Origin of the sequence: Bradyrhizobium oligotrophicum S58, assembly GCF_000344805.1 — a bacterium.
Lineage (GTDB): Bacteria > Pseudomonadota > Alphaproteobacteria > Rhizobiales > Xanthobacteraceae > Bradyrhizobium > Bradyrhizobium oligotrophicum.
Map to the genome: position 1 here is coordinate 114,035 of NC_020453.1, position 452,332 is coordinate 566,366.

The 452,332-nt window shown below is 65.9% G+C and carries 409 protein-coding genes, 6 tRNA genes, 1 pseudogene and 1 riboswitch (2 of these 417 cut by a window edge); of the genes and pseudogenes, 209 read left to right on the forward strand and 207 right to left on the reverse strand.

Annotation, left to right across the window (positions count from 1 at the left end):
* The 4 genes from sppA to aroA all read right to left on the reverse strand — a co-directional run.
* A protein-coding gene (gene sppA, locus S58_RS00515; RefSeq protein ID WP_015663265.1) for a signal peptide peptidase SppA crosses the window boundary here: on the reverse strand, window positions 1-595 show its 5' portion. It extends 386 nt beyond the left edge of the window; 595 of the gene's 981 nt are visible here — the first part of the coding sequence; it begins with the start codon at window positions 593-595; the stop codon falls past the left edge of the window.
* 694 nt (window positions 596-1,289) lie between these two features.
* A complete protein-coding gene (rpsA, locus tag S58_RS00520; protein WP_015663266.1) occupies window positions 1,290-2,999 on the reverse strand; it encodes a 30S ribosomal protein S1 in 1,710 nt (569 codons plus the stop codon).
* A gap of 249 nt (window positions 3,000-3,248) precedes the next feature.
* Window positions 3,249-3,887 (reverse strand): (d)CMP kinase, encoded by a 639-nt coding sequence (gene cmk, locus S58_RS00525; protein WP_015663267.1) that lies wholly within the window; start codon window positions 3,885-3,887, stop codon window positions 3,249-3,251.
* Window positions 3,884-5,218: a 3-phosphoshikimate 1-carboxyvinyltransferase gene (gene aroA, locus S58_RS00530; protein WP_015663268.1), complete on the reverse strand. Its 1,335-nt coding sequence runs from the start codon at window positions 5,216-5,218 to the stop codon at window positions 3,884-3,886. The genes cmk and aroA overlap by 4 nt, the downstream gene beginning before the upstream one ends.
* A gap of 151 nt (window positions 5,219-5,369) precedes the next feature.
* On the opposite strand from aroA, the gene S58_RS00535 reads away from it, so the two are divergent.
* The 3 genes from S58_RS00535 to S58_RS00545 all read left to right on the forward strand — a co-directional run bounded on the left by S58_RS00535 (window position 5,370) and on the right by S58_RS00545 (window position 6,620).
* Window positions 5,370-5,774, forward strand: coding sequence for a TIGR02300 family protein (locus S58_RS00535; protein ID WP_015663269.1), 405 nt, complete (start codon window positions 5,370-5,372; stop codon window positions 5,772-5,774).
* Window positions 5,775-5,855: 81 nt separating this feature from the next.
* Window positions 5,856-5,931, forward strand: a tRNA-Ala gene (locus S58_RS00540).
* A gap of 437 nt (window positions 5,932-6,368) precedes the next feature.
* Window positions 6,369-6,620, forward strand: coding sequence for a GIY-YIG nuclease family protein (locus S58_RS00545; RefSeq protein ID WP_015663270.1), 252 nt, complete (start codon window positions 6,369-6,371; stop codon window positions 6,618-6,620).
* A 10-nt stretch (window positions 6,621-6,630) separates the two neighbouring features.
* Here S58_RS00545 and S58_RS00550 read toward each other — a convergent pair whose 3' ends face one another.
* A complete protein-coding gene (locus tag S58_RS00550) occupies window positions 6,631-7,092 on the reverse strand; it encodes a MarR family winged helix-turn-helix transcriptional regulator (protein WP_015663271.1) in 462 nt (153 codons plus the stop codon).
* A 174-nt stretch (window positions 7,093-7,266) separates the two neighbouring features.
* Here S58_RS00550 and S58_RS00555 point away from each other — a divergent pair, with 174 nt between their 5' ends.
* From S58_RS00555 to S58_RS00595, 9 genes are all read left to right on the forward strand, one after another.
* On the forward strand, window positions 7,267-7,692 hold the full coding sequence (locus S58_RS00555; RefSeq protein ID WP_015663272.1) for an organic hydroperoxide resistance protein: 426 nt from the start codon (window positions 7,267-7,269) through the stop codon (window positions 7,690-7,692).
* 152 nt (window positions 7,693-7,844) lie between these two features.
* Window positions 7,845-9,047: a CaiB/BaiF CoA transferase family protein gene (locus tag S58_RS00560; RefSeq protein WP_015663273.1), complete on the forward strand. Its 1,203-nt coding sequence runs from the start codon at window positions 7,845-7,847 to the stop codon at window positions 9,045-9,047.
* A gap of 193 nt (window positions 9,048-9,240) precedes the next feature.
* Entirely contained in the window at window positions 9,241-10,557 is a 1,317-nt protein-coding gene (ugpB, locus tag S58_RS00565) for a sn-glycerol-3-phosphate ABC transporter substrate-binding protein UgpB (RefSeq protein WP_042338477.1), read from the forward strand.
* Window positions 10,558-10,629: 72 nt separating this feature from the next.
* On the forward strand, window positions 10,630-11,511 hold the full coding sequence (gene ugpA, locus S58_RS00570; RefSeq protein ID WP_015663275.1) for a sn-glycerol-3-phosphate ABC transporter permease UgpA: 882 nt from the start codon (window positions 10,630-10,632) through the stop codon (window positions 11,509-11,511).
* Window positions 11,511-12,359 carry a sn-glycerol-3-phosphate ABC transporter permease UgpE gene (gene ugpE, locus S58_RS00575; protein ID WP_015663276.1) on the forward strand — a complete coding sequence of 283 codons (849 nt, stop codon included), beginning with the start codon at window positions 11,511-11,513 and terminating at the stop codon, window positions 12,357-12,359. The genes ugpA and ugpE overlap by 1 nt, the downstream gene beginning before the upstream one ends.
* 107 nt (window positions 12,360-12,466) lie before the next feature.
* Window positions 12,467-13,546, forward strand: a complete 1,080-nt coding sequence (locus tag S58_RS00580; RefSeq protein ID WP_015663277.1) for a sn-glycerol-3-phosphate import ATP-binding protein UgpC — start codon at window positions 12,467-12,469, stop codon at window positions 13,544-13,546.
* A gap of 135 nt (window positions 13,547-13,681) precedes the next feature.
* Window positions 13,682-14,107, forward strand: coding sequence for an Hsp20 family protein (locus S58_RS00585; protein WP_015663278.1), 426 nt, complete (start codon window positions 13,682-13,684; stop codon window positions 14,105-14,107).
* 57 nt (window positions 14,108-14,164) lie between these two features.
* The gene (locus S58_RS00590) at window positions 14,165-14,428 is read left to right on the forward strand and encodes a BQ00720 family protein (RefSeq protein WP_015663279.1); all 264 of its coding nucleotides are present in this window, start codon (window positions 14,165-14,167) and stop codon (window positions 14,426-14,428) included.
* A gap of 173 nt (window positions 14,429-14,601) precedes the next feature.
* The gene (locus S58_RS00595; protein ID WP_015663280.1) at window positions 14,602-15,111 is read left to right on the forward strand and encodes a GNAT family N-acetyltransferase; all 510 of its coding nucleotides are present in this window, start codon (window positions 14,602-14,604) and stop codon (window positions 15,109-15,111) included.
* Between the two features lie 15 nt (window positions 15,112-15,126).
* Here the strand turns inward: S58_RS00595 and ptsN are convergent, their stop codons facing one another.
* The 15 genes from ptsN to ccoN all read right to left on the reverse strand — a co-directional run bounded on the left by ptsN (window position 15,127) and on the right by ccoN (window position 26,799).
* Window positions 15,127-15,588 carry a PTS IIA-like nitrogen regulatory protein PtsN gene (gene ptsN, locus S58_RS00600; protein ID WP_015663281.1) on the reverse strand — a complete coding sequence of 154 codons (462 nt, stop codon included), beginning with the start codon at window positions 15,586-15,588 and terminating at the stop codon, window positions 15,127-15,129.
* Between the two features lie 328 nt (window positions 15,589-15,916).
* Window positions 15,917-16,519 (reverse strand): ribosome hibernation-promoting factor, HPF/YfiA family, encoded by a 603-nt coding sequence (gene hpf, locus S58_RS00605; protein ID WP_015663283.1) that lies wholly within the window; start codon window positions 16,517-16,519, stop codon window positions 15,917-15,919.
* 72 nt (window positions 16,520-16,591) lie between these two features.
* On the reverse strand, window positions 16,592-18,232 hold the full coding sequence (rpoN, locus tag S58_RS00610; RefSeq protein WP_015663284.1) for an RNA polymerase factor sigma-54: 1,641 nt from the start codon (window positions 18,230-18,232) through the stop codon (window positions 16,592-16,594).
* A gap of 211 nt (window positions 18,233-18,443) precedes the next feature.
* Window positions 18,444-19,454 (reverse strand): LPS export ABC transporter ATP-binding protein, encoded by a 1,011-nt coding sequence (gene lptB, locus S58_RS00615; protein WP_015663285.1) that lies wholly within the window; start codon window positions 19,452-19,454, stop codon window positions 18,444-18,446.
* Between the two features lie 363 nt (window positions 19,455-19,817).
* Window positions 19,818-20,522, reverse strand: coding sequence for an LptA/OstA family protein (locus S58_RS00620; RefSeq protein ID WP_015663286.1), 705 nt, complete (start codon window positions 20,520-20,522; stop codon window positions 19,818-19,820).
* 4 nt (window positions 20,523-20,526) lie between these two features.
* Entirely contained in the window at window positions 20,527-21,222 is a 696-nt protein-coding gene (gene lptC / locus S58_RS00625; protein WP_015663287.1) for an LPS export ABC transporter periplasmic protein LptC, read from the reverse strand.
* 158 nt (window positions 21,223-21,380) lie between these two features.
* Window positions 21,381-21,995, reverse strand: coding sequence for a ribonuclease D (locus tag S58_RS00630; RefSeq protein ID WP_015663288.1), 615 nt, complete (start codon window positions 21,993-21,995; stop codon window positions 21,381-21,383).
* A gap of 38 nt (window positions 21,996-22,033) precedes the next feature.
* Window positions 22,034-22,267 (reverse strand): hypothetical protein, encoded by a 234-nt coding sequence (locus S58_RS39410; protein WP_322788253.1) that lies wholly within the window; start codon window positions 22,265-22,267, stop codon window positions 22,034-22,036.
* Entirely contained in the window at window positions 22,167-22,397 is a 231-nt protein-coding gene (ccoS, locus tag S58_RS00635) for a cbb3-type cytochrome oxidase assembly protein CcoS (RefSeq protein WP_322788236.1), read from the reverse strand. The genes S58_RS39410 and ccoS overlap by 101 nt, the downstream gene beginning before the upstream one ends.
* Window positions 22,355-23,152, reverse strand: a complete 798-nt coding sequence (locus tag S58_RS00640) for a DUF2189 domain-containing protein (RefSeq protein ID WP_015663289.1) — start codon at window positions 23,150-23,152, stop codon at window positions 22,355-22,357. Before S58_RS00640 ends, ccoS begins: the two co-directional genes overlap by 43 nt.
* Window positions 23,149-23,361, reverse strand: coding sequence for a hypothetical protein (locus S58_RS00645; protein ID WP_015663290.1), 213 nt, complete (start codon window positions 23,359-23,361; stop codon window positions 23,149-23,151). The genes S58_RS00640 and S58_RS00645 overlap by 4 nt, the downstream gene beginning before the upstream one ends.
* Window positions 23,358-24,242 (reverse strand): cytochrome-c oxidase, cbb3-type subunit III, encoded by an 885-nt coding sequence (ccoP, locus tag S58_RS00650; RefSeq protein WP_015663291.1) that lies wholly within the window; start codon window positions 24,240-24,242, stop codon window positions 23,358-23,360. The genes S58_RS00645 and ccoP overlap by 4 nt, the downstream gene beginning before the upstream one ends.
* Window positions 24,233-24,403 carry a cbb3-type cytochrome c oxidase subunit 3 gene (locus tag S58_RS00655; RefSeq protein ID WP_015663292.1) on the reverse strand — a complete coding sequence of 57 codons (171 nt, stop codon included), beginning with the start codon at window positions 24,401-24,403 and terminating at the stop codon, window positions 24,233-24,235. The genes ccoP and S58_RS00655 overlap by 10 nt, the downstream gene beginning before the upstream one ends.
* Window positions 24,400-25,143 carry a cytochrome-c oxidase, cbb3-type subunit II gene (ccoO, locus tag S58_RS00660; protein WP_015663293.1) on the reverse strand — a complete coding sequence of 248 codons (744 nt, stop codon included), beginning with the start codon at window positions 25,141-25,143 and terminating at the stop codon, window positions 24,400-24,402. The genes S58_RS00655 and ccoO overlap by 4 nt, the downstream gene beginning before the upstream one ends.
* Window positions 25,144-25,146: 3 nt before the next feature.
* Complete coding sequence (gene ccoN / locus S58_RS00665) at window positions 25,147-26,799, reverse strand: cytochrome-c oxidase, cbb3-type subunit I (protein WP_015663294.1); 1,653 nt, start codon at window positions 26,797-26,799, stop codon at window positions 25,147-25,149.
* Between ccoN and S58_RS00670 the strand changes: the two genes are divergently transcribed.
* The 4 genes from S58_RS00670 to S58_RS00685 all read left to right on the forward strand — a co-directional run bounded on the left by S58_RS00670 (window position 26,798) and on the right by S58_RS00685 (window position 30,290).
* Window positions 26,798-26,998, forward strand: a complete 201-nt coding sequence (locus S58_RS00670; RefSeq protein ID WP_015663295.1) for a hypothetical protein — start codon at window positions 26,798-26,800, stop codon at window positions 26,996-26,998. The two genes, ccoN and S58_RS00670, sit on opposite strands and share 2 nt — an antisense overlap.
* A gap of 411 nt (window positions 26,999-27,409) precedes the next feature.
* A complete protein-coding gene (locus S58_RS00675; RefSeq protein WP_015663296.1) occupies window positions 27,410-28,381 on the forward strand; it encodes a TRAP transporter substrate-binding protein in 972 nt (323 codons plus the stop codon).
* Window positions 28,382-28,461: 80 nt separating this feature from the next.
* Window positions 28,462-29,007, forward strand: a complete 546-nt coding sequence (locus S58_RS00680) for a TRAP transporter small permease (RefSeq protein WP_015663297.1) — start codon at window positions 28,462-28,464, stop codon at window positions 29,005-29,007.
* On the forward strand, window positions 28,998-30,290 hold the full coding sequence (locus S58_RS00685) for a TRAP transporter large permease (protein ID WP_015663298.1): 1,293 nt from the start codon (window positions 28,998-29,000) through the stop codon (window positions 30,288-30,290). The genes S58_RS00680 and S58_RS00685 overlap by 10 nt, the downstream gene beginning before the upstream one ends.
* Before the next feature lie 358 nt (window positions 30,291-30,648).
* Here the strand turns inward: S58_RS00685 and S58_RS00690 are convergent, their stop codons facing one another.
* From S58_RS00690 to S58_RS00700, 3 genes are all read right to left on the reverse strand, one after another.
* Window positions 30,649-31,413 (reverse strand): substrate-binding periplasmic protein, encoded by a 765-nt coding sequence (locus tag S58_RS00690; RefSeq protein ID WP_015663299.1) that lies wholly within the window; start codon window positions 31,411-31,413, stop codon window positions 30,649-30,651.
* A gap of 81 nt (window positions 31,414-31,494) precedes the next feature.
* Window positions 31,495-31,908 (reverse strand): c-type cytochrome, encoded by a 414-nt coding sequence (locus S58_RS00695; RefSeq protein WP_244440843.1) that lies wholly within the window; start codon window positions 31,906-31,908, stop codon window positions 31,495-31,497.
* Between the two features lie 132 nt (window positions 31,909-32,040).
* A complete protein-coding gene (locus S58_RS00700; RefSeq protein ID WP_015663301.1) occupies window positions 32,041-33,762 on the reverse strand; it encodes a pyrroloquinoline quinone-dependent dehydrogenase in 1,722 nt (573 codons plus the stop codon).
* An 819-nt stretch (window positions 33,763-34,581) separates the two neighbouring features.
* Between S58_RS00700 and S58_RS00710 the strand changes: the two genes are divergently transcribed.
* Window positions 34,582-35,544 (forward strand): NAD(P)-dependent oxidoreductase, encoded by a 963-nt coding sequence (locus S58_RS00710; RefSeq protein ID WP_277996617.1) that lies wholly within the window; start codon window positions 34,582-34,584, stop codon window positions 35,542-35,544.
* Window positions 35,545-36,720: 1,176 nt separating this feature from the next.
* On the opposite strand, the gene S58_RS00720 is transcribed toward S58_RS00710, so the two are convergent.
* Window positions 36,721-36,807 (reverse strand) — tRNA-Leu (locus tag S58_RS00720).
* A 222-nt stretch (window positions 36,808-37,029) separates the two neighbouring features.
* On the opposite strand from S58_RS00720, the gene S58_RS00725 reads away from it, so the two are divergent.
* Window positions 37,030-38,010 (forward strand): complex I NDUFA9 subunit family protein, encoded by a 981-nt coding sequence (locus tag S58_RS00725; RefSeq protein WP_015663304.1) that lies wholly within the window; start codon window positions 37,030-37,032, stop codon window positions 38,008-38,010.
* A gap of 125 nt (window positions 38,011-38,135) precedes the next feature.
* Here S58_RS00725 and S58_RS00730 read toward each other — a convergent pair whose 3' ends face one another.
* Window positions 38,136-38,942, reverse strand: a complete 807-nt coding sequence (locus S58_RS00730; protein WP_015663305.1) for an undecaprenyl-diphosphate phosphatase — start codon at window positions 38,940-38,942, stop codon at window positions 38,136-38,138.
* A 358-nt stretch (window positions 38,943-39,300) separates the two neighbouring features.
* On the opposite strand from S58_RS00730, the gene S58_RS00735 reads away from it, so the two are divergent.
* A complete protein-coding gene (locus S58_RS00735; protein ID WP_015663307.1) occupies window positions 39,301-39,993 on the forward strand; it encodes a glutathione S-transferase family protein in 693 nt (230 codons plus the stop codon).
* Window positions 39,942-41,126, forward strand: a complete 1,185-nt coding sequence (gene queG, locus S58_RS00740) for a tRNA epoxyqueuosine(34) reductase QueG (RefSeq protein WP_083938776.1) — start codon at window positions 39,942-39,944, stop codon at window positions 41,124-41,126. The genes S58_RS00735 and queG overlap by 52 nt, the downstream gene beginning before the upstream one ends.
* 11 nt (window positions 41,127-41,137) lie before the next feature.
* Here queG and S58_RS00745 read toward each other — a convergent pair whose 3' ends face one another.
* Complete coding sequence (locus tag S58_RS00745; RefSeq protein ID WP_015663309.1) at window positions 41,138-41,923, reverse strand: alpha/beta hydrolase; 786 nt, start codon at window positions 41,921-41,923, stop codon at window positions 41,138-41,140.
* A 333-nt stretch (window positions 41,924-42,256) separates the two neighbouring features.
* Here S58_RS00745 and infC point away from each other — a divergent pair, with 333 nt between their 5' ends.
* Window positions 42,257-42,796: a translation initiation factor IF-3 gene (infC, locus tag S58_RS00750; RefSeq protein WP_144058462.1), complete on the forward strand. Its 540-nt coding sequence runs from the start codon at window positions 42,257-42,259 to the stop codon at window positions 42,794-42,796.
* A 101-nt stretch (window positions 42,797-42,897) separates the two neighbouring features.
* Here the strand turns inward: infC and S58_RS00755 are convergent, their stop codons facing one another.
* Entirely contained in the window at window positions 42,898-43,278 is a 381-nt protein-coding gene (locus S58_RS00755) for a hypothetical protein (RefSeq protein WP_015663311.1), read from the reverse strand.
* A gap of 260 nt (window positions 43,279-43,538) precedes the next feature.
* Here S58_RS00755 and rpmI point away from each other — a divergent pair, with 260 nt between their 5' ends.
* From rpmI to S58_RS00790, 7 genes are all read left to right on the forward strand, one after another.
* Window positions 43,539-43,739, forward strand: coding sequence for a 50S ribosomal protein L35 (gene rpmI / locus S58_RS00760; RefSeq protein WP_008539890.1), 201 nt, complete (start codon window positions 43,539-43,541; stop codon window positions 43,737-43,739).
* A 76-nt stretch (window positions 43,740-43,815) separates the two neighbouring features.
* Entirely contained in the window at window positions 43,816-44,175 is a 360-nt protein-coding gene (gene rplT, locus S58_RS00765; protein WP_012040570.1) for a 50S ribosomal protein L20, read from the forward strand.
* 156 nt (window positions 44,176-44,331) lie between these two features.
* The gene (pheS, locus tag S58_RS00770; RefSeq protein WP_015663312.1) at window positions 44,332-45,414 is read left to right on the forward strand and encodes a phenylalanine--tRNA ligase subunit alpha; all 1,083 of its coding nucleotides are present in this window, start codon (window positions 44,332-44,334) and stop codon (window positions 45,412-45,414) included.
* A gap of 98 nt (window positions 45,415-45,512) precedes the next feature.
* Window positions 45,513-45,953 carry an endonuclease domain-containing protein gene (locus S58_RS35950; protein ID WP_042340471.1) on the forward strand — a complete coding sequence of 147 codons (441 nt, stop codon included), beginning with the start codon at window positions 45,513-45,515 and terminating at the stop codon, window positions 45,951-45,953.
* Window positions 45,950-48,358 carry a phenylalanine--tRNA ligase subunit beta gene (pheT, locus tag S58_RS00780; RefSeq protein WP_015663314.1) on the forward strand — a complete coding sequence of 803 codons (2,409 nt, stop codon included), beginning with the start codon at window positions 45,950-45,952 and terminating at the stop codon, window positions 48,356-48,358. The genes S58_RS35950 and pheT overlap by 4 nt, the downstream gene beginning before the upstream one ends.
* Window positions 48,355-49,131, forward strand: a complete 777-nt coding sequence (locus tag S58_RS00785) for a sulfite exporter TauE/SafE family protein (RefSeq protein ID WP_015663315.1) — start codon at window positions 48,355-48,357, stop codon at window positions 49,129-49,131. The genes pheT and S58_RS00785 overlap by 4 nt, the downstream gene beginning before the upstream one ends.
* Window positions 49,132-49,165: 34 nt before the next feature.
* The gene (locus tag S58_RS00790; protein ID WP_015663316.1) at window positions 49,166-50,110 is read left to right on the forward strand and encodes an MBL fold metallo-hydrolase; all 945 of its coding nucleotides are present in this window, start codon (window positions 49,166-49,168) and stop codon (window positions 50,108-50,110) included.
* 164 nt (window positions 50,111-50,274) lie between these two features.
* Here S58_RS00790 and S58_RS00795 read toward each other — a convergent pair whose 3' ends face one another.
* Window positions 50,275-51,684 (reverse strand): flavin monoamine oxidase family protein, encoded by a 1,410-nt coding sequence (locus tag S58_RS00795; RefSeq protein WP_015663317.1) that lies wholly within the window; start codon window positions 51,682-51,684, stop codon window positions 50,275-50,277.
* 190 nt (window positions 51,685-51,874) lie between these two features.
* On the opposite strand from S58_RS00795, the gene S58_RS00800 reads away from it, so the two are divergent.
* Window positions 51,875-52,852, forward strand: a complete 978-nt coding sequence (locus tag S58_RS00800) for a YiiX/YebB-like N1pC/P60 family cysteine hydrolase (protein WP_015663318.1) — start codon at window positions 51,875-51,877, stop codon at window positions 52,850-52,852.
* Window positions 52,853-52,868: 16 nt separating this feature from the next.
* Here the strand turns inward: S58_RS00800 and S58_RS00805 are convergent, their stop codons facing one another.
* Window positions 52,869-53,144 (reverse strand): metal-sensitive transcriptional regulator, encoded by a 276-nt coding sequence (locus S58_RS00805; RefSeq protein WP_015663319.1) that lies wholly within the window; start codon window positions 53,142-53,144, stop codon window positions 52,869-52,871.
* A 50-nt stretch (window positions 53,145-53,194) separates the two neighbouring features.
* Here S58_RS00805 and S58_RS00810 point away from each other — a divergent pair, with 50 nt between their 5' ends.
* Complete coding sequence (locus tag S58_RS00810; protein ID WP_042338496.1) at window positions 53,195-55,678, forward strand: heavy metal translocating P-type ATPase; 2,484 nt, start codon at window positions 53,195-53,197, stop codon at window positions 55,676-55,678.
* 204 nt (window positions 55,679-55,882) lie between these two features.
* A complete protein-coding gene (locus S58_RS00815; protein WP_015663321.1) occupies window positions 55,883-56,635 on the forward strand; it encodes a sulfate transporter family protein in 753 nt (250 codons plus the stop codon).
* On the opposite strand, the gene S58_RS00820 is transcribed toward S58_RS00815, so the two are convergent.
* The 4 genes from S58_RS00820 to nth form a co-directional block, all read right to left on the reverse strand.
* Entirely contained in the window at window positions 56,573-58,195 is a 1,623-nt protein-coding gene (locus S58_RS00820; RefSeq protein ID WP_042338498.1) for a DHA2 family efflux MFS transporter permease subunit, read from the reverse strand. The two genes, S58_RS00815 and S58_RS00820, sit on opposite strands and share 63 nt — an antisense overlap.
* A complete protein-coding gene (locus tag S58_RS00825; protein WP_015663323.1) occupies window positions 58,192-58,698 on the reverse strand; it encodes an isoprenylcysteine carboxyl methyltransferase family protein in 507 nt (168 codons plus the stop codon). The genes S58_RS00820 and S58_RS00825 overlap by 4 nt, the downstream gene beginning before the upstream one ends.
* The gene (locus S58_RS00830) at window positions 58,695-59,747 is read right to left on the reverse strand and encodes a type III polyketide synthase (protein WP_015663324.1); all 1,053 of its coding nucleotides are present in this window, start codon (window positions 59,745-59,747) and stop codon (window positions 58,695-58,697) included. The genes S58_RS00825 and S58_RS00830 overlap by 4 nt, the downstream gene beginning before the upstream one ends.
* A gap of 210 nt (window positions 59,748-59,957) precedes the next feature.
* Window positions 59,958-60,806 (reverse strand): endonuclease III, encoded by an 849-nt coding sequence (gene nth, locus S58_RS00835; RefSeq protein WP_042338499.1) that lies wholly within the window; start codon window positions 60,804-60,806, stop codon window positions 59,958-59,960.
* A 22-nt stretch (window positions 60,807-60,828) separates the two neighbouring features.
* Between nth and S58_RS00840 the strand changes: the two genes are divergently transcribed.
* Window positions 60,829-61,362, forward strand: a complete 534-nt coding sequence (locus S58_RS00840; protein ID WP_015663326.1) for a DUF2244 domain-containing protein — start codon at window positions 60,829-60,831, stop codon at window positions 61,360-61,362.
* Between the two features lie 307 nt (window positions 61,363-61,669).
* On the forward strand, window positions 61,670-62,569 hold the full coding sequence (locus S58_RS00845; protein WP_042338502.1) for a methylated-DNA--[protein]-cysteine S-methyltransferase: 900 nt from the start codon (window positions 61,670-61,672) through the stop codon (window positions 62,567-62,569).
* 351 nt (window positions 62,570-62,920) lie between these two features.
* Here the strand turns inward: S58_RS00845 and S58_RS00850 are convergent, their stop codons facing one another.
* Together S58_RS00850 and S58_RS00855 are read right to left on the reverse strand one after the other, a co-directional pair.
* Window positions 62,921-65,242, reverse strand: a complete 2,322-nt coding sequence (locus S58_RS00850; RefSeq protein WP_015663328.1) for a S8 family peptidase — start codon at window positions 65,240-65,242, stop codon at window positions 62,921-62,923.
* Between the two features lie 29 nt (window positions 65,243-65,271).
* On the reverse strand, window positions 65,272-66,084 hold the full coding sequence (locus tag S58_RS00855) for an AAA family ATPase (protein WP_160167577.1): 813 nt from the start codon (window positions 66,082-66,084) through the stop codon (window positions 65,272-65,274).
* 455 nt (window positions 66,085-66,539) lie between these two features.
* Between S58_RS00855 and S58_RS38080 the strand changes: the two genes are divergently transcribed.
* Window positions 66,540-66,770, forward strand: coding sequence for a hypothetical protein (locus S58_RS38080; RefSeq protein WP_160167578.1), 231 nt, complete (start codon window positions 66,540-66,542; stop codon window positions 66,768-66,770).
* 530 nt (window positions 66,771-67,300) lie between these two features.
* Here the strand turns inward: S58_RS38080 and S58_RS00860 are convergent.
* The 8 genes from S58_RS00860 to dnaK all read right to left on the reverse strand — a co-directional run bounded on the left by S58_RS00860 (window position 67,301) and on the right by dnaK (window position 74,568).
* Window positions 67,301-67,924, reverse strand: coding sequence for a 2,3-bisphosphoglycerate-dependent phosphoglycerate mutase (locus S58_RS00860; protein WP_015663331.1), 624 nt, complete (start codon window positions 67,922-67,924; stop codon window positions 67,301-67,303).
* Window positions 67,925-67,948: 24 nt separating this feature from the next.
* Window positions 67,949-68,767 carry a 4-hydroxy-tetrahydrodipicolinate reductase gene (gene dapB, locus S58_RS00865; protein WP_015663332.1) on the reverse strand — a complete coding sequence of 273 codons (819 nt, stop codon included), beginning with the start codon at window positions 68,765-68,767 and terminating at the stop codon, window positions 67,949-67,951.
* Window positions 68,768-68,845: 78 nt separating this feature from the next.
* The gene (locus tag S58_RS00870; RefSeq protein WP_015663333.1) at window positions 68,846-69,148 is read right to left on the reverse strand and encodes a DUF1330 domain-containing protein; all 303 of its coding nucleotides are present in this window, start codon (window positions 69,146-69,148) and stop codon (window positions 68,846-68,848) included.
* A 48-nt stretch (window positions 69,149-69,196) separates the two neighbouring features.
* Window positions 69,197-69,928: an orotidine-5'-phosphate decarboxylase gene (gene pyrF / locus S58_RS00875; protein ID WP_015663334.1), complete on the reverse strand. Its 732-nt coding sequence runs from the start codon at window positions 69,926-69,928 to the stop codon at window positions 69,197-69,199.
* 6 nt (window positions 69,929-69,934) lie between these two features.
* Entirely contained in the window at window positions 69,935-70,513 is a 579-nt protein-coding gene (locus tag S58_RS00880; protein ID WP_042340473.1) for an NADPH-dependent FMN reductase, read from the reverse strand.
* 45 nt (window positions 70,514-70,558) lie between these two features.
* Window positions 70,559-71,161: a class I SAM-dependent methyltransferase gene (locus S58_RS00885; protein WP_042338505.1), complete on the reverse strand. Its 603-nt coding sequence runs from the start codon at window positions 71,159-71,161 to the stop codon at window positions 70,559-70,561.
* A 234-nt stretch (window positions 71,162-71,395) separates the two neighbouring features.
* On the reverse strand, window positions 71,396-72,526 hold the full coding sequence (gene dnaJ, locus S58_RS00890) for a molecular chaperone DnaJ (RefSeq protein ID WP_015663337.1): 1,131 nt from the start codon (window positions 72,524-72,526) through the stop codon (window positions 71,396-71,398).
* A gap of 146 nt (window positions 72,527-72,672) precedes the next feature.
* On the reverse strand, window positions 72,673-74,568 hold the full coding sequence (gene dnaK, locus S58_RS00895; RefSeq protein ID WP_015663338.1) for a molecular chaperone DnaK: 1,896 nt from the start codon (window positions 74,566-74,568) through the stop codon (window positions 72,673-72,675).
* A 377-nt stretch (window positions 74,569-74,945) separates the two neighbouring features.
* On the opposite strand from dnaK, the gene S58_RS00900 reads away from it, so the two are divergent.
* Together S58_RS00900 and S58_RS00905 are read left to right on the forward strand one after the other, a co-directional pair.
* Window positions 74,946-76,451 carry a hypothetical protein gene (locus S58_RS00900; protein WP_015663339.1) on the forward strand — a complete coding sequence of 502 codons (1,506 nt, stop codon included), beginning with the start codon at window positions 74,946-74,948 and terminating at the stop codon, window positions 76,449-76,451.
* A gap of 211 nt (window positions 76,452-76,662) precedes the next feature.
* On the forward strand, window positions 76,663-77,598 hold the full coding sequence (locus tag S58_RS00905) for a hypothetical protein (protein ID WP_015663340.1): 936 nt from the start codon (window positions 76,663-76,665) through the stop codon (window positions 77,596-77,598).
* Window positions 77,599-77,610: 12 nt separating this feature from the next.
* Here S58_RS00905 and S58_RS00910 read toward each other — a convergent pair whose 3' ends face one another.
* Window positions 77,611-79,140, reverse strand: coding sequence for a hypothetical protein (locus S58_RS00910; RefSeq protein ID WP_015663341.1), 1,530 nt, complete (start codon window positions 79,138-79,140; stop codon window positions 77,611-77,613).
* Window positions 79,141-79,318: 178 nt separating this feature from the next.
* Here S58_RS00910 and pncA point away from each other — a divergent pair, with 178 nt between their 5' ends.
* Complete coding sequence (gene pncA, locus S58_RS00915; RefSeq protein ID WP_042340474.1) at window positions 79,319-80,041, forward strand: bifunctional nicotinamidase/pyrazinamidase; 723 nt, start codon at window positions 79,319-79,321, stop codon at window positions 80,039-80,041.
* Window positions 80,042-80,127: 86 nt separating this feature from the next.
* Here the strand turns inward: pncA and grpE are convergent, their stop codons facing one another.
* Together grpE and hrcA are read right to left on the reverse strand one after the other, a co-directional pair.
* Complete coding sequence (gene grpE / locus S58_RS00920) at window positions 80,128-80,742, reverse strand: nucleotide exchange factor GrpE (protein WP_015663343.1); 615 nt, start codon at window positions 80,740-80,742, stop codon at window positions 80,128-80,130.
* A gap of 135 nt (window positions 80,743-80,877) precedes the next feature.
* Window positions 80,878-81,966, reverse strand: a complete 1,089-nt coding sequence (hrcA, locus tag S58_RS00925) for a heat-inducible transcriptional repressor HrcA (protein WP_015663344.1) — start codon at window positions 81,964-81,966, stop codon at window positions 80,878-80,880.
* 179 nt (window positions 81,967-82,145) lie between these two features.
* On the opposite strand from hrcA, the gene rph reads away from it, so the two are divergent.
* The 3 genes from rph to hemW are packed head-to-tail and all read left to right on the forward strand — an operon-like array spanning window position 82,146 to window position 84,644.
* The gene (gene rph, locus S58_RS00930) at window positions 82,146-82,859 is read left to right on the forward strand and encodes a ribonuclease PH (protein ID WP_015663345.1); all 714 of its coding nucleotides are present in this window, start codon (window positions 82,146-82,148) and stop codon (window positions 82,857-82,859) included.
* Window positions 82,856-83,500 (forward strand): RdgB/HAM1 family non-canonical purine NTP pyrophosphatase, encoded by a 645-nt coding sequence (gene rdgB, locus S58_RS00935; RefSeq protein WP_015663346.1) that lies wholly within the window; start codon window positions 82,856-82,858, stop codon window positions 83,498-83,500. The genes rph and rdgB overlap by 4 nt, the downstream gene beginning before the upstream one ends.
* Complete coding sequence (gene hemW, locus S58_RS00940) at window positions 83,487-84,644, forward strand: radical SAM family heme chaperone HemW (RefSeq protein ID WP_015663347.1); 1,158 nt, start codon at window positions 83,487-83,489, stop codon at window positions 84,642-84,644. The genes rdgB and hemW overlap by 14 nt, the downstream gene beginning before the upstream one ends.
* A gap of 15 nt (window positions 84,645-84,659) precedes the next feature.
* Here hemW and S58_RS00945 read toward each other — a convergent pair whose 3' ends face one another.
* Window positions 84,660-85,859, reverse strand: a complete 1,200-nt coding sequence (locus S58_RS00945) for a penicillin-binding protein activator (RefSeq protein ID WP_042338512.1) — start codon at window positions 85,857-85,859, stop codon at window positions 84,660-84,662.
* Window positions 85,860-86,161: 302 nt separating this feature from the next.
* On the opposite strand from S58_RS00945, the gene rsmI reads away from it, so the two are divergent.
* The 4 genes from rsmI (at window position 86,162) to S58_RS00965 (ending at window position 89,451) form a co-directional block, all read left to right on the forward strand.
* Window positions 86,162-87,121 (forward strand): 16S rRNA (cytidine(1402)-2'-O)-methyltransferase, encoded by a 960-nt coding sequence (gene rsmI, locus S58_RS00950; protein ID WP_015663349.1) that lies wholly within the window; start codon window positions 86,162-86,164, stop codon window positions 87,119-87,121.
* Window positions 87,108-87,518, forward strand: coding sequence for a YraN family protein (locus S58_RS00955; protein ID WP_015663350.1), 411 nt, complete (start codon window positions 87,108-87,110; stop codon window positions 87,516-87,518). The genes rsmI and S58_RS00955 overlap by 14 nt, the downstream gene beginning before the upstream one ends.
* Window positions 87,519-87,551: 33 nt before the next feature.
* On the forward strand, window positions 87,552-88,493 hold the full coding sequence (gshB, locus tag S58_RS00960; protein ID WP_015663351.1) for a glutathione synthase: 942 nt from the start codon (window positions 87,552-87,554) through the stop codon (window positions 88,491-88,493).
* Window positions 88,494-88,635: 142 nt separating this feature from the next.
* Entirely contained in the window at window positions 88,636-89,451 is an 816-nt protein-coding gene (locus S58_RS00965; protein ID WP_015663352.1) for an exodeoxyribonuclease III, read from the forward strand.
* A gap of 139 nt (window positions 89,452-89,590) precedes the next feature.
* Here S58_RS00965 and S58_RS00970 read toward each other — a convergent pair whose 3' ends face one another.
* Together S58_RS00970 and S58_RS00975 are read right to left on the reverse strand one after the other, a co-directional pair.
* Window positions 89,591-90,034, reverse strand: a complete 444-nt coding sequence (locus S58_RS00970) for a cyclic nucleotide-binding domain-containing protein (protein ID WP_015663353.1) — start codon at window positions 90,032-90,034, stop codon at window positions 89,591-89,593.
* Window positions 90,035-90,099: 65 nt separating this feature from the next.
* Window positions 90,100-90,786 (reverse strand): response regulator transcription factor, encoded by a 687-nt coding sequence (locus S58_RS00975; RefSeq protein WP_006612692.1) that lies wholly within the window; start codon window positions 90,784-90,786, stop codon window positions 90,100-90,102.
* Between the two features lie 274 nt (window positions 90,787-91,060).
* Between S58_RS00975 and S58_RS00980 the strand changes: the two genes are divergently transcribed.
* Both S58_RS00980 and S58_RS00985 read left to right on the forward strand, forming a co-directional pair.
* Window positions 91,061-91,582, forward strand: a complete 522-nt coding sequence (locus S58_RS00980) for a L,D-transpeptidase family protein (RefSeq protein ID WP_015663354.1) — start codon at window positions 91,061-91,063, stop codon at window positions 91,580-91,582.
* 23 nt (window positions 91,583-91,605) lie between these two features.
* Entirely contained in the window at window positions 91,606-92,391 is a 786-nt protein-coding gene (locus tag S58_RS00985; protein ID WP_042340475.1) for a 2-keto-4-pentenoate hydratase, read from the forward strand.
* Between the two features lie 49 nt (window positions 92,392-92,440).
* Here S58_RS00985 and S58_RS00990 read toward each other — a convergent pair whose 3' ends face one another.
* Window positions 92,441-93,124, reverse strand: coding sequence for a YggS family pyridoxal phosphate-dependent enzyme (locus S58_RS00990; RefSeq protein WP_015663356.1), 684 nt, complete (start codon window positions 93,122-93,124; stop codon window positions 92,441-92,443).
* Between the two features lie 111 nt (window positions 93,125-93,235).
* Here S58_RS00990 and S58_RS00995 point away from each other — a divergent pair, with 111 nt between their 5' ends.
* Complete coding sequence (locus S58_RS00995) at window positions 93,236-94,942, forward strand: sensor domain-containing diguanylate cyclase (protein ID WP_015663357.1); 1,707 nt, start codon at window positions 93,236-93,238, stop codon at window positions 94,940-94,942.
* 25 nt (window positions 94,943-94,967) lie between these two features.
* Here S58_RS00995 and S58_RS01000 read toward each other — a convergent pair whose 3' ends face one another.
* Complete coding sequence (locus tag S58_RS01000; protein ID WP_015663358.1) at window positions 94,968-95,954, reverse strand: GGDEF domain-containing protein; 987 nt, start codon at window positions 95,952-95,954, stop codon at window positions 94,968-94,970.
* Between the two features lie 325 nt (window positions 95,955-96,279).
* On the opposite strand from S58_RS01000, the gene leuS reads away from it, so the two are divergent.
* From leuS to holA, 3 genes are read left to right on the forward strand one after another with little or no spacing between them, the layout of a single operon-like run.
* The gene (gene leuS, locus S58_RS01005; protein ID WP_015663359.1) at window positions 96,280-98,898 is read left to right on the forward strand and encodes a leucine--tRNA ligase; all 2,619 of its coding nucleotides are present in this window, start codon (window positions 96,280-96,282) and stop codon (window positions 98,896-98,898) included.
* Window positions 98,885-99,436, forward strand: coding sequence for an LPS assembly lipoprotein LptE (gene lptE / locus S58_RS01010; RefSeq protein ID WP_015663360.1), 552 nt, complete (start codon window positions 98,885-98,887; stop codon window positions 99,434-99,436). Before leuS ends, lptE begins: the two co-directional genes overlap by 14 nt.
* A gap of 18 nt (window positions 99,437-99,454) precedes the next feature.
* On the forward strand, window positions 99,455-100,483 hold the full coding sequence (gene holA, locus S58_RS01015) for a DNA polymerase III subunit delta (protein WP_015663361.1): 1,029 nt from the start codon (window positions 99,455-99,457) through the stop codon (window positions 100,481-100,483).
* Window positions 100,484-100,907: 424 nt separating this feature from the next.
* On the opposite strand, the gene S58_RS01020 is transcribed toward holA, so the two are convergent.
* From S58_RS01020 to hemJ, 7 genes are all read right to left on the reverse strand, one after another.
* Entirely contained in the window at window positions 100,908-101,801 is an 894-nt protein-coding gene (locus S58_RS01020; protein ID WP_015663362.1) for a ParB/RepB/Spo0J family partition protein, read from the reverse strand.
* Window positions 101,802-101,981: 180 nt separating this feature from the next.
* The gene (locus tag S58_RS01025) at window positions 101,982-102,833 is read right to left on the reverse strand and encodes a ParA family protein (protein WP_015663363.1); all 852 of its coding nucleotides are present in this window, start codon (window positions 102,831-102,833) and stop codon (window positions 101,982-101,984) included.
* Between the two features lie 37 nt (window positions 102,834-102,870).
* Window positions 102,871-103,503 carry a 16S rRNA (guanine(527)-N(7))-methyltransferase RsmG gene (gene rsmG, locus S58_RS01030; RefSeq protein ID WP_144058463.1) on the reverse strand — a complete coding sequence of 211 codons (633 nt, stop codon included), beginning with the start codon at window positions 103,501-103,503 and terminating at the stop codon, window positions 102,871-102,873.
* A gap of 47 nt (window positions 103,504-103,550) precedes the next feature.
* Window positions 103,551-105,428, reverse strand: a complete 1,878-nt coding sequence (gene mnmG / locus S58_RS01035; RefSeq protein ID WP_015663365.1) for a tRNA uridine-5-carboxymethylaminomethyl(34) synthesis enzyme MnmG — start codon at window positions 105,426-105,428, stop codon at window positions 103,551-103,553.
* 229 nt (window positions 105,429-105,657) lie between these two features.
* Window positions 105,658-106,995: a tRNA uridine-5-carboxymethylaminomethyl(34) synthesis GTPase MnmE gene (gene mnmE, locus S58_RS01040; protein ID WP_015663366.1), complete on the reverse strand. Its 1,338-nt coding sequence runs from the start codon at window positions 106,993-106,995 to the stop codon at window positions 105,658-105,660.
* Between the two features lie 172 nt (window positions 106,996-107,167).
* Entirely contained in the window at window positions 107,168-108,433 is a 1,266-nt protein-coding gene (gene rho / locus S58_RS01045) for a transcription termination factor Rho (RefSeq protein WP_015663367.1), read from the reverse strand.
* 240 nt (window positions 108,434-108,673) lie between these two features.
* Entirely contained in the window at window positions 108,674-109,096 is a 423-nt protein-coding gene (gene hemJ, locus S58_RS01050) for a protoporphyrinogen oxidase HemJ (protein WP_015663368.1), read from the reverse strand.
* Window positions 109,097-109,513: 417 nt separating this feature from the next.
* Between hemJ and S58_RS01060 the strand changes: the two genes are divergently transcribed.
* From S58_RS01060 to dnaQ, 4 genes are read left to right on the forward strand one after another with little or no spacing between them, the layout of a single operon-like run.
* A complete protein-coding gene (locus S58_RS01060) occupies window positions 109,514-110,353 on the forward strand; it encodes a pyruvate, water dikinase regulatory protein (protein ID WP_015663369.1) in 840 nt (279 codons plus the stop codon).
* 10 nt (window positions 110,354-110,363) lie between these two features.
* Window positions 110,364-110,972 (forward strand): Maf family protein, encoded by a 609-nt coding sequence (locus tag S58_RS01065; protein WP_015663370.1) that lies wholly within the window; start codon window positions 110,364-110,366, stop codon window positions 110,970-110,972.
* A 35-nt stretch (window positions 110,973-111,007) separates the two neighbouring features.
* Window positions 111,008-111,607, forward strand: a complete 600-nt coding sequence (coaE, locus tag S58_RS01070) for a dephospho-CoA kinase (RefSeq protein ID WP_015663371.1) — start codon at window positions 111,008-111,010, stop codon at window positions 111,605-111,607.
* A 34-nt stretch (window positions 111,608-111,641) separates the two neighbouring features.
* Window positions 111,642-112,340, forward strand: a complete 699-nt coding sequence (gene dnaQ / locus S58_RS01075) for a DNA polymerase III subunit epsilon (RefSeq protein ID WP_015663372.1) — start codon at window positions 111,642-111,644, stop codon at window positions 112,338-112,340.
* 62 nt (window positions 112,341-112,402) lie between these two features.
* Here the strand turns inward: dnaQ and secB are convergent, their stop codons facing one another.
* A complete protein-coding gene (gene secB, locus S58_RS01080; protein WP_015663373.1) occupies window positions 112,403-112,891 on the reverse strand; it encodes a protein-export chaperone SecB in 489 nt (162 codons plus the stop codon).
* 395 nt (window positions 112,892-113,286) lie between these two features.
* Between secB and S58_RS01085 the strand changes: the two genes are divergently transcribed.
* The 3 genes from S58_RS01085 to S58_RS01095 all read left to right on the forward strand — a co-directional run bounded on the left by S58_RS01085 (window position 113,287) and on the right by S58_RS01095 (window position 116,380).
* On the forward strand, window positions 113,287-113,988 hold the full coding sequence (locus tag S58_RS01085; RefSeq protein WP_042338526.1) for a Tim44/TimA family putative adaptor protein: 702 nt from the start codon (window positions 113,287-113,289) through the stop codon (window positions 113,986-113,988).
* A 169-nt stretch (window positions 113,989-114,157) separates the two neighbouring features.
* A complete protein-coding gene (gene mltA / locus S58_RS01090) occupies window positions 114,158-115,792 on the forward strand; it encodes a murein transglycosylase A (protein WP_015663375.1) in 1,635 nt (544 codons plus the stop codon).
* A gap of 12 nt (window positions 115,793-115,804) precedes the next feature.
* A complete protein-coding gene (locus tag S58_RS01095; RefSeq protein WP_015663376.1) occupies window positions 115,805-116,380 on the forward strand; it encodes a Smr/MutS family protein in 576 nt (191 codons plus the stop codon).
* Window positions 116,381-116,383: 3 nt separating this feature from the next.
* Here the strand turns inward: S58_RS01095 and S58_RS01100 are convergent, their stop codons facing one another.
* The 4 genes from S58_RS01100 to hslV form a co-directional block, all read right to left on the reverse strand.
* Window positions 116,384-117,472, reverse strand: coding sequence for a hypothetical protein (locus S58_RS01100; protein ID WP_015663377.1), 1,089 nt, complete (start codon window positions 117,470-117,472; stop codon window positions 116,384-116,386).
* Window positions 117,473-117,768: 296 nt separating this feature from the next.
* Window positions 117,769-119,073 (reverse strand): ATP-dependent protease ATPase subunit HslU, encoded by a 1,305-nt coding sequence (hslU, locus tag S58_RS01105; RefSeq protein WP_015663378.1) that lies wholly within the window; start codon window positions 119,071-119,073, stop codon window positions 117,769-117,771.
* Window positions 119,074-119,124: 51 nt separating this feature from the next.
* Window positions 119,125-119,724, reverse strand: a complete 600-nt coding sequence (locus tag S58_RS01110; RefSeq protein WP_015663379.1) for a DUF2585 domain-containing protein — start codon at window positions 119,722-119,724, stop codon at window positions 119,125-119,127.
* A gap of 3 nt (window positions 119,725-119,727) precedes the next feature.
* A complete protein-coding gene (gene hslV, locus S58_RS01115) occupies window positions 119,728-120,288 on the reverse strand; it encodes an ATP-dependent protease subunit HslV (RefSeq protein WP_015663380.1) in 561 nt (186 codons plus the stop codon).
* A 195-nt stretch (window positions 120,289-120,483) separates the two neighbouring features.
* Here hslV and hisB point away from each other — a divergent pair, with 195 nt between their 5' ends.
* The 7 genes from hisB to coaA all read left to right on the forward strand — a co-directional run bounded on the left by hisB (window position 120,484) and on the right by coaA (window position 125,248).
* Window positions 120,484-121,077, forward strand: coding sequence for an imidazoleglycerol-phosphate dehydratase HisB (hisB, locus tag S58_RS01120; protein ID WP_015663381.1), 594 nt, complete (start codon window positions 120,484-120,486; stop codon window positions 121,075-121,077).
* A 27-nt stretch (window positions 121,078-121,104) separates the two neighbouring features.
* Entirely contained in the window at window positions 121,105-121,629 is a 525-nt protein-coding gene (locus S58_RS01125; RefSeq protein WP_015663382.1) for a DUF2628 domain-containing protein, read from the forward strand.
* Entirely contained in the window at window positions 121,626-122,276 is a 651-nt protein-coding gene (gene hisH / locus S58_RS01130) for an imidazole glycerol phosphate synthase subunit HisH (protein WP_015663383.1), read from the forward strand. Before S58_RS01125 ends, hisH begins: the two co-directional genes overlap by 4 nt.
* Before the next feature lie 57 nt (window positions 122,277-122,333).
* The gene (hisA, locus tag S58_RS01135; RefSeq protein ID WP_015663384.1) at window positions 122,334-123,068 is read left to right on the forward strand and encodes a 1-(5-phosphoribosyl)-5-[(5-phosphoribosylamino)methylideneamino]imidazole-4-carboxamide isomerase; all 735 of its coding nucleotides are present in this window, start codon (window positions 122,334-122,336) and stop codon (window positions 123,066-123,068) included.
* Window positions 123,069-123,079: 11 nt separating this feature from the next.
* Window positions 123,080-123,856: an imidazole glycerol phosphate synthase subunit HisF gene (hisF, locus tag S58_RS01140; protein WP_015663385.1), complete on the forward strand. Its 777-nt coding sequence runs from the start codon at window positions 123,080-123,082 to the stop codon at window positions 123,854-123,856.
* Window positions 123,857-123,935: 79 nt separating this feature from the next.
* Complete coding sequence (locus tag S58_RS01145; RefSeq protein ID WP_042340476.1) at window positions 123,936-124,259, forward strand: phosphoribosyl-ATP diphosphatase; 324 nt, start codon at window positions 123,936-123,938, stop codon at window positions 124,257-124,259.
* 32 nt (window positions 124,260-124,291) lie between these two features.
* Window positions 124,292-125,248, forward strand: a complete 957-nt coding sequence (gene coaA / locus S58_RS01150; protein ID WP_015663387.1) for a type I pantothenate kinase — start codon at window positions 124,292-124,294, stop codon at window positions 125,246-125,248.
* Between the two features lie 278 nt (window positions 125,249-125,526).
* Here coaA and S58_RS01155 read toward each other — a convergent pair whose 3' ends face one another.
* The 3 genes from S58_RS01155 to S58_RS01165 all read right to left on the reverse strand — a co-directional run bounded on the left by S58_RS01155 (window position 125,527) and on the right by S58_RS01165 (window position 129,995).
* Complete coding sequence (locus S58_RS01155) at window positions 125,527-127,767, reverse strand: ATP-binding protein (RefSeq protein WP_042340477.1); 2,241 nt, start codon at window positions 127,765-127,767, stop codon at window positions 125,527-125,529.
* 135 nt (window positions 127,768-127,902) lie between these two features.
* The gene (locus S58_RS01160; RefSeq protein WP_015663389.1) at window positions 127,903-128,352 is read right to left on the reverse strand and encodes a hypothetical protein; all 450 of its coding nucleotides are present in this window, start codon (window positions 128,350-128,352) and stop codon (window positions 127,903-127,905) included.
* Between the two features lie 104 nt (window positions 128,353-128,456).
* Window positions 128,457-129,995, reverse strand: coding sequence for a YifB family Mg chelatase-like AAA ATPase (locus S58_RS01165; protein WP_015663390.1), 1,539 nt, complete (start codon window positions 129,993-129,995; stop codon window positions 128,457-128,459).
* A gap of 231 nt (window positions 129,996-130,226) precedes the next feature.
* Here S58_RS01165 and S58_RS01170 point away from each other — a divergent pair, with 231 nt between their 5' ends.
* A complete protein-coding gene (locus S58_RS01170; RefSeq protein WP_015663391.1) occupies window positions 130,227-131,297 on the forward strand; it encodes a DUF2336 domain-containing protein in 1,071 nt (356 codons plus the stop codon).
* 15 nt (window positions 131,298-131,312) lie between these two features.
* Here the strand turns inward: S58_RS01170 and S58_RS01175 are convergent, their stop codons facing one another.
* From S58_RS01175 to S58_RS01185, 3 genes are all read right to left on the reverse strand, one after another.
* A complete protein-coding gene (locus S58_RS01175; RefSeq protein ID WP_173424412.1) occupies window positions 131,313-132,092 on the reverse strand; it encodes an outer membrane lipoprotein carrier protein LolA in 780 nt (259 codons plus the stop codon).
* 169 nt (window positions 132,093-132,261) lie between these two features.
* Window positions 132,262-134,736 carry a DNA translocase FtsK gene (locus S58_RS01180; protein ID WP_015663394.1) on the reverse strand — a complete coding sequence of 825 codons (2,475 nt, stop codon included), beginning with the start codon at window positions 134,734-134,736 and terminating at the stop codon, window positions 132,262-132,264.
* Window positions 134,737-134,747: 11 nt separating this feature from the next.
* Window positions 134,748-135,962 (reverse strand): aminotransferase class I/II-fold pyridoxal phosphate-dependent enzyme, encoded by a 1,215-nt coding sequence (locus tag S58_RS01185; RefSeq protein ID WP_042338531.1) that lies wholly within the window; start codon window positions 135,960-135,962, stop codon window positions 134,748-134,750.
* A 965-nt stretch (window positions 135,963-136,927) separates the two neighbouring features.
* Between S58_RS01185 and bamA the strand changes: the two genes are divergently transcribed.
* Both bamA and S58_RS01195 read left to right on the forward strand, forming a co-directional pair.
* Window positions 136,928-139,432, forward strand: a complete 2,505-nt coding sequence (gene bamA, locus S58_RS01190; protein ID WP_042338533.1) for an outer membrane protein assembly factor BamA — start codon at window positions 136,928-136,930, stop codon at window positions 139,430-139,432.
* 221 nt (window positions 139,433-139,653) lie between these two features.
* On the forward strand, window positions 139,654-140,427 hold the full coding sequence (locus S58_RS01195) for a DUF4349 domain-containing protein (RefSeq protein WP_144058219.1): 774 nt from the start codon (window positions 139,654-139,656) through the stop codon (window positions 140,425-140,427).
* Window positions 140,428-141,230: 803 nt separating this feature from the next.
* Here the strand turns inward: S58_RS01195 and S58_RS01205 are convergent.
* A complete protein-coding gene (locus tag S58_RS01205) occupies window positions 141,231-141,989 on the reverse strand; it encodes an SDR family oxidoreductase (protein ID WP_015663399.1) in 759 nt (252 codons plus the stop codon).
* A 180-nt stretch (window positions 141,990-142,169) separates the two neighbouring features.
* Between S58_RS01205 and S58_RS01210 the strand changes: the two genes are divergently transcribed.
* A complete protein-coding gene (locus S58_RS01210) occupies window positions 142,170-143,696 on the forward strand; it encodes a malonate--CoA ligase (protein ID WP_015663400.1) in 1,527 nt (508 codons plus the stop codon).
* Window positions 143,697-143,703: 7 nt separating this feature from the next.
* Here S58_RS01210 and S58_RS01215 read toward each other — a convergent pair whose 3' ends face one another.
* On the reverse strand, window positions 143,704-143,961 hold the full coding sequence (locus tag S58_RS01215; RefSeq protein WP_015663401.1) for a hypothetical protein: 258 nt from the start codon (window positions 143,959-143,961) through the stop codon (window positions 143,704-143,706).
* Window positions 143,962-144,530: 569 nt separating this feature from the next.
* Between S58_RS01215 and sdhC the strand changes: the two genes are divergently transcribed.
* The 10 genes from sdhC to S58_RS36060 all read left to right on the forward strand — a co-directional run bounded on the left by sdhC (window position 144,531) and on the right by S58_RS36060 (window position 156,372).
* On the forward strand, window positions 144,531-144,929 hold the full coding sequence (gene sdhC / locus S58_RS01220) for a succinate dehydrogenase, cytochrome b556 subunit (protein ID WP_015663402.1): 399 nt from the start codon (window positions 144,531-144,533) through the stop codon (window positions 144,927-144,929).
* A gap of 20 nt (window positions 144,930-144,949) precedes the next feature.
* A complete protein-coding gene (gene sdhD / locus S58_RS01225; RefSeq protein WP_042340479.1) occupies window positions 144,950-145,324 on the forward strand; it encodes a succinate dehydrogenase, hydrophobic membrane anchor protein in 375 nt (124 codons plus the stop codon).
* 3 nt (window positions 145,325-145,327) lie between these two features.
* Window positions 145,328-147,166: a succinate dehydrogenase flavoprotein subunit gene (sdhA, locus tag S58_RS01230; protein WP_015663404.1), complete on the forward strand. Its 1,839-nt coding sequence runs from the start codon at window positions 145,328-145,330 to the stop codon at window positions 147,164-147,166.
* 48 nt (window positions 147,167-147,214) lie between these two features.
* On the forward strand, window positions 147,215-147,997 hold the full coding sequence (locus S58_RS01235; RefSeq protein WP_015663405.1) for a succinate dehydrogenase iron-sulfur subunit: 783 nt from the start codon (window positions 147,215-147,217) through the stop codon (window positions 147,995-147,997).
* A gap of 129 nt (window positions 147,998-148,126) precedes the next feature.
* Window positions 148,127-150,277, forward strand: coding sequence for a hybrid sensor histidine kinase/response regulator (locus S58_RS01240; RefSeq protein ID WP_015663406.1), 2,151 nt, complete (start codon window positions 148,127-148,129; stop codon window positions 150,275-150,277).
* Window positions 150,278-150,340: 63 nt separating this feature from the next.
* Window positions 150,341-152,296 carry an ABC transporter ATP-binding protein/permease gene (locus S58_RS01245; RefSeq protein WP_015663407.1) on the forward strand — a complete coding sequence of 652 codons (1,956 nt, stop codon included), beginning with the start codon at window positions 150,341-150,343 and terminating at the stop codon, window positions 152,294-152,296.
* Between the two features lie 126 nt (window positions 152,297-152,422).
* Window positions 152,423-153,250, forward strand: coding sequence for an FkbM family methyltransferase (locus S58_RS01250; protein ID WP_015663408.1), 828 nt, complete (start codon window positions 152,423-152,425; stop codon window positions 153,248-153,250).
* Between the two features lie 88 nt (window positions 153,251-153,338).
* Window positions 153,339-153,824, forward strand: a complete 486-nt coding sequence (locus tag S58_RS01255) for a pyridoxamine 5'-phosphate oxidase family protein (RefSeq protein ID WP_015663409.1) — start codon at window positions 153,339-153,341, stop codon at window positions 153,822-153,824.
* A complete protein-coding gene (locus S58_RS38860; protein WP_083938455.1) occupies window positions 153,824-154,042 on the forward strand; it encodes a hypothetical protein in 219 nt (72 codons plus the stop codon). Before S58_RS01255 ends, S58_RS38860 begins: the two co-directional genes overlap by 1 nt.
* A gap of 245 nt (window positions 154,043-154,287) precedes the next feature.
* Window positions 154,288-156,372, forward strand: coding sequence for an OmpA family protein (locus tag S58_RS36060; RefSeq protein ID WP_083938456.1), 2,085 nt, complete (start codon window positions 154,288-154,290; stop codon window positions 156,370-156,372).
* A 266-nt stretch (window positions 156,373-156,638) separates the two neighbouring features.
* Here the strand turns inward: S58_RS36060 and argG are convergent, their stop codons facing one another.
* The 5 genes from argG to S58_RS01295 form a co-directional block, all read right to left on the reverse strand.
* Window positions 156,639-157,976, reverse strand: coding sequence for an argininosuccinate synthase (gene argG / locus S58_RS01275; RefSeq protein ID WP_015663412.1), 1,338 nt, complete (start codon window positions 157,974-157,976; stop codon window positions 156,639-156,641).
* Between the two features lie 104 nt (window positions 157,977-158,080).
* The gene (locus S58_RS01280; protein WP_015663413.1) at window positions 158,081-158,860 is read right to left on the reverse strand and encodes a phosphatase PAP2 family protein; all 780 of its coding nucleotides are present in this window, start codon (window positions 158,858-158,860) and stop codon (window positions 158,081-158,083) included.
* Window positions 158,861-158,906: 46 nt separating this feature from the next.
* A complete protein-coding gene (locus S58_RS01285; RefSeq protein WP_015663414.1) occupies window positions 158,907-159,392 on the reverse strand; it encodes a hypothetical protein in 486 nt (161 codons plus the stop codon).
* A gap of 122 nt (window positions 159,393-159,514) precedes the next feature.
* Window positions 159,515-160,726 carry a 23S rRNA (adenine(2503)-C(2))-methyltransferase RlmN gene (gene rlmN, locus S58_RS01290; protein WP_015663415.1) on the reverse strand — a complete coding sequence of 404 codons (1,212 nt, stop codon included), beginning with the start codon at window positions 160,724-160,726 and terminating at the stop codon, window positions 159,515-159,517.
* 117 nt (window positions 160,727-160,843) lie between these two features.
* Window positions 160,844-161,470, reverse strand: coding sequence for an invasion associated locus B family protein (locus tag S58_RS01295; RefSeq protein WP_015663416.1), 627 nt, complete (start codon window positions 161,468-161,470; stop codon window positions 160,844-160,846).
* 358 nt (window positions 161,471-161,828) lie between these two features.
* Here S58_RS01295 and S58_RS01300 point away from each other — a divergent pair, with 358 nt between their 5' ends.
* The 3 genes from S58_RS01300 (at window position 161,829) to S58_RS01310 (ending at window position 165,602) form a co-directional block, all read left to right on the forward strand.
* Complete coding sequence (locus S58_RS01300; protein WP_015663417.1) at window positions 161,829-162,803, forward strand: NADPH:quinone oxidoreductase family protein; 975 nt, start codon at window positions 161,829-161,831, stop codon at window positions 162,801-162,803.
* A 482-nt stretch (window positions 162,804-163,285) separates the two neighbouring features.
* Window positions 163,286-164,281 (forward strand): hypothetical protein, encoded by a 996-nt coding sequence (locus tag S58_RS01305; protein WP_042338536.1) that lies wholly within the window; start codon window positions 163,286-163,288, stop codon window positions 164,279-164,281.
* Between the two features lie 145 nt (window positions 164,282-164,426).
* Window positions 164,427-165,602: a TAXI family TRAP transporter solute-binding subunit gene (locus S58_RS01310; protein WP_042338539.1), complete on the forward strand. Its 1,176-nt coding sequence runs from the start codon at window positions 164,427-164,429 to the stop codon at window positions 165,600-165,602.
* Window positions 165,603-165,715: 113 nt separating this feature from the next.
* Here S58_RS01310 and S58_RS01315 read toward each other — a convergent pair whose 3' ends face one another.
* Together S58_RS01315 and S58_RS01320 are read right to left on the reverse strand one after the other, a co-directional pair.
* Window positions 165,716-166,129 (reverse strand): YkvA family protein, encoded by a 414-nt coding sequence (locus S58_RS01315; protein WP_015663420.1) that lies wholly within the window; start codon window positions 166,127-166,129, stop codon window positions 165,716-165,718.
* Window positions 166,130-166,230: 101 nt separating this feature from the next.
* Complete coding sequence (locus tag S58_RS01320) at window positions 166,231-166,581, reverse strand: 4a-hydroxytetrahydrobiopterin dehydratase (RefSeq protein WP_277996603.1); 351 nt, start codon at window positions 166,579-166,581, stop codon at window positions 166,231-166,233.
* A gap of 328 nt (window positions 166,582-166,909) precedes the next feature.
* Here S58_RS01320 and S58_RS01325 point away from each other — a divergent pair, with 328 nt between their 5' ends.
* Together S58_RS01325 and S58_RS01330 are read left to right on the forward strand one after the other, a co-directional pair.
* Window positions 166,910-168,256: a TAXI family TRAP transporter solute-binding subunit gene (locus S58_RS01325; protein ID WP_042340482.1), complete on the forward strand. Its 1,347-nt coding sequence runs from the start codon at window positions 166,910-166,912 to the stop codon at window positions 168,254-168,256.
* 138 nt (window positions 168,257-168,394) lie between these two features.
* Window positions 168,395-169,969 carry an alkaline phosphatase D family protein gene (locus tag S58_RS01330; RefSeq protein WP_015663423.1) on the forward strand — a complete coding sequence of 525 codons (1,575 nt, stop codon included), beginning with the start codon at window positions 168,395-168,397 and terminating at the stop codon, window positions 169,967-169,969.
* A gap of 19 nt (window positions 169,970-169,988) precedes the next feature.
* Here S58_RS01330 and S58_RS01335 read toward each other — a convergent pair whose 3' ends face one another.
* The gene (locus S58_RS01335; protein ID WP_015663424.1) at window positions 169,989-170,387 is read right to left on the reverse strand and encodes a response regulator; all 399 of its coding nucleotides are present in this window, start codon (window positions 170,385-170,387) and stop codon (window positions 169,989-169,991) included.
* Window positions 170,388-170,554: 167 nt separating this feature from the next.
* Between S58_RS01335 and S58_RS01340 the strand changes: the two genes are divergently transcribed.
* From S58_RS01340 to S58_RS01365, 6 genes are all read left to right on the forward strand, one after another.
* Window positions 170,555-171,316, forward strand: a complete 762-nt coding sequence (locus S58_RS01340) for a Crp/Fnr family transcriptional regulator (protein WP_015663425.1) — start codon at window positions 170,555-170,557, stop codon at window positions 171,314-171,316.
* A gap of 71 nt (window positions 171,317-171,387) precedes the next feature.
* On the forward strand, window positions 171,388-172,107 hold the full coding sequence (locus S58_RS01345; RefSeq protein ID WP_015663426.1) for a prolipoprotein diacylglyceryl transferase: 720 nt from the start codon (window positions 171,388-171,390) through the stop codon (window positions 172,105-172,107).
* Entirely contained in the window at window positions 172,088-173,500 is a 1,413-nt protein-coding gene (locus S58_RS01350; protein WP_015663427.1) for a radical SAM protein, read from the forward strand. The genes S58_RS01345 and S58_RS01350 overlap by 20 nt, the downstream gene beginning before the upstream one ends.
* Window positions 173,501-173,546: 46 nt before the next feature.
* Window positions 173,547-173,795, forward strand: a complete 249-nt coding sequence (locus tag S58_RS01355; protein WP_015663428.1) for a hypothetical protein — start codon at window positions 173,547-173,549, stop codon at window positions 173,793-173,795.
* Between the two features lie 388 nt (window positions 173,796-174,183).
* Entirely contained in the window at window positions 174,184-176,010 is a 1,827-nt protein-coding gene (typA, locus tag S58_RS01360; RefSeq protein WP_015663429.1) for a translational GTPase TypA, read from the forward strand.
* Between the two features lie 208 nt (window positions 176,011-176,218).
* Entirely contained in the window at window positions 176,219-177,466 is a 1,248-nt protein-coding gene (locus S58_RS01365) for a flavin monoamine oxidase family protein (protein WP_015663430.1), read from the forward strand.
* Window positions 177,467-177,507: 41 nt separating this feature from the next.
* Here the strand turns inward: S58_RS01365 and S58_RS01370 are convergent, their stop codons facing one another.
* The 6 genes from S58_RS01370 to S58_RS01395 all read right to left on the reverse strand — a co-directional run bounded on the left by S58_RS01370 (window position 177,508) and on the right by S58_RS01395 (window position 182,738).
* Window positions 177,508-178,398: a LysR family transcriptional regulator gene (locus tag S58_RS01370; protein ID WP_015663431.1), complete on the reverse strand. Its 891-nt coding sequence runs from the start codon at window positions 178,396-178,398 to the stop codon at window positions 177,508-177,510.
* Window positions 178,399-178,405: 7 nt separating this feature from the next.
* Window positions 178,406-179,380 (reverse strand): YeiH family protein, encoded by a 975-nt coding sequence (locus S58_RS01375; protein WP_322788252.1) that lies wholly within the window; start codon window positions 179,378-179,380, stop codon window positions 178,406-178,408.
* A 229-nt stretch (window positions 179,381-179,609) separates the two neighbouring features.
* On the reverse strand, window positions 179,610-180,017 hold the full coding sequence (locus S58_RS01380) for a thiol-disulfide oxidoreductase DCC family protein (RefSeq protein ID WP_015663433.1): 408 nt from the start codon (window positions 180,015-180,017) through the stop codon (window positions 179,610-179,612).
* A complete protein-coding gene (locus S58_RS01385; RefSeq protein WP_015663434.1) occupies window positions 180,017-181,345 on the reverse strand; it encodes an SDR family oxidoreductase in 1,329 nt (442 codons plus the stop codon). Before S58_RS01385 ends, S58_RS01380 begins: the two co-directional genes overlap by 1 nt.
* A gap of 10 nt (window positions 181,346-181,355) precedes the next feature.
* On the reverse strand, window positions 181,356-181,823 hold the full coding sequence (locus tag S58_RS01390; protein ID WP_015663435.1) for a DUF2269 family protein: 468 nt from the start codon (window positions 181,821-181,823) through the stop codon (window positions 181,356-181,358).
* Between the two features lie 9 nt (window positions 181,824-181,832).
* Window positions 181,833-182,738: an alpha/beta hydrolase family protein gene (locus tag S58_RS01395; protein WP_015663436.1), complete on the reverse strand. Its 906-nt coding sequence runs from the start codon at window positions 182,736-182,738 to the stop codon at window positions 181,833-181,835.
* Between the two features lie 240 nt (window positions 182,739-182,978).
* Here S58_RS01395 and S58_RS01400 point away from each other — a divergent pair, with 240 nt between their 5' ends.
* Both S58_RS01400 and ppa read left to right on the forward strand, forming a co-directional pair.
* Window positions 182,979-183,488 carry a GNAT family N-acetyltransferase gene (locus tag S58_RS01400; protein WP_006611902.1) on the forward strand — a complete coding sequence of 170 codons (510 nt, stop codon included), beginning with the start codon at window positions 182,979-182,981 and terminating at the stop codon, window positions 183,486-183,488.
* A 173-nt stretch (window positions 183,489-183,661) separates the two neighbouring features.
* A complete protein-coding gene (ppa, locus tag S58_RS01405) occupies window positions 183,662-184,198 on the forward strand; it encodes an inorganic diphosphatase (protein ID WP_015663437.1) in 537 nt (178 codons plus the stop codon).
* 75 nt (window positions 184,199-184,273) lie between these two features.
* Here ppa and folD read toward each other — a convergent pair whose 3' ends face one another.
* The 3 genes from folD to S58_RS01420 all read right to left on the reverse strand — a co-directional run bounded on the left by folD (window position 184,274) and on the right by S58_RS01420 (window position 186,060).
* Window positions 184,274-185,158 carry a bifunctional methylenetetrahydrofolate dehydrogenase/methenyltetrahydrofolate cyclohydrolase FolD gene (folD, locus tag S58_RS01410; protein ID WP_015663438.1) on the reverse strand — a complete coding sequence of 295 codons (885 nt, stop codon included), beginning with the start codon at window positions 185,156-185,158 and terminating at the stop codon, window positions 184,274-184,276.
* A 267-nt stretch (window positions 185,159-185,425) separates the two neighbouring features.
* Window positions 185,426-185,755, reverse strand: a complete 330-nt coding sequence (locus S58_RS01415; RefSeq protein ID WP_015663439.1) for a DUF167 domain-containing protein — start codon at window positions 185,753-185,755, stop codon at window positions 185,426-185,428.
* A 14-nt stretch (window positions 185,756-185,769) separates the two neighbouring features.
* On the reverse strand, window positions 185,770-186,060 hold the full coding sequence (locus tag S58_RS01420; protein ID WP_015663440.1) for a YggT family protein: 291 nt from the start codon (window positions 186,058-186,060) through the stop codon (window positions 185,770-185,772).
* Window positions 186,061-186,271: 211 nt separating this feature from the next.
* Here S58_RS01420 and S58_RS01425 point away from each other — a divergent pair.
* Window positions 186,272-186,347, forward strand: a tRNA-Ala gene (locus S58_RS01425).
* Window positions 186,348-186,493: 146 nt separating this feature from the next.
* On the opposite strand, the gene S58_RS01430 is transcribed toward S58_RS01425, so the two are convergent.
* The 6 genes from S58_RS01430 to S58_RS01455 form a co-directional block, all read right to left on the reverse strand.
* Window positions 186,494-187,303 (reverse strand): glutamine amidotransferase, encoded by an 810-nt coding sequence (locus S58_RS01430; RefSeq protein ID WP_015663441.1) that lies wholly within the window; start codon window positions 187,301-187,303, stop codon window positions 186,494-186,496.
* 80 nt (window positions 187,304-187,383) lie between these two features.
* Window positions 187,384-188,163 (reverse strand): SDR family NAD(P)-dependent oxidoreductase, encoded by a 780-nt coding sequence (locus S58_RS01435; RefSeq protein WP_015663442.1) that lies wholly within the window; start codon window positions 188,161-188,163, stop codon window positions 187,384-187,386.
* A gap of 202 nt (window positions 188,164-188,365) precedes the next feature.
* Window positions 188,366-188,833, reverse strand: a complete 468-nt coding sequence (locus S58_RS01440) for a tellurite resistance TerB family protein (RefSeq protein WP_042340484.1) — start codon at window positions 188,831-188,833, stop codon at window positions 188,366-188,368.
* A gap of 128 nt (window positions 188,834-188,961) precedes the next feature.
* The gene (locus tag S58_RS01445; RefSeq protein WP_015663444.1) at window positions 188,962-190,371 is read right to left on the reverse strand and encodes an adenylate/guanylate cyclase domain-containing protein; all 1,410 of its coding nucleotides are present in this window, start codon (window positions 190,369-190,371) and stop codon (window positions 188,962-188,964) included.
* A gap of 51 nt (window positions 190,372-190,422) precedes the next feature.
* Window positions 190,423-191,805 carry a cytochrome P450 gene (locus S58_RS01450; RefSeq protein ID WP_015663445.1) on the reverse strand — a complete coding sequence of 461 codons (1,383 nt, stop codon included), beginning with the start codon at window positions 191,803-191,805 and terminating at the stop codon, window positions 190,423-190,425.
* Between the two features lie 162 nt (window positions 191,806-191,967).
* Window positions 191,968-193,335: a hypothetical protein gene (locus S58_RS01455; RefSeq protein WP_015663446.1), complete on the reverse strand. Its 1,368-nt coding sequence runs from the start codon at window positions 193,333-193,335 to the stop codon at window positions 191,968-191,970.
* Between the two features lie 191 nt (window positions 193,336-193,526).
* Here S58_RS01455 and S58_RS01460 point away from each other — a divergent pair, with 191 nt between their 5' ends.
* Window positions 193,527-195,209 carry an MFS transporter gene (locus S58_RS01460; protein ID WP_015663447.1) on the forward strand — a complete coding sequence of 561 codons (1,683 nt, stop codon included), beginning with the start codon at window positions 193,527-193,529 and terminating at the stop codon, window positions 195,207-195,209.
* Between the two features lie 76 nt (window positions 195,210-195,285).
* On the opposite strand, the gene S58_RS01465 is transcribed toward S58_RS01460, so the two are convergent.
* A complete protein-coding gene (locus tag S58_RS01465; RefSeq protein WP_015663448.1) occupies window positions 195,286-196,287 on the reverse strand; it encodes an NADP-dependent oxidoreductase in 1,002 nt (333 codons plus the stop codon).
* A 146-nt stretch (window positions 196,288-196,433) separates the two neighbouring features.
* A complete protein-coding gene (locus S58_RS01470) occupies window positions 196,434-197,021 on the reverse strand; it encodes a TetR/AcrR family transcriptional regulator (protein ID WP_015663449.1) in 588 nt (195 codons plus the stop codon).
* 110 nt (window positions 197,022-197,131) lie between these two features.
* Here S58_RS01470 and S58_RS01475 point away from each other — a divergent pair, with 110 nt between their 5' ends.
* Window positions 197,132-197,938: an oxidoreductase gene (locus tag S58_RS01475; RefSeq protein ID WP_015663450.1), complete on the forward strand. Its 807-nt coding sequence runs from the start codon at window positions 197,132-197,134 to the stop codon at window positions 197,936-197,938.
* A 75-nt stretch (window positions 197,939-198,013) separates the two neighbouring features.
* On the opposite strand, the gene S58_RS01480 is transcribed toward S58_RS01475, so the two are convergent.
* Both S58_RS01480 and S58_RS01485 read right to left on the reverse strand, forming a co-directional pair.
* The gene (locus S58_RS01480) at window positions 198,014-198,229 is read right to left on the reverse strand and encodes a hypothetical protein (protein ID WP_015663451.1); all 216 of its coding nucleotides are present in this window, start codon (window positions 198,227-198,229) and stop codon (window positions 198,014-198,016) included.
* A gap of 115 nt (window positions 198,230-198,344) precedes the next feature.
* On the reverse strand, window positions 198,345-198,632 hold the full coding sequence (locus S58_RS01485) for a hypothetical protein (protein WP_042338548.1): 288 nt from the start codon (window positions 198,630-198,632) through the stop codon (window positions 198,345-198,347).
* 327 nt (window positions 198,633-198,959) lie between these two features.
* On the opposite strand from S58_RS01485, the gene S58_RS01490 reads away from it, so the two are divergent.
* Entirely contained in the window at window positions 198,960-200,006 is a 1,047-nt protein-coding gene (locus S58_RS01490) for a polysaccharide deacetylase family protein (protein WP_015663453.1), read from the forward strand.
* Between the two features lie 77 nt (window positions 200,007-200,083).
* Here the strand turns inward: S58_RS01490 and S58_RS01495 are convergent, their stop codons facing one another.
* The gene (locus tag S58_RS01495; protein WP_015663454.1) at window positions 200,084-200,509 is read right to left on the reverse strand and encodes a hypothetical protein; all 426 of its coding nucleotides are present in this window, start codon (window positions 200,507-200,509) and stop codon (window positions 200,084-200,086) included.
* Between the two features lie 429 nt (window positions 200,510-200,938).
* Between S58_RS01495 and S58_RS01500 the strand changes: the two genes are divergently transcribed.
* Complete coding sequence (locus tag S58_RS01500) at window positions 200,939-201,517, forward strand: hypothetical protein (RefSeq protein WP_015663455.1); 579 nt, start codon at window positions 200,939-200,941, stop codon at window positions 201,515-201,517.
* A 37-nt stretch (window positions 201,518-201,554) separates the two neighbouring features.
* Here the strand turns inward: S58_RS01500 and S58_RS01505 are convergent, their stop codons facing one another.
* The 5 genes from S58_RS01505 to S58_RS01525 all read right to left on the reverse strand — a co-directional run bounded on the left by S58_RS01505 (window position 201,555) and on the right by S58_RS01525 (window position 207,546).
* Window positions 201,555-202,958 (reverse strand): GSCFA domain-containing protein, encoded by a 1,404-nt coding sequence (locus S58_RS01505; protein WP_015663456.1) that lies wholly within the window; start codon window positions 202,956-202,958, stop codon window positions 201,555-201,557.
* A gap of 334 nt (window positions 202,959-203,292) precedes the next feature.
* Window positions 203,293-203,368, reverse strand: a tRNA-Thr gene (locus S58_RS01510).
* A gap of 167 nt (window positions 203,369-203,535) precedes the next feature.
* A complete protein-coding gene (locus S58_RS01515; protein ID WP_015663457.1) occupies window positions 203,536-205,479 on the reverse strand; it encodes a heme biosynthesis protein HemY in 1,944 nt (647 codons plus the stop codon).
* Window positions 205,480-205,486: 7 nt separating this feature from the next.
* Window positions 205,487-206,758 carry a COG4223 family protein gene (locus tag S58_RS01520; RefSeq protein ID WP_015663458.1) on the reverse strand — a complete coding sequence of 424 codons (1,272 nt, stop codon included), beginning with the start codon at window positions 206,756-206,758 and terminating at the stop codon, window positions 205,487-205,489.
* Window positions 206,759-206,808: 50 nt separating this feature from the next.
* Window positions 206,809-207,546 (reverse strand): uroporphyrinogen-III synthase, encoded by a 738-nt coding sequence (locus S58_RS01525; RefSeq protein WP_015663459.1) that lies wholly within the window; start codon window positions 207,544-207,546, stop codon window positions 206,809-206,811.
* A gap of 140 nt (window positions 207,547-207,686) precedes the next feature.
* On the opposite strand from S58_RS01525, the gene tsaD reads away from it, so the two are divergent.
* The 5 genes from tsaD (at window position 207,687) to S58_RS01550 (ending at window position 212,246) form a co-directional block, all read left to right on the forward strand.
* A complete protein-coding gene (tsaD, locus tag S58_RS01530; protein WP_144058464.1) occupies window positions 207,687-208,754 on the forward strand; it encodes a tRNA (adenosine(37)-N6)-threonylcarbamoyltransferase complex transferase subunit TsaD in 1,068 nt (355 codons plus the stop codon).
* A 215-nt stretch (window positions 208,755-208,969) separates the two neighbouring features.
* Window positions 208,970-209,950: an NAD(P)H-dependent glycerol-3-phosphate dehydrogenase gene (locus S58_RS01535; protein WP_015663461.1), complete on the forward strand. Its 981-nt coding sequence runs from the start codon at window positions 208,970-208,972 to the stop codon at window positions 209,948-209,950.
* A 91-nt stretch (window positions 209,951-210,041) separates the two neighbouring features.
* On the forward strand, window positions 210,042-211,148 hold the full coding sequence (locus S58_RS01540; protein ID WP_015663462.1) for an alpha/beta hydrolase: 1,107 nt from the start codon (window positions 210,042-210,044) through the stop codon (window positions 211,146-211,148).
* 130 nt (window positions 211,149-211,278) lie between these two features.
* On the forward strand, window positions 211,279-211,692 hold the full coding sequence (locus tag S58_RS01545) for an EVE domain-containing protein (RefSeq protein WP_015663463.1): 414 nt from the start codon (window positions 211,279-211,281) through the stop codon (window positions 211,690-211,692).
* A 338-nt stretch (window positions 211,693-212,030) separates the two neighbouring features.
* Window positions 212,031-212,246, forward strand: a complete 216-nt coding sequence (locus S58_RS01550; RefSeq protein WP_042340486.1) for a dodecin family protein — start codon at window positions 212,031-212,033, stop codon at window positions 212,244-212,246.
* Window positions 212,247-212,454: 208 nt separating this feature from the next.
* On the opposite strand, the gene S58_RS01555 is transcribed toward S58_RS01550, so the two are convergent.
* From S58_RS01555 to S58_RS01575, 5 genes are all read right to left on the reverse strand, one after another.
* The gene (locus tag S58_RS01555) at window positions 212,455-212,958 is read right to left on the reverse strand and encodes a DUF2059 domain-containing protein (protein WP_015663465.1); all 504 of its coding nucleotides are present in this window, start codon (window positions 212,956-212,958) and stop codon (window positions 212,455-212,457) included.
* A gap of 1,028 nt (window positions 212,959-213,986) precedes the next feature.
* The gene (locus S58_RS01560) at window positions 213,987-215,489 is read right to left on the reverse strand and encodes an ammonium transporter (protein ID WP_015663466.1); all 1,503 of its coding nucleotides are present in this window, start codon (window positions 215,487-215,489) and stop codon (window positions 213,987-213,989) included.
* A 39-nt stretch (window positions 215,490-215,528) separates the two neighbouring features.
* Window positions 215,529-215,867 carry a P-II family nitrogen regulator gene (locus S58_RS01565; protein ID WP_006611147.1) on the reverse strand — a complete coding sequence of 113 codons (339 nt, stop codon included), beginning with the start codon at window positions 215,865-215,867 and terminating at the stop codon, window positions 215,529-215,531.
* A 331-nt stretch (window positions 215,868-216,198) separates the two neighbouring features.
* Window positions 216,199-217,509 carry an ammonium transporter gene (locus S58_RS01570; RefSeq protein ID WP_015663468.1) on the reverse strand — a complete coding sequence of 437 codons (1,311 nt, stop codon included), beginning with the start codon at window positions 217,507-217,509 and terminating at the stop codon, window positions 216,199-216,201.
* A 93-nt stretch (window positions 217,510-217,602) separates the two neighbouring features.
* Window positions 217,603-217,941 (reverse strand): P-II family nitrogen regulator, encoded by a 339-nt coding sequence (locus S58_RS01575; RefSeq protein ID WP_015663469.1) that lies wholly within the window; start codon window positions 217,939-217,941, stop codon window positions 217,603-217,605.
* A gap of 208 nt (window positions 217,942-218,149) precedes the next feature.
* Between S58_RS01575 and S58_RS01580 the strand changes: the two genes are divergently transcribed.
* Window positions 218,150-219,022 (forward strand): DUF4339 domain-containing protein, encoded by an 873-nt coding sequence (locus S58_RS01580; RefSeq protein WP_015663470.1) that lies wholly within the window; start codon window positions 218,150-218,152, stop codon window positions 219,020-219,022.
* 5 nt (window positions 219,023-219,027) lie between these two features.
* Here S58_RS01580 and tesB read toward each other — a convergent pair whose 3' ends face one another.
* The gene (gene tesB, locus S58_RS01585; protein ID WP_015663471.1) at window positions 219,028-219,903 is read right to left on the reverse strand and encodes an acyl-CoA thioesterase II; all 876 of its coding nucleotides are present in this window, start codon (window positions 219,901-219,903) and stop codon (window positions 219,028-219,030) included.
* A gap of 148 nt (window positions 219,904-220,051) precedes the next feature.
* On the opposite strand from tesB, the pseudogene S58_RS01590 reads away from it, so the two are divergent.
* Window positions 220,052-221,275, forward strand: a pseudogene (locus S58_RS01590) (ubiquinone biosynthesis hydroxylase); the annotation flags it as partial.
* 58 nt (window positions 221,276-221,333) lie between these two features.
* Here the strand turns inward: S58_RS01590 and S58_RS01595 are convergent.
* Genes S58_RS01595 through S58_RS01605 form a run of 3 tightly spaced genes read right to left on the reverse strand, consistent with a single transcriptional unit; the run spans window position 221,334 to window position 223,062 of the window.
* Window positions 221,334-222,263 carry an alpha/beta hydrolase gene (locus S58_RS01595; protein ID WP_015663473.1) on the reverse strand — a complete coding sequence of 310 codons (930 nt, stop codon included), beginning with the start codon at window positions 222,261-222,263 and terminating at the stop codon, window positions 221,334-221,336.
* Between the two features lie 3 nt (window positions 222,264-222,266).
* Window positions 222,267-222,464, reverse strand: a complete 198-nt coding sequence (locus S58_RS01600) for a Trm112 family protein (protein ID WP_015663474.1) — start codon at window positions 222,462-222,464, stop codon at window positions 222,267-222,269.
* A 55-nt stretch (window positions 222,465-222,519) separates the two neighbouring features.
* Entirely contained in the window at window positions 222,520-223,062 is a 543-nt protein-coding gene (locus S58_RS01605) for a TetR/AcrR family transcriptional regulator (protein ID WP_015663475.1), read from the reverse strand.
* An 89-nt stretch (window positions 223,063-223,151) separates the two neighbouring features.
* Between S58_RS01605 and S58_RS01610 the strand changes: the two genes are divergently transcribed.
* The 3 genes from S58_RS01610 (at window position 223,152) to S58_RS01620 (ending at window position 225,092) form a co-directional block, all read left to right on the forward strand.
* A complete protein-coding gene (locus S58_RS01610) occupies window positions 223,152-223,502 on the forward strand; it encodes a hypothetical protein (RefSeq protein WP_015663476.1) in 351 nt (116 codons plus the stop codon).
* 415 nt (window positions 223,503-223,917) lie between these two features.
* Window positions 223,918-224,250, forward strand: a complete 333-nt coding sequence (locus tag S58_RS01615) for a cupredoxin domain-containing protein (protein ID WP_244440688.1) — start codon at window positions 223,918-223,920, stop codon at window positions 224,248-224,250.
* 11 nt (window positions 224,251-224,261) lie between these two features.
* A complete protein-coding gene (locus S58_RS01620) occupies window positions 224,262-225,092 on the forward strand; it encodes an FTR1 family iron permease (RefSeq protein ID WP_015663479.1) in 831 nt (276 codons plus the stop codon).
* Here S58_RS01620 and S58_RS01625 read toward each other — a convergent pair whose 3' ends face one another.
* Window positions 225,093-225,767: an LON peptidase substrate-binding domain-containing protein gene (locus S58_RS01625; protein WP_015663480.1), complete on the reverse strand. Its 675-nt coding sequence runs from the start codon at window positions 225,765-225,767 to the stop codon at window positions 225,093-225,095.
* 62 nt (window positions 225,768-225,829) lie between these two features.
* Window positions 225,830-226,750, reverse strand: a complete 921-nt coding sequence (gene trxA / locus S58_RS01630) for a thioredoxin (RefSeq protein WP_015663481.1) — start codon at window positions 226,748-226,750, stop codon at window positions 225,830-225,832.
* 204 nt (window positions 226,751-226,954) lie between these two features.
* Here trxA and S58_RS01635 point away from each other — a divergent pair, with 204 nt between their 5' ends.
* Complete coding sequence (locus S58_RS01635) at window positions 226,955-227,422, forward strand: SRPBCC family protein (RefSeq protein ID WP_015663482.1); 468 nt, start codon at window positions 226,955-226,957, stop codon at window positions 227,420-227,422.
* A gap of 213 nt (window positions 227,423-227,635) precedes the next feature.
* Window positions 227,636-227,710, forward strand: a tRNA-Gly gene (locus S58_RS01640).
* A 21-nt stretch (window positions 227,711-227,731) separates the two neighbouring features.
* On the opposite strand, the gene S58_RS01645 is transcribed toward S58_RS01640, so the two are convergent.
* The 3 genes from S58_RS01645 to S58_RS01655 form a co-directional block, all read right to left on the reverse strand.
* On the reverse strand, window positions 227,732-229,192 hold the full coding sequence (locus S58_RS01645) for a caspase family protein (protein WP_015663483.1): 1,461 nt from the start codon (window positions 229,190-229,192) through the stop codon (window positions 227,732-227,734).
* Window positions 229,193-229,303: 111 nt separating this feature from the next.
* Window positions 229,304-230,608: a nicotinate phosphoribosyltransferase gene (gene pncB / locus S58_RS01650; protein ID WP_015663484.1), complete on the reverse strand. Its 1,305-nt coding sequence runs from the start codon at window positions 230,606-230,608 to the stop codon at window positions 229,304-229,306.
* A gap of 108 nt (window positions 230,609-230,716) precedes the next feature.
* Complete coding sequence (locus S58_RS01655; protein ID WP_015663485.1) at window positions 230,717-232,063, reverse strand: amidase; 1,347 nt, start codon at window positions 232,061-232,063, stop codon at window positions 230,717-230,719.
* 385 nt (window positions 232,064-232,448) lie between these two features.
* Between S58_RS01655 and S58_RS01660 the strand changes: the two genes are divergently transcribed.
* Together S58_RS01660 and S58_RS01665 are read left to right on the forward strand one after the other, a co-directional pair.
* Complete coding sequence (locus S58_RS01660) at window positions 232,449-233,726, forward strand: PQQ-dependent sugar dehydrogenase (protein ID WP_015663486.1); 1,278 nt, start codon at window positions 232,449-232,451, stop codon at window positions 233,724-233,726.
* A 131-nt stretch (window positions 233,727-233,857) separates the two neighbouring features.
* Window positions 233,858-234,439 carry a c-type cytochrome gene (locus S58_RS01665; RefSeq protein WP_015663487.1) on the forward strand — a complete coding sequence of 194 codons (582 nt, stop codon included), beginning with the start codon at window positions 233,858-233,860 and terminating at the stop codon, window positions 234,437-234,439.
* A gap of 279 nt (window positions 234,440-234,718) precedes the next feature.
* On the opposite strand, the gene panE is transcribed toward S58_RS01665, so the two are convergent.
* From panE to S58_RS01690, 5 genes are all read right to left on the reverse strand, one after another.
* Window positions 234,719-235,642 (reverse strand): 2-dehydropantoate 2-reductase, encoded by a 924-nt coding sequence (panE, locus tag S58_RS01670; RefSeq protein ID WP_015663488.1) that lies wholly within the window; start codon window positions 235,640-235,642, stop codon window positions 234,719-234,721.
* A gap of 107 nt (window positions 235,643-235,749) precedes the next feature.
* Window positions 235,750-236,487 (reverse strand): SDR family oxidoreductase, encoded by a 738-nt coding sequence (locus S58_RS01675; RefSeq protein ID WP_015663489.1) that lies wholly within the window; start codon window positions 236,485-236,487, stop codon window positions 235,750-235,752.
* A gap of 55 nt (window positions 236,488-236,542) precedes the next feature.
* Entirely contained in the window at window positions 236,543-237,151 is a 609-nt protein-coding gene (locus S58_RS01680; RefSeq protein ID WP_015663490.1) for a 2-hydroxychromene-2-carboxylate isomerase, read from the reverse strand.
* Window positions 237,152-237,251: 100 nt separating this feature from the next.
* Entirely contained in the window at window positions 237,252-238,604 is a 1,353-nt protein-coding gene (locus S58_RS01685; protein ID WP_015663491.1) for an MATE family efflux transporter, read from the reverse strand.
* Window positions 238,605-238,709: 105 nt separating this feature from the next.
* Entirely contained in the window at window positions 238,710-239,282 is a 573-nt protein-coding gene (locus S58_RS01690) for a DUF2239 family protein (protein WP_144058221.1), read from the reverse strand.
* A gap of 240 nt (window positions 239,283-239,522) precedes the next feature.
* Here S58_RS01690 and S58_RS01695 point away from each other — a divergent pair, with 240 nt between their 5' ends.
* Entirely contained in the window at window positions 239,523-240,188 is a 666-nt protein-coding gene (locus tag S58_RS01695) for a glutathione S-transferase family protein (RefSeq protein WP_015663493.1), read from the forward strand.
* 3 nt (window positions 240,189-240,191) lie between these two features.
* Here the strand turns inward: S58_RS01695 and S58_RS01700 are convergent, their stop codons facing one another.
* Window positions 240,192-241,598 carry a serine hydrolase domain-containing protein gene (locus S58_RS01700; RefSeq protein WP_015663494.1) on the reverse strand — a complete coding sequence of 469 codons (1,407 nt, stop codon included), beginning with the start codon at window positions 241,596-241,598 and terminating at the stop codon, window positions 240,192-240,194.
* Window positions 241,599-241,765: 167 nt separating this feature from the next.
* The gene (gene ggt, locus S58_RS01705; RefSeq protein ID WP_042340489.1) at window positions 241,766-243,469 is read right to left on the reverse strand and encodes a gamma-glutamyltransferase; all 1,704 of its coding nucleotides are present in this window, start codon (window positions 243,467-243,469) and stop codon (window positions 241,766-241,768) included.
* A gap of 164 nt (window positions 243,470-243,633) precedes the next feature.
* Between ggt and S58_RS01710 the strand changes: the two genes are divergently transcribed.
* The 3 genes from S58_RS01710 (at window position 243,634) to S58_RS01720 (ending at window position 249,055) form a co-directional block, all read left to right on the forward strand.
* Window positions 243,634-245,025: an MFS transporter gene (locus S58_RS01710; RefSeq protein ID WP_015663496.1), complete on the forward strand. Its 1,392-nt coding sequence runs from the start codon at window positions 243,634-243,636 to the stop codon at window positions 245,023-245,025.
* 336 nt (window positions 245,026-245,361) lie between these two features.
* The gene (locus tag S58_RS35720; protein WP_083938458.1) at window positions 245,362-248,094 is read left to right on the forward strand and encodes a bifunctional diguanylate cyclase/phosphodiesterase; all 2,733 of its coding nucleotides are present in this window, start codon (window positions 245,362-245,364) and stop codon (window positions 248,092-248,094) included.
* Window positions 248,095-248,128: 34 nt separating this feature from the next.
* Window positions 248,129-249,055 carry an amino acid ABC transporter substrate-binding protein gene (locus tag S58_RS01720; protein ID WP_015663498.1) on the forward strand — a complete coding sequence of 309 codons (927 nt, stop codon included), beginning with the start codon at window positions 248,129-248,131 and terminating at the stop codon, window positions 249,053-249,055.
* Between the two features lie 70 nt (window positions 249,056-249,125).
* Here the strand turns inward: S58_RS01720 and purH are convergent, their stop codons facing one another.
* From purH to S58_RS01735, 3 genes are all read right to left on the reverse strand, one after another.
* A complete protein-coding gene (purH, locus tag S58_RS01725; protein ID WP_015663499.1) occupies window positions 249,126-250,718 on the reverse strand; it encodes a bifunctional phosphoribosylaminoimidazolecarboxamide formyltransferase/IMP cyclohydrolase in 1,593 nt (530 codons plus the stop codon).
* A 26-nt stretch (window positions 250,719-250,744) separates the two neighbouring features.
* Window positions 250,745-250,825, reverse strand: a riboswitch (ZMP/ZTP riboswitch).
* 341 nt (window positions 250,826-251,166) lie between these two features.
* Window positions 251,167-252,882, reverse strand: a complete 1,716-nt coding sequence (locus tag S58_RS01730) for a heparinase II/III family protein (protein ID WP_015663500.1) — start codon at window positions 252,880-252,882, stop codon at window positions 251,167-251,169.
* Window positions 252,883-253,127: 245 nt separating this feature from the next.
* Complete coding sequence (locus tag S58_RS01735) at window positions 253,128-254,480, reverse strand: RsmB/NOP family class I SAM-dependent RNA methyltransferase (protein WP_015663501.1); 1,353 nt, start codon at window positions 254,478-254,480, stop codon at window positions 253,128-253,130.
* 193 nt (window positions 254,481-254,673) lie between these two features.
* Here S58_RS01735 and S58_RS01740 point away from each other — a divergent pair, with 193 nt between their 5' ends.
* Window positions 254,674-254,907 (forward strand): DUF1674 domain-containing protein, encoded by a 234-nt coding sequence (locus S58_RS01740; protein ID WP_015663502.1) that lies wholly within the window; start codon window positions 254,674-254,676, stop codon window positions 254,905-254,907.
* 29 nt (window positions 254,908-254,936) lie between these two features.
* On the opposite strand, the gene cysC is transcribed toward S58_RS01740, so the two are convergent.
* From cysC to acs, 6 genes are all read right to left on the reverse strand, one after another.
* On the reverse strand, window positions 254,937-256,832 hold the full coding sequence (gene cysC / locus S58_RS01745) for an adenylyl-sulfate kinase (RefSeq protein WP_015663503.1): 1,896 nt from the start codon (window positions 256,830-256,832) through the stop codon (window positions 254,937-254,939).
* Window positions 256,832-257,803: a sulfate adenylyltransferase subunit CysD gene (cysD, locus tag S58_RS01750; protein WP_015663504.1), complete on the reverse strand. Its 972-nt coding sequence runs from the start codon at window positions 257,801-257,803 to the stop codon at window positions 256,832-256,834. Before cysD ends, cysC begins: the two co-directional genes overlap by 1 nt.
* Window positions 257,800-258,819, reverse strand: a complete 1,020-nt coding sequence (locus S58_RS01755; protein WP_015663505.1) for a sulfotransferase family protein — start codon at window positions 258,817-258,819, stop codon at window positions 257,800-257,802. Before S58_RS01755 ends, cysD begins: the two co-directional genes overlap by 4 nt.
* A 119-nt stretch (window positions 258,820-258,938) precedes the next feature.
* Entirely contained in the window at window positions 258,939-260,969 is a 2,031-nt protein-coding gene (locus S58_RS01760; RefSeq protein WP_015663506.1) for a methyl-accepting chemotaxis protein, read from the reverse strand.
* A gap of 158 nt (window positions 260,970-261,127) precedes the next feature.
* On the reverse strand, window positions 261,128-261,661 hold the full coding sequence (locus S58_RS01765; protein ID WP_042340491.1) for a L,D-transpeptidase: 534 nt from the start codon (window positions 261,659-261,661) through the stop codon (window positions 261,128-261,130).
* A 184-nt stretch (window positions 261,662-261,845) separates the two neighbouring features.
* Window positions 261,846-263,792 carry an acetate--CoA ligase gene (gene acs, locus S58_RS01770; RefSeq protein ID WP_015663508.1) on the reverse strand — a complete coding sequence of 649 codons (1,947 nt, stop codon included), beginning with the start codon at window positions 263,790-263,792 and terminating at the stop codon, window positions 261,846-261,848.
* Window positions 263,793-264,173: 381 nt separating this feature from the next.
* On the opposite strand from acs, the gene S58_RS01775 reads away from it, so the two are divergent.
* Window positions 264,174-265,361, forward strand: coding sequence for a DNA topoisomerase IB (locus tag S58_RS01775; protein ID WP_015663509.1), 1,188 nt, complete (start codon window positions 264,174-264,176; stop codon window positions 265,359-265,361).
* Between the two features lie 25 nt (window positions 265,362-265,386).
* Here the strand turns inward: S58_RS01775 and S58_RS01780 are convergent, their stop codons facing one another.
* Entirely contained in the window at window positions 265,387-265,755 is a 369-nt protein-coding gene (locus S58_RS01780; RefSeq protein ID WP_244440689.1) for a hypothetical protein, read from the reverse strand.
* A gap of 479 nt (window positions 265,756-266,234) precedes the next feature.
* On the opposite strand from S58_RS01780, the gene S58_RS01785 reads away from it, so the two are divergent.
* From S58_RS01785 to S58_RS01795, 3 genes are all read left to right on the forward strand, one after another.
* Entirely contained in the window at window positions 266,235-266,789 is a 555-nt protein-coding gene (locus S58_RS01785; RefSeq protein WP_015663511.1) for a fasciclin domain-containing protein, read from the forward strand.
* A 204-nt stretch (window positions 266,790-266,993) separates the two neighbouring features.
* On the forward strand, window positions 266,994-267,623 hold the full coding sequence (locus tag S58_RS01790; RefSeq protein ID WP_015663512.1) for a cytochrome b/b6 domain-containing protein: 630 nt from the start codon (window positions 266,994-266,996) through the stop codon (window positions 267,621-267,623).
* Window positions 267,624-267,637: 14 nt separating this feature from the next.
* Window positions 267,638-268,420: a molybdopterin-binding protein gene (locus S58_RS01795; protein ID WP_015663513.1), complete on the forward strand. Its 783-nt coding sequence runs from the start codon at window positions 267,638-267,640 to the stop codon at window positions 268,418-268,420.
* A gap of 165 nt (window positions 268,421-268,585) precedes the next feature.
* Here S58_RS01795 and S58_RS01800 read toward each other — a convergent pair whose 3' ends face one another.
* Window positions 268,586-269,818, reverse strand: a complete 1,233-nt coding sequence (locus S58_RS01800; RefSeq protein WP_015663514.1) for a YbfB/YjiJ family MFS transporter — start codon at window positions 269,816-269,818, stop codon at window positions 268,586-268,588.
* Window positions 269,819-270,034: 216 nt separating this feature from the next.
* Between S58_RS01800 and leuB the strand changes: the two genes are divergently transcribed.
* From leuB to S58_RS01820, 4 genes are all read left to right on the forward strand, one after another.
* Entirely contained in the window at window positions 270,035-271,147 is a 1,113-nt protein-coding gene (gene leuB / locus S58_RS01805) for a 3-isopropylmalate dehydrogenase (protein ID WP_015663515.1), read from the forward strand.
* A 640-nt stretch (window positions 271,148-271,787) separates the two neighbouring features.
* Window positions 271,788-273,308, forward strand: coding sequence for a sugar ABC transporter ATP-binding protein (locus S58_RS01810; protein WP_015663516.1), 1,521 nt, complete (start codon window positions 271,788-271,790; stop codon window positions 273,306-273,308).
* The gene (locus S58_RS01815; RefSeq protein ID WP_015663517.1) at window positions 273,305-274,345 is read left to right on the forward strand and encodes an ABC transporter permease; all 1,041 of its coding nucleotides are present in this window, start codon (window positions 273,305-273,307) and stop codon (window positions 274,343-274,345) included. The genes S58_RS01810 and S58_RS01815 overlap by 4 nt, the downstream gene beginning before the upstream one ends.
* A 118-nt stretch (window positions 274,346-274,463) precedes the next feature.
* Window positions 274,464-275,405, forward strand: coding sequence for an ABC transporter substrate-binding protein (locus S58_RS01820; protein ID WP_015663518.1), 942 nt, complete (start codon window positions 274,464-274,466; stop codon window positions 275,403-275,405).
* A gap of 1,359 nt (window positions 275,406-276,764) precedes the next feature.
* On the opposite strand, the gene S58_RS01825 is transcribed toward S58_RS01820, so the two are convergent.
* Window positions 276,765-277,145, reverse strand: coding sequence for a hypothetical protein (locus tag S58_RS01825; RefSeq protein ID WP_015663519.1), 381 nt, complete (start codon window positions 277,143-277,145; stop codon window positions 276,765-276,767).
* A gap of 240 nt (window positions 277,146-277,385) precedes the next feature.
* Window positions 277,386-278,189, reverse strand: coding sequence for a hypothetical protein (locus S58_RS01830; protein ID WP_015663520.1), 804 nt, complete (start codon window positions 278,187-278,189; stop codon window positions 277,386-277,388).
* A gap of 114 nt (window positions 278,190-278,303) precedes the next feature.
* Here S58_RS01830 and S58_RS01835 point away from each other — a divergent pair, with 114 nt between their 5' ends.
* Window positions 278,304-279,338 (forward strand): aspartate-semialdehyde dehydrogenase, encoded by a 1,035-nt coding sequence (locus S58_RS01835; protein WP_042338558.1) that lies wholly within the window; start codon window positions 278,304-278,306, stop codon window positions 279,336-279,338.
* A gap of 51 nt (window positions 279,339-279,389) precedes the next feature.
* On the opposite strand, the gene S58_RS01840 is transcribed toward S58_RS01835, so the two are convergent.
* Window positions 279,390-280,034, reverse strand: coding sequence for a carbonic anhydrase (locus S58_RS01840; protein WP_015663522.1), 645 nt, complete (start codon window positions 280,032-280,034; stop codon window positions 279,390-279,392).
* 101 nt (window positions 280,035-280,135) lie between these two features.
* Here S58_RS01840 and S58_RS01845 point away from each other — a divergent pair, with 101 nt between their 5' ends.
* A complete protein-coding gene (locus S58_RS01845; protein WP_015663523.1) occupies window positions 280,136-281,014 on the forward strand; it encodes an HpcH/HpaI aldolase/citrate lyase family protein in 879 nt (292 codons plus the stop codon).
* Window positions 281,015-281,031: 17 nt separating this feature from the next.
* Here the strand turns inward: S58_RS01845 and S58_RS01850 are convergent, their stop codons facing one another.
* From S58_RS01850 to S58_RS01870, 5 genes are all read right to left on the reverse strand, one after another.
* The gene (locus S58_RS01850) at window positions 281,032-281,403 is read right to left on the reverse strand and encodes a c-type cytochrome (RefSeq protein ID WP_015663524.1); all 372 of its coding nucleotides are present in this window, start codon (window positions 281,401-281,403) and stop codon (window positions 281,032-281,034) included.
* Window positions 281,404-281,439: 36 nt separating this feature from the next.
* Window positions 281,440-281,856 (reverse strand): hypothetical protein, encoded by a 417-nt coding sequence (locus S58_RS01855; RefSeq protein ID WP_015663525.1) that lies wholly within the window; start codon window positions 281,854-281,856, stop codon window positions 281,440-281,442.
* A 98-nt stretch (window positions 281,857-281,954) separates the two neighbouring features.
* The gene (locus tag S58_RS01860) at window positions 281,955-282,752 is read right to left on the reverse strand and encodes a glycosyltransferase family 32 protein (RefSeq protein WP_015663526.1); all 798 of its coding nucleotides are present in this window, start codon (window positions 282,750-282,752) and stop codon (window positions 281,955-281,957) included.
* Window positions 282,753-282,833: 81 nt separating this feature from the next.
* On the reverse strand, window positions 282,834-283,436 hold the full coding sequence (leuD, locus tag S58_RS01865) for a 3-isopropylmalate dehydratase small subunit (protein ID WP_015663527.1): 603 nt from the start codon (window positions 283,434-283,436) through the stop codon (window positions 282,834-282,836).
* Window positions 283,437-283,527: 91 nt separating this feature from the next.
* Window positions 283,528-283,926: a metallopeptidase family protein gene (locus tag S58_RS01870; protein ID WP_015663528.1), complete on the reverse strand. Its 399-nt coding sequence runs from the start codon at window positions 283,924-283,926 to the stop codon at window positions 283,528-283,530.
* Window positions 283,927-284,069: 143 nt separating this feature from the next.
* On the opposite strand from S58_RS01870, the gene S58_RS01875 reads away from it, so the two are divergent.
* The 4 genes from S58_RS01875 to S58_RS38770 all read left to right on the forward strand — a co-directional run bounded on the left by S58_RS01875 (window position 284,070) and on the right by S58_RS38770 (window position 286,418).
* Window positions 284,070-284,381, forward strand: a complete 312-nt coding sequence (locus S58_RS01875; protein WP_052351240.1) for a hypothetical protein — start codon at window positions 284,070-284,072, stop codon at window positions 284,379-284,381.
* Between the two features lie 281 nt (window positions 284,382-284,662).
* A complete protein-coding gene (locus S58_RS01880; protein ID WP_015663530.1) occupies window positions 284,663-284,932 on the forward strand; it encodes a hypothetical protein in 270 nt (89 codons plus the stop codon).
* A 105-nt stretch (window positions 284,933-285,037) separates the two neighbouring features.
* A complete protein-coding gene (locus S58_RS01885; protein ID WP_244440690.1) occupies window positions 285,038-285,346 on the forward strand; it encodes a hypothetical protein in 309 nt (102 codons plus the stop codon).
* Window positions 285,347-285,695: 349 nt separating this feature from the next.
* The gene (locus tag S58_RS38770; RefSeq protein WP_193788558.1) at window positions 285,696-286,418 is read left to right on the forward strand and encodes a hypothetical protein; all 723 of its coding nucleotides are present in this window, start codon (window positions 285,696-285,698) and stop codon (window positions 286,416-286,418) included.
* Between the two features lie 85 nt (window positions 286,419-286,503).
* On the opposite strand, the gene S58_RS01895 is transcribed toward S58_RS38770, so the two are convergent.
* From S58_RS01895 to ffh, 8 genes are all read right to left on the reverse strand, one after another.
* Window positions 286,504-286,719, reverse strand: coding sequence for a hypothetical protein (locus S58_RS01895; RefSeq protein ID WP_015663534.1), 216 nt, complete (start codon window positions 286,717-286,719; stop codon window positions 286,504-286,506).
* 198 nt (window positions 286,720-286,917) lie between these two features.
* Window positions 286,918-288,324, reverse strand: coding sequence for a 3-isopropylmalate dehydratase large subunit (leuC, locus tag S58_RS01900; RefSeq protein WP_015663535.1), 1,407 nt, complete (start codon window positions 288,322-288,324; stop codon window positions 286,918-286,920).
* Between the two features lie 344 nt (window positions 288,325-288,668).
* Window positions 288,669-289,052, reverse strand: coding sequence for a 50S ribosomal protein L19 (gene rplS, locus S58_RS01905; protein WP_015663536.1), 384 nt, complete (start codon window positions 289,050-289,052; stop codon window positions 288,669-288,671).
* 109 nt (window positions 289,053-289,161) lie between these two features.
* On the reverse strand, window positions 289,162-289,929 hold the full coding sequence (gene trmD, locus S58_RS01910) for a tRNA (guanosine(37)-N1)-methyltransferase TrmD (RefSeq protein WP_015663537.1): 768 nt from the start codon (window positions 289,927-289,929) through the stop codon (window positions 289,162-289,164).
* Between the two features lie 9 nt (window positions 289,930-289,938).
* Window positions 289,939-291,021 (reverse strand): quinone oxidoreductase family protein, encoded by a 1,083-nt coding sequence (locus S58_RS01915; RefSeq protein WP_015663538.1) that lies wholly within the window; start codon window positions 291,019-291,021, stop codon window positions 289,939-289,941.
* A gap of 163 nt (window positions 291,022-291,184) precedes the next feature.
* A complete protein-coding gene (gene rimM / locus S58_RS01920) occupies window positions 291,185-291,766 on the reverse strand; it encodes a ribosome maturation factor RimM (protein ID WP_015663539.1) in 582 nt (193 codons plus the stop codon).
* A 127-nt stretch (window positions 291,767-291,893) separates the two neighbouring features.
* A complete protein-coding gene (gene rpsP, locus S58_RS01925; RefSeq protein WP_015663540.1) occupies window positions 291,894-292,226 on the reverse strand; it encodes a 30S ribosomal protein S16 in 333 nt (110 codons plus the stop codon).
* Window positions 292,227-292,366: 140 nt separating this feature from the next.
* The gene (gene ffh, locus S58_RS01930; protein ID WP_015663541.1) at window positions 292,367-293,914 is read right to left on the reverse strand and encodes a signal recognition particle protein; all 1,548 of its coding nucleotides are present in this window, start codon (window positions 293,912-293,914) and stop codon (window positions 292,367-292,369) included.
* A gap of 337 nt (window positions 293,915-294,251) precedes the next feature.
* Between ffh and S58_RS01935 the strand changes: the two genes are divergently transcribed.
* A complete protein-coding gene (locus tag S58_RS01935) occupies window positions 294,252-295,244 on the forward strand; it encodes an MBL fold metallo-hydrolase (protein ID WP_015663542.1) in 993 nt (330 codons plus the stop codon).
* Between the two features lie 214 nt (window positions 295,245-295,458).
* Here S58_RS01935 and S58_RS01940 read toward each other — a convergent pair whose 3' ends face one another.
* Complete coding sequence (locus S58_RS01940; RefSeq protein WP_015663543.1) at window positions 295,459-296,166, reverse strand: SIMPL domain-containing protein; 708 nt, start codon at window positions 296,164-296,166, stop codon at window positions 295,459-295,461.
* A 5-nt stretch (window positions 296,167-296,171) separates the two neighbouring features.
* The gene (locus S58_RS01945) at window positions 296,172-296,933 is read right to left on the reverse strand and encodes a GyrI-like domain-containing protein (protein ID WP_015663544.1); all 762 of its coding nucleotides are present in this window, start codon (window positions 296,931-296,933) and stop codon (window positions 296,172-296,174) included.
* Window positions 296,934-297,100: 167 nt separating this feature from the next.
* Between S58_RS01945 and dapF the strand changes: the two genes are divergently transcribed.
* Window positions 297,101-297,967, forward strand: a complete 867-nt coding sequence (gene dapF, locus S58_RS01950; RefSeq protein WP_015663545.1) for a diaminopimelate epimerase — start codon at window positions 297,101-297,103, stop codon at window positions 297,965-297,967.
* Window positions 297,964-299,298: a tRNA (N(6)-L-threonylcarbamoyladenosine(37)-C(2))-methylthiotransferase MtaB gene (mtaB, locus tag S58_RS01955; protein WP_015663546.1), complete on the forward strand. Its 1,335-nt coding sequence runs from the start codon at window positions 297,964-297,966 to the stop codon at window positions 299,296-299,298. Before dapF ends, mtaB begins: the two co-directional genes overlap by 4 nt.
* Window positions 299,299-299,393: 95 nt before the next feature.
* Here the strand turns inward: mtaB and S58_RS01960 are convergent, their stop codons facing one another.
* Entirely contained in the window at window positions 299,394-300,314 is a 921-nt protein-coding gene (locus S58_RS01960) for an RluA family pseudouridine synthase (RefSeq protein ID WP_015663547.1), read from the reverse strand.
* A 59-nt stretch (window positions 300,315-300,373) separates the two neighbouring features.
* On the opposite strand from S58_RS01960, the gene ftsY reads away from it, so the two are divergent.
* Together ftsY and S58_RS01970 are read left to right on the forward strand one after the other, a co-directional pair.
* A complete protein-coding gene (ftsY, locus tag S58_RS01965; protein WP_015663548.1) occupies window positions 300,374-301,321 on the forward strand; it encodes a signal recognition particle-docking protein FtsY in 948 nt (315 codons plus the stop codon).
* 91 nt (window positions 301,322-301,412) lie between these two features.
* A complete protein-coding gene (locus S58_RS01970; protein ID WP_015663549.1) occupies window positions 301,413-302,015 on the forward strand; it encodes a septation protein A in 603 nt (200 codons plus the stop codon).
* Between the two features lie 103 nt (window positions 302,016-302,118).
* Here the strand turns inward: S58_RS01970 and S58_RS01975 are convergent, their stop codons facing one another.
* The 5 genes from S58_RS01975 to ccmA all read right to left on the reverse strand — a co-directional run bounded on the left by S58_RS01975 (window position 302,119) and on the right by ccmA (window position 305,383).
* Window positions 302,119-302,715 carry a DsbE family thiol:disulfide interchange protein gene (locus S58_RS01975; RefSeq protein ID WP_015663550.1) on the reverse strand — a complete coding sequence of 199 codons (597 nt, stop codon included), beginning with the start codon at window positions 302,713-302,715 and terminating at the stop codon, window positions 302,119-302,121.
* Window positions 302,712-302,891 (reverse strand): heme exporter protein CcmD, encoded by a 180-nt coding sequence (gene ccmD / locus S58_RS01980; RefSeq protein ID WP_015663551.1) that lies wholly within the window; start codon window positions 302,889-302,891, stop codon window positions 302,712-302,714. Before ccmD ends, S58_RS01975 begins: the two co-directional genes overlap by 4 nt.
* 1 nt (window position 302,892) lies before the next feature.
* Window positions 302,893-303,669 carry a heme ABC transporter permease gene (locus tag S58_RS01985; protein ID WP_015663552.1) on the reverse strand — a complete coding sequence of 259 codons (777 nt, stop codon included), beginning with the start codon at window positions 303,667-303,669 and terminating at the stop codon, window positions 302,893-302,895.
* A 92-nt stretch (window positions 303,670-303,761) separates the two neighbouring features.
* Window positions 303,762-304,430 carry a heme exporter protein CcmB gene (gene ccmB / locus S58_RS01990; RefSeq protein WP_015663553.1) on the reverse strand — a complete coding sequence of 223 codons (669 nt, stop codon included), beginning with the start codon at window positions 304,428-304,430 and terminating at the stop codon, window positions 303,762-303,764.
* A gap of 326 nt (window positions 304,431-304,756) precedes the next feature.
* Complete coding sequence (ccmA, locus tag S58_RS01995) at window positions 304,757-305,383, reverse strand: heme ABC exporter ATP-binding protein CcmA (RefSeq protein WP_015663554.1); 627 nt, start codon at window positions 305,381-305,383, stop codon at window positions 304,757-304,759.
* A 223-nt stretch (window positions 305,384-305,606) separates the two neighbouring features.
* Between ccmA and acnA the strand changes: the two genes are divergently transcribed.
* From acnA to S58_RS02010, 3 genes are all read left to right on the forward strand, one after another.
* Window positions 305,607-308,327 (forward strand): aconitate hydratase AcnA, encoded by a 2,721-nt coding sequence (gene acnA, locus S58_RS02000; protein ID WP_015663555.1) that lies wholly within the window; start codon window positions 305,607-305,609, stop codon window positions 308,325-308,327.
* A 188-nt stretch (window positions 308,328-308,515) separates the two neighbouring features.
* Entirely contained in the window at window positions 308,516-309,298 is a 783-nt protein-coding gene (locus S58_RS02005) for a DUF1223 domain-containing protein (RefSeq protein ID WP_042338569.1), read from the forward strand.
* 419 nt (window positions 309,299-309,717) lie between these two features.
* The gene (locus S58_RS02010) at window positions 309,718-310,083 is read left to right on the forward strand and encodes a DUF2794 domain-containing protein (protein ID WP_015663557.1); all 366 of its coding nucleotides are present in this window, start codon (window positions 309,718-309,720) and stop codon (window positions 310,081-310,083) included.
* Window positions 310,084-310,158: 75 nt separating this feature from the next.
* Here S58_RS02010 and S58_RS02015 read toward each other — a convergent pair whose 3' ends face one another.
* The 4 genes from S58_RS02015 to S58_RS02030 all read right to left on the reverse strand — a co-directional run bounded on the left by S58_RS02015 (window position 310,159) and on the right by S58_RS02030 (window position 315,231).
* Window positions 310,159-310,686, reverse strand: a complete 528-nt coding sequence (locus S58_RS02015; RefSeq protein WP_015663558.1) for a GNAT family N-acetyltransferase — start codon at window positions 310,684-310,686, stop codon at window positions 310,159-310,161.
* Window positions 310,687-310,841: 155 nt separating this feature from the next.
* Complete coding sequence (locus S58_RS02020) at window positions 310,842-311,633, reverse strand: Bax inhibitor-1/YccA family protein (protein ID WP_015663559.1); 792 nt, start codon at window positions 311,631-311,633, stop codon at window positions 310,842-310,844.
* Between the two features lie 293 nt (window positions 311,634-311,926).
* Window positions 311,927-314,497, reverse strand: a complete 2,571-nt coding sequence (locus S58_RS02025; RefSeq protein WP_015663560.1) for an ABC transporter permease — start codon at window positions 314,495-314,497, stop codon at window positions 311,927-311,929.
* On the reverse strand, window positions 314,494-315,231 hold the full coding sequence (locus S58_RS02030; RefSeq protein ID WP_015663561.1) for an ABC transporter ATP-binding protein: 738 nt from the start codon (window positions 315,229-315,231) through the stop codon (window positions 314,494-314,496). Before S58_RS02030 ends, S58_RS02025 begins: the two co-directional genes overlap by 4 nt.
* Window positions 315,232-315,286: 55 nt before the next feature.
* Between S58_RS02030 and S58_RS02035 the strand changes: the two genes are divergently transcribed.
* The 11 genes from S58_RS02035 to S58_RS02085 all read left to right on the forward strand — a co-directional run bounded on the left by S58_RS02035 (window position 315,287) and on the right by S58_RS02085 (window position 328,869).
* Window positions 315,287-315,919: an arylesterase gene (locus S58_RS02035; RefSeq protein WP_042340492.1), complete on the forward strand. Its 633-nt coding sequence runs from the start codon at window positions 315,287-315,289 to the stop codon at window positions 315,917-315,919.
* Between the two features lie 205 nt (window positions 315,920-316,124).
* The gene (gene thpR, locus S58_RS02040; protein WP_015663563.1) at window positions 316,125-316,664 is read left to right on the forward strand and encodes an RNA 2',3'-cyclic phosphodiesterase; all 540 of its coding nucleotides are present in this window, start codon (window positions 316,125-316,127) and stop codon (window positions 316,662-316,664) included.
* Between the two features lie 167 nt (window positions 316,665-316,831).
* Window positions 316,832-318,013: a cell division protein ZapE gene (zapE, locus tag S58_RS02045; RefSeq protein ID WP_015663564.1), complete on the forward strand. Its 1,182-nt coding sequence runs from the start codon at window positions 316,832-316,834 to the stop codon at window positions 318,011-318,013.
* Window positions 318,014-318,239: 226 nt separating this feature from the next.
* Window positions 318,240-319,208 carry a malate dehydrogenase gene (gene mdh, locus S58_RS02050; protein WP_015663565.1) on the forward strand — a complete coding sequence of 323 codons (969 nt, stop codon included), beginning with the start codon at window positions 318,240-318,242 and terminating at the stop codon, window positions 319,206-319,208.
* Between the two features lie 123 nt (window positions 319,209-319,331).
* Window positions 319,332-320,528 (forward strand): ADP-forming succinate--CoA ligase subunit beta, encoded by a 1,197-nt coding sequence (gene sucC, locus S58_RS02055; protein ID WP_015663566.1) that lies wholly within the window; start codon window positions 319,332-319,334, stop codon window positions 320,526-320,528.
* A gap of 55 nt (window positions 320,529-320,583) precedes the next feature.
* Window positions 320,584-321,468, forward strand: a complete 885-nt coding sequence (gene sucD / locus S58_RS02060) for a succinate--CoA ligase subunit alpha (RefSeq protein WP_015663567.1) — start codon at window positions 320,584-320,586, stop codon at window positions 321,466-321,468.
* 140 nt (window positions 321,469-321,608) lie between these two features.
* A complete protein-coding gene (locus S58_RS02065; RefSeq protein ID WP_015663568.1) occupies window positions 321,609-324,566 on the forward strand; it encodes a 2-oxoglutarate dehydrogenase E1 component in 2,958 nt (985 codons plus the stop codon).
* A 136-nt stretch (window positions 324,567-324,702) separates the two neighbouring features.
* Window positions 324,703-325,935 carry a 2-oxoglutarate dehydrogenase complex dihydrolipoyllysine-residue succinyltransferase gene (odhB, locus tag S58_RS02070; RefSeq protein ID WP_015663569.1) on the forward strand — a complete coding sequence of 411 codons (1,233 nt, stop codon included), beginning with the start codon at window positions 324,703-324,705 and terminating at the stop codon, window positions 325,933-325,935.
* Between the two features lie 66 nt (window positions 325,936-326,001).
* On the forward strand, window positions 326,002-326,748 hold the full coding sequence (locus S58_RS02075) for an SDR family oxidoreductase (RefSeq protein WP_015663570.1): 747 nt from the start codon (window positions 326,002-326,004) through the stop codon (window positions 326,746-326,748).
* Window positions 326,749-326,793: 45 nt separating this feature from the next.
* The gene (gene lpdA, locus S58_RS02080) at window positions 326,794-328,197 is read left to right on the forward strand and encodes a dihydrolipoyl dehydrogenase (protein ID WP_015663571.1); all 1,404 of its coding nucleotides are present in this window, start codon (window positions 326,794-326,796) and stop codon (window positions 328,195-328,197) included.
* 129 nt (window positions 328,198-328,326) lie between these two features.
* Window positions 328,327-328,869 carry a hypothetical protein gene (locus S58_RS02085; RefSeq protein ID WP_015663572.1) on the forward strand — a complete coding sequence of 181 codons (543 nt, stop codon included), beginning with the start codon at window positions 328,327-328,329 and terminating at the stop codon, window positions 328,867-328,869.
* Window positions 328,870-329,055: 186 nt separating this feature from the next.
* On the opposite strand, the gene S58_RS02090 is transcribed toward S58_RS02085, so the two are convergent.
* Together S58_RS02090 and S58_RS02095 are read right to left on the reverse strand one after the other, a co-directional pair.
* Window positions 329,056-329,646 (reverse strand): DUF4337 domain-containing protein, encoded by a 591-nt coding sequence (locus S58_RS02090; protein ID WP_015663573.1) that lies wholly within the window; start codon window positions 329,644-329,646, stop codon window positions 329,056-329,058.
* 82 nt (window positions 329,647-329,728) lie between these two features.
* Window positions 329,729-330,724: a tyrosine recombinase XerC gene (locus tag S58_RS02095; RefSeq protein WP_015663574.1), complete on the reverse strand. Its 996-nt coding sequence runs from the start codon at window positions 330,722-330,724 to the stop codon at window positions 329,729-329,731.
* Window positions 330,725-331,063: 339 nt separating this feature from the next.
* Between S58_RS02095 and S58_RS02100 the strand changes: the two genes are divergently transcribed.
* Window positions 331,064-333,274, forward strand: a complete 2,211-nt coding sequence (locus S58_RS02100) for a primosomal protein N' (protein ID WP_042340493.1) — start codon at window positions 331,064-331,066, stop codon at window positions 333,272-333,274.
* 121 nt (window positions 333,275-333,395) lie between these two features.
* Here S58_RS02100 and S58_RS02105 read toward each other — a convergent pair whose 3' ends face one another.
* Entirely contained in the window at window positions 333,396-333,944 is a 549-nt protein-coding gene (locus S58_RS02105; protein ID WP_015663576.1) for a septal ring lytic transglycosylase RlpA family protein, read from the reverse strand.
* Window positions 333,945-334,595: 651 nt separating this feature from the next.
* On the opposite strand from S58_RS02105, the gene S58_RS02110 reads away from it, so the two are divergent.
* From S58_RS02110 to S58_RS02135, 6 genes are all read left to right on the forward strand, one after another.
* Window positions 334,596-335,156 (forward strand): F0F1 ATP synthase subunit delta, encoded by a 561-nt coding sequence (locus S58_RS02110; protein ID WP_015663577.1) that lies wholly within the window; start codon window positions 334,596-334,598, stop codon window positions 335,154-335,156.
* Complete coding sequence (atpA, locus tag S58_RS02115) at window positions 335,156-336,688, forward strand: F0F1 ATP synthase subunit alpha (RefSeq protein WP_015663578.1); 1,533 nt, start codon at window positions 335,156-335,158, stop codon at window positions 336,686-336,688. Before S58_RS02110 ends, atpA begins: the two co-directional genes overlap by 1 nt.
* A gap of 159 nt (window positions 336,689-336,847) precedes the next feature.
* Window positions 336,848-337,726, forward strand: a complete 879-nt coding sequence (locus S58_RS02120; RefSeq protein ID WP_015663579.1) for a F0F1 ATP synthase subunit gamma — start codon at window positions 336,848-336,850, stop codon at window positions 337,724-337,726.
* 95 nt (window positions 337,727-337,821) lie between these two features.
* Window positions 337,822-339,264, forward strand: a complete 1,443-nt coding sequence (gene atpD / locus S58_RS02125) for a F0F1 ATP synthase subunit beta (RefSeq protein WP_015663580.1) — start codon at window positions 337,822-337,824, stop codon at window positions 339,262-339,264.
* A gap of 98 nt (window positions 339,265-339,362) precedes the next feature.
* Window positions 339,363-339,770 (forward strand): F0F1 ATP synthase subunit epsilon, encoded by a 408-nt coding sequence (locus S58_RS02130; RefSeq protein WP_015663581.1) that lies wholly within the window; start codon window positions 339,363-339,365, stop codon window positions 339,768-339,770.
* A 167-nt stretch (window positions 339,771-339,937) separates the two neighbouring features.
* Window positions 339,938-341,614 carry an adenylate/guanylate cyclase domain-containing protein gene (locus S58_RS02135; protein WP_015663582.1) on the forward strand — a complete coding sequence of 559 codons (1,677 nt, stop codon included), beginning with the start codon at window positions 339,938-339,940 and terminating at the stop codon, window positions 341,612-341,614.
* A 272-nt stretch (window positions 341,615-341,886) separates the two neighbouring features.
* Here S58_RS02135 and S58_RS02140 read toward each other — a convergent pair whose 3' ends face one another.
* From S58_RS02140 to obgE, 11 genes are all read right to left on the reverse strand, one after another.
* Window positions 341,887-342,384, reverse strand: coding sequence for an RNA pyrophosphohydrolase (locus tag S58_RS02140; protein WP_015663583.1), 498 nt, complete (start codon window positions 342,382-342,384; stop codon window positions 341,887-341,889).
* A 137-nt stretch (window positions 342,385-342,521) separates the two neighbouring features.
* A complete protein-coding gene (locus tag S58_RS02145) occupies window positions 342,522-343,028 on the reverse strand; it encodes an RNA pyrophosphohydrolase (protein ID WP_015663584.1) in 507 nt (168 codons plus the stop codon).
* Window positions 343,029-343,115: 87 nt separating this feature from the next.
* The gene (locus tag S58_RS02150) at window positions 343,116-344,327 is read right to left on the reverse strand and encodes a divergent polysaccharide deacetylase family protein (RefSeq protein ID WP_015663585.1); all 1,212 of its coding nucleotides are present in this window, start codon (window positions 344,325-344,327) and stop codon (window positions 343,116-343,118) included.
* A 203-nt stretch (window positions 344,328-344,530) separates the two neighbouring features.
* A complete protein-coding gene (locus S58_RS02155; protein WP_015663586.1) occupies window positions 344,531-345,886 on the reverse strand; it encodes a S41 family peptidase in 1,356 nt (451 codons plus the stop codon).
* Entirely contained in the window at window positions 345,883-347,253 is a 1,371-nt protein-coding gene (locus S58_RS02160) for a murein hydrolase activator EnvC family protein (RefSeq protein WP_015663587.1), read from the reverse strand. Before S58_RS02160 ends, S58_RS02155 begins: the two co-directional genes overlap by 4 nt.
* A gap of 33 nt (window positions 347,254-347,286) precedes the next feature.
* Window positions 347,287-347,769, reverse strand: coding sequence for a 23S rRNA (pseudouridine(1915)-N(3))-methyltransferase RlmH (rlmH, locus tag S58_RS02165; RefSeq protein WP_015663588.1), 483 nt, complete (start codon window positions 347,767-347,769; stop codon window positions 347,287-347,289).
* Between the two features lie 47 nt (window positions 347,770-347,816).
* Window positions 347,817-348,173: a ribosome silencing factor gene (gene rsfS, locus S58_RS02170; protein WP_015663589.1), complete on the reverse strand. Its 357-nt coding sequence runs from the start codon at window positions 348,171-348,173 to the stop codon at window positions 347,817-347,819.
* Window positions 348,174-348,501: 328 nt separating this feature from the next.
* A complete protein-coding gene (locus S58_RS02175) occupies window positions 348,502-349,113 on the reverse strand; it encodes a nicotinate-nucleotide adenylyltransferase (protein WP_277996618.1) in 612 nt (203 codons plus the stop codon).
* 78 nt (window positions 349,114-349,191) lie between these two features.
* Window positions 349,192-350,481, reverse strand: coding sequence for a glutamate-5-semialdehyde dehydrogenase (locus S58_RS02180; RefSeq protein WP_015663591.1), 1,290 nt, complete (start codon window positions 350,479-350,481; stop codon window positions 349,192-349,194).
* A gap of 74 nt (window positions 350,482-350,555) precedes the next feature.
* Complete coding sequence (gene proB / locus S58_RS02185; protein WP_015663592.1) at window positions 350,556-351,695, reverse strand: glutamate 5-kinase; 1,140 nt, start codon at window positions 351,693-351,695, stop codon at window positions 350,556-350,558.
* Window positions 351,696-351,838: 143 nt separating this feature from the next.
* Window positions 351,839-352,909, reverse strand: a complete 1,071-nt coding sequence (gene obgE, locus S58_RS02190) for a GTPase ObgE (RefSeq protein ID WP_015663593.1) — start codon at window positions 352,907-352,909, stop codon at window positions 351,839-351,841.
* A 201-nt stretch (window positions 352,910-353,110) separates the two neighbouring features.
* Here obgE and S58_RS02195 point away from each other — a divergent pair, with 201 nt between their 5' ends.
* The gene (locus S58_RS02195) at window positions 353,111-354,028 is read left to right on the forward strand and encodes a DMT family transporter (RefSeq protein WP_015663594.1); all 918 of its coding nucleotides are present in this window, start codon (window positions 353,111-353,113) and stop codon (window positions 354,026-354,028) included.
* A 161-nt stretch (window positions 354,029-354,189) separates the two neighbouring features.
* Here S58_RS02195 and S58_RS02200 read toward each other — a convergent pair whose 3' ends face one another.
* The 3 genes from S58_RS02200 to rplU form a co-directional block, all read right to left on the reverse strand.
* Window positions 354,190-354,777 carry a GNAT family N-acetyltransferase gene (locus S58_RS02200; protein ID WP_015663595.1) on the reverse strand — a complete coding sequence of 196 codons (588 nt, stop codon included), beginning with the start codon at window positions 354,775-354,777 and terminating at the stop codon, window positions 354,190-354,192.
* Between the two features lie 139 nt (window positions 354,778-354,916).
* On the reverse strand, window positions 354,917-355,186 hold the full coding sequence (gene rpmA / locus S58_RS02205; RefSeq protein WP_015663596.1) for a 50S ribosomal protein L27: 270 nt from the start codon (window positions 355,184-355,186) through the stop codon (window positions 354,917-354,919).
* A gap of 131 nt (window positions 355,187-355,317) precedes the next feature.
* Window positions 355,318-355,701, reverse strand: a complete 384-nt coding sequence (gene rplU / locus S58_RS02210; RefSeq protein WP_015663597.1) for a 50S ribosomal protein L21 — start codon at window positions 355,699-355,701, stop codon at window positions 355,318-355,320.
* Between the two features lie 365 nt (window positions 355,702-356,066).
* On the opposite strand from rplU, the gene S58_RS02215 reads away from it, so the two are divergent.
* The 4 genes from S58_RS02215 to S58_RS02230 all read left to right on the forward strand — a co-directional run bounded on the left by S58_RS02215 (window position 356,067) and on the right by S58_RS02230 (window position 359,513).
* Window positions 356,067-357,209, forward strand: a complete 1,143-nt coding sequence (locus S58_RS02215; protein WP_015663598.1) for an ROK family protein — start codon at window positions 356,067-356,069, stop codon at window positions 357,207-357,209.
* A gap of 550 nt (window positions 357,210-357,759) precedes the next feature.
* Window positions 357,760-358,383, forward strand: coding sequence for an outer membrane protein (locus S58_RS02220; RefSeq protein ID WP_015663599.1), 624 nt, complete (start codon window positions 357,760-357,762; stop codon window positions 358,381-358,383).
* 233 nt (window positions 358,384-358,616) lie between these two features.
* Window positions 358,617-358,706, forward strand: a tRNA-Ser gene (locus tag S58_RS02225).
* Between the two features lie 48 nt (window positions 358,707-358,754).
* Window positions 358,755-359,513, forward strand: a complete 759-nt coding sequence (locus S58_RS02230) for a DUF7168 domain-containing protein (RefSeq protein ID WP_015663600.1) — start codon at window positions 358,755-358,757, stop codon at window positions 359,511-359,513.
* A gap of 63 nt (window positions 359,514-359,576) precedes the next feature.
* On the opposite strand, the gene S58_RS02235 is transcribed toward S58_RS02230, so the two are convergent.
* Window positions 359,577-360,185, reverse strand: coding sequence for a hypothetical protein (locus tag S58_RS02235; protein WP_015663601.1), 609 nt, complete (start codon window positions 360,183-360,185; stop codon window positions 359,577-359,579).
* Window positions 360,186-360,369: 184 nt separating this feature from the next.
* Here S58_RS02235 and S58_RS02240 point away from each other — a divergent pair, with 184 nt between their 5' ends.
* On the forward strand, window positions 360,370-360,702 hold the full coding sequence (locus S58_RS02240; protein WP_015663602.1) for an MmcQ/YjbR family DNA-binding protein: 333 nt from the start codon (window positions 360,370-360,372) through the stop codon (window positions 360,700-360,702).
* A gap of 52 nt (window positions 360,703-360,754) precedes the next feature.
* On the opposite strand, the gene S58_RS02245 is transcribed toward S58_RS02240, so the two are convergent.
* Entirely contained in the window at window positions 360,755-361,768 is a 1,014-nt protein-coding gene (locus tag S58_RS02245; RefSeq protein ID WP_015663603.1) for a hypothetical protein, read from the reverse strand.
* 858 nt (window positions 361,769-362,626) lie between these two features.
* Here S58_RS02245 and S58_RS02250 point away from each other — a divergent pair.
* From S58_RS02250 to S58_RS02260, 3 genes are all read left to right on the forward strand, one after another.
* Window positions 362,627-363,124, forward strand: a complete 498-nt coding sequence (locus S58_RS02250; protein WP_042338576.1) for a YchJ family protein — start codon at window positions 362,627-362,629, stop codon at window positions 363,122-363,124.
* A gap of 600 nt (window positions 363,125-363,724) precedes the next feature.
* Window positions 363,725-365,233, forward strand: coding sequence for a bifunctional class I SAM-dependent methyltransferase/glycosyltransferase family 2 protein (locus tag S58_RS02255; RefSeq protein ID WP_015663605.1), 1,509 nt, complete (start codon window positions 363,725-363,727; stop codon window positions 365,231-365,233).
* A gap of 2 nt (window positions 365,234-365,235) precedes the next feature.
* Complete coding sequence (locus S58_RS02260; RefSeq protein WP_015663606.1) at window positions 365,236-366,873, forward strand: hypothetical protein; 1,638 nt, start codon at window positions 365,236-365,238, stop codon at window positions 366,871-366,873.
* A gap of 19 nt (window positions 366,874-366,892) precedes the next feature.
* Here the strand turns inward: S58_RS02260 and S58_RS02265 are convergent, their stop codons facing one another.
* Complete coding sequence (locus S58_RS02265) at window positions 366,893-367,633, reverse strand: GntR family transcriptional regulator (RefSeq protein WP_015663607.1); 741 nt, start codon at window positions 367,631-367,633, stop codon at window positions 366,893-366,895.
* A gap of 199 nt (window positions 367,634-367,832) precedes the next feature.
* Between S58_RS02265 and S58_RS02270 the strand changes: the two genes are divergently transcribed.
* Genes S58_RS02270 through S58_RS02290 form a run of 5 tightly spaced genes read left to right on the forward strand, consistent with a single transcriptional unit; the run spans window position 367,833 to window position 372,510 of the window.
* Window positions 367,833-368,867, forward strand: coding sequence for an extracellular solute-binding protein (locus S58_RS02270; RefSeq protein WP_015663608.1), 1,035 nt, complete (start codon window positions 367,833-367,835; stop codon window positions 368,865-368,867).
* Window positions 368,864-369,940 (forward strand): ABC transporter ATP-binding protein, encoded by a 1,077-nt coding sequence (locus S58_RS02275; protein WP_015663609.1) that lies wholly within the window; start codon window positions 368,864-368,866, stop codon window positions 369,938-369,940. The genes S58_RS02270 and S58_RS02275 overlap by 4 nt, the downstream gene beginning before the upstream one ends.
* Complete coding sequence (locus tag S58_RS02280; protein ID WP_015663610.1) at window positions 369,937-370,803, forward strand: ABC transporter permease; 867 nt, start codon at window positions 369,937-369,939, stop codon at window positions 370,801-370,803. Before S58_RS02275 ends, S58_RS02280 begins: the two co-directional genes overlap by 4 nt.
* Window positions 370,800-371,600 (forward strand): ABC transporter permease, encoded by an 801-nt coding sequence (locus S58_RS02285; protein WP_015663611.1) that lies wholly within the window; start codon window positions 370,800-370,802, stop codon window positions 371,598-371,600. Before S58_RS02280 ends, S58_RS02285 begins: the two co-directional genes overlap by 4 nt.
* A 4-nt stretch (window positions 371,601-371,604) precedes the next feature.
* Window positions 371,605-372,510, forward strand: a complete 906-nt coding sequence (locus tag S58_RS02290; protein ID WP_015663612.1) for an allantoinase PuuE — start codon at window positions 371,605-371,607, stop codon at window positions 372,508-372,510.
* A 4-nt stretch (window positions 372,511-372,514) separates the two neighbouring features.
* Here S58_RS02290 and S58_RS38340 read toward each other — a convergent pair whose 3' ends face one another.
* Window positions 372,515-372,670, reverse strand: coding sequence for a hypothetical protein (locus tag S58_RS38340; RefSeq protein WP_015663613.1), 156 nt, complete (start codon window positions 372,668-372,670; stop codon window positions 372,515-372,517).
* 45 nt (window positions 372,671-372,715) lie between these two features.
* Between S58_RS38340 and S58_RS02295 the strand changes: the two genes are divergently transcribed.
* Window positions 372,716-373,594: an NAD-dependent protein deacetylase gene (locus S58_RS02295; RefSeq protein ID WP_015663614.1), complete on the forward strand. Its 879-nt coding sequence runs from the start codon at window positions 372,716-372,718 to the stop codon at window positions 373,592-373,594.
* Window positions 373,595-373,876: 282 nt separating this feature from the next.
* Here the strand turns inward: S58_RS02295 and S58_RS38345 are convergent, their stop codons facing one another.
* Both S58_RS38345 and S58_RS02300 read right to left on the reverse strand, forming a co-directional pair.
* Entirely contained in the window at window positions 373,877-374,050 is a 174-nt protein-coding gene (locus tag S58_RS38345) for a hypothetical protein (RefSeq protein WP_015663615.1), read from the reverse strand.
* Between the two features lie 80 nt (window positions 374,051-374,130).
* On the reverse strand, window positions 374,131-375,435 hold the full coding sequence (locus tag S58_RS02300) for a PQQ-dependent sugar dehydrogenase (RefSeq protein WP_015663616.1): 1,305 nt from the start codon (window positions 375,433-375,435) through the stop codon (window positions 374,131-374,133).
* A gap of 1,232 nt (window positions 375,436-376,667) precedes the next feature.
* Here S58_RS02300 and S58_RS02305 point away from each other — a divergent pair.
* The 9 genes from S58_RS02305 (at window position 376,668) to S58_RS02345 (ending at window position 388,784) form a co-directional block, all read left to right on the forward strand.
* A complete protein-coding gene (locus S58_RS02305; protein ID WP_015663618.1) occupies window positions 376,668-377,993 on the forward strand; it encodes a DUF3422 domain-containing protein in 1,326 nt (441 codons plus the stop codon).
* 70 nt (window positions 377,994-378,063) lie between these two features.
* On the forward strand, window positions 378,064-378,756 hold the full coding sequence (locus tag S58_RS02310; RefSeq protein WP_015663619.1) for a DUF2848 domain-containing protein: 693 nt from the start codon (window positions 378,064-378,066) through the stop codon (window positions 378,754-378,756).
* A 332-nt stretch (window positions 378,757-379,088) separates the two neighbouring features.
* Window positions 379,089-380,243, forward strand: coding sequence for a glycosyltransferase (locus tag S58_RS02315; protein WP_042338579.1), 1,155 nt, complete (start codon window positions 379,089-379,091; stop codon window positions 380,241-380,243).
* A 27-nt stretch (window positions 380,244-380,270) separates the two neighbouring features.
* Entirely contained in the window at window positions 380,271-382,547 is a 2,277-nt protein-coding gene (locus S58_RS02320) for a GumC family protein (RefSeq protein WP_042340498.1), read from the forward strand.
* Entirely contained in the window at window positions 382,544-383,701 is a 1,158-nt protein-coding gene (locus S58_RS02325) for a glycosyltransferase family 4 protein (protein WP_015663622.1), read from the forward strand. The genes S58_RS02320 and S58_RS02325 overlap by 4 nt, the downstream gene beginning before the upstream one ends.
* Window positions 383,698-385,077, forward strand: a complete 1,380-nt coding sequence (locus S58_RS02330; RefSeq protein WP_015663623.1) for an O-antigen ligase family protein — start codon at window positions 383,698-383,700, stop codon at window positions 385,075-385,077. Before S58_RS02325 ends, S58_RS02330 begins: the two co-directional genes overlap by 4 nt.
* Window positions 385,074-386,594, forward strand: coding sequence for a lipid II flippase MurJ (locus tag S58_RS02335; RefSeq protein ID WP_015663624.1), 1,521 nt, complete (start codon window positions 385,074-385,076; stop codon window positions 386,592-386,594). Before S58_RS02330 ends, S58_RS02335 begins: the two co-directional genes overlap by 4 nt.
* Window positions 386,591-387,613, forward strand: a complete 1,023-nt coding sequence (locus tag S58_RS02340) for a polysaccharide deacetylase family protein (RefSeq protein ID WP_015663625.1) — start codon at window positions 386,591-386,593, stop codon at window positions 387,611-387,613. Before S58_RS02335 ends, S58_RS02340 begins: the two co-directional genes overlap by 4 nt.
* Entirely contained in the window at window positions 387,606-388,784 is a 1,179-nt protein-coding gene (locus tag S58_RS02345) for a glycosyltransferase (RefSeq protein ID WP_015663626.1), read from the forward strand. The genes S58_RS02340 and S58_RS02345 overlap by 8 nt, the downstream gene beginning before the upstream one ends.
* On the opposite strand, the gene S58_RS02350 is transcribed toward S58_RS02345, so the two are convergent.
* A complete protein-coding gene (locus S58_RS02350; protein WP_015663627.1) occupies window positions 388,781-389,965 on the reverse strand; it encodes a glycosyltransferase family 4 protein in 1,185 nt (394 codons plus the stop codon). The genes S58_RS02345 and S58_RS02350 overlap by 4 nt on opposite strands.
* 138 nt (window positions 389,966-390,103) lie before the next feature.
* Between S58_RS02350 and S58_RS02355 the strand changes: the two genes are divergently transcribed.
* Window positions 390,104-391,324, forward strand: coding sequence for a hypothetical protein (locus S58_RS02355; RefSeq protein WP_015663628.1), 1,221 nt, complete (start codon window positions 390,104-390,106; stop codon window positions 391,322-391,324).
* A gap of 144 nt (window positions 391,325-391,468) precedes the next feature.
* On the forward strand, window positions 391,469-392,380 hold the full coding sequence (locus S58_RS02360) for a hypothetical protein (RefSeq protein WP_015663629.1): 912 nt from the start codon (window positions 391,469-391,471) through the stop codon (window positions 392,378-392,380).
* Between the two features lie 39 nt (window positions 392,381-392,419).
* On the opposite strand, the gene gmd is transcribed toward S58_RS02360, so the two are convergent.
* Window positions 392,420-393,511: a GDP-mannose 4,6-dehydratase gene (gene gmd / locus S58_RS02365; protein ID WP_015663630.1), complete on the reverse strand. Its 1,092-nt coding sequence runs from the start codon at window positions 393,509-393,511 to the stop codon at window positions 392,420-392,422.
* Between the two features lie 353 nt (window positions 393,512-393,864).
* On the opposite strand from gmd, the gene S58_RS02370 reads away from it, so the two are divergent.
* Both S58_RS02370 and ipdC read left to right on the forward strand, forming a co-directional pair.
* Window positions 393,865-394,065, forward strand: coding sequence for a hypothetical protein (locus S58_RS02370; protein ID WP_015663631.1), 201 nt, complete (start codon window positions 393,865-393,867; stop codon window positions 394,063-394,065).
* A gap of 131 nt (window positions 394,066-394,196) precedes the next feature.
* Window positions 394,197-395,834, forward strand: coding sequence for an indolepyruvate/phenylpyruvate decarboxylase (gene ipdC, locus S58_RS02375; protein ID WP_015663632.1), 1,638 nt, complete (start codon window positions 394,197-394,199; stop codon window positions 395,832-395,834).
* Window positions 395,835-395,938: 104 nt separating this feature from the next.
* Here ipdC and S58_RS02380 read toward each other — a convergent pair whose 3' ends face one another.
* The gene (locus S58_RS02380) at window positions 395,939-396,319 is read right to left on the reverse strand and encodes a hypothetical protein (RefSeq protein WP_144058468.1); all 381 of its coding nucleotides are present in this window, start codon (window positions 396,317-396,319) and stop codon (window positions 395,939-395,941) included.
* A gap of 311 nt (window positions 396,320-396,630) precedes the next feature.
* Entirely contained in the window at window positions 396,631-397,779 is a 1,149-nt protein-coding gene (locus S58_RS02385) for a hypothetical protein (protein ID WP_015663634.1), read from the reverse strand.
* Window positions 397,780-398,084: 305 nt separating this feature from the next.
* On the opposite strand from S58_RS02385, the gene S58_RS02390 reads away from it, so the two are divergent.
* Window positions 398,085-398,675 (forward strand): helix-turn-helix domain-containing protein, encoded by a 591-nt coding sequence (locus S58_RS02390; protein WP_015663635.1) that lies wholly within the window; start codon window positions 398,085-398,087, stop codon window positions 398,673-398,675.
* A gap of 126 nt (window positions 398,676-398,801) precedes the next feature.
* On the opposite strand, the gene S58_RS02395 is transcribed toward S58_RS02390, so the two are convergent.
* From S58_RS02395 to S58_RS02415, 5 genes are all read right to left on the reverse strand, one after another.
* A complete protein-coding gene (locus tag S58_RS02395) occupies window positions 398,802-399,047 on the reverse strand; it encodes a hypothetical protein (protein WP_015663636.1) in 246 nt (81 codons plus the stop codon).
* Between the two features lie 289 nt (window positions 399,048-399,336).
* Complete coding sequence (locus S58_RS02400; RefSeq protein WP_015663637.1) at window positions 399,337-401,889, reverse strand: hybrid sensor histidine kinase/response regulator; 2,553 nt, start codon at window positions 401,887-401,889, stop codon at window positions 399,337-399,339.
* Between the two features lie 6 nt (window positions 401,890-401,895).
* Complete coding sequence (locus tag S58_RS02405; RefSeq protein WP_015663638.1) at window positions 401,896-402,309, reverse strand: response regulator; 414 nt, start codon at window positions 402,307-402,309, stop codon at window positions 401,896-401,898.
* A 221-nt stretch (window positions 402,310-402,530) separates the two neighbouring features.
* Window positions 402,531-402,920 (reverse strand): response regulator, encoded by a 390-nt coding sequence (locus S58_RS02410; RefSeq protein WP_008968243.1) that lies wholly within the window; start codon window positions 402,918-402,920, stop codon window positions 402,531-402,533.
* 252 nt (window positions 402,921-403,172) lie between these two features.
* On the reverse strand, window positions 403,173-403,895 hold the full coding sequence (locus S58_RS02415) for a Crp/Fnr family transcriptional regulator (RefSeq protein WP_015663639.1): 723 nt from the start codon (window positions 403,893-403,895) through the stop codon (window positions 403,173-403,175).
* A gap of 263 nt (window positions 403,896-404,158) precedes the next feature.
* Here S58_RS02415 and S58_RS02420 point away from each other — a divergent pair, with 263 nt between their 5' ends.
* From S58_RS02420 to S58_RS02470, 11 genes are all read left to right on the forward strand, one after another.
* A complete protein-coding gene (locus tag S58_RS02420; protein ID WP_144058226.1) occupies window positions 404,159-404,422 on the forward strand; it encodes a hypothetical protein in 264 nt (87 codons plus the stop codon).
* Window positions 404,423-404,563: 141 nt separating this feature from the next.
* Window positions 404,564-405,304, forward strand: coding sequence for a histidine kinase dimerization/phospho-acceptor domain-containing protein (locus S58_RS02425; protein WP_015663641.1), 741 nt, complete (start codon window positions 404,564-404,566; stop codon window positions 405,302-405,304).
* A 308-nt stretch (window positions 405,305-405,612) separates the two neighbouring features.
* Complete coding sequence (locus S58_RS02430; RefSeq protein WP_015663642.1) at window positions 405,613-407,160, forward strand: flagellin N-terminal helical domain-containing protein; 1,548 nt, start codon at window positions 405,613-405,615, stop codon at window positions 407,158-407,160.
* Between the two features lie 217 nt (window positions 407,161-407,377).
* A complete protein-coding gene (gene flbT / locus S58_RS02435) occupies window positions 407,378-407,773 on the forward strand; it encodes a flagellar biosynthesis repressor FlbT (RefSeq protein WP_015663643.1) in 396 nt (131 codons plus the stop codon).
* Between the two features lie 260 nt (window positions 407,774-408,033).
* Window positions 408,034-410,829 (forward strand): hybrid sensor histidine kinase/response regulator, encoded by a 2,796-nt coding sequence (locus tag S58_RS02440; RefSeq protein ID WP_015663644.1) that lies wholly within the window; start codon window positions 408,034-408,036, stop codon window positions 410,827-410,829.
* Between the two features lie 25 nt (window positions 410,830-410,854).
* Window positions 410,855-411,328, forward strand: a complete 474-nt coding sequence (locus S58_RS02445) for a chemotaxis protein CheW (protein ID WP_015663645.1) — start codon at window positions 410,855-410,857, stop codon at window positions 411,326-411,328.
* Window positions 411,329-411,358: 30 nt separating this feature from the next.
* The gene (locus S58_RS02450) at window positions 411,359-411,748 is read left to right on the forward strand and encodes a response regulator (RefSeq protein ID WP_015663646.1); all 390 of its coding nucleotides are present in this window, start codon (window positions 411,359-411,361) and stop codon (window positions 411,746-411,748) included.
* Window positions 411,749-411,777: 29 nt separating this feature from the next.
* On the forward strand, window positions 411,778-412,665 hold the full coding sequence (locus S58_RS02455) for a CheR family methyltransferase (RefSeq protein ID WP_015663647.1): 888 nt from the start codon (window positions 411,778-411,780) through the stop codon (window positions 412,663-412,665).
* Window positions 412,666-412,679: 14 nt separating this feature from the next.
* Window positions 412,680-412,997 (forward strand): hypothetical protein, encoded by a 318-nt coding sequence (locus tag S58_RS02460; protein ID WP_015663648.1) that lies wholly within the window; start codon window positions 412,680-412,682, stop codon window positions 412,995-412,997.
* 191 nt (window positions 412,998-413,188) lie between these two features.
* The gene (locus S58_RS02465; protein ID WP_015663649.1) at window positions 413,189-413,698 is read left to right on the forward strand and encodes a response regulator; all 510 of its coding nucleotides are present in this window, start codon (window positions 413,189-413,191) and stop codon (window positions 413,696-413,698) included.
* A 471-nt stretch (window positions 413,699-414,169) separates the two neighbouring features.
* The gene (locus S58_RS02470) at window positions 414,170-414,805 is read left to right on the forward strand and encodes a response regulator transcription factor (RefSeq protein WP_042338590.1); all 636 of its coding nucleotides are present in this window, start codon (window positions 414,170-414,172) and stop codon (window positions 414,803-414,805) included.
* 54 nt (window positions 414,806-414,859) lie between these two features.
* On the opposite strand, the gene S58_RS02475 is transcribed toward S58_RS02470, so the two are convergent.
* Window positions 414,860-418,471 carry a PAS domain S-box protein gene (locus S58_RS02475; RefSeq protein ID WP_042338591.1) on the reverse strand — a complete coding sequence of 1,204 codons (3,612 nt, stop codon included), beginning with the start codon at window positions 418,469-418,471 and terminating at the stop codon, window positions 414,860-414,862.
* Window positions 418,452-418,886: a response regulator gene (locus tag S58_RS02480; protein WP_015663652.1), complete on the reverse strand. Its 435-nt coding sequence runs from the start codon at window positions 418,884-418,886 to the stop codon at window positions 418,452-418,454. Before S58_RS02480 ends, S58_RS02475 begins: the two co-directional genes overlap by 20 nt.
* Before the next feature lie 540 nt (window positions 418,887-419,426).
* On the opposite strand from S58_RS02480, the gene S58_RS02485 reads away from it, so the two are divergent.
* Window positions 419,427-421,562: a methyl-accepting chemotaxis protein gene (locus tag S58_RS02485; protein WP_015663653.1), complete on the forward strand. Its 2,136-nt coding sequence runs from the start codon at window positions 419,427-419,429 to the stop codon at window positions 421,560-421,562.
* A gap of 32 nt (window positions 421,563-421,594) precedes the next feature.
* Here the strand turns inward: S58_RS02485 and S58_RS02490 are convergent, their stop codons facing one another.
* Window positions 421,595-422,308, reverse strand: coding sequence for a GntR family transcriptional regulator (locus tag S58_RS02490; RefSeq protein ID WP_015663654.1), 714 nt, complete (start codon window positions 422,306-422,308; stop codon window positions 421,595-421,597).
* 126 nt (window positions 422,309-422,434) lie between these two features.
* Between S58_RS02490 and S58_RS02495 the strand changes: the two genes are divergently transcribed.
* The 5 genes from S58_RS02495 to S58_RS02515 all read left to right on the forward strand — a co-directional run bounded on the left by S58_RS02495 (window position 422,435) and on the right by S58_RS02515 (window position 427,732).
* Entirely contained in the window at window positions 422,435-423,463 is a 1,029-nt protein-coding gene (locus S58_RS02495; protein WP_015663655.1) for an ABC transporter substrate-binding protein, read from the forward strand.
* Window positions 423,463-424,227 (forward strand): ABC transporter ATP-binding protein, encoded by a 765-nt coding sequence (locus S58_RS02500; RefSeq protein WP_015663656.1) that lies wholly within the window; start codon window positions 423,463-423,465, stop codon window positions 424,225-424,227. The genes S58_RS02495 and S58_RS02500 overlap by 1 nt, the downstream gene beginning before the upstream one ends.
* An 11-nt stretch (window positions 424,228-424,238) precedes the next feature.
* Window positions 424,239-425,099, forward strand: coding sequence for an ABC transporter permease (locus tag S58_RS02505; RefSeq protein WP_015663657.1), 861 nt, complete (start codon window positions 424,239-424,241; stop codon window positions 425,097-425,099).
* Window positions 425,096-426,850, forward strand: coding sequence for an L-arabinonate dehydratase (gene araD / locus S58_RS02510; RefSeq protein WP_015663658.1), 1,755 nt, complete (start codon window positions 425,096-425,098; stop codon window positions 426,848-426,850). Before S58_RS02505 ends, araD begins: the two co-directional genes overlap by 4 nt.
* A 162-nt stretch (window positions 426,851-427,012) precedes the next feature.
* Complete coding sequence (locus S58_RS02515; protein ID WP_042338597.1) at window positions 427,013-427,732, forward strand: ribonuclease activity regulator RraA; 720 nt, start codon at window positions 427,013-427,015, stop codon at window positions 427,730-427,732.
* 298 nt (window positions 427,733-428,030) lie between these two features.
* Here the strand turns inward: S58_RS02515 and S58_RS02520 are convergent, their stop codons facing one another.
* The 4 genes from S58_RS02520 to S58_RS02535 all read right to left on the reverse strand — a co-directional run bounded on the left by S58_RS02520 (window position 428,031) and on the right by S58_RS02535 (window position 434,153).
* A complete protein-coding gene (locus tag S58_RS02520; RefSeq protein WP_015663660.1) occupies window positions 428,031-430,130 on the reverse strand; it encodes a S9 family peptidase in 2,100 nt (699 codons plus the stop codon).
* 8 nt (window positions 430,131-430,138) lie between these two features.
* A complete protein-coding gene (locus tag S58_RS02525; RefSeq protein WP_015663661.1) occupies window positions 430,139-431,326 on the reverse strand; it encodes a pyridoxal-phosphate-dependent aminotransferase family protein in 1,188 nt (395 codons plus the stop codon).
* A gap of 161 nt (window positions 431,327-431,487) precedes the next feature.
* On the reverse strand, window positions 431,488-432,213 hold the full coding sequence (locus tag S58_RS02530; RefSeq protein WP_042338599.1) for a thermonuclease family protein: 726 nt from the start codon (window positions 432,211-432,213) through the stop codon (window positions 431,488-431,490).
* Window positions 432,214-432,428: 215 nt separating this feature from the next.
* On the reverse strand, window positions 432,429-434,153 hold the full coding sequence (locus S58_RS02535) for a hypothetical protein (RefSeq protein WP_015663663.1): 1,725 nt from the start codon (window positions 434,151-434,153) through the stop codon (window positions 432,429-432,431).
* A gap of 429 nt (window positions 434,154-434,582) precedes the next feature.
* Between S58_RS02535 and S58_RS02540 the strand changes: the two genes are divergently transcribed.
* Window positions 434,583-435,440 (forward strand): caspase family protein, encoded by an 858-nt coding sequence (locus tag S58_RS02540; protein WP_015663664.1) that lies wholly within the window; start codon window positions 434,583-434,585, stop codon window positions 435,438-435,440.
* A 238-nt stretch (window positions 435,441-435,678) separates the two neighbouring features.
* Here S58_RS02540 and S58_RS02545 read toward each other — a convergent pair whose 3' ends face one another.
* The gene (locus S58_RS02545; RefSeq protein WP_377813373.1) at window positions 435,679-436,554 is read right to left on the reverse strand and encodes an efflux RND transporter periplasmic adaptor subunit; all 876 of its coding nucleotides are present in this window, start codon (window positions 436,552-436,554) and stop codon (window positions 435,679-435,681) included.
* A gap of 216 nt (window positions 436,555-436,770) precedes the next feature.
* Between S58_RS02545 and S58_RS02550 the strand changes: the two genes are divergently transcribed.
* Complete coding sequence (locus tag S58_RS02550; RefSeq protein ID WP_015663666.1) at window positions 436,771-437,748, forward strand: L,D-transpeptidase; 978 nt, start codon at window positions 436,771-436,773, stop codon at window positions 437,746-437,748.
* Between the two features lie 1,252 nt (window positions 437,749-439,000).
* Here the strand turns inward: S58_RS02550 and S58_RS02555 are convergent.
* Window positions 439,001-439,807, reverse strand: coding sequence for an N-acyl homoserine lactonase family protein (locus S58_RS02555; protein WP_015663667.1), 807 nt, complete (start codon window positions 439,805-439,807; stop codon window positions 439,001-439,003).
* Window positions 439,808-440,140: 333 nt separating this feature from the next.
* On the opposite strand from S58_RS02555, the gene S58_RS02560 reads away from it, so the two are divergent.
* From S58_RS02560 to S58_RS02575, 4 genes are all read left to right on the forward strand, one after another.
* The gene (locus S58_RS02560; protein ID WP_042338603.1) at window positions 440,141-441,643 is read left to right on the forward strand and encodes a caspase family protein; all 1,503 of its coding nucleotides are present in this window, start codon (window positions 440,141-440,143) and stop codon (window positions 441,641-441,643) included.
* Window positions 441,644-441,777: 134 nt separating this feature from the next.
* Entirely contained in the window at window positions 441,778-442,449 is a 672-nt protein-coding gene (locus tag S58_RS02565; RefSeq protein ID WP_015663669.1) for an OmpA family protein, read from the forward strand.
* Between the two features lie 173 nt (window positions 442,450-442,622).
* Window positions 442,623-443,549 (forward strand): efflux RND transporter periplasmic adaptor subunit, encoded by a 927-nt coding sequence (locus S58_RS02570; protein ID WP_015663670.1) that lies wholly within the window; start codon window positions 442,623-442,625, stop codon window positions 443,547-443,549.
* Entirely contained in the window at window positions 443,549-446,701 is a 3,153-nt protein-coding gene (locus S58_RS02575) for an efflux RND transporter permease subunit (protein ID WP_015663671.1), read from the forward strand. The genes S58_RS02570 and S58_RS02575 overlap by 1 nt, the downstream gene beginning before the upstream one ends.
* A gap of 25 nt (window positions 446,702-446,726) precedes the next feature.
* Here S58_RS02575 and S58_RS02580 read toward each other — a convergent pair whose 3' ends face one another.
* Window positions 446,727-448,361, reverse strand: coding sequence for a glycosyltransferase family 39 protein (locus S58_RS02580; RefSeq protein ID WP_015663672.1), 1,635 nt, complete (start codon window positions 448,359-448,361; stop codon window positions 446,727-446,729).
* 252 nt (window positions 448,362-448,613) lie between these two features.
* Window positions 448,614-449,288: a Crp/Fnr family transcriptional regulator gene (locus tag S58_RS02585; protein ID WP_015663673.1), complete on the reverse strand. Its 675-nt coding sequence runs from the start codon at window positions 449,286-449,288 to the stop codon at window positions 448,614-448,616.
* A gap of 209 nt (window positions 449,289-449,497) precedes the next feature.
* Here S58_RS02585 and S58_RS02590 point away from each other — a divergent pair, with 209 nt between their 5' ends.
* Together S58_RS02590 and S58_RS02595 are read left to right on the forward strand one after the other, a co-directional pair.
* Window positions 449,498-451,618, forward strand: coding sequence for an AsmA family protein (locus S58_RS02590; RefSeq protein ID WP_042340500.1), 2,121 nt, complete (start codon window positions 449,498-449,500; stop codon window positions 451,616-451,618).
* 268 nt (window positions 451,619-451,886) lie between these two features.
* On the forward strand, window positions 451,887-452,332 hold the beginning of the coding sequence (locus S58_RS02595) for an adenylate/guanylate cyclase domain-containing protein (RefSeq protein ID WP_015663675.1). Its footprint extends 2,014 nt past the window's final position; 446 of the gene's 2,460 nt are visible here — the first part of the coding sequence; it begins with the start codon at window positions 451,887-451,889; the stop codon falls past the right edge of the window.

The window sequence follows — 452,332 nt, forward strand, 5'->3', positions numbered from 1 at the left end:
CCTTTACCAGGGCATCGAGCGCCGCGCGCGCTTCCGGACTGGTCGGTTCGTAGCCGTTCGGCGCGGCCTTGAGCGGCGAGGATTTGACCTCCTCGATCTTGACGCCAACCGTCTTCAACAGCTCGCTGACATTGGGATACTGGAACAGCACGCCGATCGAGCCGACCAGCGAGCTCTGCTGCGCGACGATGTGGTCGGCTGCGATCGCGCCGATATAGCCGCCGGAGGCGGCGAGGCCTTCCACCACCACGACCAGCGGCTTCTTCGCCTTCAGTCGCACCAGCGAATCGTAGAGCTGCTCGGAGCCGGCGGTGGTGCCCCCCGGCGAATTGATGTGAACGATGACAGCCTCGGCCGATGAATTCTCCAGCCGCTCCAGCGCCTCGACGCGCTCGTGATCGCTGCGGATCAGGCCCTCGATGTTGACGCGGGCGATCGACCCGGAGGTCGAGAGCGCGGTGCGCCCCTGCGGCGACATCGCCAGACCAACGGCGGAAAGCGCCGCGATCGCGATCAGCACCGCCACCACCCGCCAGAATGTCAGCTTGCGGCGCATCCTGCGGCGATCGACGATCACATCCGAATCAAGCGACATGGGAAGCTCCTGGAAACCTCGGCGCGTTTTGCATCCGCAGCCTGAATATCTCGTTATCCGATGACATCAATCACGACGCAATATGAAGAAAGCAAGGCTCGCCACGAAGCCGCCAAGGGTGAATGGACCCGAAGCAGGTCGCGGCGCCGGCGCATTTAGCGACCGTCATCTTAGTCTCGTCTCTCTCCACATCGTCATGGCCGTAACGGGTCGGAGTAACCGGAGTGAGATGCGTCGTCGAAACGCAAGACGTTCTCACTGGCGATGAGACGAGGTTCGGCGCCGAAAGCTTGGTCTCACCCTCCCCTGGAGGGGCAGGGCAATCGCATGTGGAAATTTTCGATTCTTTTCGTGCTTCCAAAGAGCAGTTTGGATTCGAAAATTTCCTCCCCGCGGCCTTCGCGATTCCGATATTGCGTTTTGGTCGCGTTGGAGAGCCACATGCGATTGCCCTGCCTGGAGGGGGAGGGTCGATCGCGCGCGAAGCGGGCGAGCGGGGTGGGGTGACCTCTCGGCGGACGCCGGTGCGAGTGGAGAGATCACCCCACCCCGGCTCACACGCGCTTCGCGCCTATGAGCCGACCCTCCCCCTCCAGGGGCGGGTGACAGCGGGGCGGGTCGAAATAGCGGCCTCGCCGCATAAAAAAGCCCCGGCCGGAGCCGGGGCTTTGATCTGTTCACACGAACCGAAGGCTTACTTCGAGTCGCGGTTCTTGAGCGCGGTGCCCAGGATGTCGCCCAGCGTCGCGCCCGAATCGGACGAGCCGTACTGGGCGATCGCTTCCTTCTCTTCCGCGACTTCCAGGGCCTTGATCGACACCTGGACCTTGCGGGCCTTCTTGTCGAACTGGATCACACGGGCATCGACCTTCTCGCCAACGGCGAACCGCTCGGTGCGCTGGTCGTTGCGATCACGCGCCAGCTCGGAGCGCTTGATGAAGGTCGAGAAGTCGGTGCCGACGATCTTGACGTCGATGCCGCCATCCTTGACGTCGAGCACTTCGCAAGTGACGACCGCGCCCTTCTTGACATCGCCCGGCTCGGCGAAGGGATCGCCTTCGAGCTGCTTGATGCCGAGCGAGATGCGCTCCTTCTCCACGTCGACGTCGAGCACCACGGCCTTGACCATGTCGCCCTTCTTGTAGTTGTCGATGACCTGCTCGCCGGGCTGCTTCCAGTCGAGATCCGACAGGTGGACCATGCCGTCGACGTCGCCTTCGAGACCCAGGAACAGACCGAACTCGGTCTTGTTCTTGACCTCGCCCTCGACGGTCGAACCCGTCGGATGCTTCTCGACGAAGACCTCCCACGGATTGCGCATGGTCTGCTTGAGACCGAGCGAGATGCGGCGCTTGACGCTGTCGACTTCCAGCACCTGCACTTCGACTTCCTGCGAAGTCGAAACGATCTTGCCGGGGTGCATGTTCTTCTTGGTCCACGACATCTCGGAGACGTGGATCAGGCCTTCGATGCCCGGCTCGAGCTCAACGAACGCACCGTAGTCGGTGATGTTGGTGACGCGGCCATGGAAGCGAGCCTGCAGCGGGTACTTCGCCTCGATGCCCTGCCACGGATCGTCGAGCAGCTGCTTCATGCCCAGCGAGATGCGGTGCGTCTCGTGGTTGATCTTGATGATCTTGACCTTGACCGTCTGACCGATGCTGAGCACCTCGGTCGGATGGTTGACACGGCGCCAGGCAATGTCGGTGACGTGCAGCAGGCCGTCGATGCCGCCGAGGTCGACGAACGCACCGTAGTCGGTGATGTTCTTGACGACGCCGTCGATGACCTGACCCTCTTCGAGGTTCTGCACCAGCTCCTGGCGCTGCTCGGCCCGGGTCTCTTCCAGCACGGTGCGGCGCGACACGACGATGTTGCCGCGGCGACGGTCCATCTTGAGGATCTGGAACGGCTGCGAGTTGTTCATCAGCGGCGCGACGTCGCGGATCGGACGGATGTCGACCTGCGAGCGCGGCAGGAAGGCCACGGCACCATCCAGGTCGACGGTGAAGCCGCCCTTGACCTGGTTGAAGATGACGCCGTTGACCTTTTCGTTGTTCTGGAACGCCTTCTCGAGCTTGCCCCAGCTCTCTTCGCGGCGCGCCTTGTCGCGCGACAGCACGGCTTCGCCGAGCGCGTTCTCGATCCGGTCGAGGAACACCTCGACCTCGTCCCCGACCTTCAATTCACTGTCACGGCCCGGGCCGGCGAATTCACGCAGCGCCACGCGGCCTTCGGTCTTCAGGCCGACGTCGATGACGGCCATGTCCTTCTCGATCGCGACGACCTTGCCCTTGACGACAGAGCTTTCCTGCAGGTTGCCCTTCGTGAAGGAGTCGTCCAGCATCGCGGCGAAATCATCGCGGCTGGGATTGTAGGAGTTAGCAGAGATACTCGAAGCCATTGGTTCTCCAGATGCGGACAGTCATGCCGGCGTTCGGTTGATCGGCGCATCGGATGTGCATTGCCTGGAGGTCCACAAATCCCCAGACGTCCGCGCGATGCGCCAAAGCGCAAACGACGCGGGCCGGCAGTGCCTGCACATGCGATACGTAGGAAGTGCGTCCGGATGATCGGACCCGATTGGACTGCAATCGAGCTATCGACGGTCAAGGGCGGGAGCGGGCATTTCCTCCAATGACGCCGGCGGAAATCAAACCCGCTGGCGGCCCGCTCGGACGGCCTCGACGATATCGATGGCGGCCCGGACGCCGCTCTCTATATCCAAATGGGAGTTGTCAAGCAAGATAGCATCCGGCGCTTGTTTCAAAGGGGCGATGGGCCGGTTCTGGTCGCGCTCGTCGCGCGCCAGGATGTCGGCCAGGACGGCCGCCTCGTCGGCCGGTTCCCCGCGCGAAAGCGCCTCCAGGGTACGCCGCTGCGCCCGGATGCGGGGGTCGGCGACGACGTAGATCTTCACGGCCGCATCGGGGCAGATCACGGTTCCGATGTCGCGGCCGTCGAGCACGGCACCCGGCGGCTGGCTGGCGAACTGGCGCTGGAAGGCCACCAGCGCCTCGCGGACTTTCGGCAGCGCCGACACGACGGAGGCGGCTGAACCGACGGTCTGCGACTTCAGCGCCGGGTTGTCGAAGGTGGCGGAATCGAGCGTCAGCGCCACCTGCGCTGCCCGTGCCTCGTCCTTCAGGTCGACGCCCGTGGTCAGCAGCGCATGAGCGACCGCCCGGTAGATCACGCCTGTATCCAGGTGCCTGAAGCCGTAATGCGCCGCAAGGCGCTTGGCGAGCGTGCCCTTTCCCGAGGCGGCCGGACCGTCGATGGCGATGATCATGCGAAATCCGCGCCCGCTTGGCGCATCAGCGGGATGAAGTCGGGGAAACTGGTGGCGATGAAGGCGGTGTCGTCGACGGTGACCGGCTTGTCGGAGGCGAGGCCCATCACCAAAGCGGACATCGCGATGCGGTGATCCATGTGGGTCGCGACGATGCCGCCGCCCGGGACGTGGCCGCGGCCCTCGACGATCAGGTCGTCGCCCGAAATCTCGACCTTGACGCCGTTGACGCGCAGCATCGCCGCGGTGGCTTCCAGGCGGTCGGATTCCTTGACGCGCAGCTCATGCAGGCCGCGCATCACCGTGGTGCCCTCGGCATAGGCCGCGGCGACGGCGAGGACGAGGTATTCGTCGATCATCGACGGCGCCCGCTCCGGTGGCACCACGACGCCGCGCAGCTTCGAGGCACGCACGCGCAACCGGGCCATCGGTTCACCGGCATCGCCGCGGGCATCCGTTTCCTCGATCGAGCCGCCCATCTCGCGCAAGGTCGTGAACAGGCCAGTGCGCAGCGGATTGGTCATGACGTCGGACAGCACGAGGTCCGAGCCGTCGACGATCAGGGCGGCAACCAGCGGGAACGCGGCCGAGGACGGATCGGCGGGCACGATCACCGGCGCGCCGCGCAGTTCGGGCTGCCCCGTCAGCGCGATGCGGCGGCCATGGCTGCCCTCCGGCGTGGTGACGATGTCGGCGCCAAAATGCTTGAGCATCAGCTCGGTATGGTCGCGGCTTGCCTCCTGCTCGATCACCGTGGTGATCCCGGGCGCGGCGAGGCCGGCCAGCAGCACCGCCGACTTGATCTGGGCGGAAGCCACCGGCGTGCGGTATTCGATCGGAACCGGGTTGCTGGCGCCCTGCAGGGTCAGCGGCAGCTTGCCGTCGACGCTGCCGACCACCTTGGCGCCCATCAGCGCCAGCGGATCGAGAATGCGGCGCATCGGCCGGCTGCGCAGCGAGGCATCGCCGTCGAACACGGCCGTGATCGGGCAGCCTGCGACCGCGCCCATCACCAGCCGGCAGCCGGTGCCGGAGTTGCCGAAATCCAGCGTGGCCGCCGGCTGGGCAAAACCGCCGACACCGACGCCGTGCACGGTCCAGGCGAATTCGCCTGACCGGTCGACCTTGGCGCCGAGCGTTCGCATCGATTTCGCGGTGTTGAGGACGTCCTCGCCCTCGAGCAGGCCGAAAATCCGGGTTTCGCCGACTGAGAGCGCGCCGAGGATCAGGGCCCGGTGGGAGATCGACTTGTCGCCGGGGACGCGAATCGTGCCCGACAAGGGGCCGCTGGCGCGGGATTCGAGCGGAGTCGGGGCGGCTGACGTGCTCACGGCATGGTCCTCATGGTTCGGAGCCGGCAGGTATCACAGCCCCTGCCCGCCGTCACGAGCGGTGATTTTCCCGGTGAAAGCGCTATTGACAGCGGCGCGGCAACTAGCCAAGTGAGACACCGCTTTTCAGACATTGCCAGGACGCCTCCACGTGGCCAAATCCGAGCTCGGAACCAAACGTATTTGCCCGACCACGGGCAAAAAGTTCTATGACCTCAACAAGAACCCGGTGATTTCGCCCTACACCGGCGAGGTGGTGCCGATTGCGCCCATCGCGCCGACCCGGGCGATGCGCGGCGAGGCGGCGCGTGCCGCAGCAACCGCCGATGTCGCGCAGGAGCCGGCCGAGGTCGAGGAGGTGTCGCTCGAGGAGGCCGATGCCGAGGAGAACAGCGGCAAGGTCAAGGCCGTCGTTCCTGAGTCGGAGGACGACATCGAGATCGACGAGACGCTCGACGACGACGAGGATGACGACTCGACCTTCATCGCCGACGAGGAAGAAGGCGACGAGGACGTCACCGACATCATCGGCGACGTCGGCGGCGACGAAGAATAATCTTCGAAGAGACTTGAGATCAGCCGCGAACTGTGGTTCACGGTGCTCCCCGGCGGTCGCCCAGACCGCCGGTTCGGTTCAGGGGCCATAGCTCAGCTGGGAGAGCGCTTGCATGGCATGCAAGAGGTCGGCGGTTCGATCCCGCCTGGCTCCACCACGCTTCGCCCTTCGGGCTACGCGTGGCGCAGCCACGACGGAGCCCGAAGGGCGAAGCGTGGTGCCCGGCGTAGCCCCTTGGCGAAGCCGGGCTGACAAACCCCCAGTCTGACTGCACAGCAAGTATCGCGCGGGGTTCTTTCCGACGAGCCCTATTGCTTCGGGCTACGCGTGGCACAGCCACGACGGAGCCCGACGGGCGAAGCGTGGTGCCCGGCGAAGCCTTTGGCGAAGCCGGGCTGACAAACCCCCAGTCTGACTGTACAGCAAGTATCGCGCGGGGTTCTTTCCGACGAGCCCCATTGCTTTGGGCTACGCGTGGCGCGGCCACGACGGAGCCCGAAGGGCGAAGCGTGGTGCCTGGCGCAGCCGGGCTGACAAATCCCCGTGCCGATTGCAGAATGCGCGCCCGCGATTCTTCGCGGCGAGCACCGTCGCATGTGGTACGTCTACATCATCCGTAGCGTCGCTTTTCCCGACCAGGAATATGTCGGCGCGACCGCAGATATCGGACAGCGCCTCAAAGATCACAACGCTGGCCGCTCAGCCCACACGTCCAAATTCATGCCGTGGACACTGGTCTGGTATTGCGCCTTCCCGGACAAGCTTCGCGCACTGGCCTTCGAAGCCTATCTGAAATCGCATTCCGGGCGGGCATTCTCGAAGAAGCGCCTGCTTGGCCCTGCGTGACGAGCCCCCCTCACTCACCCGCCGCCGCATCCAGCTGCTCGCGCAGCCGGACCAGCCTGCCATGCAGATCCGCCAGCTCCGCGAGCGAGCAGCCCGTCGCATCGAGGATCGCCGGGGGAACGATCGCCTTCGCTTTCTCGCGCAGCCCGGCGCCCTGCGCGGTCAGCGCGACCAGCACCTGCCGCTCGTCGTCAGCGGAGCGGGTGCGCTTGACCAGATGGGCCGCTTCCATCCGCTTCAGCAACGGCGTCAGCGTGCCCGAATCCAGAAATAGGCGCGCACCGATCTCCTTCACCGACAACCCATCCCGCTCCCACAGCACCAGCATGACCAGATATTGCGGATAGGTCAGGCCGAGGCGGTCCAGCAGCGGCTTGTAGACGCGGTTGAAGGCGTGCGCGGTCGAATAGACTGCGAAGCAGAGCTGATTGCCGAGTTGGAGCGGCGCATCGGCCGCAATCTTCTTTCGCATTGAGGTCACCACCGAAACGATCCGATCGGCATCTTGAGCCTGCGCTTCCCCGGTCCACAATGCGTGGGGCGTACCGATCACGAATTTTCTACCGAACAATTATATTGTGCACAATCTAATTTTGTGCAACATGGCCTCGCTGAATTCGTCCACCAACCCCAGGAGACACCCCAGATGTCCGTAAACGTGCTCTACAAGACCAGCGCCAAGGCCACCGGAGGCCGCGACGGCGAGGCCGCGACCCTCGACGGGTCGCTCAGCGTCAAGCTCTCCACCCCGAAGGAGCTCGGCGGCGGCGGCGGCCCCGGCAACAATCCCGAGCAGCTGTTCGCTGCCGGCTATGCCGCCTGCTTCATCGGCGCGATGAAGTTCGTCGGCTCGCAGGGTGGACCGAAGGTCCCGGCCGATACGTCGGTGACCTCGACCGTCGGCATCGGGCCGCGCTCTGAAGGCGGCTTCGGCATCACCGTCGAACTCGCCGTGTCGCTCCCCGGCCTCGCCAAGGCCGACGCCGAGGCGCTGGTCGCCAAGGCTCATGAAGTGTGCCCCTATTCCAACGCCACGCGCGGCAATGTCGACGTCAAGCTGACCGTCGTCTGAGGCTGAATTCCGCCATGCGGCAGGGGCGCTGTTCGCGCCTGCCGCATGGCAGCTCTCGTCCGGCCGCAAGGACTTCTTTTGCCGCGTGACCTTTGCGCCGGCGCCTGTGCAATGCTTAATGACCGCGAGTTCAACCAACCTCGCGACATCCGATGACACCTCCATTTGCTCCCGGCGCCATGACCGGACTGCGCGTGATCGACCTGACGCGCGTGCTCGGCGGCCCCTATTGCACGCAGATCCTGGCCGATCACGGCGCCGACGTGATCAAGGTCGAGCCGCCCGCCGGGGACGAGGTCCGCGACTGGGGTCCTCCGTTCCACGATGAGGACGCCGCCTATTTCGTCGGGATCAACCGCAACAAGCGCTCGATCGGCCTCGACCTCGCCTCGGAAGGCGGCCGCGTGGTGCTGTTGAAGATGCTCGAGACCGCCGACGTGCTGATCGAGAACTTCAAGCCCGGCACCCTGGAGAAATGGGGCATCGGCAGCGATGTTCTTCGCGAGAAATACCCGCAGCTCGTGCACTGCCGGATCTGCGGCTTCGGCGCCGATGGGCCGCGCGGCGGCAATCCCGGCTATGACGCGATCATCCAGGCGATGACCGGCATGATCGCCGCAACCGGCTCGCCCGAAAGCGGCCCGATGCGGATCGGCGTTCCCCTGGTCGACATCACCACCGGACTCTATGCCGCGATCGGCATCCTGATGGCGCTGTCGGAGCGTCAGCGTTCGGGGATCGGCCAGTTCCTCGAAGTCACCTTGTACGAAACCGGCCTTGCGATCATGCATCCGCACACCGCGAACTACTTCATGCATGGCAAGCCGCCGTCGCTGACCGGCAACGAGCATCCAAACCTCGTGCCTTACGCGATCTTCCCGACCAGGACCGACGACATCTTCATCGGCGTCGGCAATGACGGCACGTTCCGCAAGCTCGCCAAGGAAATCGGCCGCCCGGAGCTCGGGACCGATCCGCGCTTCGCCCGCAACCGGGACCGCATCGCCAACCGCGAAGCGCTGCGCGCGGAACTCGCAGCCGTGTTCAGTCAGTTCGAAGCCGAGCCCTTGTGCAATCGCCTGCTCGCCGCCGGCCTGCCCGCCGGACCGGTGCAGAAGATCGATCAGGCGCTGACCAATCCGCACACGATCCACCGCGGCGATGTCATAGAGAAGGACTGGTACAAGGGCGTGGCGTCGCCGATCCGGCTCGAACGCACCAAGCCGACCCTGCGCGCGACGCCGCCGAAGTTCAGCCAGCACGCCCGCGACGTTCTCGGCGAGTTCGGCTACTCGGAGAGCGAGATCGACGACTTGTTTGCCCAGGGGACCGTTTGCGCCGAACGCAAGCGCTGATCATCCCGCAAGCCGCTCTGTCGCCGCGCCGCACCTTCGCAGCGCAGCGACGGAGCGCTTGATTTACCGCAGTTCTCCGCCCCACCCATCACGGCTTTCCCATGCGGGATCAGCCGTCTATACATTCACATAACTGTCATCTGGCGCTGTTAACGGCCGCAACGACGATGACGTTCCTGGGAGGATCTTTTTGATGTCAGTTCGACAATTTGCTGCTGCCGCCGCGCTTGCAGCTACTTTTGGTTTTGCCGTTTCGCCCGCACACGCTGTGACTGAAATTCAGTGGTGGCACGCCATGACCGGCGGCAACAACGACATCGTCAACAAGCTCGCGGAGGACTTCAACGCCTCGCAGAGCGACTACAAAGTGGTGGCGACGTTCAAGGGATCCTATCCCGACACGATGAATGCCGGTATTGCGGCGTTCCGGGCCGGCACTTCGCCGCACATCCTGCAGGTGTTCGAGGTCGGCACCGCGACCATGATGAGCGCCAAGGGCGCCATCAAGCCGGTCTATCAACTGATGAAGGACGCCGGCGAGCCGTTCGACCCGAAGGCCTATCTGCCGGCGATCACCGGCTACTACTCGACGTCGAAGGGCGACATGCTGTCGTTCCCCTTCAACTCGTCGTCGATGGTGATGTGGATCAACAAGGACGAACTGAAGAAGGCCGGAATCGCCGAGATTCCGAAGACCTGGCCCGAGGTATTCGACGCTGCCAAGAAGCTGAAGGCGGCCGGTCACGAGACCTGCGGCTTCTCCAACGCCTGGGCGACCTGGGCGCATATCGAGCAGTTCTCGGCCTGGCACAACGTGCCGATCGGAACCAAGGCCAACGGCCTCGACGGCTTCGACACGGTGCTGGAGTTCAACACGCCGCTCGCCGTCAAGCACCTGCAGAACCTGATCGACCTGCAGAAGGACAAGACCTACGACTATTCCGGCCGCGGCAATCAGAGCGAAAGCCGGTTCGGCACCGGCGAGTGCGCGATCTTCCTGACGTCGTCAGGTTACTACGCGAGCGCCAAGAGCACGGCCAAGTTCGACTTCACCTCGGCGCCGATGCCGTATTACCCCGACGTGCAGGGCGCGCCGCAGAACTCGATCATCGGCGGTGCGTCGCTGTGGGTGATGGGCGGCAAGACGGCCGACGAATACAAGGGCGTCGCCAAGTTCTTCACCTTCCTGTCCGACACCAACCGCCAGGCCAAGCTGCATCAGGAATCCGGCTATCTGCCGATCACCAAGGCGGCCTATGAGAAGACCAAGGCCGACGGCTTCTACGAGAAGAATCCGACCTTGCAGACGCCGCTGAAGGAACTCACCAACAAGGAGCCGACCGAGAATTCGCGCGGCCTGCGCTTCGGCAACATGGTGCAGATGCGCGACGTCTGGGCCGAGGAGATCGAGGCGGCGCTCGCCGGCAAGAAGTCTGCCAAGGAGGCGCTCGACGCCGCGGTGGCCCGCGGCAACGCCATGTTGCGCACCTTCGAGAAAACGGCCAAGTAAGACCTCACGGACGAAGCTCCCCCTCCCGCCGGAGGGGGAGTTTTGTCATCCGTCCCTCCCGCGGCATCCTCGATGGAAAAATCAGTCGTCTTCAACGGCAAGCTGCTGCCCTATCTGCTGCTGGCGCCGCAGCTCGCGATCACGCTGATCTTCTTCTACTGGCCGGCCAGCCAGGCAATCCGGCAATCGTTCCTGCAGGAGGACGCGTTCGGCCTCAATTCCGAATTCGTCGGCCTCGAAAACTACCAGGCGCTGTTCGCGCAGCCGGAATATTACACCGCGATCGGCACCACGGTGGTGTTCTCGTCGCTCGTCACGGTGCTCTCGCTCGGCGTCGCACTGCTGTTCGCGACCCAGGCGGACAAGAACCTCAAGGGCGGCTCGATCTACAAGACGCTGATGGTGTGGCCCTATGCGGTGGCGCCCGCCGTTGCCGGCGTGCTGTGGTTCTTCATCTTCCATCCGACGCTGGGGACGCTCGCACGGCCGCTGCGCCTGATGGGCTTCGACTGGAATCCGATGCTGAACGGCACCCACGCGATGATCCTCGTGGTGATGGCCGCGGTGTGGAAGCAGGTCGCCTATAATTTCCTGTTCTTCCTCGCCGGCCTGCAGGCGATCCCGAGAAGCGTGATCGAGGCCGGCGCGATCGACGGCGCCGGGCCGCTGCGGCGGTTCTGGACCATCATCTTCCCGCTGCTGTCGCCGACCACGTTCTTCCTTCTGGTGGTCAACATCGTCTACGTGTTCTTCGAGACGTTCGGCATCATCGACGCCGTCACCTCGGGCGGCCCCGCCGGCTCGACCACGACGATGGTCTACAAGGTGTTCGCCGATGGCCGGCTCGGCGGTGATCTCGGCGGCTCGGCGGCGCAATCCGTCGTCCTGATGGTGATCGTGATCGCACTGACGGCGATCCAGTTCCGCTATGTCGAACGCAAGGTGCAGTACTGATGGTCGAGCACCGCCCGCTGCGCGACTTCATCGCCTATGCCGTGCTCTCGTTCGGCATCGTCATCTTCGCCTTCCCGGTCTATGTCGCGTTCATCGCCTCGACCTACGACGCGGCGACCGTCGTCAGCGGCAACCTTCCCCTGACGCCGGGCCGTAACCTGCTCGAGAACTATTATCGCGCCGTGTTCGTCGGCGGCTCGCGCTTCATGAATCAGCCGGTCGGGGTGCTTCTCCTCAACTCCTTCATCTCCGCGATCGGCATCGCCGTCGGCAAGATCTTCATCTCGATCCTGTCGGCGTTCGCGATCGTCTATTTCCGCTTTCCGTTCCGCAAGACCGCATTCTGGATCATCTTCGTCACCCTGATGCTGCCGGTCGAGGTCCGCATCTATCCGACCTACAAGATCGTCGCCGACCTGCACATGCTGGACACCTATGCCGGGCTGATCCTGCCGCTGATCGCCTCGGCCACCGGCACGCTGCTGTTCCGCCAGTTCTTCATGACCGTCCCCGACGAGTTGCTGGAAGCGTCGCGCATCGACGGCGCGGGTCCGCTGCGCTTCTTCTGGGACACGCTGCTGCCGCTGTCGATGACGACCGTGGCGGCGCTGTTCGTCATCCAGTTCATCTACGGCTGGAATCAGTATCTCTGGCCGCTGCTGATCACCACCAAGGATTCGATGCAGACGATCGTGATCGGCATCAAGAAGATGCTGAGCACGACCGACGAGCTCGCGGAATGGCAGCTGGCGATGGCGACCGCCGTGCTGGCGATGCTGCCGCCGGTCGCCGTCGTCGTCTTCATGCAGCGTCTGTTCGTGAAAGGTCTCGTGGAGACCGAAAAGTGAGGTGGGCGAATGGCGAGTAGCGAATAGGAGGAGCCGAGCATGAGGCCCCATTCGCCCTTCCCTATTCGCCACTCCCTATTCGCTACTCCCCATTCGCTAGGTAACCCATGGCCAACGTCACCCTCCGCAACGTCCGCAAGATCTATCCCGGCGGCTTCGAGGCCATCAAAGGCATCGACATCGAGGTCGGCGACGGCCAGTTCTGCGTGCTCGTCGGCCCCTCGGGCTGCGGCAAATCAACGCTGCTGCGGATGGTCGCCGGGCTGGAGACGATCTCGTCGGGCGAGATCGATATCGGCGGCCGCATCGTCAATGCGATCGAGCCGGCCGAGCGCGACATCGCGATGGTGTTCCAGAACTACGCGCTCTACCCGCATATGAGCGTGTACAACAACATGGCCTACGGCCTGCGCAATCGCCGCGTGCCGGAGAGCGAGATCAAGACGCGCGTCGAGGACGCCGCACGCATCCTCGAGCTCGGCACCATGCTGCAGCGGAAGCCGCGCCAGCTCTCCGGCGGCCAGCGCCAGCGCGTGGCAATGGGCCGCGCCATCGTGCGCCAGCCGAAAGTGTTCCTGTTCGACGAGCCGCTGTCCAACCTCGACGCCAAGCTGCGCATCGCGATGCGGGTCGAGATCCGCAAGCTGCAGCGGCGTCTCGCCACCACGGCGATCTACGTGACCCACGACCAGCTCGAGGCGATGACGCTCGCCGACATTCTCGTCGTGATGAACGGCGGCAAGGTCGAGCAGATCGGCAATCCGCTCGAGATCTACCAGAGGCCGGCGACGACCTTCGTCGCGTCGTTCATCGGCGCGCCGCCGATGAACCTGATGCCGATCGATGCCGTTCGCGCCCAGCTTCTCGGCGCCGACGCGGTCCCGGCCGACGCCGGCCAGCTCGGGATTCGTCCCGAGGATTTCGAGCTCGGCGACACCGTGCCGCCGGGCGGGGTCGGCCTCGACCTCAGGGTCGACGCCATCGAGCATGTCGGGGCCGAGACCTATGTCTACGGCGCGCGCCAGGACGCCGGCAACAATGACAGCCTCGCCGCGACCTCCAACGACGTCATCGTCAGGTTGCCGGGGACCGCGGCTCCGGCGATCGGAACCCGAATTCGCGCCGTGGCGCCGCGGACCAAGCTGCATCTGTTCTCGGCCGATGGCCGGCAACGGCTTTCGGTTTAAGCCGTTCCACAGGCAGGGCAGTTCCGCGGGGGCTTGGGTGCTTGAACCCACCCCGCGGCGTGACCATATTGCTGCTCAAGGGGTGCCGACAGGGCCCTGATACATCAAAGTCGCTTCGAGAGGACTTTGTAAACCATGTCTCGTGTTCCTTCGCTCTCCAGTCCGTTCCTTTTGGGCTTCGACGAGATCGAGCGTGTGCTCGACCGCGTCGTCAAAGGTGCCGACGGTTATCCGCCCTACAATATCGAGCGGTTCGAACGCACCAATGGCCAGCCCGAGCGTCTCAGGATCACGCTGGCGGTAGCGGGTTTCACCCGCGACCAACTCGATGTCACCATTGAGGAAAACCAGCTCGTCATCCGCGGACGCCAGCAGGACGACAAGACCAGGCAATACATTCATCGCGGCATTGCCGCGCGCCACTTCCAGCGCACCTTCGTGCTGGCGGAGGGAATGCACGTGCTCGGTGCGGATCTGAGGAACGGGTTGTTGTCGGTCGATCTGGCCAGGCCCGAGCCTGAGCGGATCGTTAAGACAATAGCGATCAATGAACACGAATAATGGTTGATGGAACGAGTAGCGGACTCGACCGCTTGAGTCTCAGAAGGAGTCGAGACCATGACTGAAGTTAACGTTGCGTCTGATTCTCGCGTCTCTCCGGAGGCGCTGGCCACCCTCGGTGAAGGTCACATCGCGTATGTGAAGCAGATCCGTTCCGAGGACGTGCCGGACCTGTTTCCGCAGGCGCCGCGCATCGCGCCGGGATTGAAGCTGTTCGCGCTGCACGCCGCCGACGGCACGCCGATCATGCTCACCGACAGCCGCGAGGCCGCGATTGCGAACGCGTGGAGCCATGAGCTCCAGGCCGTGAGCGTGCACTGACGCGAAGATTGCGAATCTTGGCCGAGCTCAGGTCCCGACCATGAGGGCTCGGCCAACAGGCTCGTAGCGACAGCCTCCCGTGAGATCATGCGGTTCGTGCCGTCTTCTGACGAGGGCAGTCTCCTGAAAAGGGGACGGCCCTTTTTCTTGAGTGTGGCCGAGAGCGTCAGCACATGCCCCCGGTGACGATCACGCCCGTCACGTCCGCTGATCTGCGCGCCGAGCCGGAGCGCGCGGCGGCACTGCTGGCGCTCAACAATGCGCATGCGTCCGAGTTGTCCTGGCTCACGCCCGACGCGTTCGCGCATCTGCTCGATCAGGCGTGGCGCGCGTGGCAGATCGGCGCCGCCGATGCACTGATGATCGCGCTGGATCATGAGGCCGCCTACGACAATCCCAATCATCGCTGGTTTCTTGGCCGCTACGATCGCTTCGTCTATGTCGACCGCATCGTGGTGGCGCCAGCCGCGCGGGGCCTGGGCCTGGCGCGCCGGCTGTATGAGCAGCTGATTCGAGCAGCAGCTGCGGCGGGACACGCGCGCCTCGTGTGCGAAGTCAATCTGGACCCGCCCAATCCGCAGTCCGATGCGTTCCACGCGGCGCTCGGCTTCGAGGCGGTGGCGACCGCCAGCATTCATGGCGGCGCCAAGACCGTGCGCTACCTCGTGAGATCTTTGCGATAGAGCAAGAGCGACGGTTCAGGCCGCGGAGGCCGGCGGCAGCGCCAGCACGGAATAGATCGCCTGGGCGTCACGGGAGGCCCGGAGCTTCTTGGCGACGTCCTGGTCGCGCAGCAGCCGGGCGATGCGCGCCAGCGCCTTCAGATGGTCCGCACCGGCGCCTTCCGGCGCCAGCAGCAGGAACACCAGATCGACCGGCTGGCCATCCATGGCCTCGAAATCGATCGGCCGTTCCAGCCGGGCGAACAGGCCGAACAGCTTCTCCAGCTTCGGCAGCTTGCCATGCGGGATCGCCACGCCGTAACCGACAGCCGTGGTTCCGAGCTTCTCACGCTGCAGCAGGACCTCGAAGATCGTGCGCTCGTTCTGGCCGGTCAGGCCGGCAGCCCGGGCCGCCAACTCCTGAAGCGCCTGCTTCTTACTGATGACTTTCAAAGCCGGCAGGATCGCCTCGGGTGCGACCAGATCGGTAATCGGCATAGGGCGTTCCGAGGTGATTGAACCGTCAGGGTGCGAAATAGGTCGGGACAGACCGGCGTCAAGAAGCTGAGGCGGCAGGCGGGCTTAACCCGTGTCCGATGCGAGGGGCTTCTACCCCAACGCAACGGCCGTGCCAACTCCCGCAAGCATGTTCCCGCTGCCTATCCTTAAGATCGCCGCAGCATGGCAGCCTGAAGGCGCCAACGCCCCGGCCGGCTTATCGCACCTCTTCAATGCCGTGGCGTGACGCCGCAACTGCCCTGCCAAGCAACTGATCGGGAACCGGTTTTCTGAACGCTCCGCGAGCGGCCGAAGAGCTTCCGTGGGACTACGGCTTCACCGCGGGGGGATCGACCCAGCCGATGTTGCCGTCGGCACGGCGGTAGATGATGTTCACTCTCCCGCTGGAGCCATGCTGAAATACCATGCAGGGTGCTCCGGAAAGGTCGAGCTCCAGCACCGCTTCGGACACAGACAGCCGCTTCAGCGCAGTGGTGTTCTCGGCGATGATCACGGGGCTGTATCCGGTGATCTCCTCGTCGCCTTCGGCCGGCGCCTCGATCACATAGCTCGGCGCATCCAGCACCGCCCCGTCCAGGCCGGCAAGCGCGGCATTGGCCGCATGGGATTTGCGCCCGGAGCGGTCCTTGAGCCGGCTCTTGTAGCGGCGCAGCCGCTTTTCGATCATCAGCAGCGCCTGGTCGGCGCTGGCATAGGCGTCCTGCGCGTTCGATTCGGCCTCGAGCGTGATGCCCGAATCAAGGTGCAGTGCGCAATCGGTCTTGAACCCGAAACCATCCTTGGAAAGCGTGACGTGGCCGGAATAGTTGCCGTCGAAGTACTTTCGCAAGACTTCGTCGGTGCGCTCGCTGACGCGCCCGCGCAGCGCCTCGCTGACGCTGATGCTTTTTCCGGAAATCCGCAGGGTCATGTGCCGCCTCGATTCATGTGAACCGATGATGACACTAAGCCTATTTGGTTAAGGCGCAATCGCGGGGCATGGTCAAACTGACGCGGTATCGCGGGTGCGGTCGACGCCGGCGGGCGCCGACAGGGCATGCGCCAGCATGCTCTGCTTGTCCCGGCGGCGCTGCACCGAGGACGGGATCCGCATCGCCTCCCGGTATTTCGCGACCGTGCGGCGGGCGATGTCGATGCCGGCGGCGCGCAGCTTCTCCACGATGGTGTCGTCGGAGAGAATTGCGGAGGGTTCTTCCGCATCGATCAGCTGCTTGATGTGATGACGCACGGCTTCCGCCGAATGCGCCTCGCCGCCATCGGCCGACGCGATCGAGGCCGTGAAGAAATATTTCAGCTCGAAAGTTCCGCGATTGGTCGCCATGTATTTGTTGGCGGTGACGCGCGACACCGTCGATTCGTGCATCTGGATCGCATCCGCAACGGCCTTCAAATTCAGCGGCCGCAGATGCGCGACACCGTGCGTGAAGAAGCCATCCTGCTGGCGCACGATCTCGGTCGCCACTTTCAGGATCGTACGCGCGCGCTGATCGAGCGCGCGCACCAGCCACGTCGCATTCTGCAGGCAGTCGGTGAAGTAGGATTTGTCGCCGTCCTTGCGGATCGTCTTCGACAGTTCGGAGTAATAGACCTGGTTCACCAGGACGCGCGGCAGCGTGTCGCTGTTGAGCTCGACCAGCCAGCCGCCATCGGGACCGGGACGCACATAGACGTCGGGCACCATGGTCTGCGTGCGCGTGGTACCGAACTTGAGGCCGGGCTTCGGATCGAGCCTTCGGATCTCGCCGATCATGTCGACCAGATCCTCGTCGTCGACGCCGCACAGCTTGCGCAAGTTCACGAAGTCGCGCTTGGCGAGGAGATCGAGATGCTCGACCAGCGCCTGCATTGCCGGATCGTAGCGGTCGAGCTCGCGCAGCTGGATCGCGAGGCATTCGCTCAGATTGCGCGCGCAGATGCCGGGCGGATCGAACGTCTGCAGCACGCCGAGCACCGCGTCGACATCGGCCTGCTCGGCGCCGAGCCGGTCGGCGGCCTGGCCGAGATCGGCCGGCAGATAGCCGGCCTCGTCGACGAGATCGATCAGGTACTGGCCGATCATGCGGTCGGCCGGCGCGATGAAGGCCACCGCCGCCTGCTCGGCGAGATGATCCGACAGCGTGGTCTCGGCCGCGACGAAGGCTTCGAGATTGTAGTCCTCGTCACCCGAGGCGCCGCCGCCCCATTCGGTGTAGGTGGTGGGCGCGGCGTCCTGCGCAGTGCGTGCCGCCGCTTCCGCAGGCTCCTCGGAGAACACGTTTTCGAGCCCGGAATCGAGCGTCTGTTCGATCTCCGTACGGGTGCCGAGGTCGCGGCTCATCCAGTCGTCCTGGGCGCCCTCGAAGCTCTCGCCGCCGCTGCTGCCGCCGCCCTCGCCGAAATCTTCGCCGCCGCTCTCGCTACCTTCCGAGAATTCGGCGCGCTCGGACATCTGCTGCTCGCCGGCCACCGGCGTTTCCGGGCCATCGGCCGCGCGCTCCAGCAGCGGATTGCGCTCCAGCTCTTCTTCGACGAACGTGGAGAGGTCGAGGTTGGACAGCTGCAGCAGCTTGATCGCCTGCATCAGCTGCGGCGTCATCACCAGCGACTGCGACTGGCGGAATTCTAATCTCTGCGTCAACGCCATGGGAGCAAGAACATTCCCTTACTGGTCCAATTCTTGCTTATCCTAATCTGCGCGCGATGTACACGGCTTGACGAATAAGAAAAACGGAGTATGGCGCGGCGGAAGACGAGGTTACCGCTGCTGACAAGCCTGCTGGAAACAGCGGTATTTGCAGCGTTTCCGTGACCTGTCCCGCTTCCGACGAAAGCCGACAAAGACCGCGTCGGCAATCCTACAGCCGGAATTCCTCGCCGAGATAGAGCCGGCGCACGTCGGGATCGGCGACGATCTCCTCGGGGCTGCCTTCGGTGAGAATCTGTCCGGCATAGACGATGTAGGCGCGGTCGGTGAGCCCCAGCGTTTCGCGGACGTTATGGTCGGTGATCAGCACGCCGATGCCGCGATTGGTGAGATGGCGCACCAGTTGCTGAATGTCGCCGACCGCGATCGGATCGATGCCGGCGAACGGCTCGTCGAGCAGCATGTAGTTCGGGCGCGTGGCGAGCGCGCGCGCGATCTCGACGCGGCGGCGCTCGCCGCCGGACAGCGCGATCGACGGCGACTTGCGCAGCCGCGTGATGGTGAATTCCTCCAGCAGCGCATCGAGCTCGCGCTCGCGCTTCTTGCGCGAGGGCTCGACGACTTCGAGCACGGCGCGGATGTTCTGCTCGACGGTGAGGCCGCGGAAGATCGAGGCTTCCTGCGGCAGATAGCCGATGCCGAGCCGCGCGCGCTGATACATCGGCAGCCGCGTGACGTCGTGGCCGTCGAGCTCGATGGCGCCGCGATCGGCCTTGATCAGCCCGGTGATCATGTAGAACACGGTGGTCTTGCCGGCGCCGTTCGGCCCGAGCAGGCCGACCGCCTCGCCACGGCGAACGTAGATGCTCACCCCGCGCACGACCTGGCGGCTGCCAAAGCTCTTCTCGATCGAATGCACGGCGAGGAAGCCCGGCCGGCGCAGCAGCTGCGGAGCGCCGCTGCCATTGTTGCGCGGCTTGGCCGGTGTCGGCTGCGATGCCGGCCGCTTGCGCTGGATCTGCTCGGTGTTCTGCGGCGAGCGCGGATTGATCCGCGTGGTCGGCTGCTCGCGCACGGAATCGGCAAGCGCGGCGAGCGGATCATCATTGTAGGAATCGCCGAAGGGGTCGTTGATGGCTGTGATGTCGTCGCGCCGGCGCGCCGAGCCACGCTGGCCGCGCTTGGCGGGACGCCCACGAAACATGCCGAGTAGATCCACCATCCCCGCTTCGCTTACGCCCTTCGAGGCTGCCCGTCACCGACCGCAGCGCTGGCTCGCCCGCTCACCGCGAGCGAACGCATCTCACCTGCCTCGCGAATCCCCGGGGGAGCGCGAGGGCGGCCAAAGCGCGGGAGAGGCCCGCGCTCCGGAGTTGTCGTCTGACGGCGAGGTCGCGGCCGCATCCGAGAGATGCGATCGATCGAAAAAATCGCAATCGGGGTCCGGGATCACCCGTCCGCAAGCACGACGGGCGCGGCGGCCCGGCGGCGACGGTCCGGCAACGAGACCAGCCCGCTTCGCTAGATAGAGGCAGGTGCGGCGCGGTTCAACTGGAGCCGCCGGCCTTTTGCTAAAGAATTGAAGTCACTTCGATTTGTTTGCGCCCAGCGACAGCGGCGGGCTGATCCCCGGCGTCGAGCCGGGCGCCGCGGCGGCCGACGACCCGCAGCCGCCCGTCCCCGATCCCGACCCGGCCTGCGGCAGCAGCACCTGCACCCCACGACCGCCGTCGGATTCGACCCGCGACACGCCGGTGGTCATGTCGACCACCAAGCGGTCGCCGCGCATCACGTTCTTGCATTGGGTCATCACGACGCCGCCCTGCATCGTGATCAAGTTGGTCTTGGTGTCGTAGACGGCGGTCTCACCGGTGACGACCTGATCCTTCTGGGTCACCACGACATTGCCGCGCGCCTCCATCCGCCGGATCGCCGAGCTGCCTTCCGGCCCCGGCGTCGCCGCCGGTGCAGCCTTGGCCGGCTTTGCCCCGCCTGGGGAGCCGGCGCCGCCGTCATAGAACACGACCAGCGATTTCGAGGTCATGGTGGTATCGCCCTGCACGACCTTCACGTTGCCGGAGAAGGTCGCCTCCTTCTTCTTGTCGTGCATCTCGAGCGCAGCCGCCTCGATCTGGATCGGCTGGTCGCGATTCTGCGAGAAGCCCTGCATCGCGTTCTGCCCGCCGGTGATTGTGGACTGGGCCTGCAGCGGGGCGGACAGCAGCATCGTGGTCAGCGCGACGACGCCGGCGCCACGAATAGTTGCTGGGATGAAACGTAACGTCGTCATGAGGTCACTTCGGGTTGCGGGCCGGCCGGCCCGGATCGGCGCTCGCCGTCGTGGTCGGCGCCGTATTCATGTTGTCGAGGTTCATCACGACATTGCCCTCGAAGCGGATGACCTCGCCATTGTCGGTGATGCGCAGGCGATCCGCCGACAGCGTGCCGTTGGTGAGCTTGACGTCGACGCGCTCGTCCGAGCTCACGGTGCCCTTGGCCATGTCCACCGAGGCGCGGCTCAGGCGCGCCTGGTAACCGGTCGAGGTCGTCAGCAGGATGTCCTTCTTGAGCTCGAGCTGCTGCTGCTTGGTGTCGAATACGCCGGTCTTCGCATTCAAGGTCACCGTCGACTGATCCTCCATCAGCACCTTGGCGCGGAGGATGTTGAGCTCGACATGATCGGGATCGGTGAGGTCCTGCACGGCGGTGTTGGCGACCAGATCATACGGCCGCTGGTCCGGCGTGAAGCCGGTCAGATGCGGTGTCTCCATCGTGATCTTGCGGCCGGAGATGACGAGGTTGCCGGTGACATTGCCGGTGTCGACCGCAACGCGGATCTCGAAGGAGATGTAGAGAAGGGCGGCCATCGCCACCCCGACCGCTGCGGGCACCGCGATCCGCAACGTGCGCACGATGCGGCTGTGGCGCGCCGCGACTGCAAAGCGCGCCTGAAGGCTGGGATCGTAAACGGGGTTGTGGACCGAGTTCACCAGGGCTCCGAGACGCGAGACAGCTCGCCAACGACTCCCACCCTACCATGGGCGCGCCGGCCATTGCAGCCTGGAACTGGCGCGAAATCGCGACCCAGAACGCCCGCAGATCATTAAGAGACATTAATGATCGTGAACAGACGCGCGATTCGTCCGGCTCATGAATGCGCGAAAATGTCCTCGGCCTCGAATCCGCCCAGATCGAGCGTCGCGCGGTGCGGCAGGAACGCGAAACAGGCCTGGGCCAGCGCCAGCCGCCCTTCCCGCGCCAGCATCACGTCGAGCTTTTCGCGCAGCGCATGCAGATGCAGCACATCGGAGGCGGCGTAGGCGAGCTGCGGCTCGCTCAGGGCATCCGCGCCCCAATCGCTCGACTGCTGCTGCTTGGAGAGATCGACGTTGAGCAGCTCGCGCACGAGGTCCTTCAGGCCGTGGCGATCGGTATAGGTACGCGCCAGCCGCGAGGCGATCTTAGTGCAGTAGACCGGCTGCGGCATGACGCCGAATGCGTGATACAGCATCGCGACGTCGAAGCGCGCGAAATGGAAGATCTTGGTGATGGCGGGATTGCCGAGCAGCGCCTTCAGGTTCGGCGCATCGGTGTGCCCCTTGGGGATCTGCACCACATCGGCCGAACCGTCGCCGGGCGACAGCTGCACCACGCACAGCCGGTCGCGGTGCGGATTGAGGCCCATGGTTTCGGTGTCGATCGCGACGGAGGTCGTGTAGCGGGAAAGATCAGGCAGGTCGCCGCGGTGCAGGCGTACAGTCATGGGCTTGAAACCTTGGTCAGAATCGAGGCGGCGCGACCCTAGCGCCCAATGCGGCCCGAGGCGAGCGGGAAGGACAAGGAGACGACGAGCTTGGTATTCAAGTCGCAAATTGCGGGTTTGCACCGGCCGGCCAGCGACGCGACCGCTCGCCGCGCGAGCGGTGAACCGTGATCACGGGGGTGATCGACGCCGCGCAGGGTCGCCGTCATCCCGAATCGGGCCGTCGCCGTGTTGGAACAGGATCCGCTGCGCAGCGCCTTCGAGGTCATCATATTGTTCGCTTCGCAACGTCCACAGGAATGCGGCGAGCGCGACGAGGCCCATGGCCACCGCAAGGGGCACCAGGAACAAGAAATTGATCATGACGCCGGCCCTGGTTGCACGGCCCGATAGGCGTGCCATGTGGCGTGGCCGAGCAAGGGATAGATGACCACGAGCCCGAGCATCCCGGTCACGAGGCTTGCAAGGAAGAGCACCAGCACGATGGCGGCCCAGACCAACAGCACCCGCAGATTGGTCCAGACCAGCGCCATGCTCGAGCCCATCGCAGTCAGCGCGTCCGTGTCCTGATCAAGCAGCATGGGGATCGAAAACGCGCTGATGGCAAACGAGAACGCTGCGAACAAGCCGCCGACGGCGGTGCCGACCAGCAGCATCGCCCAACCGACCGCCGTGGTGAACAGCATCGGCGCGATGTGGTCGAGCCCAGGGAAAGGCAGCAGCCCGAAGAACAGCGCATAGATCAGGACGGCTGCGCGCATCCACAGCATCATCAGCAGGCACAGCAGCACGCCGGTGAAGAGGAGCTGGCCGCCGGACCGCGCGCGGACCATGACGATGCTGGACCAGTTGAGCGGCGATCCGTGCTCGAGCCGGCGGCTCTTTTCATAGAGGCCGATCGCCAGGATCGGGCCGACCACCATGAACCCGGCAAAGGCGGGAAACAGGATGTAGTCGCGTCCGGTCGCCACGAGGCCGCCGACCATTGCGACCGAGAGCACGAAGATCACGAGGCCATACGCGATGCTGATCGCGGGGGCGGTGACCAGGTCCTTGTAGCCCTGTGCGAGCCAGCCGAATGGATCGGACGACGTCAGCGGGCGCACCCAGCGATTTCCGACCGGGATCGGAGATGAGACCGGCGGGATCGTGGTCATTGCGGCGCTCCAATGTCGACCGGCGAGCAGGAGGACTGCGCGGCGCTGAAGGCCCCCGACGCCCCCGCGCCGGCGCCGAGACGCGTATGTGCGACACAGGCCGGCTGCGAGCTGATCGCCACGTAGAGCAGATGCACATTCGCGGCCGCCACCAGGGCGACAGCGAGCGCAACCAGGAGCCACAGCTTCCGCGAAGCCCGCAAACTCATCGCGCGCTCCTCTTGTCGGTCAAGTAGAGCGTCAGGATCTTGCGGTCGAGTTCGGAGAGGCGGCTTTCCCAGGCCGGCATGTGGCCCTGACGTCCGCCCCAGATCGTCGTCTCGATGGTCGCGAGATCGCCGCCATAGATCCAGGACCGGTCGGTGAGGTTCGGCGCGCCGAGCGAGGGATTGCCCTTGGCATCATCGCCATGACAGGCCACGCAATTGGCGGCGAAGATCGCCTTGCCTTCGTCGACCCGCTTCGGGTCGACAGCCCCGGATGCGGGATGCGAGAGCGAAAAGACGTAGCTTGCCACCTTGAACACGTCTCCGCGCGGCAACATCTGGTCGCGACCGAACGCCGGCATCTGCGAGACGCGGGTCTCCTGGTGCGCCGAATTGATGCCGGCACGAATCGTGGTGAAGACATCGTCCGGCTCGCTGCCCCAGAGCAATGACGAGGCCGTCAGATCGGGAAAGCCGGGTCCGCCCTTGGCGTCGACGCCGTGGCAGGGCGCGCAATTGTTGCCGAACAACGCAGGCCCGGTTTCGCGCACGACCTTCATCAGCGACGGATCCGCAGCGACGACGGCGTAATTGCCGCCAACGATCTTCTCGCTCCAGGCCCTGCGGTCGAGCGCGGCGTCCTTCAGCGAGGCGGCAACGAGATTGCGCTGGTCGAGACCGAGCAGCCCCTTGGTGTAGACCGCGCCCAGCGGCCAGGCCGGCATCAGCACCCAGTAGCCGAGCGAGAACAGGAAGGCCAAGGCGAGCAACGCATACACGGCGCGCGGCACCGGCGTGTTCAACTCGGTGATGCCGTTCCACTCGTGGCCGGTGGTGAGATAGCCGGTCAGGCCGTCGCGCGCGGGCTCGTGCTCTAGCGCCATGGCTTGTCCTCGTCACGCAGGATCGATTGTGCCGCGTGGTCGAAACGCGGCTTGTTGCTCGGCCAGAGCGTGTAGGCCACCACGCCGATGGACAGCGCGATCAGGTAGAACAGTCCGAACGATTTGGAGATGCCGACCACGACATCGTGCGCGACGCTCATCGGCGGCCTCCCAGATCGGCCAGCGGCTTCTGGGCGGCCATGGTCAGGCGCCCGAGCACCTGCAGATAGGCGACCAGGGCATCCATCTCGGTGAGCACCGTGGGACGTCCGTCGAAGGCGCGCAACGTGGTCTCCTTGCCGTAGCGTCTGCTGACGCTCTCGGCCTGCGGCGAATCCGGATTGGCTTGTCCGTAGGCGTCGCGCGCGGCGTTCTCGATCATGTCGTCGGTATAGGGGACGCCGACGGTGCGTTGCGCACGCAAGTGCAGCGAAAGGTCGTCGGTGCGCAGCTCAGTCTTGAGCAGCCAGCCATAGGCGGGCATGATCGAGACCGGCACGACGTCGCGCGGATTGTTCAGGTGCTTCACGTGCCATTCGTCCGAGTATTTCTCGCCGATGCGAGCGAGATCCGGGCCGGTGCGCTTCGAGCCCCACAGCATCGGGTGGTCGTATTTGGATTCGACGGCGAGCGAATAGGGTCCGTAGCGATCGACCTCGTCGCGCAGCGTGCGGATCATCTGCGAATGGCAGGCGTAGCAGCCCTCGCGAATGTAGATGTTGCGGCCGGCAAGCTCGAGCGGCGTGTACAGCCGCATGTCCGGCGCATCCTCCACGGTCTGGTGGATGGTGAACAGCGGCGCGATCTCGACGAGCCCGCCGATGCTCGCGACCGCGATGATGGCGAGGACAAAGCCGATCGCCCTGCGCTCGAGACGGTAGTGCAGCCCGAACAACGACATCGCTCACTCCGCCGGTTGGGCGGCCAACCCGCCGGTCCGCGGCGCCGGCGCGTCGCCCGCGACCGCAACAGCGGGCTTGCCGACCGCGATGGTCTTCCAGAGATTGTAGGCTCCGATGCAGCCGCCAATCAGGAACAACAGCCCGCCGGCGGCGCGGGCGATGTAGTACGGCCGCATCGCGATCAGCGAGTCGAGGAACGAATAAGCGAGCGTGCCGCTTTCATTGTAGGTCCGCCACATCAGCCCTTGGATGATGCCGGAATTCCACATCGCAAAGACATAGACGACCGTGCCCGCCAGCGCGAACCAGAAGTGGGCCTCGACGAGCCGCGCCGAATACATGCCGTCGCGCTTCCACAGCCAGGGCACCAGCGAATAGATCGAGCCGAACGTGATCATGGCCACCCAGCCCAGCGCGCCGGCATGGACGTGACCGATGGTCCAGTCGGTATAATGCGAGAGCGAGTTCACCGAACGGATCGCCATGAACGATCCCTCGAACGTCGTCAGGCCGTAGAACACGGCCGCCACCATCATGAAGCGCAAGGTCGCGTCATCACGCACCTTGTGCCAGGCGCCGTTCAGCGTCATCAGCGCGTTGCCGGCCGATGCCCAGGAGGGGATCAGCAGCATCAGCGAGAAGGTCATTCCGAGCGTCTGCACCCATTGCGGCAGCGCCGTGTAGTGCAGGTGATGAGAGCCCGCCCACATGTAGAAGAACGTGATGCCCCAGAACGAAATGATCGACATGCGGTAGGAAAAGATCGGCCGCCCGGCGCGCATCGGCAGGAAGTAGTACATCATGCCGAGGAAGCCGGCGGTCAGCAGAAAGGCCACCGCGTTGTGCCCGTACCACCACTCGGTCATCGCATCCTGGACGCCGGAAAACAGCGAATAGCTCTTGGCGCTGCCGAACGAGATCGGGACGGCCAGGTTGTTGACGATATGGAGCATCGCCACGACCAGGATGAAGGCCATGTAGTACCAGTTGGCGACGTAGATGTGCGGCTCCTTGCGCCGCGCCAGCGTGCGCAGATAGATCAGGAAGTACACGACCCAGACCACCACGAGCCAGAGATCGACATACCATTCCGGCTCGGCATATTCCTTGGACTGGGTGATGCCCATCATGTAGCCGGTGACGGCGAGCACGCAGAACAGGTTGTAGCCGAGGAGCACGAACCAGGGGCTGAGCTGGTCCGGCAGGCGCGCCCGCGAGGTGCGCTGCAGGACGTAGAACGAGGTCGCAATCAGGCCGTTGCCGCCGAAGCCGAAGATCACCGCGGTGGTGTGGACCGGCCTGATCCGGCCGAAGCTGGACCAGCCTTCGCCGAAGGTCAGATCAGGATAGACCAGTTGCCATGCGGCCCAGTCGCCGACGGCGAAACCGACGACGGCCCAGATCATCGCCAGCACGACGCCCGCCCTGGTCGGGTCGTCATAGTAGTGAGCCAGCCGGTCATCCGACGGTTCCGGCGCGTGATAGTCGTGACCGATCCGAAACACCAAGGCGACGGCGCAGATGAAAACAAGCGCGCCATGAATACCGAGCGGGTCATTGCGCCCGAGCAGGCCGAGTGTCAGCCCGAACAGTGCAACCAGGATGCTGATCAGGATCGCGCCTTGGCGCTCGCTCCGCGTCAGATGGGCAATCATGGCAATCCTGCAAACAAACCAGGGTTTTGGCGATCCGAAAGAGGCCGTCGACCTGCAGCGTCCGCAGGCGGTCGCTAAGGTCGGCGACAAGTCGAAGCAGCAGCCGGATCCATTGTCGGCTGACACGCGCACTGCCCCCGCATTCGGGGTGGCCGGCTGCGCGTGTCCTCGTTGTTGGATCTCTGAAATCGTGGATTGACGGCATCCGGGCCGCTGTCGTTTCGCAAGCGTATCGTGTTCTCGGCTGGACGCAAAGCCTGGACCTGCAAAGACCGCCGGGAATGCCCACGACTGTTGCCGGCATTCCCTGACTCGTCGCCGTCGCGGCGTCCAACAGGCCGCTCGCCTCAGGGAGGAGTTCGATCCGGTTGGCCGCCTGCAGGTCCGCCACGGTCGGGCGGTGAGGGCTCGCCGCACCGCTTGCTTGCGTCGCGGCGAAGGCCATCCATTGATCGATGCAACTCCTGCATTGATCGATGCCGCATTTGGCTTGGACAGAAAATGCCGCCGGCCCTAGGCACGACATTGGCGCTTGACTTCGGAACCGAAGTGGAGCGACCCAAGGCGGCTCTGCCCAACAACGACACAATCAACAAAGGAGGAAGCTTAGATGAAGGCACTGACAGGGATCATTGCGGCCGCTGTGCTGGCGGTCTCGTCGCCCTTGGCGATTGCGCGCGATTTCCGCTCCGCCGACGTGCACCCCGCCGATTATCCGACCGTCGAAGCCGTCAAGTTCATGGGCAAGGAGCTCGCAGCGGCGAGCGGCGGCAAGCTCGGCGTCAAGGTGTTTCCGAACGGCGCCCTCGGCTCCGAGAAGGACACCATCGAGCAGCTCAAGATCGGCGCGCTCGACATGATGCGGATCAACTCCTCGCCGCTCAACAATTTCGTCCCCGAAACCGTCGCGCTGTGCCTGCCCTTCGTCTTCCGCGACACGCAGCATATGCGCACCGTCCTGGACGGGCCGATCGGCGACGAGATCCTGGCCGCCATGGAGCCCGCGGGCCTGGTCGGCCTCGCTTATTATGACAGCGGCGCACGCTCGATCTACACCGTCAAGGCGCCGGTCAAGTCGCTCGCCGACCTCAAGGGCCTGAAGATCCGCGTGCAGCAGTCCGACCTCTGGGTCGGCATGATCCAGAGCCTCGGCGCCAACCCGACCCCGATGCCCTATGGCGAGGTCTACACCGCGCTGAAGACCGGCCTCGTCGACGCGGCCGAGAACAACTGGCCGTCCTACGAGTCCTCGCGCCATTTCGAGGCCGCCAAGTTCTACAACGTCACCGAGCACTCGCTGGCGCCTGAGGTCCTCGTGATGTCCAAGAAGGTCTGGGACAATTTGAGCAAAGAGGACCAGGCCTTGGTCCGCAAGGCGGCCAAGGACTCCGTACCGGTGATGCGCAAGCTCTGGGACGAGCGTGAGCAGGTCTCCCGCAAGGCCGTCGAGGCCGCCGGCGTCCAGGTCGTGACGATCGCCAACAAGCAGGAATTCGTCGACGCGATGAAGCCGGTCTACCAGAAGTTCGCCGGCGACGAGAAGCTCCAGAGCCTCGTCAAGCGCATCCAGGACACCAAGTAAGAACCAGGCAAGGCAAAAGGGGCCGGGTCCGGTGTCGCCACGCGGCGACGCCGGACATCGGCACAAGGGGAGGGGCAGGAATGACAGACCCACATGTCGCGAGCCACGAGGTGGAGGACGGACCCCCGTCGACCGGCCTGCTATCGCGGATCAACGCCGTCGTCGCGCGCCTGGGCATGTATCTGTCCGTCGCCGGCCTGCTCGTCATCGTCACCATCGTGTTCTATCAGGTGTTCGGGCGCTACGTACTGAACTCCAGCCCGACCTGGACCGAGAACCTGGCGCTGGTCCTGATCCTCTATGTCACCCTGATCGGCGCCGCCGTCGGCGTTCGCGACGCCGGCCATATCGGCATGGACAGCCTGCTGGTGATGCTGCCGGATCGCGTGCGAGAGAAGATCGAGCTCGTGATCCACGTGCTGGTCGCCCTGTTCGGCCTTGCGATGGCCTATAATGGCTGGATTCTCGGCGCCTCCGTCGGCACCGTGAAGATCCCCAATCTCGGCCTGCCCGAAGTCGTCCGCTACGTGCCGCTGGTCGCTTCCGGGGTCCTGATCGTCTCCTTTTCAATCGAGCACATCATTGCGCTGCTGCGCGGCGAAGAGGTCGTCCCCTCATGGAACTGATCATTCTCGGCGCCACCTTCTTCGGCTTCCTGATCCTCGGCGTCCCCGTCGCGTTTGCGATCGGCCTGTCGGCGTTCTGCACCATTCTCTATGAGGGCCTGCCGGTCGCCGTCATCTTCCAGCAGATGATGTCGGGGATGAACATCTTCTCGTTCCTCGCCATCCCGTTCTTCGTCTTCAGCGGCGAGCTGATGCTGCATGGCGGCGTCGCCGACAAGATCGTGCAGCTCGCCAAGAACCTCGTCGGCCACATCCGCGGCGGGCTCGGCATGTCCAATGTCGTCGCCTGCACCCTGTTCGGCGGCGTCTCCGGCTCTCCGGTCGCCGACGTCTCGGCGATGGGCGCGGTGATGATCCCGATGATGAAGAAGGAAGGCTTCGACACCGACTACGCCGTCAACGTCACCACCCACGCCTCGCTGGTCGGAGCCTTGATGCCGACCAGTCACAACATGATCATCTATGCGCTCGCCGCCGGCGGCAAGGTGTCGATCGGCGCGCTGATCGCCGCCGGCCTGCTGCCGGCGCTGGTGCTGATGATCTGCATGCTGGTGGCCGCCTACGCGGTCGCCGTCAAGCGCGGCTATCCCGCCGGAAAGTTTCCAGGCTGGGCCGAGGTGGTCCGCTCGTTCGCGGCGGCGCTGCCCGGCCTGCTGATCGTCGGCATCATCCTGGCGGGCATCCTGTCCGGCGTCTTCACCGCCACCGAGTCGGCAGCCGTCGCGGTCACCTACACGATCGTTCTGACGTTCTTCATCTACCGCACGATGACCTTGGCCAACTTCCTGCGCGCCGCCGCCAAGGCGGTCAAGACCACCGGCGTGGTGCTGCTGCTGATCGGCGTCTCCACCATGTTCCAGTACCTGATGGGACTCTACGAGGTGGCCGACTTCGCCGGCGACCTGATGAACAAGGTCTCCTCGCAGCCCTGGATGATCTTCCTGCTGATCAACGTCATCCTGTTCCTGCTCGGCACGTTCATGGACATGGCGGCCACCATCCTGATCTGCACCCCCATCTTCCTGCCGATCGCGATGAAGGCCGGGATGGATCCGGTGCAGTTCGGCATGCTGATGCTGATCAACTGCGCGCTCGGCCTCAACACCCCGCCGGTCGGCACCACGCAGTTCGTCGGCTGCGCCATCGGCGGCATCTCGGTCGGCGCCGTCATGCGCACCATCCTGCCGTTCTACGCCGCGCTGATCGCAGCCCTGATGTTCGTGACCTACGTCCCCGCCTTCTCGCTGTGGCTGCCGCGCCTGCTGATGGGCTACAAGGGATAGCTGAAGCGCGTTCGCCGACCTTGTTGATGGCCAGCTCTGGCCGGCGAACTGCCCCTGAGATGGTCCGCCTGACAGCCACATCCTCCGCTGTCGTCCCGGACAAGCCCGCCGACGCAACGCGTCGGCGAGCGCAGATCCGGGACCCATAGCCACCGGCTGTCATGAGGCGCGCGGTACGCGCCGCCTGCCCGTTCCAGACATCACGCGGTATGGGTCCTCGCGTTCCGCGAGGACGACAGCTGTGGTTGGCGTGTTCAGCGTTGCCTCTGAGAAAAGTTCAAAGCGTGCGATGTCGTTCTCGCCGTCATTTCGGCGACGGTGCATGCATGCGTCGTCGCGGCTCCTTGGGCCACGCCGACTATTTCGGCTCCTGCAGCGTTACACCATAGCGGCTGTAGATGCGCGTGACGGTGCCGTCGGCACGCAAACGCGCCAGCGCCGCCTCGATCGCCTCGCGCAGGGCGTCGTCCGGGCGGACCATGCCGATCGCCACGTTCCAGTTGAGGCTCGCCTCGCTGTCGTCCAGCGCAATGATGCGGACCGTCTTGTCCGGATGGGTCTGGTTGTAATAGGCGGCGTTGGCCGGCGTCACCGCCGCGGCATCGATTTCGTGATTGGCCAGGGCGTCCAGGCTGTCGATCTCGAAGCCGAAGGTCGATGTCGGCACGTGACGCTGGCTGATCAGCATCGCCGCGACCGAGCCCACCTGCACGCCGACCTTTGTCGTCGGGTCGAGGCCCGCGGCGGAGGTGAGCTTGCTCGCCTGGGGCAACGCCAGCGCCACGCCCGTGCGATAATAGGGTTTGGTCGTCTTCAGCCTCGTTTCCTCGAGCGCCTCCCGATCTGCAATGACGTCCATGACGATGTCGCAGCCGGCGGCGCGGAGCTGGAACATGGTGATGATCCAGTCCAGCCGCAGCGAGACGCCGAGTTCGCGCGCCAGCGCCTGGCCCATCTCGACCTGGAAGCCCGGCGGGTCGCCGGCCTTGCTGGCGAAGGGCAGCGAATTCGGATGGGCGCAGAGCCCGATCTGGCCGAGCGAGCGGATGGCGTCGAGCGAGCGCGCCTCCGCCGGACCGATCAGCCCGACCAGGATGGCGAGCAGCGCGAGCGATCGTGTCATGTCGTGGTTCCCAACAGGATGACTCTCATTCCGGCGTGCACCTCGGATCGCGGGCAACGAACGACGACCTCTCACCGTCCGCTAATCCGGCTTCAACGCTCTGATATAGGCGATGATCGCGTCGATCTGCGCGTCCGTGAAGGCCTCGCCGAACGCCGGCATCGCGCCGGGCTTGCCGACCTTGATCCGGTTGCGCAGGAACTCGTCGCTGCGTTGCGTATCCATCAGCTGCGGCCCCTTGCCGGCAACTCGGCCGGCATCCGAATGGCACCAGCCGCAGGTCGACGCGAACAATTGCTGCACGTCGAACGGCTCGGCCTGCTGTGCGGGCGCGGCGGACTGCGCGAACGCCGGTACGGCGCAGGCCAGCATAGCGGACATGATCCCTGGCCGCACGGCGCGGGCGGTCGCACCGCGCAGCACCGCTCCGATCGTCGCCCACACCGGTTTCGCGGGACTGGGCGTCGCCCGGAACAGCTTCGTCCAAGCCAGCATCGTCAAGATAAGTCTGGTCCACTCGGGCATCATCGAGTCGAGGATCATTAAGCAAGTCCGTTGTCGTGACGTCTCGTCATGCCTGCGAAAGCCACGGGGACCGGCGTGGCCGGCCCCCGCGATCTGCACCGCCTATTTCAGGCTGTAGACAATGAGCGCGCCGTCATCCCTGGGCATGCTCTTGTAGACGCCGCCGAAGGTCGGCGCGTAGTCGTCGGCTGCCATGCCGCCGAAGCCGGCGGTGATGGCGATGTATTGCTTGCCGTTGACCGCGTAGCTGATGATGCCGCCCTGGTGGCCGGTGCCGTCTGAGTGGTTCCACAGCTCGGTGCCGTTCTCGGCGTCATAGGCATGAACGGTGCCGCGCGAATCCGGCACGAACACGAGATTGCCTCCGGTCGAGAGCACGCTGGCGAGCGGCGGCTCGGGGAAGCGGACCTCCCATTTCTTGGCGCCGGTGACGGGGTCGCGGGCGTCGAGATGGCCGTAGATCTCGCCGCTCGGCGGCTTCGCGATCGTGAAGTTGGCGCCGATGTTGAGCTGCGCCTGCGGTGCCACCACCGGCGTGGTCTTGACGATGTCGAGCGTCATGCACCATTCCTGGCCGAGCTTGTAGTAGAGGCCCGTCTTCGGATTGTAGGCGCCGGCGTTCCAGCTGACGCCGCCGGAGATGTGCGGGCAGAGCGGCTCGCTGACCTTTCCGGCCGTGAAGTCGCGACGTCCGATCAGCTCGCCGGTCTTGGGATCGATATTCTTGACGAAGTTGCTGTTCTCGGTGATGCGCCAGACGTTCTGCACCTTGGCTTCGCGGTCATAGACGAAGATGTAGCCGCTCTTGTTGGGGTGCACCGTCAGCTTCTTGCCGTCGCGATCGAGCATCAGGAATTCGCCGACCGCGCTGTCGAAATCCCAGGCGTCGTGCGGCAGCTCCTGATGATAGAATTTCAGTTTGCCGCTGTCGACGTCGAGGCCGATCACCGACGACGTATAGAGATTGTCGCCGGGGCGGGCGCCTTGCGTCTTCCAGTCGCCGCCCGACCAGTCGTAGAGCGGCGCCGGGTTGGCGGTGCCCCACCAGATCGTCGAGGTCTCGCTGTCATAGGTGCCGGGCATCCAGCCGCCGCCACCGCCGGTGCGCCAGGAATCGTTGCCCCATGTCTTCTGCGCCTCCTCGGTGCCCGCCACCGTCAGGAACTCCCATTTCTTCGCGCCTGACGCGGCGTTGACGCCGAAGATCGGCCCGCGGCCGGGCCATTCGCCGCCCTGCGCGCCGATCACGACGTTGCCGTTGGCGTAGAGCGGCGCGCCGGTGAAGCCGACCGTCAGCTTCTGCGAGTCGAGCAGCTTGGTTTCCCAGGCCAGCTTGCCGGTCTTCATGTCGAGCGCGATCAGCCGCCCGTCCATCGTGCCGACGAACACCTTGCCCTCGCCGATCGCAACGCCGCGATTGTAGGGCGAGTGGGTCTGGCGCGCGACCAGCGCTTCGTCCAGCTCCGGGAAGTACGACCAGATCACCTCGCCGGTGGCGCCGTTCAGCGCAAACACGCGGCTGTAGGAACCGGTGTAATAGAGCACGCCGTCGGCGGCCAGCGGCATCGACTGCAGGCCGCGGGTGGAGCGTCCGGGAATGTGGATCCAGGCGACGCCGAGATTGCCGACATTGCTGGCGTTGATCTGGGCCAGCGGGCTGTAGTGATAGGACTTGTAGGAGCCGTGGTAGGTCAGCCAGTCGTTCTGGCCGCCGGCTTCGATGCGCGCGGTATCCACCGCTTGCGCCGAGGCCGCAGACGCCGCAAGCGTCGTGGTGATGGCGAGTGCGATCGGGCCAGCCAAACGTTTCCGTTGCTTCATCATGGCACTTCCTCCGCTACATTCTTGATGTGTGGCCGCCGCGTTGTCGCAAGCCGCCTTCGCCAGATCGTCTGCCGCTACGCCGAGCTCGTGTGATGCGCCGTGTGTCGACGGGACGAGGGACGCGCTCAACCTAACGTCGAATTGTACCGCTGTGAATGCAGGGCAAGGGAAGTCCTCCCGGCCACGACGGGCATGCGTCCCGCAACATATCGGCAATGCAGCAAGCCGGATTGCGCCAGCAAAGGCCACCGAGCGCCATGCTGCTAGGCGGGATGATGATGAGAGCGATGCGATTGCGGACGTTTGCACGGCTTGTCTGCGGCTTTGAAGCGACATTGGACACGCCACAGCGATCCGTCAGTCATGCTGCCCGATCGCACGTGCGAAAAACAAAATGAGACTAAGCGTCAAGGCGGCGTGGGCGATGACGATCAACAGGGGGGACGAGGCGAACGACTCTCCCCGTCGTCTCCGCTGCTTCCGGGACAAGCGCGCCGACGCAACGCGGCGGCGGCGAGCGCAGATCGGAACCCATAGCCACCGGCTGTCCCGAGGCGCGCGCAACGTGCCGCCTGCCCACTTCAGACATCCCGCGGTATGGGTCTCCGCGTTCGCGGGGACGACAGGAGAGAGTGGGACGAACAGCCTCGCTCCGAACTCACATTCCGTTCGTTCCGGCCGATGAAAGCTGGTAGTCGCAGTCTTCGTGCGGCTACTCGTCACGATGCTCGCCAACGTCATTGCGAGGAGTGAAGCGACGAAGCAATCCAGGGCGCCAACGGGGACCCCGGATTGCTTCCACCCATCGCCTGTCGGGCCATGGCGGGCGTGCCGCGCCGGTGCGCCCGCGGGCGTCCATTCTTGGACGTCCATTCTTGGAATGAAGAGGAACTCGCAATGGTGACGATCGGATTCATCGGTTTGGGTGTCATGGGCGAGCCGATGTGCCGCAATCTGGCGCGGAAGTCCGGCGCCAGGGTGCTCGGCTTCGATCTTGCGGACGCGCCGCTGCAGCGGCTTGCCCAGGTCGGCGTCAGGCGTGCCGCGTCGCTCGCAGAGCTGGCACGCGAGGCTGACGTGATCTTCATGGCGTTGCCGAGCGGCAAGCATGTCCAGGCCGTGTGCGACGGCGATGACGGCCTGCTCCGCCACGTCGAGGCGCGTCACACCATCGTGGACCTCGGCACCTCGCCGGTGCAGGCCAGCCGGGAGTTGGCCTCGCGTTTCGCGGCCAAGGGCGCCGCGTTCGCCGATGCGCCGATCGCCCGCACCCGGCAGGCGGCCGAAGACGGCACGCTGAGCGTGATGGTCGGGGCCGACGCGGCGACGTTCGAGAGGCTGCGGCCGCTGATCGCAATGTTTGCGACCGACATCACTCATTGCGGCGGCGTGGGCGCCGGCCAGGTCGTGAAGATCCTCAACAACATGGTACTGATGCAGACCGTGGTCGCGCTCGGCGAGGCACTGGAGACCGCCAAGCGCGCGGGCCTCGATCCCAAGCTGCTGTTCGAGACGCTCGCCAAGGGCTCGGCCGACAGCTTCGCGCTGCGCAACCACGGCATGAAGGCGATGCTGCCTGACACATTTCCCGAGCGCGCGTTCTCGACCGAATATGCGCGCAAGGACATCAGCTACACCCTCGATCTCGCCAGGTCCGTGCAGATCGATCTGCCGGGCGCCGAACTCGCCGACAGGCGGCTTGGAGAGGCCATCCAGGCGGGGTATGGCGATCTGTATTGGCCGGTGCTGGCCCGCGTGATCGCGGCGTCACGCAAGGCGTGACCTGCGCATCGGACTCTCCTGACTGCCTTGGATTGGCGAACTACGCCTGTGATGGTAGCGCGTAGCGGCATCCTTTGTCATCGATGAGCCGCTCGCGCACTCAGCGCAAAAGGTGACAGCCCGCATTGATGCTTGCCACAGTCATTGCGAGGAGCGAAGCGACGAAGCGATCCAGGGCGACACCCGCAGCCCTGGATTGCTTCGCTGCGCTCGCAATGACGGCGGAGCTATCAGCATGCCTCTCATGCATCGTCTGCCCGTCGTGCCAGTCTGTCGCACCATCGGGCCTTGCGCCGTCGGGCAAATCAGCTGCACATTTCCGCGCGTCCCTGCTGCCGCATGAGGGGCGTTTCGCGACCGTCACGGATCGTTGGCAGTGGGATGCGATGGGCGTGTGTCGACGCAGCGTGAGCTAATCGCGCGGACGAACGGCGATGCACGCACGGTCAAGTCGCGCGGTCCTGATATCCCGATGCTGATATCAACTCATGGCGGAGCTTTCGCTTTGCGTGGGGATGGTGGCCAGCAAGCCGGCGCACCAGGGAGAACGCGAAGCAGCCGTTAAAACCACTCGCGCAGGGAAGGCCGGATGCTCCGGCGCGTACCTGTGGTTCCTGCCGCCAGCATTTCTTCCGCTGGCGGGCCATGGGTGCGGTCGGCACCCGGCCTTCCCTGCGCCCTCATGATGTCGAGGGCGGGACGAGAAGCACAACTCGGGCGCGGGACGCGCCGCGAGGATGAGGATGCTCGCCCGCAAGCCGCGAATGATCAGGACGCTGGAAATGTCGACAAGCTGTGACGCACGCTCGGTCCACCCTTCCCTGGAGGGGGAGGGTCGCCTCACGGAGAGCGAAGCGAAACGTGAGGCGGGGTGGGGTGATCTCTCCACGAGCACCGATTTGCCCGGAGAGATCACCCCACCCCGCTCGACCGTTTCGCGTGCGATCGCCCCTCCCCTCCAGGAGAAGGTGGGAGCGCGCGGCTCGCTACACGCGCCATAACAACTATCGGGAGCGGGATGATCAGAACGGCTTCGGAAAGACCGGCGAGCGGGCGTGGGGCACCCCTGCGCGCACATCAGCCGATGCCATCAGCTGCGGCGTCAATCCGCCGCCGAGGCGCGTCAGCGCGCTCGTCTGTCGGACATCTGTTGTGCGGGGGAGGTCACCACAAAAATGGTGCCCAGGAAAGGACTCGAACCTTCACGGCCGTTAAGCCACTGGCACCTGAAGCCAGCGCGTCTACCAATTCCGCCACCTGGGCATGGAGGCGGTGTGTACGGAGCGAACGGCCGCTTGTCAAACCGCTGAAAGCCCAAGATGACAATTTTTCTTAGCCCCCGCGCAAAAACACGGCTCTCTTTTCCGCGGTGCGGACGATGGGCTATACAGCGGCGCAGGATGGCGGGCCGCGGGGTTGCGAATCGCCGCTGAAAGCCCTCTCGTCCGGGCGGACCGACCGCCCGGCAATCCCAGGAATGATCCCATGGCAGCAAATCCGGCATCGAATCTGGACACCCTCGTCACCGTATTCGGCGGCTCCGGCTTCGTCGGACGCAACGTGGTCCGGGCGCTGGCCAAGCGCGACTACCGCATCCGCGTCGCCGTGCGCCGGCCGGAGCTCGCCGGCCATTTGCAGCCGCTCGGCCGGGTCGGCCAGATCCACACCGTGCAGGCCAATCTGCGCTATCCCGACTCGGTCGCATCGGCGCTGCGCGACAGCCATGTCGCGATCAACCTGGTGGGCATCCTGACCGAAGGCGGCGCTCAGACCTTCAATGCCGTGCAGGCCGAGGGCGCTGCGACCGTGGCCAAGGCTGCAGCGGCGGCCGATGCCCGCCTGGTGCACGTCTCGGCGATCGGCGCCGATGCCGAATCGGCCTCGAGCTACGCCCGCGCCAAAGCGGCCGGCGAGGCCGCCGTGCTGGCAGCGGTGCCGGAGGCCGTGATCATGCGCCCCTCGGTCGTGTTCGGCCCCGAAGACCAGTTCACCAACCGCTTTGCGGGGCTGGCGCGGATGTCGCCGTTCCTGCCGCTGATCGGAGGCGGTGAGACGAAGATGCAGCCGGTTTATGTCGGCGACGTCGCGTCAGCGGTGGCCGATGCGGTCGACGGCAAGGCGCAGGCCGGCGCGACCTATGAGCTCGGCGGACCGGAGGTGCTGAGCTTCCGCGAGATCCTCAAGATCATCCTGGATATCACCGACCGCGACCGCGCGCTGCTGCCGCTGCCGTTCGGGCTTGCCAAGCTGCAGGCCGCGGTGCTGCAGTTCGCGCCGGGCCCGCTGAAGCTGACGCCGGACCAGGTCGAGCTGCTGCGTCATGACAACGTAGTGTCGGAGGCCGCCAAGGCAGCCGGGCTGACCCTGCAGGGCCTCGGCATCACGCCGGATTCGCTCGAGGCGGTCGCCCCGCAATATCTCTGGCGCTTCCGGCCCTCCGGGCAGTTCCAGCGCAAGAACGCGTGAGGGGCGCACTGTCCTCGCCGCGTCATTGCGAGGAGCGAAGCGACGAAGCAATCCAGAGTCCCGCACACCACACTGGATTGCTTCGCTTACGCTCGCAAAGACGGTGGATAGAGCCGGGGCTCAACTCACTTCCCCAGCGCCAGCGCGATCAGGCCGAGGGTGCCGACGATGACGCGCCACCAGGCGAACAGCACGAAGCCGTGGCGGGTGACGTAGCCGAGGAAGGCCTTCACCACGATCATCGCGGTGATGAAGGAGACGACGAAGCCGATCGCGATCAGGCCGAGATGGTCGGACGTCATCTCGGCGCGGCTCTTGTAGAAGTCGTAGACGAAGGCACCGACCATGGTCGGGATCGCCAGGAAGAAGGAGAACTCCGCGGCCGAACGCTTGTCGCCGCCGAGCAGCATCGCCGCCACGATGGTCGAGCCGGAGCGCGACACGCCGGGAATCATCGCCAGGCACTGCGCGACGCCGATCCACAGATACATCATCAGCGGATAGCGCGTGGCGTCGTGCTCCCGCGGCTTGAGGTCGATCTGGTCGACCCACAGCAGGATGGCGCCGCCGACGATCAGCGAGAAGCACACGATCCAGGGATCGAACAGCAGCGCCTTGATGTATTTGCCGGCGATGAGCCCGATGACGACGGCCGGCAGGAAGGCGATCAGCACGCCGATGATGAAGCGGCGGTCATCGGGGTTGGTGAGCGCGCCGATGGCGACGCGATACAGCTTGAAGAAGTACAGCGCGACGATGGCGAGGATGGCGCCGAGCTGGATCAGGATCGCAAAACTCTTCCAGAAGCCGTCCTCGCCGAGCCCGAAGAAGCGCTCCGCCAGCAGCAGATGGCCGGTCGAGGATACCGGGAGAAACTCGGTGACGCCCTCGACGATGCCGAGAAGCACCGCCCGCAGCGTATCTGACATCATTGATCTGATCCGTGATTGCCGGCAAAACGCCGCCCTTCTCGCCTATTCGGCTCCCTCCCGCAATTGCAAAAAGCGAAAGCGCCGCCACATCGGACGAATGAACCGAAACGCGACCGGCCATACGAATCAGCACGACACGACGTTGGACAACGCCACCGGCGCGTTGATTCGCGGTCCCGGGAACGCGGTTTCCCGCATGCCGCCCCGTCGCCCTACTGCTTACACTTTCCCCGACCATGCGCTAATGGTCCGATTCGCAACGGCAACGCTGCGCCGGTATCGGGACGATGCAGCGGCGCGAACCGATGGTTGATCGTTCGTTAAGCGCAAAGCGGCCGCACGATAGTCGAAAGGCTCCATGTACACGCTCTACCACCATCCCTTCTGCCCGCATTCGCGCTTCGTCCGGCTGGTGCTCGGCGAATACGGGCTCGATCTGCGCCTGGTGGAGGAACGCGCCTGGGAGCGCCGCGAGGCGTTCCTCGTGCTCAATCCTGCGGGAACGACGCCGGTGCTGTCGGTCGAGGGCGTGCCGGCCGTGCCCGGTGTCGGCGTCATCGCCGAATATCTCGACGAGGTCTGCGGCATCGAGATGGGCGACCGCCGGCTGATGCCATCATCGCCGGCCGAGCGCATCGAGGTGCGCCGGCTGATGGCGTGGTTCAACGACAAGTTCTTCGAGGAGGCCTCGAATCTCCTGGTCACCGAGCGCATCTACAAGCGCTTCATGAACGAGGAGGACGGCGGCGGGCCGCCCTCGACCGACGTGATTCGCGCCGCCAAGACCAATGTGCGCTATCATCTGGCCTATATCGGCTGGCTGGCGCAGCGGCGCAATTTCCTGGCTGGCGACCGCCTGACCTATGCTGATCTGGCCGCCGCCGCGCATCTGTCGGCGATCGACTATCTGGGCGACGTGCCATGGATCGAGGACGACGCAGCAAAGGCCTGGTACGCGCGGGTGAAGTCGCGGCCGTCGTTCCGGCCGCTGCTGAGCGACTGGCTGGCGGGCGTGCCGGCGTCGCGGACCTATGTGGATCTCGACTTCTGAGCCGCGACGCCCCCGCGCCGGACGACCTGAAGACGGCACTGGCCGCCGAGGCGCTGCGGCTCGGCTTCGATACGATCGGCGTCACCGCGCCGGTCGTGAGCGCAGAGCGCGCCGCCGCGTTCGAACGCTTCCTCGCCGAGGGCCATCACGGCGACATGGACTGGCTGGCGCGTGAGCCGTCCCGCCGCACCGACCCAGCGACGCTGTGGAGCGACGTCCGCAGCGTGATCATGCTCGGCGTCAATTACGGCCCCGACGAGGATCCCCGCGCGGTTCTCGCCGCACGCAGCCGCGGCGCGATCTCGGTCTATGCCCGCGGCGGCGACTATCACGACATCATCAAGAAGAACCTCAAGGCGCTGGCGCGCTGGCTGGTCGCAACAGCCGGCTGCGACGTGAAGGTGTTCGTCGACACCGCGGCCGTCATGGAGAAGCCGCTGGCGGAAGCGGCCGGATTGGGATGGCAGGGCAAGCACACCAACCTGGTGTCGCGAGGCTTCGGCTCATGGCTGTTCCTCGGCGCCATCTACACGACGCTCGATCTGCCGGCGGATACGTCCGAGCAGGATCATTGCGGCTCGTGCCGGGCCTGTCTCGACAGCTGCCCGACAGCGGCGTTCCCGGCCCCGTACCAGCTCGATGCGCGGCGCTGCATCTCGTATCTCACGATCGAGACCAAGGGGCCGATCCCGCGCGAATTCCGCAAAGCCATCGGCAACCGCATCTATGGCTGCGATGACTGCCTGGCCGCCTGCCCCTGGAACAAGTTCGCGCAAGCCGGGCGAGAGGCAAAGCTGGCGGCGCGCGAGGCATTGCGCGCGCCTTCGCTCGCTGAACTTGCGGCGCTCGACGACGCAGGCTTTCGCGCGCTGTTCACGAAGTCGCCGGTCAAGCGTGTCGGCCGCGACCGCTTCCTGCGCAACGTGCTGATCGCGATCGGCAACTCCGGCGACGCGACGCTCGTCGGAGCCGCCGAGCGGCTGACATCCGATCCGAATCCGCTGGTGCGGGGCGCGGCCGCCTGGGCGCTGGCGCAGCTGCTCGATGCCGAGGGTTTCGCACGGCGGGCACACGCCGCGCTGGGATTCGAGGCCGACGACAGCGTCCGCGCGGAATGGCAGGCGCCGCGCTGAGCGCGGACGGCTCAGCCCATCTCGCTGACGGCGGCCAGCATTCGAGCGATGTCCTGCGGCCGCGACAGCCGGTGGTCGCCGTCCTGGATCATGGTCAGCACCACGTCGTCGGCCGGCAGGCGGTGAGTCAGTGCGAACGCATGCTGCCATGGCACGTCGGGGTCCTGCGCCCCCTGCAGGATACGCACGGGACAGCCGACATTGATGGCGCCGCCGAGCAGCAGGTGGTTGCGGCCATCCTCGATCAGCGCCCTGGTGATCGGATAGGGCTCGCCATACTCGGAAGGGCGCATCCAGACGCCCTTGGTCTCGATCTCGGTCCGGATGTCGGGCGAAAAGCCCTTCCACATCAGCTCCTCGGTGAAGTCGGGCGCCGGGGCGATCAGGACCAGGCCGGCCAGCGCCGCCTCGGCCGGCTGCCGCAGCAGCTCGCGCGCGAGCAGCAGCGCCATCCAGCCGCCCATCGAGGAGCCGATCACGACCTGCGGCCCACGGCAGAACTGCCGGAACACGGCGACGCTCTCCTCGAGCCAGCGCCCGATGGTGCCGTCGACGAAGCGGCCGCCCGATTCGCCGTGCCCGGAATAATCGAAGCGGACGCAGGCGCGGCCACGCTCAGTCGCCCAGGCCTCGAGCGCCAGCGCCTTGGTGCCCTTCATGTCGGAATTGAAGCCCCCCAGCCAGAACAGGCCGGGCGAGCTGCCCTCACGGGCCCGCACCGCGATCCGGCGCGACGAATGGCCCGCACCGACCTCGATGAAGGCGGGCAGATCGGCAGTTTCGAGAGCTTGGTTCATGGATCGTTACTCGATGTCGAAAGTTGTCTGGGCGGACCGACCCGGGGCGTCAATCGGGTCGAACCGATGCTTCCGCTTGCGAAACGGCCCGGCGCACTCTATGTGGCACGCGGAACATGATGGCCAGGCTTTGCGGATTTGATCGCAGTTTTCGGCCAAATGGACCTTCTGGGACGTGCATGAGCTGACCGTCGCACCGAAATGCCTGCGCGTGCGACGCAAGAGCCGCGACGGCCGGGCGGAAATTCGACGCACCGGACGCGCGCGATCTTGCCCGCGAGGGCATCTTCCTTCAAAATAGCCGCCTTCTTCCACAACCTTGGAGAACTACCCATTCGCCGCCCCAATAGAGCCCCGCCCGCTGCCGTCAAAGACGGGCCGCGCACCAATGACGAGATTCGCAATGCGCAGATCCAGCTGATCGATTCAGAAGGGACCAACCGCGGCACCGTCGAGACCGTGGTCGCGATCAAGATGGCCATCGAAGCAGGCATGGATCTGGTCGAGATTTCGCCGAACAATACGCCTCCCGTCTGTAAGATCATGGACTACGGGAAGTACAAATATTCGGCGCAGAAGAAGGCCGCCGAGGCCCGCAAGAAGCAGAAGGTCGTCGAGATCAAGGAGATCAAGCTCCGCCCGATGATCGATGACCACGACTACGACGTGAAGATGCGGGCGATGCAGCGCTTCTTCGAAGAGGGCGACAAGGTCAAGATCACGCTGCGCTATCGCGGCCGCGAAATGGCGCACCAGGAGATCGGCACCAAGCTGCTCGACAAGGTGAAGTCCGACGTGGCGGCGTTCGCCAAGGTCGAGCAGGACGCCAGGTTCGAGGGCCGTCAGGTCGTCATGGTGCTGGCCCCGCGCTAGGCCGGCACCTCCGAGACCTGCAACCGGGCCCGCCACGCGTTTGGCGGGCTTTTCTCTTGTGGGCGCCTGCGCCTGTCAGGACCGCTCTTTGCGGGCCTCGATCAAGAGCGCGTCGCCTGCCACCGCCCGCTGCAGCTGCCGGACGAGCCCTTGCCGCTCCAGCGGCCGAAGCCCGAACTGGCACCGAGCCGGCCGGTGCCACTGGCCGAGGCGCCACCCTGGGATACCCGCACCGTGACGGCGCCGCCGCGGCCGACAGCGCCGGTGATGTTGGCGGTGCTGCTGGATGTCACCCGGCCGCCGCTGATCTGGATCGGGAAGCTGTAGCCCTGGTCGCAACTGCCGGCCTCGGTGATGATCAGGACGGTCCACGGGCCGTCGAAACCGGCGGCGCGGGCAGGGCCAGCCGTCCAGACGGCGAGGCCGCCCATCAGCGTGATCGCAAGGGCGGCAGAGGTGGTCGAGCGGGCGAGGTGGGTCATGGTCGATCCTGCGCTGGTGTGTCGGCTGATCATGGGTCGGAATAGCCGATTCGGCGGTTCGACGTTGCCAAGGGCCGTCGTCTCTGGCATAAGCGCGGCCTTCGTCGCCCGGCTGATCAAGGGCTGCCGTGGCGATGACCCTGTGCGGGTGGGTCCGGGTTCGGACAGAAAACCTGAGCACAACCAACGCTCTAACGAGCATTTTCGCCGGATGGCGCCGCTTTTGCGGGCGGCTTGCCGTTGGCATGAAGGAGAGCCAAATGCCCAAGCTGAAGACCAAATCCGGCGCCAAAAAGCGCTTCAAGGTGACTGCCACCGGCAAAGTGATGCACGCCCAGCGCGGCAAGCGTCACGGCATGATCAAGCGGACGAAGAAGCAGATCCGGCAGCTGCGCGGCACCCGCGTGCTGTTCAAGACCGACGGCGACAACGTCAAGAAGTACTTCTTGCCGAACGCCTGACCGGCTCCCGCTTCCGAAACCCTGGCCGCCTCAAAGCCGCGGCTGATCGTCATCTCTGAATCCAAGGATTTCCGTCATGTCTCGCGTCAAACGCGGTGTGACCGCTCACGCCAAGCACAAGAAAGTCTTCAAGGCCGCCAAGGGCTATTACGGCCGCCGCAAGAACACGATCCGCACCGCCAAGCAGGCCGTCGAAAAGGCCGGCCAGTATGCGTTCCGCGATCGCAAGCGCAAGAAGCGCACCTTCCGCGCGCTCTGGATCCAGCGCCTGAACGCCGCCGTGCGTCCGTTCGAGCTCACCTACAGCCGATTTATCGACGGCCTGTCCAAGTCCGGCATCACCGTCGACCGCAAGGTGCTGTCGGATCTCGCGATCAACGAGCCCGCCGCGTTCCAGGCGATCGTTGAGAAGGCCAAGGCGGCGCTCGCCGCCTGATCGCCCTGCGCATCGTGAGGATTTCAAAAGCGGCCGATGCTCTCGGCCGCTTTTTGCTATCCGGCGACATGCCGGTTTGCTTGCCTGCTTTCGCTTGACCGCTGTCGCCCGCGCGGCGACAACCCAGCCGCCTTTTGTCCCGCGGAGAATTTGCCCGTGTCCGACCTCGCCTCGCTCGAAACCTCGATCCTCGACCAGATCGCCGCCGCCGGCGACGAAGCCGCGCTGGAGGCGGTGCGCGTCGCAGCGCTCGGCAAGAAGGGCTCGATCTCGGCGCTGCTGGCGACGCTCGGCAAGATGTCGCCCGACGAGCGCAAGACGCAAGGCGCTGCGATCAATCTCGCCAAGGACAAGGTCACGCAGGCGCTGACCGCGCGCCGCGACGTGCTCAAGGCTGCCGCGCTCGATGCCCGCCTCGCCGCCGAGACCATCGACGTCACCCTGCCCTTGCAGGATTCGCCGGCCGAGACCGGCCGCATCCATCCGCTCAGCCAGGTGATGGACGAGCTGACCACGATCTTCGCCGACATGGGCTTCTCGATCGCCGAGGGTCCCGACGTCGAGACCGACGACTACAACTTCACCAAGCTGAACTTCCCGGAAGGCCATCCGGCGCGGGAGATGCACGACACGTTCTTCTTCAATCCGAAGCCGGACGGCTCGCGCATGCTGCTGCGGACCCACACCTCGCCCGTGCAGGTGCGGACCATGCTGAGCCAGAAGCCGCCGATCCGCGTCATCTGCCCGGGTCGCACCTATCGGATCGATTCGGACGCGACCCACACGCCGCAATTTCACCAGGTCGAGGGCCTCGTCATCGACAAGGGCTCGCATCTCGGCCACCTCAAATGGATCCTGCACGAGTTCTGCAAGGCGTTCTTCGAGGTCGACAACATCAACATGAAGTTCCGGCCGTCGTTCTTCCCGTTCACCGAGCCGTCGCTCGAGGTCGACATCCAGTGCCGCCGCGACAAGGGCGAGATCCGCTTCGGCGAGGGCGAAGACTGGCTGGAGATTCTCGGCTGCGGCATGGTGCATCCGAACGTGCTGCGCGCCTGCGGCATCGATCCCGACGAGTACCAGGGCTTTGCCTGGGGCATGGGCATCGACCGCATCGCGATGCTGAAATACGGAATGAGCGATTTGCGCCAGCTGTTCGAAGGCGATGTCCGCTGGCTGTCCCACTACGGCTTCAAGCCGCTCGAGGTGCCGACCTTGGCGGGAGGATTGAGCGCGTGAGCGTTGCCAGCCTCGCTGTCTCCGCTCGGGCGGTCGGACTCCCTCTCCCGCGTGCGGGGGAGGGCTGGGGTGGGGGTCTCTCCGCACGGGAGGTGTCGATGGACGACGACAAGCCGACCTGGAAAGTTTCTCAGAAACTTCGATCGAACGCTCGAGCACTCCGCCAGAACTCGACCGATGCCGAACAGATCTTATGGTCGGAACTGCGCGGCCATCGCCTGCTCGGCGCAGGCTTTCGTCGTCAAGCCCCGATCGACCGCTACATCGCCGACTTCGTCTGCCACGCCGCACGTCTCGTGATCGAGCTCGATGGCGGACAGCATTTCTCGACGGAAGGCGAGCAGCGCGACGCTGCACGCTCAGCTGTAATAGAAGCCAAGGGATTTCACATCCTGCGCTTTGCCAACAACGACGTGCTGGCCAATCGCGCTGGCGTTCTTGAAACCATTGCCGCTGCCGTTGCGGCGAGAGCCCCCACCCTGACCCTCCCCGCAAGCGGGGGAGGGAACAGGACTGACTTCGCAGGAACACCGCCATGAAATTCACGCTGTCCTGGCTGAAGGACCATCTCGACACCGACGAGTCCGTCGAGAAGCTCGCCGAGAAGCTCACGATGATCGGGCTCGAGGTCGAGCATCTCGAGGACAAGGCGAAGCTGCTCGCGCCGTACAAGATTGCGCGCGTCGTCTCCGCGGAGCAGCATCCGAATGCGGATCGGCTGCGCGTCTGCATGGTCGACACCGGTGACGGTGGCGCGCCGGTGCAGGTGGTGTGCGGTGCGCCGAATGCGCGCGCGGGGCTGGTGTCGGTGTTCTCGCCGCCCGGCACCTACATTCCTGGCAAGAACATCACGCTGTCGGTCGGCACGATCAGAGGCGTCGAGAGCCGGGGCATGCTGTGCTCCGAGGCCGAGCTCGAACTGTCGGAGAACCACGACGGCATCATGGAGCTGCCGGCGGATGCGCCGATCGGCAAGCCCTACGCCGAATGGGCCGGACTTGGCGATCCCCTGTTCGAGATCAACCTGACGCCGAACCGCCAGGACTGCACCGGCGTGCACGGCATCGCGCGCGACCTCGCCGCCGCCGACATGGGCAAGCTGAAAGACCCCGGCATCAAGCCGATCAAGGGCGAATTCCCCTGCCCGGTGAAGGTTGCGGTCGAGGACGAGAAGCTGTGCCCGGGCTTCGCGCTGCGGCTGGTGCGCGGCGTCAAGAACGGCCCGTCGCCGAAATGGCTGCAGCAACGCCTGACCTCGATCGGCCTGCGCCCGATCAATGCGCTGGTCGACATCACCAACTACATGACGTTCGACCGCGCCCGACCGCTGCACGTGTTCGACGCCAAGAAGGTCAAGGGCAACCTCGTCGTCCGCCGCGCCCGCGACGGCGAGACCCTGCTCGCGCTCGACGGCCGCACCTACACGCTCGACCCGACGATGTGCGTCATATCGGACGATGCCGGTGTTGAATCGCTCGCCGGCATCATGGGCGGCGAGGCCTCGGGCTGCGACGCTGATACCACCGACGTGCTGATCGAATCTGCGCTGTGGAACGAGATCAACATCGCCCAGACCGGCCGCAAGCTCGGCATCAATTCGGACGCGCGCTATCGCTTCGAGCGCGGCGTCGATCCGGCCTTCATGGTGCCGGGCCTGGAGATGGCCACCAAGCTCGTGCTCGACCTGTGCGGCGGCACGCCGTCGGAGAATGTCGTCGTCGGCAATCCGTTCGGCGATGACCGCATCATCGATTTCCCGCTGACCGAAGTGAAGCGGCTGGCGGGCATCGAGGTGCCGCTGGCGGAGATGCGGCGCATCCTGACCCATCTCGGCTTCGTGGTCGCCGGCAGCGGCCCGGTCGTGAAGGTCGCGGTGCCCTCGTGGCGCAGCGACATCCATGGCAAGGCCGATATCGTCGAGGAGATCGTGCGGATCGTCGGCGTCGACAAGGTGCCGATGACGCCGTTCGAGCGCGGCGACGCTCCGCGCAAGCCGGTGCTGACGCCGATCCAGCTGCGCACGCGGCGCGCCAAGCGCGCGCTGGCGGCGCGCGGCCTGGTCGAAGCCGTGACCTGGTCGTTCATCTCCAAGCCGGCCGCCGAATTGTTCGGCGGCGGCAAGGCCGACCTCGCGCTTGCCAATCCGATCGCCGCTGACCTGTCCGACATGCGCCCAAGCCTGCTGCCAGGCCTGGTCGCGACCGTTCAGGCCAACGCCGATCGCGGCTTCGGTGATGTCGCGATCTTCGAGGTCGGGCAGATCTTCAAGGGCGATGGTCCTTCGGATCAGTTCGTGGCCGCGAGCGGCATTCGCCGCGGCCTAGCGTCGTCGAAGGGTCTCGGCCGGCATTGGACCGGATCGCAGGTGGCGAACGCGTATGACGCCAAGGCCGATGCGTTCGCCGTGCTCGCCGCGGCCGGCGCGCCGATGGCGTCGCTGCAGATCGTCGCCGGGGGACCAGCCTGGATGCATCCGGGACGCTCGGGCACGATCCAGATGGGACCGCAGAACGTGCTCGGCCATTTCGGCGAGCTGCATCCGCGCACACTGGAGGCGCTGAAGGCCGACGGGCCCCTCGTCGCCTTCGAGGTCATTCTTGATCGCATTCCGGCGGCCAAGGCGAAGCCGACTCGCGCCAAGCCGGTGCTGGAGCTCTCGGCATTCCAGCCGGTGTCACGCGACTTCGCCTTCATCGTCGATCGCAATGTCAAGGCCGGCGATATCGTGCGCGCCGCGCAGGGCGTCGACAAGAAGTTGATCACCGACGTCACCGTGTTCGACGTCTACGAGGGCAAGGGCATCGACGACGGCAAAAAGTCGGTCGCCATCGCGGTGACCCTGCAGCCGCGCGACAAGACCATGACCGACGAGGAGATCGACGCGGTCGCGGCCAGGATCACGGCTGACGTCGCCAAGAAGACGGGCGGCACGTTGCGCGGATGAGCCTGTCCGGGCTCATCCCTGCCGATCTCAGCCTGTTCGCGACAACAGCGCTGGCGATCGTCGCTTTCATCGCCGCAACCGCGCGCGGCTTCTCCGGCTTCGGCGCGGCGCTGATCTTCATGCCGCTCGCGAGCAGCTTTGCGACGCCCCGTCTCGTCGCGCCCCTGCTCCTCGTGATCGACTTCGTATCGATGGCCCCGATGGTGGCGCCCGCCTGGCGCGAAGCCGACCGCAAGGCCACCGCGGTGATCGTCGCCGGCGCACTGGTCGGCGTGCCGCTCGGCACCTGGTTTCTCACCCGGCTCGACCCGGTCACCGTCCGCTGGATCATCACCGGCTTCGTGGTCGCGCTTCTCGCACTGCTGCTGTCCGGCTGGCGCTATCGCGGCAAGGAGTACACCGCGCTGTCGGTCGCCGTCGGCGCTGTCTCCGGATTCTGTAGCGGCCTGGCGCAGACCGGAGGCCCGCCAATCGTCGGCTATTGGCTGGGGCGCCCGATCGCCTCGAAGATCGCGCGGGCGAACATCGTGCTGTTCTTCGGGGCCTCGGATTTCTTCGCCATGGTGAGCTATGCGACCAGCGGGCTGATCACGTGGGATTCGCTCAAGCTCTCGCTGCTGATCGGGCCGGTCTACGCGCTTGGCGTTGCATTCGGCGCGTCGCTGTTCGGCCGCGCGAGCGAGCGCGTGTTTCGCGCCATCTGCTATGCGCTGATCGCAATTGCTGTCATCGCCGGCCTGCCGGCCCTCGACGGCGTGCTCGGCCGGGGCTAGCCTCCCGGCAACGAGACCGACCGGGAGGACACCCATGATCAATCGCCGCACAATGTTGTCGCTGGCGCTGGGCACAGCCGGAGCCGTCGCAGCGCCCTCGGTGTTTGCGCAAGGCGCCAAGACCGGCACGCGCATTGTCTTCCTCGGCACCAAGGGCGGCCCGCGGGTCGGGATCGGCGCCTCGAACCCGGCCAATCTGGTGGTCGTCAACGGCACGCCGTTCGTGATCGATTGCGGCATGGGCGTCAGCCGTCAGCTCGTGAGTGCAGGCGTTCCGATTCCGTCGGTGAAGTACATCCTGATCAGCCACCATCACTCGGATCACAATCTCGAATACGGCAATCTGTTCTACAACGCCTGGGCCGCAGGATTGTCGACGCCGATCCAGTCGTTCGGACCGAAGGGCCTGGAAGCGATGACGCGAGGCTTCTGGGCGACCAACAAGTTCGATGTCGACACGCGCATCGAGGACGAAGGCCGGCCCGATCCGCGGCCGCTGCTGATTGCCAAGGACATCGACGATGACGGCGTCGTCCTGAAGACCGCGGACGTCACGGTGACCGCGTTCCGCACGCCGCATCCGCCGATCACCGACAATTTCGCCTACAAGTTCGAGACGCCGGACGGCACGATCGTGTTCTCGAGCGACACCGCCTACAATCCGAAGCTCGCCGAGTTTGCGAGGGGCGCCGACGTGCTCGTGCACGAATGCCTGTATGTTCCTGCGGTCGATCGCCTCGTCGCAAAAACAAAGAACGGCTCGACGCTGAAGAAGCACCTGCTCGACAGCCATACCACCACGGAAGACGTCGGACGCATCGCCGCGGCGGCGGGCGTGAAGGTGCTGGTGCTCAGCCATTTCGTGCCCGGCGACGATCCCGAGGTGACCGACGACGACTGGACCCGCGACGTGAAGAAGAACTACTCGGGCCGCATCGTGGTGGCGAAGGACCTGATGGAGCTCAAGCTACCGGTATAGTCGCCGTAGGGTGGGCAAAGCAGCCGCCAACGGCGGCAGCGTGCCCACCGTTGATCGGCGAACTCATCAGCAAGACGGTGGGCACGTCGCTACGACGATCTTGAGCGCGGACGGAGCACGGCTGCGCCTTTGCCCGCCCTACAGCCACCGCGATCAAGCTCGACTCAATCCTCCGGCGAGGCCGACCGCACCTTGCGCCGGCGGGGCCGTTGCCGCTCGCTGCTCGGCTCCGGCTCGGGATCCCTCAATGCACCGATGCGGCGCAGCGCGGCTTCCGCGGCGCGCTCGCCGGAGTCCCAGGCGCCGTCGACCGTGCCCCACAGCGTTTCGTGCGTGGCCTCTCCCGCAAGAAACAGCGGACCCAAGGGCTCGCCCAATATCTTGCGTGCGCCCTGGCTACCGGGCGTCGCGGCCGACATCGCCCCGAGCACGCCCGGCACCTGATTCCAGCGCGTGGCTGCGGACGACTTCACGGCAGCCGCCGCCTCGCTGCCGAACAGCTTGATCAGCCACTCTTTGGCGAATGCAACCATCGCCGCCTCGCCCTGCGCTGACAGTTCGCGGCCGAAGCTGCCTGCAACATCGATGGTGCACAGCGACGATCCGCCGATATTGGCCAGCAGCAGACCGGTCCGATTCGAATTGCTCTGCTCGATGATCACCTCGTCGCGCGACAGGCCGAGCGGATTGCCGGTCAGCATCAGCGCAATGTGATCGGTGCTGCCCAGGCTGAGCTTGGCGGCGGCGTCGAGCTGGCGCTTCGGCAGCTCGGGCGCGAACTTGATGGCGCCGGATGTCAGCACGTTGGTGGACACCGTGAGAATGACGGCGCGGGTCGCGATCCGCCCCGCCGGCGTCTCCACCGCGACGTCGCGGTTGCTCCATACGATGCGCGTCGCAGGCGTCGACAGCAACACGGGCAGCGGCTCGCCGAGCTTGCCGAGCAGCGTGCCCAGGCCTTGGCGACAGGCCAGCGGCGCACCGCGATCCTGGGCGCGCGCCTTGTCGATCACTGAGAGATCGGCGAGATCCTTGCCGGTCGCGCTGGCGCCGAGCACGAACGCCGTCGTGCTGGTCCAGTCGCCAAGGTCCTTCGGCAGCGCCGCCGCGCAGGACGTATCGAGCTTGCCGCGCGAGGCCTCGTCGATGGCGCGATTGGCACGCACGAGGCCGGCGAGGAACTGCTCGGTCTCGCCCGGCCGCGCATTGCGCCGGCCGACGCGGATCTTCTGCCCGACGGGCGCCGCGACGACGTCGAGACCGACGCCACGGGCGAGCTTGCCGATCGGGTTGCTGTCGGCGTTGAGAAGCCAGCGGGCGCCGCGGTCGAACGGCACGCCGAAGGTCGCGGTATCCGTGCTGCAGCGACCACCGATCTGCGCGGATGCTTCGAGCAGGACGACCTTGCGATTGGCTGCCGCCACGCGGCGCGCCGCGGCGATCCCCGCCGCACCGGCCCCGATCACGACAATGTCAGCCTCGCGTGGGACAGCCGCTTGCGCGGCGCGGCCGACGAGGGGCAGCGCGGCCAGCGCCGCGGAAGCGGAGAGGAAGCCGCGGCGCGTGAAGCTCATGACATGGTTTCCGAAAGCTTTGAACGAAACGAATTCCAGCCGAATTTGCCGCATCTCCCGCGCTGCGGCAACCGGGATGGTAAACGTGATACCATCGGGAACGCGTCGACTATGAACCAAATTGCAACCGCAATCGACCATCATGGAAGAAGGTAAGCAGGCGGCCGGCCAAGGTCGCCCGGGGAGCGTAATGGGTATCGTGCTTGATCACATCGGCAAGCTGATTGCCGCCTATCTCCAGAAGGAGATCCCGGGCTATGAGCCGTTCACGCCGAGCGATCCGGAGTATCTCCGCAAGGATATGCAGCCCGGCGACGTGCTGCTGGTCGAAGGCAACAGCCGCATCTCCGGCATCATCAAATACCTGACGCAGTCGACCTGGTCGCACGCTGCGCTCTATGTCGGGCCGATCGACGGCGCCGTCGAGCCTGACGGCGAGCCGCACGTGCTGGTGGAAGCCTATGTCGGCGACGGCGTGATCTCGGCGCCGCTGTCGAAATACTTTGCCTATCACACCCGCGTGTGCCGCCCCGTCGGCCTGACCTTCGAGGACCGGCACACGGTGTGCCGCTACGCCATCAACCGCATCGGCTTCGGCTACGACACCAAGAACATCGTCGACCTGATGCGCTTCCTGATTCCGCTGCCGATCCCGCAGCGCTGGCGGCGGCGCATGATCGCGCTGGGCTCGGGTGATCCGACCAAGATGATCTGCTCGGCGCTGATCGCGCAGGCGTTCGACGCGGTGCGCTATCCGATCCTGCCGAAGATCACGCGGGCGCCGTCTCGGCGTGCCAAGCGCGAGATCCTGCACATCCGCGATTCATCGCTCTACATGCCGCGCGACTTCGACATCTCGCCCTATTTCGAGATCATCAAGCCGACCATCGTCAACGGTTTCGACTACACGGCACTGCACTGGGCCGACAAGCAAAAGCCGCTCGCGGAGGTAGCGGGCGAGTTCGCCGTGTTTCCAGGAGCCGTCACAGCGCCGCCGCTCGTTCCTGAAGCGGCTGACGAAGAAGCGACGCACCCGATTCCGGCTCAGGAAGTGATGACCGAGAAGGTCAGCGAACGGCTCGTCGTCAGCGAGTATTTCCTCGTCGCCGAGCCAGTCCGAAAGGTCGCGCCGCGCGCAGCTACACGACGGCGCAAGGTCGCGGTGTGAGCGCCGTCTATTCTGCTCAGCGATCAGACCGCCCGATCACGTCCATCAGCTCCGCGATCTTCTGCCGCTGATCGGCCTTGTCGCCGGAGGCAATCGCGTGCTCGACGCAATGCGCGACGTGATCGCGCAAAATCTCCTCCTCGACCCGCCGCAGCGCCGCCCTGACAGCGGAGATCTGCGTCACGATGTCGATGCAGTAGCGGTTGTCCTCGACCATTTTCGACAGGCCCCTGACCTGCCCTTCGATCCGGCTCAAACGTTTCTGACAGGATGTCTTGATGTCGTCGCGCATGCGGCCTATATACCCCTAGAGGGTATAGGTTTCAAGAGGCGAGGCTGGCAATGTCGGACACCGAACACGGACACGGCGGCGCGGCGGCCCCGACCGGCGGATGCGGCTGCGGATCGCAGGAGGGCACGGTGGAAACCGGACAAAAGCAGCCGACTGCGGACGCGTGTTGCAGCGATCGTGCCGAAGCGGCGCCGACGAGCGAAGCGAGCGCATGCTGCGGCGGCCACGACCACGCCCCGCCTGAACTCGTGAAGGTGAAGGATCCCGTCTGCGGCATGTCCGTCGACCCGGCGACGTCGAAGCACCGCTTCGAGCTTCAGGGACAGACCTTCCATTTCTGCTCCGCCGGCTGCCGCACCAAGTTCGCCGCCGATCCCGCCAAATATCTGGAGAAGCGCGAGCCGCCGCCGGCGATGCCGGCGGGCACGATCTACACCTGCCCGATGCATCCCGAGATCCGGCAGGAAGGTCCTGGCACCTGCCCGATCTGCGGCATGGCGCTGGAGCCAGACGTCATCAGCCTCGACGACGCACCCAATCCCGAGCTCGCCGACATGAGCAGGCGATTCTGGATCGGCGCCGTGCTTTCCGCTCCCGTCGTCGTGCTGGAGATGGGCGGACATCTCGTCGGCGGTCACGGCCTGATCGATCCCGTGCTGTCGAACTGGATCCAGCTCGCGCTGGCAACGCCAGTCGTGCTGTGGGCGGGCTGGCCGTTCTTCGTGCGCGGCTGGCAATCGGTCCAGACCCGCAATCTCAACATGTTCACCCTGATCGCGATGGGCACGGGCGTCGCCTATGTCTACAGCGTGATCGCGACCCTGGCGCCACAGGCGTTTCCGCCCGCGTTCCGCGGTCATGGCGGCGCGGTGGCGGTGTATTTCGAGGCGGCCTCCGTCATCACCATCCTCGTGCTGCTCGGCCAGGTGCTGGAGCTGCGTGCGCGCGAGGCGACGTCGGGCGCGATCAAGGCGCTGTTGCAGCTCGCGCCGAAGACGGCGCGGCGACTCGATGCCGATGGCAACGACCATGAGGTGGAGATCACCGAGCTCGCCGTCGGCGACCGGCTGCGCGTGCGCCCCGGCGAGAAGGTGCCGGTCGACGGCATCATCCTCGAGGGCCGCTCATCGCTCGACGAGTCGCTGGTGACAGGCGAGTCGATGCCAGTCACCAAGGACGAAGGCGAGCGCGTCATCGCCGGCACGTTGAACCAGACCGGCAGCTTCGTGATGCGCGCCGACAAGGTCGGGCGCGAGACCCTGCTGTCGCAGATCGTGCAGATGGTCGCCGACGCGCAGCGCTCGCGCGCGCCGATCCAGCGCCTCGCCGACCAGGTCGCCGGTTGGTTCGTGCCGACCGTGATCGCAGCCGCGATCACGGCTTTCATCGCGTGGTACGCGTTCGGACCCGAGCCGCGCTTCGCCTTCGGCCTCGTCGCGGCCGTGAGCGTGCTGATCATCGCCTGCCCCTGCGCGCTGGGACTCGCGACCCCGATGTCGATCATGGTCGGGGTCGGCCGCGGCGCGCAGGCCGGTGTGCTGATCAAGAGCGCCGAGGCGCTGGAGCGGATGGAGAAGGTCGATACGCTGGTCGTCGACAAGACCGGCACCTTGACCGAGGGCAAGCCGAAGGTGACCAGCATCGTCACGGCTCAGGGCTTCGACGAAGCTGAGGCACTGCGGCTGGCGGCCAGCGTCGAGCGGGCCAGCGAGCATCCGCTGGCCGAGGCCGTGGTGCGTCATGCCATGGAGCGCAACATCAAGCTCGCCGTCGTGAGCGGCTTCGATGCGCCGACCGGCAAGGGCGCGCGCGGCGATGTCGATGGCAAGGCCGTCGTGCTCGGCACCGCGACCTATCTCGCCTCGCTCGGCATCATCACCGATGCGCTCGGCGTCGAGAGCAAGCGGCTGCGCGAAGAGGGTGCGACCGTGATCACGATGGCCGTCGACGGCAAGCCCGCCGCGCTGTTCGCGATCGCCGATCCGGTCAAGGCCTCCACGCCGGACGCGCTGAAGGCGCTGGCGGCCGACGGCATCAAGGTGATCATGCTGACCGGCGACAACCGCACCACGGCCACGGCGGTCGCGCGAAAAATCGGCATCACCGAGGTCGAGGCCGAGGTGCTGCCGGACCAGAAGAGCGCCGTCGTCGCGCGGCTGCGCGCCAGCGGCAAGGTGGTCGCGATGGCCGGCGACGGCGTCAACGACGCGCCGGCGCTGGCGGCCGCCGATGTCGGCATCGCCATGGGCACCGGCACCGATGTCGCGATGGAGAGCGCCGGCGTCACGCTGTTGCAAGGCGATCTCGGCGGCATCGCGCGGGCGCGAAAACTGTCAGCCGCGACTATGCGCAACATCCGCCAGAACCTGTTCTTCGCCTTCATCTACAACGCCGCCGGCATCCCGATCGCCGCGGGCGTCCTCTATCCCCTGTTCGGCATCCTGCTGTCGCCGATCATCGCCGCGGCGGCGATGTCGCTGTCGTCGGTGAGCGTCGTCGGCAACGCGCTGCGGCTGCGGGCGACCAGGCTGTGATGGGACGTACGCTCTATCTTCCGTCATTGCGAGCGCAGCGAAGCAATCCAGAGTCCCGCCCACGACCCTGGATTGCTTCGCTCCGCTCGCAATGACGGGGGAAGCAGTCTAGACGCGTCTACGTGCGGTGGGGAGGACGGGCTTGCCGAAGCCCGCCCGCATGTCTAACTCCTGTTGCGTGTCTGGCAGAGAGGTTCCACGATAATGATCGACTCCGCCGTCAAGGCGATTTCGCAGATTCTGTCGCCGCCGATGCGCTCGATCCTGTGGCGCTCGGTGGGGCTGGCGCTGGTGCTGATCACGGTGCTCGCGATCGGGCTGCAGCGGCTGCTGAGCTGGCTGGCGACGGCCGGCGAAGGCTGGGCTGAAGCCATGCTCGGACCCGGCTCGCATACGACGCTGGACGTGCTGGCCTGGATCATCTCGATCGCCGCCGGCTTCGGCGTCGTGTTCGGCGGCATCATGCTGATGCCGGCGATCACCTCGGTGGTCGCGAGTCTGTTTGTCGACGATGTCGCCGACCTGGTCGAGCGCGAGCACTATCCGGCGGAGCGACCCGGCGTCGCGCTGCCGTTCGGCATCGCCATGGCCGAGGGCCTGAAGGCGGCCGGCCTCACCATCCTGGTCTACCTGATCGCCCTGCCCTTCGTGTTCCTGGCCGGCGCCGGCTTCGTGATCTTCTTCATCGCCACCGCCTGGCTGCTCGGCCGCGAATATTTCGAGCTGGCGGCGATGCGGTTCCGGCCGCCGGCGGAAGCCAAGGCGATGCGGCGCGACAATGCCGTCACCGTGTTCACCGCGGGACTGATCATCGCGGCCTTCGTGACCATCCCGATCGTGAACCTGGCGACGCCGCTGTTCGGCATGGCCTTCATGGTCCATTTGCACAAGCGCCTATCCGGACCGCGGCCCGAGCTGATCGAGCCGTCGCCGGAGCGCCGGCTGCGCAGCCTCTAGCGCCATCATCCGCGGCGACAGGCTCGCGGCCTTGTTGCGGGCGAAGGGAATGAGCACGAAGCCGAGCAGCGCGACGCCGGCGAGCAGCGTCCAGGCCTCGTTGACGCACAACGCGAGCGAGGCCTTCTCCACCAGCGGGCGGACATAGGCGATGGCCTGTTCCTCCGATATGCCGCGCGGCCGGTTGCGCAGCAGCTCCGGCGCCAGCCCGATCGCCTTGGCGGTCGCGGTGTCGCCGGCCATCAGGCGGTCGCGAAAGGCCTGGGCATGCAGGGTGACGCGGCCGTAGATGATGGTGTCGATCAGCGCGATGCCGATCGCGCCGCCGAGATTGCGCATCAGATTGAACAGGCCGCTGGCATCGGCAACCTCGGCCTGCGGCAGGTCACCGAGCGCGATCCGCGTCGGCGGCAGCAGGCAGAACATGATGCCGACGCCGCGCACCACCTGCGGCCAGAACATCTCCTGATAGTCCGCCGTCGGCGGCTGGAACGCGCTCGCAGCCAGGCCGAAGCCGAACAGCACGAAGCCGAACGCGGTGAGTAGTCGCGCATCGACCTTGCCGTCCAGCGCCGTTACCAGGGGAGCAGCGATCAGCTGGGCCACGCCGGTCACCAGCATGATCTTGCCGATCTCGAACGCATCGTGCCCGCGCACGAAGGCGAGGAACACCGGCATCAGGTAGACCGAGCCGAACAGCCCGATGCCGAGGCAAAAACTCGACAGGCAGCCGAGCGTGAATGAGCGGCGCTGAAAGCTGCCGAGCCGCAGGATCGGATGCGCTGACGACAGCAGGCGCTGGATCAACAAGGTGAGACACGACGCGCTCAGCACCAGCAGCGCAATGCAGTTCGACGACAGCCAGCCGCCTTTCGGCGCCTCCTTCAGCCCGAGCTCGAGGCTCGCCAGCGACACCGCCAGCAGCAGCAGTGCCAGCAGATCGAGCTTGTCGAGCTCGAGCAGGTTCATGCGCTGCTTCGGCAGCAAAGCCGGCGTCGCGGTCGCCGCGATGATGCCGGGCGCGATGTTGATGAGGAACAGCCACGGCCACGACCAGGTGTTGGTGATGAAGCCGCCGACGACGGGCCCGATGGTCGGCGCGAGCACCGCGACGACGCCGCCGATCGTGGTTGCCAGGGCATGCAGCCGCGCCGGAAACAGCAGGAACACCGCGGAGAACACCACGGGGATCAAGAGGCCGCCGAAGAAGCCCTGCACCACGCGAAACGCCAGCAGCATGTGAAAGCTGCCGCTCAGCGCGCAGCCGAGCGAGGCCAAAGTGAAGGTGCTGACGGCGCCGACGAACAGCCAGCGCAGGCTGAACACGCGCGTCAGCAGGCCGGTCAGCGGAATGGCGATGATCTCGGCGATCAGATACGCGGTCTGGATCCAGCTCATCGCCTCGGGCGAGATGCCGAGCGCCTCCTGGATGGTCGGCAGCGACGTCGCCACCACCTGGATGTCCAGGATGGCCATGAACATGCCGACGCACATCAGGATGAAGCCGAGCCAGGTGGTGATGCCCGGCGTGCCCTGCGGCGCGGCGGCCGGTGCGCTCATGCGGTCTGGCCGCCACTGACGCCCGACAACGCCTCGGATTCGGCGCGGATGCGGATGAACAGCACCGCCGCATTCAACCCGGAGAAGATCAGCGCCATCAGCGGCAGGTGCAGCGCCAGCGGCAGCAGCGCGATCTCCGCGGTGACGACCAGATAGTTCGGATGCGAGATGTAGCGATACGGACCATCGGTCACCAAGGGCGCGCCAGGCAGGATGATGATGCGCGTCGTCCAGCGCGGGCCGAGCGTCGCCAGCACCCACCAGCGCAGGCCCTGCAGCAGCACGAAGCCCGACAGCAGCCACGGGTCGACCTCCTGATCGGAGCCGAGCAGCCACAGCGACACCAGCCAGGCCGCGTGCATCGAGATCATCAGCGGATAGTGATCCGCCCCGACCTCCACCGCGCCCATGGCGCGCAGGCGCCTGGTGTTGTGGCGGGCGAGCACGAGCTCGCCGAGCCGCTGCATGGTGACGAGGGCGAGGACGAAGGCGGCGAAGGTCATGCGGCGTGCCTCAGTGAAACACAGCTTGCGGTGAAACCTGGTCCGAGCGCTGTCAGCACCGAGCGCGGCGGCAAGCCCCGCGCGCGGGCGCGCTCCAGCACGAACAGCACCGTCGGCGCGGACATGTTGCCGTAGTCGGCGATGATCTCGCGCTCATGATCCAGCGTGCCCTGGCCGATCGACAGCGCGCGCTCCAGCGCCGTGATCACCTTGGCGCCGCCGGGATGGCAGACGAAGCGATCGACCTCCGATGGCGAGAGCTTCATGTTGCCGAGGATCTCGGTGACCGCCGGGCCCATGTTCGCGGTGACGAAGTCCGGAATGGTGCGCTGGAAGATCACCCCAAACCCTTCGGGATCGACGCTCCAGCCCATGATATCCAGCGTATCCGGCCACAGCTTCTCGCCGGTCGCCTCGACGCGCGTCTGGCCGCCGTCACCGGCGCGCAGGATCGCGGCTGCGGCGCCATCGCCGAACAGGCTGAGCGCGACGATGTTGGCCTTGCTCAGCTCGTCATGGCGCACGGCGAGGGTGCAGAGTTCGAAAGTCACGAACAGCACGTTGGTGCCGGGCCGTGCCTGCGCCAGCCGCGCGGCAATCGAGAGGCCCGAAACGCCGCCGGCGCAGCCGAGCCCGAACACCGGCACGCGCGAGACATCCGAGCGAAAGCCCATCCGGCCGGCGACGCGCGCCTCCAAGGTCGGCGTCGCAATGCCGGTCGAGCTCACGCTGACGATGGTGTCGATGTCGGCGGCCGTGAGATCGGCCTGCGCCAGCGCCTTGTTGGCGGCATCGACAAACAGCGCCTCTGCGCCTTCGAGATACGCTTCCGTGCGCTCCGGCCAGCCGCGCCGCTCCATATACCATTCGATCGGCTTGACGCCGTAGCGCTGGCGGATGCCGGTGTTGGCGAACAGGCTCGCCATCGTGTCGAACTGCGGAAAGCGCGGCGACAGCACCACGCGCGCCGCTTCCATCACCTCGTTCTGGCGAAACTGATGCGAGGGCACCGACGTCGCGAGCGACACGAGTGCGGCGGTATGGTCCATGCGGCTGATCCTTCCCACGTCCCGGCGCAGAAAAGTCCGAGAACGCGGGAATTGTCACGCGCCACTCACATCGCCCGGATTACAGGTTTCATCTTATGACCAATGCGGGCGGCGATGTGGCCCGGCGATGGTGAGACGGCGTCGCACCGTGACGCTAAAGTGACTGTCAAACGCGTTCTCAACGCGCAACCTTACGTCGTTCACAACGTATCAGGCGGTCTTCTCAGGCCAGCGGCAGAGGTCCTTGATCAGGCACAGCTCGCAGCGCGGCTTGCGCGCCAGACAGGTGTAGCGGCCGTGCAGGATCAGCCAGTGGTGGGCATGCAGCATGAACTCGGCGGGGATCACCTTTTCCAGCCCGAGCTCGACCTCGAGCGGTGTCTTGCCGGGCGCCAGCCCCGTGCGGTTGCCGACGCGGAACACATGGGTGTCGACCGCCATCGTGTGCTCGCCGAACGCCATGTTGAGCACGACATTCGCGGTCTTGCGTCCGGCGCCGGGCAGCGATTCCAGCTCCCCGCGCGTGCGCGGCACCTCGCCGCCGAACTCCGTGATGAGCTTCTGCGACAGCGCAATCACGTTCTTGGCCTTGGTGCGGTACAGGCCGATGGTCTTGATGTACTCGCGCAAGGTCTCCTCGCCGAGCGCGATCATCTTCTGCGGCGTGTCGGCGACCTTAAACAGTGGCCGTGTCGCCTTGTTGACACCGGCGTCGGTCGCCTGGGCCGACAGCACCACGGCGACCAGCAAGGTGTAGGGATTGAGGTGCTCGAGCTCGCCCCTGGGCTCCGGGTTCGACGCCGCGAAACGGCTGAAGGCCTCGCGGATCTCGGCAGGTGTCCAGGGCTTCGCCGCCTTCAACGCTTTCTTGACCGGCTTGGCCGGGGCCGCCTTCGACTTCGCCGCCGGGCTCGTCTTGGGAGCCTTTTTCAGAGGCGTCTTGGACGCCGACTTGGGAGCGGACTTGGGAGCTGCTCCCGACCCGGCTTTGGCAGGCTTTTTGGAGGGGCTGCGAACCGGTACCGGCTTGGCGCGTTGGGGGCGGGTGATTTTGGCCATGATCCGGGTATACTGAGGCCCCATGATGCCAGGCAATGCTTTTGCGTATCAGGAGACCGGCAACGAGGCCGCTGATCCCGAGCTGTTCGCAGCCCGGCTGACGCCGCATCGCTCGCTCAGCCGGACCGGCTTCATGGTGCTGATGGCCGTCGTCTGCGCCATCAGCTTCGTCGGCGGCCTCGCCTCGCTGCTGATGGGCGCCTGGCCGGTGCTCGGCTTCTTCGGCCTCGATGCGCTGGCGATCTACTGGGCCTTCAAGGTCAATTTCCGCCGCGCCCGCGCCTATGAGGAGGTCTCGGTCACCCTGACCGAGTTGCGGCTTCGCCGGGTGAGCCACAAGGGCCACGTCATGGAATGGCGCTTCAACCCGCTGTGGGTGAAGCTCGATACGGTCAGCCACGAAGAGTTCGGCATCGAGAACCTCTACCTCGTCGCCCGCGGCCAGCGCGTGGCGATCGCGAGCTTCCTCGGTCCGGAGGAAAAGGCGAGTTTTGCGAAGGCGCTGACGGCAGGCCTGCAGGCCGCGAAACGCGGGCCGGTGCTGAATCCGCTGTAGCGGGGCCGCCACCCAAGCGGAAGCAGCGCCATCACCTCCGGTGTCGTTCCGGGGCGCGCGCAGCGCGAGCCCGGAACCCATACCCACAGGACATCGTGTGGGGCACGCCGGTCATGGGCGTCTCGCCTCACACATCGTCCTGGGGGTATAGATTCCGGGGCATTCGCGCTTGCGCGCGAATGCCCCGGAACGACGGAGCAAACCAAGTAGGGGCATGGGTTGAGGTGCAGGCCACTCACATCCGCCCCTAGCCTCCCGATCAGAAATCGGGTGGAGTCCCTGCCCCGGCCGCCCTACATCCGGACTCATGATGACCCTCGCCATTCACGATTCCGCCCTGGCCAAGCCGGGCCCGCAACAATCCGCCGCGCTGCGCGACTACGACGCCGTGCGCCGCGCGATCGCGTTCATTTCCGAGCACTGGCGCCGGCAGCCGGCCATCGAGGACATGGCCGACGCCGCCAGCCTGACGCCCGACGAGCTGCACCATCTGTTCCGGCGCTGGGCCGGGCTGACGCCGAAGGCGTTCATGCAGGCGCTGACGCTCGACCACGCCAAGGGCCTGCTGAAGGGCTCGGCCAGCGTGCTCGACGCCGCCCTCGACTCCGGCCTGTCGGGCCCCGGCCGGCTGCACGATTTGTTCGTCACGCATGAAGCGATGTCGCCCGGCGAATGGAAGACCGGCGGCGCCGGCACCACCCTGCGCTACGGCTTCCACCCCTGCCCGTTCGGCATCGCCCTGGTCATGGCCACCCCCCGCGGCCTCGCCGGCCTCGCCTTCGCCGACCCCGGCGAGGAAGCCTCCGCGCTCGCCGACATGAAGAGCCGCTGGCCCCGCGCCGCCTATGTCGAGGACGTCGCCGGCACCGCCGCGCTGGCGCAACGCATCTTCGACAAGAATTTGTGGCGCCCGGACCAGCCGCTGCGCGTCGTGCTGATCGGCACCGATTTCGAGGTCCGCGTCTGGGAGTCCCTGCTCAAGATCCCCATGGGCCGAGCCGTCTGCTACTCCGACATCGCGACACGGCTGGAGTCACCGAAGGCTTCACGCGCAGTCGGCGCCGCCGTCGGCAAGAACCCGATCTCGTTCGTGGTCCCCTGCCACCGCGCGCTGGGCAAGAGCGGCGCGCTGACGGGTTACCATTGGGGGCTCACGCGTAAGCAAGCGATGATCGGGTGGGAGGCTGGGCAGGTGGGGATGGGGTAGTGTGGCTAGAGAGCCCATCGACCGTGTTACGATCCACCGCTGCAGGTTTCAATTCCTTGTCAACGAGCGTTGTCACCATATTTTTCGGAGGATTCGCGGGGCAACAGGGGGCGCATGAGTCAAATGGACTTAGCCAAAATCGGCTCAATGTCTTGGATCCGGCTTCAGCTAATTGGAAGGCACGGAGAAGCTCCAAACCGTTGCGATAAAGTCACCTCTTAGATTGGGGACCCATTTTAAATATCGACCGGGATCGATGCCCAATGCGGCTCGAAGGCGACTTGCCACAATACTTGAGTGTCCCTGGAACCCATTGACCACGGCGGCCCATTTTTCCGCAGTGAATGAACTCTAAACACGAATCCGAACGCGTTCTTGAACTCTTTGATAGAGTTGAATGTTCGCTCGCGATCGCAACTCGATGGCAAGGGCGAATCGTTGATCCTCTGAAGACCAGCCACTTTCACAACGGACCGCGAGGAAATATCTATCTCCATAGCGTTGCGAGTTGGTGGTCATCGAGAATGTTGCGCACTGAAGCGTGCCCCGTTCCCGACGCTGTGCGCCGGGCTTCAAGTCACATTTGAGACTCTCTTTGATTCGGAAGACGCGGCCTTCGTCAGCCTCCCATTTGCGGAAAGCGTCGAACACCTCGCTCGCACTGGCGCCCCGTATCAAGTGAAATCCCATCTTGAGGCCGGCGTAGTCGAGCCGCGTGTGCTTCACCGGCGGGTCGAAACTGAGCGCCACCCGAATCTGCCGAGCTCCTTTAGTTTGGAACACATCGGGGATCGGCACTTCGTAGACCGCAAACTTGTCTGCCGACAAAACGTCTTCTGCGATAAGAACAACTCGGTTGTCCTCGGATTCTAGCGCCTTAGCGACATCAGGCAGGCCGTACCCAAGGAGATTGAAGATCGCGTCGTCATCTCCGAAACTTTGATCAATGGCCGTCGGATGCTCGGCGCTTAGGGCAAGTAGCGCTCTGACCAGATTTGCTGACGCGTTGGGAAGGCTTTCGAACAGTAATGCGGCCTTGTAGGCGACCAGTGGCGCAGCAAATGACGTCCCCGAGTAGTAACTAAGCAACTGCTGTAGATATTCGTGATGCGTAGAAAGAATGCCTGCATTGGCCCGCGCAGACCCGCTTTGCAGTCGTTGTGTCGGCCCATCATAAACGGCAGTTCCGCCAAAGTCGACGAGGTCGGGCTTGAGCACTTTGTTAGTGCCTGGACCGGCGCGGGTGAACGGGGAGGGCTGAAATGTCTGCGCGATGGATCGCACGCCGACGTTTTCTGCATCAATAGTCGAAAGGCCGTTTGAATGCGCGATGGAACCAACGGTCAGAACATTGACTGCGCTTGCAGGCTCAAGAATACGATTGGCTTCGTCAAGGAGGAACCTCGGATAAGCGGTGACGATACCGTCTCCAAGGGACGCAAGGTAGGCTGAAGACGCGTTACCTGCCGAGACGACGATCACAATGTCTAGCTCTCGGGCCAAAGCATCTAGGGTCGCAGCCCAAGCGCTGGGCTTGTAGCCCGCGGACCTTTTGATGTCGCCCAAAGAGATGTTTATTACTCGGCAGCCAAACTCCGCAGTCAGCTTACGGAAAGAATTTTCCATTTGAGTAGGGACGAGTTCCTCGTCGTCGAAACGCCCCGCCGCATTTACAACCCGAGCGCTTGCTACGCGAAATTTAGCTCGGAACGGAGTTTCGGATAAACGCTGGCGAACATCTCCGAAAATGGCAATACCCGAGACCGATGTGCCGTGTCCCTTTTCGTCGCTGTCCCCCAAGCTTGCAGGTTCACCAAACGCGGCGGCTAACGAGCCAACTATTAGTGGGTGTGCGGAGGTAAGCCCGCTATCAATTATGCCGATGGTCGGTGCCCCATTCTCGGGAGGCAGAATCTCAGGCAAGTCGCCGAGCTCGATATTGCGTGCAGGAAGCTCCGCCCAATCCGGTGTCGGGGGACGATCAATGGTGGCAATCTCCGGCAACTCCAATAGCTGACGAACGGCGGTGCCTGTCCCGTGCATCCGCATAAGCAGTGCGGACTTACCTCGATAGGAGCTGACAACAACGCCTTCAAATTGCTCTAGCACCGTGGTCACGCGGTGCACGAACAAGTCCGCGTTCAAACCGGAAACGGGCCAGAGCTCCACGTCATAGAATTCCGCCGGTTCGGGAATGAGTTCAGGAGTTGCATAGCCTTCCTCCTTTAGTACTGGGCCGATTCGATCGGTTGCGTCGATTGGTCGAACAGCCTCGATCGCTTCGATTAACGCAGCATACGGCTGGCTCTTTTGATTTTCTGGTTTTTCGCCATTATATGCGGTGACCTTTTGCTGAAATGCAGTTAGTTCCACATCGTCTGCAAAGAGTATCAATGTTTGGCCCGGCCCATTCGCCAGGACTGTCAAACCAATTTTAGCCCACTCGTCTTCGCTTATGTTTCCCGACGTCTCAACTTTCAAAATGAGCGCCGGGTCAATGTCGCCAATTTTAGGCTTGGCTTGATGTTCCTGGAGAACTTCTTGAACTTCGGCCTGTATTTTTGCGCCATGGCTTTTGGCCTCTCGACCTGATGGTTGGCCAAAGCCAGGTCGCTTTCGGCGATCGAGTTCGCCTTCGACACGCTGTAGTGGCAAGTGTTGATATGTTGCCATCGTGAAAAGAACCCAAGGAAAAAGGCAGATCAGCGTTGGGGGAGACGCGCTCTGATGTCCTTGCGCCGAAGTCCCTCTCGGATTGACGAGTCGAACTCAGCCTCAAGGAGAGACCGTGATTTTTTCAAAATCGATCGTTTAATTGCATTATCGCAAATTCGCTCAACGTCCGCGAAGGACATGCCTTTTAGTCGCGTTGCTTTCTCTGCAAGAGAGAAGGGCGCGGGGAAATTCTTTAGTTTGATCTCGAAGAGCCGCCGAATTTCGCGCTGAGACGGCAAGTCGAAAACCACGACCTCATCAAAACGTCGCCAGATAGCAGAGTCTAAGCTTTCTTCTAGATTGGTCGCGGCGACAAGAAATCCTTTCCCTTTGAAGCGATCGATTAGCATCAACAGGCTGTTGACCACTCGTCTCAGTTCATTGTGCTCGGAGCTGTCAGCTCGGGCCCTCGCGAGCGCATCAAATTCATCTAAAAACAAAACACACGGCTGTTCAGCGGCGGTCTCGAATACCTTTCGTATGTTTGTCGCAGTCTCACCGAGGAACGATGAAATGATTGCATCCAGCCGAGCCACGATAAGAGGTAAGCGGAGTTCGTGAGCAAACACCTCTGCAGTGAGAGTTTTCCCGCACCCCGGCGGGCCACAAAAGAGCAGCTTGGAGCGAATTGTTAGTCCATGTCTGCGCAGGAGGTCGGCCCCACGGAACTCTTCCATCAAGCCCAAGAACGTTCGTATGTTGTGGGGCGAGAGGACTAGCTGCTCCGGCGTTCGCTGCGGAGCTACAACTTCCACTAGATTCGAAAAAGCAGCGCTCTTGGCAAGTTTCAGCGGAATCAACGGGAGGCCAGATTCTATTGCCGTTACTGGCTTGCGCCGGGGAGACCTCATATGTGACCCGCTAAGTGTCCGATATTTGAGCGAAATTCGATGTCAAAGGTCTAGGCAAGTGCGTGCGGACGTTCGCCCGATTCCACGAGCAGCCAAGCCGAAACTGCGAAGACAGTAGGACACATTCGCGTGCGTCGCACTGGCGAACTTGGTTATCCAAAGACGATAGCGAGTTGACGAACAGCACTGTGTAACATTCCATAGACGAAGAAAAAATAGTGCTTTAGAATCAATGCGTAGATGGCTTGACGCTGCAATCCGTTCCTGCGCACCTGATAATAAAACGTCCACCGGGACTCAAATCGAGGCGCTTCGTACCCGCCAAACGGCAATTCCGTAGGCGATGGCAGGTCGAATGTACGTTCGTTCCAAGGGATGCGGCACGGCGAGGGAATGTTGGCTGTATGGGTTCGCAGTTGCCAACGAACGAGACATCGAATGCGCTGGTAAAGAAATTATCTTGCTATTTTTCCGAAACCATGATTATCTTCGCCCATCCCGCCTCGACGAGAGGGGCGTTGCGCGCGATCGTCACGACACGCGAGGCGGGGAGCGATGGCCGCGGTCTGCCGCAGCGTGTCTTCGGGCGCGCCGACGAACGGTTGGGCTGCGGACGTGAAGTCGCAGGGTCCTGATACCCCGACGCTGGTATCAACTCACGACGAAGCTTCGCTTCGCGTGGGGATGGTGGCCAACAAGCCCGGCGCGCCAGGGAGACTGCGTATAAGCGTTAAGACCGTCGCGCAGGGAATGCCGGATGATCGGCTTGACCTGTGGTACCTGCCGCCTGCATTTTTTTAGCAGGCGGGCCATGGGTGAGGCCTTCACCCGGCATTCCCTGCGCCCTCTCATCTTTCGGAGGGACATGGTCGATGCAGGACTCGGGCGAGACGCGCCGCGAGATCGCGAGGCTGTGTCTTCAGCTGTTTGAGATGTGAATCGGGGAAGAGGCGATCGGCACCGCGGTACGACGCGGAGCGCGTCCAGGCACGTGTCCGTGAACTGCGCGCCCTCCGTGCCCATCATCGTCAGGTCACTCAGGCCGTCATGGCCGGGCTTGACCCGGCCATCCAGCTTCTTGGAAGAAGTCCATCGAAGGGGATGGATGCCCGGGTCAAACCCGGGCATGACGAGCTGATGAACTCGCTTGGCTTGGCGCGTCGGATCAGCCTGCCAAATCCAGCTTCGACTCCACGGTCGAATCCGCGTTCAGCCGGTAGATGATCGGCACGCCGGTGGCCAGTTCGCGCTTCAAAATGCCTTCGGGGGAGAGCTTTTCCAGCACCATGATCAGGGCGCGGAGCGAGTTGCCGTGGGCGGCGACGAGGGTGCGCTGGCCGCGCAGCACGCCGGGGAGGATCTCCTGGACGTAATAGGGCAGCGCGCGGGCGAGGGTGTCCTTGAGGCTCTCGCCGCCGGGCGGGGGGACGTCGTAGGAGCGGCGCCAGACGTGGACCTGATCCTCACCCCATTTGGCGCGGGCGTCGTCCTTGTTGAGGCCGGAGAGATCGCCGTAGTCGCGCTCGTTCAAGGCAAGATTTTTCTGCGTCGGCAGGCCGGTCTGGCCGAGCTCGGTCAGGATCAGGTCGAGCGTGTGCTGGGCGCGCGTCAGCACCGAGGTGAAGGCGACGTCGAAGACGAGCCCCTGCGCCTTCAGCTTGCGGCCGGCGTCCTTGGCCTCGGCGACGCCCTGCTCGGTCAGGTCCGGATCCTTCCAGCCGGTGAACAGGTTCTTCAGATTCCACTCGCTCTGGCCGTGGCGCACCAGCACCAGGAGACGTTCGCTCATGCTAATAGATCCACTTGCGTTGACTTAGAACAGGTCCTTGAGGCCGAGCACGTCGTCCATCGTGTAGTAGCCCGGCGGCTTGCCATGGGCCCACAGCGCCGCCTTGAGCGCGCCATGAGCGAAGATCATGCGGTCCTCGGCCTGGTGCGACAGCACCAGCCGCTCGGAGGGACCGGCGAAGATGACGCTGTGATCGCCAGCCGCGGTGCCGCCACGCAGCGAGGCGAAGCCGATGTCGCCGGCGCGGCGCTCGCCGGTGATGCCGTCGCGGCCGCGGACGGAATGCTCATCGAGCGTGATGCCGCGGCCGTCGGCGGCGGCGCGGCCCAGCATCAGGGCCGTGCCGGAGGGCGCGTCGACCTTGTGCTTGTGGTGCATCTCGAGGATCTCGATGTCGAAGCCGGCATCCAGCGACTTCGCCACCTGCTTCACCAGCGCCGCGAGCAGATTGACGCCGAGGCTCATATTGCCGGACTGCACCACGATGGCGCGCTTGGTGACGCTCTTGATGACGGCGTCGTCGGAAGACGACAGGCCGGTGGTGCCGACGACGTGGACGAGGCCGCGCTCGGCGGCAATGGCGACATTGGCGATGGTCGCCGCCGGCACCGTGAAATCGAGGATGCCGTCGGCCTCTGCGGACATCGCCCAGAGATCGGCCGACAGCTTGATGCCGTTGGCGGGCAGGCCGGCGAGCATGCCGGCATCCTTGCCGATCAGCTCGGAGGTCGGCGCCTCGAGCGCGCCCGCCAGCACGGCGCCGTCGGTGTCGGCGATGGCCCGCACCAAGGCCCGGCCCATGCGGCCGCCGGCTCCTGCAACGATCAAGCGCATCTCGGACATGTCTTCCTCCGCCCCTCCAGGGCTATAGCCGGGGCTCGCAGCGCCGGCAACCGAGGCCGGCAAGGCGTGGTGCGTAGGTCAGGGCTGCGGGCCGTCGTAACCGTCGATGATCACCAGGTCGCCTTCCGAATGCGGCGCGCGCATCGCGACCAGGCGCTGATATTCCGGAGAATTGTAGCACGCCAGCGCGGTCGCGTAGTCCTTGAACTCGATCACGACGTTGCGCGAGCGCGAGCTGCCTTCCTTGGTCTCGTACTGGCCGCCGCGGACCAGGAACCGGCCGCCGTACTGATGGAACACGGCGCCGTTCTGCGCGACGTACTCCTTGTAGCCATCCATGTTGTGGACGTCGATGCGCGCGATCCAATAGGCCTTGGCCATCCCTGTGGTCTCCTTGTCCTGAGGCGCTGTTGCTTAGCTTCGATCGGTCTAGCTTCGATTGGTCTTGCCGACCAGCGCGAGCGCGGCGGCGATGTCGGCGACGATGCTCTCGGCGGCGGCCGCGGGATCCGCGGCGCCGGTGACGGGACGGCCGACCACGAGGCGGTCGGCGCCGCCGGCGATCGCCAGCGCCGGGGTCATGATGCGCTTCTGGTCGCCAACGTCGGCACCCGCCGGACGGATCCCCGGGGTGACCAGCTGCATGTCAGGGCCGACGAGCGGGCGCACCAGCTGGGTCTCCTCGGGCGACAGGATCAGGCCGTGGATGCCGATGTCCTTGGCCTGGACGGCGCGCCTGGCGACGAGGTCCTTCACACCCATGGCATAGCCGGCGGCGGCGAGGTCGGCGTCGTCGTAGGAGGTCATCACGGTGACGGCGAGCAGCTCGAGGCTGGAGCCGGCCGCGCCGGCGAGCGCGGCCTTCATGCTCTGCGAAAAGCCGTGCACCGTGAGGAAGCGGGCGCCGAGCCTGGCGATCTGGCGGGTGGCGCGTTCGACCGTGGTCGGGATGTCGTGCAGCTTGAGGTCCATGAACACATGCTTGCCGGAGGCGGCGAGGCGCTCGGCGAGGCCGAGGCCGCCGGCATAGGTCAGCTCCATGCCGATCTTGTAGAACGTCACGTGATCGCCGAGCCGTGCGATCATGGCTTCGGCATCAGCCACGCTCGGCAGGTCGAGCGCCACGATCAGTCGGTCGCGCGGGGCAATCTCGGTCGGCATGTCACCTCACATCGTATGTTGCGCCAGATCGATCAGTTGCCGCACCAGCGCGTCGAGCGCGCCGACGTCCGCCGGCTGCCTGAGTCGATCCATGTCGTTGTAGGCCTTGTCGGCAAAGGCCAGCGCGAGCTGGCTCGGAATCACGGTGGCGTTGCAGGCGGTCAGCATCAGCCGCAAGGCTGCGAGCGCACGAACGCCGCCGAAGCGGTTTTCGGAAGCCGCGGCGATCGCAAACGGCCGGCTGCGAAACACCGCGCCGCGGCTGCCCGGCGGCTCGTCGACCCGCGACAGCCAGGCGAGGGCATTGCTCAGCAGCGGCGGCACCGAGGCGTTGTATTCGGGCGTCACCAGCAGCACGCCATCATGCGCGGCGATCATGCGCTTCAGATCGAGCGCCTCGCGCGGCACGCCGGATCGGGTCTCGACATCGGCCTCGTAGATCGGCAGCGGGAAGTCGGCGAGTGAGATGCGCGTGACGTCGGCGCCGGCCTGCACGAACTGATAGGTCGCGGCGGCGGCGAGCCTGACGTTGTGCGAGCCGGCGCGGGTCGAGCCGGGGATGACGAGGATTTTCAGGGCGGACATCGCGCGGTCGGACAACGACCCGCTACGAAGTGCCGCAGCTGCCGGTCAGGGCTTGCGATACACCCAGACGCGCGCCGGCGGAAGGTTCATCCAGATCCGCTCGGAGGCCTGCGTGGTGACGCCGGGCAGCGACTTCGGAATCGGCGGCACGACCGAATAGGTGAACTGCACGAAGGGGGCGTTGGGCGACATCGCCGCGAACGCATCGCGCACCAGCTTCATGCGGGTCAGCATCGGCTTGGTGACGAGCGGCAGGCCGGAGACGACGGCCGCGGCTGGGGCGCTCAGGATGTTCCAGAGCGTATCGCGCAGCCGGTAGGCATCGCCCTGAACGACCTTGGCCTGCGGATAGCGGTCGCGCAGCAGCGCGCAGAAGCCGGGATTATATTCGACCAGGACGAGCCGCTTCTGATCGACGCCATGCTCGACCAGCGCATTGGTGATCGCGCCGGTGCCGGGCCCGAGCTCGATCACCGGGCCGGTGCCATGGGGATCGACATACTGCGCCATGGTGCGGGCCAGCAGCCGACCCGACGGCATGACGGCACCCATGTGCAGCGGCTTTTCGATCCATGAGCGGAGGAAGCGCACTTCGTCGTCCAGACGGAGAGGCTTTTTCGACGCACGCACGGACGTATGAAGGGGCATCTCACTACCAGACGGGACCGTTTTCACGGCGATGTCAGAAAAGAGTCACAAAGACGTATAGGTCGCAGGCGAGGCGGTCAAGCCGAACCGTAACGTACGATTAAGGCTGCCGGCCCCGGGTCATACAGTTGAATTTGATAATTTTTTGCATGTGCAGAGCAGCAAAGCCGCCCGACATGCACAACCTGAGGTCGCTCGCCGACATGCCCCGCCCACTCGCCGCAATGACCCGGCTCAGCTTGCCGCCTTGCCGAAGAAATCCTTCACCTTGGTGAAGAAACCGGCGGCCTCGGGCTGCGTCGCCCCGGACGACAGCTTCTCGAACTCGGCCAGCAATTCCTGCTGCTTCTTGGTCAGATTCTGCGGCGTCTCGACCACGACCTGGACATACATGTCGCCGGTCTGGCGCGAGCGCAGCACCGGCATGCCCTTGGCCGCGATCCGGAACCGGCGCCCCGACTGCGCACCGGCCGGAATCTTGACCTTGGTCTTGCCCTTGTCGATCGTCGGCACCTCGAACTCGCCGCCAAGCGCCGCCGTCACCATCGAGATTGGCACCCGGCAGTGCAGGTCGGCGCCATCGCGCTGGAAGAACTCGTGCGTGCTCAGCGACAGGAAGATGTAGAGATCGCCCGGCGGTCCGCCGCGCAGGCCCGCCTCGCCCTCGCCGGCGAGACGAATGCGGGTGCCGTCCTCGACGCCCTGGGGAATGTTGACCGAGAGTGTACGGTCACGTGTGACCCGGCCCGAGCCCGAGCATGACGGGCACGGATCCTCGATCATCTGGCCACGGCCGTGACAGCCGGGGCAGGTCCGCTCCAGCGTGAAGAACCCTTGCGCCTGCCGGACACGGCCGGCACCGCCGCACATCGCGCAGGCCTTCGGTTTGGTGCCGGCCTTGGCGCCGGTGCCGGAGCAGGATTCGCAGGTCACCGAGACCGGAATCTCGATCTGGGCGGTCTTGCCGAGGAACGCCTCCTCGAGCGTGATCTCCATGTTGTAGCGCAGGTCGGCGCCGCGCTCGCGACCCGTTCCGCCGCGGCGCTGCCCGGCCATGCCGAACAGATCCTCGAAAATGTCGGAGAACGAGGAGGCGAAGCCGGCGCCGAAGCCGTGCGCACCCCCCATGCCGCCCTGCTCGAACGCGGCGTGGCCGTAGCGGTCATAGGCGGCGCGCTTGTCGGCGTCGCGCAGCACCTCATAGGCCTCGTTGATTTCCTTGAACTTCACCTCGCTGGAGGCATCGCCCGGATTCTTGTCCGGATGCCACTTCATGGCCAGCTTGCGAAAGGCGCCCTTGAGCTTGGTCTCGTCGGCGTCGCGTTCGACTTCCAGGGTCTCGTAGTAGCAGCGCTTGGTGGACATCAATCAAACCCGCCCGAACTTCGCCCAACAGGAACGGCTCGCGCGACCGTCGCGCGCGTTCCGGGGCCAAATGAAAATGACCCCCATCCAACGAGCCGCGACGTGTGCTCTTGGCATGGGGGTCATGGTCATTACCTCTGCCTCAGTTAAGCAGATTTCTTCTTGTCGTCGTCGACCTCGGTGAACTCCGCGTCGACCACGTCGTCCTTGGCCGCATCGCGAGCCGCGTCGCTCTCGGCCTGCTGCTTGTACATGGCCTCGCCGAGCTTCATCGACGCCTGCGCCAGGGTGTTGGTCTTGGCCTTGATGGCCTCGGCGTCGTCGCTCTTCAGCGCTTCCTTGAGGTCGCTGAGTGCGTCCTCGATGGCGCGGCGCTCGGGCTCGGCGACCTTGGAGCCGTGCTCGGTCAGCGCCTTCTCGGTCGAATGCACCAGCGCATCGCCGTGGTTCTTGGCGTCGACTGCCTCGCGGCGTTTCTTGTCCGCCGCGGCATTGGCCTCGGCGTCCTTGACCATCTTGTCGATGTCGGCCTCCGACAGACCGCCCGAAGCCTGGATGCGGATCTGCTGCTCCTTGCCGGTGGCCTTGTCCTTGGCGGAGACGTTGACGATGCCGTTGGCGTCGATGTCGAACGTCACCTCGATCTGCGGCATGCCGCGCGGCGACGGCGGAATGCCCATCAGGTCGAACTGACCGAGCATCTTGTTGTCGGCCGCCATCTCGCGCTCACCCTGGAAGACCCGGATGGTGACCGCGTTCTGGTTGTCCTCGGCGGTCGAGAACACCTGGCTCTTCTTGGTCGGGATCGTGGTGTTGCGGTCGATGATGCGGGTGAACACGCCGCCCAGGGTCTCGATGCCCAGCGACAGCGGGGTCACGTCGAGCAGCAGCACGTCCTTGACGTCGCCCTGCAGCACGCCGGCCTGAATGGCCGCACCGATCGCCACCACCTCGTCCGGGTTGACGCCCTTGTGCGGCTCCTTGCCGAAGAACTGCTTCACCATCTCCTGGATCTTCGGCATGCGGGTCATGCCGCCGACCAGCACCACTTCGCCGATCTCGCCGGCGGTCAGGCCGGCATCCTTCAGCGCCTTGCGGCACGGCTCGATGGTCTTCTCGACGAGATCGGCCACCAGCGCCTCGAACTTGGCGCGGGTCAGCTTCATCGTCAGATGCTTCGGACCGGACTGGTCCGCGGTGATGAAGGGCAGGTTGATCTCGGTCTGGGTGGTCGACGACAGCTCGATCTTGGCTTTCTCGGCCGCCTCCTTGAGGCGCTGCAGAGCCAGCTTGTCGTTGCGCAGGTTGATGCCCTGCTCCTTCTGGAATTCGTCGGCGAGGTAGCTGACCAGACGCATGTCGAAGTCTTCACCGCCGAGGAAGGTGTCGCCGTTGGTCGACTTCACCTCGAACACGCCGTCGCCGATCTCGAGGATCGAGACGTCGAAGGTACCGCCGCCGAGGTCGTACACGGCGATCGTGCCGGCCTTGGTCTTGTCGAGGCCGTAGGCGAGCGCAGCCGCGGTCGGCTCGTTGATGATGCGCAGAACCTCGAGGCCCGCGATCTTGCCGGCATCCTTGGTGGCCTGGCGCTGGGCATCGTTGAAATAAGCGGGGACGGTGATGACGGCCTGGTCGACCTTCTGGCCGAGATGGGCTTCCGCGGTCTCCTTCATCTTCTGCAGGATGAAGGCGGAGACCTGCGAGGGCGAATACGACTTGCCGTCGGCCTCGACCCAGGCGTCGCCATTGCCGCCCTTCACGATCTTGTAGGGGACGAGCTTCTTGTCCTTCTCGACCATCGGGTCGTCGTAGCGGCGGCCGATCAGGCGCTTCACTGCGAAGAAGGTCCGCTCGGGGTTGGTCACCGCCTGGCGCTTGGCCGGCTGGCCGACCAGCCGTTCGCCATCGTCGCTGAATGCGACGATCGACGGCGTCGTCCGCATGCCCTCAGCGTTCTCGATGACCTTCGACGATTTGCCGTCCATGACGGCCACGCACGAATTCGTGGTGCCGAGATCGATCCCGATGACCTTTCCCATGGTCCCATATTCCTTCTTTTTGCGGCAGGTTGGGAGGGGCCCTGACGGCGCCCCCATCCAAAACCCCCTCAGATCAAATGCTCGCGATATTGCGACGATGAGCGTCATATAGGAGGGGGGGACTGACCCGCAAGGACCGGTCCAGGGGTTCAGACCAACGAAAATGACGGCCGTCCCCGAAGAGCCTCACGATGGCACAGACAGCACCGTCAGCATGCTCGGATCCGCCAATCATCGCATGAACGGCCAGAGCGAAGCCGGGAAAGCAACCGCGGAAAGTGCCTCAATCTGGCACCGCTGTTCTGCCGATGTGACCGAAATGCGTTGTTAACCCCCGCGCCCTAGCCTGCCGCACTCCTGGGACCGGAAGAGGCATGATGACCGAGACCGAGCGGGGCCTTGCGCAGCGCGCGCGCGAAGCCAGCCAAAGCGCCTTCCTGGGACCGGTCATCTGCATCATCTTGGTTGCGGCGGCCTGGCTCCGATACACGCTTCCTCTCAATGTCGATGTCAGCTGGTGGCTCCTGGTCAGTGAGCGCATGCTCGACGGCCAGCGGCTCTACGTCGACATCCTGGAGACCAACCCGCCGATGGCCGGATCGGTCTATCTTCTGGCCGTCGCGCTGGCGCGTGCGATCCATCTCAGGCCGGAGCTGGCGACGACGATCCTGATCTTCGCGCTGACCGTCCTGTCCTTGACGCTGGTGTGGCTGGTGCTGCGGACGTCAGCCCTGCGCAATCGCCTGACGGATGGCCGGCTTGCGGCCTGGACGGCCGCTCTGCTTCTGATCGCACCCATGTACGATTTCGGCCAACGGGAACATCTCGCTTTGATCACCGTGCTGCCGGCGCTGGCGGTGTACATTCTGCGCGCCAGGGGTGAGCGGGTGCTCCCCGCCGCCGTGCTCATCGCCGGGCTCAGCGCCGGCGTCACGATGAGCTTCAAGCCCTATTTCGCGTTCAGCGTCGGCTTCTGCATTCTCGCCGCGGCCGCCCAGGCGCGCGACTGGCGCGTGCTGTTCGCGCTGGAGAACTGGATCGCCGCGGCTCTGGTGCTGATCAACGCCGCCTGCATCTACCTGTTCTTCCCTGAATATTTCACCATCATCTATCCGCTGGTCCGCGACGTTTACCTTCTTTTGAAGGCGCCGGTGCCGACCATCCTGGTGACCCTGCCGATGGGCCTGTGGCTGGCCGGAGCAGCCATCGTCCTCCTCCTCCAGCGCAAGGCCCACGAGCGCGACGCGGCCGCATTCACGACGCTGGCGGCGTCGCTCGGGTTCCTGGTCTCGTTCGTCGCGCAGCAAAAGGGCTGGGGCTACCATGCCTATCCGATGGTCGCGCTGGCGCTGCTCGCGGCCGGCCTGGCGGCTTCGGCAGTCGACACCAGCCGCGACGTCGGGCGCTGGCCGCGCGTGGCCACGGCTCTCGCCAGTGCCGTCCTCTTCGTCCAGTCCTGCCTCTGGTTCAATGGCAGCGTCGACGTCCAGCAGATCGAAGCCGAGGTGGCGCGACTGGGACCGCGCCCGAGCATGCTGGTGCTCAGCGCCGCCGCGGTGATCGGTCACCCCATGGTGCGGACGCTGCAGGGTACCTGGATCTCGCGCCAGGAGGCGTTCTGGGTGCGGGAAATCGTTCGCCGGTCGCAAAAGGACGGAACCATCGATTTGCCGACCGCGCGGCGGCTCGAATCCTATGTGGAACGCGAGCGCGCCGGGATCATCGCCGACTTCCGGAAACAGCCGCCCGACGTCGTCCTGATCGACAACCAGAACAGTGACTGGGGCGATTGGGTTCGTTCCGACCCTGAGCTCAAGGCCCTGCTGGAGCCCTATGTGCTGGTGCAGACCGTCGACGGCGTCGAGATCCTGAAGCGCAGCTAGCATTGCTGCCGGCAAGGCCCCCTTCGATTTGCCGCCAAAATGCCTGATGAATTCGCCCCGATGGACAGCCTCATCGCCGCAGGCGATCAAAACCGCGCGTCCGGCCTGTTGCAGAGGGAGCAAAGCCGCTAAAAGCATCGCCGCCGACGACCACGCTGGCGAGGACCCAGACGCCTCCGCGCGAGGCCCCGGTCAACGAGGCAAATGTTTGATGATGATCTTTCGACTCTTCACCGCGGCCACCCTGCTGATCTCGCTGTTGCACCCCGCATTGGCCGCGGACGCCATATTTCCGCCCGGTGTCCGCGTCGGTCTCGCGCCCCTGGTCGGGCTCGCCAAGGCCAAGAATTTCTCCGGCTTCGAAACCGAGGATCAGAGCGTCAAGGTGCTGTTGACCGAACTGCCGGCAGCCGCCTATGGCGAGGTGAAGAACGCGTTTGCCGCCAATCCGGGCGGTGCCGGCGGCATCAAGCCGGAGAGCATCGAGACCGCGGCAGGCACGGCCTACTACACCGTGGAGAACGGCCGTGACGGCGCCGCGCCCGTGCGGCGCTACTCGATGATCCTGCCCGGAAGCGGCTTCTCAGGCTACGTGGCGGTGCAGATCCCCGAAGCCGCAAGCCGGATCTATACCGACGACGCCGTGCGCCAGATGTTCGCCTCCGCCGTGATCCGCAAGGACGTCCCGGTCGATGAGCAACTGTCGATGATGCCGTTCAAGGTCACCGACCTCTCCGGCTTCAAGACCATCCGCACGCTGGGACCGGGCGCGCTGATTCTCGCCGATGGCGACGATGAGAAAGGCTTCGAGGCAGCACCGTTCGTGGTGATCGGGCTCGTGGCCGGCGTGGCGCCCGAGGCCGGCGACCGCGGCCGCGTCGCGCAGCAGGCGGCCACCACCATTCCGGGGGTCCGGGAAGCCCGCATCACGATGTCGGAGCCGATCCGCATCGATGGCATGCCGGCCTATGAGACCCGCATCGAGGCCACCAGCGGCAAGGACAATACGCCGGTGACCGTCGTGCAATGGCTGCGTTTCGGCGGGCCGAACACGCTGCGGATCATCGGCAGCGCGCCGCGCGACCAGTGGTCGGCGGCCTTCCCGCGCTTTCGCGCCGTCCGCGACGGCATCCAGCCGAGAGGCTAGCGACGTCCCAGCTCAGCTCGACCGCCTGACATAGATGTCGATGTCCCCGACGGTCTCGGACAGGCGGTAGTCGCGGAGCAGGCGCTCGAGCTCCGGACTTGCCCGAAGCCACTGGCCCCAATGGCCCGTCATGTTGTCGACCAGCACGATCGCCGGGCTGGTGCGCCGGAAATCGTCGATCAAACCTCTGCGCTCTCGCTCGAGATAGGACTGAAACACGGCGAGCCGCCGCGAGTCTCCCGATTCGGTCGCGCGCACATAGTTGGCGTAACTCGCGATCAGTAGGCTTTGTTGTCGCGAGGCCCAGATGCCGCCGACGGCCCGCGTCAGGGGATGCCCGATGCCGCCGTCGCCCGAGATCGCCAGGATGGTCGGATGCGCCAGGCCGAGGCGGGCGATCGCAGGCTGCAGCATGCGCACGTCGATGACGTGGTTGAACCACACCATCCCAGCCATGAACAACGATGCCGCAACGGCGGCGGTCCCGATGCTGGGCCTGCGGGGCTGCTGGTCGGGGCCAGTCTCCCACGAGCCGATGGCGTAACCGAAGCCGAGCCAGGCAAAGGCCATCATCGGGTAGGAATGATACGGCCAGCCTTTGCGCTGCAGCAGGTAGACGAATGCGAACGCGATCGCCCCCGTCAGCAACAGCAGCATCGTTGGCCTCACTCCGCGGTCTTGCTGGAGCGCGAGCGCGGCCATCAAGGTGATGGCCCAGAGCGCAATTGCTGGCTTCATCACCATTTCGCCGAGCGGAAGACCGACCGAATAGACGTCCCGGATCAGCGGCCACATCTCGCTGAAATACTCCGGAAAGAACATCACCGTGCAGGCGCCGTATCCAACCACGAGGGCGGCTGCGATGACGGTTTCGAGACTGCAGAGGATCCGCGGCGATTTCAGACGGGCGGCCAGGAGGGCGTACACGCTCAGCATGGCCAGCGAAAAATGCGGCTTGAAGCAAAGAGCCAGCCCGAGACCGACGCCGGCAACCGCGATGCCCCACAACGAAGGCGCCTCGCGGTTGATCCGAAGCGCCAGCACCGCAAAGACCGGCATCAGCTCGATGACGGCGATGTGCTCGCGCTGCCCAAAGGATTGGACGGGCAACACGACCAGCACAAGCAGCGCCGTGATCGCGAGCGGCCACCTCTGGCCAGCGGACAGCGCGGTCGAGCGTCGCAAAATCGAGGCGCTGAGCCCGAGCGACAGCACCACGGCAATCATCACCATCGCATCGACGACGCGTTCAGCGGGAAGATCCAACGCCCGCGCGAGCAGGATGCCCGGGACGTAGACCAGGACCGCCATCGGCGGGTTGGTCTCCAGGATCTCCGAATAGAGCCGCTGGCCCTCCAGCCAGCGCTCGCCGGCGATCAGGAGCCAGCTCACGTCGCTGTTCGCGGCAACCAGCTGCCGCATCAAGATACCGACGGCGAAGACAGTGACGAGGACCAGCCAGCCCGTCAGGCCCGACCATCGTTCTGCAGTCTTGACCGGCTGCAGAACGAAGCCGCCATCCGCCTGGACATCGATGGTCATGGTGCCGGTTGCTGTTCCCCGTTGATTTACGGACCATACCGAGGCACCTTTAATCGATTGTTTATTTCTGCCGCGACAATTTTTGGTTTATCGTCGGGCGGTCATGGCCGGCCTCATCGAGGCCTGGTGCGTCATGTGCCCGCCGACGGATTGGCGCGTCGTGTCTCGGACCACAGGGATGAGGATGAACCGACGACAGATCCTCCGGGCGCTCGGCAGCTCGGCGTTTGCAGCAGCAATGGCCAACCGCGCCGATGCGGCGGCCGCGTCGATCAAGCCGGACGACGCATCGGCGCTGCTCGTGATCGACGTCCAGAACTGCTTCCTGCCCGGCGGCAGCCTCGCCGTGAAGGACGGCGAGCAGGTCGTGCCGGTCATCAACAGGATCGCGAAGGCGTTCAGCAACGTGGTCCTGACGCAGGACTGGCACACACCGGGACATGTCTCGTTTGCCTCCAGCCATTCTGGCAAGAAGCCGTTCGAGCTGATCGATCTCGCTTATGGCAAGCAGGTGCTGTGGCCGGATCATTGCGTGCAGGGCACCGACGGCGCGGCGCTGTCGAAGGATCTCGCAATCCCGCAGGCCGAGCTCATTCTGCGCAAGGGCTTCCACAACGACGTCGACAGCTACTCGGCCTTCACCGAAGCCGACGGCAAGACCAGCACGGGCCTCGCCGCCTATCTGAAGGCGCGCGGCATTGCCCGCGTATTCGTGGCGGGATTGGCGACCGATTTCTGCGTGGCCTGGACCGCGCTCGACGCGCGCAAGGCGGGTCTCGACACCTATGTGATCGAAGACGCCTGCCGCGGCATCGACACCCAGGGCTCGCTCGCGAAAGCCTGGACCGACATGGCCGCCGCCGGCGTCAAGCGGATCGGCTCCGAAGACATCGCGGTATAGCCTCGCGCGACACGTCTTGGCCCAAACAAAAAGCCACGGGCGCAACGCCCGTGGCTTTTTCGATTTCCGGGATCGGCCAGCGTCCGTCAGGCGGCGCTGTTGGACTGGTCGTTGGCGGGCGCAGGCTTCGCGCCCCCCTTGGACACGCCGACCAGCGCGGGGCGCAGAATACGTTCGCCGATCATGAAGCCGGCCTGCACGACCTGCACCACGGTGCCGGAGGGAACGGAGGGATCCGGGACCTCGTACATCGCCTGCTGGAAGTTGGGGTCGAACTTCTGCCCCGTGGGGTCGAACTTCTTGACGCCGTTCTTCTCCAGCGTGTTGAGCAGGGAGCGTTCGGTCAGCTCGACGCCCTCGATCAACGACTTGAGGCCGGCATCGGCATTGGCACGGGTTTCCTCCGGCACTGCGTCGAGCGCGCGCTGCAGATTGTCGGCAATGTCGAGCACATCGCGCGCAAAGCCGGTGATGCCGTACAGGCGCGCATCCGCGACTTCACGGGCGGTCCGCTTGCGCAGATTCTCCATCTCGGCCAGCGTGCGCAGCATCTTGTCACGCGCGTCGGCCGCTTCCTTGGCGAAGGCCTCGGCAGAGCCGGTCTCGGGATCGTCGGGCATGATGTACGGCTTGGAGACGACGGGTTCGCTGGCCTGCGCCGGGTTTTCCGGATCATTCTTGTGCAGGTCGGGATCGGTCATGGACAGACTTCTCGCAAATTCGGCTGAACGGGTTCTTGGGATGTCGGGCGGGATATCGTGCTTTAGGCAGCGAAAATCAAGCGCGACCTAACGAACGCGCCGGTGGCGCTGTCGGCGGGTTAACCATCTCATTCGTCAGCCACCCAGCAGTCGGCTGACGAGACGCGCGGCATAGTCGACGGTCGGAATCACCCTTGCATAGTTCAATCGGGTGGGACCGATGACGCCGAGCACGCCGACGATGCGCCCGGTGGCATCAGTGTAAGGCGAGACGATCGTCGACGATCCCGACAATGAGAACAGCTTGTTCTCGGAGCCGATGAAGATGCGGACCCCTTCCGCGCTCTCTGCGCGTCCCAGGAGATCGACGACGCCGCGCTTGGTCTCGAGATCATCGAACAGGCGCCTGACCCGTTCGAGATCTTCGAGCGCGTGCAGATCCTCCAGGAGGTTGGCGTGGCCACGCACGATCAGCTGGCGATCGTCGCTGTCGCCGCCGGACCAGCTCGCGACGCCGGCGGCGATCACCTTCTGCGTCAGCTGATCGAGCTCGGCACGATCATGCGTCAGCGCCGTCTCGAGCTCGAGCCGCGCTTCCGCCAGCGTCCGCCCCCTGATCCTGGCATTGAGGAAATTCGACGCCTCGGTCAGCGCCGAGGACGGCACGCCCGGCGGCAGCGCCAGCACCCGGTTTTCGACCTGTCCGTCCTCGCCGACCAGCACGACGAGCGCGCGCTCGGGTTCCAGCCGGACGAATTCGATGTGCTTCAGCCTTGTGTTGGATTTTGCGGTCAGAACGACGGCAGCGGCGCGGGTCAGACCGGACAGCCGCGTCAGCGCCTCGTCGAGTGCAGCCTCGACCGACTGCGCCCGGCCGACGGACGCAAGCTGGCTCTGGATCGATTGCCGCTCGGCTTCGGTCATGTCCCCGACCTGCATCAGGGCATCGACGAAGAAGCGCAAGCCCGCCTCGGTGGGCAGGCGGCCGGCCGAGGTATGTGGCGCAAAAATCAGGCCGAGCTGCTCGAGATCGGCCATCACGTTGCGCACCGAGGCTGGCGACAATGGAACCGCGATCAGGCGCGAGATGTTGCGCGAGCCGACCGGCTCGCCGGTCGCGAGATAGCTTTCGACGATCTGCCGAAAGATCTCGCGCGACCGCTCGTTGAGCTGCGCAAGCCCTGCAGGCGGTGTCATCAGGTTGATCGGATCGTGGTGGGCCACCAGAGACTCTCCTCCCCACTTGCCTATAATGTGTCCATGCGGCGGCTCGGTGGCAAGCGGGTCATGAGGAGGGGGCTCCCGGCGCGACGACGGTCCCCTGATAAACCCTTGCCGCTGCCGGTCCCGGCTCCTACAAGGCCGTCCAAACACCCTCTTTTGCCTCTTTCACGGAGAGAATCATGCGGCCGAGCCGCCGTGCACCGGATGAACTGCGGGCCGTGAGCCTGGAACGCGGCGTCGTTAAATACGCCGAGGGCTCCTGCCTGGTGAAGTTCGGCGACACCCATGTGCTGGTCACCGCCACCCTGGAAGACCGGCTGCCGCCCTGGCTCAAGGGCCAGGGGCGCGGCTGGATCACGGCCGAATACGGCATGCTGCCGCGCGCCACGCTGGAGCGGACCCGTCGCGAGGCCTCCGCCGGCAAGCAGACCGGCCGCACGGTCGAAATCCAGCGCCTGATCGGGCGCTCGCTGCGCACCGCCATCGACCTGGAAGCGCTCGGTGAGCGCCAGATCACGGTCGATTGCGACGTGCTGCAGGCCGATGGCGGCACCCGGACGGCATCGATCACCGGCGCCTGGGTGGCGCTGGCCGACTGCATCAAGTGGATGAAGTCGCGCAACATGATCAAGACCGAGGTGCTGCGCGCCAACGTCGCCGCGATCTCCTGCGGCATCTACAATGGCACGCCGGTGCTCGATCTGGATTACGCTGAGGATTCCGAGGCTGAGACCGACGCCAATTTCGTCATGACCGGCGACGGCCGCATCATCGAGGTCCAGGGCACGGCAGAAAAGACGCCGTTCACCGAGGCCGAATTCCTGGCGCTGATGGCGCTCGCGCGCAAAGGCGTCGCCCGGCTGGTCGATCTGCAGAAGCTGGCGGTCGCGTGAGCAGTCCGCACCGCAAGCTCTCGGGGCGCATCGTCATCGCAACCCACAATCCCGGCAAGCTGGCCGAGATGCGTGAGCTGCTGGCGCCCTACGGCATCGAGGCCGTTTCGGCCGGCGAGCTCGGGCTGGGCGAGCCCGACGAGACCGGTGACACGTTCGAGTCCAATGCGCGGATCAAGGCGGTGGCCGCGGCGGAGGCGGCGCAGCTGCCGGCCTTCGCCGACGATTCAGGCATCGTCGTCGACGCGCTCGACGGCGCACCCGGCATCTACTCCGCACGCTGGGCAGGGCCGGACAAGGATTTCACCGCGGCAATGACGCGGATCGAGCGCCTGCTGCAGGAGCGCGGCGCGACGGATGCCGGCAAGCGCGGTGCACATTTCGTCTCGGCGCTGTGCGTGGCCTGGCCGGACGGCCATATCGAACAGGTCGAAGCGCGCGTCGACGGCACCTTGGTGTGGCCGCCGCGCGGCACGGCCGGCTTCGGCTACGACCCGATGTTCCTGCCGGACAATCACGATCGCACTTTCGGCGAGATGACGAGCATCGAGAAGCACGGCCTGCCGCCGCTCGGCCTCGGCCTGTCGCATCGGGCGCGCGCCTTCGTGAAGCTCGCGGAGATCTGCCTTGACCAGCGCTGACAGCGAAGCGTTCGGCGTCTATGTGCACTGGCCGTTCTGCCTGTCGAAATGTCCCTATTGCGACTTCAACAGCCACGTCCGGCACGCCGCCATCGACCAGGACCGCTTCGCCCGCGCCTTCGCCCAGGAGATCGCGACCACCGCCGCCCGCACCGGGCCGCGCACCGTCACCTCGATCTTCCTCGGCGGCGGCACGCCGTCGCTGATGCAGCCGCAGACCGTCGGCGCCATTCTCGATGCGATCGGCAAACATTGGCGCGTCGCTGGCGATGTCGAGGTGTCGCTGGAGGCCAATCCGACCAGCGTCGAGGCAACGCGCTTTGCCGGCTATCGCGCGGCCGGCGTCAACCGGGTCTCGCTCGGCGTCCAGGCGATGGACGATGCGTCGCTCAAGATGCTGGGACGACTGCACACCGCCGAGGAGGCGATGAACGCCGTCGCCATCGCCCGCGGCGCCTTCGATCGCTATTCCTTCGACCTGATCTATGCACGCCCCGACCAGACCCCCGCGATGTGGACCGAGGAGCTGACGCGCGCAATCGGCGAGGCGGCCGAGCATCTGTCGCTCTATCAGCTCACCATCGAAGAGGGCACGCCGTTCTTCGGCCTGCACGCTGCCGGCAAATTGAAGACGCCGGACGAAGGTCTGGCGCGCACGCTGTACGACGTCACGCAGGACGTTTGCGGCCGTCATGGCCTGCCGGCCTATGAGATCTCCAATCACGCCCGCCCCGGCGCGGAGTGCCGGCACAATCTCGTCTACTGGCGCGGCCAGGAATATGCCGGCATCGGTCCCGGCGCCCATGGCCGGCTCGACATCGACGGCATCCGGCACGCCACCGCGACCGACAAGCGGCCGGAGGCCTGGCTGATGCGGGTCGAGTCCAACGGGCATGGCGTCATGACCGACGATCAGCTCAACCGCGAGGAGCGCGCCGACGAATTCCTGCTGATGGGGCTGCGCCTCGCCGAAGGCATCGATCCCCGGCGCTATGCCGCGATCTCGGGACGATCGCTCGATCCGCGCCGCATCGCGCTGTTGCGCGAAGAAGGCGCCATCATCGTCGATCCGAACGGCCGGCTGCGCGTGACGCAGGACGGCTTTCCCGTGCTCGACGCCGTCGTCGCCGATCTCGCCGCCTGAGGCGGGCGATCGACCTCAGGTCGCGCTGAAGCTCTTGGGCGCGCCGGCCACCGCCTGACCGCCCCCCGAGCCGACACGCATGACCGCCAGCCCGCGCTCATTGGTGCCGTCGCTGCGGAAACGAAACAGCCCGTCGATGCCGGCAAAGCCCGACGCATTGGTCAGGACGTCCGGCGCGAAGCGCTGATTGCCTTGGGTGCGCGCCAGCGCCGCGACCAGCGCCACGGCGTCATAGGCCAGCGTCGCCGTGCGCACGGGATCGCCGCCGAAGCGCGTGCGGTAACGGCCGGCGAAGGCGCGGAAGCCTGCGGGATCCGGCGCGGCGTAGAGGCCGCCCTGCAGGCTGGCGCTGTTGTAGACGCGCGGATTGTCCCACAGCCCGGTGCCCAGCAATTGGATGTTGCGCAAATTCGCGCCGGCGGTCGTGAGTGCATCCGCCGTCGCGACGACCGCTTCGCCGTCATCGGCCAGCAGCAGCGCGTCGGCACCGCCGAGCGCTTGCGCCACGTTGCGTGCCGCCATGGTGCGATCGCCGGAATATTTCTCGAACGCCACGATGCGTCCGCCGCGGCGGCTGACCGCCGTCTTGAACGCGCCCTCGACGACGGTGCCGTAGGCGTTGTCGGGCAGCAGCGCCGCGAACGAGCGTTTGCCGACGCCGGCCGAGTAGTCGACGATCCGGCTGGCATCGGACTCCGGCAGGAAGCTGAGGAGATAGACGCCGCGGCCGGCCACGCTCGAATCGGTCGAGAACGCGATCACCGAGATGTTGCGCGTGCGCGCCACCTGGGCGGTCGCCGGCACGGAGCCCGCGAACAGCGGCCCGAGCAGGATCTCCGCGCCTTCATCGCAGGCCTGTTGTGCGCCTTGCTGCGCCCCTTGCGGGCTGCCCGCATCGTCCTTGATCAGGAGCTGGATGTTGGGGTTCTGAAACTCGGCGAGCGCCATCTCGGCCGCGTTCTTCATCGACTGCGCGGCCACGCCGGCATTGCCGGACGCCGACAGCGGCAGAATCAGCCCGACCTTGACCTGGCCATTGCCGGCGACCGCCGGCTGCTGCGGCGGCCCCGCTGGGGCGACCGACTGCTCGAACGGATTTTGCACGCCGGAGCATGCCGACAGCAGCGGCGCGCCGATGATCAGGCCAAGCGCCGTTCGCCGGGCAACCGCATGGGCTCCCGGACCGTGAGACTTGGGATGACGCGGGCCCACCATGGCATCTCTTCGTTCGGCCGAGTCCGGCCAGAAGTTCCCCAATCGCACGCCCTCAGGGCCGTGCTGATTCACTCATATTGTCGACGAATAGTTAAGCAAAACAAAAGGCTGTCAGCGCCACACGGCCGATCAATTCGACGTTTTGCACGGCATATCCCCCGCTTGCACGGCCCCCCGATTCCTCTGCGGTTTCGCAACTGAAGCTCCGATGAACGGCTCTCGCGCGGACTGATCGGAACTTCAATACGGCGCATAGCCGTTCCCCTGTGGCATTCCCGCGTCAGGCCCTTTAAATTACCTCGATGGGCGCGAAGGCAATCCTGAACACGTCGCCGCACGACGGCAAATCTTCCACCACATGGACCTATCTTGTGGCGGGGCACTGCGTGGCGGCGCCCAAGGCGCAGCCGGGCCTGCATCTCGTTGCAACACCAATCGGCAATCTCGGCGACATTACGTTGCGCGCGTTGGAAACCCTGGCCGGCGCCGACCTCATCCTTTGTGAGGACACGCGAATCACGCGGCGGCTGACCGAGCGATACGGCCTCGCCGCAGAGCTCGCGGCCTATCATGAACATAATGCCGAAGCCGTCAGGCCAAAGATATTGCGACGTTTGGCTGAGGGTGCGGCGATTGCGCTCGTGTCGGACGCCGGCACGCCGCTGATCTCCGATCCCGGCTACAAGCTCGTGCGCGAGGCCTGTGACGCCGGCCATGCGGTCACCGCACTGCCCGGGCCCTCGGCGGTGTTGGCGGCGCTCAGCGTGGCGGCGCTGCCGACCGACCGCTTCTTCTTCGAGGGGTTCCTGCCGGCCAGGCAACAGGCGCGGCGCACGCGGCTGTCGGAGCTCGCGCGCATCGAGGCGACGCTGGTGATGTTCGAAGCCGGCAGCCGGGTGCAGGAGACGCTGGCCGATCTCGCCGACGCCATGACGGGACGTCAGGCCGCGATCTGCCGCGAGCTCACCAAGCTGCATGAGGAGATCCTGCGCGGGGCCATCACCGAGCTTGCGGCACATGCCGCTGAGCTCGAAACCCGCGGGGAATTCGTGCTGGTGGTCGGGCCGCCGCCGCGCGACGCCGAACTCATGACCGACGGCGCGCTCGACGCGCTCCTGAAGGAGCTGCTGCCGCGATCGAGCGTGAAGGACGCGGTGATGCACGCGGTCGAGCTGTCGCGCCGCCCCCGGCGCGAGGTCTATGCGCGCGCGCTCGAGCTTGCGAAGGACGCCCGGGCGGGAGAGGCCGATGGCGAAGACTGAGCGCGCCACGCCGGAGAAGCCCGCAAAGGCCGCGGCGCCGGAGCGCGTCGCCGCCTTCCGCACCGGCCTGTCGGCGGAAGCGCGGGGCGCGGCGTTGTTGATGGCCAAGGGCTATCGCATTCTCGCCAAGCGCTTTCGCACGCCCCACGGCGAGATCGACATCATCGCCCGCAAGCGCAACCTCGTCGCCTTCATCGAGGTCAAGGCCCGCGCCTCGCTCGACGATGCCGCCTATGCGGTGACGCCGCGCCAGCAGCGGCGCATCATCGATGCCGCGCAGGCCTGGCTGATGGCGCATCCCGACCATGCCGAATTCGAATTGCGCTTCGACGCGATTCTCGTTGCACCGCGCAGCCTGCCGCGCCATCTGGTGGCGGCGTTCGACGCCAGCACCTGACATGAACTCACTGCAGAGAGCAGGGACCAGCCCATGACACTGAATGTCGCCGTCCAGATGGACCCGATCGCGCGCATCAACATTCGCGGCGACTCGACCTTCGCGATGCTGCTCGAAGCGCAGCGGCGCGGGCATGGCCTGTGCTACTACACGCCCGACAAGCTGTCGCTGCGCGGCGAGGAGCTCTACGCCCCGGTGCAGGCGCTGACGGTGCGCGACGAGATCGGCGATCACTTCACGCTTGGCGAGCCGAAGCCGACTGCGCTGGCCTCGTTCGACGTCGTGCTGCTGCGACAGGATCCGCCGTTCGACCTCGCCTACATCACCTCGACCCATTTCCTCGAGCGCATCCATCCGAAGACGCTGGTGGTCAACGATCCCGCGAGCGTGCGCAATGCGCCGGAAAAGCTGTTCGTGATGAACTTTCCGCAGCTGATGCCGCCGACCCTGATCTCGCGCGATCTCGACGAGATCAACGCGTTTCGCGCCCAGCATGGCGCCGTCGTGATGAAGCCGCTGCATGGCCATGGCGGCGCGGCGGTGTTTCGCGTGATGCCGCAGGACATGAATTTCGGATCGCTGTTCGACATGTTCTCGGTGACGTTCAAGGAGCCCTGGGTGATCCAGCGTTTCCTTCCCGAGGTGAAGCATGGCGACAAGCGCATCATCCTGGTCGACGGCGAGTTCGCCGGCGCCGTCAACCGTGTGCCGGCGGCCGATGATCTGCGCTCCAACATGGTGCGCGGCGGCGCTGCGCAGGCCACCGATCTCAGCGCGCGCGAGCGCGAGATCTGCGACACGCTCGGTCCGGAATTGCGCGCGCGTGGCCTGCTACTGGTCGGCATCGACGTGATCGACGGCAATCTCACCGAGATCAACGTGACCTCGCCGACCGGCATCCGCGCCATCGCGCGGCTCGGCGGGCCGGATATCGCGGCCCGCGTCTGGGACGTGATCGAGGCCAAGCGGCGCTGACCTCGCGGGCGAAGACATCCGCCGCCGCCGCATATAGCTGGGGATAAGGCCGACCGAGGCATCGGGCGCGGGACATTCCGATGCTCCCGGCACGAGGTGCAAGCGCTGACAGCCGCAAAATCCGTGTTATGACGCAATCCTCATGCGTCTCGTCCTCACCACCTGGAACATCAACTCGGTGCGCCTGCGCATCGACCTCGTCGCCAAGCTCATCAAGCAGGTCAGGCCGGACGTGCTGTGCCTGCAGGAAACGAAGTGCATCGACGATGCCTTCCCGTTGAAGCGCTTCAAGCGGCTCGGCTACGAGCACATCGCGCTGAACGGGCAGAAGGGCTATCATGGCGTCGCCGTGATTTCGAAATGGCCGTTCGAGGACACCAATGTCCGGACCTTCTGCGACAAGGTCGATTCGCGCCACATCTCGGTGGCCTTCGGCGAGAAGGCGCAGCTCACGCAGCCGCTGGTGCTGCATAATTTCTACGTACCGGCCGGCGGCGACATTCCCGATCCCGCGCTCAATCCGAAATTCGAACACAAGCTGCAGTTCCTCGACGAGATGAAGGCGTGCGAGCCGCTGCATCCGCGCGGCGGCGATCGGCACATCCTGGTCGGCGATCTCAACGTCGCGCCGTACGAGAACGACGTCTGGTCGCACAAGCAGCTCCTGAAGGTGGTCTCGCACACGCCGATCGAGTGCGAGAAGCTGCTGGCGGCGCAGACCGAGGGCGAGTGGGTCGACGTCGCGCGCGAGCGCATCGCGATGTCTGAAAAGGTCTACACGTGGTGGAGCTACCGCGCCGCCGACTGGACCGTCGGCAACCGCGGCCGCCGCCTCGACCATATCTGGGTCTCACGCGCGCTGAAGGACGGTGTGTCCGATTTCAGCATCCTGCGCGACGCGCGCAGCTGGGAGCGGCCATCGGATCACGTCCCGGTCACGGTGACGCTCGACGTGTAGTCCGGCAAAGCGTCCTGTTGGTTGAATTGAATGCTCCTCGCGATCTTCGGTCACCTCTTCGCTTCGGGAGAGGTGGATCACCGTTGCCGCGCCATTTGAGCTTCACCGCACCATTCTGGAGCGGGCGTCCTCACGCGAATCACGACGTCAGCTTGGCGCCTGCCACCAGGATGTCGTTGGCGATGCGGCTGGCGCGATGGGCGAACTCGTCGCGCAGGCGCCGCGCCGCGACTGCATCGCTTTCCAGCACGCGTTGAAACAGGCTGCGCGAGATCCGCACCACGGTCGAATATTCCAGGGCCGTCGCGGTGGCCGGGCGCCGCATCTCGACCAGCAGCGCCAGCTCGCCGATCAGCATGCTCGGCGTCGCGACGATCTCGGCCCCAGCCTCATCGCTGATGCGCAACGCGCCGCGCTGGACGACATAGCCGCAATCGGCCGTGTCGCCCTCGCGGAACAGCGCTTCACCATTTTGGATGTTACGCTGCTCGGACCCGATCGCGATCATGCGCAAGGAATCGCTTCCCAGCAGACGCAGCGTCGGGACCCGCTCCAGCAGCGCAATATCGTCTTCGATCGACATCAAGAGCCCGGGGAAGGCGGAATGGAAACAATATCATAGGCGGCGAACCGCCATCCCCGAACCTATCACGGTACCAACTTGTAGCCACCCGCCTCAGTGACGAGAATCTCTGGATTAGCGGCATCTTTCTCGATCTTCTGCCGCAGACGGTAAATATGCGTTTCCAGCGTATGGGTGGTGACGCCGGAATTGTACCCCCAGACCTCCTGGAGCAGCGTCTCGCGCGATACCGGCTGCTGGCCGGCCCGGTACAGGAAGCGCAGGATCGCCGTCTCCTTCTCCGTGAGCCTGACCTTGCGCGCATTCGCGCCCGTCAGCATCTTGGAGCCGGGACGGAAGCTGTACGGCCCGACCGAGAACACCGCGTCCTCGCTGGCCTCATGCTGGCGCAACTGGGCGCGGATGCGCGCCAGCAGCACGGCGAATCGGAACGGCTTGGCGACATAGTCGTTGGCGCCCGATTCGAGGCCTAGAATCGTATCGGAATCGGTGTCGTGCCCGGTCAGCATGATGATCGGAGCCTTGAAGCCGCCCTTGCGCAGGGATCGCACCACCTCGCGGCCGTCGGTGTCGGGCAGGCCCACATCCATCAGAACCAGATCCGGCGAATTGGCCTTTGCAGCGCTGGCGCCTTTGGCGCCGGTATCGACGGCCTGAGCCTCGAACTCGTCATGCAGCGAGAGCTGCTCCATCAGGGTGTCGCGCAGATCGGTGTCGTCATCCACGATCAGGATCTTGCGGGCATTGGCCATTGGTACAATCCTCTTGGTGGCGCCGGCGGGATCGGGTGAGTGGCGCCGTCAACGGTGGGCAAACAGGCTCATCAACCCTGTTTCGTCTTGAAGTAGGGGGCTGTTACCGATTCACAAGCGCCCGTTACTCTACTCCAGAATTGGCAGGGATTGAGATGAATGTCCTGTTCGACCCTCGCGGCGGACCATTTGCCGACATTAAGGCAATTGCCGGGCAATGCATGGCAATGAAAAGGCACGTTGTTTCATATCTTTATGGACGAGGCCGCGTGGCATGCAGGCTGGCCTGATCGCGATTCGCACCGCTGCCGGGTGCCGGCAGCGCGGCTGGCTCAGGATTTGGGGCCACGTCATTCCGGTCGCCCTGGGCCGCGGCGGCGTTCTTGCCAACAAGCGCGAGGGCGACGGCGGCACCCCCCGCGGGATTTTCCGGCCGCGCCGGCTGTGGTGGCGGGCCGACCGTCACCCGCGCCCGCGCACCTTCCTGCCGGTGCGCCGGATCGGCGCCGAGGACGCCTGGTGCGAGGACCCCGCCGACCGCCATTATAATCAGCCGGTCCGGCTGCAGGGCGACCGGCCGGGGGACCGGCTGGCGCGCAACGACCACCTCTACGACTTCATCATCGAGATCGACCACAACACGCAGCCCCGGATTGCAGGCCGCGGCAGCGCGGTCTTCCTGCATCTGGCGCGGCCGAATCTCGGCCCCACCGCAGGCTGCGTAGCCATGACCCGGCCGGCGATGCTGCGTCTGTTGCAAAGGATCGGCCCGCACACCAGAATCGTCATCGAATGAAGAAGCAGACCGGGGAGGACATCATGCGCGGACCGGACCAGCCTGCCAGCGCCTCGGGCATCCTGCGCGAGCATTGGCGCGAGGGTCGCAAGCTGGCGGCGCTGCCGCCCGATCTGCGTCCGCGGGACCGCATCGAGGGCTATGCGATCCAGGCCGAGATCGAGACCCGGTCGGATCAGCCGCTGTTCGGGTGGAAGATCGCCGCCACCAGCGAAGCCGGCCAGCGGCACATCAACGTCGCCGGTCCGATGGCCGGACGAATTTTGGCCGAGACGGTGCTGCCGGTCGGTGGCACCGCAGCGATGGCCGGCAATGCCATGCGGGTCGCCGAGCCGGAATTTGCCTTCCGCCTGGGAAAGGACCTGCTGCCACGGCCGACACCTTATGATGTCGGCGAGGTGCTCGCCGCCGTCGAGACGCTGCATCCGGCCATCGAGATTCCCGATTCGCGGTTTGCCGATTTCGTCAGCGCCGGCGAGGCGCAGCTGATCGCCGACAATGCCTGCGCGCATCTGTTCGTGCTGGGCGCGCCGGCCACCGCCGACTGGCGCAGCCGGGACCTGATCGAGGAGCGGCCGCGCATCACGCTGCGCGGCGAAACCTTCATCGGCCATGGCCGCAACGTGCTCGGTGATCCCCTGATAGCGCTGGCCTGGCTGGTCAACGAGCTGCGCGGGCTCGGCATCATCGCGCGGGCAGGGCAGGTGATCACGACCGGCACCTGTCATCCGCCGCTACCGATCGGCAGCGGTGATGTCATGGAGGCCGACTTCGGCGATCTGGGACAGGTGTCGGTGCGATTCGGCTGACTCGCCATCATCGCGAGCGCAGTGCTCGCAAGGATGGAGGTAGGGTCCCTCAGCGATGCCCGAAGATCGCCGAGCCGACCCGCACATGGGTGGCGCCGAACTGAATCGCGATGGCGAAATCGGCGCTCATGCCCATCGACAGATTCGCAAGGCCATTGCGCGCGGCGATCTTGGCCGTCAGCGCAAAATGCGGCCCCGGCGGGTCCTCGACCGGCGGAATGCACATCAGGCCCGAAATCTCGAGCCCGTAATCCCTGCGACAGGCAGTAATGAAGGCATCGGCGTCACCCGGCGCGATCCCCGCCTTCTGCGGCTCCTCGCCGGTGTTGAGCTGGACGAACAGCTGCGGATGCCGGCCCTGGGCGGCGATCTCCTTGGCCAGCGCGGCGCAGAGGCTCGGCCGGTCGACCGAATGAATCGCGTCGAACAGCGCCACTGCCTCTTTCGCCTTGTTGGATTGCAGCGGCCCGATCAGGTGCAGCGACAGCCCCGGATGCGCCGACATCAGCGCCGGCCATTTTCCCTTCGCCTCCTGGACGCGATTCTCGCCGAACACGCGCTGTCCGGCCGCGATCACCGGCGCGATCGCGTCGGCGGCGAAGGTCTTCGACACCGCGATCAGCGTGACGGAGCCGCGATCGCGTTTGGCGTCGCTGCAGGCACGCAGGATTTCCTCCTCGACGGCGGCGAGGGCAGATGGCGAAGACGAGGGTGAGGCGTTCAAATCAGGCACGATAGCGTCCGTCGGTCGGTAGATTCACGGGTTTGGCTGCAATTTTACGGAGTTCGAGAAAGGGTTCTTGAACCCTTCTCCTTACCCTGCACGCCGGGGTAGGGGAAAGAAATGCCAAGCATCCGCTTCAATCGCAATAGAGTGAAGCTGAACCGGCTCTTGGGGATCCGCGCGCGCCTGGCGCTGCTGGCCCTGATCCTGGTCGCGCCGCTGATGCTGGAGCGCACGCGCTCCCTGGAAAGCGCCAGGACCCGGCAGATTGCGCTCGCTTCCGAGGAATTCTTCGCTCTCGCCCGACAAAGCGCCGACATGCAGCGCGAGGTCATCATGTCGGTCGAGACCGTGCTGAAGTCGACCGCCTATGTCCGGGCGTCGGCCACCGGCGTGAGCCGCAGCTGCGACATGATGCGCGCCAGCCTGCCGGCGACGCTGCCCTGGATTCGCACCCTGATGATCGCCGGTCGCGACGGCCGCATCCAATGCTCGACGAATAACCAGTATGTCGGGCTCGATTTCAGTGATCGGCCGTATTTCCGCGGCGCCCAGGAAGCGCGCGATTTCGTCTTCAGCGACTATCTGCTGTCCAAGCCGACCCACATGCCGATCGTGATGGCCGCCTATCCGGTCGCCGCGATCACCGGCGAACCTGACGCCGTCATGCTGGCCAGCGTGAATCTGGAATGGATGTCCAAGATCATGAGCAATCTTGGCGGCCGGCCCGGCATCACGGCGGTGCTGATCGACAGCGAAGGAACCGTGCTCGCGGCGCCGGCGGACCGCACCGAGCTGATCGGGCGGCCGCTCGACAGTGTCCCGTTGTTGTCGGCCGTCGCCGAGAGCGCGATGAGCTCGAGCAAGCCGACGGAGACGACGAGCTTCACGGCGGCCGATGGCTCCAAGCGGGCGATCACCTTCACGCGCATTGCCGACACCGGGTCGCGCCTGATCGTCAGCATCGACGAGACCCGCGTCACCGCCGCGATCGACCGCGAGATCCACAACGCCTATCTGCAGGCTGGCCTGGTGTGCCTGATCGTGCTGCTGGGCGCGCTGATTGCGGCCGAGAAGCTCATCGTCGGTCCCGTCAACATGCTCGCTGCAACGGCCAAGCGCTTCGGCCTCGGCCACTGGTCGGCGCGCGTCGCCACCAAGAACCTGCCGTCGGAGTTCGTGCCGCTGGCGAAGTCGTTCAATGCGATGGCCGCCAAGCTCGGCCAGCGCGAGCGCGAGCTGGTCGCCGCCAACGACCGGCTGACGGTGATGGCGTCGATCGACATGCTCTCGGGCCTTGCCAATCGCCGCGGCTTTCAGAACCGAATCGACGTCGAATGGGAACGCGCGCAGCAGACCGACAGCGAGGTCTCGCTGTTGATGATCGATGTCGATCATTTCAAGCTCTACAACGACACCTACGGCCATCCCGAGGGTGACGCCTGCCTGTCACGGCTCGGGGAGGCGCTGGCGCAGATCGCGGGCGCAACGACGGCCTTTGCCGGCCGCTATGGCGGCGAGGAGTTCTGTTTGCTGCTGCCCGGCATGAATGCGAGCGAAGCGCTGGAGGTCGGCGAGCAGGTGCGCACCGCGGTGCTGGATCTGGAGCTGCCGCATGCGACGTCCGCCCATCAGTGCGTCACCGTCAGTGTCGGCGTCGCCAGCGCGCGGCCCAACGACTTGCTCGCCCCATCCGATCTGATCGAAGCGGCCGATGCGGCGCTCTATGCCGCCAAGCATCGCGGCCGCAACGCGGTGGTCGCGCATGGCTTCGTCGATGTCGACGAGAGCGACGACAGCGAAAGCAACGTGGCCCGCGTCGGCTGAGCCAGCTTGATGAGTTGGGAGACGATCAGCCGACGGCGAGCTTGCGGTCGAGCTCCAGCTCGGTGACGACGCGGTTGCGCCCGAGCTTCTTGGCCAGATAGAGCGCGCGGTCACAGCGGTCGATCAGATCGGCCATCGATTCGCCGAACTGGAACTGGCCGACGCCGATCGACACCGTGATCTGCGGCAGCACCTCGCCAGTCGATCGCCGCGTGAACTGGCAGTCGGCGATGGTCCGACGGATGCGATCGGCGATCGCGGTGCATCCCTCGAGATCCGTCTGCGGCAACACCGCGATCAGCTCCTCGCCGCCGTAGCGCGCCGGCAGATCCTTTTCGCGCACGCGTTCACGCAGCGCCTTGGCCACGAGGCGCAGCACCTGGTCGCCGACACCATGGCCGTAATTGTCGTTGAACTTCTTGAAGTGGTCGACGTCGATCAGAAGAATGCTGAGCGGCTCGTCCCTCTCCATGGATTCGATCTGGACGTGGCGGAAGAACTCTTCGAGAGCACGGCGGTTCGGAAGCCCCGTCAGCGTATCGGTCCGCGCGCGCTGCTCAGATCTGTTGAGCGAATCCCTGATGGTGTCGAGCTCGCGAGACTTCTCGGCGAAGCTCGCCTCGAGTTTCGCGGCGCGCGCAGTCGCCTGGGCGAGCTCGCTGACGAGATTCTCGATGAGGATCTTCGGATCGACGCCCTGCTCGCTGCGTTCGGCGACGCCATCGATCGCCTCCATATGCGTGCGGTTGTCGGCGATCGCAGCCGTCAAGTAGTTCTTGGCGGAGTCCATCACGCCATGCAACTGCTGCGAGACTTTGTGGACGACCGCAGCTTCCGTGCCCTGCTGGCCGATATAGGTGTCGAACAGCGCCTGGTTCGTGGTCTTGTCGAACTTGCGCTTGTTGCTGACGAGGATGTCGACCGCGCGCTTGAGGTCGGACGCCGAGCCCAGTGAGTATTTGAACCACAGATGGAAGTTGTTAGGCGTCGGTGGCACGCGCTGTTGAGCCATGGATTTCATGGCCTTTTCCGCGACAGTCGTCGCGTACTCGAAGTCAAGCTCGTCGAACGTAGCGCCGGACACGATGTGGAGTGATCCCAGATGCGGGCTTGAAGCCTGAATGTATGCACTCAGTCTCCCATTCAAGTCTTAACCGTGCCTCAACCCGACCTCCGACACGCCGGCCGCGGCCTGCAAAAAAACTCGCGATTACCATCGCTTAGCTGGTGCTCGAAATGGTATCATCATCTGCCGCCCCATTGACCGAGGTGCCGCTTTTGTGGCCTAGTCCGCCGTCGAAAAACGACGCGAATCCTCGAAAATTATAAGCGATTCCATGACATCCGAACGCTACAACGCCCGTGAAGCCGAGCCGCGCTGGCAGCGCCAGTGGGACGAGAAGGCGATCTTCGCCACCAAGAACGACGATCCGCGTCCGAAATACTACGTACTCGAGATGTTTCCCTATCCGTCGGGACGCATCCATATCGGCCACGTCCGTAATTATACGCTCGGTGACGTACTGGCCCGCTTCATGCGCGCAAAAGGTTTCAACGTCCTGCACCCGATGGGTTGGGATGCGTTCGGCCTGCCGGCGGAGAATGCAGCGATCGAGCGCAAGGTCGCGCCGAAGGCGTGGACCTACGACAACATCGCCGCGATGAAGAAGCAGCTGCGCTCGATCGGCCTGTCGCTCGACTGGGCCCGCGAGTTCGCGACCTGCGATCCATCCTACTACAAGCACCAGCAGAAGATGTTCCTCGACTTCATGCAGGCGGGGCTGGTCGAGCGCGAGAAGCGCAAGGTGAATTGGGATCCGGTCGACATAACCGTGCTCGCCAACGAGCAGGTCATCGACGGTCGCGGCTGGCGCTCCGGTGCGGTGGTCGAACAGCGTGAGATGAACCAGTGGGTGTTCAAGATCACGAAGTACGCGCAGGAGCTGCTGGACGCGCTGGACGGACTGGACCGCTGGCCGGACAAGGTGCGGCTGATGCAACGCAACTGGATCGGCCGCTCGGAGGGCCTGCTGATCCGCTTCGCGCTCGATCCGGCGACGACGCCTTCAGGCGAGTCCGAGTTGAAGATCTTCACGACCCGGCCGGACACGCTGTTCGGCGCCAAGTTCATGGCGATCTCGGCCGACCATCCGCTGGCCCAGGCGGCGGCAGCCAAGAACCCGGAACTCGCCGCGTTCGTCGCCGAGATCAAGCGGATCGGCACCGCGCAGGAGGCGATCGATACTGCGGAGAAGCAGGGCTTCGACACCGGCATCCGGGCCGTGCATCCGTTCGACCCGAGCTGGACGCTGCCGGTCTATGTCGCCAATTTCGTGCTGATGGAATACGGCACCGGCGCCATCTTCGGCTGCCCGGCGCATGACCAGCGCGACCTCGACTTCGTCAACAAATACGGCCTCGGCAACACGCCGGTGGTCTGCCCCGAAGGGCAAGACCCGGCGAGCTTCGTCATCACCGATACGGCCTATGACGGCGACGGCCGCATGATCAATTCCCGCTTCCTGGACGGTATGACGATCGCCCAGGCCAAGGAAGAGGTCGCCAAGCGGCTAGAGAGCGAGCAGCGCGGCGGAGCGCCGGTCGGCGAGCGCCAGGTCAATTTCCGCCTGCGCGATTGGGGCATCTCGCGCCAGCGCTATTGGGGCTGCCCGATCCCGGTGATCCATTGCCCGAGCTGCGATATCGTGCCGGCGCCGGAGCTGCCGGTCGTGCTGCCTGACGACGTCAGCTTCGACAAGCCGGGCAATGCGCTCGACCATCATCCGAGCTGGAAGCACGTCACCTGCCCCCAATGCGGCGGCAAGGCGCAGCGCGAGACCGACACCATGGACACCTTCGTGGATTCGTCCTGGTACTTTGCGCGCTTCACCGATCCATGGAACGAGGCCTCGCCGACGACGCCTGCGGTCGCCAACCGGATGATGCCGGTCGACCAGTATATCGGCGGCGTCGAGCACGCGATCCTGCATCTGCTCTACAGCCGGTTCTTCACCCGCGCGATGAAGGCCACCGGCCACGTCGCGATGGACGAGCCGTTCGCCGGCATGTTCACGCAGGGCATGGTGGTCCACGAGACCTACCAGAAAGCCGACGGCACCTATGTCACCCCGGCGGAGGTCAAGATCGAGGTCGGCGGCAACGGCCGCCGCGCGGTGCTGACTGCAACCGGCGAAGACATCAATGTCGGCCCGATCGAGAAGATGTCGAAGTCGAAGAAGAACACGGTCGACCCCGACGACATCATCGAGAGCTACGGCGCCGACGTCGCGCGCTGGTTCATGCTGTCGGACTCTCCGCCGGATCGCGACGTGATCTGGAGCGACGAGCGGGTGCAGGGCGCATCGCGCTTCGTCCAGCGGCTGTGGCGGCTGGTGAACGAATCGGTTGCTGCTGCCGCGGAGGCGCCCTCCTCCCGCCCGGCCGCGTTCGGTGCCGATGCCCTGGCGCTGCGCAAGGCCGCGCATGGCGCTCTCGACAAGGTGACCGGCGGCATCGAACGGCTGCATTTCAACGTCTGCCTGGCGCACATCCGGGAATTCGCCAATGCGCTGGCCGAGGTGCTGGGCCGGCCGACCGCGCCGGCGCCGGACCTGGCGTGGGCGATCCGCGAGGCCGCAGGGATCCTGGTGCAGCTGTTCTCGCCGATGATGCCGCATCTGGCCGAGGAATGCTGGCAGGCGCTGGGCCAGACCGGGCTGATCTCGGAGGCCTCCTGGCCGCAAATCGAACGAGATTTGCTGGTTGAGGACAGCATGACCCTGGTGGTCCAGGTCAATGGCAAGAAGCGCGGAGAAGTCACAGTCGCCAGCAACGCGCAGAATCCGGAAATTGAGTCTGCCGTTTTGGCGCTCGATGCAGTAAAACTGGCGCTGGATGGCAAACCCGTCCGCAAGGTGATCATTGTTCCCAAGAGGATCGTGAATGTCGTCGGCTAGGTTCCGGATCGCTGCACGCCTGGTTGCCGTAGCCGCATTGGCCGGGCTGACGGCCGGCTGCTTCCAGCCGATGTATGCCGAGCATGCCGACGGCACGCCGGGCCTGCGCGACAAGCTGATGGGTGTCGAGCTGCCGCCGGTCGACAAGCCGAATGCCTCCCCCGAGGCCCGCATCGGCGTCGACATTCGCAACGCGCTCGCCTTCAAGCTCTACGGTACCGCGACCGGCACGGCCCCGACCCACAAGCTGGTGCTGAAATTCCAGACCAGCCGGTCCTCCCTGATCGTCTCGCAGACGACCGGCCTGCCAACCACGGAGAATGTCGGCCTCGACGTGCAGTACAATCTGGTCGAGCTGGCCACCAACAAGTCGGTGATGACCGGCACGACCTTCGCGCGCACGTCCTACGACATCCCCGGTTCGTACCAGCGGTTCGCCCGGCAGCGCGCGTTCCGTGACGCCGAGGATCGCGCCTCTGAGGAGGTCGCCGAGAAGATCAAGACCCGGCTCGCGGCCTACTTCACCGCGGGCACCTGACTCACGGCGGAAACCGCCGTGGTCGCGCTGCGCGGAAAAGACATCGACGCCTTCCTTGCCAGACCGGATGCAGGCCACCCGCTGATCCTGCTGTACGGTCCCGATGCCGGCCTTGTCCGCGAACGGGCCGAGGCGCTGATTGCGTCGGCCGTCGACAATCCCGACGATCCGTTTTCCGTGGTCAGGCTGGACGGCGACGAGCTCGCCGCCGAGCCGTCGCGGCTGGTCGACGAAGCCATGACCGTACCGCTGTTCGGCGGCCGCCGCGCCATCCGGGTCCGCGCCGGCTCGCGAAATTTTGCCAGCGGCGTCGAGACGCTGAGCGAGATGGACGTGCGGGATTGTCGCATCGTGATCGAGGCCGGCGACGTCAGGCCGGATTCGCCGCTGCGCAAGATCTGCGAGAAGGCCAGGACGGCGGTGGCCATCGGCTGCTACCCGGACACCGAGCGCGACCTCGCCAGGCTGATCGACGAAGAATTGCGCTTGGCCTCGCTGCGCATCTCGCCGGAGGCCCGCGCCTATCTGATGGCGCTGCTCGGCGGCGACCGCCAGGCCTCGCGCAACGAGCTGCGCAAGCTGACCCTGTTTGCCCATGGCGAAGGTGAGGTGACGCTCGACCACGTGATGGCCGTGGTCGCCGACGCCTCCGAGATGAAGCTCGATCCGATCGTGGACGGCGCCTTTGGCGGCAAGCCCGAAATGGTCGAAACCGAGTTCGGCAAGGCGATGATCGCCGGCACCTATCCCGGCGTGATCATCTCGGCGGCGCAACGCCACGCGGCCTGGCTGCACAAATCGGCGCTGGCCGTCGCGTCCGGCACACCCGTGTCGGCCATCCTCGAAGGCGGCTTTCCGCGGCTGCATTTCTCGCGCAAGCCGAGCGCCGAAACCGCGCTGCGCAATTTCTCCCCTGCCCGGCTGCTGCCAATTATTGATCAGCTCGCGACGGCTGCGCTGGACATGCGCAAGCAGCCCGGCTTGGCCGCTGCGATCGCACAGCGGACGTTGTTGTCGATTGCGGTGAACGCACGGCGGAAAGGATGATCGGTCCTTAGGCTTCTTCTGCCGTTCGCGAGCCGCAAAATCTCTGACGAAGGCCGAGACGTCCCTCCGATCTCCGTCGTCATTCCGGGGCGACGCGCGCCAGCGCGGCGAGCCCGGAATCCATCAGGCCGCATCATCTGCCGTGAGATGGATTCCGGGCTCGTGCTGCGCACGCCCCGGAATGCCAGAGGAGAGAGCTGCGATGACCTTGAGCCGCCACTATTAGGTAGCAAAGACCATACGTCAAATGAGTAGCTCGTCATGCCCGGGCTTGACCCGGGCATCCATCCACTTCGAGCGAAGTCGTCCAAAAGATGGATGGCCGGGTCAAGCCCGGCCATGACGAAGAAGAGAGCGGAGCAACAAACTCTTGAGAGCCCGAGGCGTTGCCGCGGCGACGCCGTGAGAGCCACCAAACCCGCGACTAGCCCTGCTCCAGCCGCCGCATCACCTCGTCGAGCTGTTCGAGGCTGCGGTAGGTGATCTGCACGGTGCCACCGGGGTCGCGGTGGCTGATCGAGAGGGTGAGACCGAGCGCGTCGCCGACGCGCTTCTCCAGCGCAAGGGTGTCGGCGTCCTTCTTCTCGGGCGCCGCACTGCCGCCGCTGCGCGGCTTCTGCGGCTTGCGCTCCGGCACGCCCTCCTCATGCGCCAGCGCTTCGGTCTGGCGGACGTTGAGCCCTTCGGCGATGATCTTCTTCGCCGCCGACATCGGATCCGGCAAATTGATCAGCGCGCGCGCATGGCCGGCGGAGATCTGGCCCGTCGCGATGAAGCCCTGCACCTCGGCCGGCAGCTTGGTCAGCCGCATCATGTTGGCGACGTGGCTGCGGCTCTTGCCGACGATCTTGGCGATGTCTTCCTGGTTGCGTTTGAACTCGTTGGCGAGCGCATGATAGCCCTGCGCCTCCTCCATCGGATTGAGGTCCTCGCGCTGCACGTTCTCGATGATGGCGAGCTCGAGCGCGTCGCTGTCGCTGACATCGACCGGGACGATCGGCACCTCGTGCAGGCCGGCCGCCTGCGAGGCACGCCAGCGCCGCTCGCCGGCGATGATCTCGAACCGGTCCTGCTGGCCCTTCACCGGGCGCACCACGATTGGCTGGATCACGCCATGCTGCTTGATCGACGCCGACAGCTCGGCGAGCTCGGCATCGGAAAACGTCTTGCGCGGATTGCGCGGGTTCGGCTTGAGAAACTCGATCGGCACCTTGCGCTGATTGCGCGGCCGCTCCGGCGGCGCTCCCGCCTCGCGACCGACGTCACCGATCAGACTTGCAAGGCCCCGGCCCAATCGCGATCGCGACTCGTCCGCCATCGCCTTCTCCCTTGAATTCACGTCACACTCCGCCTGCCTTGACGCCCGACGATCGTCCATCCGGCCGTCGCATCACGCGCTGGCCACGATGGTCGATGCAAAGCGCGCCTCGATATCAAGACGCGCCGTCATATGAAGGATGAGGTCCGGACGGCTCGCGTCGTCCGGACGCCTGCCGTCTTAGTTCGCGCGCAGGTCGCGCTCGCGCTGGATGACCTCGGTCGCGAGCTTCAGATAGGCTTCGCTGCCGACGCACTTCAGATCATAGACCAGGACCGGCTTGCCGTAAGACGGCGCTTCCGAGATGCGCACGTTGCGCGGGATCATCGTGTTGTAGACCTTCGATCCCATGAACTGCCGGACGTCTGCGACGACCTGGTTCGACAGGTTGTTGCGCGAGTCGAACATCGTTAGCACGATGCCGTGGATCGACAGGTTCGGGTTCAAGGTCGAGCGCACCTGCTCCACCGTCTGCAGCAGCTGCGACAAACCTTCGAGCGCGAAGAACTCACACTGCAGCGGCACCAGGATCGCGTCCGACGCCGCCATGGCGTTGACGGTCAGCAGGTTCAGCGACGGCGGACAGTCGACCAGCACATAGGTGTAGTCGCCCTCCGGCGAGACGTTGTTGTTGAGACCGGCGATCGCGTCGCGCAGGCGGAAGGCGCGGTTGGCGCTGGAGCCAAGCTCCAGCTCGAGGCCCGACAGGTCCATCGTCGAGGACGCGATGTGCAGCCGCGGCACGGCGGTCGGCACCACCGCGTCGCGCAGTGACGCCTCGCCGATCAGCACGTCATAGGTCGAGCAGTTGCGGCTGCCGCGGTCGATGCCGAGGCCGGTCGAGGCGTTGCCCTGCGGATCGAGATCGACGATCAGCACCCGCTCGCCGATGGCAGCGAGCGCCGTGCCCAGATTGATGGCCGTGGTGGTCTTGCCGACCCCGCCCTTTTGGTTGGCGAGCGCCAGGATGCGCGGATGGCCCTCCGGCTGCGGGGCTCTATCCTCTTGATAAATTTGATCAATTACGCTCATGCGTGATCGCCATTGGATTGGGTTGCTTCAGCGGAGGTCAGCTACGCCGTTCGATGCAATCGATTGCGACGATCCAGCCTTGCCCGCCCGTGCGGCTGGAGTGAAGTTTCGGCTCAATTTTCCAATACTTAGTAGATTCGGTCAATTCCGCTTCTACATCTTGACCCTTGAGAAACAGCGCCTTCGCGCCTTTTTTCACCAAGGGCTCCGCAAAGCCGATGAGTTGGTGTAGCGGAGCCAGCGCGCGTGCGGTCACGCAATCGACTCGCCCGCTCCACTTCTCCACGATATCCCCGATCTCTGACAAATGCACGATCCCAGGTGAGCCGGTGACGCGAATTGCTTCGCGCAGGAAGGCTGCCTTCTTGGCGATACGCTCGACCAGATGGACCTGGGCGCCGGGCCGCTCGGCCAAAGCGCAGGCGAGGACGACGCCGGGGAAGCCGCCGCCGCTGCCGAGGTCGACCCAGATCTGGGCGTCGGGGGCGAGGTCGAGAAGCTGCAGCGAATCCGAAATGTGCCGGGTCCAGAGATGCGGCAAGGTCGACGGCGCGACCAGGTTGGTCTTGGCCTGCCATTCCAGCAGCAGCGCGATGTAGCGATCGAGGCGCTGCTCTGTTTCACGTGAAACGGGAGTCAGCGCCAGAGCCGCTTTCTTGTCCGCTCCCATGGCGTCGGGCGTCACGGATGTCGATGATCGTTTCACGTGAAACGCCCTCAGCCCATCGCCTTGTTGCGCCGCGCCTCACGGCGGAGATAGGCCGCGAGAATTCCGAGCGCGGCCGGTGTCATGCCATCGATCCGTCCCGCCTGCCCGATCGTCCACGGCCTCACCGACGTCAGCTTCGCACGCGCCTCGTTCGAAAGACCCGGCACGAGCGTATAGTCGATGTCGCCGAGCACCAGGCCCTCGTCCCGCCGGAAGGCATCGACGTCCTCACTCTGCCGGCGCACGTAGACGTCGTACTTGGCGTCGATCTCGAGATGGACGGCGATGGCTGGGTCAATCGCGCCAAGCTCGGGCCAGACCGCTCGCACACCGGAGAAGTCGATCTCCGGATAGGCCATCAGCTCGAACGCCGACCGGCGTTGGCCGTCCCGATTGAGGGTGAGGCCGTGCTTCGCCGCCTCGTTGGGCGTGATCGTCAGCGACTTCGCCAGCGAGCGAGCAGCCTCCAGCGCAGCCATCTTGGTCCGATGGAAACCCGCGCGATCACCGCCGACACAGCCGAGCGCGATGCCCTTGTCGGTGAGACGCTGATCCGCATTGTCCGCCCGCAACGTGAGCCGATACTCGGCGCGCGAGGTGAACATCCGATACGGCTCGGTGATCCCGCGCGTCACGAGGTCATCGATCATCACTCCGAGATAGCCGGCGGCGCGATCGAACACGATCGGCTCCCCGCCGCCCGCCGCAAGCGCGGCATTGAGCCCGGCCACCAGACCCTGGGCGGCGGCCTCCTCGTAACCCGTCGTGCCGTTGATCTGACCCGCGAGGAACAGACCCTTCATCCGCCTGGTCTGCAGGCTCGGCTCCAGCTCACGGGGATCGACGTGGTCGTACTCGATGGCATAGCCCGGCCGGATCATGCGGACGCGTTCGAGGCCGGGGATCGTCGGCAGCAGCGCGAGCTGGACCTCCTCGGGCAGCGAGGTCGAGATGCCGTTCGGGTAGACTGTGGTGTCGTCGAGCCCCTCCGGCTCCAGGAAGATCTGGTGGCCGTCGCGATCGCCGAAGCGGACGATCTTGTCCTCGACCGAGGGGCAGTAGCGCGGACCGGTCGACTTGATCTGGCCGGAGTACATCGGCGAGCGATGGACATTGGCGCGGATCAAATCATGAGTCGCCGTGGTGGTCCGGGTGATCCCGCACTGGATCTGTGGAGTAGTGATCTCGCCGGTCAGGACGGAGAAAGGCTCGAGCGGATCGTCACCGGGCTGCATCTCGACCGCCGCCCAGTCGATCGTGGAGCCGTCGAGGCGCGGCGGCGTCCCGGTCTTGAGACGGCCAAGCCGGAGACCGATGGCCTTGAGCGATCGAGACAGCCCGAGTGCCGGCGCTTCTCCGACCCGGCCGGCCGGCCAGGTCTTCTCGCCGAGATGGATCAGACCACGAAGGAAGGTGCCGGTCGTGATCACCACGGCGCCGCAAGCGAACAAGCGGCCATCAGCGAGCCTGAGGCCGGTCACGTGGCCATCCGCAGCGATCAGTTCATCCGCCTCTCCCTCGATCACCTCGAGGTTCGCGGTCTCACGGATCGCCGCCTGCATGGCGGCGGCATAGAGCTTCCGGTCGGCCTGCGCGCGCGGACCTCTGACAGCCGGACCCTTGCGGCGGTTGAGCACACGGAACTGGATGCCGCCAGCGTCGGCGACCCGTCCCATAAGGCCATCGAGAGCGTCGACCTCGCGGACCAGATGTCCCTTACCCAACCCGCCGATCGCCGGATTGCAGGACATCGCACCGACCGTCGCGAACTGATGGGTAACCAGCGCGGTCCGTGCGCCCATGCGCGCCGAGGCGGCGGCCGCTTCACAGCCAGCATGGCCGCCGCCGATGACGATGACGTCGTAAGATGTGAGATGTTCACTCATGCCGGGATATCTAGCGCCTGAGGGTCACGCTCGAAAGACGTTTCACGTGAAACATTGGCTGGCGTCGGATCTCCGGTGTTTCACGTGAAACACGACGGTCCATTCCCAGATGTTTCACGTGAAACACCTCGGAGAGTTCCTTGCGCCCTGTTTCACGTGAAACAATTGACGATCGATTAACCAAGCAACGTTTCATTAAGTATATCTGCCCGGTCCCGGCAGGCCGGGTCTATTTGCCGATACAGAACTCGCGAAAGATCACGTCGAGCAGGTCTTCAACATCGACCCGCCCCAAGAGACGCCCGAGCGCAAGGGCGGCGATCCGCAGCTCCTCCGCGGCCAGCTCCTCGCCGAGGTCGATCGCCGAGATGCTACGCCGAAGCGCGGCGGTTGTCTGGTCGAGCAGAGTCCGCTGCCGCTCGCGTGTGATCAGACCGCTCTCAATGGAGCCGAAATAGTCGCGGGCAAAGCCGACCAAAGCTTCGAGCAGTTGGGCCAACCCTGCCCCGCTTCGCGCTGAGATGTGAAAGGCCGGATTGTCTCCGCTCGACGACGGACAATCCCCTTCCCGGTCTCCGCTCAGATCAATCTTGTTCCGAACGAGCCAGACCGGAGCTTCGCCTTGGCGCTCGATGTCGGCCTGATCGTCCTCCGCCAGCCACAGCACCAGATCCGCCTGTGCCGCTCGGTCCCTCGCGCGCCGAACACCCTCCTGCTCGATCGGATCGTTCGTCTCGCGAATGCCCGCGGTGTCGATCACCGTCACCGGATAGCCATCGAGGTCGAGCTGGACCTCGATCAGATCGCGCGTCGTGCCGGCATGAGGCGAGACGATCGCGACCTCGCGGCGCGCGAGCTGGTTCATCAGGGTCGACTTGCCGGCATTGGGCGGTCCGGCAATGACGACCGTAAGCCCATCGCGCAAACGTTCGGCCCGGCCTTGGGCCGACAGCACGGACTCGATCTCGGTCAACAGCTGACCGATCCGGGCGAGCGCCGGCGCCATCAGTTCGGCTGGCACGTCTCCTTCATCGGCGAAGTCGATGCCTGCCTCGATCAGGGCCGACGCTTCGATGATCTGGTCGCGCCAACTTCGTGCTCTGTCGCCGAGCAGACCTTTCAGCTGCCGCAGGGCCTGGCGTCGCTGGCGATCGGTGTCGGCGTGGATGAGATCGTCGAGACCTTCGGCCTCGGTCAGATCGATCTTGCCGTTCTCGAACGCGCGCCGCGTGAACTCGCCCGGCTCGGCGGTCCGCATCTGCGGCATCGCCGACAGGAGTGAAAACAGTGTCGCGATCACCGCGCGGCTGCCGTGGACGTGCAGCTCGACGACATCTTCGCCAGTTGCACTGGCAGGTCCGGGAAACCACAGCACGACCGCATCGTCGATCGGCTCGCCGCTGCCATCACGCAGCAAGGCGCGCGTCGCCATCCTCGGCACCGGCAGTCTTCCCACCAGCATCTGAAGAGCAGAGCCGGCGTGTGAGCCAGAGAGCCTGACGATCGCGATCGCGCTCGGCAGGCGTCCGGAGGACAACGCAAAGATGGTCTGGTCGTGAGGATGCATGAGCCTCAGTTGGGCTCGCCTGCAAAGAAAGACAATCGGTTTGCGGCGGCATGCTTTACGCCGGCGAAACATGGCGCGCCGACCAACACGGACGACTTGGCGGACGGCGTAGCGACAAACAAAAAGGGCGCTCCGAAGAGCGCCCTTTGCAGACTGGGAGATCGTGCCTCGATCAGGTGTTCATCGACTCGAAGAACTCGGAGTTGCTCTTGGTGCTGCGGAGCTTGTCGAGCAGGAAGTCGATTGCGTCCATCGTGCCCATCGGATTGAGGATGCGGCGGAGCACGTACATCTTCTTGAGGTTTTGCGGCTCGGTGATGAGCTCTTCCTTGCGGGTGCCGGAGCGGGCGATGTCGATCGCCGGGAAGGTCCGCTTGTCGGCGACCTTGCGGTCGAGGATGAGCTCGGAGTTGCCGGTGCCCTTGAACTCTTCGAAGATGACTTCGTCCATGCGGCTGCCGGTATCGACCAGCGCGGTCGCGATGATGGTCAGCGAGCCGCCTTCCTCGATGTTGCGGGCGGCACCGAAGAAGCGCTTCGGCCGCTGCAGCGCGTTGGCGTCGACACCGCCGGTCAGCACCTTGCCGGATGACGGCACGACGGTGTTGTAGGCGCGGCCGAGACGGGTGATCGAGTCCAGGAGAATGACGACGTCGCGGCCGTGCTCGACCAGGCGCTTGGCCTTCTCGATCACCATCTCCGCGACCTGCACGTGACGCGCCGCCGGCTCGTCGAAAGTCGAGGACACCACCTCGCCCTTCACCGAGCGCTGCATGTCCGTGACTTCTTCCGGACGCTCATCGATCAGCAGCACGATCAGGTAGCACTCGGGATGATTGGCGGTGATCGAGTGCGCGATGTTCTGCATCAGCACCGTCTTGCCGGTGCGCGGCGGCGCGACGATCAGCGCGCGCTGGCCCTTGCCGATCGGCGCCACGATGTCGATCACGCGCGGCGACAGATCCTTGCGGGTCGGATCCTCGAGCTCGAGCCGGAAACGCTCGTCCGGAAACAGCGGCGTGAGGTTGTCGAAATTGACCTTGTGCTTGGACTTCTCGGGATCCTCGAAGTTCAGCGTGTTGACCTTGAGCAGCGCGAAATAGCGCTCGCCCTCTTTCGGGCTGCGGATGTGGCCCTCGATGGTGTCACCGGTGCGCAGGCCGAAGCGGCGGATCTGCGAGGGCGAAACATAGATGTCGTCGGGACCGGGCAAGTAGTTCGCATCCGGCGACCGCAAGAAGCCGAAGCCGTCGGAGAGAACCTCGACGACGCCTTCACCGATGATGTCGATTTCCTGGATCGCGAGCTGTTTGAGGATGGCGAACATCAGCTCCTGCTTGCGCATCGTGCTGGCGTTCTCGACCCCGTTTTCCTCCGCGAAGGAGACGAGCTCGGCCGGCGTCTTTGACTTGAGGTCCTGTAGTTTGATTTCCCGCATTGGGGTGGTCCTGTGGAAGCGACTTGGGAGGGATGCGAGGTGGCTGTGGGAAGGCGGACAAAAATGAAGTCCGCAGGTCTGAGCAAGGTTGGCGCCAATGAGGCACCAGACCTGATGCGGCGGCCGGTCGAGCCGGAACGCAACCACATCCGCCTGCGTGGGGTGGGATGTCAGCAATATAGAAAATCACGCCGTCATTCGCAAGACGTATGCGACCGGGCGGTATTCTCTGGAAATCGCTCAGAACGGCTTGACGATGACGAGAATCACGATGCCGATCATGAGTACCGTAGGCACCTCATTGATATACCGATAGAATTTCTGGCTCCGCGTATTCTTGTCGGTGCCGAATTCCCGCACCCAGCGGGTAAACAGGCCATGCACGCCGGAGAGGATCAGAACCAGCAGAAATTTTACGTGAAACCAGCCGCTGGCATACCATCCGCCAGCCCAGACCATGTAGAGCCCGGCAAGCCAGGTCACGGCCATCGCTGGATTGATGATCGCCTTCAGCAGCCGGCGTTCCATGACCTTGAAGGTCTCGGACTGCTTCGAGCCGATCTCCGCCTCGCAGTGATAAACGAACAGCCGCGGCAGATAGAGCATGCCCGCCATCCAGGCGATGACGGCGATCACGTGCAGTGCCTTGATCCACTCGTACATCGGGAGATGCGATCCTCTTGCCGGCTGGTGAGCTCGTTGGGAGGCGAGACATATCCGCTCGCACGATCGCTTCCAAACCAAATAATTTTAGAATCTTAAGGTTTGAGTCTAGGTAGCGGTGGATTGGACTCATGAAATGCTGCCAACAGATTCCTCGCAGCTTGTTCACATCCTTCAACAGGCCGCGATCGAGCAGCGGTTCTCACCCGAGTCCGATGTGATTCAAATGCTTGCCGAAAACCTTGGACAGCTTATCCAAAGACAAGCGGGCGTCATCCCGATATCATCGGACTTGCTGCCGAAGTTTTCCCGGACCGGGGCCATGTGCAGAAGATTCGGGGTTATCCCAAGGGGGCCGGCCGGCGGCTGCTTTTTGGTCCCGTCCTTCACAGGGATTCACAGATTGTTAAGGATTTGATGCCCACCACCGGAAACTACTTTCACCTGCATCTGGTCTCCGATTCGACGGGTGAAACCCTGATCACGGTCGCGCGAGCCGTCGCCGCGCAGTATGCAAACGTGACACCCGTGGAGCACGTGTACCCGCTGGTGCGCAGCCAGAAGCAGCTCGACCGCGTGCTCGACGAGATCGAGGAAGCGCCGGGCATCGTGCTGTTCACGCTCCTGGAGAAGGATCTGGTCAGCCGGCTCGAGGCCAAGTGCCAGCAGATCAACATCCCGAGCCTGTCGATCATCGGTCCGGTGATGCAATTGTTCGAAGCATATCTCGGCGCATCAACCGCCGGTCGCGTCGGCGCGCAGCACGTGCTCAACGCCGAATATTTCGCGCGCATCGATGCGCTGAACTACACGATGCTCCACGATGACGGCCAGATGGTCGACGGTCTCGAGGAGGCCGACGTCGTGCTGGTCGGCGTCAGCCGGACGTCGAAGACGCCGACATCGATCTATCTCGCCAATCGCGGCGTGCGCACGGCCAACGTGCCCCTGGTTCCCGGCATTCCGATCCCGCATCAACTGGAGACGCTGAAGAAGCCATTGGTGGTCAGCCTGCATGCGACCCCGGAGCGGCTGATCCAGGTGCGGCAAAATCGGTTGCTCAGCATGGGTGCGGAATCCGGCAATGAGAATTATGTCGACAAGCAGTCGGTGACCGATGAGGTCGCCTATGCGCGCAAGCTCAGTGGCAAGTTCAACTGGGTCATGCTCGATGTGACGCGGCGCTCGATCGAAGAGACCGCGGCTGCGATTCTGAAACTCTATACCGACCGGCAGCGGCAACGCCTGCCGGAATGAGCTGACGACGATGACTCTATGGTGTGGTGACGGGCGGCTCGTCCTGGCCTCGCAAAGCCGTGCACGGCGCATGCTGCTCGAGAATGCTGGTTTGGCCTGCGAGGCGGTGCCGGCCGATATCGACGAACGTGCACTCCAAAAGGACGCGGGCCTCGTCGCGCCCTATGAGATCGCGCTCCATCTGGCGACGGCGAAGGCGCAGGCCGTCGCTGCGATCGAGCCGAATTCATATGTCGTGGGTGCGGACCAGACGCTCGCACTCGGCGAGCGGATGTTCAACAAGCCCGCCGGCCGGCAGCAGGCGATGCAGCAGCTGCTCGCTCTGGCCGGGCGTACCCATGCGCTGCACTCGGCCATCGCCGTCGTGCGCAACGGCGAGGTGCTGTTCTCCCACGTCGCGGTTGCCTGGATGACGATGAGAACCCTGACCGAGAGCGACGTTGCGGCGTATCTCGACACGGCCGGCCCGGCCGTGCTGTCGAGCGTCGGCGCTTATCAGCTCGAGGGCCTCGGCGTGCACCTGTTCGACCGTATCGATGGCGATCACTTCACCATTCTCGGCCTGCCGCTGCTGCCGCTGCTGGCGTATTTCCGCGAAGCAAGACTGCTCAGGTTTTGAAGCCGAGTGGGGATCGTGCGAGGGAGCGGACGCGGATGAGAGTGCTGGGGCTGACCGGCTCGATGGGGATGGGTAAATCGACCACCGCGAAGCTGTTCGCCGAAGCCGGTGTTCCCGTCTACGACGCCGATGCCACCGTGCATCGGGTGTATGAAGGCGAGGCTGCACCGACGATCGAAGCGGCGTTTCCCGGAACGACCGTCGACGGCAGGGTCGATCGCGCCAAGCTGTCGGCCAAGGTCGTCGGCGACCCCGCTGCGATCCGCCGCCTCGAAGCCATCGTCCACCCGATGCTCAGATCCTATCATCAGTCATTTCTCGATGACGCCGAGCGGTCGGGCGTGCCGGTCGCTGTCGTCGATGTGCCGCTGTTGTTCGAGACCGGCGGCGACAAGCGGGTCGATGCCGTGGTGGTGGTTTCGACCTCGCCGGAGCTCCAGCGTCAGCGCATCCTGGCGCGCGGCACGATGACGGAGGAAGCGCTCGACGCGTTGCTGGCGCGGCAGATGCCGGATGCCGAAAAGCGCGCCCGTGCCGATTTCGTCGTGGATACATCCAATGGGTTGGACCCGGTGCGGACGCGCATCCGCGACATCCTGGCCGAGGTCGTTAAGATGCCGCAGCGACGCGCCTGATTCGCAAGCGTCGTTGTGCTGATGGACTGACCCCATGCGTGAGATCGTACTCGACACCGAAACCACCGGCCTCGACGCGTTGCGCGGCGATCGCCTGGTCGAGATCGGCTGCGTCGAGATTCTCAACCGCATGCCGACCGGTCAGGTCTTCCACCGCTACATCAATCCCCAGCGCGACATGCCGGCCGAGGCCTTCGCGGTCCACGGCCTGTCCAGCGAGTTCCTCGCGGACAAGCCGCTGTTTCACGAGGTCGTCGAGGATTTCCTGGAGTTCATCGGCGACGCGCCGTTGGTGATCCACAACGCGTCGTTCGACATCGGCTTCATCAATGCCGAACTCGACCGGGTCAAGCGCGCCGCGATCCCGCGCGACCGTCTGGTCGATACGCTGATGCTCGCCCGTCGCAAGCATCCGGGCGTCTCGAACCGGCTCGATGATCTGTGCTCGCGCTATGCGATCGACAATTCGCGGCGTACCAAGCACGGCGCGCTGCTCGACGCCGAGCTGCTGGCAGAGGTCTATGTCGACCTGGTCGGAGCGCGGCAGTCGCAGCTGATCCTGACTCAGGATACGCAGGAAATCCGCATCGGCATGGCCGGCGATACGCCGCGCCGCCAGCGCGACATCCCCTTGGCGCCGCGGGTCACCGACGCGGAGCGGGAGGCGCATCGCGCCTTCATTGCCACCCTGGGCGATAAGCCAATCTGGACGGAGTTCCTCGCCGGAACGTGATCCGAGCCGTCAGGCTACGGACCACGCCCGTCAAAACAACCAATAACTAAATTCTTAACCGATCAACTGGGCCGGCTCTGACCGGCTTCGGCCGCAGCCTGACGCTCCATGTTCTGGCGGTACAGGCCGACGAAATCGACCGGATCCAGCATCAAGGGCGGGAAGCCGCCATCGCGCACCGAGTTGGCGACGATCTCGCGGGCGAACGGGAACAGCAGCCGCGGGCACTCGATCAGCAGCATCGGCGACAGGTTCTCGCGCGGAATGTTGACCAGCCGGAACACGCCGCCATAGACCAGCTCGAAGCTGAACATCACCTGGGTGCCGCTCTCGGCCTTGCCTTCGATCGTCAGCGTCACCTCATACTCGGTGTCCGCGAGGCTGTTGGCGCCGACATTGATCTGGATGTTGATCTGCGGCGGCTGACCCTGGGGCGCCAGGGACTGCGGAGCATTGGGGTTCTCGAACGAGAGATCCTTGATGTATTGCGCCAGCACATTCAGTTGAGGAGGGGGGGCCGCCTCGGGATTGGCGCCGTTACCGTTGGTCATCGAAGTGTTCTCCAGGCACAAAAGGGCGGATCGTTGCGGCGCGTGGCTACCATAGGGCCGGCTTGTTCCACAAGGACGAGCCGTGGGAAGCGGCGACAGCAGCCGAGTATGGTTGTCGGGTCCGATCTGCCTCCATTTGTCGCATGACGCGACCGGTGGGGCGGGCCGGCGTTTGGCTGGCCTGGGAACGCGGGATCCGATTTCCCCTCCGATTTCCCCTTGGCCTTGAAACGGGTTAGGATCGCCGCGCCACAATGTGCCATTGGCTGGGCCCATTTCGATGACTACATCCGGGACGATGGACCGATTCATCGGTCTTTACCCGGTTCTTGTAAAACGGGCATCTGATGGCCAGACCTCGCGTCCGGCCCGACAAGTCAGAAAGCGAACACGACGTGGACATTTATACCATCATCTTCCTGGCGTTGGCGGTCTTCATCTTCGTGCGCCTGCGGGCTGTGCTCGGACAGCGCACCGGCGGCGAGCGGACTCCGTTCGATCACGCCGCCCGGAACGCGGTGCAGGGGGCTCCCGACAACCGGGTGATACCGGTTCCCGGTGCGCCGATTGATCCGGCCGGTCCGGCCACGGGCGCCGATCTGGGCGTGCCGAACGATCGCTGGCGCGGTTTGGCCGAGCCGGGGACGCCGCTCGCACGCGGGCTCGACGCGGTAGTGGCGCAGGATCCGTCGTTCGACCCGCGCCATTTCCTGACCGGCGCGCGCAGCGCCTATGAGATGATCGTGCTTGCCTTTGCCAATGGCGACCGCCGCGCGCTGCGCGACCTGCTGTCGTCGGAGGTCTATGACAGCTTCGAGTCGGTCATCAAGGATCGCGAGAAGCACGAGCAGAAGACGGAGACGCGTTTCGTCTCCATCGACACGGCCGAACTGGTCAGTGCTGATGTGCGTGATCGCGCGGCGCAGCTCACGGTGCGGTTCGTGTCGCAGATGATCTCGGTCACCCGCGACAAGGCCGGCAACATCGTCGACGGTAATCCGGACAAGGTCGCCGACATCACCGACATCTGGACCTTCGCGCGCGACACCGGTTCGCGCGATCCGAACTGGAAGCTGGTCGGCACCGGCAGTCATTGACACGGAATGGACCACGGTCGCCGTGGGTCACATCAGTTGGTGGCCAGCTTCCGGCGGGCCGCCGCTTCCAAGGGAGGAGCAGACGTCGCATCCCGGATTTTGAAGGCCCGTTTTTTGAAGTCATGTTTCTTCCAAGCTTCGCGTTGAGTGGTACTTTGATGGTGCAGGCATGGTTCGCGAAATTTGGAAGCGGGGCTTTACCGTCAACAGCCTCAAATACTGGACGCCGGCGCTTGTCCTGACTGTCGCCGCCGTGGCGGTCGCGCCCTATGCGGCCGAGGCCGTGCGCTCGCGTCACCGGTCTGTCGAACCGGTGCGTCACCTGCCCTACCCCCAGCTCGACTGGCCGCTCGAGATCACCAACAGCCAGTATCTGCCGTTGGCCTGGAGCGACGTGCCCGGCTGGAACGACGATGACCAGCTGGCGGCCTACCGGACCTTTCGCGCCAGCTGCAAGCCGATCGCGGCCAAGCCCGACGGCGCCCCCGAGGACAAGGCGCTCGGTGATTCCTTGCGCGATCCATGTCGCGACGCGCGGTCGGCCGATCTCGCCGACAATGCCGCGGCCAAGGCGTTCTTCGAGCGGCATTTCGAACCCTTGAAGATCTCCAAGCTCGGCGATGCCGATGGCTTCGTCACCGGCTACTACGAGCCCGTCATCGAGGGCTCGCGGACCCAGAACGAGGTCTACAACGTTCCGGTCTATCGCCGTCCGTCGAATTTGTTCGTGCGAGGCTTCAAGCAGGACGCGCCCAATCTGCCGAACAAGGGCGCTGTCTATCGCAAGATCGGCCGGCGCAAGCTCGTCCCTTATTATGACCGTGCGGAGATCGAGGACGGTGCCATCGAGGGCCGCGGCCTCGAGATCGCCTGGCTCAGGAATCAGACGGATCTGTTGTTTGCCCAGATCCAGGGCTCGGCGCGCATCAGCCTGGATGACGGCTCCACGGTGCGTATCAACTACGACGCCTATAACGGCTTCCCCTACACACCAGTCGGCCGCGTGCTGATCGAGCGCGGTATCATCCCGCGCGAGCAGATGTCGATGCAGCGCATCCGCGACTGGATGGAGCAGAATCCGGAAGGCGCCAACGAGCTGCGCCGGACGAACCGCTCCTACATCTTCTTCCGCGAGGTGCAACTGTCCGAAAAGGACGAGGCCGTCGGCGCGCAGGGCATCCCGCTGACGCCGGGCCGTTCGATTGCCGTCGACAAGTCGCTGCACGTCTACGGCACGCCGTTCTTCATCACCGGCGAGTTGCCGATCGAATCCGAGAAGTCGAAGACGGCGTTTCACCGGCTGATGATCGCGCAGGATACGGGGTCGGCGATCGTCGGGCCTGCCCGCGCCGATCTGTACTTCGGCGCCGGCCAGGAAGCCGGCAAGGTGTCCGGCCGTCTCAAGCACAGCATGCAGTTCGTGATGCTGGTGCCGAGGAGCCTCGATCCGGTCGCGCGCGGCCGCAAGATGCCGCTGCCGGATGCACGTCCGTCGGAGAAGATTGCAAAGCTGTTTCCGCAGGTGCTGCCCAAGGAGGCGCCCACGGACGCGGCTAAGGATCAGGTCAAGGAGCAGGCGAAGGATCAAGGAAAGCAGCAGGACCAAGCGAAGGCGACGGTCGTGCCCTCCCCCGTCAAGGATGCGAAGGCCCCTGCTCCGGCGACGGCGAGCGCCGCGACGACGGTGGCGCAGAACGCGCCGGCTGCACAGTCGGTGCCCCTGCCCGAAGCCAGGCCGCGACTCGAAAGTGATCGCAATATCCGCCGATTGCGTTATGGCAGACGTCACCGCCACCGCCGATGACAAGCCGTCTCCATGTCTGATGATCCCGAGCCGCTGCGCGGCCGTCGCAAGCGCGGCCTCTCCGAGGACGAGCGCACGCTGTGGGAGATGGTCGCGCGCCAGGTCAAGCCGCTGCGCAAGAAGTCGCGTCCGGTGCGGCCGCATCCGCCGATGGTGACGGCCGAGCCGCAGCCGGACAAGCCGACGGCGACGCCACGTCCGATGCCGCCAGTCGTCATGCCCAAGCCGGTCAGGCCGGCAATTCCGCCGTTGGTGTCGCTCGGCCGCAAGGAGCGCTCAAAGCTGTCGCGCGGCCGCAGCGAGATCGACGCCCGCCTCGACCTGCACGGCATGACCCAGGGCCGCGCGCATCAGGCGCTGCATCATTTCCTGCATCGGGCTCAGCACGACGGTCTCACCTTCGTGCTGGTCATCACCGGCAAGGGCACCATCGGCACCGATCCCGAGCGCGGCGTGCTGCGGCGGCAGGTGCCGCATTGGCTCGGCCTGCCGGAATTTCGCTCGCTGATCGTCGGTTTCGAAGAGGCCCATGTCGGCCATGGCGGCGCCGGCGCGCTCTATGTCCGGATCAGGCGCGCCCGCGGTTGAGCGTCAGAAGGGCCGGATGATGCCGACCCGCGGCACGGCGGTGACGATCCAGCCCAGGATCGTGGTCTTGCGATCATCGGCATCGATGGGCGTGATCGGTGTTGTCGCCGGCAGCGTCTTCACCGCATGCAGCATCAGGATCATGCAGACCACCCAGCTCGAGATCCAGCGCGAATAGTCGAACACCATCGCGAACATCACGAGGTAGGCGAAGCTGATCACGGTCAGCGTGGCAATGACGATCTGGCGATGGCGCTGCGCTTCCAGCGCGCCGATGCGGTCCCTGAAAGTGCGCCACAGCGGCGCGTGCAGCCAGAGCAGCAGAGCATAGACGGGCACGCCGAGCAGGTTCGAGGGCAGCCGCGCCCAGGTGTCCTGCACCTCCTTTGCAAGCGGCTGGTACCAGACATAGGCGAACTGCAGGAGATTGGTGCGCGACGGATCGACCATCCGCGTCTGCAGGTAGTGTACGAAGTCCGCTTCGGGAATCGGCATGGTACCGGCGAACTGCGCCGCCAGGAACAACACCCCGAGACCGAGCAGCGCGCCCACGCCGACGGCGAGATCGAGCCGCGTGGGAACGCGCGACAGGTAGTAGCGCAGCACGACGATGGCGGCGATGGTCGGCACATACATCAGGAGATGGATGTGGTGGATCAGCACAAGCACCGCCGAGATGACCGCGGCGAGCAGCACGTAGCCGAGCGAGCCGGCCGGCACCAGCAGCAGGATGATCGCGCCGAGGCAGCCATAGATGTCGAAATGGCCGAGCGTGAACAGGAAGTTCTTGAACGCGAACGGCGAGCCCGCGGTGAAGACGAATAATGGCAGGCGCGCGCGGTCCAGGCCGAAGGTGCGTCGGAACAGCTGTACGAACAGCGCGAACGTGATCAGCCAGACAAGGCCTGCAAGCGCGAACACCAGCCAGACCGGTACCTTCGCCATAAACAGTCCGACGATGGCCCCGATCAGCGCGCGCTTGATGAAGCCGAAGTGATAGTCGACCAGCAGATGGATGTAGGGAATGTAGGGCGGCAGCGTGATCTTGTGCAGGAACACGCCGAGCATGATGGCGGCATTGACGGCGAGCATGAGGCGCCAGTGGATTCGCGGCACTTCAGCAAACAACGTTGGGAGCCGAAGCCGTTTCGGCGCGCTCACTGCAACCTCGCCCCGCTTGCGGGGAGAGGTCGGATTGCATCGTCAGATGCAATCCGGGTGAGGGGGTACAGGTCCAACCATTCACACTGCTCGTGCGGCTGCCCCTCACCCCAGCCCTCTCCCTGTAAGGACGGGGCGATGGAGCGCACTGTGCCAGGCGCTGCACCGTCCATCACATCCCGCGGCGATGTGCGCATGACCGTCTCATAGCCTGCTGCAGGGATGGACTACAAAATGAAACGGCTCAGATCGGTGTTCTTGGCGAGGTCGCCGATGTGCTGCTGCACATAGGCGGCGTCGACGCGCATGGTCTCGCCGTTGCGGTCGGAGGCGGTGAAGGAGATCTCGTCGAGTACGCGCTCCATCACCGTCTGCAGCCGGCGGGCGCCTATGTTCTCGACCGTCGAGTTCACCGCGACCGCGATGTCAGCAAGCGCGTCGATCGCATCGTCGGTGATGTCGAGCGTGACGCCCTCGGTCTGCATCAGCGCGACATATTGCTTGATCAACGACGCCTCCGGCTCGGTGAGGATGCGCCGCATGTCGTCGCGGGTCAGCGCCTGCAGCTCGACGCGGATCGGGAGCCGGCCCTGCAACTCCGGCAAGAGGTCCGAAGGCTTGGCGATGTGGAACGCGCCGGACGCAATGAACAGGATGTGGTCGGTCTTCACCGCGCCGTGCTTGGTGGACACCGTCGTGCCCTCGATCAGCGGCAGCAGATCGCGCTGCACGCCCTCGCGCGAGACGTCGCCGCCGGCGCGGTTCTCGCGCACGCAGATCTTGTCGATCTCGTCGAGGAACACGATGCCGTTGTTCTCGACGACGCTGATCGCTTCCTGCACCAGCTGGTCGCTGTCGAGCAGCTTGTCGGATTCCTCGGCAATCAGGATGTCGTGGGAGGACTCGACAGTGATGCGCCGCGTCTTGGTGCGGCCGCCGAGCTTGCCGAAGATGTCGCCGATCGAGATCGCGCCCATCTGTGCGCCCGGCATGCCCGGGATTTCGAACATCGGAAAGCCGCTGCCCGAGGACTGCGTCTCGATCTCGATTTCCTTGTCGTTGAGCTCGCCGGCGCGCAGCTTGCGGCGGAACGAGTCGCGGGTGGCAGCACTGGAATTGGCGCCGACCAGCGCATCGAGCACGCGCTCCTCGGCGGCGAGCTGGGCGCGGGCGGCGACGTCCTTGCGCTTGCGCTCGCGCACCTGGACGATCGCGACCTCGATCAGGTCGCGGATGATCTGCTCGACGTCGCGGCCGACATAGCCGACCTCGGTGAACTTGGTCGCCTCGACCTTGAGGAACGGCGCGCCCGCGAGCTTTGCCAGCCGCCGCGCGATCTCGGTCTTGCCGACGCCGGTCGGGCCGATCATCAGGATGTTCTTCGGCAGAACCTCCTCGCGCAGGCCAGTGTCGAGCTGCAGCCGCCGCCAGCGGTTGCGAAGGGCGATGGAGACCGCCCGCTTGGCGTCGGCCTGGCCGACGATGTAGCGGTCGAGTTCGGAGACGATTTCGCGAGGGGAAAAGTCGGTCATGGGCTTCTAGCTAGGGTCGGACGGGGACGAGGGCAAGCCGGATTTCCGCCGTCACAGGAGTGGCGGGCCGGCCTGCCACTGCCGGATCGCCTCGGTTGGATAGACCAGCATCAAAATGTTGAGCGTCAGGTTGTCGCGGATGTGCAAGCCCACCCCGATCTCGAAGGCGATCGCAATCACAACGGTCAGCCACACCGGCAGCGCCCGCGCCAGCAGAAAGCCGGTCATCATCGCCATGTTATCGCCGACGGAGTTCACGATGCTGTCGCCGTAGTAATCCAGCGAGATCGTGGCGGCACGATAACGCTCGATGATGAGGCTGGAGTTCTCGACCAGCTCCCAGGCGCCTTCGATCAGCATCGCGATGATCAGCCGTCCCTGCCAGGGCAGAACCGGCACCACCAGCGCGGTCAGCGCGTAGAACAGGAAGCCGTGAATGATGTGCGAGAACGTGTACCAGTCGGTGAGATGCTGGGAGTTCTCCGAGCTCTGCACCACGCCGTGCCACAGCTTGACGATGCCGCAGGCGCAGATCGGCAGCCGGCCCATGGCGAACAGCAGTGCGGCCTGCAGTGCCAGGAGCCCTAGCGCCGCTGCAAACCAGGGGGCGGACGATCGTCCGGTCGGGGCGCCGATCTCGTCCGCGGTCATCGTCTACTCGGCCGACAGCGCTTCGATGGTGATGTTGCGGTTGGTGTAGACGCAGATGTCGGCGGCGATGTCGAGCGAGCGGCGGACGATGCTCTCGGCATCCTTGTCGGTGTCGATCAGTGCCCGTGCGGCCGCCAGCGCGTAATTGCCGCCCGACCCGATCGCCATCACCCCGGACTCCGGTTCCAGCACGTCGCCGGTCCCGGTCAGGACCAGCGAGACCTCCTTGTCGGCGACGATCATCATGGCCTCCAGCCGGCGCAGATATCGGTCGGTGCGCCAGTCCTTGGCGAGCTCGACGGCAGCCCGGGTCAGCTGCCCCGGATATTGCTCCAGCTTGCTCTCCAGCCGCTCGAACAGGGTGAAGGCATCGGCGGTGGCCCCGGCGAAGCCGCCGATCACGTCGCCCTTGCCGAGCTTGCGCACCTTGCGGGCATTGGACTTGATCACGGTCTGGCCGATCGAGACCTGGCCGTCGCCGCCCACGACCACCCTGCCCCCCTTGCGGACGGTCAGGATCGTGGTGCCGTGCCAGACGGTGGGCTCGTTCGAGGATGCGTGCATGGGGGGTCCCTGGTTGATGCCCTCATTTAGGCGCCTGGGCGCGAGGATACAATTACCGGGCCCCTGCCCTGCCCTTTCAGGCCTTGAAATCCGCTCACCATGGCCCGAGATCAGGCGCTCGGCGGATCATCCCGCAGTAGCTAAGGTGTCATCCGCCTGATAAAAGGGCCGCGTTTTCAAGGGAAAGCTGACCCCATGCGTAGCGCGACCATCAAGCGCAAAACCAAAGAGACCGACGTTGAGGTGTCCGTGAACCTCGACGGCACCGGCGTCGTCAACATCGCGACCGGTATCGGCTTCTTCGATCACATGCTGGATCTGCTCGCCCGGCATTCCCGCATCGACATGACGGTCAAGGCGGTCGGCGACCTCCATATCGATTTCCACCACACCACCGAGGATGTCGGCATCGCGCTCGGCCAAGCGGTCAGGCAGGCGCTCGGCGACATGGCCGGCATCACCCGCTATGCCTCGATCCACATGCCGATGGACGAGACCCTGACCCGCGTCGTCATCGACGTGTCGGGCCGGCCGATGCTGGTGTTCCGCACGACTTTCGCGCGCGACAAGATCGGCGAGTTCGACACCGAGCTGGTGCGCGAATGGTTCAATGCGTTTGCCATGAACGCCGGCATCACGCTGCATGTCGAGACGCTGTACGGCGAGAACGCCCATCATATCGCCGAATCCTGCTTCAAGGGTCTGGCGCGGGCGCTGCGGACCGCGCTTGCGGTCGATCCGCGCAACCAAGGCGAAGTGCCATCCACCAAGGGTCAGCTCGGCGGCTGACCTCCCTCCTCCCAAGGGATTTTCGACATGCCCGTCTATACGGTTCACGCTCCCCTCGCCGCCGGGGTCGATCTGCGTTCGACGGATCGCTTCGTCTTCATCCGCGATGGTTTTCATTTCTGGGCCGCCGTGCTCGGCGCCGTCTGGCTGGCCTGGCATCGGCTGTGGCTCGCGATGTTCGGCTGGGTCGTGCTGATGATTGCGCTCGACGTGATCATGGTGCGCGTCGGCATCGGCGGTGGTGCGATCGCCGGCATCGATCTGTTGCTTGCCATCCTGCTCGGGCTCGAAGCCTCCAGCCTGAAGCGCTGGAGCTATTCGCGAAGGCATTGGCGTCAGCTCGACGTCGTCGTCGCCGACGATCTCGATGCCGCCGAACGCCGCTTCTTCGAGCGCTGGGCCGCACGGCGCAGCGATCTCGGTTACAACAACTACACCGTCGATCGCGGCGCACCGCCGCCGTCGCGTGACAACGGCAATGGGCAGCACCCGCCGCCGCTGCCGCATTCCAGCATCATTGGCTTGTTTCCCGAACCCGGAGGTGGACGATGAGTGTCGCAATCATCGATTACGGCTCCGGCAATCTGCATTCCGCCGCCAAGGCGTTTGAGCGCGCCGCGCGCGGCATGGAGGATCCGCAGAAGGTCGTCGTGACGCGCGATCCGGACACGGTCTATCGCGCCGACCGCATCGTGCTGCCCGGTGTCGGTGCCTTCGCCGACTGCCGCCGCGGCCTCGACTCCGTGAATGGCATGCTCGAAGCGATGACCGAGGCCGTGCGCCACAAGGCGCGGCCGTTCTTCGGCATCTGCGTCGGCATGCAGCTGATGGCGACGCGCGGCAAGGAGCACGTCACCACCGATGGCTTCGACTGGATCTCGGGCGATGTCGAAAAGATCGCGCCGCGTGACGAGAGCCTGAAGATTCCGCACATGGGCTGGAACACGCTCGATCTGGTGCAGGAGCACCCGGTGCTGGAGCGGCTGCCGCTGGGGCCGAAAGGGTTGCACGCTTATTTCGTGCACTCCTATCACTTGAACGCGGTCGACGAAAACGACGTGCTGGCGCGCGCCGATTATGGCGGGCCGATCACCGCTGTTGTCGGCAAGGACACCGCCATCGGCACGCAATTCCATCCCGAGAAGAGCCAGCGGTTCGGTCTCGCTTTGATTTCCAACTTCCTGAAGTGGAAGCCGTGAGCTTCGTCCTGTTCGCCGGGGAGGCGGGCAGGGCGCGCTCTTGAAAGACAAACTCAGATGATCCTGTTTCCCGCCATCGATCTGAAGAACGGCCAATGCGTGCGCCTGGAGCAGGGCGACATGGCGCGCGCCACCGTGTTCAACCTCGATCCCGCCGCGCAGGCCAAGAGCTTCGCCGACCAGGGGTTTGAATATCTGCACGTCGTCGATCTCGACGGCGCCTTCGCCGGCAAGCCGATGAATGCCCAGGCCGTCGAGTCCATGCTGAAAGTCGTGAAGATGCCGGTGCAACTCGGCGGCGGCATCCGCGATCTCAAGACGGTGGAGGCCTGGCTCGGCAAGGGCATCACCCGCGTCATCATCGGCACGGCCGCCGTGCGCGATCCCGAGCTGGTGAAGACCGCCGCGAAGACATTCCCCGGCCGCGTCGCCGTCGGCCTCGATGCCCGCGACGGCAAGGTCGCAGTCGAAGGCTGGGCGGAAACGTCGGAAGTCACCGCGCTCGATATTGCCAAACGTTTCGAGGATGCCGGCGTCGCCGCGATCATCTTCACCGACATCGCGCGCGATGGTCTGCTCAAGGGCCTTAATCTCGATGCCACGATCGCGCTCGGCGATGCCATCTCGATTCCCGTGATCGCCTCCGGCGGCCTCGCCTCGATCGAGGACGTCAAGGCGATGCTGACACCGCGCGCCAGGAAGCTGGAAGGCGCCATCGCCGGCCGCGCGCTGTATGACGGACGGCTCGACCCCGCCGAGGCGCTGGCGCTGATCCGCGCGGCGCGCGCGTAGGAGACAACAGGATGTTCAAGGTCCGCGTCATTCCCTGCCTCGACGTCAAGGACGGACGGGTCGTCAAGGGCGTCAACTTCGTCAATCTGCGCGACGCCGGCGATCCCGTGGAAGCGGCGATCGCCTATGACGCCGCCGGCGCCGACGAACTCTGCTTCCTCGACATCACCGCGACCCATGAGAACCGCGGCATCATGCTCGACGTCGTCCGGCGCACGGCGGAGGCCTGCTTCATGCCGGTCACGGTCGGCGGCGGCGTGCGCACCATCGACGACATCAAGACCCTGCTGCGTTCGGGCGCGGACAAGGTCTCGATCAATTCGGCCGCGGTGGCCCGGCGTGAGTTCGTGAAGGAAGCCGCCGAGAAATTCGGCGAGCAGTGCATCGTGGTTGCGATCGACGCCAAGTCCGTCCCGCGTCCGGGCGGCGGCTCGCGCTGGGAGATCTTCACCCATGGCGGCCGCAAGACGACCGGCATCGATGCGCTGGAATACGCCGAGGAGGTCGTGGCGCTCGGCGCCGGCGAGATCCTGCTGACCTCGATGGACCGCGACGGCACGCGTCAGGGGTTTGACCTGCCGCTGACCCGGGCGGTCGCCGACAGCGTTCCAGTGCCGGTGATCGCTTCGGGCGGCGTCGGCAATCTCGATCACCTGGTCGACGGTATCCGCCAGGGCCGGGCGACCGCGGTGCTGGCCGCCTCGATCTTCCATTTCGGGGAATTTACCATCCGGCAGGCCAAGGAGCACATGGTGCGGCAGGGCCTGCCGATGCGGCTCGATCCCTGACGACATTGCGCCGCAAAAATGTTAAATGAGTTCCTGCCCACTGGCCTTCCAGGCGGGCGGGCGTTTCGAGTACCGGCTGATGTCCCGCTTCACGCTTCACGATCTCGCTGCCATCATCGACGCGCGCGCCGCGGCGGGCGGCGAGGCGTCCTATACGCGCAAGCTGCTCGACAAGGGTCCGCCGCAATGCGCCAAGAAGATGGGCGAGGAGGCGGTCGAGACCGTCATCGCCGCTGTCGGCAACGACCGTGAGCATCTGATCTCCGAAAGTGCCGATCTGCTGTTTCATCTGTTGGTGCTGTTGAAGTCACGCGACGTGCGGCTCGAGGAAGTCGAGGCGGCGCTCGGCAAGCGGACCAGTCAGTCGGGTCTGGAAGAAAAGGCGGCGCGCAGGACGGAGTAGGGCGCGTCGGCGGGGAAACGAAGGGCAGCGTCATGGATATGCGCACCAGCGAACAACAATATAATCCGTACCGTGTCTTCACCCGCCAGCAATGGGCGGAGCTGCGCAACGACACGCCGATGACCTTGGAGCCCGGCGAGTTCTCCAAGCTGCGCTCGATGCACGACCGCCTCGACCTGCAGGAGGTCGAGGACATCTACCTGCCGCTGTCACGCCTGCTGTCGATGTATGTCGATGCGGCGCAGCGGCTGTACTACGCGCAGCGCCAGTTCCTCGGCATCCGCGACCGCAAGATGCCCTATATCATCGGCGTCGCCGGCTCGGTGTCGGTCGGCAAGTCGACCACCGCACGCGTGCTGCAGGCGCTGCTGACACGCTGGTCACCGCGGCCGAACGTCGACCTCATCACCACCGACGGCTTTCTGTATCCGAACGCAGTGCTGGAGCGGCAGGGCCTGATGCAGAAGAAGGGCTTTCCCGAAAGCTACGACCTGCCGCGTCTACTCAGCTTCCTCTCCGACATCAAGGCCGGCCGCCATCCGGTGCGCGCGCCGGTGTACTCGCATCTCACCTACGACATCGTTCCCAACAAATGGGTCGAGATCGACCAGCCCGACATTCTCATCGTCGAGGGCGTCAACGTGCTGCAGACCGGACCGCTGCCGCGCGACGGCAAGGCGGTGCCCGTCGTCTCGGACTTCTTCGACTTCTCGGTCTACATCGATGCCGAGGAGGCGGTGCTGCGCAAGTGGTACGTGAAGCGCTTCCTGTCGCTGCGCGACACGGCGTTCCACGATCCCCGCTCCTACTTCAATCGCTACGCGCTGCTGTCGGACGACGAAGCCATCGCTACCGCCATCGCGATCTGGGAACGCACCAACCTCGCCAACCTCGAGGACAACATCCTCCCGACCAGGCCCCGGGCGACGCTGATCCTGAAGAAGGGCGCCGACCACGAGATTGAAACGGTGGCGCTCAGGCGGTTGTGAGCTGCCGGTAAGCCTTCGCGGCCTGTTCGGCACCATCCGTCATTCCGGGGCGCGCGGAGCGCGAGCCCGGAATCCATAGCCACGGCCGGTTATGGTAGATCGAGATCCTTGTGGCGCTCGCCTTCGTCAAGAATAACGCCCGGTGGTTATGGATTCCGGGCTCATTCGCGCTGCTTCAAAATGGCTTCGCCATTTTGCGCGCGAATGCCCCGGAATGACGAGAGGAGAGAAGGTGCCTCGCGTTCGCTGTTCTTAGCGCAGCCGTTCCGACCAGCAGGTTACGCCGCCACCTGCCGTGCCGCCGCCAGATTCGCCAGCGCCTCCTCCAGCTTGTCGCGGTCGATCGGCTTGACCAGGAATCCGTCCATGCCGGCTTCGAAGCAGGCGTAGCGGTCCTCGACCAGGGCGTTGGCCGTCAGCGCCAGGATCGGGGTGCGGCGGCCGGGCTCGCTGGCCTCGTGGGCGCGGATGCGCCTGGTGGCGGCGATGCCGTCGAGTCTCGGCATCTGCACATCCATCAGGATCAGGTCATAGGGCGCGCCGGCGGATCGGGCGGCGTGCCAGGAGTCGAGCGCCGCCTCGCCGTGCACGGCGATATCGGCGTGATGGCCGAGCTTGGTGAGCAGCGAGCGCATCAAGAGCGCGTTGATGTCGTTGTCCTCGGCGACCAGGATCGACAGCCCGGCACCGGCCTGAGCTGCGATCGGAGGCGCGATCGTCGGCAGCGACTCATCGGCGAGCGCCATGGCCGCGCCGTCGACCTCGAAGCCCACGCGCGTCGCGAGCGATGCCGCCCGCAGCGGTTTGACGAGATAGAAGTGGAACGGCGCCGCCGGGTTCTGCTCGTGGCGGCTTGCGGGTGTCACCAGCACGATCAGCCGCGTCGTATGATGACGCGCCGCCTCGCCCAGGCTTCGTGCGGCATCGCTGCCGATCGCGTCGTCAATCAGCACGGCGTGCCAGGCGCGCTCCGGCAAAAGGACCTCGGCCACCTCGGTCTCCGCGACGAGGCAGGTCTGAGCACCCCAGTTCTGCAGCCGCCGCTCGATCAGCTCGGCCTGCAGCCCGGCCGGTGCGACCAGCATGATCGACTGTCCCGTCAGATCGGGGCCGCGGAAGCTGTTCTGCTCGCCACGCTCCAGGGCGGCCGGCAGCGGCACGGAGACCTCGAAGGTCGAGCCGCTGCCAAGCCTGCTCTGCAGCGAGATCCGGCCGCCCATCCGCTTGACGATCCGATCCGAGATCGCAAGGCCGAGGCCGGTGCCGCCGAAGCTGCGCGCGACGCTGTCGTCGGCCTGCTCGAATTCGCGGAAGATGCGCTCCTGGGCATCGGCGGCGATGCCGATGCCGGTGTCGCGGACCTGGAAGCTGATCTCGTTCGGCCAGATGCCGGGCTCGGCGATCAGCGCCACGCCGCCGGATGCCGTGAACTTGATGGCGTTGCCGGCGAGATTGAGCAGCACCTGGCGCAGCCGCGCGGCGTCGCCCGTCACCCAGGTCGGCAGCCGTTCGTCCAGATAGGCCGCCATTTCCAGCTGCTTGCCTTGCGCGCGCGGCGCCATCAGCTCGGTGATCTCCTCGATCAAGGCGGTCAGCGAGAATGGCTGTGCTTCCAGCGCCAGCTTGCCGGCCTCGATCTTGGAATAGTCGAGCAGCTCGTTGATCAGCGACATCAGGGCTTCGCCCGAGGTCCTGACCGCCTTGGCGTAGGTGGTCTGCTCCGGCGTCAGCGGCGTCTCGAGCAGCAGGCCGCTCATGCCGAGGATGCCGTTCAGCGGCGTGCGAATCTCGTGGCTTGCCATCGCCAGGAAGCGCGACTTGGCGCGGTTGGCGGCATTGGCCTGGTCGCGCGCATCGGCGAGCGCGCGCTCGGTCTCGGTGCGGCCGGTGACGTCGCGGCCGACACATTGCAGCACGGCCGGCTGCCCGGCATCCGCGCGCACCAGCGCCTCGCGCCAGGCGATCCAGCGCGGCCCGATCGCGCTGTCGATGCACTGGTCGTGGACGCGGGTGCCGCTCGGCTCGAGCGCGCTGTCGCCCTGCTCGATCAGCTCGAAGGCGAATTGACTGCCGAGCAGGTTCTCGCGATCCAGCCCCGCCATCTCGCAATAGGCGTCGTTGACGAAGACGATGGCGCCGTTGCTCGCGCGCATCACGATCAGGTCGCCCTGCTGCTCGAACAGATTGCGCGCGCGCTGCTCGGCTTCCTGCAGCTCCCAGTTCCGGTCCGCCAGCACCTCGTTGTGAAGCGCGACCTTGTGCAGCTTCTTGGCGAGGAAGCGCAGCCGCATGCTGAGCGTGGCCAGCCCGACGCAGGCGAGCGCGAACAGGAAGCTGGCGCCGATCGCGAAGGTGTGCGGGTTGTAGCCGGATTTCTCGGCCATGCTGGCCTTGATGAAGCCGTACGCGCCGCCGAAGCCGGCGGAGAAGATCATCAGCGAGCGCAGGATCGTGAAGACGAGGTGATGACGGCGCATGAACCGGCGCAGACGTAATCTGATGCGAAGAAGCCGTCCCATCTCGATCACCCCTGATGCCTTCGATCCCGTGTCATGGCCGCCCGCACCATGCGGCGTCGGTATTGCTGAGACTTTGAAAGGTCATGCACGCGCGTTGCCGCCGTGCAGAGATGGTGAACCGGGCGTTAGCCCGGCTCACAACAGCGGATTGGCCGGTGATGCCGCGTGGTTGCGGGCCGTGAGGCGGCTGGAGCGCACGTAGATGCGATAGTCGGCAGTGCCATCGCCCGCTTTGTCCCTCGCCAGGTAGATCAGCGGTGCACTCGCGAGCGGATCGGCAGTGAGCCCGACGGCATCGGTCGCAGCCGTCATGCCGCAATCCCTGGCCTCCGTGACGGGCGCATCGTCGACCACGACGAAATCGGCCGTCCCCGGATCGTCGGCCAGCGCCACGCGTACGGTGGCGAGCGCGGGATCATCGGTGAAATCGACATGGAGATCGGCGTGAAACGGCGCCGAGCCGAGCGCGAGGGTGTCGGCACCGACGGCAATGCAGGGCTGGGGAGAGGGCGCCAATTCGATCTTGGCAATGACCGCGGCCGCGATCAGCGGCACGGCCGAGACGAGGACCTTGAAACGCAACATGACACGCACCGACGCGGAAGGCCTGATGACAAAACGCGGGGCCTTATGGTTGTCGGAGCGTAAAGAGAAGTCGTTACCAGAGTGTTGAAGGGGAGGGCGCGCCTTTACGCCGCATGCCGATTGTCCTCCGCCAGCGCGCGGTACGACAGCGCCTCCGCCAGATGCAGCCGGCCGATGGTCTCGGTGTGGTCGAGATCGGCGAGCGTGCGGGCGACGCGCAGCACGCGGTGATAGCCGCGGGCGGACAGCCGCATGGTCTCGGCGGCCTCGCGCAGCAGCTTCTGGCCGGGCGCGTCGAGCTTGGCGATCTCGTCGAGCACGGCGGCGGGCGCCTCGGCATTGGTCCGGACCTGCGGCAGGCCGGCTTTGGCGTAGCGGGCGCGCTGCAGGTCGCGCGCGGTGGCGACGCGGGCAGCAACCTCGGCGGAGCCTTCCTTGGACGGCGGCAGGATCAGGTCGGCGGCGGTGACGGCGGGCACCTCGATGCGCAGGTCGATGCGGTCCATCAGCGGGCCCGAGATCCGCATCTGGTAGTCCGCCGTGCAGCGGTCGATGCGGCCGCGCTTGCAGGCATAGCCGGGCTCGAACGCCTTGCCGCAGCGGCACGGATTCATCGCCGCGACCAGCATGAAGCGGGCAGGGTAGGTGACGCGGTGGTTGGCGCGCGAGATCGAGACCTCGCCATTCTCCAGCGGCTGGCGCAGCGAATCGAGCACGCGCGGGTCGAACTCCGGCAGCTCGTCGAGAAACAGCACGCCCTGATGCGCCAGCGAGATCTCGCCGGGCCGGGCGCGCAGGCCGCCGCCGGTCAGCGCCGCCATGCTGGCCGAGTGATGCGGGCTGCGAAACGGCCGTCTGTTCGTCAGCGCCCCGCCTTCGATCTCGCCGGCGACCGAGGCGATCATCGAGACTTCCAACAGCTCCGCCGGCGACAGCGGCGGCAGGATCGAGGGCAGCCGCGCCGCCAGCATCGACTTGCCGGCGCCGGGCGAGCCGATCATCAGCAGATGATGCCCGCCGGCGGCGGCGATCTCGAGCGCGCGCTTGCCGCTCTCCTGGCCCTTGATGTCGCGCAGGTCGAGCAGGCTCGCGGGCGCCTCCTGGATTTTCGGTTGCGGCCGCGACAGCACCTGCGTGCCCTTGAAATGATTGGCGATTTGGATCAGCGAGGTCGCCGCGATGATCTGCAGCTCGGGGCTGGCCCATGCCGCTTCGGCGCCGCAGGCGGCCGGGCAGATCAGGCCTTCCTCGCGCGAATTGGCGCCGATCGCGGCCGGCAGCACGCCGGCGACCGGCGCGATCGAGCCGTCGAGCCCGAGCTCGCCGAGCACGGTGAAGCCGCTGAGCGCATCCGGCGGGATGGCGCCGATGGCGGCCATCAGGCCGAGCGCGATCGGCAGGTCGTAGTGGCTGCCTTCCTTCGGGACGTCGGCTGGCGCCAGGTTGACGGTGATGCGCCGTGCCGGCAGCGCCAGCCCTGACGCGATCAGCGCCGAGCGCACCCGCTCGCGTGCCTCCGACACCGCCTTGTCCGGGAGACCAACGATCGCGAACGCCGGCAGGCCGGGCGCGACCTGGACCTGGACGTCGACCGCGCGGGCCTCGATCCCTTCAAAGGCGACGGTAGAAACGCGCTGGACCATGGTGCCCCTCCCGCTGGCGAAGCTAGCGGAAGCGGGCTCCATCCGCAAGAACAATACAGGAACATGCCGCCGCCGGCGCGAGGCGCAATCCATTAACGACGGTCCGCGTCCGCCGTCGGACCCGCCCCTGAGCTTAACGCCCCTTTAGGCCGGTGTTCGCATTCTTCCGGAAATCATGATCGACACGCGCCCCGTCAGAACCGAAGGGACGCCGCCAACGAGAGACGTGCGATGCCCCCAGCGCCTTCGGCCGCTCCCACCGTCAAGACGCCCGCCGCCGAGGCGAGGACGGTGTCCGAGCTTGCCACCGACATGCTGCGCCGGACCACGAGCCTGTTCCTGGCTGGTCCGCGGCCGGCGTCCGACGAGCAGCTCGATCTCTATGACCAGATGTTCGCGCGGCTGATGCCGCAGGTCGCGACCGAGGTGCTGGCCGAGTTCAGCGCGGCCTTGGCCCGTGTCGAGCGTGCGCCCTACGGGACCGCGCGACTGCTCGCCGTCCATCCAGAATTGCGTGTCGCCGGGCCGATGCTGGCCAAGGCCTTGGTGCTGACCGAGCGCGATTGCGCCGAGTTCATCCGGAGCGGCAGTCCGGGGCATCTCGTTGCGCTCGCCAGCCGCCGGGGAATCGGCGAGACCCTGACGACGCTGCTGATTGCGCGCGGCTTCCCCGCCGTGCGCATGGCGCTGGTGCAGAACCTCTCCGCGCGCCTGTCCGAGGACGGCTACCGCAGCCTGTTCAAGATCGCCGAGCGCGACGAGGATCTCGCCGAAAAGCTCGCGCTGCGCACCGATCTGCCGGCGAAGCTCTCGCGCGCTTTCGTCGCCGCCGCCAGCGAAGGCGCCCGCGCCCGCTTCATCAAGGCGGCGCCGCCGGCGACCCGCGCCACCCTGCAGGCGACGCCGACGCGGTCGTCCGGCGCCGCCATGCGCGCGATGTGGGACTATCAGCAGGTCAAGACCGAGGTCGCCGCGCTCAATCGCACCGGCAAGCTCGGCGATTCCGCGGTCAACCGCTTCTGCGTCACCGGTGAATTCCCTTCCGTGATCGCGGCGCTGGCGCTGCTCTGCGTCGTCTCCATCGAAACCATCGAATCGCTGATGGACGACGATCGGCTGAGCGATCTGCTGCTGGCCTGCAAGGCGGCCCGGCTGAGCTGGGCGACGACCGCCATGATCCTGCGCGGCCGTCCCGGCTGCGACGCGATCCCGGCGGACGACGTCGAGGAGGCGCGCAAACGCTTCGAGAAGCTCGCGCTGTCGGAAGCGCAATGGAAGGTCCGCGGGCTCGAATCGAGCTGAGCGCGGGGAGGGCCGTCAGCCCGGCGGCGTGCCGTAGTTCGTGAAGTCGATCTTGAACATCGCCGGATCGAGCTTCTTGGTCGTATCGAGATTGTAGACCGCGATCGTGGTGTCGTAGCCCTGCGGGTCGGTCACGGTCCACTGCTTGAGCTGGCCGTCCTTGGCGCCGAGCATCAGCATCAGCCGGCTGGTGCCGATCAGCGCCTGCTTCTCCTCGATCGTGATCGTGACGTAGAGGTCGTCGGCCGCGACCGCGATCACGTTGGTGTCCTTGAGCAGGTCGATGCGGTCCGACAGCAGGTAGCGCAGCGGCGTCTGCGACAGCGGATAGACGTCCTGGGTGGCGAGCTTGCGGTCGCGCACGACCAGCGAGGAGCCGTCGGCGATGATGTCGATCGGCGTCGGCGGTTCATATTCGAAGCGCACCTTGCCCGGCTTCTGGATGTAGAAATCGCCCTTGGTCTTGCTGCCGTCGGGACCAACCTGGACGAAGTTTCCAACCAGCGTCTGCAGTGACGACAGATAGGCGCTGACCTTGGCGGCCTGCGCCTTCTGGTTGGCGTCGAACGAGGTGAAGATGCTCGCCGGCACGTTGCGCCGGGGATCGGGAATGATCGGATTGGGCGGCACGGTCTGGGTCGTCGCCGCGCTCTGGCCGCGCTGCTCGGAGGCGCTGAGCTGGGCGCCGCCTTTCGGTGCTGATTTGGCAGACGGCGTGGTCTGGGCGGCAGCGTGGCTGGCGGCAACCGTCAGCGCGCAGGCCGTCACGGCGCATGCCGCCATCCAGGCTGACATGCGGCGCCCGTGCGGGGCCGCGGAAGGTGAAATGGGGCTGTTCAACAAGGGGCTTTTCAAAACGACGTCCTGAGTTTTACGCGTTTCTATCTCGGTTCGGTCGGGCGGCGTGATCGTAATTGCGTGAAGATACGACACGGAAACGGCAGATCTGGGACCAAGCGGGCGGTCAGAACCCGCCTTCTTCCTCGGGCACCAGGATCTCGCGCTTGCCGGCGTGGTTGGCCTGGCCGACGATGCCTTCCTGTTCCATCCGCTCCATCAGCGAAGCAGCCTTGTTATAGCCGATCTGCAGCCGCCGTTGAATGTAGCTGGTGGACGCCTTGCGGTCGCGTTTGACCACGGCAACCGCCTGGGAGAACAGGTCGTCGCCACCGCCGCCACCCCCCATGCCGGTGGCGTCGAATACGGCGCCGTCCTCCTCGCTCGGTTCCTCGGCGGTGACCGCCTCGAGATATTCCGGCGAGCCCTGCGCCTTGAGATGACGGACGACCTTTTCGACCTCCTCGTCGGAGCAGAACGGACCGTGGACGCGGCTGATGCGGCCGCCGCCGGCCATGTAGAGCATGTCGCCCTGGCCGAGCAGCTGCTCGGCGCCCATTTCTCCGAGGATGGTGCGGCTGTCGATCTTGGACGTGACCTGGAAGGAGATGCGGGTCGGGAAGTTCGCCTTGATGGTGCCGGTGATGACGTCGACCGACGGACGCTGCGTCGCCAGGATCACGTGCAGGCCGGCGGCGCGCGCCATCTGGGCGAGGCGCTGCACCGTGCCTTCGATGTCCTTGCCGGCGACCATCATCAGGTCGGCCATCTCGTCGACGATGATGACGATGTAGGGCAGGGGGTCGAGGTCGAGCTTCTCCTCCTCGTAGATCGCCTTGCCGCTCTCCTTGTCGAATCCGGTGTGAACGGTGCGCGTCAGCTCCTCGCCCTTGTTGCGAGCTTCGCCGAGGCGGGCGTTGTAGCCGTCGATGTTGCGGACGCCGAGCTTGGCCATCTTCTTGTAGCGCTCTTCCATCTCGCGCACGGCCCATTTCAGCGCGACGACGGCCTTCTTCGGATCGGTGACGACCGGCGTGAGAAGATGCGGAATGCCGTCATAGACCGAGAGTTCGAGCATCTTCGGATCGACCATGATGAGGCGGCACTGGTCCGGCCGGAGCCGATAGACCAGGCTCAGGATCATGGTGTTGATCGCGACCGACTTGCCCGAGCCGGTGGTGCCGGCGATCAGCATGTGCGGCGTGCGGGCGAGATCGATGATGATGGACTCGCCGCCGATGTTCTTGCCGAGGCAGAGCGGCAGCTTGGCGACGCTCTCGGTCGCCTCCTTGGCCACCAGCAGCTCGCGCAAGTAAACCTTCTCGCGATGCGCGTTGGGCAGCTCGATGCCGATGGCGTTGCGGCCGGGCACGACGGCGACGCGCGCCGACAGCGCGCTCATCGAGCGCGCGATGTCGTCGGAGAGGCCGATCACGCGCGACGACTTGATGCCGGGCGCCGGCTCCAGCTCGTACAGGGTGACGACCGGGCCGGGATGCGCCTTGACGATCTCGCCGCGGACGCCGAAATCCTGCAGCACGCCTTCCAGCGCGCGCGAATTGGCCTCGAGCTCGCTCTTCGACAACGGCTGCCGATCGGAGGATTTCGGCGCCGCCAGCATCGACACCGAGGGCAGGTCGTATTTGTCGTTGGACTTGCGCGGCGGAGTCTTGGGCGCCGGCTTCTTGCGCGCCTTCGGGGCCGGCTCCTCCTCCTCGTCGTCCTCGTCCTCCCCGGCCTCTTCCCCGTCGCCGCCGTCCTCGTCCATCTCCGGGGCGAGCGTCGGCTTGGAGCGGCCGCCGCCGAGGCTCGGCTCGTGTCGGCCGGCGGCGCTGGCGCGGGGTTGCGGGCCGGAGGAAACCAGCGCGCGATAGGCCGTGCTGAGGAACCAGACGACGCGCGCCTTGGCGCTCATGATGGCGTGGAACACCCAGCCGAGCCGCACCGCGCTCTTGTCGTCGTCCTCGTCCGCATCGCTCAGCGGGGTGTCGTCATCCTCGTCCGCCAGCAGGCTCTCGTCGGCTTCCTTCGCCCCCATGCCGCCGGCCACCAGCAGGCAGCCGGTCATGGCGACCAGCAGTAGGCTGCCGAGCACCAGGCGATAGATCAAGCCGGGCGGCCCGAACACGACCGCAGGCGCCCGCACCAGGGCGTCGCCGACCACGCCGCCCAAGCCCGTGGGCAGCGGCCAGGCATGCGAGCGCGGCCAGCAGCTGGCGAGGCCGGCCGCGATGATGGCGCCGAGGATCCAGGCGCCGAAGCGCAGCGCTTCGCGGTCGAACGGCCGGTGCGTCATCATGCGCCAGCCGCGGATCGCGATCGGCAGGATCACCATGATCGAGCCGAGACCCAGGATCTGCATCAGGAGATCGGCGCTGATCGCGCCGGGATAGCCGACGATGTTGCGGATCGCGCGCGAGGTCGCATGGCTGAGGCTCGGGTCCTGCACCGACCAGGTCATCAGCGCCGCGGCGGCGACGCCGGACAGCGCGATCAGGCCGAGGCCCGCGAGCTCGCGCAGCCGCCGCACCAGCGCGTCGCGCAGCGACGTCGGCAGGTGGTTGACCAGGGGAATGACTCGTTCGATCGCCGGCATCCGCATCAGCCCCGCGATTACCTGAGGACCTCGACCAGCCGGTGCAACGCCTCACCGGTGGATGCGGCATCGGCCACCAGCGCCAGCCGGATGTAGCCGGCGCCGGGGTTGAAGCCGTCTGCCTGCCGCCGCGCCAGATAGCTGCCGGGCACCACGCGCACGCCGGCGTCGCGATAGAGCTTCACGGTGACGTCCTCGTCGCCGCCGCGATCGGCGACGTCGAGCCAGACACAGAAGCCGCCCTCGGGGCGCCGATAGCCGTAGCGGTCGCCGACGATCTGGTCGGCGAGATCGAACTTGGCGCGGTAGAGTCTGCGGTTCTCCTCGACATGGGCCTCGTCGCCATAGGCGGCGACGGCGACGTGCTGCAGCGGCACCGGCACCTGGGGCGCGGCGACGTTGCGCAGCTCGTGGAAGGCCGTGAGAAAGCGACGGTCGCCGGCCGCGAATCCGATGCGCATGCCCGGCACGTTGGAGCGCTTCGACAGCGACTGGAAGGCGACGACGTTGGTGTAGTCGGGGCCGGCATGCTCCAGCATGCTGCCCGGCGCTTTCAGCGTGTAGATCTCCGAATAGCACTCGTCGGCGAAGATCACGAAGCCATAGCGATCGGCGAGCTGCTTCAGCCGGCGCATGTAGTCCGGGCTCGCCACGGAGCCTTGCGGGTTCGCAGGCGAGGCGATGTAGAACGCGATCGTGCGCGACAGCGTCGCCTCGTCGATGCCGTCGAGATCGGGCAGGAAGCCGTTGTCGCGCGTCGTCGGCAGATAGATGGAATCGCAGCCCGCGGTGCGGGCGCCGGCGCCATAGACCGGATAGAATGGATTCGGCATCAGGATCGCAGGCCTGCCACGGCGCGGGCCCGCGAGCTGGAGCGCGGTATGGGCGGCGAAGAACAGGCCCTCGCGGCTGCCATTGAGCACCAGGATCTCGTGCTCAGGATCGATCGCGCGCGGCAGTGCGAATCGGCGCGCCAGCCAGCCTGCGGCCGCCTTGCGGAACGGCTCGATGCCCTTGGCCGCGGGATAGCGGCCGAAATCGGCGATATGCTGCGCCAGCACCGGGCCGACGAAGTCCGGAACCGGATGCTGCGGCTCGCCGACGGCGAGCGTGATCATGGGCTTGCCCGGCTTGTGCGGGGCGAGCAGCTCGTTCAGCCGCGCAAACGGCGAGCGTTCGCTCTCCGAATGGCTGGCGCCAGCGGGCGCGGGGGATGCAGCGGTCATTGCCATACGTAAAACGCGCGCCAAACCAGTGGAAGCCGCCGATCGCCCATGAACCGGTGCCTTTGTGGTCACCATAGGTGGGGCGAGGTTAAGACGCGATTAACCATCGGCGCTGGCGTTCGTTTTGATCGTTTTTCCCGGCCCGATCCAGAGGCAATTTCGCAACAGCAGCCGACATTGTGGCGATTCGGGCGGGCGAGCCGGGCAGCTCGCAGGAACTTTTTGGCTGGTGTTGGTCTCTCGTTGGAGAATTCAGCTTGAGCACGGTGCCCGCGGCCGTCGACCTCTCCCCGCCTGCGGGGAGAGGTCGGATTGCATCGAAGATGCAATCCGGGTGAGGGGGTACAGGTCTAACAATTTGCACCACCCGCGGGTCTGCCCCTCGCACCAACCCTCTCCCCGTGAAGAACGGGGAGAGGGAGCGCAGGTGCAACGGCGGTGAAAGCTGCGACCCAACTCACGGCAGATCGACGATCGTAGTCGTCGGCTCTGGGAACGGGCGCGCCGTTATCTAACGACGAGAAAAACGGGCGGCCCGGTGCGCTGGAATAAGTATGGGAATCTGCGCGCACCGGGCCTTGGCCGAACTACTTGGGGGCTTAGCTCGGATGAGCGACAATTAGCACGGTCGTTTTTCCGGCGTATTGCCGGTGTTCGAAGATTTGTAGAATTTGATGTCGGAACGCGCGGAATGCGGCGCGGCCGGACCAATTGCTTAACGGAGATGTCCGCGCCCGCTGTGGCTTTCCGGTCCAGGTGCGGACGCTGCACTTAAGTATCAGCACGCCGCTTCCGGCTCCCAGCTGATCAGTAGTTTTTCTGACGAGAAACACTCAGCCACATCACGCATCAATCGACATGTCGCGCAACGAACTCGGCGCATCTCGACCATCTTTGACGGGCATCACCGATTCCCATGGCGTGCCGAACTCCGAAGGCGCGCCGAGGACTCTGACTTTCGAAAGAGCTCGATGATGCGTCTGAGACTGCCGGGCGTGCTTGCCCTGATGCTGCTGGCCATGCCCGTTTCGTCGTTGCCCCGCATGGCGGTGGCAGCGCCTGTCGCGGCCGCGACCTCGATCACGGTCGAAGGCAACCGGCGTGTCGAAGCCGACACCATCCGCTCCTACTTCAAGCCTGGCCCGTCCGGCACGCTCGATGCCGGCCAGGTCGACGACGGCCTCAAGGCGCTGGTCGGGACCGGCCTGTTCAGCGACGTGAAGATCGATCGCCAGGGCGGCCGCCTGGTCGTGCGCGTGGTCGAGAACCCGGTGATCGGCCGCGTCGCCTTCGAGGGCAACAAGAAGGTCAAGGACGAGCAGCTCACCGCCGAGGTGCAGTCGAAGCCGCGCGGCACGCTGTCGCGCCCGATGGTGCAGTCGGACGCGCAGCGCATCGCCGAGATCTATCGCCGCTCGGGCCGCTACGACGTGCGCGTCACGCCAGAGATCATCGAGCAGCCGAACAACCGCGTCGATCTCGTGTTTACGGTCACCGAGGGCGTCAAGACCGGCGTGAAGTCGATCAGCTTCGTCGGCAACAACGCCTATTCGGCCGCGCGCCTGCGCGATGTGATCAAGACCCACCAATCGAACTGGCTCAGCTTTCTCGGCAACAACGACGTCTACGATCCCGACCGCGTCGAGGCCGATCGCGACCTGATCCGCCGCTTCTATCTGAAGAACGGCTATGCTGATGTCCAGGTGGTCGCGGCCTTGACCGAGTATGATCCGGATCAGAAGGGTTTTCTGGTCACGTTCCAGATCGACGAAGGCCAGCAATACCGGGTCAGCGCAGTGCAGTTCCAGTCGACCGTCGCCGCCCTCGACGTCAATACGCTGCGCAGCTATTCGCGCGTCAATGCCGGCGCGCTGTACAACGTCGAGCAGCTCGAGAAGTCGGTCGAGGAGATGCAGATCGAGGCGTCGCGCCGCGGCTTCGCCTTCGCTGTCGTGCGTCCGCGCGGCGATCGCAACATGGAAGCGCATACGGTTTCGATCGTGTTTCAGGTCGACGAGGGTCCGCGGACCTATATCGAGCGCATCAGCATCCGCGGCAACACCCGCACCCGCGACTACGTGATCCGGCGCGAATTCGACATCTCCGAGGGCGATGCCTACAACCGCGCGCTGGTCGATCGTGCCGAGCGGCGGCTGAAGAACCTGGACTTCTTCAAGGACGTCAAGATCACCGCCGAGCCCGGCTCGTCGAGCGACCGCGTGGTCCTGGTGGTCAGCCTCGAGGAGAAGTCGACCGGCGATTTCTCGATCTCGGGCGGCTACTCGACCACCGACGGCGCGCTGGCCGAGGTCTCGATCTCCGAGCGCAACTTCCTCGGCCGCGGCCTCTATGCCAAGGCCGCCGTGACCTACGGCCAGTACACGCGCGGCGTGACGCTCTCCTTCGTCGAACCCTATCTGCTGGACTACCGCGTCGCGCTGGGCCTCGACGTCTCCTACCGCCAGCAGCTCGCCAACAGCTACACCAGCTACGGCACCCGGACGATCGGCTTCAGTCCGCGGCTCGGTTTCCAGCTGCGTGAGGATCTTTCGCTGCAGCTGCGCTACTCGCTCTACCGGCAGGAGATCACGCTGCCGTCCTACCTCGCCAACTGCAACAACAACAACGCCAACGGCCTGCTCGCCTTCAATCCGACGCCGGCCTATATCGCCAGCGTGCTCGGCGGCGTCGATCCGACCAATGCGACCACGTCGGGCGTCTACGGCTATGGCTGCTACGGTGACGGCGAATCGACCCTGCCGATCCGCAAGGAGCTGAACGACGGCGCGGCGCTGACCTCGGCGCTGGGCTACACCCTGTCCTACAACACGCTCGACAACAACAAGAACCCGACCGACGGTCTGATCGTCGACTGGCGCCAGGACTTCGCCGGCGTCGGCGGCAATGTCAGCTATCTCAAGTCGGCGGTCGATGCGAAATACTATACGCCGCTGGTGTCCGACATCGTCAGCGTGATCCATCTGCAGGGCGGTGTGCTGAACAAGATCGGCGACAAGGACCTGCGCATGCTCGACCACTACCAGATGGGCCCGGCGCTGGTGCGCGGCTTCGCGTCGAACGGCATCGGCCCGCGCGACATCACCTATCGCAGCCTCGGCGCGACCGGCGATTCGCTCGGCGGTACCAAATATTGGGGCGCCTCGGCCGAGTTGCAGATGCCGTTCTGGTTCCTGCCGAAGGAAGTCGGCCTCAAGGGCGCCGTCTATGCCGATGCCGGCTCGCTGTGGGGCTATCAGGGCCCGACCTCGTGGGCCGCAACCGGCGAGGTCAACACATCGGCCTGCAAATGCGGGCTGCAATACGACGACAGCAAGGTGGTGCGCTCCTCCGTCGGCGTCGGCCTGATCTGGGCCTCCCCGTTCGGCCCGCTGCGCTTCGACTACGCTGTGCCGCTGTCCAAGGGCAAATACGACGTCGTGCAGGAATTCAGGTTCGGCGGCGGCACGTCGTTCTGAGGCGGTTTGATCGATGCTGGGTCGCGCTCGTCATGCGGGCGCGACTCCGCTTCATGCTCGCGACCGTTGCGTCGCGAATCCGCGTGCCCCGGCTTCCCCCGCCACAGCTTGAGCGCGATCGTGGTCCGGTCATAGTGTCCCGTGATACCCCTGCTATTCCGTAGGTGTTGGACATGGGGACAAATATGAGACCAAGGAGTTCGTTGGCGCGTGCGCGACAAATGTGGCCGATGGCGCTTCTTCTTTTGGTCGCGCTCGGCGGCTGTGGCCGGCCGAACGATTTTGCAGACAGTGGACTGTCCGGCGGAGCACCCGACCCTCGGGTCGAGGTCAAGCATTTCTTCACGCTCGAAGTGCCCGCGGTCGACCTCGAAGCCATTCAGCGCAAGCATGTCGAGGAGTGCACCAGGCTCGGCTGCGAGTTGACGCAATCGTCGCTGGGCCGGCCGAATCAGGGCGCCGCCAAGGCGGACACCGCGTTGCGTGTCCCACCTCAGTCATATGATGCTTTTGCAGCAATCCTCACCGCGCCGCCTGCGCGGATGACCTACCATTCCGTCAAGTCGATCGAACTTGGCGCGCCGATGATGGATCAGGAAAAGCGGCTCGCGGCCAAGACGAAGCTTCGCGAGCGGCTGACAGCGCTGCTGAACGACCAGAGCGTGAAAACGGCGGCCGATCTGATCGCTATCGAAAAGGAGTTGGCGCAGGCACAAAGCGAGATCGAGAGCGCGACGGCGCAGCTCGATCAGCTGCACCGGCGGACAGATCTGATTGGTGTCAATATCAGCTATGTGGGAGTGGTGAATCGCTTTGGTCTCGACCTTACACCGGTGTATCAGGCCCTGCAGGCGGTCGGTCAGACAATCGTGATGTCACTGTCGGCGCTGGTCTACACGTTGGCCGCGATCGTTCCGTGGCTGCCGATCCTGGCGGTTCTCGTCTGGCTGCTCCGGCGCGCGCTGCGCCGCCGCGCCGCTGCACGAGGCACCTGATTGTCGCGATATCGGGCCATGCGCTGGCCACCGTCATTGCGAGGAGCGAAGCGACGAAGCAATCCAGAGTCCCGTCCGCAGCTCTGGATTGCTTCGCTTCGCTCGCAATGACCGCCGGGCTGTCAGCATGCCTCCCATGCGCAAATTGCCCGTCGTGTTAGTTTGTCGCAATCTTCGGGCTTGCACCGTCGGGCAAATCACCTGCACATTTCCGCGCGTCCCTGCTGCCGCATGAGGGGCGTTTCGCGACCGTCACGGATCGTTGGCAGTGGGATGCGATGGGCGTGTGTCGACGCAGCGTGGATTGTCTGCGCGGACGAACGGCGGCATGCGAACGGTCAAGTCGCGCGGTCCTGATATCCCGACGCTGATATCAACCTGGCGCAATGCTAGCGCATTGCGTGGGGGATGGTGGCCAACAAGCCCGGCGCACCAGGGAGAACGCGAAGCAGCCGTTAAAACCGTTGCGCGGGGAGGGCCGGGCGTTCTCGGCCAGACCTGTGGTACCTGCCGCCTGCATTTTTTTCTGCAGGCGGGCCACGGGCGCGGCCAGCGCCCGGCCTTCCCTGCGCCCTCATGATTTTCCGAGGGCGGTGAGTCTCATGAATAGCTCGGGCGCATCGTGTCGCGAGACCGCTTCCGCATATCTCACTGTCATGCCCCGCGAAGGCGGGGCATCCAGTACGCCGCGGCTCATCCATTCAATCACAGGCGTCTCGGAGTACTGGATCGCCCGGTCAAGCCGGGCGATGACAGCGAGGGTGACGATTGATGTGCCTGCCATGTCCGATATCGAGAGCTGCTCAATCCCTATTCCCCGGCGTCTGAATGAAACCCCGATTCCACGTCGGGCTGATCAGGATCTCGTTGACGCAGGCGCGCGGCGGCATGCCGGCGACGAAGGCGATGGTGCGGCCGAGGTCGTCGGGCTGCAGCATGCGCGCCTGCTCCGCGGCGCTCGGCACCACCGGGCGCTGCTCGAGAATCGGCGTGGCGACCTCGCCCGGCATCAGGCAGCAGGCGCGCAATCCGTTGACGCATTCCTCCATGTTGAAGGAGTGCGTCAGCGCCAGCACGGCATGCTTGGTCGAGGTGTAGGCCGGCCCCGGCATCCTCGAGACGTGGCGGCCGGCCCAGGACGAGACGTTGATGATGATGCCGTCCCGCTGCGCGCGCATCGCCGGCAGTACTGCCTTCATGCAATACAGCACGCCGTTGAGATTGATCTCGACCAGCTGGTTCCAGCCCTCCAGTGTCATGTCGTCCCAGCTCCGCTTCGGCACGTTGACGCCGGCCGAGTTCACCAGCAGGTCGATGCGTCCATGCTGCGCCAGGATGGCATCAGCGGCCGCCTGCACATCAGAAGCCTTGGCGACATCGAGCGGGATCGCCTCAGCCAAGCCGCCACTGGCGCTGATCCGGGCCACCACGGCGTCGAGCGCCGCCTTGCGCCGGCCGGACACCACGACCGTCCAGCCCTCGGCGGCGAGCGCCAGCGCGCCGGCCTCGCCGATCCCAGTGCCGCCGCCCGTGATCCACGCGATTCGTTTCCCGTTGGTCATATCTTGGCGTCTCCCGTTGCCTTCGAAAGGGCGTTTTTGCTATTGCAGCCTCGATCAGAGACGGCCATCCGGGCGACGTCGCCGGTGCGATCCGCCGTCAGGGCCCTTTTCGTCTTCGTCGAGCCTGATGTTCCGCCGGCTGGCACAGCCGGCCGCGCCGCGCTCTCAGGGGAATGTTGCATGAACCACGCCACCAACGCCAACCTGTTCGCCCGCCTGTTCGACGGCCTCGACGATCCCAACCGGCTCGCGATCGAGACCCATGACGGTCAGCGCATCTCGTACGGCGACCTGATCGCGCGCGCGGGGCAGATGGCGAACGTGCTGGTGAGCAGGGGCGTCAAGCCGGGCGATCGTGTCGCCGCGCAGACCGAGAAGTCGGTGTCCGGTCTCGTGCTCTATCTCGCTACGGTGCGCGCGGGCGGCGTCTATCTGCCGCTCAACACCGCCTACACGCTCAACGAGCTCGACTACTTCATCGGCGATGCCGAGCCGACCGTGGTGGTCTGCGATCCCGCCAAGGCCGAGGGCATCGGCGTGCTGGCGGCCAAGGTCGGCGCCAAGGTGGAAACCCTCGACACCTCGGGTAAGGGCTCGCTGACCGACGCTGCCGACAAGGCCAACTCGGCGTTCACCACCGTGCCGCGCGGTGCCGACGACCTGGCTGCGATCCTCTACACCTCGGGCACCACCGGCCGCTCCAAGGGCGCGATGCTGTCCCACGACAATCTCGCCTCGAACTCGCTGACGCTGATCGACTACTGGCGCTTCACCAAGGACGACGTGCTGATCCACGCGCTGCCGATCTATCACACCCATGGGCTGTTCGTGGCCAGCAACGTCACGCTGTTCGCGCGGGCATCGATGATCTTCCTGCCCAAGCTCGATGCAGACCTGATCATCACCCTGATGGCGCGCGCGACCGTGTTGATGGGCGTGCCGACCTTCTACACGCGTCTCCTGCAAAATCCGCGGCTCGACAAAGAGACGACCAGCCACATGCGGCTGTTCATCTCGGGCTCGGCCCCGCTGCTCGCCGATACCCATCGCGAATGGTTCGCGCGCACCGGCCACGCCGTGCTCGAGCGCTACGGCATGACCGAGACCAACATGAATACGTCGAACCCTTACGAGGGCGAGCGCGTGCCCGGGGCGGTCGGCTTCCCGCTGCCCGGCGTGTCCGTGCGCGTCACCGATCCCGAGACCGCCAAGGAGCTCGCGCGCGACGAGATCGGCATGATCGAGGTCAAGGGCCCGAACGTGTTCAAGGGCTATTGGCGCATGCCGGAGAAGACCAGGTCGGAATTCCGCGACGATGGGTTCTTCATCACCGGCGACCTCGGCAAGATCGATGCGAAGGGATACGTCCACATCGTCGGACGCGGCAAGGACCTCGTGATCTCCGGCGGCTTCAACGTCTATCCGAAGGAGATCGAGAGCGAGATCGACGCCATGCCGGGCGTGGTCGAATCCGCGGTCATCGGCGTGCCGCATGCGGATTTCGGCGAGGGCGTCACCGCGGTGGTGGTGCGCCATCCCGGCGCCGACGTCACCGAGGCGGGCGTTTTGAAGAATCTCGACGGCCGGCTCGCCAAGTTCAAGATGCCCAAGCGCGTGTTCGTGGTCGACGAACTGCCGCGCAACGCCATGAGCAAGGTGCAGAAGAACGTGCTGCGTGACCAGTACAAGGACATCTATACGAAGTGACGATGGCCTAGCGCCGTCGCCCGATCGCGAGACCTGCGAGCGCGGCCAGAGGCGGCGCGGCGCAGATCAGCACGAATTCGAGCACGGCAAGCGAGGCGATCTCGTGCTGGATCGCGAGGGCCAGGCAGGCGGCGAACAGGCCGGCCGCGGTGAAGCCGAGGATGCAGGTCAGCGGCTCCTCGGCAGGCTCGTGCGACGACGCTTTGTGCGCCGGCAGTGCCGCCGGCTGCTCGGTGGTGGTCGGCCTGACCGTGGGAAGCGGCATCGGAGCTCTCTGCGCCGTGTCGTCTGTGGGTACGGATCGAGACTAGGCCGCTTCGTTGCCTGCGGACATGCGGCAAAATCGACCGGCAGTCCCTGCCCCGGCTCGCGAGGAACGGCGTGGCCGGCCCTGGAGATAGGCTCAGGGGCCGGCCGCGAGCTGGGGAGTCAGGTGTGGTCCGTCGTGCGCGAATCCTTCCGGTCAGCTTTGCAGAATCCGCGGAATGAAGACCACCCCATGCGCAAAGTCGGCACGTTCGGCGCCGGAGTTAAGCGGTGAATCAACCTCTACGATTCGCGCTATTTAATAGGCTAGAAGCGCTCATCGCGGCCGAAGAAAGGAGGTAGTAGTGAATCACGATTCGGTTCCTTCCGCGAGGCTGAGCTCTGGTATACCACGAAGTCCATTGATCCTTTTTTCACCGCCTCCGTAGTACTGAATCGAGGTTCGGTTTCGAGCCATTTGGCCGTTGCAACACCTGTTCCTTCTCCGTAAATAAAGGCCGCCTTGCCGATCCACACGGCCGCAAGCCCCCTCCGTCCACGGCCCACAAGAAATCATCAAAGCAGCCAATGACAGCCAGGATCGAACGACCGCTTTCGCCGCATCTGCAAACCTACCGCTGGACGCTGACGATGATCTTGTCGATCGTCCATCGCGCCACTGGTGTTGCACTATATTTCGGGACGCTGCTGCTGGCTTGGTGGCTGATTGCCGCCGCGTCCGGTCCCAGCGCCTACTCCTACGTCCAGGGCTTCATGGGCAGCTTTCTCGGCCGCCTGATCGTGTTCGGCTACACCTGGGCGCTGCTGCATCATCTGTTGTCGGGCATCCGTCACTTCGTCTGGGACCTCGGCTACGGCTTCAAGGCCAATGAGCGCGAGGCACTCACCTGGGGCGCCCTGATCGGCGGCATCTTCCTGACCGTTCTGGTGTGGATCGTGGCTTACGCAGTGGGAGGCGGCCGATGAGCAATTCACGCGCGAAATCGATGCGGACCCCGCTCGGCCGCGTCCGAAACCTCGGTGCCGCGCATTCCGGCACCGGTGATTTCTGGCGCCAGCGCATCACCGCTGTCGCGATGACCCTGCTGATCGTGCCGGTCGTCGTCGTCGTCATCATGCTGCTCGGTCGCAACCAGGCTGGCGCGGCGCAGATCCTCGGCTCGATCCCGATCGCGCTGATCATGCTGCTGTTCGTGGTCGCGAGCTGCTGGCACATGAAGATCGGCATGCAGGTCGTGATCGAGGACTACGTGCACAGCGAGCCGCTCAAGCTCGTCGCGGTCATGGCCAACAACTTCTTTGCGGTGACCGTGGCAATCGCCTCGATCTACGCCCTCATCAAACTGTCCACTGGAGTTTAGCCGATGGCCGGCGGAGCAAATGGCAGCGCGAACGGCGCGCCCGCGACGAACGGAAAAGCCTATCCGATCGAGGACCACACCTACGACGTCGTCGTGGTCGGCGCCGGCGGCGCCGGCCTGCGCGCCGTTGTTGGCTGCAGCGAGGCGGGCCTGCGCACCGCCTGCATCACCAAGGTGTTCCCGACCCGCTCGCACACGGTGGCGGCGCAGGGCGGCATCTCGGCCTCGCTCGGCAACATGCATCAGGACGACTGGCGCTGGCACATGTACGACACCGTCAAGGGGTCGGACTGGCTCGGCGACCAGGATGCGATCGAATACATGGTGCGCAACGCGCCCGACGCCGTCTACGAGCTCGAGCATTGGGGCGTGCCGTTCTCGCGTACCGAGGACGGTAAGATCTATCAGCGGCCGTTCGGCGGCATGACCCTGGACTACGGCAAGGGCCAGGCGCAGCGCACCTGCGCCGCGGCCGACCGCACCGGCCACGCGATGCTGCACACGATGTATGGTCAGTCGCTGCGCCACGCCGCGGAGTTCTTCATCGAGTTCTTCGCCATCGACCTGATCATGGACGACCAGGGCGTCTGCCGCGGTGTGATCGCGCTGAAGCTCGACGACGGCACGTTGCATCGCTTCCGCGCCCAGACCACGATTCTTGCCACCGGCGGCTATGGCCGCGCCTATGCCTCGTGTACCTCTGCGCATACCTGCACCGGTGACGGCGGCGGCATGGCGTTGCGCGCCGGCCTGCCGTTGCAGGACATGGAGTTCGTGCAGTTCCACCCGACCGGTATCTATGGTTCGGGCTGTCTGGTCACCGAAGGTGCACGCGGCGAGGGCGGCTATCTCGTCAACGCCGAAGGCGAGCGCTTCATGGAGCGCTATGCGCCGTCCGCCAAGGACCTCGCCTCGCGCGACGTCGTCTCGCGCGCGATGACCATCGAGATCCGCGAAGGCCGCGGCGTCGGCAAGAAGAAGGACCACATCTTCCTGCATCTCGACCATCTCGATCCGAAGGTGCTGCAGGAGCGCCTGCCCGGCATTTCCGAGTCGGCCAAGATCTTCGCCAATGTCGACGTCACCCGCGAGCCGATCCCGATCGTGCCGACCGTGCACTACAACATGGGCGGCATCCCGACCAACTTCCACGCCGAGGTCCTGACCAAGAAGGACGGCGACGACAACGCCATCGTCCCCGGCCTGATGGCGGTGGGCGAGGCGGCCTGCGTCTCCGTGCACGGCGCCAACCGGCTCGGCTCGAACTCGCTGATCGACCTCGTGGTGTTCGGCCGCGCCGCCGCGCTGCGGCTGGCCGAGAAGCTGACGCCGAACGGCAAGCAGCCTGATCTGCCTAAGGACTCGGCCGATCTCGCGCTCGGCCGGCTCGATCACTATCGCTATTCCTCCGGCGGCACGCCGACGGCGAAGCTGCGCGAGAGCATGCAGCACGTGATGCAGACCAACTGCGCCGTGTTCCGCACCGGCGAGGTGCTGCAGGAAGGCCATAACCTGATCCACAAGGTCCATGGCGGCATCGGCGACATCGCCGTGTCCGACCGCTCGCTGGTGTGGAATTCCGACCTGATCGAGACGCTGGAGTTCGACAATCTCATCGCCCAGGCGGTGGTGACGATGGACTCCGCCAACAACCGTTCCGAGAGCCGCGGCGCCCATGCCCGCGAGGATTTCCCGGATCGCGACGACAAGAACTGGATGAAGCACACGCTGGCGTGGCTCGACAACAAGAACGGCAACACCACGATCGATTACCGTCCGGTGCACAACTACACCATGACCAACGACGTGCAGTACATTCCGCCGAAGGCACGCGTCTACTGATCGCACGTGTCCTGAGCCGGTCCGTCATAAACAAGAAGGCCTTCCGAAATGGCTGAGTTCGCACTTCCGAAGAATTCGCAGATCACTGGCGGCAAGTCGTGGCCGAAGCCTGCCGGCGCCACCGAGGTTCGCGAGTTCAAGGTCTATCGCTGGAATCCGGACGACGGCAAGAATCCGAGCGTCGACACCTTCTATGTCGACGTCAATGATTGCGGCCCGATGGTGCTCGACGGCCTGATCTGGATCAAGAACCACATCGACCCGTCGCTGACCTTCCGCCGCTCCTGCCGCGAAGGCGTGTGCGGCTCCTGCGCGATGAACATCGACGGCCAGAACACGCTGGCCTGCACCAAGTCGATGCACGACGTGAAGGATGGCGCGGTCAAGGTCAATCCGCTGCCGCACCAGCCGGTCGTGAAGGACCTGGTGCCCGATCTCACCAATTTCTACGCGCAGTACGCCTCGATCGAGCCGTGGCTGAAGACGACCTCGCCGACGCCGCAGAAGGAATGGCGGCAGAGCCACGAGGATCGCGAGAAGCTTGACGGCCTGTACGAGTGCATCCTGTGCGCCTGCTGCTCGACCTCGTGCCCGAGCTACTGGTGGAACAGCGAGCGCTATCTCGGCCCCGCTGCGCTCTTGCAGGCGACGCGCTGGGTCAAGGACAGCCGCGACGAGGCCACCGGCGAGCGGCTCGACAATCTCGAGGATCCGTTCCGGCTGTACCGCTGCCACACCATCATGAACTGCGCCAAGGCCTGCCCGAAGGGGCTCAACCCGGCAGAGGCGATCGCCGAGCTCAAGCTCAAGCTGGTCGAGCGGCAGATTTAGCCGGGCGACAGCGCATCGAGCTGTCATTAGTCCCAGCCGCGCCCGGAATCTGCACAAGTTCCGGGCGCAGCTTGTTTATGGCGCCCGCCGACTGCGTTAAGCTCCCAGCCCTTTGAGGCCGGAGCGACCGTGCAGACCGCACAACGCAAATCGCTGACGATGCTGCGATGGATGATGGTCGCGTCGCTGGCGCTGCCCGTCGCCCTGTTCCTGATCGCGGCCTACGTGTCGTACGGCACGACCTATGACGAGGCGGACCGCGAGATCCGCCGCTCGCTCGAAATCGTCCACGAGCATGCGCTGAAGGTGTTCGAGACGATCGACCGCAGCCTCTGGGAAATCGACGAGATCGTCCGCGATCTGTCCGACGCGGACATCAAGGCGCGGGAGCAGCCGCTGCATGCGCGGCTTCGCCAGCTGTCGGACTCGCTGCCGCAGATGAAGTCCGCCTGGGTGTTCGACGCCAACGGCCGGCCGCTCGTCAACAGCGCTATCTACCCGGCCCCGGACATGTCCTTCCTGGACCGCGACTACTTCAACGCCCACGTCACGGACAGCATCGGCACCTTCATCGGTGCGCGGCTGACGCCACGGCCGCCCTATCAGGGCGCCGCGTTCTTCAGCATCAGCCGCCGGCGCCAGTCCGACGACGGCAGCTTCACCGGCATCATCCAGGCCTCGGTGCTGCCGGATTATTTCGAGCATTTCTACGCCCGGATCGGCCGCGCGCAAGGCAGCTACTTCGCGCTCCGCAGGTACGACGGCGTCGTCCTCAGCCGTTTCCCGGCCGCGGAGCCAACTGCCGGTCCGGCATCGCACGACATTCCGGCCGGGGCGGCGGATACGGAGCAACTGGTCACGGAGACCTCGCCGATCGACGGCATCGAACGCCGGGTCGGTTATGAGCGCCTCGCCAATTATCCCGTCTACATCTCCGCCGGGCTGGAGACGGCGACCATCCGCAACCGCTGGCTCTCGACCATCAGCCGCCACCTGATCTTCGGCATCCCGGCCACCGCCCTCCTGGTCGTGTTCCTGACCCTCGCCCGGCGGCGGACCGAGCACCTCTATGTCGAGGCCGCCCGCCGCCTGGAAGCCGAGGACGCCCTCAGGCATGGCCAACGCATGGAGGCGCTGGGCCAGCTCACCGGCGGCGTCGCCCACGACTTCAACAATTTGCTCACGGTGATCCGCGCCTCGGCCGATCTGCTGCGCCGCCCCAACCTGCCCGACGAGCGGCGCCAGCGCTACATCGACGCGATCTCGGACACGGTCGCGCGGGCGTCCAAGCTGACCTCGCAGCTCCTCGCCTTCGCCCGCCGCCAGACCTTGAAGCCGGAGGTGTTCGACATCGGCCGCAGCGTCGCCACCTTGCGCGACATGACCAAGACGCTGGTCGGCTCGCGCATCGAGGTCGTGATCTCGGTCCCGGACGAGCCATGCTACGTCAATGCCGACGCCGGCCAGTTCGAGACCGCCTTGATCAACATGGCCGTCAATGCCCGCGACGCGATGGGCGGCCAGGGACTTCTCGGCATCGTGGTCGCCCCTGCCGCCGATTTGCCGACGCCTGCAGCCCTGCATGATCGTCCGCCGCTCGGCTACGTCGCCATTGCGGTCCAGGACACCGGCGTCGGCATCCCGCCTGACCAGGTGAACCGGATCTTCGAGCCGTTCTTCACCACCAAGACGATCGGCCAGGGCACCGGCCTCGGCCTCTCCCAGGTGTTCGGCTTTGCCAAGCAATCCGGCGGCGAGATCGGCGTCGCCAGCGAGCCCGGATGCGGCGCGACCTTCACGCTGTATCTGCCGCGCGTCGCGGGCGCGCACGGGCCGCACCACACCGGTCTGGCGCAGGCCGCACCGATCGGCGGCGACGGCATGTCGGTCCTCGTCGTCGAGGACAACATCGATGTCGGCCGCTCCGCCACGGAGGCCCTGGCCGAGCTCGGCTATCGCACCACGCTGGTCGATAATGCCAAGGATGCGCTGGAAGAGCTGATCAGCGGCACCACCCGGTTCGACGTCGTGTTCACTGACGTCGTGATGCCCGGCATGACCGGACTAGAACTCGCCGAGGAAATCAGGCGCCTCGAGCTCGACATGCCGGTGGTGCTGGCGAGCGGCTACAGCCACGTGCTGGCGCAGCAGGGCACGCACGGCTTCGAGCTGTTGCGCAAGCCGTATTCGATCGAGGAGTTGTCGCGCGTGCTGCACAGGGTCGTGCCGGTGCCGCTGTATCGCGCGCCCCCGATGGCGCCGAACTCGCCGGTGCGCTGACACCAAGGTTGCAGCAGCGGAACCGGGGCGGGAACCTTCTATAATCATTGTCGTTATCGCGGCATGGGACAGGTTCAGGACGTCGTACGGCCGGCAGCGCCGGAGCCTGAGAAGGCGCCGATCATTGAGATCGCCGCCGAGAGTGGCGATCACGTCGAGCCGCCGCCGCCCGAACTCGTCGAGCCGGATCCGGATCTTTCGCCCGAAGAAGCGGAGCAGCTGCGCAAGCGCTATCTGCTGACGCGGTTCTGGATCAGTGCGCGCGGCTATTGGGGCAGGAGCGGCGACCGCCTGGCATGGCCGTTCACGATCGGCCTGTTGCTCCTCATCGTCGCCACCGTCGCGTTCCAATACGGGATCAACGTGTGGAACCGATCGATCTTCGATGCGATCGAGAAGCGCGATTCCGCGACCGTGTTTCATCTCACCGCGATCTTCTTTCCGCTGGCGATCGGCAGCGTCATCCTCGGCGTTGGTCAGGTCTATGCGCGCATGGCGATCCAGCGCCGCTGGCGCGCCTGGCTCACCAACAGCGTGGTCACGCGCTGGCTGACGAGCGGGCGCTACTATCAGCTCAACCTGGTCAGCGGCGACCACAAGAATCCGGAATATCGGATCGCCGAGGACCTGCGCATCGCGACCGATTCGCCGGTCGACTTCGTGGCCGGCGTCACCTCGGCGCTGTTGTCGGCGGTAACCTTCATCGTCGTGCTCTGGACCATCGGCGGTGCGCTCACGCTGCGTCTCGGCGCGACTGAATTGACGATCCCCGGCTTCCTCGTGATTGCCGCCGTCGTCTATGCCGCGATCGCCTCCGGCTCGATCATGACGATCGGCCGTCGCTTCGTGCAGACATCGGAAGACAAGAACCAGGCTGAGGCCGAATTCCGCTACACGCTGACCCGCGTGCGCGAGAACGGCGAGAGCATCGCGCTGCTCGGCGGCGAGACCGAGGAGCGCGCCGGCATCGACAAGACTTTCGGCAACGTGCTGCAGCAATGGGCTCGTCTGGCCGGTCAGCACATGCGCACCACGCTGGTGTCGCAGGGCTCGAGCCTGATCGCGCCAGTCGTACCGCTGTTGTTGTGCGCGCCGAAATTTCTCGACGGCAGCATGACGCTCGGCCAGGTGATGCAGGCGGCGAGCGCCTTCACCATCGTGCAGACGGCGTTCGGCTGGCTGGTCGACAACTATCCTCGCCTCGCCGACTGGAACGCCTGCGCCCGCCGCATCGCGTCGCTGATGATGTCGCTCGATGCGCTGGAGCGCGCCGAGCTGGGCGATGGCATCGGCCGCATCAAGCGCGGCGAAACCGCCGGCGAGGCGATGCTGACCCTGAACGATTTGTCGGTCACGCTCGATGACGGCACAGCGGTGGTCGGTGAGACCGAGGTCGTGGTCGATCCGGGAGAGCGGCTGCTGGTCGCCGGCGAATCGGGGACGGGCAAGAGTACGCTGGTGCGTGCGATCGCAGGCCTTTGGCCGTGGGGCGGCGGCAGCATCAACTTCCATCCCGACCGCCGGCTGTTCATGCTGCCGCAGCGGCCCTACGTGCCGTCGGGCAGCCTGCGCCGCGCCGTTGCATATCCCGGTGCCGCCGAGGACTGGAGCGTCGAGCAGGTTGCCGAGGCCCTGCACAAGGTCGGGCTGGATCACCTCAAGGACAAGATCGAGGAGGAGGCGCCGTGGGATCAGACGCTCTCGGGCGGTGAGAAGCAGCGCTTGGCCTTCGCACGGCTGCTGTTGCACAGTCCGGATATCGTCGTACTCGATGAAGCCACCTCTGCGCTCGACGAAAAGAGCCAGGACCGGATGATGCAGATGGTGACCGGCGAACTGCCGAAGGCCACCATCGTCAGCGTCGCGCACCGCGCCGAGCTCGAAGCGTTTCACAGCCGCAAGATCGTGCTGGAGCGGCGCAAGGGTGGCGCCAAGCTGGTGAGCGACATCGATCTGATACCGCGCAAAGGCAAGCGACGCCTGATCGGCCGCTTCCTGCGCCAGCGCAAGCAGGCTTGAGCAACGCCACGGATCGAGCGCGTGCCGCAGCATCGCCCCCGTGAAATCACAATGGGGCCACGCCGGCTACACGGAGTCCGCGGCAAGGCCGGCTATTGGGGATCGCCCTCAGCTCAGGAGGCAACCTTGACGCCCGACCATGATCCTTCGCCGGCACCCTTCGGTGCTTTCACTCCCAATGCGCCGCAGGCGCTGGTGATCCGGATGGCGCACGGGTCGGGTCTGAAGCGCGGCGCATTCCGGCCGATGCTGACGCGCGCCGTTGATCTGTTGCGGACCGGACCGCTCGACGTGGACTATCAGGGTGCCCATTTCCGCTTCTATCATCAGGCCAGCGCGACAGAGCGCGGTGCGCTGTTCAACCCCGACTACAATCGCGAGGAGCTGGAGTTTCTGCGCAGCCACATTCCGCTGGGCGGCGTCGCTGTCGATCTCGGTGCCAATGTTGGGACGTTCGCGCTGCCGCTCGGGCGTCACGTCGGACCGACCGGCTTGGTGATTGCGGTCGAGCCGCACCCGGTCACCCATGCGCGGCTCGGCTTCAACCGTAATGCGTCCGGTCTTGTGCAGGTCAAGCTCGTGGCTGCTGCTGCCGGCGAGATCGATGGCGACGTATTGATCGAGACCGACGGTGACAATCTTGGCGCCAGTCATGTCGTGACCGGCCCCACCGGCTCGGAGACGTTCAGGGTCCCGGCGCTGCGTCTGCAGACGATCCTCGAACGGGCCGGTGCGACCCATGTCGACGCGCTGAAGATCGATGTCGAAGGTTTCGAAGACCGTGTGTTGACCTGCTTCTTCCGCGACGCCCCGGCTGCGCTGTGGCCGCGCGCCGTCGTCATCGAACATCTGTCGCGCGACGAATGGCAGAACGATTGTCTCGCCGACATGATCAGCCGCGGCTATCGCCAGATCGGCCGCACACGCAGCAACACGCTGCTGTTGCTGGGCTGAGGCGACGCGTCGCTGGCTTTCCTCCGTCCGGCTCGGAACATCACGGCACGACGCGGCGTTAGCGCTCCTGACATCCAGGGAGCGAACCATGAGCAACGACGATACGCGCGATCAGGATCGCGTCTGGGACCTGATGAAGAAGATCGGATTCGCCATGCTCGTCACCCGCGACGGCGACAGACTGCGCGCGCGGCCGATGAGCGCCTACCTCGCGCGCGACGAGAACATGGTCTATTTCCTCACCGACGCACGTCATCACAAGGACGAGGAGATCGCCCGATCGCCGCAGGTCAACCTGTCCTTTGCCGATGCCAGTAGCCAGAAATACGTTTCGATCACCGGCACCGCGGCCATTTCGAATGATCGCGGCAAGATCCGCGAGCTGTTCACGACGACAGCCAAGGCCTGGTGGGACAGCGCCGAGGACCCGAACATACGACTGCTGAGGATCACGCCCGACGACGCCGAGTTCTGGGACTCGCCGGGCACGGTCGTGAGCTACGTCAAGATGGCTGCAGCGGCGGTCACCGGGACGCGGCCTGACGTCGGTGACAACCGCAAGGTCGCGATGTGATGCCGATCGAGCCCCCCGAGATTCCGCCGTCGACGCCAGGGCATCCGGTCGAGCCTCCGCCGGAAGATCCTGTCGGGAATCCGAGCCCGGAGGTGCCGCCGCCGGTGCATGAGCCCGATACGCCGGCGCCGCCGCGTAAGCTTCCGGGACAAACGCCCGACGAAGTGCCGGGGCGGGGACCCCTTAGCCCGACCACGCCCAGTCCGGCCACGGATTGACCGCGATTGAACCTTGGTCATGATGGACATTGAGGAGGGCCGGCAAACTGCCGGCTCTCCTCATGTTATGTTCCGCCAAGCCATTGAAAATCAAGGCTGAATGAAACATGAATGGCGGCGGAGCGATGACTGCTTCGCGTCGAAATAAATCCCTTTGCGAATTTGAACTGCGCCACAATCCGGCCTAACGCATACTTGTTGATCACACCGTGCTTGAAAAAGAACGTTTCGGGAAACCAAGACAAATGAGCAAACTTCGCGTCCTGCTGCTTGCGACGACCGCGCTGTCGGCGATGCAATTGGCGAGCACCGGATCACACGCGCAGAGCGCGCCGATGGTCGTAGCCCAGGGCCCTGGCGGGCCAGGTGGTGAAGTCGGCCCAGACGGTCGACCGAAGCAGCCGCCGCAAGGCCAGCCGCCGCGTCCGGCTCCAGGCGCCGCGCCTCCCCATCAGGCTCCGCCGGCGCCTCCGCCGGCTGCTGCGCCGCGCCCGGCGCCGCCCCCACCTCCGCCGCCGGCCGCGGCCCCACGTCCTGCTCCGCCGCCTCCACCGCCCCCGCCTCCGCCGCGGGCTGAGCCGCCGCGTCCGGCGCCGCCGCCACGCGCCGAGCCTCCGGCACCGCCGCGTCCCACACCGCCTCCGCCTCCGGCGGCCGCTCCTCCGGTGCATACGCCGCCGCCGCCTCCGCCCGTGGTCCCGCGCGAGCCAGCGCGCCCGGCGACTCCGCCCGCGCCGCCGCCGGCGGCAGCGCCTGCACGTCCGACGCCGCCGGTGCCGCCGGCCGCCGCCCCCACGCCGCCTCCTCCCCCACCGAGCGCAGGGCCGGGCCAACGGCCTGGACTGCCGCCGCCGCCTCCGGCTGCGGCGACGCCACCGCATTCACCGCCGCCCGCCGCGGCTCCTTCGCCGCAGCCTGCACCGGCGCAGACCCCGCCGCCGGCTGCGGGTCAGCCTCCGGCCGGTCGGCCGGGTGCCGGCGGCCCACCGCCAGGCGGTCAGCCGGGCGGATTGCCACCCCGCGGCGCGCCGACGCCCCCGGCCGGTACGACCGCGCCTGCGCCTGGAACTCCGCCGGCACCGGCGACGCCTCCGGCGGCCCAGACGCCTGCGCCGGGCGCTCCGCCCGTTGCCGGCACGCCGCCCGGCGGACGCCCCGGCACGCCCCCGGGCGCACCCGGCGCACCCCCGCCGGTTGCGGGACCTGGTCCTGGCGGCGCGGCTCCTGGACCCGGTGCGCCTGGAGCAGGACCCAGTGCCGGACCGGGCGCAGTGCCGCAGTCTGGACCCCCGGCCATGTCGAACCGTCCGCCGCCGCAGGTTGTCACGCCGATTCCCGCGCCGCCGCCGCCGACGGCCCAGCAATTGACGCCGATTGCTCCGGGCGCCCCGATGGCCGGGCCGCAGCGGCTGGAGGATTTTCGTGGCCAGCGCCGCGAGGTTCAGGAGGGAGGACGCACGGTGATCTACGAGCCGGGCCGCGTCATCGTGCGCGATCCGAGCGGTCAGGAGTTCGTGCGCCACGACGAGCTCGAGCGCTTCCGCTACGGTGCACGCGACATCCGCGTGCAGCAGGAGCGCGGCGAGACGCGGACGATCGTGGTCCGTCCGGACGGCAGTCAGATCGTCACGGTCACCGCGCCCGACGGCCGGCTGCTGCGCCGCATCCGCCGCGACATCGGCGGCCGCGAGATCATCATCATCGACAACACCTACCGCGATCCTGCTGCGGTCGGCGGCTTCTATGTCGACCTGCCGCCGCCGGAGATCCGCATTCCCTACAACCGGTACATCGTCGACGCCGAGGAGGCGCCGCCGGATGTCATCTACGACACGCTGATCGCGCCGCCGGTGGAGCGCGTCCAGCGCCGCTACTCGCTCGACGAAGTCCGCTACTCGCCTTCGGTGCGCCAGCTGATGCCGTCGATCGATCTCAACACGATCACCTTCGAGACGGGATCGTGGGAGATCGGCCCTGATCAGGCGGCGAAGCTGCAGGTCATCGCCGACGGCCTCAACCAGGCGATCCAGCGCAACCCGCGCGAGGTCTTCCTGATCGAAGGCCATACCGACGCGGTCGGCAACGACACCGACAATCTGTCGCTGTCGGATCGCCGGGCCGAATCGGTCGCGACCTTGATGACGCAGCAGTTCGGCGTGCCCGCCGAGAACCTGACCTCTCAGGGCTACGGCGAGCAGTACCTGAAGGAGCAGACGCAGGGCCCGAGCCGCATCAACCGCCGCGTCACGGTCCGCCGCATCACGCCGCTGCTGAACGGCGGCCAGGCGGCGCTGCCGCCTCCGCCCCCGGGCGTGGCGCCGCCGCGGTGAGGTAGCGACTAACAGAAATGAAGATGGCCGGGAGCGATCCCGGCCATCTTTGTTGCTGACCATCCGTTGCGTGTTGAAGCGAGGCTGTCGCGTCACCCTCGGTGTCGTCCCCGCGAACGCGGGGACTCCCAGGGTTCAGTTTTGCGAAGCCTGGAGCCCCAGCCCGCTCTCACCATGTCAGCCGGTGGTTATGGGTCCCTGCGTTCGCAGGGACGACACCGGTGGTGAGGCGCGGTCTCGGCCGAAAACCCCGCTGTCGTCCCGGCTCAGCCCTTGTCGTGACCGAGCTGGAAGATCTCCGCGCCGTCCGAGCCCGACAGCAGTCCCGTGTCCGAATAGAGCTTCAGCTTGGTGCGGGTGTCGGCGATGTCGAGATTGCGCATCGTCAGCTGGCCGATGCGGTCGGCCGGGGTGAAGGCGGCGTCCTCGACCTTTTCCATGCTCAGCCGCTCCGGCTGATAGGTCAGGTTCGGACTCTCGGTGTTGAGCAGCGAGTAGTCGTTGCCGCGGCGCAGCTCCAGCGTCACCTCTCCGGTGATGGCGCTGGCGACCCAGCGCTGCGCGGTCTCGCGTAGCATCAGGGCCTGCGAGTCGAACCAGCGGCCCTGATAGAGCAGGCGTCCCAAGCGCATGCCGCTGATGCGGTACTGCTCGATCGTATCCTCGTTGTGGATGCCGGTGACCAGGCGCTCATAGGCGATGTGCAAGAGCGCCATGCCCGGCGCCTCGTAGATGCCGCGGCTCTTGGCCTCGATGATGCGGTTCTCGATCTGGTCGCTCATCCCAAGACCGTGGCGGCCGCCGATCGCATTCGCCTCCAGGAACAGGGCCACCGCGTCGCTGAAGGTCTGGCCGTTCAGCGCGACCGGCTGTCCCTCCTGGAAGCGGACGACGACCGTCTCCGGCTTGACCGCGCAGTCTTCGCGCCAGAACGGCACGCCCATGATCGGGTTGACGATGCGGATGCCGCTGTCGAGGTTTTCGAGATCCTTGGCCTCGTGCGTGGCACCGAGCAGGTTGCTGTCGGTCGAATACGCCTTCTCGGCGCTCATCTTGTAGTCGTAGCCGTTGGCGGTGAGGAACGCCGACATCTCGGCGCGGCCGCCGAGCTCGTCGATGAACTGCTGGTCGAGCCAGGGCTTGTAGATCTTGAGGCCGGGATTGGTGAGCAGGCCGTAGCGATAGAAGCGCTCGATGTCGTTGCCCTTGTAGGTCGAGCCGTCGCCCCAGATGTTGACGCCGTCCTCCTTCATCGCGGCGACCAGCATCGTGCCGGTCACGGCGCGGCCGAGCGGCGTGGTGTTGAAATAGGTGATGCCGCCGGTCGAGATGTGGAAGGCGCCGGACTGGATCGCGGCGATACCTTCATGCACCAGCTGGGAGCGGCAATCGACCAGACGGGCCTTCTCAGCCCCGAAGCTCAGCGCTTTGCGTGGAATCTCGTCATAGTCGGATTCGTCGGGCTGCCCGAGATTGGCGGTGTAGGCGAAGCAGCGCGCGCCCTTCTGCTTCATCCACAGCAGCGCGGCGCTGGTGTCGAGGCCGCCTGAGAAGGCAATGCCGACTTTCTCGCCCTTGGGCAGGCTTTTCAGGATCGTGGTCATGGGAAGTCCAACCGGCTCGTGGTGGCGGTATCGTTTGCGAAATTCGGGCGCGATTAACAGATTTCGGCCGCTTGGGCACGCGTTTAATGGCGCGCCGGCTGCGCTCAGGCCGTCGGACTGGCGTCCGCCGCGCGGCGGCCAAACAGCCGGCGCCTCAGGCGGTAGCCCGGCGAGGCGATCCGGGTCAGCGCGGCATCGATGCCGGCATCGGTCAGCCGCGTCGACGGCCAGCGGTAGATGTAGCCATGCGCGAGCCAGATCACGACGAAGGTGACGAGGCCGGCCGCGGCGACGTCGGTGAAGAAATGGCCGCCGAACGCCATGCGCAGCACTGATGTGGCGAGGCCGAACAGGGCGGCCGCGGCATAGGCGACGGGCCTGATGGCGGGCGGCGTCAGCGCTGCCGGCGCCAGGGTCCAGAACGCGGTCGCGCCCTCGCCGGAGAAGAACGAGCAGTTGCGGCCGCAGCCGCCGCGCGGATCCCACCACGGCACGAAGGGCATGTCGCCGCTGAACTCGGTCACGACGACCGGACGCGGCCGGCCCCAATAGGATTTGAAGGTGAAGTTGGTGAGCACGCCGGCCGAGAGCGACAAGGTCAGCAGCAGGAAGGCGATGGTGCGGCCCTTCACCAGCAGCGGACGGTCGGGCCGGATGAACTTGACCACCAGCGCAATGATCGAAGGCAGAGCGAGGCCCCAGGCGACCCACATCGCCGCATCTCGCGCGAAGGCCGCGGTGCCGTCGAGCTTCAGCGGGAAGCTGTGCGTCCGCGGGTCGTAGAACAGCGCCGCCAGCTTGAGATCGAGCTCGGGATAGACGCCGAACAGCACGCCGATGACGAGCGCGAGCGACAATGCGATGAAAAGTCCGGTCCGGTTCATGGCGCGCGGTTTAGCGAAAGCGGATGGCGATGGAAAGGCCGGCGGCTCACCGCGGCGAACCCGAGGGCAGCGGCGGGGGCGGTGGCAGCCGCGACGCCGATTCGCGCCAGCGCCCGGCGTTGCGGCCCGCGATCAGCCAATAGACCAGCCCGCCGACGATGCCGGCGCCGGTCAGGATTTCGAGATGGCGGCGCACGATGCCTTCGAAGCGGAAGGTCTCGGGATCGAACGGCACGAGGCCGAGATAACAGGCGGCGCCGACCACACCGCCACCGATCGCGTAGGCGAGCACGCTGCGGATCGAGAATGCCTCGGTGATGAGGGCGATCAGCATCGCCGGAATCAGGGCAAAGCCCGATACGAAGATGAAGCCGAAGCCGATGATGACCTCGAACGCGCCCTGATCGATCGGGCCATTGCCGAGATCGGAGAACTCCGGAAACAGGACCGCGGTCACGACGATCAGCCCGGCGAGGAAGCACGCGGCGAGAAAGGCGAATGCGATCGCGATCAACCGGCCGATCAGCGCCATGGTGCTACACCATCTCCGTCATCGCGAGGAGCATCGGCGACGAAGCGATCCAGAGTCGCGCGCGCGGTCCTGGATTGCTTCGCTTCGCTCGCAATGACGAACCCTGGTCGCTGACACGACGATCAATCCGTCATCGCCATCGCGCGCAACGCCTGGCGCTCCCTGGCCGACAGCTTTTCCGTCTCCGACTTCAGCTGGCCGCAGGCGGCGAGGATGTCGCGGCCGCGCGGCGTGCGCACCGGAGAGGAGTAGCCGGCATTGAAGACGTATTCCGAGAACTTCTCGATCTGCTCCCAGTCCGAGCATTCATAGGCCGAGCCCGGCCACGGATTGAACGGGATCAGGTTGATCTTGGCGGGCACGCCCTTCAGTAGCTTGACCAGCAGCCGGGCATCGTCGAGCGAATCGTTGACGCCCTTCAGCATCACATATTCGAACGTGATGCGGCGTGCGTTGGAGGCGCCGGGATAGTCGCGGCAGGCCTGCAGCAGCTCGGCGATCGGATATTTGCGGTTGAGCGGCACCAGCTCGTTGCGCAGCTCGTCGCGCACCGCATGCAGCGAGATCGCCAGCATCACGCCGATCTCCTCGCCGGCACGCTTGATGTTCGGCACCACGCCCGAGGTCGACAGCGTGATGCGGCGGCGGGAGATGCCGATGCCTTCATTGTCGGAGACGATCAGCAGCGCGTCACGCACCGCGTCGAAATTGTACAGCGGCTCGCCCATGCCCATCATGACGATGTTGGTGATGAGCCGGTTGCCGAGCGGCGTCTCCCGGTCGGCCCAGTCGTTGAGACGGTCGCGGGCGACCATGACCTGGCCGATGATCTCGCCGGCGGTCAGGTTGCGCACCAGCCGCTGCGTGCCTGTATGGCAGAACGAGCAGTTGAGCGTGCAGCCGACCTGGGAGGAGACGCAGAGCGTACCGCGGTCGGTCTCGGGAATGTAGACGCACTCGACCTCGTGCGCCTTCTGCAGATCGTCGCCGCTCGGCAGCCGCAGCAGCCATTTGCGGGTGCCGTCGTTGGAGATCTGCTCGGCCACCACCTCGGGGCGGTCGACGGTGAAATGTTCGGCCAAGGCAGTGCGCGTGTCCTTGGAGACGGAGGTCATCTCGTCGAACGATTTGGCGCCGCGGAAATAGAGCCAGTGCCACAGCTGCTGCACCCGCATCTTCTGCTGTCGGGGCGCCACGCCGATCTCGCCGAGCGTCGCGGCCAGTTCGGCGCGCGACAGCCCGAGCAGCGACGGCTTTGCCGGCGGCACGTAGGTTTCGAGCGGAGTCTTTTCGAGGGGCGCGGACGAGTCGCGCAGCCCGGCAGTCGATGCCATGTCGATGAGCCCAAAATGCTGCCCGGCCGCTGCGGCCGCAGGCTTTCGAGCGCTTATATAGCAATCTGGACGGGGATTGCGACCCGCTCGCCGGGCGCCGGTATCAATGGCCGCGGTCTAGCGCCGGCAATCCTGGGCGATGCGGTCGAGCGCCTGGGCCAGGCCCTTCAGCGAGAACACGTCCGTGGTCTCGGTGCCCTTGGCCGAGACGCCCTTGACCACCGCCTCGGGAGCCTTGCGCATGGCGTCGACCATGCGCTCCTCCTCGGCCGCGTTCTTGATCCAGAGACCGTCGCCCTGGGTGTACATCGCGTAGGAGGCGCCGCCGACGTCCAGGGACGCGTCGGAGCCCGGCTTCAGTGCGTAGCCGATCATGATCGAGACCTCGTTGAACACCTTCTCCGAGGGCCGGGTCGAGACGAAGGCGTAAGCGGGATCACGCGGGCGGTTGGCCGGGTTCGTCTTGGACGAGGATGGCTTGGCCAGCGCGAAGCACACCTTCTTGCCGCCGGGCATCGCCGTATAGGCTCCCCATCCACCGAACTGGCCGATGAGGGTCGGTTCCGCGCCGCCGATGTTCGGAACCGCCGGCTTGGTGTCGGCCTTGGGTGCGGCCTTCGGCTGTGGCGCCGGCGCGGCCTTGGGTGATGCCTTCGGCGCAGCCGTTTGAGCTGCCGCCAGGCTCGGAGCTCCGAGCATGAGCGCGCCGGTCGCCAGCGCTGTCGACAATCGCAAAAACAACATGATTAAGCTACGTTCCCCCAAGACCTCGTCCACCAATATTGTGACTGGAAAATGGCCCGGAATCGCAGACCGCCTGCGCGCGAGGGATAGCGGCTTACCGCGTCGCTTGCAAAGGCGGATCGACAAAGTCTGGTCCGCGGCGTGGCGATGGTGTCGCTGGCGACGGACGACATTGGACCGGAGTCCATTCGCCGCGTCACGCGACCCCCGCTTGAGGGCCGCCTTGTTCCGAGCTGCGGCATTTGCCGGCAATCCCGGCATCGTGGCCGCGTGTTGGCAATTGTCGCGCGGCTGCAAATCCGGCATGACGTCTTCAAACGCCGGGCTCGATCCGGATAACAGCCCAAGGAGCGCGCCCATGAAAGCCATTCTCTGCTCGGAATTCTGCCAGCCCGACGATCTCGTCTTCGCTGACGTGCCTGATCCGGTGGCCGGCGCCGGAGAAGCCGTGATTGCGATCAAGGCCGCGGCGCTGAACTTCTTCGACATCCTGATGATCCAGGGCAAGTACCAGATCAAGCCGCCGTTCCCGTTCTCGCCGGGAGCGGAGGTCGCGGGTGTGATCGAGAGCGTCGGCGACGGCGTGACCGATCTGAAGGTCGGTGATCGCGTGGTCGCCTCCTGCGGGCACAATGGCGCGCGCCAGAAGATCGCGCTGCCGGCGTCGTCGATCGTCAAGATTCCCGACAATCTCGATTTCGACCGCGCCGCCGGCATCATCATCATCTACGGCACGGCGCTGCATGCGCTCGAGGATCGCGCGAGCCCGAAGCCGGGCGAGACGCTGGCCGTGCTCGGTGCCGCCGGCGGCACGGGGCTGGCCGCTTGCGAGCTCGGCAAGCTGATGGGGCTGAAGGTCATTGCCTGCGCGTCGTCGGACGAGAAGCTCGAATTCGCCAGGCAACATGGCGCGACCTTGACCTTGAACTACGCCAAGGAGGACCTGAAGGAAGGCCTCCGTCGGCTGACCGACGGCAAGGGCGCCGACATCATCTTCGATCCGGTCGGCGGAGCCTATGCGGAAGCGGCGTTGCGCTCGATCGCCTGGGAAGGCCGCTTCCTGGTGATCGGCTTTGCCGCCGGTGACATCCCGAAGATGCCGCTCAACCTCGCGCTGCTCAAGGGCTGCGACATCCGCGGCGTGTTCTGGGGCGCCTGGGCCCGGATCAACCCGGCCAAGAACCGCGCCAATCTCGAGAAGCTCGTGCAGTGGACGGCCGAAGGCAAGCTGTCGTCCCATGTCGACCGCACCTTCCCGCTGGCGCAGACCGCCGATGCGTTGAAGGTGCTCGCCGGGCGGCAGGCCATGGGCAAGGTGATCCTGCATCCCTGAGAGCGGGCTCGGACGTCGGGCCACAGCGGAATGCCTCGATCGCGAAACTAAGCGGGGCTGACCTCGACGGCGACTGCACGTCATGCGGGTGCGAATCCTGCGCTCAACCTGATGGCGTCGGTCGCGCAGGGCTGCGATGCCACCGGGAGGCCAGGAAATTGCAACCTGAAGCCGAATTTAACAAAAACGAGCGTTTCTTGGTTAACGCAACCGCGGTCGATTGTGGCAGGGTTAATTTCGTAGCTTGGCTATTGTTATTTCGATGTTTCTGGATTTGCTGCCACGCGAATTCGCACGTGCGTCGCCACAATCAGATCAAAATATTTCCAGAATCATGCCGGGTCTCGTCCACTTTTAGTCGGATTCAATTAGTCAATTAGTTGTCGGCAGTGGGGTGCCTCTAGCAATCGTGACGTGTCTCGAGCTTCTGACGGGCTCGGGACAAAAAGTATGTTGCGTGAAGTGAGATGGGGAATAAGGCCATGGCTGAGCGGACGACGCGCGGGCGGTTCAACGACAGAAGTCTATCCAGTCCTGATTTCAGGCCTTTCCCGGACGATCCTCCTCAGGAACGCCCGTCGAATTATCGGTTCGGCAGGTCGGCTCCGGAGCAATATCCCTCCGACGAATCGATGCCGATGTTCCTCTCCGAATATGAGAGCGGCAACCAGATCGAGAGCACCGAATTCGAGGACCAGTGGCCAGCGCGCGCCCGCCGCACCTCCATCTCGTCACGAATTCTGCTCGCCGTGGTGGCGGCCGCGGGTGTCGCCGTGCTGTTCGCCTTGGTCACCTCGGATGCGACGCGCGATCTGATCGCCAGCGCCAAGGCATCCATGGTCGGCTCCGCGCCGGATCCGACCGCTCCGCCTCAGGCGAGCGGCACTCAGTTGACCGCGCGGGACATGCAGCTGAACGAACCTGCGCGGTTGGCCCCCGAGCCGCCGGCTGCGGTGGCGCCGGTGCAGACCGCCGCCGTCGCTCCGACCCGCGACGACATCGCCAACGCCTATCAGACCGCTCTGCAGAACCGCGTCGTTACGCCGCCTGCTCCCGCTGCGCCCAGCGTGGCCACCGCGCCGGCTGCGCCGTCGGCGATGGCGCCATCGTCCATCAACTCCCCGGGTGCCGGAGCTGCGATCGTCGCGCCCGGTCTGGGCTCGGTCACGGCCGCGCCGCCGCCGGCCCAGGCGCGCCGGTTGGATCCGGATGAGCTCGCCGGCATCATGAAGCGCGCCAAGGGGCTGCTCGTGGCCGGCGACATTCCATCCGCCCGCCTGTTGCTCGAGCGTGCGGCCGAAGCTCAGGAGCCGGCCGCAGCGCTGATGCTGGCGCAGACCTACGATCCCCACGTGCTGGGAACGAAGGACATCCGCAACATCAACGCCGATCCCGCCGCGGCGCGTAATTGGTACCGCCGCGCGGCCCAGCTCGGCTCGTCGGAAGCGCAGCGCCGGCTCGATCAGCTGCAGAACTGAACCTGCGTGACGGCAGTGATGCCGCCGCGTTTCATTTTTTTGTTTCACGCATGATTTCGAGTCGTTCATGGGCAACGCTGGTCGATCTCTGGCGCTGCACGCGTTTGGCCCACAATCATGTGCCAGCTGTAATCAAGGGGGACACATGCGACGTCTGATTGGAGCGGCGGTGGCCGCAATGATGATAGCGTGCGGATTTTCGGCCCACGCCGAAGAAGGCGAGTTCGACCCGGCCAAGGTCAGCGACAGCTTGAAAGCGATTTTCCAGTTCGGCTCGGTGCAGACCAAGCAGGCGCTCAACGCCAACACGGTGACGCTGATCACCGGCACCATCGGCGGCACCTATGTGCAGTTCGGCGCTGACCTGGCCTCCTTGCTCGACGACGGCAACAGCCTGCGTGTGCTGCCGATCGTCGGCCGCGGCTCGGTGCAGAGCGTCGCCGACATCCTGTTCCTGCAGGGCGTCGACCTCGGCGTCGTCCGCGCCGACACGCTCGACTATCTCGAGCGCAAGGGCTTCGCCAAGGACATCAAGAAGCAGTTCACCTACGTCACCAAGCTGTACAATGAGGAAATGCAGGTCATTGCGCCGCGCGCGGTGCGCAACCTGCGCGACCTCGAAGGTCGCCGGGTCAGCGTCGACCTGCCGAATGGCGGCACCTTCGTCACCGCGCTGACCGTGTTCGAGCGGCTTGGGCTGCGGGCGAACTTCCTCTACATCGAGCAGCGCATCGCGATGGAGAAGCTGAAGCGGGGCGAGCTCGACGCAGTCATCGTTGTCGGCGGCAAGCCCTACAAGTCGGTCTCGACCTTCGTGAACGACGGCCGCTTCCATCTCGTCAACGTCGATTACGACCGGCCGCTGCAGACCGACTATTTGCCGGCGACGTTGACCGCCAAGGACTATCCGAACCTGATCGCCGAGGGCGAGAAGGTCGATACGATCGCGGTCCCGGCCGTGCTTGCAGCCTATAACTGGGCGCCGAACACGGATCGCTATCGCAAGCTCGCGACCTTCGTCGACGCCTTCTTCACCAAGTTTCCGGCGTTCCAGAACCCGCCCTTCCATCCGAAGTGGAAGGAGGTCTCGCTCTCGGCACCGCTCGCCGGCTGGCAGCGGTTGCCGTCCGCCAGCAAATGGCTCGAGACCCATTCGATGGAAGGCGCGCAAAGGGACCGCTTCGACGATTTCCTGAAGCAGAGCAGTTCGGGCAAGGGCCTGCAGAGCGAAGCCGACCGCGAGGCGCTGTTCAAGCAGTACCAGGCCTGGGAGGCCGAGAAGACCGGCAACGCCCGAGCGCAGGCGCGCCCTCAGCGCTGAGCCGGCGCATCGCGTCTGGCTACGACTCGCTCAAATAAAAAAGCCCCGCTCGCGCGGGGCTTTTTTGCTGTCGGACTGAGAGGCCTCAGAGCCTGGCGTCGGCCCGCGGATCATCAAGCGTCCTGGCCGGCCTTCTCGGCATCGAAATCCTTGTCGGCGTCGAGGCGCGCAAGCACGGCGCGGGCGGCCGCATGATGGTCGGGCGTGATGTGCGAGGCCACCATCCGGATGGCGGTGGCCAGCACGGCCGCATCGTCGGTGAAGCCGAGGACCGGCATCACGTCGGGCAGGAAGTCGAACGGCAGGATGAAATAGGCGATGGCGCCGAGCAGGGCGACCTGCACATGCCGCGGCGTCTCCTTGTCGAATGCGCAGTAATAGGCGGCGAGCAGGTCCTCGGCGAACGGGATTCTGGCGACGACCTGCTTGAACTTGCTCCAGAACCGGCGGCGAACGCTGTCGCGATCCCGCGCCAGCCGGTCGGCAGGCTCGAAGCCAACGCTGTAATCGGTCGTATCGGACGCCATGCCTGTTCTCTCCACGACGGGAGGCGCCGCAGGTGCGGACCTCACACCGTCATGTGGGGATGACCGCGTGTGCCGCAAGTTGCCTGCGCGCGACCGAGAGCTCAGCCGCCCTTTGCCGCTGCGATCACGTCCATCGCCCCGGCGAGCTCGATGTCGCGCACGGTCACGCCGCCCGCGTCATGCGTCGCGAGCACGACCTCGACGGTGCGGTAGACGTTGCGCCATTCGGGATGATGGTCGCGCTTCTCAGCCACGAGGGCGACCCGGGTCATGAAGCCGAAAGCTTCGTTGAAGTCCGCGAAGGTGAAGGTGCGGGTGATGGCCTCGCGGCCGCTCATCTCGGTCCAGCCGGGAAGCTCCCGCAGAGCGCTGGCCCGTGCCTCTGCCGACAGTCGCTGCACCATCTCAACCTCCGATTCATCCAAACGAACCGCCCCCGCAGTCCAACGCATCCGGACCTCTACGGTGCCCGCAGCCGGCAGGACGCTCCCAGCTGCGTCGCCACTTTAGCAGAAACGGCCTCCGGATCAGAGCCTTGGGACCCAAGCCGACGCGGTTCGGCCATGGAACCGCCCGGTTGGTCACTCACTCGGGCCCCGCTAACCATGACGCAGATGTCACCCCGGAGCGAAAAGAATTTTGCTACAGTTTGGCTCTAGCGAAGGACGATGCCGGACAAGGCTGCGCGTGGCGCCGCTCTCAGGCGATCGGATGACCGGAGGACCGGACCTGGCAGACCCCCAGACCACGCCAGCGCAGCGCTCGCAGATGCGCCCTGCCGTGTTCATCGTCATCGCCGGGATCCTCGCGATCGTCGGTGCGCTGGCGGGCGCCTATTATTTCGCGATGCGGCCCGTGGTGCTGAAGATCGCCGTCGGTCCACCCGCCAGCGACGACCTCAAGGTCGTCCAGGCGTTGACCCAGGCCTTTGCCCAATCCCACGCCTCCGTTCGGCTGCGGCCGGTGCCGACCGAGGGGGCGGGAGAGAGCGCGCAGGCGCTGGCAGCCGGCAAGGTCGATCTCGCGATCGTGCGCGGCGACCTCGAGGTCCCGAAGAACGCGCAGGCCGTTGCGACCCTGCGCAAGAACGTCGCCGTGCTCTGGGTGCCCGCGGCCGCCAAGGGCAAGGGCCGCAAGGGCGCCGCCAAGATCACCAAGATCTCGCAGCTCGCAGGCCATAAGGTCGGCATCATCGGCCGGACGCCGGCCAATGCCAATCTGCTGAAGGTGATCCTGCACCAATACGGCGTCGATGCCGCCAAGGTCGAGATCGTGCAGTTTCCGATCACCGAAGCAGCGGAAGCCGTCCGCAGCCAGAAGGCCGACGTCTATCTCGCGGCGGGCCCGATCAACAGCAAGATCACGGCGGACGCCGTCGCGGCCGCGAGCAAGGACGGCGGGACTGCGACCTTCCTGGCGATCGACTCGGCCGAAGCCATCGCGCAGAACCATCCCGAATATGAGGCGGCCGAGATTCCGGCCGGCGCCTTCGGCGGTGCGCCGGACCGTCCCGAGGAGGAAGTCAAGACGATCAGCTTCAACCACCACATCGTCGCGCGCAAAGGCCTGGCCGATTCGACGGTGTCGACGTTCACCCACCAGCTGTTCTCGGTGCGCCAGCAATTGTTGTCGGAGTTTCCGCTCGCGGCCAAGATCGAGACCCCGGACACCGACAAGGACGCCGCCATCCCCGCGCATCCGGGCGCCGCGGCGTTCGTCGACGGCGAGGAGAAGACGTTCCTCGACCGCTACAGCGACTACATCTGGTGGGGTCTGATGGCGCTGTCGGCGATGGGCTCGGCCGGCGCCTGGTTCGCGGGCTACCTCAAGCGCGACGAGCGGACGATCAACAGCTCGCTGCGTGACCGGCTGCTGGAGATGATCACGATCGCGCGCAAGAGCGACTCGACCGAGGAACTCGACCAGTTGCAGGGCGAGGCCGACGAGATCCTGCGCAACACGCTGACCTGTTTCGAGGACGGCGCGATCGAGCACGCCGCGCTCACGGCGTTCAACATTGCGCTCGAGCAGTTCCACAACGCGGTCGCCGACCGCAAGCTGATCCTGATGAGCATGCCGGCCAACCTGCAGCGCACCGGAGCGCAATTACGCGCCGCCGGCAGCTGACGCCGCATCACGCGAAACGGGCCACCTCGTCGCGAGCCGGCCGGGCTCGTCCGTGTAATTCCAGCGTCATCAATCTTTCCTAGGTCTGCCCAGCCTTGGCGCGCGCCTGTTCCCCCGCGCCATCACCAGGAGACCCGCATGACGCTTCGAATCGTCCCGCCGCAGACCCGCAGACTGTCCCGCCGCCGCTTTCTGTCGACCGCCGCCGCGGCTGGCGTCACGACCCTGTCGATGCCCTATCTGAGCCGCGCGGCGGATCGGCCGCAGGTCACCCATGGCGTCCAGTCCGGCGACGTCGGCATGGATGGCGGCGTGGTCTGGGCGCGGGCCGACCGGCCCTCGCAGATGACGGTGGAGGTGGCGACGACGGAGTCGTTCAAGGACGCGCGGGCGCTGCCGCCGATCGCGGCGCTGCCCGAAAGCGACTTCACGGCCAAGATGCTGCTGGGGAATCTGCCGAGCGGCCAGGACATCTTCTACCGCGTCAAATTCCGCGACCTGTCGCATACCGCGGTCGAAAGCGAGGCCGTGGTCGGTCGCTTCCGCACCGCGCCGGGCAACAAGCGCGACGTCTCGTTCGTCTGGGGCGGCGACGTCGCGGGGCAGGGCTGGGGCATCAACCCCGACGACGGCGGCATGTTCACCTTCGCCACGATGAAGAAGCACCGGCCGGATTTCTTCCTGCATTCCGGCGACACCATCTATGCCGACGGCCCGATCCAGTCCGAGGTGAAGCTGCCGGACAACAAGGTCTGGAAGAACCTGACCGTGCAGGAAAAGGCCAAGGTCGCCGAGACGCTCGACGAATTCCGCGCCGCCCACAAGTACAATTTCCTCGACGAGAACGTCCGCAGCTTCAACGCCGAGGTGCCGATCTTCGTGCAGTGGGACGATCACGAGGTGACCAACAACTGGTCGACCTCCAAGGAGCTGCCCGGCAGCTACAAGGAGCGCAACATCCAGCTGCTCGCGGCGCGCGCGGCCCGCGCCTTTCACGAAATGTATCCGATGCGCGAAAGCATCGTCGAGCCGGGCCGGGTCTATCGCACCATCAATTACGGCCCGCTTCTCGACGTGTTCGTGCTCGACGAGCGCAGCTATCGTGCCGCCAACGGCGCGAACGACCAGACGACCTATGGACCCGATGCCTATTTCATAGGGCCGGAGCAGATGCGCTGGCTCAAGCAGGCGCTGCTCAACTCGCGCGCGACCTGGAAGGTGATCGCGTCCGACATGCCGCTCAGCCTGATCGTCTATGACGATGCCGCCAACAGGAAAGGCTCGGAGGCCTTCGCGCAAGGCGACGGTCCGGCGCGCGGCCGCGAGCTCGAGATCGCCGAGATCCTGCGCTTCATCAAGACGGCTCCGATCCAGAACACGGTGTGGCTGACGGCCGACGTGCACTACGCGGCGGCGCATTACTACGACCCGAACAAGGCCCAGTTCCAGGACTTCGAGCCGTTCTGGGAGTTCGTTTCGGGTCCGTTGCATGCCGGCACGTTCGGTCCGAACGAGCTCGACAACACGTTCGGTCCCGAGTTGCGCTTCATCAAGGCGCCCGGTCTCGACAAGCAGAACCTGCCGCCCTCGGCCGGCATGCAGTTCTTCGGTCACGTCAAGATCGACGGCGCCAGCGGCCAGATGACCGTGACCCTGCGCGATCGCGCCGACGTCGCGCTGTGGTCGACCACGCTCGATCCGAAGCTGGGCTAAAGGCCCGCTTCCGGATCGGCTAGGACGGAGGCTGCGGCGGCAACTCATCGCGCCGTCGCAGCACCGCCTCCAATGCATCGGTCGGGCACGGCTTCGGCAGCCGCGGCCGGTCGGCGAATGCGGCCGGCACGCGGTCGGCGCCATAGCCGGTCGAGAATGCGAAGGGAATGCCGAGCGTTGCCAGTCGCTCGGCGATGGCGAAGCTCTTTTCACGCACCAGGCCGACATCGAGCAGGGCGAACTGGGGCGCGCGCTCCTCGATCATGGCGAGCGCGGTCGCGACATTGGCCGCAACCCTGATGTCGCCAATGCCGAGTTCGGTGATGGTGTCTTCCAAACCGAGCGCAATGATGGGGTCGTCTTCGACGACCAGCACATGCTGATAGAGCTCGGGCACGCTGGATTGCGAGCTGGTCATGGGATCTGCGGGTTCCAGGATGAGGGGATGGCCCCCGCAGCCGGCGCCTCCTCTTGAGCGCGCTGGCGGGTTCCTGGAACCAAGGCAGCATATCAGAGTTCCTCTGTCGGTGCACTTGTGAACACAAGGCGCACGTATCACGCACATGCGTAGCGCGGGGGATCACGATGCTGAGCCAAGGTGTGACGACGCTTGCCCGGGAGCGGCCCTACAACAACCTGCTGCGGCGGCTGAGTCCGGCCGACTACGCGCTGATCTCGCCCTATATGTCAGAGGACGAGGCGGTGCCGAATGATCTCCTCTACAGCCCCGGGGACGACGTGCAGGTGGTGCATTTTCCCTGCGGGCCGGCGCTCACCTCCTATCTCGTCCCGAATGAGGATGGCCGTGACGTCGAGACCATCCTCGTTGGCCGCGAGGGCGCCGTCGGGGGGATCGTCAGCGAAGGCTTCCTGCCGGCCTATACCCGCATCGTCGTCAAGTTCGGCGGACCATTCGCAAGGCTCCCGCTGTCGCGTCTGGCCGCCGCCAAGCTGCAATCGAAGACGCTGCGCAACGTGTTCGCGCGCTATGCCGATTGCATGCTGGCGCAGATGTTCCAGTCGACCGCCTGCAACGCGATCCATTCGATCGAGCAGCGCACCGCGAAGTGGATCGTGGCGGCGATGGACCGCACCGATGGCGAGCCGATCGTGCCGCTGACGCATGAGCAGCTCGCGACGCTGCTCGGGGTCGGCCGCAGCTATGTCAGCCGGGTCGTCCAGACCTTCCGCGCCGAGGGCATTCTCGATACCCGGCGCGGCGCCTTCATGGTGCGGGACTTCGACGCCCTGAAGCGCCGCTCCTGCCTGTGCAACGAGGCGGTCAAGACCCATTTCGAGGAGGTCCTGCGCGGCGTCTATCCGACCGAGCAGGCCGCGGCGAGCTGACGTCCGCACACGTCATTGCCTTTTCCGTGTGGAACTTGCCATAGTCCGGCAGACAGCCGGGCGATGGAGTCATGGACGGGGCCGCTCTTCACGCGATTTTCGACGTCGCCGCCTGGTTCAGCGCGGCGGTCGCCGGCTGGTGGTTGTCTCGCCGCGGCGGCGTGAGTTTTCCGAGGCAGTCGACCCAATGGCCCTATGTCGCCGCGCTGGTGTTTGGCGCCGGCCTCGGCGCCTATCTGTTCGGCACGCTCAATCTCTGGCTGTCCGGAATGTCCGGGTTGGCGCGCTCGGTCGAGGGCGCGCTCGCCGGCGGCATCGTTGCGGTCGAACTCTACAAATGGCGGCACGGCATCGCCCTGCGTACCGGAGCACGCTTCGCGCTGCCACTGGCGGTCGGCATCGCGGTCGGACGGATCGGCTGCTACGCCGCCGGGATCGACGACTTCACCTACGGCACGCCGACGACCTTGCCGTGGAGCCATGATTTCGGCGACGGCGTACTGCGCCATCCCGTTCAGCTCTATGAGAGCCTTGCGATGGCGGCGTTCGCCGTGGCCTATATCGTCGCGGTGTTCAGGCGAAGCGAAGCCGTCATCGCCAACGGCTTCTATCTCGCGCTCCTGGTCTACGGGCTGCAGCGCTTCGTCTGGGAATTCCTCAAGCCCTACGGGCCGGTGGTTGGCCCGTTCACGCTGTTTCACCTGCTGTCGCTCGCCATTGCCGTCTACGCCCTGGCCATGCTGGCGACGGCGCCACGCGCAAAGGTTCTGCATGAACGCGCCGCTGCGTAAGTCACGCCCCTATGTGTTCTGGGGCCAGACGCAATCCCTGTGCGAGACCTGTCTCGCGCTGGTGCCGACCAAGATCCAGATCCTCGATGACGAGGTCTGGTATGAGAAGCGCTGCCCTGATCATGGCGTGCAGTCGACGCTGGTCTCCGACGACGCGGCCTATTGGCGCCGCTGCAAATCGTTCATCAAGCCGGGCGACACCCCGCTCAGCTTCCAGCGCCGCACCGAGTTCGGCTGCCCCTATGATTGCGGCCTGTGTCCGGACCACGAGCAGCATTCCTGCCTGGCGCTGATCGAGATCACCGATCACTGCAACCTGACCTGCCCGGTGTGCTTCGCCGAGTCCTCGCCGCAGCGATCGCATTTCACCCCGCTCGCCACTGTCGAGCGGATGCTGGATGCGCTGGTGAAAAGCGAAGGCGAGCCGGACCTGGTGCAGATCTCCGGCGGCGAGCCGACGCTGCACCCGCAATTCTTCGACATCCTGGCCGCAGTTCGCGCCCGGCCGATCCGCCATGTCATGATCAACACCAACGGCCTGCGCATCGCGCGCGAGCCGGACTTCGTCGCACGCCTCGCGGAGAACAAGCGCGGGCTCGAGGTCTATCTGCAGTTCGATTCACTGTCACGTGCAGGGCTCACGGATATCCGCGGCGCCGACCTCCGCCGCATCCGCCAGCAGGCGCTGGAAAACCTCGAGCGCGAGGGCATCTCGACCACGCTGGTCGCGACCATCAAGCGCGGCGTCAATGACGACGAGATCGGCGACATCGTCCACCATGCGCTGCAATGGTCATGCGTCCGCGGCGTCACCCTGCAGCCGGTGCAGGATGCCGGCCGCAACGCGGATTTCAACAAGGACACCGACCGCATCATGCTGTCGGAGATCCGCCGCCGCGTCGTCGAGACTGGCGTGTTCGGCGACAACGACATGATCCCGCTGCCCTGCAATCCCGAGAGCATCTCGATCGGCTACGGCCTGCGCAACGGCACGACGGTGCTGCCGCTGACCTCGATGGTGCCGCGGGAGGAGCTGCTCTCGGTGATGCCGAACACGATTAGCCCGGAGAAATATCCGGTCCTGCGGGAAAAATTCGTCGAGCTGTTCTCGCTGTCGTCGGGAGCGCTCAACACGGGTCAACGCGTCGCCGAATTCCTCTGCTGCCTGCCGAGTGTGCAGGTGCCCGACAATCTCGGCTATGAGCACGTGTTTCGGGTGACCATCGTGCAGTTTCTCGACCGCTTCAATTTTTGTGTCGCGAACGTCAAGCGCTCCTGCATCCATTTCGTCACCGAGCGCGGCGAGATCATCCCGTTCGACACCTACAATCTGTTCTATCGCAACGGTGCCATCGACGGCATCCGCGCCCGGCTGGCGGAGGCAGGCGCATGAGCACAGCGCTCATCAGTATTGTTCGGCCGATTGAGGAGCGGAAGCCGTGAGTGAACGCCCGATCCTGCCTCCCGAACTTCCGCCGCCGCAGCAACGGTCCGGCTGCCTGGCCGCGCTCGGGATCATTGCCGGACTCATCCTGCTGTTTCCCATGGCCTGCGTGCTGGTGGTCTTTCCCAATCAGATCACGCGCAACGACCTCGTCAATCCGATCGGGCTGCTGTTCATCGGCGCGGCCGCCGTTGGTCTCGCGCTGATCGTCCTGGCCGTCTGGCCCAGGCGCAGCCGTTCATGACGCGTTCGGCGGTTTGTTCGGTCCCGGAGCGATCCTGGCCGGCATGGACGATGCGGGACTCGCGATGATCGTGCCGGCCCTGCGCCGCCGCCGGGGGCTGAATAGCTCGCTCCGGCTCTGTGGCGCGTTAGCCAGATCTTCGGATCCCGCTCCTCATTCCCGAAAGCAGTCATTGTTTTTTGGCATTTTCTGCCTATATTGCGCCGCAACGCGCTAGGTCTGCCCGGTCGATTGGCCGGGTTTCCTTTTTGGGGTTGCCGGCCCCTGCCGCAGAACGAGTTTCGCGCGCGCGCGTCGCAAAGCTAACAGCTTGATTCGACTATAACAAAGCGCGCGCCCCGCCGGGGACAGAGCACGGGCTCTTAAGAAAGCTTAGAAGACACCGACCATGAACCTCCGTAATATCGCTATCATCGCCCACGTCGACCACGGCAAGACCACCCTGGTCGACAAGCTGCTGCAGCAGTCCGGTACCTATCGCGAAAACCAGCGTCAGGTTGAGCGCGCGATGGATTCCAACGACCTGGAACGCGAGCGCGGCATCACCATTCTGGCCAAGTGCACCTCGGTGCAGTGGAAAGACACCCAGATCAACATCGTCGACACCCCCGGCCACGCCGATTTCGGCGGCGAGGTCGAGCGCATCCTGTCGATGGTCGACGGTGTGATCGTGCTGGTCGACGCCGCCGAAGGCCCGATGCCGCAGACCAAATTCGTGGTCGGCAAGGCGCTCAAGCTCGGCCTGAAGCCGATCGTCGCCATCAACAAGGTCGACCGGCCGGACGCGCGCATCACCGAAGTCGTCAACGAGGTGTTCGACCTGTTCGCAGCCCTCGATGCCACCGACGAGCAGCTCGATTTTCCGATCCTGTACGGGTCGGGCAAGAACGGCTGGATGGCCACCTCGCCCGACGCCTCCCACGAGGACGGCATGCAGCCGCTGTTCGATCTCGTCATCAAGCACGTGGCGCCTCCGGTGGTCGAGGAAGGCCCGTTCCGGCTGCTCGGCACCATTCTCGAGGCCAACCCCTATCTCGGTCGAATCATCACCGGACGTATCGCGTCCGGCACCGTGAAGCCGAACCAGGCGGTCAAGGTGCTGTCGCGTGAAGGCAAGCTGATCGAGACCGGTCGCATCACCAAGATCCTGGCGTTCCGGGGTCTCGAGCGGCAGCCGGTGGAGTTCGCCGAGGCCGGCGACATCGTCGCCATCGCGGGCCTGACCAAGGGCACCGTGGCCGATACGTTCTGCGATCCTGCCGTCGAGAGCCCGCTTCAGGCGCAGCCGATCGATCCGCCGACCGTGTCGATGTCGTTCATCGTCAACAACTCGCCGCTCGCCGGCACCGAAGGCGACAAGGTCACCAGCCGCCTGATCCGCGACCGTCTGCTGCGCGAAGCCGAAGGCAACGTCGCGCTGCGCGTGGTGGAATCCCAGGACAAGGACGCGATGGAAGTGTCCGGCCGCGGCGAATTGCAGCTCGCGATCCTGATCGAGACCATGCGCCGCGAAGGTTTCGAATTGTCGGTGTCGCGCCCCCGTGTCGTGTTCCAGAAGGACGAGGCCACGGGCCAGACCCTGGAGCCGATCGAGGAGGTCGTGATCGACGTCGACGAGGAGCATTCCGGCGTCGTCGTGCAGAAGATGAGCGAGCGCAAGGCCGAACTGATCGAGATGCGCCCGTCCGGCGGCAATCGCCTGCGGCTGGTTTTCTACTCGCCGACCCGCGGCCTGATCGGCTATCAGGGCGAGCTGATGACCGACACCAAGGGCACGGCGATCATGAACCGCCTGTTCCACAACTACCTGCCCTACAAGGGCCAGATCCAGGGCCGCCGCAACGGCGTCCTGATCTCGAACGACCAGGGCGAGGCGGTGGCCTACGCGATGTTCAAGCTGGAAGATCGCGGCCCGATGATGATCGAGCCGGGCTGGAAGGTCTACAAGGGCATGATCGTCGGCGAGCACACCCGTGACAACGATCTCGAGATCAACGTCCTCAAGGGCAAGCAGCTCACCAACATCCGCACCACCTCGAAGGACGAGGCCGTTCGCCTCACCCCTCCGATCCGGATGACCCTGGAAAAGGCGCTGGCCTATATCGAGGACGACGAGCTGGTGGAGATCACGCCGAAGTCGATCCGCCTGCGCAAGAAGCACCTCGATCCGAACGAGCGCAAGCGCGCCGAGAAGCAGAAGGAAGCGGTGGCGTAACGCCACTGCTTCAATGCTCCACCTGCGTTGTGGGGCGCACCGGCTCGGCACCTCCGCCGTCATGCCCCGCGCCGGCGGGGCATCCAGTATGCCGCGGCCTCTCGGCGTTACACTGCCGTCTCGGCGTACTGGATCACCCGCTTTCGCGGGTGATGACAGTGTTGATGGAGTTACATCGCGCCCATGATGTAGGAGTCGGCGTCGCCTCATGAGCAGCCTCCCATCCTCCGTCGATATCGCCATCATCGGCGCCGGCGCGGCCGGCCTCGGCGCCGCGCATACGCTGCGCGACAAGGGCGTCTCCTTCGTCGTGCTCGAGGCGCGCGATCGCGTCGGCGGCCGGGCGTACACCATCAAGGCCTCACCTCAGGTGACGTTCGACCTCGGCTGCGGCTGGCTGCATTCGGCCGATCGCAATTCCTTCGTTTCCATTGCCGAGCAGCTTTCCTTCGCCATCGACAACAGCCCGCCGCCGTGGCGTGACCAGGCCTATGACGCGGCGTTCCCCCGGGCGGAGCGGGACGATTTCATCCGTGCGCTGGAGGCCTTCTTCACGCGCACCGCGGAAGCCGCGAAGAGCGGCCGCGATGCTCCGGCGAGCGATTACCTCGCGCCCGGCGATCGTTGGAACGGCATGATCGATGCAATCTGTACCTATCTCAACGGCTGCGAGCTCGACCAGATGTCGCTGCTCGACTTCGAGGCCTATGAGGATACCGAGCTGAACTGGCGCGTCCGCCACGGCTATGGCGCGCTGGTCGCGGCCTATGGCGCGGGCCTGCCCATCGCCTTCAACTGCGAGGTGACGCTGATCGACCACAGTGACAAGCGTATCCGCCTCACGACCTCGCAGGGCACGCTGGCGGCCGACAAGGTGATCGTCACCGTGCCGACCAATCTGATCGCCGACGAGGCGATCCGTTTCACGCCCGAGCTGCCCGGCAAGGTGGAAGCTGCCGCGGGCCTGCCGCTCGGGCTCGACAACAAGGTCACGCTTGCGCTCGACGGCTGGGAGCATCTGCCGAAGGATTCCGGCATGCGCGGCCGCAGCCGCAGCGCGCGTGTCGGCAGTTTCCAGCTGCGCCCGTTCGGCCAGCCCTGCATCGAAGGCTTCTACGGCGGCAGCTTCGCGCGCGAGATCGAGGCGGCCGGCGAGGGCGCGCTCGCGGCACAGGCGATTGACGACGTCGCAGCCCTGCTCGGCAGCGACATCCGCAAGAATCTCAAGCCACTCGCTGAGTCGCGCTGGGGCGCGGACCCGTTTGCGCGCGGCGCCTATTCACATGCGCTGCCGGGCCATGCCGACAAGCGCGCGGTGCTCGCCACGCCCGTCGATGATCGCTTGTTCTTCGCCGGCGAAGCCACGCCGCCCGACTTCTTCTCGACCGCCCACGGCGCCCGCGACAGCGGCGAGCGCGCGGCTAGGGAAGCGTTGGCGTCGCTAGGCAAACGCTGATCTCTCCGTCGTCATTGCGAGCGCAGTCGGGATGACGGGCTTCAACCAGCCCTCGTCTCTCCCACCATCCGCAGGAACTCCCGGGCCGCCTGGGTCTGGTGATGCTCCCGATGGCGCAGGCTGTAGAAGTGCCGCTTGGGCAGCGAGATATCGGCGACGGACAGCAGTCCCGCCTTCACGGCGCGCATGACCACGAGGCGAGACAGCACCGTGACGCCGGCGCCGGCCTCGACCGCGCCGCGGACGGCCTCGTTGGACGGCAGGTCGAAGACCACATCCAGTCCATCCGGATCGATGCCGAGCCGGTGAAGCGCGGCTTCGAGCACCGCGCGCGTGCCGGAGCCCTGCTCGCGCAGCACCCAGCGCGCCGCTTTCAGATCACTGGCCGCAACTGACGACGCCCGGCACAGCGGATGGTCGAGCGGACCGACCAGCACCATTTCATCCTCCGCGACCGGCTGCGCCGCGAGCAGGGGATCGTCGACGTCGCCCTCGACGAAGCCGAGATCGGCCGAGCCCTCGCGCACGCGGGCCGCGACCTGCTCGGTATTGCCGATCGACAGCTGCAGCGCGATCGCGGGATGCGCGGCGTTGAAGCGATGGATGATGGCCGGCAGCCAATAACCGGCGATGGTCTGGCTCGCCGCCAGCGCCAGCTGTCCGCGCTTCAAGCCGGCGAGATCGTTGAGCACGGTTTCGGCGGCGGCTGCGCGGGCCAGCACCGCCTTCGCTTCGACGAGGAATGCGCGGCCGGCGGCCGTGAGCACGATGCGGCGGCCGACGCGATCGAACAGTTTGGTCTGGTAGCGCGCCTCGAGCGCAGCGACGGCGGCTGATGTGGCCGACTGGGTCAGATTGAGGTCGTGCGCCGCCTGCGTGACGTGCTCGCGGGTTGCCACCGCAACGAAGATCCTGAGCTGTTCGAGCGTCACATGCGTCCTATGTCGTCAGCTTCACCAGCGCCAGGCTGAAACCCGCGATGAACAGGAAGGCGAGCAGGCCGAGCGCCAGCGGCCGCAGGCCTTTCGCCTTCAGCTTGGCGAAATCCGTCTCCAGCCCCATCGCGGCCAGCGCCATCGACAGCAGGAAGGTCGTCGCGGTTACGATCACCACTTTCGCCTCGGCCGGTACGGCGACGACGCTGTTGACGCCGACCAACGCGATGAAGCCGAACACGAACCAGGGCAGCGGCGGCTGCGCGCCGACATGGCCCTGGCTGCCGTGACGCGCGCGGCGCGTGGCCAGCAGGCCGAGCGTGAGCACGACCGGCGCCAGCAGCATCACCCGCGCCAGCTTGGCGATGGTGCCGAACTCGCCGGCCTGCTGTCCCCCCTGGAATGCAGCCGCGACAACCTGCGCGATCTCATGGATCGAGGCGCCGCTCCACAGGCCGAAGGCATGGGCGTCGAGATGCAGGAGCGCTGGAAGCAGCGGATAGACGACCATCGCAATCGATCCGAACACGGTGACGCAGGCCACCGCATAGGCGACGTCCTCGTCCTTGGCGCGCGTGACCGTGTTGGTCGCGATGACCGCGGAGGCGCCGCAGATCGACGTGCCCGCCGCGATCAGCTCGGCGAGCTTGCTGTCGACGCCGAGCAGCCGTCCCATCCACACCGTGAACAGAAAGGTGCCGGTGAGGCTGAGCGCGATCACGGCGAGCCCGCGCGCGCCGACCTCGGCGATCTGAGCTGCCGTCAGTTGCAGGCCGAGCAGGATGATGGCCAGCCGCAGCAGCCGGCGCATCGAGAACGTGACGCCGGCCTTCGCGCGCGTGGGCGTGCCGACGATGTTGTGAAACGCCATGCCGGCCACGATCGCCAGGATCATCGGACTGAACATGCCGAGCCCCGGCAGCTGCCGCAGCCCGAATGCGCCGGCCGCGATCGCAGCCGACAGCGCGACGCCGGGCAGCAGCGCCGGCACGGCGGACGCAGCCGAGACGCGGGCATGGCGATGAGGAGCGACAACGGGCGCATCGGCGGTCAGGTCATGCGACGGGGTAGCCATGAAAAACTCTCCCAAAACAGGCGTTCGGAAGAGAATTTCATGCTCAAATCAATCGATCCAACGAATTATATTGTACATATCATTCGTTTCAATCGATTAATGATCCGACTCGAGTCATCACGGCGATGGATCACTACTCCAGCACCCGCCTCCGCAGCTCGGCATCCGGCACGAAGCAGGATTCGAATTTACCGAAGATGCGGTAACGGTTGCGCGCGACCACGCCGTAGACCGCATTTCGCAGCGGCTTTGGCACGGCGAACAACGCCCGCGTCCAACCCCAGCCCGGCAGGTTCGACAGCACGGTGAGCGCTGCGTCGGATTTCAGATGCGCCCTGCCGGCATGGATGACGGCGTTGGTGTCGGGATCTCTGGGGTCGATGCCGAACGCCTGCGCCAGCCTGGTGCCGTAGGGCGATTGGATCGGCGTGAACCGGAAGCGCTTTGCGGTGTCGCGCGCGATCACGAACTGCACCCAGCGCGAGCAGAACACGCAGACGCCGTCATAGAGGATCACGTCATCGTCGGGCCAGTTCGTCATCATCGATTGTCCAGGGTGAGCAGTGCGAGCAGCATCAGCACGATCGCGGGTCCGGTCTTGACCAGCGCGCCGAGCGGCTCGAGCCAGAGGTCGGGGGTGAACAGCGCGCAGCCGATCATGTAGCCGAGCGAGACGAAGATGCCGGCGACAAGACCGACAGCAGCGGTCCTGCGGAACGCGATCAGCACGCCGACCGAGATATCCATCATGCTGGTGATCGCCGCGAACGGAACGGCAAAGCCCTCGGGCCAGCCGCGCGTGGTCAGGATCGCCGTGGTCGCCGGGAATGACGCGAACAATGCGATGCTGCCCGACGCGATCCAGAATAGCACGAGGCTGACGATGATCAGCGCCTTGATCAGGAACAGCCGCGCGAACCATTTGTCCTGAATGGAGGCGCCATGCTGCCCGACTGCCTCGGCCAAGGTCGTCGGCGTGATGCCGGTCGCGGCGATCCACAGCGCGGGATCGCCACGGACGCCGCGACGTAGTTCGGCGATCGCGGTGCTGCGCATCGGCGGCATCCAGCCGAGCCGGCTCGACAGGTCACCGGCGAAAGCGCCGAGATCGACGAGAGGCGCGGGCATGGCGATGCGCGTCCAACCGGAGGTGCCGAAGCTGCGGCGAAAGGCTGATAGGACCTCGCCGAGGGTGACCGGCTCCGGTTGCATCAGGTCCCAGCTCACGGCGCGTGCCGTCTCGTCCTCGATCGGCCGTGCGGCGAGCCAGGCGATGGTGGCGGCGACGTCAGCCACCGCGACCGGCTGGAACGGCGTGGCCGCATCCTTCGGCGGCAGGTCGACCGGGAACGCCGCCAGCGCGCGCAGCATGGCGCTGCCGCCATAGGCCGACGGCGCGATCACGAAGCCCGGACGCAGGATCGCGTGGGGAACGCCAGATGCCGCGATCAGGCGCTCGGCCTCGCGCTTGGTGGTGGCGAAGGAGGTGCGGTCTTCATCGGCTGTTCCGGGAATCGAGATGTGGATCAGACGAACATTGCGTCCGCAGGTCGCGACGGCCGCGAGCAGCCGCGCGACGAAGTCGCGATGCACGGCGTTGGTGTCGCTGCCCGGGCCATCCTGCAGCACGCCGAGGCAATTGACGACGACGTCGATCTGATGGGCGCGGATGAGCCCCGCCAGGGCCGTTGCATCCAGCGCCATGATCGGCAGCTCGATGTCACCAGGTGAGACACGCTGAGAGGCGGAGAACGCGCGTGCGACGCCGATCGTCGCAAAGCCGCGCCGGCGCAGATCGTCGGTGACGTAGCGGCCGATCAGGCCGGAGGCACCAAGCACGAGCGCGCGGCGATGAGCAGGAGCGGTCACGCGTGCCTCATCAGAACGGCTTCGCGATCATCAGCCCGAGAATGGCCATGACCGCGCCGAAGCCGGGAATGCCGCACAGGAACCAGCGGCGAAAGACCAAGAAGTAGCGCGCGGGCAGCGGCTGTGCCGAAGCGTCCGCAACGCGCGCGAGATCGCGTAGTTCGATCTGCATGAAGATCACGGGCACCCAGAACAGGCCAGCGAGCGCGTAGAGCGCGAGCGAGGCGAGGATCCAGCCTTCCGTCAACGCAGTCGACGACAGCCACATCAGCGTGCCCCCGGTCACCGGCTGCAGCAGCACCGCCGACAGCGTGAACAGCATGTCGGCGATCACGACCACGCCCGCCGTGCGCGCGATGAATGCGGCTTCGCCGCTCAGATGCGCCATCAGCATGAAGAATGCGATCCCCGTTCCGGTGCCGAGAATCACGATGGCGCCGAGCGCGTGCAGATATTTGACCAGGAAATACAGCGTCATCGTGTCCTGCTAGTTCGGCGCCGCCGGACGCATCGCGCGTCGCGCAATCGGGGCGGCGAGGGCGCCCGCGAGCGAATCCGCGGCCAGTGCGAGGCCGGCATCGTGTTCGATCATCCAGTGTCCCTCATCACCCGAGGACGGCAATATGTTGAAGCTTGCCTGGCCTCCAGCCGCATTGAACGCATCGGCGAGCTGCCGCGACACCGCCGGCGGGAAGTAGCTGTCATTGGCTGCGACGAGCCAGGTGACACGCACGCGTGAGCTACGTCCAAAGGCATGAGCGGCATGGCGCAGGCGCTCTTCCGCGCAGACCCGTCCGGGCACGTCGTCGGCATGGCCGCCGCGGCCGGGCGCAAACACGATGATCCCGGAAACGATCTGCGGCGGCTGATCGGTGAGCGCCAGTGCTCCCCAGCCGCCGGCCGAATGACCGATGACGAAGGCGCCGCCCTTGGCGACGAACGGCTGCTCGCGCATGTAGGCGAGCGCGCGCAGAATCTGCGCGGCGGTCGCGCGTCCTGCTTTTTCGTAGTCCGGATCAGCGCAGCTGCCCTGGTCCTCGACATAAGGTCCGCCGGTGCGGCCATGCCCGAGCCGCTCCGGCACCAGCACGGCATAGCCGCGCCCGACCAGCTGGCGCGCCAGCGCAGCATAGGCCGGCTGCGGCATCTGTGCCCGGCGCAGCGGGTTCTGCGTGGAGGCGTGCGCGATCAGGGCCAGCGGAAACGGGCCGTCGCCGGCAGGCCGATATAACAGCGCATGTGCAGCGATTCCTGGCTCGGTGGACGGTACCCGCCATTGCTGCTGCCGCGCTGGTTCGCCCTCGGGCGCGACAGGCCCGAACGTCTGCGCCCATGCGCTCGATCCTGTCAGGACGAGCGCGAGCAACCATGAGACGCGGCGAAGCAGGACCATTCAGCCGAACGGGAAGATGTTGAGTCAGCGCCACACTAGCCGACGCCAAAGCGAAGCAGCTGGAGTTTTTCGTTCGGCCTATGAACCTGCGGTGACAGAGCACCGCCGCCACCCAACAATGTTGCGAAATCGTCCCTTTTCGGCACAGCTTTCCGCCACGGTGATGCCGAAAGTCCACAGGTTAACCGATCTTTAACGTGGCACCTTGAAGGCGCGCCGCCGACTTGCTTTGATCCGGTCATGAGCACAACCCTTATCGAAGTCCGTCCGGCCAAGGCTGCAGATGCGGCGGCGGTGGCGTCAGCCCATGATGAAGCCTGGCGTTCGGCCTATCAGGGAATCATCCCTGGCGCCGAGCTGGAGAAGCTGATCAATCGGCGTGGCCCGCAATGGTGGGACAGCGCGATCCGCAAAGGCAGCCGCGTCAGCGTGCTGGTGTTCAACGACAAGGTCGCTGGCTATGCGAATTACGGCCGCAACCGCGCCCGCAGCCTGCATTTCGACGGCGAAGTCTACGAGCTCTATCTGCGACCGGAATTTCAGGGGCTGGGGTTCGGTCGCCGGCTCTTTCAGTCCGCCAAGCGCGACCTCGCGCAGAGCGGCCTGAAGAGCATGGTGGTGTGGGCGTTGTCCGACAACGATCCCGCCACCGAGTTTTACCGTGCATTGGGTGGCCGTATGGTCGCCCGATCGTCGGAGCGTTTCGGGCCGAAGTCGCTGGACAAGGTCGCCTTCGCTTGGACCAACTGAGCCTGGACCAATTGAGCTCCGGGCGGATTAAGCCTGAACGCAGCCAGTGAACTGAACTGAAGGTGCAGGATTGAGGTAGCTGTTGCGCAGCCGCGAATTTTTTGCGACTGCGAATGCCAGCGCTCATTCCACGGGCGTCCGACCCTGAAACGTTCAAGTTCTACGGAGCATCCATGCGCATCGACGCCATCCCGATCGGAAAAGATCCGCCGCGCGAGGTCAACGTCGTCATCGAAGTGCCGGTCGGCGGCGAGCCGATCAAGTACGAGCTGGACAAGGAAGCGGGCACGCTGATCGTCGATCGCTTCCTCTATACGGCGATGCGCTATCCCGGCAATTACGGCTTCATCCCGCACACGCTGTCGAACGACGGCGATCCCTGCGACGTGCTGGTCGCCAACACCCGCGCGATCGTTCCTGGCGCGGTGATGAGCATCCGTCCCGTCGGCGTGCTGCTGATGGAAGACGAGGCCGGCGGTGACGAGAAGATCATCGCGGTGCCGTCCTCGAAGCTGACGCAGCGCTACGACAAGGTCCGCACCTACTCGGATCTGCCGGACATCACGCTGCAGCAGATCCAGCACTTCTTCGAGCACTACAAGGATCTCGAGCCCGGCAAGTGGGTCAAGGTGCTGCGCTGGGGCAATGCCGACGATGCTCATCAGCTGATCACCGAAGGCATCGCGCGCGCCAAGGCTGCGAAGAAGTAAGGCCGCGAAGAAGTAACAACCGAGGATGCGATTCCGGGTTCGGCTCCGTGAGCCGTCCCGGAATGATGTCGACGGTTAGACCGCAGGCTTCGGCAGGCCGGCGATGGCGCAGGCGGCGCGCAGTGTGTTGACCAGCAGGCACGCCACGGTCATCTGGCCGACACCACCCGGCACCGGCGTGATCGCACCGGCCACCTCGGCAACCTCCGCATAAGCGACGTCGCCGACCAGCTTCGTTTTGCCCTCGGCTGTCGGGATGCGGTTGATGCCGACGTCGATCACGGTCGCGCCCGGCTTGATCCAGTCGCGCTTCACCATCTCAGGACGGCCCACGGCCGCATAGACCAGATCGGCGCGTGCGGTCAGCGCCGGCAGGTCGCGCGAGCGCGAATGCGCGATCGTCACCGTTGCGTTCTCGTTGAGCAGCAGCTGCACCAGCGGACGGCCGACCAGGTTGGAGCGGCCGATCACGATTGCATTCATGCCCTCCAGCGAGCCATGCACGGTCTTGCTCAGGATGATGCAGCCGAGCGGTGTGCACGGCGCCAGCGCCGGCTGGCCGCCGGCGAGGCGGCCGGCATTGTGCGGATGCAGCCCATCGACGTCCTTGGCCGGGTCGATCGCGTTGATGACGACCTCGGTCTCCAGGCCCTTCGGCAGCGGCAGCTGCACCAGGATGCCATGCACGGCGGGATCACGGTTGAGCTTGCCGATCAGTGCCAGCAGTTCGTCCTGCGAGACGTCGGCGGGCAGCTTGTGCTCGAACGAGGCCATGCCGGCGGCCTGGGTCTGGGTGTGCTTGCTGCGGACGTAGACCTCGGAGGCCGGATCGTTGCCGACCAGCACCACGGCCAGGCCCGGCGTCAGGCCGTGGTCGCGCTTGACCCGCTCGACCTCACGGGCCACCTGGGCGCGGAGGTCGGCTGCGATGACTTTTCCGTCGATGATGCGCGCGGTCATGTGCTCTCCTTGTCGTTCGAATGCCGTCCATTGAGCAAGATGCTGGCCGAGTGCTCCCACCCTCCCCTGGAGGGGGAGGGTCGATCGCACGCGCAGCGGGCGAGCGGGGTGGGTTGAAGCCACGGATGCTGGTGCCGGTGGAGAGATCACCCCACCCGCCTCACGTTTCGCTTCGCTCGCCGTGAGGCGACCCTCCCCCTCCAGGGGAGGGTATGACCACCGTTGGTGCAGGCGACTTGCCGTCTCGCTGTGTTGCGTCTGCTCTCGTTATGTCCCGGTCGGCTTATGGGGCGCAATGAGGTCGCGCAAGGCCTGATCGAGCTCAGCAACGTCTCCGTCGATCGCCACCTGCTTCAGCCGCGACGTCGTGCCGGAGGTGATTCGCACCGACGCCTTGGTGACGCCGACGGCCTTGGCCAGCAGCTCGGTCACGGCCCGGTTCGCTTCGCCGCCGTCGGCGACGGCCCGCACCCGGACCTTGAGCACGCTGCGGCCGTCGGACAGCGTTTCGACGCCGTCGATGGCGTCACGGCCGCCGCGCGGGGTCACTCGCAGGGCGACGGTCAGGCCGCCCGAGGCTGGACGCCAGGGCTCCATCGCGACGCGCGCGGTCAGAAGACGTTGGGGTAGATGTAGTAGGTGATGACCCGCTGGATCAGCATGATGATCAGGATCAGCACGATCGGCGAGATGTCGAGACCGCCCAGATTGGGCAGCATGCGGCGGATCGGCGCCAGCACCGGCTCGGTGATTCGGTACAGGAATTCGGCGACCGCGGAGACGAACTGATTGCGCGTGTTGACGACGTTGAAGGCGATCAGCCACGACAGGATCGCCGAGGCGATGAGCAGCCAGACATAGAGGTCGAGAATGATCAGAACGATGTCGAGAACGGCGCGCATGCGGGTCCACTCGGGGGCGAGGTCGCGAATTCGACCTGCGATGCCCGGTAGATATCGGTTCCGCAACGCGCAAACAAGGGAAGCTGCCGGTCAAGGCTAATACGGGATGTGACCGTTCTTGACTTGACCTCGGCACCGCCTGTAAATGGCGCCCGATCTGCCGGCCGCCGCTCCCAACTTCCAGGCGGCCGTGACGAAGCAGTCGTGTTTCGGGGCCATAGCTCAGCTGGGAGAGCGCGTCGTTCGCAATGACGAGGTCGGCGGTTCGATCCCGCCTGGCTCCACCACGCTTCGCCCTTCGGGCTACGCGTGGCGCAGCCGCGCAGTGCCCGAAGGGCGAAGCGTGGTGCCCGGCGAAGCCCCTTGGCGAAGCCGGACTTTGAACAGCCTCCAGCCCATCCTTTGAGAACTCATCCGCCGAGGGACGTCGCTCCTACTCCGCCGCCTCCGCCAGCGGGGTCACCGGCTCGCGCGTCAGCCATCCGTCCAGGAAATGCGCCAGCCAGGCGCGCTCGCCCGCATCGTGCACGGCGCGGCCCTCGAAATGGTGGTGGCGCGGACGGGCGCCGGGTGTTTCCAGGCGGCCGTGACCGCGCGTGGTCCAGCGGCACATCATCGCGTAGGTCACGTCAGGGTGAAACTGCAGCCCCGTCGCGTTGTCATACTGGTAGGCCTGGACCGGGAAGTCGCCGCCTTCGGCGAGCAGTTCGGCGCCAGCGGGCAGGTCGAAGCCTTCGCGGTGCCAATGGTAGACGTGATCGGGCCAATGCGGGCACAGCTTGCGTCCGGCGCGCGTCGGGCGGATCGGATAGTAGCCGATCTCGGCGCGTCCCAGCGGATGCGGCGCCACCTTGGCGCCGAGCTGGATCGCCAGCATCTGCGCCCCCAGGCAGATCCCGAGAAACGGACGCTGCTCGCGCAGCGGCACTTCGATCCAGTCGATCTCGCGCCGAACGAAGTCGTCCGGATCGTTCGCGCTCATCGGACCGCCGAAAATGACGGCACCTGCATGCTCATCGAGCGTCTCCGGCAAGGGATCGCCGAATCGCGGCCGGCGAATGTCGAGCCGGTAGCCACGTGCACGGAGCGCGTTGCCGATCCGGCCGGGGCTCGACATTTCCTGGTGCAGGATGATGAGAACGGGCCGGTGCGGCGCAGCCGCCGAGGCCAGCGTCGAGGGCAGGAGCCGAACGTCCGCCTTGGCGGTCCCGTTCGATGGTTGCGAAGGGTAGGGCCTGAGCATCACCTGACGATCATAGCTAAGCGAAGGTTAATGGCGCGTGAGCGAGCGCACATCACAAAGCAAGCGTCGGGCCAGTGTCGTCAGTTTCGCCTCAACTGCAGCCGCCCGACCGCGTCGAGGATGAAGCCGCGCGGGAACCAGCGCAGCATGAACGGCACGATCTTGATGCCGAGCCCGGGCAGCACGACGCGCTTGTCGGCCATCAGCCCGCGATAGCCGGCTTCGGCGACGGCCTTGGGCGGCACGTTGAGGATCACCGAATCGACCCCGGGCTTGAAGCCGGCCCGCGCCTGGAATTCGGACGGCACCGGGCCGGGGCACAGCACGGTGACCCGGACGCCATGCGGCGCCAGCTCCTTGCGCAGCGCCTCGGTGAAGGAGATCACATAGGCCTTGGAAGCGTAATAGACCGCCATGCCCGGTCCCGGCAGGAAGCCGGCCACCGAGCCCAGATTGAGGATGCCGCCCTTGTTGCGGATCAGCTGGTCGGAAAAGCGGAGCGACAGCTCGGTCAGGGCCCGCACATTGACCGCGATCATGTCGAGCTGCTCGGTGCGGTCGAGCTGCACGGCCTTGCCGAACAGGCCGAAACCGGCATTGTTGACGAGATATTCCAGCTCCACGCCAGCGGCCGACAACGCGGCCTCGATGGCTGCACCGGCGTCGGGGGAGGTGAGATCGCAGGGGATCACCAGCGGCGCCGGGCTGCCCTTGGCGGCAATCTCCTGCGCCAGCGCGGCAAGCCGGTCTTCGCGCCGCGCAGTCAGTGCGAGCCGGTGCCCGTTCGCGGCAAACACGCGCGCCAATTCGCTGCCGATTCCGGCCGAGGCACCCGTTATGAGCGTGACACGTTCACCCACGATCCCTGCTCTTCGATCACATTCCAAACATCATCCGGTTGCGGCGGACGAGAGCATAGGCAGGCGGGAACATGCAAGCCGCCGCAAAAAGCAGCTTGCTGCGAGTGGAAAGCAATAGCTTCGGATTCACATGGGTTTACATGAACGCGGGGTGCCCAGAGCAAAATTAAAGTTTGTTCATCTCCGGTTCCCAACAGCCTGCTCAGGCGGGGGTCGCGGACCGCCGCGTTGCCACCCGGTGCTTCAGGTCAACGCGGTCGCGGGTGGAGATGCCGAGCAGCTCCGAGGCCCGCCAGACCACGTTGTCCTCGAATTCCGTGACCTTGCCGTCGGCATAGACCAGCTCCCACATCATCTCGACGATGCGCAGGCGTCCGGCCTCGTCGACCTCGCGCATGATCACGCTGGTGAAGCGATAGAGGTCGACCGCATCACCTTCCACCAGCATGGCCTGCGAAATCAGCCGGTCCGCGCCGCCGGGATCGAGCCCGAAGCGCAGCTCGATCAGGCCGTGCAGCTTGCGCCGTTCGATCTCGCTCGGCTCGCCGTCCAGCGAGATCACGTGGATCAGCAGCGCTGTTGCCGCCAGCTGATAGCCGTTGTCGTCGAAGGCCGGGGTCTCGTGCGCGGAAACCACGTCGGCGATGAATTGGCGCAGTCCTTCGAGCATGTCGTCCTTCGTTGTTTGATCGCCGAAGCGGAACCGCGCATCGGTCTGCCGATGCTTATGATATGCGAACCCGAGCCGTGCTGGGCAATGCGCACGGCGAGGCCGGCCGCATGACATTTCGGTAAGCGTTACGGTATTTCGTAGACCATCATCCGGTCTGCGATGCCGCGCAGCGCCGCGTGTTTCTGGATCGGCGCGATCCTGGCTGTCCTCAGGATGTCGGCGACCCCCGGGCTCTCGATCACCGGCGAGGTGAGGTGGATCTCCTGGGCGGTCGACAGGCTCTGCACGCGCGCGGCGATGTTGACGGTCTGGCCGAAATAGTCCTGGCGGTCGTTGAGCATCACGGCGAGGCACGGTCCCTCATGGATGCCGATCTTGACCACGAGGTCCTCGGTGCCGCGCTCGGCATTCAGCCGCTGCATCGCCGCGCGCATCCGCAAGCCGGCGGCGAGCGCATGCTCGGGCTTGATGAAGGTGGCCATCACAGCGTCGCCGATCGTCTTCACCACCGCGCCCTTCTCGGCGTTGATGATCTCGAGCAGCGCGCGGAAATGGGCGCGCACGATGTCGAACGCCGCGAGGTCGCCGACGCGCTCGTACAGCGCGGTCGAGCTCTTGAGGTCGGTGAACAGGAAGGTCAGCGAGGTGATCTTCAGCCGCTGGTCGATGTTGAGATTGTCGGCCTTGAACACGTCGCGGAAGGTCTGGTTGGAGAGCATCCGCTTGGCGGTCAGGAACGGCTTGCGCCGCCCGATCAGGTGATGCAGCGCGTCCGCCGCCACCATGATCGTCGGCAGCACGCGCACCCCGGCCTTGTTGTCGAGCGTGAGCTGCAGCGGGCCCGGACGCAGCACCGTGGTCTCCACCGTAGACCGCGCCCCGTCATACTTGATGGCAAGCTGCTGCACCTCGTCGGTCGGCTCGCCCTGCACGTCGATGAAATGCGCCTTGTGGGTCACCGGCTCGAACACGATGATGAACTGCGGCGGCAGGATCAGCGACGCGGTGACATGATCGCCGGCGGCGAGCTCGCGTGTATCGAGCACGACTTCGTTCGACAGCGCCGCCATCGAGGCCTCGTCGAAATCGACGCCGGAGCTCCAGAACACCTGCTTGAAATAGTCCCAGACCCCCAGGGAATGCGGATCGTGGGCCGCGATCCTTCTGACCCGCGGGCTCACCGTGAACGCCGCCTCGACCTGCTGGTCGACGGTCGCCTCATAGCCGCAGGCGCACAGGCCGCATTGGTATTCGTCCGACCGCAGCGACTTCAGCGTGCCGTGGGCGTCGAGCACGCCGCCGCAGCCGGGGCACAGCACGTTCCAGGTCAGGTCGAACAGGCCGGCGCGCGATGCGTGGATGAAGCCGGAGATCACGCGCTCCTCGTCGAGCCTGGTCCGATCAGCGAAATCGAGCACGTTGATCCGGTTCAGCTCGTGATCGGCACCCTGGTCGATCAAGGTCGCGATCGCGTCGGCCACCGGTGGATCGGCGGCCTCGCGGAGGGCAGAAAACTGCACGGCCGTGGCGTTCATGGACATTCCGATCAAATAAAAACGATAGATCAGAATACCAGACTAGGCCGCTCAACGCGGCGTGATCTTGAACAGCGGCGACCGGCTCGGCTGGGTCGTCACCACGCCCACCGGCATGACTGGCACGCGATCGACGAGCTCGATCTTGAACGCGCCGACCAGGCGCGCCAGGGCCAGCACGGCTTCCACGAGCGCGAAATGCGCGCCGATGCAGACCCGAGCCCCGGCGCCGAACGGCAGATAGGCGAAGCGCTCCGGCGGCGGCGCGCCCGGCAGGAACCGCTCGGGCTTGAAGGCGTTGGGTGCCTCCCACAGCTTCTCGTGCCGGTGCAGCAGCCACGGCGAGATCAGCACGACGTCGCCGCGCTTCACCTGGAACGCGGCGATCCGGTCCGGTCCACTGGCGGCGCGCGCGATCAGGAAGGCCGGCGGATAGAGCCGCACGGTCTCGTCCAACACGGCGCGCGTGAACGGCAGCTGATCCGGGTCGCTCGGATCGGTCGCGGCGCGAGCCTCCTGCGCGAGCTTGTCCTGATTGGCCGGGTCGAGCGCGATCAGATACAGCGCCCAGAACAGCGCCGTCGCAGTGGTCTCGTGCCCGGCGAGGATCATGGTCGCGACCTCGTCGGCGAGCTGCGCATCGGTGAACGCAGCGCCTGTCTCCGGATCGCGTGCCGCGCCCATCAGGTCGAACAGGTCGCGCGGCGGCGCATCCTCCAGCTTGCCGGCTGCGCGCCGCTCGGCCATCAGCATGGCGACGAAATCGGTCCAGCGCTTGCGGAACCGTCGGCGCGCGAAGTCGCGCGGCGTCGGCCAGGACAGCGGCAGCACGATGTCGAGCAAATGCGGGCTGGCCAGCCGCTCGCCATACTCGTAGACGAAGTCGCGCAGGGTGGCGCCGTGGCGGCCCATCTCGAACGAGAACATCGTGCGCCCGGCGATGTCGAGCGTCATGTGCTGCATGATCTCGCGCAGATCGAGCGGCTGCCCGCATTGCTGCTTCAGCCTGGCGACGGTCTCGTCGCTCACCGCGACCATGTGCGGGATGAGGCCTGCGACCGCACGGGGCGTGAAGGCCGGCGCCAGGGTGCGTCGCTGATGCTTCCACGCCTTGCCCTCGGCGATCAGCAGGCCCTCTCCGAGCACCGGACGCAGCACGCGCAGCGCGCCGACGGTGCGGACGTAGTTCTCCCAATTGTCGACCAGCACATGCTTGATGGTATCGGGCGTATTGAGAATGTAGCTGGAGTTGCCGAAGAAGCGGCCGCGGATGATGTCGTCCTCATAGGCGCGCTGGCTCCAGGTCGCGATCGCGTTCTCGCCCATCATCAGCACGCGGCGGAACGCGCCCATGCTGTCCGGTGCGCGCGGCGGTGTCGGCGGGATCAGCGGCAACCGGGCTTGAGGCAGATAGTGGACGTCGGCGGTACTCATTCACGGCCTCGCGACACTGTTGCAGGCGGGATCGGCTGGGGAACAGCAAATCTCGCCGGAAGTCTCCCGAGGGAGGTCTCTCGATCACCCCGCCCGCAACGTGAGAGGGAAAGCGCGATCTCGCGCTCTCCATGGCTGTCATGTCTCATCTTACTCCGGCAACTAATTAGTCAGCTCGATCATCGCAACCCTAGTTTCCGATGCTGGCCAAAGACGGGCGGCGATGCGTTCCTCGTTGAACAGACCGATGACGCTGCGTCCGACGTCGCCCGCAGGCAGCCGCAATGTCGTCGCCGCGTCCGTAGGTACTCCCTTCTGTATGTCGGCAGGTTCCCTGCCGTCGAGCAGCACGATGTCGCGGGGCAGGCCGAAATAGCCGCGCGGCCTGATCATGATGAGGATCGCGCCGGCCCCGGCATCGGCCTGGCCGAGCGGCCGCGCCGCGCGCAGATGCACGACGTCGGACGACCGCGGGAACGGCGAGCGGTAGAAATGCGTGATCGGCGCGCCCGGCGAGGTCAACACGATTTCGAGATAGGATGTCGGATCGACCTCCGCGGGACCCCAGCGGCCGTCGGTGCCGGTCTGGCCGCGATAGACAGGCTCGCCATTGCGTGCGCCGGTCTCGCCCGAGACGCGATAGACCTCGACGCTTGCGCCGGCGACGGGGCGATTGGTCGGGGCGCCGCCCGGCGTTCCCGTCACCAGGCCGCTGATGCGCACCTGCTGCTCGGGCTGGATCGCGATCTGCACAGGCTCGCGGCCGGCGATGAATTTGTAGATCTCGCGGAACGCGCGCGGGTGGAACGCGACCTCGCGATGGTCCAGCGCGCCGAGCACGAGGTTGGTCGCGCCCTTCAACGCCGGCCCTTCGGCGGTGATCCCGGTCGGCACACCGGGCTTGCCGACCAGGCGGCCATCGGCCTGGGCATATTTGTCGAGGCCGTCGCTGCGCAGCGTCAGGAAGGCGGTGCCCTCGGTCACCTCGCTGTCGCCGGCATTCAATCCGCGCAGGAACGCGCCGCGGCCGTTGAACTCGCTGCCGGGACTGTCCTCCCAGTCGAACACGCCGTGATTGGGCGTGCCGCACAGCACGGCGTGGCTGACATCGGCGCCGCCGCCGTTCTTGACCACGTTGCGGATCGCATTGCCCCCGCGCGAGCTGCCGACCAGCGCCACGCGCGCCGCCCCGGTTCGCTCCTTCAGCGCCTTGATCGCCTCGGAGAGCTCGCGGCGCTGATCCTCGGTGGACGAGCGGTTCGGCATTGCGACGGTGTCGTCATTGCGCGCCAGCGGGTCGGTGAAATTCAGCGCGGCCAGTCGCGACCGCGGCACGCCGTTGGATTCCATCCGCCACAGCGTGGTCATCCACAGCGCCGCATGGTCGCCATTGCCGTGGACGAACAGGACAGGCGGCATCTCGCCGACGGCTGTCCCCGCGGTTTGCGCGCGCGCCGGTAAGGTCAGACCGCTCGTGAGCAGAGGCAAGGTTCCCACGCCCTGCAGAATGGTGCGGCGCGTCAGCTTCATCGGCGGTCTCCCCTGGTCATTCATTTTGTGTTCGTTGGCCGCGATCCATGATGCGAGCCACTCGGGAGCACTGGACAGCGGCAGACATTCGCAGGCATCACATACGTCCGGCCGGAATCAAGCGATAGTTCAATGCGACTTCATTCGCGGCGACTTCATTCAAGGCAATTTGGCGACGTGGACGGACCCGCATGAATGCGCCGCAGAAACGTGAGCTGTTCGCGGCCGAGAGCATTGCCGCGCCGCTGCGATACGCGGTGTTCCGCCGCATCTGGCTGGCGAGCCTGCTGTCGAATCTGGGCCTGCTGATCCAGGCCGTCGGCGCGGCCTGGGCGATGACGCAGATGACGTCCTCGGCCGACAAGGTGGCGCTGGTGCAGACCGCCTTGATGCTGCCGGTGATGTTCATCTCGATGCCGGCGGGCGCCATCGCCGACATGTATGACCGGCGCATCGTTGCACTGGTTGCGCTGGCGGTGGCGCTCGGCGGCGCCACCCTCCTGACGGGGCTGGCGTGGTACGGGCTGGTGACGCCGGAGCGCCTGCTGGCGCTGTGCTTCGTCATCGGCAGCGGCATGGCGCTGATGGGGCCGGCGTGGCAGTCCTCGGTCAGCGAGCAGGTGCCTCAGGAAACGCTGCCCGCCGCGGTGGCGCTGAACGGCATCAGCTACAACATCGCCCGCAGCTTCGGACCCGCGATCGGCGGTGTCGTCGTTGCCGCCGCCGGCGCGGTCGCGGCATTCGCAGCGAATGCGCTGCTATACCTGCCGCTGCTGGCGGCGCTGTTCCTGTGGCGGCGCGTCATCGAGCCGAGCCGCCTGCCGCGCGAGCCGCTCAACCGCGCCATCGTCTCCGGCGTGCGCTACATCATCCATTCGCCGTCGATCCGGATCGTGCTGATCCGCACGCTCGTCACCGGCATCATCGGCGGCGCGATCTCGGCGCTGATGCCGCTGGTCGCGCGCGACCTGCTGCATGGCGGCGCACAGACCTACGGCATCATGCTGGGTGCGTTCGGCATGGGCGCGGTGGTCGGCGCGCTCAACATCGGCGAGATCAGGAAGCGGCTGTCAGGTGAGGCCGCGATCCGCACCTGCGCGCTCACCCTGGGCGCCGCGACGGCGGCGGTGGGGCTCAGCACGGAGCCGGTGCTGACGGCCGCAGCGCTCGTCATCGCCGGCGCGGTGTGGATGCTCGCGGTGGCGCTGTTCAACATCGGCGTGCAGCTGTCGGCGCCGCGCTGGGTGGCAGGCCGCGCGCTCGCGGCATTCCAGGCCTCGATCTCCGGCGGCATTGCGATCGGCAGCTGGGGCTGGGGCCGGCTCACCGACGCCGCCGGCGTCGAGGTCGCGCTGCTGGTCTCGGGCGGGTTGATGATGGTCTCGCCGCTGCTCGGATTGTGGTTGCGGATGCCGCCGATCGGCGCCCGCAACGAGGACGGCGAGACCTTGGCCGATCCCGAGGTGCAGCTCGAGCTGACGCCGCGCTCGGGCCCGCTGGTGGTCGAGATCGAGTACCGCGTCGCCGAGGACAATGCACGCGCCTTCCATGATCTGATGCAGGACGTGCAGCTCAGCCGCCAGCGCAACGGCGCCTATGGCTGGTCGATCGCGCGCGACATCGCCGATCCCGAATTATGGACCGAGCGCTATCACTGTCCGACCTGGATCGACTATCTGCGCCAGCGCAACCGCTCGACCCGCGCCGAGCGCGAGCTGCACAAGCGTGCGATCGATTTCCACATCGGGACCGAACCGGTGCGCATCCGCCGCATGCTGGAGCGGCCGTTCGGCTCGGTTCGCGCCAAGGAGGATGTCGACCGGACCACGGAGAACGCGCCGGCCGTTGCAACGGGTGCCCGCAGCGGGCCTTAGAATGGCGCGGGCAAGCGCAGCCTTCGCAACGTATGCCCGCTGTAGGATGCTGCTCTCAGCTGCAATCAAGAACCCGCTACTGCACCTTGATTACGACCTTGCCCTTCGCACGGCCAGTCTCGACATAGGCTAGCGCCTCGGGCGTCTGGGCGAAGGGGAATATCCTGTCGACGACGGGGCGTATCGCGCCGCTATCGATCAACCCGGCGATCTGCTCGAGTTGCCGGCCATCGGCGTGCATGAACAGGAAGGAATAATCAACGCCGAGGCGCTTGGCCTGCTTGCGCACGCTGCGGCTCAACAGCCGGATAACAAGCTTCAGAACGGCGTTCAGCCCGAGAGCCGTGGCAAAGGCCGGATCGGGCGGCCCCGAAATTGAGACGAGGCGACCGCCCGGCTTCAGGACGTTCAGGGATTTCGCAAGCGTCTTCGGATCCTGGCTGTGCAGCACGACGTCGTAGCCGGAGAAAATTTTCTCGAAGTCCTGGGTCGTGTAGTCGATCACCACATCGGCGCCGAGGCTTTTGACGAGAGCGGCGTTCTTCGCACTAGTCGTCGTCGCGGCCGTCGCCCCCAGATGCTTGGCAAGCTGGATCGCGATCGTACCGACGCCGCCGGAGCCTGCCTGAATGAAGACCTTCTCGCCCGGCTTCACCTTTGCGACATCGACCAGAGCCTGCCACGCCGTCAGCGCGACCAGCGGCACGGACGACGCCTCTTCCATCGTCAGTGTGCGGGGCTTGAGTGCGACATCGTCTTGGTGGATGGCGATCAATTCCGCGAAGGTGCCAATGCGGTGATCTCTTGGCCGGGCATAGATCTCGTCGCCGACCTTGAAGCGGCTGACACCAGGGCCGACCTTGACGACGGTCCCGGCCACGTCGTGACCCAGCACGAAGGGCGGACGGTAGGGCAGGAAGATCTTGAACTCGCCGTCCCTGACCTTCGAGTCGATCAGGTTCACGGCCGAGGCATGAACGCGAATGAGGACGTCGGCGTTCTGAACCTGCGGATCGGGCCGTTCGGCGAGGCGTAGCGGGCCCTTCTTCTGGTACTTCTCGACGACATAGGCTTTCACTGGGAATCTCCGGGTCTGAGTTGCTTGTCTGGCAAGGTGTTGCTCTCGCCGTGCGATCTGCACGGATTCAGGTTGGGTCGACGCCGATGCCGCCCGCCGCGTGTGACATCAGCCGGACGCGCAAAAGGCGCGCCTCGGGTGTTCATTCAGGCTGAGGAGGCTGGCGCGCGCGCAAGGCCAGCCAGGGTGCGGATCGCGGTCTTTCCACTCCGCAGGACGCGGCTCGACGTCTCCTGATCGACTGCGCGTGCCAGCTGGAGCGTCCCGATCAGGGTCGCAAAGATCGCGCAGGCCACATCTTCCCGCGCTTCGACGTCCGCCGGAAGTGCTTCTGCGAGCTGCAGCACAAGGGTGCGCGACTGCTCGGCATACATGCCGCGCGTCTCTTCGGGCTGCCGCGCAAGCTCCGGCAGCAGCGCCGCGGAGGCGCAGCCCTGTCCCGGATGGTCCCGGTGCTCAGGCGACAGGTAGATGTCGATCAAGCGATCGAGCCCTCCTTCGTCCAGCACCTCGCGCAGCCATACGGCCTGCCTGCTCAGGGCGTCCGAAATCGTTTCCCGGACGAGATCGGCCTTCGAAGGGAAGTGGGGATAGAAGGCGCCGTTCGTCAGGCCGGCATCCTTCATGATCGTCGCAAGACCCGAGCCCGCAATTCCGTCCGTGCGGAAGCGCTCGACGGCAACGTCCATGATCCTGCGGCGCGACGTGTCCTTTCGTCCCTTTTCGTATCGCATGAAGCCTTCGCCCGAATCCCTATTGCATTACGATCATAATATCACTAAACGATCATAATGCAACCCTGTCTCGGGCGTGGAGTCCGAGACGTTTACGTGAGGGAAAAGACATGGCCGCCGTTAGAACTGCGATCGTGACCGGGGCATCCTCCGGCATCGGCTACGCTACCGCCGAAGGTCTTGCCCACGCGGGATTCACCGTGTTCGGAACGAGCCGGAAAATCGCCAATGACGGCCCCAAGGGCGTCACGATGCTGGCATGTGACGTCACTGAAGAGGCGTCCGTCTCCGCGCTGGTCGCGGACGTCGTCTCGCGGGCGGGGAAGATCGATCTCCTCGTCAACAATGCCGGCATCGGCATGTTCGGCGGCGCGGAAGAGTCCTCGATCCCGCAGTCGCAGGCGCTCTTCGACGTCAATGTTTTCGGCGTCATGCGGATGACGAATGCCGTTCTGCCGGTGATGAAACGCCAAGGCGGCGGCCGCATTCTCAACATCGGCTCCATCCTCGGCGTCATCCCGGCGCCGTACTCGGCGCATTACTCGGCCGCCAAGCATGCGATCGAGGGTTATTCGGAATCGCTCGACCACGAGGTCCGAGCCTTCAATGTCCGCGTTTCCGTCATCGAACCGGCCTATGTCCGCACCGTTTTCGATCAGAACGGCATGGAGCCCGACCAGCAGAAAGCCGAATACGATCAGCCGCGCACGGCGGTCGCGGCGCTGCTAAGGGATGTCATGCCCAAGGCCGACCTGCCGGATGTCGTCGTGAAGGTGATCATCAAGGCGGTGAACGATCAGGCCCCGCGCCGGCGCTACACCGCCGGCAATGCGGCGCGCATGGTGAGTCTGCTGCGCCGGTTCGCGACCGCCGGATTGTTCGACAAGACCCTGCGCAAGCAGTTCCGTCTCGCGTAGTCAGACGCTTCCGACCGCCTCCAGGCGGGCCACATCAGTTCGCGACGAATTGCTGTCCGTGCCGCGGCCCGAACCTTACTGCCCGTGCTCGGTCAGCACCTTTTCGCAAGCCTTCGACAGCTTGGCACGGTGCTCCTTGAGGCAGGCCAGCACGGCCTGATCGCCGTTATTCATCACGGCGCGGCAGTGGCGGGAGACGTCGCGTGCGCACGCGTCCTGCCCGGGCTGCTGCTGGGCTGAGGCGGTCGATGCGATCAGGACCAAGGGGATGATCAGTGAGAGTTTGTTCATGACTGGCGCCTCGCTCCCGGGATTGAAGGTTTGGCGGCGCTTTTAGTGGTCACAACCGGGCCTCGCAAGCGCCTCGGCCGCAGCCGGGGCGCGCAGGCAGGAGCCGGAAGCATTCTCAATTGGCGTCGTTGGCCTCGGCGACCTTGCCGCCGCGCTTGGAGACCTCGCGGTCGAGCACGGTGCGGCAGCCGGAGCTCAGCGACGAGCGGTTCTTGATCATGCAGGCGGTGACCGCCGGGATGTTGGGAATCTCGCTGCTGCACAGGCGGAATGCATCGCCGGTGCACATCTGCTGCGCCTCGGCGCTGAAGGCGAAGCTCGCGCTGGACGTGAAGGTCGAGACCGCGGCGATGCCGACGGCGGTCAGCGCGGCCTTGCGCAGGAGATTGAAGGACTTCGTCATGGCTGGCTCCCATTGGCTCCGCGTGATCGCGGGCCCCGTGTTCAATGCGCCCATCATGGCCTGATCCCTCCCTAGCAACCGTGATGCGGGTCACGCCAGATCGGGCCATTCAATCCCGGCCGGCGCCTGGAGCAGGGCATTGGGCGCGGCGAGATGTCGCTCCGGTGAAATCCCGGTTCGGCGCGCGCATCGTCCTGGAAACCTTCGCCGATCTGATCGCTGTTGGGACCGCGTTAACGATTCGTTGGCACTAATGGAAGCTGATTGAAGGGGCGGACGGCCGTTGCGTCCGCCATCCTGTGTCTCGCGTTTTCGGGAAGAGTAACCATGCGTAATGCGTTAGGCTTGCTGTTGGCCACCGTCGTCGCGGCGCTGGCGATCACCGGTGTGTGGTATTGGGTTTCGAAGCCGAGCGCCGCCAAGGCCGCCGCGCAGAGCGCACAGGCGAAGCCGTCTGAGATCGCCCCGCCGCCGCCCGCCAGGGTCGCCGCCAAGGCATCATCCAAGGACGAGGTCGAATATACCGGTACCGTGCAGGCGCGGCCGGCCGCGGCCCCCCAGGCTCCCGTGCTGCCGAAATCGACCTGCGCCAATCCGGACGCGCTCGGCATTTCCCGCACCGTCGTGGTCGACACGTCAGGTGGTCCCGGCTTCGGCCTCGACCATTTCAAGCAGTTCGACTTCCTCGCCGACCGCGAGGTGGTGCTGACCTTCGATGACGGTCCGTGGCCGGTCAACACGCCGGCGGTGCTGAAGGCGCTGGCCGACGAATGCACCACCGGGATCTTCTTCTCGATCGGCAAGCACGCGACCTATCATCCGGAGATCCTGCGCCAGGTGCTGGCGGCCGGGCACGTCGTCGGTGTGCACACCTGGTCGCACGCCAATCTCAACGGCAAGAAGATGACGGACGAAACGGCGAAGGAGGAGCTCGAGAAGGGCTTCAGCGCCGTCAAGTTCGCGCTCGGCACCAACCCGGCGCCGTTCTTCCGCTTCCCGCAATTGCAGCATCGGCCGTCGGCGGTGGCCTATCTCGGCAACCGCAACATCGCGATGTTCTCCTGCGACGTCGACAGCTTCGACTTCCGCTCCAAGGATGCCGATCAGGTCGTCAACACGGTGATGACCGGGCTCGACAAGAAGGGCAAGGGCATCATCCTGATGCACGACTTCCAGAAGAACACGGCGCTGGCGCTGCCGACCTTGCTGCGGCGGCTCAAGGCCGGCGGCTACAAGGTGGTCGCGATGAGGCCGAAGGGCACGCTCGACACGCTGCCGGAATATGACGCGATGATCGGCCAGGATCCGAAGCTGCCGACGACGATGACCAACGCACGACCGATCTCCAGCGTGATCCAGACCATCTCGCAGTGACGCCTCTTACTGCACGAAGTTGCGCAAAGGCCGGGCGCTCGCCCGGCCTTTTTTCGTTGTCGGCCGCTGCCGAGGGCTCACCAATAGATGCCGTGGCGGTGCAGCTCGCGAACGATGCGGGCTTCGGTCCAGCTCTTGCCGCGGGACTTGCCAGCGCGCGCCGACTTCGAGCGTCGCGATGATGTCTGCGCCGAGGGTGTCGGCTCTTGCGCGGGTGCCGCAGCGCTGGCGGCGGGCGGTGCCGCGGCCGGGGTGTTCGCCACCGGCGCAGCGGCGGCCGGCGCGGTTTGCGCAACCGGCGCAGCGGGCGGCACCGGAGCGGCTACCGTCGGCACCGGAGCCGGCGTCACCGTGACTTCGCCGGCCTGCTGGACGTAGCTCGGGCGCGGCGCCGGCGCGGCGCCGTCGCTCGATGACAGTGACAGGCTGCGTGTTCCCTCGGCCTGTGCGGCGGTGACGGATGCGAGCGCCATCGCTCCGATCAGGATCATCTTGCGCATCATGAAAGCTCCCCTTGTTGACTGCGGGGAGGTTTAGGGGCGCCCGCGCGTTTGCGGTGTGATCCCGGTCACGCTTGGCCTGCAAGCCTGAATTGAGCTGGACGTGCCGGCACGCGACGGCGGCACCAGGCACCATTTTTCTCAGAACCTTTTCGTGGGTGCAGCGACTTCCGTTCAGGACGAGAGGAGCTCGGGGGGAGCCCGTCGGACATCCCACAATCGATCGACTGCAGCACCGCCGCGCCGGCCGCTCGGCGATTCAGCTCAGCCCCGGCCTGCTACCACATTACCGTCATGACGAGGTGTTCCCTATTGCGGGAACGACCCAAGGTTGAGGTATGATTGTATGCATATGTACTGTTCGTTGGTGCTGTTCAGAAAGTTCGCCGAATCCGATACGAACAATGATCGTTTCGGGGGAAGGATGGGCGCATGCGCCGGGTGATCGTTGCGATGGTGCTGTCCGCCCTGGGAATGCTGGCCTGCAATGGGCAGGTGCGGGCACAGGGCGGTGAGAACGACGTCGAGGAAATCTATCTGGCGCGCTCCGTGCGCCATGGCCGCGTCGTCCCGTCGGATTTCTGCGCGCCGACCAAGACGGGCTTCGCGCCGGCGCTGGAGGATCAGCTCTCGATCCACTCCGTGAGCGTCCGTCCGGCCGACGGCCGCATGACCGACACCAACGCCAAGAGCATCGGCGAGATGCGGGTGTGCATTGGCCAGGCCATGGATCCGACCCTGCTCGGCACCTACACCGAAGGCCAGTTCAACGGCATCGCGTTCACCGGCATCGGTGATTGCCGGCTGGTGCGGGGCAATCTGCCGGAGGAAGGCCTCCTCACCCACCGCTGCTTCCTGGCGCTGTCGGGCTTGCCGGAGCCCTATGTCGGCGGCTTCCTGATCTCCAGCTCACTGTATTCGAAGACGCCGTTCGGACCTGAGAGCTCGCCGCCGGGCTATGCCCAGGCCGGCATCCTGATCATCCGCCTCTGGAAGAAACGGCTGCCCTGAGGCAGCCGCTGCGCATGGTCGTCCGTTGGACGCGCGGTCAGGCCGGCGAGAAGGTCTGGACGAAGGCGCGCACGGTCGCCGACACCTTGTCCTCCGAGACATGCCATGCGGCGCCGTCATCGGCCGCAAAGAAGCTCGAGGCGTTGGAGCCGGCCCAGCGGAACACCTCGAACGACGGCCAGTACCAGATGTTCTCGAGGTTCGAATTGTTGACCACCTCGTGCGCCACCAGCCGCATCGTGCTCTTCGACAGGCAGTCGGCCTGCACCACCGATTCATATTCGAACGAGGTCAGCAGCGGCACCGGCGATACCGTGACGATCACCTTGATCCCGGGTGAGATGCTGCGGACGAAGTTGATCAGATAGAGCACGTTGTCGACGTTCTCCTGCACGCTCGCGGTGCGGAACTTGTACTTCTCGGCCAGCGCCCTGGAGTTCAGCGCGCTCGGCCGTGGCAGCACGAAGGCGCCGGTCTCGCGGTCGAAGAACGCCGCGGCGACGCCGAGCGTCAGGATGAAGACATTGGCCTGCCTGATGACCGAAAGCGTGTTCGCCTTGCTGGAGCCGGGCGGCAGCAGCTCGACGATGCGATCGCGGATCTCCGGATCGATCGTGGCATCGCGCAGCCAGTCCACGAACACGCGATTGGCGAAGGTCGTGTTGATGTACTCCGAGATCTCCATGTGGTGGCTGGCATAGCCGCTGTCGGTGAGGCTCTTGGAGAGGTTGCGCGCGAAGCACGAGCCCATCGTGAAGAAGCGCGTGCTCTTGTCGACGAATTTGGGCGCGGCGGCGAGGTTGACCGCGATGTGGTTGGTGATCAGCGTCTGCAGGTCGCCGAGGAAGTCCTTGGTCTCCGGATAGCGGCCGACCTTGGCGCGGCCCTTGACGTCCCTGGCCTTGCCTTTCTTGACGTTCGATCGCGCGAGCTCCAGCGTCTCGCGGTTGATCGGGTTGTCATAGGCGGGGTCGAGCTTGATCGTCTTCTCCAGCGCGGCCACCGCCTCCTCGAACTCGTTGTTCTGGGTCAGGATCTCGCTGAGAGAGAAGTAGTCGGCGGCCAGATTGGAGGCGCGGGCGAGCTTGCGGAACAGCTCCATCGAGCGCGTGAACGGACCGACATGGCTGCAGCGGACCGCCGCGTTGCGGATCAGGTGCAGGTTGCCTTCGCTCGGCTCGTTGAAGATCTCCGGATGCTCGTCGAGAATCGCCAGCAGCATGTCGCGCGCCTCGGCGCGCTTCTTGTGCGAGCCGTCGTCGATCAGCTGCGCATAGATGAAGCGGGCGTTGATGTCCGTGGGGTCGAGCTCGAGCAGCTTCTGGAAGGCGAGCTGCGCGCTGACGAAGTCCTTGTCCTCGATGTATTTGTAGGCGAGCGTCCTGATCTGGCCGACGATGGATTGGAACTGGGTGTGATTGTCGAGGGCAGTGGTGCTCATATCGCGGGTTCGCCTTTGTCTCTTGTTGCGTTTCCAAGAGCTGCGCACTGCCGATTTCAGGGCGCGAAGCATCGCTCACGCGGACACGGCAGCCCGCGCGTGAGACATCTCGACCATGACAACTGGATACTGATCGCCACCGGCCCAGCCGCTGGCGTACGCCTCGGCGCAGCCGACAATCGCGGTGACGCGGAAAGGGAAACCCGCCCGAATCGCCGCCTGCTGCCTGCGCGTGCAAGCGCATGCAGTTCGCGGGACACGATGGTGGCGACGAGGTTAACCGGTTATTAACCCGGGGACCCGGGCGGTTACGGGCGGGAAACTACGGGGAGGCTGGTGCCGCAAGAGGGACTCGAACCCCCGACCCCGTCATTACGAATGACGTGCTCTACCAGCTGAGCTATTGCGGCGAACCAAAGCAGCGGCCACCCGGCGGAACGCCGGTGGACGCGAATGCGCTCCTGATATCGGGCGGACGGCCCGTTGGCAAGAACAACGCGGAGGGCGGTCACGTCCGCCGCGGGTGATTTGACGGGCAGGGCGGCCGGACGCCGCCCAAAGCCCACGCCGGCTGCATTCAGCCGCCGAAGCGCTGCCAGAACCCGCGCCAGCCGCCGGCCTGGGCCTTGGGCGCGATCTGCTCGGCGAACTCGTCGCGCGGCTGGTCCTCGTCGTCGACACCAGGATCGTCCGGCGGCCGCATGATCGGGACGATCGCCTGGATCGGCGTCTCCGGCGGCTTGGCCAGATCGGTGCGGTTCCGGAACAGCGGTGTCGGTGCGGTGGCGGCGGTTTCGGCCGGCTTGGCAGTCACGGCCACCGTGTCGATCTCCTCGACCGGGTCAGCGTCCGCTTCGGCCTCGCTCGGCGCGGCCGCCTGCAACGGCGGCGCCGGCTCGGCGGCGGGCGGGCTGGGGGTGACGGCCGTCACCTCGATCAACCCGTTGGTCGTCTCGACCAACCGGCTATCCCCAACCTTCTCAACAGGGATATCCACCGGCCTGTCGACAGGGTTGTCCACGGGATCTTCGACAGCCTTGTCGAGCGTCGGCTCGGGTGTCGTGGCCTCGGCGGGCCGTTGCGGAACGTTGTCCTGCAGGGTCGGCGCGATTACCACCGGCGCGGCCGCGACCTCACGCGGCGGCTCGACCAGACCGTCGGGAATGGCCGGGCGGCCCGGCGGCGCCAGCACGGCCTCGGCGAATTCCGAGCTTTCGATCACGCTGTTGCGCTCCGAGGGCAGGCTCGCCACCGGCGTCTGCCATTGGAACGCGTCGAGCCGCCCGGTGACCGGCGAGATCGGCCGCCAATGGTCGCTGACATAGCCGTCCGCGGTCCAGGCGGGGTCGTGGCGGGCACGCACCGCGCGCAGGGTCCATTCGCGCGCCTTGCCGGCGTCGCCATGCTCGGTGCGCTCCAGCTCGGCCATCAGCATCGCCACGCGCTGGGTCGGATCGTCGGTGAACGGCGCCAGCGCCGCGCGGGCCCGGGCGTACTCGGCGGCATCGATCGCCGCGCGCGCCAATGCGAGCGCGCCTTCGACGTGCCCCGGCGTGCGCGCCGCCAGGTTCTCGATCCGCGACAGCCGCTGCGTTGCCGAATCGCCGAGCCGCACATGGGCGTAGGCGTCGGCGAGGTCCGGGTGGGGGCAGGCGGCCCAGGCGGCCTCGATGATCTTCATCGCGCGCCGCACCTGGTGCGCCTCGCTCTCGAACTTGGCCGCCAGCACCGCGGCGGGCACCAAGGTCGGCGCCAGCTTCACCGCCTCCATCGCGCTGGACCGCGCGAGGTCGCGGTTCTCGGTCTCGAGCGCAATGGCGCGCGCGGTCAGCAGCACGCCGCGCTGGCGGCGGTAAGCCGGCTTGTCGATCATGCCGGCGGTGTAGTTGCCGTCGAGGATCGCCAGCGCGCCGTTCCAGTCGGCCTGCGCGCAGCGGAAGCCGAGCACGGCATGCGAGGCCCAGGTGGCGTTGGGCGCGAGCCTGAGCGCCTCGTCGGCGATCATCACCGCGGCGTAGGCGTCGTCGGCGCGCTGCGCCTCGATGAACAGGCCGCGCAGGCCGAGCAGGCGGGTGTCGTGACGCTCGGCCATGGCGCGGAACGCGCGTCGGGCGCCGTCGCGGTCGCCTTCGAGCTGCGCCGCCTGGGCGTGCAGCAGCAAGGTCAGCGGATCGTCGCCGGCGAGCCGCTTCGCCGTGTCGGCATGCTGGCGCGCCGCGGTCGAATCGCCGTGGCCGATCGCGAGCAGGCCATGGGTGATGGCGTGCCGCCCGCGCTGGTGGCGGCGGGCGCGGTGACCTCTGCGGATGCGGCCGGGAGCCCGCAGCAGCGCGCTGATCAGGTTCCACACCAGCACGCAGGCGGCGATGGTGAGGCCGAGGGCCAGCACGAACACCGGCAGCGTCATCGCGATGCGCCAGGGGCCCCAGTTCAAGACGACGTCGCCGGTCTGCTCGGCGACCCAGGCCGAGCCCGCAGCAGCGAGTCCGACCAGGATGAGGAAAATGACGATCCGGAACATGGGCGTCCTATTGCGCGGGTTTGGCGAGCGCGGTCATCGCGTCGTCGGCAAATTTGCGGGCGGCGGCCAGCGCGGCGTCGCGGGCGTCGGCCTTTTCGAGCCAGTCCTTGGCGGGGGCGCTGTCTTCGGGCGAAAGCCCCTTCAGCTCGCGCCGCGCCTCGGCCGAATCATTGCGCAGCGCCGCTGCGGTGACCCGCGCCACCACGGCGCCGCGGTCGGTGCCGGTGCGGTCGGTGCGCTCGACCTTGACCAGGCGGGCGGCGCCGGCCGAGAGCTTGTCGACGATCGAGGTCCCGGTGGTGCCCTCGGGCGGGGGCGGCGTCAGCCTGGGCACGATCGTGAGCAGGTCGCGGCTGAGCGCGGCCGGGCTCGGCACGCCGGTCGCAGCGAACGTGTCCAGCGGCTTCAGTGCGGCCGCATCGGGTGCCAGCGACTTCGCGGTCGAGAGCGCGGCGGCGTAGGGATCGCCGTGACGGACGGCGACGTCGAGCAGCGTGGCCGCGACCACGCGGCGCAGCGGTGCGTCGTCGGCCGGCTTGGCATCGGCGATCTTCTGGCTCTCCAGCGCCGCGCTTTGGCTCCGGCTCGCTCGCTCCAGCGCATCAATGCGCGCAGTGAGGCCGGACAGATCGACCGTCGCAGGTGCGGGCAGCGGCGCCGAGCCGTCACGCGGCTGCGCCTTGACGTCGTTGAGGGCCGCGACCGTCTTGTCGTTCTGGCTGCGCAAGGCGGCGATGTCGCCGCGCACGGCCGCCAGCGCCTTGTCGACCGCGTCGACGCGGCCGGCCATGGCCGTGTCCGGCTTGCCGACGCGCTGCTCAAGGGCGGCGACGCGCGTGGTGAGCTCGTCCATCGCCGTGGCCTGGGGCGAAACCGCCGATGGCGGCTGCACGGGCGGCCAACCCAGCATCCAGCCGACGCCGATCACCAGCGCGGCCGCAGCCGCGCCGGAGAACGGCGCGATGATCCAGGGCGACACCGGCCGCGGCCGGGGTGGCGGATCCAGGCGCGGCGGCGCAGCCGCGGCGATGGTCTCCTCGACCTCGGGAGTCGGCTCCGGCTCCCCATGCGGATGCGTGTCGGCGGCGGCGTCGGAGGACCCTTCGGCGATCGCCTCGGCCGGGGCGGACCACGGCGATGCGCTCGGCCGGTCTGCCGCGCTCTCGGCAGCGGCGGGGCGCTCCTCGCGTGAGGTCGGCGCGAGGTCGATGGTCGGCGGCGGCCGTTTCGGCCGCCCGGTCTCGGAGCCCGGTGCGGCGGTGTCGGTATCATCGACCATGGTGGAAGTTCCCTGGCTGAGGAAGGATTGGGCAGGCCCTCTTACGCCATTCAGGATCGCAACGCACGAGTGAGCCCCTCCAGCATGTCTTTTTCATCCGGATGCGCTGAGATCGTGACCTGCGTCGCGCCGGCCTCCCGCAGCACCTCGGCGACATTGGCCGACAGGCAGCAATGCGGCACCGCCAGCGCCGAGATTTCGACGCCGTCAGCCCTGATCGCCGACACGAACGCCGCGGCACTTCGCCGCGAATAATGCAGCACCGCTTCGATCCCGTTCGCCGCGAATGCGTCGCAGGCCTCGCGCGGCAGTGCCGTCACCTGCGCCATGCGGTAGACGGTCTGCGTGACCACGTCGAAGCCGCGCTCGGCGAGCTCGGAGGCAAGATCGCGCGAGATGTCGGCACCGGCGAGATAGAGCAGGGTCGTGCGTGCACCGGTGAGCCCGGTCGTCACCCGCTCCGCCACCAGTGCGCGCAACGCGTCGGCGCCGCCATCGGCCGACATCACATTTGTGAAACCAGCCGCGCGCGCCGCGTCTGCGGTGGCGCCGCCGACCGCAAACAGCGGTCGTTGCAACAATGGTGAGCCGGCGAGCTGCGGCGCCGCCGCGCGCAACGCGTTCGATGACGTGACGATGACGGCTGCAGCGTCGCGGCCTGCGTCCGCCGGCAGCGCGACCGGTTCGAAGCGCAGCATCGGCGCCAGCAGCACGTCGAAGCCGCGCGCACGGAGAGCGCCGGCGGTGCGTTCATTGTCGGGAGCGGGACGGGTCACCAGCACGGCCATGTGCTATGCTCCCGTCGAATACGGATCGGCCGGGCTGCAACGGACGGACGATTGCACCTGGCGACCTCGTGGTGTTAGGCGGTTCTGCGCACTCATAATGACCAAAAGGGTTGAGATTGGGTAACGATTCGACAACGCTGGTGCTCGGCATCGAGACCACCTGCGACGAGACCGCCGCGGCCGTGGTCTCCCGTGATTCGGACGGCAAGGGGACGATCCTCGCCAACGTGGTGCGCTCGCAGACCGACGAGCACGCCGTCTATGGCGGCGTGGTTCCCGAGATCGCCGCGCGCGCCCATGTCGACATGCTCGATCATCTCATCGACGCCGCGATGCGCGAAGCCGGCATCGACTACGCCGAGCTCAGCGGTGTGGCGGCGGCAGCGGGTCCCGGCCTGATCGGCGGCGTCATCGTCGGCCTCACCACGGCGAAGGCGATCGCGATGGTGCACGACACCCCGCTGATCGCGGTCAACCATCTCGAGGCGCATGCGCTAACGCCGCGCCTCACCGATGCAATCGACTTCCCCTATTGCCTGTTCCTGGCCTCCGGCGGCCACACCCAGATCGTCGCCGTCGCCGGCGTCGGCGACTACATCCGGCTCGGCACCACCGTCGACGACGCCATGGGCGAGGCGTTCGACAAGGTCGCCAAGATGCTGGGCCTGCCCTATCCGGGCGGCCCGCAGGTTGAGCAGGCCGCACGCAGCGGCGACGCGGCGCGTTTCGCCTTCCCGCGCCCGATGCAGGGGCGAGCCGATGCCAATTTCTCGCTGTCCGGCCTGAAGACGGCCGTGCGCAACGAGATCGCCCGGCTCGACGGCATCAGCGAGCAGGACGTCGCCGATCTCTGCGCCAGCTTCCAGGCGGCGGTGCTGGATTCGACTGCGGATCGTCTTCGTGTCGGCCTCGATCTGTTCAAGCAGCGCTTCGGCGCCCCGACCGCGCTGGTCGCCGCCGGCGGCGTCGCCGCCAACCAGGCGATCCGCGGTGCGCTCGATGACGTGGCGAAGAACGCCGGCACCCGGCTGATCATGCCGCCGCCGGCGCTGTGCACCGACAATGGCGCGATGATCGCATGGGCCGGCCTGGAGCGCCTCGCCCTCGGCATGGTCGACGGCATGGACGCCGCGCCGCGCGCCCGCTGGCTGCTGGATGCGAACGCCAGCGTGCCGGGCAAGTTCGCGAATACGCGCGCGGGGTTTTGAGCGGTGATGGAATCGCTTTCTCATTCCGCACGAAGCGGCTGGATGGACCTCGGGTGTGATGTGGCAAGCTCCTGCCGCACCCGCGGTGCGCCCCCCTCCCCCTTGCGAGGAGGGGTCGGGGGTGGGGGTAGCCCCACAAAAAGTCTCGCCCGTGGCACCCCCCACCCCAACCCTCCCCCGCAAGGGGGGAGGGAGCGCAGCTGAGCGAGTGGCGAATGTCCCACTTCCAGACGATCGCCATCATCGGCGCCGGTGCGTGGGGCACCGCGCTCGCCGCTGTGGCTGCGCGCGCTGGCCGTGACGTCACGCTTTACGCGCGCGATGCCGACCACGCGGCGCGGATTGCAGCCGCGCGCGAAAATCCGCGCCTGCCCGGCATTCCGCTGGCCGACAGCATCGCCGTCACCGCAGATCTCGCCCAGGCCGCCGGCGCCGACGCCATGCTGATCGTCGTCCCCGCGCAGCACCTGCGCGGCGCGGTCATGCATCTGGCGCCGCTGCTCGCGCACGGCACGCCGCTCGTCGCCTGCGCCAAGGGCATCGAGCACGGCACGCACAAATTCATGACCGAGGTCATCGCTGAGGCCGCGCCGCAGGTCCGGGCGGCGATCCTGTCCGGCCCGAGCTTCGCCGACGACGTCGCGCGTGGTCTGCCCACGGCGGTGACGCTCGCCGCGCCCGACGAGGCACTCGCCGCTGCGCTGGTGCAGGCGCTGGGCTCAGCGACCTTCCGGCCCTATCACTCGACCGACGTGCGCGGTGTCGAAATCGGCGGAGCCGCCAAGAACGTGCTGGCGATCGCCGCCGGCATCGTCGCCGGCCGCAATCTCGGCGCCTCGGCGCTCGCCGCACTGACGACGCGCGGCTTTGCCGAACTCGTGCGGCTCGGCCGCGCCTTTGGCGCCCGTGGCGAGACCCTGACCGGCCTGTCCGGACTCGGCGACCTGATCCTGTCCTGCGCCGGCCCACAGTCGCGCAACTTCGCCGCCGGCCTCGCGCTCGGCCGCGGCGAGCCGCTCCCGGCCGGCAAGCTCGCCGAAGGGCAATACACCGCGCCGGTGCTGGTCGAGCTCGCGACGTCCCGCGGCGTCGAGATGCCGGTGGCGCAGGCCGTCGCCGCGATCCTGTCGGGCGCGCTGACCATCGACGCCGCGATCGAGACGCTGATGATGCGGCCGTTCAAGGCCGAGGAGTAGGCGGCCTTCACGGCACCGGCAGGTTGTAATAGCCTGCAGGCGATCCGGCGGCTTCCGGTCAATCAAGAAACGAATCCCATCGAGGAAACCCATGCGCAGATCGCACCTTGCCCTGCTGTCGGCGAGCCTTGCGTGGCTGGCCGTCACCGCCACCGCCTATGCCCAGACCGCGGCCACGTATGACGACCTCGCCAAGAGCGAAGCCGCAGCCAATGCCGAGAACGGCAAGCGGGTCGCGCCGGTCAAGTCGATCGGCAACCCCTCCGACGAGGTCAGCCCCGAGATGCAGGCGATGATCGGCGCGCCCTATCCGCCGCATTTCAACGCCGATCCGAAGACGCCGGCCGAATGGAAGGAGCTGATCGAGCGCCGCGCCAAGCTCGCCATCGCCGGCATCCCCGCGATGAAGGAGAAGCTCGGCGTCAAGGTCGAGGAGACGAAGATCGCCGGCGTGCACTGCTTCGTCGTCACGCCGAACAAGATGCCGCCGGACAACCGGCGCCGGCTGCTGGTGCACGTCCATGGCGGCGGCTACGTGTTCGGGCCCGGCGAGGCGGCGTTGGGCGAGGCGATCATGATGGCGGGCTTCGGCGGCTTCAAAGTGATCTCGGTCGACTACCGCATGCCGCCGGACTTCCCGTATCCGGCCGCGATGGACGATGCGATGGCGGTGTGGAAGGAGCTGGTCAAGACCAACGATCATCGCCGCATGGCGATCTTCGGCACCTCGACCGGCGGCGCGATGACGCTTGCGATGGTGCTGCGCGCGAAAACCGAGAAGCTGCCGCGGCCGGCCGCGATCGCGCCGGGCACGCCATGGGCCGACATCGACAAGATCGGCGACAGCTATGCCGGCAATGAGTGGCTCGACAACGTGCTGGTGACCTGGGACGGCTGGCTCGGCCGCGCCGCCAAGCTCTATGCCAACGGCACCAGCCTCAAGGATCCGCAGATCTCGCCGATCTATGGCGACTTCAAGGGCTTTCCGCCCACCATCCTGACCACCGGTACGCGCGACCTGTTCCTGAGCAACACCGTGCGGACGCATCGCAAGCTGCGTCGCGCCGGCGTGATCGCCGACCTCAACGTCTATGAGGGCCAGTCGCACGCGCAATATCAGTTCAACATCGCTGCGCCGGAGACCAGGGAGGCCTTTACCGACATCGCCAGGTTCTTCGACCGGTATCTCGAAGAGTAGCGCGCCGGTCATAACAGGATTCGTGACGGTCGGGCTTGACCCGGCCATCCCCGTCTTCTTTCATCCGCCGGTCGAAATGAAGGAAGGTCCTCGGACGACATCCGAGGCCTCGCGAAGGAAGCTTGAGTCCATGAGCTACTGGCTGGTGAAATCCGAACCCTCGGTATGGTCGTGGGACCAGCAGGTGGCGAAGGGGTCCAAGGGCGAGGCCTGGACCGGCGTGCGCAACTACACGGCGCGGCAGAATCTCGTTGCGATGAAGAAGGGCGAGCTCGCCTTCTACTACCATTCCAACGAGGGCAAGGAGATCGTCGGCATCGCCGAGATCATCAAGGAAGCCTATCCCGATCCCACCGACAAGACCGGCAAGTTCGTCTGCGTCGACATCAAGGCGCACAAGCCGTTCAAGACGCCGGTGACGCTCGCCGCCATCAAGGTCGATCCGAAGCTGGCCGAGATGGCTCTGGTCAAGCAGTCGCGGCTCTCGGTGCAGCCGGTGACGCCGGAGGAATGGAAGCACATCTGCAAGCTGGGCGGGGTGTAGGGGCGCGGATGGTCGCGACCAAGGGCCCCGCACCGGCCGACGTCCGATGCGGGATGTCGTGATCCGCGCTGGCCGGTGAATCCGGCGCTCATGTGTCTCCGGGATCTCGGCTGGAGAGACCATGGTCCGGACTGCCCGCATTCTCACAAGTCCGGCAAACTCCTCCAGCAATGTCAGGCTTGGCAGAACCGGTCGGTTCGGTGAGCGGACCGTGCGGACGCATCGCCGCCCGTCCTCTCCGCGTCTCAGCCGCTGCTTTCGGCATCGACACGGTGATGCTACGCTTGGTTGTGGCAGGGAGCACCTGCTTCCTGCTCCATACCGAACAGGAGACCGACATGTCTGACAGCGTCTACAAAGTCATCGAGCTGATCGGCACCAGCAGCGAATCCTGGGAAAGGGCGGCCACCAATGCCGTCGAGCAGGCGGCGAAGACACTTCGGGACCTGCGCGTCGCAGAGGTGGTCCAGCTCGATATGCAGCTCGACGCGAAGGGGAAGGTGGAAGCCTATCGAGCCAAGCTCAACGTCTCGTTCAAGTTCGAAGGCGCATGAGCTGAGCATCGACTTGCGTTGTCGTCGCCGGCCCATCGGCGGGAGCAAGGTTGAACTTGCCATTCGGCGTCATGCCCCGTCACGAGGGGCATGACCGTGGACGTCTCGGTTCGGCTTCCGCGGGATGGCGAGGCGGGACGGACCACAGGCCTGTCATGCGCCCGTCGTGCCGCAGGGCGCGCCGCTGCATGACGATCGGGATCTCGGATCAGAGATCCAGACCTTTCTTCCTCAGCTCCTCGACCATCTGCTTCCTGATCTCTTCGCCGAGCGCCTGACCGAATCTCTGTCCGGCGATGCTCGACTCCTGGGTGACGGACGGCAGCTTCTGCAGGACCCTTTGACCTGTCGAAGTCCTGTAGAACTCAGCCATGGTCCTGAGGTCGTCCGCCGAGAAGTTTCTGGCGTAGACCACAGCGATCGCATCCGAGAATTCGGCAACCCTGCCCTGGAAGGCCTGGGTGAATTTCGGGATCAAAGCGTCATATTGCAGAGCGACCTCGGCGCGTCCCTGGACGATCGTCGGTCTCAGGTTCTTCAGAATGATCGGCAACAGGGCTGTCGCCTGGTCATTCATGTGCATGGCCGACACCAACTCTCTCGCGGCTGCCAAGGACTCCGTCGACGTCGCCTGGGCCTTGGCCGCATGCGGCGTCGCGGCGGCGAGCCAAATGGCGGAGGCGACGGCCATGTACAGACGGCGATGCTTCATCTGATCCACCGATCTCGGCCGCGCGGCGGCCGCGACGCATCGTAGCACTTGTCAGGTTCCAATGGCTAGAATGAACGCAGATGACCGAACAGTGTTCGTAGATTGCAATCCGTTCGACCTGCTGGCGCTCTTGTCCTGGATCAAAGCTGGTGCTGTTGCCCGACGGGCAGTTTCCGCAGTCCCATCATGCGCCAATGGCCCGTCGTGTTAGTTTGTCGCAGCATTCGGGCTTGTGTCGTCGGGCAAATCAGCTGCACATTTCCGCGCGTCCCTGCTGCCGCATGAGGGGCGTTTCGCGACCGTCACGGATCGTTGGCAGTGGGATGCGATGGGCGTGTGTTGCTGCAGCGTGGATCAGTCTGCGCGGACGAACGGCGACGCACGAACGGTCAAGTCGCGCGGTCCTGATATCCCGATGCTGATATCAAGCGGGTGGTGATGCCCCAGTGCGTCCTGCTCGTGATGGTGGCCAACAAGCCCGGCGCACCAGGGAGAACGCGAAGCAGCCGTTAAAACCGTTGCGCAGGGGAGGCCGGGCGTATTCGGCCAGACCTGTGGTACCTGCCGCCAGCATTTTCTTCCGCTGGCGGGCCACGGGCGCGGCCAGCGCCCGGCCTTCCCTGCGCCCTCATGATTTGGGGGGCGACGAATTCAGCACAGCTCGGGCGCATCGTGTCGCGAGGATGAGGGCGCACGCATTCAATTCTTTCTCGCAATTCTTTCTCGGAGGCAACGCTGCCAACGCCAACCTCCGGTGTCGTCCCTGCGAACGCAGGGACCCATAACCACAGGGGTTAGTAGTTTTGCGCGGAACTCGCCGCCTGCATCTTACAAAGATCACGCGGTATGGGTCCCTGCGTTCGCAGGGACGACACCGGTTGTTTGGTGGTCGCTCGGCCCTTTCAGGCGGCCCAAAAAGAAAGGGGCCCCAGCTTGCGCTGGAGCCCCTCAACGGTCAGGGCATTGCCGGGTATTTGCCCGAACCGAAGTTGCGGGCCTGGTCGCTTACGACCAAGCCCCGGGAGAACTCAGTAATTGTAGGCGCGCTCGCCGTGGTCGGTGATGTCGAGACCTTCGCGCTCCTGCTCGACGGTCGGACGCAGGCCGATGATCACGTCGACGACCTTGTAGAGGATCGCCGAGCCGATACCCGACCACGCCAGCGTGGCGAGGACAGCCTTGATCTGCGCCAGCATCTGCGTGGCGAAGTCGTAGGTGCCGGCGTTGTTGCCGGTGATGTTGGTGTAGTCGGTGATGCCGACGCCACCGAGCGCGGGGTTGACCAGGATGCCGGTGGCCAGCGCGCCGATGATGCCGCCGATGCAGTGCACGCCGAACACGTCGAGCGCGTCGTCATAGCCGAGCGCATTCTTCACGGTGGAGACGAAGAACAGGCAGACCGGCGAGACGATCAGGCCGAGCACCAGCGCGCCGATCGGGCCGGCATAGCCGGAGGCCGGGGTGACGGCGACCAGACCGGCAACCGCACCCGAGCAGATGCCGAGCAGCGAGGGCTTGCCCTTGACGGCCCATTCGCAGAGCAGCCAGGACAGCGCCGCACCGGCGGTGGCGACCATGGTGTTGACGAAGGCCAGCGCGGTGACGCCGTTCGATTCCAGGTTGGAGCCGGCGTTGAAGCCGAACCAGCCGACCCACAGCAGCGCGGCGCCGATCATGGTCATGGTCAGCGAGTGCGGAGCCATCAGCTCCTTGCCGTAGCCGGTGCGCTTGCCGATCAGCACGGCGCCGACGAGGCCCGCGATGCCGGCGTTGATGTGCACCACGGTGCCGCCCGCGAAGTCGAGGGCGCCAGCACCGGCGAGCCAGCCGACAGCGCCGGTGACTTCGTCGAGCTTGGTCTGGGCAGCGGTCTTGGCGGCAGCATCGGTGGCAGCAGCGAGAGCCTTGGCAGCGGCCGCGACGTCATCGGGAGCTGCGATGTACCAGACCCAGTGCGCGATCGGGAAGTAGATGAAGGTCACCCAGAGCAGGATGAACAGCATCACCGCCGAGAACTTGATGCGTTCGGCGAAGGCGCCGACGATCAGGGCCGGGGTGATCATCGCGAAGGTCATCTGGAACACGAAGTAGGCCAGCTCCGGGATCACCACGCCGTTCGAGAAGGTCGGAACGGTCGAGTTGGCGTCGACGCCGTGCAGGAAGGCCTTGGAGAAGCCGCCGACCCACGAGGTCATGCTGCCGCCGTCGGTGAAGGCCATCGAGTAGCCGTAGAGCGTCCAGATCACGCCGACCATGGCGACGATCGCGAACACCTGGGTCAGGACCGAGGCCATGTTCTTGGTGCGGACGAGGCCGCCATAGAACAGCGCAAGGCCGGGGATGGACATCATCAGGACGAGGGCGCTGGAGATCAGCATCCAGGCGACGTCGCCCTTGTTGGGCACGGGGGCGGCTGCGGCTGCGGCGGCAGGTGCATCCTCGGCGAACGCCATATCGGCGAAGCCTGCAACGCAGAGCCCGGCAATTGCGAGCGTAACCCATCCCGCGCTGGTTGGACGTTTGAACGTCATTTTATTCTACTCCGTAAGTGTTCTGGTTTGAGCGCGAAATCAGAGAGCCGCAGCGTCAGCTTCGCCGGTGCGGATGCGCACGGCGTGGTCGAGGCTGATGACGAAGATCTTGCCGTCGCCGATCTGGCCGGTCTTGGCGGCCGAAGAGATGGCATCGATGGTCTTGTCGACCTGGTCGGACGGGATCGCGACCTCGATCTTGATCTTGGGCAGGAAGCTCACCGCATATTCGGCGCCGCGGTAGATTTCCGTATGGCCTTTCTGGCGGCCGTATCCCTTCACTTCGGTCACCGTGAGACCATGAACGCCGATGGCGGTCAGGGCGTCTCGGACTTCTTCGAGCTTGAATGGCTTAATGATCGCCATAACAATTTTCATGGGTCCAATCCCCGCTTGGGCCCGGTACGGACGTTACCGAGCGCTTCCTGTCGACTGAGGTTCACCACGCGGAGAAATCTTCACGACGCGGGCCAGCCGGGGCCCATAGAATCAAATGCCGTGCCAGACGGCTCGGAACGGCTAACGAGCGGTGAACGCGGGGCTTTTCAGCCTGGAGGGGGGATGTTCGAACCTGCGCTATTCGGTCGCGCCTAAGGAATGGGCAAACATGCGCAAAACTTGCGCATGTCGGGCCCCAGACACAATGCTGCTCACTCGGCGGGCAGATTCCGCCGACTGAGAACGGATCAATTGGCGCCAAATCCTGCAGCTATTGCAGCGCCTCGCCATGCTGGGAGATGTCGAGCCCCTCGAGCTCGTGCTCCCGCGACACCCGCAGCGGCACGAAGGCGCTGACCAGCTTCAGGAGCCCCCAGGTGACGCCGCCCGACCATACCAGGGTGACGGCGACGCCATAGAGCTGGGCCACGAGCTGCTTCGGATTGCCTTCGATCAGCCCGGACGTGCCGCCGATCGCGGCGGTCGCGAACACGCCGGCCAGCAGGGTTCCGGTGAGGCCGCCGACGCCGTGGACGCCGAACACGTCGAGCGAATCGTCGTAGTTGAAGCGGTGCTTCAGCGAGGTGCAGGCCCAGTAGCAGATGATACCGGCCAGCGCGCCGATCACCAGCCCATGCCAGGGCGCGACGAAGCCGGAGGCCGGCGTGATGGTGCCGAGCCCGGCGACGGCGCCCGAGATCATGCCGAGCACCGACGGCTTGCGGCGGGTCGACCATTCCAGCGCGCCCCAGGTGATGGCGCCGGCGCAGGCCGCGAGATGGGTGGTCAGGATCGCCATTACCGCGTGCGCATTGGCGCCGAGGGCCGAGCCGCCGTTGAAGCCGAACCAGCCGACCCAGAGCAGGCCGGTGCCGACCACGGCGAGCGACAGGTCGAACGGCGAGAGGTTTTCGCTGCCATAGCCCTGGCGGCGTCCCATCACCAGCGCCGCGACCAGCCCGCCCGTACCAGCGGAGAGATGCACGACCAGGCCGCCGGCGAAGTCGACCACGCCAGCCTGAGCCAGGAAGCCGCCGCCCCAGATCCAATGCGCCAGCGGCACGTAGACGAAGATGAACCAGGCGATGCCGAACAGCAGGTACGCCGAGAAGCGCATGCGGTCGGCCACCGAGCCCGCCACCAGCGCCACCGTGATGATCGCGAACGTCATCTGGTACAGCATGAACAGCGCTTCCGGGATGGTCTTGGCGCCGGGATGGACGCTGTCCATGCCCATGCCGGCGAGGAAGGCGCGGTCGAGCGAGCCGATCCAGGTGCCGTCGCCGACGAAAGCGAGCGAGTAGCCGAACGCGACCCATAGGATCGAGATCAGCATCACCGCCGCGAGGCTCTGCGCCATCGTCGCCAGCACGTTCTTCTTGCGCACCATGCCCGAGTAGAACAGCGCCAGCCCCGGGATCGTCATCATCAGCACCAGCGCGGTGGCGACGATCATCCAGGCGGTGTCGGCCGGCTCGATCGTCGACGGCGCTGCGGCAAGTGCGGGTGTGGCGAACGCAATCGCGCCCGCTGCAGCCAAAGCTGCAGACGCGCGCAGGCAACGAGACGCGCAGGTCCCCATGACAGTCCCCCCGGCATGTCAGATCAGGTTGAGAATTCTCGCTCCGCCGCGCCGTTGCGGCGGGCGTGCAGCCGTTGTGGCTGCGCGAAGTGGTTAGAGAGCGTCGCTGTCGGTCTCGCCGGTGCGGATGCGGCGGGCATGATCGATCGGCGTGACGAAGATCTTGCCGTCGCCGATCTGGCCGGTGCGCGCATGCGTCGTGATCACCTCGACCGCTTTCTCCGCGATGTCGGAATTGACCGCGATCTCGATGCGCAGCTTGGGCAGGAAGTTCACGACGTATTCGGCGCCGCGATAGATCTCGGTGTGGCCCTTCTGGCGGCCATAGCCCTTGACCTCGGTGACGGTCATGCCGTGGACGCCGATCGCAGTGAGGGCCTGGCGCACCTCGTCGAGCTTGAAGGGTTTGATGATCGCGACGACGAGCTTCATGGTCGGGCCTTGGGTTCCTCAGGGTCTGGGCAGCCTGTTTCTGAGGCAGGCGTCGGACGGCCGTTGTGGCCTGTTCCTAGGCAAATGGCACAAAATGAGCGCAGCGTTAAGCGAAAACGTCAAGGAGTGACCGATATCACTGAACGCAAGACGACATCGCCCGACAGATGGAAGACGTTTCACCGCCTTCCCCATTCAAGGACCCACTATGTCGAATCGTTCCTGGTATTACGCAGCGCAAGGTCAGCAACAGGGCCCCATAGCCGAGGACGAGCTGCGCGACCTGATCGCAAGCGGCGTCGTGACGGCGGAGACGCTGCTGTGGAGCGACGGCATGGCGGGCTGGGAGAAGGCCGGACGCATCCCCGGACTGATGTCGGGCGTGTCGGCCAGCTTGCCAGGTGGTCCGCCCGCCTTCGATGGCGGCGGCGCGTCGGCCGGTGCGCTGTCGGCCAAGCTGGACACTTTCCCCTATTTCGGCTGGACGCTGTTGTACGTGGTCGGCCAGTTCCTGGTCGTCATCACACCGTGGACGGCGGTCTACCTCTACCGCTACGTGATCGAGCGGCTGCGGGTGCCCGGCCGGCCCAACCTCACCTTCACCGGCCAGCCGCTCGACATCTGGTACGTCTTCATCGCAATGGGCGTGCTGGCCTATGTCGGCCTCAGCGATCGGCCGGTCCTCAACCTCATCTCGCTGGTCGCCCCGGCGTTCCTCGGCTGGATGGTGTTGCGCTGGCTCCTGAGCAACATCGCCGCCAACGGCGAGCGTTTGCCGATCCATTTCGAAGGCAGCCCCATCGTCTATGCCGGCTGGTACCTGCTGGTGATCGTGTCGGGCTTCACCATCATCGGCTGGGCCTGGGTGCTGACCGCCTGGATGCGCTGGGTCTGCCGCAACATCCAGGGCACGCGGCGCGAGGTCGTGTTCAACGGCGCGGGGCTGCAGGTGCTGTGGCGCACCCTGGTTTTCGTGCTCGGCTGCTCCGTGATCATTCCGATCCCGTGGCTGCTGCGCTGGTACAGCGCCTGGTACGTGTCGCAATTCGCCGTCGTGCCGCGCACCGCACAGCCCATGTGAGGCTGTTACGACCGGCGCTCGCGGATCGAACCTTCCTGGGCGACGGAGGCGACGAGCGTGCCGTCCGTCGTGAAGATCGAGCCGCGGGTCAGCCCGCGGCCGCCCTGCGCGCTCGGCGAATCCTGCGCATAGAGCAGCCATTCGTCGGCACGGAACGGTCGGTGAAACCACATCGCGTGGTCGAGCGACGCCGGCATCATCCGCTTGTCGAACAGCGTGCGGCCATAGCGCGCCATCACCGCGTCGAGCAGCGAGAAGTCCGACGCATAGGCCAGCGCGCACATGTGGAGCGCCGGATCGTCGGGCAGCTTGGCCGCCGTCTTGATCCAGACGTGAATGCGGCCGTCCTCGATCCTCTCACCGAAATAGCGGCTGAGCTCGACCGGCCGCAACTCGATCGGACGGTCGGATTCGTAGTAGCGGCGGATGAAGTCCGGCATCCGCTGGAATATCTCCTGGAACATCGGCTGCTTGGAGATCTCCTCGGCCGTCAGCTTCTCCGGCGGCGGCACGTCCGGCATCTTGTCCTGGTGGTTGAACGCGCTCTCTTCGTCGCTGTGGAACGAGACCATGATCGAGAAGATGGCGTTGCCATGCTGGATCGCGGTCACGCGCCGCGTCGCGTAGCTCTTGCCGTCGCGCAGCCGCTCGACCTCGTAGATGATCGGCACCTGCGGATCGCCCGGCAGGATGAAATAGCAATGCAGCGAATGCGGCAGCCGGCCCTCGACGGTGCGGCAGGCCGCCATCATCGCCTGGCCGATCACCTGGCCGCCGAACACGCGCTGCCAGCTCGTCTTCGGGCTGTTGCCGCGGAACAGGTTCACCTCGAGCGGCTCGAGATCGAGGATCGAGATCAGGTCGATCAGTCCCTTGGACATGGCGTGGCGCTTTCGCTGGCTCGGCCGCCGGCCCCGTTCGGGCGGGATCAGGCATCCGGAATTGACGGCCTCGGGGGTGGCAGCCCTTGGTTCTCCCCCCTGTTTCGCCTAGCTATACTCCACCCGCAAGAGTAACCGTGAGCAGAGTGCCATGACGACACAGCGAAGCATTGTCATTTGTGGCGGGGCGTTTGCCGGCCTTGCCCTGGCACTCGCGCTCCGGCAGGGGCTCGGCGGCGACGTCCCGGTGATCGTGGCCGATCCGGCGCTCGCCAACCGGCCGAGCCGCGATCCGCGCGCCAGCGCCATCGTCGCGGCCTGCCGCAAGCTGTTCGACGCGATCGGCGTCTGGGCCGATGTTGCGCCCGAGGCGCAGCCGATCCTCGACATGGTCATCACCGATTCCAAGCTCGAGGACGCGACGCGTCCGGCGTTCCTGACCTTCGCCGGCCAGGTCGAGGCCGGCGAGCCGTTCGCGCACATGGTCGAGAACCGGCTGCTGATCGATGCGCTGGTCCGGCATGCCGAGGCCGCGGGCGTCGAGCTCAAGGCAACACCTGTGACCGGCTTTACGACGCGCGGCGACGGCGTCGCGGTGACGCTGGGCGACGGCAGCCAACTCGAGGCCAGCCTGCTGGTGGCGGCGGATGGCGCTCGCTCCAGGCTGCGCGAACGCGCCGGCATTCAGACTCACGGCTGGGACTACGACCAGTCCGGCATCGTCGTGACCATCGGTCATGAGCGCGATCATGGCGGCCGCGCCGAGGAGCATTTTCTTCCCCCCGGACCGTTCGCGATGCTGCCGCTCACCGGCAAGCGCTCCTCGCTGGTGTGGACCGAGCGGCGCGCCGAGGCGAAGCGTCTGGTGGCGCTGAGCGCCGCCGAATTCCATGCCGAGCTGGAGAAGCGCGCCGGTCTGCATCTCGGCGAACTGACCGTGCTGGATCAGCCGCGCGCGTTTCCGCTGTCCTATTTCGTCGCCCGCTCGTTCATCGCGCCCAGGCTGGCGCTGGTCGGCGACGCCGCCCATGTGATCCATCCGATCGCAGGCCAGGGCCTCAACATGGGGCTGAAGGACGTCGCCGCGCTGGCGGAGGTCGTGGTCGATGCCGCACGGATGGGAATCGATCCGGGGCAGGTGGACGTCTTGGAAAGCTACCAGCGCTGGCGGCGGTTCGACACGATGGCGATGGGCCTGGCCACCAACTCGCTGAATTTCCTGTTCTCCAACAAGTCGACCTTGCTGCGCACCGTGCGCGACATCGGGCTCGGGATCGTCGATCGCGCGCCGCCCTTGAAGGAGCTGTTCATCAGGCAGGCTGCCGGTCTCACGGGAGAGATGCCGCGGCTGCTGAAGGGCGAGGCGCTTTAGAGCAGGATCCGGAAAGTGAGAACTGATTTTCCGAAGAGATCATGGTCGAACAAAGCGCTCAGCGCGGACCTGCTGCGGTGATGAAGCCCGCGACCGCCTCGATCATGTCGGGATCGAGCGGGCGGTCCGGGTCGTTGTAGGAGGCGATATTCTCGTCCTCGCTGGAGACGTCGACCAGCACGTGGTTCATGTCCGGCAGCCACAGCGTCTTGGCGGCGGGCGCGGCAGCGGCGAGCGCAACCATGTCGAGGCGTGCGATCTGGTGGTCGCGGGCGCCGCCGACGATCAGGATCGGCATCGTGAGCTGCTTCAGCGGATCGATCGGATCCTCGTTAAATGCGGAGCCGATGCTGGGCTGCATGCTCGGCGCGACCGGCAGCTCGGGCGGCGGGGGATCGACGACCTGTCCGGCCATGATGGCGTCGATCGCCTTCGCAACCGGCTCCATCTTCGTGGCCGGCAGCTTCTTCTCCAGCTGCGCCTTCAACAGGTCGCCCTGCCGCCGCGCCGACGCTGTGAGCAGCACCAGGCGGTCGACCGGGGTGCGGCGCGCAGTCAGGATCGCGACCAGGCCGCCTTCGCTATGGCCGACGAGAACGATGCGGGCGAACTTGCCGCGCAGGAAGTCGACCAGCGAAGCGGCATCGTCGACATAGTCCTTGAAGCGGAAATCCTCCGGCCTGCCGAACTCCGCCTTCCAGCCGCGCGCGCCGCGCTTGTCATAGCGGAGGCTCGCGATGCCCCGCGCCGCCAGTTGCTCGGCGAGCTTCTTCAACGTCGCAGGCTTGAGCTGCGGCCCGTTGCCGTCCCGGTCGGTCGATCCGGAGCCGGCGATCAGCAGGGCGACGGGCGGCCGCTCGACGCCCGCCGGCGTCGTCAGCACGGCGTCGAGCGCGCCAATGCGCACGGCGCTCTCGTCGGCGAAGGCCGTCGGCGCGAGGACGGCCAAGGCCAGGATCAGCGCGCAACGGATGACGACGAACCGCATGGCTCAGTCGATCTTCCGGGCTTCCTCGGGCAGCATGATCGGGATGCCGTCCCGGATCGGGTAGGCGAGCTTCGCCGCGCGCGAGACCAGCTCCTGCTTCGCCGCGTCATACTCCAGCGGTCCCTTGGTCATCGGGCACACCAGGATTTCGAGCAGCTTGGGATCGACGGAATTGGCGGGACGTTCGAGCGGGGCGTTCATGGCAAGGATCTCCGGCGGGCGCTCTCTAGCACATCGGCTGCGCCGCTGTCCTCACTCAAGGCTTGTGCAGCGCGAACCGGATCAGTTCGTCGATCACCGCCTGCTGCCGTTCGGCCGGCAGTGGCCGCTCCGCAAGCGCGTGGCCGAGAAAGGCCCAGTACAGCACCTGCGCGCGGGCCTGCGCGATATCTGGCAGCAGACCCTCGGCCGTGAGCTGGCTCGCGACGTAGCCGAGCCGCCGCTTGTCGATGGCCTGGACGGCCTGGCGGGCGGCCGGGTCGGAGGCGGCCCAGCTGCGCACCGCCCGCTCCAGGGTCAGCCGGATCGTGAAGGTGCGCCGGAGCAGCACGGCGATCGCCGGCTCCGGGCCGGCGCTCGCCTCCACCCCGGTGATGATCTGCTCGGCGGCGATCTCGCGCCAATGCTTCAGGAGCTCTGCGTGGTACGCCGCGACGTCGGCGAAGTGCCAGTAGAAGCTGCCGCGCGACACGCCCATCGCCTTGGCCAGCGGCTCGGCCTTGAGCGCCGTGAAGCCTTTGCTGGCCAGCACCTCGAGACCCAGGTCCAGCCAGTCCTTCGCCGCGAGCTGCTCGTTCATGTCGTCACCGCCACCAACACCATACATAAGTGTATTGACGAGCGCCAGCGCCGGACGCATGATCCATACACAACTGTATGGAGATTCACATGCGTGACATGTTGTTGCTGGCTGCGGGGCTGGTCGCGATCACCGTCGCTCTGATCCACGGCGTCCTCGGCGAAACCGTCGTATTCGCGCGCGCCACCATTTCGCCGGAACGGTTGCGCACGCTGCTGCGGCTGGTCTGGCAGGCCGGCACGGTGGCATGGATCGGTTGCGGCGTGCTGCTGATCGCAGCCCCGTGGATGGGCTCCGAGCCGGCGCGACATTGGACCGTGATCACGGTGATCGTCGTGTTCGCCTTTGCCGCATGCGCCAACGCACTGGCGACGCGGGCGCGTCACTTCGGCTGGGTCATGCTCGCCGGCGTCGTCGTGCTGGCCGCGGCGGGCTATTGAGGCGCCGGGTCTGCAACGTCTTTGCTTGCCGGTCTTTGCCAATCTTTCTTTGCCAGCTCTTTCTTTGCCAGTTCTTTCTTTGCCAAGTCTTTGCTTCATGTCCGCCTTGGGGCGAGGATCAAACCGCCACGCTTCGCTCGCAAACAGCAATGCACGGCAAGGATGTGTCGGGCGGACGAATTTCGTAACCAAAGGAAGCCGCTGGGCCGGCGGGCGCCAAGTGCTCGCCACTGCCGCGACACATTCGCCTAGAATGGTTCAAGCTTAGAAGGAGTCTCTTTGCAGACCCGGCGGCGGAGCGCTTAACGTTCCGTTGTCGCGAACAGGTGCCTCGGCGTCGATGTCAATGCGGATGCGTACCGGTTCTCCGATTTGCATTGTCTGGATACGAGAGGGCTGATCGATGTTTGTCGACATGGTGCGGAAGTTGATGGTGGTGGGAAGCGCCGGCATGCTGCTGATGGCGGCGCAGGTGCACGCCGCGGGGCCGAACGAGATCTGCCTCACTTACGCGAACGGGCAGTTCGAGCCCAAGGAGCCGACCGTGCCCGCCGACTCGCCGCTGACGATCCGCGTCAAGAACATGGACGCCAAGGCGATGGAGTTCGAGAGCGAGACGCTGAAGATCGAGAAGGTGGTTGCGGCCAACAGCGAGGCCGTCCTCAATGTCCGCGCCATGAAGTCGGGACGCTACGAGTTCTACAACGACTTCAATGAAAAGGCCCGCGGCTTCATCAACGTTCAATAGGTCATCGTCAAATGCTCGCCGCGCTGATCATCGTCTTTCGTGAGGTGTTTGAGGCTGGCCTGATCGTCGGCATCGTGCTGGCCGTCACCAGCGCCGTGCCGCATCGGCTGCGATGGATCGGCGCCGGCCTGTTCGCGGGCCTCGCCGGGGCATGCGTCGTCGCCGCCTTCGCAGGCTCGTTGACGCAGCTGTTCGAAGGCATGGGGCAGGAGTTGTTCAACGCGGCCATTCTGACGACGGCCGTGGTCATGCTGACCTGGCACAACGTCTGGATGGCGCGGCACGGTCGCGAGATGGCCAGTGAGCTGCGGACGATGGGGCAGGCCGTGGCCGAAGGGGCGCGGCCGCTGGTTGCGCTGGCGACGGTGATCGCGATTGCGGTCCTGCGCGAAGGCAGCGAAGTGGCGTTGTTCCTCTACGGTGTGGCGGCTGCGGGCGATGGCGGAGGCCGGGCGCTGCTCGGCGGCGGCTTCATCGGCCTGCTGCTCGGGGTCACGGTATGCCTTGCGACCTATTTCGGGCTGATGCGCATCCCGCCGCGCGCCCTGTTCAGGACGACCACGGTGCTGATCACGCTGCTGTCGGCCGGTATGGCCGCCCAGGCGGTGTTCTTCCTGGCCCGCGCCAACTGGCTGACCACGTTCGATCAGGTGCTGTGGGATTCCAGCGCGGTTCTGCCGGAGCGTGGTGTCGCCGGCCGGACGCTGAAGGCGCTGATCGGCTACACGGACCAGCCGACGGCCATGCAGCTCATGGTGTATGTGGGCGTGATCGTCGCGACCATCGCCCTCATGCGTCTCACGGCCATGCCGCCGGCGCCGCGCATCGCCGCCGCCGAATGATCATTGCAGCGGCGGATCGCCCGAGGTCCGCTTCTTGGCGAGATCCATCTCGGTGACCGCGACCAGGATTTCGGCACGGGTCTTCAGGTCCGGCGCCTCGAGCATGGCCTGCTTCTCCGCCGGCCCATATGGCGACATCATGGCCAGCGCGTTGACCAGCGCCTCGTTCGGCGCCGCCTCGATGCCGGCCCAGTCGACCTTGAGATTGTTGGCCTTGAGGAAATCGGTGAGGACCGCCAGGAGGGCGTCGCGGTCGACCGCGCTTTCGCCCTTGCGGGCCGTGAAGTCGTCGATGAACGGGAAGTAGTCGACCTTGCACTGACGGTACGACGTCAGCACCGTCATTTCCTCGACCACCTTGAAGCGGGACACGCCGGTGAGCTCGAGGATGTAGCGCCCGTCGCCGGATTCGGCCAATTGCGTGATCCGGCCGACGCAGCCGACCTTGAACAGGACCGGCCTGTCCTCGCTGGAGGAGTGCGTGACGTCGGGCTGGATCATGCCGATCAGGCGATGGCCGTCGCGAAACGAGTCGTCGACCATCGCGAGGTAGCGCGGCTCGAAAATGTTCAGCGGCATTTGGCCGCGCGGCAGCAGCAGGGCGCCGGCCAGCGGAAACACCGGGATGATCTCCGGCAGCTCGGCAGGACCGCGATATTCGGCATTGATCGGCATGCGATACCTCGTGTCCGCTCGACTGATGTCCGCGAAAGCGTATGCGCCCCGCCCAGCTGCGTTTACGAAAACAGGATCGTCGACAGCCGCTTGCGGCCCTCGACGGTGGCTTCGTCGGCGCCGCCCCAGGCCTCGAAGAACTGCACGAGCTGCTTTCGCGCGCCGTCCTCGTTCCATTTGCGGTCGCGCTTGACGATCTCGAGCAACTGGTCGGTGGCTTCCTTCCGCTTGCCGGCGGCGTTCAGCGCCGTTGCCAGCTCGAAACGCGCCTGATGGTCGAGCGGATCAGCGGCGACCTTCTGCTCGAGATCCCCGATCGGTCCCAACGACTGCGCCTGCTCGGCGAGATCGATCGCGGCCTGCACCGCCGAGACGGCCGAATCGTTGCGCTTGGCTTCCGGGACCTGCGCCAGCGTCTCGCGGGCCTGGTCGATCGCACCGGCTTCGACGTAGCATCTGGCGAGGCCGGCGAGGGCGGGGATGTTGCCGGCATCGATCGACAGCACCTCGGCATAGATCTGCGCCGCGCCGGCGGGATCGCCTTCGGCCAGCACCGCCTCGGCTTCCTTGATGATCTCGGCGATGTCGGGCTCGCCAGCGCCCGGGACGCCCTTTGTCAGCTTCTCGATGAAGGCGTTGACCTGACTTTCGGGCACGGCGCCCATGAAGCCATCGGCGGGCCGTCCGCCTACGAAGGCGATCACGGCCGGGATCGACTGGATGCCCATCTGGCCGGGAATGGCCGGATGCTCGTCGATGTTCATCTTGACCAGCTTGACCTTGCCCTTGGCCGCCTTGACGGCCTTTTCCAGGATGGGGGTCAATTGCTTGCACGGTCCGCACCACGGCGCCCAGAAGTCGATCAGGACCGGCTGACGTTTCGATTCTTCGATGACGTCCTTCACGAAGCTCTGGGTCGTGGTGTCCTTGATCAGATCCGGCACCTGCGGCGCCGCTCCGCCGTCCTGCTCAACAATGGTCACGGGGATCCTCGTCCAAAAAACTGGATGGACGGCGAACCGGGAACCGGCTGCCGCCGCGCCTCAATACACGGTTTCCTTCACTTAAGTGGCGGTCGTTACGGAAATTTCAATCTGCTCCCACGGCCTCGGGCTGTCGGAGACCGGGTGGCCGGGACGCCGTGAGCCGACGATCCTGCCGTCTACGTCGCCCCCTGGAGACCTCTCATGCCCAAAGCCTACTACAGCACCGTGTTCACGCAATCCGCAGCCGAGATCTGGCAAAACATTCGCGATTTCAACAGCTACCCAATCTGGATCGACGGTGCCGGTTTCAGCGAGATCGAGGACGGCAGATCCGGCGATGCCGTGGGGGCGGTCCGTCATGCGCGCTACCAGGACCGGCACATACGTCAACGTCTGCTGGCGCTCTCCGACGTCGAGCGGTTTCAGACCTATGAATTCTGCGGCCCCGCGTCGCTGCCGGTCCATGATTTCCAGGCGACGTTACGGGTGACGCCGATCGTCGATGGCGACCGGACTTTCGTCGAGTGGTGGGCCAACTTTGATTGCGAACCTGGCGCACGTGACGAGCTGGTTGCAACGCTTCGCGGCTGGTTCGGCGGGTGGCTGGAATCACTGCGGCGGACGGTCGCCCTTCATCATGCCGAGGCGGCGCAGGAGGTTCGCGGCTAGGAGGGGTGCCAGTCGTTCCCTATTGAAGCGCAGAACACGGCCACCGCGCTCGACAGATCGGAATCGGCCGATTCGGGGCCAAGGCCCGGCGTTTCGATCTGGAACCACGAAATATTGTTCGATCTCAAACGTCGCAGACCTGTTGCATTCGTCCGCAGCATTTGGCATAGGTCTGCCCGTCGCTGGCGGCCAAGCTGCCCAGGCGTCACGGATGCGGGTGTAGCTCAGTGGTAGAGCACGACCTTGCCAAGGTCGGGGTCGAGGGTTCGAACCCCTTCGCCCGCTCCAAAACACCTTCTCTGGCACCGCTCACTTGATCGCTCCGATGGACTTGCCCGTTGCGGGCAGAGACCAAGCTGCGAATGCATCGGCGAACGCCTTGTCTCCGCTCGGACCTTTGGCGATCGCGATAATTCCCCGACGCTGATTCATGTAGACGAGTGGAATATCGAACCACTGACGGCCGAGGAGCAGCTGTTCGTTGCGCTCGCGATCCGCTTCGACATTGGAGAACCCGACCAGGAACGAGCCTTCGGTGACCTTCACGGCGAGGCCGGCGAGGGGCGTGCCGCGCGCCTTCTCTTCCGTCTTCATCAGGATGCCGGGCAGGTTGCTGATACCGCCGCCGGGAAAGTCCGGTCCGAGGCGGAAGGTCACTTCGGCAAGATGACTGGCCGGCATGCTCGGATCCCGGTTCTGGCGCAGTTGGAGGGTCAGCTTCATCTTGCGCTCGGGAACCTCGATGTCGGCGCGGATCGCCGTTGTCGGCTGGCCGGATTGCGCGTCCTTGATCGTCTCCGTCCGCCAGGCCACCGAGCCGGCATAGCGCCGGCCCTGCGGCTCCGCCGGGTCCTCGTCATAGAGCACGACGAGGCCAGGCGTGCGGGCATCCTGGGTGGCACTCTCCTTCGTCTGAGCCGGCGTCGTGCTTGCCGGCGCGGCCGCCTGGCGCGCAGCCGGGCTTGCCGCGCCGGGCGCTTTTTCGGCAGCCTGGTTCAGCGCGGTCTCGCCATCGATCGGCGTAAACATCACCACCGGATTTTGCGCCCGATCGGTCGCACGCCGAGTTGCGATCCCTGCCTCGATCAGGGGCTCGATGAGCCGACGTCCGGGCTGCTGCAGCGCGTCCGCCAGCGCCGTTGCATAGACGCCGTGATTGTCCTTGCCGTGCTGCCCCGATCTGCCGGGCTGCGCGGCGAAGGCGAGCAATGTGCTCGCCGGCACCTGCATCGGTGCGAGCCCCGCCGCGAGACCGGCGATGCCGCGCGCTTCGAACGGATTGGACCGGAAGGCATCCAGGATCACGACGTTCTGCCGGCGGGGCGATCCGTCCAGCTCGCGCAGGACGGCCTCCAGGCTGCGCAGCTCGGTGTCGGCGTCGGACGCCTTTGCCGGCGCGGCGTCGACCGGGACGAGATAGTTCGTGCCGTTCAGATTGAGCCCATAGCCGGCGTAGTAGATCAGCGCGATATCGGCGTCGGCGATCCGCCCCTTGAACTCTGCGATCGCACGATCAAAACCCGTTTTGCCGAGGTCGATCTGCGCAGCGCCGCCGCTCAAGGTGAAGCCGAGGCGAGCGAGTCTGTCGGCCAGCAGCCGCGCATCGGCGGCCGGCTCGTCCAGCAGCGGCGCGCGCTCGTGAATGGAGTTTCCGATCACCAGCGCCACGCGCTTGTCCGCCGCGGCAGGTGCTGCGGCGGTCAGGATGGCGGTGACGAGAACGATGGTTGCAGACAACAGCCGTCCGACTCGCCCGATCACCCGACGCATGCCAACGATCTCCTGCCACCCGATTTGCGTGTTCGAACGCTGCTTTTACCGCAATTCGAACAAATCAGGAACATGATTCGTTGGCGCAAAGCCGAATTTATTTTCGATTGATCAGACGACCACCGGCGTGCGCACCCGCCCGGCATCGCCGAACACGCGGAGGTAACGATCGATCTCTGCGGGGTCGCCGGTCGCCTTCTCGGGATTGTCGGACAGCTTCACGGCGGGTTGACCGTCGACGGAGGTCACCTTGCAGACCAGCGAGATCGGATCGAGATCGGCCGATCCGTCCGGCATGCAGCCAACGAAATCGTTGGTGAGGTTGGTACCCCAGCCGAACGACAGCCGTACCCGGTCGGAGAAGCGGTGATGGATCTGCTCGATCGATTCGACGTCCATGGCGTCGGAAAACACCAGCAGCTTCTGCCTGGGGTCGCGCCCCTTCGATTTCCACCAGGCGATGATCTCTTCGCCGGCCTGGATCGGCGGTGCGCTGTCGGGACGGAAGCCGGTCCAGTCGGCGACCCAGTCCGGCGCGTCGCGCAGGAACGCCTTGGTGCCGAACGCGTCGGGCAATGCGATCAGGAGGTTGCCGGCATAGGTCTGCCGCCACTGGTCGAGAATGCGGTACGGCGCCAGGCGCAGCTCGTCATCGTCCTTGGCGAGTGCGGCGGCCACCATCGGCAGCTCATGGGCATTGGTGCCGATGGCCTCGAGGTCGTTGTCCATCGCGAGCAGCACGTTCGACGTGCCGGTGAACGACGAGCCCAATCCTTCCTTGACCGCCTCGACGCACCAGCGCTGCCACAGGAAGCCGTGGCGGCGGCGGGTGCCGAAATCCGACAGCCGCAGGCCCTCCAGCTTGCGTAAGCGTTCGACCTTGGCCCACAGCTTGGCCTTGGCGCGGGCGAACAGCACGTCGAGCGCGAACCGGCCCTGGCCCTTCATGGCCTGGCGCGAGCGCAGCTCGTTGACGATCGCAAGCGCCGGGATCTCCCACATCGTGGTGTGGGTCCACGGCCCGTGGAAATGCAGCTCGTACTGGCCTTCCGACTTGCGCAGCTCATATTCGGGCAGCCGGAAATTGGCGAGCCAGGCGATGAACTCCGGCGAGAACATGTGGGTCTTGCCGTAGAAGGTGTTGCCGGCCAGCCAGATCAGCTCCTTCTTGGAGAAGCGGATGCTGCGGGCATGGTCGAGCTGCGCGCGCAGCTCGCCCTCGTCGATGACGTCGCCGAGCCGGACGCGCCTGGTGCGGTTGATCACCGAGAAGGTCACCATCTGATTCGGATAGAATTCCCGAATCATCTGCAGCATCAAAAGCTTGTAGAAATCGGTATCGAGCAGGCTGCGCACGATCGGATCGAGGCGCCAGCCGTGATTATAGGTTCTGCTCGCGATATCTGTGACTGTCATATGATGGTTTTACAGCGCTGGCCGGAAACCCGCCACTGGGGTTTGTCGCAGATGCGCCTTGCGGCGGTCGAGCGGGTTTGGGCCTCCTTGGGCCGATCGTCTGTGGCATCAAGGTCTCCGGAGGGGCGGTAGGCCGGGATCGAACGCCAGCGTTGCCTCGACCCATTTCGCAACCCGGAGCGTGCGGAGATCGTCGCGGGGGCGACCGGCGATCTGGACTCCGAGGGGCAGGCCGTTCCTCCCGAACCCCGCGGGCAGGGACACCGCCGGCGCGCCGACGAATGTCCACGGCGCGCAATATTCGGCGTCACCCGTCCAGTCGAGGCCGTGTGGCGCTTCGCCGAAGGCTGGCAGGGTCAGCACGGCATCGAAGCCGTCGAGCTCAGCCGGGAGCGCTCTCTGCCGTTCGGCCTGCGCCGCCTTCGCGGCCAGATATTCCATCGCCGTTTTGCTCCGCCCGCTCTCGACATGCGACTTCATCACGTCGCTGACGCGATCGGGATAGCGCGCGATCAGATCGGAAAAGATCGTGGTCGCCTCGCTCAGCATGATCGTGGTGATCGCGTCCCAATTGATGGCGTCGAGCTCGGTCAGCGCGATCTCTTCGATCACCGCGCCGGCGCTGCGCAGCCTGTCGACGACGGACTCGAACACGGCCTTCTGCTCGGGCTCGGCGCGCTCCCATTTGGAAAAGCGCGCGACCGCGAGCCGCGGCTTGGCGAGCGGCGTGATGCCCAGCTCGATGTCGACGGCAAAGCCCGGCAGCGGCCGCCCGTGCAGGTCGCCGTCGCTGGTGCCGGTGAGCAAAGAGAGCGCGAGAGCCACGTCGTCGACGCAGCGCGCGAAGAAGCCGACATGATCGAGCGACGGGCTGAGCGGATGCACGCCGATGCGGGGGACCGCACCAAAGCTCGGCTTGAAGCCGACGACGCCGTTGAAAGCGGCTGGCCGGATCACTGAACCCAGCGTCTGCGTGCCCAGCGCCAGCGGCACGAGGCCGGCTGCAACAGCCGCGGCAGAGCCGGATGACGAGCCGCCCGGCGAGTGCTCGGGGTTCCATGGATTGACGGTGGGACCTGGATGGCGCCACGCGAACTCGGTCGAGACGGTCTTGCCGAAGATCGTCGCACCGAGATTGCGCAGCCGCTCGACCACCCAGGCGTCGGCGTCAGGTACATGATCGCGATAGATGGGCGAGCCGTTCGTCGTCGGCATGTCCGAGGTCGCGATGATGTCCTTGATGGCGACAGGAATTCCGCCGAGCGGGCCGGTCTTCGCCGTGACATCCCGCGGCAGATATTCGAATGCCTTCAGGCGCGGCTCGATCGCCAGGGTCTGCTTCAGACAATCTTCACCATACGTGGCCGCTGCTGCCGGGTCCGCGGCGAACCGGCGCAGCAATTCGAGAACGCCTGCACCGGCTTTGGGTGTCGGGAGATCAGACTGGTCGGACATCAGGCACCCTGTTCGGCACGAGTTTTGAGGGCGTTGGACGCACGCTGCGTTGACGCGTTCATTTCATCCTAGCAATTGCTGACGCGCCGGCAATCGCATGCTCGATCGATGCGTATGAACACGGCGCATGGCCGTGCGCTATTGCCGCTGCGACAATGATCGATGCGTCGCAGGACGCGCACATGAAATGAGCACGGGGCATGCGAGGAGCGCTGCAGCGTGGATTGAGCGTCGCGTGAACCTGACAGCAATCCGCTTCTCACCCGCCCGGGATGTGCTACCATTTTCGCGCAGGACCACGGATGTGGTCGGCCAAAGGACGTCTTCAAAATACGTTCCGATAAAGTAGACGCAGCCACACGAGCTGCCTCATGGGAGTGAAGCGATGACATCGGCTTTTCACCGAAGCATTCTTGCGCTTGCAACGATTGGTCTTCTCGCCGGCACCAGCATGGCCGGCGCGCAGCAGCAGCCCGACCAGGGCAAGGGATTGAAGAAATACGAATCCGGCACCAAGGAATTCTGGACCCATCCGCCGGATGACTGGTTCCTCGGCGACGAGACCGAGGCGCAGAAGGGATTGGCGCCGCCATCGGGGCCACCGACCGGTGCCTCCGATGCCGAACTCGCCAAGATCATCAAACAGGTGAAGCTGCCGGACGGCTTCAAGATGGAGGTCTGGGCGTCGGGCGTGCTCGCCGCGCGGCAGATGGCCTGGGGCGACAAGGGCACGCTGTTCGTCGGCTCGTTCGGGCTCGGCAACGTCTATGCGATCAGCGACAAGGGCGGCAAGCGCGAGGTCAAGACGGTCCTCAAGGGCCTGAACATGCCGACCGGCCTCGCCTTCCAGGACGGCAATCTCTACGTGATCGCGGTCGACAAGCTGATCAAATACGAGAACGCCGAGGCCAATGTCGACAATCTCGGCCAGGGCAAGGTCGTCTATGACGACATGCCGTCCTACGCCGCGCATGGCTGGAAATACATCGCCGTCGACAAGGACGGCTGGTTCTATCTGCCGTTCGGCCCGCCCTTCAACATCGGCATCCCGCCGACCTCAGTGTCGCAGATCCGCCGCGTCGATCCGCGTACCGGCAATGCCGAGATCTATGCGCTCGGCGTGCGCAACAGCGTCGGCGGCGACGTCGATCCGCGTACCGGCAAATACTGGTTCACGGAGAATGCGCGCGACTGGGTCAGCGACGATCTGCCGAGCGACAAGCTCAACATGATCTCGAAGATCGGCGAGCATTTCGGCTATCCCTATTGCCACCAGGGTGACCTGCCGGATCCGAAGTTCGCGATGGGCCACAAATGCTCGGAGTTCACACCGCCGGTGCTGAACCTTGGGGCGCACGTCGCGCCGCTCGGCATGAAGTTCTACACCGGCGACCAGTTTCCGGCGGAGTACAAGAACAACATCCTGATCGCCGAGCACGGCTCCTGGAACCGGCACAAGTACCAGGGCGCGCGCATCATGCGCGTCATCGTCGGTCCCGACGGCAAGGATGCCAAGCAGGAGGTGTTCGCTTCCGGATTCATCGAGGGCGATCAGGGTTATCTCGGCCGCCCCGACGACATCGTCCTCGCCAAGGACGGCTCGATCCTGGTGGCGGACGACTGGGCCGGCGCGATCTATCGCATCAGCTACGAGAAGAAGTGATCTCGTCGTGACAGGGGGGCTGCGCGCTGCCTTATGGCGGCCGCAGCCCCAACTATTTTCGAGGCTGCGCGTTGACCTGAGCGTGGCGATCCCGGCCGCGCGGGCGAAGCCGGACATTCGGAGGATTTGACATGCGTCATGGAGCTGCTGCGGCATCCGCGCTGGCGCTGGCCTTGATGAGCATCTCTGCGCAGGCGGCTGATGTCGAAGCCGGCAAGGCCAAGGCCGAGCTCTGCGTCGGCTGCCATGGCGAGAACGGCATCTCGCAGACCGAGAACATTCCTTCGCTGGCCGGCCAGCAGGACCAGTTCATCCAGTGGCAGCTGGTGTTCTTCCGGGCCGGCACCCGCAAGAACGAGGCGATGAAGCCGATCATCGATCAGCTGAACAACGAGGACATCCGCAACCTCGGCGCCTATTTCGCTTCGCTGCAGCCGGCGAAGTCACCGCCCGACGATAATCCGGATCTGTCGAAGAAGGGCGCCGAAGCCGCTGCCGGCCGCCGCTGCGCCTCCTGCCATCTCGACAGCTATGCCGGCACCAAGGGCGTGGCGCGGGTCGCCGGCCAGCGCGAGGAATATCTCGTCAAGGCGCTGCACGACTACAAGAGCGGCCAGCGCGTCGGCGGCAGCCAGGCGGCGATGACGGACGTGGCCTATCCGCTGAGCGACGAGGAGATCACCGCGCTCGCGCACTATCTGGCGCATTTGTAGTGAATCTGGTCCATTCGTCGTTGTTGGTGATGGGATAGGTCCTCGCGCTGCACCCACAGCTGTCGTCCGGACAAACCCGCTGACGCGGAGCGTCGGCGGGCGCCGATCCGGGACCCATACCGCGGACGCTATCGAGGGATTTGGCTGCGAGTTGTCCGTCTCACGACGGCCGCGGCGTATGGGTCCCTGCGTTCGCATGCGTTCGCAGGGACGACATGTGTGCTTGCGGCTCGACGAAGCCTCGTCAACCGATAACCGTTGGTCTTGTAACGACGGAGCTCACTTTCCCCGCTGCGCCTCGTAAACCTTCAGCTGGGTATAGGCGATGCGCAGCCGCGGCACCGGCACCTTGGCGGCATCGGCGCGTGCGACGAGATCGCCGATGACGTGGTCGGCCTCGACCGGCAGGCCGGCGCGGAGATCGCGGAACATCGACGCTGTCATCGGCGAGCCCTCTGCCGTGATCATGCCGGAGACGCGCTGGAAGAACGCGCCGGCCGGGGCGTAGCCGGCGGCTGCCGCCGTGGCGCTGCATTCGTCGAGCATGCCGAGCAGGAAATCCTTGCCGCCGGGCGCGCTCAGGATCACGCCGACCGGCGCGCGCATCAACGTCGTGGATGCGGCGAGCGAGGCCAGGAAGACCCACTTCTCCCACATGTCCTGCATGACGTGGTCGCTGGCGGACGCGTTGAAATTGCCGCGCTGGAAAATCTCGAAGATCGCGCTGATACGCTCGGACGATCCGCCGTCGCGCTCGCCGAAGCTCAGCGACTGCATCGGCTGCAGCTGCACCACCTCGCGCTGTTCGTTCAACGTCGCCGCGATCGCGCAGAGTCCGCCGAGCACCCGCTCCCGCCCGAACCTGGCGTCGAGTACGTCGAGATGCTTCATGCCGTTGAGCAGCGGAATGATTGCCGTGCTCGGGCCGACCGCCGGTGCGAACGAATTGATCGCATCGTCGAGATCAAAGGCCTTGCAGCTCAACAGCACCACGTCGAAGGGCTGCTTCAGGCTGTCGGCTTGAACCGTCGGCGGGCCGGCCAGCGTGACGTCGCCGCCGGGGCTGCGGATCACGAGGCCCGCACCGGCGAGCTCCGCGGCGCGCCGCGGCCGGACCAGGAAGGTGACATCAGCGCCCGACTGCAGCAGCCGGCCGCCGAAATAGCCGCCAATGGCGCCGGCGCCGACGACAAGAATACGCATGGGGGTCTCTCCGTTCGCGAGGCTGCATCATGCAGAAGCGAATAGCTGATGGCGAGTAGCGAATGGGAATGGCCACCATTCCCTATTCGCTACTCCCTATTCGCCACTCACCATTTCTCGCCGAAAGGCCGGATCTCCATCTCGAAGGTCCACGCGGTCCTCGGCTGCTGATAGAGCTGCCAATAGGCTGATGCGACCGAGGCCGGCGGCATCAGCAGGTCGGGATTGTCCAGCGCTTCCTTGCCCCAGATCTGGGCGCGGCGCTCGCGCACCCAGGCGGTGTCGACGCCGGAATCGATGATGAGATGGGCGACATGGATGTTCTGCGGCATCAGCTCGCGGGCCATCGACTGCGCCACCGCGCGCAGGCCGAACTTGGCCGACGCAAAGGCAGCATAACCGGACCCGCCGCGCAGCGACGCGGTCGCGCCGGTGAAGAAGATCTTGCCGCCGCCACGCGGCAGCATCAGCCGGGCGGCCTCGCGCCCCGCGACGAATCCGGCCCAGCACGCCATCTCCCAGACCTTGCGGAAGACGCGATCGGTGGTCTCCAAGATCGGGAAATTGACGTTGGCGCCGACGTTGAAGATCACGACCTCGAGCGGCGCATGCTTGTCGGCGTCGTTGAGGAAGGCCGTCGTCTCCGCCTCGTTCCGCGCATCGAGCGACCGTGCCACGATGCGGCCGCCGGCTGCTTCAACCTCCGCCACCAGCGGTGCAAGTTTGTCGCCGTTGCGACGGCCGGCGAACACGGTGAAGCCTTCGGAGGCGAATTTCTTGACGATCTCGGCGCCGATGTAGTCGCCGGCCCCGATCACGGCGACGGTGGCGTTGCGCTGTTGCATGGTAACTCCGTTCTTACCACGGCGTCACTGCGAGCTTCGCCCGCGATGACGAAGATCATTTTCCAAGCACCATCTCTTCGACGTCGCGCAGCTGTTCCTTGCCGAAGAACATCTCGTTGCCGACGAAGAACGTCGGAGAACCGAACGCGCCGCGCTCGACGGCGCGTTGCGTGTTCTCGACGAGCTTCGCCTTCACCTCAGGCTCCTGCGCCCGGGCGAACAGCTTGGCGCCGTCGAGACCAGACGATGTGATCGCCGCCACCGCAACCTCGGGATCATCCATCTTCTTCGGCTCGCGCCACATGTGATGGAATGCGGCGTCGACATACTTCTCGAACACGCCTTCGAGCTGGGCCGCGACCGCTGCGCGCATCAGGTTCAGCGTATTGACCGGGAAATGCGGGTTCCAGACCCAGGGCTGGACCTGATAGCGCTTCAGGAAGCGCTGGGTCTCGACCTCGTGGAACTCGCGCTTGTTCTTGATGCCGGCCAGCGACTCGGCCGGCGACTTGTTGTTGGTCGCCTTGAAGATGCCGCCGAGCAGCACCGGGACATAGTAAAACTGGACGCCGATGCGCTTTTCGATCGCCGGGATCGCCTCATGGCTTAGATAGGCGTTGGGGCTGCCGAAATCGAACATGAATTCGGGTGCAGGTCGGCTCACGGGCGGTCTCCTCACTTTTGCTCATTGTGGTCCAGCGCGGCAGCTGCGTCCAGAGCTTTATGATGACCGTCATATTGCAAAAAGTGTGCGGCAGGCTCTCCTAAATCATCCTCCGCACCGTGCGCTTGCGCCAGACCAGGAGATAATAGCTCATCTGCAGCAGCATCATCGCCGTGAAGGTGACGGGATAAGCAATCCAGACGCCGTCGAGGCCGATGCTGCGGCTGAGCCAGGTCGCGGTGGGCACCTCGATCGCGGCGATCGCAAACGCCGAGATCGCCAGCGGCATCCACACCGTGCCGGAGGCGCGCATCGCCGCCGAGAAGGTGGTGGACATGCCGAACATCACCGAGCTCCACAGCACGATGTGCAGCGAGCGCTGCGCCACCTCGATCACGGCGGGATCGGTGATGAAGAATCCCATCAGCGTGCGCGAGAACAGATAGCCGATCGCGACCAGGCTGCCGGTCAGCAGCACGTTCATCTCGATTCCCGTGCGAACGATGCGGCCGATCTGCTCGGCGTTGCCGCGGCCGATCGCCTGGGCGCCGAAGATGGAGACCGAGATCGCGATCGACAGCGCCGGAAACTGCACGTAGCCCAGCACCTGGTTGACGGCGCCATAGGCGGCGGTGGCGTCGGAGCCGAAGCCATTGACCAGACCGATTAGCACCATCTCGGCCAGCGACATCACGATCATGCCGATCGCTGCGGGAATGCCGAGCCGCAGCACGATGCGCAGCAGCTTCGGATCGGGCCGCATACCCCTAAGGAACGCCGCGTCGAAGGCCAGCGGATGCTTGCGCCGTCGCAAGTAGACATGGAGCAATGTCAGCGTCATCAAAGTCGAGATCGCCGAGGCCCAGGCGGCGCTCGCGACCCCGAGCTGGGGCGCCCCGAGCCAGCCGCGGATGAACACCGGCGTCAGCACCAGCCCGAGCGAGGTCGAGGCCGCGAGCGCGGCAAGCGGCGTCACGGTGTCGCCGACCGCGCGCATCTGCGACGACAGCAGGATATAGGCGAAGGTCAAGGGCATCGTAATCATCATGATGCGGGCGTAGCCCGCGGCCGCATCCAGGATGTTGGCGGGCGTCGCGAGCGCGGTCAGCAATTCGCGGCTGAACAGGCCTCCGAGCGCGATCACGCCGGCGAGCAGCAGGGTGACGGTCAACGTCGTGCCGGCGATCGCCTTCACCTTCGCCGGCTCCTTCGCGCCCCAGGCCTGCCCGATCAGCACGCTGGCGCCGGAGCCGAGACCCATGACGAAGGAGATGAAGAAGAACATCGCCGGGAAGAACACCGACACCGCGGCCAGCGCGTCGACGCCGATCATCTGGCCGAGATAGACGTTGTTGATGGTGCCGAACAATGATTGCAGGATGTTGCTCAGCATCATCGGCGCGAGAAACACCAGGAACGGCTTGCGGAGCGCAGCGGGAGTTGACACGAGCATGGTTCCGTCGGCCGCCCTTCGATCAAGGCGCGGTCGCGTTGCAGGAAACTGGACGAGGGCGGGCCGCGAACGGTTGCTCTCGTTGGCTATCCGAAGCGGCGGATATCAGTCCGCGCGGTGGCGATGGGCAAGCGCGACGGCATGATCGCGGATGTCGGCAGGCCAGTCCACGAGCAGACTTGCGAAGCGACGGAGATCGTCGGCGAACAATGCGCGCGATGCCTCCTCGAACTGCGGCAGGTTGCCGCCCATCGCCGACATGAAGTGATAGGCCGCCTCGCGCGCTTCGCGCGCGCGATCCTTGTCGCCGCTGGTGCGGCGGGCCTCGTCGACCAGCTTGCGCAGCGCGACCGAGGCGCCGCCCGGCTGCGCGCTGAGCCATTCCCAATGGCGCGGCAGCAAGGTCACCTCGCGCGCGACCACGCCGAGGCGGGGGCGGCCGCGACCGCGCGGCTCGCTCGGCTGCTGATCCGGCGCCGCCGGGACTTCGCTCACGAGCCGAGCCAGGATCTCCCGGTCGCTGCCGCGCAGGTCGAGGTCGACCGGCCGCCCGGTGCGATCGCTGAAGATCGCGACCGGCGCGTGAGCCGTCGCGCCGTGTTTCAGCGCCAGCGCGACCTTGGGCAGCGCTCCGGCCGCGATTCGGGCCTGGCCGGCAAAGGCGGTGTAGGTATCCATATCCCGCAATCCCCTCTCCATGAGATTGCTGTCGGAGGCCGACAGCAATCTCATGGTCTGTGGCAGGGCCGTTCTTGGCGTTTGACCCTCGTGATGGCCCTTAATAAGACCCGGATGAAATTAAAGTCAATATTACCCGGGTGATTATTTCGCGCCTGCTCACGCGTTCCCCGCCTCGCCGAACCGGTCCTGTCCTGCTACGGAACAGCGCCCGCCACTCGATCCGTCTTCGGGGACTTCATGCTCACCGTTCACCATCTCAACAATTCCCGCTCGCAACGCGTGCTCTGGCTGCTCGAGGAGCTCGGCGTTCCCTATGAGATCATCCGCTACGAACGCCAGCCCGACATGCGCGCGCCAAAGGAGCTGCGCGCCATCCATCCGCTCGGCAAGTCGCCCGTCATCACCGATGGCGGCAACACCGTCGCCGAGTCCGGCGCCATCGTCGAATACCTGATCGAGAACTACGGCAATGGCCGGCTGATCCCGCCGCCGAAGACACCGGAGCGGCTGCGCTATTCCTATTGGCTGCACTATGCCGAGGGCTCGGCGATGCCGCTGCTGCTGCTGAAGCTGCTGTTCAACATCATGCCGAAGCGGGCGCCGGCGCTGCTGCGGCCCCTGGTGCGCAAAGTGTCGAACCAGGCGCTGACCACGCTGGTGAACCCGCAGCTGAAGCAGCACATGGCGTTCTGGGAGAGCGAGCTGCAGAAGAGCGAGTGGTTCGCCGGCGAGGCGTTCACCGCCGCCGACATCCAGATGAGCTTTCCGCTGCAGGCGGCGGCATCGCGCGGCGGCCTGGAGCACGGCCATCCGCGCGCGATGGATTTCCTCGCCCGCATCGAGGCACGGCCGGCCTACAAGATCGCGCTGGAGAAGGGCGGGCCCTACGAGGTCGGTCGCTGAGCTCTATTTGGCGGCGGTCGCCGGTGCCTCGGTTGCCGCGATCACTTCGCGCACCAGCCGGGCGACACCTCTGATGTCGCCGTCCGGATCGACGGCGTCGCCGAGCCTGACCACCACCATGCGCTGGCTCGGCATGATCACGAGCCGCTGCCCGAGCAGGCCGAAGGCGAAGAACGCATCCGGCGGGATGCCCTGCTTCGCGCGCCCTTGCGCATGAACGTGCTGGCTGCGGTTGGTCCACAATCCCGCGCCATAGTCGGTGTCGAGCGTGGCGGTCGCCGACATCGCCACCCAGCCCTCGGGCAGGATGCGCCTGTCGCCGACGACACCATCGCCGAGATAGAGCAGCCCCAGCTTGGTCCAGTCGCGCGCGCTTGCCAGCATGGAGCCATAGCCCTGGATCGTGCCGGTGCCGTCATATTGCAGCGTCACGTGCTGCATGCCGAGCGGATTGAACAGCTCGCGCCAGGCGAGCTCGATGGTTTGCTCAGGCCCACCCGCGGCGTCGCGGATGATGCGGGCCAGGATCTGCGTGCTCGCGCTCGAATACGCCCAGCGCTGCCCGGGCGGCGCGATCAGCGGCGCATGCACGGCGTAGGCCGCCATGTCGCGATGGATCTCCATCTGGCTCGATGGATCGAACCCCGAATTGGTCTCGTCGAGCGCCAGGCCGCTGGTCATCCGCATCAGCTGCTCGATCGTGATGCCGTGACGCGGATCTCCGGCCTCGCGCCATTCCGCGACGGGCGCCGGGATCGACGGGCTGAGCTTGCCCTGCCGGGTCAGGATGCCGAGCAGGGCGTTGGTGACAGTCTTGGTCATCGAGAAGCCCATCAGCGGCGTCTCGACGGCGATGTTCGCCGCATAGCGTTCCGCGATCACGCGACCGTCCTTGACGACGACGACCGCCTTGGTGCGGCGGAACGGCGGGCCGACCGGCTCCTCGAAGGCGTGATCGAGCGCAGCCTTGAGCGCGGGATCGGTGGGCTCTACTGGCGCGCCTTCGGTGAAGTCGGGCAGGGCCGGAGCCGGCCCGGCGGCACGCAACGCAGCGACGTCGCTATGCGGCACATAGGGCGGCTTCTGGCCTTGCGATGACACGCAGCCGAGGCCGTCGTGGAACGAGGCACGGCTGGCATGCAGGCCGAGCAGCGACGCCTCCACCATTCCCATGTCGGGCTCGACCCGATAGCGCATCACGGCGCGCAGACGGCGCAGGCCGGGGCGCTCCATCGTCTCTGCAAACACCGTGTGCGGATCGAGGCCGGAGACGAAGGTCTTGGCGCAGATCATCTGCGCCACCGTGGTGGTTGCGGTGCGCAGCGCCCGGTCAGGCCGATAGGTGAGCCAGCCCGCCACCAGCAGGGCCGCAAACACCAGCAGACCAACTACGAATCTTCGCAAATGCACTAGAACGTCCGACGCCGTCTTGCGGGCGAGCGGCGCTGCGCCCTGGTATGCTTCTAACGCGCCTCGGCCACCGCGCCAACGGAGGGAAGGGGCTGAACGGGCAGGACAGGCGGCGGCAAATCGTCATCCGGGCGGACGACACGGGCCTCACCTGGGAACCGGCGCCGTCAGCGCCCGGCCGCGGTCGCGCCCTTGCTGCGCGGATCCGGTGCGCCGACGAATCCATCCGAGGTCACCAGGATCGAATTGGCGGATGTCCGCCCCATCGGCTCCTCGATCTTGTGACCTCGTGCGCGCAGGCCGGCCAGAACGTCATCGGCAAAGCCCTTCTCGACCCGCACCTCGTCCGGCATCCATTGATGGTGCAGGCGCGGCGCGCCCACGGCCTGGCGAACGTCCATCTGGTAGTCGATCACGTTGACGATCACCTGCAGCACGGTCGAGATGATGCGGCTGCCGCCGGGCGAGCCCGTCACCAGCACCGGCTTGCCGTCCTTCAGCACGATGGTCGGCGACATCGACGATAGCGGCCGCTTGCCCGGGCCGGGCAGATTGGCCTCGAAACCGACCAGGCCGAAGGCGTTGGAGGCGCCGGGCGCGGCGGTGAAATCGTCGAGCTCGTTGTTGAGCAGCACGCCAGTGCCGTCGGCGACCAGGCCGACGCCGTAAGGGAAGTTGAGCGTGTAGGTGTTGCTGACGGCGTTGCCGTCATTGTCGACCACCGAGAAATGCGTGGTGTTGCTGCCTTCGCGCAGCGGCTTGATGTTGAGGACATCGCCGGCGCTGGTGGCGTGCGCGGGATCGATGCCGGCGCGCTGGCGCGTGGCATAGTCCTTCGACAGCATCGCCCTGACGGGCGCATCGACGAAGGCGGGATCGCCGAGATAACGCGCGCGATCGGCATAGGCGCGCTTCATCGCCTCGATCAGGAGGTGCAGAGATGCCGGCGAGCCCTGCTTCAGCTCGGCGAGCGGAAAGCCTTCGAGGATGTTCAGCATCTCGATCAGCACGGTGCCGCCCGACGATGGCAGCGGCATCGAGACGATGTCGTGGCCGCGATAGGTGCCGCGCACCGGCGTGCGCAGCACCGGCTGGTAGGATTTCAGATCTGCCGACGTCATGATGCCGCCGGCATCCTGGATCGCCTTGGCAAGCTTGTCGGCGACCGGACCCTCGTAGAAACCGCGCGGGCCCTGCTCGGCGATCGCCGTGAGCGTTGCTGCGAGGTCGCGCTGGACCAGCCGGTCTCCCTCTTTGAGCACGGTGCCGTCGGGACGGATGAAGATCGCGGCCGACGATTTCCATTTCGCCAACCGCGGCGCCATCATCGGCAGCGTGACGGCGACGTCGTCGGCAACGGGGATGCCGTCGCGCGCCAGGACGATCGCCGGATGCAGCAGTTGCGCCAGCGTGAACTTGCCCGATCCGTATTTCTCCAAAGCGAGCGCGAGGCCGGCCACCGATCCGGGCACGCCGATCGACAGCGCGGAATCGCGCGACTTGGCATTGTCCGGCTTGCCGTCGGTGAGGAAGATGTCGCGCGTGATGGCGGCCGGGCCGGTCTCGCGGTAGTCGATCGCGATGTCCTCGTTGCTGGCGGCGAGATGAACGACCATGAATCCGCCGCCGCCGATATTGCCGGCGACCGGGTACGTGACCGCCATCGCAAAGCCGGTTGCGACCGCGGCATCGACCGCGTTGCCGCCGAGTTCCAGAACGCGCTGGCCAACCTGCGCGGCAATCCTTTCCTGCGCCACCACCATGCCATGGGCCGGGGGTTGCGCTGGCGCGGCGAGACCGGGCGGCTGGAGCAGGTCGATGCCGCTGGCGTCGAGTGCCCGCGCCGGCAGGCTGGCGGCCTGCAACAGCATGAAGCCCGCAACCAGCCCGAAAACTGCGAGGAGCCGTCGTCGATCAATCGTGAACGTGACCATCGAGATTCTGCCGTTGCTGACATCCGCATGCGATCGTCAGATGTTATAGGGCCGCCCCGCCCACGTAAAACGCGACAGCGTGATCGCAGAGGATTTCCGGAATGGCCGTCACCACGATCGAGACCTCCGGCGCGGCCGACGGCCGACTGTATCCCGGTCGCACGGCCGTCGTCAGCTGGATCTTCTTCGATTGGGCGACGCAGCCCTATTTCACGCTGATCACGACCTTCGTGTTCGCGCCCTATTTCGCCGCGCATGTCGCGCCCAACGCCGCCAGCGGCCAGGCGCTGTGGGGCTTCGCCACGGCCGCGGCCGGCATCGTCATCGCGCTGCTGTCGCCCGTGTTCGGTGCCATCGCCGACGCCACCGGCCGGCGCAAGCCGTGGATCGCGGCGTTCGGCGCCATGCTGGTGATCGGCTCGTGCCTGATGTGGATCGGGCGTCCCGGGGCCCCCGATCTGATTCCGCCGCTGCTGGCGGCCTACGTGATCGCGACCATCGGCGTCGAGTTCGCGACCGTGTTCAACAATGCGATGATGCCAACCCTGGTGCCGCCCGAGCGCATCGGCCGCCTGTCCGGCACCGGCTGGGCCACCGGTTATGTCGGAGGCATCGTCTCGCTCATCATCGTGCTCGGCTTTCTCGCCGCCAATCCCGACACGGGCCGCACGCTGTTCGGGGTCATGCCGCTGTTCGGGCTCGATCCCGTGACACATGAAGGCGACCGCATCTCCGGTCCGCTCACCGGGCTCTGGTTCATCGCGTTCGTGCTGCCGATGTTTCTGTTCACGCCGGACTATCCGGCGCGGCATCGGTTGGGTGCCGCGGTGCGTGAAGGCATCGGCCAATTGAGAGAGACGCTGCGCAGCCTGCCGCAGCAGCGCGACGTCGCGCTCTTTCTCATTGCCAACATGATCTACACCGATGGGCTGGTGTCGCTGTTCGCGTTCGGCGGCATCTATGCCGCCGGCACGTTCGGCTGGAACACGATCCAGATCGGCACCTTCGGCATCATCCTCGCCGCCGCCGGCACGCTGGGGGGCTGGCTCGGCGGCAAGCTCGATGATCTCCTGGGACCGAAGCGCGTCATCGCTGGCAGTATGACCCTGCTGCTGCTCGCGATCGTCGGGATACTCATGGTCAACACTGACTCGATCCTGTTCATTCCGGTGGCGCCGGCGATGCCCGGCGGCCCGCTGTTCGCCTCGCTGCCGGAGCGCGCCTATCTCGTGCTCGGCTGCATCATCGGCGCCTGCGGCGCGCCGCTGCAGGCCGCGTCGCGCTCGCTGCTGATCAGGATGGTGCCGAGGGATCGCGTCGCGCAGTATTTCGGGCTTTTCGCGCTCACGGGCAAGGTGACGTCGTTCATCGGCCCGCTGCTGATCGGCATCATCACCGCCGCGACAGCGAGCCAGAAGGCCGGCATGGCCGTGCTGGTGCTGTTCTTCGCAACGGGGCTGCTGCTGTTGTCCCAGGTCAGGGTTCGCGCGTGACGCCCGCTCCGCGGTGAGGCCGACGATGCTCGCAATACGCGGATACCATATGAAGTCGCCGATTTCCCCCGCGAACGATGAATGCGGCGCTTAGGGTAGATGGTCGCGGTCGGCTCAGAGGTCTGGCGTCCATTCGGGGATGGCTTCTCATGGGTCGTTAGTCATTAGTCCAGAAGAAGCGCTGGCAACATAGTACTGATAGCGGCGACCGCGAACGCGCCGACAACATGCATTCTTAACCGTGTCGATGTCCTTCAGACCGGGGGCTTGTCGCGTTAACACCATTCGCGGCCTCCGTACCTACGATTTTCCCGGTGACGACCATCGAGGGAATTCATGTCGTGGGCCATTCGCTTGCGTAGCGGCTTGTCAGCGGGCGCTGTGCGGGAGAGCGGCGGGCAGCCGACCCGCCGGACGGCCACGACCCGGCCGATCGTGGTCCTCGTGCTGTGCGGCGCATTTCTCATCGCGCTCGTGATCGGCGTGATCGCCCTCATCCTGTCCAATCTGCGTCAGCATGCGATCGAACAGAGCAAGCAGCAGCTTCTGGCAACCGCGACCGTGCTCGTCCGGCAGACGGCGCGCGACTTCCAGTCGATCGATCTCATCGAGGCCAATCTGATCGAATACATGGAGACGCTCGCGATCGTCTCCGATGAGCTCTATGGCCGCGCCATGGTGGGCCGTGGCATCCACCTGTTGCTGAAGGACAGGATCAGCGGCTTCCCGCATATCAAGGCGGTGATGCTGGTCGGCGCGGATGGCCGGCTGATCAACTCATCGGAGGCCTGGCCGATCCCGCAAATCGATTTTGCCGGGCGGGATTTCTTCGAGGCGCTGAAGACAAGCCCGAGATTGAGCTCGATCATCGGCGCGCCGACGCTGGATCCCCAGAACGGCGCTGGGATCATATCTTTCGCCCGCAAATTCCGGGGATCGAACGGAGAATTCCTCGGTCTCGTGGTTTGCACGGTCGCGTCGCAGTATTTCGAGGAGTCCTATGGCACGCTGGCGCGCGGGACCGATGAATCGACGGCGCTGTTTCGCGATGACGGCACCTTGCTCGTGCACTACCCACATGTCGATCCACAGATCGGAAATTCATTTGCTCACGTCGTTCCTCGCGCAAGGATGCTGCGGGCGGGCCGGGGCGCGAACGCGCCGCACGATGTCGAAAATTCCGGGCGACTGATCGCTGAAGCGCGGCTGCCGAACGTCCCGATCAGCCTGACGGCAAGTACGACGGTCGCCGCCGCGCTGGGCGACTGGTGGACGGAGGCGTCCTATCTGGTCGGCCTTACCATCGTCCTCGTCGTCGCGATCGGCGGCACGGGCGCCGTCGTCGTGCAGTTCTTCCGCAGGCAAAGCATCCAGCTCGACGCCACGCTGAACAACCTGTCGCAGGGCGTCTGCATGTACGACCAGCACCGGCGCCTGATCCTGTGCAATGACCGCTATGCCGAGATGTTCCACCTGCCGCACGAACTGACGATGCCGGGGATCACGCTCGACCAGATCTTCGACCATCAGGTCTCGCACGGCCTGCATCCGGAAAGCGGTCCGCACCGGTACATCCGCGGGATGATGGACATCGTCGCCGCCAACGAACCGGCGAGCACGGTGACGGAGTTTTCCGACGGGCGCGCCATGGTGACCGTGTTCCGTCCGGCGCCAGGCGGTGGCTTCGTCACCACGGTCGAGGACATCTCAGAGCAGAAACGCGCCGAGAAGCGGATCGCGTATATCGCCCACCACGACTCGCTGACCGGTCTGCACAATCGCGCGGCGTTCTCCGACTATCTCGCGACGACCATCGAAGAGACCGTGCGCACCGGCGGCACGTTCGCGATCCTGTGCCTCGATCTCGACCGCTTCAAGGAGGTCAACGACCTCCACGGCCATCTGGTCGGCGATGCATTGCTGCGCGAGGTGGCGAGGCGGCTGCAGGCCGTTGCCGGCGGCGCCTTCCTGGCGCGCGTGGGCGGCGACGAATTCGTGGTCATCACCGTCGGCGAGGCGCAGGCCGCGGCCGTAGGCCAGCTGGCCGAGCAGCTCAGGACCGTGCTGCGCGGCGATATCGAGATCGCCGGACGGCAGCTGGGCATCGGACTGAGCATCGGCATTGCCTCCTGTCCCGCCGATGGGGCCACGCCGGAAACGCTGCTCGCCAACGCCGACGTCGCGCTGTACCGCGCCAAGGCCGAAGGACGCGACGCGATCAGATTTTTCGAGGCCGACATGGCCGCTCAGTTGCGCGATCAACGCGAACTGCAGCACGACCTGCAGTCCGCGGTCTCCAACGACGAGTTGCGGCTCGACTTCCAGCCGCTGGCGAAGATCGACGGCGAGATCGTGGGCTTCGAAGCGCTGGTTCGCTGGCACCATCCGAGTCGTGGCCTGGTGCCGCCGGGAGTCTTCATTCCGCTGACGGAAGAGAACGGCCTGATCATCCCGATCGGCGAATGGATCCTGCGCGCCGCATGCCGTGAGGCGGCATCGTGGTCGAACAGGCTGCAGATTTCCGTCAACCTGTCGCCGGTGCAATTCCGCAACGACGACATCGTGCGGCTCGTCCACGAGACCCTGATCGAGACCGGATTGGATGCAGCGCGCCTCGAACTCGAGATCACGGAAGGCGTCCTGATCGACGATTTCTCCCGCGCGATGTCGATCCTGCGACGGCTCAAGGCGCTCGGCGTGCGCATCGCGCTCGATGATTTCGGCACCGGCTATTCCTCGATGTCCTATCTGCAGGCATTCCCGTTCGACATGATCAAGATCGATCGCAGCTTCATCTCGAATCTCGAGCGCAGCGCGCAATCGAAGGCCCTGTTGCGCGGCGTCATCGGACTGGCGCGCGGGCTCGAGCTTCCGGTGACCGCCGAGGGCGTCGAGACGCGAGCTCAGCTCGATGTGCTCACGCGCGCCGGCTGCGACCTCGTACAGGGCTACCTGATCGGACGCCCCGGCTCGATCGACGGCTATGCCGGCATCGTGGGCCGGCCGACCGGTCCGGAACGGCGTAGTTCGTCGGCGAGCCAAACAAATAGTATGCGCGGCGCGCGATGATCGCCGCGACCGCAAGCTCCAGGGAGGAGATCGAATGACGCGCCTCAGATTGGTCCTGACCGCAGCCGCGCTGTGCTTCGCCGGCCATGCCGCGATCGCGGAGGAACTGACGGGAACGCTGGAGAAGATCAGGAGCACCGGGATCCTCACGATCGGACATCGTGAATCGTCGATCCCGTTCTCCTACTACGACAAGAACGACAAGGTCGTGGGCTATGCCATGGACCTCTGCGCCATCGTCGCGGATGCCGTGAAGGCTCGCCTTGGCCTGGCAAAGCTTGAGATCAAGCTGGTCCCGATCACGCCGTCGCTTCGCATTCCCTCGATCCTGAGCGGCAAGATCGACATCGGCTGCGAGACCATGACCAACAACCTCGAACGGCAAAAGGTCGTGGCGTTCTCCTCGACCTTCTTCGTGGCGGCCAACCGCTTTGTTTCGAAGGCGGCGGCTCGTGTGCGGACGCTGGACGATCTCAAGGGCCGGACGGTGGTGTCGACCATCGGGTCGACCAATCTCAAGCAGATCAGCGAGCTGAATGCGGAACGCAACCTTGGCCTCACCATCATCGCCGCCAAGGACAATTTCGAGGCCTTCCGCATGGTGGAAACCGATCGCGCCGTCGCGCATGTCATGGACGATATCCTGCTGTACGGGACCGTCGCCAACTCGTCGGCTCCGGCCGACTACGTCGTGTCGGACGAAGCGCTGTCGGTCGAGCCCTACGCGATTCTGCTGCCGCCTGACGATCCCGCCTTCAAGAGGGTGGTCGACGATGCGCTGACGGCGACGTACCGCAGCGGCGAAATCACCAGGATCTATGCCAGATGGTTTCTCGGCCCGATCCCGCCGAACGGCGTCAACCTCAACATCCCGATGAGCACGGCGCTGAAGCGCGCGATCGAGCATCCGACCGACAGCGGTGATCCGGAAACGTATCGAGTCCAGAACGCGACGCGATGATCGGGTCGGTCTTCAAGCCGGCCGATCGAGCACCATGTGGCTTCGATCGGCCGATTTGAATTTGGCTTGCCTAGTGCTTGAAATGCCGGACGCCCGACATCACCATGGCGATGCCATGCTCGTCGGCGGCCTTGATGACCTCGTCATCGCGCATCGAGCCGCCCGGCTGGATCACTGCGGTGGCACCGGCCTCGATGCAGGCCAGCATGCCGTCGGCGAACGGGAAGAACGCATCGGAGGCGACCACCGATCCCTTGGTCAGCGGCTCGGCGAGCTTGAGCTCGCCTGCGGCATCGAGCGCCTTGCGCGCGGCGATGCGCGCCGAATCGACCCGGCTCATCTGGCCGGCGCCGATGCCGACGGTTGCAGAATCCTTGGCGTAGACGATGGTGTTCGACTTCACGTGCTTGGCGACGCGGAAGGCGAAGCGCAGGTCGCGCAGCTCGGCCTCGGTGGGCGCACGCCTGGTGACGACCTTCAAGGTCATGTCGTCGACCACGGCATTGTCGCGGCTCTGCACCAGCAGCCCGCCCGCCACCGTCTTGGCGGTGAGGCCGGCTTCGCGCGGATCCGGCAGGTCGCCCGCCAGCAGCAGCCGCAGCTGCTTGCGGCCAGCGATGATCGCGATCGCTTCTTCGGTCGCGTCGGGGGCGATGATGACCTCGGTGAAGATGCCGGTGATCGCGCGCGCGGTGGCGGCGTCGAGCTTGCGGTTCATGGCGATGATGCCGCCGAACGCGGAGGTCGAATCGCAGGCCAGCGCCTTCTGGTAGGCGGTGGCGAGGTCGGGCCCTTCGGCGACGCCGCAGGGGTTGGCGTGCTTGACGATGACGCAGGCCGCGGTGCGCGCCGGGTCGAACTCGGCGATGCACTCATAGGCCGCGTCGGTGTCGTTGATGTTGTTGTAGGACAGCTCCTTGCCTTGCAGCTGCCGCGCGGTGGCGACGCCGGGGCGGCGGCCGGGCAGCGCGTAGAATGCCGCATTCTGATGCGGATTCTCGCCGTAGCGTAGCGACTGGATCAGCTTGCCACCGAAGGCGCGGTAGTCCGGCGAATCGTTCTGAATCGTCGCGGCGAACCAGTTGGAGATCGCGGCGTCATAGGCGGCGGTGCGGGCATAGGCCTTGGCGGCGAGCCGGCGGCGCAGCAGCAGGGTGGTCGAGCCCTCATGCCGTGCGAGGTCCTCGAGCACGGCGTCGTAGTCGTTGACGTCGACGACGACCGCGACGTCCTCGTGGTTCTTCGAGGCCGCGCGGATCATCGCCGGCCCGCCGATGTCGATGTTCTCGATACAGTCGTTGAACGACGCACCGCGCTCGACGGTGGCCTCGAACGGATAGAGATTGACGACGAGGAGATCGATCGGGGCGATGTTGTGCGTCTTCATCGCCTCGGTGTGCTCGTCATTGTCGCGGATCGCGAGCAGGCCGCCATGCACCTTGGGGTGCAGTGTCTTGACGCGACCGTCCATCATCTCGGGAAAGCCGGTGAGGTCGGAGACATCCTTCACCTTCAGGCCGGCCTCGGCGATGGCCTTGGCGGTGCCGCCGGTGGAAATCAATTCGACACCGCGCGCCGCGAGCGCCCGCGCGAAGTCGGGCAGGCGGGTCTTGTCGGACACGGAAAGCAGAGCACGGCGAACGGGACGAAGCTGATTGGTCATGGCGGGCAGAATCCTTGTGAAGGAGGTTCAGTTGCCCAGGCGCACGGCGGTCGATCCCGCGCTCCCCGATGGTGCTCCATCCAAAGTCGCCAGTCGCGCGAGAGCCGGCTCATATCAGCTTTTGCCGATGGCGACAACGGGAGAGCGGCGTGCTCGCGATCGATTGAGCTCTCGACTCTGGAGCTTAGGCCCCAACTCGCTCATCGCGCACGGCGCCCCTTACCTCTCCCCGCTTGCGGGGAGAGGTCGGATTGCATCGAGAGATGCAATCCGGGTGAGGGGGTACAGGTCTCACCGCTGACACTTCCCGTGCGTCTGCCCCTCACCCCGACCCTCTCAGCGCGAGCGAAGCTCGTCGCGGCCCCGTGAAGAACGGGGAGAGGGAGCGCTCCGCCGTTGGTGGGACAGCGGCGCTCACAGCTTGTAATGCGCTAACCTTTGGATCCGCCTACAACGGCAATTCCGGCTCTCGCCGCGCGTTGCGCCGCGCATTGGTCTCCGTCGGCGAGGTCGACGAGCGCACGAAGCTCCAGCGGATCGAGGGGGCCTGCTGCGCATCCTGCCGGATCACCAGCTGAGTGGTGCGGCGCGGGCCGTCATTGCCGGCCAGGAACACGCTGTCCTCGAGATCCACCCGGTCGTCGAACGTCTCGAACGTCCAGACCTCGCGATTGGGCAGCACCAGCATCGCGCCGCGGCCGTCGCTGAGCCGGCTGGCCTTGACCGCCGGATGCAGGTGAAAGCGCAGCGCGTAGTCGGAGCCGCCGCCGCGCAGCCGCGCGCCCTGCGCCGGGGTCACGGTGTCCTCGCCGTCGAGCCGCGAGCCGTCATTGGCCGCGACCAGGACGCGGCGGTGGATCAGGCCGAACTTCGCCGCATAGCCATTATGCGAGGTCGACAGCACCGTGCCGTCAGGCACGACCTCGCGGAAATTCTCGACCCGCGTCGGGCCCGACACGATCGGCGCGCCGTGCAGCAGGCGCTTCATCGCCGACATCTCGACGAAGGTGCAGGACGACGTGTTGTGATAGGTCAGCGTCGAATGCGCCACGGTTGATCGCGCGAAGGTGCGCCAGTTGTCACGGCCGGTCGATGGCAGGCCGCAATTGATCACGATGCGTGACGCGCCGGAGGACAGCTCGAACGCGAGGCAGCCGGCATGGGCCTCGTGGCTGAGATGCGGTGGCGGCGGCGGACCGGTGTCGACGATGACCGTCATCGGACCGGCGTCGAGGCGTTGGAAGCCGGAATGCGGCATGTTCGCCATCGGCGTGCCGTGCGTGTCGTCATAGGCGAGCAAGGTCGCCAGCAGGTCCGACGGGGTGCCGCCCATGCCGTTGAACAGCGCCATGTTGCCGTCGCCATGCCGGAAGAAGCGCAGCATCGGCATCATGCGGTCGATGGCGTTGAGCAGCGCCGGCGGTGGAGCAATGTTGCGGGCCGCAAACGTCTGGCGCAGCGGCAACAGGTCGATCAGGAGCTCGATCAGGGCGCCGGGATTGCGCGAAACGTGGCCGCCATCGGGCAGGATCTGCCGCTGCAACTCCTCGGAGAGTTTGCGGCTGGCGCTGCGGATGTGCTTGGCCTGGTTGGCGAGGCACAACGCCGCGTAGCATAGCGCGATCAGCACCTGCAGCCGCGGCGCCCCGTCGGGGATGTCGATGGTCGAATAACGGAGATAGCGGATCTCGCGGGTCAGTCCGCGCAGATAACGGCGGTAGAACTTGCCGTCGGAATCCGCCAGCACCAGCGGCGCCTGTGACAGCAGCGAGATCACGCGGCGCGCGAGCACGTCGGCGCGGCGGCTCAGCGGGTGGCGGCCGATCTGGTTGGTGATCCAGTCGTCCACCAGAGCGCGGGCATTGGCACGGGTCAGCGCGGTGTCGGCTGCGCGCAGATGTCGCAGCCAGCCGAAGCCGAGCAGCGCGACTTCCCAGTCCTCGGACGGCGGCTCGAGGTCGAAGATCGAACGGCCATGGCAAGTGACGATCTTGCCGGCGAAGACGAAGCGGCCGGCATAGATCTCGGCGGCGCGGGTGGCGTCCGATGTACGCAGATCGTGCGGCGCAATGATGAGTCGGTCGGCGCGTCCCGGCCATAATCCGGACACCGATACCGATACACCGCTGACATTGGACATCAGGCTGCGCGCAAAGCGGCCCATAACCAATGTCGATATGCGTCTGCGTTGAGCGGCGGACACGCCAAGCCTTAGGTCGAGAGGGGATTCGGTCGCGGACCCTTAGTAGATCGCAACTGCCGCCGATACACCATTTTTGGCCCCGGTGCAGCACCATCGCGGGACCAGAATCTGGTGCAAAAATCGGGATTTAACGGACTAACGCAACGCGGACGCCCTCAATCCGCTACCGGCGGCGCAGCCGGCGCATGGCGTGCACGATGACACGCTCACGGCCGCCGCTCCAGTCTCGCCGCATAAAAACCGTCGAGCCCGCCGAGCCGCGGATCCTGATGCGGCAGATGGCAGGGCAGCGTTCGCAGATCGCCCACGGGAGTGACGAGCTCGGTCAGGCCCGCCACCTCGCCGGGGGTGATCGGGATCCGGCGCAGCTCGGTGGTTGCGGCGAGGACATTCTCGACCACCTGCTCGCCCTCTTCGGGCTCCAGCGAGCAGGTACAATAGACCAGGGTGCCGCCCGGCTTCAGCAGGCCGGCCGCTCGGGACAGCAGCCGGGCCTGCAGGCCCGACAGGGACGCGATGTCGGCTTCGCTCCGCAGCCAGCCCACATCCGGGTGGCGGCGGATGGTGCCGGTCGAGGTGCAGGGCGCATCGACCAGAATGCCGTCAAAGCCGCCGGCGTCTGCCGGCTGCCACTCGGCGGCGTCGGCCACGACCGTTTCGGCCACGAGCTGCAGCCGGGTCATGTTGTCCTTCAGCCGGCTCATCCGGGCCTGCGAGCGGTCGACCGCGGTGACGCGGGCGCCGCCATGGGCGAGCTGGGCGGTCTTGCCGCCCGGCGCAGCGCAGAGGTCGGCGATGGTCTTGCCGGTGACGTCGCCGAGCAGGCGGGCGGGGAGGGCGGCCGCGGCGTCCTGGACCCACCATTGGCCCTCGGCAAAGCCCGGCAGCACCGTCACCGAGCCATGCAGCAGCGTGCGCACCGTGCCGGTCGGGAGAACCTCGCCATGCAGCCGTGTCGCCCATTGTGGCGGGTCCGACTTGACGGTGAGGTCGAGCGACGGTTCCTGGCCGAGCGCAGCAGCAATGTCTTTCGCCGTCGCCTCGCCGTAATGATCGATCCAGCGCTTCAGCAGCCAGGGCGCGATGTCGAGCGGCTGGCCCTGGGCATCGTCGAGCAGGGCCGTTCCCTCGCGCGCGCAGCGGCGCAGCACGGCGTTGACGAGCCCGGCATATTTGGCGGCGCGCCGGTCGGCCTGCACCAGCCGGACCGACAGGTCGACCGCGGCATGGTCGGGAACGTCCATCCACAGGATCTGGGCCGCGCCGATCAGGAGCGCGCTCTGCGCCCGCGGCGCGTCGGTTGGAACGCCGCGATCCAACAGGCGCGACAGCACGTGGCCGAGGGTGCCGAGACGCCGTAAGGTGGTCGCCACCAAGCGGCGCATCAGGGCGCGGTCGCGATCGGCGAGATGCTTCAGTCCGGGATGCGCACCGGTGCCGTCGAGCTGGTCGTCGAGCGTACGGTGCTTATGCAGGACGCCGTCGATGACGTCGGCGGCAATACGCCGTGCCGCAAGGCCGGGAACTTCGGATGGGGTCGCAAATCGCGGCGGAGGCATGCCTGGGAATTACTCGCGAGAAGAAAGGCAGTTCCGCGACGATCGGGTGCATGCCATCAGCTTGCGGGACCACTGCCACGGGAATATGCCAAATGTAAGAATCGGCTCTGCTTTTTTTAGACCTGTTTCATCGCGCGTGGGCACACGATCTGATGAAGTCGGGAATGAACCGGTTCAACGGTGGAATGGTACGATGAGCAACGAGACCCCGCACAAGCCCGCTCTGTCCGTGGTTGCGAGCAACGACGCGCCGCGGAGGCCGTTGACGCCTGCTGCGCAACGCGCCCTGGCCGAAGCCGAGGAGCGGCGTCGCCTCGCGGCGGAACAACAGTCGGATCCGCGGCCAAAGGAGCTGCAGGGGCCGAAAGGGCTGGAGCCGACCCGCTACGGCGATTGGGAGCGCAAGGGCATCGTCTCGGATTTCTGAGCGCACATCCGTCGGAGACGGAGCTGCGCTCAGAAATAATGATGGTCTTGCAGGTAGCGGACGATCATGTCGGCCGCCGCCTCGGCCGACAAGGTTGCGCCATCGATCGTAATCTCCGGCCTTTCGGGCGGCTCGTAAGCCTGGTCGACCCCGGTGAAGTCTACCAACTCGCCGGCGCGGGCACGTTTGTAGAGTCCCTTGGGGTCGCGCGCCTCGCATGTGGCAAGCGGGGTTGCAATGTGGACCTCGATGAATTCGCCGCTGGCGAAGCGGCGGCGCGCAGCGTCGCGGTCGGCGCGGAACGGCGAGATCAGGCACACCAACGTGATGAGACCGGCGTCGACGAACAAGGCGGCAATCTCGCTGACGCGGCGGATGTTCTCCATCCGCGCCTCCGGCAGGAAGCCGAGATCGCGATTGATGCCATGGCGGAGATTGTCGCCGTCGAGCAGCGCGGAGTGACGGCCCATCCCGCACAGCCGCCGGTCGACCAGATTGGCGATCGTCGACTTGCCGGCGCCGCTGAATCCGGTCAGCCAGAGCACGCACGGCTTCTGCTGCTTGATACGGGCGCGCGCCGCCTTGTCGACGTCGGGCGCGTGCCAGCTGATATCAGTCGGCCGCTGCACCGGCGCATCGATCAGGCCCGCAGCGACGGTCCGCCGGCTCAGCGGATCGATCAGGATGAAGCTGCCGAGATCGCGATTGTCACGATAGGAATCGCAGACCAGCGGCCGGTCCAGCGCCAGATCGACGCAGCCGATCTCGTTGGCCTCCAGCGTGAGCGCGGTCTCAGGCGCCAGCGTGTCGATCGACACGCGGTGCTTCATCGCCGATACCACGGCGCCGATCGATGACGTTCCTGATTTGAGCACATAGCGGCGATCGCGGCGCATCGCCTCGTCGTCGAACCAGATCAGATGAGCCGCGATGTGGTCGGCCACCATGGGCGGCGGACCCGATGTGAGCACATCGCCGCGGCTCGCGTCGATCTCGTCGGCGAGCAGCAGCGTCACCGATTGCCCCGAAATGGCCTGTGGCAGCCGACCGTCCGCAGTGACGATGCCGGAGATGCGGCTGCGTCGCCCCGACGGCTGCACGACCACCGGATCACCGCTATGGATCGTGCCGCTGACGACGCGTCCGCTGAAGCCGCGAAATTCGGCATTCGGCCGATTGACCCATTGTACCGGAAAGCGGAACGGCCGGCGATCGATGCCATCGGTCACATCGACCGATTCGAGATGCTCCATCACGCTCGGCCCGTCGTACCAGGGCATCCGCGCACTGAGGTGATTGATGTTGTCGCCGTCGCGCGCCGCCACCGGAACGCATTGCACGTCTGTAATGCCGAGCCGCTCCGCCATGGCGCGGAAGGCGAGGGAGATGGTGGTGAAGCAGCCGGCATCGAAGCCTGCGAGGTCCATCTTGTTGACGGCGAGCAGGACGTGACGCACGCCGAGCAAGGCAAGGATATGGCAGTGCCGCCGGGTCTGGCTGACCACACCTTTGCGAGCGTCGATCAACACCACGGCGAGGTCCGCATGCGAAGCGCCGGTGGCCATGTTGCGCGTGTATTGGACGTGGCCGGGGGTGTCGGCGACGACGAAGCGGCGCCGCCGCGTTGCAAAAAAGCGATAGGCGACGTCGATCGTGATGCCTTGCTCGCGTTCGGCCTGCAGCCCGTCCACCAGCAGCGCAAAATCCAGCGCCGCTCCGGCGGTACCGGCCACCTTGCTGTCCGCGGTGAGCGCGTCGAGCTGATCGTCAAGCAGCATCTTCGAATCGTATAGCAGCCGCCCGACCAGCGTGCTCTTGCCGTCGTCGACGCTGCCGCAGGTGACGAGGCGCAGTGTCGGCCTCTGGTCAGCCCGCGTCTCCGCAGCATCGCGCGTCCGGCCGATGACCGCGTCGTGAACAGTCATCAGAAGTAGCCCTCCACCTTCTTTCGCTCCATCGAGGCTGCGCTGTCGCGATCGATCACGCGGCCCTGCCGCTCGGAGGTGCGAGAAGCCGTCATCTCGCGAACGATCGAAGCGAGGTCCGAGGCGGTGGATGGCGTCGCGCCGGTCAAGGGATAGCAGCCGAGTGTGCGGAAGCGGATCGACCGCCATTGCAGCATCTCGCCCGGCCGCAGCTCCATTCGCTCGTCATCGACCATGATGAGCGCGCCGTCGCGCTCGACGATCGGTCGCCGCGCGGCGAAATAGAGGGGTACGATCGGAATGCTTTCGAGGTGGATGTATTCCCAGATGTCGAGCTCGGTCCAGTTCGACAGCGGAAACACCCGCATGCTTTCGCCGGGTGCGAGCAGCGTGTTGTACAGGTTCCAGAGCTCCGGCCGCTGGTTCTTCGGATCCCAGCGATGGGTGACGCTGCGATGGGAGAAGATGCGCTCCTTGGCGCGGGATTTCTCCTCGTCCCGGCGCGCGCCGCCGATGGCGGCGTCGAACCCATGCATGTCCAGCGCCTGACGCAGCGCCTGCGTCTTCATCACGTCGGTATAGAGCGCGGAGCCATGCGTGAACGGGTTGATGTCCTGGGAAGCTCCGTCCGGATTGACGTGCACGAGAAGCTCGAGCCCGAGTTCTCGCACCCGCTGGTCGCGGAACGCGATCATGTCCCGGAACTTCCAGGTGGTGTCGATGTGCAGCAGCGGGAAAGGCGGCTTGCCCGGGTGGAAGGCCTTCATGGCCAAATGCAGCAGCACCGATGAATCCTTGCCGATGGAATACAGCATCACCGGCTTGCGGAATTCGGCCGCGACCTCGCGCATGATCGCGATGCTCTCGGCCTCGAGGCGGCGCAGATGGCTGAGCGCCGCGGGCCGCCGCTCCGCCGTGGCCGGCCACGGTGAGGCGGCGATCGCGGCCGCCTGATTGCCGGGAGCGCTCATGCTGCTACTCCCGCCCGCTCGCCGAACAGCCGTGCCGAGGTCGCCGCACTCAGGCCGAGGTCGCGAATGCACCCTGCGACCGAGGCGCGGTAGACGTCATTGACGCCACAGCGCTCCAGCAGTTCGAGCTGGGCTTCGCTCAACGCGTTCGTCGCGCGAAACTGGTAGCGATAGGCGCTGTCGGAGGTGTGGAGATTGGGCACCTTGTAGATCGCCGCCTCGCTGGGAAAGATGACGCGCGCGTTGCTGGCTTGCGCCTGCCCCGGCTGCTGCCAGGAGGTCACGGCATCTTCGGCAAAGCTGCCGGACAGGCCGAGGCGATCGAACAGCACACGGATCGATGAGATCGGCTCCTTGCTCACCTCATAGACATAGTGGCTGACCGCAATGCCCTGTTGGTTCGCGTAGTTCGTCACCCTGGCCGCGCTCAGCGCCGCGACGATATAGTGCGTCAGCAACGTGCCTTCCGACGCCCGCGAGATCAGCTTGTCGAGCCAGGACGCGAGCGCGCTCGCCGGCTCGCGGTCGAGCGCAATGAGATGCAGCCGGTGCTCCGGATAGCCGGCCTCGACCAGCAGCTTCAGCGGGTTGAACAGGCTCTCTGCGAGCACGTAGGGCCCGATCGTCTCTTTGCTGAAGATGCTTGGCTCGTCGGCCGCCGACGGCACGATCCACGGCGTCAGTGGTCGTCCGACGAGCGCGTCGCGCAACATGGCCTTCAGCGGCTGGTAGTAGGAGGGCATTCCCGCCATTCCGAACAGGTTGCTCAGGGCCGTCGATCCGACCCGGGCCTTGCCGCAGGCGAAATAGAGCATCGGGAAGTCATCTGCCGCGCGCTGCCGAAACGCCTCGGCGAGGCACTCGGTCACTTCGCGCATCAGTGTATCGAGCGTGGTGGTCCTGCTCTGGAATGCACCAACGGGCGACAGCGTCATGGTGTCGAGCGAGGCGTGCTCGTGGCGGATCAGGTCGGCCAGCAGTTCGATCGAATCGGCGGAGGTCATATCGAGAATCATGGGCGTGCTCCTGTATGAGCTTCAAAAAGACGAGCGTCGGAAAAGGCGTTGAGTTGAAAAGCCCTGGTGCCGTTCACGGCTGCCGCGTCAGTGCGCCGTAACCGGCCGCACCGCACCGGTCATGCCGCTCGCACGGTCTCGAGAAATTTCTCCACCTCCACTTTGAGATTGCTGCTCTGGAACGTCAGCGACCGCGCGGAATCCAGCACCTGGCCCGACGCTCGTCCCGTCGCGCTGGCGCCGTGATTGACTTCCGTGATTCGTTCCGCGACCTCGGCCGTTCCCTTGGCGGCCTCGCCGACATTGCGCGCGATCTCGCGCGTGGCCGCGCCCTGCTGCTCGACGGTGGCGGCGATCGTCGCGGCGATGTCCGAGATCTTGGTAATGGTGGCGCCGATCTCCTTGATGGCGGCAACCGATTCCTGTGTCGCGGCCTGCATGCCTGCGATCTGGGTGCCGATGTCTTCGGTCGCCTTGGCGGTCTGGGCCGCGAGCGCCTTGACCTCGCTGGCGACCACGGCGAATCCGCGCCCCGATTCACCCGCCCGCGCCGCCTCGATGGTCGCGTTCAGCGCCAGAAGGTTGGTCTGTTCGGCGATCGCGGTGATCAGCTTGACGACGTCGCCGATGCGGCCCGCCGCGGCCTGCAGCTCGTTGATCCGGCCGTCGGTGCGCTCGGCCTGCTTGACGGCTTCGCTGGCGATGCGGCTGGAATCGTGGACCTGGCGGCTGATCTCGGTGACGGAGGCGCTCATCTCCTCGGTCGCGGAGGCAACCGCACCGACATTGGTCGACGCCTCCTCCGACGCCGCGGCGACCATGCTGGACAGCGACTGCGTCTGGTTGGCGGTGCCCGAGAGTGTGCCGGCCGCGCCCTCGAGCTGATGGGCTGCCGACGACACGGTGGTGACGATGCCTCCGACCGCGGTCTGGAACGCGTCCGCGAGCGTGATCATCGCCGCCTTGCGCTGCTGCGCGGCGATCTTCTCCTGGTTCTTCTGGTCGAGCTCCATCTGCTCGATGCGGACGAGATTGTCCTTGAAGGTGCGGGCGGCGCGCGCGTTGTCGCCGACCTCGTCGCCCCGCTCGGTGTAGGGAATCTCGATCGACTTGTTGCCATTGGCGAGCTCGAGCAGAACTTCGCCGACGCGGCGGATCGGACGAGCGATGGTGAACGAGGAGAACACCGCCGAGCCGATCAGGAGCAGCACCACGAGCGCGCCGACAAGGATCGCGACGTTGCCGACCCGCTGCATTTCGGTCGCCAGCTGGTTCTGCCGCAGCGCCAACATGTCGGTGGCGATCTTGACGCCCTCGCCGAGGCGTTTCCTGATCTCGCTGTCGGTGGCGACGACCTTTTCATCGAAGATGCGCCTGCTGGCTTCGTCGGCCTTGAAATTGTCGAGCGCCGCGGACTTGAACGTGGTCGCGATGGCGAGGAGCTGGTCGATGCCGGCCTGCAGCTCATTTTCACGGGCGAGCGTACGGGCCTCTTGCAGGGCGGCGACCAGTCTGTCGACGTCGCTGATCACACTATCGCGCAGCGCCGGGTCGGCGGTCATGGCAAAGCGCCAGCTCGCGGCGCTGGCGGATGCCAGCGCCGCATCGGCGGCACGCAGCTCGGTTTCCATGCTGAAGTGAATCGGCGAGGAGACGAGACCGGGCAGGGTCATCAATTTCGGAAAGCTGCGCTGCCACGCATCGGCGGCCTGGCTGCGAGAAGCGGCCTTGTCGATCACTTCGGCGCGCGCCTTGGCGAAATCGGCGCCGGCGGCCGCGGCCTTGTCGATCAACGAGCGGATGTCGCCATACAACTCCCTCGCCACGGCGCGGGTCGCTCGCTGGCGTGCAGCCTCGACTTCACTCCCCGCCGCCGTAAGGTTCTTCTCCAGCGTCTGCAGACCCGCTTGCAGCCGCTCAGCCGTGGCAGCGCGGGCGATATCCTGTTGGCTGATCTGGGCTCGTAACAGCGCTGCGTCCGCACCTTGCGCATTTGACTTGTTGGCCATGTTGATGACGGCCAGTTCGGTCAGTTCGGCAATCGAGCGGTTGCCGACGATCTGGTTCGCGAGCATGCCTGCCACCAGAACCACGCCAAATCCCGCAGTAACCCCAAGCTTGGTTCCTATCCTGAAATTGAACCCGAACATTCACCAACCCCCAAAGTTGTATTGGGGCAGTAGGCTCAACCAAGATTAAGGAAGATATAAATACCGCGACCCGTACAACTACAGGTGAAAAGTTCCGCGGATGTGTCGTCCGACAGATGATCCGTTTCGTCCGCAGGGACCGCTCGCTCCGGCGCCTCTCAGCGCGTCACGACCACCGTGGTGCCGATCGATACGCGGTCGTAGAGGTCGGTGATGTCGGTGTTGAGCATGCGGATGCAGCCGTAGGACACGTAGCCGCCGACCGAGTTCGGCACATTGGTGCCGTGGATCGCATATTCACCGCCGGCCAGCGTCATCGCGGCGACGCCCATCGGGTTCTGCGGCGAGCCGCCGGGGATCACGTCGGGAATGTTGGGCTTGTCGCGCTTGACGTCGGCGGGCGGCGCCCAGGCCGGGTTCTTGTACTTGCCGTCGATCTTGGTGGTGCCGGCCCATTGCCGCCCGGCCTTGCCGACGCCGACCGTGTAGCGCATCGCGTGGCTGCCATCGATCACGAGATAGAGCTTCCGCTCGCCGGTCTTCACCACGATCGTGCCGGGCGAATAATCGCCGGCGATGCCGACCAGCTCGGGCCGGGCCGACGCCGCGCCGGTCATGGCCATCATGGCGCCGGTCGTCGACGCCGCCACCATCGCCGCCTTCACGGCCTGCCTGATTGCCCCAGCCCGCATCGCCATCCCCCTCACCTGATGATTCGGCGCCTGCCCCCGGCCGGGAGCACTCGGATGGCTTGAGAAAAGGAAAACTTCGTCTGCAAGTAAATGACCTGAAAACAACACTCCCGCGGAAATAGCCGCGGGAGTGTTCCGAGTCTTGACTGGTCCGGCAAGCGCGCTGCGCGCGGCCCCGGTCGACCTATGCCTGCTTGCGGTTCTGCCGGTGCTGGACGAGATCATCGACCACGCCGGGATCGGCGAGGGTCGAGGTGTCACCCAGCGCGCCCGGCTCGTCCTCGGCGATCTTGCGCAGGATGCGGCGCATGATCTTGCCGGAGCGGGTCTTGGGCAGGCCCTGGGAGAACTGGATCTGGTCGGGCGAGGCGATCGGCCCGATCTCCTTGCGCACCCAGGCGACGAGCTCCTTGCGCAGCTCCTCGCTCGGCTGCTCGCCGGCCATCAGGGTGACATAGGCGTAGATGCCCTGGCCCTTGATGTCGTGCGGATAGCCGACCACGGCGGCCTCCGAGACCTTGGCGTGCGCGACCAGCGCGCTCTCGACCTCGGCGGTGCCCATGCGGTGACCCGAGACGTTGATGACGTCGTCGACGCGGCCGGTGATCCAGTAGTAGCCGTCGGCGTCGCGGCGGCAGCCGTCGCCGGTGAAGTACTTGCCCTTGTAGGTCGAGAAGTAGGTCATCTCGAACCGGGCGTGGTCGCCATAGACCGTGCGCATCTGGCCGGGCCAGGAGCGGGTCAGGCAGAGATTGCCCTCGGTCGCGCCTTCGAGCGGCTTGCCGTCGGCATCGACGATCTCCGGCACGACGCCGAAGAACGGCCGCGTCGCCGAACCGGGCTTGAGCTTGGTCGCGCCCGGCAGCGGCGTGATCAGGATGCCGCCGGTCTCGGTCTGCCACCAGGTGTCGACGATCGGGCAGCGGTCGTCGCCGACGACGCGGTGATACCACTCCCAGGCTTCCGGGTTGATCGGCTCGCCGACCGAGCCGAGCAGGCGCAGAGACGCGCGCGAGGTCTTCTTGACCGGCGCGTCGCCGCCCTGCATCAGCGCGCGGATCGCGGTCGGCGCGGTGTAGAAGATGTTGACCTTGTGCTTGTCGATGACGTTCCAGAACCGCGAATTGTCCGGGTAGTTCGGCACGCCTTCGAACATCAGCGTGACAGCGCCATTGGCCAGCGGTCCATAGAGGATGTAGCTGTGGCCGGTCACCCAGCCGACGTCGGCGGTGCACCAGTAGACGTCGCCGTCGTGATAGTCGAACACGTATTGGTGCGTCATCGCGGCATAGACGAGATAGCCGCCGGTGGTGTGCAGCACGCCCTTGGGCTGGCCGGTCGAGCCTGACGTATAGAGGATGAACAGCGGATCCTCCGCATGCATCGGTTCGCACGGGCACTCGGTGGTCACCATCTCCGCGGCCTCGTGGTACCAGAGGTCGCGGCTCGGGTTCATCTCGATCTTGCCGCCGGTGCGCTTGACCACCACGACCCAGTCGACATTGTCGACCTTGTTCAGCGCCGCATCGACGTTGGCCTTCAACGGCACCTTGCGGCCGCCGCGCAGGCCTTCGTCGGCGGTGATGACGATCTTGGAGTCGCAATCCTTGATGCGCTGGGCGAGCGAGTCCGGCGAGAAGCCGGCGAACACCACCGAGTGGATGGCACCGATGCGGGCGCAGGCCAGCATCGCGTAGGCGGCCTCGGGGATCATCGGCAGGTAGATGGTGACGCGGTCGCCCTTCTTGACGTTACGGTTGCGCAGGATGTTGGCCATCCTGCACACTTCGTCGTGCAGCTCGCGATAGGTGATGTGCTTGGACTGAGAGGGATCGTCGCCTTCCCAGATGATCGCGGTCTGGTTGGCGCGGGTGGCGAGATGGCGGTCGATGCAGTTGTAGGCCGCGTTGAGGACGCCGTCCTCGAACCATTTGATCGAGATGTGGCCGGGCGCAAAGGAGACGTTCTCGATTTTCGTCGGCGTCTTGACCCAGTCGACGCGCTTGGCCTGCTCGGCCCAGAAGCCGTTGGGATCCTTGATCGAGCGCGCGTACATCTCCTGGTACTTCGCGTCGTCGACAAAGGCGCGTTTCGTCCACTCGGCCGGAACGTCGTAGATCTTCTCGGACATTTCACACCCTCCACCATGCGGCCTGCGGATGAACCCCGTCACAGGCCGTCGTTGTTTCCACTATGCGTCCGCGTACCCGGCGGCGACAAGGCAAGACAAGTAGGACCTTCGGCGGGGAGGCGTTCTGCGCAGGATCAAGGAATTGTGCGCGGAGGTTGCGCAGCTGCGATCCGGCTTGTCGGCGCGCCGCGGGCAGATCGTCAAGGTTACCCGGATTCATCGCGTTGGCCGGTATTTTGAAACCGTTCTGCCCAAATTTAGGGACTCGCCATCCGGTCCATGACACCCTAAATCGCCATGAGGCTGTGGATAACCCCGCCGGAACCAAACCGGACTTCGGGGCATTGAGCGGATAAGCACGACGGCAGGGCGTCTAAAGCAATGATGGATCAGCAGAATTTCGAGAGCCCGCGGGTCGGCCCGACCGATGCCGAGGTTGCGCTCGCGAAATCGCTGGGCCAATGGCCGCCGAAGCCGGTGCGCCGCAAGTTGACCTTGAAGGATCTCGCCCACGCCAAGACCGCCGACGCGCAGGGCAACGCCAAGACCTCGGTCGAGGAACTTGCCAGCCGGATCGGCCTCAAGCTCGGCGACCAGACCGAGCTGACCATCCGCCGGGTCAAGCGCGGCAAGAGCTACACCTTCATCCGTGCCAACGGCACCCCGATCCGCCATCCCGGGACCATCCGCCGCCTGCATGCGATGGCGGTGCCGCCAGCGTATCGCGAGGTGCGCTACGCCCCCGATCCGAACCTGCATCTGCAGGCGGTCGGCGTCGACGCCGCCGGCCGGCTGCAATACCGCTATCACGTCGATTGGGAGAAGGTGCGCGAGCATCGCAAGGCGCATCGGCTGGCCAAGCTGGTGGGCGCACTGCCGCGCATCCGCCGCGCCGTCTCCAGGCATCTCGCCGGCGACGAGCCGACGCGCGAGTTTGCGCTGTCGGCGGTGATCGAGCTGATCGCGCGCACGGCGATTCGCCCCGGCAATGAATCCTATGCGCGGCTGAACGGCACCCGCGGTGCCACCACGCTCCTGAAGTCCAACGTGGTCCTGGAAGACGACGGCCTGGTGCTGGCCTTCAAGGCCAAGGGCGGCAAGGCGGTGCGCAAGGAATGCGATGCCGCCAAGCTGGTGCGCGCCGTCGGCATCCTGCGCGGCGTGCCTGGCCGGCGCATGTTCCAGTATCGCGACGCGCAGGGCGTCGTTCGTGCAGTCTCGACTACGCAGGTCAACGCCTTCCTGCGCGAGATCGCCGGCATCAAGATCTCGCTGAAGGATTTCCGCACTTTGATGGCCTCGGCCGTGGCGCTCGAGACCTTGTCGCGGATCACGCCGGCGGCGAGCGCGCGCGGCCGCAAGAAGCAGATTTTGGAAGCGATCCGCGCCGCCGCCGACGAACTCACCAATACGCCCGCGATCTGCCGCCGGAGCTACGTGCACGACACCATCGTCACGGCGTTCGAGGACGGCATTCTCGAACGCTTCGCCGCCACCCTGAAGGGGCAGCGCTCGCAGACCCGGCGCGAGCAGCTTCTGGCCCAGGTCGTGTCGGCCGTCGCGGCGTAGCGCTGCGATCGATCAGGCTTGCCGGCTAGGCCTGGCAGCGCGGGCCGATCTTGGCGGACGCAAGGAAGCGCGCGATCGGATCGAGCTGTTTGCACGGCACTGCCGCGGTCTTCACCGGCGCAGCCTCGCGCTTGGCCGGCCGCAGCACGGCTGCCTTGCCCGCCGCATTGGTTCTGCGTGCCGCCGATGCCCCACGGCCTTCCGCACGCACGGCCTTCGAGACCAGCGGCAGGCGCGCGCCCTCGTTGAGATCGATCGGGGCCGTTTCGAAGCTGCGATCGGTTTCGCTCAACGTATCAACGCCAGGAATCGATTCGCGGATCAGCGACGACGTCGTCTCGCCAGCCATGTCGCCCGGCGTCACCGCGGCCAGCACCATCTTCGTTGCAAGCAAGCAGCAGATTATCACGAGGCAGAACCCCGCAATCCAGATCGTTCTGTTCACTGTTGGAAACCCCCGCCGATCGCGCCGGACAGTGCAGGACATCCCCTTCCCGCAGCCGGCGCCGTGCCGACCAATCAACCTTAAGAAAGTCTTACTCGCAATATTTTCGGCAGGTTTGGCCGGCCTCGGCTCGCATTGTAGTTAATGCGTGAACAGGATCGCGGCATCGGCCAATGACCGACCTGCGCCGGTGAGTTTCGCGAAGGTTGCGACATCGCGGCGCACGACATCTGGTCCACTGAGTCGGTGAGACGATCTCGATCATCAGGGGTTTCACGGATCACGTTAAATTATGTCGCGAAACTCGCTCCCCCGAGACGGCGTAGCTCGGCCCGACACGACGCAAGAGCGCATCGCTCAGATCAGCATCGGTGTCGCAGTCGAACTCATCATGCGGCTCTGCCGCCGCCTTTCACAGGGAGCTACCCATGTCCAAGCGTATTGCCTATCTCGCTGCCGCAGCCTTCGGCGCGCTGTCGCTGACCTCGACCTTCGTTGCGCCGGCGCGCGCCGAGGAGAAGACCGTGATGGTCGGAGGTGCGGCGATGTATCCGTCGAAGAACATCGTGCAGAACGCGGTCAATTCGAAGGATCACACGACGCTGGTCGCCGCGGTGAAGGCCGCCGGCCTCGTGCAGACGCTGGAAGGCAAGGGCCCGTTCACGGTGTTCGCGCCGACCAACATGGCATTCGGCAAGCTGCCGGCCGGCACCGTCGACACGCTCGTCAAGCCGGAGAACAAGGCGACCCTGACCAAGATCCTCACCTATCACGTCGTGCCCGGCAAGCTCGAAGCCTCCGACCTCAAGGACGGCCAGATGCTCAAGACCGTCGAGGGCGAGCAGCTCACGGTGAAGCGCGAAGGCAAGAACGTCATGATCGTCGACGCCAAGGGCGGCACCTCGATGGTCACGATCCCCAACGTCAACCAGTCGAACGGCGTGATCCACGTGGTCGACACCGTGCTGATGCCGGCGTCCTGACGTCGGGCGTAACCCCGGACACATCCGTTTCTTCCTCCTCGCGGATGTGAGCGGGAGCGAGCCGGGCCCACCCCCGGCTCGCTTTTTTGTGAGAGGCGCGGCGCTGAAAGCACCGATTTGCCCGGTTGAGCCCGTAACGAACGATCTGCATTCGGCGTATATCTGGTCGGAACCCGCGACCACCCCGAACCACCGAGCCCCGTCATGTCCAGCATCGCTGCCACCGATACGACGATCAGCACCTCCCGAACCAAGGTGATCCAGCCAGCCTGGGTCCGCGTCATGCACTGGATCAACGCGGCTGCGATGATCATGATGATCATGTCCGGCTGGCAGATCTACAACGCCTCGCCGCTGTTCGACTTCCGCTTCGACCACAGCATCACGCTCGGCAGCTGGCTCGGCGGCGCGCTGTTGTGGCACTTCGCCGCAATGTGGCTGCTGATGCTCAACGGCTTCGCCTACCTTGTCACGGGTCTGGTCACCGGCCGGTTCCGGCGCAAGCTGTTGCCGATCTCGCCATCGTCCGTCATCGCCGATCTCAAGGCCGCGCTGACGTTCAAGCTCTCCCATGACGATCTCTCCGCCTACAACGCCGTGCAGAAGCTGCTGTATCTCGGCATCATCGCGGTCGGCATCGTCGTCGTGCTCACGGGCCTGTCGATGTGGAAACCGGTGCAGCTGCATTGGCTGGTCAGCCTGTTCGGCGACTACCCGGCGGCACGCTACGTTCACTTCGTCTGCATGGCGCTGATCTGCGCCTTCCTGGTGATCCACATCGTGCTTGCGCTCTTGGTGCCGAAGAGCCTGCGCGCGATGATCATCGGCCGTTGAGAGGAGAGACAGTCATGGCGAAACGTCCGTTCCTCATTCCCGGCGTCGACAAGCGGCTCCTGATCAAGGATTCGCTTAAGGCGATGCCCGATCTCACCCGGCGCCGCTTCATCACCGGCGGCGCCAGCCTCGGCGCGCTGACCCTGCTCACCGGCTGCGACGTCGTCGACGGCGACACCGCCGAGGAGCTGCTCAAGAAGGTCTCCAAGTTCAACGACGCCGTGCAGTCCTGGATGTTCAATCCGGACGCGCTGGCGCCGACCTTCGCGGAGAGCGCGATCACAAAGCCGTTTCCGTTCAACGCCTACTACACGCTGGACGAGGCGCCTGACATCGACGCTGCCGACTGGAAGCTCGAGGTGCGTGGCCTCGTCGACAACAAGAAGTCGTGGACGCTCGACGAGCTGCACGCGCTGCCGCAGGTCACGCAGGTGACCCGCCACATCTGCGTCGAAGGCTGGAGCGCGATCGGCTCCTGGACCGGCACGCCGTTGCGCGACTTCCTCAAGCTGATCGGCGCCGATACCCGCGCCAAATACGTCTGGTTCAACTGCGCCGACAAGGACGGCTACAACTCGCCGCTGGACATGCGCACCGCGCTGCATCCGCAGACCCAGATGACCTTCAAGTTCGCCGACCAGATCCTGCCGCGCGCCTACGGCTTCCCGATGAAGATCCGCGTCCCCACCAAGCTCGGCTTCAAGAACCCGAAATACGTCGTCGCGATGGAAGTCACCAACGACTACAAGGGCGGCTATTGGGAGGACCAGGGGTATAATTCGTTCAGCGGGAGTTAGGGCTCTAACTGATAAAACCCAGCTGGCGACCACGATCTCTGGTGTCGTCCCTGCGAACGCAGGGACCCATAGCCACCGGCGGTGATGAGGCAGGCAACTGCTAGTCACGTCCCTCGATAGCATCCGCGGTATGGGTCCCTGCGTTCGCAGGGACGACACCGTGTATCAGGCGCGATTCGTCCGCTTCAGCTTCCCCTGCATGGCCGCCATCACCGCGCCTAACAGCAACAGCGCCGCCGACACATTCAGCGCATAAGTCAGACTCCCCATCGCATCGGTGATCGCGCCGACGACGAACGGGCCGAGGGTCTGGCCGATGCCGAACGAGATGGTCAGTGCGGCGATCGCGCGCGGCCAGGCGCTCTGCGGCAGGTTGAAGCGTGCGAACGCCGTCGTCGCCGTGGTGACGGTCGAGAACGCGATGCCGAACACCGCCGCCGACAGCGCCAGCATCGCCGGCGTGTGACTGAGCGCCGGCAGGCCGGCGCCGATGGCGTTGATGATGAGGATGATTGCGGTCGGCCGGCCGCCGCCATCCCAGGCCAGCACGCGGCGCCAGACCCACGGCGTGGTGAAGCCAGCCAGCCCGATCAGACACCAGAATGCCGATTGCGCCGCCGCCCCGCCGCCGAGGTCGCGCACATAGGCGATCATGAAGGTCAGATAGGCGATGTAGCCCGCGCCATAAAGGAAGTAGCCGAACAGATAGATCGCCATCGGCCGCAGCGAGACGCGGTCCGCGCGGCTCTCCGGCATCGCGGCGCTCGCCGGCATCCGCATCAGCAGCAGCGGCACGATCAGCACGGCGCCGAGCGCCGCGAGCGTCCCCCATACGATCCACCATGAGCCGGGCCCGAACGCCTGCAGCACGAACGGCGCGATCAGGCCGGAGACGACGATGCCGAGCGGCGGCCCGGCATAGAACAGGCTCAGCACGAAGCTCGCTTGCGCCGGCCGCGCCAATGCAACCCGCGCCGCCAGGGCGCCGCCCGCGACGAGGGCCACGCCGGCGCCGATGCCGGTCACCAGCCGCGCCAGGCTGAGCGCGATGAAATCGCCGGTCAGGGCGCACACCACGAGCGAAGCCAGCGCCGCCAGCGTTCCGCCGCGCACCGCGGCCAGCCCGCCGAAACGCCGCGCCAGTTGCGAGGCGATCAGGGCACCGATCAGATAGCCGGCGGCATTGACCGTGTTCATGAAACCCGCGGCCGAATACGACCAGTGCAGGCTGTCCCGCATGTCCGGCAGCACCAGCGCATAGGCGAAGCGGCCGATGCCGAGACCGATGATCGGGCCGAGCGACAGCGTGAGATTGAGCCGTGCCGGATGGGCCGGAGGCGGATCGGACGGGGGATTTAGCAAGAAATGCTCCGGCGCAGCGATCGTCGGGCAGTCCATGCTCTTCGGCCGCGATCCCGGAGAACATAGCAGCTCGGCGCGCCGCTCCAGAAGACGCGCGGCGGCAATGGTGGCTTGCCAACCGTGCAGGAGGGCTTTAGCACTCGCGCGGATTTTTCGTTCCCGTCATTGCCGGCACGGCCGGCAATCCAGCCCTTCGAATGATGGATGCCCGGGTCAGGCCCGGGCATGACAAGCCCGGTGAGGATAAAGACCATGGCGACCCACAAGCTCCTTCTGCTGCCCGGCGACGGCATCGGCCCCGAAGTGATGGCGGAGGTGAAGCGGCTGATCGGCTGGCTCAACGCCAAGGGGCTTGCCTCGTTCGAGACCGAGGACGGCCTGGTCGGCGGTGCTGCCTATGATGCCCATGGTGCGTCGATCTCCGAGGCCGACATGACCAAGGCCAAGGCGGCGGACGCCATCATCTTCGGCGCCGTCGGCGGCCCGAAATGGGATGGCGTGCCCTATGACGTCCGTCCCGAGGCCGGCCTGCTGCGCCTGCGCAAGGATCTCGGCCTGTTCGCCAATCTGCGTCCCGCCGTGTGCTATCCGGCGCTGGCCGATGCCTCCAGCCTGAAGCGCGAGATCGTCGAGGGGCTCGACATCATGATCGTGCGCGAGCTCACCGGCGGCGTCTATTTCGGCGAGCCCAAGACCATCACGGATCTCGGCAACGGCCAGAAGCGCGCCATCGATACCCAGGTCTACGACACCTACGAGATCGAGCGCATCGCCCGCGTCGCCTTCGATCTGGCGCGCAAGCGCCGCAACAAGGTGACGTCGATGGAGAAGCGCAACGTCATGAAGTCGGGCGTGCTCTGGAACGAGGTCGTCACATCAGTGCACGTGCGCGAGTACAAGGACGTCACGCTCGAGCATCAGCTCGCCGACTCCGGTGGCATGAACCTCGTGAAGTATCCGAAGATGTTCGACGTCATCGTCACCGACAACCTGTTCGGCGACATGCTGTCGGACATCGCGGCGATGCTGACCGGCTCACTCGGCATGCTGCCGTCGGCCTCGCTCGGCGAGGTCGACGCCAAGACCCACAAGCGCCGCGCGCTGTATGAGCCGGTGCACGGCTCCGCGCCTGATATCGCCGGCAAGGGTCTCGCCAACCCGATCGCGATGCTGACCTCGTTCGGCATGGCGCTGCGCTACTCGTTCGACCTCGGCGCCCTTGCCGACAAGCTCGACGCCGCGATTGCCGCGGTGCTGGCGTCAGGCCTGCGCACCGCCGATATCAAGGCCGAGGGGTCGACGCCGGCATCGACCACGCAGATGGGCGAGGCGATCATCAAGGAGCTGGAGAAGCTCACGGCGTAGTTGGACGTCGCTCGTTCGAGCTGAGCTGTTGCCGCGTTCGCGGTCTGCTCCCCTCCCCCTTGCGGGGAGGGGTCGGGGGTGGGGGTCCACACCCAGTGAACTCCGCTTCGGCCACTGTCTTATCTTCCAGATTATCACCGCCTGTGATTGGCCTCGATGCGCTTCGATCAAAGCGCGTCCGTCGCGCTTCTCAGCACAACCTCATCACGGAGAGCATCGCCCGGGGACCCCCACCCCCGACCCCTCCCCGCAAGGGGGAGGGGAGCGCACCGCCGTCGTCGAGAGAGCTCGAATCCAGCTCACGGAAAAGTCGTGTTCGGGTCGAGCGCGATGAGGCGAGTCGTCGCGATCCGCGATCGTCTCCCGTGTTCCAATTGAACGCGCATCCAACCGGACCCGCGCCTGTCTATTTTACCTATAGACTTTCATCCCCGGATGAATAGCCTGACCACAAAGCCGCGCCATTCCTGAAATGGACGCAGGTGCGCAGACGTCGGAGACGACGAATGCGAGGGTCGGGGAGGACGAATGTGATCACGACCGCGATGCGCTGTGTCGCTCGTGATGGTTGGTGTGCCAGGCAACCTCATGGCCATGGCGCCGCAGCGTCCGCGATACGCGCCGCGACATGCGGTGACGCATGACTGCGCCGCTGATTTCCGTTCACGGCCTGTGCAAGAGCTTTCCCGGCGTCCGGGCGCTGCACAATATCAGGTTCGAGCTGCTCGCGGGCGAGGTCCATGCCGTGATGGGCGAGAACGGCGCCGGCAAATCGACCTTGATGAAGATCCTGGCCGGCGTCTACCGCAAGGACAGCGGCGACATCCTCTATGACGGCGCGAGCGTCGACTTTCCGAGCCCGCGCGAGGCGCAGGCCGTCGGCATCGGCATCATTCATCAGGAACTGCAGCTGATGAATCACCTCACGGTGGCGCAGAACATCTTCATCGGACGCGAGCCGACGACGGCGTTCGGGCTGCTGCTCGACGAGAACAGGCTGAACCGGCGGGCCGCGGAGCTGCTCGGTCATCTCAATCTGTCGATCGATCCGCGCACCGTTGTCGGCGGGCTGACGGTCGCCAGGCAGCAGATGGTGGAGATCGCCAAGGCGCTGTCATTCAATTCGCGCGTCCTGATCATGGACGAGCCGACCGCGGCGCTGAACAACCGGGAAATCGCCGAGCTGTTCAAGATGATCCGCGAGTTGAAGGCGCGCGGCGTCGGCATCGTCTACATCTCCCACAAGATGGACGAGCTGAAGCAGATCGCCGATCGCGTCACCGTGCTGCGTGACGGCGAATATGTCGCCACCGTGCCGACCGCGACGACCACGATCGAGACCATCATCGGCATGATGGTGGGCCGCAGCTTGAGCGATGCGCGCGTGGCGGGCGCCGCACCTGCGGGCGAGATCGCACTCGAGGTGCGCGGGCTGAATTGCGGGCCGCTGGTGCGTGACGTCAGCTTCACCTTGCGCAAGGGCGAGATTCTCGGCTTTGCCGGCCTGATGGGCGCCGGCCGCACCGAGGTCGCGCGCGCGATCTTCGGTGCCGACGCGCCGCCGTCTGGGGAGATCCGCGTCAACGACCGCAAGGTCACGATCCGCACGCCGGCGCATGCGGTCGCCCACGGCATCGGCTATCTCTCCGAGGATCGCAAACGCTTCGGCCTTGCCACCGGCATGGACGTCGAATCCAACGTCGTGATGTCGAACCTCGCGAACTATCTGTCATTGAGCTTTCTGCTCAGGAAGCGCGCGATCCGCGACACCGCCGGCCGCTTCATCAAGATGCTGAACATTCGCACGCCGTCGGCGGCGCAGCAGGTTCGCCTGCTGTCCGGCGGCAACCAGCAGAAGATCGTCGTCGCCAAATGGCTCGATCGCGATTGCGACATCCTGTTCTTCGACGAGCCCACGCGGGGCATCGACATCGGCGCCAAGAACGAGATCTACCGGCTGCTGCGATCGCTCGCCGACCAGGGCAAGGCGATCGTGATGATCTCGTCGGAGCTGCCTGAGGTGATCAGGATGAGCGACCGCATCATCGTGATGTGCGAGGGCCGCATCACCGGCGAGTTGTCGCCGGACGAGGCCACGCAGGAGCGGATCATGCAGCTGGCCACCCAGCGCGAATCGATGGAAGGCAGGCTCACGGCATGAGCGACCCGGCACTGGTCAAGGACCACAAGGATGTCATCGCTGGCGGATCGGGCGCTGTCGCCGCGCTGCGGCGCCGGCTGCTCGGACCCGCGGCGCTGCAGAAGCTGCTCGCCTTTGCGAGCCTCGTGCTGCTGCTGGTCTATTTCAGCTTCGCCTCGCCGGCGTTCATGCAGACCGACAACATGATCAACATCCTGCAGGCGACCGCGGTGAACGGCGTGCTGGCGATCGCCTCGACCTTCGTCATCATCACCGCCGGCATCGACCTGTCGGTCGGCACCTTGATGACGTTCTGCGCGGTGATGGCAGGCGTGTTCCTCACCTATTGGGAGCTGCCGATGTGGACAGGCGTCGTCGCGGCGATCCTGACAGGCGCGCTCAGCGGCGCGGTGTCGGGCACCGTCATCACCAAGATGAAGGTGCCGCCGTTCATCGCAACGCTCGGCATGATGCTGGTGCTGAAGGGGCTGGCGCTGGTCGTCTCCGGCAGCAAGCCGATCTATTTCACCAACACCGAGAACTTCTCGATGATCTCGCAGGACTCGCTGCTCGGCGCTGTCGTGCCGGACCTGCCGATTCCCAATGCGGCCTTGATCCTGTTCGTCATGGCGATCCTGGCGGCCGTCGTTCTCAACCGCACCGCGCTAGGTCGCTACACCTTCGCCATCGGCAGCAACGAGGAGGCGGTGCGGCTTTCCGGCGTCAATGTCGACCGCTGGAAGATCATCATCTACGGCCTCGGCGGCGCCATCTGCGGCGTGGCCGGTCTCCTGATCGCCTCGCGCATCAATTCCGCGCAGCCCGCGCTCGGCCAGGGCTATGAGCTCGATGCGATCGCCGCCGTCGTGATCGGCGGGACGTCGCTGAGCGGCGGCACCGGCACCATCCTCGGCACCATCATCGGCGCCTTCATCATGAGCGTCCTGACCAACGGCTTGCGGATCCTGTCGGTGGCGCAGGAATGGCAATTCGTCGTCACCGGAATCATCATCATTCTCGCGGTGTATGCGGACATGCTCCGCCGAAACCGCGCCTGACCCTAAAGGAGAACCGGCGGACAATCATCGTCCGGAGTCGTCCCGAAGACTGCGCCGCCCGCCGAACGGACGGCAATGACAAACAATAAGATCATCGAAGAGAGCAGAGGAAACACCAATGTTGAACAAGCGTCTCCTGGGCGTCGCGCTGGGCGCACTCATGATTGCGGGAGCGTCTGCCGGCGCACGTGCCGACGACGTCTACATCCCCCTCGTCTCCAAGGGCTTCCAGCACCAGTTCTGGCAGGCCGTGAAGGTCGGCGCCGAGCAGGCGGCGAAGGCCGCCAACGCCAAGATCACCTTCGAAGGGCCGGAGACCGAGGCCATGGTCGACAAGCAGATCGACATGCTCTCCGCTGCGCTCGCCAAGAAGCCGCAGGCGATCGGCTTCGCCGCGCTCGATTCCAAGGCGGCGATTCCGCTGCTGAAGAAGGCGCAAGCCGCCAAGATTCCGGTGATCGCGTTCGACTCCGGCGTCGACAGCGACATTCCGCTGACGACCTGCACCACCGACAACCTCGCCGCGGCCGGCCTCGCCGCCGACAAGATGGCCGACATGATCGGCGATGCCGGCGACGTCGCCGTGGTCGTGCACGACCAGACCAGCCGCACCGGCATCGACCGCCGCGACGGCTTCCTCAAGCGCATCAAGGACAAGCACCCGAACATCAAGATCGTCAGCGTGCAATATGGCGGTGGCGATCAGCTGAAATCGACCGAGATCACCAAGTCGATCCTGCAGGCCAACCCCAACATCAAGGGCATCTTCGGCGCCAATGAAGGCTCTGCGATCGGCGTGCTCAACGGCGTCAAGGAGATGAAGAAGAAGATCGTCGTCATCGGATACGATTCCGGCAAGCAACAGAAGGCCGCGATCCTCTCCGGCGAAATGGCCGGCGCGATCACGCAAAACCCGATCGGCATCGGCAGCTGCACCGTGGACGCCGCCGTCAAGGCGTTGAAGGGCGAAAAGCTGCCGAAGGTCACCGACACCGGCTTCTACTGGTACGACAAGTCCAACATCAGCGACCCGAAGATCTCGGCGGTGCTGTACGATTGAGGTCGGGAATGGGAGGCGACCTCACGCGCCGACGGCAGTGCGCTCCCCTCCCCCTTGCGGGGAGGGGTCGGGGGTGGGGGTCCGCACCCAGTGGACTTGGTTGTGTGCATCGTCTCGCTACGTCTCATGCCGCGACTATCTGTCGTTGGCCTCGGGGTGCATCGATAGAACGGTTGTCGCACTTTTCGACTCATCAGATGGAGCGTCGCCCGAGGACCCCCACCCCCAACCCCTCCCCGCAAGGGGGAGGGGAGCGCGCCGTTGCCGGCGACATGGCTCGACCAACCAACTCAGACGCTGGTTCTTCGCTCATTGCAGGGTGGGCACGCTGCTCGTCGGGCAAATCAAGTGGGCGCAATCTTTGCGATTGTCGCCGACAGGCGGTCGTCACGACGCGTCGAAGGGCTCGAAATCCGCTGCGCCGAACAACTCATTTCGTCTGCGATATCAATCCGATCGGCTCAGCCGCCTGCCACGTAACAAAAATTATCTTTCGCTTTTCCAGAATTCGTGCTTCTCTCACGCCATCCCGCTTCGCTTGCGAGGGGCGTTTCGCGATCGTCACGAGGCGTGAGGCGGGGATGCGGTGGCCGCGAGGGCGCGCAGCATGTCCTTGGATGTGCGGACGAACGAGGCTCTTGCGGACGTGAAGTTGCGTGGTCCTGGCGCCCCGAAGCTGGCGCCAAGTTCGCGACGATGCGAGCGCATCGCGCGGACGACGGTGGCTAAACAGCCGGACACCGGGGAGAGCGCAGAGTAAGCGTGAAAACCATCGCGCAGGGAGGGCCGGGTCGTACCGGCTGGACCTGTGGTTCCTGCCGCCTGCATTCTTTTTCGCAGGCGGGCCACGGGCCTCAGTCGAGGCCCGGCCTTCCCTGCGCCCTTGTTTTGAAGAGGGCGGAACGGATTGTCACACTCGGACGCGAAAGCGGGCGCGAGGCTGAGAGCGCATGTCAGGGTCATTGCGAGCGACGCAATCCATCCGCCGAAGCCTGCCTGGGGCGGAAGTCATTTTGGGTCCCGTCGGCGCCCCCGGATTGCTTCGTCGCTGCGCTCCTCGCAGTGACGCGGAGAGGCTGGTTCACCGCCGAGCCGCCGTCTGTTGCGGGGCAGAGTCTTTCCGGCGTCATTGCGAGCGAAGCGAAGTAATCCAGGGCGCCGACGGGACTCTGGATTGCTTTGTCGCGAAGCCTGTCATCAGCCCGCTTTGCACGGACCCGTTGGCTCCTTGCAATGACCGCGGAGGTCGTGGCCGTAAGTGTCAAGGCGACAGCGCACGGGAGAGCTGTTTGACAGACCCTCGCCACAACAAAAAGCCGGGCGGAGCCCGGCCTTGGTGATCGGATGATGCCGTGGCCCTCAGTAGGGGATCGGAATCCGGGTCGGGTAGCCGCCGAGATCGGACGGCGCCATCAGCGGCTGGCGATCGATCGGCCGGTTCAGGTTCTCGCGCGCGAACGACGGATAGCCGACTGCCGGTGGGAAGGCGTAGTCGCTGAACTTGCGGTCGCCCGGCAGCACCTCGGTGCCGCCATCGAGGAACGAGCGCTTGCTGACATAGATGCGGGTGCGCGGGCCGGACTGGTAGGAATAGTTCGGACCATTCGAATAGACCACGGCGGCGCGGCGCTTGGTCGGGGCGGCCTCGGCGGAGGTGACGGCAAGAGACGTGACGGCAAGACCGGTCGCGGCGATCACCGCCAAGGCCATGACCCGGGTCGCAGCAGAAAAATCAATCATCACGTCCTCTTCCTCGCGCCAAAAGGGGCGGGCGCTCGCCATGCGCATGATTTGGCCCGCACAATATCTGCGTCGGCTGTGGCATCACAAGGTCATTCCCGCGGCCGGGCGCAAGATAAATCCCGGCTGTGGCGGGAAAGTTGCATCAAAATCCGTCACTTGGCGGAATCGTTGCGGCGACCGGCGTCGTCGCCAAACGCCGAAACGTCCAGACGTGCGCGGATACATTCGCCGACGGTTTCAGAGCCGGCCGCGCAGCTTGGGATTGTCGAGCGCCGTCACCCAGTCGCTCAGGGTCCTGGCCTCCCCCGGCCCGTCACAATCGCCGCGGCGCGGCTCGGCCCGGGAAAACAGCTCCGCCAGCGCAGTGTCGTGCCGCGAGGACAGCAAGGTCAGCCGGTTGAGCATGCAGCCGACCATTGCGCGGCGGACCGGCATGGTGACGCCCTGGCAGGACCAGCCGGAGATCCGCAGCGCGGGCTCGGCGATGGTCTTGAAAAAGCCGAGGCAGGCGCCGGGGCCTTCCGGAGCTCCGGCCCGCCGCACCAGGCCGACCGGACCAAACCGGCTCTCGATGACGCCGGCGGTCTCCAGCTCGGCCGCGGCGCCCCGTCCCATGCGGACTGCGAGATCGGCGCGCGGGTTGTCGATCGCATCGCGCTCCGGCCCGATCCGGTAGACCTCGAGCTCGGCCGCTGGCCGGTCGGCCGGCTCACCCCAGCGCAGCACGTCCTTGCGGCCGCCGGCCGGATGGGTCAGCACGGCGTAGGTCGCGGTCCTGTCGGGCTGGTCGGTGAGGCGCAGCGAGAATGCCGGCACGGCGCCCTCCGCCGCGATCCAGCCGGGCCGGACGGGCGGGCGGGCATCATCGCCGCCGTCGAGGGTGTTCCAGCCGGCCATGCCGAGCATGGCGATCAGCGCCAGAGCGCCCACATAGGCAAACAGGCGCGCGAAGGTGCCGCAGACCTCGTCCGTGATGGCCTGGAGGGCCTGCAGGACGGTGGTGCGGGACGGAGCGGCTGTGCTGGCCGAATCGGAATGCATCGAAGGCGCGACATCGTGGTAACGTTGTGTCAGGGACGGTTCTCGCATAGAAGCGCTGCCGCTTCGGTTTCCGCTGACAGGCGCGGCCGGCCATATTTCTTCGGAGAGTGAATGATGGGTTACAAAGTCGCAGTGGTCGGCGCGACCGGCAATGTCGGACGGGAAATGCTCAATATCCTCGATGAGCGCAAATTCCCTGCGGACGAGGTCGTGGCGCTTGCTTCACGCCGCAGCGTCGGCGTCGAAGTGTCCTATGGCGATCGCACGCTGAAGGTCAAAGCGCTCGATCACTACGATTTTGCCGACGTCGACATCTGCCTGATGTCCGCAGGCGGAGAGATCTCCAAGGAATGGTCGCCGAAGATCGGCGCCGCCGGCGCCGTCGTGATCGACAACTCATCGGCCTGGCGCATGGATCCGGACGTGCCGCTGATCGTGCCCGAGGTGAATGCGGACGCTGCCGCGGGCTTCAAGAAGAAGAACATCATCGCCAATCCGAACTGCTCGACCGCGCAGCTCGTGGTGGCGCTGAAGCCGCTGCACGACAAGGCGAAGATCACGCGCGTCGTGGTCTCGACCTATCAGTCGGTGTCCGGCGCCGGCAAGGATGCGATGGACGAGTTGTTCTCGCAGACCAAGGCCGTCTACACCAATAGCGAGCTGGTCAACAAGAAATTCCCCAAGCGCATCGCCTTCAACGTCATTCCGCAGATCGACGTCTTCATGGAAGACGGCTTCACCAAGGAAGAGTGGAAGATGATGATGGAGACGAAGAAGATGCTCGATCCCAAGATCAAGCTGACCGCCACCTGTGTGCGGGTGCCTGTCTTCGTCGGCCACTCCGAAGCGGTCAATGTCGAGTTCGAGAATCCGATCAGCGCGGACGAAGCGCGCGAGATCTTGCGCCGCGCGCCGGGCTGCCTCGTCATCGACAAGCGCGAGCCCGGCGGCTACGTCACGCCCTATGAGGCCGCCGGCGAGGACGCGACCTATATCAGCCGTATCCGCGAGGACGCCACGGTCGAGAACGGCCTCGCCTTCTGGTGCGTGTCGGACAATCTGCGCAAGGGCGCGGCGCTGAACGCGATCCAGATCGCGGAAGTCCTGATCAACCGCAAGCTGATCACCGCCAAGAAGAAGGCGGCGTAAGGGAAGCGACTGGCGAATAGGGAGTAGCGAATAGTGGAATTGAACTATTCGCTATTCGCTCGCTCTCGCGCTCTTGAACTCCTTGGCCGCCTTGTCGAGCACGAACAGCGAGCCCTCGGCCACACCGAAATAGGCGCCATGGAGCTGCAGCTCGCCGGCCTCCACGCGGCTGCGGACGAACGGGAACGTCATCAGGTTCTCGAGGCTGCGGAACACCGCGGCCTTCTCGATCCGGGTGACGAAGTCCTGAAAGCTTTCGCGGTCGCGCTGCTCGACCACCTCGCCGGGCTTGATGAACATCGACATCCAGCGGCCGATGAAGTCGCCCGGCGACAGCGGCGCCGCCTTGTCGACGAAGGCGCGGATGCCGCCGCATTGGGCGTGGCCGAGGATGACGATGTGCTTCACCTTGAGCACCGTGACCGCATATTCCAGCGCCGCCGACACGCCGTGCGCGTTGTCATCCGGCTGATAGGTCGGCACCAGATTGGCGATGTTGCGCAGAACGAACAGTTCGCCGGGGCCGACGTCGAAGATCACCTCGGGCGAGACGCGGGAATCGCAGCAGCCGATCACCATGACTTCGGGCGACTGGCCGCGCTCGGAGAGCTCCAGGTAGCGGCTCTGTTCGGTCGGCAGGCGATTGGCGCTGAAGGCGCGATAACCCTCGAGCAGACGTTGCGGAAACGAGATCATGGGACTTGCCTAAACACATGCGGGACGCCGGAACAAGCCTATCGGCCCGATCGGCGAAATGGTATCGCGGGGCGCCTCGATAAACCAAGGGAAACGCCGCAATGATCCGCCCGCGCCGCAGTCTTCTGTTCATGCCCGGCTCGAACGCGCGTGCGCTGGAGAAGGGCCGGAACCTGCCGGCCGACGGGCTGATCCTCGATCTCGAGGATTCGGTGGCGCCGGACGCCAAGGCCGCCGCCCGCGAGCAGATCGCCAAGGCGGTCGCGGCCGATGGCTACGGCAAGCGGGAACTGCTGATCCGCATCAACAGCCTGGACACGTCATGGTGGAGCGACGACGTCGCCATGGCAGGACAGGCGGCCACCGACGGCATCCTGGTTCCCAAAGTGTCGACGGTCGAGGATCTGCGCCTCGTCAGGGACCGCCTGGCCGAGGTCGGCGCCGATCCGGCGCTGAAGGTCTGGGCGATGATCGAGACCGCACGCGCCGTGCTCGATGCCGATCTGCTCGCAGCGACTGTGCACGAGCAAGGTTCGCGGCTCGCCGGCTTCGTGTTCGGGCCGAACGACATCTCGCGCGAGACCCGCATCCGCATGCTGCCGGGCCGTTCGACGATGCTGCCGATGATCAGCCACTGTATCCTGGCGACGCGCGCCCATGGGCTCGAGATTCTCGACGGGCCGTACAGCGATTTCGCCAACACCGATGGCTTCGCGCAGGAATGTATCCAGGCCCGTGATCTCGGCTTCGACGGCAAGACGCTGATTCATCCCGGCCAGATCGATGCCTGCAACGCGATCTTCACGCCGCCGGCCGCCGAAGTCGCCGACGCCCGCAAGATCATCGCGGCGTTCGAGCTGCCGGAAAATGCCTCGCGCGGCGCGATCCAGATCGACGGCCGCATGGTCGAGCGGCTGCATGCCGAGATGGCCCGGCGCACGATCGCGATTGCCGATGCGATCGCTGCGGCGGGGAAGTAGGAAAGAAGCAGGCGCGGTCAGATGCGCCGGAGGCTGAGGATGTAGTTGACGAGGTCGCCGCGCTGCTCGGCCGTCAGGATGACGTTGGGCATCGTGGGGTGACTGCTCTGCAGGAAGACCTTGAGCGACAGCTCGGTGGTCGAGGGCATGTTGGCGACCGCGACGAAGTCGGGCGCCGTCGTGGTCTGGGTTCGCGCGCCGCTGGTGTCGATGGCGTGACACGTGCTGCACCACGCTTCCGCCAGCTTGCGGCCGGCCTGGACGCTATCCGCGGCGGGCGTCACGCCGCTGGCGTTGTGCAGCCGGATCAGCAGCATGGCGCCGAGCGCGAGCAGGATCGCGGCGCCGACATGGAGCCAGGTGTTGCGGTGCAGGTTCGGCAGGCTCATCGCAGGGCTCCGCTGATGTGGATGGGAGGCGGGCGATCAGTGCTTGGTGAGGGCGACGCCCAGGTGGTCGATGGTCGGGGCGTTCAGACAGTACTCCTCATAGTGCTCGCCGGCCGTGCCCGCGGCAAGATCGCGATGGCAGCGCGGCTTGTCCTTGCACATGGCGCAGACCCGCTCCATGTCGCGCAGCACCAGCGGCTCGGCGCGCCCCAGCGCGGCCTCGTCGATGCCGAGCGCCTTCAGCATCTGCGGCAGCTCGTCGGCGGCGTGCTCGCCGTGACGGACCAGCTCGTCGAGATCGGCCGGCGTCACCTGCAGGTCCATGGCGATGCGCTCGAAATCGTCGCGGTCCAGCTGTCGAAGCTCGCTCAGCTCACGCCGGTGCCGCAGCCATTGCGCGAACGTGTCGATCAGGAACTGGACCCGGGGATAGGGCTTGGCTTGGGCAGGCATGGCTCGTCTCCGATGATTGCCGGCAATCAATCATCGGCCCGGCAAGCGGACGTTGCGGTAGATCAAGCAGCGGTTCGGTTCTGCGGCCCGCGCAGACCTCACGCGCCAAAGCGGTCCGTGGCCCAGGCATACAGGCTGCCGGCGATCGGGGCCTCGCCGCCCCGGCCCTTCGGCGAAATGTGCAGGCCGATGACGCCGGGATCCTTGATCAGGCCGGAAAAATCCGTCGGGTCGAAGAACGCCCTGGGCTCGGCATGGACGGCGTAGAAGCTGCGCTTGGGCAGCGCATGGCGCAGCGAGCCGTGGCGGCGCGCCAGCGCCGTGAGCGCAGCGGGGCCGAAGATCGCGACGCGGATGTCCGACAACCGGTTCGAGCCGCCGCGCAGCCGGCGCAGCGTAAAGGTGAGGCGATGGCGCAGCGACAGCCAGTTCGGCGTCAGCTCGTCCTGCGCCATCAGCGCGTCGAATTCGGCGACGATCGGATCGCCGGGTGGCAGGTACAGCACCGAGTTACCGAGCTGCCGCGGCCGCTCCCAGGCGAAGTAGGGCCGCGCTGGCTCGATCTCGACCGGGCGCAGCAGCAGCACGTCGGCGTCGAGCCAGAGGCCGGCGCTGATCGCCATCAGCCGCATGCGGAAGAAATCGCTGAACTGCAGCGTGGTCCAGTCGCGCCAGCTGCCATCGGGCTGCGGCGGCCTGAGACGTTCGGAGAACGCGAAAGGAAGGATCGCCTCGGCCTCGGCATTGCCGACGCCGTCGGGCAGCCCCGGCAGCGGATCGAAGCTGTAGACGGTGACCTTGTGGCCGGCCGCGAGCTGCGAGCGCAGGCAGGTCTGGCGCAGCCGGTCGAGCGGCCCGCGCCAGAAGGTGACGACCTCGGGCAATACACGCGTCAACGGCGGACCTGCTGGGCTGCTCTCGAAACAAGGCCCCGGACGAGGTCCGAGGCCTGCGAACTCTTGGCCTTCGAGCGGGGCTCAGGCCCAGGCGCGCTCGGCCAGCTTGGCCTCGTAGCTGTCGATCGAGGACTTCTTCTCCAGCGTCAGGCCGATGTCGTCGAGCCCGTTGAGCAGGCAGTGCTTGCGGAACGGGTCGATGTCGAACTTGACGGTGCCGCCGTCGGGGCCGCGGATTTCCTGCTTGGCGAGGTCGACCGTCAGGGTCGCGTTGGCGCCGCGCTCGGCGTCGTCGAACAGCTTGTCGAGATCGGTCTGGGACACGCGGATCGGCAGAATGCCGTTCTTGAAGCAATTGTTGTAGAAGATGTCGCCGAACGAGGTCGAGATCACGCAGCGGATGCCGAAATCGAGCAGCGCCCAGGGGGCGTGCTCGCGGCTCGAGCCGCAGCCGAAATTGTCGCCGGCCACCAGGATCTTGGAATTGCGGTAGGCCGGCTGGTTGAGCACGAAATCCGGGTTCTCGCTGCCGTCATCCTTGTAGCGCTGCTCCGAGAACAGGCCCTTGCCGAGCCCGGTGCGCTTGATGGTCTTGAGGTACTGCTTGGGGATGATCATGTCGGTGTCGACATTGATGATCTTCAGCGGCGCGGCGACGCCTTCCAGCGTGGTGAACTTGTCCATCGGGGCACCTTCGAGAATATCGGGCAGGCCGCTGTTTAGCCCGAATGGCGGGGCGGATAAAGCGCATTTCCTGCAGCTCCGATCTGCGTGGCTAGTCCGCCGCGGCCTCGATCGCCTCCATGTCGTCGTCGGACATTCCGAAATGATGCCCGATCTCGTGGATCAGCACATGGCGGACGATGTGGCCGAGGCTCTCGTCGTGCTCGGCCCAGTAATCCAGGATCGGGCGGCGGTAGAGCCAGATCATGTTGGGCAGGCGCGGCAGGTCGTCATTGCTGCGGAACGGCAGCCCGGTGCCCTGGAACAGCCCGAGCAGGTCGAACTCGCTCTCGGCCTCCATCTCGTCGAGCACCTCCTCGGTCGGGAAGTCGTCGACGCGGATGACGACGCCCTCGCACATCTTTCGGAAATGCTCGGGAAGCCGTTCGAACGTCTCATGGGCCATCGCTTCCATCTCGGCGAGCGACGGAGCTTTCAATTCTGTCCACATTGCCGCCTTCTAGCCCGGCTTTGATCATCTTGCACCTTGGTTCTATGACATGTGTGGCGGTTGCCGTTGACGCCGGGGGTGAAAAGGGCGACCGTCGCGGCGCGCGATTTGGGGGTTGAGGACGCATGAGACAGATGTCGATGATGCTGGCCGGAACGGCGCTGGCAGCGGCCGTCGTGATCTCGATTTCAGCGGGAGCGCGGGCCGAGCAGGCCACCGGCGCGCAGCTGCAGACGGTTCAGAGTGACACGGCGACGGATCTCTCCGCGCAGCGGCGCCCGCGACGCATTCCGATCTACCCCCGTGACGAAGGACATTGGGAGCCCGATGTGGCGCCGCGCTACAATCCGGGACCGAACGCCGTCAGGGTCTGCGACGCGACCTATGTTCCCGAGCATCGGCCGAGCGGCACCGTCATCGTGCCGCATATGAGCTGCTACTGGCGGCGCGGCTGATCCGGCGTTCGTCGCTCTGCCTGCACTGACGCGTGCGACTGGTCTGCGCGACCAAGTCGCCGTCGCCGTGGCTCTCCGAGCACAGTGCCGATATGTCGCGCGGTGCGGCGGAACCGCGCGGGGCATACCGGCATTCTGCTCCGTGCGCAGGTCTTCATGTCCCATTCACGTCGCTCGTTCGAGACTGATCTGCGTCGCGCTGTGGTGACCGCGCCATCAGCATCGCTGGTGAGACGGTTCACCGTGCCCGACGTGATGTCAGGTGATTCAAGGAGAAGTTCATGACTGTGACGAAGCTGTTGGGCATCGCGGCCGTTGGTGTCGTCCTGGCGATGGCTGCGCCGGCAGAGCGCGCGCAGGCGCTGTCGCTCATCAACGCCGGTGCTGCCACTGCCGTGCAGCAGGGCACGGTGCAGGAGACCACACAGGCCCATTGGCACGGCCGTCGCCATTGGCATCCGCGGCGTCACTACTACCCCCGCCATTACTATCATCCGCGGCATCACTGGCGGCCGCATCACTATGGACATCGCCACCACGGCCGTTGGTGAGCTGCGTCCCGGTCTTCTAGGCCATCCTACGAGGCCATGATCGAAATCAAACAGGCCCGCCTCGCGGGCCTGTACGCTGATGATGGGCTGGCAATGGGGTCTGCCATGAAGCCATCCACCAACAAGACGATCAATAAGACCATCAACAAGACTTGGCTCGGGATCGGGATCGTCACGGCGGCGAGGCTGCTCGCAAGTTCTGCTGCGACCTCGCCCGTGGTCGCAGCGCCGGCTGAACCGGCGCCGAGCCGCATCGCAGCAGTTGGGGCCGATGCAAGTGCGTCTCGGCCGGTGCATGCCATGAGGCAGGCGATGCCGAGAGCCGCAGCGCCGCGCTACTATGGCCGTCCCACAGACTACGCGCCGGCTTATCCGCCAGGACCGTTCGTCCTGTTCACGCCGTTCTTCGACTAGGCGCGACAAGCGCGAAAGCCGCGCTCGCCGGCAATGGCGTCTGCACGATCTCGTCACCGTCCCAGCGTGCTACGACCAATGTTGGCGAAGCAGCGGGTCTCATCGCGGTGACCGGCGGCGCGATCGCTTCCCGAATTGCAACGACAACGTGGACAGCAATGCGCTCATCTCTGCCGCGACGCCACGCCGCAGATGCGCGCACGCCGTGCATCACGGAAGTGCATCATTCATGCCGCATTCACGTCGCTATCTCTACGTTCATGTTGGGGGTGCGCCAATCCACCGATCGGACGACCAGCATCGGCGCTGCATGGGTCCATCGTTGCACAGCATACAGGGAGAAGGGACCATGATGAGGATGAAGGACCAGCGCGCTGGTCTTGCTCGTCGCCTCAGTCTTGCGGCGGCGGCACTGTTTGTACTAGCGGGCGCGTCCGGTCGGCCTGCGCTTGCGATGTCGCCGGTGAGTCCTGGTGCCGGGTCCACCGCACAGGCGCCTTCCGCCGGACTGACCGTTCAGGTTCGTGGCCCCGGCGGTCATGGTGGCGGCGGAGGCGGTGGACATGGCGGCGGAGGACATGGCGGCGGCGGTGGTTTCCACGGCGGCGGAGGCGGCGGCTTCCATGGCGGCCCGGCCTTTCACGGCGGTGGCGGCGGTGGCCCGGCGTTCCATGGCGGTGGCGCAATGTTCAGAGGCGGCGGCGGTCCGGCCTTCCACGGCGGAGGAGGACATGCCTTTGGCGGCGGTGGCCCGCGTCCCGTGTTCCATGGCGGCGGCCCGGCGTTTCACGGCGGAATCGGTCCGCGGCCGGTGTTCCATGGCGGCGGCTATCATCATCGTCCGCACTACGGCTACCGGCCGTACTTCCACCATCACCGCCGGCATTTCTACGGCTACCGCAGCTACTACAGCCCGGCCTACACGACGGGTTACTACTATCCGTACCGTCGCTGTCGCGTCGTCTGGACCCATTACGGGCCGCGCCGCATCTGCCACTACCGGCATTGGCGGGGTCATCACTGGCGCCATCATCACCGGTGGCATCATCGTCACCACCGTTACTACTACTGACGGGATGCCGAGAGCGTGAATGAGACAGAGAAGGACGCCCAACGGCGTCCTTCTCTCGTTTCAGCGAGGACTGTCTTGACGCCAGTCAGAGCCAGTTCTTGAACTGCCAATTCTTCACGGTGAGCTTCCACGGCACCAATGTCTCCAGGCGCCATTTGGCAAAGCGGCCAGGCGGCCAGTTCGACAGCCGCCGCTCCTCTTTCGGTGCTTCGGGCTTGGCTATGATCTTGGCCGGCGGTGTTTTGCGGCGCTGGCGTGTCGCATCACGGATGAGGTCGACGTATTCCGGCTTGTTGGCCATGTCAGGCTCCTCGGCACGCTCCTCTGCAGACGCGGCGCGTCCGGCGGTAGGATTGTGCGCGACGAGGTTTAAGAAGCCCTTTCCGGGCAGCGTCGACGTTTAGTTGAAAATGAAAAACGCGATGACTTCGAAGAAGCCACCGCGTTGCTCGCAAGATCGGTCGCCGTGCAGCAATGCTGCATCAGCGAGAGGACAGGATCAGCGCCAGTCGCGCACGTCGACGAAGTGGCCGGCGATCGCGGCCGCCGCGGCCATTGCGGGCGACACCAGATGGGTGCGGCCCTTGAAGCCCTGGCGTCCCTCGAAATTGCGGTTCGAGGTCGAGGCGCAGCGCTCTTCCGGCGCCAGCTTGTCCGGGTTCATGGCGAGGCACATCGAGCAGCCCGGCTCGCGCCATTCGAAGCCGGCCTTGATGAAGATCTTGTCCAGACCTTCGGCCTCGGCCTGCTCCTTGACGATGCCCGAGCCTGGCACGACCATCGCATTGACATGACCTGACACGGTCTTGCCCTCGGCGATCTTGGCGGCGGCGCGCAGATCCTCGATGCGACCATTGGTGCAGGAGCCGATGAACACGCGATCGAGCTTGATGTCGGTGATCTTGGTGCCCGCGGTCAGGCCCATATATTTCAACGCGCGGTGCTTGGAGATGCGCTTGGCCTCATCCGCGATCTGGTCCGGATCCGGCACCATGCCCGTCACCGAGATCACGTCCTCGGGCGAGGTGCCCCAGGTCACGATCGGCGGCAGCTTGGCGGCGTCGAGCCGCAGCTCATGGTCGAAATGCGCGCCCTCGTCCGAGCGCAAGGTCTCCCAGTAGCGCATCGCCGCGTCCCAGGCGGCGCCCTGCGGCGCCTTGGGACGGCCGCGCAGGAAGTCGAACGCCTTCTGGTCGGGGGCGACCAGACCGGCGCGGGCGCCGCCCTCGATCGACATGTTGCAGACGGTCATGCGGCCTTCCATCGACAGCGCGCGGATCGCCTCGCCGGCATATTCCAGCACGTAGCCGGTGCCGCCCGCGGTGCCGATCTCGCCGATGATGGCGAGGATGATGTCCTTGCCCGTCACGCCGTCCGGCAGCTTGCCGTCAACGGTGACGCGCATGTTCTTCGCCTTCTTCTGGATCAGCGTCTGCGTCGCCAGCACGTGCTCGACCTCGGAGGTGCCGATGCCGTGCGCCAGCGCGCCGAACGCGCCATGCGTCGAGGTGTGGCTATCACCGCAGACGATCGTGGTGCCGGGCAGCGTAAAACCCTGCTCCGGGCCGATCACGTGGACGATGCCCTGGCGGCGGTCGAACTCGTTGTAATATTCGACGCCGAACTCCTTGGCGTTCTCGGCCAGCGCCTTGATCTGCTCGATGCTCTCAGGATCCGGGTTCGGCTTGGAGCGGTCGGTGGTCGGCACGTTGTGATCGACCACGGCCAGCGTCTTCTCCGGCGCATGCACCTTGCGGCCGGTCATGCGCAGGCCCTCGAACGCCTGCGGCGAGGTGACTTCGTGCACCAGATGGCGGTCGATGTAGAGCAGGCAGGTGCCGTCCTCGGCTTCGTGCACCAGATGGTCGTTCCAGATCTTGTCGTACAAGGTGGTCGGTTTCGACATGAGCGAATGCTCCCGGGAATGAAGGTTGAAATCGGCGCGTGCCTGGCACGCGAAAAGGCGAACAGAGATGCGCTGCGGCTTACAGCGCGCGCCTAAGCTCTGATGTCGCCGACGTGGCGAAGCGTCCGAAGAACCGCCCGGGCAGCCGGCTGCGATCATCGATGACGACGCGGCGGCAGGCCATGCTGGTGCGATCTAGAACCATTCGAGGCGATATATAGCACGCAGCCGACGAAGTGCGAGATGCGATTGTGCCTGCCGTCATTGCGAGCAATGACGGTATCTCAGAAACAAAAAAGCGCGGGGCCAGCCCGCGCTCTTCGTCAATCCAATGGAAGCAACGATTACTCGTTGACGGCGGTCTGCTGCCGGTCCTGCTTCTCGACGATGCGGGCCGACTTGCCGCGCAACTGGCGCAGGTAATACAGCTTGGCGCGACGCACCTTGCCGCGGCGCACGACCTTGATCGAGTCGATCATCGGGGACAGGATCGGGAACACGCGCTCCACGCCCTCGCCGTAGGAGATCTTGCGCACCGTGAAGCTCTCGTTGATGCCGCCGCCGGAACGGCCGATGCAGACGCCTTCATAGGCCTGCACGCGCGTACGCTCGCCTTCGACCACCTTCACGTTGACGATCACGGTATCGCCCGGGCCGAACTCCGGAATGGTCTTGTTGGCGGACAGCTTGTCGAACTGCTCTTTTTCGAGCTGCTGAATCAGGTTCACGGGTAAATCTCCATCGGCGGCGCGCCCAGCCGGGTCACGCGGGGGCTGCGCTTGTTCCTGCCGTCACTTGCGGAATTGGGCGCTCCTATAAGCCAAAGCGCGAGGCTTGTCACCCGTCTGTCGTGCTTTTTGGCGCTTTTTGGCTGGTCCTCGTTTGTTCTCGGTCCTGCCTGGCGCGCCATTCGGCCCACAGATCCGCCCGCCGACCCTCCGTCAAGGCCTCCGACTGCGCCCGGCGCCAGGCAGCCACTTTGGCATGATCGCCCGAGGTCAACACATCCGGGATGCTCCGACCCTCGAACAATTGTGGGCGGGTGTATTGCGGGTACTCCAGTAGGCCGTCGGAGAAGCTCTCGTCGGTGCCGGATTCGAGCTTGCCCATGACGCCGGGCAGCAGCCGGACGCAGGCGTCGATCAGCACCAGCGCCGCGATCTCGCCGCCCGACAGCACGTAGTCGCCGATCGAGACCTCGATCAGCGCGCGGGCGTCGATGACGCGCTGGTCGACGCCCTCGAAGCGACCGCAGACGACCAGCGGGCCGGGACCAGCCGCGAGCTCGCGCACAAACGTCTGGGTCAATGGCCGACCGCGCGGGCTCATCAGCAGACGCGGCCGTTCCGGCGCGATATCGGCGGCGTCGATCGCAGCTGCCAGCACGTCGGCACGCAGCACCATGCCCGGGCCCCCGCCGGCCGGCGTGTCATCGACGCTGCGGTGCTTGTCGGTCGCGGACGCCCGGATGTCGCGCGCCTCCAGCGCCCAGATGCCGGAGGTCAGGGCGCGGCCGGCCAGGCTCACGCCGAGCGGTCCGGGAAACATCTCCGGGAACAGGGTCAGCACGGTGGCGCGCCAGGGCGCTGAGGGCGAAGCGGTCATGCCGCTCTGTTAAGGCACCAGCGCGGTGAGATCGAGCCCCTGCATCAATGCCGCCGCCTCGACCGCGCGCGGCAGTTCGGCCAGGGCAAAGCTGGTGACGACGATCCGGGAGAGATCGAGCAGGCGCTCGCGTGCCAGCGTTGCCAGCTCTCCGGGCGCGGTGCGTTCGTACATGAACTGGCCGACGACCTCCCAATCGTTCGCCAGCATCTCGGCGAAAGAGAGCGGCAGCGGCGCGGTGGCGCTGCCCATCAGCACCAGCCGGCCGCCGCGCCGAAGCGCGCGCAAGGTCGAGAGGGTGGTCGAGGTGCTGCTGGCCTGGCCGAGCAGATCGAGCGCGACATCTGCCCCGCCGCACGCGGCATGGCGGATGGTGGCGGTGTCCCTGGCCGTGTCGTCGCCGTTGACCACGGCTGGAATGACGCGCGGGCCGAGCGCCTCGGCGAGCCGCTGCAGCGCCTCACGTCGGCGGCCGACCGCAATGATCCGGCCGGCGCCCATCGCGACGGCGAGCAGCACGGCGCCGGCGCCGAAATAGCCGGCTGCGCCGTTGATGACGACGGTCTGGCCGCCGCGCAGGTTGAGCCGCTGCAGTCCGCCGAACGGCACGACGAGCTTTGCGAGCCCCAGCAATTCGGTGACGGACCGGTCGTCGAGCCCGGGCAGCGGTGTGACGCACGCGCCGGGCCAATGCGCGATCTCGGCGAACACGCCGTCGCGCCAGCGGCCCTGCAGGCTCTGCGCGGCCTGGCCGCCGCCCATGGCGGTGAGGCCGATCAGGATCTGCGGCGGCTCGGCATCCGGTACGTCGGCGCGCAGATGCGGGCTGAGGAAGACGAGATCGCCGGGGCGCACATGGCTGACCTGCGCGCCCGCCTCGACCACGCGGCCGACGGCATTGGTGCCGGGGACGAACGGCATTGGTGGCAGAGCGTAGGGCAGGGTGCCGGCGATGATCTTGTCCATGTAGGACAGCATGGCCGCGGCTTCGATCCGCACCAGCACGCCGTCAGGCGCGGCGGGCGCGGTGTCGACCTCATCGAAGCGCAGATCGTTCGGCGCGTGCAGGCGCCAGGCCTTGTGGGTGGTCATACGCGTGCTCCGGTCCGGTGTGAGCGCGTTTCATATCCGGTGTCGTCCTGGCCAAGCCTTGATGTCGCGCAGCGACGTCAAGGCGCAGAGCCGGGACCCATACCGCGTGATCCCCGGAAATGGGCACGCTGCATGTTCCGCGCAATACAGCCTAAGCCGGTGGCTATGGGTCGTTGCTTTCGTGAGGACGACGAGCGGAGTGGGCGGGCTCGATTTCGTTTTCATCCGACGCCGACTCATCGTCTGCCTCGACCTCGGCCGGCAGCTCGATGATCACGCGGCCGCCCGCGAGATCGACAGTCGGGACCACGGCGTTGGTGAACGGCAGCAGCAGCGTGCTGCCGGAGGGCGGGGCAATCTCGATGATGTCGCCGGCGCCGAAATTATGGATCGCAAGCACGCGGCCGAGCGGGACACCGGCCGTTGTCTCCGCAGCGAGTCCGATCAGGTCGGCGTGGTAATATTCGTCGTCATCGGTCGCGGGCAGCCGGTCACGGGACACGTAGAGCTCGAGCCCGTTGAGCCGCTCGGCCGCATTGCGGTCGGTGACGCCCTTGATGGTGGCGACCAGATGATCCTTGGCCTCGCGCGCTTTCGCGACCTCGAACGAGCGCGCGCCGTCCTTGGTCGCGAGAGGGCCGTAATGCAGCACGGCCAGCGGATCCTCAGTGAAGGTCCACAGCCGGACCTCGCCGCGCACGCCGTGCGCGGCGCCGATACGTGCGACGCAGATCAGCTTGGACATCAGGAGGCCTCGCCCTTCGAGACGCGCGCAAAGGCGCGCTCTTCAGGACGAGGGGCCATCTCCTCATGCTGAGGAGCACGGCGCAAGCCGTGCGTCTCGAAGCATGAGGCCATCAGCATCAAGGACGTTAGCCCTTGGCGGCGGCTTCGGCCTGCGCCTTGCGCTCCTTGCGCGGCACGGCCTTGATCGGGTTCTGGCGGGCTTCGCGCTTCTTGACGCCGGCGGCATCGAGGAAGCGGGCGACGCGGTCGGACGGCTGCGCGCCCTTGGCGAGCCAAGCCTTCACCTTCTCCATGTCGAGCTTGAGGCGGGCCTCGTTGTCCTTCGGCATCAGCGGATTGAAGTGGCCGAGACGCTCGATGAAGCGGCCGTCACGCGGGAAGCGCGAGTCGGCGACGACGACGTGATAGACCGGGCGCTTCTTGGTGCCGGCACGGGCGAGACGAATGACGACGGACATGAAAGTTCTCCTTTGAGGTCGATGTGTCGATGCTAACGGTGAATGTGATCGTCATTGCGAGGAGCGAAGCGACGAAGCAATCCAGGGTCGCGCGTGACGCCCTGGATTGCTTCGCTTCGCTCGCAATGACGGGAGTGAAATCATTTCTTCTTTCCCGGAGGCAGGCCGAGGCCGGGCAGGTTCGGCTTGCCGCTGAGGCCAGTCAGACCGGGAAGATTCGGCAGGCCGCCGCGCAAACCCGCCGGCAGATCCTTCGGCAGGTTCGGCAAACCGCCGGGCAGTCCGCCCGGCATTTTCTCGGCGAGCGCCTTGAGCTGTTCCGGCGATGGCGTCGGCATGCCGCCGCCAAAGCCCATCGCCTGCGCGATGCCGGCGAGCGGGCCGCGCTTGCCGGAGCCCATGGCCTTCATCACGTCGGCCATGTTCCGGTGCATCTTGAGCAGCTTGTTGACGTGCTCGACGCTCTGGCCGGAGCCGGCGGCGATGCGCTTCTTGCGGCTCGCCTTGAGCAGGTCGGGATGCTTGCGCTCCTCGCGCGTCATCGAATCGATGATCGCGACCTGGCGCTTGAGGATCCTGTCGTCGATCCCTGCCGCGGCGATCTGGTTCTTCATCTTGGAGATGCCGGGCATCATGCCCATCAGCCCGCCGATGCCGCCCATCTGCGCCATCTGTTGCAGCTGCTCGCGCATGTCGTTGAGGTCGAACTGGCCCTTGCGCATCCGCTCGGCGGCGCGCGCGGCCTTCTCGGCGTCGATGTTCGCCGCGGCCTTCTCGACCAGCGAGACGATGTCGCCCATGCCGAGGATGCGGCCGGCGATACGCGACGGATAGAAATCCTCGAGCGCGTCGGTCTTTTCGCCGGTGCCGAGCAGCTTGATCGGCTTGCCGGTGACCGCGCGCATCGACAGCGCCGCGCCGCCGCGGCCGTCGCCGTCGATACGCGTCAGCGCGATGCCGGTGAGGCCGACGCGCTGGTCGAACGCGCGGGCGAGATTGACGGCGTCCTGGCCGGTCAGCGAGTCCGCGACCAGCAGCACCTCGTGCGGGTTGGTGACCGCCTTGATCTCGGCGGCCTCCTTCATCATGTCCTCGTCGAGTGTGGTGCGGCCGGCGGTGTCGAGCAGCACCACGTCGTAGCCGCCGAGCTTGGCGGCCTCGATGGCGCGGCGGGCGATCTGCGGCGGCATCTGGCCGGCGACGATCGGCAAGGTCGGAATGTCCAGGTCGCGGCCGAGCACCGCGAGCTGCTCCATGGCGGCCGGACGGTAGACGTCGAGCGAGGCCATCAGCACCTTGCGCTTGTCGCGCTGGACCATGCGGCGCGCCAGCTTGGCGGTGGTGGTGGTCTTGCCGGAGCCCTGCAGGCCGACCATCATGATCGGCACCGGCGGCACGGCATTGAGATCGATGGTCTGGCCGTCGTCGCCGAGCGTCTTGACCAACTCGTCATGGACGATCTTCACGACCATCTGGCCGGGGGTGACCGACTTGACGACGGTGGCGCCGATCGCCTGCTCGCGCACGCGCTCGGTGAAGCTGCGGACAACCTCCAGCGCGACGTCGGCCTCGAGCAGAGCCCGGCGGACTTCGCGCATCGCGGCGTCGACATCGGCCTCCGACAGGGAGCCACGCCCCGTCAGCCGATCGAGAATGCCGCCAAGCCTTTCCGACAGATTGTCGAACAATGCCGTATCCTTTGCCCTTGTAGGGCGCTCGCTTCATTGCCGCCCGTCATCGCCGCTTGCTGCGGCCCATGACGACCATATAGACCTCGGCCCGTCGGCCGAAACCGTCAGTCCAAACACGTTTTGCGCCCGAGGGCGCACAGCGCTGTCGGGCGGTGACCTCCGGCCTCCAGGGCCGGGCGGTGGCTCGAAAAGACGAAACTTTCCGAAATTCGGCCGGGTTAAACCCCCCGCGGCCGAAAAAGTCAAGGAAACTTGCTCGCCGCCATCCCGTTGCCGGATCCCGCTGGGCTGCTTACCTCCTGCGCCAGTTCAGCTTTCCCTCGCGAGGACACCCTTGCTGCGCCGTTCCAGGACCTATTCCGGCCCCGTCACCGACCATTTCGACGGCAAGCGCTTCTACGATCCCGACGGCGTTCCGCCCAAATCCCTCGCCCAGGTGCTGCGCTGGCAGTTCGACCGCAACGGCAAGCGCTCGCGCTGGCCGTCCTGGGCGCCGAGCGCACATGCCGACGCGCCGCCCCACAAGGTCGATGGCGAGGCGGTGCGGCTGTCCTTCATCGGCCATGCCAGCTGGCTGATCCAGACCGGCGGGCTCAACATCCTGATCGATCCGGTGTGGTCGGAGCGGGTGTCGCCGTTCGCGTTCGCCGGGCCCCGGCGGCACAACGATCCCGGCATCGCCTTCGAGGCGCTGCCGCCTATCGACGTCGTGCTGGTCTCGCATGGCCACTACGATCATTTGGACATCCGGACCTTGTCTAAGCTGACCGCGCGCTTTTCTCCGCGGGTCGTCACGCCGCTCGGCAACGACCTCACGATGATCGACGCCGACTCCAAGATCCGCGCCGAGGCCTATGATTGGCACGATCGCGTGACCTTGAACCAGGAGGTCGCCGTGACCCTGGTGCCGACGCGGCACTGGACGGCGCGCGGCCTGTTCGACCGCAACAAGGCGCTGTGGGCGAGCTTCGTGCTGGAGACGCCGCGTGGCCGGCTCTACATCGTCTGCGATTCCGGCTATGGCACCGGCGCGCATTTCCGCCGCGTGGCCGAGGCGCACGCCCCGCTGAGGCTTGCGATCCTGCCGATCGGCGCCTACGAGCCGCGCTGGTTCATGCGCGACCAGCACATGAACCCCGAGGATGCCGTGCAGGCCCTGCAGGATTGCGGCGCCGAGACCGCGCTCGCGCATCATCATGGCACGTTCCAACTGACGGATGAGGCCATCGACGCGCCGGTCCACGCCCTGCATTCTGCGCTCGACCAGGCCGGCATCCCGCGTGAGCGGTTCGGCGTGCTCAAGCCGGGGCAGGTGGTGGAGATTTAGCAGGCTGCTGCAGCAAAAAAGGTGTCGTCCCGGCCTTGAGCCGGGACCCATAAACACCGGATCTAATTTTGCGAAGGCTGGCAGCTCCATCTCGCGCGACAATATCCACCGCGGAGTATGGATCCCGGCTCAAGGCCGGGACGACATCGAGTTTGTAGCAGCGCCGTCGGCTCACAACGCCATATGAGTTTGCTGCCCTGAAGTGACGGCAGCCTTACTGCCCCGCCTTGATCGCCCAGGTCACGCTGACCGTGATCGACAGCGTCTCCTCGCCCTGCGCCACCGGTGTCGGGGCCCCAGCAGCCATCGGTGCGGCGAAGGTCTTGGCGCGGAACACCGGTGCGGGAGCGCCGTCCTCGGCGATGGCAAGCGGTTGTCCCAGCGTGACGCCGGCGGCCTTGGCGTAGATCTCGGCCTTGCGGCGGGCGTCGGCGACGGCCTTTTCGCGCGCCTGGTCGAGCAGCTTCGACGGCTCGGCGACCGTGAAATAGATGTTGCCGACGTCGTTGGCGCCGGCCCCGACCAGCGTGTCGATCACGCTGGCGACCTTGGCGACGTCGTGGACCTTGACGGTGACGCGGTTGCTGGCGCGAAAACCCGACACCGACGCATCACGGCTGCGCTCATATTGCGGCTGCAGCGACAGCCGCGAGGTCTGATAGTCCTTGTCATCGATCCCCGCCGCCTTGAGGGCGGCGAGCACCTTGGCCATCGCCGCATTGTTGGCGGCCGAGGCGTCGCGCGCGGTCTTGGCGTCGGAGGCCACGCCGGCATCGATCTGGGCGAGGTCAGGCGGCACCGACAAGTGGGCCTCACCACTCACGGTGATCGCTGGCGTGTCCTGCCGGGCAATGTCGTCCGCCAGCGCCGGCAGTGCGGCAGTGGCCGCAAGCGCGGCCGCAAGAATCGGTCGGATGATCATGGGGCTCACTTCAGCGGCACGTAGACGTTGATGACGAGCTTGTCCTCGGCCGTCTTGAGGGGATCGGTCAGGTACTCCTCGATGAACGTATCCTTGGCTTCCAGCCGACGCTCGTCGAGATGGTTGGTGATCGCCTCGTAGGTGTTGTCCATGTTGTCGTAGGAGCCGCGATGCACGAACTTCAGCGCCTTGCCCTCGGGCGACTGGCCGATGCTCATGCCCTTGCCGAGCGTCTTCGGCTCCTGCTCGACCGGGATTTCGGCGAAGAAGGTGAAGCCGGTGTCGTCGGTCGAGGTGTAGACGATCATGCCGTTGCCCGCCGGCTTGACGCCCTGCTTGTCCAGCGTGGTCGACAGCGCCTTGAAGGAGTCGATCAGCGTGTCGAACGCATTGTCCCAATTGGCGGTGCCCTTGACGAGGACGACCTTCTTGGCCTCGAGCTTGATCTCGTCACCGAAGGCGTCGGCGGCCTGGGCGGGCGCCGCGGCTGGTGGCGTGGTCGCCGGCGCCTGGGCGGCGGATGGAGAGGCTGACGGCGCGGGGCTCGCACTGGCGGCCGGGGTCGGGCTGGCTGCGGGCGCAGGACTGGCCGATGCAGCCGGCGGGGGCGAGGCCGGCGCCGGGACTGCACTCGGGACCGGGGCCGGGGTGGCTGAGGCCGCCGGAGCCGGCGAGGCCGACGGCACCTGCGCCCGGGCGACGGGGCCGCCGAGCGCAAACGCAACCGAGCTCACGGCCAGAACGAGGCGGAAAGTGCTGAGATTCATTCGACTATTCTCCAGGGGCCGTGCTTGCCCGGTTCGTGCCGGCGAACAGCCGGTTACCTAACATGCCCAACGGCGTGGCGTCCCATGACAGATGCGTCATGGCCCTCTGCGGACTGGTCAAGGCCGCGCCTGTGGCCATATAAAGCGGACACAATTTGGATATTTTCATGAGCGCGCTCGCCAACCACAGCTTCGTCAAGATGAACGGCATCGGCAACGAGATCGTCGTGCTCGACCTGCGCGACGTGAAGCATGTCGTCACGCCGGACGAAGCGCGCGCGGTGGCCTCCCGCGTGCCCTACGACCAGTTGATGGTGCTGCAGCCGCCGCGGCTCGACGGCACCGAGGCGTTCATCCGCATCTACAACAATGACGGATCGGAGTCCGGCGCCTGCGGCAATGGCATGCGCTGCGTGGTCCGGCAGGTGTTCGGCAAGACCGGCCAGGCGAGTGCCACGTTCGAAACCCGGGCCGGTCTGCTCAACTGCTGGCAGGGGCCGGCCCCCGATCTCTACACCGTCGACATGGGCGTGCCGAAGTTCGGCTGGCGGGACATTCCGCTCGCCGAGGAATTCCGCGACACCCGCTACATCGAGCTGCAGATCGGGCCGATCGATGCCCCGATCCTGCATTCGCCGTCGGTCGTCAACATGGGCAATCCGCACGCGGTGTTCTGGGTCGGCGACATCCATGCCTATGACCTGGAGCGGTTCGGGCCGCTCTTGGAAAACCATCCGATATTCCCGGAGCGGGCCAACATCACGCTCGCCCATATCATTGATCGCGACCATATCGAGATGCGCACCTGGGAGCGTGGCGCCGGGCTGACCAAGGCCTGCGGCTCGGCCGCCTGCGCGACCGCGGTCGCGGCTGCCCGTCTGAAGCGCACCAACCGCATCGTCCAGATGACCTTGCCCGGCGGTGAACTGACGATCGAGTGGCGCGAGCGCGACGATCACGTGCTGATGACAGGGACCGCGACCTTCGAGTTCGAGGGGCGGTTCGAGCCATCGCTGTTCGCAAGCGTCGCATGAGCGTCGATGTCGTCACCTTCGGCTGCCGGCTCAATGCGTTCGAATCCGAGCTGATCGCGAAACATGCCGAGGCGGCCGGTGCCGACGACACCATCGTCGTCAACAGCTGTGCCGTCACCAACGAAGCGGTGGCGCAGGCGCGGCAGTCGATCCGCAAATTGAAGCGTGAGCGCCCGGCGGCGCGCATCGTCGTGACCGGCTGCGCCGCGCAGACGCAGGCGGGCATGTTCGCTTCCATGCCCGAGGTCGACCGCGTCATCGGCAATGACGACAAGCTGCGGCCCGATGCGTGGCGTGCGACGACACAGGCGTTGGCCGTGCCACGCTTCGGCATCGATGCGTCGGAGAAGGTCGCCGTCTCCGACATCATGGCGGTGACCGAGATGGCGCCGCATCTGGTCGACGGCTTCCAGCATGGCTTGCCGCGTGTCTTCGTCCAGGTGCAGAACGGCTGCGACCATCGCTGCACCTTCTGCATCATCCCGTTCGGCCGCGGCAATTCGCGCTCGGTCCCGATGGGCGCTGTCGTCGACCAGGTGCGCGCGCTCGCTGAGCGCGGCCATGCCGAGATCGTGCTCACCGGCGTCGACCTCACAAGCTATGGCGCCGATCTGCCGGGAGCGCCGAAGCTGGGCCGGCTGGTGAAGCAGATCCTGCGCCACGTGCCGGAGCTGAAACGCCTGCGTATCTCCTCGATCGACTCGATCGAGGCCGATGTCGAGCTGCTCGACGTGCTCGCCGACGATGCCAGGCTGATGCCGCATCTGCATCTGTCGCTGCAGGCCGGCGATGATCTGATCCTGAAGCGCATGAAGCGGCGGCATTCGCGCGCCGATGCCATCGCGTTCTGCAACTTGGTGCGGCGTCTGCGGCCGGACATCGTCCTTGGTGCCGATCTGATCGCAGGCTTCCCGACCGAGACCGACGAGATGTTTATGCGCTCGCTCGATCTGGTCGAGGAGTGTGGTCTGACGTTCCTGCACGTGTTTCCCTATTCGCCGCGCCCCGACACGCCGGCGGCGCGCATGCCGCAGGTGGACGGCGCGACTATTCGCGAGCGCGCGCGGCGGTTGCGTGCCGCGGGCGAGGCCGCATTGCGACGGCGGCTGGATCACGAGATCGGCTGTCAGCGTGAGGTGCTGATCGAGAGCGAGGTGCAGGGCAGGACGGAGCACTATCTGCCGGTGGCAGTGGCTGGCGCGCTGCCGGGTACGGTGCAGCGGCTCAGGATCTCGGAGCATGATGGGGCGAAGCTGTTCGTCCAGCCCGAGCTGTCATCGCCCGGTTCAACCGGGCGATCCAGTACGCCGCGGCCCCTCGGTCGACAATGACTGCCTCTGGCATACTGGGTCGCCCGGTCAAGCCGGGCGATGACGGCGGTGGGTGTGGCGACGGCGCTGCGTCTCACTTCGCACGACCGGGGGCTTCACTCCCCATTCCACCCGCACATCCTCAACCGCTCATGCATGTGCGCAGGTGCCGGCGCCACGACGTGCACCGGCGGTTTGTTCTTCGACAGCGGAATGGAAATCTCGCGCGCATGCAGATGCAGCCGTGGTTCGCCGAAGCGCGGGCCGTTGCCGTAGATGTTGTCGCCGACGATCGGCCAGCCTGACGCGGCCGAATGCACACGGAGCTGATGCGTGCGGCCGGTGACCGGTTCCATGGCGAGCCAAGTGAGCCTGGTGCTTCTCGTTGGTGGAGTCTCGATGTCGCCTCCGCCACCCTGCGCTCCCTCCCCCCTTGTGGGGGAGGGCTGGGGAGGGGGGTGGCTCCGGGCGAGACTGCCTGTGGGGACCCCCACCCCCGACCCCTCAGAGCGAGCTCCGCTCGTCTTGGCCCCGCAAGGGGGAGGGGAGTTGGTGCCGGAAGTGAAAGCCGAGTCTGGCGGCGGTGTCGCAGGCGAATACGACCGCCCCAGCACGCGCCACCTCGTCATCGCCGGCTGCCCTTGCGGATCCGGCTTCTGCCACCAGCCGCGTTCGGCGTTGAGCTTGCCGAGCGGCAGCTCGATGATGCCCTCGTCGGCTTCCGGCCCGCCCTCGACCACGGCCCAATAGGTCTTCGAAATCTTGCTGTGCTTGAACAAAAGCCCGAGCGAAGCCGTTGCCTTGCGATGACGGCCGAGCACCAGACATCCCGAGGTTTCCTTGTCGAGCCGATGCGCCAGCACCGGGGCACGCGGCAGGCCGAAGCGCAGCGCGTCGAACGAGGCTTCGAGATTCGGCCCGCCCTTCGGCCCCTTGTGCACGGGAATGCCGGCGGGCTTGTCGATCACCAGCATCAGCCCGTCGCGGTGGAGCACGCGGGCCAGCATCTCCTCGTCGGTCGGTTGGTTAATGTCCATGGAAACCGTAAAGCGCGTGTGAGCTTTCGTTTGGAGGAGGAAAGGGCTAACACCACGCCATGAACGATACCACCTCCGAAACACCGAAGCTGTCGTGGTGGCGCCGCCTGTCCGCGGGCCTGAAGCGCACCTCCGGCGCGCTCGGGACTGCGGTCGCCGATCTCGTCACCAAGCGCAAGCTCGATCGCGCGATGCTCGAGGATATCGAGGACGTGCTGCTGCGGGCCGATCTCGGCACCAGCGTGGCGGCCCGGATCGCGGAGGCCGTCGGGACCGGCCGCTACGACAAGGCGATCAGCGCCGACGAGGTGAAAGCGGTGGTCGCGACCGAGGTCGAGAAGGTGCTGTCGCTAGTCGCCAAGCCGCTCGTGATCGAGCCCGGCCACAAGCCGTTCGTCATTCTCGTCGTCGGCGTCAACGGCTCCGGCAAGACCACGACGATCGGCAAGCTGGCCCAGAAGTTCGCCTCCGAAGGCAGGCAGGTCATGCTGGCCGCGGGCGATACCTTCCGCGCCGCCGCGATCGAGCAGCTCAAGGTCTGGGGCGAGCGCACCAAGGCGCCGGTGATCGCGGGCGCGCAGGGCTCCGATTCCGCGAGCCTCGCCTTCAACGCCATCACCGCCGCGAAAGAGCAGGGGCGCGACGTCCTGCTGATCGACACCGCCGGCCGGCTGCAGAACAAGGCCGAGCTGATGAACGAGCTCGAAAAGGTCGTGCGTGTCATTCGCAAGGTGGACACATCGGCGCCGCATGCGGTGCTGCTCGTGCTCGATGCCACCGTGGGACAAAATGCGCTGTCGCAGGTCGAGGCGTTTCATCGTACGGCAGGGGTCACGGGTCTGGTGATGACCAAGCTCGACGGCACGGCGCGCGGCGGCATCCTGGTGGCGCTGTCGGAGAAGTTCAAGCTGCCGGTGCACTTCATCGGCGTCGGCGAGGGCGTCGAAGATTTGTCGCCGTTTGCCGCGACGGACTTTGCGCGGGCGATCGCCGGCATCGAGGATTGACGGCACCCCGTGGCGCGGCTCCGACGGCCCGCCGGATCAAGACCACTGCATCAACCGCTGCCGCGGGTGATGACAGCCAACAGGACATGGAATGGACAAGTCGCAGCCGCACCCGCTGTTCAAACTGGCCACCGAGCTCGGCCCGCTGATCGTGTTCTTCGTGGTCAACGCCAAGTTCAATCTGTTCGCCGCGACCGGTGCCTTCATGGTGGCGATCATCGCGGCGCTGATCGCCTCCTACGTCGTGACGCGCCACGTGCCGCTGATGGCGCTGGTTACCGCGGTCGTCGTCATCGTGTTCGGCACGCTGACCCTGGTGCTGCACGACGAGACCTTCATCAAGGTCAAGCCGACCATCATCTACGCGCTGTTCGCGGCCGTGCTCGGCGGCGGCCTGCTGTTCAACCGCTCGTTCATCGCGATCATGTTCGATCAGATGTTCAATCTGACCCCTGCGGGCTGGCGCATCCTGACCTTCCGCTGGGCGCTGTTCTTTGCCGCGATGGCGGTGCTGAACGAGATTGTCTGGCGCACCCAGACCACCGATTTCTGGGTCGGCTTCAAGGCCTTCGGCGTGGTGCCGCTGACCATGATCTTCGCCATCGCCCAGATGCCGCTGATCAAGCGCTACCATCTCGACCCGGCGTCGCTGGAAGCGAGCGATGCGGCGGAAGGCGATGTGAGCAAGGGGTAGCCGCTGCGAACGCCGTCATTGCGAGGAGCGTAGCGACGAAGCAATCCAGGGCTCCGCGTGAAGCCCTGGATTGCTTCGCTTCGCTCGCAATGACGGCGGAAACCTACGAGCCCGCCTTCAGCGCCTTTTCGATTTCCGGCTTCAACACCGCATCGATGTTCTGGGCAGTGATCGGTCCGACCAGCTTGTAGACGATGGTGCCCTCGCGCCCGACGACGAAGGTCTCGGGAACGCCGTAGACGCCCCATTCGATGCCGGCACGGCCGTTGCCGTCGACGCCGACGACGTCATAGGGATTGCCGTAGCGGCCGAGGAAGCGTCGCGCATTGTCGGCGCCGTCCTTGTAGTTGATGCCGATGATCTGGAAGCGCTTGTCGCGGCCGAGGTCGACCAGCAGCGGCGCCTCGTCGTGGCACGGCACGCACCAGGACGCCCAGACGTTGACGATGCTGACCTTGCCCTTGAGCGCGGCCGGATCGAGCCCCGGCACCGCCGTGCCGTCCTTGGCCAATTCGAGCAGCGCCGGCAGCGGCGTGTTCGGGGCCGGACGGCCGATCAGCGCCGATGGAATCCGCGAGGGATCGCCATTGCCGAGGCGCGACCAGAACAGCGCCGCGAGGCCGAGAAAGACGACCAGCGGCAGCAGCATCAGGAATGAGCGGCGGCGCGGCGCCGGCTCTGTCGCGGTCTGTTCGGTCATTGCATGTCCGTCGCAGCGCGGCCGGAGCGCCGGCTGATGCCGCTCTCCTCGAGCGCACGCAGCCGCGCCTTCTGTGTCCGGTAGTCGATCGCGATCCAGCCGATCAGCAGCACAACCACGAGCGCCGCGGCGAAATAGGAGGTCGCGATAAAGGAGGTGTAGGGGCCGAGATCCATGTCAGGCCGCTCCCACGACCCGGCCGGTCGCATCGCCGGCGGGCGCGCTGGTCGTATAGGCGCGTGCCTGGAGCATCTGCAGGCTGCGCACGCGCCGGCGCAGGATCTCGTTGCGCATCGCTGCGACATGCAGTGTGATGAAGAGGAACGAGAAGCCGATCGCCATCACCAGGAGCGGGATCAGGAACGACTTGTCGAGCGCGGGGCCGCCCATCCGCATCACCGAGGCCGGCTGGTGCAGCGTGTTCCACCAATCGACCGAGAACTTGATGATCGGCAGGTTGATGGCGCCGACCAAAGTAAGCACGGCGGCGGCGCGCGCCGCGCGGGTCGGGTCCTCGACCGAGCGCCACAGCGCCATCAGGCCGAGATACATCAGGAACAGGATCAGCACCGAGGTCAGCCGCGCATCCCACTCCCAATAGGTGCCCCACATCGGCCGGCCCCATAGCGAGCCAGTGAGCAGGGCGAGGAAGGTGAAGCTGGCGCCGATCGGGGCGGCGGCTTTCGCCGCGACGTCGGCGAGCGGGTGCCGCCACACCAGGGTGCCGAGCGAGGCGATGCTCATGATGCCCCAGACGAACATCGACAGCCACGCATTGGGCACGTGGATGAACATGATCTTGACGGTCGCGCCCTGCTGGTAGTCGTCGGGGGCCAGCGCCGAAAGGTAAAGGCCGGCAGCCAGCAGGACGACGGTCACCAGCGCCAGCCACGGCAGCAGCCGCGCCGTCAGCGCAAGGAACCGAGTCGGATTGGCGAGGTCGATCAGCGACATGAGAACCTTGTTAACGGCGGACGCGGTTGCAGGCAATCAGCACGAAGCCGCTCGGCAAGAGTTGATCATGGTCAAGTCCCGCCTGTGTTCCGTTAATCCAGCCCGTTCCGCAAACTGGTCGCAGCTGCGAACGGGCCGATCACGAAACTCACCAGCGACAGCGCGCACAGGATCGAGAACGGTGCCCCGAACGGCAGCGGGCCGACGATGGCGGCCTGCGACGCCGCGACGCCGAAGATCAGGACCGGGATCGACAGCGGCAGCACCAGCACCGCCAGAAGCAGGCCGCCGCGGTGCATGGTCACCGCCAGCGCCGCGCCGATCATGCCGATGAAGGTCAGCGCCGGTGTGCCAGCCAAGAGTGTCAGCGCGACAGCGCCGGTTGCGGTGGCGTCGAGATTGAGAAGCAGACCTAACACGGGAGTAGCGATCACCAGCGGCAGGCCCGCGGCGAGCCAGTGGGCCAGCGCCTTGGCGGCGCAGGCGAGCTCGAGCGGTGTCCGGCTCATCACGATCAGGTCGAGCGAGCCGTCCTCGTGGTCGGCGGTAAACAACCGGTCAAGCGTGAGCAGGCTGGAGAGCAGGGCGCCGAGCCACAGGATCGCGGGACCGAGCCGGGTCAGCAGCGCCAGGTCCGGCCCGACCGCGAACGGCATCAGCACGACCACCGTGAGGAAGAACAGCACGCCGATCAGCGCGCCACCGCCAATACGCAGCGCGATCCGGATATCGCGGCGGATGAGGGCACCGAGTGCGGTCATGCGGGGATGGCCTCGGCTGTCGATATGCTGCTCAACTGGGAGCCGAGCTCTCTCCCCCCGCACGCTGCGTTTCCTCCCCCCTTGTGGGGGAGGGTTAGGGAGGGGGGTGGCTCCGGGCGAGACTGCCCGTGGGGACCCCCACCCCCGACCCCTCCCCGCAAGGCGGAGGGGGGCGCGCGCCGATGGAGCGATGTTCGACGCGAGCGGTTCTTGTCCAAATCGATAGAGCGCGTCGTGGGGCACCCCCCTCCCTGACCCTCCCCCACAAGGGGGGAGGGAACGGAGGGGCCGGTGGGCAGGGCCGTGAAGAAGAGCAAGGGCATTACTTAGATCGCTCCAATCCGCAGCTCGCGCGTGTCGATCCCGAGCGGCCCATGCGTCGCCGCCACGATCAGTCCTCCCCCGGCGAGATGCTCGCGCATCAACCCCGCGAACATCGCCTGGCCGGCGACGTCGAGCGCCGCGGTGGGCTCGTCGAGCAGCCACAGCAGGCGCGGCACGGCGAGCAGGCGGGCCAATGACAGGCGACGGCGCTGGCCGGCGGAGAGATAGGCGGCGGGCAGATCGATCGCGTGGGCGATGCCCACTGCGGCCAGGCAATCCGGGATCGGCCTGATCACGCCGCCGCCGAGAAAATCGGCCCAGAAGGACAGGTTCTCAGCGACGCTCAGCGCGGGCTTCAGCGCGTCGCGATGGCCGAGATAGTGCGCCTGTTCGGGCACGGTCAGCTCGCCCTCGCCGCCCTCGATGGCGATGGTGCCGCCAGCCGGAAGCAGCAGGCCGGCGATCAGCCGCAGCAACGAGGTCTTGCCCGCGCCATTGTGCCCAGTCACGGCCAGCGCCTCCCCGGCGACCGCCTCGAAGGCCAGACCTGCGAACACCTCGCGGCCGCCGCGCACGCATCTGACGTCGCGTCCGAACAGCTTCGGAGACAGTGTTGGAGACAACTGCATGGTGCGTCGTAACAGCCCCTAGGGAATTGATGGCTAGCGCGTGAGAATTTGTGGGTGATGCCACGTCGCGGCTTGCTTGTGGCTGTGGCGGCGCAACTAGAAAGCTTCTATAAGCCCGACCTTGATGCAGCACACAATCGCCCGCTGCAAGCCATCCGGCGCCTCGCGCTGACGGTTCTTAAATACCCCTTGAGGGTATAACGATCAATTGGGATTCCCACGCATGACCTCGCTCGACAGCTTCAAGAGCCGCAAGACCCTCAAGGTCGGTACCAAGTCCTACATCTACTACAGCTTGCCTGCAGCCGAGAAGAACGGCCTCAAGGACATCTCCAAGCTGCCCTATTCGATGAAGGTGCTGCTCGAGAATCTGCTGCGCAACGAGGACGGCCGCAGCGTCACCAAGGACGACATCATCGCGGTCTCCAAATGGCTGCGCAAGAAGTCGCTGGAGCACGAGATCGCCTTCCGCCCGGCGCGCGTGCTGATGCAGGACTTCACCGGCGTGCCGGCGGTGGTCGACCTCGCCGCGATGCGTAACGCGATGCAGAAGCTCGGCGGCGATGCAGAGAAGATCAATCCGCTGGTGCCCGTCGATCTCGTCATCGACCACTCGGTGATCGTCAACTTCTTCGGTGACAACAAGGCGTTCGGCAAGAACGTCGCCGAGGAGTACAAGCAGAACCAGGAGCGCTACGAATTCCTGAAATGGGGCCAGAAGGCCTTCACCAACTTCTCGGTCGTGCCGCCCGGCACCGGCATCTGCCACCAGGTCAACCTCGAATACCTGGCGCAGACGGTCTGGACCAAGAAGGAGAAGATGACGATCGGCCGCACCAAAGGCACCTTCGAGGTCGCCTATCCGGATTCACTGGTCGGCACCGACTCCCACACCACCATGGTCAACGGTCTCGCCGTTCTCGGCTGGGGCGTCGGCGGCATCGAGGCCGAGGCCTGCATGCTCGGCCAGCCTCTGTCGATGCTGCTGCCGGACGTGGTCGGCTTCAAGCTGACCGGCGCGCTCAAGGAAGGCGTCACTGCCACCGACCTGGTGCTGACCGTCACCCAGATGCTGCGCAAGCTCGGCGTGGTCGGCAAGTTCGTCGAGTTCTTCGGCCCCGGCCTCGACCATCTCTCGGTCGCCGACAAGGCGACCATCGCCAACATGGCCCCCGAATATGGCGCCACCTGCGGCTTCTTCCCGGTGGACACCGCGACCATCGACTATCTCAAGACCTCGGGTCGCAAGGCGCCGCGCGTCGCGCTGGTCGAGGCCTACGCCAAGGCGCAGGGCCTGTTCCGCACCGCCAAGTCGCCGGACCCGGTGTTCACGCAGACCTTGACGCTCGATCTCGCCGACGTCGTGCCGTCGATGGCCGGTCCGAAGCGTCCCGAAGGCCGCATCGCGCTGCCGGCCGTGGCCGAAGGCTTCGCGACCGCGCTGGCCGGGGAATACAAGAAGCCGGATGCCGCCGAGCAGCGCTTCCCGGTCGAGGGCAAGAATTTCGACATCGGCCATGGCGACGTCGTGATCGCCGCCATCACCTCCTGCACCAACACCTCGAACCCGAGCGTGCTGATCGGGGCCGGCCTCTTGGCCCGCAACGCCGCGGCCAAAGGCCTCAAGGCCAAGCCGTGGGTGAAGACCTCGCTCGCGCCGGGCAGCCAGGTGGTTGCCGAGTACCTCGCCAATTCGGGCCTGCAGAAGGACCTCGACAAGGTCGGCTTCAACCTGGTCGGCTTCGGCTGCACCACCTGCATCGGCAATTCCGGTCCGCTGCCGGAGGAGATCTCGAAGTCGATCAACGACAATGGCGTCGTCGCGGCGGCCGTGCTGTCGGGCAACCGCAACTTCGAGGGCCGGGTCTCGCCGGACGTGCAGGCCAACTACCTGGCCTCGCCGCCGCTGGTCGTCGCCTACGCGCTCGCCGGCACCGTGACCAAGGATCTCGCGGTCGAGCCGATCGGCATCGGCAAGGACAAGAAGCCGGTCTATTTGAAGGACATCTGGCCGACGACCAAGGAGGTCAACGACTTCGTCAAGAAGTTCGTCAAGGCATCGATCTTCAAGAAACGCTACGCCGACGTGTTCAAGGGCGACACCAACTGGCGCAAGATCAAGACGGTCGAGAGCGAGACCTACCGCTGGAACATGTCATCGACCTACGTGCAGAACCCGCCGTATTTCGAGGGCATGAAGAAGGAGCCGGAGCCGATCAAGGATATCGTCGAAGCCCGCGTGCTGGCGCTGTTCGGCGACAAGATCACCACCGACCACATCTCGCCGGCCGGTTCGATCAAGCTGACCTCGCCCGCCGGTCAGTTCCTCAGCGAGCATCAGGTCCGCCCCGCCGACTTCAACCAGTACGGCACCCGCCGCGGCAATCACGAGATCATGATGCGCGGCACCTTCGCCAACATCCGCATCAAGAACTTCATGCTCAAGGGCGCCGACGGCAACATCCCGGAAGGCGGCCTGACCAAGCACTGGCCCGACGGCGAGCAGATGTCGATCTACGATGCCGCGATGAAGTACCAGGAAGAGGGCGTGCCGCTGGTGGTGTTCGCCGGCGCCGAATACGGCAACGGCTCGTCGCGCGACTGGGCGGCCAAGGGCACCCGTCTGCTCGGCGTCCGCGCCGTCATCTGCCAGAGCTTCGAGCGCATCCACCGCTCCAACCTGGTCGGCATGGGTGTGCTGCCGCTCACTTTCCAGGAAGGCACGTCGTGGTCCTCGCTCGGCCTCAAGGGCGACGAGAAGGTCACCATCAAGGGCCTGCAGGGCGACCTGAAGCCGCGCCAGACCCTGTCCGCCGAGATCGTTTCGGCCGACGGCGCGGCGCAGCAGGTGCCGCTGCTCTGCCGCATCGATACGCTGGACGAGCTCGACTACTACCGCAACGGCGGCATCCTGCACTACGTGCTGCGGAAGCTTGCCGCTTAACCAAAGCGACATGCGACAGTTTGGCTCACTCTGAAGTGAGTAGCGGGTGATGAACGAGGCGGCCTATGACAAAGGCCGCCTCCTTTGCGTTTACGGTCTTTCAACTACGTGGGTGGCTTCGCAGATTGTTGACGCGGCAGGGCGCAGCGGACGATGTTCCAGACAGGACAGTGACGATGAGTGGACAGATGTCGTGGTGGACGCGCGCGGCGCTGGGTGTCTGTGCGGTCATCGTGGTCGTCCGTCCCGCCACGGCCGACCCCCGTGCGGTGATCGAACTCTTTACCTCTCAAGGTTGCTCGTCCTGCCCGCCGGCCGACAAGGTGCTCGGCGAGCTGGCACGGGATCCCTCCGTCATCGCCCTGTCTCTCCCGATCGACTACTGGGACTATCTCGGCTGGAAAGACACCTTGGCCGATTCGCGCTTTACGGCCCGGCAGCGGGCCTATTCCAGGGCCCGCGGCGATCGCGAGGTCTATACCCCGCAGGCGGTCGTCAACGGCTCGGTGCATGTGATCGGCAGCGATCGCGAGGCGATCGAAGGCGCGATCGAGGAAACCGCCCAGGGCGGTGCAGCAATGTCGGTGCCGGTCAGGCTGTCGGTCGACGGCCAGGAGCTCAACGTCTCGGTGGCCGCGGCCAATGACCAGATGCCGCGCCGGCACGGCGAGGTCTGGGTCTGCTCGATCTCGCGGGTGGTGCCGATCTCGGTCGGGCGCGGCGAGAACAGCGGCCGCGATTTGACCTATTACAACGTCGTTCGCGGTCTTCTGAAGCTGGGCGACTGGACCGGGGCGCCGGTCAGCTGGAATGTGCCGCTGGAGAAGATCGCCCGTGAGGGCGTCGATGGCACCGTGGTGTATGTGCAGGACGGCAGTCGCGACCGCCCCGGGGCGATGCTGGGGGCCGCCTTTTCCGAACTGCCATTGGCCGGACGGGCCTCAGCAACGGCGCGTGGTCCCGAGCGCTGATCTTCCGTCGTTCTGATCTTCCTTTTCGCTGACCTGCGGCAGGCGCGTCACGTCCATGGGACGGAGGCGCGCCGCAACATGTTCCGGGCTCACGCCCAAAAAGCAAAAGGACCAACTTGCGTTGGCCCTTTGCCTTACTTGTGAATAGACCCGATCCTGACGACCCCGGGGGGCTGGGGGCTGAGGAATCCGGAACCGAAAGGACCGGGCCAACGCACGGGAATCTTATGCCTAACGTCAGGGGCGGTCGCTGGGCGGAAAGACGGCGCGATTATGATTCTGCTAACGATCCCGTGACGGTTGCGTGTTCGCGGAACTCACGCCATCGCAGGCGCAGCCGAAGTTCAACAGTGAAAACGGCCCCTTGCGGCTTCCTGCTGAAGGCGCGATCATGTCACGCAGATGACAGGAGGACGCTCATGAACCTCACCCCGGAGGATGCCGACCCCAGCGAGAACCGCGCGGCGGCGCGCAACACGGCCGCAGCGCCGAACCGGGTGACGTTCGACCGCCTCGAGCTGAACCGCATCCTCAATCTCTACGGTCGCATGGTCGCCAATGGCGAGTGGCGCGACTACTCGATCGACTTCCTGCGCGACCGCGCCGTCTTCTCGGTGTTTCGCCGCGCCTCCGAGGTGCCGCTCTACCGGATCGAGAAGGACCCGCGCCTGGCGCGCAAGCAGGGCATGTACAGCGTCATCTCGGCCACCGGCCTGATCCTGCGCCGCGGCCACGAGCTCGAGCGCGTGCTGCTGGTGATCGCGCCGAAGCCGGCGCTGGTCTGACACGGCGTACCCAGGGGATGGCATCCCCAGGGGATCACATCCCCCAGGGGATCACGACATCACGAGCTGGGTCCCCTACGCAGGGACGTCGCCGCTCCCCGCCCCAAGCGGCCGTTGCATCATGACCGTATCCAGCCAGCGGCCGAATTTCAGCCCGACGCTCGGGTGGGTGCCGATCATCTGGAAGCCGCAAGCGGTATGCAGCCCGACCGAGCCGGCATTGGCGGAGTCGCCGATGACTGCGATCATCTGGCGAAAACCTCGCTCCTCGCAAGCCTCGATCAACAACCGCATCAAGCGCAGCCCGATGCCGCGACGCTGGCTGGCGGGGGCGAGATAGATCGAGTTCTCCACCGTGAAGCGATAGGCAGGGCGGGGCCGGTACGCCCCCGCATAGGCATAGCCCACCACCTGTCCGTCCAGCAGCGCGGTGAAATAGGGAAAGCCGCCGTCTGTCAGCGCCCGGAAGCGGCGGGTCATCTCCGTCAGATCCGGAGGGTCGAGCTCGAAGGTGGCTGTGCCCTCGCGGACGGCCTGGCCATAGATGGCAGTGATGGTGGGAAGGTCGGCCTCCTGGGCGGGCCGGATCTCGATGTCGGACATGGTGAAAGCATACCAAGCCGGACGCGGCGATCAATCCAGCCGCGCGGCATGGCTGCCGTCGTGCCGGCGCCGCGGTCGCAATGACGATTACGCAAACGAAAAGCCCCGGCGGTGAGGCCGGGGCTTCGAAGATCGCTCTTGCTTGAGCGGTTGGATCAGTCGCGCTGGCCGAGCAGCTGCAGCAGCAGCGTGAACAGGTTGATGAAGTTCAGGTACAGCGACAGGGCGCCGGTGATTGCTGCGCGCTCGGCGATGTCGCCGCCCGCGGAGGCGTAGCCGTAGATGTACTCGTTCTTCAGGCGCTGCGTGTCCCAGGCGGTGAGGCCGGCGAATACGAACACGCCGATCACCGAGACGATGAACTGCAGCATCGAGCTCGCCAGGAACAGGTTCACGAGGCTCGCCAGCACGATGCCGATCAGGCCCATGAACAGGAACGAGCCCATGCCCGTCATGTCTCGCTTGGTCGTGTAACCGTACAGGCTCAGCGCGCCGAACGTCGCCGCGGTGATGAAGAACACCCGCACGATCGAGGTGTGGGTGTACACCAGGAAGATCGACGACAGCGAGATGCCCATCAAGGCCGAGAACACCCAGAACAGGAGTTGGGCGGTGGACGGCGCCAGACGGTTGATGCCGGCCGAGATCGCGAACACCATGACCAACGGGGCCAGGATGAACAGCCACTTCAGCGGGCTCACGAACATCGCGTAGCCGAACTGGGTCAGGTACGCGTTGCCGAACTTGAACACGCCAGCCGCCGGATCGCCGGTCACCGACGCCATGTAGACGCCGAGCGCCGCGAGGCCGGTAATGGCCAGGCCGATGCTCATGTAATTGTAGATGCGCAGCATGTAGGCGCGCAGACCGGCGTCGACGGTCGCGGCATCGGCGCGCCCGGCCACCCGGCCAAAGGGTGAACTATAGTTGCGGTCTAGGTCCGACATGGTCGATTCCCGTTGGTTGCCCGGCAGTCCGGTCCTGGCAGGACCTTTAGCCGGTTCTCGAAAAACCCTATCTCATACCCACTGCCACAGATATTAAATTTGCGTCATCGGCAAATCCGCCATCTTTTGGCAGATCTCTTGTTTCGGCAGATCTCTTGGCAGCTCTCTGAGCCCATTCCCTAAATGGGAAACTAGCATATCCGACGCAAGCTTCCACGCGCGGCTGAATGTCGCTCCGGACGCGTCAAAGCCGCATGAATCGCGTTAACCGTGCGGCATGAGCGCGCAAGCTGCTAGAGATTCCTAAGAACCGTCGCTGGCTTCTGGTTGAGCGCAAGGAGCGTGCCGGCCAGACCGAGGCCGACGGTCACGATCAGCGCCGCCACGACGACCAGCGCGGCGCTTGCGCCCTGCCAGGCGAAGCTCAGGGTCATCAGCCGGGTGACGATCAGCCATGCGGCGACCGAGCCGGCGATGACGCCGAACGCGGCGGTGGCGAAGCCGATCATCAAATATTCGAGCGCATAGGCGCCGAGCAGTCGCAGCCTTGTGGCGCCCAGGGTCTTCAGGATGACGGCGTCGTAGACCCGGTGGCGGTGGCCGGCGGCCAGCGCGCCGCCCAGCACCAGGATCGCCGAGATCAAGGTCACCGCGCTGGCGCCGCGGATCGCAAGCGCGAGGTTGGAGACCACCGAGCCGACCGTCTCCATGACCTCGCGGACCCGCACGCTGGTCACCATCGGGAAGGCGTCGGCCACCTTGCGGATGATCCGGGCATCCTCCGCGGCATCGGAGCGCGGTTCACTCAAGGTGGCGACATGCGTATGCGGGGCGCCGCGGAACGCGTTGGGGGAGAACACCAGCACGAAGTTGATGCCGAGCCCCTGCCAGTCGATGGTGCGCATGTTGCCGATCCGCGCCGCGATGTCGCGTCCGAGCACGTTGACGACGATGTCGTCGCCGAGCTTGAGACCGAGACCGTCGGCGATCCGCTTCTCGATCGAGACCAGCGGCGGGCCGCTGTAGTTCTCGCCCCACCAGTTGCCCTCGACGATCTTGGATCCCTTGGGAATCTCGCCGGTATAGGTCAGGCCGCGGTCGCTCTGCAGCACCCATTCGGTGTCGGTCGTTGCCTTGAGGTCCTCGGCGCGGACGCCGCGGGCGGACACGATGCGGCCGCGCAGCATCGGCACGTCATCGACAGCCGATTGCGGCGCGAGGTTCTTGAGGAAGTCGCGGAAGCGGTCGGCCTCGCCCGAGGGGACGTCGATGAAGAAGAACGACGGCGCCTGCTCCGGCAGCTGCGCCAGGAATTGCCGCCGCAGATTGCCGTCGATCTGGGTGATCGTGACCAGCACTGCCAGTCCAAGTCCGAGCGACAGCACCACCGAGGGGGTCAGCGCGCCCGGACGGTAGATGTTGCTCACGGCCAGTCGCAGCATCGGAAAGCGGCTGCGTGGCAGGGCGCGCGCGATCGCCATCACCAGGGCGGCAATGCCGCGCAACAGCACGAAGACGAGTGCGGCGGCGACCACGAACACCGCGGCAATGCGCTTGTCGTAGGACAGCCCGATCACGACCGCGATCAGCAGCGCGACCGTGCCTGCGATCAGCACCAGGTAGCTCCAGCGCGGCCGGTGCCATTCGGCGATCACGGCCTCGCGGAACAGAGCGGCCACCGGCACGTCACGGACGCGGCCGAGCGGCCACAGACCGAACGCAAGTGCGGTGAGCAGGCCGTAGACGAAGGAAAGCGCCAGCTCGTCCGGATGGACCGCCGCGACGACCGGCAGCGGCAGGATCTTGCCGAACAGGCCGACGATGGCGAAGGGCAAAGCGGCGCCGGCGCAGAGTCCGATGATCGAACCGATCGTGGCGAGCACCATCACCTGCACGAGATAGATGCCGAACACGTCGCGGCTGGTGGCGCCGAGCGCCTTGAACGCGGCGATCACCTCGGTGCGGCGGTCGACATGGCTCTTGACCGCATTGGCGACGCCGACGCCGCCCACCAGAAGCGCGGCGAGGCCGACCAGGGTCAGGAATTGGGTGAAGCGGCCGATGGTCCGCTCCAGCTGCGGCGAGGCATTGCTGCGGCTGCGGATTTCCCATCCCGCCGATGGCAAGGTCAGGCGGGTGTCGGCAATGAACGACGCCGCGGCGTGATCGTCGGTTGCGTTGTCGGGCAGCCGGACCCGGTAGGTCCAGCGCACCAGGCTGCCCGGCTGCAGCAGCGGCGTTGCACGCAAGCCAGCTTCGCTGATCAGGAAGCGCGGCCCGAGCCCGATGCCGCCGGATAATTTGTCCGGCTCGGACTGCAGGGTGCTGCGAATCTGAAAGCGGATTGTGTCGATCGTGACGGTATCGCCGACCTTGAGATCGAGCCGCGCCAGCAGGGCCGGATCGGCCGCGGCCCCGAACGCGCCGTCGCGCTCGGCCAGGATGTCCGCCAGCGGCAGGTCGGGCTGCAGCTCGGCCTTGCCGAGCAGCGGGTAGGCGCCGTCGACGGCTTTGAGCTCGACCAAAGCGAGCTTCGCGTCGCTCGAGCGCACCATCGCCCGCAGGGTCGCGGCCAGCGACACCTGCCCGCGCGAGCGCAGGAATTCAATCTCCTCAGGCTTGGCCTCGCGCTGAAACAGCGAGAACGCGACGTCGCCGCCGAGCAGCGTGCGTCCTTCACGGACGAGGCCGTCATTGAGGCTCGCCGCCACCGAGCCGACGCCCGCGATCGCCAGCACGCCGAGCGCGATGCACGCGATGAACACGTAGAAGCCGCGCAGGCCTCCGCGCAGCTCGCGCAAGGCGTAACGCACAGGCAGCGCGGTCATGCGGCCGCCCGCGATCGGTTCGGATACCGTGCTCATGCGTCGGCTTGCTCGTGTGCGTCGCTCTCGCTTTCGATCCGTCCGGAGCGGAGCCGCACCACGCGGTCGCACCGATGCGCGAGGCCGCTGTCATGGGTCACGAGAACCAGCGTCATGCCGCGCTCGGCATGCTTGGTGAACAGGAGGTCGACGATCTGCCGGCCGGTGGTCTCGTCGAGATTGCCGGTCGGCTCATCCGCCACCAGGATGGCCGGATCCGGCGCCAGCGCCCGGGCCAGCGCCACGCGCTGCTGCTCGCCGCCCGACAGCTGCGTCGGGTAGTGATGCAACCGGTGGCCGAGGCCAACCGACTCGAGCTCGCGCGCGGCGCGCTCGGCCGCGCCGGCATGGCCGGCCAGCTCGAGCGGCACCGCCACATTCTCCAGCGCGGTCATGGTCGGGATCAGGTGGAAGGACTGGAAGACGATGCCGACCTGGCGGCCCCGGAACCGGGCCAGCGCGTCCTCGTCCAGGGCATTGAAAGCGGTCCCGTTGACCACCACCTCACCCTTGTCTGGACGTTCCAACCCCGCCATCACCATCAGCAGCGTGGACTTGCCGGATCCCGAGGGTCCGATCAGGCCGATCGTCTCGCCCTGTCCGACCCGCAGGCTGATGTCCTTGAGGATATGAACCCGCGCCGCCCCGGTGCCGAGCGAGAGGTTGACGTTGGAGATGGTAATGGTGTCCGGCCCGAGGCCGGCCAAATGCGAGGTTTCGATGAGACTGTCCATGGCTCGGTCATATGGCAACTCCGCAAGCCGGGTCGAGAGGCGCGGACATTTCTTCGTGCACATACTCGTGTTGATGCTCGCCTTGATGACAACAGGTCCGGCCCGTGCGGGCGCCGAGACCGTCAAGCCGATCAAGCTCGTCGTGCTCGGCGACTCCTTGAGCGCGGGCCTCGGTCTGTCCGCCTCGGATTCGTTTCCGGCCAAGTTGCAAAAGGCGTTGCAGGCCGGGGGGCTGCCGATTGACCTGACCAATGCCGGCGTGTCCGGGGACACCTCGTCCGGCGGTCGCGACCGGCTCGACTGGTCGGTGGCGGACGGCACCGAAGCCGTCATCGTCGAGCTCGGCGCCAACGATGCGCTGCGCGGCATCGATCCCGCAGTGACGCGCAAGGCTTTGACTGAGATCGTGACCCGGCTGAAGGCGCGCGGCATCGCCGTCATGCTCTGTGGCATGCTGGCGCCGCCGAATTACGGCAGCGACTACGCCGCGAAGTTCAACGCAATCTATCCCGATCTCGCGAAGGAGTTCGGCGTGCGGCTGTATCCGTTCTTCCTCGACGGCGTCGCCGCCGACGCCAAGCTGAACCAGGCAGATGGTATCCACCCGACTGCAGCCGGGGTCGACATCATCGTGTCCCGGATGTTGCCTACGGCAGAAGCATTCCTGCGTCCGCTTCGTGGGCAATGATGGAACGACGCCACGGGCCGATCATTTGCGATAACCATAGGAACAGGGTTTTCCGCAGCTTTTCCCTGGGGTGTCGCCCCGTGCGTCGCGGAGTCATATAAATTCGGTAAGGATTATGCATCGACGATTCGTCGTCGGTTGCTTCTTCAAGGCATGATCTCGTCAATTTTCGGGGTCAGCCTCCAGCATCGGGAGTCCCGAAACGATGCCGCGTCTGTTTACTGGACTGGAAATCCCGGACGAGGTCGGCCACACGCTGTCCGGCTTGCGGGGCGGTCTCCCCGGCGCCCGCTGGATCGATCCCGAAAACTACCACGTCACATTGCGCTTCATCGGTGACATCGACGGCGCCTCGGCCAACGAGATCGCCGCCATGCTGTGGCGGGTCAACCGCAAGCCGTTCGAAGTCACCGTCCAGGGGCTCTCCAGTTTCGGCGGCCGCAAGCCGCGCGCTGTCGTCGCCAACATCGCGCCGAGCCGGCCTCTCATCGAGCTGCAGGCGGAGCTCGAGCGGATGATGCAGCGGATCGGCCTCGACCCGGAGGGCCGCAAGTTCGTGCCGCACGTGACGCTGGCGCGGCTGCACGACGCCTCGAGCCAGGACGTCGCGGACTATCTTTCGGTCCGGGGCTACTTCCCGAGCCGGGTGTTCGTGGCCGAGCGTTTCGTTTTGTTCTCGTCCCGCGCTTCTACGGGGGGCGGGCCCTATGTGGTCGAGGACGCCTACGATCTCTGCGCCGGCTGACGGTTGCAAAGGCCTCGCTGCTCTCAGAACGAACGTCGTTAGCCCCGGACTAACGAGCGTGGCGGCGTTTGCGTGCCATATACCAAGACCATAGGGCTCGGCTGCATGGCGGCTTCCACCATTTGCGGATTGCATTTTCCGTTAGTCTCATGACCTAGAGTGGGCTCATGCTGTCCACTCCGTCAGACGCGTTCCGCGCGCAATATCAGTCTTTGGTCGATACCGGTGCGATCGAGGCCGACGCCGCCCAGGCCGAGGTCGCCGACGCCTTGGCGGCGCTCGAGCGCAGGCTGTCCACCTACAAGCCCGTGCGCAAGCAAGGTCTGTTCGGCCGCCTTTTTGCCGACAAGAGCGAGCCGCCGAACGGCCTCTATGTCCATGGCGAGGTCGGTCGCGGCAAGACCATGCTGATGGACCTGTTCTTCCAGAACTGTCCGGTCGAGCATAAGCGCCGCGCGCATTTCCACGAATTCATGGCCGAGGTGCACGAGCGCATCTACGGCTACCGCCAGAACATCGCCCGCGGCGAGCTTGCCGATGCCGACGTGATCGGGCTCACGGCCCAGGCGATCTTCGACCAGGCCTGGCTGCTCTGCTTCGACGAATTCCACGTCACCGACATCGCCGACGCGATGATCCTGGGCCGCCTGTTCGCCAGACTGTTCGAGCTCGGCACTGTCGTCATCGCGACATCGAACGTGGCGCCCGAGGACCTCTACAAAGGCGGCCTCAACCGCGCGCTGTTCCTGCCCTTCATCAAGCAGATCGCCGACCACATGGACGTGATGCGGCTGGACGCCCGCACCGATTTCCGGCTGGAGAAGCTCGCCGGCGTCAAGATGTGGCTGGTGCCGCCGGACGTCGATGCGCGCGCCGCGCTGGATAAGGCCTGGGCGCGGCTGACCGGTCATGCCAAGTGCAAGCCGCGAGACATGACGATCAAGGGGCGCATCCTGCACGTGCCGTGCTCGGCCAATGGCGTCGCCCGTTTCGGCTTTGCCGATCTGTGCGACAAGCCGCTCGCGGCCTCGGACTATCTGAGGCTGGCGCATGACTATCACACCATCCTGATCGACCACGTGCCGGTGATGGATCTGGCCGAGCGCAACGCCGCCAAGCGCTTCATCACTTTGATCGATACGCTCTACGACAACGCCGTGAAGCTGATCGCCTCGGCAGAAGCCGACCCGATCTCGCTATACATCGCGACCGAGGGCATCGAGGCCATGGAGTTCAAGCGGACCTCCTCGCGCCTGATCGAGATGGGCTCGGAGTCCTATTTGGCCCTGCCGCACGGCCGCAAGGATTCGGCCGCCTCCGGGACTTCTACGGGCCTGGTCGAAACCTGACAAACACCGCCTTTCCGGCAGCGCCCGCCGCCGGGCAGACAGCCGTGAAAAGGCCACGTCAATCATGCTGAAAGGATGATCAGCGCCCGTCGCCCGGTCCTGATCGAAATCAAGGCACGCCCGTCAATTGGCCATAGCGTGACTTGAACGGCCCGGGCGAAAGGGATAACCACCCAATCGACTTTTCAACCTCCCTCACTCCTTCGGGTTCAAAGGAAAATTTGCCATGGCGCGCGACAAGATTGCTTTGATTGGCTCCGGTCAGATCGGCGGAACGCTGGCTCACCTCGTCGGCCTCAAGGAGCTCGGCGACGTCGTGATGTTCGACATTGCCGAAGGCGTCCCGCAGGGCAAGGCGCTCGACATCGCACAGTCCTCGCCGGTCGACGGCTTCGACGCGCACTACACCGGCGCCAACTCCTACGAGGCGCTCGACAATGCCAAGGTCTGCATCGTCACCGCCGGCGTGCCGCGCAAGCCCGGCATGAGCCGCGACGATCTCCTGTCGATCAACCTGAAGGTGATGGAGCAGGTCGGCGCCGGCATCAAGAAATATGCCCCCGACGCGTTCGTCATCTGCATCACCAACCCGCTCGACGCCATGGTCTGGGCGCTGCAGAAGGCCTCCAACCTTCCCGCCAAGAAGGTGGTCGGCATGGCGGGGGTGCTCGACTCCGCGCGTTTCCGCTACTTCCTGGCCGATGAGTTCAACGTCTCGGTCGAGGACGTCACCGCCTTCGTGCTCGGCGGCCATGGCGACACCATGGTGCCGCTGACCAAGTACTCGACCGTTGCCGGAATTCCGCTGCCCGACCTCGTCAAGATGGGCTGGACCTCGCAGGCTCGCATCGACGAGATCGTCGACCGCACCCGCAATGGCGGCGCCGAGATCGTCAACCTGCTGAAGACCGGTTCGGCCTACTACGCCCCGGCGGCGTCGGCGATCGCGATGGCCGAGAGCTATCTGCGCGACAAGAAGCGCGTGCTGCCCTGCGCGGCCTATCTCAACGGCGAGTTCGGCGTGAAGGACATGTATGTCGGCGTGCCCGTGGTGATCGGCTCCAAGGGTGTCGAGCGCATCGTCGAGATCGAGCTGGCCGGCAAGGACCGCGAGGCGTTCGACAAGTCGGTCGGCGCCGTGCAGGGCCTGGTCGACGCCTGCAAGAAGATCGCGCCCGACCTGCTCGGCCGCTGAAGGTAGCACGGCGGGCGGTCAGCCCGCTCCGATGAGTTGCAGGATGCTTGGTATATGGTATACCAAGCATCCTCAGAAGAATTCCAGACGTCACCCCTTTGCGGGTTCGGGGAGCAAGCGCTTATGAACATTCACGAATATCAGGCCAAGGCACTGCTGCACGAGTTCGGCGTGCCGATTTCCAAGGGCGTGCCGGTTCTCCGTCCGGAGGATTCGGATGCGGCGGCGAAGACGCTGGGCGGCCCGGTCTGGGTCGTGAAGAGCCAGATCCACGCCGGTGGCCGTGGCAAGGGCAAGTTCAAGGAGGCCTCGGCCGGCGACAAAGGCGGCGTCCGCCTCGCCAAGTCGATCGACGAGGTCAACGCGTTCGCCAAGCAGATGCTCGGCGCCACGCTGGTGACGGTGCAGACCGGCCCCGACGGCAAGCAGGTCAACCGCCTCTACATCGAGGACGGCTCCGACATCGACAAGGAGTTCTATCTGTCGCTGCTGGTCGACCGCGAGACCTCGAAGGTCGCGTTCGTCGTCTCGACCGAAGGCGGCGTCAACATCGAGGACGTGGCCCATAGCACGCCCGAGAAGATCATCACCTTCTCGGTCGACCCGGCCACCGGCGTCATGGGCCACCACGGCCGCGCCGTCGCCAAGGCGCTGAAGCTGTCGGGCGACCTCGCCAAGCAGGCCGAGAAGCTGACCACCCAGCTCTACAACGCCTTCGTCGCCAAGGACATGGCGATGCTCGAGATCAACCCGCTGGTCGTGACCAAGCAGGGCCAGTTGCGCGTGCTCGATGCCAAGGTGTCGTTCGACTCCAACGCGCTGTTCAAGCACCCCGAGGTCGTCGCGCTGCGCGACGAGACCGAGGAGGACGCCAAGGAGATCGAGGCTTCCAAATACGACCTCAACTACGTCACGCTCGACGGCACCATCGGCTGCATGGTCAACGGCGCCGGCCTCGCGATGGCGACGATGGACATCATCAAGCTCTACGGCATGGAGCCGGCCAACTTCCTCGACGTCGGCGGCGGCGCCAGCAAGGAGAAGGTTGCTGCAGCCTTCAAGATCATCACGGCCGACCCGAACGTGAAGGGCATTCTGGTCAACATCTTCGGCGGCATCATGAAGTGCGACGTCATCGCCGAGGGCGTGGTCGCGGCCGTCAAGGAAGTCGGTCTGAAGGTGCCGCTGGTGGTGCGCCTCGAAGGCACCAATGTCGATCTCGGCAAGAAGATCATCAGCGAGTCCGGTCTGAACGTGCTGCCCGCCGACAATCTCGACGACGCCGCGCAGAAGATCGTCAAGGCCGTCAAGGGAGGCTGAGCGCCGTTTCAGGCGCTCGCTTCACCCTCACCGCAACGCTTTTAGAGAAAGCACGATGTCCATCCTCATCGACAAGAATACCAAGGTCATCTGCCAGGGCTTCACTGGCAAGAACGGCACCTTCCACTCCGAGGCGGCGATCGCCTACGGCACCAAGATGGTCGGCGGCACCTCGCCCGGTAAGGGCGGCTCCACCCATCTCGGCCTGCCGGTGTTTGACACCGTCAAGGAGGCCCGCGAGGCCACCGGGGCCGACGCCTCGGTGATCTACGTGCCGCCGCCGGGCGCAGCCGACGCGATCTGCGAGGCGATCGACGCCGAGATCCCGCTGATCGTCTGCATCACCGAGGGCATCCCGGTGCTGGACATGGTCCGGGTGAAGCGCTCGCTGCAGGGCTCCAAGTCGCGCCTGATCGGGCCGAACTGCCCGGGCGTCATGACCGCCGGCGAGTGCAAGATCGGCATCATGCCGGCCAACATCTTCAAGCCCGGCTCGGTCGGCATCGTGTCGCGCTCCGGCACCCTGACCTATGAAGCGGTGTTCCAGACCACGTCGGAAGGCCTCGGCCAGACCACCGCGGTCGGCATCGGCGGCGACCCGGTCAAGGGCACCGAGTTCATCGAGATGCTGGAGATGTTCCTGGCCGACCCCAAGACGACCTCGATCATCATGATCGGCGAGATCGGCGGCTCGGCCGAGGAGGACGCGGCGCAGTTCATCAAGGACGAAGCCAAGCGCGGCCGCAAGAAACCGATGGTGGGATTCATCGCCGGCGTCACCGCACCTCCCGGCCGTCGCATGGGCCATGCCGGCGCCATCATCTCGGGCGGCAAGGGCGATGCGGGATCGAAGACCGCTGCGATGGAAGCGGCTGGTATTACAGTGTCTCCGTCGCCCGCGCGGCTCGGCAAGACGCTTGTCGAAAAGTTGAAATCCTGATTCAGGACTTAGTGCTTTTCGGCGCGAATATTTACAAAGAATAAGGTAAACCGTCCTAACCCGAGCCTGACCCGCTTTCCCCAGCGGGTCAGGTATTGCGCCGTTTTTGATGGGCGCATCGAAATTACCAGGACGTCATCATGTCTCGCCAAGATGCGAACGCCGCCTTCGCCCTGTCATCTTTTCTGCAGGGCACCAATGCCACCTACATCGATGAGATCTACGCTCGCTACGAGAAGGACCCCGCTTCGGTCGACCCGGAGTGGCAGGAGTTCTTCAAGAGCCTGAAGGACGCGCCGGCCGACGTGCAGAAGAATGCGTCGGGCCCCTCCTGGGCGCGCAGCAACTGGCCGGTCTCCCCCCGCGACGAATTGACCTCCGCGCTCGACGGCAACTGGGCCGTGGTCGAGAAGAAGGTCGGCGAGAAGATCGCAGCCAAGGCGCAGACCAAGGGCGTCGAGCTGTCGGTGGCCGACGTCAACCAGGCCACCCGCGACTCCGTCCGCGCGTTGATGCTGATCCGCGCCTACCGCATGCGTGGCCATTTCCACGCCAAGCTCGATCCGCTCGGCATCGAGGCGCCGCGCAACCGCGAAGAGCTCGATCCCCGCTCCTACGGCTTCACGGAAGCCGACTACGACCGCAAGATCTTCCTCGACCACGTGCTCGGCCTCGAATACGGCTCCCTGCGCGAGATCGTTGCGATCTGCGAGCGCACCTACTGCCAGACGCTCGGCGTCGAGTTCATGCACATCACGAACGCGGCGCAGAAGGCCTGGATCCAGGAGCGCATCGAGGGGCCGGACAAGGAGATCTCGTTCACCCGTGAGGGCCGCCGCGCCATCCTGCAGAAGCTGATCGAGTCCGAGGGCTTCGAGAAGTTCTGCGACGTCAAGTTCACCGGCACCAAGCGCTTCGGTCTGGACGGCGGCGAGTCGCTGATCCCGGCGCTGGAGCAGATCATCAAGCGCGGCGGCAATCTCGGCGTGAAGGAGATCGTGCTCGGCATGCCGCATCGCGGCCGCCTCAACGTGCTGACCCAGGTCATGGGCAAGCCGCACCGGGCGCTGTTCCACGAGTTCAAGGGCGGCTCGGCCAATCCGGACGCGGTCGAAGGCTCGGGCGACGTCAAGTACCACCTCGGCGCCTCGTCGGATCGCGAGTTCGACGGCAACCGCATCCATCTGTCGCTGACCGCGAACCCGTCGCATCTGGAGATCGTCGATCCCGTCGTGCTCGGCAAGGTCCGCGCCAAGCAGGACCAGCATGGCGATCCGCCGGACATGCGCATCTCGGTGCTGCCGCTGCTGATGCATGGCGACGCGGCGTTCGCCGGCCAGGGCGTCGTGGCGGAGTGCTTCGCACTGTCAGACCTGAAGGGCTACCGGACAGGTGGCTCGATTCATTTCATCGTCAACAACCAGATCGGCTTCACGACCTACCCGCGCTATTCGCGGTCGTCGCCCTATCCGTCCGACGTCGCCAAGATGATCGACGCGCCGATCTTCCACGTCAACGGCGACGATCCGGAAGCCGTCGTGTTCGCGGCCAAGGTGGCGATCGAGTTCCGGCAGAAATTCCACAAGCCCGTCGTCATCGACATGTTCTGCTACCGCAGGCATGGCCACAATGAGGGCGACGAGCCGGCCTTCACCCAGCCGGTGATGTACAAGAAGATCGGCGCCCATGCGTCGACCCTGGAGATCTACTCCAAGCGCCTGGTCGCTGAAGGCGTCATGACCGAGGGCGAGGTCGAGAAGGCCAAGTCCGACTGGCGCGCCCGTCTCGACGCCGAGTTCGAGGCCGGCACCTCCTACCGCCCGAACAAGGCCGACTGGCTCGACGGCAAGTGGGCGGGCTTCAAGTCCGCCGACCAGGAAGAGGAAGCGCGCCGCGGCGTCACCGGCGTCGAGCTCGACCGCCTCAAGGAGATCGGCCGCAAGATCACCAAGGTGCCGGACGGCTTCCGCGTGCACCGGACGATCCAGCGCTTCCTCGAGAACCGCGCCAAGGCGATCGACAGCGGGGCAGGGCTCGACTGGGCAACCGGCGAGGCGCTGGCGTACTGCTCGCTGCTGCTCGAAGGCCACAAGGTTCGTCTGTCCGGCCAGGACAGCGAGCGCGGCACCTTCTCGCAGCGTCACTCCGTCCTGATCGATCAGGAGGACGAGAGCCGCTACACGCCGTTCAACCATCTGGCGCCGGAGCAGGGCCACTTCGAGGTCATCAACTCGCTGCTCTCGGAAGAAGCCGTGCTCGGCTTCGAATACGGCTACTCGCTCGCCGAGCCGACCGCGCTCACCTTGTGGGAGGCGCAGTTCGGCGACTTCGCCAATGGCGCACAGGTGCTGTTCGACCAGTTCATCTCGTCGGGCGAGCGCAAATGGCTGCGCATGTCGGGCCTCGTCTGCCTGTTGCCACACGGCTATGAGGGCCAGGGCCCCGAGCATTCCTCGGCACGCCTCGAACGCTATCTGCAGATGTGCGCCGAGGACAACATGCAGGTGGTCTATCCGACCACGCCGGCGAACTACTTCCACGTGCTGCGCCGGCAGCTGCATCGCGAGATCCGCAAGCCGCTGATCGTGATGACGCCGAAGTCGCTGCTGCGCCACAAGCGCGCCGTATCGCGGCTTGAGGAGCTCGCCAAGGATACGACCTTCCACCGCATCCTGTACGATGACGCCCAGATGCAGGCGGACGACAAGACCAGACTGGTGCCGGACGATCAGATCCGCCGCATCGTGCTGTGCGCGGGCAAGGTCTATTACGACCTCTACGACGAGCGCGAGAAGCGTGGGCTCAACGACGTCTATCTGATGCGCGTCGAGCAGCTCTATCCGGTGCCGCTCAAGGCGCTGGTCGCCGAGCTCGGCCGCTTCAAGAACGCCGAAGTGGTGTGGTGCCAGGAAGAGCCGCGCAACATGGGCGCCTGGCACTTCATCGAGCCGTATCTCGAGTGGGTGCTGAACCAGACCGGCGGCAAGAGCAAGCGTCCGCGCTATGCCGGCCGTGCCGCGTCTGCAGCGACCGCCACGGGTCTGATGTCGAAGCATCTCGCCCAGCTGAAGGCGCTGCTCGACGAAGCCTTGAACTGAACCTGCCTTTGAGAGGCGCCCCGCGATCTGCGGGGCGCAAGTACACCGCGTTGATCGTCCGTCCCGCATCGCTTGCGCGCCGCAAGGCGATGACGGTCGGGCTTTATGACCGCACGGGTTATTGAGGATAGAGACCATGACTGAAATTCGCGTTCCGACGCTGGGTGAATCCGTCACCGAAGCCACCATCGGCCGCTGGTTCAAGAAGGCCGGCGACGCGGTGGCGGTCGACGAGCCGCTCGTCGAGCTCGAGACCGACAAGGTGACGATCGAGGTCCCCGCGCCGTCGGCCGGCACCTTGGGTGAGATCATCGCTAAGGATGGCGAGACCGTCGCGGTCGGCGCGCTGCTCGGCCAGATCACCGATGGCGCAGCCGCCGCCAAGCCGGCCGCTGCCGCCCCGGCTCCGGCAAAGCCGGCCGCGGCCGCCCCGCCGGCTCCCGCTCCCGCCAAGGCGCTGCCCGCCGATACGCCACAGGCCCCGTCGGTGCGCAAGCTCTCTGCTGAAAGCGGCGTCGATGCCACCACCGTTCCGGGCTCCGGCAAGGACGGCCGCGTCACCAAGGGCGACATGCTGGCCGCGATCGAGCGCGCCGCCTCGGCGCCGACTCCGGTCAATCAGCCGGCTGCTTCGGTACAGGTCCGCGCGCCGTCGCCCGCCGATGACGCCGCCCGCGAGGAGCGCGTCAAGATGACCCGGCTGCGCCAGACCATCGCGCGCCGCCTCAAGGACGTGCAGAACACCGCGGCGATGCTCACGACCTTCAACGAGGTCGACATGACCAACGTGATGGCGTTGCGCAGCCAGTACAAGGATGTGTTCGAGAAGAAGCACGGCTCCAAGCTTGGCTTCATGGGCTTCTTCACCAAGGCCGTCGTGCAGGGGCTCAAGGACATCCCGGCCGTCAACGCCGAGATCGACGGCAACGATCTCATCTACAAGAACTACTATCACATCGGCGTCGCCGTCGGTACCGACAAGGGCCTGGTCGTGCCGGTGGTGCGCGACTGCGACCACAAGTCGATCGCCGACATCGAGAAGGGCATCGCCGATTTCGGCCGCCGCGCCCGCGACGGCCAGCTCAAGATCGACGAGATGCAGGGCGGCACCTTCACGATCACCAATGGCGGCATCTACGGCTCGCTGATGTCGACCCCGATCCTGAACGCGCCGCAGTCCGGCATCCTCGGCATGCACAAGATCCAGGAGCGCCCCGTGGTGATCGGCGGCAAGATCGAGGTGCGGCCGATGATGTATCTGGCGCTGTCCTACGACCATCGTGTCATTGACGGCAAGGAAGCCGTGACCTTCCTGGTGCGCGTCAAGGAGAGCCTGGAAGATCCGGCGCGGCTGGTGCTGGATCTCTGAGCCACGCGACGACTTGACGAATTGAGGCGCGCCTGGCAGCGCGCCTCAGACCTAACGGGGGCCATCATGACCGACAGGGTTGCAGTGATCACCGGCGGCAGCCGCGGCATCGGCCGCGCCACTGCCCTTGCTGCCGCATCGCGGGGCTTCAAGATCGTGGTCGGCTACGCCTCCAACGAGGCCGCGGCGCAGAGCACGGTGGCCGCGATCGAGGCCAAGAACGGCAAGGCGATCGCAGTCAAATGCGACGTCGGCCGCGAGCATGACATCCTGGCGCTGTTCAAGGCGGCCGACAAGTTCGGCACGCTCGGTGCTCTCATCAACAATGCCGGCATCGTCGGTCCGACCTCGCGCGTCGACGAGATGAGCGCCGAGCGCATCGAGCGGCTGATGGCGGTCAATGTCACCGGCAGCATCCTGTGCGCCCGTGAGGCCGTGAAGCGGATGTCGACGCGGCATGGCGGGCAGGGCGGCGTCATCATCAACCTGTCGTCGGTCGCCGCCAAGCTCGGCTCGCCCAACACCTATGTCGACTACGCCGCCTCCAAGGGCGCGATCGATTCCTTCACCATCGGACTGGCCCACGAAGTTGCGAGCGAAGGCATCCGCGTCGCCGCCATTCGCCCGGGCCTGATCGACACCGACATTCACGCCTCCGGCGGCGAGCCTGATCGCGCCCATCGCCTCGCGCCGATGGTGCCGATGAAGCGCGTCGGCACCGCGGAGGAAATCGCCAATGCCATCGTCTGGCTGCTGTCGGACGAGGCCTCCTATGTCACTTCGGCCATTCTCGACGTGTCGGGCGGACGCTGACGACCGTCATTATCTCTGACTTGCAAGCTTACGGAACATTCGATCATGGCATCCTACGATCTCGTCGTCATCGGCACCGGACCCGGTGGGTATGTCTGCGCCATCCGCGCAGCGCAGCTCGGCTTGAAGGTGGCCGTGGTCGAGAAGAACGCGACCCTCGGCGGCACCTGCCTGAACGTCGGCTGCATGCCCTCGAAGGCGCTGCTGCACGCGTCCGAGCTGTTCGAAGAGGCCGGGCATTCCTTCGCCAAGATGGGCATCAAGGTGCCGGCGCCCGAGATCGATCTGCCGGCGATGATGAACTTCAAGCAGCAGGGCATCGACGGCAACGTCAAGGGCGTCGAGTTCCTGATGAAGAAGAACAAGATCGACGTGCTCGTGGGCAAGGGCAAGGTCCTCGGCACCGGCAAGCTGCAGGTCACAGGCAATGACGGCGCAGCTCAGACCGTCGAAACCAAGAACATCGTGATCGCCACCGGCTCGGACATCGCGCGCCTGAAGGGCATTGAGATCGACGAGACGCGCATCGTATCCTCGACCGGCGCGCTGTCGCTGGAGAAGGTGCCGTCGAGCCTCCTGGTGGTCGGCGCCGGCGTGATCGGGCTCGAGCTCGGCTCGGTGTGGCGCCGCCTCGGCGCCAAGGTCACCGTGGTCGAATTCCTCGACCGCATCCTGCCCGGCATGGATGGTGAGATCGCCAAACAGTTTCAGCGCATCCTCGAGAAGCAGGGTTTTGCGTTCAAGCTCGGCGCCAAGGTCACCGGCGTCGACACGTCCGGCGCCACGCTGTCGGCCACGATTGAGCCTGCTGCCGGTGGTGCTGCTGAGAAGATCGAAGCCGACGTCGTGCTCGTCGCGATCGGCCGCGTGCCCTACACCGACGGGCTCGGCCTGCAGGAGGCCGGCGTCGTCCTCGACAATCGCGGCCGCGTTCAGATCGATCATCATTTCGCGACCAGCGTGCCCGGCGTCTACGCCATCGGCGACGTCGTCGCAGGGCCCATGCTGGCGCACAAGGCCGAAGACGAAGGCGTTGCGGTCGCAGAGATCCTCGCGGGCCAGGCGGGCCATGTGAACTACGACGTCATTCCGGGCGTGGTCTACACGACTCCCGAAGTGGCCTCTGTCGGCAAGACCGAGGACGAGCTGAAGCAGGCGGGCACAGCCTATACCGTCGGTAAGTTTCCGTTTACCGCGAATGGTCGCTCCAAGGTCAATCAGACCACTGACGGTTTCGTGAAGATCCTTGCCGATGCGAAGACGGATCGCGTGCTCGGCGCCCACATCATTGGCCGCGAGGCCGGCGAAATGATTCACGAAGCCGCCGTATTGATGGAGTTCGGTGGCTCTGCCGAGGATCTGGCACGCACCTGCCACGCGCATCCGACGCGCTCGGAGGCCGTCAAGGAAGCCGCGCTTGCGGTGGGCAAGCGTGCCATCCATATGTGATCGACGCCCGGCGGCGTGATCGGCGGGCGCGACAAAATGGCCCACCGGTGACGCTGAACCAAACGGCAAGGTGTGAGGTCCTATCGTCATGGCGGCCTCGCACCTGAGGCCGGGCGGAGATGGAGTTCGATGCTGCGCCGCCTGCTTCAGCCGTTCTGGATCCTGCTCGCGATCATCTTCCTGATCGAAGCCTGGCTGTGGGATCATCTCGAGCCGATCGTGGCGCGCATCGTCGCCGCGATTCCGCTGCGTACGCTCAAGCACTGGCTCGCGGCGCGTATCGAGACGCTGTCGCCGGCGCTGACCCTGATCGTGTTCGTCGTGCCGGTCGTGCTGCTGTTTCCGCTCAAGCTGCTCGGCATGTGGCTGTTGATGCACCATCAGTGGAAACTGGCGCTCGTCACCATCGTGTTCGGCAAGATGGTCGGCGTTGGTATCACCGCCTTCATCTTCGACGTCACGCGCGGCAAGCTGCTGCAGATGGGCTGGTTCGCCTGGCTGTATGACAACGTGCTCGCGCTGCGCAGGAAGGCAGCGGCGCTGGTCGATCCGGTCAAGCAACGTGTCCGTGACGTCGTGGGCGACCTGCTCCGCAGCAACACCCGCGGCTGGTCCATCCGCGTGCTTCGCCAGATCCAGCGCTTCCGCCGCAGCGTTCAGCAGGCAAGGTGACCAAGCCAGGTCCATTGGGCGGCTTGCTTGACTTCGTCTTCGCCGTTGTCATTCCGGGTTTCAATCGTCAGCGCGCTGACGATTGAACCGGTAATCCCGAGGTTGTTGAGACCTACTGCAAGCCAAATTCGAGATTCCGGGTTCAAGGCCTGCGGCCTTGTCCGGAATGACGGAGTTCGTTCGTGGCTAATGCAGATGCAGCAGGTGCGGCTGGAACAGGCCGAGGATCGTCATTGCGATACCGATCAGCGCGAGCCCTCCGGAGGCCCAGGCCAGAATGATCATGCCGGTGATGATCGTCGCCGACGCCAGCACGATGCCGATCTGGAAAGCGGCCGACGCCAATTCGTAGTGGTGATATTTCGCCGTCGCCTCGTCGCGCTCGTGCTCGGCGTGCTTGGCGCGTTCAGCGAGCTGCTCGCTGCCTTCGCCGGTCTCCGGCTCCGAACGGTAACGGGCGGCATTCTTCTGCCAGTCGTCGATCTGCTTCTGCAAGCTGGCCTTGGTCGCCTCGTCGGGCAACGCCGGCAGATTGAGCTTGCCCTGTTCGGCGGCGGTCTGCACCACCGTGCGCCGCACCGTCTTGGCCTGGAAGAAGGCCCAGAGGTTGGACGCCTCGACGTTCTTGCTGATCGATTCGGTCTGCGCGCCCTTGCCGAGCGTCTCCGACAGCGCCAGGAACAGCGCGATGACGGCGATCAGCAGCGCGATCTTCTTGTTCTCGCCCGACGCGTGCTCGGCATGCTCGGCATGCTCCATGCTCTCATGTGCGCTCATCTGTTCCCCTCCGGATCAAGCAACCGAGACGATTGCCGGAACCAGGGGGACAGCGCAAGCGAAACGATATGAACGAAAAATGTCACCGCCGCGGATGGGCCGACGCATAGACCTGCAGCAGGCGCTCGGAATCGATGCCGGTATAGATCTGCGTCGTCGACAGCGAGGCGTGGCCGAGCAGCTCCTGGATCGCGCGCAGGTCGCCGCCGCGGGACAGCAGATGAGTCGCGAAGGAATGGCGCAGCGCGTGCGGCGTGGCGCTGTCGGGCAGGCCGAGCGCGCCGCGCAGCCGCTCCATCGCCAGCTGAATGATGCGCGGGCTCAACGGGCCGCCCTTGGCGCCGAGAAACATCGGCCCCTCCGCAGGCAGCGGATAAGGACAAAGCCTGGCGTACTCATCGATCAGCTGCAGCACGTTCTGCAGCACCGGCACCATGCGGGTCTTGTTGCCCTTGCCGGTCACCACCAGCACGTCGCCTTCGCCGGGGCGCGGCACCTCGCGCCGTTTCAGGCCGAGCGCTTCGGAGATGCGCAGGCCCGAGCCATAGAGCAGCGCCATCACGGCGGCGTCCCGCGCCAGCACCCAGGTCTCGCGGGTTTCGCCGGCCCGCTCATCGGCATCGGCGAGCCGCTTGGCGGCGTCCATCGGCAGCGGCTTCGGCAGGCTCTTGGCGATCTTTGGCGCGCGGATTGCGGAGAGTGCGCCGACCTTGCCCTTGCCCTCGCGCTCGAGGAAGCGGCCGAACGAGCGCAGGCCCGCCAGCGTCCGCATCAAGGACCGTCCGGCAATGTCGTCGGCGCGCCGCATCGCCATGAAGGCGCGGATATCGGCTGCCTCCAGCGCGGCAAAGCGCGCCAGCGAGACTTGCTCGCCCCAATGGGCACAGAGGAATTGCAGGCATTGCCGGAGGTCCCGGGCATAGGCCTCGACCGTCTTGGGCGACAGCCGGCGCTCGCTGCGCAGATGCGCCAGCCATTGCATCATCGCGCGGACGACGCCGTCGTCGGCGCCGGTGAGGTCGGGTGGCTGGGGCTCTTCGGCTGCGACCGTAGAGGTAGGTTGCGTTTGCTTTGCCATAGGTCCGTGCCCGCGGATGGATCGGCGTCCGATGGAGCAAGATCTGCCGCGGCAGGCTCGGTCTGCGCCTCTCCCCGCCTGCGGGGAGAGGTCGGATTGCATCGAAGATGCAATCCGGGTGAGGGGGACTCTCCGCGCGGACGGTGCGTACCACCCGTACGGCTGCTCCTCACCCCGACCCTCTCCCCGCAAGAGCGGGGAGAGGGAGCGCAGCGTTGCTTGCGGGAACGGCTCGATCTCGCCTTGTCGAGTCAGATATATCGCATCCTCGTCCTTTACCGTTCGCTAACTTTGCCGGGCGGCTTTCGCTTCAGCCAGAGCAAGGCTATCTCCGCCCTCATGGACCGCCCGACCGATCTCTTTCCAGGTGCAGCCAGCACGGCCGGCGTGGTCGACGTGCTGGTTCCGGTCGCTCTCGACCACACCTATTCCTACCGCGTGCCGCGCGGGATGGCGCTGAAGCCCGGCGATGTCGTCGGCGTGCCGCTGGGCTCGCGCGAGGTGCTGGCGGTGGTGTGGGCCGAGAATGCCAATCCCGATCCGCGGCTGCACAACCGGCTCAAGGACGTCAGCGAGAAGCTCGAGGTGCCGCCGCTCAAGCCCGAGCTGCGCTCGCTGATCGACTGGGTCGCCAACTACACGCTGTCACCGCGCGGCATGGTGCTGCGGATGTCCCTGCGCATGGGCGAGCAGCTCGGGCCGGAGCGCGTCCGGCTCGGGGTGCGGCTGGTCGGCGAGCCGCCGAAGCGGCTGACGCCGGCGCGGAGGCGGGTGATCGAGGCGGTGTCGGATGGGCTGCTGCACGGCAAGTCCGACCTCGTCCGCGAGATCGGCGTGTCTGGCAGCGTGATCGACGGCCTGGTCGACGAGGGCACCCTGACGGTCGAGGCGATGCCGCGCGCCCTGCCGCCGCCGGCGCCCGATCCGTCCTTCGCCCAGCCCGAATTCTTTGATGCCCAGCTTGCCGGCGTCGAAGCGATGCGGGCGCTGGCGGAAAGTGGCGGCTTCCAGGTCGCGCTGCTCGATGGCGTCACCGGCTCCGGCAAGACCGAGGTGTATTTCGAGGCAATTGCGGAGACGTTGCGCCGCGGCCGGCAGTCGCTGATCCTGATGCCGGAGATCTCGCTCACCGGGCAGTTCCTGGACCGCTTCTCACGCCGCTTCGGCGTGCGCCCGCTGGAATGGCATTCCGAGCTCACCCCGCGCACCCGCCAGCGCAATTGGGCGGCGATTGCGGCCGGCGAGGCGTCGGTCGTCGTCGGCGCGCGCTCGGCGCTGTTCCTGCCCTATGCCGATCTTGGCCTCATCATCGTCGATGAGGAGCACGACCAGGCCTACAAGCAGGACGAGGGCGCGCACTACCACGCCCGGGACATGGCGGTGGTGCGCGGCCACATCGCGAAAATTCCGGTGGTGCTGGCGTCGGCGACGCCCTCGGTCGAGACCGAGGTCAATGCCCGCAAGGGCCGCTACCAGCGCGTCGCGCTGCCGTCGCGGTTCGGCGGCCAGCACATGCCGCATATCGAAGCGATCGATCTCCGCCGTGAGCCGCCGCCGCGCGGCCGCTACGTCTCGCCGCGGCTGGCGGGCGAGATCCGTACCGCGATCGAGCGGGGCGAGCAGGCGCTGCTGTTCCTGAACCGCCGCGGCTACGCGCCGCTGACCCTGTGCCGTGCCTGCGGTCACCGCTTCGCCTGCACCATCTGCGACGCGTGGCTGGTCGATCATCGTTTCCGCCAGCGGCTGGTCTGCCACCATTGCGGGTTCTCGATGGCGCGTCCGCCGACCTGTCCGCATTGCGCGGCCGAGGAATCGCTGGTCGCGGTGGGACCTGGCGTGGAGCGGCTGCAGGAGGAGGCGGCGGCGCTGTTTCCGGACGCGCGCAGCATGGTGCTGTCGAGCGATCTGATCACCTCGATCGAAACCATGCGCGCCGAGCTCACGGAGATTGCCGAAGGCCGCGTCGACCTCATCATCGGCACCCAACTCGTCGCCAAGGGGCACAACTTTCCGCGGCTCAATCTGGTCGGGGTGGTCGATGCCGATCTCGGCCTCGGCAATGGCGATCCGCGCGCCGCCGAGCGCACATGGCAGCTGCTCAACCAGGTGATCGGCCGCGCCGGCCGTGAGCAGGGCCGTGGCCGCGGCTATCTGCAGACCCACCAGCCCGAGCATCCCGTAATGAAGGCGCTGATCGCCTGCGATCGCGAGGCCTTCTACACCAGCGAGATCGACGCGCGCGAGCGCACCGGTTATCCGCCGTTCGGCCGGCTGGCGAGCCTGATCATCTCGGCCGGTGACCGGCCGACCGCGGAGGGCTTCGCGCGCCGCCTGGTGGCGTCAGCGCCGCGTGAGGAGGGCGTGCTGCTGCTCGGACCGGCCGAGGCGCCGCTCGCGGTCATCAAGGGCCGCTACCGATTCCGGCTGCTGCTGAAAACGGCGCGCAATTTCGATCTGTCGAATTATCTGCGCCATTGGCTGGCGCATGCCGAGAAGCCCCGGGGCAATCTCAAGCTCGAGGTCGATGTCGACCCGCAGAGCTTCTTGTAGTGCAGGGCAGACCTTATCCGCCGTCATTGCGAGCGCAGCGAAGCAATCCAGGGGCCGGGTCGGGACTCTGGATTGCTTCGTCGCTCCGCTCCTCGCAATGACGCGCGGATAGAAAGGTGCCTTACGACACGACCTCTGCGGTCACGCGGCCGACGCCGGCGCGGGTCAGGCCGATGGCGCGGGCGGCGCCGGTCGAGAGGTCGAGCACACGGCCGCGGATGAACGGGCCGCGATCATTGACGGTGACGATGACGCTGTTGCCGCCATGGGTGACGCGCAGCTTGGTGCCGAACGGCAGCGAGCGGTGGGCGCAGGTCATGGCGTTGGCGTTCATGCGCTGGCCGGAGGCCGTGCGGCTGCCGGACTCATTGCCGTAATACGAAGCCATGCCGGAAAAGCTGCGGCCGGTGCCGGACGACGGCGAGACCGACGCGTTGGCGTTCATCCAGGAGGAGCCGTTGGACGACCAGCCGTTCGAAAACGAGTCTGCCGCGGGCTGAGCGGCCTGGCGCGCCATGTGGTGATGGTGATGGCGAGCATGATGGTGGTGATGCCTGGAGCGGGCCGAGGCTTCAGTAGCGGTGCCGCCGACGATCAGAGTCACGGCAACAGCGAGCGCCGTGCGCGAGCCGGCGATCTTGCCAGCCGAGAGGTTCTTCAGTTTCAGCATCTCTATCCCTCGAAACAGTATTGCCGCGTTCTGCGGTCAGTGGACCCCCGTCAGGTGTTGAGGCGCGCGCCGTTTGGTGGGGCAATGAGGCATGAATGGGGCAGTAGAAATTGTTCCGCTCTTGTCAAAATATCTTACAGGGCGGCCTGTTCATCCGATAACATTCCGTAATCTGTCATTTTAACCCTTCTTTAACGATCGAATACTTCGAATGACTGTCGAATTAAGTCCTCGCTTAGGATGCCAAGAAGTCAGCAAGTAATATCTACGCACCCTCCGTTGCGGTGGCCGGATGCCGCTGAGGCCAGTCAAGCCCAAAGCGGCATGGCGGCCATGCAGCAACAGCTGGAACCAAGTCCTTGGTTGACGGTATCGGGGTCTGATCCCATGCTGGGCGCGACTGGCGCTCCTCGGACGGGGCGCTCGCCCTCCGACCGCGCCGCGGCAACAAGGTGCCGAATAGCGGGCCACCGCTTGTTGCGGCTGCGCTTACGCTATGTTAGCAAAGCGCCGCTTTTCGTGATCAAGCTGCTCCCGCGGCGATCGAAAATCAAAAGTCCTGCTTGAATTCCAGGGGCTTAACTGGTTTGCGCCGCAGCGGCGCACCGGTTTCCCTCTTGTGGGTTGGGCACTTATAAAAAGAGCGCGTCTGTGGCTGCTGAAGATCCCTCCGTATCCGGTGTGTCCGGTCGTTACGCGACGGCCCTGTTTGAACTGGCCCGTGACGAAAAGTCCGTCGATGCGGTGAAGGCCGATCTCGACAGGTTCAATGCCCTCCTCAATGAGAGCGCCGATCTCAAGCGCCTCGTTCGCAGCCCGGTGTTCGGTGCGGACCTGCAGCTGAAGGCGCTGAATGCCGTGCTCGACAAGGCCGGCATCATCGGCGTCGCCGCCAACGTGCTGCGGGTGCTGACCACGAACCGGCGCCTGTTTGCGGTTGGCGACGTGATCCGCGCGTTCAACGCGCTGGTCGCCAAATACAAGGGTGAGGCCACGGCCGACGTCACCGTCGCCGAGCCGCTCTCCGACAAGAATCTCGACGCCTTGAAGGCCTCACTGAAGACGGTGACCGGCAAGGACGTTGCGCTCAACGTGAAAGTGGATCCAGCGATCATCGGCGGGCTCGTCGTCAAGCTCGGCAGCCGGATGATCGACAGTTCGCTTCGCACCAAACTCAACTCGATCAAGCACGCGATGAAAGAGGCAGGCTGATGGACATCCGCGCCGCGGAAATTTCCGCGATCCTCAAGGACCAGATCAAGAATTTCGGGCAGGAAGCCGAAGTCACCGAAGTCGGACAGGTGCTGTCCGTCGGTGACGGTATCGCCCGCGTCTACGGTCTCGACAACGTCCAGGCCGGTGAGATGGTCGAGTTCGAGAACGGCACCCGCGGCATGGCGCTGAACCTCGAAACCGACAATGTCGGCATCGTCATCTTCGGCGCCGACCGCGAGATCAAGGAAGGCCAGACCGTCAAGCGCACGCGCGCCATCGTGGACGCGCCGGTCGGCAAGGGTCTGCTCGGCCGCGTCGTCGACGCGCTCGGCAACCCGATCGACGGCAAGGGCCCGATCCAGGCGACGGAGCGCAAGCGCGTCGACGTCAAGGCGCCCGGCATCATTCCGCGCAAGTCGGTCAACGAGCCGATGGCCACTGGCCTGAAGGCGATCGACGCCCTGATCCCGGTCGGCCGCGGCCAGCGCGAGCTGATCATCGGCGACCGCCAGACCGGCAAGACCGCGATCGCGCTCGATACCATTCTGAACCAGAAGCCGCTGAACGTTGCTGGCGCTCCCGAGAGCCAGAAGCTGTACTGCGTCTACGTCGCCGTCGGCCAGAAGCGCTCGACCGTCGCCCAGTTCGTCAAGGTGCTCGAAGAGCAGGGCGCGCTGGAATACTCGATCGTCGTCGCCGCGACCGCCTCCGATCCGGCGCCGATGCAGTATCTCGCGCCGTTCACCGGCTGCACCATGGGCGAGTACTTCCGCGACAACGGCATGCATGCCGTCATCATCTATGACGATCTGTCCAAGCAGGCCGTCGCCTACCGCCAGATGTCGCTGCTGCTGCGCCGTCCGCCGGGCCGCGAAGCCTATCCCGGCGACGTGTTCTACCTGCATTCGCGCCTGCTCGAGCGCGCGGCCAAGCTCTCCAAGGACCACGGTCTGGGTTCGCTGACGGCGCTGCCGGTCATCGAAACGCAGGCCAACGACGTGTCGGCCTACATCCCGACCAACGTCATTTCGATCACCGACGGCCAGATCTTCCTGGAAACGGACCTGTTCTTCCAGGGCATCCGTCCCGCGGTGAACGTCGGTCTGTCGGTGTCGCGCGTCGGCTCCTCGGCGCAGACCAAGGCGATGAAGAAGGTCGCCGGCAAGATCAAGGGCGAGCTGGCGCAGTACCGCGAGATGGCAGCGTTCGCGCAGTTCGGCTCCGACCTCGATGCCTCGACCCAACGCCTGCTGAACCGCGGCTCGCGCCTGACCGAGCTCCTGAAGCAGCCGCAGTTCTCGCCGCTGAAGATGGAAGAGCAGGTCTGCGTGATCTGGGCCGGCACCAACGGCTATCTCGACGCGCTGCCGCTCGGCAAGGTGCGTGCATTCGAGGACGGCCTGCTGTCGCTGCTGCGCGGCAAGAATGTCGACCTCCTGAACGCGATCCGCGACAGCAAGGATCTGTCCGACGACTCGGCCGCCAAGCTCAAGGCCGTGGTCGAAGGTTTCGCCAAGACCTTCGCCTGATCGGCCGGGGCACCGGCCGGGTGCAAATCCGGCCGGCCCGCATCATCGATGCGGGACAACAGGACAACGTCATGCCCGGCACGCGGCCGGGGGTGACCAATCTCAGGGTTGAGCGGTCGGGTCCCGAGGGATCGGCCGCCGGGGTGAGCTGGACGAACGATGGCGTCACTGAAAGACATGCGGGTCCGCATCGCCTCGACCAAGGCGACGCAGAAGATCACCAAGGCGATGCAGATGGTCGCGGCCTCGAAGCTGCGCCGCGCGCAGCTCGCGGCCGAGGCGGCGCGTCCCTACGCCGAGAAGATGGACGCGGTGATCTCGAACATCGCGAGCGCCACCATCGCGTCCGCCGGTGGGCCGAAGCTGCTCGCGGGGACGGGACGCGATCAGGTGCATCTGCTGCTGGTCTGCACCGGCGAGCGCGGCCTGTCCGGCGCGTTCAACTCCTCGATCGTGCGCCTGGCGCGCGAGCGTGCGTTGGCGCTGATGAACCAGGGCAAGGAAGTCAAATTCTTCTGCGTCGGCCGCAAGGGCTACGAGCAGCTGCGCCGCCAGTTCGACAAGCAGATCGTCGAGCATCTCGACCTGCGCTCGGTGCGTCAGATCGGCTTCTCGCATGCCGACGACATCGCCAAGAAGGTGATTGCCCGCTTCGAGGCCGGCGAGTTCGACGTCTGCACACTGTTCTACTCGCGCTTCCGCTCGGTGATCGCGCAGATCCCGACGGCACAGCAGATCATTCCGCTGGTGGTCGAGGCACGCCCCGCCAATGCGGCGCCGCTGGCCCCTTACGAATATGAGCCGGAGGAGGACGAGATCCTCGCCAGCCTCCTGCCGCGCAATCTCGCGGTGCAGATCTTCCGCGCGCTGCTGGAAAACAACGCCTCGTTCTACGGCGCGCAGATGTCGGCGATGGACAACGCCACGCGCAATGCCGGCGAGATGATCCGCAAGCAGACGCTGATCTACAACCGCACGCGTCAGGCGATGATCACCAAGGAACTGATCGAAATCATTTCGGGCGCCGAGGCGGTCTAGTCGGATCGCGCAGCGCCCGTTGAAGCGCAACCCAAGGACATATCCCGGTCGAGCCGACCGTGGTTTCGTATACGGATCGTAAGGAGAGACACTCAATGGCTACCGCAGCCAACCAGATCGGTCGCATCACCCAGGTCATCGGCGCCGTCGTCGACGTGCAGTTCGAAGGTCACCTGCCGGCCATTCTCAATTCGCTCGAAACCAAGAACGCCGGCAACCGCCTGGTGCTCGAAGTTGCCCAGCATCTCGGCGAGTCCACCGTGCGCACGATCGCGATGGACACCACCGAAGGTCTGGTCCGCGGCCAGGAGGTCACCGACACCGGTTCGCCGATCCGGGTGCCGGTTGGTGTCGGCACGCTCGGCCGCATCATGAACGTCATCGGCGAGCCGATCGACGAAGCCGGTCCGGTCGAAGCCGAAGGCCTGCGCCCGATCCACGCGGACGCGCCGAGCTATACCGACCAGTCGACCGAAGCCGAAATCCTCGTCACCGGCATCAAGGTCGTCGACCTCCTCGCGCCCTACGCCAAGGGCGGCAAGATCGGCCTGTTCGGCGGCGCCGGCGTCGGCAAGACGGTGCTGATCCAGGAGCTGATCAACAACGTCGCCAAGGCGCATGGTGGCTACTCGGTGTTCGCCGGCGTCGGCGAGCGCACCCGTGAAGGCAACGACCTCTATCACGAGTTCATCGAGTCCAAGGTCAACGCCGATCCGCACAATCCGGATCCGGCCGTGAAGTCGAAATGCGCGCTGGTGTTCGGCCAGATGAACGAGCCGCCCGGCGCTCGCGCCCGCGTCGGCCTGACCGGCCTGACCGTCGCCGAGCACTTCCGCGACCAGGGCCAGGACGTGCTGTTCTTCGTCGACAACATCTTCCGCTTCACCCAGGCGGGCTCCGAAGTGTCGGCGCTGCTCGGACGTATTCCGAGCGCCGTGGGTTATCAGCCGACGCTCGCCACCGACATGGGCGCGCTGCAGGAGCGTATCACCACCACCAACAAGGGCTCGATCACCTCGGTGCAGGCAATCTACGTGCCGGCCGACGACTTGACCGACCCGGCGCCGGCGACGTCATTCGCGCACTTGGACGCGACCACCGTGCTCAACCGCGCGATCTCGGAAAAGGGCATCTATCCGGCGGTCGACCCGCTCGACTCGACCTCGCGCATGCTGTCTCCGCTGGTTGTCGGCGAGGAGCACTACGCCACGGCGCGCATGGTCCAGCAGATCCTCCAGCGCTACAAGTCGCTGCAGGACATCATCGCCATCCTGGGCATGGACGAGCTGTCGGAAGAGGACAAGCTGACGGTCGCCCGCGCCCGCAAGATCGAGCGCTTCCTGTCGCAGCCGTTCCACGTCGCCGAAATCTTCACGGGATCGCCGGGCAAGTTCGTCGACCTCGCCGACACCATCAAGGGCTTCAAGGGCCTGTGTGAAGGCAAGTACGACCACCTGCCGGAGGCCGCCTTCTACATGGTCGGCAACATCGACGAGGCGGTCGAGAAGGGCAAGAAGCTGGCGGCGGAAGCTGCCTAAGGGCGAATAGCGAATAGGGAGTAGCGAATAGGGTTATCCGCTGCTCCCTTCTCCATTCACTACTCGCCATTCGCTATTCGCTACTCGCAGGTTTCCTTATGGCTACTTTCCATTTCGATCTCGTCTCGCCGGAAAAGATCGCCTTCTCGGGCGAGGTCGACCAGGTCGACGTTCCCGGCCAGGAGGGTGATTTCGGCGTGCTCGCCGGGCACGCGCCGTTCGTGGCGACCTTGCGGCCGGGCATCCTGACGGTGACATCAGGCGGCTCGCAGCAGAAGATCATCGTGCTCGGCGGCCTCGCCGAGATCTCGGACAAGGGCCTGACGGTGCTCGCCGACGTCGCGACGTCGCTGAAGGATCTGGATCAGACCGCTTTCGCGGCTGAGATCGCCGGCATGGAAACCAAGCTGAACGAGAAGCAGGGCAATGAGCTCGATCGTGCGATCGAACGGCTCGATCACTTCAAGACGATCCAGCAGCAGCTCAACACGACGGCTCTGCACTGATCCTGCAGCGCGACGTCTGAATGAACGTTCATGGCCGGGCTTTGCCCGGCCATTTTCGTTTGCAGGCTCGAACGTCCCGCGTCGCTGGATGACTACTTCAAGGGATGCCGGTTGCGCGGTCGCCGATCTGACTGCATGCTCCCGGCGGTTCGAACGGGCGTGGTGAAATGGCAGGGCAGATCGTCTTGAAGCGCAAGATCGCGGCGATTTTCGCCGCCGATATTGCCGGCTATTCGCGCCTCGTCGCCGAGGACGAAGAAGAAACGTTGCGGCGCCTGGCAGCCTATCGCGAGGTGGTCGACGACTTCATCGCGCGCGCCGGCGGTCGCATCTTCAATACGGCGGGCGATGCGGTGCTCGCGGAATTCCCCAGCGCGGTCGAGGCCGTGCGCTGCGCGATCGACATCCAGGAAAGCCTGCGTACCCGCAACATGGCCTATCCGCCAAGCCGGCAGATGAGCTACCGCATCGGCATCACCATCGGCGACGTCGTCGAGCGCGACGGCGATCTGCTCGGCGACGGCGTCAACATCGCAGCAAGGCTCGAGGGTCTCGCCGACGTCGGCGGCATCTGCATTTCCCGCGCGGTGCACGAGCAGGTCGCCAACAAGCTCTCGGTGCAGTTCGCCGACATGGGCGCGCGCGAGGTCAAGAACATCCCGACGCCGGTGCACGCCTATCGCGTGGCGATGCGTCGTGAGGACGGCACCTACGCGCCGTTGCAGGACAAGAAGGCTAGCCGCGGCGGCACGCTCCGTCTGATCTGGCGAATTGCTGCGGCCGTGATTGCGCTCGGAGCGGTCGGGGTCGGGACTGCGCTCTATCTGGATTATCGCGATCCGCACCCTCGGCAGCGGGATGCTGCCAAGGCGGCCGCGGAAGCGCTGGCGCGGCTGTCGGCTACCCCGGCATCGCCGTCCTCATCTCCATCGCCCGCTCCGACCGCATCGTCCGTTGTCGTGCAGCCGGCCGCCGCGCCGCAGCCGCAACAGTCGACCCCGCTCTCGTCCGCAGTCGCAGCCGAAAAATTCGCGCCTGAAGCCGTGCCCTTCGTGAGCGAGCGCACCCGCATTGCGTTAGCGCGCGACTACGTGCCGGCACCGGACCACAAGGCGTTCGCGACCACGATCAACGGTGTCAGCGCCTATGTCAGCGGACAGGCGAGCGATGAGGCGGCGAAATCAGCTGCGCTGGACCAGTGCCAGCAGCGTGCAGAGAGCTCGAACGGCCCGCGCAAATGCGAGCTCTATGCGGTCGGCGACAATGTCGTGTACGTGCACAGCAAGCCGCCGCTGCCGCCGCAGCCCTGGGTGCGCCACGACCCGATGACAGAGCGCGCCTTCAGTGCGGCAGAGATGCCGCTGGTGCGGGATACAGGCCGGGCCCGGCTCGAAGCCAACTACGGCGCCGCCCGGCGGACCAAGGCCATCGCGCTCGGGCCCGGCGGCCAGTTCTTCTACAGCGTCGGCGGCGACCTCGTCGACGACGTGGTCCGGCGCAATCTGGAAGCCTGCGGTGCACAGGCGGGGACGGCCTGCATCATTGTTGCGCTCGACGATGCCTTCGTGGTGCCGGTACCGGCGGTCATGAAGGCCACCGGCTTCTTTCGTGCCGCCAGCCATCAGGCGATCGCGGCAGAGTCGCGCGAGGAGGTGGCGCGGCGCCTGGAGGCTGCGACGTCAGGCTGGAATGCGGTCGCCGTCGGAACGGCCGGCCGTCCCGGCTTTGGCCTCAATGGCGATCGCGAGGAGACCGCGATCGGTGGCGCGCTCGCTGATTGCTCGACGCGCGATCAGGACTGTCGCGTGATCGCGATCGGGCCATTCACGGTCGAGGAAAACTAGCCGGACTCTCTCCACGTCGTCATTTCGGGGCATCGCGCAGCGATGAGCCCGGAATCCCTGATCGCGAGCGACGATTGTCTCGAAGATGAGCGCCACGTCCATCTCGGCCCTCATAACTGACTGTGGCTATGGATTCCGGGCTCGCGCTGCGCGCGCCCCGGAATGACGACGGGGAGAGATGCCGTAGGATCGACAAAACAGCCCCGGCAGGACGGTGGCGCCTTTGCCTTGCGCTGGAGCCGGATCTCACATGCTATCAGTCGTCAGCCGCGCTAGGCCGCGAGATGCGCAAAAGCCTGAGCCACCGTGCGGTAGACCTCGCGGCGGAACGGTACCACCAGATCGGGCACGCGGGCGAGCCGCTCCCAGCGCCAGGCGTCGAACTCGGCCGGCTGGCCGTTGCGCGGCGTCACCGGATCGATATCGGCCTCGCGTCCGGTGAAGCGCATGGCGAACCATTTCTGACGCTGGCCGCGAAAGCGCGCCAGCCGATGGTTGGGATCCTCGAACGGCGGAAATTCGTAAGTCAGCCAGTCGCTCTCGCCGAGAATCTCGGCGTCGCGGATGCCGGTTTCCTCCCACAGCTCGCGCCGTGCCGCCGCCTGCAGGTCCTCGCCGGCGTCGACGCCGCCCTGCGGCATCTGCCATTCGAGGCCGGGCAGGACGATTTCCGGCCCGTCGTCGCGGAAGCGGCGGCCCAGGAAGACGAGCCCCTCGGGATTGAGCAGGGCGATGCCGACATTGGGGCGATAGGGTCTGGTCTCGGTCATCCGTTGGGGTCCATGAGCTGTCGATCGCATAGCAGCGCAACATGACGGCGTCGTCGCGACCCACCTGCGGAGATTCGCTGCAGACCATGCGCAGAAACGGACTGTCCGGCGCCTGGCATCGATGGGCCAATCGCGGTTCAGCTCCCCGCGAGCGTCGTGAATTCCTTGACAACGCGCTCATAGACCGGCCGCTTGAACGGCACGATCAGCGACGGAAGGTTCTTCATCGGCTCCCAGCGCCAGCTGATGAACTCGGCCTTGTGGTGGCCGCCGCCGGGGCGCTCGACGTCGATCTCGGCATCGGTGCCGGTGAAGCGCAGCGCGAACCATTTCTGGCGCTGGCCGCGATAGCGGCCTTTCCAGGCGCGGCCCGCCACCGTGCGTGGAATGTCGTAGGTCAGCCAGTCGCCGATCTCGGCCAGCTTCTCGACCGAGCGGACGCTGGTCTCTTCATAGAGCTCGCGCTTGGCCGCTTCCCAGGTGTCCTCGCCGGGATCGACCCCGCCCTGCGGCATCTGCCAGACATGGGTGTCGTCGACATGCTCGATGCCGCCAGCGCGGCGACCGATGAACACCAGCCCTTCCGAGTTGATCAGCGTGATGCCGACGCAGGTGCGGTAGGGCAGGTCCTCGTAGCGCGTCATTCCGTCTCGGCCTTCCTGCGTTGCTCCGCGCGTCGCTGCGCGCAGTCCTCACGCTCTCGCGTCAGCCGGTTCGGCCGGCCGTACGCTTCAATTCGATTTTGATTTCAGCATCGCGGTTGTCAATGGCACCAGCAGAATGCCCTTGCGGTCGAGTCCCTTGATCCACGTCCCGATGCGATCGATCGAGACCGGCAGCGCCGACGCCGTCCCGACCGCAACGCCACGCTCCTTGGCCAGGCTCTCGAGCTTGGCGAGCGCGCTGTCGATTTCGACCGGGGTGGGCACCGCATCGATGGCGACGTCACCCTTGGCGAAGGGCATCGCGCGCCCGGTGGCCAGCGATGCCGCCACGCTGCGCGGCGCCGCACCATCGTCGAACAGAGCGAGCCCGCGCTTGGCCGCCTCATTCACGATCGGCTGCATCGCAGCCTCGGTCGCCACGAACCGCGCCCCCATGAAATTGCCGATGCCGACATAACCTTGCAGCCGGCTCATGTGCCAGAACAGCCGGTCGATGTTCTGGTCCGGGCCGAGGGTGGAGAGCAGCGTCTGCGGTCCCGGGTCATTGTCGGGATAGTCGTACGGCTCCATCGGGACCTGCAGCAGGATTTCATGCCGCTGTGTCCGCGCGCGCTCGGCGAGCTTGGTGGGATCGGAGCCGTAGGGCGTAAAGGCCAGCGTCACTGCCGGCGGCAGTTTCATGATCGCATCCACCGTCTTGGCGGCGCCGACGCCGAGGCCGCCGATCACGATTGCGATCGCCGGCATCCGCGCCGCCTTGGCGCGGTCGGCGTCGGCCGCGTAGGCGGTGAACGGCTTCACGCCGTCGGCCATCACCGGGATCATGCCATAGCGTGACTTCTCCAGCAGCCGCGGATCGACGCCCGGCATCTGGCTCGCCGCAGCGGCGGATCCAGGCTCGGCAGTCTCGCCACCGGCGCCGATCGCGACCTCCTGGCGGGCGCCGCTGGAGCCATCGATGATGGTCACGGTCTTGCGCTCGCCACCTTCCTGCTTGGCGGCCGCGGCGCCGTGATCGGCGTTCGCGTTGGATTTGGCCTCCGGCTTGACGGCGGCCTTGTCGTCCGGCTTGACGCCCTCATTGATCGCGACCCGGGCAACCGGCTCGCCGCCGAGCGGATTGTCGCTGAACAGCGCAAAGCCGACGAAAACGACCAGGAACAGGCCGAGAATGATGGCGAGCGCCTGCAGCACGGTGATGGGAAGCCGAATGCGGCGCCTGCGACGCTTCTCCGTCTGCCCGAGCGGGGCGCTCAGCTCGTCGGCCGTCTCTGTCATCGAAATTCCCGAATCAACCGGGTCGACGATACCACGGCAGCGATTCGGGCGCAGGGGCAGTGTCCGCAAGCCCGTAGATCGCGGGGAGCGGGGCTCCGGAGAAACGTGCCTGCAAATGAAAGGGCGGCCCCTGGAGGCCGCCCTTCAAACCCGATGTCGCGTCTCAGCCGAAATCCAGTCGGCTGCCGCTCAGTTGCCGCCGTTCAGTTCGCGGCTTTGGTCGCCGGCTTGTCGGCCGCGGCCTTGTCGGTCGGCGCCGGCGTGTTGGCGCTGTTCTTGATGCCGTGGAGCAGGTCGGCGGCGAGCTTGAGCGCCTTGTCGTCCTTGGCATCCGGCGGCACGTAGGACTGCGAGCCGGTCTTCTCGTCACCGTCGTTCTTGAGGTGGCCGCGCAGCGAGGCCTCGCCCTTGGTGTCGGTACGCGACTTCAGCTCGTCCGGCACGTCCTGCAGCACCTCGATGTCAGGCACGATGCCCTTGGCCTGGATCGACTTGCCCGACGGCGTGTAGTAGCGCGCGGTGGTCAGGCGCAGTGCGCCATTGCCGGCGCCGAGCGGGATGATGGTCTGCACCGAGCCCTTGCCGAACGAGCGCGTGCCGACCAAGGTCGCGCGCTTGTGGTCCTGCAGCGCGCCGGCCACGATCTCCGACGCCGAAGCCGAGCCGCCATTGATCAGCACGATGACCGGCTTGCCCTTGGTGAGGTCGCCGGCATGCGCCGCGCGGCGCTGCGTCTCCTCGGCATTGCGGCCGCGGGTCGAGACGATCTCGCCGCGCTCCAGGAACGCGTCGGAGACGGTGACTGCCTCCTCGAGCAAACCGCCCGGATTGTTGCGCAGGTCGATGATGTAACCCTTCAGCTTGTCACCGATCGAGCCTTGCAGATCGGCAATGCTCTTCTTCAGGCCTTCGGTGGTCTGCTCGTTGAAGGTGGTGATGCGGATATAGGCGATGTCGTCGGTCTCCGTGCGCGAGCGCACCGAACGGACGCGGATGTTGTCGCGGGTCAGCGTGACGTCGAGCGGATTGTCGGCGCCCTTGCGCACGACCTTCAGCTTGATCTTGGTGCCGACCGGGCCGCGCATCTTCTCGACGGCCTGATTGAGGGTCAGGCCCTGCACGGCTTCATCGTCGAGATTGGTGATGATGTCGTTGGCCTGGATGCCCGCCTTCGAGGCCGGCGTATCGTCGATCGGCGATACCACCTTGATCAGGCCGTCTTCCATCGTCACCTCGATGCCGAGGCCGCCGAACTCGCCGCGGGTCTGCACCTGCATGTCGCGGAAGCTCTTCGCATCCATGTAGCTCGAATGCGGATCGAGGCCGGAGAGCATGCCGCTGATCGCGGACTCGACCAGCTTCGAATCGTCGGGCTTCTCGACATAGTCGCTGCGCACCCGCTCGAACACGTCGCCGAACAGATTGAGCTGGCGATAGGTATCGGCGGTCGCGGCGCGCGCCGTCGATCCCATCAACACCGCGCGCGGTTGGGAGACGAACAAGGTCAATGCCGCACCGGTGGCCGCGCTCAGGAGAATTACCGAAGTCTTACGCATCATCCGCGTACCTTTTCGCCTTCATTTGCGGCCCACCATGGGCCTGGATCGATTGGAGTGCCGTCCTTACGGAACTCGACATAGAGCACTGGTTGACTCGCATTGGTAGCGAGAATGGAGGCAACCTGGGACGAGTTACCCATGGTCGCGACCGGCTCTCCCGTCTGAACAAACTGCCCGATGTTGACGGAAATGCGCTCCATCCCGGCGATCAGGACATGATACCCGCCACCGGCGTTGAGGATCAAGAGTTGTCCGTAGCTGCGGAAGGGGCCCGCATACACAACCCAGCCATCACACGGGGTTGTGACCTGGGCGCCCGGACGGGCCGCCAAAGAAATGCCTTTATCGGAGCCGCCGGCGCCGTCGGACGCGCCGAATTCGCGAATTTTGCTGCCGTTGACCGGAAAGGTGAGCATGCCCTTGGTCGAGGCGAACGCGATCGCCGGCGCCTTGCGGCCCGGGTTGCGCAGCGCATTCGCGTCCGGCTTGCTGTTGACCGGCACCCCCTGCAGGCTCGCCGTCGAGGCCGCCTTGGCGGCGCTCTTGAGGTCCAGCTCCATGGTCGTGATCAGACCCTGCAGCGAGTCGATCTGCTGGGCCAGCACCGCGGCGCGGGCGCTTTCGGCTTCCATGTCCTTTTCGGCCGAGGTCTGCTTGCGCTGGCGCTCTTCCACCAGAGCGGCGAGGCGGGTCTGGTCGGTGCGCAGCCTGTCGCGGTCGCCGGCGAGCTTGTCGCGCTCGCTGGCGATCGTCTTGCGGATGGCGACGAGCTCGCCGAGATCGGTCGAGAGCTTCTCGGCCCGGCTGCGCATCTCAGGGATCACCGAACCCAGCAGCATCGCCGTGCGCAAGGATTGCAGGGCGTCCTCGGGACGGACGAGCAGGGCAGGCGGAGTGCGGCGGCCGGCGCGCTGCAGCGCGGCCAGAACCTCGATGATCTCGGTGCGCCGTGCTTCCAGCGACGTCCGCAGATCCTGCTCGCGGCCGTCGAAGCCGCGCAGCCGCGTTTCCGCCTCGCCGACCCGGACTTCGACGCTGCGCACCTGCGCGGCAACGTCGATCAGCTGCTGATTGAGCTTGCCGCGATCGTCGCCGAGCGCGGCAATATCGGCCTTCAGGCGCTCCTGCGCCTCGGCGGCGGCCTTCTGGGCAGCGCGCGCCGCTTCCAGCTCCTGCTCGCGCTGCTTCAACTGCTCGGGGGTCGGCGGTGTCGATGAAACAGTGCCGGGGATGGAGGGCCGAAGTCCGGTCTGCGCTGCGGCCGGTATCACCGGAAGCATGACCAGCAGCACGATCAGCGACGCGCGGCACGGCCGGCCGCTGCGGCCGGTGATCGAGGAGCGAGAAAGGGGCCGCGCGGCAAACATCGACGTCCTTATTGTGCTCCCATCGTCCCTGATTCAAGCGCGGTGATAGGGGTGACCAGCCAGGATCGTTGCAGTACGGTAAATCTGCTCGAGCAGCAGGACGCGCACGATCTGATGCGGCCAGGTCGCAGCCCCGAACGCGACCCCGAGTTTGGCTGTGCGCCGCAATTCAGGCGAAAGTCCGTCTGCGCCGCCGATCACGAAGACGGCCGCGGGAAGCCCCTGGTCCCGCCAGCGTCCGAGGTGACTCGCAAAGGTTGTGCTGTCGATGTTCTGGCCACGTTCGTCCAGACAGACGAGAACGGCCTTGTCAGGGATCGCCGCGGCGATCGCCGCCGCCTCTTCGGAGATCCGGGTTGCGGCATCGCGCGCGCGGCTCTCCGGGATTTCCTGAATGTCGAGGCCACGAAAGCCAAGCTTGCGGCCGAGGTCCTCGAAACGCTCGCGGTAGCGCTCCGCGAGCTCCCGCTCGGGACCCTGCTTCAATCGACCGATGGCGATCACGACGATGCGCATGCGCACGCCTTAACACGTGCGCGCAGCGATTCGTATCGCGACCGGGCCTAGACCGTCTTCGCCGGCTTCGGCCCTTGGGTCCACAATCGTTCGAGATTGTAGAACTCGCGGACCTCGGGCCTGAACACGTGCACGATCACGTCGCCGGAGTCGATCAGCACCCAGTCGCAGTTGGGCAGGCCTTCGACGTGGAGCTTCGCGTTGCCGGCTTCCTTCAGGCCTTTGGCGACGTTCTCCGCGATCGATCCGACGTGCCGGTTGGAGCGGCCCGTGGTGATGACCATGTAGTCGGAATAGGCCGATTTGCCATGAAGGTCGATTGTGACCGTCTCTTCCGCCTTCATGTCCTCGAGGCGGGAGAGGATCGTGCGCAAGGTCTTGTCGGCGTCGGGTTGCGCCTGCAAGGCCGCATCTTGGCTCGAAGTCTTACGCGCCGACTTGATAGTCGCCGACTTGGAAGTCGTTGCCTTGGAAGTCGCTGCCTTGGACGTCTTGGGCAAGGCCGACTGGGACAATACAGATGTGGTCAGGGACCATTCCTTTCACTGTATCGCAGGCCGAATCCGGCCTGCTAACCATAGTAGACATGTGGGGTTAATGGTTTCAACAATCCAGTACCCCGCGGTTGCCTGGTCCGGCTTGGCGACCTGATGACCCGCCCGGACCGCGACGGGGATCGTTGAGTTCCATGCACATCCGATGCCGGGCGGGCGCCAGCCCGCGCGGCATACCTCAAAACGACTTCCAGCTGCCGTCCGGGTTCCTCAACCCGGTCGATGACAGGCTCAGCTTCAGGCCGGTGAGGTAAACCCAGGCCGGCGCCGCACGGTCGGCGAGACGGCTGGCCTGCGCCTCCGGAATGCGATAGCGCGCCAATGCGCGTGCTGCGGGTGCGTTCAGGGCGCGGAAGCTGCGTGGCGGACGATCGACCACGGCCATGGGCACCTGGGCCGCGATGTGCTGCCACTTCTGCCAGCGATGGAACTGCGCGAGGTTGTCGGCGCCCATGATCCACACGAAGCGCAGGCGCGAGGCGCGGCGGCGCAAATAATCGATCGTGTCGGCAGTGTAGCGGGTGCCGATGACGGATTCGAGACAGCTGATCTCGATGCGTGGATCGGCGGCGACCTTGCGGGCGGCCTCGGCGCGTTCGGCCAGCGCATGCAGTCCGCCATTGTTCTTGAGCGGATTGCCGGGCGTGACCAGCCACCACACACGATCGAGCTGCAGCCGTTTCAGCGCGAACAGGCTGATCGCGCGATGCGCCTGGTGCGGCGGATTGAACGAGCCGCCGAGCAGGCCAATGCGCATGCCGTCGCTGTGGGGCGGCAGCGCCTGGCGGATCGCGAGGCGCACCGAGGCGGCGTCGGTCACGGCGGCTCCCGCTTGCTGCCCGGGCGACTCAACCACAGGGTGCGGCGATCATGGCCGGGTCTGCCCGGTGCCGTGAATCCGGTATTTGAAGCTGGTCAGCTGCTCGACGCCGACCGGGCCGCGCGCATGGAATTTGCCCGTAGCGATGCCGATCTCGGCGCCAAAGCCGAACTCGCCGCCATCGGCGAACTGGGTCGAGGCATTGTGCAACACGATCGCCGAGTCGACCTCGTTGAGAAACCTGTCGGCCACCGCGTTGTCCTCTGTCACGATCGCATCGGTGTGGTGCGAGCCGTGCTCGTGAATGTGGGCGATCGCACCGTCCACGCCATCGACCACCCTGGCGGCGATGATGGCGTCGAGATATTCGGTGTTCCAATCCTCGTCGCTGGCCGGCTTCACCCGCGCATCGGCCGCACGCACGGCGTCATCGCCGCGCACCTCGCAGCCGGCGCCGATCAGCATGTCGACCAGCGGCTTGATCTTGTCCTGCGACGCGCGGTCGACCAGCAGCGTCTCGGCCGCGCCGCACACGCCGGTGCGCCGCATCTTCGCGTTAAGCACGATCGACTTGGCCATCTCCAGATCGGCGGCGCCATCGACATAGACGTGGTTGACGCCTTCGAGATGCGCGAACACCGGCACGCGCGCCTCGGCCTCGACGCGCGCGACGAGGCTCTTGCCGCCGCGCGGCACGATCACGTCGACGCCGCCGTTCAGGCCGGACAGCAGCAGGCCGACCGCCGCACGGTCGCGCGTCGGCACCAGCGTGATCGCGGCCTCCGGCAGGCCGGATTCGCGGAGCCCCTCGACCATGCATTGATGGATCGCGCGGCAGGAGCGGAACGAGTCCGAGCCGCCGCGCAGGATCACGGCATTGCCGGATTTCAGGCACAGCACGCCGGCATCGGCCGCGACATTGGGACGGCTCTCGAAGATCACGGCGATGACGCCGAGCGGCACCCGCACGCGCTCGATGGTCATGCCGTTCGGTCGCTGCCAGCTCTCGGTGACGACACCGACCGGATCGGCGACACCGCGCACGACCGCGATGCCGTCGGCCATGGCGGCGACACGGGCTGGCGTCAGGGTGAGGCGGTCGAGGAAGGACGACGTCATGCCGCCGGCCTTGGCCTCGGCGACGTCCTCGGCATTGGCCGCGATGATGGCGTCTGCCTGGACCCGGATCCGCCGCTCCATCGCCTCGAGCGCCCGGTTCTTCTGCTCGGCCGGCGCCAGCGACAGCACGCGCGCAGCCGCACGGGCGCGCTGGGCGAGGTCGTTCATCAGGACGGGCAGATCGGCGCTGCCGTCGATGGCTTTCAGAGGTGCGGTCATGGGCGGTTCAACCTTGAATTAAGGCCCTCCAGTAGCACGGAAAGCGGCCTTTTGCGAACGCTCGCGGCAGGGCGTTAGGCCGGTCCCACCCCCGCCGGGCCGATCACCAGGTCGTCGCGGTGGATCATCTCGGCGCGGCCGGACACGCCGAGGATCAGCGCCACGTCCGGCGAGGAGCGGCCCTTGATCCGCTCGGCATCATCGGCGTCGTAGGCGACGAGGCCGCGGCCGATTTCGTGGGTGTCGGGACCGCGCACCACGACGGCGTCGCCGCGGGCGAACTGGCCGTCGACCCGGATCACGCCAGCCGGCAGCAGGCTCTTGCCGGCGCGCAGCGCGGTGACGGCGCCGGCGTCGATCGTCAGCGTGCCCTTCGGCTCCAGTGAGCCTGCGATCCAGCGCTTTCGCGCGGTGACGGGATTTGCTGGCGTCAGGAACCAGGTGCAGCGGCCGCCATTGGCGACCGCCGCCAGCGGGTGTTCGATCTTGCCGGAGGCGATGAGCATGTGGGTGCCGGCGGTGGTCGCGATCTTGGCGGCTTCGATCTTGGTCAGCATGCCGCCGCGTGAGAATTCCGAAGCCGCGCTGCCGGCCATCGCCTCGATGTCGGCGGTGATGCTCTCGACCACGGGGATCAGCCTCGCATTCGGATCCTTCGCTGGCGGGGCCGTGTAGAGGCCGTCGATGTCCGACAGCAGCACCAGCAGGTCGGCGCTCGCCATGGTCGCGACGCGGGCGGCGAGGCGGTCATTGTCGCCGTAACGAATTTCGGCGGTCGCCACCGTGTCGTTCTCGTTGATGATCGGCACCGCGCGCCATTCCAGCAGCTTGGCGATCGTCGAACGGGCGTTGAGATAGCGGCGCCGCTCCTCGGTGTCCTGCAGGGTCACCAGGATCTGGCCGGCACCGATGCCGTGCGCGCCGAGCACCTCCGACCAGGTCCGCGCCAGCGCGATCTGGCCGACGGCGGCAGCGGCCTGGCTCTCCTCCAGCTTCAGCGGCCCGCGCGGCAGCTTCAAGCGGCTGCGGCCGAGCGCGATCGAGCCCGAGGACACCACCAGCAGCTCGCAGCCGCGGCCATGCAGCCGCGCGATGTCGGCCGCCAGCGCCGTGAGCCAGGAGGCGCGGACCTCACCGGCGTCGGAATCGACCAGCAGCGACGAGCCGACCTTGACGACGATGCGGCGAAAATTTTCGAGACGGGGGCTGGTCATGCTGCGAACGGGGTCGGTGCAATCCCTCGTTTCATGATGAGAGCTGCGTGGCGGACACGCGGCCTGCACAAGACGGGGATGTGTGTTGATGAACAAGGGCGAGTGTCGCAAGCCGATGCCTGCGAGGCAAGGCTGGCGTCAGCTCAGCCCTGCGGTGGCGTTAGGGCCGCCCATGGCTCCTCGGTCGCGGCGCTCTCGACCGCGCTCTTGGCCTTGTTGGACACCGGCTGCTCGGCGATGAGGTCGGCCAGCTTGCGCAAGGCTTCCTTGACGCCGACCCCGGTCGCGCCCGACAGCAGCAGCGGCGTCTTCTTGGCGGCGCGCTTCAGCCGGTCCTTCTGCTTCTTCAGTTCGTCGGCGTCGACCGCGTCGATCTTGTTGAGCGCGACGATCTCGATCTTGTCGGTGAGCTCGCCGCCATAGGCTTCGAGCTCGTTCCGCACGGTCTTATAGGCCTTGCCGGCATGCTCGCAGGTGGCATCGACCAGATGCAGCAGCACGCGGCAGCGCTCGACATGGCCAAGAAAGCGGTCGCCGAGGCCGGCGCCTTCATGAGCGCCCTCGATCAGGCCGGGGATATCGGCGAGCACGAACTCACGGCCGTCGGCGTTCACGACGCCGAGCTGCGGATGCAGCGTGGTGAACGGATAGTCGGCGATCTTCGGCTTGGCCGCCGACACCTTGGACAGGAAGGTCGACTTGCCGGCATTGGGCAGCCCGACCAGGCCGGCGTCGGCGATCAGCTTCATCCGCAGCCAGATCCAGCGTTCCTCGCCGGGCTGGCCGGGATTGGCGTGGCGCGGCGTCCGGTTGGTCGGCGACTTGAAGTGCGCATTGCCGAAGCCGCCATTGCCGCCCTCGGAGAGCACGAAGCGCTCGCCGACCGCGGTGAAGTCGTGGATCAGCGTCTCCCGGTCCTCGTCGAAGATCTGGGTGCCGACGGGAACCTTGAGCACCACCGACTTGCCGCCGGCGCCATGACAGTCCTTGCCCGAGCCGTTTCCGCCCCTCTGGGCCTTGAAATGCTGCTGGTAGCGGTAGTCGATCAGGGTGTTGAGTCCGTCGACGGCCTCGATGATGACGTCGCCGCCGCGGCCGCCATTGCCGCCGTTCGGGCCGCCGAACTCGATGAACTTCTCGCGCCGGAACGCAACGCAACCGTTGCCGCCGTCGCCGGAGCGCACATAGACCTTGGCTTCATCGAGGAATTTCATGATGGGCTCTACGTAGGCGAGGCGGGCCCCCACGGCAACCGCGGAATGGGTTTAATTCGGCCCGAAGCCTTAATTTCGAGCGGTAAACCGGCGTTGCGCAGGAGTTGGACAAGCGTTGCGCAGGAGTTGCGGCAGGGCTGCGTCACGCGCCCTGCGGATGGGCTGGAGCAACAGCGGCCCGCCTGATAAGGCACCCCGATCATGAGCGTGCTGTCCCGAATCTCCACCGCAAACGACGAGCGCTCGGCACGGCTGGCCGGCATCGGCCTGATGCTGCTGTCGATTTCGATGTTCTCGTTCGGCGACGCCTTGGGCAAGTTCCTGGTGTCGACCTATGCCGTCGGCCAGCTGCTTTGCTTACGCGCCTGCGCGGCGCTGCTGCTGCTCGCGCCGTTCATCTGGCGAAACCGCGCCGCTTTCATGCAGCTGGAGCGGCCATGGCTGCAGCTGGTGCGCGTGATCCTGTCGACGCTCGAGGTCGCGGCGTTCTTCCTCGCCACCGTCTATCTGCCGCTCGCCGACGTCATCACCTACTATCTCGCCGGGCCCATTTTCGTCACCGCGCTGTCGGCGCTGGTGCTGCGCGAGCATGTCGGCTGGCGGCGCTGGACGGCGATCCTGATCGGCTTCTGCGGCGTGCTGATCGCGCTCCGGCCCTCGGCGCAGACCTTCAGCCTTCCGGCGCTGATCGCGCTGGGCGGCAGTCTCTCTTTCGCGGTGCTGATGCTGATCACGCGTTCGCTCCGCGCCACGCCTGATATCGTGATGGCCTCGTCGCAATTCGTCGGCACCTTCCTGCTTGGCGCCGCCATGGCCTCGTTCGGCTGGGTGACGCCGACGCCCGGCAGCCTGGTGCTGTTCGCCGCCGCCGGCATCATCTCGGTGACCGCGTTGTTCTGCGTCAACCGCTCGCTGAAGCTGGCGCCGGCCTCGGTGGTCGTGCCCTATCAGTACACGATGATCGTCTGGGCCGTGCTGTTCGGCTTCCTCGTCTTCGGCGACGTGCCGCATCCGGCGACGATCGTCGGCGCCATCATCATCATCGGCGCGGGGCTCTACATCTACTTGCGCGAACGCGGCCTGGGGCAGGGGGCGGGTGCGGTGAATCCGCCGGTGTAGCGATCCCCACCGCTGTCGTCCCTGCGAACGCAGGGACCCATACTCCGCGGCCGTCGTGGCGATACACCGCTGTAGCTTCAGCTCGGTGCATCACCGGCTTCGGTGGTTATGGGTCCCTGCGTTCGCAGGGACGACACCTTTTGTGTAACGGCGAGCGAGGCCTACCGCCGCCCCGTATTCGCCCAGGCCTTCAGCGAGGCCCACACACCTCGGGTCAGGCGGAAGGCGTCGACCGGGGCGGAGGAGCCGATCACCTCGAAGCGATGCAGCTCGACGCCGGTCCATTGGAAGCCGCACTTTTCGAGGATGTTGCGTGAGGCGGGGTTGCTGACGCGGGCGTGCCCGATCAGCAAATTGTCTTCGCTCTCTTCAAAGAAATCATCGATTGCGGCGCGGGCTGCCTCGGTGCCGAAGCCGCGGCCCCAATGCTCGACGCCGAGCCAGTAGCCGAGCTCGGCACGGCCGGGTCTGGGACGGTTGACGCCGACCATGCCGATCGGTGCGTCCAGATGCTCGATCAGGAAGGCGGTCTCACCGGTCTGCTCCAGCGACCGCACGAAGCGGGCGGCGTCGACCTCGGAATAGGGATGCGGCAGGCGGCGGGTGTTCTCGGCGATGCGACGGTCATTGGCGAGCCGGGCCATGGCTGTCACGTCCGCAAGAACCGGCGGACGCAGTGTCAGCCGCGCGGTCTCGAGGACGCGAGGTCTCGCCTCGCGCAAGGTGGGAGTCGTGATGTCCTGCAGCATGTCGGGCTCCATCGACGCTTCGGGATCAGCTTGGGATCGACGAAAATGAAAAGGGGAGGCCGGTTGTCCCGCCTCCCCTTGGAGCCATCTCGCGCTCCGCCGGTTCAACAGGACCCGGCGGACGCATGTTGTTCCACCGTTATTCAGCAGCCTCGGCGGCTACCGGACGCACCGAAATGAACGTGCGGTTGGCGCGGTCATGGAATTCGACGTGGCCTTCCACCTTGGCGAAGATGGTGTGGTCCGTGCCCATGCCGACGTTGAGGCCGGGATGCCAGGTCGTGCCGCGCTGACGCGCGATGATGTTGCCCGGAATCACGCGCTCGCCGCCGAACGCCTTGATGCCGAGGCGCTTGCCCTTGGAGTCGCGTCCGTTGCGGGATGAACCGCCTGCCTTTTTATGAGCCATCGCTCGTCTCCGATCTCTTGCGATCACCTTTAGCGCGATTCCGCCAAGGGATCATTCACATTTGCTGAGCGCGGACAAAAATCCGCGCGATGAGGTTCAAGCCGATGCGGCGCGCAAGCGCGCCAGCATGCTTACTCCGCGGCCTCGGCCGCCGGGGCTTCCGCCTTGGCCTTCTTCGGCCGCGGGCCCTTGGTCGGCTTGGCGTTGTCGGTCAGGATCTCGCTGACGCGGATCAAGGTCAGCTCGTCCCGGTAGCCGCGCTTGCGGCGGGAATTCTTGCGGCGGCGCTTCTTGAACGCGATGACCTTGGGGCCGCGCTTGTGGTCGAGCACCTCGACGGCCACGGACGCGCCGGCCACCGCAGGGATGCCCAGCACCGGCGTGTCGCCGCCGACCACCAGCACCTCGTTCAACTGCACGATCGTACCGGGCTCACCGTCGATCTTGCCAATCTCGAGCACATCATCCGGGGCGACGCGGTATTGCTTGCCGCCGGTTTTGATGACTGCGAACATCGTTCTCATCCTTCGTGTTCGATCCCGGCCTCGACGCCTGATGGCCCCGGGTCGGCTTCTTGTTCAGTCGTTATGGTTCATGAGGTCCGGCCCGATCGGGGCCGGCGTCGGCGTGTCCCAGGCATCGAGGCCTGTCCGATACGCACAACGACAATCGGCGCGAGAAGCTCGCGCCGGTCGATCGGGGGCTTATAGCTGCCGGGATCGGGGAGTCAAGGAAAAGGGCGGAGGGCGGCTAGGGAAGGGTGGCAGCTGCGCCCCCCGAAAGACCCCCATTCGCTATTCGCCTCCCATCCCGCAACCAAACTGTTCCCTCCGCCGTTGTCCGAGCCCAACGCACAACCGCATAGCAGGGCAGGGACCATATGGCCGACGACGTCATGACCAAGACCACGGGCATCGCCCGTCACGGCGCCGCGCGGCTGCCGTCGGTCGAGATCGACAGCTTCAACATCGAACTCAAGGACGAGGACGGCTTCCTCGGCGACCGCGCCTCCAAGGGCGCCTTCCGCAAGATCCTGGAGCGCTGGCGCAAACCCTTGCGCAAATCGGGTAAGGACCCGTTCGGCGACGAGGACAGCGAGACCATCAGCAAGAAGGTGCTGGATGCCATCCTGGTCGGCGACGACACCGAGGCCTCCGCCGTGGTGCATTCGGCGATCGAGGAGTTCGCGCAGGAGCTCGCCCATGTCACCCGCCGCTTCCTGCGCACAAAGGCCTGGACCAAGACCGAATGCATCGTGGTCGGCGGCGGTTTTCGCGACTCCCGGCTCGGCGAGCTCGCGATCGCGCGTACCGAGATCATCCTCAAGGACGAGGGGTTTGGCGTCGGGCTGGAGCCGATCCGCTACCACCCGGACGATGCCGGGCTGATCGGCGCGTTGCATCTGGCGCCGTCCTGGATTTTCGAGGCGCATGACAGCATCCTCGCGGTCGACATCGGCGGCACCAACATCCGCTGCGGCGTGGTCGAGACGTCCTGGAAGAAGGCGCAGGATCTGTCCAAGGCATCGGTCTGGAAGTCCGAGCTGTGGCGCCATGCCGATGACGAGCCGACGCGCGAAGGCGCGGTCAAGCGGCTCGCCAAGATGCTGAAGGGGCTGATCGAGGAGGCCGACGCCGAGGGTCTCAGGCTCGCGCCCTTCATTGGCATCGCCTGTCCCGGCGTGATCAACGAGGACGGCTCGATCGTGAAGGGCGCGCAGAACCTGCCGGGCAATTGGGAGAGCAGCAAGTTCAACCTGCCCGCCAGCCTGGTCGAGGCGATCCCGATGATCGGCGACCACGACACCGCAGTGCTGATGCACAATGACGGCGTCGTCCAGGGCCTCTCCGAGGTGCCGTTCATGCAGGACTTCGAGCGCTGGGGCGTGCTGACCATCGGCACCGGGCTCGGCAATGCCCGCTTCACCAACCGCCGCAAGGAAAACGGGCGAAAGGAGAAGGACGACAAGGCCGAGGACAAGAAGTCCGACGACAAGAAGGCGGCCAAGAAGAAGAAGGATTGAGGAACCGAGCCTGCGGTTGCCAACCGGCCGGTCGGTATGCGGATCGGCGGGTCTGCCGGGTTATACTGCGACGCAGCAAGATCGCGCGCAGCCGGCAATCGTCCGATTCCAGAAAGTAGAAAAACCGGCGCGCCACCAATCGGATGCGATCGGAACCCGGTAACCTTGACCGGTTAGGTTAAGGAACGGTTTGCATTGCGGTGCACGCGCCGATGGCCCAGGGTCGTCGGCGTCGCTCAGGCCGGCCGGATTGACCCCCGTCTCTTCCGTCGGTTTCCCCAAGATGCAGCGACACGGGACCGCCGGCATGTGTCAGCGTACGGCGGTCCCACCTTGTCTTTTTCCTTCGCCTTTCTCCTGATCTCCGCCGTCTGCCGCAGCCGCCGCTAGTTCGCAGAATGGCCGCCGCAACCACTCTGCCATATATACAAACCGTCTAGTCGGTTTTATAACCGACATCCCAAATGGGGTGGGATTTGACGGCGCAATCTCGCGCCGCATGGAGTGTGAGGACATCATGATCAGACGCGCGAGATACCGGATGGCTGCCATGGCGGTGGCCGCGCTGGCCTGCCGCGGGGCAGAGGCGGCGGACCTGCCGGCGACCACCTCCAAGGCGCCGGCCTATGCCGCCGCGCCGGCAGCGTTCTCCTGGACCGGCTTCTATGCCGGCGCCAATATCGGCGGTGCCTTCACCGGCGACGACTCCTTCACGAACACCGCCGGCGCCAATGGCGGCAAGCTGTCCGGCGTGATCGGCGGCCTGCAGGTCGGCTACAATTACCAGATCTCGCCGATGTTCGCGGTCGGCATCGAGAACGATCTCGAATTCACCGGCCTCTCGCGCAAGGGAGACGTCGTCAATCCCGCCGTCAGCACGCCCTGGCTCACCTCGGGCCGCGCGCGGGCCGGCATCGCGGTGCTTGATTCGCGCCTGTGGTTGTACGGCACGGCGGGTCTTGCGGCGGGCGAGCTGAAGGACGGGCCGATCCACAAGATGAAGATAGGCTGGACCGCAGGCGGCGGCGCCGAATGGGCGTTCCAGCCGAAATGGTCGGCCAAGCTCGAATATCTCTACACCGACCTCAAGCACGACAATTTGCCGGACTGGCGGGCGGCCAAGATCCACTCCGTCCGGGTCGGCTTGAACTATCATTTCGACCTGTTCCGCTGACGAGCGTGGCGCAGACCAACGGGTTCGAAGACCCGCGTCAGTATGGGGCCTTCGGAGCGCGAGGGCTCGGCGGTGCAGCTGTCGAGCCGCCGCGCGCGGTCCGCTTCCCCGAGCGGACCGCGACGGCGCGCATGCGCGAGGGCCTGGGAAAAATTCGGCCGGCTGCCTTGTCACCCCCCGCATCGTGCCCTAGAAGACGCCCGACCCGGGGGCGCCGCCCCTGATTTGCGCCTGGAGAGGTGGCAGAGTGGTTGAATGCACCGCACTCGAAATGCGGCATAGGTGCAAGCCTATCGGGGGTTCGAATCCCTCCCTCTCCGCCATTCCACCCGCCCACTGCGCGTTGGTCGGGCTTTCATGAGCCGTGATCGGTGAGCCAGACGTTCGATTCCGCGGCCCCCGATCCTGTCGCCCTGGACAAGCTGAAATTCCGCATTCAGGCGTTGCGCGCCAAGACCATCGCCAATGGCTGCACCGAGGACGAGGCGCTGTCCGCCGCCGCCAAGGTCGCCGAGCTGCTCGATCGCCATGATCTGTCGCTGTCGGACATCGAGCTGCGCGCGGCGCCCTGCGAGCGCAAGGTCTACGAGACCCATCGCAAGAAGCGCATTCCGCTCGACGACTGCATCGGCGCGATCGCGCATTTCTGCGATTGCCGGGTCTGGCGCGAGAAGAATGCCGCCGGCGACAACAGCTACGTGTTCTTCGGCCTGTCAGCCGATGTCGAGGTGGCGCATTATCTGGCCGAATTGATCGACAACGCGGTGCGCGCCGAACTCGGCCGCTTCAAGACCTCGGCCGACTACCGCCGCTTCCGGCATCAGGAGCGGCATCTCGCCAACGCCTCCTTCGCGCTCGGCATGGTGGCGTCGATCGCGGACCGGTTGGTGGCGATGAAGAAGAGCCGCGACCAAGTCAACGAAAGCACCGGCCGCGGCCTGGTCGTGCTCAAGACGTCGGTCGTCGATGCGGAGTTCGACAAGCTCGATCTCAATCTGCGGACCGCCCGCTCGACGAGCCGGATGGTGTCGATGACGGCCTATGAGGCAGGCGGCGCCGCCGGAGCGACGCTCGCCATCAATCCGGGTGTCGGCGACGCGCCGTCGCGGACGGGTTCGAAGGGCGGTTGATAGGATCCCCGGTGCGCCGTCACGCAGGCTCTGGCATCTCTGACGGATTGGTCCGTGACCGCCTCAGCTCTTCGGGCTACTCCCCTTCAACGCATTCCAGGCGGCCTGATTGGCAGCGTCGAACGCCTTGCGGGATTCGCTCAAGGCGGCACTGAACACCGACCAGGACTGAGCACCGGTCTGTTTCAATGCCTCGAGATGGGCGCCCGCCTGTGCCGCGTCGGTCTTGAGCTGCTTCAGCACGGCATCGACATCGGTGGTTCCGGCCGTCGTGACGTTGATCGCCGCCTCGCGGAATCTGTCGGCCGACTCGCGCCAGGCCTTTGCCTGCGCGGCGGCGATGTCCTTGAACGCTGCCTGCTGCTGCTCGGCCTGCTTGCCGGCCGTGTCGAAATAAGCCTTCATCTGGCTTTCGAACCCGGCCCAATGCTGGTCGAGCTCCGTCTTCGCGGTGGCCAGCGCGGCGTCGCCGGCCTCCGCTTGCGTCTTGAGCAGGGCTTCGAGCTCGCGGCGCCGCTTCTTCAGGTCCGCGATGATCTCTTCGGCCTTCAGCTTGGACGCTGCTTCCGTCTCGGCCGCCTTCACTCCGAGTGACTCCAGCGCGGCATCCATCTCGTGGAGGCGCTCCCTGGCCCAATTCAAGTAGACATTCATGGTGCTCTGCGCCGACATCGTCGATCTCCTTCTATCTGCCCAGGAGCAAGCATATAAAAACAACACCGTGTAGTTTTGACCTGAGTCAAGTCCGGCGCCCTCGGGGTTTCACGTTCCGGTGCACGGGGCGACGCCCCACCGCATGGCCACGCGCCGCTGATGAATGCTAATCGTGTCGCCGGGCCCATGAGAGTCAGTCGGAATGACCCGCGACGAATTTCGAACGCTCGCTTTGTCGTTCGCCGGAACGACGCAAGCTCCTCACTTCGACCGCACAGCGTTCAAGGCCAAGCGAATCTTCGCCACATTGGCCGCGGATGGACGATCCGCCAACCTGCTGCTCACCCCGGAGGAGCAGGAGTTCTTCAGCGCGGTCAATCCGGCCGGCTTCCGCCGTCTCGCCAACAAATGGGGCGACCAGGGCTGGACCTGCGCCACCCTTGCAGATGTCGATGCCGGCCTGATGCGTGACGTGCTCGCCAAGGCCTGGCACTTGGCGAGCCCGTCGAAGCCAGTGCGGCCCCGGCGCAAATGAGCTCGGCGGCCGATGTGTCCCGGCCGCTGACGCTTGCGGCGCACTGACGCCGCTACACCCTTCGCCCGACCATCAGCAGGATGCCGCCGATCTGCGGCAGCAGCGCCAGCAGGATCAGGCGGAGCATGACGAAGTCGTCGGCGGAGGGCTTCATGACGCCGCGCGACACCCACGCCACCAGCTTGATCGCGGCCTCGGTCTGCGGATCGGCGGTCTGGCTCACGGTGGCCATCGCGGCATCCAGCGCCTGGCGGCGCTCGGCGACCGCGGCCTCGCGCTCCCTGCAGAACTTGCCGACGCCGCCCTTGCACTCGCGGTCGCGCGCGGTCATGGCGTCGGACAGCGCGGTCTGCGCGGCCTGCACCGCAGGTGTCACGCGCGACGCGCGCGCCAGGGTGACGTCGCTGATGTTGGTCGAGGCGAAGCCGATGCCGGCGGTGACGGCGAACACGAAGGTCATCACCCACACGATCCAGCCGGCCAGCGCCGAGGCAGGGTGCCGCGCGTGCCACAGCCGCGCGGCGCAGGTCGGCATGACAAGCGCGACGAGATCGGCGGTCACGCCGATCGCGAGGAACATCCAGCCGGCGGTGCTGTTCGATCCCAGCGAATGCGCGTACCAGCCGTTCATGGCCATGCCGACGGCGGCGAGCGCGAGAGCCGCCAGCTGCAACAGGATCGCGGAGGCGCTGAGGCGCGGGCGTTCGGCCGCTCGCGCGACGGGCGGTACGTTCGGCGCGACGATTTCGCCATGCAGCGCCAGTGCTGCGTCACGCGATGCCATCGTGGCCGGTGCCGTGTCGGCCGGGATCGCGGCTGCGGCGGCGCTAGCGGCCGCCTCCGTGCGGGACGGATCGGCCACGGCTGGCGTCTTCGCCGGCTCGTTCACGTACTCCAGGAAGTCCGGCATGATCAGCGTCTCGGACGCGAGCATCTCGTCGTCCAGCGCTGCCTTGGTTTTCTTCGGCCGCGACCGCGGTTTGGCGACGGGGCGCTTTGGGCGCGGCTTGGCCGTCTTCGGCCGCTGCCAGGGAATGATCGACGCTACTACGGACTCATCAGCCATCGGGCTGCTCCAATCGGTCATGATGGGCGCAGATGTGCGTTTGCACGCAACGCTCATCGCGCCGGCATCAGGTGGACGTCTGATCGGGAATCGAGCTGCGGCCCGCCGCAGGGCGAGCCTTCGTTCTTGCGGCCGGGCTGGCGTCGCGCGAAGAATTCGTCGGCATCTTCCGCGCCCTTCCGCCGATGATGCGGTGGGCTGCGGTCACAGACGCCACGTAATGAGGCGGCGCCCGGAAGGTTCTGGTCCGCGCGGGGCCGGGCCGGTCAGCCGTGCGCCCAACACCCTAGTTCTTGACCAATGGTTAACACGGATTCGCCGGCTTCGAAACCGCGCGGCGCGTGTGACGGCCGCAGCAGCTGTGAAGAGTGGCGAGCTGCGGCTTTGGAGTCACAACCGGCGCGTGAGCACCGTTGTGAGGATCGAGCCAATGGACATGCTCCTCATGCAATGTGCGATAACCGAACGTGATGCTGAGGAGCTGCCAAACGAGTCGTGCAATCCCACGCCGGCGCAACGTCGATCCGTTCGCCGCCTTCAGCCGGACTTGACAGACGCCCCCCACTGCCGAGTAGCCAGAGCCGTCCTTCCGCAAAGACGGCGCGCTGGACCTGGGCATCCTGGGTTGCAGCGGCGGCACCGGCGAACCCGGTGAGTAGCGCAAGCGCCGTCAAGACGCGTCTCGTAGCGGTCATGGTCAAGTCGCGATATCTCGGCCGTTCGGGTCGGAGCCGTCAGATCGATACGATCGATTTGCGGCGGCGGGAAGCCGTCCGTGTCCTGACGCGACCAGCCGGCGCTGATGCGCGGCCGGCCGCCTTGATGTTCATCACCACGCATCGATGCTAAGCCTCACTCATGCCATGTCCCTGCGGATCACAGCTTCCGTTCGACCGCTGCTGCGGTCCTTATCTGCTTGGCGATGCGATGCCGCCGACGGCCGAGGCGCTGATGCGCTCGCGCTACACGGCCTATACGCGCGACGATATCGGCTACATCGCATCGACGCTCGCGGCCAGCCGCCGCAACGCGTTCGATGCAGTCGCGGCAAAGAGTTGGGCGACGCGGGCGACGTGGCTCGGCCTGCGCATCGTCTCGACCGCGCGTGGACAGGAGAGCGACGCCGACGGCGTCGTCAGCTTCGTTGCCACCTATCGCGAAGGCGGCAAGACCATCGAGCACCACGAGACGTCGCAATTCCGTCGCGACGACGACGGTGCCTGGCGCTTCGTCGAGGGCGACACGCGCGCCGTGGTCTCGGAGCCCAAGCGCGGCGGCGGTGCAGCGAAGGTCGGTCGCAATGACCCGTGCCCGTGCGGTAGCGGCAGGAAATATAAGTTCTGCTGCGGACGCTGAGCCGTCTAAAATCTCAATTGCTGTTTTGCAGAAATTGCGATTGTATCCTCGCATCCCGTCCTCATGCAAAGGGGTGTACGCGTCGTCACGATACGTTGAGGCGGGGAGCGGTGGCCGTTTGCTTGTCAGGTGCTTTTGCGCTGGACGATTGGCAGCTTGCGGACGTTCAAGCCGTGTGGTCCTGGCGCCCCGACGCTGGCGCTAAGTACGCGTGACATGACATGTCGCGCTGATGACGGGGGCAACCAAGCCGGTCCCCGGGGAGAGCACGGAGCAGACGTTAAGACTATCGCGCAGGGAGGGCCGGGCTGTCCGGCTGGACCTGTGGTACCTGCCGCCTGCATTTTTTCTGCAGGCGGGCCACGGGCCTCAGTCGAGGTCCGGCCTTCCCTGCGCCCTCGCACCTTGAGAGCGCGAATGAATTGCAGAGCTCGGGCGCGAACGTGCCGCGTGAACGATTGCGGCTGCCTCGTTTCGATGGGTTGCTGAAGCGCTCGTCGCGCTGGATGAGCAGCCCGGAGAACCTCTCCGCGCGGCCTTGACTCCGCCCAACCCGGCTGGCCTTAGAGAGCGGGGGATTCCAAACGAGGATGGTATCAGGTGGCGGAATTGGACGGTCAGGTCCTGCAGGACCAGCATGAGCAGCCGCGAGCCGCATCAACGCAGGCGCCAGCGCCGACAACGTTGTCACCGCGCAAGGCCGCCATCCTCGACCACGCCAACCGTTTTGCCGATGCGCGGGCCGGCTGGCGCGACAAGGCCTCCTTCTTTCACGGCGAGGACGCCTGCTATCTGCGCTTCCTGATCCCGCCGGGCAGTCGCGTGCTGGAGATCGGCTGCGGCCTCGGCGACACGCTTGCGTCGCTGGCGCCGTCCTACGGCGTCGGCATCGATTTCAGCGACAGGCAGATCGCGATCGCCCGCACGCGGCATCCCGGGCTCACCTTCGTCGTGGGCGATGCCGAGGACCCGGCGACGCTCGCCGCCGTCACCGGGCCATTCGACGTCATCCTGGTGCTCGACACCATCGGCTCGCTCGACGACTGCCAGCAGTTCATCGAACAACTGCACCCTTTGTGCACGCGCGAGACGCGGCTCGTGATCGGCTACTTCTCGCACCTCTGGTATCCGCTCCTGAAGGCGGCGGAAGCTGCGGGCCTGCGTATGCCGCAGCCCGAGCAGAACGTGCTGTCGCCGGCCGACCTGCGCAACCTCGCTGTTCTCGCCGATTTCGATCCGGTCAAGTCCGAGCAGCGCGTGCTGTCGCCGCTGCGGCTGTACGGCCTCGGCCGTTTCGCCAACCGCTTTCTCAGCGTGCTGCCGGGCCTGCGCGCGCTGGCGCTGCGGCACTATCTGGTGTCGCGGTCGCTGCGCTGCGTGACCGACGACGTGCGCTCGGCGACAGTCGTGATCCCCGCGCGCAACGAGCGCGGCAACATCGCGCCGGCGGTGCAGCGCATCGCCGCATTCTGCAAGGATATCGAGATCATCTTCATCGAGGGCCACAGCAAGGACGGCACCTATGAGGAGATGGAGCGGGTGCGTGCGGCGTTCCCCGATCACGACATCAAGCTGATGCGCCAACCCGGCAAGGGCAAGGCCGACGCGGTGTTCACCGCGTTCGATGCCGCGCGCGGCGACGTGCTGATGATCCTCGATGCCGACCTGACGATGCCGCCGGAGCAACTGCCGAAATTCTTCGATGCGCTGCGCTCCGGCAAGGGCGAGTTCATCAACGGCTCACGGCTGGTCTATCCGATGGACGAGGGCGCGATGCGCTTCCTCAATCTGATCGCCAACAAGACCTTCTCCTATCTGTTCTCCTGGCTGCTCAACCAGCGCTACACCGACACCCTATGCGGCACCAAGGTGCTGCGCCGCAGCGACTATGTCAGGCTCAAGGCCGGCAAGGCCTATTTCGGCGATTTCGATCCGTTCGGCGATTTCGACCTGATCTTCGGCGCCTCGAAATTGAACCTGAAGTCGATCGACCTGCCGATCCGCTACGCCGCGCGCTGCTACGGCGAGACCCAGATCTCGCGCTTCCGCCACGGCTGGATGCTGCTCAAGATGGTCGTGTTCGCGTTCTTCAAGATCAAGGCGATCTGAGGATGGCCACCGGCGCCGCTGCGGTCGTCGCCTCTCCCCGCGCGACAGCCGGCACGCCACGCGACCCGCTCGACCGCCTGACGCCGTTCGGCTGGCGCGGCGGTGTCGCGGCTGCGCTGCTGCTGTCGCTCATGTCGTTCCTGATCGTCGGCTATTTCACCGTCTATTGGCGCAATGCCGACATGGACTTCATGGTGGTCTACAACGCACTCGCCATGAATGATGGCGGCGCGCAGGCCTTCTTCGATCATCCGGCCTATCTCACCATCCTCTCGGTCGAGACCTGGTTCGCGCTGCTGCATCGACTTGGCCTGCTCGATGCCTGGACGTTGTCGGCGATCCCCACAGATCGCGCCGGTTTCGACGCGGCGATGACCAGTGCCGTCCATGCCGGACGCGTCGCCGCGCTGCTGATGGCGGCCGGCATCATCCTGGCCTTTGCTTGGGCCGCGCGCCGGCTCGTGTCGGATTGGCGCATCGCCCTGCTCGCTGTTACCGCCTTTGCGTTCTCCGGCGGCGTGCAGATGCATCTGCGCATCCTGCGCAGCGAGATGATCGCCGCGTCGTTCTGCGTGCTCGCGCTGATGATCCTGATCTTGGTGGCGCGCCGCGCGACGCCGTGGCGGCCACTCGCGATCGGCTTCGCAGCTGCGCTCTGCATGCTCGGCCTCGAGAACAAGGTCCATGCGATCCTCCTGATCGCCGCGCTTCCCGTGCTGGTGCTGCCGTTCGGCACGGCGACGAGCGGCAGCGTCGCGTTCTGGCGCACGCCGCGCGCCTGGGCCGCGGTCCTGGTCGCGGCGGTCGCCGCGCTGCTCGCAGGGATCGCTGCCTGGCCCCTGATCGCCGCCGGCCTCGATCCGGTCCATGCGACGGCTGCCGGCCTCAAGCCGATGCTGCTCGGCCGCTTCGGTGTCTATCAGTTCGCATTGATCGGCGTGATCGCGGCCTGCACGGTCGTTTTCGCGTGGCTGTGGCGCGTGAGCGCAACCGAGACGCTTGCGGCGCTGCTGGCGGTGATCGCCGGCGCAAGCCTCGGCCTGCTCGCGCTGACTCTGAGCTACGACATCAACGATGTCGTGGTCGTGCTCAATCCGCTGGAGAAGATGATCACCTATGTCGACGCGCCCGAGGCCGCCGGCAGCCTGAGCGGTGCGATCGGCCTGTTGCTGTCCGGGCTGTTCGGGGTCATCAGGCGCTACACCTTCGTGCTGCAGCCGTCGGCGCGGCCTACGGTGTTCCTGACCTGGCTGATCATCCCCGGCATCGTCATGGCCTGGCGCCGCGGTGAGCGGCAGGTGGCTCTCCAGGCCATTCTCCTGATGCTCGCTGCCATCGGCATCGACACGCTCGGCGTCCGGCGCGGGCTGAAGGTCGAGTACTTCGTCTTCACCGATCCGCTGATCATCATCGCCGGGATGATCCTGCTCGATCAGCTGTCGGACCTGCGCTTCTCCCGCTTCGCCTATCCGATCGGTGCGGCGCTGCTCGCGCTCCATGTCGGGATCAGCCAGGCCGAGCCGGTCAAGATGGCGCTCAAGCGCAAGGGGCCCGAGGAGGTCTGCGAGTGGCGCGGCTACTACATGCCTCGGCTGGCGCTGCCCTGGTGTGCGCCGCCGAACAGCCCGCCGAGAATGTGATGGCCGAGGGTCGGGATCGTCACGACGATCCCGATCGCACCCTGCGGCGCGGCTTCACCGGCGCGAAGATCGCCGCGAGATCGGCGCCGTCCGGCGCCGTGGACTCGTCGAGCCGCAGCCGGCCCTCGACATGCAGGAAGTGCTCGCGCGACACCGCGATCGCGCGCATCAGGTCGCGCTCGCGCAGCGCCGCCACGATCGCGCCGTGCTCGTCGACCGCGCAGATCGATTGCGCCGCCGGCTCGTACACCGACACCATCACCGAGGAGCGGCTGAGCAGGTCGGCGAGCATCCGCGACAATTCGCCATTGCCGATGGAATCGACGAGATGGACATGGAATGCGCCCGACAGCCGCACCGACGCCGCGCGATCGCCGCGCCGTGCCGCCGCGTGCTCTTCGGCCAGATGTGCGTCGAGCCGGGCGAGCAGCAGATCGTCGATCCGCAGCACCAGCTGGCTCAGCACGCCGGCCTCGAGCACGCGATGCGCCTCGTAGACCCGCCTGACGTCATCGAGCGTCGGGCGCGGCACCCGCGCGCCGCGGTTCGGGATCATCTCCAGCCGCCGCTCGGCGCCGAGCCGGTGCAGCACCTTGCGGATGCGCTCGCGCGAAACGCCGAAGATCGCGGCCAGCGGCGTCTCGGCGAGCTTGGTGCCGGCTCTCAGCTTGCCATCGAGGAGCGCGCGCAGAATGGCCTGATACACCGCCTCGTCCTCGGCGGGATTGGCCTTCCCGATTCGCTGCGGTCGCATCGCCATGGCGATTTAGCTAGGCCCAAAGCCGCGGCACGTCACCTCCAAAAAATGTGCACATTCTGCTCCGCAGGGGTCAGTGGGTCGGCAATAGAATATGTTCAATCGCTTGATCCCACAGCCAAATATAAAAATGTGCACATTTGGCACGTCGCTTGCTGAGCCTCGTTCGTACGCCTCGCGACAGCTCACACGGGATCCTCTCATGCACCCCTTCTCCCGACGCAGCCTGCTGAAGACCGGTGCGGCCTTTGCCGCCACCTTTGCCGCGCCATCGCTGGTGCGCGCCGCCCCGAAAGAGATCGTGATCGGCGGTCCCGCCGGTGCCGCCAAATATTTCAACGCCGATCTGTTTCCGGTCCTGGAGAAGAAGCTCGACTGCAAGGTGCTCTATGAGGGCACCAACTCGCTGACCAATCTGCAGAAGATGCAGGCCGACAAGGCCAGTCCGAAGATCTCGGTCGTGATCATGGACGATCCCGTCATGCTGCCCGCGGCAGCCGAAGGGTTGATCACCAAAATGTCGTCCTCCAGCATTGCCAATCTCGGCAGACTGGTCGACGGCGCCGTGCACCAGGACGGCCTGTGGGCCAACTACCAGAAGCCCTGGGCCGGCATCGCCTATTCCAGCAAGCGCATGAAGACGGCGCCGGTGAGCTGGGCCGATCTGTGGGACGCGAAATACGAGTCCAAGATCATCGTGCCGTCGCTGTCCAACACCGAGGGCTTCTGGACCCTGCTCGCGGCTGCGCATCTCGAGACCGGCAAGCCCTACAAGGAGGCGCAATACGATATCGACGCCGCCTTCAAGAAGGTGAAGAGCCTCAAGGCCAATCTGCTGAACGTCTATACGAATGCGCCGCAGGCCATCAATCTGCTCGAGCAGGGCGAGGCGTGGATGATCGGCGGCCAGTTCTCCGCCTACACCTTGATCCGCAAAGCCGACGGCTCGCCGGTCGATCTCGCGATCCCCGCAGATGGCGGCTTCGCCATGCCCTCCGGCATCGCCAAGGTGACGAACGGCCCGGCCGGTGATGTCGCCGATGCCGTGATCGATTTCTTCCTCAGCCCGGAGGCGCAGACCATCCTCGCCGACAAGGCGTTCGTCGCACCGACCAACCAGGGCACGCCGCGTCCCGCCGGCTTCCCTGATCCGGCACAACTGTTCGCACCGGACTGGGCGTTCTTCGCCAAGAACCGCGCCGGCTGGGTCGACCGCTGGAGCAAGGAGATGACATGAGCGCCGCGCCGCATCTCGTCATCAGCGGAGTCTCCAAGCGTTTTGGCGCATCAACCGTGCTCGATCGCGTTGATCTCACGATCCGGCGCGGCGAGCTGGTGACGCTTCTCGGCCCGTCCGGCTGCGGCAAGACCACGCTGCTGCGCGCGATTGCAGGGCTGGCGCCGCCAGACAGCGGCACGATCGCGCTCGCCGGGCGCGACGTCACCCATGTGCCGCCGCATCGGCGCAATGTCGGCGTGGTGTTCCAGAGCTACGCGCTGTTTCCGCATCTCACCGTCGCCGGCAACGTTGCCTTCGGGCTGAAGGTGCGCGGCACGCCGAAGGCCGAGATCGATCGCGCGGTGCAGCGCGCATTGTCGCTGGTCAAGCTCGGTCATCTCGGCGGCCGCCGCATCTCGGCGCTGTCGGGCGGCCAGCAGCAGCGCGTCGCGTTGGCGCGCGCGATTGCGGTCGAGCCGGACGTGCTCTTGTTCGACGAGGCGCTGTCGGCGCTCGATCGCAAGCTGCGCGAGGAGATGCAGGTCGAGTTGCGCCGGCTGCTGCAGGAGGTCAAGGCCACCGCGATCTTTGTCACCCACGACCAGGACGAGGCGCTGACGATGTCGGATCGCGTCGCGGTCATGAACAAGGGCCGCATCGAGCAGCTGGCCGCGCCGCGCGAGCTCTACGCACGTCCGGCAAGCCTGTTCGCGCTCAATTTCGTCGGATTGTCGACGCGCATCTTGGGCCAGGTCGTCGGGATTCAGGACGGTACGGTCGAGGTGGTCACTCCGGTCGGCCGGCTGTCGGCGCGTGGCGCGTTCCAGCCCGGCGCCTCGGTGATCGTGGCGACGCGGCCGGAGCAGCTGCGTCTTGGCACGGAGGCCGGCGCGAATGCGGCGAGCGGCCGGGTGCGCTCGGTCGTGTTCCAGGGCTCGCGGACGCTGGTCGACGTCGATGCCGGCGCCGGTGCGAGCCTGCTCGCCGAGCTGTCGGGACGCGAGGCGGAGGTGCCGCGGGTGCACGACGAGGTCCGCTTCGCCTGGCCGGTGTCCGAGACCTTCGCCTTCGCCGCGGAGGCCTCATCATGACCGAGGCCGTGCTGTCGGCGCCTGTCGTCAAGCCCGCGCCGGATCGCGAGCGGCTGGCCGCATTCGGCTTCATCGCACCTTCCATGCTGATCATTGCGCTGGTGTTCGTGCTGCCGCTGGCGCTGCTGCTCGGCGTCAGCGTGCTCGATGCCAAGGGCGGCATCAATTCGGCGAACTACACGAGGCTGCTCGGCACGCCCTATTATCTCGGCGTGATCTGGAATTCGCTGCGGCTCGGCCTGCTGACGACCCTGATCGCGTTTCTCGTCTCCTATCCCGCCGCCTTTGCCCTCGCCCGCGCCCGCGGGCCGTTGCGCTCGACGCTGCTGGCGACGCTGTTCCTGCCGCTTGCGGCCTCGGTCATCGTCAAGGCGTTCGCCTGGACCATCCTCTTGCGCGGCGACGGCCTCATCAACACGGTGCTGATCACGCTCGGGATCATCGAGGATCCGATCCGCATGATCTTCACCCAGACCGCGCTGATCACAGGTGCCGTCAACATCTTCCTGCCGTTCATGGTGCTGCCGATCTACGCCGTGGTGGCGCAGCTCGACGGCCGCTACGCCGAGGCCGCTGCGACGCTCGGCGCCTCGCCCATTGTCGTCTTCTTCCGTGTCATCCTGCCGCTGACTCTGCCCGGCATCATCGCCGGCGTGGCGCTGGTGTTCTCGCTGTCGGTGTCGGCCTATGTCGTTCCGATGCTCCTGATCGGCGAGAAATATCCGACGCTCGCCACCACCATCGCCAAGGCCTATCTGCTGGCGCGCGAGCCCGGCTTCGGCGCCGCCGCCGGCGTCGTGCTGCTGGCGATCGCCGTGATCGTGGTTGCGCTCAGTACGCTATTGTCGCGGGAGCCCAAATGATATCGCGCGTTGCAGCCGTCATCTGCTGGGTGCTTGCGATCGGGCTGGCGCTGTTCCTGGTGCTGCCGTTGATCGTGATCGCCGCCGCAAGTTTTTCGCCGACGCCGGTGTTCGACCTGCCGCTGTCAGGCGCATCGCTGCGCTGGTACGGCCGCATCGGCCGGCTCGACGGCTTCTGGCCGTCGCTGTCGTTGTCGCTGCAGATCGCAGTCTTGTCGACCGCGTTGTCGCTGGTCGCCGGCACACTCGCGGCCATCGCGATCGCCCGTGGCAGGCTGCCGGGCGCGACAGCGCTGGGCACGCTGCTGGTGTCGCCCTTGATGATGCCCGGCCTCGTGCTCGGCATCGCGCTGCTGCAGTATTTCCGCATGATCGGCTTCACGGCCACTTGGAGCGCGCTGCTCGTCGCGCATCTCGTGGTGACCCTTCCTTACGTCGCGCGCACCATGATCGCAGGTCTTTCACGTTTCGACTTCACCCTGGTCGAAGCCGCGCGTACGCTCGGCTGCACCTATGCCGGCGGCGTGCTGCGCGTCATGGTGCCGGCGCTGGCGCCGTCGTTCCTGATCGCCGGCCTGTTCAGCCTGCTGGCCTCGTTCGACAACTATCCAGTCTCGATCTTCCTCACCGATGTGCGCTCGAAGACGTTGCCGATCCGCATGCTGCAATATATCGAGGAGGCGCCCGATCCGACCTTGGCCGCGCTCTCCACCCTCATTCTCGCCGGCACCTTGGTGCTGCTGCTGATCAGCGATCGCCTGGTCGGCCTGCATCGCATGGCCGGAACTGGGGATTGACAGGATGAGCTCACCGCCTGCCGCACATCGCGATCTCCGGGGCTATGCCGGCCAGCCCCCGCATCCGCGCTGGCCGAACGACGCCCGCGTCGCGGTGTCGCTGGTGGTGAATTTCGAGGAGGGCTCGGAGTTCTCGGTGTCAGACGGCGATGCCGGCAACGAGGCGATCTACGAGGTCGTGCACCGGCTCGACGGACCGGACCCCTGCATCGACAGCCATTTCGAATACGGCACGCGCGCCGCGTGGTGGCGCATCATGGACCTGTTCGACACGCACGGCGTCAAGGTGACGGTCAGCGCCTGCGGCCGTGCGGTGGAGCGCTCGCCGGAACTCGCTTGTGATGCGGTCGCGCGCGGCCACGAGGTGTCGGCGCATGGCTGGCGCTGGCAGAGCCATGCCGGCATGAGCGAGACGGAAGAGCGCGAGATCATCGCGCGCTCCGTCGAGACGATCCAGCGCGTCACCGGCAAACCGCCGCTTGGTTGGCACACGCGCTCGGCGAGCTCGCTCCACACACGTCGGCTGCTGGTCGAGCAGGGCGGCTTCCTCTACGACAGCGACGCCTACAATGACGACCTGCCGTATTACGTCGCTGTCGGCGGCCGGCCGCATCTGGTGCTGCCCTACGCCTTCGACAGCAACGACATGCAATTCTTCAATGGCTCGCGCTTCCGCGGCGCCGACTTCGCCGACTACGTCATCGACGCCTTCGACTGGCTCGTGCGCGAGGGCGAGACAGCGCCGAAGATGCTCTCGATCGGGCTGCATCTGCGCATGATCGGCCGCCCCGGCCGGATCGGCGCGCTCGACCGTATCCTCGCGCATGTCACGTCGAGCGGCACCGCCTGGATCGCCCCGCGCGCCGATATCGCCCGGCACTGGCTGGTGACCGTGCCGCCGGTGTCGTGAGGCGTCAGTCGTCGTTGGCGATGTCCTCATCCATCAGCGGCACCTCGATGGTGCCGCCCTCGCCGGTCGCGAGGTCGCGCTCGTCGTCGATCGGCGTGCCATCCCGCTCCTCGGTATCGAGCGGCCAAACTCCGCGGTCATGTCCGTTGCGTGGTGTCATGGATCGTCCTCCCGCGAGGATAAGACCGGGCCCGCGCAATGGTTCATGCTGTCAGCGCAAGGCTGCGGCGGACTGGCGCAGGCCGGCTCCGTCACCTACATCTGCGTCATGGTCGACCCTCTCGCGCTGAAATCCTTTATCGACAGTCACAGCCGCATCGTCGTGCTGACCGGCGCCGGCTGCAGCACCAATTCCGGCATTCCCGATTACCGCGACACCGACGGGCAGTGGAAGCGCACGCCGCCGGTGACCTACCAGGCCTTCATCGGCAGCGAGGAGACGCGCCGCCGCTACTGGGCACGCAGCATGGTCGGCTGGCGGCGTTTCGGCCGCGCACAGCCGAACGGCGCGCATCACGCGCTGGCGCAGCTGGAAGCGCAGGGCCGCTGCTCGCTGCTGGTGACGCAGAATGTCGACCGGCTGCACCAGGCCGCCGGCACCAGCAACGTCATCGATCTGCATGGACGGCTGGATCGCGTGCGCTGCCTCGGTTGCGGCGAGACGCTCGCGCGGGCCGCGTTCCAGGACGACCTCAGCAGCGTCAATCCGCATTGGCTTGCGCACGATGCAACTGATGCGCCCGATGGTGACGCCGATCTCGACGGCGTGAATTTCGCTGATTTCGTCGTGCCGGCCTGCCATGGCTGCGACGGCATTCTCAAGCCGGATGTGGTGTTCTTCGGCGAGACCGTGCCGCGCGAGGTCGTCGCCACGGCGCGCGATCATGTCGATAAGGCCGACGCCATGCTCGTGGTCGGCACCTCGCTGATGGTCTATTCCGGCTTCCGCTTCGTCCGCGCCGCCGCCGACCGCGCCATCCCCATCGCCGCCGTCAATCTCGGCCGCACACGCGCGGATGATCTGCTGTCGCTGAAGGTGGAGGCGCCATGCGATGAGGCGCTGGCGTTTTTGCTGGAGGGGTAGGGCGAGTACGACACGCGAGTGAGCAGTGATGAACTCGAGTGAGTGAGACGGAAGCTCTCGCCGCCTGCTCAGTGCACCTCGCCCCGCTTGCGGGGAGAGGTCGGATTGCATCGAAAGATGCAATCCGGGTGAGGGGGGACAGGTCTCACCAAATACACCACTCGCGCGGCTGCCCTCACCCCAACCCTCTCAGCGCGAGCGAACTCGTCGCGACCCCGTAAGAACGGGGCGAGGGAGCTCACCGTCTTTGGCGCTAAAGCTCGGCTTACACGCGCGCGCAACTCATCGCGATTGCGGGCGCTCGCGGTTCTCGATGCGGTCCTTGTTGTTGACCTGCTCGTCTTCCGGCTTCACCACATCCACCGTCTTGCCGGACTGATTGCCGGGATTGTAGTGATACTGCCCTTCCTGCTTCTCGCCGGGCTGCTTCTGGTTCGGATTGACATTGTCGGCCATGACGCTCTCCTCGGGACTCTCCCGTTGTGAGCGACAACGGAGCCGGGCGGTGGATGGTTCCGGCCATCCTGTTCCCAGCCTTAGGCCCCCGTCACGCGCCAGATGCAGTTGCCGACGTCGTCCGCGACCAGCAGCGCGCCATCCGGACCCAGCGTCACGCCGACCGGGCGGCCATAGGAGAAGCTCTCGTCGGGTGCGAGGAAGCCGGACAAAATGTCGCGCGCCGGGCCCGACGGCTTGCCGTTCTCGAACGGGATGAACACCACGCGATAGCCGGACAGCTTGCTGCGGTTCCACGAGCCGTGCTGGCCGATCACCATGCCATCCGGAAACCCGGGCAGGGTGCCTGCCGGCAGCCAGCACAGGCCGAGCGAGGCGGTGTGTCCGCCGAGCGCGTAGTCCGGCGTCAGCGCGGTCGCGACCTGCGCAGGGTCCTGCGGCACGCGGTCGTCGACCGTCTTGCCCCAATAGCAATACGGCCAGCCATAGAAGCCGCCCTCGCGCACGGACGTGAGATAGTCCGGCGGGGTCTCGTCGCCGAGCCCGTCGCGCTCGTTGACGACGGTCCACAGCACCTTCGTCGTCGGCTCGAACGCCAGCCCCACCGCGTTGCGCAGGCCGCCGGCGAAGATACGCGACTGCCCGCTCACAATGTCCAGCTCATAGACGCAGGCGCGGCCCTCCTCGACGGCAAAACCCTGCTCGGCGATGTTGGTGAGCGAGCCGACGCCGGCGTAGAGCTTGCTGCCGTCGGGGCTGACCAGCAGGCTGCGCGTCCAGTGCCCGCCCGGCTTGAAGTGGGTCAGTTGCTTGCCCTGCGCGGTGATGCGCTCCGCGCCTTGGGCATAGGGGAAGGCGACGATGCCGTCGGTGTTGCCGACATAGAAGGTGTCGCCGACCAGCGCCATGCCGAACGGCTGGCTCAGGTTCTCCATGAACGCATTGCGGCGCTCGGCGGTGCCGTCGCCATCGGCATCGACCAGTCGGGTGATGCGGTTGGCGCTGACGCCCAGCGCAGCGGCGCGGCGCATCGTCGCCTGCATCGCATAGCCGAACATGTTGCGCACCGGGCTCGGCACCTGCGTCGCCTCGGCGATCAGCACCGATCTGTCCGGCATCACATAGATCCAGCGCGGATGGTCGAGCCCGGTGGCGAAGGCGTTCACTTTGAGTCCCGCCGCCGCCACCGGCGTCTCGCCGTCCTTCCAGCCGCGCGCCGTCGGCATCTTCAAGGTCGGCAGCATCCCCTGCGGCTTGGCCACCGGAATCTGCGGCTGCGCCCCCCACGCCGGCTGCGGCGTCTCCCCCTGCAACTTGCGCCACTGCAGCGCCGCATTGCCAACCAGCGCGACACCGCGCGCGACGATGGAAGAGAGGGTTGTCATGGGAGTCCTTGGGCTGGGGCAGACGGATGTGGTGAGCGGCCATCGGGCGATGACAAAAAGACCAAGCCGTTATGATCTACCACGCCCACCGTGACAACTGCGTGCGCCGCGGATGGGGGCTGCGGAACCTGAGGCGTACGCCAGCCATCAAGCGAGCTGCCAGCGCTCCCTCCCGCGCGCCGCAATCGCGCCTACCATGTCAGTCCAAATTCGCCGGCTGCAATTTCTCTCTTGCTATTTTTCCGAAATCATGATCTTATCCGCGCATCCCGTCCTCATGCAGAGGGGCGTACGCGTCGTCACGATACGTAGAGGCGGGGAGCGGTGGCCGCGGGCCTGTCAGGTGCTTTTGCGCTGGACGATTGGCAGCTTGCGGACGTTCAAGCCGTGTGGTCCTGGCGCCCCGATGCTGGCGCTAAGTCGGCGTGACATGACGTGTCGCGCTGATGACGGGGGCAAACAAGCCCGGTCCCCGGGGAGAGCACGGAGCAGACGTTAAACCCATCGCGCAGGGAGGGCCGGGCTGTCCGGCTGACCTGTGGTTCCTGCCCCGTGCAATTTTTCCGCACGGGGGCCACGGGCCTCAGTCGAGGTCCGGCCTTCCCTGCGCCCTCGGCATTCTCGGGGGGCTTTGATGAGCATGATCTCGGGTGCGGAAGCGCTGCGGGAGGTTTTGGTGTGTCCGGGGGAATGGTAGGCGATGCGACCTATCAGCGTCTGCGCGGCTGGTGCGATCATCCAATGTGTGGGTCGACAATGTGAGCCGCTCTCTCGCGACGCGGGCGGTGCGCTCCCTCGCCCCGCTCTTGCGGGGAGAGGGTTGGGGTGAGGGGCAGCCGCACGGGAAGTGTATGTGGTGAGACCTGTACCCCCTCAGCCGGATCGCATCTGGCGATGCGATCCGACCTCTCCCCGCAGGCGGGGCGAGGTACACCGTGCTCGCCGCGTGAGGCGGGCTCAAACGAGGAGGCAGGGGAGATTGCAGTGACGACATCACCGGCGCGCCGTCGCCGCAGCCGTGGCGCCGTCATTGAATTGCGCTACAGTGGCGACGAGACGTGCGGCGTGCGGGAGTCGCGCGGCGGAGAGCAAGAGGAGGCGGATAGCGGCATGATGGGGTTGATCGTTCCAGGCGCGGTTGCGTCGCTGGTATCGGGTGTGTCGACGGCAAGCCCTACGACGACGCACATCGCTGCCTCAATATCCCTCGCTGCCACGCCCGGACTCTGCCGATGACCGCGCTCGACATGTCCGCCTTCACGCCACATGCGCTGCGCGAGAGCGTGCTCAACGAGGTGCATGCGCGGCCGTTCACGCCGCTGACGCAGCCGGTGTCGGTGATCCGCTTCGCCTTCATGGCCAAAGGCGACAGCGCCGTGGCCGATCGCGCCAGTCTCGCCGCGTTCTGTGCGCAGCACGGCGCGCCGCCGCCGGAGCCCGGGGTCAAGCATCATCAGCTCGTCGTCGGCGCGGCGCGGCTGCGCTGGGAGCAGCACGCCGAATTCGCCACCCTGACCTGGATCTGGAGCCCGCCGGACGCCGCGCCGCCGCGGCGCTTCGGCGCGATCGCGCCGGAGTTGAAGACGCTGATATCGGCGCTGCCGCAGGCCGGCGAGCTGCTGGTCGCGGTCAAGCTCGAGGTCGAGAGCGTCGCCGATCCGCTGGCGCGCGCCGAGGCCGTGTTCGACAAGACCAGTCTCGCGCTGGTCGCGGTCAAGGGCTCCAGCGGCGCGGTCGCCTCCGACTTCCGCCTCGACGAGGACGGCTTCACCCGCATCCTGGTGTGCATCGAGGGCCCGACGCCGGAGCGGCTCGGCGCGCTGGTGCAGCGCGTGCTCGAGCTCGAGACCTATCGCACCTTGGCGCTGCTCGGCCTGCCCGCTGCGCTGGAGCTGGCGCCGCAGGTTGACCGCATCGAGCGGCGGCTCGGCGAGGTGCTGGAGGAGATGCAGGGCGCCGAGACGCTCAAGCTCAACAACCATCTGCTCACCGAGCTGACCGAGCTCGCCGCGTCGCTAGAGCGCGGCGCCACCGGCACGCTGTTTCGCTTCGGCGCCAGCCGCGCCTATTACGACCTGGTGCAGGCGCGGCTCAACGTGATCGAGGGCGAGCCGATCGCGCCCTATTCGAGCTGGTCGTCGTTCCTCGCCCGCCGCATTGCGCCGGCGATGCGCACCTTGAACGCTCTGGAAGGCCGGCAGTCCGAGCTGTCGCGCAAGCTGGCGCGCGCCGCGGATCTCCTGCGCACCCGCGTCGACGTCGAGCTGGAGGAGCAGAACCGCGACCTGCTGCGCTCGATGAACGAGCGCACCAAGCTGCAGCTGCGGCTGCAGAGCACGGTCGAAGGACTGTCGGTGGCCGCGATCGGCTACTACGTCGTCAGCCTGTTCGGCTATCTCGCCAAGGGCGCCCACGACATCGGCCTGCCGGTCGAACCGACCTTCGCCACCGCCGCCTTCGTGCCGGTCGCGATCGCGCTGATCTGGTTCACCACGCACCAGATCCGCAAGCGGCATCTGAAGGAAGACCATGAGGCGGAGAAGGTGGGCAAGGAGTGAAGGTCGGGTGCTTGCCAGCGCGCGGCGAGGCGGCTAAGCGGCGGGCTGGTCATGAAGAGGCGATGAGACGATGAGCGGAACGGCAATCGAATTCCTGGTTCACGCAAGCGGCGAGGCTTCGCGGCAGACGATCGCGCTGAGCCGCCTCGTCATCGCCGGCTGGACCGGGCGCGATCCGGTCGCGCGCGACAAGCACATCGCCGAACTGGAGGAGCTCGGCATCGCCCGACCCGCGACGACGCCGATCTACTACGAGGTCGCGGCCAGCCGGCTGACGACGGCCGAGAGCATCGAGGTCAGCGGCGGCGACTCCTCCGGCGAGGTCGAGTTCGTGCTGGTGAAATCCGGCGGCCGGCTGCTGGTCGGCGTCGGCTCCGATCACACCGACCGCAAGGTCGAGACCTACAACATCACCGTCTCCAAGCAGATGTGCGACAAGCCGGTCGCGCCCGAGCTGTGGCTGGTCGACGACGTCGCCGCGCATTGGGACCAGCTGCTGCTGCGCGCCTACGCGACCATCGACGGCGAGCGGGTCCTGTATCAGGAGGGCGCGCTGAGCGGCATGCTGGCGCCATCCGACCTGATCGCGCGCCGCTACGGCGATGCCGGCCTGCCCGAGGGCACCGCGATGTTCGGTGGCACCTTCGCGGCCAAGGGCGGCATCCGCCCCGCCGACCGCTTCGAGTTCGAGCTGGCCGATCCCGTGCTCGACCGTGTGATCCGCCATGGCTACGCAGTCACGCCGTTGCTCATCGCCGGCTGACGGAGGCGCGATCACGATCGCGTGCGGCGTGAGAGCGTTAACGAAGAGCCGCGGCGCGTCGTCGCGGCAAGGGCCTGTTAAGCAAGCTGGCCTAGCGTGTCGGAGTGTGCCGAAGCGAGACCATGGCTTTGTTCGTCGTTCTGGTCCGGCACGCATGTCGCAACATGAGACGCGAAGCGGTTGGAACATCCTTAACCGATCCTTACCTGATCATTGCGCATTCGACGGGTCGGAGGGCAAGGGCGATTAACTAGAAGTTTAGGATCGGGTTTGTGCGCGTGAACGTCTCCCTTAAGGGTTTGTTCAAATACCCCGGGAATTGGGAGAGTGCGATGCGCGTCGCGATCGTCCACGATTGGCTTTACGTTCTCGGCGGCGCCGAGAAGGTCCTGCAGGAGATCTTGCGCTGCTATCCCGGCGCCGATGTCTTCACGCTGTTCGACCTGCTCCGTCCCGAGGACCGCGCCAAGCTCGGATTCGAGACATCGCGGACCAGCTTCCTGCAGAAGATGCCGCTGCTGCGGAAGTACCACCGCTCCTATCTGCCGCTGATGCCGCTCGCCATCGAGCAACTCGACCTGTCGAGCTATGATCTCGTGATCTCCTCGAGCTGCGCGGTGGCCAAGGGCGTGCTGACCGGGCCGGAGCAGCTGCACATCGCCTATGTGCATTCGCCGATGCGCTATGCCTGGGATCTGCAGCACCAATATCTTCAGGAGAGCGGCTACGCCACCGGCGTGAAGGGCCTGATCGCCCGCGCGCTGTTGCACAAGATGCGAATCTGGGACGCCCGCACCGCCCACGGTCCGGACGCCATATTCACCAATTCGCAATTCGTCGCCCGCCGCATCAAGAAGATCTACGGCCGCGACGCCAAGGTGATCTACCCGCCAGTGACGATCGCGCAGCGCGCCGCGATCCTCCCCGTCGGCAACCACTTTCTCGCTGCGAGCCGGCTCGTGCCCTACAAGCGCATCGAGCCGATCGTGCGCGCCTTCAACACCATGCCGGATCTCGAGCTGGTCGTGGCCGGCGACGGCCCGGAGGCCGCGCGGCTGAAATCCATCGCGGGGCCGAACGTCAAGTTCGCCGGCTTCGTGCCCGACAAGCAACTCCGCGACCTCATGACCACCGCCCGCGCCTTCGTGTTCGCGGCGGAAGAGGATTTCGGCATCATCCCGGTCGAGGCACAGTCCGAAGGCGCTCCGGTTCTGGCGCTGGGCCGCGGCGGGGCGCGCGAATCGATCCTGACGACCGGACCGCGCCCGACCGGCATGTTCTTCGAGTCTCCCGAGCCCGAGGCGATCGCGACTTGCGTGCGGTCGTTCGTCGCCAGGGAGAAGTCGATCTCGCGTCTCGATTGCCGCCAGCGCGCCGGCTTCTTCTCGGCCGATCGCTTCCGCAGCCAGTTCGTCGCGGCGGTCAACGAGGAGGTCGACAATTTCCGTGCGGGACACCAGGGCCGCGCGACGCGGCTGATTGCGTAGTGTTGATATGTGGTGCGAGTGCAGATCATGAGGCAGGGGGCTCTCCCGGAGGCCTTGTCAGGCTTTGACGCCGTCGCCCGGATCTGGCGCCGCCGCGGCGTGTTCGCCATCGTGGCCGGCGCGATCCTCGCGTTTGCCGCGACCGCGCTCGTCGTGCTGCCGGTGCGCTATCTCGCCACGGCGTCCGTGATCATCGCCGAGCAGGAGCCCGGCGCCAATACGTCGGCGGCGTGGGCGCAGAAGGTCGGTGACCCCGCCGACATGGAAAGCCAGCTGCTGGTGATCCGCTCGCCGCGCCTGCTGCGGCAGATCATGGCGGCGCCTGAAGTCGTCGATGCCGTGGTCGGCGAATGCGAGCGCGGCCGCATGCTCGGTTCGACCGATGCGTGCCAGCGTCTCAAGACCGAGCCGGGCGCCTTCATCGATCACGTCGACAGCCGCTTCAGCATCGCGTCCGCCGGCCGCTCGCGCGTCATCAATATCTCCTATCAGTCGAGCAGCCCCGAAGTGGCGAAGACGCTCGCCAATGCGCTGACGCAGACCTTTCTCGAGGATCAACGCACCGAAGGTGCCAACAGCCGCGAGGTCGCGAGCTCCTGGCTGTGGCAGGAATTGAAGCAGCTCGACCAGCAGTTGCGCGAGTCCGACGACAAGATCCAGAAGTTCCGCCGCACCAAGGGACTGATGCGCGGCGCGACGGCACCGATCTCCTCGGAGCGGCTCACCAGCATCGGCCAGCAACTGTCGCAGGCGGAAGCCGCGCGCGCCGAAGCCGCGGCGCGGCTGCAGGAGATCAAGTCCGAGCAGGAGCGCGGCCCGACCGACGCGCCCTCGGTGCTGCAGAGCCGCACCATCGCCGACCTCAAGCAGCAGCTGACCACGGTCAGCGCGCAACTCGCCAGCGCCGCCGGCGTGCTCGGGCCGAAGCATCCGTCGATTCTGGCACTGACGCGCGAGCAGGCGACGATCCAGCAGCGGCTGGTCGACGAGATGCAGAGCATCGCGGCGAGCGCGCAGAAGACATACGACGCCAACAGCGCGCTGGTGACCTCGCTGAAGAAGCAGATGGAGACGGCGAAGGCGGAGGCCGGCTCGGCCACGCTGGACGAGGCCTCCATCGAGAGCATGGTGCGCGACACCGAGATCAAGCGGCAGCAATATGCCGAGCTCTACAAGAAGGCGAGCGAGCTCGAGACCGAGCGGCGCGTCCTGCGCGGCAGCACGCGTCTCGTCAGTCTCGCCGAGCTGCCGAGCAAGCCGTTCTTCCCGAAGAAGGTCCCGTTCCTTGCGGCTGGACTGACGCTTGCGATCATCTTCGGCGTTGCTGCTGCGCTGCTTGCCGATCAGTTCGGTTCGCGCCCGGTCGAACAGCCCGTGCCCGCTGCGCCGGACGCGCCGCCGCAGCGGGTTGATGCGCCCGATATCGAAGCGGCTCCGGCCATCGTGCCGGAGTTGGCCGAGACGGTCATTGAGTCTCCCGTGGCGGCCGCGGCGCCCGTAGCGACGCCGGAGCGGAAGTCCCATCTTCCGAGCGTCGCCGACGTGTCGATCCTGGCCTGCCTGCCGCGTCTCAAGAGCCTGCGGCAGATGTCGGCGCTGGGCGCCATCCTGCAGGGCCATCAGCCGCTCGCGATTCCCCAGGTCCTGCGCCTCGCCTCCGAGGACACCGAATTCCAGCACACGCTGCATGACCTCGTTCATGAGCTGGGACTGGACCAGCCGGCGCGGCCGCAGCGCATCGCCGTGACGTCTCCGGACGTGGGCGACGGCAAGACGACCACAGCGATTGCGCTGGCGGAGCATCTCGCGGCCGCAGGCCGGCGCGTGCTGCTTGCCGAGTGTGACGTCACGCATGCGTGCTTCGCGCGGGTCATGGCGCTGTCGCCAGGCCAGGGATGGCTGGCTGCGCTGGAGCGCGATGCGCCGCTGGGCGAGGTGGTGCTGCGCACCGCGCATCCTTCGCTCGATGTCCTGCCGGTTGGCACCACCAACGGTCCGGTCGGCGACATCCTCGACGCGATCAGCCTCGATGCCCTGCTCGCCGGTCTCGATGGCTATGACGCCGTCATCGTCGATACGCCGCTGCCTTCGCACCGGGACGACTTCTTGGCGGGCACCGACTGGGTGATCGTCTGCGTGCGCGGCGACCGGTCCTTGATCGAGCCGGCGGTCGCGACGGTGAACAAGAGCAGGGCGCTCGGAGCCGTCAATGTCGGCATCGTCGTCACCATGACCGAAGCCGAGCAGCACAGCTCGCCGGTCATTCAGTCGGCGCCCGTCGCAGCCTACGCCGGGGCCGGATGATGTCGAGCGAACGCGTCCTGTTCGTCGATCACACCGGGCAGATCGGCGGCGCCGAGCTGATCCTGCTCGACGTCGTCCAGGGCCGCAAGGGTTCGTCAGCATTCCTGTTCGAGCAGGGGCCACTCGCCAAGGCGATGGCCGAGCGCGGACTGCCTGTCATCACCTCGCGCTGGGGGCAGGGCCTGACAAACTTCCGCCGCGACAGTTCGTGGCTCAAGGCGCTGCCGCTGTTCGGCCGTCTCGCCGCGATCACCGCCGAGCTCGCGCGGACCGCGCGCGCGCACGACGTCGTCTATGCCAACTCGCAGAAGGCGTTCGTGCTGTCGGCGATCGCCAATCTGGTCGCGCGGCGGCCGCTGATCTGGCATTTGCACGACATCATCAGCCCTGCCCATTTCGGCGCGGTGCAGCGGCGGATGCAGGTCGTCCTGGCCAACCGCTTCGCCGCGAAAGTGATCGTCCCGTCCGAGGCCGCGGCTGCTGCCTTCATCGAGGCCGGAGGCCGGCGCTCTCTCGTCGAGGTCGTACCCAATGGTCTTGCGGTCGAGCCCGTGCCTGCGTCGCGGGAGGAACTGAGGCAACGGCTCGGCCTGCCGTCCGGACCGCTGGTCGGCGTGTTCAGCCGGCTCGCTCAGTGGAAAGGGCAGCATGTCCTGATCGAGGCGCTGGCGAAGCTTCCGGGCGTTCACGGCATCATTGTCGGCGATGCGCTGTTTGGCGAGCAGGACTACGCGGCGCAGCTGACAGGGCTGGTGGCCGATCTCGGCCTCGGCGATCGCATTCATTTCCTCGGTCATCGCAACGACGTGCCGCTGCTGATGCAGTCGGTGGATGCCATGGTGCATCCGTCGATCGATCCCGAGCCGTTCGGCCGGACGCTGGTCGAAGCCATGCTCGCCGGCGTGCCGGTGATCGCGACCGATGCTGGCGCTGCGCCTGATATTCTCGAACACGGCCGGGCTGGCCTGCTCGTGCCGCCTGGTGACGCGCGTGCGCTGGCCGAGGCTTTGGACGCGGTGCTGGCCGAGCCCGAGATCCTGGCGCCTCAGCTCGACTACGCGTCGCGCCGCGCGCGCACCCATTACAGTCTGGCACGCATGCTGGACTCGATCGGGCTGCTGATCCGCAATGTCCATGCGGGAGCGGCGGTGTGAGCACGCTTCTCACATCTGCTCCCGCCGAGCGGCACTGGCACTTGCCCGGCTGGGCCGCTGCTCTGCTGGTGCTGGCCGGAACGGCCGTCGCGGCGAGCGTGCTCGGCGGCGCATCGCGCGCGCTGTTCGTGCTCGGCTGTGGCGGCGTCGGCTGGTATGCGTGGCGGCAAGGACCGGCCGCGCACCTGCAGGCCGCGCTCATCCTGTTCAGTTTCGCGCCGTTCGTGCGGCGCATCGTCGACCTCTCGGCCGGCTATGATCAGCTCGGCCTGATGCTGATCGGCCCGCTCTTCGCCATTCTCGCGCCGGTGTTGTCGCTGTCGAAATTGCTCGAAGACAGACAAGTCCCGGCACGATGGATCTGGCCGCTCGGGATCGTCGCAGCCTGCGTCATTTATGCCGGCCTGCTGTCGCTCACCCAGGCGGACTGGACCAATGCCGCGTCGGGGCCGCTGAAATGGCTGGCACCCTTGCTCTATGCCGCGGTGCTGATGCTGAGTGCCGATCGCCGCGAGCTGATCGATGCGGCGACCACCGCCTTCGTGGTCATCCTCCCCGTCACGGGACTCTACGCGATCTATCAGTATATCGATCCGCCGGATTGGGATCGCTATTGGATGGAGTTCGCGCCGATCATTTCGATCGGCCAGCCCGTCCCCTATGGCGTGCGCTCGTTCAGCACCATGAATGCGCCCGCGGCCTACGCCACCTTCACCGCGGCGGGTCTGCTGCTCATCGCATTCGGTCGCCGCTCCTGGCCGGCGCTGCTGCTGGCGATGCCGGCAGGGCTCGGATTTCTGCTGTCGATGTACCGCACCGCCTGGATCTCACTCGCGGTGGGGCTGCTGTTCTGCCTGCTGTTCGCGGCGACGCGGCGCCGCGCCGGCCTGATCCTCGTCAGCCTCGCCGTCGCCGTGGTGCTGGCTGCGACCTTGACCCCATTCGGCGATGTGGTGGCGGAGCGTTTATCTTCGCTCGGTGAGGGGACGCAGGATGGCAGCGCGCAGGAGCGGCTGCAGGAATTCGTCACGCTGTGGAATCTGCCGGATAGTTCGCTGTTCGGCACCGGCTTCACCATTACCGATGTCGGCGCGGCCGGGGCGATGCCGGTCGACGGCATGATCATCGCGTGCTGGCTCACGATGGGCATCGTCGTCGGCGGCTTCTGCCTGGCGGCATTGTTCTGGTCCATCGGCAATGCGCTCGCTGCGGCCTGGTCCGACCGTTCGTCGGAAGCGGTCATCGTCGGCGCCCTGGCGCTCGGCGCGCTGGTCCAGCTGCCGCTCGCCAACATCACCTCCGGCGAGAACGGCTTCCTGTTCTGGACCTTCGCTGCGCTGCTGGTACCGCCCACTGCGACGGAGGATGCAGCGTGAGCACCTCCGGTCCTTCGCTCAGGCGCTTCAGTGCTCTCCTGATCAGCGGCGCACTCGCGAGCAAGATGCTCGGCTTCGGCCGCGAAGTGCTGATGGCGCATGTGCTCGGCGCCTCGCTGATCGCCGACGGTTTCCGGGCGGCCATGGCGGCCGTGCTCATTCCGCTCGCATTTCTGCAGAACGAGAGCGTGCCGGCGATCATGATCCCGATGCATCGCGAGGCGCTGCAGCGCTCCGATGCGGCGCGCAGCCTTGGCGCGCTGACGATCGTGATCGGTGTGGTGTCGCTGGTCGTGACGGCCGTGATCCTGCTGCTCGGCGAAGTCTGGGTGAACGCGGTCGTCGGCGGCTTCTCGGCGGAAGGGCGTGATCTTACCCTGCATTTCGTGCGCATGATGGCGTTCGGCATGCCTGCCTCGGCGGTTCTCAACGTGCTGGCGGCCGGAGAGATCGCGCTCGGCCGCACGCGGCTGACCAATGTCCGCGCCAGCCTGCTGAACGTCGCCGTGATCGGCGGAATCGGCCTGCTCGTTCTGACCGGCGACGCCTACATGCTCGCCTGCGCCTTCACAGTTGCGTTCAACGGCCTCGCGGCGTGGGGCCTGCTCTCGCTGTGGCGGGAGGGCGAGCTGAGCTTCTCCGGTCTGACGGCCCGCATGGTGATCGACAAGGGCGTCGAGTTCTTCAGGCGGTTGCGCGTGCTGCTGGCGCTGCCGCTGGCCGAGCAGGGCAATGTCTGGATCGAGCGTCTGACCGCGTCGCGCCTGACCACCGGCGCCGTCGCCTCGCTGGACTACGCGCGCTCGCTGACCGAGAGTGCGCTGCTGCTGATCAGCCAGCCGCTCGGCATGGCGGTCTTGTCGCAGCACGCGCCGAGCGATCCGCGTGCACAGACCGAGGCGCTGCTGCGGCCGCTGCTGGCTCTGACGTTGCCGGCCTCGGCGTTCCTGCTGGTGTTCTCGACCGATATCGTGCGGCTGATCTATTTCCGTGGCGCGTTCGGCGACGAAGCGCTGCTGCTGACCTCGCACGCCTTGAAGGGCATTGCCTGCGGCGTCTGGGCGGCGACGCTCGGCTGGATCCTGATCCGCCTGCTCAACGGCGCAGGCCGCAACGGCGTCGCGGCTCTGATCATCGTATCGGCCTATCTCGCCAATATGGGTTTCAATCTGGCGGTGCCGCTGTTCGATCCGTCACCGGCCGCCGGCATGCAGCTGCTTGGCATCGGCGAGGCGATCCGCAGCCTGGTGCTGCTGCTCGGCGTCGTGTTCGTGCTCGGCGACGCGCGCAAGCTGCTGACCGTGATCGGTCTCGCGCTGCTGCCGACCGCGCTGATGGCCGTGCTCGGCCTGATGATCCAGGACGCTGTGCCTGGCCTGCTCGCGCGTCTGTTCGCCGGCGGCATGGCGTATCTGTTCTGCCTCGCCTTCGCGATCGGAATTCTGCTGCCGAGCGCGGTGGGCGCTGCGTTCAGGCATGTGCGCCGCACGTTCAAGATGAAGGGAGAGCTGAGTTGACCTTGTTGGCCCTCGCTGCAGCCAAGGCCATGATGGCCTCCAGTGCGTTCGTTCTTCCGCTCGCCAAGGCCGCCGATCGCGTGCTCGGTCCGCGCGGCTGCTGCCTGACGTTCCATCGCACCGCCCCGTCGGGGCAATGGGAGCGATTGCCCAATCGTGACTTCTACGTCGATGCCGATTTTCTCGATCGCTTTCTCGGCTATGTGCGCGAGCAGGGCTGGGATGTCGTGACCATCGGCGATGCGCTGCGCCGGACGGCGAGCGGCGAGCCGATCGGTCGCTACATCAACTTCTCGATCGATGATTGCTACCGTGATACGTATGAGCTGCTGGTGCCGGTGTTTCGCCGGCACAACGTGCCGGTGACGCTGTTCGTCACGACGGGCATTCCCGATGGCACCTTGCCGTTGTGGGCGGCGGGCCTGGAGGATGCGTTGCTGCACAGGGGTCGCGTCGAGGTGGATGGTGAGTCCATCGGACTATCCAGCTCCGAGCAGCGTCGCGCCGTGTTTGCGCAGATCGCGGCCCGCTGGGACGGCCCGCAAGCCGGCAGCCGCTACGCCGCGTTCTGTGCCGACAATGATATCGACATCGATGCGATGCATTGGAAGCACGCGATCTCCTGGGACATGCTGGATGTGCTGGCGCGCGATCCGCTGGTCGAGATCGGAGCGCACACGGTGTCGCATGCGCGGATCGCGGCGCTGTCCCCGGACGATGCGTTGCACGAGCTGGCAGATGCGCGATTGCGTCTCAATGAACGGCTTGGAATCGACGTCCAGCATTTCGCGTTTCCTTATGGGCGCGCAGCCGATTGCGGCCCGCGTGATTTCGCGCTGGCGCGAGAAGCTGGATTTGCCAGCGCTGCAACGACGCGCAAGGGACTGGTTCATGCCGGGCAGGATGCCTTCTCGATTCCGCGCAACACGATGAATGGCTCGCATCGCTCCCTGGCCGCCATGGAGATGCATCTGACCGGCCTCAGCGGAGCCGCCGCAAGGGTGATGGGCCGTGTCTAGTGGGGGGCGCCTGCGGATCGTCTCGATCGCGCATCCGGCCACCAGCAGCGAGGCCGCTCGGCTGCGCTATCGGCATCTCGCTTCACGGCCGGACGTCGATCTGCATCTCGTGATGCCCGAGGTCTGGAAGGAGTTCGGCCGTACCATCAAGGCGGCGCCCTTCGACGACGGCTTTCCCGTCCATCCCCTGCCGATCCGGCTGCCGGAAGCCGGACCGATGAAATGGTACCTGCATTTCTATCCGGCGCTGCGTCGCCTGCTCCGCGAGCTCGATCCCGACGTCATCCATCTCTGGGAAGAGCCGTGGAGCGTCGTGGCGCTGCAGGCGCAGATGCTGCGCGGCCGCGCGGCGCTGGTGCTCGAGGTCGATCAGAACATCCTGAAACGATTGCCGCCACCGTTCGAGGCGATCCGCAAATTCGTCCTCGGTCGGACCGACAACATTCTATCGCGCAGTCCCGATGCGACGGATGTCGTGCGGGCGCGCGGCTACAAGGGACCGGTGACGCCGATCGGCTATGGCGTCGATCTTGCGACCTTCAAGCCGGCGGATGAGCTGACGATCCGCGATGCGGATGCGCCGCTCCGGCTCGGCTATGTCGGCCGTCTCGTGGTCGAGAAGGGGCTGGACGACGCGCTGGAGGCGCTCGCGCGCAGCAGGTCTGCGGTCAGCTTGAGCATCATGGGCGAGGGTCCGCACGCGGCGGATCTGCGCCGGCGCGTGCTTGAGCTTGGTCTGGGCGATCGCGTCGATATCCAGGGATGGGCCTCGCCCGCCGCGGTCGCGTCGTTCCTGCGCCGCCTGGACGCGCTGCTGCTGTTGACGCGAACCACGAGCGCGGTGCGCGAGCAGTTCGGACGCGTGATCATCGAGGCGCAGGCCTGCGGCATTCCCGTCATCGGCTCGACCTGCGGCGCGATCCCCGATGTCGTCGGCGACGGCGGTTGGATCGTGCCGGAGCAGGATCCGGAGCGGCTGGGCCGGCTGTTCGACGAGCTCGGCGCCGGCCGATCGGAGTTGATGATGCGCGCGCAGGCCGCCCGCGCCAATGTCCTCAAACGTTTTACCTATGATGCCGTTGCGAGCGCGGTCGAGACGGCGTGCCAAGCTGCAGATCAGGCACGCAGGGCATCGCGCGCAGTGGGAATCCAGCCGCTGCAGGCAAATTAGACTTCGGCTGACAGCGGCAGCGCCGGTCGGTGCGCCCCACGCTTCGCCGTATCGATCTGCCTGAGCAGCTCGATATATTTCAGTCCGACCTGATCCCAGCCGTAGCTCTGGGCGGTCGCGCGGGCGCCGTCCTGAAGCCGCTGCATCAGCACGGGATCAGCGAAGGCCGCGTGGATCCTGGCCGCGATGTCATCGGCATCCATCTGGATGCGGAAGCCGTTGATGCCGTCGTGGAGATAATCCTCGATGCCGCCGACCGGCGTCGCGAACACCGGCACCGCGCAGGCCATGGCCTCCATGCAGACCAGCGAGAACGTCTCGTAGCTGGTCGGCAGCACGAACGCGTCCGCAGCCGAATACAGCGCGGGCATGTCGGAGCGTGCGCCGGCGAAGACCAGTCGGGCCTGCGCCTGATGCGCAAGCTTCCTGTAGGGCGCCGGATTGTCCGAGCCGACGACCAGCAGCCAGACGTCGTCGCCCAGCTTTTCCAGGGCACCGACCGCATGCGCCAGTCCTTTGCGGCTGAATTCGTGGCCGACGAACAGCAGCACGCGCGCATGCTCGGGAATGCCGAATTCCTGCCGGATCGCCCGTCCCGCCCGCTCGTCGCGGTGGAAGCGATGGAGATCGATGCCGTTGGAGATGACGTGGATGCGCGAGGCCGGCACGCCGTAGAAGCGCTGCAGCTCCGCCGTCACGCGCTCCGACACGGCAACGAACGCGCGATAGCGCAGGCCGCCGATCATCAGGCGATCGCGCAGGCCGACCCAGAGATGCATCGGATTGAGCAGCCAGCGCCAATTGCCGGCGGCGCGCTTCTCGGCAAGGCTCTGCGCATTCACGGCATGGACGATCAGCACGTCGCCCTTCAGGCTGTCGCCGTGGCTGATCACGACGGCGTTGCGATGGCGCGCCAGCGCCCGCGTTGCTGCCAGCGTGAACAGCGGCACCACGATGGCGCGGCCGATATGCCGGAACAATCCGCGGGTGGGAATGCGTGCGAGCCATGGCACGATCCGCTCGACCCTGATCGACGGTTCGAGATTCTCCGCGACCGTGCTGGCCAGCACGACGTTCGATAAACCATTCCGCCCGAAAACGCGTGCAAGCTCGATCGCGACGGTTTCCACGCCGCCGGCATTGCTTATTTCTTGCACGACCTGGACGATCTCAAAAGTCATCGCGGCAATTTACAGGATCAGACATTGCGAGTTGGTTCCAATCTGGTGGTCGTTAGCACGATGCTGTTAACGATTGGCTTGGCGACTTCGGCCCTCAGCGATGATTTGAACACAGCCACGCTCCCGCTCCGCGATCGCATGGGCGGCGGTAATCTCGTGACGCATCTCGCCGGCAAGAGCACTCAGCTCTACCAGGCCCTTCATGCTGTCGGCGCCAGAATGGGGCGGATGGACTCCTACGGCTGGCGCACGCTGGCGCGGCTGCCGACGCCGCACGATTTCGACGCGGCCATGCTGGAAGCGCACAAGAATGGTGTCACGCCGCTGATCCTGCTCGAATATGAGGGCAGCTACCAAACCCTGAATCCGCCGCAGCCGATCGGATCCTATCAGGACTGGTTCGCCGCCGGACAGGCGATGGCCAAGCGCTTTCGCCCCGGCGGCGAATGGGGGCGGGACAACGGCATTTCCGATTGGGGCGCGACGATCTTCACCGCGATCAACGAGCCCGACGTGCAGGCCTCGATCCCGCGCAAGGACTATCACGATGCGCTGGCGGGCCTGGCCGATGGGGTCCATAGCGTGGATCCCGAGCTGCGCGTCGTGCCCGGCGGCTTCGCCACCTGCAACTCGCATGGCGATGCGACGCTGCGTGGCTATGGGCCTGCGATCGCCGATCTGCTCGAGGACGGACGCCTCGATGGCATCGATCTGCACACCTACTACAATGATCGATGGTATCCGATGACCAGGGGACGCGAGTTCTCGGTGCAGACCTGCTTCGACCGGATCAAGCAGGCCATGGGCCTGAGCCGCGACGTCAAATTCTACTCCACTGAGTTCAACGTGGCGCGGGCCGGGGCCTGGGCGGACGAACAGGTGGCGGCGAAGCTGTTTCTGAGTGCGATCTGGGATCAGCTCGCCGTCGTCGGCAAGGATGGCCGGACACCGGCGACGGTGCTGGCCTTCCCGTGGAATCTCGGCGACACCCCGGATGTCGACGGCCTTGCTTATGCCATGGCCGCAGCCGGGAATCCGTGGGTGCCCGAGGCGCGCAGCCTGGTCCTGAAGACGGTGCTGCAATTGGCCGGCCACATGAAGATCGTCTCGATCGACCGGCGGCTCGCACTGTACACGCTGAGCGGACCGGATGCCGACCTGATCGTGTGGCAGAACATCGCCGGCTGGACCGACCGGCCGGGCCGGGCGGTCGAGATCGAGCTGCCGGCGTGGACGCGCAGCCTCGAGGTCTGGGGCTGGGACGGGCTGCAGCGTCGCATCGACGCCCGGCCCGGCCGTTTCTTCGTCGACGACCTCGACGCCGACCAGACTTACATGTTTCGCGTACCGCGGCCGTAAGGCGGCTCGCGCATCCCGTTAACTCAAAAGTAAGGCCAGCACGACGTGGTTCACTGCTGTCTGACCTTTTTACGATAATTGCAGCCATGACAAATCCGCCGCGTGATCAGCGCGGGCGTCGAAGCTTCATCGGGTGATCCTGGAATGCAGCCGATCAAAAAGGCTGAGGTTGCGAATGACGGGCTTGCGCCGGCCCAACCCGCTCCTGGCGTGCGCATTCGCGAGATCAGGACGGCGGACCTTGCCGCAGTGGCTGCACTGCTCACGCGCGGATTTGCCTTTCGCAGCGAGGCGTACTGGTTGCGCGGGCTCGAGCGTCACGCGGCGCGGCCGCGGCCGCCCGGCTTTCCGACATTCGGCTATTGTCTCGATCAAGGCGGCGTACCGGTCGGGGTGATCCTGCTGCTGTTCTCCGAAGTCCAAGCCGGCGGTGAACCGATCGTCAGGGCCAATGTGTCGAGCTGGTATGTCGAGCCGGCCTTCCGCAGTTTCAGCTCGATGCTGGTGCGCGCGGCGACGCGCGACAAGACCGTGACCTATTTCAACATCACACCTGCGCCGCACACTTGGCCACAGGTCGAAGCGCAGGGCTTTTCGGTGTATTGCCGCGGCCAGATCTACGCCGCCCTGGCGCTGTCACGCGCGCGGCCGAACGTGACGGTCGAGCCGTTCGCGGACGACAATGTGTCCGGCCTGTCCGCGTATGAGGCCGATCTGCTGCGCCGGCATGCGGACTGGGGCTGCCTGAGCATGGTCGCGCGCGAGGCGGGTGTGGGCCATCCGTTCGTGTTTCAGAAGCATCGTGTGAAGAACCTGCTGCCGGTCTATCGTCTGTTGTATTGCCGCGACGTCGCCGACGTCACCCGGCTCGCCGGCAACATCGGGCGTTTCCTGCTCCGGCGCGGCGGCGTCCTGGTGCGGCTCGATGCCAACGAGCCCATGGCGGGCCTGGTCGGCTGGTACTCGGACAAGCGCGGCCGAAAATATGCCAAAGGCCCGCATCCGCCTGATCTCGGCGATCTCGCTTTCACCGAGGCTGCGCTGTTCGATCGGTGAAGAAGACGCGGCAGCAAGCCCGATGTGATGTCGTGCCGGTCACTCGTGACGGACGAAATAGCGGAAGCCGTGCTGCTTGATGAGTTCGTCGCGCTTGGCCGATTCGAGATCCTCTCGCATCATCTCGCGCACCAGCTCCTCGAACGTGGTTCGCGGCTCCCAGCCGAGCTTCTGCTTGGCCTTCGATGGATCGCCCAGCAGGGTCGCCACCTCGGTCGGTCGGAAATAGCGCGGATCGATCGATACGAGGCATTTGCCGGTCGCGGCATCATAGCCCTTCTCGTCGACGCCGCTGCCCTTCCACTCCAATGCGAGGCCGATTTCGGCGGCTGCCAGATTGACGAAATCGCGCACGGAGTGTTGCACGCCGGTGGCAATGACGTAGTCCTCGGCCTCATCCTGCTGCAGCATCAGCCATTGCATCTCGACATAATCTCGTGCGTGACCCCAATCGCGCATCGCGTCGAGATTGCCGAGATAGAGATGGTCCTGGAGCTTGAGGTGGATACGCGCCAGCGCGCGCGTGATCTTGCGGGTGACGAACGTCTCGCCCCTGACCGGGGACTCGTGATTGAAGAGAATGCCGTTGCAGGCGTAGATGCCGTAGGCCTCGCGATAGTTCACCGTGATCCAGTAGGCGTACAGCTTCGCCACGGCGTAGGGTGAGCGCGGGTAGAACGGCGTGGTCTCCCGCTGCGGGACTTCCTGTACCAGCCCATACAGCTCCGATGTCGAAGCCTGATAGAACCGGGTCTCCTTCTCGAGGCCGACGATGCGGATGGCTTCGAGCAGTCGCAGCGTTCCCAATGCATCGGAATTGGCCGTGTACTCCGGCTCCTCGAACGACACGGCGACATGGCTCTGGGCCGCAAGATTGTAGATCTCGTGCGGCCGGACTTCGCCGACGATGCGAATGAGGCTGGAGGAGTCCGTCAGGTCTCCATAATGCAGGCGGAACGGCGGGTCCGGCTCGTGAGGATCGAGGTAGAGGTGATCGATGCGATCGGTATTGAACAGGGAGGTGCGCCGCTTGATGCCGTGGACCTCGTAGCCCTTGCTCAGCAACAATTCGGCGAGGTAGGCGCCATCCTGACCGGTGACTCCGGTGATAAGTGCCCGCTTCCTGGTCATCAAAAATCGGAACCCCTCAATGTACTGCAGCGGCGCATGATATCCTGCCGCCCGCTGCGAAACCAGCTTGGTTCCCGTCGTTGACGCCAATTGGTGCCAGCGCGAGATCCGGCCGGTCAATCTGCAGATAACCCGCATGTGCGCCGCCGACGGGGCTTCGGCGAGCCGGTCCGGGGGTGCCTGGCCTCGTAGCCGTGTATGAGCGTGGGCGGCGGGGCGGTCTGTCCCCGGATATTGCACCACGGCCGGGCTTCGGCATCCGCGTGCTTTCCCGTATTCCTGCTCCGTGACGGCCGACACAGTCCCATAGGCCCAGCATGGCCCATTCTCGCCGGCAACGGAGGAGATGATCCATGGTTTACATTTTCGATCTGGCGCTGGCGGCAGCGCTGCTGTTCTTTCTGTTCCTGCCGATCACCGATCGCAGGACGGTCATGATGCGGCTCGGCATGATGCTGGCCGTTGTCCTCCTGTTCGCCGTGACGTTTGCCGTGCCGCGCGGCGCAGGGGCGGCCGCCCCGGCGGCGCAGGCGCTGCTGCTGATCGGAAACTGATCCGCGGCGATGTCACGTTCCAATGAGAAAGCCGTGGGCGGGCTCATCGCGCTGTCGGAGCAGCCGTGATTGGCAGCACGTCCCTCATCGTGTAGCACCGGTTGAACGCTACGCCACACGCAGAGGTTCGGATGCCCGCTCTTGCCCATGCGCTGCTTGCCGCTCTCAAGGATCACGGCGCCCGCGAGATCTTCGGGATTCCCGGTGACTTCGTGCTGCCGCTGTTCAAGGTCATCGAGGACAGCAACATCCTGCCGAACGTCACGCTGAGCCATGAGCCGGCGGTCGGCTTCGCCGCCGATGCGGCCGCGCGATATCATGGCGGCCTCGGCGTCGCCGTTGTCACCTATGGCGCCGGTGCGTTCAATGTCGTCAATGCCGTTGCGGGCGCCTATGCCGAGCGCTCGCCGGTCGTGGTGATCGCGGGCGCGCCCGGCGCGCGCGAGCGCGTCTCCGGGTTCCTGCTGCATCACCAGGCGCGCACCGTCGACACGCAACTTGCCGTGTTCAAGGAGATCACCTGCGACCAGGCCGTGCTCAGCGATCCCGCCACAGCTGCGGCGCAGATCGCGCGCGTGCTGCGCAGCGCGAAGGAGATGTCGCTGCCGGTCTATCTCGAATTCCCGCGCGACATGGTGGACGCCGAGATCGAGCCGGTGGTGCCGCTGTCGCCGCGGGCCGCCAACCGGGAGGCGCTCGATGAATGCGTCGACGAGATCCTTGCCCGCATCGCGCGGGCAGAGCGTCCGGTGATCGTCGTCGACGTCGAGATTCGCCGCTACGGCGTCGAGGACAGGATCGCGGCGCTCGCGCGCAAGCTGGGCCTGCCGCTGGTCACGACCTTCATGGGACGCGGCCTGCTCGATCGCGCCGACGACGTCGTCGCCGGCACCTATCTCGGCGCGGCCGGCAATCCGGAGATCACCCGGCTGGTCGAGGATGCCGACCTCGTGCTGATGCTGGGCGTCATTCTGTCGGACACCAATTTCGCGCTGTCGAACCGCGCGCCGGATCCGCGCCGCATGATCCTCGCCGCCAGCCGCGAGGTGCAGATCGGCCATCACGCCTATCGCGACATGCCGCTCGGCGATCTGATCGATGCGCTGGACCAGCGCGCCACGCCGCGGGCCGCTGCGCCCGGCCTGCCGCGGCAACGCGCGGTCTATCCGCGCGGCCTCCCAGCCGATGGCCAGCCCATTGCGCCGTCGGATATCGCGACCGCCATCAACGACATGTTCGACCGCTACGGTCGGATGCCGATGACGTCGGACATCGGAGACTGCCTGTTCACGGCGATGGAGATCGACAACACGGCGCTGGCGGCGCCCGGCTATTACGCCGGAATGGGCTTCGGCGTGCCGGCCGGCATCGGCGTGGCCGCGACCGGGCTGCGGCCGCTGATCCTGGTGGGTGACGGTGCGTTCCAGATGACCGGCTGGGAGCTTGGCAACTGCCGCCGCTACGGGCTCGATCCGATCGTCGTGCTGTTCAATAATTGCAGCTGGGAGATGTTGCGCGTGTTCCAGCCGGAGTCGCGCTTCAACGATCTCGATGATTGGCACTATGCCGATATCGCCAACTCCATCGGCGGGACGGGCGAGCGTGTCACCACCCGCGGCGAACTCGTTGCGGCGCTCGAGCGCGCGGTGCAGCGGCGCGGACGGTTCTCGCTGATCGAGGTGATGCTGCCGCGTGGCAAGACCTCCGACACCCTGGCGCGCTTTGTCAAAGGGTTCAAATCGGCGCGCGAGCGCATGACCAAGGGATGAGCATACAGGCGTGAGTGAGTTCGGCGCGGGCTTTTCGGCTCCCGTCATCAAGACCGCGGGAGCCGTATTGGCCGCGCCGGCTCACGCGATCCAGACATGCCGGTCTATTGCAGGGCCTTCTCGTGCGCGGCCAGCCCGACCGCCTTGTAGTCATAGGTCGGATAGAACTCGGTGCGGTACGCGCCCCACGCCGTGTTCTCGAGGATGCGGTTGACCTCGCGCAGGCGCGGTGCCGGCACGCGAAGCGTGACGACTTGGCCGATTCCCATCATCACGTACCAGCTCACGACCTCGATGCCGGCCGGCGGAAACGATTTGTAGTAGCCCTGCCGCTCGAGCTGCGCATTGAGTTCGCCCAGCGGCCTTGACTGGTCGTGCTTGAGGAAGACGGTCAGCAGCACCGCATTGTCCGCCGTCGGCGCCGCCGCCGTGTCGGCCGCGTTCTGTGCGCCACTGTCCGAGTTCACGAGCGCGGCGGATGCCAGCACCAACGCAACCAGCAGGATCCTGCTCGCTCTCACATCAGCCTCCCGTCGTTTCCATCGCTTCAGATACCCTGCCGCATCATCGGCGGAGCGACATGCCGTGTAAATTCACCGCGGAAAGGAAATGGCGCAAGGACGAGCCAGGTTCCTGCGGTGGCGGCGGAGGGAGCGATAGCCGGGGATGGTCGGGCCGGGATTCACGTGCGGCGGGAGCCATCGCGCATGTGCTTTCGCCTCCGCTTTTTGAGCCACGGCTGACGCGGATACAGCCTTCGCGACCGCTGGCGGCCATGGAGCGCCGGCGCCGGCCGTCAGCCGGTCGCCGAGCGCAGCGCCGTCTTGATCGCGTCGCGGCCTTTCCAGGCGAAATAGGTGAGGCGGTCGCCGAGCGAGCGGTGGCTACGCAGCCGGTTCGAGCCGAGCACGTGCCCGACCTCTTCCGGAAATCGCTTGACCTCGGCCTCAACCATGTTGGCGGTGTTGGTCATGATCGCGTTCAGGCGATTGCCCCAGTCGGAATCCTCCAGGCGGTCAATGCGGACCTGGATGGCATATTCGATGTCATAGATGCTGGCGAGGATTTCCTTGGCCGTCACGACGCGGTTGTTCTTCAGGGCAATCCGAAGCGCCAGCCGCTTGTCCTCCAGCAGGTCGAGCACCATCGGGACCGTCATTGCGTAGGGCGCCGTGATGACGTCGGCGACGTTCTTCGAGCGCGCTGCCTTGGTCGCCAGTCGCATCACCTGCCACGGCTCCTTCAGGCGTTTGGCGACCAGCGTCAACGCAAACGGCACGGCATCCGGCTGCTTCTTGCGCAGCCCGTCGAGCAGCAGCACCATCTTCTTGACCTGCGGGTCGTCGAATTCCGCGATCCGGTCCGGCAGCGAATCGGCGAACTTCGCGAGTTCATCGCGGGCGCGCAGCGCCTTCAGCAGCTTGACGACGTCGTCGAACACGGATGGGGACGCCGTGTAGGCCTTGAGCTTGCTGCGTACCTGCTCGACGCCCTCGGGCCTCGCCAGCGTGCCTTCCAGCGACTTCGTCACCTTGGTCTGAAACGTGCTCGCGGTCTGACGGATCTCGCGCTGCTTGTCCGCCGCAATCAGCTCCTTCATCTGCGAATTGTAGTCGCGGGCCATCGTCGGAAGCAGGTCGCGCGAAATCCACTCCCAGATCGGGGTCAGCGAGCCGCGGGCGATGCGGCCCTCATTGTTGTGCTCCGGCGAGCCGTCGACGAGAAGCTGCTCGATCGGCATGAAGAAGAAGCGCGATGGATTGGCGGTGCGATGACCGCCCACGCCGTCCTTGCGGATCTCGGCGCGCAGGCGGGCCTGCAGGTCGGCCGTTCCCGGCATGTCGACGCCGCTCAGCTCCAGCCGCTCGAGCTCGCTGAGCAGACAGCTCCGCGTCAACGGCGACAACCGCTGCAGGAATTCCCAGATCCGATCGACCGGTCCCATTGGCGTCTGGCTGTCAGTTCAAGGTTTAGATCGCTCGTCTCCGTGGACGAGAACGGAGGGCATCGAAGCACGAAACAGTTGGTGCCAAATTAATATCCGTAAATAATCGAAGAAATGCACTGCGGCGTGGACAGCCCCCGTCCAATCGGCCCGCCGACGCCGCCCATGCCGGCGGAGGTTAACTTTTCCGCGCCGCAACTTCTGAGGGAATTTATCGACGTTTGCGCGAGTTTCTGGAGAAATCCCGTATTGCTACGGATCGTGATGTTAACCATGTTAAAGCCGAGGCCACGTCACAATGAGGCATGGCACAGCTAGGCACCAGCCTTTCCGACGATCGCACTCTCCCCCTTTCGGGCGGTCCAAAGGTTAACGACCTCGCCCTTGCGGCGGCTCGTCAAGACAAGCTCGTGCCAACCGCGGCGGGGCGTTGCGACGATCGCGACACGCTTGCGCTGGCGCGCCAGCTGAACGGGTCCCTCACCGCCCTGATGCTCTACATGGGCGAAATCAAACAGCGCAGCGACGAGATCGCCAGGACGCCCGCCGAGCGCCGGCACGTGCAGATGGTCGTGGACAACGCGCTGCTGCAGACCGAGCGGGTCTGTGCGCTGGTGAACCAGATGTCCGGCGCGCGGGGGCAGTTCGCTCCGACGGCTCACGACCAGGGCGGCGCTCCGCTCGCGCGCCCGGGCCGGGCCTGCAAGTCGCTCACCCCGCGCGAAAGCGAAGTGCTCAAGCTGATCAGCGAGGGCCACTCGAACAAGGAAGGCGCCTTGCGCATGGGCATCAGCCCGCGCACCTTCGAGAGCCACCGCGCCGAGGCCATGCGCAAGCTCGGCGCACGCAACACTGCCGAACTGGTCCGCGCAGCGCTGCTCAACCAGATCGGCTGATCTCGGAGGAGCGCGCAAGTCGCGTCCGCTTTGGAGCCTCGATCATTCTGAAAAGAAAGGCCGGATGACCTGAGCGTCCGGTCAGCTCGGTGCGATCCGCTGATCGGAACGCCGGCTGCCATGCGGTCAGAAGTAGTCCTCTGCGAAAGGGCGGACCCGGGAGGCTGGACGCAGCGGGGCCTGCGCCTTGGGGGCTGTCGGCACGATCGTGATGGTCCAGCGCGGCGGCACGCTCGCTTCCTTCTCCATCACTGAACGGACGTGGCCGGTGATCGTCGATCCGCCGGACTTCACGGTCGCGGTGCGGCCATTGAACTGCGCAATTCGGAAACGCCTGACTTCCTTCTGGTCGGCGGTTTCAAAAGTAAACATGGGACACATCTCCTATGTGGCCCGCACTGTCGCAGCTCATGATTAGTTGATTGTGAAAATCGTGAGCCGTAGAAGTACGGCGTCAACCTATTGTAAGGGAATATGAAGATCGCGTTCTGCGAATCCCTGGCCGTGAACGTGTCGTTTGCCAAGTTGGCCGGTGCTGATGACCTTTTGTGACAGCCGGACGCGGCCACCGCGGTGACGAAGGCTGCAGAGGGCCGCGTGCGATGGCGGCCGCAAGCAGAAGACCGGACTGGCTCGCGCGCAGTTGGCAGCGGCGCCGACGTCAGTATTGCAGCTCCTGGGCCCGCGCGGCGGAGTACGCTGCGTCGATCTGCTCGAGCAGCTCGGAATATTCTTTGGTCGACAGCCGCGGCGCGCTCTTTTCCAGCGCGAGCGCATAGGTCGCGAGCCGCCGGTACCCGAAGGTTCCGGCCGCGCTTTTCAGCGAATGCGCCTCCCGGCCGATTTTGATCCGCTCGTTGTCGAGGGAGAGCTTGCGGAACAGCTTCAGCCGCGCGTCCGTCTCGCTGAAGAACACGTCGCGGATCTCCTGCGCCGCCTCGTCGCCGATCTCGCCGACCAGCTCAGCATAGGCCTCCCGATCCAGCGCGGGTTCGGGAGCGATCTCCGCATCGGCCGAGAGCTCGGCCGTCCGGACGCTCTGTTCGGCCGGCACCAGTGGCGCGACGTCGGAGGCGACCGTCTCCATGACCGGCGTAGGCGAGGGCAGCACGCGCAGGATCGCTTCCACGAGCGCCTTCTTGCGAGCCGGCTTGACGACGAAGTCGTTCATCCCGGCCTCGCGACAGGCTCTGATGTCCTCCATGAAGGCATTCGCGGTGAACGCGATGATCGGGACGTTGGAGCGGCGTTCGCCGCGCGCGCGAATCGTCCGCGTTGCCTGGAAGCCGTCCATCTCCGGCATCCGGACATCCATCAGGATCAGGTCGTAGTTGAAGCGGCTGGCGGCAGTCACGGCCTCGGCGCCGTCGCAGGCGGTATCGGTCTGGATCTCGAAATCCTTGAGCATCTTGGTGGCCACGAGCCGGTTGGTCGGATTGTCGTCGACCACCAGCACGCGCAGGGGCCGGCCGAACGCCGCGATCCGGCTCTGCAGCGAGGAATAGATGCTGTCGTCGTTCTGCTCGGGCACCGCCACGGTCTCGGCGATCGGCAGCGTCAGGCGGAAGGAGAAGGTCGAGCCCTTGCCGAGGGCCGAGGTGACCTTGATCTCGCCTCCCATCTGTTCGGTGAGACGCTTGCAGATCGCAAGGCCCAGTCCTGAGCCGCCGAAGCGTCGGTTGATCGAATTGTCGGCCTGCACGAAGTTCGCGAACAGCGAGCCGATCTTGTCCGCCGCGATGCCGATACCGGTGTCGGTCACGCTCCATTCGACGGTTGCCTTGGCGTCATCCTTCTCGATGCAGCGCGTGGTGACGACGACGTCCCCGGACGACGTGAACTTGACTGCGTTGGAAACCAGGTTGAGCAGGATCTGGCGGATGCGGCCGGCGTCTCCGACCAGCGCCGGCGGCACCGTCGGATCGCTGACGTTGCGCAGCTTCAGGTCCTTGGCGGACGCTCGCGGCCCGATGATGCTCAGCGTGTTGTGGACCAGGGCTTCGGCCGAGAATGCGATGTCCTCCAGCGAGAGCTGACCGGATTCGAGCTTGGAGAAGTCGAGAATGTCGTTGAGGATCTCGAGCAGATTGTCGCCGGCATTGTGGATCGCGACCACCGAGCGGCGCTGCTCGGGATCGAGATTGGTCTCGAGCAGGGTGGTGGCGAGGCCGAGCACCGCGTTCATCGGCGTGCGGATCTCGTGGCTCATCATGGCGACGAAGGTCGATTTCGCGGCGTTGGCGGCCTCCGCCGCTTCGATCAGATGTTCGTGGCGCTGCCACCAGCGCGAGATCAGGACCGCCGCTGCGATGACCGCCATCGCGCTCATCAGCGACGTGATGACGAGCAGCGTGGCCATGGCGCGCCAGGCCTTCAGGACGTGCTGCTCGGGCACCGACACGACCATCATCGCAGGGTAGTTCGGGAGCATTTTCGCCGCCCGCAGCCGCATCTCGCCCGTCCGTGCGGAGGGCTCGCGCAGCACGCCGCCGGCCGACAGCGCGCGTTGTCCGAAGCCGGAGGTCGATTTGCCGATTTCGCTGGTCGGTGGGAAATGCGCCAGCAGCGTGCCATCCTCGCGGATCAGCGACACCGCGGCTTCGAGGCCGAGCGAGGTAGAGCCGAAAAAGTTCTCGAGGTAGGGCACGGACATGGCGCCGAGCATCATGCCCATGAACTCGCCGTTGGAGTCATCCAGCCTCCGGGCGAAATAGATGTTCCAGGTGCCGTCGCCACGGTTCTGCACCGGTGCGCTGACGAAGGTCTGTAGCGCCGGATCAACCTTCAGTGCCTTGAAGTAGTCGCGGTCCGAGATGTTGACGTCGGGGATCGGCCAATAGCGTGAGAAGTTCAGCAGCTTGCCCTGGGCGTCGATCAGCGTCACCGCATCGATCTGCGGCAGCCCGGCGATCTTCTCCTTCAGCAGCAGATGCGTCTGGTAATCGGATGCGACCTTGCGATACGCCGCAGCGTCGATGGCGCCGCCGCGCGCCAGATAATCGCGGACGCTCGATAGCACGAGGTCGACGGACTTGACCGAGCGGTCGGCGTTCTCGGCCAGCGTCAGGCTGTGGCGGCTGAGGTCTTCCTCGGCATGCTGAAGCGCGTTTTCGCGCAGGTTGGTCAGGAAGAACAGATTGCTGCCGGCGATCACGCAGATGAGGATGAGCGCGATCGCGGCAGGTGCACCCAGGAAACGTGTCTTGTTGCTCATCGTCCGCTACCAGCCCGCCGCCCTGACCAGCCTCTGACGATCGGTATCTTGGGCGATCTGCTTCAGCGTCTCTCGCAGCAGCGTCAGGTTGATCGGCTTCGCGAAGGGCGGATAGACGTTCAGGTCCAGAAAGTTGCCGATGCGAACCAAGGCGTAGAGCGCGTCCTCCTCGGAGGCGCTGATGATCAGCACGGGAGCACGGAATTTCAGCTCCGCGAGGCGCTCGAGGACCTCGGTACCGGAGCGCTCCCCGAGCGAGAGATCCAGCGTGACGCAGTCGAAGTGCCGCTTTTGCAGGATGATGGAGGCGGCATCGACCGAGCTGACGCCGGTGGTGTTGAAGCCGGCCTGGGCCGCGATCTTCCGTAAGATAGAAAGATGCACATCGGCATCTTCGATCACGAGGAGTTCGTTGCGCATGAATTCCCTGTCCCGTTGCCACCCTGGCGGGGTCGTCGGCAAGCAGGAACATGTCTAGCGGCCGGCTCTGACCCCCTCGTAAATTTTGGTTTCCGTACAACTACGGAATGAGGAGCGCCCGTGGCCCGTCGTCCCATTGGACGTCACTGGAGTGGGCCCAGAACAAGAAAACGGCCGGACACCGGTCCGGCCGTTGCGCAAAGCAATCTCGGGGAGCGACGCTACTCGGCGGGGCCGAACACCGCTTCCATCTTGGTCTTGAGAGTCGCCGCGTTGAATGGCTTGACGATGTAGTTGCTCACGCCGGCCTTCTTGGCGGCGATGACGTTCTCGGTTTTGGATTCGGCCGTGATCATGATGAAGGGCGTCTTCGACAGCTCCGGGCTGGCGCGCACCTCGCGCAGCAGGTCGTAGCCGGTCATCGGCTCCATGTTCCAGTCGGAGATCACGAGACCATACTTCTTCGCCTGCATCTTGGAGAGCGCGGCCGATCCGTCGCTGGCGTCGTCGACGTTCTCGAATCCGAGCTGCTTCAGCAGGTTGCGGATGATCCGGATCATAGTGGCGTAGTCATCGACCACCAGGATCGGCATCGACAGATCAAAGGCCATGTCATTAACTCCGCGCGTTTGGTCAAAAGCCGAACACGGGCGAGATATATCAGCACGAAGAATATTCGACGCTTCTTGGAACTCGCGCTCGTCAGCACGTCGACAATTATCAGCGCCCGTTGAACAGCGCGTTAATTCCGTCCAGCCCAACGATGCCGATCATGCCATGGGCAGTAGTTGTACGGAACTTCGTCCGAGGCCGCCCGGCCAGCGTCGAATGGGAGGCAGATCCGCCGTGAGAGCGACGGCCGTTCAGGGCAGGCCGCGCGGCCGCACCAGTTTGTCATAATGGCTTCTGACGGTGCCGTAGCATTCGCAGGCGGTCTTCTTCAGGCCCTCCAGATCGATGATCTCGATGTGGCCGCGGCTGTAGTGGATGAAGTCCGCCTGCTGCAAGGTGCTCGCCACCAGCGACACGCTGTTGCGTCGCGCGCCGATCATCTGGGCCAGCGATTCCTGGGTGATGTAGAGCTTGTTTCCCCCCGACAGATCATGCGTCTGCAACAGGCAGCGCGCGAGCCGGGACTCAACCGTGTGGGCGGCATTGCAACCGGCGGTCTGCTGGCTCTGCACGTAGATGGCAAGCGCGTGCCGCAACACGTGCGAGCGGAAGGTGGGGCTCTGCTCGGCGGCGGCCCGCACCCGGTCGATCTCGACGACCGAGGCAGCGCCAGGCACGAGGACGGCGGCACTGTTGAGCACCACGGGATCGCCGCCGGCGAGCAGCGACATGCTGCCGAAGAAACTGTCCCGGCCGATCATGGCGACCTGCACGCGCTCTCCGCGCGCGAGGTTCACGACCAGCGAGATGACACCGCGATGGGGGAAGTAGATGCGCGGCAGCTTTTCGCCGGCCTCGGCGAGCACGGAGTCCTGAACCAGATCGACCGTCCGCAGATAGGGGCGGATCAGCTCGAAATCATCGTCGGGCAGTGACGACAGGAAGCCGTTCGGAGAACGCAAGCTGGGGTCCAAAGCCATCTCCTGCATTGCAGTAACGCAGCCTCTCGGATCTCAATGCACTTATGGTTCCATAGAACTGCGTCCGGTGTGCTGACAAGAAAAATAACCAGCTATCATTCGCGATGAGGCGCAATCGTTCCAGTTGTGCTCGTTGTTGTGCAGACGGCGCAAAAATGGCCCGACCGTTGTCGCTACGTGGGGGTTCGCATGACGTGAAAAGCTGAGCGCAGACTGTATACAAAGCCCCATGCCCTGCTTGGCCATGGACGGTTCGCGTGGTCTCCTTGCGGCCCGATCCGACTCCAAACGATGTCTCTTCGATCCGGAGCACGCTGCTCGGCACCTTGACGAGGATGCGCCCGGCCGCCGTGATTGACAGCCGACATCTTGAGGCCAAAATCGCTAATAAGCGCGCTGATTCGTTGACGGATCTTTTTCTGTCGGATGCAACCCTTGTCATGAAAGGTGGCTTCGGCCTGCCCTCTGCTGGCGGTGGTGACGGTGTTGTCGACATCGCGGGTGCGGAGACTTCGGGCTGATGATGCATCCAGCTGGAGCGCGATCGAATGCCAGCGTTGGAGCTGAACACCGTGACGCAGCTGACCACCGCAGCGGCGTCCGCCCCGCCGTCGTTTCCCCGGCAAGACCGCCGTCTTCCCCAACAGGTAGCTTAGGACCACATGGCGCTTCCTAATCATCAAGTGGCCGACCCGCAATCATCGAGCAATGGTACGGAGGGCGCTACGGCCCCTCAGGACGCCAACCCGGGTTTGGCGCTCGTCGGTCAGGTCGCCGGCGGGCTTCTGCACGACTTCAACAACATCCTCACCGTGATCACGGGCACCATCGACATTCTCGCCGAAGCAGTGGAGGACCGCCCCGAGCTTGCCGCCGTGGCGCGTCTGATCGACGAGGCGGCGACGCGCGGGGCCCGATTGACGTCGCAGCTGCTGTCGTTCGCGCGAGGACGCCCGCCGCGTCCATGCCGCGTCGAGCTGAGTGAGCTGCTGACCGACGTAGGCCGACTGCTCCGTCCGACCCTCGGGACCGAGATCGAGGTTACGACGTCGGCCGCCGCCGAGGTGCCGGCCGTGTTCGCCGATCCGGGCCAGCTGATGGCCGCATTGCTCTGCCTCGCGATCTCGGCACGCAACGGCATGACCGCCGGCGGCAGGATCGACATCGAGGCGATGAGCGCCGGCCCGAATGCGGCAGGCGCGTCGGATCGCGATGTCCTGATCGTATTGCGGGCCTCGGCGAATGCGGGAGGCACTGCGCGGCCCGATCGCACATTCAATGACATTCGAATGGTCGAGGATTTCGTCAAGCGTTCGAACGGGCGTCTCGCCCTCAAGGAGCCGTGCGGACCGGCCGCGAGCGTCGAGATCGTTCTGCCGCGGGCGGCACCCGATCTGCCCTGAGGCGGCGGCCGCCCCGGCGCCTATAGTTAGCAACGCCCTAACGACGAGAGTGGCGCCTGTGCACGAAGCCGCGGGCGGCGATCCTGCGCGCGGTTCAGCGGCCGCAAATCGGCGAAATACGGCCGATTCTCGCGCAATTAATCAATCTGATTAGCAGCCGATTAGGATTAACGGCGGTCGCGGGGCAGGTGTACCCCCGTTCCGGGTTCAACTTAACGAACGGGTAGGATTCCGCGGATCAGTCTGCGCCCATCGCCGACAGAACGGTGCGGCGATGTTTACTCGTGTTCATCCAGAAGGGAATGACAATGTCAGGTATCGTACTCTCTGCGTCGGTGCGCCAGAATCTGCTCTCGCTCCAGTCGACGGCTCAGCTCCTCGCCACCACCCAGAACAACCTCTCCACGGGCAAGAAGGTCAACTCGGCTCTCGACAATCCGACCAACTTCTTCACCGCGCAGGGTCTCGACAACCGCGCCTCCGACATCTCCAATCTGCTCGATGGTATCGGCAACGGCGTGCAGGTGCTGCAGGCCGCCAACACCGGCATCACTTCGCTGCAGAAGCTCGTCGACAGCGCCAAGTCGATCGCCAACCAGGTCCTGCAGAGCGCGGTGGGCTACTCCACCAAGTCGAGCGTGACCTCTGCCGCTCTCACCGGCGGTACGGCTACCAGCCTGATCGGCGCAAGCACCGCGGCTGCCACCGGCACGGCCCTGGTGAACGACAACACCTCGAGCGCGGTCGCGATCACCGGTTCGACCAAGCTGTCGGGCACGCCCGGCACCGCGTCGAACGACCTGGCCTCCGCCATCACCTCCGGCGACACGCTGGTCGTGAACGGGACCACGTTCAGCTTCGTCACCGGCACGTCCTCGACCGGCACCAGCATCGGCATCGGTGATACCGTCAGCAACCTGCTGTCGGCGATCCAGACCGCGACCGGCGTGACCGCGTCGATCTCCGCGGGTGCGATCACCTTCACGCCTCCGGCTGCAGGCCTGACATTGTCCGGCGCTGCGGCAGCCAAGCTCGGGTTCGCCTCGAATATCGGCAACTCGCTGTCCGGCGAAACGCTGACGATCGGCGCCACAGGAGGTGGCACGGCGACCAGCATCACGTTCGGCCTAGGGACAGGGCAGGTCAACTCGCTGAACGACCTCAACGCCAAGCTCGCAGCGAACAACCTGCAGGCGACTGTCGACTCCTCGACCGGCAAGATCAGCATCACGACCACCAACGACGCAGCTTCCTCGACCATCGGCACCATCGGTGGTACGGCGGCGGCCTCGAGCCAGGCCTTCAACGGTCTGACCGGTGCGGCTCCGGTGGCTGACACGACCGCTCAGTCGCAGCGGGCGAACCTGGTCTCGCAGTACAACAACGTGCTTGCGCAGATCAACACGACGGCTGCCGACGCTTCGTTCAACGGCATCAACCTGCTGAACGGCGACACGCTGAAGCTGACCTTCAACGAAACCGGCAAGTCGACGCTGTCGATCACCGGCGTGACGTTCAACTCGGCGGGCCTCGGCCTGGCGAGCCTCACCTCGGGCACCGACTTCCTCGATAACAACTCGGCGAACAAGGTGATCAGCGTGTTGAACACCACGAGTTCGACGCTGCGTAACGAGGCGTCGACGCTGGGTTCGAACCTGTCGGTCGTGCAGGTCCGTCAGGACTTCAACAAGAACCTGATCAACGTGCTGCAGACCGGTTCGTCGAACCTGACGCTGGCCGACACCAACGAGGAAGCGGCCAACAGCCAGGCGCTGTCGACCCGCCAGTCGATCGCCGTGTCCGCGCTCTCGCTGGCCAACCAGTCGCAGGCGAGCGTGCTGCAGCTCCTCCGCTAAGGCGGAGCGACATCAACGACAACGGAGGCGGCGGGGCAAGCCCCGCCGCTTTCGGCTCCAACATACGGAATTCAGGCCGCTCACTTTAGAAGCGTGCGGCGCCGGATCCGGCGAAATGAAAGCCGTGGAGCGAGCGCGAGAGCTGCGCCCCATCGACGCGACCGCAGCCCGCCGGCGATGCCGCTCCCGAGAGGAGACTCCACAGGAGACTTGGGCCATGCCCTTGCGGGTCGAGCTGAAGCCGTTCGAGCGCATCGTGATCGGCGACACCGTGATCGTCAATTCGAACACACGTGCGCGCTTCATCGTCGAAGGCGACGTGCCGATCCTTCGTGAACGCGACACCGTCACGGCCGAGACGGCCGACACCCCGGCGAAGCGTCTCTACCTCTGCGTCCAGACCATGTATCTGAAGAACGACGCGATCCGCTATCGCGCGTCCTATCTGGCCTGCATGAACGATTTGCGCGACGCGACACCCGATGCCGTCCATCTGACGGAGGCGGTGGACCGGCATGTCGCGGCGGGTTCTCTCTACAAAGCCTTGAAGGAGATCAGGGCGCTGATCCAGTGCGAAAGCCCTGCGATCGCGCCCGCCGAGGTGCTGCCTTGAGAGGCCCTGCGACTCGCGCGCGGATCTCCTCGGCTCTCTCAAATGAGTCCGCGGTTCCGTATTAGCACGGACGTTAAAATTAACGGGACGGAGAAAGGCCCCGCCTAACGATGACACGGAGAAACGACCGTTGAGCCGAACCAAGCGACGGTCAGGGTTCGCATCCAAGGCGCTCGATAACGGCGTCGGATCGACCGTCGCTATGACAGGATCAGCGGTCGCCCTGCGATCGCGGCGCCAATTCTTGGAAGGCCAGTTTCATGGACGATCTGTTGCGTGAGTTCCTGACGGAGACCAGCGAGAGCCTGGATACCGTCGACAATCAGTTGGTGCGGTTCGAGCAGGAGCCGAACAACGCCAAGATCCTGGATAACATCTTCCGCCTGGTACACACGATCAAGGGGACTTGCGGCTTCCTCGGCCTGCCGCGGCTCGAAGCCCTGGCGCACGCCGCCGAAACCCTGATGGGCAAATTCCGCGATGGCATGCCGGTGACCGGCGAGGCCGTGACCTTGATCCTGACCACCATCGACCGCATCAAGGACATCCTGGGACAGCTCGAGGCCAACGAGGCCGAGCCCGAAGGCGAGGACCGCGACCTCATCAGCGAGCTCGAGGCGATGGTCGAGCGCGGCATGGCCGCCATGGCCGCGGGCGAAGCTGCGCCACCGCTTGCGCCCGCGACTCCTGCCGCGCCGGCTGCGGCCGCGCCCGCGCAGGGCTCGCTGATCGACCAGACGCTGGAGCGCCCGCTGCGTCCGGGCGAGGTGTCGCTCGACGAATTGGAGCGCGCCTTCCGCGAGACCGCGATCGAGACGGCGCCCGCGCATGAGAAGGCGCCTGAAGCCAAATCTGCTGAGCACAAGCCGGCTGCACCGGTCGCCAAGGCCGAGCCCGCCAAGGCGGAAGCAAAGGCGGAGGCCAAGGCTGAAGCCCCGAAGAAGGCAGCGCGGCCCAAGGCCAATGCCGACGGCGAGGTGCAGGAGAGCGACAAGGTCGCCAACCAGTCGATCCGCGTCAATGTCGACACGCTCGAGCATCTGATGACGATGGTCTCGGAGCTGGTGCTGACCCGCAACCAGCTGCTCGAGATCGCCCGCCGCAACGAGGACACCGAGTTCAAGGTGCCGCTGCAGCGGCTCTCCAACGTCACCGCCGAGCTGCAGGAGGGCGTCATGAAGACGCGCATGCAGCCGATCGGCAATGCCTGGCAGAAGCTGCCGCGCATCGTCCGCGACCTCGCGACCGAACTCGGCAAGCAGATCGAGCTCGAGATGCATGGCGCCGACACCGAGCTCGACCGCCAGGTGCTCGACCTGATCAAGGATCCGCTCACCCACATGGTGCGCAACTCGGCCGACCACGGCCTGGAGACTCCGGCCGAGCGCGCCGCCGCCAACAAGCCGGACCAGGGCACGATCCGCCTCTCCGCCTATCATGAAGGCGGCCACATCATCATCTGCATCGCCGACAACGGCCGCGGCCTCAACACCGAGCGCATCAAGGCCAAGGCCCTCTCCAACGGTCTCGTCACCGAGGCCGAGCTCGAGAAGATGACGGAAGCGCAGATCCACAAGTTCATCTTCGCTCCGGGTTTCTCGACGGCGGCCGCCATCACCTCGGTCTCCGGCCGCGGCGTCGGCATGGACGTGGTGCGCACCAACATCGACCAGATCGGCGGCACCATCGACATCAAGTCGGTGGCCGGCGAGGGCTCCTCGGTCACCATCAAGATCCCGCTGACCTTGGCGATCGTGTCGGCGCTGATCGTGGAAGCCGGCGGCGACCGCTTCGCGATCCCGCAATTGGCGGTCGTCGAGCTGGTGCGCGCGCGCGCCAATTCCGAGCACCGCATCGAGCGCATCAAGGACACGGCCGTGCTGCGCCTGCGCAACAAGTTGCTGCCGCTGATGCATCTGAAGAAGCTCTTGAAGATCGACGACGGCTCGTCGACCGATCCGGAGAACGGCTTCATCGTGGTGACGCAGGTCGGCAACCAGACCTTCGGCATCGTTGTCGACTGCGTGTTCCACACCGAGGAAATCGTCGTCAAGCCGATGTCGACCAAGCTGCGTCACATCGACATGTTCTCGGGCAACACCATCCTCGGCGACGGTGCCGTCATCATGATCATCGATCCCAACGGCATCGCCAAGGCGCTCGGCGCCGCTGGCAGCGCCTCGCAGGCGGTCACCGACGAGCATGCCGCGCATCACATCATCGGCGGCGAGCAGCTCACCTCGCTGCTGGTGTTCCGCGCCGGCACGGCGCAGCCCAAGGCGGTGCCGCTGGCGCTGGTCACGCGTCTGGAGGAGATCGCGGCCGACAAGATCGAGATCTCCAACGGCCGCTACATGGTGCAGTACCGCGATCAGCTGATGCCGCTGGTGCAGATGGAAGGCGTGTCGGTACAGACCACCGGCTCGCAGCCGATCCTGGTGTTCGCCGACGAGACCCGCGCGATGGGCCTCGTGGTCGACGAGATCATCGACATCGTCGAGGAGCGGCTCCACATCCAGGTCTCCGGCGCCAAGGACGGCATTCTCGGCTCGGCCGTGATCAAGGGCCAGGCGACTGAAGTGATCGACGTCGGCCACTTCCTGCCGATGGCGTTCGCCGACTGGTTCATCCGCAAGGAGATGGCGACCGAGGCGCAGACGCAGTCGGTGCTGCTGGTCGACGACTCGCCGTTCTTCCGCAACATGCTGGCGCCGGTGCTGAAGTCGGCCGGCTACAAGGTGCGCACGGCGGCCTCGGCGATCGAGGGCCTGGCCACGCTGCGCTCCGGGCACACCTTCGACATCGTGGTCACCGACATCGAGATGCCGGAAATGAACGGCTTCGAGTTTGCCGAGGCGATCCGCTCCGACCAGAACCTGCACGAGCTGCCGGTCATCGCGGTGTCGTCGCTGGTGTCGCCGGCCGCGATCGAGCGCGGCCGCCAGGCCGGGCTCTACGACTACATCGCCAAGTTCGATCGGCCCGGCCTGATCGCGGCAATGAAGGAGCAGATCGAGGAACGGGCGCGTGCCGAAGCCAACCGGCGTGCGGCGTGACACGAAAAGGCAGGAGTAGCGTGCGATGAGCAGCAAGATCGAAACCACCGAGGGTGCAGCGTCCGAATTCGTCACTGCGGTGATCGGCGGCCAGCTGTTCGGCCTGCCGATCTCGCGGGTGCAGGACGTGTTCATGCCGGAGCGGGTGACGCGGGTGCCGCTGTCGTCGGCTGAGATCGCCGGCGTTCTGAACCTGCGCGGCCGCATCGTCACCGTGGTCGACATGCGGGCGCGGCTCGGCCTCGACAAGGCCGATGACGGCAAGCCGCCGATGGCGGTCGGCGTCGACCTGCGCGGCGAGTCCTATGGCCTCTTGATCGACCAGATCGGCGAGGTGCTGCGACTGCCCGAGGAGAGTCGGGAGGAGAACCCGGTGAACCTCGATCCGCGCATGGCGAAATTTGCCGGCGGCGTGCATCGTCTCGATGGACAGCTGATGGTCGTCCTCGACGTCGATCGCGTGCTCGAACTCCTGCCGAAGGCCGCAATCGCCGCTTAGCCCGTCAACCGTCCCATAGGGGAGACGAACATGAAAACTTGTCTGGTCGTGGATGATTCGAGCGTGGTGCGTAAGATCGCGCGCCGGATCCTCGAGGAATTGGCATTCTCGGTCATCGAGGCGGAAGATGGCGAGCAGGCGCTGGAGCTCTGCACGAAGAGCCTGCCGGACGCGATCCTGCTCGACTGGAACATGCCCGTCATGGACGGCTACGATTTCCTCGGCCGGCTGCGCCGGCTGCCCGGTGGCGAAGGGCCGAAGGTGGTGTTCTGCACGACCGAGAACGACATCGATCATATTTCCCGGGCGCTGAATGCCGGCGCGAACGAATACATCATGAAGCCGTTCGACAAAGAAATCGTCGCCGCGAAGTTCCAGGAAGTCGGTCTTATCCAGGCGTTGTCAGCTGAATCCGCCTGATCCCTTCGTCTGCCCGGAAGAGGCCGTCCGTGAACCAGCCAGATTATGAATTCCTGCGCAAGCTGCTTCGAGACAAATCAGGTCTCGATCTGTCTGCCGATAAGCAATATCTGATCGAGAGCCGCCTGCTTCCGCTCGCGCGCAAGGCCGGCCTCGCCAGCATCAGCGATCTCGTCCAGAAGCTGAAGGACGGATCGAGCACGCTCATCAGCCAGGTCGTCGAAGCGATGACGACCAACGAGACGTTCTTCTTCCGCGACAAGGTCCCGTTCGATCACTTCCGCGAGGTGATCATGCCGGAGCTGCTGAAGGCCCGCGCCAACCGCAAATCGATCCGCATCTGGTGCGCCGCATGCTCGACCGGCCAGGAGCCCTACTCGCTGGCAATGTCGCTCAAGGAGATGAGCTCCGCGCTCAGCGGATGGCGAGTCGAGATCATCGCGACCGACCTGTCCCAGGAGGTGCTGGAGAAATCGAAAACCGGCCTTTACAGCCAGTTCGAGGTGCAGCGCGGGCTGCCGATCCAGCTTCTGGTCAAATACTTCAAACAGGCCGGCGAGCTCTGGCAGATCAATTCCGACGTTCGCGGCATGGTCCAGCATAGGCAGCTCAACCTGCTGCACGATTTCTCGCAGCTCGGCACGTTCGACGTCGTGTTCTGCCGCAACGTGCTGATCTATTTCGATCAGGACACCAAGATCAACATCTTCGGCCGCCTCGCCAAGCTGATGGAGCCGGATGGCTTTCTCGTTCTTGGTGCAGCGGAGACCGTCGTCGGCCTCACCGACGTGTTCAAGCCGCTGGCTGATCGGCGCGGTCTCTACCGTCCGAGCGGCGCGGTCGCCGCAGCAAAGCCGCCGCTTCCAGGCATGCCCAGGGTCGCGGCTGCGGGCAATCAGTTCGCCGCCAAGGCTTGAAATCGGGACACGGCATGTCTGAAGAGAACAAGGGTACCGAGCGCGTCACCTTCAGCCGGGGCTATGATGTCTGCATCATGGGCATCGACGGGACATGGCGGCGGGATTGCCAGCTCAATGCCATCTCGGACAATGACGCCGTACTGACTGTTGAGGGATCCATCCAGGGATTGAACCTCAAGGAGTTCTTTCTGCTGCTGTCCTCGACCGGGCTTGCCTACAGGCGCTGCGAGCTGGTTCGGGTCAATGGCTCCGAGATGGACATCCAGTTCATCAAGGGAAAGAACAAGAAGAAGCGCGCGTCCGCCAGCCAGGACACGATCGTGAACTAATTGCCGCGCCAGCGGCTCGTCCACCTCGTGCTCCGGCGAGGTTGCCGGGCGTGGAACAATGGCGTGCGAAGCAGCGCCATCTCCTGCGCAGGTCCTAAGCGGCGGGGCCGATTTTCGCAGTGCCGCTTTACGCAGCTGCAGGATCGGGCGTGTATGACGATTGAGTCAGTCAATTTTGCCAGGAACGACCAATGTCGGTCATGAGTTCGGAACCAGCGGCCAGCCAGCCGGGGGCCGCGGAGAATGGCGATCGGCGTGCGCTGCAGCTTCTTGTCGTCGAGGACGATGCGGCGCAGCGGAAGTTGATCTCGCTGGCGGCCAAGCAGGCCGGCCACGCGGTGACGGTTGTCGCCAGCTGCAATGATGCGATCCGCGAACTGCGCAACAAGCGCTTCGATTGCATGACGCTCGATCTCATGCTCGAGGATGGCGACGGCACGGAGGTGCTGAAGGCGATTGCTGACAGCCGTTTCGCCGGGTCGGTCATCGTCATCAGCGGCATGGATGCGGCGCGGCGAATCGCGGCCCGGCTCTATGCGCGCTCGCTCGGGATCGACCTGCAGAGTCTGCCCAAGCCGGTCGATCTGGCGGCGCTGCGCATCCACCTCGCCAATCTCGGCAAGACGGCGCTCGGCCTGCCGGTGGTTCACACCTGGGGCGGCGTCGCAGCCGAGGGTGTTGCCGAGAAGCATCGGTCCTGAGAGAGGTATCGACCCAAAGTCGCGGCCCAAGGCGGCCGGAGTCCGGGCTGACGAGTCTCAATGATATGCAACTTTCCCCTCTGGCTGCGCGATGATCAAAACGAGGGCAACGCAGGCCGCTGCTCCACCGTCTTGTGTCGGATGCCGTGCAGACATTTGTCGACCGAGCCGCTGATCCGTCCGATCGGAACGGATCGATCGCGCATCGCGAAGACGGAGAACGTTGCTGCCGTCATGATTTGATTTCGATCATGATCGCATCGGCGTTTGCAAGGCAGCATGACAGTTCGTCACGACTGCCTTGAGATCGTGTTCAGATCGTGTTCTCGTGATGGCGATCGCCGATCCGGGCTACTACTTGTGGGTTCGGGTCATAAGCCGTACAAATACGGGTGCCCAAAACACCCGACGAGTATGGTATCATAAGACGCGCTTTCATTGTTTCTTCTCCCTTTGCAAGAGCAATCGCCCATGGCCGAACAAACAACTTCCCGCGGTGAGATTTTTGTCGTCGATGACGACCCAGCCGTGCGTGACACCCTCTCAATGGTCTTGTCGGCAGGCGGGTATGAGGTGATCTGCTTTGCGGATGGCGCCGCACTTTTGGCGGTGGCGCGGAGCAGGACCCCGTCCTGCATCCTGCTCGACGTGCACATCCCCGGAAAGTCGGGGCTCGACATCCTCAGGGAGCTGCATGGCGAGGACTATCCGGCGCCGATCTTCATGATCTCCGGCCAGGGCGACATCCCGATGGCGGTGAACGCGATCAAGAACGGCGCGCTCGACTTCATCGAGAAGCCGTTTCGCGGCAGTGAGATCGTGGCCCGCCTGAACGAGGCGATCGGCGCATTTGCGAGGCGGCAGAAGGAGAGTGCCTCGCCGAAGATCAGCTCGCTGCACTTCCCCGGGCGCGAGCCGCTGACGCGGCGCGAGCGCGAGGTGCTGGAACAGTTCACGGCAGGCGCATCCAACAAGGAAGCGGGACGAACGCTGGGCATCAGCCCGCGCACGATCGAGGATCACCGCGCCAACATCATGAAGAAGCTCGGGGCGCGCAACGCGGCCGATCTGATCCGCATCGTGATGACGGCGTCGCGCGCGAATTGAGAACGCAGGCTAGGCCGCCGGCCTGTAGCCCGCATGGTCGCGATCGGTCTACTATCAGGCCTCGTCCGCTGCGAGCGCCTTGCGGATCATCTTGGCCAGTTCGGATTTGCGATACGGTTTCGCCAGCAGCAGCAGTCCTTCGTCGAGCCGGCCGTGATGCACGATCGCGTTTTCGGTATAGCCCGAGGTGAACAGCACGCGCTGGCCAGGGCGAAGCCGTTGGATTTCGGACGCGAGCTGGCGTCCGTTCATGGTTCCCGGCATGATGATGTCGGTAAACAACAGCTGGAACGGCTCGCCCGCATTGGTGATCGCAAGCGCTTCGGCGGCATTGGCCGCTTCGAGCGTCGCATAGCCGAGCGAATGGAGCTGGGCGAGAACGTAGCCGCGCACCAGCCGATCGTCCTCCACCACCAGGATCGTCTCGTTGCCGCCTTCGATGGCTGGCGCGGCGCCCGATGACGGAGTGACGGCGCCCTCGCTGCCGGGCGGGAGGTACATGCGGATCGTGGTGCCGTGTCCTTCTTCGCTGTAGATCCGGATATGGCCGGCCGACTGCTTCACGAAGCCGTAGACCATCGACAGGCCGAGACCCGTGCCCTTGCCGGGTCCTTTCGAGGTGAAGAACGGATTGAACACCTTGTCGATGATGGCCGCCGGGATGCCACTGCCGCTGTCGCTCACCGCGATCATCGCGTAGCGGCCGGGCCTGACGTCGTCGTAGAGGCTCGCATAGTTTTCGTCGAGGTCGGCCCAGCCGGTTTCCAGGATCAGCTTGCCGCCATTCGGCATCGCGTCGCGGGCATTGAGCGCGAGATTGATGATGGCGGTGGCGAGCTGGTTGGGGTCGACGTGCCCCACGCAGGTTTCATCCTGGAACACGGACTCGATCTCGACCTGCTCGCCGAGCGTCGGCCGCAGCAGCTTGGCGGTATCGATGATCAGCGTGTTGACGTCGACCTCGCGCGGCTGCAGCGGCTGCCGGCGTGCGAAGGCGAGCAGATGCTGGGTGAGATCGGCGCCGCGCGCAGCCGCCTCGTCGATCATCCTGGTGATCGCGGCCAGCTGCGGCTCCTTGGCGACGGCCGCGGCGAGGATCTCGATCGTGCCGGTGATCACCGTCAGGATGTTGTTGAAGTCATGGGCGATGCCGCCGGTGAGCTGGCCGATCGCCTCCATCTTCTCGGACTGACGGATCCGCTCCTCGGTGGCGATCTTCTCGGTCAGGTCGCGGAAGAAGCCGTTGAGCACGAAGCCATTGCGCGTCTTCAGCGCGGTCACGCTCAGCTCGGCCCTGAAGTCGCGGCCGTCGCGCCGCTTCACCATGACCTCGCGGCGGCGGCCGACACCGAGTGCGGCGGCCTGTCCGGTCATCACGATGCGGCCGAGCGCCGCGCGCAGTTCGTCGCCCTCGCCATCGACCGTGATCACGCCGAACACGTCCCTGCCGAGGATCTCGGCGCGCGACCATCCGAAGATCTTTTCGGCCTGGGAATTCCAGTTGAGGATCGCACCCTTGTCGTCGATCTGGACGAAGGCATCGAGCGCGGTCTCGACGATATTGCGGGCGAGCTGCTCGCTCTCGCGCAAGGTTTCCTGCGCCAGCCGGCTCTCCGTCATGTCGCGCCCGATGAAGAAGTGGCGCTGCACCGGCTCCGACCAGTTCGAGGTCCAGGACAGCGTCACGACGCGGCCGTCCTTGTGGATGTAGCGGCCGTCGGAGGTGCGCGCGCGCAGGCCTTGGCGCGAGGCGCGAAGCTCTTCACGGGCCTTGGCGAGATCGTCGGGGTGGATGAACTCCTCGCCGCTGCGTCCGATCATTTCGGCCGGTGTATAGCCGAGCGTCACCTCGACGCTGGGCGAGACCTGCACCAGGATGCCGCTCCGGTCGGTGATCAGGATCAGGTCCTGTGAGGTCTCGAAGATGCGTCGGCGCTCTTCGGTCTGCTGCCGCAGCGCCTGCTCGGTCCTGCGGCTCTCGGTGAGGTCGCGTGCGATCTTCGAGGCGCCGATGGTCTGGCCGGTCGGCGATTTGATCGGGGATACGCTGAGCGAGACCAGGATCGGCTCGCCATCCTTGCGAAGCCGCACCGTCTCGAAATGCTGGATCCGCTCGCCGCGCGCCACGCGCACCAGGATGTCCTCCGCCTCCGCGGCCCGGTCGGGCGGCACGACGAAATCGGCCTTGCGGCCGACGGCCTCCTCGGCGGCGTAGCCCAGCATGCTTTCCGCGGCCGGATTCCACCCCGTGATGGTGCCGTCGAGCGCGAGCGTGACGATCGCATCGCTCGATGATTCCACGGCAGCGCTGTAGAGCCGTTCGCGCGCGGCGAAATGGTCGCGCGCGGCCTCGGTCAGATAGTGCTCCTGGACCTCGCGCTCCAGCTCTGCGGTTTTGGAGCGGACCTCGTCGAGCACCCGGGCGAAGGCGCGCGCCAGCACGCCGGTCTCGCCCACGGCCTCGAGCGGGATCTTCACCGTCTCGCCGCGTCCGACGCCCTCGACGGCCTGGGTCAGCTGATTGATCGGCCGGGTCAGCGAGCGCGCGACCACGAAGGCGAGCGCCGCGGCACAGAGCATCGCGATCAGGCCGACCTCGATCGCCGTCTTGCGGATGGCGAGCGCGGGCGCCATGAAGGCGGTGTTCGGGATCGTCTCGATCACCGCCACCCACTCCTGGCCGGCGAGCATGGCCGGCGCAAAGGCGACGCCGCCGGGACGCTCCGCCTCGTCGTGCAGGATCCGCGCAAAGCCTTCCGTGGTGCCGGTCGAGCTCGCGAGGGTCGGAAAATCATCCTGCCAGCGTGTCGATCGGCCGCGTTTCGAGGCGAACTCCCGGTCGGATTCGGGATGGAAGAGATAGTCGCCGCGTGCGTTCACGACGTAGAGCTGGGCGCCGGGCCGGGCGGCGTTGCGCAGATGCGCGAACACCGGACGCATGTCGAGATCGAGCATCAGGATGGCGAATGGCTTGCCGTCCGGCGAGAACACCGGCGTGCCGACGCACAGCATCGGGACGCCGGTCTTGGGGTCCGTGGTGTTGCCGTCGAGGATGATCGGCGAGATGCGGATGCCGCCGGGCGCAAGGCTCAGCGTCTCCTTGATGTAGTTGCGTTCGCCGCGCGTGATCAGCTCGTTCTCGGGCACGATGCGGACGGCGTTGCCCGGCCCGAGCCGGTCGACCCGGATGAGCTCGCGATAATTGTTCTCGATGCCGACCACGCGGATCATCGCGTAGGTCTGCTTGGCCTGCAGCTCCGCGAAATAGCGCGTCGCGACCCGCTCGCGCCATGACTGCGCCGGCAGCCCCTCGCGTGGATCCACGCCGCCGGTCTTCAGGGTGCGGATCAGCGTCCCGAGGTTCGGCGAGGCGCGATAGCTCGCCAGATCGTTGCGCGCGCCGCTGACATAGTTCTCGAGCTCGGTCGCCATCAGGCGCGAATGCGCCTCGATGCGGTCGAGCGCGCGCGGCAGCAGCGCACGCTCGAGACTGCGGTAGCCGAGCCAGCCGACGGCGAACACGGCGATGGCGACCAGCAGGATCATCGCGATCGCCAGTCGCGTCGTCAGCGTCATCCGGCCGCCCAGACCGCGGGCTTCGTCGGCGTCTCCGGCCCCGCTCAGCGAGGGCTGACCGGCTCTGCTGTCAGGAGTTCGAAATAGCATCGTGGCCTGGCCGGGGTGGAGCAGCCTGCTTGGCTGCCGACGCGAGGCAATCGGAAACCGTCGTCAGGAGGGTGCCCGGTTTGAACGGCTTGGGCAACGCGGAAACCGCGCCCAGCTTGGTGGCCATGGTAAGATAATCGGGCTCCGACATCGAGTTCGGAGTGTGCGATCGTCCCGAGGTCATGATGATCGGAACATCCGGCGAGCGCCGGAGGATCAGGCGCAGCGCCTCCAGCCCGTCCATGCCCGGCATGAAGATGTCGAGGATCACCAGATCGAAGGCCTCGCTCTCGAACCGCGCGAGCGCCTTCTGGCCGTTCTCGGCGGCCGCCACGACATGGCCTGCCTGTTCGAGCACGCGCTGGATGGTCAGCTGCATGACGGGATCGTCGTCCACGACCAGAATCTTTGCCACGCTCCGCGTCTCCCGAATGGCTGGCAGCAAGACCAACGGTCAGTTGTAGAGGTTTTGCCCAATTTGCGGCGCGCCGCAAGGCGCTTCGCCGCTCAACTCACATCTGCGATCGAACTTGCGCGTGGCGAATGCGGCAATATGAGGCGGTTCCGGGGTGTTCGGCGCGCCCTGGCACTCGCCCGCATGCGCGCACCCGGTGTCTGTCTGGGTCCGAGCCACTCGCGCCGTAGTTGTACGGCCGGGACGCTTCACATTCGTTTAAGCCGATCAATGGAAAAGTCACCATGTGGCTTCCGCGCTGCCTTTGTCGCGGCAGCGCGCCCGAATGCACAACCATTGAGCACATTTGCTAGGGTCTGTGATCTCAGGGCGAGCCGAGACGCTTTCGGAGAATGCGGAAATTGGTGGTCGTCTTGCGGTCGGCTTCGGGCTGGGTGGCACGGTGGAGCTGACGATCGCGGCGTGGGGGATTGAATGTCTGGCTTCGTTTCGAACGTGAGGATTCGAACCCGGCTGCTCGCCGGATTTGGTCTGGTTTGCATGTTGCTCGCCTGTGCGGTCGGCTATTCGGCCTACGCCGTTTCGAACGTCTCGCAGCGATTTCGCAACATCGTCGAGCTGAGATCGCCCGTGGCCATCGGCAGCACGCAGCTGGTGGCTGATCTCCACGCCACGCTTGCGGCGTTGCGCGGCTACCTGCTCACCGGGGATCCCGCCATGAAGCAACGGCGTGCGGTGCTGTGGACCGGGTTCGAAAAGTCCATCCAGGACTTCGACCGCCTGGCCGGGGGATTCAGGCTCGCGGAGAACCGCGCCCTGTGGGACGAGGCCAAGCCGCTGCTCGCCGAGTTCAGAGCTGCCCAGGACAAGGCGGAGGCGGTGGCCTTCACGGCTGATGCGTATCCGGCGACGAAGCTGCTCGGCACCGAGGCGTCGCCGCTGATCGCAACGATGTTTGCCGAGATCACCGGGATGATCGACGAGGAGAACGCGTTGGAGGCGACGCCCGAGCGGAAGCGCCTCCTGAAGACCATGGCCGATATACGCGGCAATCTCGCCGCGGCGGGATCGCAGCTCAGGCTCTACGTCGCATCCGGCGATCCCTTGGATCGCGACAAGTTTGCCGGCCCCTATGCCAACTACAAGAACGCGGTGGCGACCGTCGCGTCGGAGGCCAGCCTGTTGACGTCGTCGCAGAAGGCTGCGTTCGACAAGGTCGCCAGGGCCAGCGAGGCGTTCGCGCCGCTGCCGGACAAGATCTTTGCGCTGCGTCAGTCGCCGCAATGGAATGCGGCGGTGTTCCTGCTGGCGAGCGAGGCGGCGCCGCGCGCGAACAGGCTGCTCGATCTGCTGGACGGCAAGACGCGGGGGGACGGAACGTTTGGCGGCGGTCTCAAGACCAACCAGCAGGACGTGCTGGCGAAGGACTCCGCCGCCGTTGCAGGGCTGATCGAGCAGCTCCTGCTCGCCGAATGGGTGCTGCTCGCCATCGGGCTCGCGCTGGGCCTGGGCATCGCCATCATGGTGGCGCGCTCGATCACCACGCCGATCTCGGATCTGGTCGCCGATTCGGCGCGCCTGTCCAACGGCGATACCAGCGTCGAATTCAAGACCGCCGATCGCGCCGACGAGATCGGCGACGTGTCGAAGGCGGTGGCCATGTTCCGCGACAACGTCATCGCGCAGCAGCTGGCGTCGTCGAACTATGTTCGCGAGGCCGAGGCGCGCGAGGCGATGAACCGCAACATGGAAGCGGCGGTGGAGGCCTTCAGAACCAAGTCGACCGAATTGCTCTCCGAGGTCGACGACAATGTCGGCATCATGAAGAACACGGCTGAGGCTCTGACCGGAATCGCGAGTCACGCCACTGAACAGGCCGCATCCGCCGCCGGCGCCTCGGAGAAGACCTCCGTCAACGTCCAGACCGTCGCCGCCGCCGCGGAACAGTTGACGAGCTCGATCGTTGAGATCGGCCGGCAGATCGAGCTGTCGAATTCGACGGTGCGCAACGCCAATGCGACCACGGCGCGATCGGAAGCGGAGATCGAGAGCCTCGCCCAGGCGGCGCAGAGCATCTCGGCCGTCGTCGACCTGATCCAGGCGATCGCCGCGCAGACCAACCTGCTTGCGCTCAATGCGACCATCGAGGCCGCCCGCGCCGGCGAGGCTGGCCGCGGCTTCGCCGTGGTGGCGCAGGAGGTCAAGTCGCTGGCCGAGCAGACCGCCAAGGCCACGCAGGAGATCGGCCAGCACGTGCAGGGCATCCAGACCTCGACCAGTAGCGCCGTGGCTTCGGTCAAGCAGGTGGCGACGGCGATGCGGCAGATGGCGGATGTGACCACCGCGATCGCGAGCGCCGTCGAGCAGCAGGGCGCGGCGACACGCGAGATCTCGCACAACGTCCAGATGGCGGCCTCCGGCAGCAGGACGCTGGCCTCCAACATCTCCACCGTCAGCGGCGCGATCGAGGAGACCAGCCAGTCGGCGGACAATGTGCGCAATGCGTCCAACAACGTCTCGCGCGTGGCGAAAAATCTTGCGGCAGAGGTTCAGGAGTTCTTCGTCCGGCTGCGTAGCGGCGCGCTCGATCGGCGCTCCCAGGATGATCCGAACTACCGCGGACCGGAACGGCGCGCCAACCGGAGCGCAGGGCAGGGGCGACGGCGGGCGGCGTGATGTCGCGCTCCGGCTTCGACCGTGGCCGACCGCTAGCCGCTGAGATAATCCGGCCACCGGCCGCGAATGGTCGCGAGGTCGCTCAGCGTGCCGGTCAGGTGCTCGCGCAGATGCGCCTGCGCCTCGTCCGGGCGGCCTGCGGCGATCGCGTCGGCGATCTGCTTGTGATGCCGCAGGATGGTCTGCGCCTTGCCGGGTGAGGGCAGATGCAGCCGGCGCAGCCGGTCGATGTGGCCGCTGCGGCTGCGCACCAGGGTCCACAAATCCTGCTTGTCCGCGGCGGTGTAGAGCCGTTCGTGGAAGGCGTTGTCGGCCAGCATGAAGGCGGCGAGATCGCCGTCTTTCGCAAAGCGCCTCTGCCGGGTGACCAGCGCGTTCAACTCGTCCGCAAGCGCGCGCGTCGGCTGCAGGGCGAGCAGGCGCACGATCTCCAGCTCCAGCGCCTGGCGCAGGAACTGGGCCTGCTGCGCCCGGGTCACGTCGATGCGGCTGACCAGCGTCGCATGCTGCGGGAAGATTTCGACCAGCCCCTCTTCGGCCAGCCGCATCAGCGCGTCGCGGATCGGCGTCGAGCTGAGCCCGAATTCGGATTGCAGCGCGACCCGCGACAGCGGCGCGCCGGGCGGAAGCGCCAGCGCGATGATCTGGTCACGCAGCCGCTCGAACACCTGCGGCGCCGCGCGCCGGCTCGGATCGAGCCGTTCGGGCAGGGGCGCGGTGGCGGAGGTCGCGGTCAGCGAGGCCATGGAATCGGCTGTCCGGCTCGGAATGTCGCAGGGGAGAGATCAACGCTTGTCAGAGATGCACTAATGCATTAGTGCATCTGCCGACCGGTCGTCAACAAGGAGAGCCGGCGCGAGGAGGACTGTCCCATGTTGAAGACGTTCGGGCGCTCAGCCACACGAGCCGCCGGCCTGCTGGCCACCATGTTGGTTGCGGCCACCTGGAACGATGCGCAGGCCCAGCAGAAGACCGAGGTGTCGCTGTCGCGCCAGCCCGGCATTTTCTACATGCCGAGCCACATCATCGAGAAGCAGAAGCTGATCGAGAAGCACGCCGCCGCGCTCGGCGTGCCCGGTGTCACCACCAAATGGCTGACCTTCTCCGGCGGTGGTGCGCAGACCGATGCGCTGCTGTCGGGCAGCGTCGACATCCTCAACACCGGCACCGGCAATCTGCTGCTGTTGTGGGACCGCACGCGTGGCGGCGTGAAGGGCATCGTCGCCACCTCGGCGCAGCCGATGACCTTGATCAGCCGCGATCCCAACATCAAGTCGATCAAGGATTTCGGCCCCACCGACAAGATCGCGGTGCCGACCGTGAAGGTCTCGACGCAGGCCATCGTGCTGCAGATCGCAGCCGCCGAGGCCTTCGGCGCCGACCAGTGGAACAAGCTCGATGTCAACACCGTGCAGCTCGGTCACCCCGACGCTTATACGGCGCTGAGCAACCCGCAGCATGAGGTGCACAACCACTTCTCGATCCCGCCCTATACGTTCCTCGAAATGAAGAACGTCCCGGGTGCGCATGTCGTGATGAACTCGCCCGACGTGATGGGCGGGCCGCTGAGCCAGGCGCAGTTCTTCACCACGACCAAGTTCGCCGATGCCAATCCGAAGATCATCCAGGCGGTGCGCGACGCCACCAAGGAAGCGCAGGACCTGATCCGCAGCGACACCAAGACAGCGGTGGAGATCTACAAGGAGATCACCGGCGACAAGACCTCGGTCGAGGACCTGCTCGCCTGGCTCAAGGAGCCCGGCATGATGGAATGGAATCTGGAGCCGCAGGGCACGATGAAATTCGCCACCCATCTGGCGAAGATCGGTACCATCAAGACTCAGCCCAAGGCCTGGACCGACTACTATCTCCCCGTGGCGCATGATCTGAAGGGCAACTGATGTCCGCGCTCCTCGATGTCGACGGCGTCACCTTGCGCTACAAGACCTCCAGCGCCGTCATCACGGCAACCGAGCGGGTCGGCTTCTCCGTCGACCGCTCCGATCGCTTCGTTCTGCTGGGGCCCTCCGGTTGCGGCAAGTCGACCTTGTTGAAGGCCGTCGGCGGCTACATCAAGCCGAGCGAGGGGCGCATGCGCATCAACGGCCGCGAGATCACCGGCCCCGGCGCCGACCGCATGATGATCTTCCAGGAGTTCGATCAGCTGCTGCCCTGGAAGACCGTGCTCGCCAACGTGATGTTTCCGCTGCTGACGGCACGGCGCATGCCGCGCAAGGAAGCCGAAAGCCGCGCCCGCGCTTATATCGAGAAGGTCGGGCTGACACGCGTCGTCGATGCCTATCCGCACACGCTGTCCGGCGGCATGAAGCAGCGCGTTGCGATCGCCAGGGGCATGGCGATGGAGCCGGACATTCTGCTGATGGACGAGCCGTTCGCCGCGCTCGATGCGCTGACGCGGCGGACCTGCCAGGACGAGCTGCTGCAGCTCTGGAACGAGACCAAATTCACCGTGCTGTTCGTGACGCATTCGATTGCGGAAGCGATCAAGATCGGCAACCGCATCCTGCTGCTGTCGCCGCATCCCGGCCGGGTCAAGGCCGAGGTCATCGATGTCGACAAGGTCTCGGCCGAGGACGGCAGCGCCGCGCGCCTGGAGAAGCAGATCCACGACCTGCTGTTTTCTGAACCCGCAACGGCGCATTGAGGGCCGCTCCCATGGCTGAAGCAAAGATCATCCTGCGCGACACGGCTGCGGCCAGCGCATCTCCGGCCGATGTCGAGCGCAAGCTCGGTGTGCTCGAGCTGCTCTGGAACGACGGCTTCGTGCGCAAGAGCCTGATCATCGTCGTGCTCGCGGCGATCTGGCAGGCCTATGGCAGCTATCTCGACAATCCCCTGCTGTTCCCGACCTTCTCCGACACCATCACAGCGCTGTGGGAGAAGGTGCGCGACGGCACCATCCCGATGCGCGCCTGGACGTCGCTGAAGGTGCTGTTCATGGGCTACACGGCCGGCATCGTCCTCGCGGCCATCCTGACCGTGCTCGCGATCTCGACCCGGATCGGCACCGACTTCCTCGAAACCATCACGGCGATGTTCAACCCGCTGCCGGCGATCGCGCTGTTGCCGCTCGCCTTGATCTGGTTCGGGCTCGGCAGTGGCAGTCTCGTGTTCGTGCTGATTCATTCAGTGCTGTGGCCGGTGGCGCTCAACACCCATTCCGGCTTCAAGAGCGTCTCCAACACCCTGCGAATGGTCGGCCACAATTACGGCCTCACCGGCTTTTCCTACGTGATCCGTATCCTGATTCCCGCGGCTTTCGGCGCCATCCTGACCGGCTTGAAGATCGGCTGGGCCTTTGCCTGGCGCACCCTGATCGCCGCCGAGCTGGTGTTCGGCGTCTCCTCCGGGCAGGGCGGCCTCGGCTGGTTCATCTTCGAGAACCGCAATCTGCTCGAGATACCCGCTGTATTCGCCGGCCTGCTGACCGTGATCGTGATCGGTCTCGTGGTCGAGAACCTGATCTTCCGCACCATCGAGCGCAAGACCGTGCTGACCTGGGGGACCCAATCATGAGTGAGCGCAAAACCCCCGATCAGCTTAAGACTCCCGATCAGCTGCGCAGCGCGCGCTGGTTCGCGCCCGACGATCTCCGCTCCTTCGGCCATCGCTCGCGCGTGATGCAGATGGGCTACGCCCAGGAGGAATGGAAGGGCCGCCCGGTCATCGCCATCGTCAACACCTGGTCCGATGCGCAGCCCTGCCACATGCACTTCAAGCAGCGCGTCGACGACGTCAAGCGCGGCGTGCTGATGGCCGGCGGCTTCCCAATCGAGCTGCCGGCGCTGTCGCTGTCGGAGTCGCTGCTGAAGCCGACCACGATGCTCTACCGCAACATGCTGGCGATGGACGTCGAGGAGCTGCTGCGCAGCCATCCCGTCGACGGCGTGGTGCTGATGGGCGGCTGCGACAAGACCACGCCGGCGCTCTTGCTCGGTGCTACCAGCATGAACCTGCCGGCGATCTATCTTCCGGCCGGGCCGATGCTGCGCGGCAATTGGAAGGGCAAGACCCTCGGCTCTGGCTCCGACGCCTGGAAGTATTGGGACGAGCGCCGCGCCGGCAAGCTGTCGGATGCCGATTGGAGTGCGATGGAGGCGGGCATCGCCCGCAGCCACGGCACCTGCATGACCATGGGTACGGCCTCGACCATGACGGCGATTGCGGAGGCGATCGGTATGACCTTGCCGGGCGCCTCGTCGATTCCGGCTGCTGATGCCGAGCACATCCGCATGAGCTCCGAATGCGGCCGCCGCATCGTCGAGATGGTGTGGGAGGATCTGACGCCGGCCAAGATCCAGACCAAGGCAGCGTTCGAGAATGCGATCGCGGTGGCTATGGCCATGGGCTGCTCGACCAACGCGATCATCCACGTCATCGCGCAGGCGCGCCGTGCCGGCGCCGACATCGGTCTCGACGATTTCGAGGCCGCGAGCCGCAAGGTGCCGGTGCTCGCCAATGTCCGGCCGAGCGGCGACACCTACCTGATGGAAGACTTCTACTACGCCGGCGGCCTGCCCGGGCTGATGAGCCGGATGGCCGAGCATCTCCATCTCGACTGCGTCACGGTCAACGGCCGCACGCTCGGCGACAACATCAAGGGTGCGGGCGTCTACAATGACGACGTCATCCGCCCGCAGTCGAACCCGATCTATCGCGAGGGTGCGCTCGCCGTGCTCAAGGGCAACCTGGCTCCGGACGGCTGCGTCATCAAGCCGTCCGCCTGCGAGCCGCGTTTCCTCAAGCACACGGGCCCTGCGCTGGTGTTCGACGACTATCCGTCGATGAAGAAGGCGATCGACGATCCCGATCTCGACGTATCAGCCGATCACGTGCTGATCCTGCGCAACGCCGGACCGCAAGGCGGGCCGGGCATGCCGGAATGGGGCATGCTGCCGATTCCGACCAAGCTGGTGAAACAGGGGGTGCGCGACATGGTGCGGCTGTCGGACGCACGGATGAGCGGCACGAGTTATGGCGCCTGCATCCTGCACGTTTCGCCGGAATCGTACATCGGCGGTCCGTTGGCGCTCGTGAAGAACGGCGACCTGATCACGCTCGACGTCGCCGCGCGCACCATCAATCTCGATGTGTCCGAAGAGGAATTGGCGCGCCGCCGCGCGGAGTGGACGCCGCCGGCGCCGCGCTTCGAGCGCGGCTATGGCTGGATGTTCGCCCGCCACATCAAGCAGGCCAATGATGGTTGCGACTTCGATTTCCTCGAAACCGGCTTCGGCGCCCCCGTCGGCGAGCCGGTGATCTATTAGTTCACACTGTCGAGAGGCCGCGCTCTCGCCCCAACCTCGGTGTGCTCCCTCCCCCCTTGTGGGGGAGGGTCGGGGAGGGGGGAGCCCCAAGCGACACTACCGATGTGGACCCCCACCCCCAACCCCTCCCCGCAAGGGGGAGGGGAGAACCACGAGCACCGCATGACCAGACTCAGCACCGCCACCCGCAACAAGCTCAAGACCGTTTCGACCGCAACCGTCGCCACCGCGCTGTTCAAGCGCGGCCTGCGCATCCAGTGCATCCAGAACGTCCACCCGCTCGGTCCGGACCAGCCGACCATGGTCGGGGAGGCCTTCACCATGCGCTACATCCCGGCGCGCGAGGATCTCAACACGATCGAGGTGTTTCGCGACCGCGGCCACCCGCAGCGCAAGGCCGTCGAAGAATGTCCGCCCGGCGCCGTGCTGGTGATGGACAGCCGCAAGGACGCACGCGCCGCCTCGGCCGGCGCGATCCTGGTGAGCCGCCTGCAGCAGCGCGGCGTCGCCGGCGTCGTCACCGATGGCGGTTTCCGCGATTCCGCCGAGATCGCCAGGCTCGGCATTCCCGCCTTCCACCAGCGCCCGAGCGCGCCGACCAACCTGACTCATCATCATGCGATCGAGATCAACGGCCCGATCGCCTGCGGCGACGCGCCGGTGTTTCCGGGCGACGTCATCCTCGGCGATTCCGACGGCGTCATCGTCATCCCCGCTGATATCGCCGACGAGATCGCGGACGAGACCTTCGAGATGACCGCGTTCGAGGACTTCGTCGCCGAGCAGGTCGCCCAGGGCCGCTCCATCCTCGGCCTCTATCCGGCCACCGACCCGCAGACCCCTGCCGATTTTGCGGCCTGGCGGGCGAAGAACGGCAGGTAGCCGCCACACACTCCGCTGTCGTCCCTGCGTTCGCAGGAACGACACCTTTGGTGCGGCGTCATCTCGCTGTTCATCCCCCGGTGTTGGTGAGGCGCGAGGCCGCTGCCACACCCTCCGCTGTCGTCCCGGCCTTGAGCCGGGACCCATAGCCACAGGGCGGTGTGATCACGAAGAAAGTAGCTCCAGCCTGCCCAACAACTAACAACGGTGGCTATGAGTCCCGGGGGGCGCCGGGACGACACCGGTGGTCAGGCGAGGTCTCGCCGCACATTGGACTTTAGCCAGCAGTGCGTCGCGGTCACGCGCTCTTGTCCGCCAACCCCACCGCCCACAGCGCGAATGCATACACGATCGCGACCTCATCCAGGCGGTTGAAGCGGCCGGAGGCGCCGCCGTGGCCGGCGCCCATGTTGGTGCGTAGCACCACGGGCCCGCCACCGGTCATGGTCGCGCGCAGCCGCGCGACCCATTTCGCTGGCTCCCAATAGGTCACGCGCGGATCGGTCAAGCCGGCCATCGCCAGAATTGCCGGATACTCCTTGGCCGCAACGTTGTCGTAGGGCGAGTACGACAGGATGGTGCGGAAATCCTTTTCGCTCTCGATCGGGTTGCCCCATTCGGGCCATTCCGGCGGCGTCAGCGGCAGGGTGTCGTCGAGCATCGTATTCAGCACGTCGACGAACGGCACTTCGGCGACGATGCCGGCGAACAATTCACCCGCGCGGTTGGCGACGGCGCCCATCAGCATGCCGCCGGCGCTGCCACCATGGCCGACGATGCGCTTGGCGCTGGTGTAGTTCGCGGCGATCAGCGCCCGCGCGCTGGCCGAGAAATCGTCAAAGCTGTTGGTCTTCTTCTCGCGCTTGCCGTCGAGGTACCAGCCCCAGCCCTTGTCCGTGCCGCCGCGGATATGAGCGATCGCATAGACGAAGCCGCGATCGACCAGCGACAGCCGGTTGGCGCTGAACGAGGCCGGCATCGCCATGCCATAGGAGCCGTAGCCATACAGCAGCAGCGGCGCCGTGCCGTCGGCCTTGAAGTCGCGCCGGTGCAGCAGCGACACCGGCACCTCGGCGCCGTCATCCGCTCTGGCCATGATGCGCGTGGTGACGTAGTCGGCCGAATTGTGACCGGACGGAATTTCCTGGCGCTTGCGCAAGCTTTTCGCGCGCGTCACCATGTCGTAGTCCCAGACTTCCGACGGCGTCGTCATCGACGAATAGGAAAAGCGCAGATTGGTGGTGTCGAACTCGTAGGAGCCCATCGCGTCGAGCGAATAGGCGCCCTCGTCGAACGCGATCGCATGCTCCTCGCCCGACCTGAGATCGCGGATCACGATCGACGGCAGCGCGTTGGCCCGCTCCAGCCGCACAAGGTGTCCGGAGTAAAGATCGTGATCGAGCACATAGATGCCGGCGCGGTGCGGAATGAGATCGCGCCAGTTGGCGCGCTCGGGTGCGGCCAGCGGCGCGGTGACGATCTTGAAGTCGATGGCGCCGTCGGCATTGGTGAGAATGAACAGTTCCTCGCCGCGATCGGCGATCGAATATTGCACGCCGTTCTCGCGCGCAGCGACCAGCTTCGGCGCTGCTTCGGGATGATCGAGATCGATCAATCGTTGTTCTGACGTCTCGTGGTCGCCGCCGGCGATGACGCAGAACCGGCCCGACGTCGACTCGTGGACATGCGTGAACCAGCCGGTATCGTGCTCCTCATAAACCAGCACATCGTCAGACTGTTTGGTGCCGAGTCGATGCCGCCACACCTGCATCGGGCGGTGATTGTCGTCGAGCTTGACGTAGAAGAAGCTGTTGCAGTCGCGCGACCACACCATGCCGCCATCGGTCTCCTCGACGAGGTCGGCGAGGTCATCGCCGCCATCCCAGTCGCGAACGCGGATGGTGAAATATTCCGAGCCCTTGGTGTCGGCACTCCAGGCCACGCGCTTGTGGTCGTGCGAATGGCGGCTGCCGCCGAACTTGAAGTACTCATGCCCACGCGCCAGCGCATCGCCGTCGAGCCCGATCGTCTCCGCGCCGCCATTGCGCGGCGTGCGGCAGAACAGCTCGTGCTGGCCGCCCTCGCGGTACTTGCGGAAATAGGCGTAGGGCCCGTCGGGCGACGGCACCGAGGAGTCGTCCTCCTTGATGCGGCCGCGCATCTCCTTCACGATCTGTTTCTGCAGCGGTTCGGTGTGGCCGAGCACATCATTGGCATAGGCGTTCTCGGCCTCGAGATAGGCGCGGATGTCGGCGTCGAGCAGCGTAGGATCGTGCAGCACCTCCTGCCAGCGCGCATCCTTCAGCCAGGCATAGTCGTCGCTCACGGTGATGCCGTGGCGGGTGAAAGAATGCGGGCGGCGCGGCGCCACCGGCGCCTGGTTGCTGCTGTCGGTCATGTCGTCCTTTACGGGGTCACGCTCTCGCCGAGCCATTGGATCGCGGCATCGAGGCCGCCGCGGCCATGCGGGATCTTCAACGCCACCAGCGCCATCTCGATCACGCCGAGCGTGCCCAGCACCATCGGCGCGTTGACATGGCCCATATGGGCGATTCGGAACGCCTGGCCATGCAGATCGCCGATCCCGGTGCCGAGCACGACGCCGCACTGCTCCTTGCAGTAGCTCTGCAGCACCGCGGGATCATAGCCGCCGCCGACCAGCACCGTGGTCACGGTGTTGGAACGCTCCGCCGGCTCGGCAATGTTGAAGCCGATCACCTGGCCTTCGCTCCACTTCGCGACCGCGCGGCGCACAGCTTCGGCGAGCAACTCGTGGCGCCGGAACGCGTGCGTCAGCCCTTCGGCGAACAGCATGTCCATCGCCTGGCGCAGCGCGAACAACAGGTGCACCGGCGCGGTGCCGCCATATTTGCGATAGTGCTCGCTGCCCTCGCGCTCGCTCCAGTCCCAATAGGGCGTGCGCATGTTGGCACGCTTGTGCGCCTGGAGGGCTCGCGCGTTCGCCGCAACGAAGCCGAGGCCGGGCGGCGTCATCAGGCCCTTCTGCGAGCCGGACATCGCGACGTCGATGCCCCAGGCGTCCATCTCGAACGGCATGCAGCCGAGCGAGGCGACGGTGTCGACCATGTACAGCGCCGGATGGCCCGATGCCTTGACCGCGCGGCCGATCGCCTCGACGTCGTTGACGACGCCCGACGCCGTGTCGATCTGCGCCACCACGATCGCCTTGATGGTATGCTCCTTGTCGGCGCGCAGCCGCGCCTCGACCTCGGCCGGCCGAACCGCGCGGCGCCAGTCGCCGCGGAGCACCTCGACCTCGGCGCCCATCGCGCGCGCCGCATTGCCCCAGCCGATCGCGAAGCGCCCGCTCTCCAGCACCAGCAGCTTGTCGCCGCGCGACAGCACGTTGGAGAGCACGGCCTCCCAGGCGCCGTGGCCGTTGGCGATGTAGATGTAGGTCTTGCCCGTGGTCGCGAACAGACGGCCGAGGTCGGACATGATGCCGTCGGTCAGCTCGACCATCTCCTTGGAGTAGATGTCGAGCGCCGGGCGGTGCATCGCCTGCAGCACCTCGTCGGGCATCGTGGTGGGTCCCGGGATGGCCAGAAACTCCCGGCCCGCGCGAACGGTCATTGCACTTGTCCTTGCCGATTGATCTCGAGATTGGTTTTGGCGCTGAGCCGTGACGGCGGGCTCTCGAACCCGGTCGGGCCAAATTCGTTTTACGCGGCGCAGCCCATTAAGAAAAGCCGGAGATCCCGGGGGGCTGGCATGCCTCCGCCGGCGCAGCCGCGTCAGCGCCGGGTCTCGCGGCAGCCGGCAGCCTCGGCCTCCTCGACCGAGCAGAACCAGCGCGTGCCCTTGGCGACGTGCATCTTGATCTGCGCGTACCAGCGGCTCTGCGGCGTGTGATAGATGCATTCGCCGGCGCCATTGACGTTGCCCTTGATGGTGCAGTCGGGCGACGGCGCTACCGGCCCCGAGGCCGAGGCGAGCAGGATGGCTTTCGCGCTGTCCGGTGGTTTCGTCGCGCCGAGGATCGTGGTCTTCTTGTTGCGTACCCGCCAGTCCCACGGCGCGATGAAGGCGCCCTGCCACATGCCGGCCTTGGCGGTGCGCGCCTCCGCCTCGTCGGGCTCGTAGTCGTGCGAGATGGTGCGATAGGCCAGCGCCCAGCCGCTGCGCACCAGCCATTTCTGGATGTCCTCGCCGTCGACGTCGCAGCGCGCAACCTGGCGGCCGCGGCGGTCGATCGAGCGGGGATGGCAGACCCAGCTCTTGCCGTCGGCGTGCTTGATCAACTCGTCGCGGGCCGCGATGCCGCAGGTCCAGCGCTCGCCATGCGGATTCAGGCATAGTTGGTCGACCGACGGCGCGTCGATGCCGCCGAGCCTGACCCGCGTCGTGCCGATCAGGACATTGTCGGCCTCGCGGACCTTGGCGATGCCGGTGATGTCGGCGGCGGATGCGAGGGAGGGCAGCAGCAGGAGCAGGGCGAGCAGGGTGGATTTCATCGACATGAACGGGTGCGGGTCGTCCTTGGGATGGAAGGTCCCAGCGATTGTGCGGCGGATCGCGCGGTTGTTCCAGCACGGTGATTGCCTGATCTGCTCAACTTCGCGCGATGGTGCGGCTGAAAGGAGTGAGACTCGAGCTGGCACGACAACGGCAGTGCTCTCCCCTCCCCCTTGCGGAGGAGGGGAGCGCACCGCCGTTGACGCGATATCTCGTTCCATCACCCCACCGCCACCCTTCGCGCGAGCGCCAAGCCCATCAGCACGAAGGCCGAGGTCACTTCCGGCCCGCCCACCAGGATCCGCGTCGGGGTCTTCATCTTGTTCCACTCATAGGCGCGGTACGGATGCCGCCGGCCGCCCTCGCCGAACGATGCGATGATGCAATGCACGGCAGGCGCGAAGCTCGCCGCATCGCCGCCGAGATGGCCGAGCGCGATCAGCGCCAGCGCCGCGTCGAACGCGTTCATCTCGCGGCCGATCAGCTCGTCCTCGACATAGGCCAGCACGCGCAGGCGAATGAGCTCGAACGCGCCGTCGGGATCGATCGCCTGACGCGCGGCTGGTGGCAGCGCCATGAAGGCGTGATAGCAGCGGCCGAAATAGGCGCAATACAGCTCCGGCAGATAATAGATGTGCGAGCGCGGATCGGCGAAGGCGCCGCTCAGCACCAGCCGCTGCTGGAAGCCGACGATGCGCCTGACGAAATCGAGCCGCCCCTCGGTCTCCAGGATCTGCCAGCGCGATAGGTTGCGGAACGACACTTCGAGCACGTCGAGATTCAAGGTCGGATCGAGGTCGTTGCCATAGGGCCGCTCGCCGGCCATGCTGTCGATCCAGGTGGCGACGCCGCCTTCGTAGTCGATGTTGTCGTTGATCGGCACCGTCACGCGCGGCTCGTTGCCGCCGGCGCGGACCTGATAGCCGGCATAGAAGTCGACCAGCGGCTGGTCCAGGATCGGATCGTCGGCGCCGGCCTGCGTGGCTGCGGAAAACGAGCACGCCGTGGTGTCGCAGTCGGGCACGTAGACGCCGAAGCCGAGGTCCTGCTTGATCTGGGTGAAGAAGCGCGAGAACCGCGGATGCGGATGCGGCGCCAGCGCGGTGACGACGTCGTAGCTCTTGCCGTCGGCGCCGCGCACCTGCTCGCGGCTGATCTTGAGGCAGAAGTCGACCATATCGGCGATGGCGCCGCGCGCTGCGCCGGTCTGCTCGGGCGAGGCAAGCCCCGTCTCCAGATAGCTCAGCAGCGCCTCGGTGAAGAAGGCATCGTAATAGGCCGAGCGGTGGCGGATCTGCACCGGCTGCCACATCGGCTCGGCAATGCCGCGCCAGGGCGGATTGATCACCGCCGCGGCCGGCGAGCGCGCGATGAAGACGCGGGCGAGGTTGAACAGCAAGGTCGAGTTCTTGTAGCCGCGCGCGTCGAGCCCCTGCAGCGCCATCAGCACCTCGCGTCCTCCGAGGTCGGGATCGCCGATCAGGTTGAAGGCGGCATAGGTCGGGATGAAGCCGTTGCCGGCGAAAGAGCCGAGCAGATCGGCGCCGCAGGCCCGGATCACGCGCTCGACCTCGGCGGCCGGCGGCATTGCAGCGGCGGAGGCGCGGCGCGGCGGGGCCGGGTGACGCAGCGCGACGCTGTCGACGAGATCGGCGATCGGACCGCCGACCGCCGCCCAGTCCGGCGTCGCATTGTCGCGGGCCAGAACCAGGGCCTGGCGCAGCGCATGAAGGCGCGCGGGATCGTTCAGCTCCGGCAGGCCGGCACGGCGCAGCAGGGTGCGCAACGCGGGGTTGCCGAGCGCGGTCCGGTAGAACTTGGACAAATGCGGGTCGCCGCTGCCGGGCTGGCGCAGGATGGGATCGCAGACCTCGTAGAGCGAGGGACCATCCTTGCGGGCCGTCAGCGCGCGGCACGCAGCGCCGGCGAAATACTGGAAACTCAAAGCGAGGCTCGCGGGTTATCGGGGCGGGACGAACGGCATGCGCTGCTCGAAACGCCCGGCAAACGGCGCGTCACGCGCATGCTTCGGTCAAACTGACATGGGCCGCAGCCAAAGACAACGTGACCGGGATCACTGCGACAGCTGCCGATTTGGCGGCAATGTGGCTTCCCCGCGGTCCTGCGCGGGCCCTTTGGAGATCCGCCCCATGGTTAAATTTTCCTTTCTCTTCAAGTGTTTGAAAAGTCAATGGTGTTCCGATGTTGCCTGGCTTCCGGGATCGGGTTAATCCTTTCTTCGTTGCGGTGCCGCAATTTGCGCGCAATGTGACGACACATCGTCTCGCAACCCCTCAAACCTCAGAGGCGCCAGCGCGACCAAAGGGTGCAGCCCTTTGGCATCGACGGGCAGGCTCGGACCAGGATTGACGTGATGACCGCAAGGCAGCCTTCTCTGTCCCGCCGTTCGGCCGTGATCGCCGCCGCGCTCGTTTGCACGGTGTCGCTCGCGATCGGCGCGCATGCTGCCCTGAACAAGCGTTCGCCCGATGCGCCCCAGACCGCAACTGTCGAGCAGAACACGGATAGCAATGGCGGGCGTCTCGCGCTGGTCATCGGCAACAGCCGCTATCCCGACGCCAATGCGCCGCTGGCCCAGCCGATCAACGATGCCCGCGCCCTGACCAGCGCCCTGCGCCGCGACGGTTTTGACGTTGACGTCGTCGAGGATGCGACCCGGGAGGACATGGCGCGCGCGCTCGAGCGCCTGAAGACCAGGATCAAATCGGACTCCGTCGTCATGCTGTTCTTCGGCGGCTACGCCATCCAGGCCGGCCGCGAGAGCTATATGATCCCGGTCGACGCCAAGATCTGGAAGGAAGCCGATGTCCGCCGCGAGGGCACCAGCATCGAGCGCGTGCTCGACACCGTCCGCGAGCAGGGCGCGCGCGCCAAGCTGGTCGTGGTCGACGCCTCGCGCCGCAATCCCTATGAGCGCCGCTTCCGCGCCTATTCGCATGGCCTGGCCCCGATCAGCGCGCCTGCCAATGCGCTGATCATGTCCTCGGCCACGCCCGGCAAGGTGCTGGACGATCCGAAGGATCAGAACAACAGCGTGCTGGTGTCGGAGCTGCTCAATCAGCTCGGCAGGAGCGCAAGCGCCGAGGCCGTGTTCAACAAGACCCGCAACGCGATCTCGCGCAGCTCCGACGGCGAGCAGGTGCCGACGGTGTCATCCTCGCTGGTCGAGGACATCCGCCTGTCCACCGACGTGGCGAACGCGGGCAGCTGAGGCTTAGCCGGTACGCTCCCGAAGACGCTCCGCGATATCGGCATCCTCTCACCCTCCCCTGGTGGGGGAGGGTCGCATCACGTGGAGCGAAGCGGAACGTGAGGCGGGGTGGGGTGATCTCTTCACTGGCTTCGTCATCTGTGGCTTTACCCCACCCCGTCGCTGACGCGCCGCTCATCGACCCTCCCCTCCAGGAGGGGGTGGCAGCGTGCCCATCAGCCCCGCCACGTCGCGTCCGTTAGTTGCTCGCCGTCACCGGCCTGACCGGGTCGCCTTCGCGCAGCAGTGCGCCGGCGCGGGCGACCACGACGTCGCCTTCGGCGAGGCCTTCGCGGATTTCGACCTGGCCGCCCGCCATCAGGCCGATCTCGACCCGCTTGGTCTCGATGCGCTGGGCGCGGACCACCTGCACCACGGTGCCATCGGGATCATAGAGAATCGCCGTCAGCGGCACCGCGACGCCGCAGCTCTGGCCGATCTTGATCACCGCGCGGCCGAATGAATTGACCAGCAGCCGCGTCGTGCCGGTGATGCTGATGAAGGCCTGGCCGAGCTGGCTGTTCGGCTCGACGGTCGGCGCGACCCGGCGGATCTTGCCGTCGACCTCGCCGGCACCGACGATGCGGATCCGGGCGGTCTGGTTGACCGCGAGCTTGCCAAGCTGCGCTGACGGCACCAGGCCGACGAGATCGAATTCATTGCGGGCGATGATCGAGAACAACGCCTCGCCTCGCCCCGATGCGAGCGCGCCGATGCTGGCGCTCGACGACAGGATGGTGCCGGCGACCGGCGCCTGGATCGTGATCGAGCCGCCCTCCGGCGGCGTCAGCCGCGCCAGATTCTGCCCGGCGGTGACGGTGTCGCCGGCATCGACCATCACCTCCGCCACCTTCAGCCCCGGACGGTCGGGCCTGACCGCTGTCTCGTCGCGGGCGAGCACGATGCCGGACACTTCGACGGTGTTGTCGAAGCAGGCCTTGGTGGCCTTGAGCACGCTGACCGCGGCGCCCTTCGGCGCATCGTCCTGAGCCGCGACGGCGCCCTGGGCCAGCGCCATGAGACCGGCGGCCAGCGCCAGCCGGCGCATCATGACGACAGATCCGGAATGTCCCATGCGAAACCGATCCTCGCGAACGCAATTCATCGAACGGCCGTTGCCGGGATAGCAGACGCGCCGCCGCCGGGCCAGCAGACCCAACTTCTTCTTCCGTAGTCGCGTCACCCCCTCGCGACGTTCAGCTGTCATCGTCCGCGCGGCCGAACTTATCCTCCGCCGCCACGTTGACGCCGTCGAAGCTGAGATACTTGTATCGAATCGAGGATCACGGTCATGCGTCGGCTCTGGATACCGCTTCTGCTCGTTGCCGCGTTCGCGACGCCGGCGCCGGCTGCGGAGCTGACGGCGGATGCGGTCAACGCCGCGGAGCTGCGCAAGCGGCCGCCGGCCGAGGACAAGATGGATCCGGTGGCGATCCGCGCCCAGGTGTTGCTCGACCGCGCCCATGTCTCGCCCGGCGAGATCGACGGCCGCTTCGGCGACAACGCCCGCCAGGCGCTCGCCGCCTTCGCCGCCGCCAAGAGCCTCGGCAATGGATCGAAGCTGACGCCGGAGCTGTGGGACGCGCTGCTGCGCGAGGACCAAGCGCCCGCGATCGTGACCTACAAGATCGGGCGCGGCGACCTGAAGGGGCCGTTCCTGAAGAAGCTGCCGCAACGCATGGAGGACATGAAGGATCTGCCGTCGCTCGGCTACACCTCGGCGCGCGAGGCACTGGCCGAGAAGTTTCACATGAGCGAGGCGCTGCTGTCGGCGCTCAATCCGAAGAGCGCGTTCGACAAGGAAGGCGAGGAGATCGCCGTCGCCAACGTGATCAAGCCGGACGAGAAGCTGCCGCAGATCACGCGGCTCGATGTCGACAAGGATGCCGGCCATGTGCAGGCGTTCGACAAGGACGGCAAGCTGGTCGCGGTGTTTCCGGCCACCGTCGGCAGCGACGACAAGCCGACGCCGGTCGGCAGCTTCAAGGTGGACTCGATCGATGCCAATCCGAACTATCGCTACAACCCGGACTACAAGTTCAAGAGCGTCAAGGCGCGCAAGCCGTTCACCATCAAGCCCGGCCCGAACAATCCGGTCGGCGCCTACTGGATCGGCCTGTCCGTCGGCAACGGCTACGGCATCCACGGCACCGCCGAGCCGTCCAAGGTCGGCAAGTCCGAATCCCATGGCTGCGTCCGCCTGACCAACTGGGACGCGAAATTCCTCGGCGAGCACCTGTCGAAGAAGGCAGTGGTGGAGCTGCATTGAGCGGGTGGTCGTTGCTACCAACTGACGACGCCATCCTCCGGGCCGCGCGATGCTTGGACCTCGCGCCCTCGCAATGACGTCAACGAGCTCACAGCATCGCAGCAACGATCGAACGTCGGAAGATCAACCCGGGCAACGAGCGCAGTGCTCATGACTGCGCCCTCGCCCCTTGCGGGAGAGGGCATGTCGGAAAGCACCGCGAATTCGCTCGGGTGAGGGGTATGCTTCCACAAGCTTTGTTCGCCGAGAGATACCCCTCACCCGAACGAGTCCGCGGATGGCCGGAGATGCCCTCTCCCGCAAGGGGCGAGGGCGCTGTATCGCGCAGCGCTTGGCCCGGTGGGCAAGGGCGCTCTGCGACGTTGTTAGCTCCACATGCGGTGCATCGGGTGCCGTGCCCCACCGTCTCGCTCGTGATGCCGATTGTGGGCACGGCGCGCAGGGCCCTTGTGCAAGCGGAGGCACCGCCAAACGCGCCTTTGCCCACCTACACATCGCGTCATTATCCTGCGCGCAGCGGCCGATTTGTGTAGCGATCTCAAGTGGACATGCCCTGTCCAGACCTTCCGATAAAAAGAAATCTCTTGCGCCGTCGGGCAAATCAGGTGGAGATTTCCGCTCGTCCCGCCTCATTGAAGAGGGGCGCCTTCGCGAACGTCACGATGCGTTGGGGTGGGATGCGATGGCCGCGATGTGGCGCAGCGTGCTCAAAGCATGCCGACGTACGCCATGTTGCGGACGGTGAAGTCGCAGGGTCCTGGCCTCCCGACGCTGAGGTCCGCGCAACGGGCGTGATGCGCGCGTTGTCGTTACGGTGGCAAACAAGCCGGTCACCGGGGAGACTGCGTATAATCCGTAAAGCCGTCGCGCAGGGAGGGCCGGGTTATCCGGCTGACCTGTGGTTCTGCCGCGTGCTTTTTGTTGCACGCGGACCGCAGGCCTCAGTCGGGGCCTGGCTCTCCCTGCGCCCTCTTTTCCAGGAGGGTGTCTCGATGATCAAAGCTCGGACGCGAAACGCGCCGCGAGAACGCGGAGTCATATTTGTTTGCACCGGCCCGTGCGCCGATTCAGATGTCATCACCCGCGAAAGCGGGTGATCCAGTACGCCGCAGCCGTCGTGATCGAGCCGAGCCGCCTCGGAGTACTGGATCGCCCGGTCAAGCCGGGCGATGACGGCGGAGCAAATCGGTGACGCTTCGAGATGGCGGACGAGACGCCCACGCCAATCACGTCTCCCGAGCCGACTGCGCCACTATTTCGCAAACGACCGCGACGGCGGCACATGCAGCGCATAGGCATCGATGCCATCGCTCACCCGTGGATAGATTTCGGTGACGAGCGGATCATGACCGGGAATGAAGCGATCCGGATGTCCCGCGAGGCGCTCGATGATCTCCCAGCCGAGCGCCATGTCGCCGATGTTGTAGACGATCGGAAACGGGCTGCGGCGCTGCAGGTTGGCGTAGTAATGTGCGGCGTCGGAGGCGAGCACCACGGGTCCGCGCGCGGTCGCGACGCGCACCACCTGCAGCCCGTCGGAATGGCCGCCGACCCGGTGCACGGTGATATCAGGCGCGATCTCGCCGTCGCCATTGTGGAACGTGACGCGCTCGCCATAGACGTGGCGCACCATGGTGGTGACGTGCTCGACCGAGAACGGATGGCGCAACAGGCCGTTGCACATGCAGCGTCCCGTCGCATAGGCCATCTCGCGCTCCTGCAGATGGAAGCGGGCATTCGGGAAGCGGTCGAGATTGCCGGCGTGGTCGTAGTGCAGGTGCGTGACGATGACGTCGCGGATGTCGGCGGCCTTGACGCCGAACGCCTCCAGCGCATCGACCGGATCGCGCGTCAGCCGGCGGTTGCGGGCCTGCGCCTCCGCGGCGTTGAAGCCGGTGTCGACCAGGATGTCGCGCCCCGGCTGGCGAATCAGCCAGACGAAGTAGTCGAGATCCTGCGCCGCCGCATCGTGCGGATCGGGCTGCAGGAAGTTCATGTGCGGCGTGCGCGGCGACATCGTCGCATAGCGCAGCGCATAGATCTCGGTGGCGTTCCCCATGATGCCTTCTCGTTGGTTGGGCTCGGCGGCATCGAGCCACCGCCGCCGACGGAGGTCAATCGCAGCGCCGATCGAACCGGGCCGCGGCCGGCCGCGACAGAGCGTGAGGCATCTCACATTGCAACGCGCCGGACCGCGGCATGGTCGGCTGGTGTCATGGCCCGCAGCGTGCAAGACGGTTGCGGGATCAGCCGCCGCATTCGACGATTCCTGAGCCGCCGCAAGCGGTTGACGTGTCGTCACGGCGATTTGATAATGCCAGACGCGTGGGTTAATGTCGCCGCGGCGCAAGCTGGACGGCGCCTGTTTGCTGGACGCTGGACCGCCATCGTGATGACGCTTCGCCTGCTGTTGCTGCTCGGTTTGATGTTCTCCGTCGCGTGGTCCGGACCGGCGCGCGCCGCCGGCGACCGCTTCGCGCTGGTGATCGGCAATGCGAAATACCCGGATGCCGAAGCGCCGCTGAAGGAACCGATCAACGACGCGCGCGATCTCACCGACGAGCTGAAGCGCGACGGCTTCGCAGTCGAAACGCTCGAGAACGCCAGCGGCGACACGATGCGCCGTGCGCTCGAGCGGCTCTACGGCAAGATCAAGCCCGGCTCGGTGGCGCTGGTGTTCTTCTCCGGCTTCGGCATCCAGTCCAACCGCACCAGCTACATGGTTCCGGTCGACGCGCAGATCTGGCAGGAGGCCGACGTGCGGCGCGACGGCATCAGCCTGGAACAGGTGCTGGGCGAGATCAACAGCCGCGGGGCCGGGGTCAAGATCGCGCTGCTCGATGCCTCCCGACGCAATCCCTATGAACGCCGGTTCCGCACCGCATCGGCCGGGCTCGCGCCGGTGATCGCACCGAGCGGTACGTTGGTGATGTATTCGGCCGCGCTGTCTTCGGTCGTGTCGGATACGGGGCGCGATCGCAGCCTTTTCGTGCAGGAGCTGTTGAAGGAAATCCGCGTTCCCGACCTCACCGCGGAGGAGACGCTGAACCGCACCCGCGTCGGTGTGACGCGCGCCTCGCGCAGCGAGCAGGTGCCGTGGATCTCGTCGTCGCTCGCCGAGGACTTCTCGTTCGTCCCGGGCGCCGCCGGTACGCGGCCGACCCAATCGGTCGAAAACACTCCGGTGCCCCAGCCGACGCCCGCACCGACGCCGACCGCGTCGCCCACACCCGCGCCGCTCCCGCCTCCGCCGCTCCCGCCCACGCCTCCGCAGCCTCCGGCTCCGAGGGTGGACCCGCCGCCGGCGCCACCGGCGCCGCCCGCTCCGCCGGTGCCGACGCCCGCGCCGACCAATACTCCGACGGCCAATTTGCCGGCTCCGCCGCAGGATCCGTTGGCCGACGATCCGACGATCAAGAGCCTGACCGCCAAGATCGCGGCCAATCCGGACGACGTCAGCGCGCTGTACCGGCGCGGCCAGGTCTATGCCAGCAAGGGCGCCTATGCGCTCGCGATCAAGGATTTCGACGACACGATCCGGATCAATCCGAAGGACGTCGAGGCGCTCAACAACCGCTGCTGGGCGCGCACCGTCGCCGGCGAGCTGCAGGCGGCGCTGCGCGACTGCAACGAGGCGCTCAGGCTGCGGCCCAATTTCGTCGATGCGCTCGACAGCCGCGGCCTCGTGAATCTCAAGAGCGGGGCCACCAAAAATGCGATTGCCGATTTCGATGCGGCGCTGAAGGTCAATCCGCGGCTGACGTCGTCATTGTATGGCCGCGGCCTCGCCAAGCAGCGCAACGGCGCCGCGCAGGAAGGGGCGCTCGACATCGCCAACGCCAAGGCGATGGACCCGAACATCGTCCGCGAGTTCGAAGGCTACGGCGTGCGCTGATTCTTGCGCAGGCGGCCCCCGCCGGCTCGAACCATGCGGCGGGCCGGACCGACATAACAGCGAACAGCCGGGAGTCGCGAGCGGGCCTTCGCGACGGGGACCGGTCCGATCAGTTCGCGTGAGGAGGGATTGCTATGACCGCACCGAAGACGAATTCGACCAAAGCCGCCGGCCTGACCGGACTGCTGGTGGCCATGGCGCTGGGCGCCGCCGCGTCGCTGAGCGTCACACAGGCCTTCGCCGCCGAGGACGTGACCGAGGATCAGATCGTCCGGGCGCTGGCCGGGCCGAAGAAGCCGCTGACCCGCGGGCTGTCGATGTCGCCGCCGCCCGAGGCCGCGCCTGCGCCCGAGCAGGACAAGTTCCTGCAGAGCATCCGCGGCCGTTCGACGCGCTCGCTGTCGTCTGCCGAGCGCGAGGAGATCGCGACCGTCGCCAAGACCAGGCCGAACATCGATCTCGAGATCACCTTCGACTACAACTCGGCCAATATCAGCCAGAAGTCGCTCGCCTCGGTGCAGGCGCTCGGCCGCGCGCTGACCAGCCCGGACTTGAAGGGATCGACCTTCGTGGTCGCCGGCCATACCGATGCCGCCGGCGGCGACGGCTACAATCAGGACCTGTCGGAGCGGCGCGCCGATTCGATCAAGCGCTACCTGGTCGAGAAGTTCGGCATCGCCGGCGCCGACCTGGTCACCGTGGGCTACGGCAAGAGCAAGCTGAAGGATCCGAGCCAGCCGCTCGCCGAGGTGAACCGCCGCGTCCAGGTCGTCAACATGCAGAGCAAGACGGCGGCCGCCAAGTAGCGCCGCGTCCGCACCAGCGCCGTCGGGGGTCGCGTGGCGAGAGATCGAGCTGACCGGATGCGTCTCGCAGGCTTGCGGGACGCATCGTGTTGTCGGATCGTGCCGCGCCATCCTTCCAGGAGCCCCCGCTCCATCGTGAAACCGCAGTTCGACCCGCCCGGATCCCACCTCCGATGAAGCTGCCGAAATCCCTCAAAACCGCGGCCAGTGCGGTGGTCTTCGTGGCGCTGTTCGCCGGCTATTACTGGTACGAGCACCGCCCGCACCCGGCCGCCGAGGAGGCGCGGATGCAGGCGCAGGTGCTGGTGACCAAGGCCGGCAAGGCCTGCTTCTCCGACCTCGTGCGCGTCACCGGATTCGTGGTGGCCCGTCGCGAGGCCGTGGTCGGCGCCGACCAGGAGGGATCGCGCGTCACCGATGTCCTGGCCAAGGAAGGCGACGTGGTCACCGAGAACCAGGAGCTCGCACGGCTGACGCCGCCACCGCCCCAGCCGGGCGCGCCGGCCGCAGCCGCGAACCGGCCGCTGTCGCTGCGTGCGCCGGCCGCGGGCGTCGTCACCGAAGTCCGCACCATCGCCGGCGCACCCGCGTCGCCTCAGGCCGGGCCGATGTTCCGGATTGCCGTGAACAACGAGCTGGAGCTCGACGCCGAAGTCCCGAGCGTGCATCTCCTGAAGCTCAGCCCGGGCGCCCCGGTGCGCATGACCCGCGACAACCTTCCCGACATCGTCGGCCGGCTTCGCGTCGTGGCGCCGCAGGTCGACCGGTCCACCCAGCTCGGCCATGTCCGCATCGCGCTGACCAGCAATCCGTCGCTCAAGCCCGGAATGTTCGCGCGCGCCAATATCGACGCCAGGCGGAGCTGCGGCGTCGCCATTCCCAACACCGCGATCGATCATCTCACCGTTCAGGTCGTGAAGGGCGACGTCGTCGAGACCCGCAGGGTCCGGGTCGGGCTGGTGTCCGATACGTCGACGGAAATCCTTGAAGGTCTGGCAGAGGGTGAAATCGTGGTGGCCGACGCCGGCAGCTCGCTACATGACGGCGACCAGATCAAGACCATGTTCGCCGAAGACATCGATCGCACGCGGGTACGCTGATGGCACTGAATATCTCGGCATGGTCGATCCGGAACCCGCTGCCTTCGATCCTGTTCTCCATCATCCTGCTGATCCTGGGCTGGATGAGCTTCACCAAGCTCGCGGTGACGCGGCTGCCGAACGCCGACATCCCGGTGATCTCGGTCGCGGTGGCGCAATTCGGCGCGGCGCCGTCGGAGCTGGAGTCGCAGGTCACCAAGATCATCGAGGACGGCGTCTCCGGCGTCGAGGGCGCGCGCCACATCCAGTCGCTGATCACCGACGGCCTGTCGGTGACGACGATTACGTTCGCGCTCGAGACCAACACCGATCGCGCCATCAACGACGTCAAGGACGCTGTGACGCGGGTGCGCTCCGACCTGCCGCAGAACGTCACCGAGCCCTTGATCTCGCGCGTCGACAAGATCGGCCTGCCGATCGTCACCTATGCGGCGATCTCGCCGGGCAAGACGCCAGAGCAGCTGTCGTTCTTCGTCGACGACGTGGTCAAACGTGAGCTGCAGGGCGTGCGCGGCGTCAGCCAGGTCGAGCGCATCGGTGGTGTCGAGCGCGAGATTCTGGTCTCGCTCGATCCCGACCGGCTGCAGGCCATGGGCCTCACCGCGGTCAATGTCAGCCAGAGCCTGCGCGGCACCAATGTCGATGTCGCCGGCGGCCGGGCCGAAATCGGCAAGAACGACCAGGCGATCCGCACGCTTGCCGGCGCCAAGACGCTGAACGAGCTGTCGAACACCATGATTCCGCTGTTCGGTGGCGGTGAAGTCCGGCTTGCCGATCTCGGGACGGTCACCGATACGATCGCCGATCGCCGCACCTTCGCGCGCTTCAATGGCGAGCCGGTGGTGGCGCTCGGCATCAAGCGCTCCAAGGGCGCCAGCGACGTCGTCGTCGCCGCCGCCGTGCAGAAGCGCATCGACCAGGTGAAGGCCGCCCATCCCGACGTCGAGCTGAAGCTGATCGATACGTCGGTCGAGTTCACCAAGGGCAACTACGAGGCCGCGATCTCGACCCTGTTCGAGGGCGCGATCCTCGCCGTCATCATCGTGCTGCTGTTCCTGCGTGATATCAGGGCGACGGTGATCGCGGCGATCTCGCTGCCGCTGTCGATCTTCCCGGCCTTCTGGGCGATGGACCTGCTCGGCTTCTCGCTGAACATGGTCTCGTTCCTGGCGATCACGTTGTCGACCGGCATTCTCGTCGACGACGCCATCGTCGAGATCGAGAACATCGTGCGCCACATGCGGATGGGCAAGTCGCCCTATCGCGCCGCGCTCGACGCCGCCGACGAGATCGGGCTCGCGGTCATCGCGATCAGCCTCACCATCATCGCGATCTTCGCGCCGGCCAGCTTCATGTCGGGCATCGCCGGACAGTTCTTCAAGCAGTTCGGCATCACCGTCTCGGTGCAGGTGTTCTTCTCGCTGCTGGCGGCGCGTTTCGTCACCCCGATGCTGGCCGCCTACTTCCTCAGGGATCACAACCACGACGATCCGCCGCCGGGGTTCATCCTGCGTGCGTATCAGCGCATCGTGACGTGGTCGGTGAAGCACTATTTCATCACGGTGCTGCTCGGCATCGGGATCTTCGCCGCGTCGATCTGGAGCACGACCCTGCTGTCGCAAGGCTTCCTGCCGGCCCAGGACGCCGCGCGATCGCTGCTCGCGATCGAGCTGCCGCCCGGCGCACAGCTCGCCTACACCGAGAAGGTGACCGAGGACATCGTGGCGCAGCTGCGCAAGCGGCCCGAGGTTCGCAGCGTGTTCGTCGACGGCGGCCGGCTGCAGGGCGCCATGGAGGTTCGCCGCGCCGGAATGATCGTCAACTACACGCCGAAGACCGAGCGCAAGATCACCCAGAAGGAGCTCGAGCTCGCGATCACCAAGGACCTCGAGAATATTCCCGACATCCGGTTCTGGTTCACCGACGAGAACGGCCTGCGGCCGATCAAGCTCGTCCTGACCGGCACGGACCCCAAGCTGGTCGACAACGTTGCGAGCGAGCTGGCGTCGCAGATGCGGCGGATCCCCATCATCTCCAACGTGGTGTCGGACACATCGCTCGACCGGCCTGAATTGCGGGTGCAGCCGCGCGCCGATCTGGCCGCCCGTCTGGGCGTCTCGACCGAAAGCCTGTCGCAGACGATCCGCGTCGCCACGATCGGAGACGTCGGACCGGCGCTGGCGAAATACGACGCCGGCGGCCGCCTGGTTCCGATCCGGGTGCAGCTGGAGGATGCGGCGCGCAGCGACGTGAAGATCCTCGAGCAGTTGCGGGTGCCGCTCGGCCAATATGGCGAGAAGGGCGGCGTGCCCCTCGCCGTGGTTGCGGACATCAAGCTCGATCAGGGCCCGACCAGCATCAGCCGCTACGATCGCGGACGGCAGGCCACCGTCGCTGCCGACCTCGTCGGGCTTGCGGCGCTGGGCGATGCGACCAAGCAGATCGACGAGCTGCCGGTCAGAAAGAGCATGCCGGCCAGCGTCAAGCTGATCCCATCCGATGATGCCGAAAGCCTCAATGAGCTGGCCTCCGGCTTCATCACGGCGATCACGGCTGGCCTGATGATCGTTTATGCAGTGCTGGTGCTGCTGTTCGGCACCTTCCTGCAGCCGATCACGATCCTGTTCTCGCTGCCGCTGTCGATCGGCGGTGCGATCGGCGCGCTGATGCTGACGGGCAAGCAGCTCACCATCCCGGTCTATATCGGCATGATGATGCTGATGGGCATCGTCACCAAGAATGCGATCATGCTGGTGGAGTTCGCCGTCGAGGCGATCCATGCGGGCACGAGACGCGACGAGGCGATCATCGATGCCGGCATGAAGCGGGCGCGTCCGATCGTGATGACCACGATCGCGATGGTCGCCGGCATGATGCCGAGCGCGCTGGCGGTCGGCGCCGGCGGCGAATTCCGCTCGCCGATGGCGCTTGCCGTGATCGGCGGCCTGGTGTTCTCGACCGTGCTGTCGCTGTTGTTCGTGCCGGCGATGTTCCTGGTGATGGACGATGTCGGCGCGCTGTTCGCGCGGCTCGGCCGCAAGCTGATCGTGTCCTCCGGCGAGGCCGCGGACGCGCCGCAAGCGAGTCACGCGACGAGTTCGGGGCACGCGCAGAAGCCGCCGCCGTCGATGGTTTCACCGGCCGCGGAATGAACGGGAATTTGCCACGCGGGCCGGGTCAGTTCGCCGTCGATGGCAGGCGCCGGCGGGCACTGAGATCGTCGGCCGCGTCCGGTGCGGTTCCGGTGGGCCGGTCGGTGTCGGGCGGTATGATCAGGGCGACGAAGCCCTGACTGGCGCCTTGCCAGCCGAACATGTTGGTACGGAGCGTGAAGTCCGCCCGGATCGAGCGCTCTTCCCGCGCCGCTGCGGCCTGCATGCCCATGATGCAGGAGATGTCGGTGTCGTAGCACAAGGCGGCCCAGCCACCGGCGCGCCGCGCGGCGTTCGGAAGCTGCAGCTCGTGCGGATGCACCAGGCCCATCTCGTAGCGTGGATGGTCGGGGCTGTAGAAGGCCGCAGCAAAAGCGAGGCCATCGTCGCCGCCCACCGCGGTCAGCGGGCGGTCCGAGGCGGTCCGCCACAGCCGGTCCAGCTCGGCCACGGCGGGCTCGTAGAAGTTGCGGCCCTCGCTGAGCGGAACGTAGTTCCGGTACAGCGCATGGAGCGGCGCGACGATGGTGGCCGCGAACGCGGCGATCGCAATCGTTGTGGCGGCGAGGTTGATCGTCATGTCGCGGGGGACATGGTAGCTGGCGCCGCACACGGTAACGACAACGAACAGGAATATGCCCTGCAGGCCCCACAGCGGCGGCATGTCGGTGCCGAAGATCGCCGAGATCAACGCCGGGAAGACCACCGTGCCGATGCTGATCATCGCCAGAAGCCGGAGCCCGGAGTCGAGGCTGAGTGCGTCGTTGAGCACGCGGGTCGGACGCGGCCGCGTCATCGCCAGCCATATCAGGCCGGGAACACCGGCGATGCCGGCCATCGCGAGCAGGAAGCCGCCGCCCTCGATCAGAGCGGCCGCGGCGGTCTTGCCGACGTGATGCTCGATCGCGTGCGAGAATGGCTGCGCCCCGGTGGTGGCAAGCCAGACCAGGTGAGGCGCGAGCACCACGAGGCCGGCGAGCGCGGCGATCCATGGCGCCGCCGACGTGAAATAGGCGCGCCGATCGCGGTGACAGAGCGCCGCGATCGCGAAGCTGCCGATCAGGAAGATCGAGTAGTACTTGCCGAGCATGGCGAGCGCGGCGGTTGCGCCGGCCGCTACGGCCCAGCCGTTGCTGCGCGTCTCGAACGAGCGAAGGAAGCACCAGGTCGCGAGCGGCCAGCTCGACAACAGCACCGCATTGGCGTTGAAGCGCTGCGCATGCAGCTGATAGATCGGCAGCAGCATCAACAGCAGCAGCACGACGAGGCGCCGGTCGCCGCGTGCGAAGCGCCGGGTGATCAGATCCACGGCCCACAATCCGACCGCGGCGTTGGTGAGCGCCAGCAAATTGAACGACCAGTTGGTGAGCGGAAACACCGTCGTCCAAGCGCGCGCGGCCCAGCCCATCAAGGGCGGATGCTTGGTGGAGCCCCAGTCGAAGCTGCGCCCGAGCGACCAGGTCTCGATCACATCCTGATGGAGATCGCCACCCACATAGGCGATCGAGAAATACGCCATCCAGAACGCAACGAACCCCGCGATCAGCACCGGCACCGCCCAGCCGTCCTCGACGGCGTCGATCCAGATCCCGAGAGCCCTGCGCCACCGTGCGACCAAATCGTTGGTCTCGATCGCAATCGCCGGCAACGCAAGGCTCATGACGTGACTTCACTTTCAACAATGGCGCGACGAACTTCGTCCGGCGGCGCGTGCGCCGGGCGAAGGGATACGACCGCTGCCGGATTGACCCCTGTTAGAATTGTTAAAAAGAGTTCATGTCGCAAATTGTGAGGTGCGATGGCCCAATTGCGATCATGTTTGGCCGAGGCCGATACGAAACGATGCACGGCAGGCGGTTCCTGCCATGGACCGGACTTCGATCGGACAAATTCGGGGCGAAGCTTCTGCCGGCTACTCGTTTCGCGCGATCGTGCTGAGCTTGGTCAGGTCATGCAGCAGGATGCGGCCGCGTTGCAGATCCAGGATCTTGTCCTTGCGCCAGGCCTGCAGCTGCCGGTTGACGCTCTCGCGCGCCGCGCCGACGAAGATGCCGAGCTGCTCCTGCGAGATGTGCACCTCGGAACCGAAATCATCCGCCAGCGCACACAGCCGGCGGGCCAGCCGGACCGGCAGCGGCTGCAACACCGACTCCTCCATCCGCTCGCTCTGCCAGCGGATGCGCTGGCACAACAGCTGAATGATCCTGATCGCCACCTTGGGCTCGCGTTCCAGGAAGCTGAGGAAATCCTCGCGCCGCAGAACGAACAGCTCGGTGACTTCGCCGGCCGTGGCATCGGCCGTGCGCTCCTGTCCATCAAGCACCGCGACCTCGCCGAACAGATCGCCGGGCCCCATGAAGTTCAGCGTGAGCCGGCTGCCGTCGGTGGCGCCGGTCTCGATGCGGATCTGGCCGCGCCTGACCCCGAACAGGGCGTTGCCGGCATCGCCCTTCTGGAACAGCACCTCGCCCGCGGAGAGATGCTGGGTATGGCAAAGGGTCGCGAGACGCTGAAGCTCGTCGGCCCCGAGGTCGGCGAACATCGGGTTCATCTTCAGGATGACCGCAAATTCGGCCTGCTTGCTCATCGCTATACCTTCAGGAATGGATTGAAAGATGTACTTACGGAAACCGCTCTGGCGGAAGTGTGTCATAAGTCACATAAGGACGCACGTGCTCCCGACTATTTTCACCGCTCTTGGAGCGGTCCGCGGGATAGAATAGGCCTCGAGCGGGGTGGCGCTGCGGCGCGCTTGCCCCGCGTGAACCGCTCGCGCATCGCGATTGGGACATGGACATGAAAGCATTGAAGATCGCAGGCGGACTGGTTGGCGCCGTCATCGTCGTGCTCGCTCTCGCGCTGGCCTTCGGGCTTCCGGCGGGCTTTCTGACCGTCGCCATCCAGGATCGCGTCGAGCGCGACACCGGCTATCGTCTCACCATGGCCGGCTCGACGAGCGTCAGCCTGTGGCCTTCGCTGCATGCGACGTTGACCGACATCACGCTGCAGGATCCGAAGGAGCGGGACGGCAACAATCGGCTGACGATCGGCAAGCTGCAGGCCGACATGGCGCTGTCGAGCCTATGGTCCGGCCGGCCCGAGATCGGCGAGATCATCATCGACAAGCCCACCATTTATCTCCCGCTGCTGCGCGAGCGCCTGCGTGACAATGCACTCCGCAGCCGCCCCGGCGGGAAGCAGGAAGCGGCGCCCCCGGTTCGGATCGAACGGGTCACCGTCAGGGACGGCGCCGTCATCCTCTCCAATCCGCGCGACCGGGTCGAGAATCGGCTGGAGGGCATCGCTGCGACGGCCTCACTGAGCGACGGCGGCAAGATCCGAATCGCGGGAAGTGCACGCGCGGGTGATCGCCCGCTGACGTTCGACGTGACGGCTGCGGCCCCTGCGATGCCGATCGATCGGCAGACCGTGCCGGTCGAGTTCAAGATCGGGATGGCCAGCGCGTTTCGTGGCGTGCTGGCGGGTCGCGCCGAGGTCCGGCTCAACGGTCCGCTGGTGATGATCAACGGCCTGAGCGGCACGCTCGGCGACGGTGATTTCAACGGCTGGGCCTCTATCGACGTCGCGAGCAAGCCGCTGGTGAAGGTCGATCTCGATGTCGGCCGGTTGGATCTCGGGAACCCCGGGGCGCCGGGCACGGCCGGCTCTCCGGGCTGGAGCACGGCCCCGATCGATCTGCGCGGGTTGAACTACGTCGATGCGCGCGTGAAGCTGTCGGCAACGGACATCGCCGTCTCCAACGCGCGCCTTGGCCCGTTGGACGTGGAGGCGTCGCTGGCTGGCGGCGTATTGAAGGCGACCGTCAGCAATCTCGGCGTCTATGGCGGACAGGCCAACGGCGAGATCGTGATCGACGCATCCACCGGCAACCCCGCCTATGCCATGCATTGCGATCTCGCCGCGGTCCGCGCGCTGCCGCTGCTCTCGAGCCTCGCCGATTTCACCAAGCTCGATGCGCGCATGCAAGGCAAGCTGGCCTTGCGATCGAGTGGCGCCAGCCAGCAGGCGATCATGAGCAATCTCAGCGGCTCGGCGTTCCTGCTGTTCCAGGACGGTGCGATCCGCGGCATCAACGTCGCGCAGATGATCCGCTCATTGACGACCAATCCGCTGTCGGGATGGCAGGACTCCAAGGAGCTGACGACCGATCTCACCCAGCTCTCGGCGTCATTCCAGGTCGAGCGCGGGCAGGCGGCGACAAGTGACCTCAATCTGGCCGGGCCGCTGGTGAAGGTCACCGGTGCGGGCACGATCGATCTCGGCAATCGCGCGCTGGCGATGCGCGTCGAGCCGAAGCTGGTGATGACGACGGAGGGGCAGGGCCGCACCTCGGATCCGATCGGTCTTGGCATTCCCGTGATGATCGACGGCCCGTGGAGCCAGCCGCGCTTCTATCCGGACATGGCCGGCATCCTCGACAATCCCGACGCTGCCTACGCCAAGCTCAAGCAGATGGGGCAGGGCCTGTTCGGCAAGGACGGCGCCGGGCTCGACAATCTCATCAACGGCATCGGTGGCTTGATCGGAAACTCGACCTCCAACAGTGCGGCCGGAGCAAACGGCGCGCCAACGGGCGCGGCCCCGAACGCGCAGCCGCCGGCTGCTGGCCAATCCGATCTGCTGGGCGGCCAGCTGGGGGCCACGATCGGCAATCTGATCCAGCAGGGTTTGCAGCAGGGCACCCCGCCGCAAGGACGGAGCCGCGGCCGTACGCTGAATCCATCCGACGGCGCCGCGCCGCTGTCGGCCAGCCCGGCGCCGTCGGCGGCTGACGCGGCGCAGGATACGCCACCGGCTGCTGGCAGCCGGGCGGTGCCCTTACAGGATGGGAGCCAAGAGAGCGCCCAGGACAGCCAGCCCATGAACGACGTCCTGAAGCGCATTTTCAACAGGTAATATGAAACCTGAGGGACGATCACGTCTGGCCTCCTCCTATCTGGCCTCCTCCTAACGGAGGAGGATGTTCACCGCCACATGCGCGAACATGAGGCACGCAGGGCAGGCCTTCGCATGGGGCCCGTCCCGCCGGTCATTTTGTGCTAAATGGACGTCGGCGGTGCACCATCCCGATATGGCGCTGTCACTGAGGTGTCGTTGTCGACAGACGGCAGCGAGCGCGCCGTCCGAGGTTTGGCCTCGGTGCTGATGCGCGTGAGGGGTCCGGATGAGCGAGGTTGAGAACAGGGGCTGGTCGCTGCGGCAGGGTCTGTTTGCCAAATACGTCGTGTCGCTGGTCGGGCTCGTGGTGTTCGTGCTGGCCGTGAACGGGGTGACCGAAACCTGGATCAGCTATCAGGCCACCAAGGCGAGCCTGACCGCCGCCATGGCCGAAAAGGCCGATGCGAGCGCCCGGCGGATCGATCAGGCGGTCTCGGACCTGCAGCGCCAGATCAGCTGGGTGACCCGGGCGAGCGCCAAGACGCTGGAGGACCGCCGCGCCGACTATGTCCAGTTGCTCAGCCAGGTGCCGGCGGTCACGCAGCTCTATCAGCTCGACGGCCAGGGCCGCGAGCAACTCCGGGTCTCGCGCACCTCGATCTCGTTCTCCTCCGGCAATGATCTGTCGCGCGATCTGCGCTTCACCGACACCGTCACGCATGGGAGCAACTT

What these genes read in the sequence shown, in the direction of transcription:
- rpsA (WP_015663266.1), bottom strand. Translation starts at nt 2,999, where the DNA reads ATGGCTTCGAGTATCTCTGCTAACTCCTACAATCCCAGCCGCGATGAT.
- cmk (WP_015663267.1), bottom strand. Translation starts at nt 3,887, where the DNA reads ATGATCATCGCCATCGACGGTCCGGCCGCCTCGGGAAAGGGCACGCTC.
- S58_RS00545 (WP_015663270.1), top strand. Translation starts at nt 6,369, where the DNA reads ATGTGGTACGTCTACATCATCCGTAGCGTCGCTTTTCCCGACCAGGAA.
- S58_RS00550 (WP_015663271.1), bottom strand. Translation starts at nt 7,092, where the DNA reads ATGCGAAAGAAGATTGCGGCCGATGCGCCGCTCCAACTCGGCAATCAG.
- S58_RS00555 (WP_015663272.1), top strand. Translation starts at nt 7,267, where the DNA reads ATGTCCGTAAACGTGCTCTACAAGACCAGCGCCAAGGCCACCGGAGGC.
- S58_RS00560 (WP_015663273.1), top strand. Translation starts at nt 7,845, where the DNA reads ATGACACCTCCATTTGCTCCCGGCGCCATGACCGGACTGCGCGTGATC.
- ugpB (WP_042338477.1), top strand. Translation starts at nt 9,241, where the DNA reads ATGTCAGTTCGACAATTTGCTGCTGCCGCCGCGCTTGCAGCTACTTTT.
- ugpA (WP_015663275.1), top strand. Translation starts at nt 10,630, where the DNA reads ATGGAAAAATCAGTCGTCTTCAACGGCAAGCTGCTGCCCTATCTGCTG.
- ugpE (WP_015663276.1), top strand. Translation starts at nt 11,511, where the DNA reads ATGGTCGAGCACCGCCCGCTGCGCGACTTCATCGCCTATGCCGTGCTC.
- S58_RS00580 (WP_015663277.1), top strand. Translation starts at nt 12,467, where the DNA reads ATGGCCAACGTCACCCTCCGCAACGTCCGCAAGATCTATCCCGGCGGC.
- S58_RS00585 (WP_015663278.1), top strand. Translation starts at nt 13,682, where the DNA reads ATGTCTCGTGTTCCTTCGCTCTCCAGTCCGTTCCTTTTGGGCTTCGAC.
- S58_RS00590 (WP_015663279.1), top strand. Translation starts at nt 14,165, where the DNA reads ATGACTGAAGTTAACGTTGCGTCTGATTCTCGCGTCTCTCCGGAGGCG.
- S58_RS00595 (WP_015663280.1), top strand. Translation starts at nt 14,602, where the DNA reads ATGCCCCCGGTGACGATCACGCCCGTCACGTCCGCTGATCTGCGCGCC.
- ptsN (WP_015663281.1), bottom strand. Translation starts at nt 15,588, where the DNA reads ATGCCGATTACCGATCTGGTCGCACCCGAGGCGATCCTGCCGGCTTTG.
- hpf (WP_015663283.1), bottom strand. Translation starts at nt 16,519, where the DNA reads ATGACCCTGCGGATTTCCGGAAAAAGCATCAGCGTCAGCGAGGCGCTG.
- rpoN (WP_015663284.1), bottom strand. Translation starts at nt 18,232, where the DNA reads ATGGCGTTGACGCAGAGATTAGAATTCCGCCAGTCGCAGTCGCTGGTG.
- lptB (WP_015663285.1), bottom strand. Translation starts at nt 19,454, where the DNA reads ATGGTGGATCTACTCGGCATGTTTCGTGGGCGTCCCGCCAAGCGCGGC.
- S58_RS00620 (WP_015663286.1), bottom strand. Translation starts at nt 20,522, where the DNA reads ATGACGACGTTACGTTTCATCCCAGCAACTATTCGTGGCGCCGGCGTC.
- S58_RS00630 (WP_015663288.1), bottom strand. Translation starts at nt 21,995, where the DNA reads ATGACTGTACGCCTGCACCGCGGCGACCTGCCTGATCTTTCCCGCTAC.
- S58_RS39410 (WP_322788253.1), bottom strand. Translation starts at nt 22,267, where the DNA reads ATGATGACCTCGAAGGCGCTGCGCAGCGGATCCTGTTCCAACACGGCG.
- ccoS (WP_322788236.1), bottom strand. Translation starts at nt 22,397, where the DNA reads ATGGCACGCCTATCGGGCCGTGCAACCAGGGCCGGCGTCATGATCAAT.
- S58_RS00640 (WP_015663289.1), bottom strand. Translation starts at nt 23,152, where the DNA reads ATGACCACGATCCCGCCGGTCTCATCTCCGATCCCGGTCGGAAATCGC.
- S58_RS00645 (WP_015663290.1), bottom strand. Translation starts at nt 23,361, where the DNA reads ATGAGTTTGCGGGCTTCGCGGAAGCTGTGGCTCCTGGTTGCGCTCGCT.
- ccoP (WP_015663291.1), bottom strand. Translation starts at nt 24,242, where the DNA reads ATGGCGCTAGAGCACGAGCCCGCGCGCGACGGCCTGACCGGCTATCTC.
- S58_RS00655 (WP_015663292.1), bottom strand. Translation starts at nt 24,403, where the DNA reads ATGAGCGTCGCGCACGATGTCGTGGTCGGCATCTCCAAATCGTTCGGA.
- ccoO (WP_015663293.1), bottom strand. Translation starts at nt 25,143, where the DNA reads ATGTCGTTGTTCGGGCTGCACTACCGTCTCGAGCGCAGGGCGATCGGC.
- S58_RS00670 (WP_015663295.1), top strand. Translation starts at nt 26,798, where the DNA reads ATGGCAATCCTGCAAACAAACCAGGGTTTTGGCGATCCGAAAGAGGCC.
- ccoN (WP_015663294.1), bottom strand. Translation starts at nt 26,799, where the DNA reads ATGATTGCCCATCTGACGCGGAGCGAGCGCCAAGGCGCGATCCTGATC.
- S58_RS00675 (WP_015663296.1), top strand. Translation starts at nt 27,410, where the DNA reads ATGAAGGCACTGACAGGGATCATTGCGGCCGCTGTGCTGGCGGTCTCG.
- S58_RS00680 (WP_015663297.1), top strand. Translation starts at nt 28,462, where the DNA reads ATGACAGACCCACATGTCGCGAGCCACGAGGTGGAGGACGGACCCCCG.
- S58_RS00685 (WP_015663298.1), top strand. Translation starts at nt 28,998, where the DNA reads ATGGAACTGATCATTCTCGGCGCCACCTTCTTCGGCTTCCTGATCCTC.
- S58_RS00690 (WP_015663299.1), bottom strand. Translation starts at nt 31,413, where the DNA reads ATGACACGATCGCTCGCGCTGCTCGCCATCCTGGTCGGGCTGATCGGT.
- S58_RS00695 (WP_244440843.1), bottom strand. Translation starts at nt 31,908, where the DNA reads ATGCTGGCTTGGACGAAGCTGTTCCGGGCGACGCCCAGTCCCGCGAAA.
- S58_RS00700 (WP_015663301.1), bottom strand. Translation starts at nt 33,762, where the DNA reads ATGATGAAGCAACGGAAACGTTTGGCTGGCCCGATCGCACTCGCCATC.
- S58_RS00710 (WP_277996617.1), top strand. Translation starts at nt 34,582, where the DNA reads ATGGCGGGCGTGCCGCGCCGGTGCGCCCGCGGGCGTCCATTCTTGGAC.
- S58_RS00725 (WP_015663304.1), top strand. Translation starts at nt 37,030, where the DNA reads ATGGCAGCAAATCCGGCATCGAATCTGGACACCCTCGTCACCGTATTC.
- S58_RS00730 (WP_015663305.1), bottom strand. Translation starts at nt 38,942, where the DNA reads ATGATGTCAGATACGCTGCGGGCGGTGCTTCTCGGCATCGTCGAGGGC.
- S58_RS00735 (WP_015663307.1), top strand. Translation starts at nt 39,301, where the DNA reads ATGTACACGCTCTACCACCATCCCTTCTGCCCGCATTCGCGCTTCGTC.
- S58_RS00745 (WP_015663309.1), bottom strand. Translation starts at nt 41,923, where the DNA reads ATGAACCAAGCTCTCGAAACTGCCGATCTGCCCGCCTTCATCGAGGTC.
- S58_RS00755 (WP_015663311.1), bottom strand. Translation starts at nt 43,278, where the DNA reads ATGACCCACCTCGCCCGCTCGACCACCTCTGCCGCCCTTGCGATCACG.
- rpmI (WP_008539890.1), top strand. Translation starts at nt 43,539, where the DNA reads ATGCCCAAGCTGAAGACCAAATCCGGCGCCAAAAAGCGCTTCAAGGTG.
- rplT (WP_012040570.1), top strand. Translation starts at nt 43,816, where the DNA reads ATGTCTCGCGTCAAACGCGGTGTGACCGCTCACGCCAAGCACAAGAAA.
- S58_RS35950 (WP_042340471.1), top strand. Translation starts at nt 45,513, where the DNA reads ATGGACGACGACAAGCCGACCTGGAAAGTTTCTCAGAAACTTCGATCG.
- pheT (WP_015663314.1), top strand. Translation starts at nt 45,950, where the DNA reads ATGAAATTCACGCTGTCCTGGCTGAAGGACCATCTCGACACCGACGAG.
- S58_RS00785 (WP_015663315.1), top strand. Translation starts at nt 48,355, where the DNA reads ATGAGCCTGTCCGGGCTCATCCCTGCCGATCTCAGCCTGTTCGCGACA.
- S58_RS00790 (WP_015663316.1), top strand. Translation starts at nt 49,166, where the DNA reads ATGATCAATCGCCGCACAATGTTGTCGCTGGCGCTGGGCACAGCCGGA.
- S58_RS00795 (WP_015663317.1), bottom strand. Translation starts at nt 51,684, where the DNA reads ATGAGCTTCACGCGCCGCGGCTTCCTCTCCGCTTCCGCGGCGCTGGCC.
- S58_RS00800 (WP_015663318.1), top strand. Translation starts at nt 51,875, where the DNA reads ATGGGTATCGTGCTTGATCACATCGGCAAGCTGATTGCCGCCTATCTC.
- S58_RS00805 (WP_015663319.1), bottom strand. Translation starts at nt 53,144, where the DNA reads ATGCGCGACGACATCAAGACATCCTGTCAGAAACGTTTGAGCCGGATC.
- S58_RS00810 (WP_042338496.1), top strand. Translation starts at nt 53,195, where the DNA reads ATGTCGGACACCGAACACGGACACGGCGGCGCGGCGGCCCCGACCGGC.
- S58_RS00815 (WP_015663321.1), top strand. Translation starts at nt 55,883, where the DNA reads ATGATCGACTCCGCCGTCAAGGCGATTTCGCAGATTCTGTCGCCGCCG.
- S58_RS00820 (WP_042338498.1), bottom strand. Translation starts at nt 58,195, where the DNA reads ATGAGCGCACCGGCCGCCGCGCCGCAGGGCACGCCGGGCATCACCACC.
- S58_RS00825 (WP_015663323.1), bottom strand. Translation starts at nt 58,698, where the DNA reads ATGACCTTCGCCGCCTTCGTCCTCGCCCTCGTCACCATGCAGCGGCTC.
- S58_RS00830 (WP_015663324.1), bottom strand. Translation starts at nt 59,747, where the DNA reads ATGGACCATACCGCCGCACTCGTGTCGCTCGCGACGTCGGTGCCCTCG.
- nth (WP_042338499.1), bottom strand. Translation starts at nt 60,806, where the DNA reads ATGGCCAAAATCACCCGCCCCCAACGCGCCAAGCCGGTACCGGTTCGC.
- S58_RS00840 (WP_015663326.1), top strand. Translation starts at nt 60,829, where the DNA reads ATGATGCCAGGCAATGCTTTTGCGTATCAGGAGACCGGCAACGAGGCC.
- S58_RS00845 (WP_042338502.1), top strand. Translation starts at nt 61,670, where the DNA reads ATGATGACCCTCGCCATTCACGATTCCGCCCTGGCCAAGCCGGGCCCG.
- S58_RS00850 (WP_015663328.1), bottom strand. Translation starts at nt 65,242, where the DNA reads ATGGCAACATATCAACACTTGCCACTACAGCGTGTCGAAGGCGAACTC.
- S58_RS38080 (WP_160167578.1), top strand. Translation starts at nt 66,540, where the DNA reads ATGGGTTCGCAGTTGCCAACGAACGAGACATCGAATGCGCTGGTAAAG.
- S58_RS00860 (WP_015663331.1), bottom strand. Translation starts at nt 67,924, where the DNA reads ATGAGCGAACGTCTCCTGGTGCTGGTGCGCCACGGCCAGAGCGAGTGG.
- dapB (WP_015663332.1), bottom strand. Translation starts at nt 68,767, where the DNA reads ATGTCCGAGATGCGCTTGATCGTTGCAGGAGCCGGCGGCCGCATGGGC.
- S58_RS00870 (WP_015663333.1), bottom strand. Translation starts at nt 69,148, where the DNA reads ATGGCCAAGGCCTATTGGATCGCGCGCATCGACGTCCACAACATGGAT.
- pyrF (WP_015663334.1), bottom strand. Translation starts at nt 69,928, where the DNA reads ATGCCGACCGAGATTGCCCCGCGCGACCGACTGATCGTGGCGCTCGAC.
- S58_RS00880 (WP_042340473.1), bottom strand. Translation starts at nt 70,513, where the DNA reads ATGTCCGCCCTGAAAATCCTCGTCATCCCCGGCTCGACCCGCGCCGGC.
- S58_RS00885 (WP_042338505.1), bottom strand. Translation starts at nt 71,161, where the DNA reads ATGCCCCTTCATACGTCCGTGCGTGCGTCGAAAAAGCCTCTCCGTCTG.
- dnaJ (WP_015663337.1), bottom strand. Translation starts at nt 72,526, where the DNA reads ATGTCCACCAAGCGCTGCTACTACGAGACCCTGGAAGTCGAACGCGAC.
- dnaK (WP_015663338.1), bottom strand. Translation starts at nt 74,568, where the DNA reads ATGGGAAAGGTCATCGGGATCGATCTCGGCACCACGAATTCGTGCGTG.
- S58_RS00900 (WP_015663339.1), top strand. Translation starts at nt 74,946, where the DNA reads ATGACCGAGACCGAGCGGGGCCTTGCGCAGCGCGCGCGCGAAGCCAGC.
- S58_RS00905 (WP_015663340.1), top strand. Translation starts at nt 76,663, where the DNA reads ATGATGATCTTTCGACTCTTCACCGCGGCCACCCTGCTGATCTCGCTG.
- S58_RS00910 (WP_015663341.1), bottom strand. Translation starts at nt 79,140, where the DNA reads ATGACCATCGATGTCCAGGCGGATGGCGGCTTCGTTCTGCAGCCGGTC.
- pncA (WP_042340474.1), top strand. Translation starts at nt 79,319, where the DNA reads ATGAGGATGAACCGACGACAGATCCTCCGGGCGCTCGGCAGCTCGGCG.
- grpE (WP_015663343.1), bottom strand. Translation starts at nt 80,742, where the DNA reads ATGACCGATCCCGACCTGCACAAGAATGATCCGGAAAACCCGGCGCAG.
- rph (WP_015663345.1), top strand. Translation starts at nt 82,146, where the DNA reads ATGCGGCCGAGCCGCCGTGCACCGGATGAACTGCGGGCCGTGAGCCTG.
- S58_RS00945 (WP_042338512.1), bottom strand. Translation starts at nt 85,859, where the DNA reads ATGGTGGGCCCGCGTCATCCCAAGTCTCACGGTCCGGGAGCCCATGCG.
- rsmI (WP_015663349.1), top strand. Translation starts at nt 86,162, where the DNA reads ATGGGCGCGAAGGCAATCCTGAACACGTCGCCGCACGACGGCAAATCT.
- S58_RS00955 (WP_015663350.1), top strand. Translation starts at nt 87,108, where the DNA reads ATGGCGAAGACTGAGCGCGCCACGCCGGAGAAGCCCGCAAAGGCCGCG.
- gshB (WP_015663351.1), top strand. Translation starts at nt 87,552, where the DNA reads ATGACACTGAATGTCGCCGTCCAGATGGACCCGATCGCGCGCATCAAC.
- S58_RS00965 (WP_015663352.1), top strand. Translation starts at nt 88,636, where the DNA reads ATGCGTCTCGTCCTCACCACCTGGAACATCAACTCGGTGCGCCTGCGC.
- S58_RS00970 (WP_015663353.1), bottom strand. Translation starts at nt 90,034, where the DNA reads ATGTCGATCGAAGACGATATTGCGCTGCTGGAGCGGGTCCCGACGCTG.
- S58_RS00975 (WP_006612692.1), bottom strand. Translation starts at nt 90,786, where the DNA reads ATGGCCAATGCCCGCAAGATCCTGATCGTGGATGACGACACCGATCTG.
- S58_RS00980 (WP_015663354.1), top strand. Translation starts at nt 91,061, where the DNA reads ATGCAGGCTGGCCTGATCGCGATTCGCACCGCTGCCGGGTGCCGGCAG.
- S58_RS00985 (WP_042340475.1), top strand. Translation starts at nt 91,606, where the DNA reads ATGCGCGGACCGGACCAGCCTGCCAGCGCCTCGGGCATCCTGCGCGAG.
- S58_RS00995 (WP_015663357.1), top strand. Translation starts at nt 93,236, where the DNA reads ATGCCAAGCATCCGCTTCAATCGCAATAGAGTGAAGCTGAACCGGCTC.
- S58_RS01000 (WP_015663358.1), bottom strand. Translation starts at nt 95,954, where the DNA reads ATGGCTCAACAGCGCGTGCCACCGACGCCTAACAACTTCCATCTGTGG.
- leuS (WP_015663359.1), top strand. Translation starts at nt 96,280, where the DNA reads ATGACATCCGAACGCTACAACGCCCGTGAAGCCGAGCCGCGCTGGCAG.
- lptE (WP_015663360.1), top strand. Translation starts at nt 98,885, where the DNA reads ATGTCGTCGGCTAGGTTCCGGATCGCTGCACGCCTGGTTGCCGTAGCC.
- S58_RS01020 (WP_015663362.1), bottom strand. Translation starts at nt 101,801, where the DNA reads ATGGCGGACGAGTCGCGATCGCGATTGGGCCGGGGCCTTGCAAGTCTG.
- S58_RS01025 (WP_015663363.1), bottom strand. Translation starts at nt 102,833, where the DNA reads ATGAGCGTAATTGATCAAATTTATCAAGAGGATAGAGCCCCGCAGCCG.
- rsmG (WP_144058463.1), bottom strand. Translation starts at nt 103,503, where the DNA reads ATGGGAGCGGACAAGAAAGCGGCTCTGGCGCTGACTCCCGTTTCACGT.
- mnmG (WP_015663365.1), bottom strand. Translation starts at nt 105,428, where the DNA reads ATGAGTGAACATCTCACATCTTACGACGTCATCGTCATCGGCGGCGGC.
- mnmE (WP_015663366.1), bottom strand. Translation starts at nt 106,995, where the DNA reads ATGCATCCTCACGACCAGACCATCTTTGCGTTGTCCTCCGGACGCCTG.
- rho (WP_015663367.1), bottom strand. Translation starts at nt 108,433, where the DNA reads ATGCGGGAAATCAAACTACAGGACCTCAAGTCAAAGACGCCGGCCGAG.
- hemJ (WP_015663368.1), bottom strand. Translation starts at nt 109,096, where the DNA reads ATGTACGAGTGGATCAAGGCACTGCACGTGATCGCCGTCATCGCCTGG.
- S58_RS01060 (WP_015663369.1), top strand. Translation starts at nt 109,514, where the DNA reads ATGCCCACCACCGGAAACTACTTTCACCTGCATCTGGTCTCCGATTCG.
- S58_RS01065 (WP_015663370.1), top strand. Translation starts at nt 110,364, where the DNA reads ATGACTCTATGGTGTGGTGACGGGCGGCTCGTCCTGGCCTCGCAAAGC.
- coaE (WP_015663371.1), top strand. Translation starts at nt 111,008, where the DNA reads ATGAGAGTGCTGGGGCTGACCGGCTCGATGGGGATGGGTAAATCGACC.
- dnaQ (WP_015663372.1), top strand. Translation starts at nt 111,642, where the DNA reads ATGCGTGAGATCGTACTCGACACCGAAACCACCGGCCTCGACGCGTTG.
- secB (WP_015663373.1), bottom strand. Translation starts at nt 112,891, where the DNA reads ATGACCAACGGTAACGGCGCCAATCCCGAGGCGGCCCCCCCTCCTCAA.
- mltA (WP_015663375.1), top strand. Translation starts at nt 114,158, where the DNA reads ATGGTTCGCGAAATTTGGAAGCGGGGCTTTACCGTCAACAGCCTCAAA.
- S58_RS01095 (WP_015663376.1), top strand. Translation starts at nt 115,805, where the DNA reads ATGTCTGATGATCCCGAGCCGCTGCGCGGCCGTCGCAAGCGCGGCCTC.
- S58_RS01100 (WP_015663377.1), bottom strand. Translation starts at nt 117,472, where the DNA reads ATGCTCGCCGTCAATGCCGCCATCATGCTCGGCGTGTTCCTGCACAAG.
- hslU (WP_015663378.1), bottom strand. Translation starts at nt 119,073, where the DNA reads ATGACCGACTTTTCCCCTCGCGAAATCGTCTCCGAACTCGACCGCTAC.
- S58_RS01110 (WP_015663379.1), bottom strand. Translation starts at nt 119,724, where the DNA reads ATGACCGCGGACGAGATCGGCGCCCCGACCGGACGATCGTCCGCCCCC.
- hslV (WP_015663380.1), bottom strand. Translation starts at nt 120,288, where the DNA reads ATGCACGCATCCTCGAACGAGCCCACCGTCTGGCACGGCACCACGATC.
- hisB (WP_015663381.1), top strand. Translation starts at nt 120,484, where the DNA reads ATGCGTAGCGCGACCATCAAGCGCAAAACCAAAGAGACCGACGTTGAG.
- S58_RS01125 (WP_015663382.1), top strand. Translation starts at nt 121,105, where the DNA reads ATGCCCGTCTATACGGTTCACGCTCCCCTCGCCGCCGGGGTCGATCTG.
- hisH (WP_015663383.1), top strand. Translation starts at nt 121,626, where the DNA reads ATGAGTGTCGCAATCATCGATTACGGCTCCGGCAATCTGCATTCCGCC.
- hisA (WP_015663384.1), top strand. Translation starts at nt 122,334, where the DNA reads ATGATCCTGTTTCCCGCCATCGATCTGAAGAACGGCCAATGCGTGCGC.
- hisF (WP_015663385.1), top strand. Translation starts at nt 123,080, where the DNA reads ATGTTCAAGGTCCGCGTCATTCCCTGCCTCGACGTCAAGGACGGACGG.
- S58_RS01145 (WP_042340476.1), top strand. Translation starts at nt 123,936, where the DNA reads ATGTCCCGCTTCACGCTTCACGATCTCGCTGCCATCATCGACGCGCGC.
- coaA (WP_015663387.1), top strand. Translation starts at nt 124,292, where the DNA reads ATGGATATGCGCACCAGCGAACAACAATATAATCCGTACCGTGTCTTC.
- S58_RS01155 (WP_042340477.1), bottom strand. Translation starts at nt 127,767, where the DNA reads ATGGGACGGCTTCTTCGCATCAGATTACGTCTGCGCCGGTTCATGCGC.
- S58_RS01160 (WP_015663389.1), bottom strand. Translation starts at nt 128,352, where the DNA reads ATGTTGCGTTTCAAGGTCCTCGTCTCGGCCGTGCCGCTGATCGCGGCC.
- S58_RS01165 (WP_015663390.1), bottom strand. Translation starts at nt 129,995, where the DNA reads ATGGTCCAGCGCGTTTCTACCGTCGCCTTTGAAGGGATCGAGGCCCGC.
- S58_RS01170 (WP_015663391.1), top strand. Translation starts at nt 130,227, where the DNA reads ATGCCCCCAGCGCCTTCGGCCGCTCCCACCGTCAAGACGCCCGCCGCC.
- S58_RS01175 (WP_173424412.1), bottom strand. Translation starts at nt 132,092, where the DNA reads ATGTCAGCCTGGATGGCGGCATGCGCCGTGACGGCCTGCGCGCTGACG.
- S58_RS01180 (WP_015663394.1), bottom strand. Translation starts at nt 134,736, where the DNA reads ATGCGGATGCCGGCGATCGAACGAGTCATTCCCCTGGTCAACCACCTG.
- S58_RS01185 (WP_042338531.1), bottom strand. Translation starts at nt 135,962, where the DNA reads ATGGCAATGACCGCTGCATCCCCCGCGCCCGCTGGCGCCAGCCATTCG.
- bamA (WP_042338533.1), top strand. Translation starts at nt 136,928, where the DNA reads ATGATGCGTCTGAGACTGCCGGGCGTGCTTGCCCTGATGCTGCTGGCC.
- S58_RS01195 (WP_144058219.1), top strand. Translation starts at nt 139,654, where the DNA reads ATGTGGCCGATGGCGCTTCTTCTTTTGGTCGCGCTCGGCGGCTGTGGC.
- S58_RS01205 (WP_015663399.1), bottom strand. Translation starts at nt 141,989, where the DNA reads ATGACCAACGGGAAACGAATCGCGTGGATCACGGGCGGCGGCACTGGG.
- S58_RS01210 (WP_015663400.1), top strand. Translation starts at nt 142,170, where the DNA reads ATGAACCACGCCACCAACGCCAACCTGTTCGCCCGCCTGTTCGACGGC.
- S58_RS01215 (WP_015663401.1), bottom strand. Translation starts at nt 143,961, where the DNA reads ATGCCGCTTCCCACGGTCAGGCCGACCACCACCGAGCAGCCGGCGGCA.
- sdhC (WP_015663402.1), top strand. Translation starts at nt 144,531, where the DNA reads ATGACAGCCAGGATCGAACGACCGCTTTCGCCGCATCTGCAAACCTAC.
- sdhD (WP_042340479.1), top strand. Translation starts at nt 144,950, where the DNA reads ATGCGGACCCCGCTCGGCCGCGTCCGAAACCTCGGTGCCGCGCATTCC.
- sdhA (WP_015663404.1), top strand. Translation starts at nt 145,328, where the DNA reads ATGGCCGGCGGAGCAAATGGCAGCGCGAACGGCGCGCCCGCGACGAAC.
- S58_RS01235 (WP_015663405.1), top strand. Translation starts at nt 147,215, where the DNA reads ATGGCTGAGTTCGCACTTCCGAAGAATTCGCAGATCACTGGCGGCAAG.
- S58_RS01245 (WP_015663407.1), top strand. Translation starts at nt 150,341, where the DNA reads ATGGGACAGGTTCAGGACGTCGTACGGCCGGCAGCGCCGGAGCCTGAG.
- S58_RS01255 (WP_015663409.1), top strand. Translation starts at nt 153,339, where the DNA reads ATGAGCAACGACGATACGCGCGATCAGGATCGCGTCTGGGACCTGATG.
- S58_RS38860 (WP_083938455.1), top strand. Translation starts at nt 153,824, where the DNA reads ATGCCGATCGAGCCCCCCGAGATTCCGCCGTCGACGCCAGGGCATCCG.
- S58_RS36060 (WP_083938456.1), top strand. Translation starts at nt 154,288, where the DNA reads ATGAGCAAACTTCGCGTCCTGCTGCTTGCGACGACCGCGCTGTCGGCG.
- argG (WP_015663412.1), bottom strand. Translation starts at nt 157,976, where the DNA reads ATGACCACGATCCTGAAAAGCCTGCCCAAGGGCGAGAAAGTCGGCATT.
- S58_RS01280 (WP_015663413.1), bottom strand. Translation starts at nt 158,860, where the DNA reads ATGAACCGGACCGGACTTTTCATCGCATTGTCGCTCGCGCTCGTCATC.
- S58_RS01285 (WP_015663414.1), bottom strand. Translation starts at nt 159,392, where the DNA reads ATGGCGCTGATCGGCCGGTTGATCGCGATCGCATTCGCCTTTCTCGCC.
- rlmN (WP_015663415.1), bottom strand. Translation starts at nt 160,726, where the DNA reads ATGGCATCGACTGCCGGGCTGCGCGACTCGTCCGCGCCCCTCGAAAAG.
- S58_RS01295 (WP_015663416.1), bottom strand. Translation starts at nt 161,470, where the DNA reads ATGTTGTTTTTGCGATTGTCGACAGCGCTGGCGACCGGCGCGCTCATG.
- S58_RS01300 (WP_015663417.1), top strand. Translation starts at nt 161,829, where the DNA reads ATGAAAGCCATTCTCTGCTCGGAATTCTGCCAGCCCGACGATCTCGTC.
- S58_RS01305 (WP_042338536.1), top strand. Translation starts at nt 163,286, where the DNA reads ATGGCTGAGCGGACGACGCGCGGGCGGTTCAACGACAGAAGTCTATCC.
- S58_RS01310 (WP_042338539.1), top strand. Translation starts at nt 164,427, where the DNA reads ATGCGACGTCTGATTGGAGCGGCGGTGGCCGCAATGATGATAGCGTGC.
- S58_RS01315 (WP_015663420.1), bottom strand. Translation starts at nt 166,129, where the DNA reads ATGGCGTCCGATACGACCGATTACAGCGTTGGCTTCGAGCCTGCCGAC.
- S58_RS01320 (WP_277996603.1), bottom strand. Translation starts at nt 166,581, where the DNA reads ATGCGTTGGACTGCGGGGGCGGTTCGTTTGGATGAATCGGAGGTTGAG.
- S58_RS01330 (WP_015663423.1), top strand. Translation starts at nt 168,395, where the DNA reads ATGACGCTTCGAATCGTCCCGCCGCAGACCCGCAGACTGTCCCGCCGC.
- S58_RS01335 (WP_015663424.1), bottom strand. Translation starts at nt 170,387, where the DNA reads ATGACCAGCTCGCAATCCAGCGTGCCCGAGCTCTATCAGCATGTGCTG.
- S58_RS01340 (WP_015663425.1), top strand. Translation starts at nt 170,555, where the DNA reads ATGCTGAGCCAAGGTGTGACGACGCTTGCCCGGGAGCGGCCCTACAAC.
- S58_RS01345 (WP_015663426.1), top strand. Translation starts at nt 171,388, where the DNA reads ATGGACGGGGCCGCTCTTCACGCGATTTTCGACGTCGCCGCCTGGTTC.
- S58_RS01350 (WP_015663427.1), top strand. Translation starts at nt 172,088, where the DNA reads ATGAACGCGCCGCTGCGTAAGTCACGCCCCTATGTGTTCTGGGGCCAG.
- typA (WP_015663429.1), top strand. Translation starts at nt 174,184, where the DNA reads ATGAACCTCCGTAATATCGCTATCATCGCCCACGTCGACCACGGCAAG.
- S58_RS01365 (WP_015663430.1), top strand. Translation starts at nt 176,219, where the DNA reads ATGAGCAGCCTCCCATCCTCCGTCGATATCGCCATCATCGGCGCCGGC.
- S58_RS01380 (WP_015663433.1), bottom strand. Translation starts at nt 180,017, where the DNA reads ATGACGAACTGGCCCGACGATGACGTGATCCTCTATGACGGCGTCTGC.
- S58_RS01390 (WP_015663435.1), bottom strand. Translation starts at nt 181,823, where the DNA reads ATGACGCTGTATTTCCTGGTCAAATATCTGCACGCGCTCGGCGCCATC.
- S58_RS01395 (WP_015663436.1), bottom strand. Translation starts at nt 182,738, where the DNA reads ATGGTCCTGCTTCGCCGCGTCTCATGGTTGCTCGCGCTCGTCCTGACA.
- S58_RS01400 (WP_006611902.1), top strand. Translation starts at nt 182,979, where the DNA reads ATGAGCACAACCCTTATCGAAGTCCGTCCGGCCAAGGCTGCAGATGCG.
- ppa (WP_015663437.1), top strand. Translation starts at nt 183,662, where the DNA reads ATGCGCATCGACGCCATCCCGATCGGAAAAGATCCGCCGCGCGAGGTC.
- folD (WP_015663438.1), bottom strand. Translation starts at nt 185,158, where the DNA reads ATGACCGCGCGCATCATCGACGGAAAAGTCATCGCAGCCGACCTCCGC.
- S58_RS01415 (WP_015663439.1), bottom strand. Translation starts at nt 185,755, where the DNA reads ATGGAGCCCTGGCGTCCAGCCTCGGGCGGCCTGACCGTCGCCCTGCGA.
- S58_RS01420 (WP_015663440.1), bottom strand. Translation starts at nt 186,060, where the DNA reads ATGCGCGCCGTTCTCGACATCGTTCTGATCATTCTCGACCTCTATGTC.
- S58_RS01430 (WP_015663441.1), bottom strand. Translation starts at nt 187,303, where the DNA reads ATGCTCAGGCCCTACCCTTCGCAACCATCGAACGGGACCGCCAAGGCG.
- S58_RS01440 (WP_042340484.1), bottom strand. Translation starts at nt 188,833, where the DNA reads ATGCTCGAAGGACTGCGCCAATTCATCGCCGACGTGGTTTCCGCGCAC.
- S58_RS01445 (WP_015663444.1), bottom strand. Translation starts at nt 190,371, where the DNA reads ATGAACGCCACGGCCGTGCAGTTTTCTGCCCTCCGCGAGGCCGCCGAT.
- S58_RS01450 (WP_015663445.1), bottom strand. Translation starts at nt 191,805, where the DNA reads ATGAGTACCGCCGACGTCCACTATCTGCCTCAAGCCCGGTTGCCGCTG.
- S58_RS01455 (WP_015663446.1), bottom strand. Translation starts at nt 193,335, where the DNA reads ATGAAGCTGACGCGCCGCACCATTCTGCAGGGCGTGGGAACCTTGCCT.
- S58_RS01460 (WP_015663447.1), top strand. Translation starts at nt 193,527, where the DNA reads ATGAATGCGCCGCAGAAACGTGAGCTGTTCGCGGCCGAGAGCATTGCC.
- S58_RS01470 (WP_015663449.1), bottom strand. Translation starts at nt 197,021, where the DNA reads ATGCGATACGAAAAGGGACGAAAGGACACGTCGCGCCGCAGGATCATG.
- S58_RS01475 (WP_015663450.1), top strand. Translation starts at nt 197,132, where the DNA reads ATGGCCGCCGTTAGAACTGCGATCGTGACCGGGGCATCCTCCGGCATC.
- S58_RS01480 (WP_015663451.1), bottom strand. Translation starts at nt 198,229, where the DNA reads ATGAACAAACTCTCACTGATCATCCCCTTGGTCCTGATCGCATCGACC.
- S58_RS01485 (WP_042338548.1), bottom strand. Translation starts at nt 198,632, where the DNA reads ATGACGAAGTCCTTCAATCTCCTGCGCAAGGCCGCGCTGACCGCCGTC.
- S58_RS01490 (WP_015663453.1), top strand. Translation starts at nt 198,960, where the DNA reads ATGCGTAATGCGTTAGGCTTGCTGTTGGCCACCGTCGTCGCGGCGCTG.
- S58_RS01495 (WP_015663454.1), bottom strand. Translation starts at nt 200,509, where the DNA reads ATGATGCGCAAGATGATCCTGATCGGAGCGATGGCGCTCGCATCCGTC.
- S58_RS01500 (WP_015663455.1), top strand. Translation starts at nt 200,939, where the DNA reads ATGCGCCGGGTGATCGTTGCGATGGTGCTGTCCGCCCTGGGAATGCTG.
- S58_RS01505 (WP_015663456.1), bottom strand. Translation starts at nt 202,958, where the DNA reads ATGAGCACCACTGCCCTCGACAATCACACCCAGTTCCAATCCATCGTC.
- S58_RS01515 (WP_015663457.1), bottom strand. Translation starts at nt 205,479, where the DNA reads ATGTTCCGGATCGTCATTTTCCTCATCCTGGTCGGACTCGCTGCTGCG.
- S58_RS01520 (WP_015663458.1), bottom strand. Translation starts at nt 206,758, where the DNA reads ATGGTCGATGATACCGACACCGCCGCACCGGGCTCCGAGACCGGGCGG.
- S58_RS01525 (WP_015663459.1), bottom strand. Translation starts at nt 207,546, where the DNA reads ATGGCCGTGCTGGTGACCCGTCCCGCTCCCGACAATGAACGCACCGCC.
- S58_RS01535 (WP_015663461.1), top strand. Translation starts at nt 208,970, where the DNA reads ATGTCCCACTTCCAGACGATCGCCATCATCGGCGCCGGTGCGTGGGGC.
- S58_RS01540 (WP_015663462.1), top strand. Translation starts at nt 210,042, where the DNA reads ATGCGCAGATCGCACCTTGCCCTGCTGTCGGCGAGCCTTGCGTGGCTG.
- S58_RS01545 (WP_015663463.1), top strand. Translation starts at nt 211,279, where the DNA reads ATGAGCTACTGGCTGGTGAAATCCGAACCCTCGGTATGGTCGTGGGAC.
- S58_RS01550 (WP_042340486.1), top strand. Translation starts at nt 212,031, where the DNA reads ATGTCTGACAGCGTCTACAAAGTCATCGAGCTGATCGGCACCAGCAGC.
- S58_RS01555 (WP_015663465.1), bottom strand. Translation starts at nt 212,958, where the DNA reads ATGAAGCATCGCCGTCTGTACATGGCCGTCGCCTCCGCCATTTGGCTC.
- S58_RS01560 (WP_015663466.1), bottom strand. Translation starts at nt 215,489, where the DNA reads ATGACGTTCAAACGTCCAACCAGCGCGGGATGGGTTACGCTCGCAATT.
- S58_RS01565 (WP_006611147.1), bottom strand. Translation starts at nt 215,867, where the DNA reads ATGAAAATTGTTATGGCGATCATTAAGCCATTCAAGCTCGAAGAAGTC.
- S58_RS01570 (WP_015663468.1), bottom strand. Translation starts at nt 217,509, where the DNA reads ATGGGGACCTGCGCGTCTCGTTGCCTGCGCGCGTCTGCAGCTTTGGCT.
- S58_RS01575 (WP_015663469.1), bottom strand. Translation starts at nt 217,941, where the DNA reads ATGAAGCTCGTCGTCGCGATCATCAAACCCTTCAAGCTCGACGAGGTG.
- S58_RS01580 (WP_015663470.1), top strand. Translation starts at nt 218,150, where the DNA reads ATGTCGAATCGTTCCTGGTATTACGCAGCGCAAGGTCAGCAACAGGGC.
- tesB (WP_015663471.1), bottom strand. Translation starts at nt 219,903, where the DNA reads ATGTCCAAGGGACTGATCGACCTGATCTCGATCCTCGATCTCGAGCCG.
- S58_RS01595 (WP_015663473.1), bottom strand. Translation starts at nt 222,263, where the DNA reads ATGCGGTTCGTCGTCATCCGTTGCGCGCTGATCCTGGCCTTGGCCGTC.
- S58_RS01600 (WP_015663474.1), bottom strand. Translation starts at nt 222,464, where the DNA reads ATGAACGCCCCGCTCGAACGTCCCGCCAATTCCGTCGATCCCAAGCTG.
- S58_RS01605 (WP_015663475.1), bottom strand. Translation starts at nt 223,062, where the DNA reads ATGAACGAGCAGCTCGCGGCGAAGGACTGGCTGGACCTGGGTCTCGAG.
- S58_RS01610 (WP_015663476.1), top strand. Translation starts at nt 223,152, where the DNA reads ATGCGTGACATGTTGTTGCTGGCTGCGGGGCTGGTCGCGATCACCGTC.
- S58_RS01615 (WP_244440688.1), top strand. Translation starts at nt 223,918, where the DNA reads ATGGTGCGGAAGTTGATGGTGGTGGGAAGCGCCGGCATGCTGCTGATG.
- S58_RS01620 (WP_015663479.1), top strand. Translation starts at nt 224,262, where the DNA reads ATGCTCGCCGCGCTGATCATCGTCTTTCGTGAGGTGTTTGAGGCTGGC.
- S58_RS01625 (WP_015663480.1), bottom strand. Translation starts at nt 225,767, where the DNA reads ATGCCGATCAATGCCGAATATCGCGGTCCTGCCGAGCTGCCGGAGATC.
- S58_RS01635 (WP_015663482.1), top strand. Translation starts at nt 226,955, where the DNA reads ATGCCCAAAGCCTACTACAGCACCGTGTTCACGCAATCCGCAGCCGAG.
- S58_RS01645 (WP_015663483.1), bottom strand. Translation starts at nt 229,192, where the DNA reads ATGCGTCGGGTGATCGGGCGAGTCGGACGGCTGTTGTCTGCAACCATC.
- pncB (WP_015663484.1), bottom strand. Translation starts at nt 230,608, where the DNA reads ATGACAGTCACAGATATCGCGAGCAGAACCTATAATCACGGCTGGCGC.
- S58_RS01655 (WP_015663485.1), bottom strand. Translation starts at nt 232,063, where the DNA reads ATGTCCGACCAGTCTGATCTCCCGACACCCAAAGCCGGTGCAGGCGTT.
- S58_RS01660 (WP_015663486.1), top strand. Translation starts at nt 232,449, where the DNA reads ATGACATCGGCTTTTCACCGAAGCATTCTTGCGCTTGCAACGATTGGT.
- S58_RS01665 (WP_015663487.1), top strand. Translation starts at nt 233,858, where the DNA reads ATGCGTCATGGAGCTGCTGCGGCATCCGCGCTGGCGCTGGCCTTGATG.
- panE (WP_015663488.1), bottom strand. Translation starts at nt 235,642, where the DNA reads ATGCGTATTCTTGTCGTCGGCGCCGGCGCCATTGGCGGCTATTTCGGC.
- S58_RS01675 (WP_015663489.1), bottom strand. Translation starts at nt 236,487, where the DNA reads ATGCAACAGCGCAACGCCACCGTCGCCGTGATCGGGGCCGGCGACTAC.
- S58_RS01685 (WP_015663491.1), bottom strand. Translation starts at nt 238,604, where the DNA reads ATGCTCGTGTCAACTCCCGCTGCGCTCCGCAAGCCGTTCCTGGTGTTT.
- S58_RS01690 (WP_144058221.1), bottom strand. Translation starts at nt 239,282, where the DNA reads ATGGATACCTACACCGCCTTTGCCGGCCAGGCCCGAATCGCGGCCGGA.
- S58_RS01695 (WP_015663493.1), top strand. Translation starts at nt 239,523, where the DNA reads ATGCTCACCGTTCACCATCTCAACAATTCCCGCTCGCAACGCGTGCTC.
- ggt (WP_042340489.1), bottom strand. Translation starts at nt 243,469, where the DNA reads ATGCTGTTGCAGGCCGCCAGCCTGCCGGCGCGGGCACTCGACGCCAGC.
- S58_RS01710 (WP_015663496.1), top strand. Translation starts at nt 243,634, where the DNA reads ATGGCCGTCACCACGATCGAGACCTCCGGCGCGGCCGACGGCCGACTG.
- S58_RS35720 (WP_083938458.1), top strand. Translation starts at nt 245,362, where the DNA reads ATGTCGTGGGCCATTCGCTTGCGTAGCGGCTTGTCAGCGGGCGCTGTG.
- S58_RS01720 (WP_015663498.1), top strand. Translation starts at nt 248,129, where the DNA reads ATGACGCGCCTCAGATTGGTCCTGACCGCAGCCGCGCTGTGCTTCGCC.
- purH (WP_015663499.1), bottom strand. Translation starts at nt 250,718, where the DNA reads ATGACCAATCAGCTTCGTCCCGTTCGCCGTGCTCTGCTTTCCGTGTCC.
- S58_RS01730 (WP_015663500.1), bottom strand. Translation starts at nt 252,882, where the DNA reads ATGGGCCGCTTTGCGCGCAGCCTGATGTCCAATGTCAGCGGTGTATCG.
- S58_RS01735 (WP_015663501.1), bottom strand. Translation starts at nt 254,480, where the DNA reads ATGCCTCCGCCGCGATTTGCGACCCCATCCGAAGTTCCCGGCCTTGCG.
- S58_RS01740 (WP_015663502.1), top strand. Translation starts at nt 254,674, where the DNA reads ATGAGCAACGAGACCCCGCACAAGCCCGCTCTGTCCGTGGTTGCGAGC.
- cysC (WP_015663503.1), bottom strand. Translation starts at nt 256,832, where the DNA reads ATGACTGTTCACGACGCGGTCATCGGCCGGACGCGCGATGCTGCGGAG.
- cysD (WP_015663504.1), bottom strand. Translation starts at nt 257,803, where the DNA reads ATGAGCGCTCCCGGCAATCAGGCGGCCGCGATCGCCGCCTCACCGTGG.
- S58_RS01755 (WP_015663505.1), bottom strand. Translation starts at nt 258,819, where the DNA reads ATGATTCTCGATATGACCTCCGCCGATTCGATCGAACTGCTGGCCGAC.
- S58_RS01760 (WP_015663506.1), bottom strand. Translation starts at nt 260,969, where the DNA reads ATGTTCGGGTTCAATTTCAGGATAGGAACCAAGCTTGGGGTTACTGCG.
- S58_RS01765 (WP_042340491.1), bottom strand. Translation starts at nt 261,661, where the DNA reads ATGCGGGCTGGGGCAATCAGGCAGGCCGTGAAGGCGGCGATGGTGGCG.
- acs (WP_015663508.1), bottom strand. Translation starts at nt 263,792, where the DNA reads ATGTCCGAGAAGATCTACGACGTTCCGGCCGAGTGGACGAAACGCGCC.
- S58_RS01775 (WP_015663509.1), top strand. Translation starts at nt 264,174, where the DNA reads ATGATGGATCAGCAGAATTTCGAGAGCCCGCGGGTCGGCCCGACCGAT.
- S58_RS01785 (WP_015663511.1), top strand. Translation starts at nt 266,235, where the DNA reads ATGTCCAAGCGTATTGCCTATCTCGCTGCCGCAGCCTTCGGCGCGCTG.
- S58_RS01790 (WP_015663512.1), top strand. Translation starts at nt 266,994, where the DNA reads ATGTCCAGCATCGCTGCCACCGATACGACGATCAGCACCTCCCGAACC.
- S58_RS01795 (WP_015663513.1), top strand. Translation starts at nt 267,638, where the DNA reads ATGGCGAAACGTCCGTTCCTCATTCCCGGCGTCGACAAGCGGCTCCTG.
- S58_RS01800 (WP_015663514.1), bottom strand. Translation starts at nt 269,818, where the DNA reads ATGGACTGCCCGACGATCGCTGCGCCGGAGCATTTCTTGCTAAATCCC.
- leuB (WP_015663515.1), top strand. Translation starts at nt 270,035, where the DNA reads ATGGCGACCCACAAGCTCCTTCTGCTGCCCGGCGACGGCATCGGCCCC.
- S58_RS01810 (WP_015663516.1), top strand. Translation starts at nt 271,788, where the DNA reads ATGACTGCGCCGCTGATTTCCGTTCACGGCCTGTGCAAGAGCTTTCCC.
- S58_RS01815 (WP_015663517.1), top strand. Translation starts at nt 273,305, where the DNA reads ATGAGCGACCCGGCACTGGTCAAGGACCACAAGGATGTCATCGCTGGC.
- S58_RS01820 (WP_015663518.1), top strand. Translation starts at nt 274,464, where the DNA reads ATGTTGAACAAGCGTCTCCTGGGCGTCGCGCTGGGCGCACTCATGATT.
- S58_RS01825 (WP_015663519.1), bottom strand. Translation starts at nt 277,145, where the DNA reads ATGATTGATTTTTCTGCTGCGACCCGGGTCATGGCCTTGGCGGTGATC.
- S58_RS01830 (WP_015663520.1), bottom strand. Translation starts at nt 278,189, where the DNA reads ATGCATTCCGATTCGGCCAGCACAGCCGCTCCGTCCCGCACCACCGTC.
- S58_RS01835 (WP_042338558.1), top strand. Translation starts at nt 278,304, where the DNA reads ATGGGTTACAAAGTCGCAGTGGTCGGCGCGACCGGCAATGTCGGACGG.
- S58_RS01840 (WP_015663522.1), bottom strand. Translation starts at nt 280,034, where the DNA reads ATGATCTCGTTTCCGCAACGTCTGCTCGAGGGTTATCGCGCCTTCAGC.
- S58_RS01845 (WP_015663523.1), top strand. Translation starts at nt 280,136, where the DNA reads ATGATCCGCCCGCGCCGCAGTCTTCTGTTCATGCCCGGCTCGAACGCG.
- S58_RS01850 (WP_015663524.1), bottom strand. Translation starts at nt 281,403, where the DNA reads ATGAGCCTGCCGAACCTGCACCGCAACACCTGGCTCCATGTCGGCGCC.
- S58_RS01855 (WP_015663525.1), bottom strand. Translation starts at nt 281,856, where the DNA reads ATGCCTGCCCAAGCCAAGCCCTATCCCCGGGTCCAGTTCCTGATCGAC.
- leuD (WP_015663527.1), bottom strand. Translation starts at nt 283,436, where the DNA reads ATGGACAAGTTCACCACGCTGGAAGGCGTCGCCGCGCCGCTGAAGATC.
- S58_RS01870 (WP_015663528.1), bottom strand. Translation starts at nt 283,926, where the DNA reads ATGTGGACAGAATTGAAAGCTCCGTCGCTCGCCGAGATGGAAGCGATG.
- S58_RS01875 (WP_052351240.1), top strand. Translation starts at nt 284,070, where the DNA reads ATGCTGGCCGGAACGGCGCTGGCAGCGGCCGTCGTGATCTCGATTTCA.
- S58_RS01880 (WP_015663530.1), top strand. Translation starts at nt 284,663, where the DNA reads ATGACTGTGACGAAGCTGTTGGGCATCGCGGCCGTTGGTGTCGTCCTG.
- S58_RS01885 (WP_244440690.1), top strand. Translation starts at nt 285,038, where the DNA reads ATGAAGCCATCCACCAACAAGACGATCAATAAGACCATCAACAAGACT.
- S58_RS38770 (WP_193788558.1), top strand. Translation starts at nt 285,696, where the DNA reads ATGATGAGGATGAAGGACCAGCGCGCTGGTCTTGCTCGTCGCCTCAGT.
- S58_RS01895 (WP_015663534.1), bottom strand. Translation starts at nt 286,719, where the DNA reads ATGGCCAACAAGCCGGAATACGTCGACCTCATCCGTGATGCGACACGC.
- leuC (WP_015663535.1), bottom strand. Translation starts at nt 288,324, where the DNA reads ATGTCGAAACCGACCACCTTGTACGACAAGATCTGGAACGACCATCTG.
- trmD (WP_015663537.1), bottom strand. Translation starts at nt 289,929, where the DNA reads ATGACCGCTTCGCCCTCAGCGCCCTGGCGCGCCACCGTGCTGACCCTG.
- S58_RS01915 (WP_015663538.1), bottom strand. Translation starts at nt 291,021, where the DNA reads ATGACCACCCACAAGGCCTGGCGCCTGCACGCGCCGAACGATCTGCGC.
- rimM (WP_015663539.1), bottom strand. Translation starts at nt 291,766, where the DNA reads ATGTCCAAGCTGATCTGCGTCGCACGTATCGGCGCCGCGCACGGCGTG.
- rpsP (WP_015663540.1), bottom strand. Translation starts at nt 292,226, where the DNA reads ATGTCCGTCGTCATTCGTCTCGCCCGTGCCGGCACCAAGAAGCGCCCG.
- S58_RS01940 (WP_015663543.1), bottom strand. Translation starts at nt 296,166, where the DNA reads ATGATCATCCGACCGATTCTTGCGGCCGCGCTTGCGGCCACTGCCGCA.
- S58_RS01945 (WP_015663544.1), bottom strand. Translation starts at nt 296,933, where the DNA reads ATGAATCTCAGCACTTTCCGCCTCGTTCTGGCCGTGAGCTCGGTTGCG.
- dapF (WP_015663545.1), top strand. Translation starts at nt 297,101, where the DNA reads ATGAGCGCGCTCGCCAACCACAGCTTCGTCAAGATGAACGGCATCGGC.
- mtaB (WP_015663546.1), top strand. Translation starts at nt 297,964, where the DNA reads ATGAGCGTCGATGTCGTCACCTTCGGCTGCCGGCTCAATGCGTTCGAA.
- S58_RS01960 (WP_015663547.1), bottom strand. Translation starts at nt 300,314, where the DNA reads ATGGACATTAACCAACCGACCGACGAGGAGATGCTGGCCCGCGTGCTC.
- ftsY (WP_015663548.1), top strand. Translation starts at nt 300,374, where the DNA reads ATGAACGATACCACCTCCGAAACACCGAAGCTGTCGTGGTGGCGCCGC.
- S58_RS01970 (WP_015663549.1), top strand. Translation starts at nt 301,413, where the DNA reads ATGGACAAGTCGCAGCCGCACCCGCTGTTCAAACTGGCCACCGAGCTC.
- S58_RS01975 (WP_015663550.1), bottom strand. Translation starts at nt 302,715, where the DNA reads ATGACCGAACAGACCGCGACAGAGCCGGCGCCGCGCCGCCGCTCATTC.
- ccmD (WP_015663551.1), bottom strand. Translation starts at nt 302,891, where the DNA reads ATGGATCTCGGCCCCTACACCTCCTTTATCGCGACCTCCTATTTCGCC.
- S58_RS01985 (WP_015663552.1), bottom strand. Translation starts at nt 303,669, where the DNA reads ATGTCGCTGATCGACCTCGCCAATCCGACTCGGTTCCTTGCGCTGACG.
- ccmB (WP_015663553.1), bottom strand. Translation starts at nt 304,430, where the DNA reads ATGACCGCACTCGGTGCCCTCATCCGCCGCGATATCCGGATCGCGCTG.
- ccmA (WP_015663554.1), bottom strand. Translation starts at nt 305,383, where the DNA reads ATGCAGTTGTCTCCAACACTGTCTCCGAAGCTGTTCGGACGCGACGTC.
- acnA (WP_015663555.1), top strand. Translation starts at nt 305,607, where the DNA reads ATGACCTCGCTCGACAGCTTCAAGAGCCGCAAGACCCTCAAGGTCGGT.
- S58_RS02005 (WP_042338569.1), top strand. Translation starts at nt 308,516, where the DNA reads ATGTCGTGGTGGACGCGCGCGGCGCTGGGTGTCTGTGCGGTCATCGTG.
- S58_RS02010 (WP_015663557.1), top strand. Translation starts at nt 309,718, where the DNA reads ATGAACCTCACCCCGGAGGATGCCGACCCCAGCGAGAACCGCGCGGCG.
- S58_RS02015 (WP_015663558.1), bottom strand. Translation starts at nt 310,686, where the DNA reads ATGTCCGACATCGAGATCCGGCCCGCCCAGGAGGCCGACCTTCCCACC.
- S58_RS02020 (WP_015663559.1), bottom strand. Translation starts at nt 311,633, where the DNA reads ATGTCGGACCTAGACCGCAACTATAGTTCACCCTTTGGCCGGGTGGCC.
- S58_RS02025 (WP_015663560.1), bottom strand. Translation starts at nt 314,497, where the DNA reads ATGAGCACGGTATCCGAACCGATCGCGGGCGGCCGCATGACCGCGCTG.
- S58_RS02030 (WP_015663561.1), bottom strand. Translation starts at nt 315,231, where the DNA reads ATGGACAGTCTCATCGAAACCTCGCATTTGGCCGGCCTCGGGCCGGAC.
- thpR (WP_015663563.1), top strand. Translation starts at nt 316,125, where the DNA reads ATGCCGCGTCTGTTTACTGGACTGGAAATCCCGGACGAGGTCGGCCAC.
- zapE (WP_015663564.1), top strand. Translation starts at nt 316,832, where the DNA reads ATGCTGTCCACTCCGTCAGACGCGTTCCGCGCGCAATATCAGTCTTTG.
- mdh (WP_015663565.1), top strand. Translation starts at nt 318,240, where the DNA reads ATGGCGCGCGACAAGATTGCTTTGATTGGCTCCGGTCAGATCGGCGGA.
- sucC (WP_015663566.1), top strand. Translation starts at nt 319,332, where the DNA reads ATGAACATTCACGAATATCAGGCCAAGGCACTGCTGCACGAGTTCGGC.
- sucD (WP_015663567.1), top strand. Translation starts at nt 320,584, where the DNA reads ATGTCCATCCTCATCGACAAGAATACCAAGGTCATCTGCCAGGGCTTC.
- S58_RS02065 (WP_015663568.1), top strand. Translation starts at nt 321,609, where the DNA reads ATGTCTCGCCAAGATGCGAACGCCGCCTTCGCCCTGTCATCTTTTCTG.
- odhB (WP_015663569.1), top strand. Translation starts at nt 324,703, where the DNA reads ATGACTGAAATTCGCGTTCCGACGCTGGGTGAATCCGTCACCGAAGCC.
- S58_RS02075 (WP_015663570.1), top strand. Translation starts at nt 326,002, where the DNA reads ATGACCGACAGGGTTGCAGTGATCACCGGCGGCAGCCGCGGCATCGGC.
- lpdA (WP_015663571.1), top strand. Translation starts at nt 326,794, where the DNA reads ATGGCATCCTACGATCTCGTCGTCATCGGCACCGGACCCGGTGGGTAT.
- S58_RS02085 (WP_015663572.1), top strand. Translation starts at nt 328,327, where the DNA reads ATGCTGCGCCGCCTGCTTCAGCCGTTCTGGATCCTGCTCGCGATCATC.
- S58_RS02090 (WP_015663573.1), bottom strand. Translation starts at nt 329,646, where the DNA reads ATGAGCGCACATGAGAGCATGGAGCATGCCGAGCATGCCGAGCACGCG.
- S58_RS02095 (WP_015663574.1), bottom strand. Translation starts at nt 330,724, where the DNA reads ATGGCAAAGCAAACGCAACCTACCTCTACGGTCGCAGCCGAAGAGCCC.
- S58_RS02100 (WP_042340493.1), top strand. Translation starts at nt 331,064, where the DNA reads ATGGACCGCCCGACCGATCTCTTTCCAGGTGCAGCCAGCACGGCCGGC.
- S58_RS02105 (WP_015663576.1), bottom strand. Translation starts at nt 333,944, where the DNA reads ATGCTGAAACTGAAGAACCTCTCGGCTGGCAAGATCGCCGGCTCGCGC.
- atpA (WP_015663578.1), top strand. Translation starts at nt 335,156, where the DNA reads ATGGACATCCGCGCCGCGGAAATTTCCGCGATCCTCAAGGACCAGATC.
- S58_RS02120 (WP_015663579.1), top strand. Translation starts at nt 336,848, where the DNA reads ATGGCGTCACTGAAAGACATGCGGGTCCGCATCGCCTCGACCAAGGCG.
- atpD (WP_015663580.1), top strand. Translation starts at nt 337,822, where the DNA reads ATGGCTACCGCAGCCAACCAGATCGGTCGCATCACCCAGGTCATCGGC.
- S58_RS02130 (WP_015663581.1), top strand. Translation starts at nt 339,363, where the DNA reads ATGGCTACTTTCCATTTCGATCTCGTCTCGCCGGAAAAGATCGCCTTC.
- S58_RS02135 (WP_015663582.1), top strand. Translation starts at nt 339,938, where the DNA reads ATGGCAGGGCAGATCGTCTTGAAGCGCAAGATCGCGGCGATTTTCGCC.
- S58_RS02140 (WP_015663583.1), bottom strand. Translation starts at nt 342,384, where the DNA reads ATGACCGAGACCAGACCCTATCGCCCCAATGTCGGCATCGCCCTGCTC.
- S58_RS02145 (WP_015663584.1), bottom strand. Translation starts at nt 343,028, where the DNA reads ATGACGCGCTACGAGGACCTGCCCTACCGCACCTGCGTCGGCATCACG.
- S58_RS02150 (WP_015663585.1), bottom strand. Translation starts at nt 344,327, where the DNA reads ATGACAGAGACGGCCGACGAGCTGAGCGCCCCGCTCGGGCAGACGGAG.
- S58_RS02155 (WP_015663586.1), bottom strand. Translation starts at nt 345,886, where the DNA reads ATGATGCGTAAGACTTCGGTAATTCTCCTGAGCGCGGCCACCGGTGCG.
- S58_RS02160 (WP_015663587.1), bottom strand. Translation starts at nt 347,253, where the DNA reads ATGTTTGCCGCGCGGCCCCTTTCTCGCTCCTCGATCACCGGCCGCAGC.
- rlmH (WP_015663588.1), bottom strand. Translation starts at nt 347,769, where the DNA reads ATGCGCATCGTCGTGATCGCCATCGGTCGATTGAAGCAGGGTCCCGAG.
- S58_RS02180 (WP_015663591.1), bottom strand. Translation starts at nt 350,481, where the DNA reads ATGACCGCACCTCTGAAAGCCATCGACGGCAGCGCCGATCTGCCCGTC.
- proB (WP_015663592.1), bottom strand. Translation starts at nt 351,695, where the DNA reads ATGACCAGCCCCCGTCTCGAAAATTTTCGCCGCATCGTCGTCAAGGTC.
- obgE (WP_015663593.1), bottom strand. Translation starts at nt 352,909, where the DNA reads ATGAAATTCCTCGATGAAGCCAAGGTCTATGTGCGCTCCGGCGACGGC.
- S58_RS02195 (WP_015663594.1), top strand. Translation starts at nt 353,111, where the DNA reads ATGAGCGTGCTGTCCCGAATCTCCACCGCAAACGACGAGCGCTCGGCA.
- S58_RS02200 (WP_015663595.1), bottom strand. Translation starts at nt 354,777, where the DNA reads ATGCTGCAGGACATCACGACTCCCACCTTGCGCGAGGCGAGACCTCGC.
- rpmA (WP_015663596.1), bottom strand. Translation starts at nt 355,186, where the DNA reads ATGGCTCATAAAAAGGCAGGCGGTTCATCCCGCAACGGACGCGACTCC.
- rplU (WP_015663597.1), bottom strand. Translation starts at nt 355,701, where the DNA reads ATGTTCGCAGTCATCAAAACCGGCGGCAAGCAATACCGCGTCGCCCCG.
- S58_RS02215 (WP_015663598.1), top strand. Translation starts at nt 356,067, where the DNA reads ATGGCCGACGACGTCATGACCAAGACCACGGGCATCGCCCGTCACGGC.
- S58_RS02220 (WP_015663599.1), top strand. Translation starts at nt 357,760, where the DNA reads ATGGCGGTGGCCGCGCTGGCCTGCCGCGGGGCAGAGGCGGCGGACCTG.
- S58_RS02235 (WP_015663601.1), bottom strand. Translation starts at nt 360,185, where the DNA reads ATGTCGGCGCAGAGCACCATGAATGTCTACTTGAATTGGGCCAGGGAG.
- S58_RS02240 (WP_015663602.1), top strand. Translation starts at nt 360,370, where the DNA reads ATGACCCGCGACGAATTTCGAACGCTCGCTTTGTCGTTCGCCGGAACG.
- S58_RS02245 (WP_015663603.1), bottom strand. Translation starts at nt 361,768, where the DNA reads ATGGCTGATGAGTCCGTAGTAGCGTCGATCATTCCCTGGCAGCGGCCG.
- S58_RS02250 (WP_042338576.1), top strand. Translation starts at nt 362,627, where the DNA reads ATGCCATGTCCCTGCGGATCACAGCTTCCGTTCGACCGCTGCTGCGGT.
- S58_RS02260 (WP_015663606.1), top strand. Translation starts at nt 365,236, where the DNA reads ATGGCCACCGGCGCCGCTGCGGTCGTCGCCTCTCCCCGCGCGACAGCC.
- S58_RS02265 (WP_015663607.1), bottom strand. Translation starts at nt 367,633, where the DNA reads ATGGCGATGCGACCGCAGCGAATCGGGAAGGCCAATCCCGCCGAGGAC.
- S58_RS02270 (WP_015663608.1), top strand. Translation starts at nt 367,833, where the DNA reads ATGCACCCCTTCTCCCGACGCAGCCTGCTGAAGACCGGTGCGGCCTTT.
- S58_RS02275 (WP_015663609.1), top strand. Translation starts at nt 368,864, where the DNA reads ATGAGCGCCGCGCCGCATCTCGTCATCAGCGGAGTCTCCAAGCGTTTT.
- S58_RS02280 (WP_015663610.1), top strand. Translation starts at nt 369,937, where the DNA reads ATGACCGAGGCCGTGCTGTCGGCGCCTGTCGTCAAGCCCGCGCCGGAT.
- S58_RS02285 (WP_015663611.1), top strand. Translation starts at nt 370,800, where the DNA reads ATGATATCGCGCGTTGCAGCCGTCATCTGCTGGGTGCTTGCGATCGGG.
- S58_RS02290 (WP_015663612.1), top strand. Translation starts at nt 371,605, where the DNA reads ATGAGCTCACCGCCTGCCGCACATCGCGATCTCCGGGGCTATGCCGGC.
- S58_RS38340 (WP_015663613.1), bottom strand. Translation starts at nt 372,670, where the DNA reads ATGACACCACGCAACGGACATGACCGCGGAGTTTGGCCGCTCGATACC.
- S58_RS02295 (WP_015663614.1), top strand. Translation starts at nt 372,716, where the DNA reads ATGCTGTCAGCGCAAGGCTGCGGCGGACTGGCGCAGGCCGGCTCCGTC.
- S58_RS38345 (WP_015663615.1), bottom strand. Translation starts at nt 374,050, where the DNA reads ATGGCCGACAATGTCAATCCGAACCAGAAGCAGCCCGGCGAGAAGCAG.
- S58_RS02300 (WP_015663616.1), bottom strand. Translation starts at nt 375,435, where the DNA reads ATGACAACCCTCTCTTCCATCGTCGCGCGCGGTGTCGCGCTGGTTGGC.
- S58_RS02305 (WP_015663618.1), top strand. Translation starts at nt 376,668, where the DNA reads ATGACCGCGCTCGACATGTCCGCCTTCACGCCACATGCGCTGCGCGAG.
- S58_RS02310 (WP_015663619.1), top strand. Translation starts at nt 378,064, where the DNA reads ATGAGCGGAACGGCAATCGAATTCCTGGTTCACGCAAGCGGCGAGGCT.
- S58_RS02315 (WP_042338579.1), top strand. Translation starts at nt 379,089, where the DNA reads ATGCGCGTCGCGATCGTCCACGATTGGCTTTACGTTCTCGGCGGCGCC.
- S58_RS02320 (WP_042340498.1), top strand. Translation starts at nt 380,271, where the DNA reads ATGAGGCAGGGGGCTCTCCCGGAGGCCTTGTCAGGCTTTGACGCCGTC.
- S58_RS02325 (WP_015663622.1), top strand. Translation starts at nt 382,544, where the DNA reads ATGATGTCGAGCGAACGCGTCCTGTTCGTCGATCACACCGGGCAGATC.
- S58_RS02350 (WP_015663627.1), bottom strand. Translation starts at nt 389,965, where the DNA reads ATGACTTTTGAGATCGTCCAGGTCGTGCAAGAAATAAGCAATGCCGGC.
- S58_RS02355 (WP_015663628.1), top strand. Translation starts at nt 390,104, where the DNA reads ATGGGCGGCGGTAATCTCGTGACGCATCTCGCCGGCAAGAGCACTCAG.
- S58_RS02360 (WP_015663629.1), top strand. Translation starts at nt 391,469, where the DNA reads ATGCAGCCGATCAAAAAGGCTGAGGTTGCGAATGACGGGCTTGCGCCG.
- gmd (WP_015663630.1), bottom strand. Translation starts at nt 393,511, where the DNA reads ATGACCAGGAAGCGGGCACTTATCACCGGAGTCACCGGTCAGGATGGC.
- S58_RS02370 (WP_015663631.1), top strand. Translation starts at nt 393,865, where the DNA reads ATGGTTTACATTTTCGATCTGGCGCTGGCGGCAGCGCTGCTGTTCTTT.
- ipdC (WP_015663632.1), top strand. Translation starts at nt 394,197, where the DNA reads ATGCCCGCTCTTGCCCATGCGCTGCTTGCCGCTCTCAAGGATCACGGC.
- S58_RS02385 (WP_015663634.1), bottom strand. Translation starts at nt 397,779, where the DNA reads ATGGGACCGGTCGATCGGATCTGGGAATTCCTGCAGCGGTTGTCGCCG.
- S58_RS02390 (WP_015663635.1), top strand. Translation starts at nt 398,085, where the DNA reads ATGGCACAGCTAGGCACCAGCCTTTCCGACGATCGCACTCTCCCCCTT.
- S58_RS02395 (WP_015663636.1), bottom strand. Translation starts at nt 399,047, where the DNA reads ATGTTTACTTTTGAAACCGCCGACCAGAAGGAAGTCAGGCGTTTCCGA.
- S58_RS02400 (WP_015663637.1), bottom strand. Translation starts at nt 401,889, where the DNA reads ATGAGCAACAAGACACGTTTCCTGGGTGCACCTGCCGCGATCGCGCTC.
- S58_RS02405 (WP_015663638.1), bottom strand. Translation starts at nt 402,309, where the DNA reads ATGCGCAACGAACTCCTCGTGATCGAAGATGCCGATGTGCATCTTTCT.
- S58_RS02410 (WP_008968243.1), bottom strand. Translation starts at nt 402,920, where the DNA reads ATGGCCTTTGATCTGTCGATGCCGATCCTGGTGGTCGATGACTACGCC.
- S58_RS02425 (WP_015663641.1), top strand. Translation starts at nt 404,564, where the DNA reads ATGGCGCTTCCTAATCATCAAGTGGCCGACCCGCAATCATCGAGCAAT.
- S58_RS02430 (WP_015663642.1), top strand. Translation starts at nt 405,613, where the DNA reads ATGTCAGGTATCGTACTCTCTGCGTCGGTGCGCCAGAATCTGCTCTCG.
- flbT (WP_015663643.1), top strand. Translation starts at nt 407,378, where the DNA reads ATGCCCTTGCGGGTCGAGCTGAAGCCGTTCGAGCGCATCGTGATCGGC.
- S58_RS02440 (WP_015663644.1), top strand. Translation starts at nt 408,034, where the DNA reads ATGGACGATCTGTTGCGTGAGTTCCTGACGGAGACCAGCGAGAGCCTG.
- S58_RS02445 (WP_015663645.1), top strand. Translation starts at nt 410,855, where the DNA reads ATGAGCAGCAAGATCGAAACCACCGAGGGTGCAGCGTCCGAATTCGTC.
- S58_RS02450 (WP_015663646.1), top strand. Translation starts at nt 411,359, where the DNA reads ATGAAAACTTGTCTGGTCGTGGATGATTCGAGCGTGGTGCGTAAGATC.
- S58_RS02460 (WP_015663648.1), top strand. Translation starts at nt 412,680, where the DNA reads ATGTCTGAAGAGAACAAGGGTACCGAGCGCGTCACCTTCAGCCGGGGC.
- S58_RS02465 (WP_015663649.1), top strand. Translation starts at nt 413,189, where the DNA reads ATGTCGGTCATGAGTTCGGAACCAGCGGCCAGCCAGCCGGGGGCCGCG.
- S58_RS02470 (WP_042338590.1), top strand. Translation starts at nt 414,170, where the DNA reads ATGGCCGAACAAACAACTTCCCGCGGTGAGATTTTTGTCGTCGATGAC.
- S58_RS02475 (WP_042338591.1), bottom strand. Translation starts at nt 418,471, where the DNA reads ATGCTATTTCGAACTCCTGACAGCAGAGCCGGTCAGCCCTCGCTGAGC.
- S58_RS02485 (WP_015663653.1), top strand. Translation starts at nt 419,427, where the DNA reads ATGTTGCTCGCCTGTGCGGTCGGCTATTCGGCCTACGCCGTTTCGAAC.
- S58_RS02490 (WP_015663654.1), bottom strand. Translation starts at nt 422,308, where the DNA reads ATGGCCTCGCTGACCGCGACCTCCGCCACCGCGCCCCTGCCCGAACGG.
- S58_RS02495 (WP_015663655.1), top strand. Translation starts at nt 422,435, where the DNA reads ATGTTGAAGACGTTCGGGCGCTCAGCCACACGAGCCGCCGGCCTGCTG.
- S58_RS02500 (WP_015663656.1), top strand. Translation starts at nt 423,463, where the DNA reads ATGTCCGCGCTCCTCGATGTCGACGGCGTCACCTTGCGCTACAAGACC.
- S58_RS02505 (WP_015663657.1), top strand. Translation starts at nt 424,239, where the DNA reads ATGGCTGAAGCAAAGATCATCCTGCGCGACACGGCTGCGGCCAGCGCA.
- araD (WP_015663658.1), top strand. Translation starts at nt 425,096, where the DNA reads ATGAGTGAGCGCAAAACCCCCGATCAGCTTAAGACTCCCGATCAGCTG.
- S58_RS02515 (WP_042338597.1), top strand. Translation starts at nt 427,013, where the DNA reads ATGACCAGACTCAGCACCGCCACCCGCAACAAGCTCAAGACCGTTTCG.
- S58_RS02520 (WP_015663660.1), bottom strand. Translation starts at nt 430,130, where the DNA reads ATGACCGACAGCAGCAACCAGGCGCCGGTGGCGCCGCGCCGCCCGCAT.
- S58_RS02525 (WP_015663661.1), bottom strand. Translation starts at nt 431,326, where the DNA reads ATGACCGTTCGCGCGGGCCGGGAGTTTCTGGCCATCCCGGGACCCACC.
- S58_RS02530 (WP_042338599.1), bottom strand. Translation starts at nt 432,213, where the DNA reads ATGTCGATGAAATCCACCCTGCTCGCCCTGCTCCTGCTGCTGCCCTCC.
- S58_RS02540 (WP_015663664.1), top strand. Translation starts at nt 434,583, where the DNA reads ATGACCGCAAGGCAGCCTTCTCTGTCCCGCCGTTCGGCCGTGATCGCC.
- S58_RS02545 (WP_377813373.1), bottom strand. Translation starts at nt 436,554, where the DNA reads ATGGGACATTCCGGATCTGTCGTCATGATGCGCCGGCTGGCGCTGGCC.
- S58_RS02550 (WP_015663666.1), top strand. Translation starts at nt 436,771, where the DNA reads ATGCGTCGGCTCTGGATACCGCTTCTGCTCGTTGCCGCGTTCGCGACG.
- S58_RS02555 (WP_015663667.1), bottom strand. Translation starts at nt 439,807, where the DNA reads ATGGGGAACGCCACCGAGATCTATGCGCTGCGCTATGCGACGATGTCG.
- S58_RS02560 (WP_042338603.1), top strand. Translation starts at nt 440,141, where the DNA reads ATGACGCTTCGCCTGCTGTTGCTGCTCGGTTTGATGTTCTCCGTCGCG.
- S58_RS02565 (WP_015663669.1), top strand. Translation starts at nt 441,778, where the DNA reads ATGACCGCACCGAAGACGAATTCGACCAAAGCCGCCGGCCTGACCGGA.
- S58_RS02570 (WP_015663670.1), top strand. Translation starts at nt 442,623, where the DNA reads ATGAAGCTGCCGAAATCCCTCAAAACCGCGGCCAGTGCGGTGGTCTTC.
- S58_RS02575 (WP_015663671.1), top strand. Translation starts at nt 443,549, where the DNA reads ATGGCACTGAATATCTCGGCATGGTCGATCCGGAACCCGCTGCCTTCG.
- S58_RS02580 (WP_015663672.1), bottom strand. Translation starts at nt 448,361, where the DNA reads ATGAGCCTTGCGTTGCCGGCGATTGCGATCGAGACCAACGATTTGGTC.
- S58_RS02585 (WP_015663673.1), bottom strand. Translation starts at nt 449,288, where the DNA reads ATGAGCAAGCAGGCCGAATTTGCGGTCATCCTGAAGATGAACCCGATG.
- S58_RS02590 (WP_042340500.1), top strand. Translation starts at nt 449,498, where the DNA reads ATGAAAGCATTGAAGATCGCAGGCGGACTGGTTGGCGCCGTCATCGTC.